The following is a 461,373-nucleotide window of genomic DNA, read 5'->3' as shown; positions in this document are numbered from 1 at the left end:
GACGAGAACAACCCATGGCACCGACTCCTGATATTCCTTCCAAGTAAGCAGCTTAATGCCAGGAAGAAACGTCGCAACCAGACCGAGCAAAGCGACAACGGTCACGTTGAGAACGGCAATCCAGTTTCCCGCAATCCACAGCACCGGCATCATGACGACAAATGCCAACGCTTTCTTCTCGTGGGCAGTGGTCTTTCCGGCACCCTCGGTTTTCCCAATGATAACCGCGATCTGCTCTCTCTCGAAATGCTCAGGCGGAAACGCTTTCACAAGGAAAAACCAGCACACGGGCAGCATAGCAAGCGTAACGGGAACGCCGACCTTCATCCAGTCGAAGAACGTCACGCTTATTCCCGATATCTGGAGAACCGCCATGTTGTTCGGCCCACCGGCAAGCGTCGCAAAACCACCCACGATCGACCCATAGAGCAGCCCGATGAAGAGGCATCGTCCGAAGTTGCTCTCCTTCGGCTTGCAACCGAGCGCGTCGAGCACGCCTTTAGCGAAGCCGATGAACATGAGAACCGCCGCCGTGTCGGACATAACGCTCGACAGCAACGCAGCAGCTGACATGAATGCCAGAACAATCAGCTTTGAATCACCTTTCGTCTTCTTCATCAAAAATACGACGAGCCGCATTCCGTAGCTCGTTTTGCCTAAAACGGCCGACAAAGAAAACGCCGCAAGCAGATAGAACATCGTTGGCGTGGCAAACCCTGAAAACGCTTCACTGAGCGGTGCGATGCCGAGCATCGTAGCCAAAGTCAAAGCAAGCAGACCGGTTATCCCGACGGGCAGCGACTCGCATATCCACAATATCGCCGCCATCCCGAACACGCCCAGCATAAGGACACCTTCGCGGGGAAGAGCTTCGGAACCAGGCACGAAAAGCGATGTTGTCAGGAAAAGCGCCGCAGCGGCAATCCCGATGTTTTGCTTGGTAAGCACATTTGATAGCACGATCATGAACTCGCCCTTCCTCCTAGGCGTTTCTCATCCGTCCAATCGAGATTTCGGTTTGGCGGGCACGATGCCTGTCCGTACCCGCCTAATGCAAGCTGTTCTTCCCGGGACCCTCTACTGCCCGAGCAAGCCTCGGTACCAGAATGCCGCCGAGAGTTGGTCTAGTCTTCCCATACGAGTTTCTTGGCCGTCGCCTTCGCGACAACGATCGCCAGAATGGACACGGCAGCCAAACCGGCACCAAGTACCATAATGGAGTCGAACGAACCGGTTGTCTCGCCGACGAAGGCGATCAACGACGTAGCGAACGCGCCGAGGAAGTTCGCGATGCCGTAAGCCGTCGAGTATATCTTCGAATGGTCTTTTGCGCCGAAGAGTTCACGTATTACCAAAGGAATAACCATCTTCATATTCGCGCTTTCAAAGCCGATCAGGAAGCACGACGCCAACACGATAGCCTCGACGTCATGGAAGAACAGCAGTCCCATAAAGCCAACGAAAATCAACGCCAACGTCAAAATGTTCGTCTTGATGGCTCCAATTTTGTCGATGACCCATCCGATGACCGGCATAAAGAACTTTGCCGCCGTCGTGAATGAAATCATGGTAGCGCCGAACATCAAAGCCCAGTCGGCACCGTGAAGGGCAACGTAGCCCCATGCTTCCGACTGCGCGATGTTCGACCAGTTGCTCTTGAAACCGCCCATATTGCACATGGCGCCAGCAGCAATTACGGCAGCAACGAACGCAACGGAGATCAGGGCCTTCTTGTACGGAACGCCAGGACCCGTCTCATCTTGATTCTCGGCGGCAACGGATTCGCCTTCGACGTACCCATAGGGCTTGAGGCCAAGCTGCTCGGGTTTGAATCGCACGACGAACAGCGTCCACGGGATGATCATGACAGCAGCAACCACGGCAAGCACCAAGTACGCCGTCCGCCAACCAACTCCAGAGATGACGGCGGCGATGACTGGATTCAAAATGGCCGACAGGATCGCGAGCAGCATGCCGTACAAGCCTACTGCGAAACCGGTGCGCTTCTGGAACCAGTTAGAAATAAAGATCGGTGCGCCAATGATGAAGATGCCGCTGCCGCCAACACCATAGAGAAATCCCGCAAGCCACCATTGCCACGACGCTTGGCCAAAGCTCAACTGCGCATACCCCACAATGACGATAACCGCCATCGCCGTAAGCAAAATACGTGAATCGATTTTTGGAAACAACCTTCCTGCAAGCGGGGCGGCAAACGTCAGCGTGATAGTGCACACGGTCATCATAAGCGCAATGGCGCTTACGGGTGAGCCGATGCCGTCCGAGACAGCCTTGAAGAAATTCGACCCGCCGATGAGGATGAGCTCGATCGACCCCGCCGAAATGAACGCCCACGCAACAACGATAAGCCAAGGATATACCTTCTGTTTCATTTCAACCTCCTTACCTCAGTGATCCGAATGTGCATGCGTACGCTTTCCCCCTTTCCCCGCACGCCTCGAAATACTCGGGTATGCCCACCGGGACTGCCGAACATACCCCTTTTCGGCAGTCCCGTCTGTGGCTGCTTAGGCCAGCCGCGGCGTGAGCAGCGCCCAGCGCGTCTCGCCGTCCATCTTCCTTGCGAGCTCGCCCACCTCGCCGTGGTACATGCACCACGCCTGGCAGTGCTGCACGCACATGGGCATCTTGCCCGCATCCGTGCGGTCGGCGCACAGGTCGCAGGCCTTGGTGAGCACGGGGACCCACGACCACTCCCACCTGTCCTCGCCGGACTTCCCCGCGTACTCCCAGGGACCCGTCTCGGTGAGCCTGATGCCGAACTCCCCCTCGGGAAGGCCCAGGCGCTTCTTGCAGGCGACCTCGCAGGAGTGGCAGCCCGTGCAGTACTCGTAGTTGATCAGAATGCCGTTCATTGATCCTCCTCGTCAGCCGTTTGAAACGGCTCGTCAAGCGAACGGTGCACCCGTCCGCACGTTGTTGCTAATCGACTTTGCTTCCGCACATGGCACCAACGGTGTAATCGCCCCAACCGCCTTTGCGCGTAACCTTTTCACCCGGCAGCTCGTCGCCCGCACTGTAGGGATAGATGCGGCAGATCATTGACTTGATGTTCGTACCGATGCCCCCCTCGCCAGTCTCAAAGGCGCGCGTGCAATTGTTGGGATTGGAGTCGAACGTTCCGAACAGACTCGGCTCTGCGGCCTCCTGTTCGGGGAACCACCAGCCGTGCTCAGCATGAATAACCCCGGGCGCAACGCGAGGAGTCACCTTGACGACCTGTTTGAAGCGGCCATGGCCGTTCTCGATCCACGCCCACTGCCCGTCTTCGACACGGTATTTTTCTGCGTCGACGGGATTCACCATAACAAGCGGCAACGGGTGGAACTCGCGCATGGTGGGCATCTGGCGATGCTCGGAATGGAAGAACTCGAACGAACGGCCGCCGCACGAAAGGATGAGCGGATACTCCTCCATGAGCTCGGGAGTCGTAACCGGGCCCTCGGGCGGCTCGGTATGAAACGGCGTCGGCGTAAGACCCCAGACGCGGTACGTGTAGGGGGCGAGCTCGATGCGTCCCGAAGGAGTGGAGAAACCTGGGTTACCGTCGTCGCGAAGCATGCCCTTGGCGTATTTCTCGTACGTATGATTCCAATCGTCGTAAGCGTAGCCTCCCTTTTCGGAAAGCTCTTGGAACGACATGCCAACGCCGCCTTTAGCCTTCTCGGAAATATTGCCCTTCACATTCGATGATGCTCCGTGTTTTTTGCCGTCGCCGCCCGCTAAGTACCAATCCGCGATGTCGGTGTCTTTCGTCCATCCGAACGCCTCGGCGGCTTCGGGGTTCAAACGCGGCATCAGATCGACGACGATCTGCTCGTCGGTTTTCGCCTCGCCTGCAGGTTCGACGGCGCGGTATATGGTGCGCACCGGCGTCCACCATGTGCGCGCGGAATTACGTTCGCAGCTCATCGCCACGGGCAGCAGGAGGTCGGCGACCGCCACCGAGAGCGGCGTGAGGATGGGATCGGCGTTCACGATGAAGTCGACCGTCTTCAGAGCTTCGTAATCGCGGGGGGCATCCATGCCCGCACACGCAAGCGAGTTCGAGCTCTGGAACCAGATCATCTTGATGGGGTACGGTTCGCCGTCGGGCAATTCACCAGCTTCGATGCAGTGAAGAATACCGTCGGTGCAAGCATGAGCAATGAATTCGCCGCCCGTGATGCCCGTGCCGCGGGCGATGGTGAGCTTACGGTCCTTCGCAGATTGCGGCGTGAAATCTTCACCCGATGCATAGCCGGCGTTGATCTCGAAGGAGTTGCGTACGAGAATGTTGCCTCCAGGTCGATCGATGTTGCCGCATATTGCCATGAGGTCGCATACCGCCAGATTTAAAGCCATGGCGCTCATCTGCTGATCGAATGCGAGCCCCCACTGGATGGCGGAGTTGTTGCCCGAAGCGTACAGGCGCGCCGATGCCGTGATGTCCTCGGCGGAAAGCCCCGTGATAGGTGCTGCCCATTCGGGCGTCATATCCTTGATGCCCTCCCACAGTTCGTCGAGTCCGCTCGTCCAGCAATCGACGAACTCGTGATCGTAAAGGCCCTCGGAAATGATGACGTTGAGCCATGCGCACGCGAGCGCCGCATCGGTGCCAGGCCTGAGCTGCAAATGGTACGCTGCGCGGGCACCCCACCAGGTAAGGCGCGGGTCGATCGAGATGATGCGCGACCCCATCTGGACGCATTGCACAAGCCAGTGCCCGATGTAGCCGTCGGCGTTGGAGGCAAGCGGTTCATTTCCCCAAACAACGATGACCTCGGGCGCCTTGAACGACGGATCGACATAGCGGTCTTCGTGACCCACGGCGGCATCGGCGATCGGGAAGTCCCCGAGCGGGGCCATCGCGCCGCACACGCGTGGCATATAGCAGGCAAAGCCCGTGAAGAACAGCGTAGAAATATTCGGCGTCTGAAGAGCAGCCTGCCCGAAAAGAGGAACCAGCCAGTTCACGTTTCGGCCGGTACCGTGCACGCAAACGATAGATTCCGACCCGTACTCTTCGCGGATGCTTTTCACCTTGGTTTCGATCATATCGTAGGCTTCGTCCCACGTGATGCGCTCCCATTTGTTCTCGCCGCGCTCGCCCGCGCGCTTCATGGGATAGAGTACGCGATCGGGGTGGTTCACAATCTCAGGCAGGTCGAGGCAGCGCATGCATAGCTTGCCGTTCGTGAAAGGACTCAGGGGATCGCCTTCGACGTGATCGAGCTTCCCGTCCTTCGCATAGAACAGAACACCGCAGCTGTCATGGCAGCCCGGAGGTGAGTATTGGTAGGTGCGCGTAACGGTAAACCCGTCCTCTTCCCATGTAAGCTCGCCCTCGTGGTAAGCTGCGCGGTCGATGCCATCAAGGAATTCCTGATAATTCGCCATAGCTCCTCGCTTTCTCTCGATCTGCCGAAACCGGAGGCGGAGTTCCAGCCGAAAGCACCGATTGCCTCGACCGCCCCCGTTGACGCTGCCCGATAATGGCAGTCTCGAAAACCTCCCGCCTCTCATGGCACGAAAGATAGCGCCCAGAGCCGAAAACGGCATTATCCGATAAGGTCTCTTCGCGAAAATCGGGGCGTTTTTTCATAGACCCTAGAGGTTTATTTCAAAGAAACCCCAGCAAAACAGGGTAGCTCGCCAAAAGAATCCTCAGCGATTTTCCTCATGAGGCAGGTAGAATAAACAGGAGCAGCGAATCATTATGAAAGGGGGTCATATGATCGCGCAGAGCATCCAGAGAAGCTTTGAGCGCTCTTTCGGAACCTCATGTTTCCTTGCCTACTTCGCTTTGCTTTTTTTCAGGCATACCGAAGAAATGACCGGCCTCTACCTTCCCTACGCTACCGCTGTCGGCATACTGTTCGTCATCATTTTTGTACTCTGCGCTCATCTGGCGGACAGGCTCGACAGAATTGGACCGGCGAGACTCTCTGTTATCGCCTGCGTCCTGTGCGCGATTGGAGCGATGCTGCTCGAAATACCTTCTGCTTCCATCTTGTTTGCCTTCGGCGGTTTCCTCTCGCTTCTGGGTTGCGTAACGTTCTTCTTGATCCTTGGGAAGAATCTGGCGTTTTACGATCACCAGGAGCGCATCTGCCAGCTATCGGCAGCGTTTCTTGTCGGATCCGCCGCAATCGCCATCGCCGCAACGCTGAACGACACGGCCATGTTCGCCATCTCGATCATACTGCCCCTGCTGACCGCGTTGCATCTTTGCGTTCTCAAGGTGAACAAGGGCACCTTTTCGTTTGCCGATCTCGCCGCATCGCGTAAAAGCCATCGCTTTTCGGTCACCGTTTTGTTCACCACAGCGGTAACCGGGTTTATCTGGGGGATTGCCTTCTGTCTCATCGCAAAGCCCTATCATCCCACCGTAGCTGCACCCCTTCATTTCGCCCTGCCCATCGCCCTTGCCGGGTTGATCAGCATTATCGACCTGTTCAAATGGAAGAGGATATCCGAGCATTCGCTGTTGAGGATCTTCTCCACAGCGGCGTTCGTCGCCATCGCCCCCTTGCCCTTCGTCCCCGAATGGGTGCAGCAACTGCTGGGCGCATACCTGTTTCTCGCGTTCTCCTTCGATACCATCGTTTGCTTTTCGGCCATGGGGGAAGTAGCGCGCTTCAATCAGATATCGCCTTACTGGGTGTTCGGCATCAGCCTTGCGTACTATTTCTCAGGCGCCTTTATCGGGTATCTTGGATTCGAATGGGCGTTCGCCCAAGAACAGCCGATTCCGCTTGCCGCAATCTGCTTCGGATCGCTCTTGCTCATTATCTGGTGCAGCAGCTACGTGTTCCAGGACAGCTACCCGAGCGGAGAGTCGCTCGCCGACCTGGCAGAAGCGAGCTCTAGCCTCCTGAAGAACGAGAGTCGCCCCGCGCTGTGGCAACGCAAAATCGATCGCGTCATCGAGCACTACGAACTGACCGCTCGCCAGCAGGAGGTGTTTCGCATGTTGGTACGCGGACGCAACGCCCAGTACGTTGCCGATAAGTTCTTTATTTCGAACAGTACGGCGAAAGCCCACATCCACAACATCTACCGCAAGCTCGACATTCACTCTCAGCAAGAACTCATCAATCTTGTCGAAAACGCAGAAGACCCCGCCCCAGAAACGATTCCGGCCGGTCAGAAATCCTCATTGCACTAACCGCGGCGACAGCTTCCCGCATAAAATGCCATCGCATCGGACGCACGGCAAAGCCCCGCCTCGGCTTGCGCCGGACGGGGCTTATCACGTAATGGCGTTTTGCTATTCGCCTGAAGCTTTGGGGGCTCCGGGTGCGCCGGGAGCTTTGGGCGCACCGGGTGCACCCGGTGCGCCGGGCATTCCGGGAGCACCTGGAGATCCCAGCGACCCCGGCGACCCCGGCGCACCGAATGCGCTGGCGGGCAGTTCTGCCCCACACTGTACGCACACCGTTGCCGAAGACTCGTTTTCCGTTCCGCATTCGGTGCAGGTTTTTTTGATCTCAACCGCTGCTGGCCTAAAACACATGGCAATACCTCCTTGAACGATGGTTGTTTTCCGATTGCGACACCTTGGCCGCAACGCTTTACCGCTTTATTCTGTCGGGCAACCCTGGACGGGCACCTTTTCGTTTGCCCGGACGAGCAAGCTCTTCTCCGCACGAAGGGCATTGCCCCAGTTTGGCCTCGAATACGTTGCCGCAAGCAAGGCACGTTGTAACGGGTTCCCGAGACAGTACGAACAAGTCGCTCTCGTATTTTTTGCATGCACCGCACTGGGTGCATGGATAGCACATGGGTCTATTGCCCTTTCTCGACAACAGAAACGCCGGCATCGTCAACAACATCGACCAACTTGAACCAGTACTCGAGGTCTTTGCCTGCAAGCAGGTGGTTGAAGTCGATGGTCACAACGTCTTTTGTCGCCTCCGTGCATACAACGGGCACGTTTTTGCCCGATACGGGATGCCGCCATGAGAAAACGGTTCCGATCTCCAGCTCGCCTCCGCCGGGGATGAACGTGCGCGGATATCGCTGAACCCCTGCAGGATCATGCCGCCCATATGCTTTCTCGAAAGGAATGACCACCGTGCGCTCCTCCCCGATTTCCATATCGTAGAGAACTTCGCTCACACCGCGCGGAACCTCCCCGCTGCCCAGCAAAATGCGCTCGGGCTCTCCCTGCGCTCCAGGCGAATGATCCTCGATTTCTCCTTCGCCCAGCACTCCTCCCCGATAGTAGACAAGAGCCGTATGTCCGTTGTATTCCCTGTGTCTCATGGTATCCCCCTCACGCCCGCCGCCCACAGACGGCAGGTGCCGAGAACGAACGCTGACCGTATGCCTCACTCGATACCGACATCGGTTCGGCTATCGCTACGCTGGCTGCTCGTGGTGAAGTTCTCGTTCTCCGTCACCGCAATAGCGGCAGCATGATGAACCCTTCCGGCAAGCTTGTTCTTTGGCTCGAACGGCCCTTTCGCCTCGAGGGGTTTGTACTCGGGAACAAAAAGCACCTGCTTCGGCTTTTCTGCCAATTTCGGCGCGAGCTCGGCAACGGTGCCGTAGTAGATGACGTTTGCCAAGCAATGGTGCACGCAGGTCGGTTCGCGTCCGATAGCCGTGCGCGCAGCGCACAGGTCGCACAGGTCGGTGGGGAACGGAAGCTTGTTCCAGTTGACCATATGCTCTTCGATCTCCCAAGGGCCATCGTCATGAACGCGGATCCCCCATTTCCCAACCGGATACCCATGCTCTTCCTTGCAGGCGACCTCGCAGGACTGGCAACCCGTACAGTACCCGTAATCGATAAGAAGTCCGTATGTGTTCTCCATTACTGGTCCTCCCTTTTGAACTTCTCCCAAACCAGCTGCATATCGGTATCGTAGTTTTCCGCCAAAGGCTTGATGTTGCATAGAAGGCACTTGAACGGGGCACCGAAACCGAGTTTGCCGAAATGGAAGTTCGGAACGAGGTTGTTGATGTTCGAGCGGAACGTGCCGTACAGGTTGGGTTCGTTTGGGTCGTCTTCGGGGAACCACCATCCATGCTGGGCGTGAATGGTTTGTTCGTCTACGGCGATAGTGACGTTCGCCTTGAGTTTCGCCGAGCCGAACTGGTTCCACACCTCGCACCATTGACCGTCCGCTATGCCGAGCTTCGCCGCCGTCTTGGGGTTGATTTCAACCAGCGGATCGGGATTGAGCTCACGGCAGAACGGTATCTGACGATTTTCCGAGTGGAAGAACGCGTAAGCGCGAGCGCCCGTCGTCAGCACATAGGGATACTCATCGAGCAGCTCCGGTGTGTTCAGGGGGCTGTATTGGGGTTCTTCGTAATACGGGAGAGGATCATCCCCGAACTGAGCGAACATAGTCGACCACAACTCAACGCGACCGGTTGGCGTATTGAAGCCGGGTTGACCGTCTTTGCGCAGATGGCCGGTTTCGTACTTGTAGTACTCGACGTCTTTCTGGACGTACACTTCCTTGCACACGTCCTTGAACCGATGGTTGTTGTGCAGGCGCAGATCGTCGATGAAATCGTACACGTCGTGGTAGTTCTCCCAAAGCTGAGGGTTAAGACGCTTGCCCACGATCATGCATGTCTCCATGTCGGTCTTACATTCCCCAACCGAAAGCGCCTTGTTCATGAAGCCCGTGCCCACCGGCGTAGCTCCGTAATGCGCAAAATCGACGCCGTCTTCTTCGGCGGCCGTTGCGAGAGGCAAAAACACATCGCAGACCGCCTGGGCCGATGGCGTCATAAAGCATTCGAGCGTAAAACAGAAATCAAGCGTTTTGCACATAGCGTCATGCCAGCGCTTCGGCTCGGCCGAAGTGCACGACATGAGATTGTTGCCCGCAAAGAAACCCATCTTGATGGGATACGGTTCGCCCGTTTCCATGGCTTGCAACGTGAGGTCCGCATGGGCATCGAGAATCGTGTTTGCATAGGCGGGATACTCTTTAAGACCGATCATCTTGCTGATGAGATCCTTGCCAAGCGCCTCCTCGAACCCAAATCCCGTCTCGTTTTGCCCGGAACTCGCGTTCCCGAGGATCTGTCCGCCCGGTACATCGATGTTGCCGGTAATGGCCATGAGGCAGATGGCGCTGTGCGATAGCTGCATACCGTTGGCCTTTTGATCAAACGCAAGGCCCCATTGCAGAGAAGCCGGTTTGGCATTGGCGTACATGCGTGCCGCATCCTTGATGTATTCGGGATCGATGCCGCAGATCTCCCCCGCCTTTTCAACGGGCATGGTGGCAACGCGTTCGGCAAGCTGCTCGAATCCGTAGCACCAGTACTCCACAAAATCATGATCGTAGAGATCTTCCCGAATGATGGTGTCGAGCATTGCCATGGCAAGCGCCGTATCGGTACCCGCCCGAAGTGCCAGATGGTAATCGGCGCGCGAAGAGAGCCACGTGATGCGGGGATCGACCACGATAAGACGCGCACCACGGCGCATCATGTCAACGACCGCGTGGCCGAAGAACCCGTCAGGGTTCGATGCAAGCGGAGCTTTACCCCAGATCATGATACATTCGGGATTTACAAAAGCCGGATCGTCGTAGCGCCCTGGCAGACCTCCCGCGTAATCGATCTCGGGGTAGGGGCTTCCCAGGTTGTAAGCTGCTGCAGCCATGCGCGGCACATAGCACGCGTAACCCGATTGGGTATAGCACATGTTGGGGGATCTGAGCATGTAGGTTCCGTACGGTCCAAGCGTGCCGCCCTCGCGACCAGTGCCCACGAAGAACACGACGCTCTCGCATCCGTATTCCGCCGTAATGCGACGGTAGTTCTCCTCGATGATATCGAGCGCCTCTTCCCAAGTGCACTGTTCCCACTTGTCGGCTTGACCGCGGTACTTCGGGTCGCGCTTCATGGGATGAATGATACGGCTCGGATTGTAGACGAAATCCCTCAGCGTCAAGCACCGCACGCAAAGGCGCCCTTGCGTGATCTGTTGGTTTTCGTCCCCCTCAACCTTCACGAGTTTGCCGTTCTCGTCAACGTACAGCTTGACACCGCAGCCTACGGGGTGGCACCCCGGAGGCGACCATGGAGCACTGCGCGTTACGGTGCAGCCGTCTTCTTCCCATCTCCACGGCTTACCAAGATCATTGGTTTCGCCGAGAGTCGGAAGCGGCACAGCAGGTTTCGCCTTCATTTCTTCCATCGCTCTCTCCTCCCACTCGTTCTCGCTACCGTCTTCGCCTATGCCTAGCGGCCGGCGTCGGCTCTGAAACAAAGGATGTGGCGAATGGGGTGTTTTGGCTATTATCCCCGTCGGTCAAAATGCACCGCAGATCGATTCGGACGTAAACCTTACAGGTTTATTTTTGCGAAATCGCAGAAAGCGGCCACAGCATGGCGGCAGCGATCTTCGCCGATGAGACATCGATGACGGACCTCGCATGCGCGCCGCTGGAATGAGGAAGACTTGCTGGAATGCCCGCCATCTGCCGCGACGAGAGCCGTCGGCTGAACCGAATCGCATCGACGGCCCCGGATGACGGCGGCAAAGGCCTTTTTCTGCCGCATTGCCTCGACAGTCCCGCTAGATCGAAGGCTTACGCAGGCTAAAAACGGCTTCCCGCTTCGGCGTTCGTAAAGGCGCAGGTCGATCGACCGTGCATTGCTCGTAAATACTCCGTAAAGGAATACGCAGCAGGATTGTCGAGACAATGCGGCGAAATAGACCTGCTCCACTGCAAGGAGCGACCGAGGGGAGCCGCAACGGGACGGTATACGAGGCGGTTGCCGACCCGCTGCGGCGACGCCACCTCCCGGCCAACGCGTCGGTTGCCTTCTCGCTGCTGCGCCACCACCCGCCCAGACACGCAGCTTTTCATCTTCATAAAAATGACGATTGCGTAAAGTATGGGCAAATGCCCTGCGTTTATGGCAAGATGGAGTTTCCTTGAACCGACATGAAACCGAACCCGAAACGCACTGGTCATTAAGGGAGGATCAATGGGCTTTTTCTCTAAATTCGAGGGCCGCATGGAAGATGCCTTCGAAGGCGCCGCCGACAAAATGTTCGATGCGCCAATCTCCCCTGTGCAAATAGCCAAAAAAGCCGAGAAGATGATGCGCCGCGAGAAGATGGTCGGCGCCGGCAAGCAGTACGCGCCCACGCTCTACACGGTACTCGTCAACCCCGACGACGACCAGCGCCTGTTCGGATACTATCCCACCCTCGCCGGCGAGACCGAAACCTACCTCGCGGCCAAGGCCGCGAACGAGGGCCTCGTCATGGACGGGCAACCGCTCGTGCGCTTCATCGTCGACGACGAGCTCAAGCACGGCAAGTTCGACATCATCGCCGAACCGGTTGCCGCCCCCATCATCGCGCAGCTTCGCGCCGAGGAGATGCAACGCTACGGCCTCGGCGGAGCACCCGCGCGGGGTGCAGGCGCCGCCTACGCTCAGCCGACGCCCCGGCCCTACGGAGCGCAAAACGCCGCGGCAGCCGACCCCTATGCGCCGGGCCGCGGGCTCGATCCGTACGCCGCAGCTGCACCAGCGCCTGCGGCCGCATACGGTCAAGCCCAGCAGCCCTACGCCGACGCGTACGGGCAACCCGACAACAAGCCTCCGCTTCCCTACGTGCCCGACGACGAGATCGATTACTCGATCGACTACGGCGAGTACACGTTCGACAGCCAGGATTTCGACGACTACCGTGAAAACGGCGCCGCCGCACGTCCCATCGCGCGCAACGATCGCTACGACGACGGGTACGCGGACGCTGGGTACGATGAGGACGGATACGACGACTACGGCTATCAGGAACCCGCGCAAGATCAGGGCTTCGCCGGATACGCCGACAGCCACGCGGTCGCCTCGGCGCCCTTCGACGAGTACGCCAACGCCAACGCGGGTATCGGCCGCGCGGCGGGAGCCGCGGCGATGGGCGGCGCAGCCGTAGCCGTCGGTGCAGGAGCCGCACGAGGCGCCCGGCAGGCAGTTCCCATGGGAGCACCCGACACCGTCGTATTCGCGGCAGGCGGCGGCAACGCCGCACCCGTGCCCAACGCGGGAGCCGTACGCGCACGCCTCGTCAACCTTGGCGACAACCGCGCCTACGACCTTGCCACGGCACGTCTCGTTCTCGGCCGCGACCGCAAGAGCGATATCGTGGTCGACGACATCAACGCAAGCCGTACGCACGCCGAACTCCGCTTCGAGCCGCAAGGCGTCTGGGTTCTCACCGATCTCGGATCGACGAACGGCACCTACGTCAACGGAGCCGAAATCACCTCGCAGCCCCTGCGCGGCGGCGATCGCATCACCATCGGCATGACGAACTTCGCGTTCTCGGTTTCGTAAGCGAACCGAGCCGCGCGTGCATACAACGTTTAGGACAGCAGCCATAAGGAAAATCTCGTGATTGATGTTGCATTGCTGATCGGGCGTCTTCTGTTCGTAGCCCTCCTCTACCTCTTCCTGTTCGCTATCATGAGAACCGGAATCGGCCTCGTACGCGGTCAAAGGAAGAAAGAGAAGGCCTGGAGCATTTCGGTCGAACGCGGGCCCAAAGAGCTGCGCGGTATCCAGATCACGGTTCACGGGCCGGTCATCGTCGGGCGCAATCCCGGTTCCGATATCGTCATAGGCGCAGGCTACGTATCGGGCCGACATGCCCGATTCACCCTCATGGGGCAGAACCTCTTCATCGAGGATCTCGGCTCCACAAACGGTACCGCGGTAAACGGCCAGATCATCACCGAACCGACGGCACTGCGCAACAACGATGTGGTGAACGTGGGCGACGTAGCCATCAAGGTGAGGTACGCCTAATGGCCGCCAAATCGCATACCGCCCCCACCTTCGGCAGCCGCACCGACATCGGGTGCGTGCGCGACCACAACGAGGACAGCCTCATCGTCGCACCTCCCTTGTTCGCCGTCGCCGACGGCATGGGAGGCCACGCCGCAGGCGAGATCGCTTCGGAAATCGCAGTTAATACCCTGGCGGAATACGCCCCCGACCGCGCCGATAGCGAAGCGCTCGGCTTTGCCGTGGCGGAAGCGAACCGCGCCGTCATCCGCGGCGTGAAAGACGGTATCGGGCGGGAGGGCATGGGCTGCACCATGACGGCCGCCATACTCGAAGGCGAACGTCTCGTGCTCGCCCAGGTGGGCGATTCGCGCGCATATTTGCTCCATAAGGGAAAGCTCCAGCAGCTCACGCGCGACCACAGCCTCATGGCCGATATGATCGAAGCGGGGCAGCTCACCCCCGAAGAAGCGCGATACCATCCGAACCGCTCGGTTATCACCCGCGCGCTCGGCAGCGATCCGCATATGGCCGCCGACCTCTACGAGTTGAACGTCGAATCGGGCGACAGGCTGCTCATCTGCTCCGACGGACTCACCACCATGCTCGAAGACGATGCAATCGAGGGCATCCTCGGACGCATCGCCGATCCGCAGCGCTGCGCGAGCACGCTTGTGAGCGAAGCGAACGGCGCGGGCGGCTACGACAACACCACCACCATCGTCGTCGACGTGACGGGCCACAGCGAGATCAGGCAGAAGCGCTCGGCTCGCAAGGTGAAAGCCTCGATGATCGTCACGGTCCTCGTACTCCTGCTCGTGTTCGCAGGGGCTTTCTTCGGATTTCGCTCGTATGCGAGCACGGTCGCCTACCTTGCAAACGAGAACGGCAAGGTTGTCGTATACCGGGGAATCCCCGGCACGCTGTTCGGCATGCAGTTCAACGAGCTCGACCATACAACCGACGTATCGGTATCCGATCTGCAGCCAGGCGTTGCAAACCGACTCGATGACGGCATTCGCGTCGACAACGTCGACGCCGCAAACGCGCTCATCGACGAATACAAGGCGGAGATCGAGGCGAAGAGCGCCACTCCGAGCGAAAGCGACACCGATAGCAAAACCGACGCGGGCAGCGGCTCGTCTAAAACGGGCAGCTCTACCGGATCTTCTTCTGCAGGTGCTGCCAACGGCACCGCAAATGACACCGCGAAATCGGACGACGATGCGAACGGAAGCGCGGCCGGCCGATGACGAGACGCAACATAGAACTCATCCTCCTGTGCGTCGCGGCGCCCATCGTGGTGCTCATGTTCGCCATGATCGCCGTCAACCAGGGGCAATCGCTCAACATGAACACGCTCGGAGTGCCCGTCGGCATCTTCGCGGCGTTCATCGTCGCGCACCTGGCGGTACGCAAGTTCACGCCGGGCGCCGATCCGGCCATCCTGCCCATCGTATTCGCCCTCTCGGGCATCGGCATCGCTTTCGTTACGCGTATCGCACCGTATTCCGACTCCCCCAACATGGCTACCAACCAGGTCATGTGGCTGTTCCTTGGCGTCGTGTGCATGGTGCTCGTACTCGCGTTCATAAAGAACCTCGATAAGCTTGCCAACTACAAGTACACGTTCATGATCATCGGCTTCGCGCTGCTGCTCTCCCCGCTCATCCCCGGACTCGGCCAGGAGATCTACGGCAGCCGCATCTGGCTGAACATCGGCGGCGTCTTCTCGTTCCAGCCGGGCGAGATCGCCAAGATCGTCATCGTCTTGTTCCTGGCAGGATATCTTGCGCAGAACCGCGAGATGCTCTCGGTATTCACGTGGCGCGTAGGACCTTTCAACCTACCCGACATCCGCACGCTTCTCCCCTTGCTCCTCATGTGGGTGGTGGCGTTGCTCATCGTGGTATTCGAGAAGGACCTCGGCAGCGCGCTTTTGTTCTTCTTCATCTTCCTCACCATGCTCTACGTGGCTACCGGCAAGAAGTTCTATCTCATCGTGGGCGGCATCCTCATCGCCATCGGGGCGGTAGCGGCTTGGTCGCTGTTCTCGCACGTGCAGGACCGCGTCGACATCTGGCTCGATCCGTTCGCAGACGCAAACAACAAGGGTTACCAGCTCGTCCAATCGATTTACTCGATGGCCGACGGCGATCTGTTCGGCGTGGGCATCGGACGCGGCATGGCGGGCGGCCTGGACGGCTTCGGACGCCTCCCCGTTGTGGAGAGCGACTTCATCTTCACCGCCATCTCCGAGGAGACGGGCCTTTTGGGGGCGGCGGGCATGCTGCTTCTGTACCTGTGCTTCGCCATCCGCGGCATCGTGACCGCGGCACGCGCGAAGAGCGACGTCAGCTCGTTCATCGCCGTCGGCCTCACCTCGATCATCGTGCTGCAGGCGTTCATCATCGTCGGCGGCATTACGCGCCTCATCCCCCTTACCGGCATCACGCTGCCGTTCGTAAGCCAAGGCGGCTCGTCGCTCCTTGCCGGCTTCATCATCGTCGGCTTCCTCTTGCGCTGCGGCGACGAAGGCACGGGTGTGGGAACCGAGATGAAGACGGGTACCGCCTCGTTCAACCCGAACAGCGTACTCGGGCGCGTATCGCTCGGCAAGCGCCTCACGAACTGCATGCGCATCTTCGCCGTGATGTTCGCGTTGCTCGTTGCCAGTCTCACCGTCATCATGGTCGTGCAGGCCGACTACTACAAGAACATGCCCGGCAACAACCACACGATGGCGCGCGAGGCGCAAACCGAACGCGGCACCATCTCCACCTACGACGGCGTCGTACTCGCGCAGAGCGTGAGAAACGACAACGGGACCTACGATCGCGTGTATCCGGCGGGAACGCTCGCGAGCCATGTCGTAGGCTACTATTCGCAGCAGTACGGCACAAGCGGCATCGAGGCCGCCTACAACTCGACGCTCAAGGGCCAGCAGAACTTCGCAACACTCACCGACGTCATCAACGCCGCAAGCGGCATCAATACGCCCGGCAACGACGTGACGCTCACCTTGAACTCGAAGATCCAGCAAGCCGCGCAGGATGCCCTCGGCGATTCGGCGGGAGCATGCGTGGTGCTCGACCCCGAAACGGGTGCGGTGCTCGGCATGGCGTCCGCCCCCACCTACGACGCGGCCGACGTCGAAACGCTGCTCGAGCAAGGCGACTCATCGGGTTCGAGCGCGCTTATCAACCGCGCTACGCAAGCGCTCTACGCACCCGGCTCCACCTTCAAAGTGCTCACGCTCGCCACCGCTTTGTCCGATGGCGTTGCCACCGAAGACAGCGTGTACAGCTCGCCTTCGAGCATGGAGATCGGCGGCGCGAAAGTCTCGAACTACGGCGACATCGACTACGGCGACATCACGGTCGAGCGTGCTACCGAAGTCTCGTCGAACGTGGTGTTCGGCCAGCTCGGTGTGGAAATTGGAGCCGATAGGCTCGTTGCCGCCGCCGAGGATTACGGCTTCAACAACCTCATCTCGTTCGATTTGCCGCTCGTCGAATCGGTCATGGCCGACCCCGCCGAGATGTCCGAATGGGAGACCGCATGGGCTGCCGACGGTCAGCCCGTCACCGGCGGCGACGCCGCGCAGAAGAGCCAACCCGGCCCCCAGGCGACCGCCCTGCAGATGGCCATGGTCGCAAGCGCGGTAGCCAACGACGGCACAATCCAAACGCCCTACATCGTCGACAGCATCTACAACGCAAACGGCGAAAAGAGCTTCACGGCATCGTCCAAGGAGTACTCGCGGCCGATCTCGAAAGAGATCGCAAACCGCGTGACCGATATCATGGTAGGCGTCGTTCAGAACGGCACCGGTACCGCCGCAGCCATTTCGGGAATCGACGTGGCAGGTAAGACCGGCACTGCGGAAACGGGCAAGGAGCTCGACGACAGCTGGTTCATCGGGTTCGCGCCCGCCGACAATCCGCGTGTCGTCGTCGCCATTGTGATAGAGGAAAGCTCGGAGAGGGATGCCGCACTGAAAGCGCAAAATGTGTTAAGAACCGCTCTGGAAGTGCAAGGCCTTTTGTAAATACGGTATGCTGTTGGCGATAATACGACCAATCGCCGAACACATGTGACCAAGAGGAGCTAAAACGTGACCGGAACCATGATAGGCAAGGTTTTCAACAACCGCTACCAGATAACCGAGCGCATCGGTATCGGCGGTATGGCCGAAGTGTACCGTGCACAGGATAACGTGCTCGGACGACTTGTCGCCGTCAAGACGATGCTGCCCCAGTACGCAGCCGACCCAAGCTTCACCCAGCGTTTCAAGCAGGAAGCCGCTGCAGCCGCCAACCTGCAGAGCCCCTACATTGTAAACGTGTACGACTGGGGCCATGATGACGATACCTACTACATCGTCATGGAGTACGTGCGCGGCAGCGACCTCAAAACCGCCATCAACGAACGCGGTGCCATCAACCAGCGGAAAGTGGCCGAAATCGGCTCGCAGGTATGCCAGGCTCTGAGCGTCGCCCATAAGCTCGACATCATCCATCGCGACATCAAGCCGCAGAACATCATGGTCCAGCCCGACGGCAATGTGAAGGTCATGGACTTCGGCATCGCCCGCGCGAAGAACTCCGTCAAAACCCAGACCTCTTCGGTGCTCGGCACGGCGCATTACATCTCGCCCGAGCAGGCGCAGGGCAAAGAGCTCACCGCCGCAAGCGACATCTACTCACTCGGCATCGTGCTGTACGAGGCATCCACCGGACGCCTTCCCTTCGACGGTCCCGATGCGGTCAGCGTGGCGATGAAGCAGGTCAACGACCTGCCCGTCGCGCCCCACGAAATCAACCCCGACATCGACCCCACGCTCGAAGCCATCATCATGAAGGCGCTTGCGAAGAACCCGCTCGAGCGCTTTGCCACGGCAAACGACATGAAGCAGGCGCTGAACGACTACCTCGCCGGACGCCCCGTCATGCTCGGCGGCGGATTCGGTTCCGCCGAGACCGCAGTCATAGGCGCAGCGGCAGGTGTCGGCATGGGCGCCGGTGCCGCAATGGCCGACGGAACAGCCGTCATGCCCGTCGCAGGAAACGGCGGCGTGAAGCCCGTCAACACCCCGTCGAACTACCGCGCATCGGATTCGAGCAAGCCCAAGAACAACAAGAAGACCATCGGCATCGTAGTTGCGGTTGTCGCCGCACTCGTCGTGATCGGCGTAGCCGTATTCGCCTTCTCGGGCATGTTCGCATCGGGCGACCCGATTCCCGACGTGAAGAACAAATCCGTCGAGGAGGCAACGCAGATCATCGAGGACGCAGGCTTCAAGATAGGCAAAACCACCGAGGTGTTCGACGACGATATCGCCGCCGGAAACGTCACCGGAACCGATCCGAAGGCAGGCGAGAAGCGCGAGAAGGGCTCGACGGTCAACCTGCTCGTATCGAAAGGCGCCGAGGAGATAACCGTGCCCGACCTTACGGGCAAAAGCGCCGATGACGCAAAGAAAGAGCTGACGGCAGCCGGCCTGAACTACAAGGCGGGTACCGCCGAATACTCGGAAACGGTCGATAAAGATCTCGTGGCCAGGCAAGATCCTGCAGCGGGAACCAAAGTGAAGAAGGGCGATACCATCACCTACTACGTTTCGCTCGGCTCCGACGGCACCGAAGTGCCCAACGTAATCGGCGACAGCGAGGGCTCCGCAACGACCACGCTCGAGAACAAGGGCTTCAAGGTTACCACCGAGTACCAGTACAGCGACGAAGCGTCGGGCACCGTCATCGGCCAGACTCCCAACGCGGGCGAGAAGCTCAAAGAGGGCGATACGGTGCATCTCGTCATCAGCCAGGGCAAGAAGACCGCTACCTATTCGGTCAGCGTCAACTCCAACGGCGGCGGAAAGGTATCGGCATCGAGTTCCTCGGTTGACGAGGGAGGCAGCGTCACCATCACCATCACACCCGACAGCGGCTACGAAGTTGCCTCTGTCAAGGGGTTGGACGGCGTGGGTGCGAACGGCGGGACGTTCACGATCACCGTTACCAGCAACGTGACGATCAACGTAACGTTCCAGGCAACGACGCCGACGCCGACGCCAGATCCCCCCAGCGGCGAGCCGGATAAAACCCAGACGGGAACGGGAGCGTAAGGCGACGTCCCACCCGAAACCCTTACAGAAACCCACGGAAGCGGATCGCAGATGCGGTCCGCTTTTTTACTGCGGTCGATTCGATATCGCGAGAAAACTCGCAAGCAGCGTAGCCGATATGTTGATCGCCGACCATCTCCCGCAACCGCGCGGTTAATGGTAGAATACATCTCGCATCATGCCTCCGTAGCTCAGGGGATAGAGCATCGGTTTCCTAAACCGAGTGCCGTAGGTTCGAATCCTATCGGGGGCACCATGAGCAACAGCAAGCCGCCTCGTCCGACAGGCGGCTTGTTTTGTTAGACGCGAGGCAAAAGCGCCCATGCAATAACCTCGACGTTGCACCTCTGCGCGCCAGCTATCCAAGAGCACCCGCCTCAACCCGCCTTTGCCCAAGCACTCGCAATGGGCGCATCTGCCGCTCGTCTAGACCGCGTTCGCCAACGCTCCAGCATATAAGCCGGTGCTAGGCTCCATTCGCTTGAAGGATCCCGAATCCGCAAGGCGAATTCGTGCAATTGCACGGCAAACGCGCGATTTACGACAAAAATCGTCGATCTGAAGGGATCCTCGCCAATCCGAAGAAATCCCGCGCATCCGAAATCGTAATCCCGCAAAAGGCGAAGACATCACATCCTTATGAACTGGGGTTTCGCAAGGCAAAGGAAAGATGCGTTCCCACCCCGCCTTTACCGCGATCTCAGATCCTTCAGAGCGGCGTTTTTTGTCAACACTATCCGATTCGCACCGTCGAAACGCACGACGACGGCATTTGCTTCGCCACGAAGACCGCAGAGTCGCAGAAAGTCTCATAGATAGCGATCGGCGCTTCCCACGCACGGAAACTCCCTATACACCGGCGCGAGTCGGGCATATTCGGATACAAAGGTCCGTCCAAGCCGTGCACCCGGCTCCGAACGCCTCCCTTTTGGCGGAATGCGCATTGCGGGCGTGCACGCATGCTGTTAGCACGACGAATGAACTCGGCGCACTACCTAGCCCCGCTTCGCCTCGCTCAGATCGATGAGCTCCTGGCGGCTGTGGACGCCCGCTTTCGCATAGATGCGGCGCAGATGCGTGTCGACGGTGCTCTTCGAGATATGCAGCTCCTGGGAGATGCGCTCACTCGTGCGGCCGCGCAGCGCGAACGGGAGGATCTCGCCTTCGCGATCGGACAGCCCGTACTCGCGCGCTATCGCCTCGCAGGCGTCTTCGAGCGAATCGGTGCTCGTCACGATCTCGGACAAGCTGCCGAAATCGCGCTCGGTAAACAAGAACACGTACGAGAACAGAACGAGGATGCCCGCAAACACCACGACCGAATACGGCGTCACGTAGCCGGGCTGGGCGTAGTCGAAGGCGTTGGCGATCGCCACACCGACGAGCTCGCCGCCGAACAGCGCCACGAACCCGCGCGAGAACGACATGGCAGCATCGGTGGCGGTCAGCTTCGCCAACACGAGGAACAACGAGATGAGCACAGCGGACAGTCCCAGATATCCCGCCAGAACGACAGCCTCGCCCGGTACGAGCGATTCGGCGAACTGCGGTACGGGAATGAGCAGATACCCCGTCATCATGATGAACAGCGCCAGACGGTACGCCTTGTTGAGCGCCGCTCCGCGCCCGAAACCGTCCGACCGAAGCAGCGAGAGCGTGCCGAGCGCGAACGCTCCGAACAGAAGGAGGCTCACCGGATACGAGGCCATCGCTGCATTGCCGGGATCGGTGTTGAACGTTTCCATGAATCCCGCCGCCATGCCGAACAGCGCCGTACCCGCGATGATCTTCGCCGACAGCAGAACGGTATCTTTTGCCGTATCGCCCCCGGCCGCCGCTTCGGTAACAGCAGAAGCCTGCGCATGATCGGCAGCCTTCGGAGCAGCCATGAGCGCCGCCGCGCTCGCGATCGGCAGCAGATGGAGCACAAGCGTGACGCCCTCGATCGGGATCAGCGAAACGATGAGCCCGACGAGTGCTCCGACGGTCGACCCGACGAACACTTCGGGAACCGATATCTTCGTCGATGTTTCCCCGAACTCCCTGCCCCACGTTGCAAGAAGCAAGGCGCATGGCAAGCCGATCAGCGCGCCTTCAACGGGAAGCCAGTAGGCAGAGGGCGATCCGAGGAACAGGGGAATGAACGACCCGAGCACGCCCATAACCGCATACACGAGCAGCATCGGACGCGCCAGCAGCGCATTGCGGGTCTTCGCCGGCACGAGCCTGAGTACAGAAAAGCCCACGACCATGAACAGCAACGTGCCGAACAGTTCGGCCCGTTCGAAGTTGAACGACCCGATCGGTATCGCGCGATTCGATCCCATATAGAACAGGAAGAATACGAACCCCTGGTTGCACGCAAAACCGAGGATGCGACGCAAGGATAGATTCCCAGCTGTTTGCGCTGGTTGTCCCATCGTATTCCTCCTGTCTCGTTCGGGGTTCCCGTGCCGATTATGATAGCAGGAGTTCGCCTCGCATCAGGCAGTTCGGGGGCAAACCGACAACGGCTCCATGTTTATCGGCGATCGGAAGATATCGGGAAAGAAGTCGCACCATCGCGCTCTCCCATCACCGCCCTGAGCTCATCGTCGACAATGTCCATGAGCACCTGCTGCGAGCTGATCTCCATTTTCTGATAGATATGCATGATATGGGTTCGCGCAGTACCGTCGGAAATCACAAGCGATTCGGCTATGTGACGGGCGTTCCGACCCCGGGCAAGCAAGACAAGCACCTCGCCTTCACGCGACGTAAGCTGAAACCGCTTTGCCACGCGAGCGCACGCTTCGGAAAACGCTATATCGGTATTGGCTTGCAGCTCGGCAACCTCCCGGGCTTCATCGAGCCGCCGCGCACTGTTTCGCCGGTACTTGAGCAAACGTATGGCGCTCGACACCAGAAGAACGCTGAATGCCGCGAGGATAATGCCCGTTTCGAGCAGCTCGCCGTAGCGATTCGGTAGAATCATGATTCCGAATATTCCTAAAGCCCATCCCGCCCGATACGAGAAGTACGCAATGCATGTAAAAACGAACGGCGCATTCCCCTTGCGATAGTTGCGCGGCACGGTCCATACGAACAGCAGCAAAATAGAGTACGCAACGGCAAGCGGAACGAGGTACAGGGGGACGCCCGAAGCTCCGAACAAAGCCGATATGTAGAGCGCTACTAAAACGAGCGGCAGCACGAGTATGCGAAGCAGTTCGAGAAACTCCGTTTCCTGAAGGTAGCGAAGCAGCGCGTAAAAGATCGCACCCGCCACCAGCGTGCCGATACCCGATGTCACCTGGATGGTGAACGAAGCTCCCCCGCTATCCTGGGTCACCATAACGGTGCTATGCAGGGCAATGAGAAGCACTTCGAGCAAAGCGATGCTCGTACAGTACTCCCAAAACGGATAATCGCGCGCAAAGCTTTCGCTGTCGCGGACCTCGGCAGCGATGTCCTCCCGTTCCACCTCGCGAGCCCCTGGGCCATAGCGGCTATCCGACCAGATAAGAAGTCCGATAGAGATCGGCACGAACAGAAACAGCAGCGCAATGGACACCGTCCAGTCGAATCCCAATACGAGAATCTGCAAGACACCCGCACCCGCAATGGCAAAGGCAAACGAACTCACCGCTTTACGCACGCCCACGTCGAGGAAGAACTCGGCATACAGTACGAAAAGGATGCTTGCACAATGCATCGACACCGATACGATAACGGAAAACGGCTCGCCGAGCGAAACGCCGGCTGCCTGCATGCAGCGTCCGGCAAGACCTGCTGTTTGCACGACGGCAAGTCCGACAAGAAGCGGTTTGCACCGATAGAGTCGGCTCTTGCTCTTGAGCGTTCGGCGCACAAGCACCGCAAGAACCGCAGCAAAATACACGACGATCGAAGCCAGCTCCGCAACGGAGCGCGTCTCGAATACCCAGAGCGCCGTATAGCGTTCGTATTCGGTGCCCGCAACGCACAGAGTCAAGCCAACCGTTGCCGCCACCAGCCAACGACCATCCGCGATTCGTTCTTTCGACTTCTCAGCCATCGACCTCCCTCATCCAATAGCGACCATCATAGCAAGTTCTCGAGAATACGATTGTAACGATGATGCCCCGCGGCAAATCAGATTTTAAATCTGATTCGAGAAAGGCCGACGTTTCCTAAGGTCATCCGCATACGGGATGGGACCGTACACAGTTTTCTTAGGAAGGGAGACACTATGAAAGAACTATCGCGCAGGAATTTCCTTTTCGGCACGGGCGTCGCCGCTGCAGGAATCATGGGTGCAGGAATGCTTGCCGCCTGCAGCCCAACCGCCGAAAGCCCAGCGGAGGCGACGGCCGAAGAGGCGCCTCTGAAAGAAGCAACGCAAACGAAGGAAGCGGACGTCGTCGTCGCGGGACTCGGCGCTGCCGGATTGCTTGCGGCATACGGGGCGGCCCATGAGGGTTGCTCCGTCATCGCCGTCGATGCCGCTGCCTCGATGGACGGAACAACGAACACCCGCACCTCAGCTGCATTCGCGGTCGGATCGTCGCTTCAGGATCCGAGCCCCGAACCTCTCACCATCGAAGAGTTCATGGCATACGTGAATACGGGCACGAACTACCAATCGAACAACAAAGCCCTCCGCGCAATCATCGAAGCGTCGGGGAGAGCCGTCGATGTATTCGTTGATGCGGGAATGCCCTTCAACGTCGACTTCACCAACAGCACCTCGGCTGATGCGATGATGGTACGCGGCGGATGCGTATACGGCGTTGCCGGCGAAGAGCGCGCCGGGTACTTCACCAAGATAGCCGACGACGCAGGAGTCGAGTGCCTCTTCAATACAACCGCCGAAAGCCTCATCATCGAAGACGGAGCGATTGCCGGGCTGCAATGCGTATCGGGCAAGGACGTCATCGACATCAAAGCGAAAGCCGTGATCCTTGCCACGGGCGGGTTCCTTGGCAGCGCCGAAGAAACCGCCAAGCACTTCGCCGGTGCCAAGATCGTCTGCATGGGCAACATGCTCAACACCGGCGCGGGCATCAATATGGCCATGTCTGCAGGAGCGCAGCTTGGAAAATGCTTCAGCATCTCGATGAACGAATACGGCGGCGCCAACACCAAAGCTTCGCCCACGTACTCGTTTCGCCCCACATCGGGAACCAACGAAGCGATGCGTCTGCCAGTATTCGGCGGCATCCTTCTCGACGGCGAAGGCGATCGATTCGTCAACGAAGGCGTCATGTGCGAAAAGACCATGTTCTGCTGCGAACCGCTGGTTCGCGAATCGTATTACTACGCGGTTTGCGACGAAGCGTTTATGAAGCGCTGGGAATCCGAGCCCCTCCCGCAGTTCCTCGGCGACGAGCGTATGAGGGGCATGTTTGCCGACATCGTCGCAACCGATATCCGCGAGCAGTTCGACAAAGCGGTCGATGAGGGTTGGGCATACAAGGCGGATACGCTCGCCGAACTCGCAGAGCACTTCGATCTGCCGAACCTCGAACAGACCATCGCGCAGTACAACGAGTACTGCGACAAGGGCGCCGACGAACTGTTCTTCAAGGATGCCAAGTACCTCACTCCCATCAAAGAAGGTCCCTTCTACATCGTCGAATCGATGCCCGCGGGATGGCTTTCGCTCGGCGGTATCAAATGCAATGCGCGCTGTCAGGCGGTCGATCCCGACAACAAAGTCATCGCCGGGCTGTTCGTGGCCGGCGCCGACGCCGATCTGTTCACGTCCCCGTATTACGCCGCAGGATCCGCGAACGGCTTCGCAGTCGGATCGGGACTGATCGCCGGCGAGGAAGCAGCAAAGGCGGTCAAAGCCTAAGCGAGGGGAATACAGGACCTTGGGCTGCCGCATCCAAGAGATGGACTGCGCATAGGAAAAGCGCTGTGCGGTGCAAGGTTCAGCGCTCTCGCTTTCGCGCTGCAAGGCGATCGAGAGAAAACGTGGCCAGTCGGAAGAAGCCGTTTCTTCCGACTGGCCACTTACCAGCAACCGCTCAAAGCGAGGGGGTTACGCGAATCCGAGCATGCTAAACGCAGCCGGGAACCAAACAGCCATGAGAACGATCATGACAACGGTCGGCACAAGGCCCGGAATCAAGCAATCCTTCGTCTCCCAATAACCAGAGCCCTGCGCGACGAGCAAAGGAAGGTTGATCGGAAGGAAGTATGCAGCCCCCAAAGAAAACACGCAGATGAACGCAACAACTGCAACGGGGAACCCACCCACAGCCAGGGCGATGCCGGCAAACGCCGGAAACACCATGGCGCACAGAGCAGGGCCGACCGGGCAGAAGTTATGCAGAATCTGAGTGATAACGCCAAACAGAAGCAGGATAGCGATAACCGGAAGGCCGGAAAGCAGGCCGGAAAGCAGGCCGGACAACCACGCAACGGCACCAGTGCCGAGCATCATACCGACCATGCAGTTCACACAGCCAAACATAACGAGAACCTGCCAGTTCATGCCCTTGTTGATTTCGTCCCACGTAAGGAAGTTGACACCGGGGAAGGTGCAGATAACCAAGAAGAACAGACCAACGTTCATAATGGTAAACATAGGAACCCAAGTGCCCAATACCATCATGACCACCATGAGGATCATAACGGCGAGGATTGCTTTCTCTCGGTTTGTCGTTGCCGGAAGCTTGGCAAAATCTGCAACAACCTGCTCGACTTTTTTAGGATCGAGCTCTTCGGGCTTGCAAATAACAAGGAAAGCGAAATAAACCGCAAGCGTCATGACGATAGTCGCAGGAACAGCCACGATGCACCACTGCCCGAAGTTGATCGTGTAACCAACCATGTTTTCGAGAAGGCCCAGCACCAAAACGTTCATGGAAGCTCCGATGGGGGTACCGCAGCCACCGATCATTGCGCACATACCCAGACCGATCATCATGCCCTTACCAAGGTTTGATTTCAGCTTCTCTTGGCCGAGAGTCTCAAGGACGCGACAGCCGATGGGCAACAAGACGGCGATAACGACCAGATTGTGCATGAAATAGGAAACAAACGTAGCAGCAAACAGAAAGCCTAAAAGCAAGACCTTCGAATTGCCTTTGCACGCCTTCAGAATAAATCCGACGATCTTATCGGAGAAGGTAGTCTTTTCGAAAAGCACGCCAAAGCTAAAGCAGAAGATGAGGAAGAGTACCGCCGAGTTCATGAACCCGGCTAGAACTGCATTCACATCGCCAGCACCCGTAACAATCAGGGTAAGCACGCCGAGCAGACCGGCAACGCCAAGCGGGAACGATCCGCATACCCACAAAAATACCGAACCGAGAAGCGTAAACAGAGCTTTGCAGCCTTCAGGTGTCAGACCTTCGAACTGCAAAGTGGATCCCAGAACAATGCAGATCGCAAAGCACACTACGCCTATCATTCTTTTGACCATGTTACATCCCCTTTCAAATTCTTTCACCGCACGAATCGATAAGACTTATGCGGCATGCAATTTACCTTCTGCGATCAGCGGATCGACTCTTGCCTTCGGACAACACGGCGTTAAGAATCGCCTTCGTTGCCGCGTAGTCCGAATCCAAGCCCTTAGAGTCAGCGGGAAGGCCGAACTCTCCTTGCATCCTCCCCGCTTGGCCCCCCTCACCCAATCCGTTTTCGCAAGAAACCTCCTCCGAAGAGGCTTTCGCGCGCTTGGCGAGCATGTGCAACGTGACGCTCAAGACAAGAGCCGCTGCAAGCACTATCGTGATGATCGTTTCGACCGGCATGCCTCGTACCTCCCGAGCAACTAGAGGGCTCCTTTGTTTTTCCAAACGGTCCTGGAAGGATTTGAAACCTTCCAGGACCGTCCCTCCGATGAACTCGCGCTAAAGCGTCATGAAAAGCTGTTTGCCGTTCTCGGCGATAGCCGCAGCAGCTTCTTCTTCCGATACGATCTTCAAGCATTTCGCCTGACAGTGCTGCACGCAGGAGGGCAGCTTGCCTTTCTCGACGCGCTTGCCGCACAACGTGCACTGATCAGTTATGGTGGGAATATAAGCGTATTGCCACTTGTCCTCGCCGTATTGCCATGGACCGATTTGGGATACCTTGATACCGAATTGGTCGACGGGCAGCCCGTTTTCCATTTGACATGCGATCTCGCAGGAATGGCAGCCCGTACACCAGTTGTAGCTTACCAAAAGGCCTTTCTTCGACATGTTACTCACCATCCTTTACCGGGCATACTCTGCAAGCGAGGGCTTTATGGTTGGCGCCCCACCCCGTTGTTCCGTAATCCCACGTGATAAGGTTGTTGCAATTGAGCTCGAGAGCATCGTAGAGCTTCTCCGGATCGCCTTCCGGATGCCACCAACCGTGCTCCGTACACATGACGCCCCTTGCCATACCCGGATACGCTTCAACCTTGCGCTTGCATCGACCCGTACGGCCCGTTTTTCCGATCGGTCCTTCAAGCCAGACCCATTGCCCCTCTTCGAAACCGAGGTCCGCGAGGTCCTCGGGGTTTATTTGCACCGTGGGCTCGGGGTGAAGCGCACGTAGGTGCGGTACCTGACGATGTTCGGAATGGAAGTAGCCCCACTGGCGAGCACCGGTGCTCAGGATGTAGGGGAACTCCTCGCAAAGTTCAGGCGCAGACATCGGCGAGTTATCCTGTTCGTAATAGGTGGGCATGGGATCCATGCCGATATTGTTGAACGCATGGGACCACAGCTCAATGCGTCCCGTCGTAGTCGGGAATCCAACTCCGCCGTCTTTACGGAGTTTTCCCTTCTCATGCAGACCATACTCGAAAGGCAGGTACGCCGGCGCAACGTCGCGCAACTCCTCAAAGGTGTAGCCAGTCTCCTCGACGATGCTCGAGAACATCTGCTCGACGTTCTCCCACGGCCACGCTTCGGGATTAAAACGGCGTCCGAGCTCGAGATTCACCTCCATATCGCTTCGGCACTCTCCCGCAGGAGAGACGGCTTGATTGATGGTTTCGCCCCGTTGACAGCCATCGCCGCAGCGAATGCCGTTGCGCTCGGGGAACATCGCGATGGGCAGTACAATATCGGCAAAAGCCATAGCGGTGGGCGTCATGAACAGATCGGCCACAACGTTGAACTCCGAGTTGTTAAAAGCCTTCATGGTAACTTCGGTATCCGCACCACCGCAAGCGAGAGAGTTGATCGACTGCATCCAGACGGCCTTGATGGGATATGGCTTGCCGGTGAGCAGGGCCTCGATACAGTCCGACGAGCCGGCAGCCCCCGAACCAACGCGAACCGCAGGGTGGTAATTCGCACCAAGGCGCTTCTCGTCCTGCTCGGGAGTCAACCACTCGCGGCCCCATCCCGTGATGTACTTCAAGAGCTCGGGAGGCTGGATCATGGTACCAGGTTTGTCGAAGTTGCCGGTAAGGGCCATCAGGCACACGATCGCACGACCGTTTTCCAGATTGTCGATACGCTGATCAAGTGCGACGCCCCATTGAACCAAACCCGCATCGGCCTGCGCATACAAGCGGGCGGCGGCGGCTATTTTCTCAGCGGCGACACCCGTAACCTCTTCGGTGCGCTCGGGAGTCCACTCGCCCACATGCTCGGCGAACTCATCGAAGCCGTAGCACCACATGTCAACGAACTCGTGATCATAGAGATCTTCCTTGATTACATAGTTCGCCATACCCAGCGCCACCGCGCAATCGGTTCCAGGTCGCAACTGGAGCCAAATATCGGCCTTCGCGGCAAGCCACGTCAAACGCGGGTCGACGACGATAAGCTTGGAGCCGCGCTCAAGCACATCGAGCACCCAATGACCGTATGCCCCATCGGAGTTTGCCGCCAAGGGCTCATTTCCCCACACGAGGGTAACATCCGGGCATTTCCACTCAGGATTGTCGAAACGATCGGCGAACTGCTGAGAGTAATCGCCCACCCAGAACGTACCGGTCGTAAAGGAGCATGCGAAGATGCGGGGAGAATAGCACGAGTGCGCGTTTATGTTGAAGGTGTAGTTCGGAGAACCAAACGACCATGCGAGGCGCGAAATCCAAGCGGCAATGTCGCGACCGGTACCCTGCCAGAACTGAACCGACTCGGCACCGAAATTTTCCTTATAGTATTTGAAGCGCTCTTCGATAGTATCGAGCGCTTCATCCCATGTGATGCGCTCAAATACATTCTTGCCACGGTTTTCGCGGGAGCGTTTCAAAGGATACAGAAGACGATCGGGACTATTTACCGCCTCGGGAACCGCAAGGCAGCGAACGCACAGGCGCCCCTGATTGTACGGGTGCTCAGGATCGCCCTCCACCTTAACCAACTTGTCTCCGTCCGAGTACATGATGACACCGCAGCCGAGATGGCACCCGGGAGCAGACCATGCATTGCCGCGCGTAACGGTAAAGCCATCCTCATCGTACCGATAGGGGTGAGTATGCTCTACCTTGATAACGTGCAGAGGCTCTTTCTCTGACATATCAACCTTCCTTTCTCTCTTCATTTCCCTTGCCAACAAATGAGGTTTCCCTCGATTGAAGCCTCGCCTTCTCATTGCCTACGGTGTGGCTTGCCGGGCATCTCCGGAGACTCCGGCACGAGCCGAACCTCACATGAAGGACACCTCACCACATCGGCTTCGATAACAGGCTTCCCGCATTTCCAACACCTGGCTGCCGGCCGCTTGCCTCTCATCGCCTCAAGTTTTCCGCATTTGCCGCACCTCCTGCATCCGTAACACATCAGAGCACCACCTAAACCGCGTACAACATACCGACGTTCGTCAAGGCATCGGTAATAAACGGGATCCACAGCGCCATGACCAGGCAGAGCACGAATACGGGAACGATGCCTGCTTTGAACATGTCCTTGATCTCGTAGGTATCTTCGTTGTACGTAATCGCGATAGTCGGATTGATCGGAAACAGATAGTTGCCGCCGATAATGGCTGACATCATCACTGCAGCTGAAATAGGATTCAAGCCTGCAGCGGTGCAAATAGTGACCAGCGGAAGGAAGAACACAGGAACGAATCCGGGACCGATCGGCATAACGGTGTGCAAAAAGTACAGGACTAGACCGAGAACAAACAAAGCAAGTACGATGCTCATATCGGCAAATCCCATCGAAAGCACGATATCGCCGATGAATTGCGATCCCCCGGTACTTCCGAGCAAGGTACCCATAGAGATCATTGCACCGACCATAATGACTACGTTCCATGGGGTGCCTTTTTGATACTCATCAAACGTGAGCAAGTTAAAACCAGGTGCAAGCATAAGGCCCATGGCAAGAACGGAGATAACCGTCATGTTGAATAGAGGGAACCATGTACCCAAGATCCAAAGAATCGGCACGCCGAGAATGATACACAGGGTCTTTTTTTCCTCAACGAGAAACGGCCCGTATGATTTCACCGATTCGTAGAGTCGCTCGATTTTATCCCGCCCCAAAGACTCCGGCTTGAAAACAAAGGTGACCGAAAGCCACAACACAAGGATCATTGCGGCTGCGATAGGAACTCCGATGATCATCCAACCGAGAAACGAAATCTGCTGCCCGGTTGCCGCCTCGAGCATGCCGACGGCTGCAATATTGGTGGCGTTACCGGCAGGAGTGGCGAGTCCACCCGTAACTCCCGCAAAGGGGACCCCGATGAACAGGCACTTAGCAAAATTGGATTTCTTCTTGTAAAGATCGAGCGCCTTGAGAAGCGAGATGGACAAGCCGAAGAACAGCGCGATAACAGCCGAATCGCTCATGACCATCGAAACGAGCGCCGTAACGCACATGACGCCCAGTACGAGCTTGCGGGTATTGCCCTTCGACCAGTGAACCACAACGCCGACAAGTCGGTTCGAAAGCTGTGACTTATTGAACGCGGTAGTCAACGCGAACACCGTCATAACGAATATCGTCGTCGAAGCACCGAACCCGCTGAAAACAGTTGACGCCGGAGCAGCCCCAAGAATTGCGCCGACAGCTAAGATGATAATGCCGGTGACGCCAACAGGGAACGAATCGCATACCCACATTGCCACGCCAGCAACAAGAACGCCGAGACTGAGAAGGCCTTCTCTTGAAAGCGTCTCGGCAGGGGGGATAAGACACGCCGCCGCAAAGGCAAGAACCGCGATGATTATCCCAATCCCCCTCTTCCCCATAAAAGTAGACATCCGCTCAAATCCTCCTCATGTTTCCCCAAAACAAACGAGTGCTCAAGTAGCCTTTGGATTGATCGACTTTCTGGAATCGTCACCTCCGTCCGTTGACTAAGAAGGTCTGAATCCTCTATGCTCATGCTGCCTCCCATAAACCTTTCGGATTCCGACCCGTATCCCGACAAGTATTCGGATGCCCTCAAATTAGGCGTAAACCGCCTGTCGGGCATCAAGCGAGCGAGTGTAACTTTGTCATTTAGGGGGTAGTCTTTTTGTATTACAAAGATAAAAGACCTGTTCAAAGTCCATACAGGGTGAGCAAGCCGGAAGATGCCGATCAGTTAAGCTATTCGATCAGCATGAAAAAGATCTTCTACATGTTCGGCTTCGGATTCATGTTCGCAACGGAAGCGGGCATGCTGGGAAACGCGCTGCATCTCAATGAGGCCTTTTTCGCAGTCGCAACGATCTCGTATTTTCTTGCTGTAGCGCTCGTTCACTTCATCATGCGCTTCAGCCGTTTGCGCAAGCTGCTGGTTAGCACCCGCACCGCAGGTGATGTTGTGTTCCTGGTCGTCTCTGCTTTACCTATCGTGATGGCTATCTCCATCCAATACCTGCACGAAGGTCAGTATTACGCCGACAAGACCATCGCCATCGCTACGGCTGCCACAACGGGACTCATGGGCATATGCACCGGCATAGGGATGTTTCGGTGGCATAGCGCCGCATCGGCGGAAATCGAGCCGATGCTCGCCTATACGACATGGGGCCTCTCACTCGGACTGGTCATCCTCATAGTGGTTCTTTGGCTTAGCGAAGCCGTTTCGGGCATGGTATTCGTATCGATGAATGCAGTTTCGGCACTGCTGTACCTCATTCTTCCAAAAAGCAAGGATGAAAGAGTTCGGAAAGATACGGACCAGACGGATCAGGATGTTCATCTTGATTTTAAAATGCACTTGGCCTTGTTTTTCCAGTTGATGGCACTTGGATTCTGCATATGCGTCACGTTCTCATCTTGGTCACCGGAAGTTATCACGATAACGGTAGCCGCCGCCTTCGCGCTGAATGTCACACTCCCCTTGCAGAGAAGGTATTTTGCAGGAACGACTGGGCAAATGGCCAGAATATATCTCCCAGCAAGCATTGCCATGCTCTTCGGAATTTCCGTGGACGATCCATACGTCCAAACCGCGATCTTTGCGATTTCGATACTGCTGTTCTTCTACCAAGGCCACTCGAATACCACGTTTCTTATCACCTCGGGACGGTGCTTCGGCATAGACATCCTCTCGAACATCTCGAGAGGCCGCTTCCCCCCTATGCTCGGATTCGCTTGCGGATTGTGCCTAGGTTGCCTCTGCGTTACTCTGCAGCTAAATCTTATCGTCGTAGGAGGCTTAGTCGCAGTCTTCGTAATCGGAACCTACGCACTCCTTCCGTTTAATTTGGGCATTTCGTTCAAGGAAGGCATCTCCTATGATCTGGAGGACGGCATCGTCACACCTTGGGTAGCGCAAAGCGAAGAGGAGGAGCGCTCGTTCAAGAAGAAGTGCACTGCACTTGCAGAGTGCCATGGCTTCACTCCGAGAGAACAAGAAATCTTCTTCCTGCTCGCATGCGGCTACAACAGCGACTCCATTGCAAATATGCTCGTCATCTCGCCGAGCACCGTTAAGACCCATACCTATAGAATCTATCAAAAAATAGATGTTCACTCGCAGCAGGAGATAATCATGATGCTACGCCCCCGAAAATACGAAGCAGACCATTAAGCGAGACCCGAAAGCATTGGAGACTCCGAGCGCCCAGCTCCCGCTGCCAGACCACCATCGGCATTTTCCTGTATTGCGCCCACGGCGGCCCAGCGCCCAAAGCCCCGTACGACCCCGAGCCGATGGCGGTTTGCGGCAGATCATGCGGCGGCGGGCGCAAGCGCAGGCTTGCCGATATCCGGCAGGTCCCCTCCGGCCAGCCAACCCGCGCGCGTCGCCCGATGTCCGCCAACCGCCTCCGTGCGACGTTATTTGAGCGCTCTAAAACGGGATGGCGTTCCTTATGCCTGGTCGCTTGACTCGGCGATATCAGAATGCGCTGAAAATCGTCGCACGGAGGCGGTTGGCGGACATGCCGCAGTCGAACGGCAAGCAACCTCCTACAAGCTCACCCACCCTGTCGCAAGCAGCGAGATCGATGTCACCGCAGCAACGAGGATAACCGCCACGACGATCTTGTCGCGCGTGCTTTGCAGGTAGGGCTCCTTGCGCTCCCTCTTGCCCTTGATGTACATGAGAATGCCGGGCGCGTAGAGAAGCGACATGATCGTCAGGCCGATCGGGCCGCTCGCGTACGCGATGAAGAGGCTGTACACAACGCCCACGATCGCAAGCACGCGCCAAAGGAGGAGACTGCCGCCCACCCTGCCTTCGAACGCCTCCCGCTCGGTAAACGTGAGCTTTGCGAAATAGGCTGCCGAAAGCAGGTACGGAAGCAGGATCATGCCCGATGAAATAGAGTAGAAGAACTGGTAGGTCTGCTCGGAGAAGATCATAGCCACCAGGAAGAGCTCTATGATGATGTTCGTGACGATAAGCGTGACGATCGGCGCGCCCCTCTTGTTCGTCTTGGCGAACGCCTTGATGAACACGCCCTGCTGCGCAGCCTCGAACGGCGATTCGCTCGAAACCATGGTCGAACCCAGGACGGCACCGATAAGCGAGAGCACGACGCCGCAGTTGACGAGCAGCGCACCCCACGGCCCCACAGCCGCTTCCATAACGCCCGCAAGCGCGGGGTTTTCGAGCGTTGCAAGTTCGGATAGGGGCAGCACCCCCATCGAAAGCATCGACACCATGAGGTAGATGATGAACACGCAGACAAACGCCGTGACCGTGGCCCTGCCAACGTCTTTTTCCCTTTTGGCGCGCCCCGAAACGGCAACGGCGCCCTCGATGCCGACGAACACCCAGATGGTGATCATCATCGTGCTGCTGACCTGGTTCCAGAACGGCATGTCGGTCACCGCGCCGTTCGTCAGGTTCGAAACGAACAAGGCCGGATCGAACTTCTGGAAGAAAATGATCGCGAAGATGGCCACGAATATCGGCACGACCTTCGAAATGGTGATGACCACGTTGATGCCGGTCACCTCTTTGATGCCCCGCGATGCAAGGAACACGTAGAACCAGATAAGCACCGATGCCCCGATGGCCGAATAGAGGTTGTTGCCGCCCCCGAAAATCGGGAAGAAGTACGTAAGGGCGCCGAACAGCAAGGCGAGGAAGCTCACCGTGCAGAGCAGAACGCTGATCCAGTACCCCCACGCGCTGTTGAACCCGACGAAATCCCCGAACCCCGCGTTCGCATAGCTGTAGATGCCGCCTTTGAGCTCGGGTTTTATGCGGGAGAGCGCATAAAACGAGAGGACGAGGCACAGCACGCCAACGCCCGAAATCCCCCATGCCGTCATGATCGCATAGCCGCTGGCTCCCCCCGCAGCCTGATCCCCCGCCAGCGTAAAAACCCCGCCACCGATAATGATGGTGACGATGAGGGCGGTTAACCGAAAACCGCCGAGGGTTTCATCCGCTGCCCGCTTTGCGCTTACGTCTTTCGATGCCGACTCGTCCATACCACGCCCCTGACCTTCGGTACTTCGCCCCGTTAACCTCTTGGCAGAAAATGACTATGTATGTTCGCACCTTTATTGAAACAGTATGACGCCCATTCTGCGAGGCTGCGCAAAAACCAGCGTGGCCTCGCAGAAACGGGTGTTCCCGAATAGTCCTTCCTTGTCTACGCTTACTTGTTCCGCTGATTCTTCGGCGGTCGGGCGAACATGCCGAGAAGGGCACATACGCCAACGATGACCGCCGTAACGTAGAACGCGTTCACGAGCGATCCCGTCGCATCCCCGATGGCAAAGCCGATCGTCGCGATGAAGCCCGACAGCACGCCGAACACGAGCTGCGCGATTCCGACGGCGCGGGAAAGAACATCGCGTCCGAAGTAGTTCGCCAGCACGGTCGGTACGAGCGGCATCATGCCGCCATAGCCGAAACCGGCAAGGATGAACGAGAGGTACGGCATGATGGCATTCGATGCGAACGCGCCCACGAGCAGGCCGATCACCACGAACACGTTGCAGAGCACCAGCAGCCTCGCGGGATCGAATCGGTCAGAGATGATGCCCCAGAGGAACTTGCCCGCCATCATGGCAAGGCCCATCGACGATACCGCCGCCGCGACCATGGTCTGATCGAGCTCGAGCGTCTGGAAGTAGACGGGGACGAAGCTTACCGCGGCAACGTAGTAGCAGTACCCGCCCAAGCCGCAAATCGAGAGCAACCAGAACGCGGGCGATTTGATCGTCTGCGCAAACGTTGCGGGAATGGAGGTTTTGAACACCTTCGAAGGCTTCTCTTCGACCTTTTCCTCCACCTCGGCCTTAACCGATTCGCCTCCATCGGGCAGAAGCCCCATGTCCTCGGGCTTGTTCCTGATCACCGTAAACGCAAGGATGATCGCAAGCACGCCCGCCACGAGGAAGAACCACCAGATGTTGCGCCAATGGCCCGCTTCTGCTCCCATGAGCGCATTGGCGATGAGCGGGGAAACGAACGCGCCCAACCCGCCGATAACCATTGTGAGCGTCATCGCCCGTCCGCGCTGGCGATGAAACCATGACGGGACGATCGTGTCGACCGAAATCTCGCCCACCGCCATCACGGCGAAGGCCATGACCGCAAACGTCACGATGTAGCTGATGTAGTCGTTGACGAAGAATATGAGCGCCGCCGAGCACAGCACCATCAAGGCGCCGCCGATAACCTGCATGTAGCGTGCGCCGATCTTCGCGATCAAAAAACCGATGACGGGTGAGCCGAACCCGTACACCCAGATGGCGATAGTCGTTCCCATACCGAGCTCGGCACCGGTCAGACCTATGTCGGCCTGCATGAAACCGCCGCCGATTGCGGCAGCCGTCAGAAACGACCCGTTCGCCATGAAGTAGCAAACGCCCAAGATCACGGCAAGTATCCAACCGTAAAACAGCTTACCTGTTTTCATGTTACTCCCCTTCTTTTCGATCTGCCTTTACAAAATTTGCCCTGGTGCAGCGCCAGGCGCACGCGATGTTTTCTTGCGGGCGCATGCTACGTGCGCGAATCGTACGGCACCGACAGGGCATGCCGATTCGCACCGGTAGCACAGCTCGCACGCTTCCCTCAAAGCAACGCGCACCGTGCCGCACTCGCCGTCGATTTCCAAAACGTCGGAAGGGCACAGGGAGGCGCACAGGCCGCAACCGATGCATGCTCGTGCATCTATCTGCAATTCGCGCAGATACCATCGGTCTACGCATGCAATCGGTGCGGCCACGGCTCCCCCCCCCTTCCAACGCTCTTAAAACGACGTGCGTCCTTCTCTATGCTTTATGGTTCAACTTGTTGAACGTGTTGTTCCAGAACCCCTTGGGATCCTCGTTCACGAACGGCTCGATCGATTCAACCAAATCCGCACGATCGGTGCCGTCGGTAACCGGGTATATCTTGCACAGCATGCCGCGGGTAACCCATTGCCCCGTCTTGGGATCGAGCGTTTCGTACGCATCGTCGGTCAGCACGTTCGCATTCGAATCGAATACGCCGAGCGACCACGGCTCTTCGGCGGGCTGCTCGGGATACCACCAGCTTGGCTGGCAGATAACGACTCCGCGCACGATGCCCCACTCGAGCTTGGCAACCTGCTTGATGCGCCCGCGTTTCGTCTCGATCCAAACCCAATCGCCGTCGCGGATCCCGAGGTTGCGCCCATCGCTTACATGGAGCTGCACGATCGGGTTGGGCCACACGCCACGGGTTCCGCACCCGGGCACGCGGAACTCCGAGTGGTGCATCGGGCTCCATCTGCCGCCCGTAACCAGGCGGAACGGGTATTCCTTCGCAAGCTCCGGCTGGCTTACCGGCGTCTCGGGGAGCTCCTTGTACTCGGGGATCGGATCGTAGTCGAGATCCTGGATGATGCTCGAGAATATTTCCGCCTTGCGCGACGGCGTCGCGAAGCCTTTGATCTGTCCGTTGTGTCCGACCTCTGCATGCTTGTACGGAGTGGGGTTGCTGTTGACCCATGCCCCCTCCTCCATCGCTTCCTCGTAGGAGACGCCGCCTCGGGCAAGGCGGTGGGCTACCGCATCCTCGTAGGTTTCCCACGGCCAGTACTCTTCCTGACCGCAGCGCAACCCCAATCCGCGCCAGAAATCGTAATCGACGTGGCGCTCGTATTCGGGCTCGATGATCTTGTCTCCGATGAGGACGATGTCGTAGGCGTCCTCGATAGTCGTTGCCATCGGCCGCTCGAGGCTATCCGCGGCGGGCATGATGTAGTCGGCGAGCGCGGCGGTCGGCGTTTTCCAATAGTCGACGACGACGAGAAGGTCGAGGGCCTTGAGCGCCTTGTACACGTGCTTGGTGTTCGGAGCCCATGCGAGCGGGTTCGAGCTCCACGCGATGAGCGCCTTCACGGGATAGGGTTCGCCGGTCAGAATGGCGTCCCATGCTTTCGGCGGCGTCACGAGCAGCTGATGGAGCATCGGGCGCGGTACGCCGAACATCTTGCGGAAGCACTTGTCGATCGGCTCGAAGCCCTTCCACGACATGAGACGGTATTCGTCGTTGCCGAGGAACTTGGCACGCGCTTCGGGCGTGACCATTTCGGAAAGCTCGAATTCGGAATCGCGCAGCGGGAAGCGCTTCTCGCCATCGGCATCGATGATGCCCGGGAACCCGATGTACTCGCCTCCCCTCACGTCGATGTTGCCCGTCAGGATGCGCAGCATCGTTTTCGCGATGCCGGAGTTGGCGCCGTTCGGCCCGTGCTGGTCGGCGCTGCCGAGGCCCCATCCGATATAGGCCGGGCCGCCCGTCGCATACGCGGTAACCGATTGCACGATCTTCGTCTCGGTCAAACCCGTGACGCCCGAAGCCCATTCCACCGTGTACTGAGACATGCGATCGGCGAGCTCGTCGAACGCGGTGATGCACGTTACCGTTTCGCCGTTCTTGAACGTGATTTCGAATTCGCCGCTGAGCTGGGCATCCACCTCACCATCGGCATAGTAGCGGTTCTCATCCGAGCACCACCCGAGCAGGCCGTCCCGCTTCGCGTCCCATACGACGAAGTCTTCGTCGAGGCCGCCTTCTTCGATCTCGCTCAGTCGAACGAGCTTCTTGATGTCCTTACGGATTAAAAAGACCGCGTTGCTCCAGTACTTGAGGAACTCTTCGTCGTAGAGCTTGTTTTCGATGATGTAGTTGATCCAGGTCAGCTGCAAAGCGAGGTCGGTACCCGGGATGATGGGCAGCCACAGGCTCGATTCCTTCGCCTCTTCGGTGCACAGCGGATCGATGACGACCATGTTCCCCGGGTTTTCCTTGCGCTTGACCGGTGCCGACATCGTGCGCCAAATACCCGAGAACTCGCCGCCGTTCTCGTAGGGGCGCACACCCCAGAGAATCGACGAGCCCGCTTCGGCGCCCCATGGCGGCACCGAACACTCGATGGGCCAGCCCACCATCGACATGTTGAGCGTATAGGTCCAGCACCAGCAGATCGTGCCGGGATCGATGATGTTGCTCGGGTTGCCGAACAGGTTGGTGAATCGGGTTCGGGCCCACAGGTGGTCAGAGCGGTACGTACCCTCGGCGATCACCAACGTTTCGGGGCCGTACTCGTCGCGAAGCTCCTTGAGCTTCGTCGATATCTCATCGAGCGCCTGATCGTAGGATATCTCCTCCCACTTATCCTCGCCGCGCTCTCCGATGCGCTTGAGCGGTCGGTTGATGCGCGCCGGATGGTAATGGAATTTGATGAACTTCTCGCCGTGCTCGCCCATGCGATAGCAATGCTTCGACTGCTCGTCGAGCGGAATGATTTCAGTCAGCTTACCGTTCTTATCGACGCCACCGTAGAGCAAGCAGTGAACGCTGCAGAAGAAGCACCGCCCCTTGCGCCACCGCGTGCCGTCCTCATCGATGTAGTTGTTAGGATACTGGTCGAGGCGCTTAACGTTTTTGCCGCTGTACTCCTCGCCCTTCTTCTCGGCCATCTCAAACCTCCGTTCGTCCTGCTTCAGCTTTTCAGCTTCAGCACCCAAGGTGTCTCCGCTTACGGCTCGCGCGATGCACCGCATGCGGCCCCCATTGCCGCGCAGTATAGGGTGGCGCAGGTCAAACGCGCATCATACACGGCTTATGAGACGCATGTTGATTTTTCTCCGAGAATAGAAGAGAATGTCTTACCATCTGGATGTTTGCTTTCCGGGTGCCTCCAGGGGGACGCAAGAGAGAGGCCCGCCATGAAATCACGCCCTGCAGCAACGGGGATCGCGTGCGCTTTTTCGATTCTCGGATTCGCCTCGTGCCTCGCGCTCGAGTTTTACTGCCTGTTTTTCCGCTCGACGTTTCTCGAAGCAACAACGTTGCCGCTCGCCGAGTCCGCAGCGACCCAAGGGCTGTACTTCGTCGCCTTCTGCGCGGCGTACGTCTACATGTCCCAGCACGCCGATTGGGTTTTCAAAACCCGCTCGACCACCGCGCTAGTCGGCGCCGTCGTGCTGCTCGTCCCCTTCGCTTTCACGGCAATCGAACCCGCCGTCTCAGAGGGATCGCTCTTCGTCGGCGCGCTCGGTTGGATGGGTCTCGGGTTCGGCATCTGCTGGCTGCGCACGCTCTGGGAGCTGTATGGAAACCTGTTTTACTCGAAGCAAACCGAGCTGCAGGTCTGTCTTGCGTTCCTGCTTTCGGCGCTGCTGCTTTCGGCGCTCGTGCTGCTCCGCCCCTTCGGCCTCGCCTTTGCGGCATGCGTCGTCGCGCTCACGCTCTTCGCCGCCGGGCTCGTTTCGCTTCTCCTGCGATCCGTAGACGACGACCAGCTGCAACTCATGACCGATTCTCAGCAGTTTTCTTCGTACATCACGCAGGATACGCTCAGCAATGCCGTGCAGGGCATCGTGCTCGGCTGCACGGTTGCCACGGTTTTGAGCTTCGGTCCGCACGCTCACGCGATACTGCCGATAAGCTTCATCGCTGGCGGCTTGACCGCAATCCTCGTCACGCTTTTGAGGCATCAGAGGAATTACGATCTTGGCCTTCTGCTCGGCAGGCTTCTGCCCCTGGCCATCTTCTTCCTGATCGTCAGCCCGCTTTTGAGCGAGCAGGGTCGCATCGTTTGCTGCTGCATCGTGCTTGCGATCCTGATCTACGCCCAAGCGCGCAAGATCGTGCTGGGAATAGTCCTCAACAACCAGCTCAGGCTCAATCCCATCACCCACTCGACGCTCGTTCCGCTTCCCTATGTCGCGGGGGCGTTTATCGGCTATATGGTTCTCTTCGCCCTGTACTTCTACCTCGACCTCGGCGCCACCGAATTGTTCGTGGTGACTTCGGTTGCCGCCTTCCTCATCTACACCGCCCTCTACGTGACCAGAGCGCGTTACGGTACCGAACTGAGCACAGCTGCCCACCTCGAAACGGATGCGCCGAAACCAAGCAGCAGCGAAACGGCGCCCGAGCAGACGGATAGTCTCAAACAGTATCTTGACGAACGCTGTCAGGGTATCATCGAGGAGCGCGGCCTCACGCCGAAGGAATCCGAAGTCTTCAAGCTCTTGGTGCGGGGACGCAATGCGGAATCCATCAGCAACACCCTGTTCATTTCGTTGGCAACCGCCCGAACGCACATCTACCATATTTACGTGAAACTCGAAGTGAGCAGCCACCAGCAGCTTCTCGATGTCTTCGAGGCCATCGTTTCAGAGGACGAGTAGCCCGTTTGCACTGCCGGGGATGATTGCCGAGCGACCGAAGGCGTACCGGCGCGACGCGCGCTGCGCCTTATAAACCTCATATTCGCACGTTAAGCAAGAAGCTCTTCGATCCAGAGCTTAACCCTCGGATGGTCTTCCTGATCAGTTTTGTGCACCGTCTCAAACGACAGGGTGAAATACCCATGGGCGTAGACATCGCGAGTCTTAGCAGCGTACTTCACTTCGTTGTCAGGGTGTTGTGCGTAGAAACCATCAGGAGGCGCTTAGCCAATTCCCCGATGTTGTTGGCGTCATGGCCGCTGCGCGCTCTGTTCGATCATCAACGAGAAAAGCTTCGAGCGACATATCGTGCAACATATCGTCCAAAAGATCGATATCGGAATCGGCATGCGCCATGCGCTTAGCATAGCTGCCAAAGAGGGAGACCGATGCAATCCGTTCGCTTTCGGCAACCGAGGTATTGTACAGACTCACTGCACCGGCTACCTTTTCTTCAATATCGGCCATCGAACGCAATGCCATACGCAATCCTTTCCGCATACTTATATCAGTATCGGCGTAGATTGCATTGATTGTATCAGTAGAAGATTGCATCAGTAGAAAAAAGAAACCGATGCGCCGGCACTGAGGGAGGGAAGGGATGCAGTGCGGGCGCATCGGCTGATATTGTCCCGCGAGGGTGCGGGACTAACCATAAGGAGGGTTTATAAACTAGTCGGCAACGACTGCTTTCTTCGTTGCCACTTTCTTAGCGGTCGTGGTCTTCACGGTCTTCTTCGCGGGAGCCTCTTCCGGCTCCTCTTCTTCCATCTCGACGATCTCGTCGGCGACTTCTTCAATCTGCTTGTCGCCACCGAGGCCTTCGCGAAGGTTCTTTACCGTCGACCCAACTGCAGCGCCGAGCTTGGGGAGATGCTTCGGCCCGAAGATGAGCAACACGACTGCCAGGATAATAAGGAGCTCGGGAACACCCATGCCGAGAATTTTCATTGCTGCGCCTCCAAACGTTTCTTGCAGCCTTATCTTATTCGCTGCAATTCGATTTCGCTTCGTCGACGTTTTCCGTAACGCCACTTTTGCTTATCGCTCGGCACTCGACCGAGCACGTGGAGTATAGTGCCCTGAAAGCTCCGTTTCGCCTATCCTGAAAACTACTGATTTTCAAAGTTCGGAGTTCAATTTCTTGTCGTGCAAATTGAGTAGGGTTCCTGATCTGCGCTTATTGTACGTGCCTGCACCTATATATGTATAGCGTCTCACGAAGACCCCACTCCGGCTCCACAGGATCCCGATCATTTTTGCATACGGGAAATCGGGGTCGATGGCGCTTGCAGCATCGTGCGGCTTTCTCATGGCCCGCGGTGAGCGGGAAAGCCTACTTCTTCGCGCTCACCGTAATCGACTTCGTCGGGCAGTTCTCGACGCAGTCGCGGCACATCGTGCAGGGTTCGAGACCGAGCCGATCGGCCGACGCAACGTCTATGTTCTCGCCGCACACGGTCGAGCACGTCGTGCAGCCCTCGCGCGATATGCACGTCGAGCAGTTAGCCTGCGGACGGAGCCCGAAACCGAGCTTCGTCCGAGCCTTCGCCATGAGGGTGAAGAAGAACCCGAGCGGGCAGATGGCCGAGCACCACCGCTTGAACAGGAACAGCTCGGCGACGAGCATCAGCGGGAACACCACGAGCTCCCATCCCGGCTCCAGAAGAACGAATACGCGGTTGAACGCCCAGAGCGTCCCGAACACGAGCCCGATCGGGCAGATAAGGCAGAACACCGGGAACTTGACGATAAAGGACGCGATGAGCAGCACGCCGAGCACAAGCGCCTGCGAAGCGATGCTCGAGCCTCCCGACGAACAGGAACCGCATGCCCTTGACGCGCGTGATGCCGCGGTTTCTTCGGTTGCCGCCGGTGCGAGAGACTCGGCGTCGGTGACATCCGGATACGACTCACCGGATTCGACAACGGATCTGCATCCCTTCTCGGGAACCTCGCAGCGCTCGCCTGTGCGCCCCGTCAGCCCGCGCGGCGTATGCCCACCGAAGACGTTCTTCAGAAGGGACGAGGGGCACAGCCATGAGCAGAACGCACGCCCCAGCGCGAACACGATGAGCAGCACGATGAGCACGCCGGGCAAGAGCGCCCAGGGAACCGACCCCGATGCAACGGAGATCTGCAGGAAGCCCACAGGGCACAGAGCGCAGAGCGTTCCGATCGCCGTATCGAAGTGAAAGCCGATGAGAGCGATGGCCAAAACGGCCAGCCCGGCAATGATGCGCAGCTTTTTCATATTTACCTTCATCGGTCCTCGCCGCCCTTCGCATACCGTCCCTCGCGCAGCGCAGCTCCTTCGATAGGACCATCGCTTTGCGCAACAACGCTCGTGCGCGATACAACCACGATGCCCTTTTCCTCCACCGTGTTGTCGTAGGCGCGCAACGAGGCCGAGGGGCACACCTCCTCGCAGCGTCCGCACCCGTCGCATAGGTCACCGTGGACAACGGGGCGGTCGTGATCGTCGAGCGTGATGGCTCCCTCAACGGGGCACTCGTCCTTGCAGACCGTGCAACCGGTCCAGTCCCATGCGACGCACGAATCTTTGATAACCTTGGCAATGCCGATGTTCGACTCCGTGGGGGCGCCGAATCGCAGTGCCCCGGTTGGACACGCCTCGGTGCAGAGCATGCAAAAATCGCAGTAGCCGTGCATGAAGTCAAGCGTGGGCGTTCCGTAGCCAACGATGCTCTCGCCCAGCGAAAGCGGCGTGATGATGTCGTAGGGGCACGCCTGCAAGCATCGCTGGCAGCGATCGCATCGCGCAATCAGATCGGCTTGCGACGCCATGCCGGGTGGCCTGAGATACGCCGCATCGGCCTGCTGTGTCGCCAAGCCGAAACCGCCCAAGCCAACCATTGCGGCGCTCACACACCCTGCCGCAAGAAATCCCCTCCGTGTCATGCCTTTGTCGGCCATAGCTTTTCGCCATCCTCGTCTTTCCCATACGGGCGTTGTTTCGCCTGCCAAGCGTCCCGCAACCGGCCGCCCTCGGCAACGCCCGCCGCTATCCCCTTATCCGAGAACTTCCGCAAGCGCCTCCGAATCGGCTTTCAGGAACTCTTCGGTGAACGCAGCGAGATGCCAGTAGAACCCGCTTTCGGCCGAGACTTTCGCATCGCTCGCAAACCGTTCGATCCACGTGAGCAGGTGCTCGTCGATGAATGCGCGCTGCTCTGCGAAAAGCCGTTCGGCCTCGCTCTCATCGCCCATCGACAGCGCAGAGGCCGTCCGCTCGCACAGGCTCTGCATGAAGGCAAGCTCCACGGCCAGATGATCTTCGGGCTCGGGAAACGACGGGTTCTTGGCCAGCCGCTCCTGCCGATAGGCCGAAACTGCCTTCGAGTACGCCTCCTGCATCAGAAGACCCTCGGAGCTCGTATACACCGACTCGTACGGAAAGGCCTTCTGGGCGGTACGCGGCCCCATGCCGAAGAACACGCGATCGAACACAACAGCAAGCTGCTCGAGATGCTCCTCGCTCTGATCGGCAAGATCGCGCTTCATGGCATCGAGCGACGCCGCAAGGCGGGGGTCGTCGGATGAGAAGGAAAACCGCTCGGCTACCTGCTCGGCGAATGCAGCGTCGATTTCGACCTCGTAGCAGCGCGACAGAAACCCGTACACGTTGCCGCGGCTTTCAGCGAACTCCCTGAGGTTTTCCACGAGAGAGGCGGGCATGGTTGCTTCCATGGTTGCTCCTTAACCGGCGGCGGCCCCGCACCTGATGCGCGAGACCGCCGTGCTGTTTACTTGTAGATGAGCTGCTCGACGCTCGTGCCGACCGCGTACATGATCATACGGATGACAACGGCTCCAACAGCCGTGCAGGCAAACGAGATGAACAGATACGTGCTTAAGCTCTTCGGGTTGGCAATGCCCGACCCGCCTTCGCCCTTGGTTGCCTTGATGCAGGCAAGCACGGTGAGCGCCACCGGCACGACAATGCCGACTACCACAACACCCGCCCAGAACATAAGTGCGAGATCACCGGAAATCAGCCGTTCGATCGAGCGCGACGGATCCTGATAGGGCGCGATTGCGATCCAGATCACGTACGCAACCGTGGTAACGGCCATAATGACTACACCGGCAAGGGCAAGCTTGAGCGCGAACCCGCCCTCTTCGGAAGCCTTGCCCTTGAGCAGCACGAGCGCTGCCATAAGGGTGAAGCCGAGCGCAAGCCCCGCGCCGAGGTACATGAGCGGAAGCGCGATGCTGTCCCATGCGGGACGGGCGGCGATCAGGTAGCTCGCGCCCGCAATCGGCGAAAGCACGATGCCGACAACGCCGCCGATAACGCCGAACACCTTCGATGCTCCGGGATAATCCTTACGCGCAAGCACAAGGTAGACGATGGCGACGATGCCCATAACGGCAACGGCGAAGAGCTCTTTGGAAAGCCCCGAACCGAGGTTGCCAAGCAGGTGCAGTGCGCGCTCGGGATGCCCCATGTGGAGCACCGAAACGCAACCGCCGATCGCGAGGCACACCAGCGCAATGAGCGCCCCCGTGAATCGAACTTCCTTGAACTTGCCGGTCAGCTCACCGATCGCTAGAAAGATGAAGCTTCCCGAGGTGATACCGAGCAGAACGCTGAAAACCAGCAGAGGCCACTGTACTTCCATGCTTACTCACCGCCCTTCCAGGTGAATTTGTCGAGACCGTACTCGACGCCCGGATGGTTGCCGACATCGGTGAGCTTGTGAACCTTCTTGGTCGCGCGCATCTTCGAGGGCGGCGATTCAGGGTCGTCGAGGTCGCCGAACAGGCGCGCCTGACCAGGGCAGTGCTTCACGCACGCGGGTTTCTCGCCCTTGTCGATGAGGTGCGCGCACATCGTGCACTTCTCGATAACGCCCTTATCGCGGCTCTCATCGTAGGTGCGCACGCCGTAGGGGCAGGCCATGACGCAGTACTGGCACCCGATGCACTTGCTGTGGTCGACGAGCACCACACCGTCTTCGCGCTTGTAGCTCGCACCCGTGGGGCACACGCTCACGCACTCGGGGTTGTCGCAGTGCTGGCAAGCGACCGGCAGGTAGTACATTTCGAGATCGGGGAACGTGCCCGAGGGGCCCACGGTGAGCACTTTGTTGTAGTAGGTGCCGAGACCCACGCCGTTTTCCTGCTTGCACACGACGGCGCACGAATGGCATCCGATGCAGCTGTCGAGATCGACTGAGATGATGTTGCGAGTCATGACTGCACCCCTTCCCTCACCGTTACTTGGCTGACGCCGTCGTCCTGTCCATCGGATGCGATGGTCTCAGCCGAAAGCGGCAGGAATATACGCAGGTCTTCCTCGTTCATACAGATGTTGTCCGGTGCACCTTCTTCGGCCTTGTATATCTTGCACAAACCGCCGTAATTGTCGGTGCCGACCGCAGGGTCGTAGGGGCCGTTGTTCTCGAAGAGCACGTTGCAGTTCGAGTCGAACGCACCGTGCAGATCGTCCGTTGCCTCGCGCTCGGGGAACCACCAGTCGTGCTCGACGTGGATCATGCCCGGCTTGATGGCTTCGGTGAGGTTCGCGCGCTGGCGAATGCGGTCGACGTAGGTCTCGATCCACACCCAGTCGTCCTGATCGATGCCATGCTCGGCGGCGGTTGCGGGATTGATGTCCACCGTCGGGAACATATGCACCTCGCGCATCCACGGACTGTTGCGGTACTCGGTGTGGAAGAACGCATGGGAGCGGCCACCCGTGATGAGCGTGTAGGGATACTCGTCCAAGAGGTCAGGGCGCGCAAGGGGCGTGATCGGCGGCTCGATGTACAGCGGAAGCGGACCGTTGCCGTAGAGCAGGAGGTCCTCCGACCACATTTCCATCTTGCCGTTGTCCGATTGCGGATGCGCGGGAATCTGCGTGCCGTCGGGCAGCGTCGTGCCGGGGAAGCGGTATACCGACCCCATCTTGTTGCCGCGGAACATCGTGTTGAAGCCGGGGCGGAAATCGCTCGTCTTGCGCATGAAGCCCGTCTCGTACTTCGGAGCGCCGCGCACATCGCTCATCTGCACGCCGGTCACGCTGATGCGCTCGCGGAAATCCTCGAAGCTCGCGCACGAAAGCTCGGCGGGCAGCGTCTCGGGGCCCTTCACCATGTAGTCGAAGAACTCGTACTTGTCCTTCCAGAACATGTCGACGTCCATATACTTCGCGAACTCGAAGCAGATGTCCATGTCGTCCTTCGCCTCACCGAGCGGCGCGTGGAAGGGCTGGCGGATGAGGTAGGTGTGGCTCGTCGGATAGCCGTGGCCCGAGTGGGCCCATTCGACACGGTCGACCTCGTTGGGGTGAGCTGCGGGCAAGATGATATCGGCGAGCTCGCCCGAAGGTGTCATGTAGATGTCGACGTTCACGAAGAAATCGAGGTTCTTGAAACCCTCGACAATCTCGTGGCCGCCCTCGATGGACAGGATCGGCTCGCTCGTCTGCTGCCAGTAGCCGTAGATCTGGAACGGGTCGCCCTGCGCCATGGCCTTCGTGGTCGCCGCGCCGAAGCCGCCCTGCTGACCGTAGATGACCTGGCCGCCTGAATTCTGCGTGGTCTCCTGGAGCTCGCCGGTCGCATCGTCGGCTACGAGGATCTGCTGGTAGCCCGTGTTCTGACAAACCGAGAGTTTCTTGATGTTCTTCGCGGTCTCAAGGCGGCGCTTACCCATACGGCCCTGCTGGTTGGGCACGACGTCGAACATGAACGAGTCGTAGCCGGTGGCGGGTTCGCGGCCGATGTTCTGGCCGCCCTTCGTGTCGAAGTTGCCCGCGAGCGCCATCATGATGGTGAACGCCTGCGAGATACCCGACGTGTTGATGGAGAACTCGACCTTCTGGCCGCGACAGAAGCACGCGGCGGGGCTTGCGTCGATGTATATCTGGATGGCTTCGCGGATCTTGTCCTCGGGAAGCTCGCAGAACTCGGCGGCGCGCTCGATCGTCCACGGCGTCACATGCTCCACGAGGATGTCCCACGAGGTCCGGTAGGTTTTACCGTTGATCTCGCGGCTGCCCGAAAGCGCCGGCTTGGCGTCTGCCACGATGTTGCCCTCGGCGTCGAGCCATTGGAAGGCCTTCGGCCCGCCGAGCTCCTGCTTGTTCTGCCAATCACCCGACCAGTAGATCAGCTGGTCGTGGACTTCGTCCCATGCGGGATACAGCTCGTCGGAGCCGCCCTCTTCAAGCATCGACTGGCGCAGCTGGTAGCCTGTGTTCTCCTCGTCGATGAAGAACGGGGCATTGGTGTAGAAGCGCGCGAAGTCTTCGGCGCACTTGTCCGAATGGATGATCTCGTTGATGAAGGCGAGCACGAGCGCCATATCCGAACCCGGACGGATGGGCAGCCACAGGTCGGCCTTGGAGGCCGTGCACGTGAACCGCGGATCGACGCAGATCACCTTCGCGCCGCGCTCCTGCGCACGCTTGACGGTGAGCCAGTCGTAGTAGCCGCGGCTGCGCTCCTGGCGGCACCAGATGAGGATGCAATCGGTATTGTTGCCGTCCCATCCGGTGTATTGCGTCTCATCGCCGTACAGGCGCTGACTCGTGAAGTACGAGCCGACCCAGCAGAGGTTCCCCACGCCGAACGTCGCCGTCGAGCCGAGTTCGAGCCACAGCTTGTTGATGGCCTGGAACTGCAGCATGTCGCGGCCCGTGCCGTACTGGTGGGCAATCGTGTGCCAACCATGCTCTTCGCCGATCCTCGTGAACTGCTCGGCTGCCTCTTCGTAGGCCTCTTCCCACGTGATGCGCTTCCACTGCCCCGATCCCTTTTCACCGACGCGCTTTTGCGGGTAGCGCACGCGCAAGGGGTTGTATATCTCCTGGGGAATGGCGAACGCGCGCGAGCACAGCGTTCCCTCCGAGAACAGATCGGGGTTGCCCTCGATCTTGACCAAGCGTCCGTCCTTCACATGCCCGAACAGCGCACAGCGGCCGTAGCACTGGCGGCACGCGCTCGGGATCTTCTGGACATCATCGGCAGAGGTGTTGGCGGCTCCCTCGTCTTCGGCGAACGCTGCTGCGGATGCGGATCCGAGCAACAACGTCGAAGCACTGGCCACCGCCGAGGCTTTCAAGAAGCCGCGGCGACTCATCTTCAGTGACATCTCTCCTCCTTTTTCCTCCTACCTTGTGCAAGCATGTCCACCGCCCGGCCGATGCTTAGTGGACATATACTTGTTGTGCTAATTATATTAAGTGAAACTATTAGCGCAATAACTTACTTTATTCTAATTTGCAGATAATACGTTTGGATCGAGCATGTTTATAGCCCACTCGGTCGGCGGCCTTCGATGCAAAAGCTCGTAAAATGCAGCTGTAGCCCGGGATGCCAATGACGCTTTTCGACCAAGCCCTAACGGCACTACGACAAGGGAATCGGCCAGGGAAGAATGTCGCTGCGGAGCTGATCCCTCTTCGCAGACCAGTCCCGTTTCGTCGGGCGCATTCTCAGATTGAGCCTTTTGGCTATCGACCGGGCAATAGCATCGAACTCCTTGTCGTTTCTCACGTTCTCGCTTGTGATCCTCACGACTTCGAACCCCATGCCGACAAGCGCCGCATGCCGCGACCCATCACTCGACCTGCGATCAAGCTCGCCATGGTGCTCCCGACCGTCGTATTCGACAACAAGCTTGGCATCGGGCCAGAACAAATCGCACCGGAATCCACTCTTTCCCGTTGCGTTCTTCGCAAGATCGGTCGCGTCCATCCTGAAATTAAGCACAGGCAACGGAAAGCCGTAGCCGCCAAGGCGCACGGGAAAGCAGAAAAGGACGACGAGGATCGATTCCATCGGCGATTCCGAGCCGTCCATGCAATAGCGGAGAGCTTGACGTGCGAGAACGGCACCGTGTATACCGCCGGCTTTTGCCGCATACGAAGCGAGTTCGGCGAAGCTCGTTACCGGTTTCACCTGGTACACGGTAGGACGACCGCCTACCGGCCGACGGTAGGTTCCGCATAACTCCAACCCATCGAGCACCTGTCGGGCAAGCGATTGCCCCGACGCTCTTTGGATAAAGCCCAACTCTGCGCGGCACACGAAAACGTCTTCGCTAATCCGCATGAAAGAATCGCGCGGAAGCTGTTTGGGTCTCACATGGCAACGGATTCGGGCGTCCTTGGGTCGTAAACTGGCATCGGGAACGAGTACGTGAATCGGTTCCGAAAGAAACGAGAACCCGTTTGCGCGAAGCGACTCGAGTTGTTTTTTGTCTGGTTTGATGAACGATGCAGAGTTTTTCCGCAGCGCACCGCCGTACGCGCATCGCCGATGCTTGGCGGCACGATCGAAACGCCAGAATTCCAAAGCCGATATGTCGCAGAGAATGATCGTCATACGGCAAGGCTATCATGGAATGGCGGTCTAGGATAGGATAAAAAGCGCTTTTCATCTGGTTATATGCAAATTGTAACGTATGATTTGAGGGCAATCTCCGTAAGGTCTCGGGGTAAAACATGTAAGGTTTTGAATACAATCTCGTAAGGTTGCAGCCGAACCTCTGCCCGCACTGCCGAAAAGCCGCCTCGCACGCGCGATGGGCATCGGATCTATCGCGTTTGCATGGGCAATGGGGCTTGCAGGTTTCCATCGGTCGCGGAGCTTGCGGGTTTGCCTGCTCGCAGGTTTGCCGGTTCGCCGGGTTTGCCGGGTTTGCCGGTTCGCCGAGTATTCAGGATTGCCGCGAAGCCGGATCGAGCAATCAACCATTAGGTTTTTATCGAAATGCCATGTGAAATGGCGGCGAACCGTCGTTTTGCGAAAAACAAGACGACCGACAAACTTGCTGCTAGCGGAGGTTTCGGGAAAACCCCAGGTCACGTTTTCCAAACTGAGCGATGTAGGCGTTGAGGACGGGTTCGAGTTTCGCAAAACGACGGTTCGCCGCCATCAAGCGACCGTTTTCGCGCAAAAACGCATTATCAATAAAACGACACCCCGCCGGATCGTGCGTCACTCCGTTCGCTCAGCACACTCGCGCCCATCGCATCCCTGGCTGCAACTCTGGCTTTGGACGGCCAGGACATTGCGTACCCCCGACGTTCCATCCAAGAGGGCCGCGCAGCATCGACGCTTTGTTCGGTTCTATCGCTGGACGACTTCGAGGCCCACTTCGCGCAACCGCGGTCCCTCATCGGCCAGCTCGATCACATTGAGGCTGATGCCTATCTCGGCATCGGGCACCATCGACAAAACGTCGTCGATGCGCGTATCCGGAAACGAGAGCACCCCATCATCGAACGAGACCGACCCACGGGAATCGGGCAGCATGCCTTCAAGGGAGCGCCGCACGTCATCGACAGACGGGCCGAACGCCTTAGCGCACACGATAAAGTAGGAGCGCTTGTCGAAGCGGTACTCCTGGTAGGAACCCGTCGCCTGCTGCAATCGGCCGAGCATGTGATTCTGCTGATTGAGCTGGCCGGTATTCTTGTTGTCCGACGAACAATAGTGCACCCCGAGGTCGAGATCGTTCTCATGGGCAAACCGCAGAAGCTCCAACGCCTCGGATTCACTGCCCGCCACGGGAATGCCGCCTGCGTACCAGTAGTCATACAGCACGTCGAACGGCTGCTTGCGCAGCGAGAACCCGCGCGCTGCGAATGCCTCGGAGTTGCTGAGGGGGAAGCAGAACTCAAGCAGGTTTATCCCCCGAGCACCCCATGCCGACAGCTTCATGAGCAGGTCTTTCATGTCGTCGATCGTTCCAGGGATCACCGGCATCTCCACCATAACCGCTGGGATGCGATCGACCGCTTCACGAATGCGCTCTTCGACCACTCGGCGCTCGTCATCGCCATCCTCGAGCTTGATGCTGAACCTGATCTCGTCGAGCCCGCTTTCGCGCAACGCATCCATCGCGTCCTCATCGAGCCGGTATCCGCTCGTGTAGAGCCTCAAATGGGCCTGGGGGTACAGCTCGCGAGCGCGCTTTAAGAATTCGAGGGTCTTTTCGAACCGGAGCATCGGCTCGCCCCCGGTCAACGCAATGCAATCGAGCCGAGCTCCCGCAGCATGAGCCTGCTCCAACTCGCCAAGGGCGTCTCGATCTTCTCGGCAATACCGCTCGTAGTCTTCCTGGTTGGGATTGAAGCAGAAATAGCAGTTTTTCGGACAGGTAAGCGAAATAAAGAACGTCACCGTTTTCTCGCCTGTTCGACAAGCAATGCACCCGGGAGACATCCAGCCGTTTCCGCCGACCAGGCTTTTCCCGCAGTTTTCACATGCCCACGCAGAATTTTCGAATCGCCTGCTTCGGGGTTGCGATTCCTCGCGCTCGAACGGCAGCCCGAACGATGAAACGGTTTGCTCGTAGTCTGAAGCAACCTCGTCGAACGCTTTTTGATACGTCTTCAGATCCATTGCAGCCCCCTGGATATCCGCCTTGCCGCATACGGATGGCGGCAGCGACGCGCTGTGCCGCCCTGTTTCCGTACGCGAAAATCTAGTCTGCCGTATATGGTAAACCAGACTCGACAATTTGCGAGCGGCGCTGCCGTCTGCGTGGAGTTTTGGACGATATAAACCCTCATCGCTTGACGGCGCAAGTTCGATTGTGATTACTTAGATAGATACGTATTTCCTCGGCAATCGTTTTGGCTTAACCGAAACCGTTGCCGAGGAAATAACCTTATCGCCGCCGAGCGGCTCGCGTGAAAAAGGTCATGATGGTCGGCAAGCACAACCAATTCATCGGATATAAAGTCTACGATGCCCAACGCTTGATGCATCGCACGCTTGAGGTCGCCCTCAAGCCGCATGATCTTACGCCCGGGCAATGGAACCTGCTCAATCAGCTCGATCGGGCAGGCGCCCTTTCCCAGAAAGCGCTCGCCGAACGAACGCGCAAAGAACAGGCCACCATCACCCGCTATCTCGATACGCTCGAACGCAAGGGGCTCGTCGTCCGCTCCCGCGACGAACACGATCGCCGGGCTCACGTAATCACGCTGACCGACCAGGCGCGCACCCTGCTCAAACAGGTAGAATCGGTTGCAGAAGATGCAGCGGACCGGCTTATCGACAACATCAGCCAAGAAGAAATCGATACGTTTCTCGACGTGCTCGATCGCCTCAAGGCAAATGCCTCCGTCTACATCGACAGCAAGACTTCTCGGCACTAAACCGACGCCGAAAAGCCCAGCAGGCAGTGGCGGTCACCGTTCGGCCGAAGACTGCCGATGCCCCGCTCCGGAGACGCCATGGGCGCTCCGAAGCGGGGCAAACAAGCTCCTTCAAGCTGTAAAAAGGGAAATAACCAGTTCACAACTAAGCATTTAGCTGCTACAATTCGCCTGCACAACTACATAGCGTCACCCCGTTGATGCGTCCTGAATCGATACGAGACAGGACGAGAAGGGGCCTCTGGAGAATTCCGGTCACCAGACCGGATGCCGAAGGGGCAAGGCGGAAACGCCGAAACTCTCAGGCCAAAGGACAGAGCAAAGCTTTCAGCTTGACGTATGCGTCCGCATTCTGCGCGAGCATACGCTCGTCTTCTCTCTTCCAGATCGCCTCGATTCGCTTCTACGGGCTTCGCAGAAGTGTTGCAACGTTGCTCTACGATGGAAGGAAAACAGTGGAAGGCTTTTTCGACGCGATCAATTCGGCGCTCGTCGCTATCGACGACTTTATTTGGGGCATACCGCTCATGGTGCTCATCCTGTTCGGCGGTATCCTCCTGACGGTGCGCTTGCGCGGCGTCCAGTTTCGTCAACTCCCCCGTGCGCTGCGCTACATGTTCAAAAACGAAACGGGCGGCGAAGGCGAAGTTTCGAGCTTCGGCGCGCTGTGCACCGCGCTTTCAGCCACCATCGGAACCGGCAACATCGTCGGCGTTGCCACGGCTATCGTAGCAGGTGGGCCCGGCGCTATGTTCTGGATGTGGCTGGCAGCGCTGTTCGGCATGGCGACCAAGTTTTCAGAAGGTCTGCTTGCCGTCAAGTACCGCAGCATCGACAAGAAAACGGGCCACGTGCTCGGCGGCCCGTTCTACTACATCGAGCGAGGCATGGGCAAGAACTGGCGTTGGCTCGCCAAGATATTCGCCTTCTTCGGCATGTGCGTAGGCCTGTTCGGAATCGGTACGTTTACTCAGGTCAATTCAATTTCAACAGCAATTACGGGTTTCTTCGACCCGAACAAATCGGCCACGGTGAACATTCTCGGCATGGATTATTCGATCGCAACCGTCATCGGCTCGCTCGTGCTCGCGGTACTCGTGGGCCTCGTCGTCATCGGCGGCTTGAAGCGCATCGCCAAGGTGTCGGAGCGCGTGATCCCTGCAATGGTCGTACTCTACGTGGGTTTCTCGCTCGTGCTTATCTTCACGAACCTCGACAAGCTGCCCAGCGCGTTCGCCACCATCTTCGAAAGCGCCTTCGGCTTGCAGGCGGTTGCCGGCGGCATGCTCGGCGCCATTATCATCGCCATGCAGAAGGGTATCGCTCGCGGCATCTTCTCGAACGAAGCGGGTCTCGGCTCAGCCCCGATCGCCGCGGCTGCCGCCCAGACCAAGGAGCCGGTGCGCCAGGGCCTCGTCTCCATGACCGGCACGTTTCTCGACACGATCGTCGTCTGCTCGATGACGGGCCTCGCCCTCGTCATGACGGGTGCCTACCAGATTCCGGGCCTCGAAGGCGCCGCTGTCACCACCGCGGCGTTCCAGGCGGGCCTTCCGTTCATCCCCGGCGATGTGGTTTCGTTCGTTCTCATGGCGTGCCTCGTGCTGTTCGGCTTCACCACCATCCTCGGATGGGACTATTACGGTGAGCGCTGCCTCGAGTATTTCAGCAACGGCAACATGAAATCGGTCAAGGTGTACCGCTGGCTCTACATTGCCGCCGTGTTCATCGGCCCCTACATGACGGTAGCCGCCGTATGGACCATCGCCGACATCTTCAACGGCCTCATGGCCATCCCGAACATGATCGCGCTCATCGCGCTGTCGGGCGTCGTGGTGAAGGAGACGCGGGACTACTTCGCCCGTCTCAAGGCCGCGGGCGACGAGGATCATATGGAGCCCCGCCTTGCAGGCGATAACTGGGATATCCCGCCCATCGATCCGATTACGGAACGCTAGGACGTCAAGCTCTGCGCCGCGCGAACATCCTCCCGAAAAAGGATGCGCGCGGCGCAATGGTATTGCTTCGCCATCCGATCAACTGGAAAGCTTCCGCGCAAACTTCGAAACGGTACGCGAACTGCGGCCAATCGTTCGGCCCGCACCCACGCGGCTGACGAACGGTCGGACGAAGCCGATCAATCGTCAACTCCCGAACCGGTATCCTGAGCGCCACGCCGTCTGCAGGTATTCGGGATGCGACGGGTCCTTTTCGATCTTCTCCCTGATCTTGCGGATGAACACCGGCAGACTCGACGTCTCGCCCACGAACTCCTCGCCCCATACCGCCTCGATGAGCTGTTCGCGCGTGAACACCTCGCCGGGATGGCTCGCTAAAAGAAAGAGTATCTGAAACTCCTTGGGCGTGAAATCGATGCGCTTATCCCCCGTGGTTACACGGTAGCGCTTGGTATCGAATTCCAAACCACCGAGCATGACGCAATCGTCCTGCTGCTTCGGCATGATGCGCTCGTTGCGCTTGAGGTGGGCATCGATCCTCAAGAGCAGCTCGTCGGGGTCGAACGGCTTCACAAGGTAGTCGTCTCCCCCAACGTTGAAGCCCGTACCCTTGTCGGTGATATCCCCTTTCGCCGTGAGGAACACGATCGGCACGATCGCTCCGGATGCGCGCAGCTCCTGGCAAACCTGGAACCCATCGAGCTTTGGCATCATGACATCGAGTATGAGCAGATCAGGCTGCTCCCTCCCGTACACCTCGATCGCTTCTTTTCCGTCGGCGGCGCAGCAGAACTCGTGGCCGCCGCCGACCACGATGCGCCGTATGAGGTTTCGCATGCTCGGTTCGTCGTCTGCGAGCAGTATTTTCGCCACAGCCTATCCTTCCTCACCCTTGTTTCCCGTCGGAATGAAAACGGTAAACGTGCTTCCCTGCTTGTAGGTGCTCTCCACCTCGATGCTGCCCTCGTGCATCTCGACAAGCTCCTTCACCACCGCCAAACCGAGACCGCTGCCGCCGTAGCGTCGATACGACGATTTATCGCTCTGCGTGAAACGCTCGAAAATGAGCGGCAGGTCCTCTTCCTTGATGCCGATGCCGGTATCGGTGACAGCGATGGCAAGCCGCTCGTTCCGCTCGTCGTAGCTGACCTCGATATGCACGCTGCCGCCCTTCCGCGTGAACTTTATCGCATTCGACGTGAGGTTCTCGACGATGCGCCGGATCTTCTCCCAATCGGCAGTGATGATGGGCACATCCGGATGCACGAGCGTGGTGAGCGCGATGTGGCGCTGATCGGCCAAAAATCCTATGCTGCGCTCGACGAGTCCGATAAGGTCCATCATATCGAACGGCTCCATGATGAGATCGGTTCGTCCCGCTTCGACCCGCGCCATCTCGAGTATGTTGTTCACCATCTGCAAGAGCAGCTGCCCGTTCTCCTTCACCTCTTTGACGGCGGCGGTTTCGTCTTCGCTGCGCTCGGTGTTCGCATTCTGCCATATCTCGGTAAAGGCGATGATCGAAGTGAGCGGGGTGCGCAGTTCATGGCTCATAATGGCCAGGAAGTCCGATTTGTACTGGTTTTCCGCCTGCAGCTCTTCATTGACCTGGGCGAGCTGACTCCGCTGCTCTTCGAGCATCTCGTTCGCCGATTCAAGCTGGGCGGTTCGCATCTCCACCTGACCTTCGAGATTGTTGTACAGGGTGCGCAGTTGCTTTGCCATGGAATCGAACTTGATGGCAAGATCTTTGATCTCCCCGTTTCCCTTGATGCCGTCGAGATCGACTTCGAAGTTGCCGCCCTCGATCTGGTCGACAGCGCTTTCAACTTCGGTTAAGGGATGCGTGATCATGCGGGTAATCGCAAAATAGAGGATGAGGATGACCATGATCACGATAAACGAGAAGTATCCGATTTGGCGCGTCACGTTATCCTGAATACCCGACATGTAGATGTCGATGGGCATGATGATGCTCGTCACGCCGATAAGGTCGCCCACCTCCATGCCCTCCTTGGGATATCCCGTGGCATCGAGTTCGCCTTTCGGATCGCCATGGCAATCGAGGCACGATTCCTTGAGGTAGATCGGCGAAACGTAGCGGAACACCTCTTGATCTTCATAGGTCTCGATGCCGTATTTTTCGTTCGCCGTGCCTTCCTTGAACATCCTGATGGCATCAGATTCGTACTCGTCGGACATCGAGGCTTTCTTGCGCGGTTCAAGATTGGTGTACTGGATAATGTAGTTGGTATCGCGTTCAAGGATCTTGGCGATGCTCTTGCCGGCGATGGCGCAGTAGAGCCCCTTGAAGTTGTAGGTTCCGTCCGAATCGGTGTCGATGCGCGCCTGGTTCATGTCCATGAACTCCCACACGGCGTCCATCTCGTAGGTAAGTATGCGCGCTTTTTCGAGCATTTCGGCTTCGGCCTGTTCGCGCTGGGTGTAATCGCTCCATACGACGTTCAAGGCAACCGCCACGACCAGCAGGACGATCAGGATGATCGTCGTCTTGCCTCGAAGCTTCATCTTTTTCGCCAGAATCGCATGCATCGTACACCACCTTCCGCGCGAACGCGTGCTCGCAACGCAGACGCGTCCGCTCGTTTCAAGCGGACGCGCTCCAACCTAGCTTCTTTCGCCTTCTTCCAGCAATTCGCCGATCACGTCGACATCGATGGGAAGAAACGCCGAGCACAGGGCGCCGACGCCTTCGTACAACGATCCCGGCGCAGCGTCGGACAGATCCGATACATAGTTTGCAACCCAAGCAAGCGGATGATCGATCAGAAACGAACGCTGCACCGAAAGCAGGCGCCGATATTCGTTCGCATCCCCCTCGTCGAACGCCTTTTGGGTTTTCTCGCTCAGCTTCACCATGAAATCGAGCTCGATGGCAAGGTGATCGTCGGACACGCGCGGATACTGCGAAGGCAGCATGTTCTCGCTCCGATACGCCTCGCGCACCTTGAGCGTGGCCTCCTGGAAAAGCACCCGTTCGTTTGTCAGATACACGCACTCCCACGGCGGCGCTTTAAGGTCCTCGGGGCCTACGAGCACGTGCATGTAGTCCTGTTTTGCTTCTTCCAGATACCCGGCGGGATCCTCGGCATAGCCCTTTCGGCAAGCAGCAAACAGGGCGAGGGCCTTGGCGAAATCGATCGAATCGACCGCTTCGAAGCATTCGACCGCCTGGTCGGTCGTATCGGAGAACAGCGCGGCGAGCACCTCTTCGGTCGGATCGTCGCCAAAGACCGCCTGGAACACGCGATAGAGATAGGTACGGGCGACAAGCGCCGTTTTTACTATGATGTCATCCATCGTCTTTCACCCCATAAGAATCGTATCATGACGAGAATACCGCGGTTGTAAACCGCCCGCATCCCTCGGCATCAATGCAGCAAAGCCCCCCAGCCCCATGCCATGATACAGCACGGATGGGCCAGGGGGCTGCAAAATCGTCGGCTACGCGAGCGCTGCGTCGCGTGCGCTGATCAGCAGGCTCGGCGTGGTCTGCGAAGAATCGGGCAGACCGTTGATATCGGACACCAGATCGCTCCCGTATTTCACCTTTAGTTCCTCAAGATCGCCGAAATCGAGGGCGCGCATCGGGCATGCCGCCACGCATGCGGGGCTTTCGCCCTTCTCGCGCAGGAGGTAGCACGAATCGCACTTGCGCACGATCCCCTCGTCCTCCATATACACCGGCTCGCTGTACGGGCATGCGCTTACGCACGTCTCGCAACCGATGCACATATCGTCATCGTGCAGCACAACGCCGGTTTCCTCGTCTTTGTACATCGCGCCCGACGGGCAATTGGCGACGCAGGCCGGCGATGCGCAATGGTTGCACGAAATCGACGTGCTGTAATACCGGACCGACGGAAACTCGCCCACTTCGGTCGTGTCGACGTTGCGGAAAATCTCACCGGTTTTGTACAGGGCGTTCTTATCCCTGCACGCGATCTGACACGTCTTGCAGCCAATGCAGGCAGTCTGATCGAAATAGAATCCCATTTGTCCCATGACTTAAACCATCCTCCCTGTGGCTATTCGAATATGACTCGCTGCGGCCATTCGCAGTCGGGGTCAAGTTCGCCGGAATACTTTTCGATGATGCAGTTGTTCGAGTTGAACCCGGTATGTCCCTGGCCGGTCGGAATCGGCGAAGAGAGCGTGTTCGTCGCACCCGCTATATCGTCGCCGTCAGCATTGAGCTCGGCCCACGCGCCCTCGCCCAAACCGATCGTCTTCGGCATGATGCGCTGGGTTACGAACGCCGGGCGCACCACTGAACCGTAGGGGCTCGAAAGCCGTACGGGATCGTCGTTTTCGATGCCGAGCTCCGCCGCATCGGATGCGTTGATCCAAAGCTCCTGCGGCCACGCCTCGCGCAACCAGTTCACGTTGTCGAACACATGATGCGAGCGGCGCTGGTAGTGCTGGGTGAGCAGCTGGAAGGGACGATCGTTCTCGACGCCGTCTTCGTAGCCCTCGGTGATACGGACGTACTTGGGCAGCGGGTCCTTCTCGCTGAAACCGACATGATCGATGTAGCCCGCAAGCGATTGGCAGCAGATCTCGAACTTGCCGCTTGCGGTGGCAACCGGGTTGGCCTCGGGATCTTCGATGAACTTCGCGAAGGGAAGGTTCGTGTACGCATCGCCTTCGGTGCGCTCAACCTGGTAGATGCCTTTGTCCTTGAATTCCGCGAGCGTGATCTTGCCCTCTTGCGGCTCGCCGGTGACGCCCATCTCCTTGATGTCGTCCTGGGTGATGGTGAGCAGCGGCTCTTTCGTCGCGCCATCGGATCCGAGCACCGTGCAGCCGGCAAGCTTGTTGAACAGCTGCTGGGTCTCGTCGATGTCGTACACTTCTTCAGCCTTGAAACCGAGCTTCTCGGCGATCCCGATGGCAATCTCTTGGTCGCTCTTCGCCTCGTACAAGGGATCGGTGATGTGCTGACCGTAGATGAGGATCTCGCGGTTGCCCGTCAAAAGCGTGCCCGGACGCTCCCACTCGGTGGTGACCGGCAAAACGACGTCAGAGTACTTCGCACTCGTATTCAGCACGTAGTTCATCGTGAGCACGAACTCGACCTTCTTATGGGCCTCGATGCCCTGCGTCATGGCCTGGCGCTGGTTGAGCGCACCGCCCATACCCTGATAGATCATCTGGATGTTGACGTCGCGCGTCTCGCCCTTGTACATGGTATGGGATCCGTTGAGGATCGCGTTCCACATTTCACCGTTGTTCAGAGCGTACTGCTTCTGCGGGAACGGGTTGGCAGGAAGCTCGACTTTGACGCCTGCACCGCCCGGCGATACGAGCGCGCCGCCGCCGTTCGAGGCGGAGTTGTGCATCGTGCCGCTAACCGAAGCACCGTCGCGTCCGATCTGGCCGCACACCATACCGAGCGTGAGCATCGCGTGCGGCAGGCACTCGCCCTCGTTGATGCGGGCCGGAGCGCCGCCTGCAAAGATAGTGGCTGGTTTGGTAGTGGCGTACTCCTCAGCCAACTGCTTGATCGTCTCAGCGTCGACACCGCAGATTTCAGAAGCCCACTCGGGCGTCTTAGCGCCTTCGGAGGCGAACGCGCCCTCGCCCATCACGTAATCGTAGAAGTTCTGGGAAGGATCAGCGGGCTCGGAAGCGAACACGAACTCGTTGCGCTCGAGCGGCTTGTAGGTATACTCGGGATACTCGCCCGAGGGCATGTGCTCGCTATCGAATCCGACGCAGTACTTGTCCAAGTACTCCTTGTCGTGAAGGCCCTGCGAGATGATGTGGTTGATCATACCGAGGATCATGGCCGTATCGGTAGAGGGGCGAATCGGGATCCACTGCGCGTCGAGCGCTTCGGCGGTCTCGTTGTAGCGCGGGTCGATGACGACGAACTTCGTACCCGCCTTCTTGGCCTGCAGATAGTTGTAGGTAGGATTGCCCGCGCTCGAGTTGGCGGGGTTGGCGCCCCACAGGATAACAAGCTTCTGCTTGCGCAGCGTCAAACGATCGGGGGCGTCGGAAGAATAGCCGGGGCTGCCCATGATCATCGCATAAGCGTCGGGCCATGCGCCCCACGACACCTGGCCCCAACGGGGCGTATAGCCGCCCATCAGCTGGAATACGCGAGGCAGCTCAGAGCCGCCCAGGACGAACACCGACTCAGGACCGTACTCGTCGTAGATCTTCTTGATCTCCGTCGCAACCAGCTCGTAAGCCTCGTCCCAGCTGATGCGCTCCCACTCGTCTTCGCCGCGAAGCTCGCCGTGCGGCTCTTCGGGACTCCAGTTCTTGCGCTTCATGGGGTACTTCAAGCGGTCGGCACCGAACACCTGCATACGTTGTGAACGGCCGCGCTGACACGCACGCTGCTGCGGATAGTCGGGGCTGTCTTCATGCGTGTCGTCGGTCTTTTGGCGCAGCACCACGCCGTCTTTCACCAGTGCCTTGTTCAGGCACCGTCCACCGCAATTGTGCCAGCAAGCGGCGGTAACCCAGGTAGCGCCTTCTTCGGCATCGATCGGCTCGGTGTGCTCGGTAACCGTCGAAGCGCTTTCCTTCTTCGGGCTGCAACCGGCCATACCGGCTCCAGCGAGCGCTGCGGCTCCTGCGGATAGCGCCAGGAACTTCCTTCGGCTGATATCGCTGCCGATGGTGGAATCGAGAATCTTCCCCATAATTCCTCTCCCTCGTACTTCGTCTCTCTCGTCTTGTGCGGATCGGCGAGCCGCTCAGCGGGTCGCCGAGTCCGTTTGCAAAAATTATTATGGAGTTATTACTAGGGATTTCAATCCGATTCGGGTTTAAGATTGCTGAAACCCAATTAAGAAAAATTAAGGGTAGAAGCGCTTGTGAAACGCTCTTCGCCGCACATCGTGCGCAGGTGGCGGCAACCCGAATGCGAAGGTCTTCCACCGATCGAAGCCGCATCGGAAACGATTCGATCCTAAAACATTGTGCGGTCTTCGCGTAAAGGCGTGCAGGCCGCACAATACGGTACGCAACGGAGCCCTCGGATCTGGCTCAAAATGACGGGTTGGCGAATGCATGGGCTTGGATTTTGGGTTATTGCGGGATTACCGATCCCAAAACCCCTGATGGCATTTACTCAATACCTTACATGTATTCGCCAACCCGTCATTTTGAGCCAATATAGCCATGCCCGGCGCTGAATCAGCAGCCCCATGCCCGCCCATACCCGTCCGAAGCCCCAAAGCCCCGAATCACCGTCAGACGCCATGCGCAAGCAGAGCGAACGGAGCCCGCAAGCAAGCAACCTCGCAGACGAACGCCCTCGCAGGCAGCAGCTGCGCATCCCCTACAGACGCGCAGCTACCGTTCGCACCGCATCGTCGGCATCGTCGCGCAACCGCCTGAGCTTCTTCACCTCTCGGACCACGAAGAACACGGTGGTCACGAAAGCGAGGGTATCCGCCGTCGGCACGGCGAGCACGATCGAAACCAGCGACGACACGCCAAAGACCGGCAGCACCATCGGGAAGATGATGTAGAGCGGGATCAGGTAGATCACCTGACGGGTCATCTCCAAGATGGCGGACTTGAGCGGCTGGCCGCTCGACTGGAAGTAGCTCGAACCGACGATCTGGAAGCCGACGATGGGCAGCACGAGCGTATCGAGCTTGAGCACCGTGATGGCGAACTGCTCGAGATCGCCCGAGATGCCGAAGATGCCGATGATCGGACCGGGTATCACGTGCACGAGCACCCAGAAGAAGATCATCATGCCCGTCGCCCACACGCTCGCCCACTTCACCGTATCGAGCACGCGCTGCCACTGCCGCGCGCCGTAGTTGTAGCCGATGATGGGCTGCGACCCCATGATCAGGCCGATAACCGGCATGATGGCGAACATGATGGCTTTGTTCGCTGCACCGATGGCTGCGAGCGCACCCTCGGCGCCGAGCGGATCCTGCGCCCCGTAGATGGAAAGCAACTGATTGAGCACCACGGTAACCGCTGTAGCCGCCACCTGCATGACGAACGAGGCCAGCCCGAGCGAAAGGATCTTTCCCATGAGGCGCACATCGGGTGCCATGCACGACAAGCGCAGCTTGAACGCCGCGTTCTTGTTGAATACGAAGTACCAAACGACCGGCACCATGCCGCATGCCTGACCGAGAATGGTCGCAACCGCACTGCCCTCGACGCCCCAGCCGAACATCATGACGAACACGTAGTTGAGTACGATGCACATCGTCGTGCCGAACACCATGGTGTAGAGCGCAAGCGTGGGCTTGCCCGCGGTACGCAGGAAGTTGTTGAGGCCCATGCCAAGCGATTGGAATATGAAGCCGAAGCAGATGATCTGCACGAATGCCTGCGTAGGTGCAAAAAGATCGGCGGGCGTGCCGAGCAGCACCAAAAGAGGATTGATGAAGAAGGCGGCGGCAAGCGCAACGAGGATGGAGATTCCGATCAGCAGCGTCGCCGAGTTGCCAAGCGTCTTCTCGGCGAGGTCCTTGCGTCCTTCGCCGAGCTGGATGGCCGTCAGGGCATTGCCGCCCTGGCCGGCAAGCATGGAAAAACCCATGAGGATGGTCATGACGGGAAGAGCGAGCGTCGTGACCGCAATGCCCACATCGCCCACAGCATGGCCCAGAAACGCCGTGTCGACGACGTTGTACAACGAGTTGAAGATCATCGAAATGATCGCGGGTATGGAAAACTCGAGAAGGAGCTTTCCTATCTTCATCGTGCCCAATCGATCGGGCGATTGCTTTTCTTTTTCTTGCTGTATGCTTTCTGGCTCTGACATGCTGTCCTGCTTCGCGTCGCGTCGGAAACTATATACGCAATCTGAAAATGAGTGCGACGTTTTATAGTACCACATGAGAGTTCGTAATGTGATAGAACCGTACCATTGCTCGAGAAGCAACGGGGCAGCGGTACACTTTACTGCGCCAAGCCTAGCGCATGGTATGTCGTTTTGCTCCCGTTGATGCCGCGCGACGGACGAAAGCGGCGCCAGCCGCAAGAACCGATGACAAAACCACTATTACGATCAGAGTGACCGGAAAACATGCGTCGCCCACGGACGGAAGGGCTGCACCGCCTGCCTCCGGCGACGGAAGGTCGCGGATCTCGCTTTTGCCGCCATCGGATCCGTCACCGAGCTCGTCGTCGGACTTGTCGCCGGGATCGGTTCCTGCTTGCGCAATCGTGAAGGCCGCAATGCCTTCCACCGGATCGGTCGTGTAGTTCGCATTCGCCTTATTCTCGGCAGGCACAAACGACCAGTACAGGATAGCGGTAGAACCAGGGTTCCCGCTGAAGGAGAATCCTTCAGCAGGCATCTGGGTCCGCGCTTCGTCGGTATACCAGATGAACCTACCTTGCACAGATTCGACTGTACCGTTTACCGCAATGCCTTGCGCAACGTTGGAAACGGCGATCTCATCCAGCCTGCTCCCCGCGCGCACCGTGCAGCCGGCAGGCCCGTCAAATGCGAACGCTGCCTTTGCGACGGAAAAGCCCGCCTCGGCGGACGCGCCGGCATATGCCACGCTCTCGGTGGCCCAAGGGCCAACCATCGCCCGCACGGTATACGCCCCTGCGCTGATAGGCAGCACCGCCGAGTATGCGGAATCGGCTGCGCTCGCCAGCTTGTACTCCAGCACGGCAGACGACGAGGCGTCCGTCGCACCGTACGAGGCCTTCGCCGTAAAGCCCGAGCCATCGATCGGCTCGCCCGAATAAACCAGCCCCGAGGGAGCCGATACCGAAATGCTCGGCGCAGACTGCCCCACCACCTCGTATGGATGACTCGTTGCCGTTGCAGCCTCTGCGTTGGCCACAACCGCATACCCCGCTGCAGGCAAAACGGCATAGACATCGCCGACCCACTGGTCAGCGTCGTCTTTCGCAAACGTTCCCGCACCGAACACGCCGCCGGTGATGGTTACCTCCGCCTCGTGCGCAGCGGTCGACTCCGCCCCATCCCCGATAGCGTCGGCGTCGAAGCTCCCCGTTGCCGTAATCTGTCCGCCGGAGATGACGATGCCCGAAACGTCGCCGCTCCCCTTCCCGCCACCAATCGCAGAAGCGCCGTCGAAATCGGGGTTTTCTCTTCTCGTCGATGCCGTCACAATGGAATCTTCGATAGTAATGCCCGACACCGTACCGCCGCCATTGCGAGACGCACTCCCCCCGCCTATGCCGGCTCCCCCACCGTGCGCCTTTGCCGTAACCTCGGCGTTCTCAATAACGATGTTGCTCGCCGAAGTGGGAGCGCCCCACGAATCGCCCCCACCAGAACCGATGGCCGCCCCACTGCCGTTTTCTACCGTCGCCGTAACGTTTGCGTTCTTGATGGTGATACCGTCGACCGAACCGTAGAGCGCCGCCCCGATGGCAGCGCATCCATAGACAGTCGAAGCCGTCACGCTTCCACCGGTGATCGAGATGTTCTTAACAGAGCCAGCGCTCTTACCCGAAGCGTCCCAGCCGAATGCCCCGCCGATGCCAGCGCCGTAGCTACCGCCTTTTGCAGTTACGGTTCCTCCCGTGATCGAGATGTTCTCGGCAACAGCCCCGCTGCCACCAGCTCCTATGCCGGCACCGCCGTAAGAGCCATTGGCCACCACTATGCCCCCGTTGATGGTGATGTCTTTACCGTCCCCGTTCTGACCCCAGCCGCCGCCTATGCCGGCACCGCCGTAAGAGGAAACGCGCGCTTCGACGGAGCCATCGTTGATAGTGATGTTCGTGCCGGCCCCGCCCGCACCGCCCCCTATGGCTGCACCGCCCCCGATGCCCGTATCGCGGCCGACCGTCTTCAGAACGAGAGTACCGCCGTCGATGGTGATGTTCGAACCCGATTCACCGACTCCGCCCCCGATGCACGCAGCAGACGTCGAAATTCCATCCTGATTCCCTAAGAGCTTACCAACCCCCGAAATGGTCAGTGCGTTCTCGCCGTTCTGCACGCAAGCGCAGCCGTATGCCGGAATCAACGCAGTTTCCCCCGCAAGCTTAAGATCGAGCGCGCCCGACAGCACGTGCACCGGCGGCTTTCCCACGGTCCGTGCGCTCTCGTCTCCGGTACTCCGCGTATCGATGCTCACGGAATCGAAGGTGACCTTGGCGGCAACCGTGCCGCCCGCTGCCGCACTCGCCGCCGACGTGTCGATGACGATGCGGTCTGAGGAGGTGGGTCCGCTGCTCATGGAGATGGTGAGCGGGGTACCCGTCAGCACGGTGAGAACGTTGTTCGAGTACGACCAATCCGTAGTTTCCGTACCGCCTTCCACAAGAAAGGCGCCCGCCGGTGCCGCTGCCCGAACATCGCGCAAATTCGCATCGGCGCTCATCCCTGCCGCCGATACATCCGCAGAGCCCGCATCGAGCCCATTCGCCGATTGTTCGCCCGCCCATGCCGTATCCGGATCCGAAGATGCCGCAAGCGTACAGGCGAGCAGAAGGGTGATCAAAGCGGCTGCCAGCACCCCGATCGGGCAACAAAGCGCCCCCCCCCGATTATCGGGTAGCTCGAACGCGTTTGATCGGGCAGCCTTCATGCAGACCTCCTTGCGAAAACGGTTGCCGTCGGCAACCGCAGCGCATACCGATTGATAGCGCAAAATATCGATGATATTGTAACTTATATATAAAGGGCGCGACCAGATGCCTCGATCTTTTACCCGATGAACAGCTTCCGAATCGGCATAGTGAACCACTCTAAGGCAGTCTTGCATGCTTGCTCGAAAGAAGGCTCTCGCACGCGCTTTACCCCTCATGCGCGAATTCGGCAACTGAGGTATCCTGTTACGACATAATCGGAAGGATATCGACCATGAACGACAACCTCATCATCTCGATCAGCCGCGAATACGGAAGCGGTGGCCGCGAAATCGGAGAACGGCTCGCGTCGACACTCGGAATCGCCTACTACGATAAGGAGCTCATCAACCGCATCGTACAGAAAAGCGGGTTGCCCGACGATGTGGTGGAAGCCCATGACGAAAAGGTTCTCAACCGCTTCCTCTTCACGCCGAACCGGTTTCTCACGGGAGCGGATCTCGATCAGCCCATCGCCTCGGCCATCCATGCTGCCGAGATAGAATCCATCCGCTCGGCCGCAGACGAGAGTCCCTGCGTTATCGTCGGAAGGAGCGCCGATTCGGTGCTTTCGTCGTATCCGGGGCTCATCAGCATCTACGTGAGCGCGCCGATGGAAAACAGGATCGCCCGTGTCATGCGTCGCAACAACATCAGCGAAGGAGAGGCAAAAACGCGCATTGCGAGAATCGATAAGGACCGCGCCCACTATTATCGCTATTTCACCGATAAGAAATGGGGCGAAGCGAACAACTACGACCTCTGCATCAACAGCGGGAAAATGGCCGTTGCCGACGATGCGGTAGCGGTCATCTCCACCTATCTCGATCGCATGGAGCGCAGCCGATAGCCGCCGGCACGGCAGTCGAAGCCGTGATGCATCGGCGAGGCGCGCGTTCCCATGCGGGAGCCGGATCGCCAGCAACGAGGCGCGAGGGACATCGCGGCGGCGAGACGCACGTGAGGAAACGGGCGTCGGCGCGCAACCCGAAGCGCCTGAAGTCCGCTAAACCCGAAAACAAGACCCAAAAAGCAAGCGGGACGCACCATGTCGGCTGCGCCCCGCTTGTTCGTTTCAACTCGGCAGAACTAGCCCAGCCTCACTCCGTTGGGAACCTCGGATTCCGGCACAGCGAGCACAGGCAGAATACCATCCTCGTAACCGATATCGTAAATCATACCCTCCGACACTTCGCCAGCCATCTTGCGCGGAGCCATATTCACGACGAACAGAGCCTGCTTGCCTTCGATTTCGGCTTTCGGATCTTCGCGCTCCTCCTTCATGCCCGAAAGAATGGTACGGGTGAAATCGCCGAAATCGACCGTCATCTTGATGAGCTTCTTGGAGTTTTCGACATCTTCGACGAGCACGATCCTGCCCACGCGGATATCGATCTTATCGAGATCGTCAATGGTGATGTTCGGCTTAACGGGAGCGGCCTTGATCTGGTCGGTCATGATTGGTCTCCTTACTTGAGCGCATCGGCGACTTTGCGAGCCGCAGCGGTGATGGACAGGTGATCGACGTTGACGGTCACGTTGGCGTACTTTTCGTAAAGCGGCTTGCGCTCGTCGTAAAGATCGCGCAAGCTCATTCCGATGCCCCCCTTGAGCACGACGCCGCGCTCCTGCAGATCATGAAGGCGATTGACGAGTTCCTCGAACGATATCTGAAGATAGACCACACGGCCGATCGACGAAAGATGGTTCATGGCCTCCTCGGAGTATACGGCCGAGCCGCCCGTTGCGATAATGCTCTTCGTCGCCTCGATGTCCTGGAGAATCTGGTTTTCGACCTCGATGAAGCCCTCGGGGCCGCACGCATCGATGAGTTTCTGCAGCGTCTTGTCGCATTGGTTCTGTATAACCAAGTCGGCATCGATGAAATCGTAGTTCAGTATTTTCGCCAGCACGATCCCGAGCGTCGATTTGCCCGCACCGGGCATGCCGATCAGAATGATGTTGTCTTTTCTCTCTTCCGCCATGATGTTCCCTTCGGTTTGATCAGATGCTGCATCCATGCGGCGGCACTCGGCTCGAACGCCTTCGGTGGCACCGCGGCAACATCTATCGCAGAATTGAGATTATAGCAGTGCTCCAACCGATAGGCGGCTTATGTAATGCGGATGAAACGTGGGTGCCCTATTCCTCCGCCCGAGCAGCCGCCCTGACGCCCCCGTCGCCGAATTCGCGCGCTTCGTAGTCGCGCAGCTCTTCGATCGGCGGCGCTTCCCCCGCAGGCTCCTCTGCGAGTTGCTTTTTCCCCTTGAGCGGAAACATCTCGCTTACAAGAATCGCAACGAAGATGAGGCAGAATCCCGCAACGAGCTTGAACGTGAGCTCTTCTCCGTACAGAGCGACCGAAAACAGCACGCCGAACACCGACTCAAGACTCAAGAACAGCGATCCCTGCGCGGGGGGGACATGCGCGAGCGCTACATTTTGGAACACGAGGGCAACGCACGAAGCGAATATGACGAGGTAGGCCATATTGAACAGGAAGGCGGGATCAAGCAGCACCTCGACGGGAGGAAACGCTTCGAAGCATGCGCCGACCACCATACCGCACACACCGCCGAACAGAAACTGCCAAACCGTCAGCACGAGGATATCGCGCCCCTCGGAAAGCTTCGCTACGTACACGATGTGAACGGCGAACACGAGCGCGCACAGAAGCGTCATATAGTCGCCGAACCGCATGGAAAACGACCCCTGCAGCGAGACGAGGCCCACGCCCGCAATGCAGAGCACCGCCGCAGCGATGTTGTACACGGTCGGTCGCTTTCGAGCTATAAACCACCAAATGAACGGCACGAGCACGCAATACGTTGCCGTGAGAAACGCGTTTTTCCCCGGCGTCGTATCGGTGAGGCCGATCGTCTGGATCCAAAAGGCGAGATAGATGAGCAGCCCCAGAAAGCATCCGTTCACGATATGCCCTCGGTCGAAATGGGCTCGCAGTTTCTTGAAGAAGATAACCGCGAGGATAAGGCCGCACGAAAGAAAGCGAACGCCGATCAGGTACGAGGGAGGCAGCACATCGACCGCATCCTTCATCACAACGAAACTCAGGCCCCAGATAACGGTGGCCGCTACGATCATGAGCTTGTAGACGATGCTCGGCAACACACGGTTGCCCGATGCCGACCCGCTGGTATTTCCTTGAGTTTCCATAAAGCGGCATTATAGCGGGCAAAACAGCCGAATGAAAGGCGCATCGGTCAACTATCCACGACGGGCAGCCGTACCGCAACGAACGCCCGCGCCGCCACCGTGCGGTTGCGGCCCGTGCCCGCATACCGCACACCCGATCCGCATTCGTCAGATCGCCAAATCCCGTTTGCCGAAGACCGCCACGCCAGCGGCAAAAAGCGCAACGCCCGCCACGTAGAGGATAACCGCACCGCCGATAGCCGATGCGTCGCCCGCAGCCAGCCCGTACGAGTCGAACAGCGTCAGCGGCGTAGCATTCTTGAGAAACTCGAACTTATCGCCCACCTGCGAAACCATCTGTATGAGAAACGACAGGATGCACAATCCCCCGCCGACCCACAACGCCGGGCCGGCGCTCGAAAACAGGCAAGCCGAAAGGAAGCAGATCCCCGCCATAAGCAACCATAGACCGAACAGGCCCGCATTCGTCTGCAGCAAACCGACCGTATCGAGATCTCCCGAGAACAGAGCTTCGGACGATCCGATTTCGAGCACGGTCACGAACACCATCATGAGCGCGAGCACCGCCACGACCACGCCGGCCAACGTGCACGCTATCTTCGCGCGGCTATTCGGCGTCGCAAGCAGATACGCCATGGATCCGCGATCGATGGGGCGCACCACAAGCTTATTGATCATGATAAGCGCAAGCACGAAGGGGAACAGCACGAGCAGAAAACCGTAGAGGTAGTTGAGCATGAAATCGAGCAGCGTTGCGCCCTGCGTCGCCATGCCGAACGCCGCGAACAACTCGGGCATGCTCTGCATCATGAGATCGAGGCTCTCGCCCAATTCGGGATCGAACATGCTCACGATAACGGTGACGTACATGGCCAGAACGGCAGCTATCACGACGGAGACGAACAGGTTCGCCTTGAGTTCTTTTCCGAACAAGGCCTTATTCATGGTTTTCTCCCCCAACCTCGGCGCCGTACAGATGCAAGAACAACTCCTCGAGCGTCTGCTCTCGCGTTGCCATATCAACAACATCGTATCCGGCAAGGTCCTTTACGAACCCGTCCATCACGCCCGTTGTTTCCACCTCGACGACAGAGCCGATCGCGTGCGTTTTGGGATGCGCCGCACGGTAGCGACCGCATTCTGCCTCGCTTGCGAACGTAATCGAGAAAACCCGCTTGCGCGAGGTTCGCACGTCGTCCATTCGTTCGATCGCCGCAATCCTCCCTGCTCTGATGAACGCCACGCGATCGCACGTCTTCTCGATCTCCTCGAAGAGATGGGACGACAGCATGATCGTCGCGCCGCGCTCCTTTTCCTCGAGAACAAGGTCGACGAACCGGTTCTGCATGAGCGGATCGAGACCGCTCGTCGGCTCGTCAAGCAGCACGATCGCCGGCTGCGCCATGAAAGCGCACACAAGACCGACTTTCTGCTTGGTCCCCTTCGACATCTTGCGGATTTTGCGCGACGGGTCGAGTTCGAACCGCTCGATGAGGCTACGCATGCGGCTGCGGTCGCGCATTCCTTTCATGCTGGCCATGAATTCGAGGAACGCGTGTCCCGTCATCTCGTCCATGATGGCGATTTCGCCCGGCAGATATCCTAGGTCGCGCTGAATTTTCGCCCGGTCCCGAAAGCAATCCATTCCGTTGATCGAAGCCGTTCCCGATCCCGGCTTCACGAAGCCCATGAGGTTGCGCATGGTCACCGTTTTGCCCGCGCCGTTCGGTCCGAGAAATCCGAACACCTCGCCTTTCTCGACCTGCATCGATACGTCAAACACGCCTCGGCCTGATCCGTAATCCTTTGTCACGTTTTGCAGCTCTACGACCGCGCTCATCGATACTCCTCCTTGTACGCATACTGCTTGAACATTTCGCACCACGCAAAGAACTCCTCGAAGAGAGCATCGATGTCGATGGGCCGGTGAAGGCTGCGCTGCTGGTGCAGGTATCCGTCGGCCATCCAGATCATCATGTTGAGGACGTTGCGGGGATCGACGTCGTCTTTGAACTTATCGAAGCGGATGTTCTTGAAGTACGTTTTGAACATCACGTCGATACGGGCCTGCGTCCATCCATCGTATCCCTGATATCCTTGTGTTCCGGATAGTACGCCCGTATCGAAAAATCGAGCACGTAGGGAATCTTTTCGAGCATCGCCCGCTTGCGGGTAGCCGTGTAATGGAACAGCTCGAAGAAATCGTCGATTTCGTAAAATCCGTCATCGACGACTATCTTGGATACCCGCTCCATCAGATGCTCCACGATATAGAGGTACAGCTCTTTCTTGTTCTTGAAGTAGAAGAACAGAAGCCCCTTCGAGATGCCGGCTTTTGCGGCGATGGACTCGGTGGACGCCCCCTTGTAATCGCTGCGGCCGAACGTCTCGATCGCAGCGCCTAGAATAGCCTCGCGCCGTTCTTCGGGCAGGCTCTCAAACTTGTCGAATTGATCGCTCATGGGGTCTTCCTCGCACCGCGCACCGTACCCGAACACCTTATCCGGGCCGATTAACCGAATGGTCAACCGGAATACAGCCCATGGTATGCCATTGACTATTTTTTAGAAGACCCCTTTATGCAATCTTAATGCCGTTTGATGCAAAACCCGCAACCGAGCGATCAGAACCGGATGAAGTGACGAGGGTTGACCGGAGTGCCGTTCATTTCGATCTGGAAATGCAGATGGGGGCCCGTCGAATAACCCGTCGACCCGACGTAACCGATCACATCGCCTGCGGACACCTGCTGACCCACCGATGCAGCCTGACTGCTCATGTGCATATAGATGGTCACGATCCCGTTTCCGTGGTTGACCTTCACGGCTTTTCCGCCGCTGCCGTAATCGCCCACATAGGAAACCGTTCCCGCCGTGGCAGCCACGATAGGCGTGCCTTCGGAAGCACCCAAGTCGATGCCGTTGTGATACTCTCCATCCCACGCTCCGGCCCAGCCGAATTCGTTGGTCACGCTGGCCCCTGAGGGAATCGGATGCGTCCATCCCGTTATCGTTGCTCCACCGCTTCCGATAATGTCTTCCGCCTCTTGGGCGCGGCGCATCGCTTCGTCGGCCGCAAGACGCTCGGATTCCTCTTTTGCTCTCAGCATGACGATATCTTCGTTTACCCGCTCGAGCTCCTCGTCGAGCTCGTCTTTCGCCGCCGCAATCTCATCGCGTGCGGCTTTCGCGTTCTCGGCCTCTTCCTCGGCTTTCGCCTCCTGTTCGGCAAGCTCCTTTTCGGCAGCCTCAGCAAGCGCACAGGCTTCCTTGCTTTCCTGGATAAGCCCCGCCTCCTGTTCGGTTATTCGCTCGAAGGAATCCCAAAGAGCAACGAACTCCTCGAATGAAGAGGCTCCGATGAGCACCTCGAGCATGGATGCCGTCCCACCGCTTTTGTACATGCTCGCCGCACAGAGCGCGAGCTGCTCCTGGAGGCCGTCGACGCGAAGGTTCGCTTCCTTGAGGCAGATCGCCGCCGAATCGGCTGCTTCGGAAGCCCGCTCGTGCTCAAGCGTTGCGCGGTCGTACTCCGCATTGGCGTCGTTGAGCATCGTCTGCAACGAATCGATGGACGCCATAAGCTCATCGGCCTCGGCCTGCTTTTCGGAAATGGTTTCGGCATGGGCCACCTGCGCGGAAACGAACAGGCCGGCCACAACCACGGAAGCGCAAAGGGCAAAGCAAAGCACCGCTCGCAGTATGCGCTTGTCATAAACTTGTCTCATATATACCTCAGCTCAAAGCGCCCCGTGCGCGGCGCTCGGTATCTCGTCATCCGGACCGGCATGCAATTATCCAACCGATCCTCTTCGTAACTCGGTCAACTATAACCGAAACGAATTCATTATGTAATATGTTAACAAAAAACCCAAAATCCCTGCGCGATGGCTATCACTTCGCATGCGATCGGCAAGGGTTCTACCGACCCGCCCGGCTGTGCCGGCTTCGGCGTTCCCTTACCCGCTTGCGCCCGCCAGCAGGTTTCTCCAGCGCGCAGTCCTGCGGCAAGCGGTAGAATCTATAGGGAGCACCGAGGGCACCGCACGTGCACGGTTTTCTCCGATGGACTGTTTCTGGAAACGAGTTCTCTGATGGGCAGCTTTCAGAAGCGAGAAGCGCTCCAAACGGATCCATACGGCCCGAAATGAACCGCAAGGGACCGAAATACGGGTTTTCTTTCGTTGTGTTGCACGAAGAGCCCTCGATGACCGGGTTTTTGCGACCGTATCCACGCCATCGAGCAACAGGGAGTCGTGTGCGAGACTGTGAACAGGGGCTATTGCTAAGGCCTACCTTGGCCTGCATAGCCGAAAAGCTCAAAATGCAACACATCGATGAAAAACCCGTATAGGGGGCTCGGACTGGCCTACGAGGGGCTCGGGCCTACGAGGCGTTCGGGAGCTTCGGGGTTCTCGAAAACTCAGAAGCCGCGGGATTTCCGGGCACAGCAAACCAGGTAAGGCGCGTGTCGCGATGCGGCCTTGCGGGAAACATGGCCACGGTCGTTATTTCCAACGATACCGACTTGCTGCAGCTCGTAAACGAATCAACCGACGTATACGCTGACAGGGGAAAGAAATCGATCGCTTACAATGTCGATACGGTTATCAGCCGTTTCGGAGTTGCACCGCATTCCATGGTCGATTTCAAAGCCATCACGGGCGATTCGTCGGACAACATCCCAGGGCTCTTCGGCGTCGGCCCCAAAACCGCCGCCAAGCTGATTGCGCAGTACGGCGATATCGAATGCATCGTGCAGCAGGAGGCGAGCATCACGCCCGCGAAACTGCGGGAAAAGATCGCCGCAAACCATGATCTGCTGCTGCGCAACAAACAGCTTATTACGCTTCGCCGCGATGTACCCCTGGGCTTCAAGCTGTCCGACCTAAACGTCGATGGCCCGCAGTACCGAGGCTTGCGGGCCATCGACGTTCTAGCAAGTACCGGTTACCTATAGCATTTGAAGAGCGAAAAGCGCTGCGTCTTCCCGTTTCGCAGCCGACGGGTTCGTCTCGCGCACTAACGCGCACCGCCGCCCCCGCCGCCGAAACCGCCGCCCCCGCCGCCCGAGAACCCGCCGCCGAAACCGCCGCCGCTGCTGAAGCTTCCTTCCGCAGCCGACATGGCCGCTTGCGCCGTGCTCACCGTATTGGCGATCGAGGTTTGGAACAGATCGCTTGCCGCCGGCATCGCGGTGCCATGCACGCCGTACGAGGTGCTGTACCAGAACCACCACGGTACATACCCGCTCGAATACATCATGCCGTCATCCTGGAACAGCTCCGGCACTTTGAGCTCGAGCGCCTTGATGACCTCGCGTGCAATACCGAAAATGAAAGCATAGACCATGAACTCGCCCCACACCTTCACGTCGGTAGGCGGACGCTCGTCGAGCGACGAGAAGTCCTTGAGCCAGTTACGCAGCGCTTTGCACTTCGCATCGAGCGTGCTCCCCTCCTGGCTTCTTCGGGGCATGTAGTTCGCGATCACCAGCAGCGCAATCACCGCTGGCACCACGAAGACGAGGGGGATGAAGTTCTGCATCAGCACAGCCAAGCCCACGCCGATCACGCCGAACGCGATCGCAATGCCGAGGATGAGCCACTGGTAGCGCTCTCCCTTCGCTTCGAAGAAATCGCGCTTGTTCACGGCGGCCGTCACGATGCCCTGCCACGTGGTAAGGGCGTCGACGAACTCTTCGGGGTTATCTTTACCGTACTGCTGGATGGTGCCGAACCACAGCGAGTCGGAACCGCGGGCAACCTTGTTGAACAGGATGTCCATGGCCGCAAGGTCGATCGGATCGGTCAGCGCGTCGGCAACGGCCGGCACCCGCGTGAGATAGTAATCATCGACGGTCTTCGTACGACCGAACGAAGCCGGCTGCTCGTAGCTGCCCTTGTTGATCTGAATCGCACCCTTATGGGAAAGATGCATGAGCGTTGCCGTGAGATCGTCGTTGTTCTCGCGGTTCCACCGCCACAGCCTGGCCATTACAACCGGATGGTCTTGCGGCGACGGAACATCGCGCCAGTACTCTTCCGTAAACGCAGGCTTATGCTCGCGACCGTACTTGAAGTATGCGCGCAGTGCCCATGCGATAAGCAGCACTGCGATGATGCCGAAACCGATAACGAAAGCGAGCGAGAGAATCCTGTTGCGGTTCGCGTCATCGGACCAGGTTTGCTCCTCCTTCAAAATGGTATCGAGATGGTTCTGCTCCCTGTGGGCAAGCGCAGCTTCGCCCTTGAGGTTCGTAAGCCATTCGACGGGAAACGCAACGCGCGCTTCGGCGTACTGACCGGGATTGACCTTGGGCGTCGTATACACGACCGAACCGTCGGCGTTGATCGTGAGCGATCCGTCAAGCGGACCGTGGCCCCATGCTCGCACGTTTTCACCCGCTACGACCGCGGTGTCTTGGGGTACCGGCAGAGAAAGCGTCATCGTAACGTTCTCGGAAGCAACTTCCCACTGGTCTCCGATGTACATCCAGTTCAAATCGGCGATGTCCTTATAGGCGACCACCCCGTTTTCGATGGTGTAATCGAGTGTGATGATCATCTTCTCGTCCGACGCATGGAAAAACACGTAGACGGAATCCTTCGGCGAATCGACCGAGTACGCATCGGTACCAGGACCGCCCGCTTCACGCCATTCGAGGTTGAACGATGTCTCGCTCAGCTGTACGGTTTCGCCAGTCGGCATACCGTCTTCCCCCACCTTGGTGAGGCTCACGCCGTTGACCTTGAGGCTGCCGTTATCGGGAATGCTATCGAACGTCCACCATACCGCAGTAAAATCACCGTCGAAATCGAACGTCCGTTGCTCGACGACCTCCAGCGACCCATCGGTGGTTGCATCGGCGGTTATGTCGACCTTCGGACAGGTGTAGCTTTTCGCCTCAGCCTGAGCAGGCGTTGCCGCCAGCATGGCAAGCGTCAGACACGCCATGGAGAAAACGAGCAGCGCTGCCTTCTTCAGGCCGAAATGGCGACCATCGCGGACCGCAATCGAGTCGATAGCTGCCCTGATATCGTTCGATCCCAATTGCGAACGGCTCGTGTTTTGCACGTTCATCCTCCTTGCAAGATGAGGGTGGTCACGGTATCATTGCAAACCGCACCTGTATTTCGCGGAGAGCTGACCGAGAGGCCGAAGGTGCTCGCCTGCTAAGCGAGTACACGCCACAAGCGTGTCCGGGGTTCGAATCCCCGGCTCTCCGCCACTTACACCAGCAAACGGCACCTGCATGCATCATGCGGGTGCCGTTTTTCTGTTACGGCTCTTGTGCATTGTACACTAGCAATAGGTGGCAGCCGCACGATATGCCGCGAGCGATATAAACCTGTAGCATTATTTTGCTACAACATTTGCGCGCGGATTCACGTGATCCGCGGTATTCTTGCTATATGTTATCGTTTTTCTTATATTATAGCCTTACATAACAATATCGTGACGGGCGGGTGCAATGCCGCATTTCGGCAGCCATAGAAGCAGGGTTGATTTCCAGGTGTCGATCATCGTAGCGGCGCTCGTTACCCTTTCGTTCATCTGCGTGTTCTCCTTCACCTACTCGGTTACCTACAACAACATGATCGACACGCTGAAAGCGCGGACCGACAGCATCTATTCCTTTATCGAAGGCAAGATCGACAAGTCGACGTTCAAATCGATCAACTTGGCAGACGACGCGTCGTCGGATCAGTACCTCGAGACCAAGCAACAGCTCGAGACGGTTCGGGAATCAACGGGAGTCCGCTACCTCTACACCGCGAAACAAGCCGATGACGGCAGCCTCATCTACGTTGTCGACGGGCTGCCGAGCGACAGCGACGATTTCCGCCACCCAGGCGACGAGATCGAAGGTGAAATCGTGTCCGAGCTCGAACGGGCGCTCGCGGACGAGCGGGTTTATCCGACCGACATCAAAGATACGGGTTGGGGCTACGTCTTCGTTTCCTACTACCCCATCCATGAGAACGGCCAGGTTATCGGTGCAATCGGGATCGAGTTCGATGCCGATGCGCAATACCGTGCTTTTCAAATGGTACGAATCGGCACACCGCTCATCGGCATCGTCTTCGGCTTGGCCGCCATCGTTATCGCACGCTTCCTCTTCCGCCGGATATCGAACCCGGCCTTCAAGGATCTTGCGAATACCGATTACCTTACTTCGTTCAAGAACCGCAACGCGTTCGACCTCGATCTCTCCAACTGGGAGGACGGCGCAGAAGCGCTCCAAGGTGTTTTCGTCGTGGATCTCGATCGCCTGAAAAACGTCAACGACGACTACGGCCACTCGTTCGGAGACGAGTACATTTGCGCAGCCGCCGACGCCCTCGGGCAGACGTTCGGCCCCGAAGACATCGTCTACCGCATCGGAGGCGACGAGTTCGCCATCCTCTGTTCGACCCTCGACGACGACAGGGCGAGCAGCGTTATCGCCTCGCTGCAAAGCGCCGCTTCATCTATGCAGCTCGGCCATGGAGCACGCCTTTCGCTCTCGGTCGGCTACGCTATCCGCCGCGACGGCGAAACGATCAGCGACGTTGTGAGGCGCGCCGATATATCGATGTACGAGATGAAGCGCGAGCATCACGAACGGTGCGCCCGAGCTCCCCGGCAAACGGGAATCGACTAGCATCCCGCACGCGGCGCAACCGCCCGTCAGTCCGGCATGGCGCAGCCGCCCATCAGTCCTGCAGCAGATACTTTCGAAGGATTCGGTTGAGCTCGGCAAAATCGATCGGCTTGGTTGCGTACCCGTCCATGCCCGCCTCTTTCGCACGGTGCCGGTCTTCGGTAAACGCATTCGCCGACATAGCTACGATGGGAGGCCTGACCCGCCCGCTCTTAAGAGCCTCGGCGCATATGATGCGCGATGCTTCGAGTCCGTCCATCTTCGGCATCTGCACGTCCATGAAGATAAGCTGGTAGTGCCCCTCGGGCGCATTGCGCACTTTTTCGACGGCTTCCCGTCCGTCCCACGCGCGTTCGACAATGGCGCCGGTCTGTTCGATAACCTCTTGCGCAATCTCCATGTTGAGCTCGTTATCCTCAACCAAGAGCACGCGCTTTCCCGAGCAGTCGAGCGTCTGCTCGCGCTCCGCAACCCGATTTGCGCCGTCCGTATCGCCGCATACGCTTTTCATCGCGTAGTAGAGCTTCGAGCGAAACAGCGGCTTGGAGAGAAACGCCGTCACGCCGGCCTCAAGCGCTTCCTCCTCGATCTCGGACCAGTCGTACGCGCTCAGAAGCACGATCGGCGTCTTGTCGCCGATCTCCCGGCGAATGCAACGGATGGTCTCCAAACCGTCCATGCCGGGCATCACCCAGTCAACGATGATGGTGTGGTAATCGCGACCCATGCGATGGGCGCCCACGACCAGCTGCACGGCATCTTCGCCCGACTGGGTGCAATCCCCCGCAATTCCGATGCTTGCAAGCATCTCCACGGTGTTCTCGCAGATATCGGGATCGTCGTCGACAAGGAGCACCTTGGCGTCGGCCAAATCGATCAGATCGAACTCCTCCTCGATATCGACGACATCGAGCGGCACTTCGACGATGAAGCGAGATCCTGCGCCCAGCTCGCTTTCGACTGAAATCGTGCCTCCCATCATGTCGACGATGCTCTTCGTGATGGACATCCCGAGCCCGGTTCCCTCGACTTTGCTCGTCGTCGAGTTCCTCTCGCGCTCGAAAGGATCGAATATCCTGCTCGCGAACTCCTGCGTCATGCCGATTCCGTCATCTTCCACGACGAACCTGATCATACGGCGATTTATGGCTTCGACAGGAAGCTCGGCAACCACGACGCGAACGTTTCCGCCTGCGGGGGTGTATTTGATCGCGTTTCCCACAAGGTTGAGCAGTATCTGGTTGATGCGCATGGCATCCCCCACCATCGTTTCACGATCGACGTTGCCCACAACCACATCAAGGCCGAGCTGTTTGGCTTTAGCCTGCGGCTGAATGATGGTAACGATGCCGTTGATGAGCTCGGGAAACGAAAACGCCTCGTTGTTGAGGGCTATACGGCCGTTTTCGATCATGCTCATGTCGAGCACATCGTTGATGAGCCCGAGCAAATGCTTCGAAGATACGGTGATCTTGCCCAGGCACTCCCGCACCCTGTCGGTCTCATCGAGATGGGTGCCCGCAATCGCTGTAAGCCCGATGATCGCGTTGAGCGGGGTACGGATATCGTGCGACATGTTGGAAAGGAACTGCGACTTGGCCGCATTCGCATCCTGCGCCGCCTTTAAAGCGTCTTCCAGGTTACGCTGCAGCTTTTCGCGCTGCCTGCGTTTCTTTCCCAAGAGCACCAGATAGAATACCAGCGCCCCCAGTACCGCTGCCATGAGGATGGAAGCGGATACGATGGTTCTGAAAATAACCTGATCGGCAACCTCGTACAGCGTATCGAACGATGCCGAGGCATCGTCGAGGATGGCCGTGTTGCGCTCGAAAAGAGCAGTAAGCAGCGGCGAAACGGTCTCTTCGACGTACGCATCGATATCCTCGTCGGGAACATCGGCGTCCCGGCACATTTCGAGCAGTTCGTTTTGCGCGTCAACCAGTTTGCGATAGCCGGACTGCAGCTCTTCCATATCGCCGTTTTGGAACAGCGCCCGATCGGCTATGAACTGGATCTTTTCCGAAATGCGCTCGTCAATCTCGGCATACGAGCGCTCAACCCCCTCGACGGCTTGGTCGGTCCTCACATACGTCAAACGCTCCGAAAGCGTTTGGAGCTGGCCGAGCGCCGTCTCAACCTGACCGGCGGCTACCGAAACGGGATAGGGGTGTTCTTTGATGAGAACGATTTGCTTGCCGATTTCGCTCATGTTGAACAGGGTCGTTCCGTAAAAACCGACAAGAAGGAGAACGACGAGAACAGCGGTGATGGCGGAAAGCGTTCTGGAGATTTCCCAACGCTCATCCGTAGTTCGAGAGTTAGTGGAAGGTTCCATATAATAAGACTGCTTTCATCTCTGACCTTTCTGAATATGATACCGCTAAGATCGTGTTATCAGGCGAACGAATTCTATCCGTTACCTGCAGCGGATCAGGTCAATCGATGAAAGCAGTCCGAATCGGAACGCTTCTTTACTTAAAACTGCACCTTCGGCGCGGTCTCGGCACCGGCGACCGCATCGAAGCTGTCGCGAGCCTTGAAGCCCATCATGCCGGCGAAGAGCACCGCCGGGAACGTCTGGATGGCGGTGTTGAACTTCATGACCGTATCGTTGTAGCTCTGGCGCATGTACGAGATCTTATCCTCGGTATTCGAGAGTTCGCTTTGCAGTTGCTGGAAGTTAACGTTGGCCTTAAGGTCGGGGTATGCCTCAGCGACGGCGAACAGGCTCTTGAGTGCTCCCGTGAGCATATTGTCTGCCTGCATCTTGCCTTCGCGGCTCGTTGCGCCCATAACCGCGCTGCGGGCAGCCGTAACCTGCTCGAGCGTTCCCTGCTCGTGCGACGCGTAGCCCTTGACCGTTTCGACCAAATTGGGAATGAGGTCGAGGCGGCGCTGCAGCTGAACGTCGATCTGCGCCCACGCGTTATCGACCATGTTGCGCAGCTTCACGAGGTTGTTGTACAGGGAGATAATCGCAATCACGAGGATGACGACGATCACCAATACGACAATCAATGCAATTTCCATGGTTCTCCTTACTGGTTGGTGGGCCTATTCTACCACGCATGCTCACGCGCTCTCTCATGCGCGGGCTCGGGAACCCTCTCCCAAGAGAAATCGTCAACGCATCGTAACCTTGCATGCCGCATAAAACAAAAAGAGGCGCGCAGCCGGTCGAAAGACCGATGCGCGCCCGAGCAAACGCCGCAACGCCGGCGCAATCCCAACAAGCGGCTCAAAGCCGACGTCGACGCGGAGCCCGGCGGCGGTATCGGCGAGGCAAAAGGCAAGGGGAAGCGGCAGCGAACCTACAGCGAGTCCAGCAGCTCCCGAACGGCCTCTTGCGGAAATTCTCCGTCGCTCCGCTCCTCGTCGAGCATGAAGCGAAGCAGTTCGCGCGCTTCGCTGCTCTGCGGGATCATGTAGCGCGATTCGCGGTAGAGGTCTTCTGCCGAAATGCGCGCCGACATCGCAATCGCTTTGGCAAGCGTGCGAAGTTCTGCGCTTTCGGCCGATTCGGTCAAAGAGGTTGCCGCCGCCTCAAGTTCCGTCTTGCTTTTCGCAAGCGCCATGAGCTTCTCGACTACCGCATCGGTTTTTGGCTGCGGTTCGGGATAGCTCCGATACATAAGCGAGAGGGCGCCCGACGGACACGCATCGACGCACAAACGGCAGCCGCTTATACATTTCGTTGCATCCACCTGGCCGTTTTCCGTATCGGTCGCGCCCGTGGGGCACACGAACAGGCACAGGCAATCCTTCGTGCAAAGAGCGATGTTGCGCGAAGCGTAGGTTTCGGGTGCGTACATGGCTACCCCCTGACTTTCACGATTTTTGATTTGGGCACCTTGCAAATGGGACACACATCGGGCGGATTGTCCCCCACGAAGACGAAGCCGCAAATCTCGCACACGTACACGTTTGTGCCCTCGATGAGCGCATCGCCTTGACGCTCATAGCGCTTCAGCAGCGAATCGAGCAGCGCCGTCGCCTTCTGCGACCACGTGAGGGCACGAAGTGCGCCCCGATCGTGATCGGCATGGGCTTGATCGAACGCAGGGCCGAAGCCCGAATCAAGATCGCCTTTGACAACGGCCTCAATGGTTTTCAAATCGGCGCCGTCGGCACCGTCGGCTTTGCCCGCATGGTAATCGGCAAGTTCGACAAACCGCTTCTGCTGCTCGAACAGCTGTTGTTTTTCGCACGCTTTGGCAAGATTAGAGCATAGAGCACTCAACTCCCTGCGAGAGAGCTCTTTCATAGCATCCATGATGATCTCCTGATGGAAGGGGTTGGGTTATTCTTCCTCGAACATGTCTTTACCGGCACCGCACAAAGGACAGGCCCAATCGTCGGGCAGATCTTCCCACTTCGTTCCGGGTTCGATGCCGTTCTCGGGATCGCCCGCTTCCTCGTCGTACACGTAACCGCAAATAGAGCATACGTACTTCTTCATGGGAACCTCTCTCGTCTGACGCTGATCCATTGTTAGCATTATAGGCTTATTGATACTTTATATCAATAAGATAATTTCCTCCGCATGCAAGTGGGCCGCATCGTCGATGCAGGGCCGCGATAGCATCGCACGGCTAGCTTCGGTAGGCGACCGCGATGCGCTGCACCGCTTGCCGCAAGCGTATAGGTCGAGCATGGGCGCCCCGTCGCCTCGATGCGGTTCGGCAAAACGCGCTGCATCGTTTTCTGTAGTTGTTCGGTTCATTCGCCCGAAGAGAAAAGCGCATGCTAGCATGATGCGCCAAGCTAACGAAAGGAACTCAAACGCATGACAGAAGTCCGATCGATCAAAGAACTGCGCAGCCAGAGCAAAGCGGGAAAGCTCTCGATCATAGCGCTTCTTTTCCTCCCCCTCATCGGATTGCTCTGCCTGTTCTGGCCCGAAGAATCGGCCCACTACCTTCCCTACGTACTCGGCGCCGTCATGATCCTCTCGGGCGCTGCCGGCATCGTCGTCGCTGCCGGCAAAGAGCTTAAGGGCCGCGGCGAAGACGGCGGGAAGTTCGCCGCCGCCAAACGAGACGAGAACCGCGAAGCAACCGAGCCGTACCTCGGCAGGGAAGAAACGATCGAAACGGCCGACGTAGGGGAGGAAGGGCACCGAAGCAGCCGTTCGGTCGGAACGGCGATCGTCATGTGCGTGCTCGGCGGGGTCATCCTCGTGCACGGATCGTCGTCGATCAGCTTCGTCGGCGTCATGTGGGGCTTGCTCGGCCTCTACAAAGCGGGCGAGGAGTTCGACGAGATAATTCACCGCATCAGAGGCGGCCATCGGTTCGTCTTCAAACTCGCGTTCTCCATCTTCGAACTCGTGCTTGCGGTGCTGCTCATCCTGCACCCGTTCGCCAACATCGACCACCATATGATCCTGCTCGGGCTCGAGCTCATCACCTACCCGTTCAAGATCGATCGAGCCGACAGCGGCAAGTTCACCCTCGAAGCCGAAGCGTAGCAGCTCGCGCTACCGAACGAAGCGAATCCGGTGCGCCCGATCGACGCAAGCCCGTTTCCGCCGGATCGGACGCACCGGTTCCCGCAGGCTTGCGGCACTGAAAGCCGTGCCGATCGCGTAGCCGACCGATGGCTTCGAGGCTAGCGGGGAATCGCTGAAACTTTGGCCGAGCTGAACGCGGTTGCGCGCGCCCACCAACCACGATTGCGGGCAGCAGCGACAATGCGACACGCATCGTCGAACGTCGCGCAGATCGCAAAAGCCGACGAACCGCTTCCCGACATGAGCGAATTCTCGACACCGTCTTGGGCCGCAATCCAGCCGAGCATTTCGGCAAGCTCGGGCATCAGGGATTCCGAGGCCGCCGTAAGGTTGTTGCACAGCGGCACTTCTTCGGCGCGGGAAGCCTCAAGAGCGCGTACGTGCGCCTCGGGATCGATCGTCACGGGGCTCTCGTCGAAAGCGGCGTACGCGGCCGATGTAGAAACGCCTCCTTCGGGTTTAACGAGCACGACGGTTTTCCTCATGGGCTCAAGCGCATGATGGAACACCTCGCCGGTTCCCGTCAGACAGGTGCAGCCGCCGTGCAGGAAGAACGCCACATCGGCGCCCAGCTCGCTTGCGGCTTCGAGCACCTCGGGCGATTCGGGGTCTACGCCCCACAGCTTCGCCGCACCGATAAGCGATGCGGCAGCATCGGACGAACCTCCGCCGAGACCGGCTTCGTGGGGAATATGCTTTTCGATACGCACCGAAATCAGCTCGTCACCCACATGGGCGATCTTGCGTGCCAGAAGATCGACAGCCTTGTACACGATATTGTCTTCGGAAGCGACAACCAGCGGCTCGATCCCCTCGCGCGCATAGCAGGAAACCTCGATGCGCAATCCACCCTCGTCTTGCTTCACGCGATCCATATGGAGCACGTCATGAAGCGCCAAAGCATGCATGACCGTGGTCGCCTCGTGGTAGCCGTCGGCGCGCCTTCCCCCGATGTTGAGATACAGGTTCACCTTTGCGGGAGCGATGAGCTTGACCATGCCCCCCTTCTCGAAGACGGCTAGCGGATCGGCGACAACCATGGGGGCGTTTGCAGCCGCACGCGCACTCGATTCTGACATGGCATGTTCAGGCGGGGTCGTAGTTTCGTTCATAGCTTCTTTTTCTTCCTTTTGTTTGCAAAAAACGTGCTCAGCAGGGACGCGCACTCGTCTTCGCGCACCCCGGCCACAACCTCGAACGTATGGTTCAAACGCTCGTCCTCGTTCACCCGATACAGCGTACCGAGCGCGCCCGCCTTCGGGTCGGGTGCGCCATACACGCAGCGGTCGACGCGAGCCTGGTGCATAAGGCCCGCGCACATGATGCATGGTTCGAGCGTCACGTACACCGTGCAGCCGGTAAGCCGCCACACCCCGAGCGCTTCGGCAGCCGCCTTCATGGCGAGAAACTCGGCATGCCCGGCTGGATCCTGAGTACTTTCGCGCAGATTGCATGCTGAGGCGATAACGCGCGGTTCGGCAAGCGGCCGACGCGTTGCGGGATCGATCGGTGCATACACGACGACGGCTCCTATCGGAACCTCATCGAGATGCTCGGCGATACGCGCTTGCTCGATCGCAAGCCCCATGTACTCTTCATCGGTCATGAGCCGTATTATAAGGCAATCGGACTCCGAACAGCCCCCTTCCGAACCCCTTGTGCAACCGCCCACGAAAAGCGCAGGAACGCACTGGCCGAAGATCAATGTTCGGCTCTGTCGAAGAAAGCATCCAGTTCGCCCTGTTTGCCGTAAGGTGCAAGCAGTTTTTTCGCTACCATGCGGGCCATCGGACGCAAAGCGGGACTGAACACGAACATCGAATCCATCTCGATCGGAGCATTGACAAGCGGCCTCATGCACACTTGATCGGTAACGAGCGCCTTGGCGTATTCGGTTTGAATGATGAAGCAGTCTTCGCTTGTCGATACCTGAGCGAGCATGAGATTTTTATCATGGATGAGCAGCTCCACGTTTATCCCGTAGTTCCTGAACGCGGTCTCGTACAGTCGTCCCTTATAAGGGCTTGTCTGGATTACGGTTTTTCCCAGAAGATCGGTTTCGAAGTCGATGCACTTCTTCGCAGCGAGAGGATCACCCGCCGAAAGCAGGATCGAAAGGCTGTCGTCGCACAGCTTAATCGATGGAATTCCCAGATCATCAGGCGGCTTTACAGAAAACGCAAACTCCATTTCCCCAGCAGCAATAGCCTCCCAGAACGCGTCGTGGTCCCCATCGACCACCTCGATTCCGATCCTCGCATCGTCTTGAAAGCTTGCCAAAAGCTCGCGCTTTTCCCTGTACCCCACATACATGCTCAAAAGCCCGATGCGCACAAGCTCCCGTTCCGTCTTCCCGATCTCGCGAATGTCGGCCACACAGGTATCCCAAAGCCGATCTTCCTCATGGAGGTAGCGCAGCAAGATCCTGCCCGCCCGCGTAAGCTCAACGCCCTTTTTGCCCCGGACGAACAATTGGGCATCCAGCTGCTTCTCCAGCCTCTTCATGCTTTTCGACAAACCCTGCCGAGAAAGGTACAGCGCACGAGCGGCTTGTGTAATGGTACCCGCCGAGCAGAGCGTGCAAAAATACCTCTTCTGGTCCGGATCCATGCGAAACTTTGCCATAGTCATCTCCCTCGCCCATGGCGGTTGTACATCCCCAACGCCAGTCGTCGCGCCAAGCGAACCACCGACCCGTTTCCCAATGCCCCAGTATAGGCAAACGCTTCCAAACCACAAGACCATGCGGATTGAGCATTGTTCCCCCCGCGTCAAATCGTCCAATCCGAAACGCTTTGATCAGGTGTTATCTCCATACGCAAACCTTGAGTTGACGCTTCGTGGCATACAAGAGTTTCTTTTCGGGGCATTGCGCCGAACGTATAGTGCCGAGTATCGCGAGCCGTGAAGCTCGCATCGCAAGAGGAAGGGAACAGCAATGGGAAATCTTACTCGTAGGGATCTGTTGAAGGGCTTGGGCATCGGCTCGGTCATGGTCGCCTCGGCAGGAGCGCTCTCCGCGTGCACGCCTGCCGGCAAAGCGACAGGCGGCAACGCCGGCGCTGCATCGGGGTCCGCCGATTCGGCTGCCTATCAGTACGCCAAGCGCAAAAGCGACGTGACAAGCATGACGCAGTCCGAAGCCGACGTGCTGGTCATCGGTGGCGGCGGAGCTGGTCTCTGCGCAGCGCTGAGCGCTTCGGAGCAGGGAGCAAAGGTTACCATCTGCGAAAAGATGAGCGTACTCGGCGGCGCAACGATGCTCTCAAGCGGAAAGATCCCCGCCGTCGGCACCAAGCAGCAAACCGATATGGGCGAGGCAGACAGCGTTGGGGCCTGCGTGATCGACATCATGCGGCCGAGCAACTACAGCGTCCGCCCCGATCTCGTGTACACGGTAACCGAGCAATCGAAGGATATCATCGAGTGGACCGAATCGCATGGAGCCGTATGGACGATCGACGAAGTGCTCTATTTCGGTCAGACCGCCCATCGCATGCACACGACCAACGATGCAGGCAAAGGCCTTACCGACGCGTTGATCGCCAGCATGGAAGCCGATCAGAACATCACCGAAATGCTTTCCTGCGAAATACTCGGCCTTGTCCTGGCCGACGACGACGATTCCGTCATAGGGGCTTATGGAAAAAACGGCAAGGAAGAGATTGCCATCTTCGCTAAAAACACCGTACTCGCTTCGAGCGGCTTCGCCAACAACCCCGACATGCTCGCCCAATACTGCCCCGAAGCCGTCGATGCGGTCAAGGTGGTCGCGCCCGGCGCAACCGGCGAGGGCATCCTTTGGGCGCAGGAGCTCGGTGCAGAACTGCAGAACATGGGCGCGTACCAAGGCCACGCGTTTCACGGCGTAGACAACAGCCAAACGCTTGAACAGGGCGTTGCCAACAACGGCGGCATCATCGTGAACCAGGAGGGTAACCGCTTCATGAGCGAATACGGCGGATATTCGGAGCTTTCGCCCCACGTGCTCGCCCAAACCGATCACATCGCGTACCTGTGCTTCACCGATGCCCAAATCGAGAAAAGCGTGAAGTACGCAGGCTGGGAAGAAGAAGGCATCGTGTTCAAAGGGGCAACCGCCAGCGAGCTCGCAACCGCCATCGGCGCCGATGAGGCAACCTTTGAAAAGACGATCGCAGAATACCAAGCCGCCATCGAAAAAGGCGAGGACAAGTTCAACCGAGCCCACCTGCCTGCAGGTTTCGACGGACCCTACTATGCGGTCAAGATCACCGGCGAAATCCGCCATACGCAAGGCGGCATGTCCACCGACGTTGCCGGTCACGTATTGCGGCCCGACAAGAGCCTGATCAAAGGACTGTACGCAGCGGGTGGCTGCACGGAAGGCTTCTCTTCGCGCGGAGGCGCCGCGTACATGAGCGGAAACGGCCTTATCCAAGCGCTCGTATTCGGCAAGATCGCCGGAGCGGCAGCGGCAACCGAAGACAAGGAATCCGCGGCACTCGTCGAATGGAAGAAGAGCGAGATCGACGCGTACAAGTAGGTGGTTCGACGTAGTTTTCGCACCGCGCCCCCGGGAATCCGCCATCGCAAACGCGGCGAAAGGAGCGGCCTGTCAGCCGCATGGCTCGACAGGCCGCTCCATCAAGAGCAGATAGTACGCACCTAGACGAATAAGCAGCGAACCGGTCACCTTTGCCAACGCGTACCAATTGTCGGCCTAAAAACACGGTTTTTGAAACAAAACCGTGTTTTTAGGCCGACAATTGGTACCGACCGCTCGACGCGTGCAGGCAGAAGCGAGTGCAGGCAGGCGGGTTGAGGCGCGTCCTCCTGCGCTCGGCCGCATCCGACCTCAGGCGGCCTTAGGCGAACCCGAGGCCTCGTCGCTCGGCGAGATTCCTGCCCCAAGCTTCATTTCTGTGCTATCCTAGTGCCGCGCTTTTTCGTCGTCCGCCCTGCGGGCGCTAGCCGAGACGCGCACGCGCTAACAGCGGAGGAATGGCCGAGTGGTTGAAGGCGGCAGTCTTGAAAACTGTTGTGCCGCAAGGTACCGTGGGTTCGAATCCTACTTCCTCCGCCACATTTTACCTGATCAGGTGGCATGTTTTACAAATGTAACATACCACCTGAAAAACAATCAGATGTTCGTTTTTTACTCTAAATGCCCCTAAATCTCCCTAAGTTTGCACACGATCGCACATACTTTAGTGCCTAAATCGTCTTTCAGCGAAGCTGAAAAACAACTGGCCCCTCTGAGATTCCCTCTTGTCAATCTATACCACTAGTGGTATACTTCGTAGTACAGGGTAAGCGAAACGAAAGGAAACAGATATGAAACGCGACATCGAAATCATCAGCAATGACGGAGCAGGAACCAAGGCCGTCGATATCACGGTTAACGGCAAAATCGTCGCGTCGATCACCGAGGGCGAATACAGGGAATACAAGAAGTACAACAATGAAATCTGCTTTCTGGACGAGTACCTTTTGGAGAACACAGACCTCACCATGTTCGAGGTTGTAGCCGTCCTCCCGGAAATAGCTAGCGCGTTCGGTGCGTTCGACGCCAGGTAGCCAGTCAATGAAAGCGCCCCGCTTCGTCGGGGCAACCAGAAAGGAAACACCATGAACAACATCAAATGGTTCGTGATGGTCAGCAAGACGATGCGCTACGACTGGGATAGAGACAGCTATATACCCGACGAAGAACGTATCTACAAATTCGCAAGCTACGACGCTGCGAAACGATGCTACGACAGGAAAGACCCCGTCGCCCTCAAAGGCGGCAAAGCGGAACGCGTGGGAGTCGTGCTTGGATGCGGGAACCCTGATGACGAAAAAACATGGGAGTCTGACAGCTGGATCGTACAACCAGGCTGCATGATTAAGGAGTCAGCAGAATAGAAAAGCCGCCGCACGAGGCGACGGCCTGAAACCCATCGGGGGAGTTTGCTTGGCCGCGACCCCCCGATAAGAGACGAGAGGATTGTACCATGGCATCTTGCTACGTTGCAGAGTACGCTACCCCGCGAAAAAACGGATGGCGGGCAAAGGGATCGTTCAGGTTCGAGAGCGATCACCGCGCCATGTCGAAGCGCAATCTGTTCGACGCGAGGATGAAACTGCTTGAAACATACGGTGCGGATGCCGTATCGTGGACTGTGACCAAAACCGAACGCGCTAAGAAGGGAGGTGGCGCGAAATGGCGTTGACCGAAGCACAGAAGCGTGCAAAAGCAAAGTGGCGCAAAGAGAACGAAGCCCAGCTGAATATATCGCTTTACCGCACGTCGGACGGCGACGTGATGGATCGGCTTGAAGCCGTCTCGCAAGCGGGCTGCGAAGGCAAGAAAGCCTACGTCATCCGCCTTATCCGAGAGGATATTGCACGGGATAAAACCGAGGAAATCTGAAAGAAACCCCTTGCCGTTATATACCACTAGTGGTATACTAAGGACAAGAGGTAAGGGAAAGGCTCTTACCGAGAGGAGAAAGAAGTGGAAGAAATGGGAATGACGGACATGCAGTTCAAGGATTTCCTCCGAGGCATCATTGACGACCTAAAGGAAGCCAAGACGGCAGGGGTGAGTGAAGAGGCGGAGGCCAAGATCGAAAAACTCATCAAGCGGTTCGAGGCGGCGCTGGAAGACTAGAAAGAGATGGGGCCGGGGAACAAAATCCCCGGCTCCGGCCAACCAGAATGATACCACAACGCGACCAAGCTTCGTCGGACAAGCAAAAGGAGACACAATGGGTCAGACGATAAAGCTCTATGCGAACTACGGAGTACTCGCGCACGAGAAGAGGCCGACCTACACGGAGGTGCCTGCGGAATGCCCGATCAGCGATCCCGTCGAAGTCGAGGTGCCTGAGTGGATCGAAGTAGGAGAGTTCGCAGACGGCTCGGTCGCGATCACGATCGACGGAGCCGACTACCGATGGGACGACCTGTATCTGAACACGAACGCAGAGGACAGGCCAGTAATCACATGGTTCGACGGCAAGGAGCGGTTCGCCACGCTCGCCGTCATCGACCCGAAAGCGGAATAGCGCCGAGCCGTGAAGATGACCGATCTGACAGACCATCGGTTCGAGAAGCTCGTCGCCCGCCGGCCGACGGACAGGCGCGACAGCGGCAGCGTGGTCTGGCACTGCGAGTGCGACTGCGGCGGCACCGCCGAGGTGTCGGCCCGCAACCTCGTCAGCGGCCACACGACTTCCTGCGGCTGCGCCAAGGGCAGGCCGATCTCCAGGGGCGAGCCGTTCGGCGCGCTGCGCGCCGTGGAGCGCGTCGGAACGAACGCCAAGGGGCAGGCGGTCTGGCTCTGCGAATGCGAGTGCGGAGGAAGCGCCAAGGCGACCGCCGCAGAGCTGCGGTACGGCAGCGTCACCTCCTGCGGCTGCGGAGCCGAGAAGAAGCGCCGCATCGCCGAATCCGCCGGCATCGTCGAGGGAACCAAGCTCTCGATGCTCACCTCCCGCATCCCGTCCAGCAACAAGACAGGCGTCAAGGGCGTATTCAAACGCGGCGGACGATACGTCGCGCAGATAAAGTTCAAAGGGAAGCACCGCTACCTCGGCACGTTCGGCACGCTCGAAGATGCCGCCGAGGCCAGGCGGCAGGCCGAGGAGGAGCTGTTCGCACCCATACTCGAAAAGCACGGTCGCAAGCCGTTGCGAGATTGACCTCGCGGCGTGCGGGGTGGTAATATGACCCCGTTGCTGCGGGATCGCCGCAAGGCGTGGGTTGAAATAGCATTACCGATCGAGCGGCCATGCCGCAAGATCCGCCGAAAGGCGTGGGTTGAAACATATTTCGTATTGGCTTTACGTCCCGCAGATAGGATGGCCGTGTCGGAAACGATGCGGCCTTTCTTTTTTGCCAACCGATATCTCGGAGAACGAGAAGGAGCCTCGAAAGGCTCCCCCTCGTGCGGCAAGCAATCCATAGGCCAGCGTCGGTGATGCCATTATGCGCGGCCTGCGGGCTACCTGTCAACCGATCGACTAAGCATCAGCCGGGTCGGGGCGCAAAAAAAGAGGGCCAAGCCCCGTTGGGAGCCTGACCCTGTTCCTATTCGTCGATGGTGATCTTGAGTCCTTCAAGCTTGCGCTCTACGGCATCGGCCACCGACTTGGCAACCGCGTCGGGGTCTGCTCCGTTAGATTTCGCAAGCGCCTCCACAGCCGCCGCGAGGGCGGTAACCTGAGCGGTCAGTTCGGCGAGCATCTTCTTCGTCGGCTCGTGCGCTGCGTAGTAGAGCTGGTAGAACGGGGCCTTCTGCCCCTCGTAGTGCCATTCCCAAAATTCCTGCGGTGTCATGTCTTCTCCTTCTGTGATGTATGTTCTCAGTGCCGCCCATCTCGACTGATCGACGTAGCAGGCGGGGCAGCTCTTGCCGGTTACGTCGTAGTGCCGGATCACGTGGTCCGCGTCGATGCCGTACTTTTCCATGAGCGCCGACACGAGCCATCGCAGGTTCTCGGTGCGGCTCCCGTCGAACGACCAGTCGCCGCACACCTCGACGTTGATGCTGTTTGAGTTGTAGCAGCCGTTCCTGGACGCCCCGTCGCCAACCGACCATGCGGTATCCGATTCGTCCACGCACTGCCATATCGTCGGCCCCTCGTCTACGAAGTAGTGGGCCGATGCGCCGCGGTACCCGCTCGCGAAGTACTGCGTGTTGGCGTAGGCCGCGCCCTCGTAGGTCGGGGCGGTGCCCACGTTGTGTACCACGATCCACTTGCGGCCGTTATTGCCCTTCGTCCGGTTGACGGTCGTCAGGTTCTGCTTGATCTCCGGCATCGTCCACCCCCTCCGTCAAATCGGCGAAGCCCATGCGGTCGGCCTCGTCGAGCGTTGTTTCGCGTTCGTCCATGTCATTCGCCTTTCCCTTGGTTCGAGCGCATCCTGTGGTAGCCCTCAAGCTCCCATATCTTGTCCTCGATCCGCTTCATGCATATCTCAGCGCCGAGCTTTCGATCGTAGTTCGCAGGGTCGATGCACGCGCTCGTCTCGGTAACGATGAACCCGCACGGCAGCTTGGCATGCACGACGGTCATGCACCCGAAGCGGTCTTCGACTGTCACTTCGGAAGCGTCGACGATCGACTTGATCTCCCCGGGTTTCACGCGGTTCTCGCTCGCCATCATTCCACCTCCCCTTTGTTGCCTAGCGCCTTTTGGACGGGCGATATCACGGCCATGATCGCGCCCGTGGCCGCAGCAGCGCCCCACTCGCCCGTGGTCACTCCCACCGCGATGACGGCGATGACACCCTGGGCGATGCTGCGCTCGAAGCGAGCAGCCGCCGAATCGTCGGCGCACCATCCGATGAACTTCTCCGTGATCTTTCTCATTTCGTTCCTCCTGTCTTGAAATCGTGCACTTCGTCTTTCAGCTCGTCGTGGCGGTGCCACATCGTATCCATGTCGCTTTCGAGCTTGTACGTGCGCTCGATCACCATGTTGTGCTTGTCCTGCTTGGCCTCTATGCTTTCGAGTTTGGTTTCCACGCGCGTGAGCCGCGTAGAGAACGCAAGCCACGATCCCGCGAAAGCGCACAGGGCTGACACGACGGGGCCGACGAGCGCGTTGATGTCGATCAATCCATCACCTCCTAACAAAAGAAAAAGCCCATCGGGGCTTCTCGCGTCATTGCTTTTGTTTCTTTTCGGTCATTCGGCAGTTGGAACCTCCTCCCCTTCGAGCACGTCGGTAGCGCCCTCGAATTCGGGAAGCGCCTTGACCCACTCGTAAGCATCCACGATGGTCATGCCCTGGTCGTAGTCGGCGTTGAAGTAGCTGGTCTGGATGAAGACGTCGTGCTCGACCGCTCCGGCGTTCGGGGCGTCTCCGCCCTCCGCAGCCGCAGCCGCCCGCCCCGCTTCGAGCGCCGCCTTCTCCTCGGCGCGCTTGGCTTTCGAGGTGTAGCTCGCAAGCTCGATGATGTTAGATACGTTGGTGACGGTGTTGACGCCCACGACGCGGTGGTAGTTGACCGCAACGCCGTTCGCTAGGGTGATCTTCTTAGATATTGCCATTGTCGTTCCTCCTTATCTGTAGCCCACTATTTTGGTTATTCCGATGATCGAGGCGTTCGAATTGACGGTGCACGTGTTTGCGTCCGTCGTGGACGATTCGCCCGTGGCACCCGTGGTGTACACCGAGGTTCCACTTACGACGACGCGGCGAAGCTTGAAGTACATCGCCGTCGCGCCGCCGCCCTGGGCTTTCATCAGAGCGCCCATCAGATCGACTGTCTTGCCGTTCGGCGAGTAGACCTTAGCCATATGGTGCCCGCCGTCGTTGGTGACGTAGTAGATTTCTGCCAGCGTGTAGTTCGCTGCGTCGTCGACGAGCGCGACGGTGCCGGTGGAGCTTGCGTCGTTGGCGTAGAGCACCTTCGCGCCCCAGATGGCGTCCTTGCCGTGCAGCTTGTTTACCTCGGCGGCGGTCGCGGTAAGACCGAGGTTCGCCAGCGCACCAGCCGCAGACGCGGATCCCGTGCCTCCCCGCGCAATGGGGAGCGTCCCGCCCGTTATGTCCGCCGCAGAGTGCTTGTGCGCCTTGTCGGCCTTGCCAGCTATCTGTTCGGCGGCGCTCCCCCTGCGCTCCATCATGAGCACGGGTTCGCCCACCGCAAGCGAATCGATCGGTATCCCGTACAGGGGGAAATCTGCGGCAACGTCGCCGTCGAGGATGCTGCCTTGGATGTACGACGGATAGGACGCCTCCCCTTCGGTCGGGGTGCCGACGATGACCGCGATTGGCGAATCCTCTATCCCCTCCGAATCCTTGGTGTAGCGCACGCAGATCAGGTCTTTGCGCTTTCTGCCGACAGACCCGCTCTGGATGGTTACGTCCTCCGACCCCTTGATGCGCACGTGCCTTCCGTTGACGAGCATCTCGCCCTTTGATATGCGGATGGTGTTGCTGTCCACGACCGACGCTTCGCACCCGCTGAGCACGTAGGCTCCATCGCCGAAGGTGCAGGCTTGGTAAGCGCCGAAATCCTCCGACCCTACGTGGTCGGTCGATCCTTCGCCTGTAACAAGTTCTACCGTCATGCTCTCATCTCCTTTCTCAAACCGTGTAGCCGATGACGGCTGTGATGTATATGTTGTTGGCCTGGTTGTCAGACGAGCCGACCGAGTTGCCCGGCCCCGATATCGACACGCAACCGTAGCGGCTTCCGTTCGTGCCGACCGAGTTGCCCGCTATCAAGACGGTTCTCGTCTTGTGCCAGAACATGCCCTCGCTCGCCGACTTCGACGTTATGTCGAGCGTCACGTACTTCCCGCTCGGCCATATGACGTCGCGCGAAGCGTAGAACCAGTCGTTGTCGCGGTATATGATCCTTATGCACTGGCAGCTTTCCGCATCCTGGCTGAGGATCACGGTTCCGTTCGACCCGGTGCCGTTGGCGTAGAGCACCGTTCCGGAGATGCAGGCCGCATTGCTTCTGTAGACGTTGACGGCGCGAACCTCTCCGAACTGGTAGTCCCAGGAGCCGATGCCCGACGAGTTCGCCGAATACGGCAGGATGCCGTTCTGCGTGGTTTGCAGCCAGCCGGTTTCCGCTCCGTTCGGGTACGTGAGCTTGCACCAACCGTTGGCTGTATTCGCCCCAGGTGCGCCGATATTCGCGGGCGTAAGGCTGACGTTGCCCGTGCGGTACTCCGATTCGCTTTCGCCCTTGACACCCGTCACCGATCCACCCGAAAGAGATTCGATGATTGACTTGTCGGCCGCGCTCATGAACCCGTCCGCGTCCTTCGTCGCGACGGCGTGGGCATGATCCTTCGGCTCGAACGCCTCGGGCTTGCCCGTGATGCCGTTCCACGGGTGCGAGTGGTCAAGCGGTGGAAAGGCTTCGGGCTTCCCCTGGACTTCGGCCCACCCGTGCGCATGGGCTTCGGGCGGGAAGCTTGCGGGCTTGTCTTTCACTGATTCCCAATCGTGCGAATGAGAGGCGGGCGGATAACTGGTAGGCTTGCCGGTTATCGACTCCCAGTTGTGGGAATGCGATTTGTTCGCTTTGCCGTCGAGGTCGGTCTTCGTCACCTCTGCTTCGATGGTCGCACCCGATATGTCGATGCCTTTTCCAGCCTTGTAAACTATGCCGCCCGCGAACGTTGAATTTCCCGAAGATGAGTATTTTCTAACCGATATCTCGCCGATCTCGTTCGTGATCTCGACCTGCCCGTTGCCGCTGACTTTTACTATTGCTTTCGACACCGTGGATATAACAGACCTGCCCGTTTTCTCGGACGCGATGCCCACCATGTCGCCTACGTCGAACGCCGTCCCCTCGGGCAGCAGCAGCTCGCATGCGCTCGTGCCCTGCATCTCTTTCAATTTCTTCGTTCCGTCTTCGAGCAGTTTTGCTTCATCGATGTTGTTGTACTCGTAGACGGCCTGCCGCTCGTCCAGCCCGAACAGGGTTTGCGTCTGCGACACGTTGCCTTCAGCATCAGCGTAGAGGTGGAGCACGGTTCGCTCTTCCAGTTCCCCCATGCCGAGGCAGATCAAATGATTGAACGGCATGTACCATTTGAGCTTGTACCCGTATTTGTTCGATTCGCCGCTGTCCACGTAGTCGCCGATGGGTACAGCCGACAACGCGGGCTTTCTTCCAGGCTGCTTGTCTATGCGCAGCTTCGCCCCCGATGCGGCGAGCATCTTGCGGAACCCGCTGTAGCAATCAGTGAACCGCTCGAACTGATGCGACACCGATATGCCGCTCGGCTCGGCCGAAGCGTCGAACACGTCCGACAAGCCGACGAACCGCAGCACGGAGCCAATCGCCGCGTTCGCCTCGCCCGACGCGCTCAGATGGTCGGTTTCGGGGCAGATGTACGTTTCGGCGAGCATCCCGTGCCACGTCTCGCCCCTGGCGACGAACACGGGCGTCTCGCCCATGGTCGATTCCCTTCCGCCGCGCACGATGCCGCCCCATTCGGTGCCGTCGATGTAGATAAGAGACTTCTCTGCGATGCGCATGTCTATGGGCAAAGTCAGTTCGAAGTCGTTCTCGTCGCTCCCGTAGGCGAGATCGAGCTGGTAAGCCTTGATGATTCCCTGCTCGATGCCGTCTGAATCGGTATAGGTGAGGTCGATCATCCGCCCCACCTCTTTTCTCCGCGCTGCTCGTACACCGTCGCATCGAAAGCAAACGAACCGTTCCAACTGACCAATTGGTATCCCGGGGCGATCCGTTGGAACACATACGATCCGCTTCCCTCGTACTGGTTTCCACGGCGGAAGTGGAATGCGTTCTCTTTGCTCCCGTAAGCGTCCTCCACCGTGATCTTCTTCTCGGTGCCGTCGATCACGAGCTTGCCGCCAGCGGGAACCTCGCACTCCACCTCGTAACGGTTGCCGCCGATCACAACGCTCGGGTGCGATGCGGGGCCGTACACGGTGATCCTTACGGGCGATTGAACGAACCCGGGGTTCTCGATCTGCTGCGTGCCCGAGCCGGGCGAGCCGAAGTTGAACGGGAAGTTGAACGGGAAGTTCATCCCCCCTGCGGTGTCGCCCTTGGTGAAGTGCACGGTATGCTCTCTCACCCATGTCGGATCGTCGGCGAGAATCGTAAGCTCGTACTTGGCGGCGGCCCCCGTTAGCCAGTACACGTCCTTGCGCGACGCCTTGACGTAGCAGCGCATGTACCAGCCATCGCTGTGGATAGCGCCGGGCATCTTCGCCAACACGTCCTTCTCTGCGATTTCGAAAAGCCTGTTCCGCAGCGCAAGGCCGCGCTCCTCGGAACCTGCGGCGATGACGAGGGTAAGCGGGAACTCCCTCTGAGCCTTGTAAAAACCCGAAGCGTACCCGTTCAGGGACTGGTACGACCACTCCCAATCGTGCGTTTCCCCGCTGTCGCAATAGATTCCGTCGCCGAAAAGGTTCAATTCCTCCCCGAGATGGTTGACGTAGCGCACTTGCTTTCTCATATGATGCTCCTCACCACCCTCGCCATTTCCCTTTCGTTCAACTGGATTACTATCGGCCTGCCGTCCTGGCGCGAAATCGCATCGGACATGGCCGACCTGACCGCCGAGTAGACTTGAGATTCGGTCATGCCGCCTCTCTGATCGACGGTTACGCTTATGCCGTTGCCAGACGGTTGTTTCGCCATGCGCTGTGATGCGAGCGAAACGGACGAGGCTTTTGCCGTGTACCCGCCCGCCGTGATGGCGGCGACCTCTTCCATGGTTCGTTGCAGGTTCGGCATCTGCTTCCTGATGCCTCCGGTGAAGTTCTGCACGGAGTGCTCGCCCCACTCGGCCTCGCCCTTGCCGCCGTTGCGCATCGCGCCCTCTTTGGGGACGGAGTGTCCGAGGATCGCTTGAACCTTTGCGCTCGCTTCGTTTAGGGCGCCCGCAAGCACCCCGCCGACACCCGAGCTGATGCCACGAGCGAAGTTGCCGATGACGTGCAAACCCCACGTGTACGAGTCCGATCCCGCGTCCTTGATTCCGTCAACGGTGCTAACGGTATCGTCAACCGACCCCTCGACAACATCCATGTTCTCGTTCATGCCGCCGCCGAGGTTCGATGTAGCGTTCTCGCCGACAAGCCGCCATTCGCCCTCGATGAGCTGCAAGGTGCCAGTACCGTTGTCCTTCATGGCCCGCACGGCATCGGTGAATCCCGGCTCTCCTTTTCGAATGGTGCCCTCTGCTGTCTGCACGGCTGAAAGCGATATATTCTCCAAGTCACCGGTAAGCGGGTTGTACGCTGTGACCATCCCGTTTTCGAGGTCGGTGATGGATTGCACCGTCATCGGCGTCGATCCCGCGATGCTGCCGAGGATCGAATTCATGGTTTCCTGCGTAACGGCTGAAAGCTCGCCCGTAACGGGATCGTAGGCTTGCAAGATGCCGTCTTTCATGACAAGCGATGCCTGCACGACGTTCGGCGTTTCCGACTGGATGCCACCCGATACGGATTGCCCGAGCGCGATTGCGACTGCCTCCGCCTGCGGCTTGCCAGACGCGATGGCATCGGCGTAAGCCTTTACCGCCTCGTCGCCCTCGATGCCGAACTGATCGCACTCACCTCGAATCTCGTCAACGGTCTTTCCCGCAATTTCGGCGGCAGCGGAAACGGCGGCATCGGCACCTTCGCTCAAACCGTCCGCGTAGTTCTCCGCTGCTTCGGCTCCCTCTTCCTTAGCGACGATGCCGAACTCCTGCAAAATGCCGATGATGCTTTCGACGTTGCCGTCATACGACTGGGCGATTGCGGCAAGCTTGTCATCCGAAAGGTCTGCGAGGTCGGTTACGGATACTCCGTATTGCGCGAGTGCTTCGGAAAAACCGTCCGCACTCTGCCCGGTCGATTCGAGTGCTGCTGCGATGGCTTCGTTCGTGGAGACGAAAGCACCCATTTCCTCGGTGGAAGACCCCATAGCTGCGCCGAGTTCTCCTACGCGATCCTCGTAGCGTTTAACCGCATCCGATGTTGCGCCGTACTGGCTCCGCGCTTCGGACAACGCGTTTCCCAGCTCGTTGTACACTTCCGCATCTTCGCCCCATTGGGCTTTGGTCTGGCCTGCATGCTTTTCGGCAAGATCGGATCGTTGCTGCTCAAGCTCCTTGATGCGCATCAAGTCGGCTTCTTGCTGTTTGAGGGTTTCTTTCCACCCCTCGCTCGCGGCTTCGTATCGGAGCTTGTCTTGCTGCGCTGAGACAACAGCCTTGATCGCATCGACCTGGCCGTACAGAGCGCCGTTAACGTCGTCGGTAACCGCGAACGTGGTGCCGCACGCTTCGTTTACCCTATCGACGGCATCTTTCAGCCGAGCCTGCTCTTCCTTCGTCAAATCGGATTTAGTCCCAAGCTCGTCAATGGTTTCCACGTACGAATCGAGCATCCCCGCGCTTGCGCCCGCCTCGGTCATGGTGTCGCTGAGAGACTTCGCAAGATCGGCGTGAGCCTGTTTCAGATCGTCGGCTTGGCCTTTGACCGATGCGACGGTCTGTCCGTAGTTGCCTAGAGATTCGGATGCGTTCGAGGCACCGGTTTCAAGGCCGTTGAGCGAAGACGATAGCTCGCTGTTCGTAGTCTTGATCTCGTCGCTGCGCTTCTTCGCCTCGGCTATGCCGTTCGCCACGTTGAAAATCGCGGTAAGGAGCATGCCCGCGAGGATTCCAGCAACGCCCATCGCAGCCGATTTCGCGGCACCCATCGCAACGGACGAAGCCTTGACCGCCGTAGCCTGTTTCTTCGTAGACGACTCTGATGCTTTCGCTGCCCCGTCGAAATCCTTCAAGCCCCTCGAAGCGCCAGAGGTTTTGTAATCCACAGTCGCGAAGAACTGCGCAAGCTTCTGCAATCCCTTGCCGAAGCCCGATATCTGCTGAACGCCTTTCCCGAAGATGTTGAGCATCGGGCCGATTGCGGCTGAAAGAGCAACAGCTTTAATGACGGCGTTTTGCTCGGATTTGCTCATCTCGTTGAACTGCTTCGCACCGTCCGCGATCATCTGGATAAGCGGCTCGGCTGAATCGATGACGTCGAGCAGCGCATCGGCGAGCGGCCCGCCCACGTCGTTCGCAACGGCCACAACGCGGTTTTTGAGCATTTCGAATTTCGCCGCAAGCGATTCGTTGCGGTTGTCAACCTCTTTCTGCAGGGCGGTGTTCTTGCCCCATTCCTCGTTCGATTTGGCTACCGCATCTGCAACAAGCTCGGAGTTGCCTCCTAAGCGCTTCATTATGTCGGTCTGCCTGATGGAATCGATGCCCAGCTCTTGCAGCATCACCGACATGTTGCCGCCCTCTTCGGTGGCGCTCTCCATGTTGGTGAGTAACGCCGACAGAGCGTCAACGGGGTCGCTGCGCCAAGCGTCCGCGAAATCCTGAGCAGACATTCCCGCCGTGCTAGCCCATGTCTCGACCGAATCGGCGTTGGTGGCTATGTCCTTGTCGATCTGCGCCATGATGGTGCTGATCGCCGTGCCGCCCGCTTCTGCCTCCACGCCCATGGAGCTAAGTGCGGTTGCCAAGCCGAGTATATCGGCCTGCGACATGCCGACCTGCGTTCCTGCGGCGGCGATACGCATAGCCATCGAGCTGATATCCGATTCGGTGGTGGCGAAGTTGTTTCCGAGGCCGACGATGGCCGAACCGTAGTTGCTTATCTCGTCGTGGCTCATCTTCGTGATGTTCGCGAACTGCGCCATTTCTGTTGCGGCGGTATCCGCGTCCATGTTCGTTGCGATGTCCAAACCAGAGACGATGCGCCCGAATTCGTCCAATTCCTCGATGCTGAACCCGAGTTGAGCGCCCAACGCTTGAATATCAAGAATCTGATCCGCTCCAACTGCGTTGGTCTTCGAGAACTCGATGGCCTTTTCTTTGAGCTTGTCGTACTGATCCGCCGTCCCGTCAACGGTTTTCTTGACGTTTGTCATCGACGTATCGATGTTCACGGCGGCTGCTACCGATGCCGCGCCCGCAGCCACTATCCCCGTTGACACGGTGCGGGTGAGCGTGGAACCCATCGTTTCCATCTTTCGGCCAGCAGAGTTGAGCCTGTCGCCCATTGTCTCGAACTTAGAGCCGAGCTTGCCGAGCGCCGATTCGGCAACGCCCTGCTGGATGACGGAATCCGCAAGAGCCTGCTTGTAGCCTTTCAGCTTTATCTCCGTCATGGCGATATCGCTCTGCAGCTTTCGCCATTGCTCCTGCTGCGCTTCGGCGTTCACAGGGCCGATGAAGTCTGCAGACATTTCATGTTGCAGCTTCTTTTCGGCTTGCATGAGCAGATCGAGCTCTTTTGTCGTCGCGCTGATCTGCCTTTTGTAATCCTCTTGCTGTTGGGCAAGCAATCTGGTGTTGCCCGGGTCGAGCTTCAACGCCTTTTGCACCTTGCGGAGTTCCGACGATATGCCGCTGACTTCGGAGCGGGCTTTGCGTAGCGCGCTCGATAGGCTCGACGTGTCAGCGCCGATCTTCACGGTCAAACCTTTATAGGTATCTGACATAAGTTGTTTTCACCCCCTTGGGTTTTAAGAAAGGAATCTGTCTATGTCGGCCTGCGTCGCTTGGCGCACAGGCTCTTCTTTTTCTTTGTCGGAAAACGCAAGGTCGGTGTATGCGATGAAATCCGCCATCGTCATGCGCCTGACGTCATCGAGCGAGAAGCCTATCCGCAAGAGCGCCAAGACGTTGCGCCATGCGTCCCATTCGTCTGGCGATCCACTTCCTGGCTCGCCCGGTCTTCTCGTGGCGAAACAACTCAGCGCTGATGGCCGAATCGATCACCCCCCATGCGTCGGCATCGCCGATCGCAAACAGTTTCGGATCGAACTCGCGCAACCAGTCCTCGTACTCCGAAACGGAATCGTCGTGCGTCTTCGCCATCGCCCAAGCGATTTGGAGCAGCATCGACATGTCTGGTGGATTGTTCTCGTATGCCGCTGCGATATCATGGAAAAGATCGCCCCCGAACCCCGTCCGATAGACGAGGAACGTATAGGGCGATCCTTGCATTTCAACCGTGCGGCCGTAGATGACCGCGCGGCGCATTAGGCGCTCGGCTCCGAATCGGTGAACTTGGGCAGAAGAACATCCGCGAAGAACGCGTCGTACACGGCTTGGTTCTCGGTGCTCGGCTCGATGGAGAGCTTGGTGACCTTCTTGCCCCCGATAGCCTCGGGGATCATGACAATGGGCATCTTCTCCGTGGTCGGAGAAGCCTTGTCCTCGGTGGTCTTATCCTCCGTCTCGGGACGCTCGGCGGTGCAGTTGTAGAACACGCTGCGCCGCTGCTTCGCGTCTCCGTCCACGGTGAAGAGCAGGGCGAACGGGTTGGGCTGAACGCCCGCGATCTCCACAAGCGCCCCGTTCTTGTCGATCTCCCAATTGAAGATATCCACCTTCACGGAATCGGGGATGAGCGCCATTTCGAGATCGCCCGTATACCCGTTGTCGGTCACCACCGTGAAGTAAGCGCCGTTGTCGGCGAAGAACTTCTCGGAATCGCCCTCGGGCTTCGTGGAAAGCGAAACCGCACCGGGGATGGCGACGGGCGTATCATACGCTCCGTCACCAGTTTTCTTTGCGATATGCACTCCGCACAACCCGAAGCGCACCTTGTTGTTTGTAGATTCAGCCATGTTTTATCCTCCTATGGTCGTAAAATAAAAAACGGCCTCGAACGGGCCGTCTTCGATGTTTCCTATCTCCTGATAGGCGTATGGTTTCTTGTGCTGCTTCAATGCCTGCTCGATCTTCTTCTCGTTCCCGTCGTCCTTCGATTCGCTGTAAAGCTCGGCGCACCACCTGCGGACGCCGATATAGTTCTCGTCATCGGCCATGAGGTCGTTGCCGTCAACGAAGTAGTAGACGATGTAAGGCAGGGGCGGCGGCTTCGCGGGCGACCACTTGCGGTAGGTCACCGGCAGCCCCGTCGATCCGAGCATGGCGAAAACGTCTTCCCTTCTCATCGCCCCATCTCCCTCATCATCGCTTCGCAACCCGTTTCATAAGCCGGTTCGATGTGCTTGTAGCCGGGAACGCGCTCTCCCGTGTCGATCCCGTGAACCCACTTCTCATGCCCGTTTTCGAGCAGGTGAGTGAGGCTCGGTTTCGACGCGTTGTAGATGCGGACGTAGTAGCCTCCGAAATGATCGTATTCGGTGCGCATCCTCCAACCGCTCGCATAATCGCCCGTATCGCCGGGGACGGTGGTTGACGCAAGTTGCTTCTTGCAGGCGTTGCCGCCTTTCTGCACGGCGTTCTTCGCGTCGCGGGACACGTAGTCGAAGAAGTCATCGAAGATGCCCTCGAACGCGTCGCCGAAACCCGACGCGTCAACGTATACGCCTTTACTCATCTTTCATCACCGCCCTCATGATGATCTGGTCGTTCTGGTGGTTCAGGTTGTCTATCTGGGTAACGTCGAGGGCTTTGCCCCTCCACAAAAGGCGGCAATCCCTCGTGCCGACGTCGGGGAAAGACGGGTGGTAGCGCGTGAAGAACTTCAGTGTGTTCTCCGCACCTGTCGCGGCGGCCTCCCAGAACTCGCGCGAGCCGAGGTTTGCGACCCGCGCGAATCCTTTGAAAACCGTTGTCCACTCTGCCGACGTATCGCCCTTGTCGTTCTGCACGATCTGATGGGTTTGCAGCTCGAACGGTTCTCTGTAATCCACGACCATCACCTCACAAGAGGTTGAAATCGTGCGATGCCATGATGCTTTTCACCGTTCGATTCTCGTTAGACTTGTCCACCGTTATGGAGCGGTTGTCGTACATGTCGCGCGTGAGGACGAGGACGGCGATAGCCATGTCGGGATAGGTGTCGAGATATTCCTCGTCCAATCCGTAGCTCTCGATGAGATGGGATATCGCCGCCTGGTACATCAGATCGACCGTGGCTTGCTCGATATCATCGACGTACGAGGGATCGAGCCTCAGAAAGCGGAGCAGCACTTCATTTGGTATGCTAGTCGCCCGCAGGCTTTCCAGCTGCGTTGCCCTTTCCTCTGCCACTCTCCTTCACCTCCGTGACGGGATACCCGTCCTTGACCATCTGCTTGCCGACAACCGCAGGCACCTCGAACACCTGCCCGTAACCAGCATTGCCGAGGGTTCCCGAAAAAGACCTGTCTGCTTTCAGCTTCATAAGCCCGAACCCCCTTCTTACGATGCGGCCATTTGTAGCTTCGAGATTGCCTGCTCCTGCTGGATTTTCGCGTCAAGCTCCATCCACATGATCGCGCCGACTGCGTGCTGCTCGGCGTACTTCTCGCGCAGCACTTCAACAGTGGGCTGCTCGGCGAACTTGACCGCAAGCCCGGCGAAGTTGCCGTAGTAGACGGGCGATGCTCCAGCGGCGACCTTCGGCATGTTGTCGGATGTAAAGACCGGCTTGCCGAGCAGCGTGTAGCCGAACGGGGCGGTGATATCGGGCTGCATGAGCGGCTTGCCGTCGCCGTCCTTCAGCTTGCGGAGCAGCGTGCGGGTCGATCGGTGCATGATCCACATCGCGCCGTTCTGCAACTGGTCGGGAACCGCGTCCTGAACGTCGATCATGTCGTCAAGCTCAAGAGCGGACGCGGCCTTTGCGGTAACGATCTGCTTGCACGTGGACAAGCCCTCGATCTTCCCGTCTGTGCCGATAAGCAGCTCGCGCTCGATCCAGCGGTTCACCTTCTCGGCTGTGTCGTTCACGACGAACGAGACGAGATCGACGTCGGTGCCGTTCATCAGCGAACGGGATACGAGCGCGAGCGATGCGGCGAGGTAGCCAGTGAGGGTGATCTTCTTGAACTGTCCTACCTTCGCGGTAAGCTCGCCGAATTCCTCGGCGTAAGCAACCGTGATGGCGCTCGTCTGCTCGTCGTAATACGGAAGATCGAGCTGACCTTTGACGGTGTAGTGCTGCGCAGCCTGAAGAACGGGCGAGATATCGTAAAGGCGCTTGATGATGCGGTCTGCAATGGTCTTCGGGATGATCGCGCCGTTGTCCCCTGGCGTGAGGTTAACATCGCCCTCTGCTCGGTTCTGCACGCCCGGCGCGTGGTTTCGGATATACCCGGCGAAAGCTCGAATTTGGGAATCCTCTTCGGTTTCTCCCTCGGCACGATTCTCGGCGGGGATATCGAGCGGCGTGCGCTCCGCTTCGGCTTTCTCAATCGTTACTTTCAAAGCACGGATTTCGTTCTCGATCTTATCGTGGTCGCCCGTTTCGGCATCGGTCATTGCGCGTACTTCCTCAACAGCCTTGTTCGTGATCGCGTTCGCCTCCTCGATCTTGGCGTTGAGCTTTTCTTTAAGTGCTTTCAGTTGGTTCATGTTCATGTTGTTCTCTCCTGTTTCCGGGCATAAAAAAAGCGCCCATTCGGCGCTGCCCTTTGTATTTGTTTTGCTCGGCTGCTATTCGGCACGGAGCTTGTTCAGTTCTTCCATCTTCGCAATGAGCTTAGATAGATCGGGTGCTTCGGGTGCTTCGCCCTCTTCCTCGGCACGCTCGGATTCATCGATCGTTTCGACTGAATCGAAATCCATTGCGCGGTATTCCAACTGCTCTGCACCGTCCCCGTCATCGGCGCGTGTGAACACGCTGGTCGCCTTATAGCAAGGGCGCATGCGCTTGTCGATGATCGAAACCTCGGAAAGCTCCATTTCCTCGATTGTGCGATGCTGCATGCCGTCAGCGGCGTTCTTGTCCTGCTTCAACGGCAAGAAACCAAAGCTCCACCCGCTCAATTCGCCATTGCGCGCTTTGTCGATGACCTCGGGATCGGTCACGGTCGCGCGGGCGTAAAGCCCGATGGCATCCTCTTTCAGTTCGAGGTTCTTGCCCTCTTCGCCGATGACGCGCGTTTTATCGTGGTTCAGGAGCATGTTTCGCTTTCCACGCATGAGGGCGCGGGCGAACGCGCCCGGTTGGATCGTCTCGGTAAAATAGCCGTCCCTGTCACGCAGCACGCGCGATTCGCGGCCTACTGCGTTCACGTACCCGGCTATCTCAACCGAATCACTTCTCAGCTTTATCTCCAAAGTTCTCACCTCCTTCCAATTGCGTTGGTTGCTTTTCCTCTTCGACTTCGGCGGGCAGGTTGTCGATATCGATAGCCTTGCCCATGTTCGGGATAATTATCTTTCTCGTTTCGGTATCGAACAGAACGTCCTGCAAGCCCATGCTGATGAAATCGAGACCGAGCGGCGGCATGTTCTCCTTCTTGCGCACCTCGTCAACCATGACGAAACCGCCATCTTTTGCGATCTTCCACGCTTCCCATCGCTCCTTCTCGTTCGCTTTCGCAAACTCGGTCAGGTCGAAATCGAAGAAGTACGCAGGCTTCTCGCTTTCCAGCAGCAAGCTCCGATTCAGCGCCGCCCTGGCTTCGGCGATGAGCGGAATGAGGCAGTAGCGGATGAAGTTATCGCGGTCATCCTTCGTCGCCGTTCCCGACTTGATGCCGCCGCGAACGATGGACGGTGGCATTTTGAACATGCTGTAAATGTCCTCGGAGTTGGTCTGCTTGTTCTCGTTTAGCTGCATTTCCACGGACGTGGAGGATGCCTCCTGAAAAGTCGTGCCTTCGTTCAGCACGATCACGTTCTCGTCCGTGGTGCCGTAGAACCTGCGCCAAGCGTCTTTCAGGGTTTGCATGGCTTTCTTGACAAGCTTTCTTTGCGCGGTCAAGAACCCTCGTTTGTTACCGCCGCGAGCCACAAGCGATTGCTCGTATTTCATCGTCTGGTATGCGACCGAAAGAGCGTCCATGTTGGAGCTGATGACGCTTCGCCCCGTGCGCCCGTCTCTTGTGGAATGGAGGATGCGGACGAACTGCCACGGATCGAAGCGCTGACCGTTCACGACGTACTGAACCTCTTTGAAAATGGGATCGACGTTTTTCAGCGGGGAAATGTCTTCGCTCTTGACGTAGTGGATGGACACGATGCGGTTTCCGTTTCGGTTGATGAACGCGTTGCCGCCCTTGTCCGAACAATAGTAATCCTCGAACATGGCTTTTTTCATCTCCACGGCGGTGAGGGTGTCTCCCGTATCGCCGTTCAGCAAGCCCACGCGCGAATCGTCCTCAACCTCTTCGATCTGGCCGTCAATCCTTCGATAGAGTTTTATCGGTATCGATGCGGCGATTCCAGAAATGGTGTCCACACAAGCGGCGAAAGCCGGTATCGCCATCGCTTCGCTTCTGCCGACGTAGGTGTTCGCCGGTGCCGATCCGATCAGAATGTCATCTGCTGTTATCTCATCCGATTTGGGCTCTTCTTCAGCCCGTTTCATAAGATCAAGTATTCCCATGTTTTCTCACCTCCTTTCTAGTACTGAACAAAGAACTCGTCGCCGAATATCACATCTTGTTGAAGTACGTAAACGGCGTTGATGAGGGCGACGACCATATCAACCTTTCCGTTCGACCGTTTCTTGTTTACGTAGCGGTTGAGGTTCGTATCGTAGGTGCATCGGGCGTTCTGGAAGTTGATTTCGAGTAGCTTGTTCGGCAGGTAGTGGAACTGCCCGCCCTCGATCTTCTCCGATAGCAGCTTCGTAGCTGGGTGGAGCGTGCGGGAATGCTGCTCGATTTCGATAGTCGTGTAACCAGCCGATTCCCACTTGTCCACGCTCGATCGCGCGTTGGCGCGGTCGTATCCGATGGCAACGACGGTGCCGCCGTAGACGCGCTCTATGTTCTCCACGAACTGCTCGATGACCGCGTAGCTCACGATCATGTCTCCGCAGGCAATGGCGATGCCCGATTCCACGAAAGCGCGGTAATCGACTTTTTCGAAAATAGATTTTTCCTCTATGCGACCCTCTGGGAAAAATGCTTTCACGTCGCAGTAGATTTCTCCGTCACATTCGAATGAGATTGCAACGGCGCAGTTGTCGTTGGTAAGCGCCAAGTCCACACCCACGTAAAGATCGCGTCCTGCAAAATCGATTCTATCGGTGCGCCCTGCTTGCACGGCTTCGATGGGAACATAGCTTTCGGTACCCACGCCCTGATAGATGATGTTGCAATGCTTCGTCAGAAAGTTCTCGCGCGCCCGCTCCGAGGCTATCGCCCTCTTGCGCTTCTTCAAAAGGTCTTCCCAGATGCCGACGTTCTCCATTGCGGCGGGGTTGCCCTGCTGCATTATCAGATCGTCGGTCATCCAGTCTTTCGTTTTATCCGGTTCGTAGAGCAAGGCGAAGATAGTTTCGTCGTCCTCGATGCCGTTAAGCACCTTCTTGGCGTATTCCACTTCGTCCTCGAACGGGTTATCTATCGTCGGGTACTTCGTGGAGATGACGCACCCGAGCTTGTTAAGCACGTTGAGCTGACCCGAGCGCATCGATTCCACGGCGGAGTTGTTGGGCAGCGCCCCGACCTCGTCTGCCAAGAACACGTTCGGCAAGCGACCGTCGAACCGGTTCGTCGCGTAGTTGAGCGCTTCGAACCTCGTCTCGGTCGGCACGAACATGATGTAGTCGCGGACGATCTTCCACCTGTTCTTGTTTTTGAACTTGTAGATGAGCGGACTCATTTTCAGCGTTTCCACGATCGCCTCGCGCACCTCTCCCGAGAGCTTCCCGTCGGGTGCCACCGAGAAGAACTTGGAGAACGGAGGCTCGATCATAAACGCGATGATGAACACGACGGCGACGGTGTACGTCTTGAAGTTCTTGCGGCAGATTTCCAGCAACCCCGTTTCGTACCTTCGCCTGTTCGGGTTGTCCCGATGGACAACGCAGAAGATCGCGACGTAGAAAAGCCACTGGTATCCAACGGTGCATTCGTAGATGCTCTTCCCGGCCTTTACGCCCTTCGGCATGACGAGCAGTTTCAAGATGTTGTCGATCTGCCTCACGCGCTTCTCGCTGATCGTGTACTTCTCGCTCTCGCCGTCTGCTATCGAAACGAAGTCTTCGCACTGCTTGATGACGTACTCGGGCGCTTTTGTCGGCTTTCCGTAAGCGTCGGTCAAGGCTCCTTCCACTGCCGCTTTTGCGTAGAGGTAGCTTTTATGATCCTTCAAGATCATCGCCTCGCAGAATCGCGATCAGCGGGTCTTCCTCTTCGCCGCCGTCATCCGCTTTGAACCCGTCGATTATCTTCATGATCGTTGCAACCGTGTCGTTGAACGTCTTCATCGTCTTGTTGTATTCGGCGACGGCTGGGTTGACGTATCTGTTCTCACGGCCTTTCACGTACTCTTTCGTCACGATCACATCGCCGTCCCTGATCTCCTTCATGAGCATGTTCAAGACGAACATGGTGTCCTGCATGCTTTTGAAAGTCGTGATGAAGACGAAGTTCTTCTCGGCTCCGTAGGTTTCGGCGATGCGCATTATCTCGTCAGCGCGTTCGTTCAGGTCGATCTTCGTATCAGCCATCGGCTTTACCTCCTTTCCAAAAAACTCGCGGGAAATCGTTGTTGGCGTTTCTGGTTGTGCGCGTTGGTGTAGGGGCTGAGAGGCCACAGAATCGGTTCTGGGTGGGGGGGATCAAGTTCCGCTAGCCCGATATCGCGCCGTCAGTTCGCGGAGGAAATCGCGGCTCACGTCGCCTCGCTCTGCTTCCTCGTGGCAGCACGTGCATAGCGTCGCGAGATTGTCCACGTCGGTGCGAAGGGAGTAGTCCTCTTCCAAAGGGACGATGTGATGCACGCCTAGCCCGTCTATCGTCACCTCGCCGCGCGAGCGGCACAGCACGCACATGTTGAGGTCGAGATCACGGACGATGTTGCGCGCCGTCTGCCACTCGCTCGTGTTGCGGAAGGTATCGGCTTTGGAGCTGCGCGGCCGCTTCGATGCCGTGCACTTGTGCCGCATGTCGTGTATGCGCCCGCACTTGGAGCACGACTTAAGCAACTGGCTTGCTCAACGACCGCGCTATGCGGTAGATTGCGACGGCCACGGCGCACAGCATGGCGTGAGCTATCTCGGTGTCGTACCGCGATGCGATCCTGCCCATCTCGAAGATATCCATTGTCGTTACTTCCTTTCCGTTGTGTTGTCTGGGTCGCGACAATAAAAAAGCCGCCCTATCGAGGACGGCTGCGTGAGCTCTTTTCTTTCGTTGCTACTGCTATGCTTTCGGTTCATGCGGTTCGAGCAGGTTCCATTGCTCTTGCGGGATGATCGATTTGATCTTAGCTTTGTACGACGGGCGCAACGGCGTGCCATCGTCGCCTCCGTCCCAAAGGTCGGATTCGGCGTAATCGTCTGACAATGTTCCGTCCGGGTTAACCACGCCCATAGCGGTGAGGATGATATCGCAAAACCGCTCGTACTGTTCGCTATCCTCGTCCAACCGCTCGATGTAGAGAAAGACGTGCGTTTTCAGCGATTGCTTGTCCATCGTTATCATGTTCAACCTCCAAAACAACGCGAGCCGCAATATCGATGCGGCTCTGCTGATACCAATATACGCCTATCTGCACGCCATTTCGCGCCATCTTTTCATCGGAGTGTAGAGAATGCACATCGCCTGCGAGTGCAGCCTCGTCTCGGTACGCGCGGATATGCACAGCGCACGGGCTATCTGCGACGGCCGCTTGTGGTCGAAGTAGCGCATGCGCACGATGGCGTACATCATCGGGTTGTCGAGCGCATCCATTATCTCGATAGCGCCCTCCACCAGGTCGCAGTAGTCTATGAGCTTGTCATCCAGGCGGTCTATCGACTCCCACAGGCGCGACATGCCGCGCTCGGTGATATCGCCCTCCATCGTTTTGGAAACGTGCTCCCCGCCGCTTACGCCGTTCAGCGTTAGCGTCTCCTGGTTCGCAACGACCAATCGCTCGGCGGCCTCCTTCGCGTAGATCGCCTTTTCCACTGCGCGGAAGAACCGCATCGTCTCTGTGTAGCGCGGCGACGGCTTGGTATTCCCCATCGTCCGATCCTCCGTTCTAAAAGAATGCACAATAACCATTATACGGTTTGCTGATCGGAGTGCCGCGATCGCGATTGCGTTTACACAAAACGTGGCGCACAAAAACGCAGCACGCGCATAAGGTTCGCTGCTTCGTTACCCGCTTCACTCACGCTACCCTGAATGTCCCTTCGTCGATGACAAGCCCGTCTTCTATGTCGGTTCCCAACACGCTGTCGCCATCGTGCTTTGCCAGTTTGGTGGCCGTCACGACGATGCGATCCCCCAGCTTGCAGTCAATATGATCTTTCTCGTACCTCAGCCCAACAAAGCTAAACCTAGTCCCGTCGTACGGATCGCCGTTCCATTCGTCGGCTTCCATCACCGCCCATCCGCTAGGTCTGAGACTACCTACCAGCACGAAATCGAACTCAAGGTTCGCATGCTGAAGGACGTCGTGCCACAGCATGTTCCTATAATCTTTATCGTACGAAAAGAACTTTTCGTTTAGGTCCCTGAAAGACCTGTTACCCGAAACCCACTTCTCGAAACCGGCGCATACGAGTTCGTACTTCAATCCATAATCGTCGGATCTGTAAACCATTTCCGCATCGCGACCGATTCTATCCGTAGCCTCATGGCACCCCGGAGCAACGGGGGCGATCGCAACGGCTGCAACGGCCGCCATGATCAGACTTGCCATACCAGACATTCGCATCCTTTCGATATAACCTACTGTGACAAATCTTACCCTATGCGACAAAAAGTGTTTGGGCAACACACTTTGCACCGACAGCACTCCTCGTAGTTGGTCGCAAGATCACGCCCCCAGCGCGAACACGGGCGCCGACGCACAGGCGGGCGCGGAGGCTGCGGCATCGTCGAGCACTGCGCGGCCTATCGGCTTTATCGCGAGCGCGGCGTACCCGTCGGCTAGCCCGTTTCCTCTCAGCACGTAGGTGACCTTGTAGGTCCTGCGGTTGATGGCGTGGGACGGGACGGGGTTGCGGTCCTCGTCGATCACGCTGAACATCAGGCGGTCGCCGACCTCGAAAACCCTATCGTCATCGCGGCGGATCTCAAACGTCTTTTTCCCCGAGCACACCGCATCGGCATACCGCTCGCATATCTCAAGCTCGTGAGCTGTCATCTTGCGCTCCTTTCGTGTCGGTCATTTCGTAACCCTCCAAACCACAAATGCGAGGAACGTGAGCATCGCTATCGCGAGGATCACGATCATCTCGTTATCGCCGATCATTCCGCAGCCACCTCCATCACCACCATATCCGTCCATGCGCCGCATGATCGCCTCCCAGGGCGACGGTCTGGTTCGTCCGGCCCTTCATGGGCTTGCCTTTGACCGCGTTATGGCAATAGCCGTCGCTTTCGGTCGGTTCGTCGGTGCGCGTGCAGTGGTAGCGCGCATCGCTGACGAAACCCGCAAGCGAGTATTCGGCGCAGAGTTCGCAGTCGCGGCACCTCGTAAGCTCCCTGCCCTTGAGGTTTATCGCATAGGGGATGTCTCCGAGCGTCTTGTGGTCTACGATAAACTCCATTTTTGCTTCACCCCCAAATCTTCCAAGCGCGAACAAATTGCGGTTTCGTCTTGCATAAGGTCGATAACCGCCGCGTCGGTCGCCTCGACTCCAATGGTTGTCATTGCCAGCGCGTTGATCGCTCGCTTAACCAGATCATATGCGTCAAGCGCCACGGCCTCCAAGCTGTCGGGGCGCTCGCTGTATACGCCGCCATCGCAAGCATTGTCGGATCTCATGAACATCGGGAAATCATCGTCGATCGTCATGAAGCACAATCCCTCGCCTCTCCTGAGCGGGAACGGCACGTAGTTGACGCACGTCCCGCATGTCTTATCGCTCATAACCTCACCAGCCCTTTCGCGCACAGCGTCGCGAGGAACCACGCCTTGCTTATCTGGGACAGCGGAGTTGCGTCGGACACCTCGGACATGCCGGCACCCCTGAGCGCGACGCCGATCCCGTCGAACCGCGCGCTCGCAATCCCATCGAGGTCGAACCTGCCCGACCGGTCCTGGAACAACCTGTACAGCGTCACGGACGTTTCGCAGTCTTCGGTCGATTCGTGCAGCATGTAACGCTTTCCGTCCACCTCGAACTTGACCGACCACCTGCTCCGTTTGACGAACCGCAGCGTCGATGGATCATTTATCGCGATGCCATTCATTCGCCCACCACCTTAGCTCCGCAGTTCGGGCAGTGTTTCCAATCTACTTCAAGCGGCATGTCGCAATGCTCGCACCACAATTCAAGGTCGTCCTCTTCCCAGACCGACCCGCACGAGCCGCGCCATTCACCGCACGTGCGCTCTGGAACGTATGCCCTGCGCTCGTCCTTCCCGCCGCCGTCAACCTGCTTCACCATGATCAGCTTCTTCGGCCAGCGTTGCCACGGCTGGCGCTCGACATAGTACAGGTTCATCGCTCCACCACCTTCACGGTTCCGCATTTCGGGCAGTAGCGCAGATCGCCGATCTCTCTGCATCTTTTGTCGTACGCGATTCCAGAGATCGTTGGGCCGTCTACGTGGTAAAGAGGCTTCGTCTGAGCGCCGCATACAGCGCAGCGGAGCTTCATGTTCTCGCTCATTCGATCACCTCGCATACGTCCATCAGGCTTTCCACCTCGATCTTCTGCACCGCCTCCGCGCCGCAGTTCGGGCAGAACCTATCGGATGCGATCGGCAGCTCGTCGTAGGTGCCGATCACGCCGAAGTTCGCGCCGCATGCAAGGCAGAGGCAGTCGCCCTCGGAATCCTGGAACATGACGGTCTTCTTCAGCCTTATCTTCTTGCTCATGGTCAGCCTCATTTCTCTTCGAACAGCTTGAAAAGGATCAGGCACAGGATCGCCGTCAGCGGCAAATGACCGGTGCTGTTCCCGTTGGTAGCGAAAGCGATGCCGAGGACAGCGAAAACACCACCAAATACAATAAAAAGCCAGTTCACTCCGCATCGCCTCCGATCAACGGTTTGGCTCCGTCTATCCTCACGCACACGGCCGCATGGGAGCAGGTGATGAGGGCGGATGCTACGCTTATCCCGCAGTGGCGAACGTTGCCCCGCTCTACGTCGATGTCGACGTAAGGGCAGTCGAGGCATGGCTTCCAAAGTTTGATCTTCAGCATTCCGCATCGTCCCTCAGATCGCGCCCGCACATGGGGCAATATCTGATGCAGTACTCGATCTCAATGTCCTCTCCGCTGCCGAACAGCATGTATTCGAGCGTAAGGTTAAGGGTCGATTCATCTACGCACAGGTCGATCCCGTCTACCCTGCGAATCGGCTTTATGTATTCGAGCTTTTCTTCGTCGCAGTATTCGCACACGGCTACTCGCCCCCTTCCGGCAGGATCGGGAAGCCCCACTCGTCTTTCGGGAGCCTCTTGACAAGCTTGTTCGTGTCGTTGACGAACCTCGCGAACTGGAACCACGCCTTGCGGCTCTCGAACTCGATGCCCGAGTACCACGGCCACGTGCCGTCGCGATGGTTGGCGAGCGTCAGCGTCATGGAGTGCAGAGGGCGGCATGGCATATGGCGGTAGCTCTCGTCTTGGTGCAAGACGGAGAGCCCGCACTCCTTGGTCACGAGCCTGCTGATGATGATGTCGCTCACTCCGCACCTCCCATCGTGCGCCCGTAGAGCTTGCGGAGGCGCTCGTAGAGGTCGATTATCTTAGCGTCACTGCAGTTATCGACCCCGTAACGCTCCCTCGGGTTCTTTCCGTCGATCTTCGACGGGCATTCGTTGCAGTTGCCATCTAGGCAACCCCAGTAATCCCATTTGTGCTTCTTCTCGTCCTCGGCGATGCGCTCCTTCGTGTCTTTCGGTTCGACGCGAGAAACGTCCTTGGCTAAATCCCATCCTCCGCTTTTGTACCTGATCCATTTCTCTATATGCCCGTATGGGCATTTGTCGTAATGAACCGTCTCTATCGTGTCGCCTGAATATTTATTAACGACCTTCTGCCCTGGCAACAGCGGCAAGCCGTCATTGCCGTATATCGTCGGAACCTCGTGCGTGAGCCATTTCGGCTTCATTTCCCTCTGTTTGCTGCCGTTCTTTCCGACTATGCTCCACGGGCCGTTTTCGATACCCGTTACTTCCCAGGCTTCGCCGTCGCCGCCGTAGACGATCTCGCCTACCTCGATCGGCAGGCCGTCCGCTGCCAGCACCTCAGGTTCGGGGCGCTTGACGCGCTCGGTGTAGCTGTAGCCGTGCCACGCCGAATTTCCGATGCTTTTATCGAGCAGCGCAAACCCTTCACTCCCTAGCTTGGTCGCGGTGCATTTCCGCTTACCTATGCCCCACGCGAACTCGTCGCCGAACTTAACCTTCTCCCCGTCCTCGAACCTCGGCCACTCCATGCCCTCGGGCATGAGGCGCTTGTCCAGCTCGCCGATTATCCTTCCGATCGTGAAGTGCGCGGGTTCGTCGGGCTTGCGCTCGACCCCTACCCGCTCGGCAACCTGCTCGGTCATAAACGAGTAGTTGTGCTTAACCTCGTCAAGCCCGCCGTTGACCTCCACCCAGTCTGCCGCCGCCTCGCGCTCGGGGTCGCCGCCGATCAGCCGGCATACGCGATCGACGGTATCCTCCCAGTTCGAGCTTCGGTCGATGCCGATCGCTTCCATGAAGGCGCCCCAGCTCCACGTCTCCCACGGCCAGCAGTCTTTGAGGGCGCTCATGCGATTTACTAATACCTTTCTTTCGTCCATATTCGAACCTTCCTAGGTAAAGTCGTTTCGGTTATCCGTTGCTTTTCGGGGATCAGCGAAGATAGCCGCCCGTTTTCTTTCGCTATTTGATAAAATTCCCCGTTTTTCACGTATTGGGGCGCGCCGTATACGATATCGGGACGGTGGCGCGCCCCCCTGACAGTTGCCCGCGTGGTTCGGATGCGCGGCCCCCGATGGGTCATCCCGCCAGGCCGAGCGACGAGTCCACACGGGCGATGCGCTCGCCGATCCACCTCACCACGGGCACGGCGAACGAGTTGCCGAGCGCCGAGTAGCGCGGCGAGTCGGGGAACTCGTCTGCTGGCCTGCCCCGGTAGGGGACGAGGGTCCAGTCGTCCGGGAAGCCCTGAAGCCGCTCGCATTCGCGGGGGGTGAGCCTGCGCACGATCCACGGCCATTGCCAGACGGCCCCGTGATCGACCTCGGCCGACTGCACCACGTAGCTCTGCTGCTTTGCGCCCGGGCGGGAGCACAGGGCGCCCGAAAGGGAGCCGTCGCCGCCTACCAGGCGAACCTCGTCGCGGGTGTTCTGGGTGAAGCAGATCGGGGGCTCGCCGCCGACCTTAAGCGTCCCGCACAGCTCCACGTCTATCGCGGCGTTGGCGTTGGCGTCGGCCATGCATACGGTCGGAACCTGGTTCGTGCCGCTCGCCCCCGCCCGCAAGGTCGGCGATACCTCCCATTGCGCACCGAGGGAACCCGCGCCCGCCGTGTTGCCCGCGCAGAACGCCATCACGGCGGGCACGTTGTTGGAGTTGGGCTTCGCGCCGTTGCACGTCCTGAGCGTCGGGGAGAGGTCTATCGACTCGGCCATCCCGCGCGATCCCGAGGCGTTATGGTTGAACCCTATGCATCCCTCATCCATACCGTCTGCGCAGCCATCGCCGCGCCGAGCGGCATCGGCAAGCTCTTTCCTCTTGACTTTGCCCGACGGAAGATCCCACTCAAGGCCCTCGGGCTCAAACAGTACCTCAGCAGGTGCGGCCCCGTCTCCAAGCACGCCGACAACGAACACGCGGCGGCGTCGCTGGGCCACTCCGAAGAATTGCGCGTCGAGAACTCTCCACGCCATACCGTACCCGAGTTCATCCATTTCATTGAGGAGCTGTCGGAAAGCCTCCCCCTCCTCGCTCGAGAACGCTCCCGGGACGTTCTCCCAGACAAAGTAAGCAGGACGGAGTTCCGATACAGCTCGTATGTACTCGTACATGAGACCGGATTCTCCGGCCAGCCCCTCGCGCCTTCCGGCGACCGAGAAGCTTTGGCAGGGGCTTCCTCCCACAACGACATCTGGCCTTCCATGGTCTTCAACGAACCTTCTCCAATCTATCGACCGCACGTCCCCGAGGTTCGGCACCTCGGGGAACCTGTATTTCAAAACTTCGCAGCAGAACGGGTCCACCTCGGCGAACGCCACCGGCTCCCATCCGAGCGGCTCCCATGCCACGGTAGCGGCCTCGATGCCGCTGAAAAGGCTCACGTAGCGCATCGGGAGCACCTGCCGATCAACGCGATCAGCGAGAGCAGCGCGATCGCCGCCGCGAGGCGCTCGGCGGTCCTACTCGCCACCCTCGGCCTCCTTCTCCGCGACGATCCTGTTGCCGGCTCTGCGCACCCATGCAGCCGCCGCGATGCACGACAGCGCCGCGACGGCGAGGCCGTAAGGCGCTCCGAAAGCCGTACCGACGGCTATCGAAGCCATGACCGCCGCGCAGACGGCGAACGCGATCACCGCGCAGCCGCCGAAAAGCTTGATGTCTTCAGGCTTGTTCTCCATTGCTATCCTTTCCTAACGCTTCGCCTCGAAGCTCGGGCACTCTTCTCCCTCGTCTTCGACGCTATAGAACTCGTCGTTGGCTATGCAGTAGATGCTGTTTCCGCACGGGCATAGCCTGTAGTAAACGCAATCGTCGCTGCAAACGGCGCATTCGGGCTTGTTCCACGGCGCGTCTGGGTCGCCAGCCCACGTGCCGTCCGGGTAGTTGCTTAACATCAGAATACGAACTTCCCGTGCTTGAACTTGACGATGCGCTTGCCTATTCTTTTCACGTAGTCAACATCGGAGTAGCAGCAATCGCACCAATAGCAGGTTTTTTCTTGGTACGTTTCGAAGTAATGCGCCCTCATTACGTCTTGCAGTTCCCGTTTCGCGTTTACCGCATTGCAGAATTCAACGGCGTCCTTCTCGGTTCTGATGTTGACGACGAACTCATTGCGCTTGAAGCCGTCCCAATCGAACTTTTTTGGCTTCTTGCTCGGCTTCTGCCTTTCGGCGTTGGCGATCGCGTTTCTGATAACGTCGAAGTACTCGCGCTTGTTGTCGTGCATCTTCTTGGCTATCGCCATCGCGACGCCCTTTTCCTCGTCCCACTTGTCGCCCGGTTGCTTTTTAACAACGGTTTTCGGAGAACCGTCAGCCCAGAAAACGATGGTCGCTGGCTTGCGGAACACCACGCGGTCGATTTCTGGCACGCCGTAAAGAGATGCGAGCTTTCTGATCTGTTCGGCGTTGCAGCTTTTGCATGAGTTGTCGGTGCACGATACGCCTAGTACTTTCGCAAAGGTGCAAGTGCCTAACGTCTGCTTGAAATCCTCCTCGAACTTCTCCCTGTTTGTTTTCTCGTTCATTTCCGCTCCTATTCGCTTTTCGGCTTAACGTCGCCGCCGTCATCGAGCAGCCCGCATACCCGCTCTGCGCAAGTTCCGCACAGCTCTTGGGTTCTGTCTTTCTTCTCGTACATTCGGCTGTAGTAGTCGGATTCGACGGGGTAGTATTTGACAATCACCCTCACGATGTCCTCTTCTTTCTCTATCTCGCCGCCGCAGCGGTCGCAAAGAATCTTTCGCATGTTGATTTCCTTCCTCGGAACGCAGCGAACCGCAAGCCCTGCGAAAGGCTTGTAAAGGCTCGCCGTATTCGGTTGTCTTGGTGGGTTGTAACGGTTGTAACGGTGTAACGGCTGAAAATCCCTATACACGTATATAGATAGTATTACTACTATATATTTACTTTTTTAGTACTTAGATAAAGTTGCCCGTTACAAGTGTTACAAGTGTTACAAAACGCTATGACCTGCGTTTATATGTTGATTTCTGTAACACTTTGTAACGAAACTCTATTATCCTCAGTTCTGATAGGATTTGTTACAAGTGTTACAAGTGTTACAGATTTTGCTTCTTTCGGAACACGCGGACAACCTTGCTTCCATCCGCGAATTCTGCTCTTGCTGTCGATGACGCAACGTTGAAAATGATGTTTGCCTGACGAGTGAACGAGCTTCGGTTTACCGCCATGAATCCCGCATCGGCGCAGTACTTTTTATAAGCATCATGGGCTTCTTCGATCACAACGCCGTCGATGCTCTGCTCGTTCTTCGTGCCAACCCCGTACTCGTCGTGCGCCCACGAGTAGACGCTCGAGTTTTCGAGCTTGATGCGTTCCAGCTCGATCTTCGACTGCTCGTTCTCGCTCATGTCGCACCGTTCGATACATGAGCGCAAGCCCTCGATGCCGAGCAGGATAGCCCGCTCCATGGCCTGCTCCGTCATCAGCTTTCGGCCGATGTTCGGGTTGAAGCCAGAATCGGCTTTGCTGAAATCGGCGTTGAGCGGGATAGGATGCAGGCGGCGCATCATGCCGTAGGAGTTATCTCCCAGGCGCGGCATCTCGTTGCCGGTAAAGACCAAAGTGCAGTACGGTTTGAACTTAAAAGTATCGCCTCCTTTGTATTCGGCTTGGACATAATCGCCCGTGACGATCTTTTTGATTACGCTCGCTTTCGTTCCGTTGATGAACTCGTTGCTGATATCGTCGCCGAGGTTGGCGAGCTTGCCCATGAGCGGGACGGTCTGGAACCGCTCGCCTATCGTCGCGATATCCAACGACGAAACGTTATCGTCGCCGATCAATCGATGAATCATGTTGAGGTAGGTAGACTTTCCGTTGCTGCCCTTGCCTAAGAAGATGGGGCATACCGCAAGCTCGGTGCCGCGGTACATGCACAGGCCGATCGTCTCGATCAGGTTGAAGTACACGGGCAGGTCGCCGCATGCGATGTTGCCCAGCGCTGTATCCACATCGTCATCCGATGCTTCGGGGTTCCACCGATGCGGGATGATGTTGGCTATTTTCAGCTCGGGCGACATTGCGCATGTCTCCATCGTCTCGATATTCAGCACGCAGTTCGCGAACGCGATGTACTTCTTATCGGCCATCTCGGTTCTCGGCGCGCAAATCTCCAAGTACTTCATGACCTCGCGCCGCTCGCGGTCTTTGATTCCCTTTCGCAAGCCGATCATCGCCTTCTCTACGGCGCGGCGGCCTACCTCGTAGCATGTTCCGTTCCACACGGCGGGCGCTCCGTCGATGTAGCACATATGGTTCTCGGCCATAAGGCGCTCGGCGAACCGCGCGTGGTTGAAGCCCTGGCTTGCAGGCTGCTTCTTCGCTTCGGCTTCCTTCGGCTTTCCGTTGCCCTTGTCGTAGCCGAGCGCCGATCTCACCTTTTTGGTAACCTCGTCAACAGGCAGCGGCGGGTCGCATCTGGTGACGTTCGCACCGTGAACGCGCTCGAATATCTCGGCATCCTCCACGCCCTGCGATTGCAGCGAGCAGGCGTACTTGAACAACGTCTCGTCCCGAGCGCCCTTGCCGATCTTCTCGGGAAGCTCGAACGGCTCGCCCTCGTCCCTGTCGCGCTTGCGCGTCGCCTCGATGAGCGCGTAAACGTTCTCGTCGGCATCCGCTATCGCGTAATCGTCGGGATGGTTCTCCCACTCGTAGCAGCGCCCGTTGGGATGGACGGAGGGAGGCAGCATCGCATATCCCCCGTCGCATCTGATATCGATATGGAGTTCGTCGTTAGACCACGAGCCGATAGACCGATCAACGCGGTAGAACAGATGCGAGCCTCCGCGTCCGGTGATGGCGCTCACCGTCTCGGGCAGCTCGCCGTGCTCCCGCTCCCACTGGGCGACGAAGTCCATCCCGTCGTAGCCCTCGTCATCGTCTTTATCGATATCGATGATGGCGATGCCTCCCGAAGCCGCGCCGGTCGCCATGCCGATGTTCTTGTCGGGCTTCGCCCACATCCGCTCGATCTTCGCAACGTCGTTCGTCGCGTCCTTGAAACCGTGCCTTGTCGCCGGCTTCTTCGATTTCGGCCAGAGCGGATGGACGGCGAACCCGAGCTTTTGATACACGAGCGCGGCGTCAAGCATCGTCTGTGGCATATTCAGCACCGTCCAATATCTCGATGACCCTAGCGCCCGCTTCCTCAGGTGAGCAGAAAAGGAATCGGGCGCTGTATTTCTTCTCCATGGTCAAGCAGGCTTTAGCCAAGCGCATTCCGTCGATCGGAGGGCGCAAGCCCTTCTTCGCGTTGACGAACCTTCGCGGGTTCTGCCACTTCGCCAATGTCGCGAAGTCGGTAACCCCGTCCTCGTTCTCGGTGAGGATCGTTAGCTCGAACCCCGCATCCCTCGCGTTCACGAGTTCGCGCCTGAAACGTTCGTGGTTCTGGTCGATGCACTGGGCAAGCTCTAGGATATCGCGCTTGGTGTCCACCGTTCGAACGCCTCCCACGAGCATGTAATCACCGACGTAGAGCTTGGTGCTCACGAGCCTAAACCCGTGAGCAACCATCCAATCGTGCTTTAGCTTGTGCTTGCCCTTCTGCTGCCTGCTGTCGGTCAGTACCGTTATCATGGCCTATCAAAATGGAACGTCGTCGTAGGCATCGACTGGCACCGTGTCGGACTGGGGAACCTTCTCGCGAGTGTTCTTAGGCTCGGGAACCTTGAAATCGCCTACGCGGATATCCTGAGAAGCAACGACGCGGAACACGTTGAGACGCTCTTTGTCATCGCCCTTGTCGTTGGTGTAAAGCTCGGTCTGGAAGACGAGGCCGATCTCCTTGCCGACGAACTGGCTCTCGTTTACCTGATCCCATACGAAGCCCTTGTTAGATTCCTGCACGCGGTTCACGAACGCCTTGAACTTGCCCTCGGCGCTGTCCTTGTAGGATCGCGCGAACCGGTGCGCCCACGGGTTCTCCTTGCCCCAGTCGTCGGAGTACTTGCCCGCATACTCGCCCTCGGCGATATCGTAGGTTATCCAAAGATACTCTTTTTTGGGTACGTCCTCCACGGCTGTGATGCGGCAGACGTAGCCGCCCGCCGGGAGCTTGTCGGCGTACTCGGTTTCTTCGATTTCAGTCCAGTTCTTAACCTTCATTCAGTTCTCCTTTACCATTTGGTTTGATGTTTCCCCGAACTCATAGCGTTTGAAAATCACCATGAGGTCATCGCCTGTTTTGATATCGTGCCCGTTGAGTATGCGGAGCACTTTCGATGCCGCGTCCCAAGCCGTGCGGTCGATGGCGTTCTCCGTCTTGTCGCGTTGGATTTCGAACAACCCAGCCACCCGCTCGATCTCGTCATCGTCCATGTACGCGCTGCGCCTGTGGCTTATCAGCATCGACGGCACCCCCTACAAGCTTGCAATGCGAGAAGAATCCCGTTCTCGCCCGCGCCGCCTTCATCTTGTTGCGCAATACGATCTTGCGGTACCCGTCCTCTCCGTACTTCTTGATGCGATAATCGCGATCGTGGAGTATCCTGCCGATCATCTTTTCCGATTTCGAAGTCGGGTAGTAATGGCGCGGGTACTCGCCGCTTTCGTCGTGCTTGATCTGCTCGATGTTGGATCCGATGTTGTAGCGGTATTTGAGGTGCTTGTAACCGGGGTGGTCGCTTATCCTGATGGAGCAGCAAGCGCCGTAATCGAGTTTGAGGTAGACGCTTTTCGATGAGTACGCGTCGTAGCGGTGGACGATGAAGCCCTCGTCTACGAACCGCTGGGCCAATCGGGATGCAAGTTCCTTGAAGTCTTCCATCAGGCGTCACCACCAAGCAGCGATTGGCAGAACTCGCGGAGATCGTCCAGTTCTTCGATATTGATTCTCGCGACATTAGCACCGCTGTTGTATACGCCCGTGACGAAATACTCCAGGTCGCCATCGCAGCAATGCGCCTGGATGCGATTGTCGTTCTTGGGCGTGATCGTGTAGCCTTCGCCGAATTGGCTGTCCTCTACGATGTACCGCTTCGCCAATGCGAGCAGGCGAAGGCTCTTTTCGATATCGCTCATTTCGCATCGCCTCCGAGCGGGGGCAGTCCCCAATACTCGCGGAGCACGGCATCGACGGATGCAATGTCATTCGGAACGAACTGGTCTTTGAACGAATCGATGGGCGTTTTCGCCGTGCTCAGTTCGTTTCTGGTTTCGAAGACGTATTCGCCGTTGACGCACTTGCTGTTGAGCACCGTGGTGAACTTGCTTTCGAGGCATATCTTGTCGAGCTTCTTGCCGCTGGTTTTGATCCGCGTGAACAACACCCCAGAATCGTCGCGCTCCGTTTGGGCATGAGCCATGAACACCACGGTAATATCGGGGCGCATGGTGAGGGCGTAATCGATGATGCCGTACACCGCCCATGCGAGGTCGGACCACTTGTCGTAGTTCTTCTCGTCCTTTCGGCGGTTCTCGTCGGCCACCATGATGCCGTTGATGGTGTCGATGACAACAGTTTTGATGTGGGGCGCGTTCGCGTTGATGCTCTTCAGCAGCGCCATGACCTTTTGCTGATCGTCGGTAACGCTGTAGTTCTTCTTATCGCCGCCGTAGCTCTCGCCCCAGTTGCGCCAAGAAAGTCCCTTTTTGTCGCAGTCGATGATGTAGGTGCTTTTAGGGTCGAGGTTGCGCAGCGATGTGGTCTTGCCGCTGCCGCTCTCGCCCATGACACATATCAGGTTCGCCATCACTCGTCACCCACCATCGCGTAGAACACGCAGCCCCGGTACTCCACTTCGGCCATGGCGTACTTCCCCTCTCCGTGGCGAAGCGCCATGATCTTGGTGGCGTTCGAAATCTCGCGCAGCCGCGACCTGTCCACCGATTGGTACACGGTATCGGGGTCGCTCGGTTCCTCGCCGAACACGGCGAGCCGCTTTCGCTCGTAGTCGAAATGCGCGTCGATCATCGCGTCTAAGTCCGCTAGTTTCATTTTCACTCCCTACGGTTGGATTCTCGCGATGTAGACGTTCCGCTTGCGCTGCATGATCCTGATCCTGTCGCTCATGCCCCTGCGCCACAGCGCGTCGCGCAGCTGATAGGTAATCTGGTTGATCTTGCAGCCCTCGGGAGCGCCCGTGACTATCGCCGCATCTGCTCCGCTCTTGTCGAACGCGATTACCGTCTCGTCGGCGAACGCTCGGAGCGGGTTCAGTTTCCGCCCGTCTCGGATCGACGGGATATCATCGATGGCTATAGGCTCGATCATAGCGACCCAACCCCCCTTGCTCCGCCTTCGCTTTTCCTATCTGACAAGATCGATTCGATGGAGATTCGGAATATATCAACCGCCATCTTTTTATGCGCCGCATCAACCGTCAGTCCGTCCAACAGCGTCTCTGCGAGCAGCCTAGCCCCGCACAGCGCCGTCTTGACGGCAATGGAGTCGTTCATCTCGTCGCCGTTTTCGCCGTCGTAAGGCGTTTCCACGGTGGATAGAGCGGCCATTATCTCGGCTTTCGTGTACGTCTTCTCAGTGGTCGCGGCAGGTTCCTGCTCGCTGTTCTTTCCGAATATCATCAGCTACGCTCCGATCGATAGGGTTATCAATGTCACCAGCATTCCAATTAAGAATGGAACGGTGAGCGCGATTTGCGCTTCGCCAGTCCATGGTGGTATGATTCGATCCGTCTTAACGGACGTTTGACGCGCTGAGTTTGGTCGCTGGGCGCGTCTCTCTTTTTCAGACATGCTCTTTCCTTTCCGAGTACAGCACGGTGTTCCGCGCTATCCAGTCGTTAAGTTCTTCGATGATTAAAAAACCGCTTCGCGTCTTTCCGCGCTCGTACCTGAGCGGCAACGGATCGATCGACCGCGAAGCAAGCTCGTACAGATGGGCGAGCTTCACGCCCCACTGGCTTGCCAGCTCCGGCGCTGTCATGTAGGTAGGCAATTGCACCTCCCTTCGTTGCGTGCTTGCAGTTCACCCGCCTCGGTGTGCGGGGGCGCGTGCGGGACCTACCGCCGCGTCGGTTCGGTTGTCAAAGTGCAAGGAAACGGCTAGATTCGGATGTGGTTACGCTCGTCTGAAATGCCAAGAAGATAATCAGTTGAACAGCCAAATAGTTGATGCATTGCGATCAGCTCAGACCCATAAGGTGCCAATACCCCTCGTTCCCATCTGGAGACAGTGGAATGTGACACTCCAATTTTTTCTGCAAACTCCTTTTGACCGAGATTGATTCTTTTGCGCTCGCTTCTGATGTTGTTCATGAGTTTCACCCCCAATCTTTACCAACGTTCGTTGGTTGCCATATTTGAAATATATACCATCATATGTTGGTAGTCAATCGTCAGATTTGACTAATATTCGTTGGTGACTTATATTGATATCGCCAACGATTGGAGGTTGTTTTGGTGGGCGATAAAAAATATCCGAATCGAGTTAAGGAGCTTCGCGAAGCGAATGGCATTTCGCAAGCAAGGCTTGCTCAACTAGTCGATGTTTCCGATACAAGCATTCAAAACTACGAATATGAGATTCGCGATATACCCGGCGAAGTGCTAGCGAAAATGGCTGAAGTGTTCGGCACTTCGAGCGACTACATTCTTATGCAAACCGATAATCCTTCCCGGATTGAGTACAGCTTAATGTCCCTAGATCAAGAAGACGGCTACGTTGACGTGCCGATCTACGGAGAGATCGCAGCCGGGACGCCGATAGAGATGCTTGAGTTCGAGGACGAGTTCCCCGTTCCGACGAAAGTCAAAAACCAGCATCCGCACTCCGGGCTGCTTCGCGTTAAGGGAGACAGCTACAACCGCCGTCTGCCCAACGGATGCCTCGCCTTGGTGGATTTCGACATGAAGGAACCGAACGAGCATGATCCGTTCGCCGTTTGCGTCAACGGGTATTCGGCGACAGTGAAGCGCGTGAAAAGGCTCGCCAACGGTTTCGAGCTGATCCCGAACAGCTACGATCCGACCTACATCCCTACCGTCTTCGATTACAACAAGCACGACACCGAAGAGATAACGATCATCGGGCAAGTCGTTTGGGCGACCATGCCGTTCGATTATGAAATATAATCGAAATACTTGGTTATGCGGGATGAAAGGAAAGTAGATGAAGAAAAAGAAAAAACTAGCTCCGTTGCTGCTGTGTCTGTTTCTGGGGAATATCGGCGTACACGATTTCTATGCTGGCAAAACCGCTTTAGGAATTGTGCACGTTCTCTTGTTCGTCGGCGGGATTTGGTTTGCCTTGATGGGCAATTTGATCCTGAGCGAAGGTGCTATGGTCGGATATCTGCTCCTTGGCGCAAACGCTCTTTTCGCCGTCGTAGAGTTTTTCGTGATCCTGATATCTCCAACATACGGAGATTGCGAGGGATGGTAGCGAACTAATAAGAAAGCCCCGCGCATACGGGTTGCCGCCCAGCACGAGGCTCCACAAGTACCAACCGAATAAACGGAAGGCAAGGTGAATTGTACCATGTCGCGCTCTAACTTTGGCTCGATCCAGTACGTCAGCAAAGGCAAATACCGCATCTGGTGGATCGACGGATCGGGAAAGCGCGCTTCGAAGGTGCTCAACGGAACCCGCGACGATGCCGAACTGTACCTCGCTATGCAGCGCATCGGAACGGTCGGATGCGATCCGAGCATCACATACAGCGAGCTGTGGGCGGCGAAAGTCCATCCGTCGTTCGCCAAGGACGGCCTCGCAACGAAAACCGTGGAGGGATACGAGCGCGTTTGGGAACGCGAGCTTATGCCGCGCATCGGGCGCGAACTCGTAGCCTCGACAACCTGCGAGCGGGCTGAAGAAGTACTTCGCAGCATCGATTCTGCGTGGGTTCAACGATCTGCCTACCAACTGTGGAAGAAGGTATGCAACATTGCAATCCGAAACAAGATCAGGCAGGACAACCCAATCGACCGCTACATCAAGCTCGACAAGCCGCCGAAGTCGGACAAGAGAACCCTCGACGCATCCGAAGTGAGAGAGTGGATGGAATCGATACGAGGTATCAAATACGAGCCGCTTCTGCTTGCCGAGAGCGGCGGCGGGCTTCGCCATGAAGAGGCAACGGCGCTATGCGGGGAGGATATCGCACCGCTCGAATACAGGGGCAAGACGTATGCCGCCGTCAGCATCAGCAAAGCTCTGGTTTCCACAAGAAGCGGGCGCGAGCTGAAAGGTACGAAGAACGGCTTCTCCGAGCGCGAGATGATAATCGGTGATCCGTTCGCATCGCGCCTATTGGAATTTGCAGGCACGGCCGGGCCGCTGTGCAGGAACGAAGCCCCGCACGAAATCGGCGACCCATGGGAGGCGAAGCATTATTCATCGCCCACGAGCATCACCAACAACTACCGAACCTGGTGCGAGCGAAACGGCATAGCCTACGTCAATCCCGGCAAGCTCAGGAAGTCATGGTCGATAATGCAGGGCGAGGCAGGATCGCCCGATTCCATCGTCATGCTCGCTATGGGGCATTCTGGCGGCGACGGCACCACGCGCGGGCGAAACTACCAGAAAGCGACGCGTCGAGGGCTGATCATGATAGCCGATCTTCTCGCCGAATTGATCGAGCTGGAATCATGATGGCTCAACTCTGTGTTCTTCGATGGCACTTCTCATCACATTGTTTAGTTGCTTAATCGTTTGTTGATCTGGGGTTTTATATGGATCGATACAGTCTTGAAAACTGTTGTGCCGCAAGGTACCGTGGGTTCGAATCCTACTTCCTCCGCCAGAAAAATAGCAGGCCACAGACGCAATCCCGTCTGTGGCCTTTTGCTTTGCCGGAAGGCGCCACGGCACCGCGAGAAAGCTCCAACAGGCTCGGCTCCCTCATAGCAAACGCCGCGATTCGAGCCTGCACCCAGCACATGCTCACTCGGATTGATCGATCTTTCGCGACCTTCTGCGTGCACTCAGCAAAAGAGCCAGAACGAGCGCAGCTCCCCCGACTATCAGCAGCCAATAGGGCTGTTCTTCGGATTCGACGTCGGTGATGGGTGGCGCATCGTAGGTGTTTGTCACCGTCAAGACGTTGCGCGCACTGCCCTGCCCATCGACGAGGTCGTCGGTCAAATCGACATCCCAGATGCCTCCGTCGCTGCCCGGAGCCCCCGAATGGGCCCGCCCGATAGGCGTTCCGTTCAGATCGTACGAAACACGAATGGAATCCAATCCCGGCGCTTCGTTCGCGCCGAATACCGTTTTGTAGTAGTAGGTGATCTTATTGTCCGCCTCACCGTTGCTCGGCGTATAGTACCAATCGGAAAAGGAGTTGTCTCCGCTATAGCCCGTCGCAGGATCCCATACGGCAAACCAAAGGCCGAACGCCCGCGTATAGTCGAAGAACTCGGTATCTCCAGCTGCCACGTTCCTGATGACAATATCGGTCTTATACGCTGCGTAAAACTCGACGAGGGGGAACGCAGTCGTCAAAACGTCTCCCCCGACTGACCAGGTTTCATCTGCAACCTTGATGTCACTACCGTCGACCCGGGGAACCTCGGCTCCCGCCCATCCGGCGAAGGCATATCGATCGAGCGCGTAGTCGATCGTAGCCCCGTCGAAGGCAACGGCGTTTTGCCGTTTCACCGTAGCCGTAACGCCCCCGAGCGACCTGAAGGGAACCTCCTGCACGAAATAGGCCACCTCATTGGATGCGCTGCTTTCTCCCCCGTTCCCATGGTAGGCGACGGTGTAGCTGAAGTAGCTGATGTCGTAATTGTTGAGCGGATGACTCCGTCCCGCAGGCACCGTACCCGACGGAGCGTCCGAGGAGCTCAGGGCTCTCGAGCACGGATACACGGACGGATCGGCAGCGACATCGTCGGCAGGAACGCGATACGCCCCCGCAGTGTTCCCCGTAAACGAAACCGTCGATGCATCCACGGTCAGATTGCTGAGAAACGCGGTGAAGATCGCACCGCCGTTCGCAGAAGCCGTGTTGCCCGACAGGGTCGAGTCGGCAATGCTGATGCGTACGCCAGCACCCGTATCCTGGTTGACGTATATTCCGCCGCCGCTTCCGACGGCCCGATCGTCTCCGACGGAGGCACCGGGATCGGTTGCGCTGCAGTTCGTAATATCCGTACCGTCTATTTGCAGATCGACCGTACCGGCAAGGTTGATGCCGCCGCCCCAACCGCCGTACCAGCCGAGGCCTCGCGCCGAGCAGTTCTCGATGCTTCCCCCGAACAGTTTGATGACGGCGCTCTCCGTTGCCAGAATACCGCCTCCGGAGTCTTTGGTATAGCATCCGTCGATTATGCCGCCCGTCATGGTAAACGTGTTCGAGGCCATCAGGTAAACGCCGCCGCCCCCGATGTCGGAACTGTTGGTTTTGATGCTTCCGCTCGTGAACTCGATGCTCGACGGCGCCCCGTAATCGCCGCTGGCAACGCCGCCGCCATGGCCGTTCAGCCTTGCGGAGGTCGCCGACGTCGCCCTGTTGTTCGAGATCATAGCACCCTCGATCTTCAGGCTGGAGCCGTCGTCGACGTACACGCCGCCGCCCCGCGAACCCCAATCCGTAATCGAGGCCGCTTGGTTCGAATCGACCAAGGCGCCGCCGCCGAGCGTGATCGCCGTTCCTCCTCCGCCGAATATTCCGCCGCCATGCCGACCCGTATTGCCCGACACCGTTGCCGTGCCGCTCACGCTCACCGTCGCGCCGTACGCGCCGATGCCGCCGCCAAACCCGTTCTCACCTTGGTTCTGCTGCTCGTTGTATGCTACGCTGTCCGTGATCGATCCGCCCGTAAAACTGAGCGTCGATCCCCCGTTGAGCCCCAGACCGCCGCCCACTGCAGCGGTGCAGCCGGTAATCGTCCCCGCGGTAAACGCAAATCGCGCATTCGCATCGACGTATATCCCGCCGCCGGACCTACCGTCGAGCGTATCGGTACGACAGTTCTCGATACGGGCCCCCGAGAGCGTGAGGGTATCGCCTCCGAAGAACACGCCGCCGCCGTGTCCTCCACGGAAGTACCCGCCGCTGCCATCCCCGGTAGCCCGGCTGTTCGATATCGCGCCGCTCTTCAGCTCCAGCTTGTTCGATGGCGTGTAGTCGTCGATGCTGATCGCACCGCCGCTTTGCGCCGTTACGCAGTTGGTGAAGGTCGCGCCGTTGAGGACGATCGTGCAGTTGTAGTTATCGTTCACGTAGTTGGGCGCGCTGCCGCCCGTGCCGATGGACAGCCCTCCTCCCCTTCCGGCTCCGTCGATGGTAAGGCCGGCGTTGAAGGTTATCGTCTGCGCGTGGTCTGCGGTTCCGTACGATAAGAAATGCCGGGCAGACCCCTCCCAGCCGCTGTCAGCCGCAGGACCGGCCCACGTCAGATTCCACGACCCCCCCTCGGCAACGAACACCGAGCTCCTGTTCCAGGGAAGCGCGATGACTTCGGTGAAGACGATGTCGTTCTTGATCACGAAGGTGATCGTATCGCCTTGCGCGGTCGACGAGTCGGTGTCGGCAACCGCCGCTTTCAAATCGCTGAAGTTCGTGATGGTATAGCTCTTGCTGGCAAGCGTGCTTACACCCCCATCGGGAGTCGCCGCTTCGCTTTCCTGCGCCGGGCCCTGCGGTAGCGCCTCCGGCCCGTCAGAGCCATCCGAAACCTGCCCGTCCGACTCCGATTCGTCGCCCGAACCCGTATCGGACTCGCCTGCCTCCGCGTGCTCGGACGATTCTTCCACAGCAGCATCTGCCCCAAGCGCGATCAGCTCTTCGCTTTGGTTCATCTCTTCGGCTATCCCCGCATACGGGACAGCCGCCACGGCCAAGCAAACCGTAAGCAGTGCCACAGCTGTTTTCTTGGTAACCGTATTGAACAATCTCATGTGACACCACCTTCCGATTCATCTTTTCGGCGGCGAAGCTTCATACCGACTATGATGAAAAAGAGCGACAGAAGCGCTACGAGAGAGAACAGGAGAGCGAGTTCGAGCACGTCGTCCCCCGTTACGGGAAACCCTGCACCGAACACGTTCGAACCGCCGCCCTGCCCACCCGAAGCACCGGGATCGTGAGGATCGAGCGGATCCGCCGGATCATCGGGATCATAAGGATCGACGGGCGGCTCAGGAGGCCTTGAAGCGCTATAGGTATGAACGAACGCGAGGCTCTCCTCTTTGTAGCCGTTCGAGTTCTCGTACACCGTCTGCATTTCCAAACCGCCGGGCTGGTCGAAGCGCACCACGTTGTTGCGAATCTTGTAGTACGTGGTGTCGAGCGCGATATTGGGCTGCTCGCTTGCGGCGGTTGTCACGGTAAGTCGATATTCGTATATCCGCACCGCGCGGTATTCGATGGTGGGAGCCACGAACACATCGTTGTCGGTGATGGCGAACTGGTAGCTTGCATCGTCGGTCGGCATGGGGTAGCTGGGATCGAGCGGCTCGAGCATATACGTGACGGTATAGCTTTCATCCGCCGGCAAGCCTTCTATCGTTTGGTATACCGGCATATCAAAACTAACCGAATCAGCGGCGAATGCACGCACGGGCGCCGCGCACGCAAGCAACAGCGTGCCCAGGGCAAGCGCGAAGGCAATGCCGAGCAATCCCTGTATGTGAGCAGCTTTAGTCACGTTTCGTCCGTGCTTCTTTCCTTTTTCTCTCCCGCCTCTTTATCGCATAGATAAGGAGCGAGACTACGATGATCACGATCACACAGAGCGCGATGAGGGCAAGATCGTGCGGGAACCTGTCGAACAGATCGCCCAACCCCGATCCCCTGTTTTCAGAGGCGAAGGAGTTCTCGAAGCGATCGTCGCTCAACTTCCCCACGAGCAGATGCCTGCCGTTCGTCGGCTCGGAGGCACAGGTGCTCAGCACCACGAGCTTGTCGTCGGTTCCTATCTCGATATCCCGACTGTGGTAGGCAATCGAGTACACATAGTCGATATAGGCTTGCTTCTCGTCCTCGGATTCGACGTAGGGGTTGTACAGTTTTTCGTCGTAGGCATCTCCGAGCACATAGGCGAAGAGTTCTATCCCGTGGTACGCGTCGGTGGCAGAGGTATAGATCTCTCCGTATGCGTGGCTCTCGAAAAACTCCGCGCTTTCAAACTTGTCGATATCGCCGAACATCGCGCTTTCGTCCATATGGTGCCCGTACAGAATGCTGTTGAAGTCCGACAGATCCCGGCTGTTTCGATAGTCCAGATAGATCGCCCCCGCTATCGAAGGCGAATCGTACACGCTCGTATTCACGTACTTGAAGTTGTTATCGGTTTGAGCCACCGGGTAGTCGATGCCCGTTCCGAACACCTCCACCCAACCGAACACTTCGGAATTCCTCTGCTGCAGCTCGGCGAACGAAGCCGTATCATGGGGCTTGTACTGTTCGTACTGGACGGAGTTTGCGCCCTTGATTATCCGTCCGTTGTCGTACACGACATACGAGGCGCAAAGCAGTACGAGAACGAGAACGATCAAGAACAGATTGTCGAAGGCGGCGTCAACCGCGCGGAGGACTTTCAAGCCTCCGCTTCGACGCTCGACGCCCTCATTGTTCACGTACTGCTTTGCCATGGTTGTTCCTCTAAAGAAAGATCGGCGGGATTAGCTCTTGCCGGCACATCCCGCCTTCCGACCCTTCTCGTGCCTAGTCTTCTTCGGCCTGGCGCCGTGCCCTGCTCACGAAGTAGAATCCGATACCGATGCATGCAGCGAGCCCGATGAGGATCAGCGGCATGTTGTCGAGAACGACACCGGTGATGCTGATGTTGGTGCGCTCGTTGGTGATGGTTACCATGTTGTCGCTGTCTGCCGCCACGAATTCATCTTTGTAGGTGACATCCGATCCGGTCGACACCTCGTACACCGAAACGGAAGCGGCACCGGGATTGCCCGTGACGCCGGAAATGTCGGACGCCTTCGTGTACTGCGTCAGGGAATCGGTTTCGCTCACCTTGTACGTGGTTCCCAGCGGAAGGTTCCTGAAGTAGATGGTTTCGTTATGCCCGATGGGCGTGGACGGAATGGAGCCTTCGGTTGCACCCGCGGCGAACGGGATCTTGCTCCATCCAGAGGTAACCTCCGTACCGCCGCTGCCGTCGGACCACAGGGTTCCATCCTCGTCGAAGACGTAGTTGTTCGGCGCGACGATGTACTCGACGTCGAAAGCACCTTCGGCCGCCTTCGGCAAGGTGAAGCTCACGTCGAAGGGAAACTTCAGGGTGAAGTCGGCCCAATCGCCGGTGATGACGTTGGCGGTCTTCAGCGTTACCGGAACGGTGTATTCGTTCTTGAAGGTGAATCCGTTCGCAACCTTGGGTGCCGCATCCTCCAAAACGTTGTCGGCGCTTACCTTTGCGTCGTCGTTATCCGCATTGGGATTGGAGATCGCGTCGGTCAACTCGAAAACGGTGACGGCGTACACGACGGTGCCCGCGGGGTTCCCGCTTGCGTTCACGTTCTTCACCCATACGCGCATCTGGTATTTCTGCTCGGAGTAGGCCATACCCTCGGTATCGGTGCCGGGCGACGCCTGGTCGGAAGGCTTGACCTCGACGACCTCGTAGATGTACTCGCCGGCATGCGGGTAGCTGTTGGTCACGCCGCCCGTGATGTTGCCCGAAAGCACCTTGTTCACTTCGCCTGCGGTCAGGCTGGAGAACTGCGCCGTTGTCGAGAGCGTCCGTACGTCGTTGTACGTATCCGTCGACACCGCCCCCGAGTGATCGGCCACGTCCGTCAGCGTGGCGACGAACTGGTATTCCTCGCCGAGGAGCTTGGTTGTGTCGGCGCCTGCGGGCACATCCAGATGCTTGCTGATCCACGCTCCGGCCAGGGTGCCCTGGACGGTTTCGGAGCCCGATCCATCGCCGTTCTTCGGAATCTCTTCTGCGAAGGCCGTACTCGCCATTCCTGTCAACGACAGCGCAAGCGCCACCACTGCGGCCAATGCCGTACTCGCTACTTTCTGTCTAACTCTTGCCATTGCCTTTCCTCTCTTTGCGACGTTCTTTCCGATGCTTCCTGTTAGATGTTTCTCGTTCTCATGACAAACACTGTTTTTCCAACAATGATGTTCTCCTTCACGGGGCCGTACATTCTGCTGTCGAGCGACTCCGCCCGGTTATCGCCGAGCAAAAACACTTCGCCCGGCCCGAGCGTAACGGGGAAATCGATGCCGCCTTCATAGAGAAGCGTCTCTGCACCCGTGCTGCCGACATTGCCGCTGATGCTTCGCTCCTGCTGCAGCTTGCCGTTTATCTCAAGGCCCCCCTCGGTTATGTTCACGGTATCTCCTCCAACGGCTACCACCCTTCTGAGCTGGATGTTCTCTTCGTACTCGACGGCAACGACATCTCCGGAGGTGTAATCGTGATCCAAGCGGTAAAACAGCAGTAAATCGCCGCTTTTCAGGGAAGGGTTCATCGAGTTGTCCTCCACTTTCGCAATGCCAAAAACGAAAACGAGGGCGAGAAGAACCACGAGCGCAACCAGTGCAACCTTGAGTATCAAGTACAGCACTTCGAGCAGGAATTTATTGCGTTTCGGCTTACGCCGCGTCCGCCGATCGGCTTCCCCGCTTTCAGTGCCTGTCGTTTGCATAGTGGTGCCGTCCAGTTCAATCACCCTTCGAAACCAGGAGCCGAGAATGCCGGGCGACGGCTAGCGGGAGCAAGCTCTCTGCTTCTTCGGGTGCCTATATTAGTAATAAATTACAATATTAGTAACCGGTCTACCCCTGCTGCAGGCAAACCGTGGTGGGCGTATCGAAGGAGCGGAGCGCTCTCGCTCTCAAACTCAGTGTGCTTCCGTTTTATGGAATCCGAGTATACCTATCTAAATGGTAGGAAGATACTTAATTATGCAATTCCTTACCTTCTTCACAAAAGATAATGGGAGGGATCATCGGATAGGATTTTACGGAAACACCTCTCGCCCAATGCATGGCGAAGCCCCGGCCAGGTTACCGACCGGGGCTTCGCCATGCGTATGCTTATGTACCAGAGGTTGTCCGAGAAATCGAAAGTGCCTTCTATAGACTCACTCCGCCGACGGTCCAGCCAAGTTCGGGGGCCATCGCAGCCGCCTCTTCGTGGCATTGCCCGCAATACAGGTCGGAAGGCCCGTGGGCGCTGTGGCAGGTGCCGCATGCGATATCGCCGTGGCGATTCTGGTGGGGGTTGAACGCGAGGCCGTCGGTCAGTGCCTCGAGTCCTGCGCGGTCCATGTCGTGGCACGCCTCGTTCAGACAGAAGGTTTCGTCGTACTCCATCTTCGGAAGCGGATCCTTGAAGTCGCCCGACACCCATTTGATGCCCTCGGCTATCTGCTCGTCGATCTTCGGCTCGTGGCACTGCAGGCAGGTGTAGCCCTCCTGCGCATGGGCTGTCACCATGAGCGATTCGTCGCCCGACTCGTAGCTCTCGACGTAGGGGTCCATGGGGCTGTGGCAGATCGCGTTGCAGAAGGCGGGGCTCTCGTGCCACACCCAGAACCCGGCGCCCGCGGCCACGAGCACTACGGCCGCCACGCCTGCGACGACGGGCCACTTCTTGCGCTTCTTCTTCGCGACGGGCTCGACCTGATCGTCTTCCAATATGGCATCGCTGCCGCTCAACGCCTCGTCGGCGGCTGTTTTCTCGTCTTCCATTGCGTCCTCCTATCGGGATTGTTCACGTTCAGCGGCTGCGGGACCGTCGGGCAGCTCCGACGGTCCCGCATGGTTTCCCGTCATGCGAGGGGCACGCGGGGGCACGCGAACCGCGGGTGGTTGCTCCTACGCTTCGTCCCAGTTGTCGAGCTTGGCCATCTCCTGCACGCACTTTCGACCGAACGACATCGAGCCGCCGAAACTGCAGCCCGAAGCGTTGATGGGGCGTCGCGTGCCGGGCACGATGCCCATGTTGCAGAAGTCCGAAATGTTGCCCGCAAGATACAAGCCGGGAATCACGTTGCCGAACACGTCGACCGCCTGCAGGTGATCCTCTTGCCAGCGCTTGAGCCCGCCGTAGGTGGAGCTGACAACGCTTGTGGTCTTGAAGGCGTAGTACGGGGGCGTCGTCAGAGCGACGGGCGCCGCTCCGGTCCCGGAAAGATGCGCGCGGCCGAATGCGCTATCGACACCCGTCCCTTCAATATCGGCGTTGTACTGGTTCATCGTTGCAACGAACGCATCGGCGGGAATGCCCATTTGCGCAGCGAGATCCTCGAGCGTGTCGGCCTGTACCATAAGCCCCGTCTCGATGATCTTGCTCATCGAATAGTATCCCGATTCGTTTTCGGAGCAGGCTTCGGCAATGGGTTCGTCCCACACTTGCCAGCAGATGTTCTCGGGCTGCAAAAGCAGTTCGGACCAGACGTTGGTATAGCCCTGCGCCTCGTTGACAAAACGCTCGCCCTCGAGGTTCACGAGCACGGCCCCCTGGTGGTACATCGCGCAGGCATCGCCCGTCTGCCCATCGGGATTCTGTACGGTAAGCATGCCGCAGTAGCTCAAATGGCGCGGGTCGGCGCCAAGAGCCATCGCCATCGTGATGCCCTGGCCGAGCTGGCCGAGCGACCCGTTGAACACCGTCATGTCCTCGACCGCGGGTCCGAAGTTCCACTCGTTGAGCATAGTCTTGTTGCGTCCGTATCCACCCGAGCACAAGAGCACTGCTTTTTTCGCCTTGAGGTATTGGGTGGACCCGTTCTGCTCGATCTCGACACCGAGTATGCGCTTGGTCTCGGGGTTTTGGATAATGCGTGTCACGAGGGTGTTCAGGCGAATATCGGCACCCGCAGCCTGCGCATTTTGGTTGAGCGTGTTGATAAGCTCGCCTGGAGTCACATGATGCTCGCGCGGACGGGAGTGGCCGTTCGATTGCAGAAGGCCCGATGCTTCGAACACGACGCCCATGCTGGTCAGCCAATCGTACATATCGCCGCCGTTGAGATCGCACAACATGCGCACGTAGCCCTCGTCGTAGTCAGTGGCAAACCATGCGCACAAATCCTCGAACATCTGGTCGGGAGAATCGTCGATGCCAAGCTCCGCCTGCAGCGGCGAACCCGGAATGGCGATACCGCCGTTGCAGATGGCGCTGTTGCCGCCGACCATCGCCTGCGACTCACAGATGATAATGCTCACGCCCTGCGTCTGCGCCTCGATGCCCGCAGCAAGACCGGCACCGCCCGCCCCGATGGCAATGATGTCGGCTTCGTCGTCCCACTGCTCGGGAACTCCCGTGCCCGTCGATGCCGAAGCCGACGCCTGACCCGAGCCGCACCCGGCAAGACCCGCCATTGCCGCCAAACCCCCGACGGCGATGCCGCCTTTAATGAAATCGCGACGATTCAGTTCCATAGTAGATTCCATCCCTTCTTGCTTCCTTGGTTTCTTCTATCGGCTCCACCAAACGGACTCTAAGCCGACGGATGAAGCGATGGCCGAACCATAGCAGCAGAGACAAAACGCCCTGTACCCACGAACCGTGTGTTTTTCGAAACCCCATCCACACGAAGCGGGGGGATGGATGCGTTTTCGCAGATGGATTGCTTTGTTTCCAAGAGCACCAAAGCGGGAGTTTCCCAACCGCCAACGCGTTGGGCAACGGGCGATCAGATTGCAAGCAGGTCGAGGAGCTCTTGGCGATTGTGGACATCGAGTTTCGCGTACAGCGTTTTCGCATACCCGCGAACGGTGTTCTCGGAGATCATGAGATGTTCGGCGATATAGCGCTTCGAGCGCCCCTTGCAGATGAGCTGCATGGTTTCGAGCTCTCGCTTGGTGAGCCCGTGTTGGTCGGCGAGCACCTCGCATCGGCGGTCTATCCTGTCGAAGTCTTGCAGGGGAACCTCATCGGGGTTCCCTTCGGGAAACAGCCGTATGTCGGCATCGTCCTTGAAGTTGAAAACGACGACGGTGCTTACGGTTAAGAGAGCGATCAGGTTGATGATGAACGAGTCGGAATACGTGTTGAACGTTCCAAGCTGATCGGCTAAGACCATACCGACGCTCAACGCGATCACATACGGCGCAAACCCAGCGCCGAATACGACGAACGGATGAAGGGAGGTGCGTGGAGCGAGAGCGCACAAGGAGAAGAACAGGAGGATGACCATCACGTAGCGCGCGAAATCGAATACGACGAACGACACGAATGCACTGTCGCGGAAGTTCGACGCGACAACCATGGCGAGCAGGACGAACGCCATGGCGATCTGGCAGAGAAAGCTGATGCTTACCCGCTTGTACGAATATCGGATCAGGGCGAGGAACAAAACGGGGAACGCGGTCTTGATGATCAGGTTGACGCCGATGTACAGCAAATCGCTGTGGATTCCCTCGTTGTTAACCCTGAACAACCCCATGACCAAGCCGTACACCGCAAGCTCAATGACGACGAGAACGAGTCCGGTCCTTTTCTTCGATATTGGTTCTTGCGTCGACTTCGCCGGTTCCTCCGGCTGAATGTGAGCCTGCGCCTTTCGGCACATGAATACCGCCAGCAGGGGCAACGGCGCGGTAAGGACAAGGGGCACGTCGAGGGGAAGCACTTCGAAAGGAAAGCGGATCGCCGGTACAAGCGCAAACGAAACGAGCAGGTAGCTCGCCATCCTCTTCAGGTCTATCGTGCTGAAGAGAGCGGCATACTGCAGGTAGCACCAAACAAGGCCCGACCCGCCAAGCACTGCACCGATCGGCAGCGCGGCAGCTCCCAATACGCTTTCACCGTAGCGGACGAGAAGCGGCGCAAGGCACATAGCGCCTGCGAACAACCACGAGAGCGACCGAGGAGACCCACCGCCGTTGCCCCTCATCCTGAAAAACGCGATGGCGGAAACAGCAGCGGTAACCCCTTGGGCCACGTAGAACACCTCGAAGGAAACGGGAGCCGACCGGTCGAGCGTCTGCAGCATGAACCATAGCCATATCTGCGGACACACCAGCCCGAGAAACCATATGTCCTTGGCGATTTCGCGAACCAACCGAAAATTCAAGCTCGACCCCTTTCGTCCGTCACAGTATACAGGGAAACGTGAGGATGCCGCTCGAAAGCGCAGAGGGCGGCGGGAGCACCTTCTGATGCACGACAAAGGGACCCCTGGGTAAAACCATAGATGCAGATCGGCAACTGTACCCTGTTGCACAACAATACTAGGCACTGGTCGACGATTGTTTGTTTGCCAATCCCCCGTTCCCAACCACTGCGTTTCCTTTAGCACTCCTGATTCCGGTTTTAGAAACACCCCATCCTCAGAAACACCCGCTTCAAGAAAGCGTACACACCGAGCTTATCCGATCGCATGTCCGCAAACAAAGTACGAACGAGCCATACGCCGAAACCCCTATGTTACAATGCCGAGCAGCCATCAAGCAGACGCGTGGTCAGGAGGAACCATCAAGCTGCTTTCCAAGAACAAACATCTTGCTTCGCTCTTTTGCGCACTCGGGTTCAGTATTTACTGGACTTGGCTGCTGTTCGTCCTGCTCACAGGATTTTTCTCGAGTGCCCAATCTTCCCCCGTCTTCGACAGTGCATGGTTTTGGTCGACGCTCGGCCACATTGCCACCCTCGCCATGCTCGGTGCCCTGTCGAAACAGTATTCCCCCTACTCGAACAATAGGGCTATCCTGTTCGGATCGCCGCTTGTATCCATGCTCGGGTTTGCCATGATCCTTTACGCGAACGTTCTCGGCAGCGGATTGAACGGTGCTTTGATTTTCGGTGCCATAACCGTCGGGGTCGGAACAAGCGGGCAGCTTGTCTGTTGGTGCGAACTTTATTCGTCGCTCTACAGCAACAACAAGAAGCGCCTGATCCTCTCGATTGGCGTCATCGTTTCAGAAATCGTCTTTCTCGCTCTTGCCGTGCTCCCGCGGCCGGCAATGGTCGCCTCACTCTTTGTCTTACCGCTACTGTCGGCCCTCTGCGTGCACCTCGGCCTGAAGAAAAGCACTATCGAACCGCACAGGGAAAGCTCGGATGAGGGGAGGCTCTCTTTACGATTCGCTCTGTTCTGCCTTGTGTATTCCATACCTCTCGGGTTCTTCCAGGTAAGATTTTTGTTCGGCTCAAACGATACCGTCTTGAGCTGGGTCACGACTATTGCTTTCTCGTTCGCATTTCTTCTGGTCATTGTTGCGATCGATGGTTACATGGCGAGCAAGCGCGATACCTCGCTCATCCCGAAAACGGTCATCCCCTTTGCAATCGGGGGGTTGCTCCTCATTGCTACGTTCGGTGATGAGCGGGCCGCCGTTTCGGGAATTCTCGTATACTCCGCACAGCAGCTTCTCACCATACTGCTCTATTCCGAGTTTGCTAAAATCGCTCACAACGGCCGCACGAGTCCGGCAAAAATCTTCGCACTCGGCGTATGCCTCACTGACGGCGGCTTCATCCTCGGCATGCTCGTCGGCGAAATATCCATCACCTTTCTCGGGAGTTTCTACCTCGAATTAACGCTTGGCGTCGTGTATATCGTCGCGTTGGCCGGCTTTTTGCTCCTATCCCGGTTTCCCTCGGAATCGATTTCGAACGAAGACGACACAAGCGGCCGAGCAAATGCGAAAGCACCTTCAAGTTTGTCGACTGCCATGCAGAGCAAAATCGATCGAGCCGTAGCCGAGTATTCTCTCACCGTTCGCGAAACCGAAATGCTCAGCTACATACTCCGCGGAAAAAGCGTCCCGGCCATCGCTTCAGAGACGTACCTTTCGCGCAATACCGTCAAAACGCACATTGTGCACATCTATCAGAAAATCAACGTGCACAGCCGCGACGAACTCATTGCCTTTATCGAGAACCTCGACTGACGTCACTTTCGTAAACGCAGGTCAAAGCTATATCACCTCATTTGTATGAGACAAAAAACGCCTCAATGGTATGAATACGGCCTTCTTGTTGCACGGCATAGTTCTCGGTAGACCCCATTCGGAAACGTCTTGCGGACATACAACCGACCGACGCTTTCGGACGCATCGGGAAGAGAACAAAGAACAAGAAGGAGCGAACATGAAAAAGGGAATCGACAGAAGGCAGTTCGTGGGGGGAGCCGGCATTCTCGCTGCAGCTGGCATGGTTGGCATGCTAGCTGGATGCTCGCAACCGCAGGCAAACGGAACCGGCGGCGATAAGGCAGTCGACACCCAACCGGCCCCGCAGAACATCAGCGAAACGCATGATTGCGACATTCTCGTTATCGGCTCGGGCGCAGCGGGCCTCGCCGCTGCCGTGCAGGCAAGCGAGCTCGGGGCAAACACGATCTGCATCGAAAGCCAATCCATACCCGGCGGCAACATGAACGGCGTTGAGGGATGTTTTGGCGTTGGCTCGCGTATGCAGCAAAAGGAAGGCATCGACGTGGATCCCGGCACAGTTATCCGCCTCGAGATCGAACAGAGTCAATACCGCTGCAGCGGTCCGGGATACGTTGACATGGTTCACAATTCCGGCGAAAACATCGACTGGCTTTTAGACAATGGCGTCACGTTCGGACAGGTTGATGTCGACAAAGGCGACATTTTGGTATTCCACCGTTTCGCGAAAGGATCGGGCGGCAAAGACTACGTTCCCGCAATGGTGGCAGCAGCCGAGAAAAACGGCGTCACGTTCCTGTACGACACGGAAGGAACGGGGCTCATAAAAGCAGACGACAGATCGATAGTCGGAGCGTACGCCGAAACAAAGAGCGGCGGCACGATTCAGATCAACGCCAAAAGCGTTATCATCGCTACGGGCGGCTTTGCCGACAACGAGGAATACATGGCTGCATGCGGACTCGAACCCCAAAGCTATGTGATCGGCGGCGTTCCCGGTCACGACGGCTTAGGCCACCAGATGGGCATTGAAGCCGGCGTGCGCGACAACCGCGGCAATTCGGCCATGCTTGCCGCCCTCAAAGTGCCCACCACTCCCGGCTACTACGAGAACGGCAAGTTCGATTTCGTCATCGGCGTTGCGGCTCCGTTTGCCGTTTGGGTGAACGAAAAGGGAGAGCGTTTCATCAACGAGGATTTCACCGCCGTGAACGCCATGTCCATGACGTTGCCCATCTGGCGCAACGAGCGGACGTACATCGTGATGGACACGCCGATGCTGAACGCGTTCCTGAATGGCGACAGCGATGCGCAAAAGCAACTCGAAGACGCCATCGCAGAAGGCGAAATCCTACAGGCCGATACCCTCGACGAGCTCGCCGTCAATGCGAACATCGACTCCAAAACCTTTGTCGCAACCATTGACCGCTACAACGGATTCGTCGAATCGGGAACCGATCTCGACTATGGGAAATCATCTGAAATCATGATGTCCCTCGAGAGCGGACCGTTCTACGCAATCCACGTGATTCCCCAAGTGAACACTTCCATCGGCTCACTGCAAACCGATCGTACCTTCCACGCAGTGAACGAGGATTACGAGCCGATCGAGGGGCTCTACGTAGTGGGCGTTGAGGGGGCTATGCTCTGGAACAACATCTACACCATCAACGTTTCGGGGGGCTGCAACGCCAACAACGTGAACTCTGGCCGCGTTGCCGCGCGTGACGCATTCGAGAATCTGTAAGCAAAGTACGAATCCCTGAGCCGTCATCGTATTACGACGGCTCAGGGAATTTTCGCCACTACGCCAATTATAGAACATATGTTCTATAAATATGCTATACTTATACCTTGAGTCAAAGCAAGCGCTGCATGCTCACTCATATCACCCGCGCTCACGTTGAAGCAGCCCATGACGATTGCTCCCTGTCGTCACCTTACGCTTGCAAGGCCCTCGTATTGTTCACGCAGAGGAACCGAGGGAGTGCTTTTACATGATATACGACAAAATCGCTGAAACCGACCAATGCGAGTTCAAGCAAGAACTTGAAACGGGAAAACCGAAGAGCTGGCTAAAAACCGTATGCGCTTTTGCGAACGGTCATGGAGGCGTGATCGTTTTTGGCGTGCGGAACGATATCGAAACATACAGCTTCGATATCGTTAAAGCGACCTACTACGACCGGCCGCACAAGCCCTTCGAGAGCGAAGGCTTCGTTTCGTTCGGCCTCGCAACGCGCCAGGGAAAGCTTACCAATGCCGGCGTTTTAATGGCCGACCAATGGATACTCCGACAAAACAGAATATTCTGCACCCGATGGAACGGGCAAACCAAAGCATCTTCGATAAAGGATGCACTCGATGACCACGAGTACGAAGGATGCCTGCTACGATTGTTGAATAGAGGAAAAGATTTCGTCGAGACCCATAACGAAATCGGATGGACGAAAACCCCTGACAGCCGGATCGAAGAACCAAGCTATGCACCGCGTGCGGTTGAAGAAGCGATGGTCAATGCCCTCATCCATCGTGATTATCTCAACGGCGGAGCTGAAGTGACGATCTTCGTATACGACGATCGTCTGGAAATCACTTCGCCAGGCAGCAAAGTCGACGGTCCCCTTCCCCCTGAGGTCGATGTTACAAAAATCACAAGCCAACGGAGAAACCCTATCATCGCCGATCTGTTTCAAAGACTCGGTTTTATGGAGCGCCGCGGAAGCGGCTTGAGAAAGATTCGCGAGGAAACAGCACGGTGCGCAAACTATCGGGAAGAATTCCTACCGCTTTTCATTGATGACGGACAGACGTTTACCGTCATTCTGAAAAACATGAACTACCAGAGCAAAAGTAAACCCGACCAAGTGACCGACCAAGTCAAGAGAATGCTTGATGTTCTTGGCTGCGATTCGTCATCAGCGCTAGAAATAATGGAGAGACTTAGCCTATCGCATCGTCCCTCGTTCCGAACAACGTATCTCGTTCCTGCCCTCAATCTCGGCCTTATCGAGCGCACTATTCCCGACAAACCCAACAGCCGCCTGCAAAAATACCGAAGGATACGTTAGCGGCACCGTGCGCACCCAACACTACCCAAGGTCGCGATCGCCCGTAACAGCGATCGCGACCTTGTTCCTTTCAAGAAGAACCTGGGCGAGCCCGCAGGCTCGAAGCCCTTACGAAACGGTGAACAGGAGCGTCGCCGCGAGAGGCGATACGTTTCCGTCAGCGGTTTTGGCACGCACAGTCATCTCGTAGTCACCCGTCTGCTCGAACGAAGTCGTAAACTGCCAGTTCACCCACTTGTCGGCCGTTGCGCCCTCGGTTTCGCACGTAGTCCAGGTGCGTCCGCCGTCGAAGGTGAACTCGATCGCCGTAATCGGACTGCCCAGATCGTCGGCAACTCCCTCGAAGGTTATCTCGTCGCCCGCGGCGAACGTGCACCCGTCGGCATAGTTCATGATGTTAATTTTGTTGCGGTAGCACGGATCGGCCTCTTGCACCTCGGGCACCGACTCTTCGCGCGTCAGCTCGATATCGGTGATATTGCGCGTGAAATACCGCGCAACCGTTTCGGGCATCCACAGCTGCAAGCTCGAACCTTCGGTGGCCGTGGTCAGCTCCTGCCCGTTTACTTGGTACACGAGCATCGCGTTCTTCTCAAGCGCATAGCGCAAAGGAAGCGGTTGCCCGAAGCCGTCGGCGCCGTAGGCCGTAATCGTGTTCACGCCTTCCTCGAGATCCGCCATCTCCACGATGGAGGAAAGCGGCACGCCGAGCACGGCCGCCTGGCCGAGAGGGGCGCCCGTCGCACACGAGCAGGCCATGAGGGTTTCCTCGCTCGCATCCTCGGCGAGCTCGCTCACGTCTATCGTGAGGTTCTTCTCGATATGGCCGCCCACGTTAACGTAGTAGCTGGCTACCCCCTCGGCATCGGTCGTCAGCTCGACGGCGGGCTTCGAGCACATCGAGGTCAACGCCGCCCCGAATACGTTGAACAGCTCGTCGTTCGGTGTCGTGCCCAACTGGTTGAACACGAAGGTTCCCTGGACGTCCGAAGCCCGTACGTATCCCGACTCGTCTTCCAAATCAAGCCATGATGCATCGATGGTGTTGCCGTTGCTGGTATGGATCGTCCCCTCTGGGGCGCCCGAAGCATCGGCGGCACTCGGGTGCAGAGCGCTCAGGGCGAACCCCGACCCCGATAACAGCAGCATCGCTCCGGCAGCTCCGGCCAGCATTCCGCGGTTTCTTTTGTTCATCGTCATCACCCTCGCTTATTTCTCGTCCGCGGAGGTTGCATCCGCGCTCCGATCGACCTTGATGATCTCGTCGTCGGAAGGCATCTCGTCTTTGGCGTTGACCAGCACCTCGTGCGCTTTGTAGCTCACATCGCCATCGACGGTGGTGCCGCGAACGCTTAGAACGTATGCGCCCTCTTGCTCGGGCGTGAAGGTGAAGTTCCACCAGATCCACTTCGCCGTGTCCACATCGCCGACGTCGTAGGACGTCCACGTTTCGCCGTTATCCATGGAGAATTCGATAGTCTTCATCTGGCGGTCGAAGGCGTCGGCGTACCCGCTGAACGTAAAGGGCTTGCCGTTTTCGATGATGAGCCCCTCGGGAACGTCGCATATGGTGACGTTCGGGCGGTTCACATGTTCTCCTTCTTGGTTGACCTGGCCGCATATGCGCTCGTCCATAACGTCGGACGACACGTGGTATCCGCTGATCTGCTTTGAGAAGATCTGCGCATCATAGGTTTCCTGCCAATGCGTTACCGGGAACCCGCGACGGGCATCGAGGTACTCCCCGCCCATCTTGTACACCAGGTACCCGTTATCGAGGGCCGAAAGGTCGAACCCGCTGCGCGAGGATCCGTCTGCGCGGATCACGCGAACGCTGTTCGTACCTTCCGTATAGCCACCCGCTTTTTCGATGAGCCAGCTTACCGGGATGCCGGTAATCTCAACCTGGCCGATGCCGCCACCGCCGATGGGATTGAGCTCGCACACCATTTTGGAAGGCTTCGTCACCACGACGCCCGCCTCTTCCGCTTCCTTCACCAGATCGGGAAGCTTCGCCGTAAAGGGCTTGTTCACGTTGCCGTCGATGGTGATCTCCCACTCGTCGAACATGCTCTGAGGCAGGTCGATGTCGAGTCCCGCCGGGCTACAGGCGTAGCGCATGTGATCGTAGTATCCGTGGACGAAATCGTAGCTGTACAGCTCGTCCATGTTCTGCACCTTGTCCTGCGTAAGCGAGAATTCGCCTTCGACGTTTTCCACCTTGTTGATGCCCTGCAAAGCCTCGTGCTTCACGTTATCCCATAGCTGCATGCCGTTCCCATCGCCCGTCGAATCGTGGCACGATTGGCACGTACCGAAAAAGCCCTCGGTAAACTTCGGGTTGTTGCGCGTATTGAAATGGATGTTGTGCATAAGCCGTCCGAAATCGTCCCCGTTGTCCCGATGGCATGAGATGCACTGGTTCACATCGCTGTACGTTCCCAGCGCATCGTTGTCGATGACTGCATGCTTGTACTCCATCGACTTTATCGTCGAGTTCAGATCAACATGGCACCCGTTGCAGCCGCGGTTGTCGGCATCGAGGTAAAAGGTGTTGTAGGAAATGGTCCAACTCTGCTGCATCCAGTGCGGGCACTCGTATTCGGTCGGCGTGCGCTGCACCAACTGGCCGTTGGGGTACTCGAGGATCTTCGGGGCGTAATCCTCGGCGATCTGATCCCACTTGTCGTAGTTTTCGATAATGTACTCTTTGCCGGGATACTGCACATCCCCGTCCGGTTCGCCGCCCCGAACTATCTCGTCGGCCGTCGAAGCGGAATCGGCAGCCAGTGCCGGCGCAACCCCGCACGCAACGATGAGCGCGCAAACGCTCAGTATTCCCGCAATCGCGCTCAAGCGCTTTCTTTTCATGGTCTCCTCCTTTTCTCGTCATGTGCGGGTTCGGTATCCATGTACTTCTTCTCCCTTCCTGCTAGCTCACTTCCGCACATGCTTGCGCTCATGGTAAGAACGGACGCGCATGCGCACCATCAACGCGTTCGGGTGAAATGGTTCGACGGGGGTGTTCGGGCATCCCCCATACCGGTTGATATGATGACCTTAAGCCTCACCCCTCGTCGCCTTCGCGTATAATGGTCTCGCCGTGGGGGCGGCATGTCGGATACAGCATGGTGCACGGCAGGGAAAGGGGGAAGGCAATGGTTCGTACGCGACGCATCAACCGTTGCGCTCTTCTTGCCTCCTTGGGGCTGTCCGTCAACCTGATCTGGTGCACGCTCGCAGGCCATGCGATGGGGTTTTCGGCAACGCCCGACGAACTGGGCCTCCCCGTTAATTCCCGGCTTTTCTTCCTGCTCGGCATTTTCGCTGTGGGAGCGGCTTTCGTAGTCGTGCCCCGCATCCTGCGCGAGCACGATCGCCCGCTTACCTACGTGCTGCCGTTCGCCTCGTCGGTCGGTACCGCCTGCTTTGCCCTCGCTGCGCGGCAGAGCCTGTTTCCGCCGGCCGTTCTGGCCGTTGTGGGGCTCGTCGTTTTCGGTATAGGGTATTTCTGGATCGTCGCGCGCTACAACCTCTTGCTTGCAAGAACGCAGACCTTCGCCTGCGCCGCTTGGTGCATCGTTGCAGCGCTCGCCGTCGAATCGCTCGTGCTGCCGTTCTTCGAGGCGTTCGTGCCGCCGATTTTCCAGATAGTCACCGCCATAGCGCTGCCGCTCGTTTCGGCGCTTTTGTTCGAGGGAACGAGGAGGGCCGCCATTGTTTCCTCTGCCGCGGAAACCGATGGTGCCGAAGAAGCCCTATCCGAAAGCCGGGCACGGCGTGCAGGCTTTCCATCGCAACCGCGCACGACGTCCGGCGACTGGAAAAGCCTGCTGGTTCTCGTGATAAGCGTGTCGGTTCTGCTCGCCACGGTTCGATCGTTCAGCTCGATCGGGCTGTGGGGTGCAAGCCCCACAGCGGGCATCGACGTTGCCGTGAGCCTTCTCTGCTGGGCAGGATCGACCGCATTGCTTGCGCTGTTCGCCGCCGTCGCCCTGGTCAAGACGGCTCGATGGAACCTGAAAACGCGCTTCCAGCCGGCCATCCTCGTCGTCATATGCGGGCTTTTCCTCGTTGCAGCCCAGCAATCGCCCGCCGAAGCGAGCGCACCGCTCGTCAACGAGCTCATGAGGCTCGACGATTCGTGCGCCCATGTGCTGTTCTGGGTAGTGGTTATCGCGACCATCGATGCGCTTCCTATGCCGTCGTACCGCGTCGTGGGGATCGCGGCCATCGCCTATGCAGCATGCTCGATGCTGTGGGTGCTTCTCCTCGGCAGCGGTACGCTCGTGAACGGCGTGATCGCACTTGTCATCGTTTATGTGCTCACAGTTGTGGCCATGCATAGTGAATGGCTGGGAGCCGCGCGCGAAAGCGAGGGAGCCGCGCCTTCTCATCCCGCAAACCCCGATCGGCCATCGGGCTTCGGGCAAGCGGGCGCACCCCTCGGCACCGAGGAGCGCACCGCTTTCGCCCATGAGAGAACGGCTTCGCTTTCCGGCAGGCAGGTATCGCAGATCATCACGAATCGCTGCCAGAGCCTTGCCGTAGAGCGCAGGCTCTCCCCGCGTGAAACCGAGGTGTTCATCCTGTTGGCCCAGGGGCGCACGCGCGCGCTGATCCAAGAAGAGCTCGTGCTGGCCGAGAATACCGTGAAGACGCACATCGCCCATATCTACGCGAAGCTCGACGTGAACAACCGGCAGGACATGATGGATCTGGTGCTAGGCGCGTCGAGCGACGGCAAGACCCCGAACGCATAGCCGGCTCGACCCGCCGTTCCCCGAAGCAGCCGTCTACCCCGCCCGCGCGACAACGCCGGAACTGCTGTCGGCTATCTTGCCCTCGATGCGCTCCCTATCGGCTCCCTCGGCAATCGTCGGCTGGTAGTTGTTGCGCTCACTGTCAGACGAGATGAGGCAAGGAATCACCTCGACCGCATCATCGGTTTCGATGCCCTCTTCGCTCAATGTAAACGTCTGCTGGAAGATATAGCAGTCGGGGTCTCCGAGCGTTCGGCTGCCGCCGTAGCAGAAATTGCCCAAACCGTACACGATGTAGCGGCCGTTGTACTTCTCGTAGCCCTGCAGCACGTGCTGGTGCGAACCGGCAACCACCGTCGCACCCGCATCGATGGCGATATGCGCAAGCTCGATTTGCTCGTCGGTCGGATCGTACTCGCGCATGGTGCCCCAGTGCATGAACACGATGATGATCTGCGCTCCCGCATCCTGGGCTGCGTGGATGCTCGTCGTCACCTGATCCTGTATGCCAAGACCGAGGCTCAGCATATTCGCGCCGATCAATGCAACCTTCACGCCTTTCACATCCTCGTAGGCCACGATCTCGTCGCCGAACGCGGTCACGCCCGCATCGGCGAGGGCGGCGAGTGTATCGCCGCGACTGTTCCATCCGTAATCGTAGATGTGGTTGTTCGAGACGGAGGTTGCCTCCACACTGCTGCGCGAGAAGATTTCGGCATAGGACGGATCGCCCTTGTAGGCGTACTCCTTATCCTCGCGCGTCGTTGCCGTGGTGAGTACGCCCTCGCAATTCGCCACCGTCAAGTCATCTGCTTCGAAGATGCTCTTCACGTTGGCGAAGAAGTAGTCGGGGCCTTCCGTATCGTAGATGCCCGTGAAGCTCGAGGCGTAGTCGAAGCTCTCCTCGGTGCCGAGCGTGCAATCGCCCGCAAACGTGATGGTGATACGGGTCGGCTCGACCTCGGGCTCTGGAGCCTCGAACGCCTCTTCGGACACTGCGAGCGAATCGGTGCCCGAAGCAGAACCGCCCGCATGCGGTGCGGCGCTTTGCACCAACGCGTAGGCACCGGCAGCACCTCCGACAGCAAGTACGCACAGCACAAGGAGCGCTATCACCGTCGGCGAGCGGCGCGAGGATGCGCTTCGCGCGCGATACGGCTGCGGCTCGCGAAAGCCCGCTGCTGTCGGACGGCTCGCTCGATAGCCGCCTCGGCGGGGGGTGGGGCGCTTTGCTGGACGCTGCGGAGTCGGCATAGGCAACCTCAAGTAGTAATCCTTGAATCAATTCCCCCTCATGCAGAAGGCTGCATGCAGGGGGATGCTTCTCGCATTCCCATCATATCCGAAATTCTCCGTGGGCACTCGCATAGCTTGGCCAAAGCTGAAAAATTGGTCTCTGTTGCATTTTTAGGAACCTAAAAGTGTTCTAAATCGCATTTTTCAAAACTTAGCAGAATCTCCGACCGCAAACAAGGAGCCGCGGCTAGCGCCGCACAACGCCGGGCAACGTTTTTCGGCGTTTTCCATCGCCGCAGGTCAATCCACATCCTCCGTTTCGACCGATGCCATGTTTTCGCAAATGGTTCGTCTCGACGATGGTGCGGCTTTCCCGCCCACCCTATGCTGGCCGAGCGTTATCTACCGATCGGCCTTGCGCGAGCGCGCGGGGTAGCGGCAGCTGCGGGGTAATTCGAGTACCGCCCGATCGATACGTACGCAAAGCAAGGACGAAGAAGAGAAAGGAAGGGAACCATGCGCACACAGAGCAAGCTCATCGTGGCAACGATGTGCGCCGTGCTCGGCGTTGCCGGCATCGCGGGCTGCGCGCCGAAGGCGAACGAATCGGCAACCGCCAACGAACAGAGCCAGGCGCAGACCGAAGAGGCAACCGAGTATACCGACGAGCAGAAGGCCATCATCGCCGGAGAAGAGGGGGCAACCTACGACAACATTTCGCTCGACGCCTATCCGGGAAAGGATTACCTGGACGGCCTGCACGAGATGTGGGATTCGAAAGCCGAAGAGTACGTGCCCGAAATTCGCACCCTGCCCGACGGGCAGATGGTGCAGCGCACCCCGAGCGAACTCGTCGAGCGGGCGCGCCAGGGCATGACGCCGTACAACATCTACCGCCTCAACAACGACAACCGCGGATGCAACAGCTGCCATGCCGACCTCAACAAGGTGCTCGAGAACCTCTCGCAGACCATGCATCCCTCGCCGAACAGCGAGATCCTCAACGCCGAAATGACCGTGGATCAGTGCCTGTTCTGCCACACCTATTCGCCGGGCTACATCCCCACGCAGTACGAGTTCGGCACGCTCATGCACAACGTGCACTACGGCATCGAATACGCCGACGAGTTCGAAGACGAGTACAAGGGCAACTGCTATTCTTGCCACGATGCGACCAACGACGGCTTGGGCATGATGCTGTGGGATGAAACCAAATTCGAGCGGCTGCGCGGAGTGACCAAGGTCGAGAACGTCGAAGGCGAGTTCTCCATCGATCAGGACACGATCATGGAGCAGGAAGACATGTTCAACATGGACGCCTGGAACCGTCTGTACGATCGCATGCGCTCAGGCGCCGAATACGCCGACACCCCGATGCCCGAAAGCCTCTTCGAGAGCTGGCCCATCACGGTCGATGGCGAAGTGAACGAGCCCTACACCGCCATGCTCCCCGATCTCGTGAAGGAAGCCGAAGATGCGGGCGTTGTGGTAACGAAGGTTTCGAAGGAAGTCTGCAACTGGAACGGAACCGGTGCGGGCAGCGTGAGCAACGTCGAGATTACCGGCATCCCCGTAAGCTGGCTCATCGAAAAGGCCGGCGGATACAAAGAGGGCGTCGATATCAACGGCGTTCGCGTCATGCGCGCCGACGGCTCCTCCAAGCGCGCCATGCCGCTCGACAAGGTCGATGGCAACGAGGCGTTCCTCGTCTACGAGATCAACGGCGAGCGCTTGACCGCCGCGAACGGATTTCCCTGCACGAACTGGTGCGAGGGAGTCGATCCCGAGGTCAACTCCAAGCAGATGAACGAGTACAAGGTGGTCACCGACGCGCCCGACTTCAACGACCACGTGTACGAATTCGAACATCATGACGGCAACCCCAACGGCTGGATCGACGCGGAGGGCAATTGGACGAACAAGCCCAATGCGACCATCCTCGACGTACCCGAAGGCCTCATCATCAAAAACGGCGAACCCTACACGTTCCACGGATACGTCGACGCCTACGACGAGAGGATCGCAAGCGTCGAATTCTCGATGGACTTCGGCAAAACCTGGACTACGTTCGACCTTGGCGAGACCGACGTGAACAAGCTCATCTGGTTCGACTTTACCTGGACCCCGCAGGAAGAAAGCGCCTACTGCCTGCAGATACGCGCAACCACCGAAACAGGGCTTGTAAGCCCGTACACCCAGACGGTCATGGTCAACGCGAAGGACACCATGCCCGAAACCGATGAGACCACCGTTATCGAAACCGCAGCCCTCGTAGCTCCGAAGGCGACCGTCGAAGCTACCAAGGAAGGAGAGTAGGCCCCATGACGAAAACCACCAACAGGATCATGGCCGGCATGGCAGGGGCGGTGCTCCTCGCTTCGGGTGCGGATGCCGCCTTCGCAGGCCTCACACCGGCCGTCGCCGAATCCGACACGCAGCCGACGGGCACCGTGCATTCGGTTGCCGACTACGACATCCGCAGCTCATGGCTCGCACAAGACGAAGGCTACACGCAGGTTGCCGACGTTCGGGGAACGTTCGACTTCGACCAAGAAGGAGTAACGCCCAACGACGAGCTGTTCAACGTGTTCGGAACCGCGATCCTCTCGATGTGCTCCAAGCCGGCAGCCGAGCTCGAGGTCGAGCAAACCGGCGTAGCGAACTACTACATCAACGTGGGCGGCAACGTCCAGAAGAGCTTCACGCTCGACCTGTCCGAACTCGAAGACGACGAGCAAGAGATGCTCATGGGATGTTCCTGTGCCACCGGCTCGCCGTTCGGGCAGGCTTCGGTCATCGGCATACCGCTCGCTTCGGTCGTTGGCATGGCAGAACTCGAAGAGGACGTGAACACCGTCACCGCGTACGGCGCCGACGGGTTCGGCCAGCCGCTGCCGCTTCAGTACGCGCTCGACAAGAACGCGCTTCTGGTATACAAGGTCAACGATCAGGAACTGAGGTCTTCGGAAGGATCGAGCATACAGCTCTGGATGCCCGAAACAGTGGCACGCTACTTCACGCGCAACATCGCGTCCATCGAGCTTACGCGCGAGGATTCCGTGCCCGACGTACAGCAGGTCGACCCCACCTACCGTAACAAGATCGAGATCAAGAACTCCTCCGATGGCTGCACGTTCAGAGCGGGCGACGACATCACCTTCGAAGGCGTCGCCGACGACTGCGGCAGCCCCGTCACGGCGATCGAGTTCTCCTTCGACGACGGCCGCACCTGGACCGTCTGCGACACGGAAGGCGCCACCGCCGACAAGTGGGTGAATTGGAGGTTCACCACAAGCTTCGACGAGGCGGGCGACTACCAGATGACCGTGCGGGCCCGCACCGCAGACGGCGTGGTATCGCCGCTTTCCGCGAGCCTCACGTTCGAGGTCGCCTAGGCGAAACGCATCCCATCTGCGCTCGCAGGCCCAAGGGTGCCTGCGAGCGCAGAACTCCCACCCTTGCATATCGCACGTCGGGCACCGGCTCCGCCCGACGTGCGATACTGTTTCCAGCGAATGCCCAAGCACCCGAGCGCTACCGCGCGACCCGACGTGCGGGCGCCGGGCGGCATTCGTTATCGGGCCCCGCGGTCGCCGAACCTCCCTCGGTGCGCTATACTGCACAGTGATTTTAGGGGGATGAAAGCGAAGCGATGAACACCGACCGCCGTACCATGCTTATCTGTGCAACGTTTTCCGCGCTGGGGCTTTCGCTCAATCTGCTGTGGTGCACGCTCATGGGCCATACCCCTGGATTTCTGCTCTCATCGCTGAGTTTGGGCGAGATGGTCAACGCCCGCACGTTCTGGTTGCTGGGCATCCTGCTCATCAGCATTCTGTTCGTCGCGCTCCCCCGACAGATATCCGAACGAGACCGCAGCCTCGCCTACGTGATGCCCGTGCTTTCGGCAGTGGGAACCGCCTGCTTCGCCCTCTCGTTCAACCAGAGCTTCTTCGATCCCACCGTTCTTGCAACGACCGGACTTACCGTTGCAGGCCTCGGTTACTTTTGGTTCGTATCCCGCTATGTCGCCCTCCTCGCAAAGACGCAAGGGTTCTCTGTCGTGGTCTGGTGCATCGTCGCCGCCTTCCCGCTGCGTCAGCTAGCGAGCCTCGGGCTCGATAGCTTCCTCGATCCGTCGCAACAGGTTATGGTTGCCATCGCGCTGCCGTTCCTGTCGGCATTGTTCCTCGGATTCGCGCGGATCACCGCACGCAAAGCATCGCAGGGCGAAGAATCCGAGTTCGACGCAACCGACGCTTCGGCCCCGCAGCCGACAGCCGAAGCGCTCGGTCGGCCAAAAACCCTTCGCCACGCGCAAGGTGCAAACGATATGGTTATCGTGCTTGTCATCGCAGGCGTGCTGCTTGCCATGGTGCGTATCTTCGGCCCATCGGGCGTATGGGGCGATTCCAACACCACCTACTTCGACAGCCTCGGCCGCATTCCCGCCATCTCGGTGCTTACGATCTGCCTCGCGCTGTTCGCTTTGCTCACGCTCTTGCTCATGGTGAGAAAACCTGTATCGATCCGCTTTCAGCTGCCCATCCTCGTAGTGATCGCAGGCCTGTTCGTCGTAGTCATCCGCTCCCAGCTCGGTGATTCTTCCTCCGCGGTTTTACTCGACAGCATTGTGCAGGCGAACGATCCGTTCGCGCATCTGCTGTTCTGGTCGGTTATCGCAGCCGCTTTGACGGCGCTCGACATGCCCGAGAACCGCATCATCGGCATTCCCGGACTCGTATATGCGGCGAGCTCTATCGTCTGGGTGGTGTTCTTGCGCGGTAGCGCCGTCATCGAAACCGCTGTCATCCTCGTCGTCGTAGCGATCGTGATGAACCGTTCATGGTTCTCGGGCCTTCTCAAAGGACGCGACGGGGCTGCCGATGTCGAATCGGCGGATGAGCCGGAAGATTCCGCCTCGAGGCTGGCTCAAACCATTACCGAGCGCTGCCAGGAGGTTGCATCGGAGTACGGGCTCTCGCCTCGAGAAGCCGAGGTATTCCTACTGCTCGCCCAAGGCCGCACCTGCTCGTTCATTCAAGACGAGCTCGTGCTAGCCGAGAGCACCGTGAAAACGCACATGTCCCATATCTACGCCAAGATGGAAGTAAGCGGGCGGCAGGGCATGATGGACCTCGTGTTCGGGGAATCCGCACGGGAGAAACCGTAGAATGCACCGATCGCCTGGGCGCCTCGAATCCCCGCCTACCCCTTCCCGTATTGGAACGACGGGTAAAGCGTCATGCCGCCGTCGACGAACAGCGTGATGCCGGTCACGTAGCGGGCTTCGTCGGAGGCGAGCCATGCCGCAGCCGACGCAACGTCTTCGGGATCGCCGATGCGGCCCATCGGTACCATCGAGACAGTAGCCTCGTACTGTTCGGGATCGGAGAACTTCTCCTTGTTGATGGGCGTGTTGATGGCACCGGGCCCGATGCAGTTCGCCCGGATCCCGCGATCGGCGTATTCAAGGGCGATCGTCTTGGTGAACATCTCCACCCCGCCTTTGCTCGCCGCATAGTGGGCAAACGTCGGCCACGGTATCTTCTCGTGAACCGACGACATGTTGATGATCGAACCGTGTTTACCCGTCTCCATGAAATGCTGGAGGGCACACCGCGAGCCCAGAAACACGCCCGTAAGGTTGGTGTCGATCACGCGCTTCCAATCGTCGAGCGAAAGCTCGTCGGTCGGAAACCGGTTTTCCATACCTGCGTTGTTGACCCATACATCGAGGCCCCCGAATTCGGAAAGCGCCGTTTCAAGCAGGCTGCGCGCACCCTCGTCGGAGCTGATGTCCGCCTGGATCGCGCAGGCACGGCCCCCGGCTTCCTCGATGGCAGACACCGTGCGTTCGGCACCTTTTTCATCGGTATGGTAGTTAACGACCACCGACATGCCCTCGCGGCCGAACCGAACCGCGATAGCAGAGCCGAGTCCTTTGGAGCCGCCCGTCACCACGGCAACTTTTTTATCCAGATCATCGTACATAGCCATCCGCCTTTCGCTTTGGGTATGCACCTCTTTCTATCATCCGAGCGCTTTGCAAACGCGAAGATACGCGATCCATTGACGATCCGTAGCGGGACGGTTGACGATGCGTCTAAATTCGTCGCGCATATCCTCGATCGGCCCCGAAAGCCTCGGCGGCTCTGCCCACGTGCGCGCGAACCGTTCGCAGCGCCCGCAGATCCTCCCCCGATCGACGCGCCGACAGAAGGCCGTCGCCGTTGCCGAGAACCCGAAAGCGGTCGCAGCAGACATCCCTTCCCCGCTCGGTCAGATACACTACCTTGCGCCTCTTGTCGTCGCTCTCCCCTGAAATTGCAGCGTACCCGCCTTCAACCAGCCCCGCGAGAACCGATGAGGCGTACTGCGAAGTCACTCCGAGCGCTTCGGCTATCTCGCCGATGGACGGAGGAACCCCCGAAGAGCAAAGCAGCAGCAGCACCGCGAGCTCGTATCCTTTGAACCCGTCGTATTTCGATCTGAGCAGTATGCCGATCCGTGCATGGATGTCGAACATTTCCCAAAGCAGGCTTGCATCGATACGCTTTTGCTCGGCGGATTCCATACGCTCTCCTATCGTTTCCGTTTATACAAAGATACGCGCAGCACGGCGCGGCGCAGTATCCCACGCCAGGGCGAGCCGACGGTACCTTGGGTTTCTTTCCTTAGATAATAAGACGGATAAAACGCGCTTTTCTCGTCACCAAAACGCCCACGAAACCGCAGGTTCACCGTATCTCCATAGCAGGGAGGGATTTACCTAAATTACTGACAATCCAGATTACGCGTGCAGTTTTGCCCCAACGGCGCCCAACGGCCGTACCGCTCGAGTACACCCGAGCAGCTCGCGTTACGAAACGACCGGCAGTTCCTTTTCCTTCGCAGGAGCCAGCTTGAAAGCGAGCACAACGAGCCCGGCAACGACCGCAGCGCACAAGAGCGTAATGCCGACCAAGGGAGCCGTTGCCTGCGAGGAGAGAAAGCCCCGACCGATCACCGCCGTAAGCACAACCGTCGAGTTGATGCCCGCATGCAGGAGAAACGGAGCCCAGAACGTCTTGTACCGTTCGTACACGAACGCAAGCAGCAATCCGTAGAAGAAGGCCGTCACACCCTGCGTCACGTTGCCGTGGGCAAGCGTGAACACGAGTGCCGAAAGCAAGCCTGCGGAGACCGGAGCCATCCACTCGCGAAGACGGCTGTACAGCAGAACGCGAAACACCAGCTCCTCAACCGCAGGCCCAATCACTCCGATGACAAGCACCGAAATAAAGGGACTCGCCGAAAACACGAGCTCCTGCGTTCCATCGTCGCCGAACCCGGTCAGCTCGAACAAGCTTATCGCGCAAAGCGCCGTGGCGATGCCCATCGCGAAGCATAAAAGAAGCTTTCCGAAACCAGGCAGACGGTATTCCTTCCAAGCGCCTTTCGCCCTCAGTCGGTTGCCGTCCATGATGCGAAAGGCAATCAGGAACGGAACGGCCACCACCTGGGAGGCGACCGTGCCCAACAGCACCAACCAAACGAGTTCGTAGCCTCCGGCCATGGTGCGAAACATCGGGCTTCCCACCATTGCGGATGCCATCACGATACCGGCAAGCACCTGTACGCCGAAGATGAGGAGCACCGGGTAAGCCGCGCGCCACAGACGAATGCCGATCCCGTCGGGCTTAGAAGCAGGAACGGGATAAGCCTGCGGGACGGGCGGTTGCGTACCGTAGCCGGATTGCTGATAGGGCTGCTGATAGGGTTGCTGCTGGCAGAGCGGCTGCTCAGAAGGCTGCGGCTGTTGAGCCGGATGGAAAGCGGGCTGCGGATGCTCATCGTTCATGGAAATCAACTCCATCGTCTGTTTTCATCAGTATACCCGACTTGCCGCCGAGGAATCCGCTGCCTCCTCGCCGAGCTTTTCAGAAAGGTGCGCTGCGATTTCGCTCGCTATACCAAATACCGCGCAAGTTTCGCCTTCTGCTCGTCGGTCTTTTCCAGACAGGCGAGAAACCGATCGACGGGCACGTAGTCGATGACAAGGTCGAACCCGCGTTTCTCGAACAGATCGTACACGGGACGCGCCGTCCTGATGAAATCGAAGAATTCGAGCCGTTCGGTAGCAAGCCACGCCTCGTACTTCTTCTCGTAAGGAGCGAGCAGCGACGTATCGCGCACTTCCCAGATGCAATTGACAAGCTTGATCGACGAAACCTCTTCGTTTTCGAGATTGGTATAGATGGCAAGCAGGTGTTTCGCCATCTGCAAAGCATCGAACCGCGAGAACCTCGTCTTACGCGAGCCCTTCCAATTCGGATCGCCCTTGACGAGGCCGTTGAACAGCTCGATGAACACGGCGGCGTCTTCTTTGGGAATAAGGTAGCGATCGGGGTCGAGATACGAAACGCGCAGCATCTTCATCCACCCGAGCATCCACTCGGCCATCTTCATCTCGCAGTACACGACCGCGTTCTTGTTCTCGGCGAGCAAACGGGCATCGAGGTTCGCCTTGTTGGGGTTGCCCTGCAGCGTGGGCAATTGATATTCGTAGTTGATCGAATACCGGCCCTTCGGGGCAAGCATCGAGTCGACGATGCGCACGCGATGGTTTCCCAGCAGGTTGAACGTCATGGCCGACGACGATCTGAGCGCACGCATCTTCTCACCAAGCTCGACGCCCACCCCTTGCGCATACTCGCACAGGTGGCATTCCGCCATGGTATCGACCAGATTGTCCTCGAGATGCGCGACGTAGTACGGGGCCATGGCGTCGCTCTCGCATCCGCCGAACTCGCAGCTTCCGTTTGTTTCCTCGAACCGCTTCTTGATAAGCTCGATCACCGTTGTGGGAAAATCCATAGCCTCTTCCGCTCGTTTTCGCTTCTAGCATCGCTGAGATTGGCATCGCTTTTTCGGCTCCAGCGCTGAATACTTGCCGCCCGATCGGGTATCATATGCAAAAGGCCCCCTGATCGGGGGCCTTGGGTTCTGCTCTTAGCGCTCGTCGATCGACTTGTAGGGGCGCTTGCCCGAATGGGTGGTCTTGTACGCGGGGCGGATGATGCGTTTGCCCGATACGATTTCCTCGAAACGGTGCGCCGCCCAGCCGGCCATGCGCGCGCAGGCGAACAGCGGCGTAAACAGATCCTCGGGGATGCCCATCATCGAATACACGAAGCCGGAGTACATGTCCACGTTGGCGCACATGTCCTTGTTCGTGCCCTTCTCCTTGAGGATGACCTCGGGAGCCAAGCGCTCGATGTTCTGCAACAGCTCGAACTCGGCTTCGTATTCGGTACCCACCGCCAAACGCTCGGCGAACTTCTTGAGGATAACCGCACGCGGATCGGAGATCGTGTAGACCGCATGACCCATGCCGTACACGAGGCCCGTGCGATCGAAGGCCTCTTTGTTGACGATCTTCGCAAGGTAATCGGCAACCTGGCCCTCGTCGGACCAATCCTGCACGTTCTCCTTGATTTCCTGCTGCATGGCGAGCACCTGGTGGTTCGCGCCGCCGTGCTTCCAACCCTTGAGCGACCCGATGGCCGCAGCGTAGGTGGAGTACGCGTCGGTATCGGCCGAGGTGACCACGCGCGTGGTGAACGTCGAATTGTTGCCGCCGCCGTGCTCGGCATGCAAACACAGCATGACGTCGAGCATGCGGGCCTCGTCGGGCGTGAACTGACGGTCGGGACGCAGCATCGACAGAATGGTCTCCGCGGTCGACTGGCCGGGAATGAAGCGGTGCATGATCATCGAGCCGTTGTTGTACTTGGCCTGCTGCGCGTAGTAGGCCAGCACCATGATGCGGGGTACGCGCGAGATGAGCGAGATGGCCGTATGGATCTCGTGCTGCGGAGCGCGATCTTCCGCGTTCTCGTCGAAAGCGTAGAGGAGCAGGATCGAACGCGCGAGAAGGTTCATGATATCGGGCGGCGTGTTGCGCATGATGAGCGATGCGGTGAACCCGTCGGGCAGCTCGCGTTCGGCATCGATCACCGAAACGAAGCGGGCGAGCTGTTCTTTGGTCGGCAGCTCTCCCATCAGCAGCAGGTACGACACCTCTTCGAAGCTGAAGCGCCGATCGCTCGAATCGTCTTCGAGCAGATCGTAGAGATCGTACCCGCGATAGCGAAGCTGCCCCTCGTCGGGGGTCTTCACCCCGTCGGACACGACGTAGCCGTGCACGTTTGCGATGTTCGTGATGCCGGCGATAACGCCCGTGCCGTCCGGATTGCGCAACCCGCGCTTCACCTCGTATTGCTCGAAGAACTCAGGTGCAATGGAATTGACCTTCTGGAAGTTCTCGTAGAGCGCGAACTTTTTCTCTTCGTCGTTCATCCAAACCCCTTTCTGATTGCAGGACGAGCAGCGCGAGCCGTTCACGTGCGATCCGGTGCATCCGCGGCGATGCGGATCCGAACCGCCGTACCAGCCGAATCGATCACCCCGATTTCGACTGCACGATCTCAAACGCCCTGTGTGCGGCGTCTCCCCTGATGCCAATATGATCGGTGTACGATGGGAGCCCTTGGGATATATCGGACTATTGTAGCGTCCCGAGAACCGTTCGCCTATATCAAACCGTACGTTTTTCGGGAAAGGGTCTTACCGATGCGCGGGAGTGCATAGTCCACGATGCGCATCGACCTTGTTTGAAGAAAAAACCCGCCGCCTGAAAGGGGGAAACACGTAAAGCAAACATTTTGCATCATTTTTGAAAAACCCTTTGACAATTCTATGCAATACTGGCAGAATAATCGAGCTGTTGAAATACATGCGCCGTTACCTCAGCTGGATAGAGGGACTGACTACGAATCAGTACGTCGGGGGTTCGAATCCCTCACGGCGCACCACTTGTCATCCCAGATCAGAGCCGATTTTTTGGCTCTGATTTTTTGTTTTACGGGGACGTTTTGACCAAAAATTGCCGAAATTGGCTCACTAACTCGGTTCAAACGCCTTTCTATGTTTCGTTGCAAAAATATTTTCTCTCTCCACGCATGGAGATTTTGTATACGCGCTCAATAGCGTTCTGATTTGGCTTCAAGGCAGGTGTAAGACGCTTGGCACCGCCTTTGAAAAAGACGCTTAAACAACGTTTCAAAGGAAGACGTTTGATTGCGCCCTTTTCGATGCGGCACGATTTTTCGGTCGGGGGTTCGGCAAAAAGCTAAAAGCTCACGGCGCACGTTACGCCTCGAGACGTCCTTGCTGCAGCGATTGCTTTCCGAAGCGCGTTTTAATCCGCTGCGCCGCACATAGCACAGCCTGCATCACGTCACGGGACGCAGGTGCCCGAAAAGAGGCGTCCGGCGCTCACGGCAAGCTCTTGCCGCGGAGACGAGATTCTGCAATGTCCGACTCTGATCGAGGCGAGGGCGAAACGCAAAACAACCGTGCCCAAAACGGCGGCGGACGCTGCTGCGGAGCTCAGAAGCCCATGCGGACATCGCATATCGCCGTGGCCTTCGCCCGACCTTATCGGCCATGGCGAGATGGCTCCCGAAGCGACTTGCGCACGGCGAGGGGCGGCGCATGGCCCTGGTCATCGACACGCGTCCAAGCGGTCAAAGCGATCGCCCGCCGCCTCGCGGCTCGCACCCAGGCGGGAGGCCGCCGTCTTGCAGCTCGGACCCTCGTCGAACAGGCCCGCGGCGACCTCCCCCGCCTACCTACTCCAGCGCATCGCGGCCGCCGCCAAACCGGCGCGCACGTCGCAGGCGCGCCGCCAGCGCAGCGACCCCCAGGGCCGCGGCCGCCAGGGCCGCTCCGGCGATCGCGGCCGCAGGGGCGGCGTCGCCGGTCCTCACGAGCGCGCCGTCGCCATCGCCTGCCAGCGGCAGAGGCTTCGGTCCCGGACCGACCGGCGCGGCATAGGCATTGCAGAACGCCATGTCCTCGGCGCCCTCCACCGAGGCGGTCAGATGACCCTCCCCGTCGTCGGTCACCGTCACCACGACCTCGTGCCTCGCGTCGTCGTAGGCCACGCCCTCCTGGCCGTCGTCCACCTCGACGATCGTGTAGGTGTAGATACCCGCCTGCGTGAACTCGACGGTCGGGAACGTCACCGCGCCGCCCTCGTCGTTCCTCGCCTCGCGGAACACCTCGCCGTCTCGGTCGAGCATCTGGAACGTGAACTGCCCGTCGGCCAGCTCGGCGCCCTCGAGCTCCTTGGCGGCGCCCAAGGTCACCGAAGCGGGAGCGGCGACGTAGGAGTTCCGGAACACGATCTCCTCGCTGCTGGCGCTCCACGCCACGGACATCGTGCCGTCGCCGTTATCGGTGACGGTCGCGGTCAAGAGGTGGATCGTGCCATCGTAGGTGACGCCCTCGAGGTCGCCCTCGGGAACCATCTCGGATAGCTCGAACTTGTACGTACCCGGCGCCATGAACGTGATGCCGCCCAGGGACACGTTGCCCTCGGCGTCGCTCACGCCCTCGGAAACCAGCGTGCCGTGCTCGTCGCGCAGCTCGAAGACGAACTCGCCCTCGACCAGCTCGCGGCCGGTCAGCTGCTTGGTCACCTTCACGGCACCCTCGACACTCGGGTCAGTGGGCGACACCGGGTCGGTGGGCCGCACCGAGTAGGTGTTCACGAAGGTAAAGTCGGTCGCCTCGCCAGCCGTGCTCTTCGCGACATCCAGCGTGCCGTCGCCGTTGTCGGTCACCGTCACCTCGATGGTCTTGACCTCGGCATCGTTGACCACGCCCGCTACCGAGCCGCTCTCGGTGATCTCGTAGGCGAAGGTCTTGGTGCGCTGCGCCGCCATCGGGGCGACCTCGGCGACCTCGGCAACCTCGCCGGTGGCCTCGTCGACCGTCGGCTCCTCGGACGCCGCGGCCTCGCTGCCGAACACGTTCTCCATCGTGTACACGATCTCGCCGAAGTCCACGTTGCCGAAGGCGTCGTTTGCCACGGTCTTGGCATCGCCGCTGGATCCCTCGGGCATCGGCGCGCCGTCAGCGCCCTTCATGGTGAAGGAGAATTTGCCCGCGATGTCCGGCGGGGTCAAGCCGTCGGCAGCATCCAGCGCCTTTGCTCCCTTGATGGAGATCGCAGCCGACTCGGAAGCGCCATAGGCGTTCACGAAAGCCATTTCGGGCTGGCTCACCTTGGCGGTCAGCGCGCCCTCGCCGTCGTCGGTCACCTCGACCGTGAAGCTGAAGCTCTTCTCGACAGCCGCCACGCCGCCGTCGAGCGAAGCCTCGTCCTCGGCGACGATGTACTGGTAGGCGTACACGGCAACGCCGTCAGCGCCCTCGGTGCGCGTGGCCGCGCCGCTTGCGGCATCGGAGTTCAGCTTCTCCGTTGTGTAGACGATAGGATCGAAGGCCACGGTTCCATCGGCCGCATTGGTGCCGCGCGCAACCTCCGCACCGTTCTTGTCCGTCACCACGAACGAGAACTCGCCATCGGCCATCGGGCGTCCGATCAGCTCCTTGGAGGCCACGATCTGCGCCTCGCCCTCGCCGCCGACCGTTGCGGAATCGGCCTCGTAAGCGTTGTCGAACGCCAGCTGCACCGGTTCGCTTGCGGCGCGCGAGGCGGCTTCGCCGGTATGCGTGGCCGCAAGCTCGCCGTTCACGTACACGTCCACGGTTAGCGCGCCGTCGCCGCCGTCCGACACCGCGAACCTCAACTCGTACACGGTGTCATCGTAGGTGTAGCCCTTCGCGCCGTCGTCGATCTCGGACACCTTGTAGGTGTACGTCTTTCCCGCATCGGCCTTCTCGAACACCAGACCGGTGGAGACGGGCACGACATCGGTGGCAACGTTGCCGTCAAGCTCGGCATCGCCGGTGGTGTACTCCCTGTTCCCGCCCAGCTTGTCGATGGAAGCCTGGTCCTGGCCTTCCATCTTGAAGTCGAACTGCCCGGCTTTGATGGCATGCCCGGTGAGGTTCTTCACGATCTCCAAGCCGCCGCCCGCAACCGTGTCGAAGTCAACTTCGCCCGTGTCGTACGTGTTGACGAAGGTGCCATCCGCCACGGTCGCGCTGGCAACCAGCTTGCCGGCGCCGAGATCGGTCACGGTAACCTCCACCTTGGCGGTGTTGGTGGCGTATGCGATGCCCGCGTTGCCGCCCGCAACCTCGTTGACCTCGTACTCGTAGGTGCCCGCAGCCGCGTACTCGATCGCGCCGAAGTCGAACTTCGCGGTCTTGCCGTCATCCTCGGTCGGAGCGTTCACGACAACGGTATTCACCGCATTGCCCTCGGCATCGGTCGGCATCGGCGCGTCGCCGACGGGCGTCAGCGTGAACTCGAACGCATAGTCGTCGGTCCATTCGCGGCCCTCGAACACTTTGGCGAGCTGGAAGCCGGCGGGCACGCCCGTGGCGGCCTCGGCGTCGTAGGTGTTCGTGAACGCAGCCACGCCGTCGATGGTGGCCACCAGCTGGCCCTTGCCGTTGTCCGTCACCTCAACGGCGATGGTCTTGGACGCGGCGTCGTACGTCCAGCCCGCAGGCGCGTCACCCTGCGCCTCGTCCTCAACAACCTGGAACTGGTAGATTCCCTTGGCCTTGAAGGTGAACATGCCGAAGTTCGCGGTCTTCTTATCGCCCACGCCGAAGTTCTCGGTCACGGAAGCCTTGTCCGCGCCCTCGGCAGCCTCGACGTTGTTCCACTTGGCGTCGTCGGGGTTCACCTTGCTCAGCGTGAAGTTGAAGTCGGCCTCGGTGCCCTTGCCCTCAACCGTCTTCTCAACGCTCAGATGCTGCGTGGCGTCGTCGCCACCCACAATTACGGGTTCGGCCTTGTAGCTGTTGGTGAACGTGGGGTTGTTGCCGGAAACGGCGTTCACATGCAGCGCGCCGTCATATTCGTCCTGGGCGTTCCGCGGGCTCACGGTCACAGTGATGGTGTACGTGCTTTCGTCGTACGTCCAGCCGTCGACACCCTGGCCGCCCTGGTTTTCCGTCACCTCAAAGGTATACTCGCCAGCCTCGACGAAGGTCAACGTGCCGAAGGAAATCGGCGTGGAAGAGCCGTCCGCCAGCGTGCCGCTAGTGGAGGCGGTCATCTCGCCGTTCTCGTCCAAGCCCTCAACGTTGGCGGCGTTGTTCGAGGTCAGCCTCAGCGTGAAGTCGAACCGCGCATCGGTGTCGGCGCCCTCAACCTTCTTGGTCACGCTCAGCGCCGTGCCGCCCTCAAGCACAGCGGGAGTGGGCTCGTACACGTTGGTGAACGAAACCTTGGCCGACTGACCCTCGTCGGAGTTGTAGGTGCCCACAAGTTCGGGCGTGCCAAGTTCGCCCTCGGCGTTGGCGGTTCGGTGCACCTTGGTCACGGTGTGCATGGTGCCGTCAAGGTCGTCCACGACCTCGATGTCAACGCGGTAGGTGTTCTGGTCGTAGGTCAGCGAGGGCTTCTGCTGCGCAGGCAGCACCTCGTCGACGATGTAGGAATACGTCTTGCCCGCATCGGACTGGGTGAACGTCAAGCCGGACAGCTTGGCAGCGCTCCACTCGGCACCCTCTGCGCTATCGCCGTTGGTGAAGCGCTTGTCCTTGTCGAACAGCTTGACGTTGGCGTCGGCCGCAGAAACCGTGTCGGACGCAACGCCCTCGATGGTGAACTCGAATTCGCCCGCGAACATCGGACGACCCTGCGTGGTCTTCGCCACGGCCAAGCCGCCGGCATTGCCATAGCTCATCGAAGCGGTGTAAACGTTCGTAAACGCGTTGCCTGCGGCATCGACATTGGTGCCGTAATCGACAGCAGCCTTAAGCGCGCCCGTCTCCTTGTCCAGGGTCACGTTCACGGTCACGGTGCAGTCGTGCGTGTCGTAGTTCACACCACCGGCCTTGTCAGCCTCGGCGGGCACGTTCTCGCTCATGGTGAACGTATAGGTGCCCACCTTGGTGAAGGCGATGTTGCCGAAGTTGAAGTCAACGGCAACGCCGTCCTCGCCGCCCTTCGCGGCGGTGGAGGTCAGGCCGTCGGTGGTGATACCCGTCACCGTGCCGTTGTTGATGGCGGCAACCGTGTTGCCCGTCGGCGTCAGCCGGAAGATGAACTCTTCGCCCTCAAGCATGTCGCGCCCGGTCATGGTCTTGGTGCCCGCAACGGCGGTGTCGCCGGAAAGCGTGGCGGAATCGGGGGTGTAGCTGTTGGCGAACGCAATGGCGTCGGCATCGCCCTCCGCCGTGGAATACGTCGGGGTGGCGGTGATGTGCGCGTGGGCGTCATCGCCCTCGCCCTCCGTCTCTTCGGTCACTTCAACCTTGACGGTGTAGACCGTCTTATCGTAGCTCATGCTCTCTTCGGTGCCCGCGACCTCGGCCACTTCGTACACGTAGGTGTTGCCCACGCATGCGGGGCCGAAGATGATATCGGGGAAGTTGAACGCGTCGGCCACGTTGCCCTGCTGCATGGTGGTGCCTTCGGCACCGAGGGGCATCGGCACGTCAGCCGCAGAGATGGTCAGGTTCTGGTCGGAACCGCCATCGGTAACGTAACCGCCCTTCGCTTTCAGCTGAAAGGTGAACTTGTTCTGGTCGATGGGGTTGCCTCCCTGGCCGCCCTCGGCCACGGAGTTATCCGTGTAGCCCTTCGTGCCTTCGAGGTTCAGCACGGCATTGCTATCGATGGTGTAGATGTTGTTGAACACGGCGGTGTTGCCGTCGGCGATCTCGGGCTCAACCAGTTCAATGCCATCGTCGCCCGTCAGCTTCTCGACTTTGGGCGTAGCCGTCATGGTGCCGTCGCCGTTATCGACCACGCGCACAATCACGCGCCACTGCGCAGCGGAGTAGTTCACGCCCACCAGGTTGCCGCGCTGCTCGGTGATGGAGTAGCGGTATTCGCCGGGCTTGGTGTACGTGATGGCGCCGAAAGCGGCCGTGTGATCCGCGGTGTTCTTGCTGACAGTCACCGTTGCCGGGTTGGGCAGCGGGGCGCTGTCCGTGGCTCCAAAGGTGAAGGCGAACTCGTCACCATCGCGCCAATCGCGGCCGGTGAAGCCCTTCCGCACCTTCAAGGTGCCGTCAGCCAGCTGGGTTTCCGCGGCCTTGTATTCGTTGACGAACTGAGCCGTGGCAATTTCGCCCGCCGCAAACGTGCCAGCAGTACCAGTTGTTTGGTCGGCCACCTGAGTGAAGCCCGCAACCGGCTGCTCGGTTACGGTGTAAGCGCCACCCGCAGGCAAGCCGTAAATGTAGAGAACCTGATTGGGCTTGATGGCATGTGCGGCTTTGCCGTCCGAAACGGCTACGGTGAAGCCCGGGTCGCTCACAACAGCCCCGTTCTGCTTCACCTCGGCCTTGTACGCGCCATCGGGCACGTTCTCAAACGCCATGTCGAACGTGAAGTCGGTGTCCGTGTAGTTGGAGGCATCGAAGCCTTCCGCCGCAGTGATGTTCTTCTTCACTTCAAGCGTGGCGCCCTGCTCGACGGACACCTTGCCGTTGTTGCCGAGCGAGACGACAATGCCGCTCTGGTCGTCGTTCCAACTGGGCGAGATGAATCTCCCGGCAGTGCCGGTAATATTAGAATCCTTTTCAGCGATGAAATCGTTCGTGCGATTCAAACGCGGAGCACCCGCCTTCATGAAGGCATTGCCATCACTATCGGCACTCCAGTTGTTGGCATGCTGGCTCTGGAACACACTCACAGAGATGGCGATAGCCTCTGTCTGCGCCGTGCCGACAGTGCCGTCCTGCGTGTAGAACTCATTCTTGTAGTACACGGTTTCGGTCTGCCGACCTTCGATATCATTCCGGGTGGCACGCTTCGTGCACCCTTCGTCGGTGTACAGCGGCGTGTTCTGGGTGAAGCAGTAGAACTTGTTGGTGGACGCAGGCGTGAACGTGGCGGTAGTGCCAGCGGTTTTCGCGTCGCGATTCCAGTCGTTGGAATAGAAGGCCACGGTGCCGTCTTCGGTCTTGTTGGCGGCGATGTAGGCGCTCATCGCGTTATCGGGGTTGTTCACCTTGTCCTGCACGCCATCCTGCAAGCCCACGCTGTAGAACACTCGGATGGGATACGCCTCATCCGTCTCGAACGTGGTGCTGCCGTTTTCCGTCTTGACCGTGTAGTTGCGCAGCGGGATGAGCTGAGCGGGGATCTTCACCTCCACGGTGTCGCCCGCACCGTTCTCACCCGGCGTGACCTTCACAGCAAGATTCGAGAGGTCGGCATCCGGGTACACGGGGTTGCCCTCGACGCTGCCGGAGAATGCGAAGGAGCCGTCGTCCTGACGCACTCCATTGAACGTCCGGTTCGCAAACACCACGGTCATGGCGTCGCCCTTGACCTCCATGTAGTCGCCTAGTGTATCGGTAAAGGTGATGTACCCGCCGTTCGCACCTCCGAAGCCCTCTTCAACCTCGGTGGGAGAAGATCCCGGCATTTTTATCTCTTCGAAGATCTCCTCGAAAATCCTATCGAGTTCAGCGGAACTCTTTGCGGCCATGTAGCACTCAGCGCCTTCAGCGCGATCACCCCACGTCACATTGAAAGCCCTATTGTTGCCGGAAGCGCTCGCCGTGGGATAATTGCTGGAAACCGCATTCATATACTTGTTGAAGTCTTCTTGCGTCGTATCCGAGGGGTCTGCTGCATCGAATACGCCAACGGAGAAGACAATAGCCCCCGCATCTTTAAGTTCTTTGGAAGTGTTCACCGTCGATGCAGCAACAGTGTTGTCAAAACCGTTCTGATGATTCGGCTCGCCATCTGTAAAGAACAAAACCACTTTTTGCGCATTCTCGCGCGCCGAATTCAAGGTTGTCTGGGCACTTTTCATGCCCTCGTCCGCATACGTTGCGCCATTCGCGCTCAGCCCATCGACAATGTCGTGAAGCCGCGTGACGCCGCTGCCATACACGTCGGTCAAGCCGGCCCTTGTTTCAGAGCCCGTCGCATAGGTAACGATCGAGATGCGATGCCTATTCGCGGGATCCTCTATGCCGGCGTTTTCCTCTGCCGCCTTGTCAATGAAGTGATTCACCGAATTCTTAAGCGCAAGCATCTTTTCGTCGATGCGCAGGTAGAACTGAACGCCGTTGGGGTCATCGGGGAATGTTTTAGGAGTCTTGTACTCCGGAGATAACAAATTTCCCGTATACCACTGACTGGTGAGGGCGTTCCACTTCACCTTGACCCATTCGCCATTCTCTTGGATGTAATACCCGCTCTCCGAACCAAAGAGGTCGCCAATAGAATCCCAGAAATTGGACTCGGGGTTGTAGTCCTCTGCATACGAAATCTCGGACAGGGAATCGCCCATGGAACCAGAGGTGTCCAGCACGAGCACGATGTCGAGCGGTTTGCTGGAAGTGGAAGTGAGGTTGGAAGTGGAGGAAAGTGCCGAGAGACCCACGAGGAAGTCGGCGCCGTCGGCTTTGTCTACCTTGATGCTGTCTGACGTGCTGCCGGACAGCGTGATGTCATCTGTTTGAACCGTCTTGTCGGTCCAGATGCGACCGACGTTCTCGGTGCTGTTTTGCGCGTGGCTCTCCCACGTATCAAGCGTGGATTGATCGGCCACCACAGCGCTCATGTCGGCGAATGCCAAACCCGGCACAAACGAGAGGACGAAGACGATTGCGGCTAAACAGACGATTAGCCTAGAACTGCGCCCCCCCCCATCTGCCTTATCTCAATCCTCCCATCAACCATAATCTGCTCCGTTCCTCACAATTCAGTTCCATCGCTTAGTAACAGGCATCGGCGCTGCACGACGCCATGTATGCCTTCGTCGCAATTATATAAAGGGAATGACAGGTAAAATGTCGCTCGCAATGCAAAGACGCGCGCTCATATTCTCTGATACCCCCCCCCATCAGGATGAATGCTAGTGTTAACTTGATTAAAACACCCATTTGAAGAAGCGAAATATTCAAAAATTTTCCATATTGATCAAGTGAGGCCATGGTGGATCTTTACGATATCCGTATGAGAAGCACGCGAGTTTCGCGCCGAATCCGCGTCGGCCTTGCGCAATTTATTATCTCCCAGCACGTAAGCAAGGGAATAGAAGGCATAGGCGAATCATCGTGAAGGCGACTCGGTTTTTCACGATGCGGCGCACCGGACGATATCGAAGGCGAATCGCTCTATCCTGCCGTGCACCTCGATCTGCACCTCGTTGAGAAGGCCCCTCTCCAGCCTTCTTGGGAAGAGCAGATTCGTCAAGAATCCCGCAGCGAGCCGCTTCTCGAACGTCCCAGCCTCGACGGTCGAATCCTTGCCCATGGCGGTTTCGCAGTTTCGCAATTGCGAAGATGCGCTGTTGTGAATGGTTGAATACAATCAATCGGTTGTAATGCAATGTATATACGCTATATATACATCATCACCGAAAGGAGAATGCTATGGCATCCGTGACTTATCCCATATGGGTCGACGATGCGCTCAAGGGCGACGCGGCACGCGTCGCCGAGCATTACGGCTTCGACCTCGCCAGCGTGACAAGAGCTTTCTGGAAGCAGATGGTCCGCACCGAGAGCATCCCGCTCACGCTGCGCAGCGAGGAGCCCAACGAGGAGAGCCTGGAGGCGATCAGGGAAACGGAAGAGATCTTCGCAAGCCATCGACCGGGCGAAGGCTTCAAAACCGCCCGAGAGCTCCTTGACGCTGCGAGGAAATAAGCATGCTAGCTGCAAAATTTGACGAGAGGTTCAAACGCGACCTCAAGCGCCTTGACAAGAAACATGTGGACGACAAGCCTCTGGAAGCCGTCATCGCGCTCATCCTCGAGAACACCCCCGAGTCCATATCGGAGCTGAAAAGGTGCCGCAACATGTACACGCTGTCCGGCAAGTGGTCGGGCAGCAACGAATGCCACGTGTGCAACGCCGGGGACTGGCTTCTCATCTGGAGCGTGAAGGGCGATATGGCGGTCATGCAGAGAACCGGAACGCACGACGAGCTGTTCAGATAGGCTATCGGAGCCGGGAGAAACCCTCTTCGATTCCCTCTCGGCTATCCGCCGAACCCGTTTTGTCCGTCCCGAAGGCTGCCTGGCGGCCATGGAAAACCCTGCGCTGCGCTTCGGGTTTCCCACAACCGCATGACCGTTTCGCGCCTTCGAACGTCTCCGTGTGGAAAACGCTGCGCGTTTACCACACTCCGACCGGCGCTCCACTACGTCGGTTTTAATTTTCAAATGGAAGGAAGAAGGCGCGAGGCCGCCGCACCGAAGCGTCGGGAACCGCCCGCAGGCGCGACATGGTTCGCCCTATGCGGAACCGCTTCGCGGCGGCTTCCCGGCTTACCTGCTCATCTATCCCTTGCAGGCCGCCCCGGCCCGGAAATCGGACCTTCGGCGGCGCGGGAAGCCTCATAGACTTCCAGCCTCTCTTCTCGCATCGCGGGCGAGCCCCGCCGCGCCGTGGTAGATGCACTGCGCCTGACGGATGCCTTCGGCCTCGGATATTCGCCGCCTTACGCGGGCCTTTTCAAACGCTTTCGCGCTGCCGTCCGGGCACGGCTCTATGGTCTACCGTGGCAGGGACGCAAAAGGCCCCCGCGATTCGCAGGGGCCTTGGGTTCTTTTCAGCTTCTGAGCAGCGCAAACCGACACATTATCTGCATGCGCGGCGAACGTGCGCATGGTATAATCGCCATGTGGCGCTGAAGCCGAGGCCTATCCCCCTCGAATCAGTCCCGCAGGTGCTGGTAACACCTCCGGGCTTGCCACAGATTGTACACCCGCCCGCCCCGGTAGCCGCCGATCGGGCGGGTTTTTTCGTTTCGGGGCGGAAAACTCAGCCGCCCCCCCCCATCGCCGATACACCCCTGCAAGCGCCCCATCGCCCTTTTCGCATTTTCCAACCTTCGCATTTGCGAACGCTGCGCGCAGGCGAGCAGCTGGTATCTGGCTCGACGGCGGAAGCGCGTTTTCGCACGTTCGCATCTTCGCACGACAGGAGAAGGCACCCGGTGAAGCCGGGAGCGCAGTACAGGCATGTGTAGGGAATGTGAAGGGCGATGCGTCGAAGGCAGAAGAGCCGACGCCGGAACGGTGCCCCGCCGCGACGAGCGGCGGCGTTGCGAGCGGCAGGGCGCCGAGAGCGGCCGACCCGATGCGGGCAGGGATCGGAACTAGGCGGGGCATGAGTCCGTCATAACTGTCTTTGATGATATAAACAATCTTTTATATTTAATTGTTTGATTGCTATATCGTATTCGCAAGTTCATATATTCGCATTTTGGAATCGTATAATGCCTGTTAATTTGGCGTTTGATTTTGCAGGGTTTATGAAAATGCGCATTTTCGCATTTGTAAAACAATCAAACTCCGTTTTTAGTTTAATATATAGACAACGAAAGGAGCAGAAACGGAAGGCGCATCCGCAGCCGTCCGCGAGAGAAGGGAGCCGCAGCATGTACACGTTCGCGATCGTCAACCAGAAAGGGGGCGTCGGCAAGACCACGACCGCCGTGCAGCTCGTAGCGGGGTTGAGCGAGCGCGGCTACCGCGTGCTCGCCTGCGACATGGACGCCCAGGCCAACCTCACCGGCACGCTCCTCGGAGAGGAGTCCCTTCCCGAGGACGCGCCCACCATGTACGAGGTCCTGACCGGCGAGGCGCAGCCCGGCGAGTCGGTGCTGGAGGTTCGGCGCGGGCACCTTCTGCCTGCGTCCAGAGCGAACAAGAACCTCTCGATCATCGACGCCGCCATAGGCAACCACCCCGACAAGCTGTACCGCCTCCGCGAGGCGCTGTCGAAGGTGGCGGACGGGTTCGACTTCGCCGTGATCGACACGCCGCCGGCGCGCGACACGCTCGCCTACAACGCCCTCGCGGCCGCAACCGGCGTCGTCATCCCCGCCATAGCGGGGGAATACTCGCTCGACGGCATCGCCGACCTTGCGGACAGCATAGACAAGACGAGGCGCTACACGAACCCCGGGCTGTCCATCCTGGGCGTGCTCATCACCCAGCACCGCGCGAACACGAAGCTCGCCCAGGGCATGGCCGAGGGCGCTGCGGCGATGGCGGAAGACCTCGGCACCCGCGTTTTCCCGCGCCCGATCCGCGAGGCGATCGCCATCGGCGAGTCCCAGGCATGCTACACGGACATCTTCGACTACGCCCCCCGAAGCGAAGTGGCGGGCGACTACCGGGCCATGGTCGACGGAATCCTCGAGGAGGTGGCAGATGGCAGGTAAGGATTTCAGCAACCCCCGCGCGGCGGGGCGGACCCGTGCCCTGGTCGAAGAGCAGGTTCGGTTCGGAGCGCCACCCGCGACGGAGCCTTCCGCCGCCCCCGAGAAGGCTGCGGCGGTCCACGAGGTCGAACACAGGATGACCGCCGTGTTCGACGACGACCTTTACTGGCGGGTCAAGCGGTACCTCGCATCGCCGGGCGCGCCGCACAGGACCTATTCGGACATGGTTCGCGAGCTTGTCGAAAGGGAGCTTGCGGGCAAGGGTTTCTAGAAAAAACGGTCCCCGCCCGGTCGGGGAAGAGAAGAAAGGCATTGGAAATGGCTATCAACCGCGTCAACATCTCCGGCAACCTCACCCGCGACGCCGAGCTGCGCGTAACCGCGAGCGGCACCCAGGTGCTGGGCTTCGGCGTGGCGGTCAACGACCGCCGCCGCAACCCGCAGACGGGCGAGTGGGAGGACTATCCCAACTTCGTCGACTGCACGATGTTCGGCAACCGGGCCGAAGCGATAGCCCGGTACCTCACGAAGGGCTCGAAGGTCGCCGTAGAGGGGAAGCTGCGCTACTCGTCGTGGGAGCGCGACGGCCAGCGCCGATCCAAGCTCGAGGTCGTCGTCGACGAGATCGAGTTTCTGAGCCGCAGCGCGAGTCCCGCTGCGGCCGACGGCCCCATGACCCTGCATGAAGACGGAACGGTGACTCCGCCGCCGCCCGTCGTGGACGTCTACGACGAGGATATCCCCTTCTAAAGGCCGCCCGCCGAAGCGAAGGGAGGACCACATGCGGAGAAAAGCGGCAGCCGCAGAGCACGGAACGATGGCCCGATACAGCCGAGGATGCCGATGCGAGCTTTGCAGAGCGGCCAAGGCGAGCGGCAGGCTGCCCCAAGAGCGCAGGGAGCTGCGGGCGTTGCTTGCCGACCCCGGGGATCCGAGGCACGGTACAACCACGGGATACCGGGTCGGTTGCCGCTGCGAGCGGTGCCGCGAGGCCAAGAGCGAGGCAAAAGCGCGCTACCTCGACGAGAAGAGGCTCGACCGGCTGGTCGGAGCCGGAGAGGGAGGAAGAATGAAGTCGTACACGGCGAGGATAGTCAAAACGTACCAGAAGGAGGTCAAGGTGGAAGCGACCAACGACCGCGAGGCGTTGAGATTCGCAAGCAGCAAGATCATGCAGGGCGGCAGCCAAGACGAAATTCTGGTGAAAAGCGAGATCTTCATCGAGCCTGCGGCCAAGGGCGAAGGGAGCGGGCAATGAGTGGAGTGCCGAACATTACCGACGAAGAGCGGCGCCGGGCGCTTCGCGTCGCCGTCGAGAAGCGCCGGGAACGCGCGCAGTTCAAGGCGCTTGTCAAATCAGGCGAAATCGACCGCGCCGCCGCCCTCTCCGACAGGCGGGCGACGGACATCAAGGTGGAAGAGCTCTTGAAAAGCATGCCCAGAATCGGCAAGAAGAACGCAAAGTGCATCATGGCCCTATGCGAGATCGCGCCGAACAGGCGTGTGCGCGGACTCGGACGCAGGCAGCGCGAAAGGCTGAGCGACGCCGTGGCGCATTGGGACTCGAAATGATGTGGGCAATCGGCGCGGTCATGATCGTCGCCTGGAGCTGCTGCATTGCCGCCGCACGCGCCGACGAGAAATGCGCGCGCATGCAAACAAAACTCATGCGGTGCGGCGGGAAGGGGGTGTATGTCGATGGCTGAGGCACCTGGAAGCGGCTATCAGGACGGCGTGCGCGACGGCATCATATGCGGCCTAGCAATGTCGGCGGTCGTCACCTTGCAGGAGATCCCGGACGACAGCGGAGACGCGCTGGCCGCCGCATTCCTGAGAATCGCGGGCGTGAAGGACATCGAGGGCCTGGCGGCGCTGAGGAACAACCCGGTCGACGAACACAACGTGGACTACCTCGTATGCCATTTCGGCAATCTAGGAGCAACGAGCTTTTCCGACCTCGCCGACGAGACGTCGGAATGAGGCGGCGATCATGGCTACTCAACGCGAAAGAGGCCCGCCCGAACCTTGGAAAACAGGAATCAGGCCGTCGAAGGAGGATGAGCACATGGGAGACGATTTTTCCCAAGCAGGCCAAGAGGAGCAGGGGCAGAAGCCGACCGAAAGCGCTTTGCCTCCGAAAAAACCGCGACCCCAGAAGAAGCAGAAGGTCGTCTTGCGCTCCAGAAGCGAAATGGAAGCCATGCTCAAGTCCATGTACGAGGTGAAGGCGGGCAACCTCGCCGAAGCGATCGACATAGCAAACGAGCTGGGCGTGGTGTACCTCGTCGACAGAGAGAGCCGGGAAACGCAGGGGATACTGCTGTCGATGGAATCATATGATGCCCTTTCTAGATCGCGCTGAAGCGAAACGAAAGAATTGCCGCAACGGCTTCGCAGGCATTGGCTGCGAAGCCGTTTCTTTTTAACCCCGTCTTCCGCGAGGAGCTCCTGTTCGCACTCCGCTCTAGCTCGGCGCGCCCCTCGACGCGCTTGCCCGGCATGCCCCGCCGTTTCCCACCCTTCCCACAAGGCCGGGGATTTCACCGAACCCCGAAAGCCTCGTGGAAAGCGCGGAAAACGGCGGGGAGCCGCCAGGCAAGCCGGGGGATGGCCTGCCGCCCTCCCCCGGACCCCCGCCCCGCCGGGCCTGGGCGGCCCGACCGCCTTCGGATCGGGCCCATCGCAGCAGAGGCCGCGACAGCCGACGGCTCTGCGCTCCGCGCAGCCCGCGCGCACCATCCGAAAGCGCCTTGCGGCCTCTTCTTGCGCCGTCAGCTGCGCTGCGTCAAGGGGCCGCACGAAACCTGCCATAAGCGCCCTGCGTTTCGGGCGCTTATGGGGGTTGCGCCCGCTTGGGCGGGCTTCGTGCAGCTCCCTTGACCCCGCTTCGCCGCCGGCGGCTGCTGCAATCACAGATTGCGACGCGCGCGTCGCAATCGCGAATCCAAAGGGGGTTCGCAGGCGCGGGCGGAAAGGACGGAGGCAAGAGATGAAAGAAACAGAGTCCGCGAAGATGCACGAGCGCGCGAGGAGCGAGACCGCAATCGCAATCGGGAAAGTCATCGGCGGCGTGGCGGATTCAATCATGGCGGGCTTGGCATCCGGCACGAAGATAGACGAGCGCGATGCCATAGAGAGCCTGTGCCTCGCGCTCGGCGTGGAACCGGACGGCAGGGACGATTGGGTCGCCGACTTCGCGCGGTGCCTGAAAGCCATCGAGCGCGGAACCGAAGCTTAGAAGGAGGAGGGAACATGGTTGCGAGGAAACTGACCGTCGACGACATGCTGGAAACTCTCACGGCACTGAAAGGGCACGGCTACGGGCGCTCCGAGGTGTACGTGTTCACGGACGAGGAGGGCAACGATATAAGACCCCTCTACGAGGGAATGGGGCCGGGCATCTGCTGGTCGGACACCGCCGAGGCGTACCGCATCCCGGTCGGCTGCATCCTTATTGGCTAGGAGGTTCGGCAATGGAAAGGTTCATCGTCTACGAGCGCTCGTTGTGCCAGAGCTACCGCAACGCCGTTCTTCGCGGGGCGCACTATTGCTCGCTTGCCACGGAGGAGGATGCGAGCGAGGAATGCATCTCGACGATGGAGTGCTTCGAGCTCAACACGTTCTATGTGGACACGGAAACCAAGCGGCTGTGCGACCCCGTGGCGGATAGGTCGTTCGACCTCGAAGAACTCGGGTTGAGCGCGCGCGACTTAAAGTAAGGTCACGGTGCGCGGCGCGGAAAGCGCCGCGCACTCTGGAAGGAGAAGAAGAGCATGAGCTATTACGTCGAAACCACCGACTGCGATTTCACCATCAAGAAAGAGAACTATGGGGAGGCGTACCGCCTGCTGTGCGAGCTCAACGCGCGCGACGAGCTGAAAACAGGCGGCTGCTACCCTCCTTGCGAAACCCGCCCCGAGCACTCCAAGAGCATCGCCCGCAACCCCAACGTATGGTTTGCGTGGATGCCGTGGAACTACGACGAGGTTTTCGGCAGCGCCGTCGAAATCCTAAAGGCCGTCGGCTTTTCTGTCGAGGAGAACGAGGGCGGCATCTGCTTCGTGTCGTATGACACCAAGTCCGGGTGCGAGGAGGAGTTCATGGCGGCGCTCGCGCCCGTCGTGGAGAAAGGCTCCTACATCGAATGGGAGGGCGAGAGCTACGGCGACCTGTACCGCTACGAGTTCGACGGGGAATCGATGTGTATTCTCGCGGGGGAGATGACTTGGAAAGCAGTGGGCTGAAACCGCGAAGAAGCGCCCGCGCCGTCAAAGAACGGCGCGGGCGGAATCTGAATCTGTAACAGAATACGGGAATCTTGGAAGGGGGTGCGAACCCCCTTTTTGTTTTTGCGCCGGGCAAACCGAACGCGCATCCGAGCCGCCATCCCGAACCCTTCGGCGCGAATGTGCGGCGAATCCCCCGAACCCGCGAAACGAAAATCGGCGGCGGAGTTGCACTGTCACCGCCGACCGGTCGCGCAATTGGCTTGCATTCAGTGCGAGCGATCGCGACCGCAGGGGGACTTTGGGATGAGGTGAATCCGCGCAGGCGCGGAGCCCTCCGGGCGGGCCCTCCCCTAGCCGGGGAGGGCGAGGCTCGTACCTGTCGGCAAAGCCGACGGGTACGAGCACGAGAGCCGTATAATGTAGCCCAATCTTTCAGATTGTGCTACATTATACGTGCCGGCAAGCCGGCACTCGCCCCCGCTCAGACGCGGGGGATCAAGACAGGGCGCAAGCCTCTCGCTCACATCAGCATCGCGATTCCGCCAGCAAGCTCACTCCCGTTCGCGCCCGAAAGCAAGCGCCCCGCGCACTGCTGCGCGGGGAAGAACCGGGAAAGCTGCAAGCATGGCGAGAAGAACAGCGCGCAATATAAACGTCCATGTCCGCATGAACGAGACGGAGCATCGCATGCTCCGTGAAAACGCCGAACGACTGAACACGACTCCTGCCGCGCTTGTTCGGGCGCTTATCTCGCTGCCGGTCGAACTTCAAGAAGAAGCGTGTGGATCCGACGATGCAGAAAGCGTCGTCGTGTTCGACCGCGCAGCCATCGCAAACCTTTCCAAGCAGATTCGGATGTGGGGCTACCACTACGACCAGGCAGTGCGCGCGCTGAACACCATCGCGTCGCGCAGGTTCATGCGCCCCGAGGACGCGGCGCACTACATGAAGAAGGCAACATCGCTCTTGGAAGGCATCGAGGAGACGCGGCGCGAACTCGAAGGCGAAGCGAGCAGACTTGCCATCCGCGCGCTTGCGCACCTCCCCTTAGGGCGTGAGCGCTGATGCCGATGCTCGGCTCGAAGAGATCCCACGAGGCGTGCGGCGTGCGCATCCGCGACTACCTCGAACTCAAAGACGGCCGCCCGCGCGCCATCGCCCACGACTTCGTGAACATACACGGCAAGGACTACCAGCGCAACTGGGGCTACGTCATGGACCGCACCAGGGAGGAGTTCGGCAACGACGGGGCGTGGCGCGGGAAGGATGCCGTCACCTACAACCACTTCGTGGTGAGCCCCGACCCGAGAGACGGCGTGGACGTCGACACCCTGCGCGAGCTCACGATGCGCTGGGTGCGCGAGTTCTTCGGCGACGGCGCGAACGCGGGAAGGCTCGGCAACTTCGAGGTCGCCGTCGTCTACCACGACGACAACGAGAACCACGTACCCCACGCCCATGTCATCGTCAACAACACCGACCTCGACAGCGGACGGCGATTGCAGATAGACAACGCCACGAATGAGCGAACGCTGCCGAACAGGCTCCAAGAAATAGCGAAGGACATGGGCCTGCGGTACTTCGACAACGACGTCAACGAGAGGATACGGAAGGAAATCCAGCAGGCGGGGCGCTACTTCACGAAAGAGGAACGCAAGCTCCTGAGACAGGGCCGGTTCTCATGGAAGCAAGACCTCGCCAACAACCTGCAAGTCGCGCGCAGGACATCCCGCAACGAAGCGGAGTTCCTTGACGCGTGCGACAGGCTCGGCATCGCCGTCGAGCAGAAGGGCGACGACTGGATGTTCTCGCATCCCGCCAACCCCGAGCGCTGGAAGGTGAGGGGATATCGCCTCGGCAAAGCGTATTCGAGGACGGGCATCGCCAAGTCCATCGAGGACGACGCCGCGCGCATGGCGCCGCGCAACCCGCAGGTGCGCGAGAACGTCGCGGCGCGCATCGGCGACGAGGAGATCGAGGCGTTCGACGTTCTGCAAGGGTTCATCGACAGCATGAAGCTCGCCGTCGTGGTGGAGCGCGGCGTCACCGTCGCCCAAGCCGCCAAAACCCTCAAAGTCAACGACGACTACAAGATCAGGTGCGCCGAGGACTACGGCCGCGAGATTGCGCGGCTCGATTCGATCATCAAGAAGCTCGATGGCGGCGAAGGCTCGCGCGGCTACATGGCGCAGCGGAAGCTCCTTGCCGAAGCGCGCGACATCGCCGCGCACGGCAGCTTCTTCGCGAACGTTCCCGATGCGGGCGCACGCCCGCACGGCGGCAAACCCGCGCCCGCTGGAACCGGCGACCAGGGAAGGAAGAGGGCGCAGGATCGCAACCGCGAGAGCGGGCGCGCCCGCTCGCAGGGCACGCCGACACGCAATCGCAACCAAGGCAAGAAGCACTGATTGCAAGCGCCACACGCCGAGCAGCGTGAAGCGAAAGCCGACGGCAAGGAGGATGCATGAACACGTTCATCGAGATCGAATGGAAAAACGGGAAGATCACCCGGTTCCCCGACACCGGCTACGAGGGCGACAACTTCGGGGAGAACGTCGCGCCGGAGATCGACATCAGGTTCGACGACGTATCGGGCGGGCTCTACCTCGAAGTGAGGCATCACGAGCCCGCGCGCCCGTCGCAAGACGAGCTCGCCGACCCTCATGCCGAGCAGGATCCGCGCGGCGTGCCCTGTCGCATCTACAACGACTACTACATCGAACTCGTGTGCGCCGAGGACATGGACGACGTGGTGTGGGTGAGCTACGACGGCCAGCCGCGCTTCGTCCGAATCATGGAAGAGCTGGTCAACCTCGCGAAGATCCAGGCACTCCAGAAGCTCTACTTGGGAAACGGAAAGGCGGATGCCGCCGTACTCTCCCAGATCGCCGAGCTCGCCTCCATCGTGAAGTCACAGATGCGCGGCAGGCTCGCGGACGCCGGGCAAACATGGGGCGTCGCCGACCTCGAAGAAGCATGCGCGGCAGAGCTCGGCGTGAGCCGCAGCGTCCTCTTCGCGGCAGGCGCGTTCCAGGCCGAGCAGGAATCCCAGACGGAAGCGGGCCCCGCAGCCGTCCAAGAGCCCGCCGCCGGGCCCTTGGACGACGGGGCGATCGTCGATGCGGAGATCGAAGCCTTCGAAAACGACCCGTCCCTCGCCGATTACAGCGGTTGATTGTGGAGCGGTTGTGAAGGCTGTTTTTACAGCCTAAAAAACGGCTTGAGAAACGGCTTCCCGGGTAGAAGGAAGCCAAGGGAGGCGGAGAAGGAAGGGAGCCCCGAACATGTGCGACGAAGACCGCACGGCCGCAAGCCGCCCAGCAGGCGGAATGCAGGGAGACGAGATGACGAAGACAGTCGCGGATTCTGTCCGCGAGTGGGAGCACGCCGGCATGCGGTGCGTGAGGCGGTGCAGGATGCTCGGCGCGCCGTGCGGCTACGTGGAGGTGCCGGAGGGGCATCCGCTCTACGGGGTGGAGTTCTGGGACATGGCGTGCGAGCCGGACGTCTACGGCGGCGTGACCTACACAGGCAACCTCGGCGTCGACGGCGCGTGGTTCGTGGGCTTCGACATGGCGCACTACGGAAACTTCCGCACCGGCGACGAGTGCGAGCGCGAGACGGAGAGGCTGGCGGAGCAGCTGAGGGATTGGAGTGAAGATGATTGACGATGGAATCCAGTGCGAGGCGACGGAGAGGCTGCGCGGGCTATCGGACAGTTTCTACCCCGACTGCGGGGCGAGGGTGGCGAGCGGATGATGGACGTCGACAAGACGCGACGTCAACGGAAGCAGATGTAGGCAACGCTATCGATTAGAAGCGGGAAAGGACAGTCGCAATGAAGATCGAGAACGGCAATCGCGGGCGGGGATGCCTTGACGAGCAGCTTTCCGAGAAATACAAGGACTTCCTGGGGCATCCCATGACGGTCCGGGAACTCCGGCTCATCCCGTACCTGCAATACCTCGTGGTGAACCGGCAGCCTTGGAACATCGGGAAGATGCGTCAGTCCGAGGTCGAAATCTGCAACAAGTGGCAGCGAAAAGGGTGGCTTCTCGCGGGTTCGACCGCACCGCTGCGCGTCAACAGGGAGTTCTGGGACTTCATGAACGATGTCCTATGGGATGCCTACGCTTTGCACTTGAGCGCGGGCAGCGCAGACGATGAGGATGGTGAGTGAACATGGAACGCGACGGCGGCGCGCCGGGCGGAGAAGTCCGCAAAACCGTTTCCAGCACGGTGCTCGGCTACAGGCTGGTGGGTTTGGCGCTGGTGCTTCTCGGGGTGTTCTCGTTCCTTGCGGGCAGGGGATTCACAACGAGCGCGCTCCTGCTTGTCGCGGGACAGCTCTTAATCACCCACGCGAAAGTCGAGGAGCTTTGCGAGCGAATCGCAGATTCGAAAGGATGATCGCATGAACTATGACGAAACCGGCTTCGTGAGCATCAGCGAAGCGAGGGGGCACTTCAACGAACTCGCCCGCAAGTGCGCGGCGACGGGCAGATCCGTCGTCGTGTTCAAAGGATGCAACCCCTACGTCGTGATCGAGCCTTACCGAAAAGAGTGCCGGCAAGGCGAATACGAAGACGAGCGCCGTGAACCCAGAAGGGAGTGAAGCATGTTCGCGTACCTGGTGGTGATGGGAGCCTGGCTGGTCCTCTGCCTCAGTGGCGTATGGGCGCTTGTGCGGGGCGTGTTCTCGATCGCCTCATGGATCGTGCGCTCGCTCGCATCAGCCTGCCGTTTCGTCGCGCGGAAGGTGCGCAGGGCGCGCCGGCGGCGCGCCCGAATCGTTTGAAGGGAAACCTCGCCTTCCTGCATCCGACAGGTGATTGACGGGGAGGTTTCGCATGGCATCGGAAGGGGGAAGAGAGCAGGATATTAACATCGAAACCCACGGGTAGTACACTTTACTGGGCGCTTTTACGGAAGCGTTCGATGCAAGAAAGGATCGCAGAAGATGGAAGACAAGCGAACCTCCGAGAACACGGAAGGCGAAAGCACCGAGAACATCCAAGAAGAGAAAGCGGCCGAAGCGGAGCAGCAGGTCGACGCCGGCAGCGGAGGTGCCGATTGCACGGACGCGCCGCCTGTCGAGGGCAAGCGCAAGTGGAGCGCCAAGAAGAAGGCGACCGCCGGCATCGTTGCGGCGGTGATCGTCGCCGGGCTGGGAATCGGGTGCTGGTACGCGCTCGGCGCCGACCAGGGCCAGCCCGCCGCGCAGGAGCAGAAAGCCGAGAAGAAGGAAGCACCCGACGCCGATGCCGAGAAGCTGGCGAAAGAGCCGCGCCCCGTGGGCGTCTCCATCAAAGCCGATGGCTGGAAGCCCGAGAACGGGACCTTCACGCTCGTGGTCAAGGATGCCGCCGGCAACGAGGCTGCAAAGCTCGCCGTCATGCCGGACGGCAACGGCGGCATGGGCGCGAAGGACGCCATAGAGGCTCTGCCGGAAGACCAGTTCGACGCGGCAAAGAAGGCATATAAGAAAGACGACGGCATCGCAGAGAGCCCCATCCTGGAGCTGGCGCCGGGCGAATACACCGCCGAGCTCGCCGACGTGCCGACCCTCGAAGACGGATCGACCTACAAGCTGCCCGATGCGGCTCCGTTCAAGGTAGAGCCAATGAAAAAGAAGGGCGACGAGTCAGTAGCGGCGAAGATCGAGTTCTCGCTTGAGAAGATCGATCCCGAGGACGAGGAGGCCGTCGAGGCCGCCATCGAGGCGCTGCCTGAGGAGAAGCGGGAGGCGGCGCGCCAGCAGTACCAGAAGAAGGCCGAGCAGAAGCAGCAGGTCGCATCGGGCGGCGGCGCGGCTTCCAGTTCGGGCGGCGGCAACGCAGGCGGCGGGTCCTCTTCCGGCTCCGGCAACAACAATAACGGTGGCGGCTCCGGCAACGGCGGCGGGTCCAGCGAACCCCAGCCACCCGCACACACCCACGTCTATGATATCCCCATCGTGGAGAGCCGGTGGCAGGATGGCGAAGGGTATCAGCGCATTCCACGCTACTACATCAATAGCGGAGGAAATCTAGTTGGCCCCTTCTCTTCCGAGTCAGAAGCGTGGGCATGGGCTGATAAGAATTTTGCCGAAGGAGGACCTGGCGGATCCTTGGTTGACGATTCCTATGATTCGTGGACCAAAGAGCCTGGCTACTACGATGTCGTAATCGGCTACAAGTGCTCCTGCGGCGCGGTGAGGTAGCCGCCCATGCCGCTTTTGAACACCATGTAAACCCGCAGGCAGACGGCTCAACAGAATCGCGTTTAAGGCCCTAAAAAAAGCGCCCCCGGTGTCCAGCACCGGGGGCGCTGCCGTTTTTCAGCCGTTCGATCCGCCCGGCAGTCGCGAGAACCGTTCGCGCCGCCGTCGAACACTTCCTATCCGCTTACGAGCCGATGCCGGAAACCTGGCCGATCTGCCATCTGCCATGCCCCATCGAACGGCCTCGGTTCGGATCGCCTTGCGGTTCCTGGAGCGCATACGTTCGCACGGCACCGCCCCTGCGGCAAGGGCCGATAAAAACCTCGACGAACCCGTTCCGGCCTCGCAAGGTTTTTCTCTTTCCCCCTTGCCGCCCGGCGCGCAGCTGTGCAGCCGGATGCGCCACAGGGCCCGGAAGGCGGCCCCGAACGAAGGAGGCACCGATGGAAAGCATGGTCGAAACGGAGAAGCGAGCCAAAGACACGGTATCGGATTACCTGAGGAGGCGCGACATGGAGATTATCGACGACAAGGGGATCGGCATGACCGATTTCGTCGCATGGGACGGCGACTCGCTGGTGTTCGTCACCGTGATCGTCCGCCTGCACGGCGCAGAGGATCTGCCCGATGCCGAGGAGACGCACTCGCACAGGGCCCACGCCGAAAGGGATGCGGCGGATTGGCTCAGCCGCAACGGCGACGAGGGCACCGTCGGGGTGCCGGTGAGATTCGACATGGCGTCGGTCCTGATCCTCAACGGCTCCATGGCGCTTCTGCGCTACCATTCGCACGCGTTCGGAGGCGAGCTCTAGCCTCGGATTCGCAGGCCGCCTACGCAAGCGGGCGGCCTGCGAATATAAGGGAGCTCGCCGAGTTCGATACCGTCGAAGAGGCGCGGGAGCACGCCGAGCAGATGCGCCTTCAGGGCTTGCACGTCAAGGTTGCGAGCTCTATCGATCCTTGGCGCCTCGAGCACAAAGCCTGGCGCGCCGCCCGTGCCGCCAAAGGCCAGGACTGAGGTCCAGCCCTCTCCGACTGTCGCAAGTCAGGCGACGAAAGCTAGGGGCGTCCTCGCCCTCTGCCCGCTACTCAACCGCTGAAATAGATGCCCATATCCACGAAAAAGAGCACGGGTTGGGGGCAGATATGGGAGAAAGAGCCTGGTTACTACGAATGAGGTTGTCGGCAATAGATGCAGTTGCGGAGCAATTGAACTTCTTTGCGATCCGGCGCTCGATCGCCAAGTTCGGCACAGTTGAGGAGGCAAGGAAGTTCGCCGGGCGAATCCGCAGGTAGACGGCTCAACAGAATCGCATTTAAGGGCTTAAAAAAGCACCCCTGGTGTAGTACACCGGGGGCGTCGCCGATTTTCCCCGTCCGGCCCGCCCAGCGTTCGCCTCCCCGTGAGGTTTTCTGTCCACACGGGGGTGTATGGTCTGGCTGGGACGGCCCGTCGAGAGGAGACGTCATGGGTGGCAGGAAACGCAGGAAATACCACAGCTGCTATGCCGTGCAAGTGGAGCGCGGCCCGGGCGGCAAGGTGCGCTATCTCGAACCGAGCCCGCTGGAACCCCACAAGGGGCCGTGGACCAATTGGATCGGGTGGGCGCGCCTGTACGGGACGCGCGACGAGGCCGAGAGGGCGGCCGAGCGATACAACGAGAGGGAGCACGAGGCCTGGGAGCGCGACATGATTGACGGGATCAGGGGCAACGATTACGGGATCTACAAGGCCGTCGAGGTTCGCTACGCAATATCGGAGCTCAGCGAGGGCGAGTAGGCCGGCTGACTTCCGGCGCCTCAAATGCGAGCGGGCAGCCGCGGGTCAGGCGACAAACACCAGGAGCGTCCTCGCCCTCTGCCCGCTCCATGCGCTCGAGCACGTGACGAGCGTGAGCACCCTGCTCGCGTCCCCGGTCATGGCATCCAGCTCGGGGGAGACGGCGGTCGCGTCGTGGGACAGCTCCTCGAGCCACGATTGCAGCTCGTCCACCGTGCCGAACTCGAACGTCTGGATGGGCGCATAGCTCATGTCGACGCTCATGGCCATGGCCGGCTCGAAGTCAACGGTACCGCCATCGGGTGTGCTCCAGTGTGCCGCGCCGATGCCGACGAACTTCTCCTGCTTGTAGGTATCGTAGATCGGCGAGAACATCTGCCCGGAAAGCCCCATGTGGTGCCCGAACACGAGCATGTGCCTGCCGTCGGCGTCGGCGCGGCGGTCGAGGTAGAGGCTGCCCACCGGACTAGGGTTGCCCCAGAAGTCGTGATGCAGGTACCAGTCGGAGGGTTTGCCTTCTCCAGGCTGCACGACGGGGTAATCGATGTCAGTCCCCTCGACAGAAAGCCACGCCACCGTCTCGGGGTTCTGCTGGAGCAAGGCATCCCAGTCGACGCCGCCCTCCCCGCTTTGCGGAGCGGCCTGTTCAGAGAGCGCTTCATAGGCACCGTCCTGGCAGGCATACATGGCGAAGATCGCCGCCGCGACGGCGATGCAGGCCGCCGCGACGACGAGCAGGATGGCGTTGAGCACCCTTCCCTTCTTCTTTCTAGGCATCTGGAAACCTCCAAGAAAGAGCCCCGTGGCGTCGAATGCCGACGCCACGGGGCGATGCGTTTACCGTTCGTCTCGACCGTCGCAAGCGCGCTTGCGACGGAGCGCGAACGCCGAGCCTGCGCCCGCAGCGAGTGCGGCGGCTGCGAATCCCAGCGCGAGGCCCGGGCCACCCGTCTGGTCGAGGGGCGTGGTCGCGCGCGGCGCCCCGCCGGAAGCGGAGCCGGCAGAAGAGCCGGACGCGGCCTCCGCTGCGATCGCGGCATCCGACACCGGCTTCCACATCGCTGTGACGTCGATGTCTTTGGTCACGCATCCGAAATCGGTGTCCCAGCCGACGAAGGCGTAGCCGTCGCGCACGGGCTCGCTCGGTGCCGTCGCCTTCCCGCCGTAGGGAACGGTGTCGGTTTCGATGATGTGGCCCTGGCCGTCGTAGAACGTGACCGCCAGCGTCCTTTTTGCCCACTGGGCGTAAAGCACGACCTTGCCGCCTTCTTCGGAAGTGAGGTTCACGACTTCCTGGGCGTCTTCGAACGGGGTTCCGGAACCGTCAGAGGCGGTGTTCCACCCGAGGAAGATGTAGCCGGGCCGTTCGAAGGCGTTCTTTCGCAGCGCCTGCGCGGCATCGTAGGTCATCTGCTGGTCGTCCATCTTTCCTGTTCCGCCGTTGGCGTCGAACGCCACGGTGTAGGAGATCGGCGCGACGAAGGCGGTGTACTCGCTCGTGCGCCACAGCCCCTTCCCGCCGCGCTCGGGAACGATGATCGGATCTTCGCTCACGACGGCGCCTGCCCAATCCTCCCATCGGTCGAAGGCGTATCCGTCGGCGACAGCCAAGCTCGAACCCTTCGCCTCGCCCGTGGCGGGGGCAACCGTCTCCGAAGAGACGGAAGGCGTGGAATGCTCGGAGTCGTCCGCGATGTAGCCGATCGTCACATCGGGGTTCTCGACCCATACGGCGTAGAGCGTGACGGTTGCCCCGTCTTCGGAGGCGAGCGCGGAAACAACCTCGGCGTCATCGTAGGCGACATCGCCGCCGGGTTCGGTCGCCCAACCCGCGAAGGCGTAGCCCGTGCGCTCGAAAGCGCAACCATCGAGGGCCTTCGCCTCGTCGTATGCGAACGCCTGCCCGTCCATCGAACCTTCGCCGCCGTTGGCGTCGAAGGCCACGGTGTAGGAGATCGGGGCGATGCGCGCCTCGTAGGTCGCTGCGTGCCACAACCCGTCGGTCCCACGAGAGGGCGTGAACTCCTGGGAGGCGCCGACCTTCTCGCCGGTTGAGACGTCGACCCACCCGTCGAAGCGGTATCCTTCCGCAGGCGTGACGGTGCTGCCCTTCGGCTTGCCCGTCGCCGGCGCGAGCTCGTCGGAATCGTTGGAGAGCTCCGCGTGGTCGGGGTCGCTCACGGTATAGCTCACAACGACATCAGCATCCTCGTCCCAAACGGCATGGAGCGTAACCTTGCCGCCGTCTTCCGAAACGAGGTTCTTGACGGTTTGGCGGTCGGTGTAGGCGATCGCCCCGTCGTCATCGAGCGACCAGCCTTGGAACGAGTAGCCGGCGCGCCGGTAGGCGTTGCCGGAGAGCTCCTGCGCCTCGTCGTAGGCGAATTCCTGATCGTCCATGTGGCCGCGGCCGCCGTTGGCGTCGAACGCCACGGCGTAGCGGTTGGCGCGCCACGTCGCGTTCACGGTCATCGGCGCGGTCACGCGGGAGAAGTCCGCATCCCAGCCGTCGAACGTGTAGCCGGTGCGCACCGGCTCGTCAGGAGCCTTCGCCGAGGTCTTGTGGGGCACCTCGTCGCGCGACAACTCGCCTCCCATGCCGTCGGTGAAGACCACGGGGTAGGTGTCGATCGACCACTGAGCATAGAGCACCACTTCGCCGCCGTCTTCGGCGGTGAGGTTCTTCACGACCTGCTGGTCGGAGTAATCGATCCGTCCGCCCTCGGGCGACGTTCCCCATCCGGTGAACGTGTGCCCCTCGAGTTCGTAGCCGCAAGCGCGGAGCGCCTGCGCGGCGTCGTATCTGAACTCCTGCTCGCCCATGTCGCCCACAGCATCACCGTCGTTGGCGTCGAAGACGACCGTGTACTCGTTCGGCCGCCATTGGGCGTGCAGGACCACCCTGGCCCCGTCAGTTGCCGTGAGGTTTTTCGCCTCCTGCTCGTCGGAATACGCCTTGCCCGACCCGTCCTTCTCTGCGTTCCAGCCAGTGAAGGTGTAGCCGGTCTTGGTGAAGGAGTTCGGCGTGAGGCTCTTGGCCTTATCGTAGGTCATGGCCATGTCGTCCATCGAGCCATCGCCGCCGTTGGCGTCGAACCCGATGGTGTAGCGGTTCGCTCTCCACGTCGCCTCGATGGTCGTGTCGGAATACACCTTGTCGAACGAACCATGCCATCCCTTGAACGTGTAGCCGGTTTTCTCGGGATCGGAAGGCGCCTCGGCGCCCGATCCGAACGAAACCTTCTGGGTTGCAATGACGGAGCCGCCGTGGCCGTCCGTGAACGTCACGGTGGGGTTCTTCGCCCACACGGCGTGAAGCGTAACCGCCGAATCCTTCATCGTCACCGATGTCGTGACGCCCGCCTTGTCGGCCTGATCCTTGCTCGTCACCGGCTCGAGCTTCTTTTCGCTCCAGCCGAGGAACGTACAGCCCTCGCGCTGGGGCGAAGGCGCGTTCACGGCGACCTTCGAGCCTTCGACGTGGTAGCCCGAATAGTTGTCGGCAGCCGGATCCGGCACGCTCCCCTTGCCGCCGTTCACGTCGTAGGTGACGGGATAGGCGACCTCGAACTCGATGTCGTCGACGAAGTTGCCCGAATCGACGTCGTAGCCCTCGACGTCGGCGAAGGTGAAGCGGGTGGTTGTCTGGCCTTCCGGCACGAGGTAGACGCCCTCATACGATTCCCAAAGGCCGGATGTGTCGATCGTCGATGTGCCGCCCGCCGCGTCGGATCCAGTCGTGGTGGAGCTTCGCCCGTCCGGCGGCGTGGTGGCGATAACCGTACCCACCGGGCCCTTCTTGTCCCCGGACCCGTTAGTTGACGTTCGGGTGGCCTGTTGGGCCGTCTCCTTCCCCGGCGCGCCGATGAGCACGCTCATCTTGTCGGTATGGTCGCCGTAAATGCTCGCGTGCCTGAGCGACCAGCGGTAGACGGCTCCCGGCACGGTTGCGACATCTTGGTAGATGTGCTTTCCGGCGTTCTCGCTCACGAGCTCGGCGTAGACGTTTCCGTGCTTGTCCTTCTGAAGCTCGACGATGTTGGAGAGCTTGATTTCGCCCGGCGAGTTCTCATCCATGCGGTCGTTCGACGTCCACCCGAAAGCGTTCCTGTCGAAACCGTTGAACCTGCCGTACAGGATCTCGTTGTTCATCGTGTAATATCGGCCGTCTGGCGCCACGTAGCAGAACCTGAAACGACTCTCGTTCGGCGCGCCGTCGAGCCTCGGCGATTTCCAAGGGTAGTCGAAGCTGCCGTTCACGATCTGCGAGGGAAGCGCTTCGGCGATCCCGGGGGCGCCGAGGAGCGACGCGGCGAGCAGGATGCTGCAAATGATTCTCTTCAAGTTAAAACACCTCGTTTCCAATGAGAGAAAGAGGTTCGGCCCCTCTAAAGGGCAAGGGGCCGAACCAATTGCAGAACCGGATACGCTAGCTCTTAGAGTCCGAGTCGGAGTCGGCGGAATCGTCGCCCGTACGGTCGGAGTCATCACCGCCGTCGGTCTGTGGGTTCTGCGCACCTGCCGAATCCGTCATGTCGCCTTCGCCTTGTGGAGCGGAAACGTCATCCGAATCCGACGTGTTCGCTGCTTCCTTCGGAGCTCCATCGGGATCGGAATCGGGATCGGTACCCTCGTCGTCGGGTACGCCGGAAGCGATCTTGCGCTTTCGGTAGACGTAGGTGCCACAGGCAGCTGCCGCAACCGCCGCGCAGGCGCAAGCTGCAACAAGGAGATCGGAACCGGTCTGATCGAGGTTCTTGCCGGGCGTCGCCGGCGTCTCGGAGACGATCTTCTTCGGCACCTGGGTGACGAAATCATCGTCATGGTCTTCGAGGCCTTTGCCGCCACCGTTGCGGTAGAGGTCGACTTTGGCGGAGTTGTCGAGCGTGGTTCCCTCCGCATAGTCCTCCGTCACCTGCATATGGATGATTGCGGGCGCGTAAGGTACCTGCCGCTGCTCCACGCGATGGACGTCCTCGGCCGGAACGAAGACCGTGCGGCCCTCGTGGTCGAACATGTAGCCGGCGCCGTCCTCGTGCGCGGCGAGCTCGTCGTCGCTCATGTACCGCGTCTCGAGCACGTTGCCCTCGCCATCGCGGATCTCGACGCGGTTGCTCGCCGGCACGGTGAAGCCGTCGCCCTTGTGGGTCGCCTGAACGTCGTCGAGGTCGTCGTGGCCGCTCTTGATGTTCTCGCGGTCCCAGTCGCCGGCGCGCGTGGTGAAGCCCTCCTCGACGCGCCCGTACTCGAACCGGATGCCCGTGACGTGCTCGCCGTCGGCGAGCCCGAGGTCGCTCACCTTGAGCTCGGTCGCCTCGGTGGTGCTCACGTCGGCCTTCCAGAGGCGCCATCCCGCGTAGTCGATGGCGCGGCCGTCGTCGCCCAAGCTTGCCTCATTCGACTCATCTGAGAGCCAGGGGTTCTCGTGGCCGTCGGAGAGCGTGGCGTTGGCCCCGGAATCGTCAACGTAGTCGGCGGGCGTCTGGTCGGTCTTGTACCACACGTTCATGAGGCCGTCGTAGTCCTGCCAGCCCTGCGCGGTGGTGATGCCCACGAGCTCTGCCACGCCGTCGTTCGCAGCGTCAAGGCCGTCCTCGACGGTGAACTCGTCGGTCCACGTGCTCGAAGTGCTGCGGTAGTCGAGGCTGTAATCGTAGAAGCCCTCGTCGGATACCGTCACGTCGGCCTTGTTCTGGAGGTCGCCGTTCTCCTCGTGATCCTCGGCCACAGGGTCGGCGATCTCTTGGCGCTTGTCGATCTCGCCGGAGATATTGATCGGTTCGTCGTACATGGTCACGGTCTGGATCTCGCCGGTGGGCAGCACTGTGAAGTCGATGCTCTGCGCCTTGTCGTAGCTGTTCGGCGTCATCTCTTCGGTGAGGGTGTAGTCGCCGGGGGCCAGGGCGTCGATGCGATGCGGCTCCTTGGTGCTCGTCCAGCTGGCTACGACGTTGCCCTCGGCATCGGTGATCGTGAGCTTCGCGCCCTCGACCTCGGCCTCGTTGGTGATGTCCCGTTTGGAAATCTCGACCTTGGTGTAATCGTCCTCGACGGGCACGGCATGGACGGGCTCGCCCTCCGTGGTGCCGTCATCGTGGATGGTGAACGTGCGGATGGCATCGTCCACGAGGAAGCCGTCGGGGGCCTTCACCTCTTGGATGCGCCATGCTATCTGGCAGTCCGAGTCGCTTGCGTCGAGCAGGCCAGCCAAGGATTCGACTGCGTGCTCGCCCGCCGCCTGCTCCATCATGGAGAGCAGGTCGCCGCAGCGCGCGGGGAGGTGCTTGATGACGATCTTGCCGTCCTCGCCGGTCGCAAGTTCGATGCCGAACTTGTCGAACACCTTGTCGAGCACAGGCTGGATGCCGGGTTTGAGCAGATGGCTCGCATGCGACAAGCCTTCATCCCAAGACATCACGGCATATGAACGGGACGCGGCGTCGACGACGATATCGATTTTCGCAGCGTCGCCGTATCCCGCGATCGACAGCTCGTAGGTGCCGGGCTCGATACCGTCGATGGAGGCGATATCCTCATCGAATGAGAAATCGCCCTCGTCGTAAGATGCTCGCTCCATGTCAGACGCCGCGACGGAGAGGCCGGCGCCCCACCCGAGCACGCCTTCGGAGTATTCAGCGGAATAGATCTTGCCGGCTTCGAGGTCCATCCCGGCGTCGTCACCGAGGTCGACCTTGTTGCCCTCGCGGTCGGCCACCTCGAGCGTGTACGTTCCGGGTTCGACGAAAGCGGGCTTATCCGCGAGGGGAACGACGTTCCCCATCTCGTCGGACACGGAGAAGCTGTAACCCTCGGGAACCGCAACGGTAAGCTCGGCGTGGTCGAAGCTCTGCACGAGCGATATTTTCGCATCTTCCGCATCGTCGCCATGGTCGGCGATTCCGTCGAAGCGCAGGGCGAGAGAGCCCTTGTCCGCATCCTGGCCCGGTTCGTCGAGCTCGAGGAAGCTGGGCCACAAGTCGAACTCGGCACCAGGCAGGGGCGTGTCGGTTCCCATGATCGTCTTGTCGACGATCGTCTCGGTGGGCGCGTTCTTCGCCTCGGCATCGGCGTAGACGACTTCGGTCGTGTCGTTCTCCCAGATGAGCGTGAACTCGATGGGGGTGGTATCGAGCTGATGGCCCGCCGGCGCCTTGGTTTCCACAAACGCATATTCGGCGGTTCCGTCGCCCAAGGGCAGGAGCTTCGTTTTGGCGGTGCCGTCATCGCCGGTCGTCACATGGTCGACGACCTCTCCGCTTACTGCCTGCACGGTGCCGTCGGGGCTTATCACGTCTTCGCGCGCCACGACGTCGAACTCGGCGCCGGAAAGCCCGCCGCCGTCGCACCACGGGCACCCGTCCTCGGCGCACGCCTTATGGATGGTCGCCATGCCGTGGGCCTGCTTGTCGGACACCTTGACCACCGTGGCGGGCGAGGCGTCCTGATAGCCGTCGGATACCGTGAAGGGCACGTCCTCTCCGTTGAGCAGGTAGGGCGGCTGCGCCGCGACCTCGTGCACCTTGTAGTCGCCGGAGGGCAGGCGGTCGGGAAGCGTCACCCAGCCGGAATCGTCGGTCGTGAACGTGTCGATGTCCGCCTCGGTCATGGAAACCTTGTTGCCGTGGTTGTCGAGGATGTTGAACGAGAAGCCCGCCAACGGCACGGTGCTGCCGGATGCGGCGTCGGTCTTCACGATCTGGATCTTCGAGTTCAGGGTCTTGTCGATGACGGAGAACTGGAGGTTGGCGCCATCCGCCATCTGCTCTGCGGAAAGCCGCCAGTCGTCCACGTGGTCGAAGCCCTCGGGCACGGTTTCGGGGACCTCGCGCACGGTGTAGCCCGCCTCGTCGTAGGGCAGCGCGCCGTTGATGTTCTCGTTGCGCTTACCCTCGCCCATCCAGGGCTTGGAGGGGTCGTAGGTCGCATCGCCCGAGACGGCCTCAGGGTTGACGGTTTCGGGGTCCTCGGTGGAGGCGAAGCCGTTCTCGTTGGTCGTCAGCGTGCCGACGACCTCCTTGGTCGTGTTGCTGATGATCTCGAACTCCACGCCGACAGCCGGGTCGGCCATGCCGTCGTCGCTTTCCCAGTCGTCGTTCTCGCCGCCCTTGGTCTTGGCGATGGTGAGGTCGAAGGCGACGACGTTCTCCTTGAAGTCGTCTTCGGGAACGAGCTCCACGGGATCGGGTGCAGTATATTCAACGGCCTTGACTTCGTACTCATGGGGAGTCGGGTCGAGTTTGTAGCCCGTCGGCGCTTTCGTCTCAGTGACAACAATCTTTCCTAGAGGGATGTTTCGCACAACAAGCCGCCCGCTACTATTGGTAACGCCGGTTGACTCCCATCCAGGCGTGGAAAGCGAAACAATCTTATATTCGGCACCTTCGAGCGTAGCGCCTGGCTGTGCTTCGCCAAGCGTGGCTCCGTCCTTCTTCTGAATGGTCAGAATGAGGGTGCCGGGGTCGTCTGTCAATTGCTCGCTGCTGGTGTCGTTGCCTGTCGTGAACGGTATGCGGTTCGGATTCACCTTGAAGCCCTGCGGGGCCTTCGTCTCGATGGCGTAGTAGCTCTTGTTGGGCTTGAGCTTGTATTCCGCATGCCCCGAGCCGTCGGTGGTGATGGTGGCGACCTTCTGGTTGTTGCTGACATCGTAGATGTCGTAGGTCGCGCCCGCGTAGGCGTACTCGGAGTTGCCGGACGTGATCTTGGCGTCGGCGGAAACCTTCGTGAAGTTCACGGTCACGTTGGGGTTGTACGTATAGGAGAGGATGTACTGGAGCGACGAGCCCGCGTTCAGCATGAACACGTCGAATTGGGAGGAGTCGGGAACCTCGCCCATGCGTTGGCACATCTTGCGACCGGTCGCAGAGGTGTTGTACTCCGCCCCGTGCTCGTTGAACCCTATGACGTTGTAGCGGCACCAGTTGATGAAGCTGCTGCTGCATCCGAACATCGCGGCGTTACCGTTCGACGAAGAAGTGTCGGCGATGATGATGTGGGAGAGAGCGCGGTAGCGGTCAGGGGTCATCGGCGATCCGTCGTACCAGGTGCTCGGCCACATGCTCGCATCGAAGCCCGGCGCGCCGTAGGCGAACCACATGTCGGCGCGCAGCTCGGCTGCACGCTCAGGTTGCTTCAGGATGGGGGACACCTTCGGATACGAACCCGAGTTGGGGGCGTTTTTCGACGGGTTCGCGCAATATGCCTCGTTGCCGTCGACGGTGAACCTGTTGGTGAAGAAACCGGCATAGTCGATTTGATAGCCCTTGACGTAGTTGCCGGTTCCCCCGGAAGCGTATGCAACGGCGGGAGCGAACATGCCGAGCACGTTGCCTACGGAGAGGACGACCGCCAACGCGAATGCGAGCGCCTTGCGAGCGAAGGCCCCGGGGCCCTTCGCTTTCGTCTTTTGCGGCGGGCGATGTCCGCGCCCGCCTGTGTTCCTACGCATTGAAACCTCCTCGAATCTCTTCGGTCGATGCTGTCATGACTTCCCCAGCCGCAAACCCACTCCTTCCGCGTCGGCGGTGAAGCCCGTGCTCTAAACGGCGCCGCCAGAGGCTTGCGCCGTCTTTGCCCTGTATATACCCGCGAACCTAGCCGAAAGGCCGGTGCACCGGCCAGAACTGGTGCCCGTCGACCTCGACGAGATTCACGTTCTTAGCAAACCAAGCCAGGTACTCCTCTCGGTCGGAGCGTTCGCGAACCAGAATCGGAACCTGCACCCATTCGACGACGTGATGCATCTCGAATGAGTTGTCAGCCTTTTCGAACTCTTTCCGATACTCGATGACGAGCCCATATGCTCCCGGGTGATGGGAAAGCTCGCAGAAAGCCATCCGGCGCCTGCTAAGCCCGCTCTCGAACGGCACGTCGATGCACTCGATGCCGCCCCGCGCAGGTTCGTAGTTCTCGGTGTAGCGAATAACCACGTGCATGGCGGCCTGCTCACCGCCCCGCAACGCGAAGCTCCGACAGCCAGGCGTCGTTCTCCTCGCCGCCGTCTTCCGCGCCGTACATGTCGCGCCATTCGACAGGCTCGGCCGTCTGGGCGTCGCAAGGCGCTTCGGGTTCGGGCGCCTCGCTTCCCGGGCGAGCGAAGATCTTTCCGAGAATCCCAGCCATGGGCATCACATCCCTTCTACTTCGCTGTGCTTCTTGCCGGCTTTCATGCTTCGGGCGGAGTCCAGGCGCTGCGCCCTCGCCGAATCGCTTGCTGATTTCAGGTCGCGGTCGAGGCTCGGGCGGTGATCGGGAGAGGCGCCGCGCACGTCGAGGCGCCCGCTCTGCCGCACCACGGGAAGTGCGGCTCCGGCGGAAGGCGCGCCTTCGCAGCGTGCCAGAAAGTCATCGACGTCCGCCCCCGCCTCGATCCAGCCGCCCTCGGCGATCTGCGCTGCTGCCGCGTCGATCGCGAAGGGCAGCTCGCCCCGCGAGAACCTGACATAGAAATCGTCCGGGAGGAAAAGCTGCGATGGGGCGACCGCGCCGCCGTGGAGCTCTACGCCGTGGCTTTCGAGCACGCCGACGAAATCCTTGAGCTCGTCGACGGTCTTCCGGTGGTAGACGATGCAGGGCTCCCGCTCGTCTGCGCGATAGGTCACGTAGAACCCCGACTCCGGGTTGTAGAAGCCCTTCCCGTCCGCAAGGTCGCGCTTCGCATCCTTGAACGCTTCGGGGTTCTGTTCGGGAGATCGCTCTTCTGCCATGGTTTCCTCCAAACCGGTTTCAAGGACGATTGCAGGCGATTCGCTGCGGAGCACGGCATGGGAAGGGTGTATAATGGTGTTCATCGGAAGACCTTCGATCCCTTGCAGCAATTGGAGCTGCGACTGGATTGCAAGGTCTTTCGTTTTTTCCTCATCGACGAAGAGAATCTTGTCCTGCTTCGCCGCCGATTCGAGGTACTTGCATACGTCGTCCTTGCCGTAGAGGGTCGTCAGATGGTTTGACGGAACGAGCTCGCAATCGTACTGGCTCACTCCGTTAGGCCGGATAACCGCGAAAAGCGGGAGCATGTCTGCATCCGTGGCATCGAGAACGAGCACGACGGAATCGGCGCGAGACAGGCTGTCCATGATGACGGCGGGAGAAGCGAGCAGGTTCGGAACCTCCAGAAGCTCGTCCTTCCCTATGCCATGAAAATGAGAGTTGCGGTCGCTTTTCGGCTGCATGGTTCTGCGAACATGCAGCTGGGTGATGTATATCGGAAGCTGCTTCATCCCCAGCATCACCATGCTCGACGGCGTTTCGCAGACGTAGAGGCATTCGCGCATGTTCCGCTGGTCGCCGTCCAGAAATCTATCGAGGTCTTCTTGGAAGCTCGGCATCTTCGTTCCCCCTAATCCTTGCTCACCGGCAGATCGCGCCCGAACGTAAACTGACGCTGGGCCCGCCCCGATTCGGCGGCGGCGCGCAGGTCGCCGTCGAGGCTGCGTGCGGAGGCGGCGCGCTTCGGCTCGCCGCCCGAGAGCGAGACGGCTCTGCGCACCTCGACGACGCGCTGCGCCTGCTGGGCCGGGGCGTCGCGCGAGCGCAGCTTCGCCAAGGGCTCTTCGAAGCATTTGCCCATCAGGTAGTCCGATGCGCTGCCCGCGCGGCTCGCCGCCTGCATGAGCTCGGAGACGGGGTTCTCGAAGCCCTTGCTCCAGCTCGTGAGGTACGCGACATGGTTCTGCCAGTAGCCGCTCTTCGCGAACGCGTCGTCGCGCCCGAGCGCGGGAAGGCTCAATCCCAGCTCGTTCGCGGTGAACAGGCTCGACAGCTCCGCCGTCAGCTCCTCGCGCGCGTACTCCTGCGAGCCGAACGTCCCGTTCATCGCCCGGTCGAGCCTCCCCGCCGCGCCGGTGGCGTGGCTCTGCTCGTGCAGGAGCACCCGCCCCATCGAGAGTTCGGATGCGAACTGCGTGCGCTCGGGAACGACGATCGTGTCGCGCGCCGGGATGTAGCAGGCGTCGTCGCCGGGGCGCTCCTCCACGTGGCAGGGCGAGTTGTCCTCGAGGAAGTCGATCAGCTCGCTCGCGCCAACGATGCCCTGCGGCGGCTCGTAGGGCGCGATGCCCTCGATGTCGGATGCGTTGAAGAGGTTCCACGACCCGACCACCACGAACTTGAAGGCGATATTCGGGTCCTCCTCGGCGGCCTTCCATTCCTTCGGCGTCTTGGGCTGCTTGATCCTCTTGTCCGGGTCGCGCTTGTCGAAGGCGATCTTCATCCACTTCTCGATCGGGTAGGAATGGCACCCCCTGACGACGTGGTAGCCCTCCCCCTTCGCCTGGTTGAACGTCATGAACCGGGGGTCGTCGAGCCTGCGCGACCGCATGTAGAACGTCAGCAGGAGGGCGTTTCGCCCCCGGTAGACCGTTCCCGTCTTGGGGTTGTGCGGCGCAGGGAAGCTCCAATCCTTCTGCCAGCCCATGCCCCCCTTCTCCATGTCGGCGAGCAGCTGGGAGAAAAGCGCCTCGCGCGCCTCCTTGATCTTCTCCATTGACATGCGGCATCACGCTCCCGTGAAGTCTCGGGCCCACGTGCCGGATTGGAACACGCACCAGCCGAAGGCTATGAACACGCCTATCGAGAAGAACAGCTCGATGACCCATTGGATCGCGGAGTCGATGGACGAGGGTTCGACCGTGGTTGCGGAAAGCGTGCTGACGAAAGCGCCCATCATCACGAAGAGCAGAGACAGTATCGCCCCCGCCATGAGCACGGCGGAGAACGCCTTGATGAAATGGGTCGCGACCGACCTTCCGCCGTCGGACACGAGCGTGGCGAGCGGCAGGGGCGAAAGGCAGATGTAGACGTAGATCTGAATGCAGCGGACGATGACCGTAATGTTGGCGAGCACGATCACGAAGAGGACCACGCATTTGACGATGAACGCGACGAGCAGCATCATCAGCAGCACACCCCAGTTCTCCACGCTGTCCGGAACCGCGTTGGCGGCGTAGGCCATCTGCGCGGCGGGGTTGTTGGCGATCGAGACGATGAGGAACCGCACGATGTCGAAGGCGAGCTGCATGAGCGCCCACGACCCGTCGATGATCGTCTTGGCGAACGCGAACCCGATGAACACCATGCACAGCTGCCACAAGTCGATGCCCGTCTCCGCCTTGTTCATGTTGGAGATGACCTTGCCGAGGCCCACGAGCAGGAACACGAGAAGAACCACGTTCGCAACCGTGATGGTCACGGTGTCGTGGATGTTGCGAAGCACGTCCACGACACCGGGGATGATGTCGTTCAGATCCTGGGTAAGCATGTTCGATTTGGTGAAGGAGTCGATCGAGGCGGTGATGGTCGCCAGCTCGAAGTTCACGGCGCCGCGCAAGCCCTCCTGTATGGTCGATGCAGCCGCATCCAGTATGTCGCCGCCCGCGAAGAACGCCCCGGTCACGCCGGCTCCGACGATGATGGGGATGATCGGGAGCGCAGACGCCTCCTGGGGGTTCGCAAGCTGGCCGACGACCATGATGCCCACTATGGCGACAGCGAGAATGGCGCATGAAGCTGCCTGGTGGTCGAGCACCCAAACGAAGGCGGAGCACGCGCGGTCGGCGAACCCCCGCCCTTTGGGCGGCTTCGACGGGTCGTAGCCGATCTCCGCGACGATCTCCCTGCCGGCCGCGTTGGCGCGCGCCTCTGCTGCGAGAAGCGGGAAGTAGGAGTCCACGATCGAGCCGATCAACCTCATGCCGCACCTCCGATCATGCTGCTCAGGCCGGACGAGCACGCCTGCAACGCGAGCGTCATGACCACCGACAACCCGATGGCGACGAGGAACAGCGCGATGCAGACCGGAAGAAGCTGCTCTTTGCCGACCTTACGCCCTTTCAGGCGGTTCTTGACGTTTCTAAATCCCATGCCTATCTCCCCTCTTGTCATTGGAACGAGACTTCCCCGGTTTCCATGGACACGTCGGCCTCGATCGTCGCCTTCGCCGAATCGTCGAGCTCGAAGGCGAGGACGGCTCTCCCGTTTCCGAAGTCGACTTCGGCCCGCCCGTCCCACGTCGCCTTCGTGGCGGTCGGGGCGGTCTTGGCCGCATGCTCCTCGAGCGCGCGCTCGACGTTCTCGCCCCCCTTCTCGCCGCCGATGACGCCGTAGGCGGCCGACAGGTCGCTCACCTCGACGCCGCCGGAGCGCTTGACGAGCCGGTAGCTCTTGGAAAGGGAGAACCCCGAGCAGGAGAGCTCCCACGGCAGGTCGCCCGCGTCGGCGGAGCGCGCTTGGGAAAGCGTGAATATCGTCTCGCCCGATTCCAGGATCGCCGAGCCGGTCCACGTGTCGACCGACCCGCCCGAGCCGTCCGACTTCGCCTCGTGCTCGACGGCGGTTATCACGAACGGCTGGGCTTTCGATTCCTCGCCGGCCTGTTCGGTGACGCCGCCGCGCGAGAACTCCGCATAGGACCCTCCGGTCGATTCCCACAGGTTGCCTTCGAGGATTTCCGCGACGTATTCCGCATCGGACGAGTAGGAGGCGACCGTCTTTCGCTGGTCGTCGTCCAACTCGACGGCTGCGGGCGCGCCCGCCGCATCATCCTCCTCCCGCTGCTGCGCTTCGGCTTGCGCCGCCTCGCGCGCCGCCTCGGAGGAATCGACCCACGACCTCCAAAGGCACGCGAGCGCGACGAGCACGACCGCCGCGACGGCCAGCGCTATGACTTTCTTTCTCATGACTCGCTTCCCTTCTCTTCGCTCACGACGCCGACAGATCGACCCCGCTCATCCATCCCACGTATGACGGGGCGACCGCATAGACGCTCAGCCAATCGTCGATGGTCCTGTCGATGACGCCGCCAACCTCGTTGCTCCTGATGATGCCGCCGCCGACGTAGATGCCGATATGGCCGATGCCCGGAGCGGTGCTGGAGCTAGGAGTGACGACGATCATGCCGACCTTGACGGCCGATGCGTCGAGCCTGGCGTGGCAGAACTTCATGTAGTCCGATGCGCGGGGCAGCCTGGGCGCAGCGACCCCGGCGTGGTCGAACACGTTGCAGACCCATTTGGCGCACCAGCCGTCCCCGGCGAAGGCCTCGATGCGCGCTTGGTCGGCGATGCGCTTCTGGGCATCCGTCGCCGAATCGTAGTCCTGCCCCTTGCCGCCCGAGGCGATCTGCTGCTCCCACTCCTCGACCGTCATGGTGTCGAGCGCGCGCAGCCCCCACTCGTCCATGATCCGCTTGAGCTTTTCCACGTAGGCCGAATCCGTCGCCCAGCCCGCGTCTTTGAGCCCTTCGGCCATCCTGTCCGAGCTGTGCTCGGCGATCGCCTGCTGGATGAGCGCGTTTCCGGCGTAGCGCGAGCCTTGCAGGAACACGCGGCTGCGGAACGTGATGCACGCCTCGTCGCTCTTGAAAACGATGAACTCGGCCGTCACTTGGGTCACATTTCCGGGCTCGTACTCTTCGCCCGTGCCCCAGGACGCGTGCCCCGCCACCTCCGGCTCGCCCTCGTAGGCGACCGACCACTTCATGCCGAAGAGGTTGTGGTCGCGGGTGGCAAGCTGGCTCATCGACTCTCCCATGCCGCTTTCGGCGATGATCTGGGCGATGGTGCAGCCTGCGGGGTGCCCGTAGTCCTCTTGGCATTGCAAGGCGGCGCGCACCATCGACGCAGTGATGTAGGGAGGGAACCCTTCGAGCGGGCCGTCCTTGGGCCTGCTCGCCTCGCCGATCACCGCGCCTACGGCGACGGTTACGGCCAGGGCGATGACGACCAGGGCCAGCGGTATGCCGACGGTCGGCGACGTTCCGGCACCGGCGACGACCGCAGCGCCCGTCTTTGCCGCTGCCGCCGCCCTGGTCGCGGAGAGCTTGGCCTGGACGGCATCGACCGCGCGCACAGCGGCGCTCTTGCGGCGGGCGGCAGCGCGCACCACGGCGTGCCTGCGCTCCCTCTCGAGTTTTTCGGCCATCTTCTTCGAAGCAGCGGCGGGCGCTTTGGCTTCCCCGGCCGATCGTGCGCTCGCAGCAGGATTCCTCCGGTTCGCGCCTGCGGTGCGTCCGCCGGCCGAAAGCGCCTTCCCCTTGCGCAAGGCTCTGCGGGCCCGCACCTTCTCGAGCATGGAGGCGGACGCCCCGGCGGCGCGGACGGCCGCGTCGTCGCCGGACGACGAGGCCTCGCCGCCGCCCTCGGGCGCCAGGGCGGCGACCGCAGCGGCGCTGCTTCTCAGCTTGCGAGAGAGCCTGGCCGCATCGCGTTTGCCCATCTTGCGTATTCGTGCTCCCTCGGGCAGCTGCTGGTCGCTTCCGGGGCGGGTCGACTCCTCTTTGAGCAGGCTCGACGCGCGACGGGAACCCGATTTCGGAAGGGAGCCGGCCCCGCGCGAGCCCTTCTCGTCGCGAAGGAGCCTCGCGGCGCTGCGTACACCGCGGTCGCCCTCGTCAAGAAGCTCGTGCGCTTTCGTCATCGGCATCCACCCCCTTCCGTCGCCCGCGCGCCGCTCAGGACAGCGCCGTCTTCTTCGCCTGCTTGTACGGGTCCGTGTTCCAGATCTCGTAGAGCAGGTTGTCCTTCGGGATGGTGTTGCGCATGGCGATCTTGAGCCCGTCTGCCACGACGAGCCCGCTGCCCGGTTCCGAGGACGCCGCGATGCGGGATTCCTGCGATTTCGACAGGTGGAACGTCTCGCTGATGAGGGAGACGTTCTTTGCCTGCTGCGGAAGAAGCACGAACCAGCCGGAGTTCTCGAAGAGGTTGACCGCCAGCGGATGCTCGAGCACGCGGGTGGGCAGCTGCGTGACGCATATGATGTGCAGGCCGAACTTGCGCAGCTCGCTGAAGTAGTCGTCGAGCATGCGCACGGCGGCGTCGTTGCCGAAGAGTATCTGGCACTCCTCGACCAGCAGGTAGGTGGGCTTGCCGATGCGGTAGTTCGCGTAGGTGCACTTCCTCACGTGCTGGAGCGTGCTCATCATCCCGAGCGTCTGCATGGTCTTGCCGAGATCGCTCATGACGTAGAGGTTGAAGTAAGCCGAGGTGCGGACGTTGGTCTGCCCGGCGAAGGAGTCCATGGAGCCCTGCGCGTACATCTCGAGCGAGTCGGCGAGCTCTTCGGCGACGGGGTTGTGCTCGTCGCGCAGCGTCGCGTAGAGGTCCTTCAAGGTGGGGCGCGTCTCCTTGCCGACGTGCGGCTCGTACATCGTGCCCAGGCATCTGTCGAGCATGGACTTCTCGCGCTGCGAGAGCATCCGGTCCATCATCGACTCGAACAGGGCGATGAAGAAGTCCGTGTTCGCACGCACATCCTTGACTACGAGCTCGCCTGCGGCGTTGGCCATGTCCATGGGGTTCAGGCACGAATCGTGGCCGGGCCCGAAGTAGCTGATCGACGCGCCGTAGCGGCGCGCGAGCTCAAGGTACTCGCCGTGGAAGTCGAACACGTGCCACTGCGGGCAGTCGGCCTCGGGGCAGGTGGCCTCGCCCGTCGCCGGATCGATCTCGGTTCGGGGATGCTGGCTCAATGCGTATGTGATGATCGAGTTCACCGTCATGCCCTTGCCTGCGCCCGTCATGCCGAATATCCACCCATGCGGGCTCTTGAGCTTGTCGGGGTCGATCAGGATGGCGTCGTTCGACACGCGGTCGACGCCGAGCATGAGCGAGCGCTTGGGATCGTCGGTGATGTTCTGCGAGCTGAACGGGATCATCGTGGCCGCCTCCGCCGACGTGAGCGAACGGAAGTTCTTCGGCAGGTGCGTGGTGGCGAGCGGAAGCGCGCTCGTGAAGGCGGCCTCCTGCTTCAAGGGAAGCTCGATGATGTCGATCGCCCAGGTGCTCTTCTCGTCCATGAGGATGCGGTCGTAGCGGTCCAACTCGTCGGGCGTCGTCGCGAACACCGTGATCAGCCCTTGGAACCACGAAACCGACTGGTCGTTCTCCTGGACGAACTCAAGCAGCTCGCGGCCCTCCGCCTCCCTGTTCTCCAGGGCGGGCGGCAGGATGGTGATGTCGCCTCCCGACTTGGCGGTGCCCTTCTGGTAGTCGAAGATCTCCGCCTGCACCACGTCGATGTTCTGGCGGATGCGCGTCGAGACCTTGCCCGTCGGCTGCGGCACGTAGAGAAGCGATATGTTCATCGGGATGGGAAGCGAGCGGATCGAGCGGATGGCGCGGTCCGACAGGCTCGATCCGAAGTCGCGGATGAGGTAGGTCTTCACGCAGCGGCCCGGCAGCATGAGGTAGCGTCTGAGCATCCGCTCCGATTCCGGGTAGACCGCCCACGAAGGGGCCACGAAGTCGCGCGCATGGCGGCGCCTCGTGCGCCGCAGCCGCTCGTAGTCGAAGCATATGGGCTCTTCGGGCCCGCGCAGAAGCGCGTGCATTACCTCCATCTTCTCCACGCCGCGCAGCTGCCGGGACTTGACATGCAGGCGCTCGAAGCGGGCCGTCAGGCTCTCTCGCGCCGCAGCGAGCTGGGAATCCGCCGATTCGTCGTCGATGGCGTCGACGCAGACCGTCACGAGGTTGCGGCGGAAGAACTCGGTCCTGCCCTCCTTCTGCCGCTCTTCGATGATGTCGTTGTACGCGCGCGCCTCCTCGCGGTTCGCGCCCGTCTCGGGCAGGAAGCGGTCCACCCTGGCCGTTCTCGCGGGCAGGTTCATGAGGTTGATCTGGAAGCACGACCCCTCCTTGAAGGAGGTGTGCAGATCCTCGTACTTGTCGAAGATCGCGTCCTTCACGTCCTTGCGCTCGTTCTCGTAGGCGATGTCTCCGAATTCGAGGGTGACGCAGAACTTCCCCACGGTCGTCTCGGTTATGCCCGATTCGAACAGGTACCTGAAGCCCACGAGGTCGTTGGTGCATTGCGCGTACTGCTCGCCCGCCATGCGCTCTATCTCGCGCTTGACGCGGCGCTTGCCCTTCGACGGGCGTTTGTCTTCCTTGGCCGTCCGCTCCAGGCTCACGCCGCACGCGGGGCAGAACGACGCGCCCTCTGGCAGCGGGCGTCCGCAGTTCTTGCACAGGGGCATCTCGGCGTCCTTACCTGCCGCACTCGAACCCGCGCTTCCTTTCTTTCTTCCGATACGCACGGCTCACCTCTCCTTTCGTCATCTCGATTTCCTCGCCGTCCCACGCAAGGGCATTGCCGCGCTCGTTGAGGTCGAGCAGGCGGCCGAAGAACTCCTCCGCCGGCATGTTCCAGATCGGGAAGAACCCGCACGCGACGGGGACGATCGCCGCGCAGGGCACGACGCACCAGACGACCATCGGCGGAAGCTCCAAGGCGTAGCCGAACAGGGCTGCGCAGAGCACGGCGACGAAGACGCCGTTGCGCAGCGCCTTGAGCTGGCGCGGGGTGAACCCCTTTCGCTTGCGTTCGAAGTTGTACAGGTCCTGATGTATCTTCATCGACGCCATGGGATCGCCTTCTAGGGGATCGTGATGTTCATGTTGCCGCCCTGGGACTGGATGAAGGCCGCCGCGCCGAAGCACGCCGCCGAGGCGACTATGCAGCCGATCATGAAGCCCTCGCCGCGCCCGCCCTGCGTGTCGTTGATTTTGCCCATGGCGTAGAGGATGAGCGCGGCGAAGGCGCAGAGGATCCCCATCACCGTCGCGATCCCCGAGAGCAGGCTCGCCAAGTCGTTGCCGTTCATATGACTACCTTTCCTTCGAGATGCCCTCCGGCATCTGGTTTACAGGCTTTGCGATGGAGTCGCCGCGCCGGCGCCGCGCGTACTCGCGGAAGTCGAAGCGCTCGCTGAACGCGCAGGGCGGCTGGAGCCACGTGCGCCCGCTTTCGGGGTTGACGTAGGCGTAGAGGGGGTGCTTGTAGGTCTGGTATTTGTCGTCGAGGATCGGGTAGCAGCTGTGGATGAAGCACAGGAGCTTGCCCGTCGACAGGCGCGAGAGCTGCGTGGTGCTGCGCACGGCGCGCTCGGTCGATTGGATGGACTCGCCCGAGCCGCGCGTGATGCCGGCCTCCCCGAAGTTGCGCTGGAACGTGCGGCTGTAGACCGTTTCCTTGCCGACGCGCTCCGAAACCTCTTCGAGCGTGTCCTTCGTCTGCGCGCCGAGGAATAGCATCGTCGAGCAGTTGTCGGTGATGACCTCGGCCTCCTTGTCGCCGTAGACTAGGGCGAGCTGGGCTTTTGATTGCAGGTACAGCGCGATCGAGACGTTGCGGGACCGCACGACCGCCATCGCGCGGACGAGAATGGGTATCTTGCCCAGGTTGGCGGCCTCGTCCAGCTCGAACCGCACGTGCCGGGGCAGCCTGCCGCCGTAGCGCCTGTAAGCCTTCTCCATCAGAAGGTCGATCGCCTGCTGGATCACGAGCGCGGTGAGGAAGTCGAACGGGGAGTCCGTGTCCGATGTGACGATGAAGAGCGCCTGCTTCTGGCCGGGATCGCCCAACGTGTCGAGGGCGAGCTCGTCGTAGGAGAGCAGGTCCTTCACATCGTCGGCGACGAGGTTCACGAGCGCCGCCTGGCAGGTGACGATGACCGAGCGCACTGTCTCCTCGGCACCCGAAGTGAACGCGCGGAAGCAGTGCAGCGCGACCGATTCGCTCCTGCCGTGCGGCGGGGTCTCGGCGGGAACCCATCTGCCGCCGCGCAGGGTGCCGCGCGAACCCGAGCGCTGCGGCTCGGCGCTCTGGTAGACGCGCCCGTATTCCCACGTCTCCATGAGGACTTCGAGCGGGCTTTTCTCCGCCGGGCTGCCGGAATCGGGCAAGGCGGCATCGAGCAGCTTCATAAGCGACGGGATGGTGCGCTCGCGTTCGTCGTAAGCCTCGAACAGGAACGCGGCGAGCGACATGAGGCACAGCCGCTTGGTGTCCTCCCAGAACGGATCGTTGCTGCCGGCGCTTGCGGCGTCGGTGCGCCGCAGGTTGGCCGCGAGGGTGTCTATGGTCTTGGTGAGCGCGATGCCGTCCGGCACGCAGAACGCCTTTACTCGGCACTCGATTCTGATCTTGAACTTCGAGCCGATCCAGCTTGGCGTCGAACCCGAGGCGCTTCGGATCCTCCACACCAGCGCACCGCCGTCAAGCAGCTCGACGCTCGATTCGAATCCGGGTTCGCACGCGATGTTCGTGCTGTACGAAACGGCTTCGAGAGCGGGATCGAGGTCGAAGCGTATGTCGGCGTCGACCGGGCAGGGCCCGTAGTTGCCGAACTCGGCCTCGATTGCCCCTTCGGAGTGGCGGAAGGAGATCGTTTTGACGGCCTGAGCGAGCTTGGCGCAACCGCTGCCCGCGCGCCTGTCGACGCGGGGCTCGTCCGTGCGGTACCCCTTGCCGTCGGCGGGCGGGCGTGAGACGCAGAACCCGCCCGTCTCCTTTTCCAGCCATTTGAGGTCGAGCTGGCGGCGCAGCGTTTCGAAGCCGGGATCGCCGGGGTCCGTCGAACGGAGCTCTTCGGCCAGCTGCTCGCTCGACTTGGAGGTGAAGGGAACGTCGTCGAGCGAATCGCATGTCGTTTCCAAACCGAGGCTCGCCGTGAGCTTGACTCCGCCCGGGCTGCTCGTGACCGCTCCCGCGCCCGCAGCGAGCTTGCGGCCCTTCGCCCCGCCGACCATGATGTCCGACTTCTCGCCGCCGCATTCGAAGGTTCCCGACACCGCGACCTCGATCGCCGAGGCGGGCTTGAGGTCTATGTAGCGCTCCGGGATGTAGGCGAAGGGGTTGTAATGCAGCCCGTCTCGGAAGTCCACGGTGTTGAACACCTTGACGTCGGCTCCGGCCTTCTCGAACATCCATCCGCAATCGCGCACGTTGTTGCCCTTCGGATCGGTGTCAACGATGTCGAACCCCTCCCCGATCAGGGAACGGGCGGCGGCGCGCCGACTTCTGCGCTCACTTCGGTCGGTGAGCTTGCGGCGCAGGTCGGCCGAGACGCCGCTGCGACGATCCTTTGTAGCCGGCTTCTTCTGGAAAAGCAGCCTGAAGCGGGCGGAGAGCCGTGCGACAAGGGCGGCGGCGAGCTTCGAGATGCGCTGAAGAGCCGATGCCATTCGGGAGGTCAAAGGGCGCAGCACGATGGCGGCGATGCGCCAAGCCGCCGTGCACCTCAGGTGGGCGGGGACGTTTTGGAGCCCGTATGCCCGCTCGGGCAGGGCGTCGCCCACCGATTGGAGAAGGCTCACGAGGCTCACGTTGAACGTCTTGCCCAAGCCGCTGATGCCGTAGCAGACCATGTTGAGGTTGCGCCCGTAGAGGATCTTCTTGGTGCGCCCGTTGCGCGCGGCTATCGGCAGCCCGGCGTGCGCCGTGTAGAAGATGTTGTTGGCGCGCATCTTCGAATCGACGAGCGAGCGCATCTCCCTCGCCGTCGCGAAGCGGTCGTCGCCGTGCTCGCGGCCGGTATCCTCGTTTTCGAGCTTCATGCCCTTCGACATGCTCAAAAGGGCGAGCAACACGGGCAGCGCCGCGCCGATCGCTGCGGCGACCTTCACCGTTTGGGAACCCCAATCGACGTCAAGGGGGGCGGAGGCGATGGCCGACCAGAGGGACGGCAGGCCGGCGACCGCCCCTTGGAGCACATCGCTGTCGAACTCGAGGAAATGGCTTGTCGCGCGGGCGGCGGAAAGCGACACCAAGGCCGCCACCCCGGCGAGGACGGCGAATCCGGCAAGGCGCTGGAACGCTGCTTTGCGGGCGGCCATGCTACACCTTCCTCGTATGCGTGATCTTCGGAACGGCGCGGTCCTTCGCCTGCGCGGCGGCTTGCGCCCGCGCGGCTGCGAGGTCGCAGTCGAGCTTTCCGGCGGCGCGGGAGCGGGCATCCGAGCCGCGCCCCTGGCTGCCCGCGCCGGGAATGGGCTGCGGCGCGCCCGACGCCTGCGCCGTCCGACCCTGGGATGCGAGCTTTTCGGGCATGCCCGGCATCTCCCGGATGGCGCGCGGGATGCGGTAGCCCTTGGCGTCGAGCTCGCTTTGCGCGATGAATATCTCCTCGGCCCCGGTTTCCGGGTCGGTCTGGCCGTAATGCTCTATGCCGTGGGCGGCAAGCGCCGCATGGACGAGCGCCGCTTCCTCCGGGGTCGAGCACACCCCTTTCCAGACCGCCTCTGCCGCGCCTGCGGCCGCAGGCGCGGCCTTCGGGGCGGCTGCTGCGGCGAGGTCGGCGTAGCCGTTGATCGAGGCGTGCCCGTACTCGTAGACGCCTTCCCGAACGGAGTCTATCGCGGCCTTGGCCGCCGCCGCGCTCGAACGGGGCACCTCGAACGCTGCGACTCCGTCGGCGACGGAGCGGGCGTAGGGCACGCCGCGCGCATCGAGCTCCTTTGCGATGAGCCCGCAGCCGGGATCGGATGCGGACTCTCGGATCTCGACCCGCAGGCTCTCGGCCTTGCCCGCGACGGGCGCGGGAATCGGCGCAGCGGGCCCGGCGGCCGCCCGTGCGGAAGGGGCGGGCGCATCGGGGTCGACGAGCCCTTCGTAGTTCAGGATGCGGTCGTAGTCGAAGGCCCGAACGTGCTCGCACAGGCCGTCGAGCAGCGCCCGAGCGGCGAAGGCGTTCTCTCCCGAGATCTCGAACCAGGCGGTCTCGCCCTCGATGGTCTTGGAGAACGGAACCCCCAGCTCTTCGAGGTTGTCGGCGACGATCTCGCACGAGGGATCCCATTCGACCGTTTCGACGCCGAAGACGACGTTGCCCGGATCCCCGCTTTCGAAGTCCGGGGATACGCGCCTGTCTTCCATGTCGTCGTAGGCTTGCGCGAGGGCGCTTTCGGCCTCGGCTGCGCGCTCCGCGCCGCCGGAGCCCCCTCTGCCGCCGCCGCGGCGCCGGCCCCTCCCATGCAGCATCGCCAAGCGCAGAATCTCGATCGCGGCGTTGACCGACGCCATGGCGGCGTCGTCTCCCGAATCGGGCATGGCCTACCTCCCATCCTTCGAATGGGCCTGCACCCACAATTCGAGCAGCCTTTCACGGTTCTCTTCGAGCCATGCGCGGCGGGCATCGACTGCTTGGTTTCGGCCGTCGATGCTCGCCGCGTTCGCGACGGCATCGTTCAGGCGCTCGACGGCCAGGCAGGTGTCGCGGTCGGCGCGCGTGAGCGCGAAGACGAGCAGCTTCTTGTCGTCGGGCAGCGCCCTGCGCGTCTTCGGTTCGAGGAAGCGCATGATGCCCGAGGGGTTCTTCGGGTCGAGGAGGCGTTCGGCGTGCGGGAAGAACCGCGCGCGGCGGTCGGGGTAGTCCTCTCGCATCGATTCGGCGAGGTCGGACATCGCCCGTTCGATCCGGGAGCGGTCGTAGCCCATCTTGAGCAGGGCGCAGTAGTTCGCGTATCCAAACGATGCGCCGTCGGTGTTCGGAAGGAACGCCTTCAGGGCGTTGAACCCCTCGATGCTCTTCTTCTTGAAAACGGATTCGGAATCGGAATCAGAATCTGTATCTGTCTTATTTATTGGGTCCAGTTTTGGGACGGGTGGTGTCATCTTGACACCGCCCCCCGGGCGGGAGCCCGCAGCCGCAGGGGCGGCGGGCGCAGGCTCGGTGAAACCGGTAGTGTCATTTTGATACCACCCGTCCACCTGCCGATTGTTGAAAACCTCGGGCTTTGCGGGAACGAACGCGACGGCGTTGGGGCCGAGCCGGTAGGAGGTGAAGGGCACTCCGTTCACCGTCTTCCTGTCCCGCACGATGAAGCCCTTCGCTTCAAGGGAGTCGAGGATGCGGATGGCCGTCGACTTCGAGCAGCCCAGCCAGAACCGGAAGTACCGCAGCGAGCATTCGCAAGGGCAGCCCGCCTGGCAGAAGCCGTAGATTATGGCGTAGGCCACGAGCTCGCTGCCCGATAGGCCCATATCCTCGACCATGTGGCCCATGAGCACGACGTAGCCGTCCGAGCGCGCGCTATTCGGCACGGTTCTCCCCTCCTTCCGAAGGCAAGGCGACGCCGACGCATTTGGCGAGCGACGCCTTCGATATCTTCCAGTTGCCGTTCTCGCTGGTCTTCCATCCGGCAAGGCGGCCCGTCCCCAAGAGCTTGTAGACCAAAGGGGGGCTGCATTCGAGGACGTCGCACGCCTGGGACACCGTGCACCAGTTAGACAGGGATTCCAGCTTCTCCGAAAGGCTAGTCATGCCGATCACCCTCGCGGCGCGCGCTGCCGGACACCTCGCTCAAGGGAACCTCTGCGAAACGGGCGAGGTTGACGAGCTCGACGGAGTTCAGGTTCGGTGCGTGCCTGAGGTTCATGAGGCAGACGATCTTCTTGAAGGGAACCCCCGTCGCGGTGGCGATGGAGCGGTAGTCTATGCGTTGGATCCGCGACAGTTCGGACAGCGCCGTGTAAAGCGGCCCGTAGTCGATTTTGGGCGTAGCGAGGCAAGGCATCTGAGTGCTTCCAATGCGTTCCGTTGTTTGCTGGACGGTCGAAGGGGTGACTATTCCCTTCAATAGTAATATCTGCCGATGCTGCTTGACTTGGAAATCTTGCCACTTTTTCAATCATAGTGTATGGTGAGTTTGATTATTCAACTCCATCCCTAGAGAAGGAAAACCTTTGAATACCGGAGACTACAAACGCCTTGCCCCGAAAGAGCTCGGACGTTATATGCGCTACTACCGCTCCAAGGCGGGAATCACCGCGAAGGGGGCGGCCGAGGTCATCGGGAAGACGTACCAGGCCATATACCGCTATGAAAGCGGGACTACGTCTCTCAGCCCGGTCGACATGTTCCGGTTGCTCGCCTTCTACGGGGTCGCCGAAGACGACGCCTTCACCGAGCCTTGGGAGACGGTCGACAACCCTTCGCGCGTCAAGGCGGCGGGCTCGCTGCGGGCGCAGGAGCTGATGGAGGTGTTCGCGTCGCTCGGCGACCAGGAGCAGAAGGTCGTCATGCAGGTGGCGCGCCTCGCCAAGAAAAGCATGGGGGAAGACGGCTCGAAGCCTGGTTGCGGCGAGCTGGAATAAGCGCCTGGCTCCCGAGGACGGCGTGGCACAACAGCCATGCCTCGGTTTTCTGCGAAGTTGCGAAAATGCGAAAACCCGCAATATAGCAGTTTCGCATATGCGCAATCACTATCAAAGATCGCGCAGGAAGCAGGGCGGCCGCCGAGTGACCTCGACGGCGTTTTTGCCTATCCAGTCGCAATGAGATGACTTCGTGCGTGCGAGGAATCGCTTGTTCGAAAGCGTGCGCTCGCCTGCGAGGCGATACCAGCCATATCGTCGTCCCACATGCCAGGTCATCGATTATCGTCGCGGAGACGCAAGCCGCGAGGCGGGCGCGACCGAGGTCTTTCCTGTGCCCGATGTAGTGCATGTCGTACAGGTCGCGGTAGCGCGTAACAGATGCTGACAAAAGAAAACACGATTTTGCACCTCCGCAAGGAGCAAGGAGGACCATGGTGCCCTGCCCCATCCCAACCAGAAGCGGCGACGTATCACACCGAAAAAACTCGACTGTAGATCCTGCACTTCTGATATACCCATACTGCTCCTGGCCAAAACCCGATCTCTGCCGAAGACAAGGCCTAAGACCCTAAATCGATGAGACCGTAGATTAACGATGCCGATAGGTCAGTTTTTATGGCAATCATAATTATTTTATGCTAAACATTAGAGGAGCTTTCGCGAATGCGCCGCGCAAGCCGCAAAACGGCATCCAACGGCATCGACCATATGATTAGAAGATACACCGAACAAAACGTTTTCGAAGCGCTGCAGGACCGTCTTCGGTTCGTGTTCGAAGAGTTCGACAACGTGTTCGTATCATTCTCGGGCGGCAAGGACAGCGGCCTTCTGCTCAACCTGGTGCTCGACTTCAGAAACAAACACTTCCCCAACAAGATCGTCGGCGTGTTCCATCAGGATTTCGAAGCACAGTACTCGGCCACGACCGAGTACGTCGAGCGCACCTTCGACAGAATCGAAGGAGAAACGGAACCCTACTGGGTGTGCCTGCCCATGGCCACGAGAACCGCCCTCAGCAGCTACGAGATGTTCTGGTATCCGTGGGACGACGAGAAGGAAGACGCATGGGTCCGTCCCATGCCCGAACGCCCTTACGTCGTCAACCTCGGAAAGAACCCTATCGAAACCTACCGCTACAGGATGCACCAAGAAGATCTTGCCAAGCAGTTTGGAAGGTGGTACCGGATGGCGCACGGCGGCGGAAAAACGGTCTGCCTGCTCGGGATCCGCACCGACGAATCGCTGCACCGCTACAGCGGAATACTCAACAAGCGCCATGGCTACGAAGGGAAATGCTGGATCACTTCGCAATTCAAGGGCGTTTGGGCCGCAAGCCCCCTTTACGATTGGTCGGTGTCCGACGTCTGGCACGCAAACGCGCTCTTCGGATACGACTACAACCGCCTTTACGACCTGTACCACATGGCGGGCCTCTCGCCCGATCAAATGCGGGTCGCCTCCCCCTTCGGAGATTCGGCGAAGGACAGCCTCAACCTCTACCGTGTGATCGATCCCGAAATATGGGCCAAGCTCGTCGGACGCGTGCAGGGTGCGAACTTCGGCGCAATCTACTGCCGCACCAAGGCCATGGGATATCGAAACCTGGAACTCCCCGAAGGGCACACGTGGAAATCGTTCACGTTCTTCCTGCTCGAAACGCTCCCCCACCGGCTGCGCGAAAGCTACGTGCGCAAGTTCAAAACCTCGATCGAGTTCTGGCACGAAACAGGCGGAGGCCTGAGCGAAGAGGTCATATCCGAGCTCTTGGAGCGCGGCTACCGCATAAGGCGCAACGGCGTTTCCAACTATACCCTTCGCAAGAATTCCCGCATCGTGTTCGAGGGCGACCTTCCCGACCACACCGACGACGTGAAGAGCACCAAAGACATCCCCAGCTGGAAGAGAATGTGCTACTGCATCCTGAAGAACGACCACAACTGCCGCTTCATGGGATTCGGGCTAACGCGCGAGCAGCAAAGGCACGTCGATGCTCTCAAGCGCGAGTACCGGGCGGTAATCGGAAAGCGAGGAGAGAATGGAGCCTAGAAGCCCTGTATACAACGTAATCGCCGTACCGATCGAGAAGGTGAAGCCGAATTCGTACAACCCGAACTCGGTGGCTCCACCCGAACTCGATCTGCTTTACGACAGCATCAGGGAAGACGGCTACACCATGCCCATCGTGTGCTACTTCGACGAGGCGGGCGACGAATACGTGATCGTGGACGGATTCCACCGCTACCGCGTCATGCTCGAGCACCCCGACATCCGCGAACGGGAGGGCGGCATGCTGCCGGTATCCGTGATCGACAAGCCGCTCGACTGCCGCATGGCATCAACGATCAGGCACAACCGCGCACGGGGATCCCACAACGTCGACCTCATGAGCAGGATCGTCGCCGATCTCCACGAGCTCGGCCGCTCGGACGCATGGATATCGAAGCACCTCGGCATGGACAAAGACGAGATCCTGCGCCTCAAGCAGATTACGGGGTTGGCGGCCCTGTTCAAAGACGCCGAGTTCAGCGCATCATGGGTTCCCGAAGAAGACGCCTAAAAACCCCGATTTTTATCATGGGGTTTTTAGGCTCCATACTGTAATATTGAAGAAAGGAGGTTGCCATAGGGGAACGAGGCTGAAGGCAAGGATCGACCCAGCCCTCAAAAGCGGCGTCTAAGGAGTTTACCACCCCCCCCCGAAGACAAGTTAGCCGCTGCCGGAGAATGGCGGCGGAAACAGCCTTTGAAGCGTCTTGCGGTCGCCGAGCAAGTCGGCGAACGATCGCTCTTCGGCGCTCAGGCGCCCTTTGGCGTGAGTAAGGATGCTGAGCGACCTGACGATGGGGCAGTCCTCGACGCGCAAGACAGCGAGCCGTCCGAGACCGCACTCCTCCTGAACTGCGAGGATCGAGATGATCGCAATCCCCATACCACATCGAACAGCCTGCTTGATCGCCTGGGTGCTGCCCAGCTCAATCCTTATATCCAGGTCGCAATAGTCGAGCCCGTTTCGGGCCAGAGCCAGCTCCATCACCCTGCGCGTCCCGGAACCCTGTTCTCGCGTTATCATCTTTTCGGTCTTGAGCTGTTCGATGCTGATCGTCTCCCGTCTTCCCCATGGATGGTCTACAGGCGCGACCACCACGAGTTCGTCCTGCCAGAACGCCTCGGCAACAAGGTTTGGGTCGTTCGGCACGGGACCTTCGACGAGGGCGAGACGCAGCCTCCTGTCGATCACATCCCATGCGAGCGTTTCCGTGTCGGCAATCCTCACTCCGATTGCATCGTCAGTCGACCTGCAATGATATTCCCTTGCGACGAGAGGAATGATGTACTCTCCGATGGTGAACGTCGCACCGATGTCGATGTTCTTGCGATGCTGAAACGCCCCTTCGGGTACCGCTTCTCGCGCTTCGAGCATGAGATTGACGACCTCCTCGGCATACCGGTATAGCACCTCCCCGCGCTCGGTCAGCCGAACGCCCCGGTTGGTGCGGTCGAAAAGCTGCGCTCCGTATTCCCTTTCAAGGTTCCGGATCTGGATGCTAACGCTTGACTGGCTCATATGCAGTCGCTGCGACGTTCGGGTGATGTTGCCCGTAAGGACCACATCCCTGAACACCATCAGTTCCTCCAATGAACTCAAGTCGCCCCCTTTCCATGCATGCGCGTACAGAATGTTGCGCGAAGGCAGCCGACTCCGCGCATCCCTCTTGCCATGCATAATCTCGATGCCGCATTCGAATCCTGAATGACACTTCCAAGCCGAATGCGCTTTATCATTGCAGCAGCCGATATCGGCAATTCCGATCAGCTGTCACGCCTGTCGGCAAGTAGACGAACAGAACGAAAGGATGCTTTATATACTTCTGTCGTTGTATATGCTTCTATTGTTGTAGGAATTATAAAGAATCGTTTACAGATGGCAAATGATCGGTTCTCGCGTTTTTTGCACGATTAGTAAAATACCGCGAGATGCAAAGCTCCGTTCAACGAAAGAGGTGATCAAGAGAATGAACACGACCAAGAGAATCATCTGCATCTGCCTTGCAGCGCTTGTCGCGACAAGCGGGATGCAGGTCGCCCCGGCAGAGGCCGCCGACGCCCAGCAGGCGGCCCCAACCGAGGCGGCCCCAACCGAGGCGGCCCCAACCGAGGCGGCCCCAACCGAGGCGGCCCCAACCGAGGCGGCCGACCTTGAAGGCTACGGGGGCTTCGATCTCTCGGACTGGTCCTGGACGCCCCTGGGCGACGGCGTTAATCTGCAACGATACAAGGGCGAGAGCCGCAAAGTAGCGGTTCCCGGCAAGATCGAAGGATACGGCAAGGTCTACTTCACCGGGGGTGGATTGCTCTTTAGCCTCAACAACAACAAAGACTCCATCACGCATTTCAAGACGGTCGCCGTCGACGGGGCCAGGCCTGAGTTCATAGGGAGCCTGCACGACAACTTCAGGTTCATGAGAGCCCTCGAGTATGTAGATATGAGCCAATGCGAAGAGAGAGATGTTCAGGGGAATAGGCTGGACATGATGTTCTACGAGTGCACCAACCTCAAATACGTAGACGTGACGGGGCTGGTGAACCAGACTTACGTATCGGCCGAAGACGTTTTCGGCAATTGCCCGAACCTCGAAACGGTCATAGGGTTGGATACTTGGGACGTGTCGGGGATCAAATCGTTCTCGAGTATGTTCAATGGCTGCGAATCGCTGACGGACATCGATATAAGTAACTGGGATATGTCCTCCGCGACTAGTACGTTCTGCATGTTCAGCGAATGCTATTCCCTGGAGAGCGTCTCTCTGCCGGATTTCTCGAATTCGATCAATCTCCAAACGAGCTCCGGCATGTTCATGGACTGTACTTCCCTCACCAGCGTTGATTTGAGCAGGTTCAGCCCGCCAAACCTGGAATACGCCCAGTCCATGTTCCACAGATGTCGGGCTTTGGAGAGAGCGGACCTGTCTTTTCTGAACTCTGGCAAACTGAAAGTGCTGAGCCAGATATTCGAAGAGTGCACCTCGCTGAAGGAGGTGGTCATGCCTGAGACCAACCACTGGCTCACCCTGGCATCCAAGATGTTCTACAACTGCCCATCTCTGGATTTCGTGGACCTCCGCAGCCTCGATCTATCGAGAGTCACAGAGGGGGCCTTCACCGAGAACTTCTTTTTGAACCCTTCCGAAGACGGCACAGAGAACCGCCTTCTCGTCCTCTCGACCGACGAAAAGGTGATCAACTACAACTTCGATTGGGATAACCGAACGGGCAGCGGCCCCACCATGGACGCAAACGGAGGAACGTTCGCCTCCAATTTGGAGGGCGTCCGGAAAGACTCCAGCATTCTCGTCTTGCCCGATCTCAGTAACACCGCTCTCGAAAACGCCATCGCGAACGTGGTCGAAAACTTCGAGGTTCCCCACAAGGAGGGCTACACCTTCGATGGGTGGGAGAAAGTCGAGAGCATAACAGTAAGCTCCAGCATGGCAGAATCCGCCTTCAGCCGCCTGAACGGAGATAAGTACAAGGCGCGTTGGAGCACCGAGGCAGGCGGCATCAACCGCTCGCCCGTCATCTCGGCCGAAGACAAATCACTGAAGGTCGGAGACGCCTTCGACCCGCTGGACGGAGTCTCCGCCCATGACGAGGAGGACGGCCCGATAGCGCTGTCGGCAGACAACGTCGTGTTCAACGACGTAAACGCGAGCAGACCGGGCGACTACTCCGTCACGTACAGGGTGACCGACAGCGGCGGGGCCTCCTCGGAGAAGTCCATAGCGGTGAAGGTGGTCGACGAGCCCGCCTCGCAGTTCGTAACGCCGACCGGCGGGAAGGCGCCCGGCGGCGAGCCCAAGGCGATGCCCCGAACGGGAGATGGTCCTTTCGGTGTCGGAATCTTCGGGTTGGCCCTGTTCAGCCTAGGTGGACTGCTCCTCGCCTTGCGCAGGACAAAAAGCTGATAGGCCGCCCGTCAACCACATTCGGGCTTTCTGCAAAGAGAAGGGGGCTTTCCCCTTCTCTTTTTTTCTTCGCCTAACGTTGCGATCCGCCGAGCCGATCGGATTACCGCCTTCGCTTGCGGCCGGGTTCGGCGCGCACCAATCTTCACAGCTTTCAACTTAACCGAAGTGCTTTGCGGCCAGGCAGGCGCGGCACGGGTACCTGCATTCGTGCAAACAGCTATTTATGATATATATCATCGCATACTCCCTTCGCTAGGCAGGCGCCCAACCTCGCGGAGGACTCGTATGATTCGGGAACCGAAACCAGATCGCTCACGACCCCGAGGGAGTCGGCGAGCGCGCAGGGGTCGGCGTGGGCGTACACGCGCAGCGTGAAGCCGGGGGCGGTGTGGCCGAGCCATTGGGCGACGGTGCGGATGTTCACCCCCTTGGCGACGAGTTCCGTGGCGAAGGTGTGCCGCAGCCAATGGAAGCAGCATTCGATTCCGAACGCCTTGCAGAAGGACGAGAAATCGCGCTGCATCGCGTCGGGGGTGTAGGGGGATCCGTCGATGTCCCCCAGGATGAAGAGCCTTTTGCTGAACGGCACCCCGTACTCGGCGCATCGGGCGCGCTGCCACTCCATCCTCTTTCCGAGTTCTTGGTTCAGCGTGCTTTCGACAGGCAGCGTGCGAAGGGATGAGGGGGTCTTCGGGCCTTTGACGAGCAGCGAGCCGTCGTCCTTCACGACGACCTGCCTCACCGAAAGCCTTGCCTCCAAATCGTCCCAATCCTCCCAAGTGAACCCACGAACCTCTTCTCCCCGCACGCCGGTGGAGAGCGCGAGGCGTATGGCGAGCGGCAAGGCACCTACCAGCTGCGGCAGGAGGGAGAGCAGAAGAAGCCGCTCGCTTGCAGACAGCGAGCGCGGGCGCGTCTCGACGCGCTTGGGCGGCTTCACGTTCCTGCACGGGTTGGCCGCGACCAGCCCTTCTTCTTGCGCACGGGAGAAGGCGTTCTTCATCAGCGAGAAGTTCGACGCCACGGTGTTCGGCGAGAACCCTTCGTCCAACGCGAAGCGAATGGAGTGCTTCACGTCGAACTCGCGCACCTCGTTCAGCTTCGTGTAGGCGATATCCCCCATGCACTTGATGCCGGAGACATAGCCGCGCGCGGTCTTCCTGGCGACCGCTCCGGTGAGAACGAGGTCGTTCGCCCAATCGGACTGGTAATCGACGAGCGTGGGGATGTTGGGGGAGAAGCCCAGGTTGAGTCGGGCCGCCTCCTCCAAAATCGCACGGCGCTCCTCTGCCGCGCACTTCGCCTCTCGCCGGCTGGAGCAGCCCTTGAGGGTTTCGAACACCCTCTCGCCGCAAGTCCCGTCATCGAACACGGGGTGGTAGCTCGCGCGCCAGCTAGTCTTCCCGCGCTGCACGAGGGAATCCCTGACGTAATGCACCCTAGTCACCCCTCAGCTGGCGAAGCGTCGAGAAGGACGCGCTCAGCCCGACGACCTTGGCGACGGCGTTGAACTCTCGCGCCATCGCCTCGGGGAAGATGTCGAACAACCGGTCGCCGGCGCAGGCGCGCCCCTCGCGACGGGATACCGCATAGGCCAGATCCAGCTTCTTGCGCGTCGCGGGGGATGTTTCGAATGTTCGCGGTTTCGCATAGGCGACGACCACCCCATGCTCGGGCGATATGCGCCGCACGATGCGCCCCGCTGCGAACCCGCAGTCGAAATCGCCCCATTCCAAGGCGGCGACCTGGCATGCCATCGCACGGGCGTCGACCGCGAGGGATGCAGACAGCCCGATCCTGCCCTGCATGGAGGACACCAGCGAAAGCGCGCGCCCGGCGTCTTCTGGCACCGCCCTCTCGCGCAAGCGCTTTTCAGGGGGGCTGACCTCCCTCGCCGGGTTGCTCCTGATTCCGCCCGAAGCCACCGCCGCGTCGAGGGCGGCAGCTATAAGGGAGTGCTCCTTGCGCACCGTGTTGGGCGATACGCCTTTTCGCAAACGCGCATCTTCGTAATTGCGAATATGCGAAGGTTCGAGCTCCCGCAAAGGCATGGCGACGATTCTCCGCGAGGCGCGGGCTATCTTGCCCAAAGAGCCACGGTAGCCCTTGGCCGTCAGAGGGGACACCTCCCCTTCCTTCGAGGCGATGTACTCCTCGATCGCCTCGCCCAAGGAGATCGAGGAGTCGCTTATGGGCGACAGGTCGTGCAAGGCCATCCATTCGGCTTCCTCGACGGCGCTTTCGCGGTCGGTGCCCGAGAGCATGCGCCTTATCCGAGGAGACAAACTCCCGTCTTCGTTTCTCCACCTGAAATCTGCCCGGTATCGCGATCCGCAGACGGACACGCCGCTCACTTCGTAACCCATGCTCTCCTCCTAGAAGCCTCGATGATTGATTTTTCGTGTCTTGGTCGACGCCGATGGAATTGGCTCGCAAATTGGCTCGGCAACCTTCTCGGCGCGGCGGAGGCATGGTATCACCCGTTTTTTCGAAAACTTGTGAAATATGGCCGTTTTCCTGCATCATCGTTGCATCTGGGTTTGATTGCATGTATCATACTTAAATCGGTTTTTGCTTGTGGATGGCGTACTTGATGGCGCTACGAATCAGTACGTCGGGGGTTCGAATCCCTCACGGCGCACCACTTAAACACTCAGACGAACCTTCGGGTTCGTTTTTTCTTTTACGCTTCACGTCTTATACGATTTCCTGCCCCTATCGCGGAGACGGCATGCACCCTTTGAGCGCACCTCATCGTTCATGCACGTTCTAATCCGTACCCGAAATCCGAGCTATGCCACACGTGCATCACGCGTTGCAGCCAACTCGAAAAATCCCGCAGTAGTTTTTAGTATTTCTCCTTCGCCATCAGGCATATCGCAGAACCGCAACGCCGAGAGATCCGCTTCGACGAAGCCGTCGCACCGGATCGTGCATTCCCGGGGCTTGACCTTCGACATGGTTCAAGCTGTACCGTGGGGCAGGCTAGACCAGCTAGGGAACAGGAGGCTCATTATGAGAAAGCTGGGCAACGAGGGAACGCAGGGATACGAGACCGGGCTAAGCGGAGGCATCGATCGCCGCAACTTCTTGAAAGGTGCCGCGCTATCCGCTCTCGGCGTAGCATCGGTCGGCGCGCTCGCCGCCTGCTCGCCGCAGGCTTCGCCTGACGACGCGGCCGTTTCGGACATCGCCGAGGAAGACGCACCGTTCGAAGCCGAGGAGACGGTAGACGCCGACGTTGTCATCGTCGGCTGCGGTGCCGCCGGGTTCATGGCCGCACTGCGCGCATCGAAAGGTGGCGCCAGCGTCGTGGTGCTCGAAAAAGGCGACAACATGACCGCTCCAAACGGCATCTACGTGTCCGGCCCCTTCGCCGTCGGCACAGACGTGCTGAAAAATAAAGAAGGCGGCACCACGCTCACCGTGGACGATGCGTTCTACCACGTTATGGAGTACTCGCACTGGACGCCCAATCCCGCGCTCATGCGCCGCTGCCTGGAAACGTCGGCCGACGCCGTCGCGCAGCTCGAAGAGATCGGCTACACGTTCGAAGAGAAGAACTTCCGCTTCGAGACCCCGTTCATCGGCGAGAAGGGCGGCTTCCACGCCATCACGAACGCCTCCGAGGAGCGCGCGGCAATGTGGGAGCAGGCGCTGACAGACAATGGCATAGACGTGCGGTTCTCTACAGCGCTCGTATCGCTGGCTACGGATGACAACGGCACCGTCACCGGGGTAAACGCCGTGGAAAAGGGGAAGAAGAACATCGCCTTCAACGCTAAAGCCGTCATCCTTGCGGCAGGAGGCTACCTGGGCAACCGCGACCTGCAGGAACGATTCCTGCACACGCGCAAGCTCAATGTGGCGCGCGGGGGCGAATCCATCTGCACGGGAGACACCATCGTCGCTGCCGAAAAGGTAGGTGCAGCGTTGGAGAAGACGTTCGGATACTGCCCTTGCGAGTACGGTGGCACGCACGCAAACGCGTCCCGCCCCGCCAAGCAGGACAAGTTCGATCAGAACTACGCGTTCAAATTCGGCCTGTACGGCTGCCTGCTCGTAGACGCCGAAGGCAAGCGCTTCATCAACGAGGGGCTGCTGTGCGACTACCCGATGAGCTACGGTTCCGAGCAGATCCTCAAGAACTCCCCATGGTACGCCGTGGTCGACCAGGCCTACGTCGATGCAATGGCAACCGAAGGCCTGTACAACTACACCACCGCCAAGGGAGCAACCGAGGACACTTGGTTCATCGGGAACTACTTCAAGGACCGCATCCTGGACAACCTGCCTGCCGACATCGAGGAGGGCATCGCCGAGGGCTGGTGCTTCAAAGCCGACACGCTCGAGGAGCTGGCAGAGCATTTCGGGCTGGACGAACTCCCCGAAACGGTGGAGCGCTACAACGGATACTGCGAAGCCGGCACCGACGGCGAGTTCGGAGCCAACCCGTGGTACCTCTCTCCCGTGGCTACCCCGCCGTTCTACGTCACGGAGAACGAGCCCAGCGCATGGAGCACGTTCGGCGGCGTGCGCATCGACGACTGCTGCCGCGTGCTGTCCGCCGAGACGAACGACCCCATCCCCGGCCTGTACGCCGCCGGCACGGATGCGGGCAGCCTGTACTACTCGCCCTACTACGACATTCCCGGCTACTGCTACGGACTGTGCATCGATTCCGGCTACATCGCAGCCGAGGAGGCCGTAGCCTCGCTCAAGGCGTAAACAACCTTGCTGCCCGCCCGCTGCCCGCAGGCGGCCGGGCGGGCAGCGGGCCTTCCGCTTTCTACCTCACCGGCACGAACAGCGTCTCGATATCGCTTCCATTGCCGTCCAGATTCAGGAAAGACGGGAACAGGATCACGTTTCCCCGCAGCTCGTAGCCGTGATCGTCCAGGTAATCGAACAGATCCGAAAACGTCTCCTTTCGTACGCTTTCCTCCCTCGTCACGCAGCGCCGAAACCGTACGCACTTCCCCAGGCACAGATGCTCGACGTGGGCAAGGTCGGCTTCCTTCAACCGATGCCCCTCGCTCTCGGGCATCGCGATGATGTAGCTGGGGTCGATCGAATCCCCAGGCGCGTCGAAGTCGTCTTTGTCGATGATGCGCGCGCAGCTCGTGACGCTGAGCATATCGTAGAAAAGCGCGATCTCCCGTTCGCGATCGACCGCCACACCGAAGTCCAGGCCTGCCGACGCCCTCACATACAGCTGGTCAGGCGTATCCATCAAGGTGAAGTCGGATCGGCCTCCCCCGTCGATCAGCTCAAGGGCCCCTCCTATCTTCGCCAGCCGATAGCGCAGCAGGTCGGCTTCGTGGAGCAGCGCCTCCCTCTGATCCTCTAGCGAGCGCCTGAACTCTTCGGTGCCTTGCCTGGCATCGAGCATTGCCACAGCCCGCTCGACGGTGAATCCGTATTGGAGCAACACGCGGAACGCGTTCGAGCGAAACGCGTCTTCCGGCGAAAACACGCGGTAGCCGTTATCATCGCGAAGCGCAGACAGCAGGCCGTGTTTCTCGTAAAACCTGATCTTCGACGGCGGAAGCCCGGTCATCGCAGCAAATTCTTTGATGCGGTACATGGGAACCCTTTCCTCGCAGCAACCCCTTCCCTCGCGCACAGAATACCACAGAGAGGGCCAGGTGGAACCCCACCTTTCTGACTGCGCATGCCGTTGCCGCGCGGGAGTCCAGGCACATGCACGGCTCGCAATGCCAACCCAGTCCTCAGCGAAGCCCCCGCAAGACAAAGAGCCGACCCCGAAGCTGCCAGTTCGGGGTCGGCCTAAAAACGCCATGCGGTTATCCGCCGAGTGCGGTAGAACGGCGCGCCGCCCCGCCGCACTACGAAGTTCTAGCTTGCAAGGTATTCGTGCGCGTGGTTCGCCGCCGTGCGACCGGAGTTTACGTTGTTGCCGTTGCACGTGCCGCCAACGTTGATGGTGTAGATGTTGCGGTACAGCATGCAGCCGTCGGTGCCGACCGCGTACAAGCCGGCGATAGGCTCCTTGTTCTGATCCACCACCTGAGCATTGATGTCGCATTCGATTCCGCCAACCGACATCAGGAAGTACTGGTTGAGCTTGGCCATGTAGAACGGCGGCGTGGAGATGGGCACCATGGCCTCGGCCGGTTTTCCGAAATCGGCGTCAGCCCCCTTCTCGCACAGCTCGTTGTACCGATCGACGCTCGCCTGCAAGGCTGCGGCGTCCACGCCGAAGTACGCGGCCAGCTCGGCAACGGTATCGGCCTTGCACAGATCGTCTTCGGGATCGGTGTCTACGAACTCCAGCATATCGGGATCCCCCGCCAAGCCCGCCTCGAGGATGGCGCGATCGAACACCGAGTACATGGCGCGATGGGTCATGGCCGGCACGCACTGCATCTCGAAGTTGTCTTTTGCGAAGTCCTCGCAAATGAATCGCTCGCCGTCTTCGTTCACCCATAGCTGCGCCCCGCCGGTGCCGAACATTCCCGCGCCGCAGAACACCGAGGTGAACGTATCGGCCTTCCATGCAAAGGTATCCCCTCGCCCGCAAATGTTCGTGCTGTTGAACGTCGAGTTGTTCACAAAGCTGCGCGCACCCACGTCAAACGCCATTTTCAACCCGTCGCCGTTGTGGCCGGGCGTCCCGCCATAGACGATGTTGTCCCAGTTCCATCCGCGCTCTTCCATGAGCTCCTGGTTCTGCGCGAAACCGCCCGTCGCCAGGATGACGGCCTTCGCATTGATCCGCAGCGTGTTGCCGTCGGAGTCCTCGGCGAAAAGCCCGGCGACTTTCCCGTCTGACATGATCAGCTGCTTCGCGGAGGTCTCCAGGCGCACGTCGACGCCGAGCTCTTCGGCACGGGCCGTCATGTGCGGAACGTACCCGACGCTTGCCACATCGCCTTCGAACCAATGGAAGCAGCTCACGATGCCCGAACCCAGATAGTCGTCGACCATGCCCGAAAACTTCACGCCCTGCTCGATAAGCCATTCCACGTTGTCGCCCGATGCGTTTATGAACCGGTTCCACAAGGCGCCGTTCGTCACCATCTGGGCTTCTTCCATCTCCGTCTGGATGATTTCGACCGGCGTAACCTCGATGCCGGCCTCCTTCTGCAGCTGCGTGCCCACGGCGAAGATGCCCTCTACGCCGATGCCGTTTCCTCCCGTCGTGTTCGTCGCCTCGATCCCAACGACCCTATCTCCGTTGTTGGCGGCTTGCACGGCCGCAGCGAGACCCGACATGCCCAGGCCCACAACGACGATGTCGGCGTCGATGGTCTCGGCGATCTCGCCGGGCTCGTAGGTCGACGAGCCTTCATCGCTTCCTTTCGCAACGGGCTTATCCTCCGAACCGGCAGGACTGCACCCGGCAAGCCCCGCCACCCCCAAGGCGGCGCCCGCTGCCGTCAGCCCGAGAAAGCCCCTGCGCGACATATTCTTCTTTCCCATGTTGTTCCTCCCTCTTTGCTCTGTTTTCCTTCATCCTCGCGGCTTCGCAAAGGATCGCTTGGCCGATGAGGCTGCTTTCACCATGCGGCGACACGGAGGAAAAGTCATCGGAAGGATCGGGTGCGTTTCACAATCACCTGATACGGGTGAGGTTGTCGGCAGGAGTCGTGCGAGCCTAGGGGAAAGTTCTGAGATAATGGCGTCCTAGCATTGTTTCGCAACCGACCATGAATGGGCATAGGCAGGCTTATGGCAAAAGATCTCGGGTTCGAAAAAGGAATCTGCCTTCTTATCGGCATCGGGTCCTATTGGGCTTGGGCAAGCGTGTCCATGGTCACGGCATCTTTGTGGCAGACGGGATCCGCCGACCTGAGCCATACTTCGTGGCTCGTGAACGTGGCGGCGCATTGCGTCAGCCTGCTTGCCTTCGCCGCCCTCGATACGAAAGCCTCTTTCGGCTTCCACGGCAAAACGGCTGCCGTACTGTTTCCGGCGATCGTCGTCGGTGGGACCGTGCTTCTTTCCGCCGGTTACGCAAGCGGGTCTTTCGAGCCGTTGGTATTCGCCGGATCGATCGTGTCGGGCATCGGAACGGCAGGCATGCTGATGCTGTGGTGCGAACCCTATGCCCGCTTGAGCCAAGTCAGCGAACAGCGGCTTATCCTAGGCGGCTCGATAGTGGTGGGCATGCTCGTCTCGCTGCTCATCCCCAACCTTCCCGATCTTGCCGCCATAGGCGCAACGCTGTTGCTCCCCGTCGTCACATCGCTCTGCGTAATCCATATCAAGGATCTCGATTCGCCGAATCGCGCAGCCTCCCAACGATCCGACTCCGAAACGCCTGCCGCGCACGACGAGGATCAGCGTATCGGCATGGTTCCTTCGTTTCGCAAGATGGTGCGCCAGCAAGGCAAACGCAACGTCGCAAGCCTTTTCGCCTGCTGCTTCATTCTGGCTCTGCCTGCGGGGCTGTTTCAAAACCTGCACACCTACACGGAGGCGGGCGATGGCTCTTCGGCGTGGAATACCATTTTGTCATGCGTCTGCATGCTGGTCGTGGTAGCTATCTGCCTTGATTACTACTTCATGGAGAAGCGCGGCACCTATGTGTTCTCGCGGTTGGTCATACCCCTTATCGCGGGGGGATTGCTCGTCATTCCGTCGTTTACCGTCGGCGGAAACGCCGCCTTCCCGGGCTTCGAATCGTGGGCGGGCGTGCTCACGCTTACGGGATACCACCTGTTTCTCGCCTACACCTACACCGAATTCGGCTTGATGGCATCGGAGGCGCAGGTGCCAGCGCGCCGCGTATTCGCATGGGGAACGAGCGCCATCGACATAGGGCTCATCGCGGGCACTGCGCTGGTGTCGGCCGTCCAGTATTTGTCGGGCGCGTGGGCGATGGGCATCGTCTTCGGCGTCGTCTACCTGCTGCTGCTCGTCGGCATCCTGCTTTTCCCGAAGGTGTTCGAGAGCGTAGAGAACCGGGAGCGCGACAAAGCGGCGGCGCTGAGGCTGCAAAGGGAGGTCGGCAGAAGCGGAACGTCGGGTAACGATCCCTTGTTCGACATGGGCGCGCGCTGCGACGCTGTCGCAAAGCTTTACGGGCTCTCCGCACGCGAGAAGGACGTACTGGCGTACCTCTTGATGGGGCGCACGCTGCAATCCATCGGCAACGAGACGTTCCTGTCGTACAACACGGTAAAAACCCACGTCAGCCACATCTACCAGAAAACGGGCGTGCACTCGCGCGACGAACTCATCGATCTGCTCGACGAGAGAGAGTGAAGCGGGCCGCAGACAGCTGAATTGCATGAGCACCGCATACGGGCACGAGAAACATCTTGTGTGTCGGAGAACAGAGCGGAACGCACGCTATCCGAGTACGAAACCCCGAAAGACTTGTAAGAAGATCGGCAAAGGAGTCGCCTAGAAGGCCCGAGAGCCGAAGCGTCCTTGCACACCTCGGAATAGCGCGATCCCCAGGAGAGCAAGAACCCACAGCCCCGCCTTCGCCAACAACGACCTCAGCAAAGCGGCGGCTCCCGACAACCTCGTCGGGAGCCGCCGCTCGCCTAGCCCCGAACTCGCCCTACTCCTGGCGCAACGCCACGACGGGATGCAGCTGCGACGCCCGATGCGCAGGAAAGATGCCGAACACGAGGCCGATGACCATGCTCGCACCCGCGGCAACGCAGACGACGGTCGGCGAAACGACGCAGGGGATGCCCGCGTACTCGGCCGCAGCGCAGAGCGCCATCCCAAGCAAGATGCCGAGCGCACCTCCGAGCAGACTCAGCACGAGCGCCTCGACGAGGAACTGGATCAGGATGTCGCCGCGCCGTGCGCCGAGCGCCTTCTTGATGCCGATTTCGCGAACGCGCTCCGCAACCGATACGAGCATGACGTTCATGACCCCGATGCCCGCAACCAGAAGCGAGATGCTCGCAATGCCGGCAAGAAGGAGCGTCATCGTCTCGTTCACCGTTCCCCCGGCGCCGAGTAGCTCGTCTTGGGTGTTCACGGAAAACATGGCTGGGGATATGCCCTTCTCGTTTTCGAGGTAATCCGAAACGGAGCCTTTAGCAAGTTGCACGGCGTCGTCGCCCGCCGCCCGCACATAGAGCGTTTCTATCTTCCCGTCAGACCCCAACGTTCCGGCCGATTGATGCGGCACGAGCACGAGACCCTCGGTGTTGAGACCCATCGATTCGCCCTTTTCCTCGAGCACCCCCACAACGGTGAACTCATCGCCCGCAAGCTTGATGGTGCGCCCGAGGGCATCGGTCGTTCCGAAAAGATCGCGGGCGACGGCACCGCCGATTACGCACACCTTCGATTTGCTCTCCCGATCGACCGACGAAAGGTTGCGGCCCGCAGCAAGCTTGAGGTTTCGAACGTCGAGGTAATGCTCGTCGGAGGCCTCGACCGCTGCGCGGTTCGACTTCTCGGTGCCGGCGCTTACAGAAGCGTTCAGATGCTTCGACGGCACTGCATCCGCCACGCCGGGGAGTGCCCGCACGTCGTCCATGTCGTCGTATCCGAGCGACCCTTCGAACAGGTACGCCGAGATGATATCGCCGCCGAGCGCCTTCATCTGTTCGGCAACCTGCCGGTTCGATCCGTCGCTCATACCCACCAGCACGATGACCGACGAGATACCGATCACCAGCCCGAGCATCGTAAGCACCGTGCGCAGCTTGTTGCGGGCCACGTTCCTGGTGGCATCTTTGCCTATCTGCAGCCACTTCATACGCTAACCGCCTCCTCGAAAAGCATGCCGTCGGCTATCGTCACCACGCGGCCCGCCTCGCGGGCAAGCTCGGGGTTGTGCGTAATGAATACGATCGTTTGACCCAGTTCGTTGAGCGTTTTGAGCATCGCCATGATCTCGGCGCTCGTCTTGGAATCGAGCGATCCCGTCGGTTCGTCGGCAAGGAGGATATCGGGCGAGCCGACCAAGGCGCGCGCGATGGCCACGCGCTGCTGCTGGCCTCCCGACAGCTGGGAGGGCAAATGCTTTTCGCGTCCCCCGAGTCCGAGACGGGCAAGCATGTCGCGGGCAATCTTGTCGGCTTGACGGGCACGCATGCCCCGGTAGATGAGCGGCACGCGCACGTTCTCTTCGGCACTCATCGATTTGAGCAGGTTGAAGTTCTGGAACACGAAGCCGATCTTGCGGTTGCGCAAAGCGGCCAGACGATTGCCGGACATGTGCGAGACGTCTTCGCCGCCGAGAAGGTAGGTTCCCTCGTCGGGCGTATCGAGCAATCCGATGATGTTCATGAGCGTCGATTTGCCCGATCCCGAGGGACCCACGATGGCAACGAATTCACCGCGCCGGACCGAGAAGTCGACGGCATCGAGCGCACGGATTTCATCATCGCCCATACGGTACAGCTTGGATAAACGGGTTATGGAGATCATGGCGCACCTCAGCCCTCAGCGGCACGGGACACGAAGCTGATACCGCCTCCGTCGATCGCCTCCGACGGCGCGGTCTCGTTCACAACCACTTCATCGCCTTCGCTCAGATCGCCGACAACCTCGACCTTCGTTCCGTCGGACAGGCCCGTTTCCACCTCAACAGGTTCGAGCGAACCGTCGACATGCTGCACAAGCACGAAGTGGGTGCCGTCACCCCCGTCGTTTACGGCGCTCACGGGCACCGTGAGAACATCGTTCACCTCGCCCACCTTGATGCTCACGTTCGCCGACATGCCGATGAGCATGCTTCCGTCGTTGGGAATCTCGACGGTCACCTTGTACTTCGAGCCGGTCGCCTCGTAGGTGCCCACTTCGTTGATTTTCACGACCGTGCCCGCATGCACCGCCTCATCTTGAGCACCCAACTTCACTTCCACGTTCTGACCCACGGAAAGATCGGCGATCTCGGCTTCAGGCACCGCAAGCTCAACATGCATCGAATCAACCCGGGCGACTTCCACGTAGTGCTCTTCGGTCAGCTCGTCATACTCGTCTTCGGGAAGGCTCTTCCCCAATACAACCAGATCGTACGGTGCAACAAGCGGATCGCCATACGTGTATTCGACCAGAGGCGTACCGGCGGGAATGCGCTCGTTGAGCGGCACCTCTGACGATCTGAAGTAGCGCCATTTCGCCATTTCGAGCTTTTCGGTGTCGGAGGGCTTCACTTCGCCCGGACCGGTAACCAGCTTTTCGATCGGACCCTTCTCTACCCGTGCCGTTGGCATGTGCGGAGCCTCGATGTCATCCGATGCCGCAGCGTCCTGCCCCACCAGCACGTACGCAATTCCACCCAAAGCGGCAACGAGCAGCGCTACGACAAGCACTTTCCCAATAGTTTTCACCATATTCGATCTCTCTTCCTACCACGTTCGCTTCCTCTCGGCTTGCGCCTGAGGCTATTCGGCAGACTCATCGTCCGGCACCGACCCGGTTCCATCGCTTGGAGTCTGGGTTATCGTAGGAGCCTCGCCGCTCGAGGGGTCTCCGTAGATAAACTCTCCCGGAGTTTCAGTCTGAACGCCGGAATCAAGTACGTTTTGCTCATCTCCCTGCGCGCTGAGATTCTTGAGCAGCACAAACCCCGCACCCAAAATGACCAACACGGCTAGCACGATAACGAGATTCCTGAACGCTTTGCTTTTTGCATACATCGATTACTCCTTTTCTCGGTTTCAACGCTTCCGCATAGTAGTCAAACGAACCTTAAGCAAACGTGAAACGGGGGCGCTCCCCTCATGGAGATATCTCCATGCCCGTTTAACCGTTGTTTAACGATGCGGATGATAGAATGAGCGCGAAGAAGGTGTGCGCATGAAGATCCTCATCGTCGAAGACGACCGCAACCTATCGCATGCGATCAAGCGATGCCTCGCATCCTCGCACGACTCGGACCAGGCGTTCGACGGAGCGGAGGGCTACTTCCTTGCGAGCAAAGGCGTATACGACCTGATCATCCTCGATCTGATGCTGCCCGCGCTGGACGGCTATACCGTACTCGAGCGCCTGCGCGAGGAAGGCGTGTTCACGCCCGTGCTCATCCTCACGGCGAAAGGCACGCTCGCCGATAAGGCCCGCGGGTTCAGATCAGGCGGAGACGATTACCTCGTGAAGCCGTTCCATCGAGACGAGCTGCTCATGCGCATCGAGGCGATCTTGCGCCGGACGATGGGGCTGTACGAGACGAAAGACCTTGTGTTCAAAGAGCTTGTCATCTCGCGATCGCGGCGCACCGTCGAGATAGCCGGGAAGCCGCTCGACCTCAAGGGCAAGCAGTTCGACGCGCTCGAATACCTGGTGAGCAACCAGGACAGGCTCATCTCGAAAACCCAGCTGTTCGATCGCGTATGGGGGTTTCTCTCCGAAACCTCCTCGAACGTGGTCGCCGTGTACATGAGCGGCATCCGCAAGCAGCTGAAGCCTTTCGGCTACGACATCTACCTCAAGACGATCCGCGGGGTCGGCTACCTGTTTACGGAAAAGGACGCGCATGATGCAGAGGATACGAACCCAACGCCCGATGCCGACCGCGATTGAGGGCGATCGCCTCAGGCGCGAATCGATACGCTACACCGCCCTGTTCTTCGTCGTGTTCGGGCTCATATTCGCCTTACTCGGCGTATTCGTGTACCAAACGGTGAGCAGCAATATCTTCCAAGCGGTTGACGAGCAGCTTTCCGTTTCCAGCTTAGATGGCCCCGTCAATATATCCTCGTCCACCTACGCGATTGGCGCACCGGATGCCGAAGCGGTGACGGGAGACGAGTCCACCGCAAGCAACATCTCATTGAGCGAAAGCATCAGCGCCACCATCGAAAGCAACCCCCAAACCATCTTTCTCACCCGCTCGAGCGACGGCACGCCCAACGATACGTACGGCATCTACGCCTCGTACCCCGAGTTTATCGAGAATCTGCCCTTCGATTCCAACGTGCTGAACACGCCGTATCTCGTCGAGCAGGACGGCCATCACTACCGCGCCATCAACTATCAGCTCGAAGGCGGCGAAAGCGGTGCTTCCTACATGCAGGCCATCGCAAACGTCGATTCCGAAATCGCAATTCTCGACCAGTTCACCGCCATGCTCGTTGCCGGCCTCGTTGTTGCGCTCGCTATCTCCGCCGGCGCAAGCTATCTGCTGTCGCGCATGACACTGCGGCCCATCGCGGACGCCTGGGCGAAGCAGACAGAATTCGTGCAGAACGCCTCACACGAGCTGCGCACCCCGCTCACCGTCATCCGCACCACCCAGGAGCTGCTGCTCGACGACCCTCATGCGTGCATCGTCGATAAGTTCGAGGACATAACCCTGACGATCGAAGAGGCCGAGCGGCTCTCTCGGCTCACCGAGAGCCTACTGGTGCTTACCGCAACTGATGCGGGGCACCTTGATCTGGAGACGAGCAATGTCGACCTGCGCGAGCTCTGCACCGAGATCGTCTCGGCATACGGAGACATCGCGCTCATGCAGGAAAAAACGCTTGCGCTCGACGAGTGCGGCGATGCGACGGTGCGCGGCGATCGCGACAAGCTTCGGCAGCTGCTCGCCATCCTGCTCGACAACGCGCTCAAGTACACGGGCGAAGGCGATGCCGTGCGTCTGAGCGTCGCATCGCAGGGATCCGAGGCGGTCGTTACCGTGAAGGATACGGGCATCGGCATCGACGAGGGCGACCTCGAGCGCGTGTTCGACCGTTTCTACCGTGCCGATACGGCCAGGTCGCGCGAGACGGGAGGCTCCGGGCTCGGTCTTCCCATAGCCAAGGGAATCGCCGAAGCGCACGGCGGCACCATCCGCCTGGAGAACGTCGAGCCGAGGGGAATCGCCGCCGTCGTGAGGCTGCCGAATAAAAGAGGTTGATATCCCCCGAAGGGCACGGCACGTACCGGCATGAAGCGGGGCGAAACGCTGCACTGCGCTTCGCCCCGCCTTATCATCGTGAAGCTTCGTTACCTACAAGCCCGAGATATTGTCCTGCACGAGCTCGAAGCGCTCGCTTCCCGGCCCCCTGAAAAACGCGATGCGCATGTTCAGGCCCTTTGCGCTGCAGGTCTCGAACACCTCGCCTTCCAGGTCGCACGGGCGGTCGAAATCGAGCGACGGATCGAACGGCCCCGCTTCCATCTCAACGCCGTGCTCCAGCAGGTGAGCCACCGCCGCATCCATATCGGGAACGCGGAATGCCAGGTGGTTGAGCGAAACAGCAGCCGCTTCGAGGGGCGTTTTATCCTCCTGCTCCAAAAGCTCCACCACCGTGCCGCCGGGATGGCGCATCCACGCCATCTTCAGCGGCTTATCGCCCTCCATCGCAAGCGATTCGAATAGCAGCTCGAATCCCAGAACATCGGCATAAAACGCGATGGACGCTTCGATGTCTCTGCAGTATATGCCCGAATGCTGCGTGCTCAATTCCATGAAAGCCCACCTTCTTACGCGCGGTACAGGGCGATCGTCCCGACGTTCAGGTCTTTCTCGACCGTCGAGATGAAATCAGAAACGGTGCGGGGCAGGTATCCTTCCGCTTCGACCGTGATGCTGTAGTCGGCCGGCTCGATCTGGCGGAACCAGAAATCGCCGAAGTCGTCGGATTCGGTTTCCCTCGTCTGGCCTGTCGCAAGATCGGTGAGGACGACCTTGGCGCCGATGATGACCTCTTCCTCCTCGAGATCGGCGATCTCGCCGCCGATGAAGCGCTTGGGAAGGTTCAGGTAGTACACGCTGGGGCCCGTACCGAATTCGGGGTGGAGCTTCTCGGCGGCATCGAGTTCGCCGGCGAAGTCCTCGATATCGCCGAACCTAAGCGCGTCGTGGGCGCACGCCTCGACGCAGCGCGGTACCGCCCAGCCGTCGTCGAGCAAGTGAGCGCAACCGGTGCATTTCTGCGGGATGTCGAGCTCCTCGTTCCAGAACACCTTGTGATACGGGCACGCCTCCGCAATGGCCTTCTGGCCCTTCGCCTTCACGGGATCGATGACGACCAGTCCGTCGTCGCGGCGGTACACGGCGCCGTCCTTGGCCGCAGCCATGCACGGTGCGTTTTCGCAATGCTGGCACATGATGGGCGTATAGGCGACGGTGACCTTCGGAACCTGGCCGCGCTCCTTCTCCTCGACGTTGAGCCATTGTTGGCCCACATCGGGCTGCGGCGCCGCATAGGGCATCCAATCGTTATCGCAATGCTCGTCCTTGCAAACCAACTGGCAGCTGCGGCAGCCAACGCACTTGGCTACATCGATGACAAAGGTCTTCATAGGGCTACCTCCCTTCCTTGATGATGCAGGATTCGGCCACGTGACCTGTGTCCTTATCGTAGAACTTCGCAAACTCGACGGGGTACTGCTTGGCAAGCTCGAGCACGTCGACCTTGGCGATGTTGATCAAGAAGCTGTTCGTAACCTCGCCGGGGCAGTTCTTCGACGTGGTGTTGGACGGGCAGATGAGGTTGTTCGCGCCGCCGCGGTCGAACTCGCCGATAACGATGCTGTCGACACGCGCACCGTGATCCTGGTACAGCGCACCCGGAATCACACGTTCGCTCAGACGCACGCCGCCCAAAACAGCACCGCGCTCGTTGAATATCTTGCAGATGTCGCCGTCATGCAGGTTCAAGCGGCCGGCGTCCAACGGGTTGACCCAGATGGGTTCGTACAGATAGCCGTCGGGGCCTTTGACCTTGCAGGTCTCGAACTCGCGCATCCAGGTGTTATCGTCGTTGTTCGCATGCACGCGCCAGCGGGGGTGGTTCGTGATGAGCAAAAACGGGTATTCCTTCGCGCGGGGGTGCAGCAGGCTCTCGGAGTGGGATTCCCCGTACGGCACGAAGTGCGGAACCGGGGGACGCTCGACGTCGTCGGGATAGTGCTCGGCGAGCGCGGTTGAGTAGAACTCGATCTTGCCGGTAGGCGTAGACAGCGGCTCGCTATCGGGATCCTCGTACCACGGACGCATGTGCAGACGATCGTTCTCCCAATTCTCGGCGGTAGGAACGACGAAGTAGCCCTTCTCCATCCACTCTTCGTAGGTGAGGTACTTCTCGCATCCGGAGTTCTCGAAGCCCTTCTTGATGAGCTCTTCCTCGGTGCCCTCGGCGTACTGCTCGTACAGGCCGAGCTTCTTGGCCACCTCGCCCACGGCCTCCCAATCGGAAAGGGATTCGCCGACGTGGGGGACGGCCTGCTCTTCATGGAGGATCATGTTGTACTGACCGGAGAACAGGTCGGAAGAGATGTCGTTGACCTCGAGCTTCGTGGTGGTGGGAAGAATGATGTCGGCGAACAGGGCATCGTTTTCAAGCCACGGATGCTGGGCCACGATGAACTGCAGGTTCGGGTGGCGCAGTGCGCGCTGCATCTCGTTGCCGCCGTTCCAGCAGGTCTGCCAGCAGGGGCTGTCGGTCCATATCATGTGGATCTCACCGGCGCCCGGCTGCGGGAAGTCCCACTCGATGAACTGATCCTGGGCTGGCATGCCCGCGATAACGTGGCCGCCCGACCAATGGACCGGCGGGTTCATGATGGCCTGGGGAATGAGGGTCTTCGGGATGAAGTTCACCGGCTCGGTAAGCATGGCCCAGCCATGGTACACGGAGTTCATATCGGGTTGCAGCTCGCAGCGCGGGAAGGGGTAGATATCGTCGATTCCGAACAGCCCGACATCCATGAAGTTGATCTGCCCGGCGCCGGGCTTTCCGAGCTGCTGCATGGTGAGCAGGCAGACTTCCAATCGGGCGGGCTCGCTCGAGTACGCGGCGCGGATGAGGCCGCCGCCCGCGCAGTGGCCGATCGATACGGCATGCTTCGCCCAGTAGCGGGCGAGCGCCTTGATCTGGCGCGCGGAAACGCCGGTGATGGGGGCGGCCCATGCCGGGGTCTTCGCAACGCCGTCCTCCCCGCCCAGAATGTAGCGCTCGAACCAGTCGAATCCGACGGAATGGGATTCGACCCATTCGCGATCGTAGAGGCCTTCCTTCATCCATACGTACGCGATGGCGCACTGCAGCGCGGCATCGGTGTTGGGAAGCACGGGAATCCACTTGTCGGCATGGGCTGCAGCGGCGTAGTTCAGGTCGGGCGTGATGAATATCTGCTTGATGCCGGCTTCGGTGAGAAAGCTTTCGACTCGGCCGGGCATCATGCCGCCCCATCCCCACGGCGTAGTCTCGGGATCGCCCGACCACATGATCACGCAGTCGCCGTTCTCGGCGATATCCTTGAACAGGTTCTCGGTGTGAGCCTGCTTGCCGACGGGATCCATGCCCCAGATATGCTTGGCTCCCCAGGTCCAGCCTTCCCACGAATCGGGCTGACGGGCTTGCAGGGTATAGCCGCCCAAAAGGTCGAGGAGCTTGCCCGGGCAGCCGTGCGCAGCGTGGATGATCTTCGACTCGCCGTGGCCGTCGATCTGGGCCAGCACGGCGAAGGGACCGTATTCGGCGTAGATGCGCTTCAGCTCCGAGGCAACGATATCGGTTGCCTCATCCCAGCTGATGCGCACGTACTTGGCTTCGCCGCGGGTTTCGGGATGGCGCTCGCCGTTCGGATCCCAATCGACGCGCTTGAGCGGATAGGGCACGCGGTTCTTCGAGTAGACGCGTTTCTTGTAGGCGTACTGCAAAGGCGTCGGAAGCGTATGGGTCTTCGGTTCGAGCACAGCTCCGTTGCGAGCCGTGATCTTCCAGGGACGCATGCTCTCGTAATCGTATTTCTCGTCATAGTGCATAGGGCGTATTCGCAGAATCTTCCCGTCCTTCACATCGACGGCAGCGGAGTTGGATCCCAATCCGAATCCGCATAGACCCAAAGATTTATATACCGTTTTGCCGCTGGTTTCCGGCATAGCTTCTCCTTCCTCAAGGCTTTCGTTCGCAGGATGCATCCCTACCGCTTTTCGCGCTCAGCGGAAGAAGGTTGCAATCGCCGTGCACCCCGCATATATTCGAACGCTTGTTTTTCGTGCGCTTTCAAAGCAAACGAATGAAAACGCCGCTCGCGTTGTCGCGAGACAAGAACGCGTCTTCCCCCTTTCGCCGCCTTGTGTAGTATTATGGTTGTCGGTGCTTTCGCTGAAGCCCGGTGCCATAGGCACGTCTGCCAGGACGGAACCTCGTTTGAGTGTATAGGCCGGAATTAAAACGGGCTATACCTCGATTCGATTGAAAGACCTCAGACGCATACAGCATGCTGAGGTAGTTGCCGAGTCGAAGGGCGAACTATGGAAGCCAAGAAACCGAAAGACACCCCCGCACGCAAAACCGCCTCATCCGTGCACGATACCGAGAAAAGACCCGTTTCAAATGCCCCCGTCCATACGCTGAACCAAACGGCCGACGACCCCATCGACACCGAGTCAAAACGGGAAAGCGAGCCTCCCTCATGGGCGCGCTACACCAACATCCCCTTCAGGCTTTTGGGCTATGGCGTCTTGATGGGATGGCATTTTCTGCTCATCTACTTTTCAACGGCGCTCGAGGCAACCGAACCAGATGCGTACGTGCTGCTCCTGCGGCAGCTCACGCTGAACGCCGCCCTGGCAGTAACGTTTATCGGCCTCTCGCTGACCGGCCGTAAGCCGAATATGCTGAAACTGCTTCTCTCCCCGCTTGCGATAGCGGGAATAGCGGTAACGGGCACCGTCGCAACGGCGGGAATCATCTACGCGCAGTTCTGCGATGTGGCCGTCGCCACCGTCGCGTGTATGGCCGTCGCGGGCGCGTCCGAGGGGTTGCTGCTATTCGCATGGCTGCACTTCTACTCCGAAACGGAGACGAACTACGCAACGCAGTACATCTCGACCTCGATCGTCATCGGCGCGTTGGCTGCGTTTTTCATCCGCCATCTCACCGTTGAAATAGCTTGGGTCTGCTTCGTAACGCTCCCGGCGATATCGGCCGGCATGCTCGCGATCAGCATCCGCCAAACGCCCGTTCGCAGCGCCGATAGAGGCGGACGCGGCCTGACCGACCACAAAGGCGCCGTGCGCCCGCTTGTCGCCTGCGCGGCAAACCTTGCCGTGTTCAGCGCGGCGTTCGGCTTCTTACAGGGAAGCGTGCTGCCCGACGGCAATCCCGTTTTGGCCGCCTTTACCCCTAATGCGGCCATCGGCGCCGCCGCTGCCGGGGCGGTCGCCATGCTGATATACCGAAAAATGACGGGCAGACAGGCACCCGAGCTCTTGCGCCGCGTATCGGTTGTGGTGTTCGTGGCCGGCGTCATAGGCGCGATATACCCCTGGCCTGCCACGAAGGAGATCGCAGGAATGGCCATCATGGCCGGGTTCATGATCGTCGACATCACGAGCCTCGTGCACGTCGTGAAGGTCATTCGCTCCTACGACATAGCTTCGGCGTTCGCCATCGGGCTCAACCGCGCGGTCGAGTACTCCGCATTCGGCGTGTCGATCGCTGCGGGGGCGTTGCTCGCCCGCACGGCGGGAGCCGACCCCCTGTACCCCCTGTACGTGTGCGGCGCAGTGACGATACTCACGCTCGGTTACGTTATGGCGTGCATGGGAGGTGGCCCCCTCGACTGGATCGCCTCCCTGTTTCCGGAAAACGAGCTTGTCGAGGAACACGAGGGGACGCTTCCCCCCTCCCCCATGGAAGCGTCTGCCCCCAACGCGCCCCACGATGCCAAGCCCGGGCAGCTGACGCTCGGATACTTCAGGCTGAAATGCCATGCCGTATGTGAGCAGTCGAATCTTTCGCCGCGCGAATCGGAGGTGCTCGTGCTCATGGCGAAAGGGCGCAATGCGGAATACATACAGAACGCCTTGACGATATCGAACTACACGGCGAGAACGCACATCGCCAACGTCTATCGCAAGTGCGACGTTCATTCGCTGCAGGAACTCATCGACAAAGTCGAGCAAACGGACGTCGAAAACACCTGATCGGAAACCGCGCCTTCTTTCATCTACCGCTTCTCGCGTGAGGCGAAACCACATTTACCGCAAGCCGCTCGATGCCGTTTCGGCGTAGGGCGGCTATAGTTCTTCCCATGGGTTGCTCTGCCAGGACAGCGCCGTTGAGTCGCATATCACGACAACGTCACTTTTAAAGCTGGGAGGTACCATGAGCGAGAAAGATCAATCGTTTTCCATGGGTCGTCGATGGTTGGTTTTCTCCATCGTTTTCATCATCGGGATTCTATCGGCGTACAGCATGTTCAAAGCACCGCCGCTGTTTTCGATAATCATTCCCGAGCTCGGATTCACCGACGAGAACATCGGATGGGTCATGTCGATGTTCTCGATCATCGGCGTCGTGCTGGCGTTTCCGGCAGGCGCGATCCTCGCAAAGCTGGGCATCAAGAAGAGCCTCATCATCACTGCCGCGAGCCTGGCCATCGGCAGCGCCATGGGAGCCATAGCCACCAACGCCCCGATTCTTCTGGCTTCGCGCTTCATCGAGGGAATCGGGATGGGCTTGATCTCGGTTGTGGGACCCGCCGCCATTGCGACCATCATCCCCCGCGCAAAGCAGGGCTTGGCTATGGGCATCTGGTCGGTATGGTTCCCCGCAGGCACCGTGCTTGCATTCAACACCGCCCCCGCACTGGCCGCAGGCCTCGGATGGCGTTCGGTTTGGTGGGTTGCAGCCGCGCTGTGCCTGGCGGCCCTCGTGTTCGCGCTTGTGTGCTATGCGCAGCCGCCGGCCGAAGAAGCCGAAGGGGAGCAAGCTGCAAGCGGCATCATGCGCAAGCCCGATATGTTCAGCATCATTATGGTCGCCGTGGCGTTTATGACATGGAACGCGTTCAACGCCGGTGCCATCAGCAGCTTCTATCCTACGTTCCTCGCGGAGGTCCACGCGATGGATCCCCAAACATCGGGCTTCGTAGCCAGCATCACCAACCTGTGCGTGCTGGCGCTCGGTCCCATCTCGGGTATCGTGTCCGATAAGCTCGGCACGCGAAAAGGATTGCTGGTGTTCGCATTCGTAGGCGCAATCGTGTTTTTGACGTTCGGTTTCTCCAACAACCTCGCCCTCATCTACGTGTTCGTGATCGGATTCGCGTTCTTCTCGGCATCGTGCGCAACGGGTACGTTCTCCATCGTTCCCGAGCTTACGCACCAGCCTGAGAAAATCGGCTTCAGCATGGCCATCGTCGCTTTCCTGCAGAATCTCGGCATCGTTATCGGATCGGCCGTCTTCCCGGTGGTCGCCGCCGGCCTTGCCTGGGATTGGAACACCGCCTCGCTCGTGTTCTGCGTACCGTTGGCCGTCGTCGGCCTGATCTGCGTCATCCTCGTACGCGAGAAGGCGAATCGCAGCTGATCAGAACGGCTTCGAACCCCTTGGTCGCTTTGACTGCACGCGAAGCCGACACGCGCTGTGCAGTCTCGTAGGTTGCATTGGTTTCGACAGAAGGAGGTATTTTATGGACCGAGCGGAATTCATGGCATTGGACCCATCCGAAAAGGCCGAGAAGCTGAACGGCCTGATCGACGAAGGTAAAACCCAAAAGGAGGCCATGGACGCCTACGGCATCACCATCAGGGATCTCATGGCTACGCAGGTGCTTTTTTCCAAAGCGGAAGGAAAATTCATCTCCAAAGCAGTAGGCGGCTTTTCGAATTTCCACAGCGATACGACCGGCGAAGCCGCTAAGTAGTGTTTTTTGCGAGCAAGGGCAGTCATACCCGTCGGAACAGGTTGCCTGTGCGCAGCCGCTCGTTTGAGCGAGGGGATCGCCCGCATCGCATGAATATTCTTTTTATCGCATTGCCGATAAGAGAGGAGGCACAATGTCAAGAGAAACGATCGTAGAGAAGCTGAGTGAGCGCCATGAGGGGGTGGAGCATTTTTACACCACGTGCCACAACAACGGCTGCTGGGACGCCACCTGCCTCATCAAATGCGGCGTGAAGGATGGGAAGATCGTCTCCATCGAGCCCGACGATTCCGTGAACGCGGGCGTTGCGCGCGAAGACGACAACGAGGAAGCCGTGCAGACGGGCATGCTTCAGGCTCGCGCGTGCCCCATGGGACACGCATGGCGCCAGGAGCTGTACTCTGAAGATCGCCTGCTGTACCCCATGAAGCGGATCGGCGAGAAGGGGGCGGGCAAAGGCCACTTCGAGCGCATTTCCTGGGAAGAAGCACTCGACACCATCGCGAGCAAGATGAAGCAGATGGCAGATGAGAATCCCGACAACCCGTGGCTGTACTACTGCTACTACGTGGCATTCGAAAGCTCCGACTTCCCGTTCGCGTCCTACATGCCCGGCACCATCACCGGCTGGGGCGATCACTCCACCTCCGGCGGCGCTGCGGCGGAGGATTTCCATCTGGGAGTTCGCCTAACCGACATCCTGATCAAGGGCACGAGCGACGCCTATCCCGGCTTCGAGGCTCCCGATCTGCTCAACTCCAAACTGGTGGTTCTCTGGGGCTTCGACCCCATGGTCGCCTGGTTCGGCCACGTTCCCTACTACATGAAGTTAGCCCAGGAGCGCGGCTGCAAGTTCATCCTGATCGACCCGGTGTACAACGTCAGCGCCGAATGTTTGGGTGCCCAATGGATCCCCATCCGCCCCGGCACCGATACCGCGTTCGGCCTCGCAGTCGCCCATGTCCTCTACACCGAGGATCTTTACGACCACGAATACGTGGCCCAGTGGGTCGAACCCGAAGGCTTCGAGGAGTGGCGCAAGTACATCGTCGGCGAAGTCGACGGCGTGGAGCACACCCCCGAGTGGGCCGAACCCATCTGCGGCATCCCCGCGGAAACCATCCGCGAATTCGCGCGCTACTATGCATCCATGAAGCCCGTCCACCTGCAGCAGATGTACGGCGTATCGAAGCGCAACCTCGGCGATTACGCAGCAGCGGTCGCCATGCTCCTTCAGGCCATGACCGGCAACCTGTCCATTCCCGGCGGCTGCGAAGGCGGCGGCGCCTCCTTGGTAACCCAGCCCCGCGTCTTCCCGCCAGTGCCCGACACCGGCCAGATCAAGGGCGACGTAGTGAACCCCATCACGAATAACAACAACAAGGTTACCGAGATCATGCACTGCCAGAAGCTCTACGCCGCCGGTGAGATCACCGAGGAAGAGTTCCGCCGTCGCATCGGCTGCCCGAAGGGAAGCCCGCTGCCCAACCTGAAGATGGCCATCATCCCGAACAACTACATCAACAACCAGCACGACGTTTCCAAGCGCATGGCCGGATTCGCCGACATGGAGTTCTCCTGGGGCTGGCAGTACTACCCCGATCAGCCGTCCATAGAGTTCTTGGACATCGTGCTCCCCTCCCCGATCATCCAGTTCGAATCCACCGACATGCACTTCTTCGGCATCAACCGCTACTGGGGCGCACCGGCCGGCATGCAGAACTACTTCCTGTTCGCAGGCAAGGGCGTCAATCCCCCGGGCGAGATTCGCTCGAAGGATTGGGTCTGGATGGAGCTGGCGCGCCGCCTTGGCTTCGCGGACAAGTACTGCCCGAAGATGCTGGACGTCACCGATTGGCGCGACTGGGACGAGCAGGTCATCGAGCGCATCTACAAGCCCGCGTACGAGGAATGGGCCAAAGACGAGAACGGCATGCTGGAATACTGCGGGGTCGTGCCGCCCTCGTGGGAGGAGTTCCAGAAGATGCCCATCATCCGCGTTCCCGGCGAGCCAGGCGAGTGGTTCCACCCCTTTAAGAACACCATACCGTGGGGCCGCTCCCCCTTCAAGACGCCGTCCGGCAAGATCGAGTTCGAGAGCTCGTACGTGAAGAACACCGATCTGACCCAAACCCGCTACGGCGGCAAGATGGACGCCTACCCCCGCTGGCAGCCAACCTACCAGGACCTGCCCGCGAACGACAGCTACTACCATCCGTGGACGCAGAACTATCCGCTGTCGATGGTCACCCCGGTTTCCACGTACCGCCAGCACTCTTCCAACGACCGGAACCCCTGGCTGAAGGGCGATTGCTACGATCACATGGTCCGCATGTCCCCGGCCGATGCGGCGGACCGCGGCATCAAGACCGGCGACCGTGTTCTGGTGTACAACCAGTACGGCGAAGTGGAGATCACGGCATACGTATCCTCGAAGCTGCTTCCCGGCACGGTATCCATCGGCCATGGCGAGTGGTCCCGATTCGACAACGTTCGCAAGTCCAAGCTCATGCCCTACGGCATCGACACGGCGGGCAACTGCAACCTCCTCATCGGAGACACGCATCTGCCCCATGTTGTGGGCGCGCTGCTGACAGCGGGCCTTGTGGAAATCAGGAAGGTAGGCGATGAATAATGACGCAGTACGGTTTCTTCTTCGACCAGGGCAGATGCTACGGCTGCAAAGCCTGCTCCGTCGCGTGCAAGGATTGGAACGACATCGAGCCCGGACCGGAAAAATGGATGAGCGTGTACATGTGGGAGAAGGGCACATTCCCGAACACCGCCATCGGGATCTTGGCGTTCAGCTGCGGCCATTGCGATAACGCCGTGTGCATCTCAGCCTGCGACCACGATGCCATATTCAAGGAAGAGAAGTACGGCGCCGTCTTGGTCGACCAAGACTTGTGCGAGGGCGACCGCAACTGCTTTGCGGCATGCCCCTACGGCGCCCCGAAGTTCGCCAGCGACGATCCCGGCACCAAGATGAGCAAGTGCACCATGTGCATCGATCGTCTGGAAAAGGATCAACTGCCCGCTTGCGTGGCGGCTTGCCCCATGCGCGCCCTGGATTTTGGCCCTATCGACGAACTGGTTGAGAAGTACGGCGACGTCCGTCAGATCGAGACGATGCCGTCTGCCGACATCACCACGCCCAACTGGATCGCGAAGCCGAACCCGCCCAAGGAGCAGCTGATTCCCTACGATGTGGAAAAAGCCATCGCGCTCACCAAGCCGCGTACGAAGACCGACGACGTGTACTCCGACATCAAGAACCTTACGGAGTTCGAAAGCGACGTTATCTGCGCGAGCGAACTGCGCATGAAGAACGCCACCGTCGCCGAGGTCATGGCCGCCACATCGAGCGACCAAGGCTAAAGCTTTAGCATTCCGTGCAGGTGAGGGGTGCGGCCCGGATGGGGCCGCACCCTTACCACCCTGACAAGCCGTGTGGCTTAGGCGCTACACTCTTACCGCCGGCCACCAATCGGTGCGTTGCACGCAGTTAGGTCTAATTCGCCTTGGACCAAAGAGAGCAGCTCCTGTCTTTTGTGTATATCGAGCTTGCGGTACAGATTTTTAGCATGAGTGCGAACGGTATCGAGGGATACGGTCAAATTCTCGGCGGTCGCCCCTAACGTATACCCCTTCGCAAGCAGCAAAGCGACCTCAGCCTCTCTGCTAGATAAAGAATACTGATCAGACAGCCTATCGATCGCAGCTTTCAGCGCAGCTTCGGGCGATGCTGGATGCTGGTTGGCCGAAGCTGCTAGTCTGCTTTTGTAAACGACTACGAGCACTCCTGCGATTACAGCAAGAGCCATAATCGCCATCAGTATCGTCGCGGACGTTTCTTGGTAGTTGCTGCTAATTTGAAGATCGTACTGCCTGATGAAAAACGCGATCGTATGCGGAATTTGCGAGATAGCCAGCTGCCCCAAGCAAAAAAATGGAATGGCCGGCAGTTTTAGCTGGTAAATGATACTTGCCATGAAAACCCACGCGAAGACCATGAGCGTCTTTCGCGTAGCGCTAAGCAAGCTAGAGGCGGCATCGGGAGCAATCGACGAAAAGGAGGAAAACACAAACAGGCCCACGAAGATTATCACCATCAGGAAGGGCCAGAGCGTATCGGGATCATTTCGTTTCAGCCCGTAAATCCAAATTAAGTACGCAGAGAAAACCACTAGATTTACGGCGATCGTTAGGAGTCTATACAATAGGTCGACGTTTGCTTGAGGAGTTTGGCCAACCAAAGCTATTCCGATTGTCGACAGCGCACAAAGAATCAAAAGGATGATCGGATGAATTGGAATTTTCTTCAGCTGTTCTCGCGTAACGGGAGACGAACCGCTTTCAGCGGTTGCAGTCTTCTCGATGGCCCAAAGCAGGCAGAATGCTGCCGCCAACGGCAATGCGGACGATACAAACGCAACGGCGTCTGCCGGCACCGAAGAGAAGATTACGGGAAATACCCCAACGAGCACTTCTCCGCCCGCGATCACCAACGCCGACTTGATCGGCTCAATCGAGCACAGCAGTCTTCCGAAAGCCAGCAAAAAAACGGAGCTTCCCACGCCTCGAAGGATGAGCGCCACAAGGGCCGATTGCTCGTTGCCATAAGCGGGAGAGAACAACAAAAACGACCCTACTGCCTGAAGCGACGCAGCGACGACGAGCACGGCAGATGCTTGTCGGGAGGTGTAAGAGCAAAAGCGTTCGATAGCCAACAGGAGCACCATCGCGAAAATCTGCACGAAGACCTCGTCGAAGCCGTACTGAGCGCTGGACGTGGTAAATATCCCTGAAGAGGAGAACCAAGACGTCAGCTTGAAGAATGCGATGGAGAGGCAAGATAATAAAAACGTTCCAGACAACAGGAAAGTACTGCGTGGCTCTGCGTCTCGAAAAGGCATTCGGATTCCTTCGAAGAAAACTGATACCGTCAGATTATATCATTCGAGATCGGCCTTGAAGTAAATCCAGAATTTCTGGCACCCGACTCCGACGCATACAACATGTCGGGATGCGCGTAAGCATTACGATCGCTTGCGCGCATCCCGAAAATCTTACTTACTGAATGGACTTCACAGAGCGCGAGCGCACAGGTTACCGGCAAGCACGGCTTTCTGAATATTGTAGGGCTCTGCGCAATCGCCCACGGCATGGACCTCGATTCCTGCTGCCTCCAGCTCATCTGCCAGCGACAAGTTGGGAATCATGTCGTGAAACTCCACGACGCTATCACATGGAATCGTCTTTTCCAACCCAGCATCGGTAGTGATCGTCACGCCCGCGTCGTCAACGCTCTCGACAACAGATTCGTTCCAGATCTTCACACCTTCCGCATAGAGGTAGGGAAGCATATAGGTTCGGAACCAACCGGATTGCCCTTTGTCAACAGCTTCGACGCCGTTTGGATTGACAATCGTGACGGTTTTTCCTTGGGCCAAGAGAAAAGCGGTGAAGTCAACTGCCTGCACGCTGGCTCCAAGCACGACTACTCGCTCCCCTAGCGCAGTGGGGCTGAATGCCTCTTTCGGCGAAAACACGTTGGCTCCCGAAAATCTGCTTTCGCGAGCACCGCCAACTGCGACCACTACGGCATCCGGTGCCTGTTCTTTCACGAAAGCAGCATCCACCTTTTTGCTGAGCTGTACGTCGACGCCGTTGCTTTCAAGTTGGGCGGTGATGTAGGCAATGTAGTCGTCGAAGCGTTCGTGGTTGCCTTTTACACCTCTGGCGAAATGGAGAAGGCCTCCGAGTTTTGTTTCCGAGTCGTATATGGTTACGCTGTGTCCTCGCTCCGCAGCTACTCGGGCGGCCTCCATGCCCGCAGGACCTGCGCCAATGACCATGATATTTCGCTTCGTGGCAACAGGACTGGGAGTCATTCCCTCCGGCATCGTTTCGGTGAGCGAATTGAAAGACGATGCGTTCATTCGACAGCTGGAAGGAACTGCCCGGTTGGTTCCGATGCTGTCGTGGCAGTGCATGCACTTCATGCACGGCCTGACATCTTCCCGGCGACCTTCTTGCATCTTTTTGACCAAGCCGGGATCGCAGTTCAAGGGACGGTTCATGAATGCTAGGTCGATCTGCCCCTGCTTCAGCGCTTCGTTCAGATAGTCGGGTCCCATACGCAGGTCCATGCATGCCGCGCACCCAACGGGTACGTCCACCGCCTCTTTGATAGCCGCGACCAACGGAAGGAAGGAAGCAAATCCCGAACGACTGCCATCCACAAGACCCCCGAAGTGGGAGCTGTAATTAAACGTGGTACCGAAACCGGTAAGGCCATCGGCCTTTGGAGCGATATGCTGCACGTCGGGGACCCATATGTTCATCTCTTGCGCCTTCGCCCCCACACGAACCTGAATCCAGTCGGCACCAGCAGCAACAAGAGCTTTTGCGATCTCTTTCGCCTCTTCGTTTGATATGAACTGCGCATCATCACCCAAGGAGGCATCGTTTTCTTCGACGCCGTTGATCAGAGCTCCCACGGGGAAGTCGTCGCCATTGACTTCCTTTACCTTTTCGATCATACGACAGAAAAGGCGAGTACGATTTTCGATGCTCTGAGGGCCATACTCGTCTTCGCGCTTATTGATCCTGCGTGTCAAAAAGCCGTTCAGGCCGTCCGCGCTAGCACCCTTGATTTCTATGCAGTCGAACCCTGCCGTTTTGCCACGCTCGGCCGAAATACCGACGCTTTCGATAAATTGGTCGAGCTCCTCAATCGGAGTATCGTTTATCACGGAGTCCGGAACGGTCGGAGCAGCACCCCCAAAGCACATTTGGAATCCAATTTTACTGTCAGCATTGTGGACGGCCTCTACGAGGGGCGAGACCAAACCGAGAGCTTCATCGACGGTTCCTTTGATTTTATCGAGCGATTCCGGGAGGATTCCGGTATTCGATAAGGCACCTCCCGCGAGGATGATCAGAGGTACGCCATTTTCTGCCATCGAGCCGTACAATTCAGTAGAAACGGTTATCTTGTCGTTATTGCTGTCGGCCCACGGGGAGCTACCAGCAGATTTGATGATGCGGTTCGGCAGCTCCATCGTTCCCAACTTAATCGGAGAGAACACTTCTTCGCAGTCTCCCTCAAAAGTATCGAACCCGTCATTTTGCGGGTTGGGCTCTTGCGCTGCTGCGGCGTCCGCCATACCAAGCGCCTGGAGCATGCAAGCATCTACGCCGTCATTAATGGCCGAACTGCAGAATGTAGCACCAGTAACAGCGTCGACTTCGCTTGTTTTCCCGTTCTCGACAATAGCGGCACAATAATCGTCGATCGCCGAAGCATAGACTGGAAAATAATCCATCTCCGAGGAACTGAGTACTTGATACGATACTTTAGTGAGACTCGCCTCATCGAAAGTGCAGGTTATCCCTACAGTTGCATAAGGCGTTTTCTGTTTACTGGCATAGGTTCCCTTCTCGTAAAGCGCGCTTCCATGAGCAGCTTCGCTTGAGCAACCTACAAGCGAGATCGAAGTAGCTGAAGCCAGGCCCAAAGCAGTCAGGGCCATACCTTCAACAAAGCCCCTACGCGAAAACCTAGCTCGTCCTTCCGTTTCGCTCGATTGCCCCGTGACGTTGTTTTCCATTCCTCTCCCTTTCTTTCGGTCGGTGTTCGTTTTGCATGTGAACGAGAGAAAAACTAAAGAATGGACTCAGGACAGGCAATCGCATTCAGCGGGTGAAAGTGGTTTCTCCGGTTCACATCATTGATGTGAACCGGAGAAACGAGGAGATGAGAAGCTATTTACGAATACATTGGAGATGCAAGAAAACGTTCTTTCGAAGATCACGTAAACGCATCTTGCACAGTTCGACGCATACGCCCGCTCGCGCCTATGCCCGGATGACGGTTCCCGTCTCGCCCTTGAGGCCCTTGGCGGCGCACTCGAGGGACGTGATGAGCGCGCGGCCCTCGGGATGGGCCTCCACGAACTCGATGCAGGCCTCGACCTTCGGCAGCATCGAGCCGGGGGCGAACTGGCCCTCGGCGATGTACTTCCTCGCCTCGGCCACCGTCATGGAGTCGATCTCCTCCTGCTCGGGCGTGTTGAAGTTGATGGCCACCTTCTCGACCGCCGTGAGGATCACGAGCATGTCGGCGCGGAAGTCCGCGGCGAGCTTGGCGCTCGAGCGGTCCTTGTCGATGACCGCCGGCACGCCGCGGTAGGAGTCGTCCCGCTCGATCACGGGGACCCCGCCGCCGCCCGTGGACACGACGATGTAGCCGTCGTCCATGAGGTCCTTGATGGCGTCGAACTCGACGATGCGCTGGGGCTTCGGCGAGGGGACCACCTGGCGCCAGCCGCGCCCGGAGTCCTCCCTGTAGGTGTAGCCGGTCTCCTCGGCGCGCCTCTTGGCCTCCTCCTCGGTGAGGAAGGCGCCCACGGGCTTGGTGGGGTTGTCGAACGCCGGGTCCTCGGGGTAGACGACCGTCTGCGTGACGACGCAGGCCGTCGAGCGCATGATGCCGCGGCGCTTCATCTCGTTGAGGATCGCCTGGGAGAGCTGGTAGCCGATGTAGCCCTGGCTCATGGCGCCGCACTCGGGGAAGGGCATGGCGGGCGTCTTGCCGTCGTGGGTCGACGCGTAGTCGAACGCGTTGTTGATCATGCCGACCTGCGGGCCGTTGCCGTGGGAGACCACGACGTTGATGCCCTCGGCGACCATGTCCACGATGTGCTCCGCGGTGTTCTTCACGAGCTCGAGCTGCTCCTGCGGGGAGTCGCCCAGGGCGTTTCCGCCCAGCGCGATGACCACGGACTTGCCTTCGCCTTTCTTGTATGGCATGGAAATTCCTTTCTCAAAATCAAGAACGCTGGATCGGGTCATGACCATCCAGCGTTCTTTCGGATACTGTTCGCCGGTATGGGCAACCGGATTCTACGGTTCAGGTACCAGTTCGCCTTCCGCGACCGTTTCGGCCGGTTCAGCCGTATGAAGCAGCTTCCTGCCGCTGATGCCAGCACCGATAACAGCCGCCATAATGACCACAACGGTGACGATGCAGAAGATGAACACCGCTTCGAAGGAGCCGGTACCCTCGTACAGCGAAGCGATGATGAAACCGCCTACGGAGCCGGCTGCGAACCCGAAGATGGTAATGTACGCGAAGATCTTGCCGTAGTCCTTGGTGCCGAACACGGTGGAGGCGACCGAAGCGATACCTACGCCCAACAGCACGTACAGGGTGTCGCCCAAGCCGGCACCCAGATAGGCGATGATCTCGTTGCCGGCGCTCACCATGAGGATGAGCATCGAGAGGATGCCGACGCATGACCAGGCCACAAACGCTTTGATGGCGCCGAACCTATCGATGGTCATACCGATAACGGGGTTCAGAACTATATCGAATATGAGAGCGACGGAAATCATAATGGCGCCGACGGCAGGGGCGAATCCCACGCTTTCCGCATACATGGGGAAATAGGCGTTGATGACCGAAACGATCTGGGTGAGCGCTAAGGCCAGCGCAACCAGCACGAAGGCGAGCGAGCGCACGGCGCGCCTGGCTGAAACGCCGGATTCCGCAACCTCCTCGACAGAAGCATTCGGGTTGTAGCCGTAGGGCTTCATGCCCTTCTTCTCCGGGCTGTAGGAAACCAGGAACAGAGCAGCGGGGACCGCAAGCACAGCGCCGACGATGGCGAAAACGAGCAGGCTCATGCGCCAGTCCATCATCTCCATGAGAGAGACGGTGATGGGGCTCATGATGGCCGAAGCTACACTGGCAAGCGCCCAGGCGAGGCCGATCGCAAAGCCGGTCTTTTTAGAGAACCAGTTCGTGAGAACGGTAGAAACGACCACGATGCTGGTGAAAGCCATACCCACGCCGATGAGCCAGCCGCCGATCCACCACCATACCACGCTCTGGCTGAACGATAGAACGGCGACCACAATCGACTGCAACGCAGCGAAGACAGCGATGCCGATAGGGGGAATCTTCGGTAGCCAGTTGCCCACAAAGGGAAGGCCGCAGGCGATACCGATGTAGACCAAGGTGGAGTACAGGGAGATGTTAGAGTAATCCGACCCGAGCGCAGCGGCTGCGGGGACGAAGAAGTTGCCGATGACAACGGTGTAGAACGTCACCGAGCCGGAGATGAGCATGCCGCAGCCCAATACGGTGAGCCAAGCGCGCCTGTTGTTTTTCTTGATGTCCATGGAAGGATCCTTTCGAAAGGGGGCCCGCTTTCGGTCGGAAAGAGGGCCCCTTGCATCTCTGCAAACGAGCAGAGCTAGATGCCCATCGTCGCCGCGAGCACGGCTTTGATGGTGTGCTGGCGGTTGCCGGCCTCGCGGAAAATCTCCGCCGCATGCTTCTCGAACAGCTCGTCGGAAATCTCCATACCCTCGGTGATGATCTTCTTGGATTCCTCGTCCGGAGCCTCCGCGAGCAGCTGCTGACCCAGAGAATGGTCGGCGTTATGCAGAGAGGGCAGCATGTGCAGCACCACGCAGTCCGGATTGTCGACCACTTCCATGAGTTCGCTTGTAAGACGGTACGGGATGAGATCCTTCGCATACGACATCCAGGCATTGTAGCCATGGTCGTCGCCGGTGTTGGAGGTGGTGTACTCCCATTCTTCGGTGGTCACGATGTCCATGCCCTTGAGCAGGTTCACGTCGTCGGAAACGACCAGTTTGTTCTCGGGCGCCCACTTGGCGAACAATCCCTCGAGCTCCTCGACGTACTCGGGCAGCATCTTATGGTCGTACAGATCGGGGCCGATGGCGTAGCAGTCCATGCCCAGAAGCGCGCACATGCGGCCGTACCACAGGGGGGAGATCGCGCAAGCGCCGGTGTAGGCCAGCTTCTTTCCCTTGCAAGAGCCCGCACCGCCCCAGAGCTCTTCGAGCGTCATGGCATCCGCCAGCATCTGGGTGGGATGGTCTTCGGTGGTCAGAGCGTTGATGACCGGGATGGTTGCGTACTCGGCGATCTGGTACATGAATTTCTCGGGGCCCTGGGAACGCCACACGATGGCGTCGTACATCTCGTTGAACACGCGAATGGTATCCTTGACGGTCTCCTGCACGCCCACGTGGGAATTCGACAGATAGGTGAAGCCGAGGCCCAAATCGTGGCAGGAAGTCTCGAAGGCGCAGCGCGTGCGGGTGCTGCCCCATTCGAACTGGGCGATGACGTCTTTGTTCACGAAGCGGCGCTGATCGATGCCTGCGCGTTTTTCCGCCTTCAGCTCATGAGCCAGATCCAACAGATAGCGGAACTGCTCGGGAGTATAGTCGCGCAGATTGATGAAGTCTTTTCCGAGTATAGGGTTTCCCATGATGAGATCCTTTCTTGAAGCGGTTGATTGGGTAAAACGTACAAGGGGCGAGCGGCGAAGCGCCTCTGTTTACCGGGACGAATGCACTCCGCCTTCCGAAAGCAGAACGAGCTATTCCGCCTTGGGAACGAAGACGTTTTTCGTCCAGCAGTGGATGCCGCCACCAGCCATGTTGAGGGCCAGCGAATCGAGCATGACCACCTTGCGGTCGGGGAAGGCCGCCTGCAGCGCGGCTTCCGCCTGCTGGTCCTTCTCGCGAATGGCCTCGTCCATGCCCTCCTGCCAGTAGCGCTGACCCAACACGATGCCGTTGCATACGAGGAAGTTGCAATAGCTGGTAGCACCGAACAGGTGCAACTCGTCCTCAGGCCAAGGGGTGCCGTCCATGAAGGCGTCGCCCACCAGCTCATGGTAGTAGTCGTACAGGTCGTCGCCGGGGCGCTGCACGTACTGGATGTGAGCGGATGCCGGGATGCGCAGGATCTTGTAGGGATTGCCATCGACGTCGGTGGCCTTGGAAACCACCTCGTAGGCGGCATCGAGACGACGCTTGTTCTCGGCGGAGATGGCGTTCTCGGCCGCTTCCTCTTCGGTCACCTCGGCCAAAAGTATGGTATCGCGAGCTACGAAGCGGCACATCTCGTCGGTATGAGCGGCGAAGCTGGCACCCACGATAGGGGTTCCGTCTTCCATGTAGTCGAGCGGAGCCATGCGGAAATCGTCGTCATCGTAGAGAGGCTGGGGCAGCCAGATGATCTTTTCCACGTTCCAGATGCGCTTGAACTCTTCTTCCACCTGATCGCAGGTAAAACCGGGATTGCGCTTGCGCACCTCGGTATCTTCGATGCACATCAGCACGCCGGCACCGTCGAACTCGCGGTCGCCGCCCTCGGAGACCATATCGGAGCTGATGATATCGTAGCAGCCCAGACCGACGGCGGAGTGCACGCCGATCTTACGGGAGAGGTCGCGCAATCCTTCGTTTTTCTCGTAACGCCCGTAGAAGCTCCAGCTCGGGTTTACCACCAACGCGTGTCCCTGGTCGTCCACCATGACGTTGGGGCCGTTGTCGCGGAAATAGAAGGAATTGGGATCTTCGGGATACTGGGTGAAGTCGATCTTCTCGACATCCACTCCTGCACCTGAAAGGGTTTCCTTGCAGTTCTGCTCCAAACCCTCAACCATGGGACAGCAATTGACGTGCACTTGCACATCACCGTATTCGATAAGGTTGCGGACCACCTCGGTCACCGGCTTCAAGGCATCGAACCCTTTGATGGGTTCGCCGTAAGGAAGCCATTCCACGAAGACATCGGTTTGCGGCTCGAATTCGCCCGGATATCTAAATGCACTAGCCATGTTTCCTCCTACGTATGTAAAGGACGGCGTCCTTCTTTTCAGACGCCCATTGCCGCGAACTCTATGCCGTGCGAGTCCGTTTGCGAAGATAGAACCGGGTTGATTTTCCCGCTGACGAAATATCAACCGGAATAAACCCGTATGTTATTGCCCAAGATCGGCCATAAGTACTAGAATGAGCGATCGCATTTATACAGGCTCGCTCTTCTTGCGTAGAACTGCAGTGCTAGAACAGCGCTCAACAGAAAATGGAGCACGTATGGCCGCCGCAACATACTCCATCGCTATCTGCCTTGTCGCTGCCTGCATCGCGTCGTCCTTCATGGCAATCTCCGCCTACATCGCTTCACGCAAGAAAACCTTGGCATATTTGGGAACCTTTTCTGCCATATACGGAGTGGAGCAGGCGCTTATCCTCTACAACGAGTACCTGACCCAAAACCTTCCCTTCAATGCGGAATGGGGTGCCATGGAGGATCCGTTTTCCCATATCGTGTTCGGGGCGGCGCTTTGCCAGTCTTTGTGGCTGGTAATACTCGATTTCACCAACGAGAATCGCTGGCAGTGGAAATACGGTCCCGTCCTCGGGTTTACCGCCATCTCGCTTTTGTTCTATGCGGCACCGGGCATCGATGACGCCATGCGCAAATGGGTTCTCTACAGCCTGCGGCAGTTTTTCCTTCTCGGAGGCAGCATCTTTTTCTGGCTGCGCTATCTAACCGTCGATTCTGCGCCGGAAAAAATCCGGTATCGCCGCAAAGCCCTTACGTCCTCGTGTTCACCGTATTGGTGGTTTTGATCTTCTTGGAGGATGCGGTGGTTATGCTGCTCGTCAAAGAACCCGACCTCCACAACATCTTCTTGACGGAGTTTCTCTATCGGCGCAACATTTTCGAGATCGCGCTCTGCCTGTGCGCGATCGGCTATGCTATTCGCAGCGCTCTGCGGATGCTGGAATTGAAGCGCAACGATGCGTATGCAACAGCCGATCAGCATCGAACGCGTGAGGCTTCCTCGTACTTTTCGCATCGTTACGGGCTTTCTTCTCGCGAGGAGGAGATTCTCGTTCTTGTGCTAGACGGCATGGACAACCAGCGCATCGCTTCGCATCTTCAGGTTTCGGTGGGCACGATAAAAACCCATACCCATCATATATTCGAGAAGACCGGCACGGCGAACCGGGGCCAGCTGATCGAGAAGTTCTGGTCGGAATCTTAGCGGATGGAAGGCGGGAGCCGGGCCGATAGCCAAAGCCGCAGCCATCGAGATTCACCGCCGTCAGATAGAACGGCACGAAAGCGCAGACGGTATACGGGACGAGGGATTGCTCGAAGCTTCACTCACCCAATCGTGGCAGGGCTTCGGCGATATCGGCTACGATGATCCGCTCGCCTTCATCGGGACGGATGAACCGTCCGACACATAACGGTTGACGGGCTTGCTAAATTCCCCTATTATCAACGGTGCCTTTGAACAGGCCATGTCCGCAACGATTGGTAAAACCCAGCACGTGCGGCTTTTTTATTGCTTAAAGGAAAGGAAGTTACTTGAAGGTTCGAAAACCGAAACCTCACAGTAATTAGCCTTCGACTTCCCTTGTCGGCAGTCGAAGGACGACTGCGACAAAAACATCGGTACGCGACACATCCTATAAACGCACAGTTTGACCTGCGCGTTTTTCCATGGTTACGATGCGACGGATACCGATGCCGAAACGGTAAGGGAAAAGCATGCTCTATTTGTCACAAATGCTCGGCCGCCCTGTGGTCGACTCAACCGGCGAGAAAATCGGCACCATCGCCGATCTCGCCATCTCAACCGGCGAGGTATTCCCCCGCATCACCAGCCTAGCCTTCTTAGGTCCCGGCAAGACGCCGTTCATGATCTCGTGGCGCAAGTACGTCGAGGAGTTCGACGAGGACGGCATCACGCTCGGCGTCGAAAGCCACAACATCCGCTTCAGCTACCTGCAGCCCGACGAGATCCTGCTCGCCCGCGATCTGCTGAACCGCCAGATCGTCGACACGCAGGGCATGAAGGTCGTTCGAGTCAACGATCTCAAGCTCTCCGAATCGGGATCGCAGCTGCGCCTGCTGGGTGCCGAGGTGGGTTTCCGCGGCATCCTTCGAGGGCTCGCCCCCTGGCTCGAGCGTGCGGTGGTTGCCGTATCCAAGCTTTTCGGGAAGAAGATCGACGAGCAGATCATCGCCTGGAACTACATGGATCTCTTGGACCGCGACCTCTCCGAGGTGCAGCTTTCCGTCACGCACAAGCGCCTTGACGAGTTGCACCCCGCAGACGTTGCCGACATCCTCGAGCAGCTCGATCCGCAGCAGCGCGCCAACGTATTCCAGCACCTCGACGACGCGCAGGCAACCGAGGCCATCTCCGAGATGGAAGACGAATACCAGGCCGATTTCATCGAAGACCTCGACGAAGCCCGCGCGGCGGGCCTGCTCGGCCAGATGGATCCGGACGATGCAGCCGATATCGTACGCGACCTTCCCTACGAAAAAGCCGAAGCGCTCTTGCGCCTCATGGGCGTCGAAGACGCAACCGAGATACGCAGGCTCTTAGGCTACAAGGACGGCACCGCAGGCGGCATGATGACCACCCAGTACGTGGCCGTTCCCGAAACCTATACGGTCGGCGAAACCATCGAGGTCCTGCGCGAGCTCGACGAGGACCACCCCACCGTCCACTACGTCTACGTGCTCGACGATTACGAGAAGCTCGTTGGCGTGCTTTCGCTGCGCACGCTCGTGCTCACCGACGATAGAACGCTCATCAAGGATGTCGCCTACGAAGACATTATCAGCGTGCCGCCCGACGAAACCGAAGAAGACGTTGCAGCCGACATCTTCAAATACGACATACCCGCCATGCCGGTTGTCGACGAGCACGGCAGCCTGCTCGGCATCGTCACGGTCGACGATGCCTGGGATGCCATCGAAGAGGACGTCAGCGGAGACAAGGCGAAGAAGCTCGGCCTCAAGATTGCGGGCGTCGCGCTCGTCGCAGTGCTCGTATTGGCCCTGTACACCCTGGTCCTGTTCCAGATCATAGGATACGATTGGAGCTAGACCATGACGCCCAAGAACCGTTCCGATAAGACGACGCGGGAATGGGGCATCTTCCGTATGGGAAGAATCGATTCCCCGAAGGCTCAGACCGACGCGCCCCTCACAGCAACCGACGACGCCAACGCAACCGAACACGCTGGGAAAAAGCCGAGCAAGCTCTGGCTTCTGCTTGCGGCGATGGGCCCTGGCATCATCACCGCCATGGCCGGCAACGATGCCGGCGGCATCTCAACGTACTCGACCGTCGGAGCGAAGTTCGGATTCGCGACGCTCTGGGTCATTCCCGTCATGTGCGTGCTGCTTGCCGTCGTGCAGATGACTGCCGCCCGCATGGGCGCCGTCACCGGCAAAGGGTTCGCCGCGCTCATCCGCGAGCGATTCGGTATCCGGCTTACGGCACTCGCCATGCTCGCACTGCTCATCGGCAACGTGGCCACCACGTTCTCCGAATTCGCAGGCATCGCCAGCGGCATGGAGATGTTCGGCGTGTCGAAGTTCATTTCGGTGCCCATAGCCGCCATCGCCGTATGGCTGCTTGTGGTAGGCGGCAGCTACAAGCGCGTCGAAAAGGTGTTCCTCATTCTCTCGCTCGTGTTCGTCACCTACATCATCGCGGCGTTCATGGCAAAGCCGAACTGGGATGAAGCTCTGCTTTCGACGGTGGTGCCCCATGTGGTGAACGATACGAGTTTCATATCGCTCGTCATCGCGATGATCGGCACGACCATCGCTCCCTGGATGATGTTCTTCTCGCAGAGCAACGTGGTAGAAAAGGGCGTGGGCGTGAAGGATTTCTTCTCGCAGAAAGTCGATGTGATATCGGGCACCGTGGCCGCCTGCCTCGTGGCCTGGTTCATCATCGTGACCACGGGCGCAACGCTCTTTCCCGAGGGAATCGAGATCACAAGCGCTGCCGACGCGGCCCACGCGCTCGCGCCGTTCGCGGGGCAGTACGCCGAGGCGCTCTTCGCCATCGGGCTCATCGCGGCATCGTTTCTCGCCGCATGCGTGCTCCCGCTTACGACCTCGTTCGTCATCTGCGAGGCGTTCGGCTGGGAGGCTGGGGTGAGCTTCAAGTGGAAGGAAGCGCCGCTGTTCAAGGGCATCCTCACGTTCGTCATCATCTTCTCGGCCGCCGTCGTCATCATCCCGAACATCGATCTTCTGGGCGTCATGCTCACGGCGCAGTTCGTCAACGGCATCATCCTGCCGGTGCTGCTCGTGTTCATGGCGATTATCGCCGCCGACAAGCGTGTCATGGGCGCCTACAAGAGCAAGCCCGTCACCCGCATCCTCATCTGGGCGACGGTGGCCATCGTGACCGTGCTTACCGTGGCGCTCCTCGTCATGCAGGTGCTCGGCATCGGGGACGTGGCGGTGTAGCGCTGCAGCGCGAGAGCATACGGGAGAACCGCCCAAGGCCGCGTCGCGCAAGCGAACTCGACCGTTTCGGATCGATTGCCCCCGCGGTATCGCATCTGCTGCGCGCGCAGCCTTGGCGACGACGGCAACGATGCGCCGCCCGCCTATCCAGCGCTCGTCGCGCATGCTGAACCGGTACCCGGCAAGGCTAGCGCTTGGTTGCCGCTTCTCCGCGGGCTATCCTGATAAGATCGTCTTGGGAACCGATGCCGAGCTTTGCGTAGATATGCTTCACATGAACCTTCACGGTATCGACTGAAATATAGAGCATCTTCGCTATATACGGCCTGCTGTATCCTTCCGCCAGCATGCCGAACACCTCTTGCTCCCTCGGCGTCAGAAGGCTGAGCGCAGACGATGGCATCCCCGTCTCCCCGTCGCTTACAGACGGGCCATCTGAAACGCCGGTAACGCGAATGGGGTGGTACCGTGTGGTATGCCAGATCACAGCCCCGATGGAATACCCCATGAGAACGAGGAGCACAACGAGCCCGATCGAACCAGGAAGCTCGGAACCCTCGACTATGCCCAAACCAGCCAAGTTCGACGACACGAACCATGCCGTGAAATAGAAAGGAACGACTTGTGCGGCGTACTCGTAATAGGCGAAATGAGTCGCCCGCATGCCCGTCATACGGCGGTACGAAGGCAACTGGTAGAGGTTCTGGATCGTCCACGTCACCTCCCCCAGCATCGCGAATATCAGCCCCATATCCGAAAGCCCCTCCGAGTAGAAGCAGATCCCGCATGCCAGGGCAACGAAGACCGGCGCTTGCGCGACGAGAAACAGGGAGCCTTTTCCCGAAGGGAAATACAGCCACATACCGATAAGGCCGATGGCAACGATCGCCGCCATCATAAGCGCAACGGGAGCAAACGACACACCCGTCGGCGGATATGCGGCAACGGCACTGACCATAAAGCCGAGGGCCATTCCGTACAGGACACGCGCTCCGAAATACAGTATGCGCGTGCGGAAATGAGATTCGGCAGAAACCGCAGCCTTGGCATCGCGTCGCTCCACGGCTTGCACCGAATGATCCGATCGCACGACGCGTTCGCCGGCGAACTCTACAGCAATGCTCAGCACCCCGCTTGTCACGAGCGCTGCAACGAGAAAGACAGTTGCAACATCGTTTCCAACCGTTGTGGAAACCAAGAACAAGACCAGGGCGATCGCCACCGCCACGAGAGCAGACCGTGCCGACTCCCCCACCTCGTTGAGCGAGTAATGGAAGTTCCACTGGATGTTCAGGAACAACGTCGCTATGCGCCCCGCCGCAGCATAGAAGAGCATCACGAGTTCCGAAGGAACGTACGCAATCGGTTCGAACCATTTCAAGTAAACAACCAGCAAGCACCAAGCCAGGACAAGGGCAAAAACGATGCCGGCAAGAACAAGTCGCGCGCGATGGGTGCTGATATGGCGAATCAGCAGGCAGAAAGCGACCGCAACGATGCCGCAGATGCCGAATGAGAAGGGATTCATATAGTCAAGCCCGGTCACGATACTGAACTGGTTTGAAAGCGACATCATGAGAACGCTCAGGGCGCACGCTTTCCCGCACACGATCATCGCGAAACGGCACGCTTCGTACGGCATGGCAGTCCCCTTTGATGTCGTGGCATTCCCCATGGGAGCAATCATAGCAAATACACGCTGCGCGCGGATGAAAATACCCCCTTAGGGGTTACGGTTTACCCCCTCCCGAGTGACGTGCTCAAGACCAGATGAGCCCATCATGTCCTTCGAGCTGCTCCCAGCGCAACGAGCGCACCGAACACAGGAAACAGCTTTGCGAAACACCCAGAAGAAAGGATCATTATGGAGGGAAAGCGAACCATCATCAGCAGAAGGAACTTCCTCGCGGGAGCGGGTCTGGCAGCGGTCGGAGCCGCAGCAGCAGGCATAACCGGCTGCTCGCCTGCCAACGGGACGGAACAGAAAGCGAATGCCGAATCAGCAGCGGCCGGCAACTCTGGAAACACCGTCGGTTCGGGTCACTGGAGCTGGTCCGTGCCGCCAGAGCCCGTTGCCGACGCCGACGTATCGGAAACCGTCGATTGCGAGATCCTCGTGATCGGCCTCGGTTCGGCTGGTCTCACTGCAACCGTATATGCGGCTGCCATGGGGGCCGACGTTGTCACGTTCAACGCTGCTTCGACCGCTGAGGCAGAGGGGGCTTACTGCGGTGCGTACAACACGAAGTACGACGAAGAAAACGGTATCGTCTACGATGCGGCCGCCCTTCGGAAAGACTACGCCGTGCAGGGCGCAGGCTCGAACAACGGCGAGGTTACGGGAACGATCTGGGATCGCTCGGGCAATGCGATCGACTGGTTCGCAGAATACTGCAAAGACGTCTGGGCTTACGAATGCGGACCAGACAGCGTCATCGACGAGGGAATCCACGAGCGAGAGCACGCTACCCATATGGTATACGTATGGCCCGATCCGGAGGAAACGCAAGAGCAGAAGCGCGTGTATAACGGGTTCACGAAATTCGTGCAGGTAGCAGCCGACAAAGCAGAGAGCGACGGGGCGCGGATATACTATTCGACACCTGCGCAGCAACTGATCGTCAACGACGACGGCAGCATAGCCGGCGCATACGGCCTCAAATCAGACGGCACCTATGTAAAGGCAAACGCTTCGAAGGGCGTCCTCATGGCGACGGGCGACTTCCACCACAACGACGAGATGATCGAGGCGTTCCTGCCTATCATGAAGGGCGACCTGCAAACCCGTAACCCCTACAACACAGCTCAGGGCGACGGACTCAAAATGGCCATGTGGGCGGGCATTCCCCTGGAGACAGGCCCCTACTGCATCGGCCTCTGTTGGCCGCACGACTTCACGTTCGACGAGTACTCCCCCTCGAAATGGGGACTCATCCCGTTCCTTCGCGTTAATATAGCAGGCGTGCGTTACACCAACGAGAATCTCGACGACGAGTGGTATTCGACGAGCATCCTATGCCTTGCCGACGTAAAGCAGCCCGACCACACCGGCTACCAAATATGCGACAGCAAGTACGGCGAGCTTGTAGATGCGGAGCTGTTCGAAGAGTGCGTTGAGAAAGGGGTCATTTTCAAAGCCGATTCGCTCGAAGAACTGGCGGAGAAAGTCGGTTTCCTCGATACCGCCCAATTTGTCGAAACGGTAGAACGCTACAACGAGAATTGCAAAAACGGCTACGACGCCGATTTCGGAGTCGAGTCTGAGTTTCTCGCCCACACCTCCATCACCGAACCGCCGTTCTACTGCATGAAGCGCCCCGTGCTCAAGCAATGGGCCAACGGGGGATTGCAGACCAATAAATTCGGACAGGTTCTCAACGCCGAATGGAAGCCGGTCGGCGGTCTTTACGCCGCAGGCAACGTGCGTGCCGGCCTCTGCGGAACGCACTACCTATGGAAATCGTTCGGCAGCAACAAGCTCAACGCAATGACCGGCGGCATGCTTGCGGTGAAGCACATGCTCGGAACATGGGACGAAGAGTTTTAGAAAAAACGGCTCTGCGTACGTAGACGAGCACGACATGCACAGGCTTCTTCCGCGGGAGCGCACCGCGTTCGGGTACCCGTCGGCTAAAGACTCCGTCGTCAAAGCCTCGTAGCCTTTTGCACGAACGCCCGCTCACTTGTGTGATGCAAAATGCGCGGACTCTTTCGTTCTCGCGAGATCGATAGAGTCCGCTTTGCTTAGTCTGGCTTTGAGAATAAAAACAGCTTTCAGCGGCCCCAGTATAACCAGTCCGCCCCTGCAACAAGCCTCGGCCTGCCGCAGGGGCTCGCCTGCAACTACCTCATGTCGCGCCTGCGTTTCTTGTGCGCGGCCGCAGCGCCCAGGGCAAGAGCAAGCGCCGCGATCGCGCCGACGAGCACCACCGTCACAACAAGCGGATCACCCGTGCGCACGATGTTCGAGATCAGGCCGATACCCGCAGGCGTTTGCGGCGCGATGCGAACATCGACGGTGTTCGAGCGGTACTCGGCCTCGATACCGTTCGCACCCGCAGCAGATACGAGCGCGGTGTTCGAAATGACCGAGCCGCCCAGAGCCGAAGCGTCCACCCTGACCTTGAAACTATATACGGTTTCGCCGACGGCTGCGGGATCGATGGTCCATACGACCGCATGCCGCGCCGCATCGTAGGCGCCGCCCTCGGTGGCCGAGCCGTCCACGTACGTCACGGAGGCCGGCACCGGATCGACGAGCATCGCGCTCGCGAACGCCAGCGGGTCGGACAGGTCAACCTTGAGCGTGTACTCGAGCTCCTGACCCGGCTTAACCTCTTCGCCTTCTTCCACGTTTACCGTCTTCTCAACGCCCATCCACATCGCATGAAGCGTCACATCGCCGCGCATGGCAATCGTATCGCCCGGCTTGAAATGGGTGCCGGTGCCGTCGGGCTCGGTGTTCCACCCAACAAAGTGCGATTTCTCCTTGGCGAGCGGCGAGCCGTCGCCGAGCAGCGCACGCGTCATGAGATCGGGCGTGCCGACGTTGTCGAGCACGGTGGCGACCTCGTCGTCGTCGTAGATGACCGCATCGACGGGAGCCGAGCCCGTATCGGCCGCACCTTCACGGTAGAGCACCCGATACTCGTTGATGGTCACCTCGTCTTCGACGGTGTTCGATTCGTAGGCCCCGCTTGTCACCATAACCTCGGCGGTGTTCTCAACGAGCGCACCCGTTTGCGCATCCGCATCGACGATCACTTCGAAGGTGAGCGTGATGGTTCCGGGACCGCTGGGATTGAGCGTCCAGACAACCTCGTCGCCAACCAGCTGGCCTCCCATGTTCGCGCTGCTTCCCTCATAGGACGTCCCCGCAGGCACCGCATCGGACACAGTGATCGCCTGGGCATCGGGAACGGCAACCTCGATGGTGTAGCGCAGCTTCTCATTCGGCTTAAGCGGCGCCGTCGGCTCGTCTTCCGCCGAGCTTTTCTCTATACCGAGCCATTGGGCGTAGAGGTCGAGCCCGCCCTCGGGCACAGCCGCCGCATCGCCCGCATCGTAGTGCGCGCCCGTACCGTCCGCTTGGGTGTTCCATCCAGCGAAGTGCATGCCGTCGGCAACGAGCGCGGGAGCGCCTTTGTTGTCGAGCACCGTGGCGTCCGCGTCGACGAGGTAGTAGCCCTCGTCGACAGGCGCGGTGCCGCCCGTAGCACCGTTTCCGTGGTAGGTTACCTGCGTGGTCAGGGCAGCGGTGTCGTTGGTTTCCGTGGAATCGTAGCTGCCCCACTCGGTTGCCGCGATAGCGGCCTTGTTCTTGACCGGCAGCTGCGCCGTTCCCGAAACGATATCGGCATCGGCGGTTGCTGTGAAGCCAACCGTCACCACCTCGCCCGCGCTCACGCCGCCTATGGTCCACACGATGCTCCGCGTGCCGTCGGTGTAGACGGCCTGCGCGCCGGCGCTGCCAACGTCGTAGGTAAGCCCCGCGGGAACCACATCGGTGATCGTCAGATCGCCCGCAAGGCCCATCGGCACCGTTACCGCAATCGAGTAGGATATCTGCTCGCCGGGCTGCAGGTAGGTGTCATCTGCATTTTCCTTTGCCGACGTTTTCACCGCCTGCGACCACATGGCATACAGGTCGAGGTCCGCCGACAGGTTGAGCGTTGCCGCAGGCGCATAGTGCGTACCCGATCCGTCGGCCGCGGTGTTCCAGCCGACGAACGTCCAGCCGTCCTTCGCAAGCGATGCGCGCCCGAGCACAACCACCTGCTCGGTCGGAAGGTAATTGTTCGGATCGCTCGGCGCCGTGCCCTCATCGGAGCCGTTGCCGTGGTAGGTGACCGTGTACGACGTGCCCACAGGATCCTTCTTCAGGTTGGTCTGGTAGGTCGATCCGCCGTACGCGACGTCGGCTACGTTGGTAATCTCGGCTACGCTCTCGGCATCCTCGTCAAGCGTCACCGTGAACGAAACCGTGAGCTGCGTGTCCTTGGCAAGCGTGCCGATGGTCCAGGTGACCTTCTTATCGATCGCGTTGTAGGCTCCCTTAAGCCCCGCATCAGCCCCGTTGACAAGCAGGCTTCCCGCTTTGAACGAGGTCTCGGCCGGTACGAGATCGGAAATTACGAGATCGGTCGCATCTTCAGGCAGCGTAACTGCAATCGTATAGGTGAGTTCTTCGCCGCGTTTGAGATCGGTATTGCCCGTATGCTCCTTGGCCGAGGTCTTACTGGCCACGAGCCACATAGCCCACAGCGTCATGTCATCGGTAGGCGTTATGCTCTCACCCGCCTTGTAATGGGTGCCGGTGCCGTCGGCTTTCGTGTTCCAGCCTGCGAACACCTTGCCGCTATAGGCGAGCGGTACGGTCTGATCGTTTGCTGCCGCCGCCGCAGAAGAGCCCATCACGACGGTCTGATCGTCGGGCACATCGCCTACGGCCCCGTTCGCCTCGTAATCGATCGTGAGCTTCTGAGCGTTCTTCAGCGCGAAGCCCGTCGCCGCAGAACCCGTTACCGAGGGGTTCCAGAGCGTATCGGCCACATCGGTGTTGTCGACCTTGGTCTCGACGAGCTCGTAGGCGATCGGATCGGTGTAGCCCGAAGCGCTTTCGTAGCCGCTCACGTGCCCCACCTGGATCGTCCACGATCCGTCGCCGTTCACCGTGACCGTACCGTCCGAACAGGTCGGGTTTCCGAGAGCGGGCACGTCCACCCACACGCTCTTAGTCGTCTGGTCGCCGTCCTCGTCGGTGTTGCGCAGTTCGAACTCGATGCGCGAACCCGCGCTTGCACCCGTGGGCATCACCCACGTCTTGGTCACTCCGACCGAAATCCAATCCTGCAGCTCGATCGTGTCGGCGAACACGAGCGACTGTTCCATCTTGAGGTTCGCGGGCACCGTGGCTCCGAGCTTGAAGTGCTCGCGTTCGGCGGCGACCGAGCCTGCATAGGTGCCAACGTCGAATTCGGCGATGGGGCGGGTGCGCTCGGCACGGTCGACGTTGACGAGCAGGGCACCCGTCCCCGACACGGCTCCGGGAAGCTCCTTCGTCACCTCGATGGCGCGGTCGGCCCATACGGGGGTTTCCGACGTACCCGTGTTAGCCGAGGCAAGATAGATCTCATGGCCTGCGAAGCTCGCATCGGTGATGCTGGCAAGCTCGAACTTCGCACCGTCGTGGTAAACGCCCGATCCACGCGCAGCCTCGTTGCCCGCAAGCGTCGCATCCTCGAATCGGACGGTCGCGCGGTTGGACACCGCTCCGCCGAACACCGTCGTCGAGACGTTCTTGTTGTTCTGCAGCACCGCTCCCCCGTAGAGCTGGAGGTTGCCGCTGCCGCTCGTTGCGATGAGCGGAGCCTCGGCGGATACGCCGTTCGCGGTTGCCTTCGGGCCGATATCAGAGCCTGCCACACGATTCTTGTGGCCGTCGATCACGAGATCGTCCACCGCGAGCATGCCGCCCGTCACTTCGATGAGGGTTCCCGTATGGCTTTCCTTATCGAAGCCGGGAAGGCTCGCGTAGGCGTCAGGCCGCGAGTAGCGCTCGATGGTGATGGAGTTGCCCGTGAGCACCGTTTCCTCGGGATCGCCCATGAGCCCCGCCGTGTACGAGGTCGAGGTGATGTACGCCGAAGCGTCCATGGTGACGGTGTTCACCACGTAGATCGTGCCGGCGTTCTCCTGCTCGGCAACCTTGTAGGCCTGCGAGAGCGTTTCGACTGCGTTCTCGGGATCGAATCCCGTGTTCGTGTTCAACCCGTTTACACCGTCGACGTACACGCCCGCAACGAACTGCAGCTCGAGCATGTTTTCGGCTCCGCTGCGGTTGCCAAGCGAGTACACGGCGCTCACCTGATCCTCAAGGCGGTACAGCTTCTTGTCGGTCGCACCGGGGTTCGTACCGCTTGCGGGGTATTCTACAACCGGCCGACCTCGGTACACATCTTCGAGCGTGATGGAAAACGGCGTGCCGCCCGAATTCATGATGCCGCGCTCGCGCGCCGTAATGAACGCGCTGTTCTGCGGCGCGGACGTGCTGCCCGTGCCTGCAAGGTAGATTTCATCGGTGAGACCCAGGTAGCCGCCCGCCAACTCGAGCGTGCCGGCCTGATAGATCGAATCGCCGAAGTCGGCTTGCGTGTTGGTGGTCGAAGCGTTCGTCAAGAGCGCGCTTCCGCCCCGCTCGATGCGTACCGCACCGCCCTTGCCGTCCGTTGCGACGTTGTCGTTGTTGACGACCGTCGTAAACGAACCGGCAAACGATCCGCCGTCCGCCACGGATATCACCGGATCCAGCGCGTCGACGCCGTCGGCAGCGAAGGGAGCGGTACCCGAGAAGGGTTCGCTGTGGCCGTCGAAGGGCATGCCCTGGCACTCGAAGGTTCCGGCCACGTTGAACAGCGTGCCGTAATGCGTTGGCGCGGTGTAGCCGACAAGCGTGTTGTGCGCCGTCGGTTGGGCGTAGCGGCGGATGTACACCGTGCCTGCGGTTTCCACCTCATCGGATTTGCCTTTGTTGTACACCGACAGCTCGTCGGTCGCGTTGTTGGTCAGCGAGAAGGAATCGCCCGGCTGCACCGTCACCGTGTTGACCACGATGATGACGCCGCCGCCCGACCCGTCGGGGCTGAACGCCTCGGCGGCCTTGAGCAGCTCGTAAGCGTGCTCGAGCGTGTCGACCGCCGTGTCGGGCGTTTCGCCGTTGTTGCCGGGAAGCCCGTTCACGCCGTCGAGGTAGACGACGCCCTTCTGCTGGAGTTCGAGGATGTTGCCCGCAAGGTTGCGGTTGCCGAGCTTGAACAGCGCGGCCACGTCGGGTTCGAGCCCGAAGTAGGCCGCCTGCGCGGTTGTCGGCACAGAACCGCCCGGATACTCCACCACCTCGCGGTGGTTGTAGGGGTTCTCGAGCGCGATCGAAAGCTGGCCGGAGGGCACGTAGGCGTCTTCGACGTTCACGATCGAGCTGAAGCCCGCGCTGACATCCGACGTCTTGGTGCCGGTCAGATACACCGATCCGCTGATCGACGAAGTACCCGCCAGCATGGTGAGCGTGCCGTTCTGGTATATCGCCGCTCCCTTGCCCGCCTTGGTCTGCGCGATCGCAGCGGTGTCAGCGATCGTCGTCGTGCCCTCGTTGAAGATGGCGCCGCCCTTGCCGCCCGTGGTGTAGTACGTCCCGGATGCGGAACCGTCGGTGTTGTCGTTGAGCGAAAGCGCCGCGTTCACACCGAGATTGAAAGAGGCGCCCAACTCGACCTTCACGAGCGAGCCGCCCGTGATCTCGTCGATGTCGCGGCGTCCGTCGATGGCGATATCGGTGAGCTCGAACGAGCCGCCCGACTCGACCGTAACCAGTTCGCCGAGGTAGGCCGGATACGCCGTACCAGTCAGCGAGAAGCCCGTATAGCGAATGATACGCGAGGTCATCTCGACAATACCGTCGCCATCGGTGTCGATGAGACCCTCGGAAAGCGTCCACGTCTCGCTGCCCGTCACGATCATGGGGCCGCTGACGAAGAACACGGTATGCGTCAGATCGTTACCAGCCGCAAGCTCCTTGGACTTCGCCTCGGCAAACGACTGGTACGGCGTTGCCGGCGTTGCGCCGTCGCGCTGCCCGGAAGGCACCGAGGTCGTGGAGTCCATGAAGATGTACGCCTTGAGCACAAGGTTCGGCGCCTGCTTCTCAAGCACGAAACCGGGAGCGCTCACCTCGAAGTAGCGGTAGTACGCCGTTGCCGTTCGGATGACGTCGCCATCGGGCACGACCACGGCATCGCCCTTCCTGAACGGACTTGACGACAGGCTGGTCGTTGTGGGAACGTCAACCTTGTATAGGCGGTCCTTCTGATAGATGCTGCCCGCAAGCGTGATGGCGTTGTCGCGCGTCGTGAGGAAGATGCGGTCTTCAACGGTCGTGCGACCGCCCTTGAGGGTGAAGTTCGGCGAATCGACATAGATTGCCGCGTTCTGCTTTGACGCTTCGGCGCCGGTAACAGTGCGATTGTTCTTGATCGTGCCGCCCGCAAGCGTGAAAGCGCCGTTCTTGTCAACGTACACCGCCGGCCCCCAGGTGGCTGCATTGCCCTCGATGGTGCCGTCGGCCATGACGAAGGTGCCGTTGCCGACCATCACCGCGCCGCCGCGGAAGTAGCGCAGGTTGGTCGCCGTATCTTCGATGGAGCCGCCGTTCATGGTGAGCGTGACATTCGCCGCCGCAAGGTGGAAGCCCGCTCCGTACACCCAGGAATTGTTCGGCTGACCCTCATTCTTTACCTCGTTGTTGCGAATGGTCGCGCCAGCTATGGTTGCATCGGTCGCCACCGTGTTCGACGCGGTAAGATACACCAGTCCGCCGTAGATTGAACCCGTGCCAACCTGCGAGACCACGTTGTCCTCAACAACGGTCGTGCCTGAAAGCGTGAAAGCAGACTGCGAAATGTAGAACAGCCCGCCCTGCACCTGGGAATCGGTGCTCAAGTGGTTGTCGCGAATGTGCGTGTCGTGGATCGTCAGGCTTCCCCCAGCCGACCGGAACAGGCCGCCCATCAGCGAGTATGATCTCGTCCCCTCAGAGATGATGCCGTGGATCGACGAGTCAGTCACGCTCATGGTTCCCTGGTTGGAGAACAACGGTGCCACACCCGTCACATGCACATCGGTCACCTCGACGTTACTCATCCTCAGCGTTCCGGCGTTGTTGATCACAAACGCGCTGCCGCCTGCAGAATTAGATGTTCTGATATCCCTGAAGCCACCCCCGTTCATGGTGACCGTTCCCGTGGCACCCACGCTGAGTACACCGCCGTAGGATGAATGGGTGATCGCGTTGGTGAATTCCACATTCGTGAGGTTCGCGACCCCAAGCCCGTCCACGGTCATGATCTGCTGCCGGGTATCCTGAACCGCCGGCCTGGCATCATCGAACGTCAGATTGGCCGCAACGAATGGCGTCGGCGTAGCGGTAACCGAGATCAGTATGCCTTTGTAGTTCTCTTCACGCTTGATCAAGGGCTGCCACGTATCGCCCTTGTCGTTGGTGAACAATCCGCCTTCCGGAAGGCTCCAATCAAGATCGTTGATGCCCTTGGAGGCAAGGTACGGCTCGACCATGTAGTTGCAGATGTAGATATCGCCGCCCTTCTCACGGGTCTTCAATATCTCGAGCGCTCGCGCGAACGTGCGCACCGGGGTGCTCGGGCTTGCCCCGTTGTTCGCATCGTCGCCCTCGGCTGCCACACCGTAACTGTTGTTGCCCGCGATATACACGTCGCGTCCCGGAATGACCACGATGTACGTCTCGTCGGCATCGGTTCCGTGCACGATGCCGTAATCCCTTGGGATGTTGTCGGTCGTCTGGTACAGGTCGTAATAGTCGGTCGCATCAGCCACGCCGCGCGCCGCATCGGGCCCGACAACGCGATGGCCGACGAACGCCTGGATGTAGGCGAGTTTGAACTTGCCCGCCGACAGCTCGTCGATCGGGGTGCCGAGCTCGTTGGTCAGCGTGATGATGTTGCCCTCGTACGCCAGATACGTCTCATCGTCGATCTCGGCGTTGGCATCGATGAACAGAGCGCCCTTCGTCCAGATGGACATGCCCTTCGTTATCGTGCCGCCCTGGTTGTTGCGCAGGATCGAGGTGCCCGGCCCCATGGAGAGCGTGGGTCCCTGATCGAGCCGGACGCCGTTTTGCCCGTTATCGGATATCGATGCCGAACCGGTCATGACAATATCATAGTCCGAGAGCCGCTCGGTCGTGTAATCGGTGATGTATATGCCGTTGTTCTTGTACCCGCTGATCGTCGCCTGATCGGTCAGCGTGATCGTGCCGGCGGTGTAGTAGGGTATGTCGCTTGCCCTCCTCACGTACACGCCCTGCGACTGCCCGTTCGAGAAGCGGGCGTTGTCGGAAAGCGTCAAATTCGTGCCCGAAGCATAATCCTCGTACGCAGGGCCGCTCGTCGCGTTGTCGATGTAACTGTCCCCAGAAAACGTCACGTTTGCGGCAGGACCGCTCGCCGCTTCGCGCAGATCCATGAACACGCCTCGATCGCACGAGTCGATGCCGGCGTCGTCGGTAAACGTGACGGCGAGGTCGGTGTACGCGAGCGAGCCCGACCCGCCCGTATAGATGCCAAACTGAGAGAGATCGATCTTCGTCCGTCCGGAGAGATCCGCCGAAGCACCCTTGCTCGATCCGAATCGCAGGGCGCTGGAAAACCCGCTGATCGTCACGTCGTCTTTCGCCGTGAGCTTCGGTCCCGCAATCGCATCGGATCCGCCTGCGGCATGGTAGCCCACGCCCCGTTTCGCCGTGATCGATTCGATGCGCGCAAACCCCTGCAAGATCACCTCGGCATCGTTTGCCGCATAGATGCCCGTGCCGCCATCGACAATGATGGTCGGATGGGAAGCATCGGTATCGGACGACGTTCCCACAACGGCTTTCGCGCCGTCCAGCACCTCGATGCCGAGCGACCCTTTCGCCTCGATCACGCTTTCGTCTTCCATGCCCACCGAGGTCTTCATGAGCGGCCCGTTCGAGCCTGATACCGAAACGCCCGCCCGCCCGGCATAACCGAGGTTCGATGTCGTCTCGCAGGTGATACGCGCCTGATCAGCCAGACGCGCCGTCGATCCTGCGGTAAGGGTGATGGCATCGTTGCGGTGGCTGCTCAAAACGCTGTCGCCCTGCATGACGATCGACGACTGGCCTTTCATCCTGATGCCGTATTGGAAGTTGTTGGACACGACGCTGCCGCTGTCGAGCACGACCGATGCGCCCAAATCGATGTCGATGATCGCATCGACGCCACCGGCGGTCGATGAGGTGACGTTGGGGTTCTCAGGGCTCACCGCCTCGGCCATGCCGTTGACCACGATGTTCTCGAGCGTCAGGCTTCCTGAGCCGCCAAGCGCGGTCACCATGGTTCCGTAGTAGCTCGCAAAGCGTTTGACCTGCGGGAACCATTCGGAATCGTACGCCTTGTGCTGCTGGGTGTACGCGGAGTCGTTCTGGTAGTCGAGCGACCACACCTGCGCGTCGATCACGCGAACCTCGCCGCATATGTAGATGAACGGCTCGAACGTCTGGGCGGCGGGAACGCTCGCCGCGTTGGCGTCGGCGATGCGCTCACGCAGAATCTGCTCGGCCCGCGCATAGGTTGCAACCGCATCGTCGGGACTCGTGCCTCCGTTGGTAACGTCGTTGCCGCCCATGCCGTCGACGTAGACGCCCTCGCCGACGAGAATGATGTTCTTGTTGAAGCCGCCCAATGTCGTCTTAGGAGGAATGGTGCCGCCCTCGAACGTCGCAACATAGGGCGAGGCGTCCTCGAGTTCGTAGGTCTGCCCCGCAACCGTCACCGATCCCACCGGCTCGACCACCGTCGATCCCACTTCGAACACCTCGGTGTTGACCGAGATGGGCAGACTCACCGAAGAGCCGGGTGCATCGAGCAAGAGCAGGCGGCTGAGCGCCGTGTTCAAGAAGAAGTTGTTGTTGTCGAGCGTGAGCTGGTTCGCATCGACGTACACCTTGCGCGCATGGTTCGCTGGGATGTCTACGAACACCCCGCCCGTCGTCGGCGCAGACGCCCCGAACCGCCCGCCGAGCAGATAGGCCTCGTCGGCAAAATACGCGTTGGAAGAAGCACCATCGGTGCACAGGTTGTCGGTTACGTCGCCCGATTTCATGGTGAAGGAGCCGCCCTGGAGCGAGATGCCGCCACCTTCCGAAACGGCCTCGTTGCGCGCCACCGTCGTTACGCCGTCCATGGTTACCGTTCCCGCCGCCACGTAGAGACCGCCGCCCGAACCGGTGGCTACGTTGTCGGTTATGGTGCAGTCGGTCAGCTTGAGAACGCCGCTGGCGGTGTGGATGCCCGCACCGAGGGGGGCACTACCCTTCTCGATTACGACACCCCCGAGGATAACGTCTCCCCGGGATTCGTACGTCGAAAGGTTTCCACCGTAGCGCGTTGCGATGTTTGAGGTGAACACGATGGAGCCCGGAGACGAAGCAATGGCCTTGATGTTCGATCCGTGGATCGCGCCGCCGTATTCAGCTTTGTTGCTATCGAACGTTGCCGCCGTCAGATCCATGGTAACCGTCGAGCCGGTTCCGACGGCACCTGCGTAGGTTCCGGTGTTCGATTTGAAAGTCGCGCCTGCAATGCGCAAGCTCGCATCGTCGGTAGCATAGACAGCTCCGCCGTTGCGTCCGTAATTCGATTCGAATAACGCGCCTCCCGAAATGTCGACGGAGCTGTACTTGTACGCGGCAATGGCACCGCCGAGACCGTACTCGCCGACCTGGTTGCTCTTCATGGTGCCGCCGGTCATGATGAATTTTGCATTCTCATGCAGGCTCACGGCTCCACCGCCACCCGAGCGCGCAGTAGCCTTGTTGGCCTCGAACGTGCCGCCCGACATGGTGACGGTGGATGCCCCTTTCGCATACAGTCCGCCGCCATGGCTGGACGTCGACGAGGACGAACCCGAGGTGTTGTACGACTGGTTGCCCGTGATCAAAGCCGTGCCGCTGATCGTCACCGTCGCATCGCCCACGGATATGCCCGCTCCGTAATCGCCGGAAATCGGAGCGCCGCGGCTGTACTGGTAGTTGTTCAGAACCGCGCCGCCCGACATGGCAAACACGGTGTTTGCAGGCTGGTACGACACGCCCTTGATGCGCACGCCCTGCGAACGGTAGCCGATCTCGCCGCCGGTCATGGTGAACGTCGTCTTCTTGCCAGCTGCGCCCTGAACATCAACGCCGATACCCACAACGGCTGTCGAAGTCGTCTCGGAACCGAGTATGCGGGTGCCGTCGCCCATGTTGAACGTCGCGCCTGGCTGCACGAGCACCGTGCGGCTGTCCGCCGAAGGCGATGTGTCCATCTGGATCGTGATGTCGGATGTGGTGAGCGTCGCGCCCGCGGGAACGCGGATCATGTTCGAAGTCAGCGTTGCCGCCTGCGCGGATTCGTTGTGCTTGTGGTCGGGGTCTCTGCAGATCATCACCCTGGCATCGGGGAAGGTGGCCACAGGAAGCGACCAGGTTTCTGATCCGTCGATCGTCACGGTGTCGCAGATGTAGATGACACCGCGACCTTGCAGGTTCGTGTGCTCGAGCAGCTCCTTGGCACGGTCGAACGTCTTCACCGGGAAGCGGCAGTTGCCGCCGAAATTCTCGTCGTCGCCCTTGCCCGACAGGTAGATGGCTTCGTACTGGAAACTGCAGTACAGCTCGAGCTTCGTTATGTCGAACACGCCAGCAGGGTCGCCCGCCAAAGTCGGGCCCTCGTTGTCGTATACGAGCTGCCAGTTGTATGCGGTGTTGCCACTGTTGAGCTGGAAGTACGGCTTGATATCGAGTCCCGGGACCGTCGTTTCGACCACGTTGACGTACTGGTAGTTCAGGTTGTCGGCGATGCCCGAGTAGTACAGCGTGTACACGGTGCCGGGGTTCGGCGTGGCCGTGAGCTGCAAGGGGTTGTAGATGGCGCCTGTGCCCGCATCGCTTCGGCCCCAATCGTCGAGGTCGGTCTGGATCGCTCCTTCAACGCTGACGTTCTGGCCGATGTTGAGCTGACCGCCCGTGTTTTCGATGCCTCCGATGATGCGCATCGTACCCACCACCGGATCGCCGACGATCTTCACGTCCTTCAGGGTGAGCGTTGCCGCGCTCGATCCGTCGCCCTCGTCGGGCACGAGGAACAGCTCCTCGACCGTCTTGTCCCAGAACGTGAAGGTGACATCGTTGTTGAGCGTCGATTGGGGATCGATGCCGTCGATGGTCATGTTCTGCGGCGCAATGACCGTGCCGTTTGTGGCTGTCGATCCGAGCTGCACGGTGGTCATGACCACGACGGTCGCCCCCGTCGTAAGGCGGAAGAGCTCTTGGACGCGATCGTAGGTGAGCACCGGGTAATCGGCGCTTGCGCCTGTGTTCGTATCGTCGCCCGCAGCCGCGATGATGCGCTGATCGTCGGGGTCGCGGATCGGCACGTCGGAAGGGTTCCAGTAGATGAGCTTGTTGTCCGAAAGCGGGATGATGCCATCAGCGGCTGCCGCAGCGGCGAGGGCCGCTTCGTCATCGAGCCCGTCGGCTTCGACATCGCCTGCGCCTGCTCCCTCGCCGAGACCGTCGCCTGCGCCCTCGGGACCCTCGGCGCCTTCGCTTCCGCTTGCGCCGCCCGTGTCACCGTCGTCCGAACTGTTTCCGCTTTCGCCGTCAGACGAGCCTTCGGCAGAACTGCCAGCCGCTTCGTCGGTCGAGCCGGCCGTCGCTTCGCCCGATCCGCCCGATCCATTCGAGTCTCCCGCGGTTTGCGGGAGCACAGCGAGCCCATTGCCCGATTGCGCACCCGAAGCGTCCGCAACAAGCGGGCCAGCGGCGTTCGCCAGAGGAACGATCGCGGATGCCTCGCCCGTCGACGTTGGAGCAGCGCTCCCGCTCGGTTCGGCTGACGCAAACGACGGCACCCCCAACGACGTTACTACGAGCAGGATCGACAGGGCCAGCGATACCGCTTTGCGCATTGCGGGCACCCCGCCTCCCTTTTCCCGCCGTTTCGCAGCCTGGATATGCTCGATGCCCCCGGAAGCTTTGCCCATCGGAATCTCCCTTCGAAAGATCGTCGCACGCCGAATCACGATCAAGCCCCCAGAGCCTTCGTGGTCGACGCGGATCGGTCTGATCTATCGTTCACTTGATAGCGCAGTATCAATGTAATAACTTGCGTAAGTGGGGAAATTGTAGCTTCGTCGGTAGGATATTACAATACTTTCTCAGCGCAGCGGCAGTATTTGTATGGAAAAATTCATTAGTTGAACTGGTATATGGAACTTGTTATGAATTCTCCTACCAAATAGAGGCGAAAATACGAGGTTTGGGTTCCTCGTTTTAAAACAGAGACTTTTCGTAAAAAACGAACAGATGTTTCACGTGAAACACTCTGCAGAAAAAGAAACCGACCCCGGATATTTCCGGGGTCGGCAATCGTTCGGTTCGCGGCGTTATTCACAGCCGCTCGCAGCCGCCGATCTGCCTGCGCAGTTCGCAGGTGCTGTTCGCTATGCCACCATCGCAGAAAGCCGTTTGCTTTCTTCAGAAAGCTTCTTCGACAGATACTCGACGCTGCAATGCGCTTCGCGCGCACAGTCGAGCAGAAGGTCGACCGTCAGGCTGTTGAGGTACGCGTTGAAGCTTTCCTGGATGAGCGCATAGGAGCGGCGCACCTTGCATGCCTTTTCGCTGTTCTCGCTCTTGCCCGACGAATCCTCCTCCGGGTAGAACTGGTTGCAATCAGCGGGATCGCGATCGCAGGTGTTTTGATCACCCGAGCACTCCTCTACTTTGATGGCATCTTCCATAGCGGCGATGACCTCGAGAAGCGTGATATCGGATGCGTCGCGCGCAAGAGCGTACCCACCGTGCTTGCCCGGCTTCGCCTCGATGAGGCCGGCGTTACGCAACAGCTGCGCAAGCTGGATGAGGTAATCTCGAGGTATCGACATTTCACGGGCGATCTCCTTCGAGGAACGTACGTCTTTTTCCGCCGCTAAATAGAGGATGGTGCGGATTCCGTAATCCGTAGAAGCTTTCAACTGCATCCTTTCCCCACTTTCTGTCGTTTCCGACTTAGGCCGTTGCGCACCGCCTCTTCCCGGGCGGGCACAGTTTCCGCGCTGAGCGCGGAAGAGCTTTCGTTTCGGTTGCACGACAACGCCAACTATAAGCGTTTCACTAATCGTTATCCTGAAATGAAGGAAGACGCCGCAGCGTCTTCTTCCTTCCATCCGAGACCCTCGATGCGGGTGCTTTCGGCACTGCCCTCCGGCCTGCGGTCTTGCCAACGATCAACAACCTTTTTCCTTACCGTATCGCAGTCTACACGGAATGTAAGTTCTTCCGCAAGCAATTTCCCTCATTTTGGCGCAAATAGATGGGAAAGGGTTACATTATTGCCAATTTCTCCATAATTCTGACCTGTTTAGTATGATTTTTCGCCTCGCAACAAGACCGTACGACGCGAAAGGTCCGCCTTGCAACCGATGACGACGAATCGAGGGGTACCCCGCTCCGACAAAGCGTTATCCTAATGCAAGCACAACGGAGGTGGATGTGGAAAAAAGCGAAGCAAGGGCATTCGTCCTGGAACGCCGAGACGGCATCGAGACACGCGTGCATGCGGAAAAGTGCACAACCATATGCGGCGTCCTCACCGAAATGCTCGACGACATACGCTTAGCCCGCGAAAACGTTTCGAGCGCTGCGGGTGTATGCTATCGGCAGGAGCCGCTTGCCGTCGCGCTCTACCAAGCGATGAAGAGCGAGGTATCGCTCGATTGCTTCATCGAAGAGGTGTACGAGCGCGGGCTCACGGCATGCTTTCCCTGCATGGTGAAACACCCCGCCGAAACGGGCCGGAACACCTCGATGACGTTTCGGGCGGTCTCGCGCGAGCAGTACGAGCACGGCGGCGTTGCGTTTCTCGATCATCCCCTCAGATCGTTTGCGGACGACGATCCCGCCCTTGCATCCTACCCCCTCGTCGATACGCCGATGCTCGACGTGGTCATTGTTCCCCTCGTTGCATTCGACGGCGAGAACAACCGCCTCGGCTACGGGGGCGGCAATTACGATCGGCTCATCGACGACCTCCGCGACGACGCAGCGGCCATCGGGGTTGCATTCGAGGAGCAGCGCATCGATTCGGTACCGTGCGAACCGCACGACAAACAGCTCCCCGCAATCGTATCGGCTTGAAGGTTTCGGCATGGCAAGGAAACTCCCCCGGCATCAAAACCTATGCTACACTCAGCGCCGTGCGTTCAGACGCCGTCCGGAAAAACTCAGCGACAGGCATTAGCGTGGAACAGCAAAAGCTCTTCGACAAAAAGATGATGACGCTCGCCATCGTGGCGACCGTCGGCTTCGGCTTCCTGCAGGGAGCACGTCTGCTCGATCTCAATTCGGGGCCGTACAATCCCGGACCTTTCGCCCTCGCAGGACTCGCTTTCGACGGCTGCACGTTTCTCGCCGTCGCGCTCCTCTCGTATTTCGTCCGCATCGAGAACACAGGGAAGCTCTTCTGGGCGGGAATCGGCGTCGCGGTGGCCTACGCCCTGCTCATCGCATCGGGGAATCAGTCCGACATCGCGCTGTTCCTCATGCAGGCCGCATCGGGTATGGGATGGTCGCTCATGATCCTGTGCTGGATGCAGGTGTTCACGAGCTACCGACCATTCCATTCGCTGCTCATGATAGCGCTCGGGTATTTCATCGACACGCTCATCCAGCCGATTTCGAGCGCGCTGTTCCCCGGGTCTCGGCAAATCGTCTTGCTGATCGTGTTTGCAGCCTCCGCCGCTATGCTGTTCTATTGCCTTGCCAACAACGAATCGGTCGCGCAACGTATGAAAGAAACCGTCGCGCCGAAAACCTCGATGGCCGAAGCCTTCTCGCGCACGCGCCGCGCGGTGGCGGGAACGCTCGTGTTCTCCGCCGTCTGCGGGTTCATCATCCAGATGGACATCTTCGCCGATCTGCAATACGCGCAAACCGACCTGACCGCATGGATCGCCATCGGCGTTGCGCTTGCCATGTGCGCCATCCTGGCCGTGCTGAAGCTCAAGAAGGCGAACATCGACTACATCTGCCCGATCGCCGCGCTCTGTCTTGCGTCGATCCTCTTGTACCGAAGCTTCGACGCCGGCGACAACTTCCTTGCCGGCGCGATGATGACGACGTTCCTCATGTCGTTTTACGTGCTTCTGTGGCTCACGTTCATCAGCGAGGCCTACGAGCGCAAGCTGCCGGCGTTTTTCCTGCTCGGGCTTGCTCTGGGAGTTGCGCGCCTCTCGATCGCCGGCGGACGGCTGCTGGCTCAGGTACTCTACGAACCGCTCGCTCTCGAGCTGCATACCGTACTCATCGTTTCCATTTGGATTCTCGTCGTTACGGTATCTCTCATTTTCGCAAGCTACCTGCGTTACTCTTCGAAGCAGAAAGAGCATCGCCTCGACGACGCGCCCGACGAGCTGGCCGATCCTGCCGCCGCGCAAGCCGATGCCACCGAGGCGGCTCTCGGGCTGCTTCGCGAAACCTACAACCTGTCGGATCGGGAAGTCGAGATCATCCGCGAGTTCTCCGCCGGACGCAGCGCCCGCTACATCGCCGACTACTTCGTGCTGTCCGAGCACACCGTGAAAACCCACCTGCGCAGAACCTACGCCAAGCTGGGCATCCACTCGCGCCAAGAGCTCCTCGACCTCATCGAAGAGATGGAAGCGCGGCTTTTGCGGTAGGCTTTTGCGGTAGGCTTTCGCGATAAGCCTCGGCGGGCCGCTGAGACGGACTTCGGGGGATTACGGAATTCTTTCGGCTAAGCGGCACGCTAAGCCAGACGCAGCTGGCAGAAAAACCGAGCAATTCGTCATCGGGCATCTCAAAACGCAGCGCTGGATAGTGATCTTGCCCCCAAGCTTTACGGGACGCCAGATCAGAAGCCTTTTCATGGAAAACGCTGCAGAAACCACTCCGCAAAATGACGAATTACTCGGTTTTTCTGCCGCGAAGAAGCGGATTTGACGCACAAGCACCCACGCGAGACGCCCGCGCACAACGAGAGCCGCCGCGACGGGGATGTCGCAGCGGCTCTCGTACGGGAGGAGGCAAGGGTCGGTGCTGTTGCGGATTTACGCTTCGGCGAGCGCGGCGCCGGTCAAACGGCCCATCGTGAGCGCACTCGAATTGGAGCAATGGCGCACGAAGCTGCGGTTGTACATGAAGCGATGCGTGCATTCGCCGATCGCGTACAGGCCGTCGATAGCCGATTCGTCCTCGCGGATGGCCTGACAGTCGCCGTTGGTGCGCACGCCGCCCATCGTGGCCACGAACGAGGGCACGAACGAAACGAGGTAGTACGGACCGTCCTGATACGGCACGAGCATCTCGGCCTTCTTGTTGAACTCGTTATCGACACCGGCTTCGACGGCCGCCTGGTAGGCAGCGAACGTCTCGGCAAGCGATGCCGCGTTCGCAGCAGTCGCAAGCTCTTCGATGCTGTCGGCCTTGAACACGTCACCCGTATCGAGGCCCTTTTCGATAAGCGCTACCACATCGGCATTCGAGCTGTCGAACAGCACGTAGTACGGGCCGGCCGCGTTGTCGGTCATGGACGTCGCGAGCGCGGTCGTCGGGCCGGCTTCGTTGACGAAGCGCTTGCCCGAAGCATCCACGAGCATCTTCGAGGACGTTGCCGCACCCTCGATGCCCGTATCGCAGAGCTTCGCGAATCCAGGCTCCGCTTCGGTGAGCGTGCGGGTGGGCATGATGACGTTTGGTATGACCCAGCAGTCGTCATAGGTGGCGGCGCCGATGGCCGTCGCCATGGTCATACCGTCGCCGGTGTTCATCGCATTGCCGAGGTACTGGAAGCCCATCTTGTTGATGGCGGGCACCAGCTCGTCGCGGTAGGCATCGCTGCCGCCGAATCCGCCGGTAGCCAACACGACGGCCTTCGCCTTGATGTCCTGCTCCTGCTTGCCTTCTTTGACCGTTACGCCGACGACCGTATCGCCGTCCTGCAAAAGCTTGGTCGCTTCAGTTGAAAGCATGATCTCGACACCGAGCTTCTCAAGCTCGGTCTGGAAGGCGTCGGCAACGTTCTGCCCCGCTTTGATGGAGGTGTCGGCCGGGGCATCCGGTTTCACCGTATCGGTTCCCACCTGCTCTTTGGTGAACGACTCTTTGAACCCGATGCCCATTTCGTTCGCCCAGGTGATGGTCTCGCAGCTCTCTTCCATCATGCGCTGCATGCGCTCGTAATCCGGATACGGTGCATTGACTTTACCGATCTCGGTAGCCGCCTTGTAGCGCTCGGTAAACGCCTCCATCGTGTCGGCCTCGCCGTCCTCGAACAGCCAAAACTCTTTGTTCTCGGGAACCTGGGCGATCGATACGTTGCCGAGCGACGTGAGAAACGTCGACATGTAGAACGGCGCCTTGTCGACGAGCGTCACCTTAGCTCCGCCGAGCGCCGCCGCACGGGCGCATGCCGAGCCGGCAAGACCCGATCCGATAACGATAATGTCGGTTTCCTTAGCCTCGGCGCCCGAACCGCCCTCGCCGCCCGTCGTGCTCTCGGGCTTCGGGTTCGCACCGCACGCAGTAAGCGCCAGCGTGCCTCCGAGCACCGCGACGCCCGCAACGAACTGCCTTCTGCTGAATAGTTTCCTCTCCCCCATGGAAGCTCCTCTCAATTTGCTGTATGTAGAAGCTGCCTATGCGACCGTTTTGCCGCGGCAGCGAAGCAAACTATAAACATCCAGGGGAACGCTTCTGTCGCACGAAAAGGTTCAAGGGTGTCGCACGAAACGTGGTAATCGCTAAATCTGCATTATCGTGCCTGTCCAAGAGCTTATCTTGCCTCCAGATGCGACAGCGCGAAAGCGAAGCGGCCGCCGAATCGATTCGGCGGCCGCTGAGGTTCGCAACGAGAGGCGCTACTTTTTCTACGCGGCCTTCTTCTTCCCGGGCAGTTTCACGCCAGTTTTCGCCAGAACAACGACGGCGATCACCGTAACAACCGCACCGATGACAAGCGGTATCCACGGGTTGCCCACGAACGCAGCGATGATGTAACAGAAGAAGCAGACGACCATCACAAGCGTCGCATACGGGATCTGCGTGGCAACGTGGCGCAGGTGGTTGCACTGCGCACCTGCAGACGAGAGGATAGTCGTATCCGAGATGGGCGAGATGTGGTCGCCGTATACCGCGCCGCCGAGCGTTGCGCCTACCGCCACGAGGAACAGCGGGCCGTCAGCCGGGAACACGCCGATCACGATGGGCAGGATGAGCGCGATCGTACCCCACGAGGTGCCCATCGAGAAGCCGATGAACGCCGCAACAAGGAAGATGACCGCTGGCAGAAGCGCCAGATCTACGCCGATGGTGTTGAGGAAGTTGCTCACGAACTCGCCCGTACCGAGCATATAGCGGCACGTGCCGCCCAAGCTCCACGCGAGCACGAGGATCATGATAGCCCCCACCATCGAGCGCACGCCCTCGGCGATGCCCTCCATGTAGCCCGCAAGCGTAGTGAGCCCGCGCGGCAGGAACATAGCCGCTGCCACCACGAGCGCAACGCATACGCCGATGCACAGGCCCGATACCGGGTCCACGCCGACCGCTTCAGCGAAGTCAACGCCTTCGAAGAAACCGCCTACGTACAACATCCCTGCAATCGAGAAGATTATGAGCACAACGATCGGGATGATAAGGTCGAAAACCCTGCCCTTATCTGACACCTTGATACCCTTGAAGTCGTCAATCGTCTGCGCAGCAGCATCGAGCACTTCGCTTTCCTCGGCAACCACCGTCGGAAGGTCGTTTTCGTAGGGCGGGGTGTTGTCGGGATCGGTTCCTTTCGGAATGCCGGCCGTCGCCACCGACTTGAGCACCTTGGCGCCGGGGATACGCTGCTTTTCGGCCATAGAACGATGCGCTTCGAGCTCGGCGGTTTTCATCGGGCCGAAATCGAGGTTGGTCGCGCACATGAAGAAAACGAACGCGATGGTCAGAAGCGCATAAAAATTGTACGGAATTGATGCGACAAACGTGGAGAAACCGCCCTCGCCGAGGTAGCCGCCGACGGCAACCGCCCACGAGGAGACCGGTGCGATGATGCACACCGGTGCGGCCGTAGAGTCGATGATCCATGCGAGCTTTTCACGGCTGATGTTGAATCGGTCCGTCACCGGACGCATGACCGCACCGACGGTCAGGCAGTTGAAGTAATCGTCGACGAAGATGATAATGCCGAGCCCCGCTGTAAGGATCTGGGCCATCTTCGCGTTCTTGATGTGGGTCGATACCCATTCGCCGTACGCCTTGGAGCCGCCTGCCGTCGCAATGACTACGACGAGCGCCCCCAGTAACGCAAGGAATAGGATCAGCGCCCCGTTCCCGGCTATCTGTTCAGCCATCATCTGCGGCACCATCGTAAACGACGAGATGAGCTGTTCGAAGCCGGCACCGTTCAACGTAAATTGGTAGATGATCATTCCCACGAATACGCCGATCGCAAGCGAAGAATACACTTCCTTCGTAATCAGCGCGAGGCCCAAGGCCAAGATGGGAGGAACGATCGACCATACACCAGTTGAGATGAGGTCAAAACCTTCCATACGAATCCCCTTAATCGATGCGGTACCAAAGCGCGAACCCCCGATATCGGTCCCCTTTTCGGATGCCCCTGGCACGCGTGCCGCACGTGCCAGGCCATGCCATCCGAAACGAAGAACGGTCGCACGGCGGGATTCGCACAGTTCAATGGGCATTAGTATAGCGGGGACGGCGCTTCCGAAGAAGGGGAAACGCGCTTTAATTTGGCGAACGACCGCAAAGGCGAGCGAGCCGAGCCTCGTCAAGCACGCCGAACCGCCACTCGACGCGGGCGCCGAACGGAGGCTCCCGCAATCGGTTCGATACGCGCGGTCAGATGCATCGGCGACAACGGCTTGCATCCGACCGCGCGCTCTTCTGCTTACTGCTCTTCGAGTTCGTGCACGTATTCGCGATCGATCGCGCCCTCGGGATGCGGAGGATCGACGTCGAAGGGAACTTTGGGCGTAACCAAGCTCACGAGCGGAACGATGACGAGCGAAAGCACCATCGCAAGGGCACCGCAGTTGATGGGCGATATCGGGGAGCCGAGCGCCATGTTGCCCACCGTAAGCCCCACGCCCACGACGAAGCTCGCCCACACCGACGATTTCGAGATGCGCCCGCTGAACAGGCCCCAGAAAAACGGACCGAGAAACGAGCCCGCAAGCGCTCCCCAGGAAATGGACATGAGCTGCGCGATGAACGTGATCGACGAGTTGTACTGCACGAGCGCCATCACCGCCGAGATGATAACGAATACCACGAGCAGCACGCGCATGTAAGAAAGCTGCTTCTTCTCGCTCATGTTCTTCACGATGTTGTCTTTGATGAGGTCGAGCGTGAGCGTCGACGACGAGGTGAGCACAAGCGAGGAAAGCGTCGACATCGAAGCCGAGAGCACGAGTACGATCACAATGCCGATAAGCAGATCGGGAAGCGTCGAGAGCATGGTGGGAATGATGCTGTCGTACACCGGCGTACCGGCGGCAGTCATCTCGATTTCCCCGCCGTACAAACGGCCGAACCCGCCGAGGAAGTAGCTGCCGCCCGCCACCACGAGCGCGAACACCGTCGAGATGATGGCACCCTGCTTGACCGCAGGTCCGCTTTTGATCGCGTAGAACTTCTGCACCATCTGGGGCAGGCCCCAGGTACCGAGGCTCGTGAGGATAATGACGCCCATCAGGTTAAACAGATCGGGCCCGAAGAAGCTTACGAAAGGTCCGGCCATTTCGGACGTCTCCGAGGGGATGAACGACAACTGGTTGATGGCTTCGGTGAAACCACCGTTGTTGACGAGCACCGCAACGATCACCGCCACGATGCCGAACAGCATGACGATGCCCTGGATGAAGTCGTTCATAACTGTGGCCATATACCCGCCGAGAACCACGTAGATGCAGGTAACCGCCGCCATGCCGATCACGCACACCTCGTAGGGCAGGCCGAACGCCATGCCGAACAACCGCGATAAGCCGTTGTAGACGCTCGCCGTGTAGGGGATCAGAAACACGAAGATGATGGCTGCCGCAGCGATGCGCAGCGGTTTGCTCTTATAGCGTGCACCGAAGAATTCGGGCATGGTCGCCGCTTTCAGCCGATGAGTCACCTCGCGCGTACGCGGTCCGAGCACCCACCAGGCAAGCAGACTGCCGAGAATCGCGTTACCCACGCCGATCCACGTTGCCGCCAATCCGTACTTCCATCCGAACTGCCCGGCGTAGCCGACGAATATTACCGCCGAGAAGTAACTCGTACCGAAGGCGAACGCCGAAAGCCACGGGCCGACGTTGCGCCCGCCGAGCACGAAGCCGTCGACGCTCGACGTATGTTTTCGGCAGTAGATGCCGACGCCGACTGCGACGCCGACGAATATGAGGACCATGCAGATTTTCTCGATCATGTTGCGTTCCTTTTCATGTCACCGTCCATGCTTGCCGCATGCCCGGTCAATTGCTTGTTTCACGTGAAATACCTGTTCGCGTTCTTGTTTTCTCACAGGGGATTCCGATTGCGATCCGCTGAGGCGAATCAGCCGCCTCGATGCAGCTATTCGGAAGATGAAAGCGCACATGGCCTCGTCGGAACTTTGCGCAGGGGCCTTTTGGCTTTGCGAAAAGCTCTGATGAACCCATGTGCTATTAATATCGATTATCGAAGATGCGCTGCGTCTTTTTCTCGGAGCGCGGAAGCTCCCCGATGGCAACGCCTTTAGCGACCGGCGTGCAGCCGATCTTTCCCTTGAAGATGAAAGCGAGCTCTTCTTCGACGCGTTTCTTATCGTCGCCCGTGGCGGTGGTCTCGAAGAACACGGTGATGATATCCTTGCCGAACAGGTGGTCGATCATGACCTGGTATTCGGACGAGGCGCCGTCGGTGAACTTGATGACTTCCTCGATCTGCGCGGGGAACATGTTGACGCCCTTAACCTTAACCATGTCGTCGGTACGGCCGATGAGGATGTCGATGCGCGGATGATGCGAGCCGCAGGCGCACTCGCCTGGGATGATGCGCGTAAGGTCGTGCGTGCGGTAGCGGATGAGCGGTGCGCCCTGCTTGCGCAGCGTGGTTAGCACGAGCTCGCCCGATTCGCCGTCGGGAACGTTCTTTCCCGTTTTCGGATCGATGATCTCGCAGTATACATAGTCGTCCCAAATATGCATGCCGGAATGCTCGTCGCAAGAAATGCCGATGCCAGGCCCGTAGATTTCGGTCAGGCCGTAGATGTCGTAGAGCTCGACGCCCAGCTCGTCGGCGATGCGGTTGCGCATCTTATCGCCCCAGCGCTCGGAGCCGATGACGCCTTTGCGCAAATGGAGCTTGTCGCGGATGCCCTTCTCGGCAATGGCCTCGGCGAGAAGCAGCGCGTACGAGCTCGTCGCGCACAGAACAGTGGACTGCAAATCCTCCATCATGCGCAGCTGTTTTTCGGTGTTGCCCGGCCCCATGGGGATAGCCATAGCGCCCAGCCGCTCGGCACCCAGCTGAAAGCCGATGCCCGCAGTCCACAGACCGTAACCGGGAGTGATCTGGATGCGGTCGAGGTTCGTGATCCCCGCCATCTCGTAGCAGCGTGCGAACTGGATGGCCCAGTCGGTCACGTCCTGCTGCGTGTAGGGGATGATGACCGGCGTGCCGGTCGTGCCGCTCGAGGAATGGATGCGTACGATCTCCTCGTCGGGAACGGCCTGGAGCCCGAGCGGGTACACCTTGCGCAGATCGTCTTTCTCGGAGAACGGTAGCTTCTCGAAATCCTCCTGCGTCTGCACGTCGCTCAAGTCGATGCCCTCGAATTTTCGGGCATAGAATTCAGAGCGCTCCTTAAGCGTTTTGAACTGCTCTTTGATGAGCTCGAATTGTTCAGGCGCGATGTTCATAGCGATTCGTTACTTTATCATAATAGAGTATGGAGCATCGTGAGATTTTTCAACTTGGCAGGATATATCATTCGAACCAGGCGCATCGCCCTTTGCCGTTGCGTTTGCTGGTATACAGCGCCTCATCGGCCGCACGGTAGAGCACCGGGAAATCCCGTGTGCCGGCAACCCGCGCCATACCGACCGAACAGCTAAAGGCAATAGGCTTATCCGAGCCGCGCTCGGCCCATTGCTCGATGAGCTTTCCCGCTCTCGCTTCGGCCTCCTCGACGCTCGCCCGATCACCTACCAGCACCGCAAACTCATCGCCGCCCATACGTCCGATCACCGCATCACGGAGAAAAACGCTTCTGAGCTCGTCGGCGAAATCCATGATGACGCGATCGCCCGCGAGGTGACCGAGCGTATCGTTGACCGATTTGAAGTTATCCAGGTCGATCATGAACAGCACCGCATCGGGTACGCCACGCACAAGCCGCTCCTCGACCGTTCGCTCGAACGCCATACGGTTGAGAAGCCCGGTCATCGAATCGAGGTCGGCGCGACGTTCAAGCTCTTTCGAGTATTCGAGCGCAGCGTTCGCGCGCTCGGTGGCGGTTTTCGGATAGAACTCGTTGAGCCTTTGATCGGCGTTCGGCGTGGAATGGTGCAGATGGACGACTTTCAGTTCGCCGTCCATCCGATGGATCAGAATGCTGAAGCGCGTATCCATCTCAACGAGCAAGAGCTTCGGTTCTTTCGGACGCTCGCGAACCCATAGCGTACCGAACACCAAGCACACTTCGGCATCGATAATGCGCGCCTCGTAGTATTCGTCGAGAATCTCGAACGCAACGTCTTCGGCCTCCGATCGATCGTTTCCGAGATTCTCGAAGAACTGCTCGGCCGTCGAGCAGAACTCATGACGGCCCGTTCCGATAACGGAAAGCGCTTCCATATCGAGGGAGTTCGCAATGTAGGCATCGCCCGCCTCGGACTGGTCGATAAGGTAGGAGCGCCATAGGTTGCGCGCGAGCTCGATTGCCTTGTCCTTAAAAGCCTGCTCTTCGGCTATCGCCATGGTGCCACCTGTCTCGCATTTCGCCCGACCCGAGCGAAGCCATCTATGACTTCTCCGCTCATAATAACAGGATCGATCGTGAAAGCGCTCCTGCTTTAACGCGCAATTGAAAGATCGATGGCCCGTAGATTCATGTCGACGAACCGCTCCTTCACGCAGGCGGGAATGGCACGGCGTAAATCATCGACCGTAACGGCCAAGCCCCCCTCGACCAAAGCACAGGCCAGAAGCATCACGTTGAGAGACTTACGTCCACCTGCCTTTTCGACCAGCGAAGCATCGTCGACGGCAAAGAACGCACCGCCCGCTTGCTCTATCTCGCCCGCAAGGTTTTGAAGTACTTCGCTCGCAACATAGGGCGTGCTCGAAAGCGCCGCCGATACCGGCTGGATGGCCGTCGAGGCGCAAACCATCGTTCCACCGGGCTTGAGGTACCCAAGCACGCGAGCCGCTTCAGCAGGCTCGAAGGCAACGATCAGGTCGGCGGTACCACGCGCGATGAGCGGAGCGTATACCGGCTCGCCCTCGTCGCCCATGCGAACATGGGAAACGACGTTGCCGCCGCGTTGCGCCATACCGATCGTTTCGGCAGTGCGCACTTGCCATCCTTTTGCCTCGGCCGCCTGCGCGAGCAACTTGGCTGCAAGCACGGTTCCTTGGCCGCCGACTCCGGCAAGCAGTATGTTAAGCATCGGTGCCTCCCCCCGCCCGAGAACCACTGGCAGAATCATTCGGCGATTCCGGAAGCCGTATCGCATGGAACGGGCACACCTGCACGCACAGGCCGCACCCGTTGCACAGGCTTCGGTCGATGAACGCCTGACCCCTGCCGCCGCTCGCCGGACCGCACGCACCCGCATCGAAGCCGATGCCCGGGCACCCTATCTCGGTGATGCACTTCTTGCAGCCCGTGCAGACCGCAGCATCGATGGATACCGGCTCGCCCGGTTTTGAAAGCGATATGCACGGGCCCTCGTAGATGATCGCCGACGGGCCGTCGAACCCGATAGCCACCTTAGCAGCCGCGACGCTCTCCTCGAGAACAAACGGATTGGCGTGCACGATGCACTCGAATCCCACGGCCTTGAGTACCGCCTCGATCGAAACCGGCGCGCTCTTCGGGCCCATCATCGTCACGCCCGTTCCCGGATGGGGCTGCGAACCGGTCATTGCGGTCGTTGCGTTATCGAGCACCGCAACCGTGATGTCGTGCTGGTTGTACACGGCGTTCACGATGCCGGTCAAGCCCGAGGCAAAGAACGTCGAATCGCCCACGAAGGCGACGGTTTTCTTTTCTGGTTCAACGATCGAAAAACCCTGCGCCATCGTAATGCCCGCGCCCATGCACAAGCACGTATCGACCGCATCGAGCGGCATGGCGTTGCCAAGCGTATAGCATCCGATATCGCCGCAGAGCACGGCGGGCGTCTTGCCGAGCGCGCGCTTGATCGCATAGAAGCTTCCCCGGTGAGGGCACCCCGCGCACAGCACCGGGGGCCTCATGGGCAGCGGCCCGTCGTAGGCAAGCGGAGCCGTTTCGGATTCGGATGAGCCCACCGCCTCGAGCACTCGCTCGAGGCCCAGATAGCGGGCAATGCGATCGAAGATGTCATCGACCGTGTTCTCGCCGCGGTCACGCGCGTAGCCGTTCAGCTTGCCGAACACATCGTAGCCCGCATGCAGCTTGCCGCACAGCGCGAGCAGGCCGTCTTCGATCACGTGGTCGAGCTCCTCGAACACGATGATCTGGTCGAGTCCCTCGGCGAACGTCTCGACCGCCTTTTCAGGGAACGGATACGGCGTTCCGATCTGCATGAAACGGTACGCGGGCACCTCGATCCCCGCAGCGTCGCAACGCTCGGCGAGCATTCGCAGCGCCTCGCGGGCATACATGGTGCTCACGCCTCCAGCAACGATGCCGAGCCGCGGCCTTTGCCCCTGGACGCTACCGCCTTCTTCGACGGGGTTGAACGCAGCAAGCGCACCGGTGGAGTAGTCGTCGGCAATCTGCACAAGCCGCTCGTTGATCTCACCGTGGGCTTCAAAGGCCCGTTTGGGGAAAATGACCCATTTGGAACTGCGCACGAAACCCTCGGCTGGAATATCGCGCGCCGTAGTGGTTTCGGGAAACGCGAGAAACGTCGAAGCATGGCAGACGCGGGTGGTCGGACGAACGATCACCGGCGTGCGGTAGGCCTCGGAAAGCTCGTAGGCGGCTTCGATCATATCGCAACCCTGGTCGGGCGTGGCGGGGTCAAACACCGGCACCTTCGCGAAGCTGCCGAACCGTCGGGTGTCCTGCTCGGTCTGCGACGAGATGGGGCCCGGATCGTCGGCAACGAACAACACCGTTCCGCCCTTGACGCCGACGTAGTTCAAGCTCATGAGCGCATCGCTCGCCACATTAAGGCCGACCTGCTTGCACGTGAACAGCGTGCGGGCGCCCGCATACGCCGCACCCGCCAAAAGCTCGAGCGCCGCCTTTTCGTTGGTCGACCATTCCACGTGGACGCCCCGAGCGCGGCCCGCCGCATGCTCCTCGGCGATCGCCTCGATGACTTCCGACGAGGGGGTGCCCGGATAACCGGCCGCCACGCGGATGCCGGCCTTGAGTGCGGCGCGGGCGAACGCCTCGTTGCCCATCAGTAGTTGCTTCTGCATATTCTCGCCTGCTTCGCCTTGATTGTTTGCGGTAGGCTCGCGGCAGTGCACCCGAGCCGAGCCGCCCAAGATTCGATTCGCCCATTGTACCGCAGATGTGTTTTTGAACGAGCCGCACGGCGCATCGGGTCGGTAAGGCGCCCGCTGGTATAATCCGAAAAACCGCACCCGACACGAGAGCAGGTGGTTTTCTTGAAGTGCCCCTTATGCAACGTCGATTTGGTCATGAGCGAGCGACAGGGCATCGAGATCGACTATTGCCCGCAATGCCGAGGCGTTTGGCTCGATCGCGGCGAGCTCGATAAGATCATCGAACGTTCAGCCGAAAGCATGCCCGCAGCGCAAGCAGCGCCGCAGCCCCAACGCGCAGAAGCTCGCTACGACGAGCGCCCCTATGACGACCGTTCGTACGACAAGCGGAAATACGAGGATCGTCGCCATGACGATCGCCGCTACGACGATGACTACTACAAGAAAGGCAAGAAAAAGAAGCGGGAAAGCTTCCTCGGCGACCTCTTCGATTTCGGGGATTAAGAGCATCGAACGGCGCTGGGCCGCAGGGCATTCGCCCGCAGCCCAGCATGCCTTTTCCTATCGCTTCGCGTCGCGCGTTCGCATCCTGTTGCGCGATGCACGGGTGGCGCCCGTCGCCAAACCACCCGCCAACAGCGCAACGAGGGCTATCAGCGAAACGAGATTGCCGTTCATGTCACCCGAACGCGCAAGAGCGGTGGGATTCCACGGAACAAGCGGCTTCGCGATCGATGCGCCGCCTTCGACGGACGGATCGTTGTCGGAGCCCCCCGGCTCCCCGCCCACGGCAACCACGTGATTGACCACATCGCCCGTACCGAGCGAGAAGTCGAGCGCGCAGGCGTACGACAGCACGTAGGTTTCCCCGCCGTACACGTCCCCTATCGGCACGACGAGCTTTCGCGTGGCTTCGTCGTAACAGGTGGATGCCACGTCGGAGAACACCTTATCGGGGCCGGCGAACCTGATCGATCGAACGTCGAGCTTAAGGCCAAGCGGAATGGTGTCGGTCACTTCCACGCCGTACCACACCGAACCTGTTCGGTTGTTTGCAACCGTAACCGTATAGAGCACCTCGTCGCCGTTATCGTACGAACCGTCTCCATCGAGATCCGCAACGACCTTGTCAATCGAAGGATCGGGGTCGGCCAAGAGCACCGACCCATCGCCGTTGGGCACAACGGGATCGGTCGGCCCGGGGTTCGGGTTTATCGGATCGTCGTCGGGTGCGGGTTCGGCAGGATTGGGGACGCTGTCGATACCGGGTTTTCCCGGTTGCTCGGGCACCGTCGGATCGACGGACTCGAGGGTTCCCACCAAAGCAACGTTTGCGATGTCTTGCCCGACGGCGCTGAGGGGAATCGTCGCCTCGAACTCGACCGTTGCAGCGCTGCCACCGAAAATCGGTCCCGCCGAAACGACGATCTCACGTGTTTCGGGATCGAAGCAATCGGAGACGCTATACGTCCTTCCATCGGAGGCGACGAGCTTCAGGGTTGCCGTATCGACGTCAAGGCCTTCGGGCACGCGATCGTACACGTAAGCGTTCTTCCAAATCGATCGGGGGTTCGGCTCGCAATTCGTCGCGGTGACGGTATAGCGGATGCGATCGCCCACCTGCAAGACATCACCGGGGGGGTCGGTCAGATTCACCGCCCGCTTCGTCAGCTCCTTGACGGCCAGCGGCTCGGGCGTGGGCACGGACACCGTCGATTCCTCGATCACTTCGGTGCCCCCATCGGGTACGTAACCCGCCGCTTGCACGCGATTGCGCAGCTGTGCATCGACCGAATAATCATCTCCCGCGCTGATCCGGGCACGATATGACAGCGATGCCTGCTGGCCGCCGGAAATATCTCCCGTTTCCACGCGTATCGCGTGCGATCCTTCATCGTAGGCCCCCTCGAGCTCGCTCGCATCGGCAGCGCCGGGAGCGGTGTATCGGATGGGTTCTTCTGCAACAAGCTCGAGACCGTCGGGCAGTACGTCGGAAAGCACGACCTCGCGCCACGTTGAGTTCGCTTTCGCGTTCGCCGCCACGATCGCGTATTCGAGCACGTCGCCGTCGCGCCACGTTGCCATATCGTCGGCACCGTCCCGACCTTCCGTTTCGGCCGTCACGTTCCGCACGGTCTTCGACACGGATGCTTCAGGATCGGCCTCGGTAATCTCATCGGTAACCGAGGTAGCGATGGCGGGAATGCTCGACTCGCTTTTCCCGTCGTACGTTTCAGTGGCGACGTTCACAAGCGTGCCCGATAGCGCTTCAACCTTAACTGCAAGGGTTATCTGCTTGGTTTGGCCAGCGGCAACATCGACCGACCACAGCACCTTGTTGGTTTTCTGGTCATAGGTGCCGCCATCGCTCGCCTCCATGAACGAGGTGTTCATGGGCAGCTTGTCGGAAACGGCAACACCCGTCGCATCCCCGTCGCCGGTGTTGGTCAGCGTGATGAGATACACGAGCCGTCCGCCTGCGGGCGCGCTGTCGGTTTTAGCCGACTTGGATATGTGCATGTCGGCCCGCTTCTCAGGGTCGGTTACATCGACGGGCGGATCGACGGGCGGCGTCACGGCCCCATTGCCATCGGGATCGGTCACGGTCACGCTGTTCTTGACGGTCGAACCGATTTCGCCGGTCACCTTCGCGATAACCGTACGGGTAACCGAGGTGCCCTTCGGAACATCGACGGTCCACACGACTTCCTGGCCGTGCACGGTTGCCGCAGGCGTGCTCGACACATACGTGAGCCCCTCGGGCAGCACATCGACGATCCGATACCCCAAAGCGTCCCCGTCGCCGGTGTTGGTCACCGTAACGATGTAGGGAATCTCGGAACCCTGTGCGGCCTGCGCGACGGGCGTTGTTTTGGTAACCGACATATCGGGTGCGCCCGCGCCGCCGGAAGGATCGGAAGAAACCGACGTGCTAACGGGATCGGATGAAACCGTTGCACCGTTATAGGCAGCGCGCGCGATGTTCGAAAGCGTACCGCTCTTCGAGGCCACCTTCGCTCTAAAGGCACGCTCGACCGTCTTTCCAGCAGGTACGTCAACCGTCCAGGAAACCGTGCCCTCCGCGCATGCGCCTCCGTCGGCCGCCTCGACGAACTCAAGGCCTTTTGGAAGAGCGTCGGTAACCGCCACACCTTTCGCATCGGCTGTTCCCGTGTTGGAAACGGTCACGGTGTAGGCGATTTCGTCGTTGTATTTGACGGCATCCGCACTTGCCGATTTCGCTATGCCGAGAAGCGGTTTCGCTTCGTCGGCCGGATCGACCACGGGCGTATCGGGAATCGAGGGAGGGGCTATCGGAGTATCGGGGTTGGCCGGATCGATCACTTCGACGTTGTTCTCGATGCTTCCCATCGCATCATCGTTCACCTGGGCGATAATGGTACGCGTTATCGTCTGCCCCGCATCCAGCGCAGGAATGGTCCAGCTCACTTCGTGCGAGCCTCCGTCGTAGGATCCCCCCGCGCTGCTCGACACGTAGGTCAGCGAATCCGGAAGCTTATCCGAAACGACCAGGTTGGACGCTTTGCCGTCGCCGGTATTGCGCACGGTTATGGTGTAGGGAATCTGGGATCCCGGCGCCGCCTGGGATACCGTCGTCGTTTTCGACACGCTGATCTTGGGCGTGCCGGATGCCGATCCGTCCACCGGCACGACGGTCGATACGGGGTTCGCCGCAATCGTCTTGCCCCCGTGTATCAAGTCGGCCGTGCTCACGAGTGTACCGCTCTGCGCCGTAACTTTAGCCGAAACCACACGCGACACCGACGCTCCGGCGGGAACGTCCATGGTCCACGTAACGGTTCCGGCATCGTTTTCCGCTTCGTCCGCAGCCTCTGCATCGAGCATCGCCATCGAAGCGGCGGCACCGTCGGGCGTATAGCTCCCCTCGTCGCTCGCGGTCTTGAAGCTCACGCCTACGGGCAGCTTGTGAACGGCCTGCACGCCCGTCGCGTCGGCCTTGGTAGCGTTGGTGACGGTAAGCGTGTAGCGGATGGTGTCTCCCGTTGCAGCCGTTCCCGTATCAACCGTGAGGACGCCGGTTACGGTTCCCTGCTCGGGAATGTCGATCGTGGGATCGGTAGGCGGTACGACGGGATTGTCGGGATCCGTCGGATCGACGACCGTCACGCTGTTCGCAATGCTCTGTCCCGCAGCCCCCGTCACACGGGCGCTGATGATACGCGTAACCGATCCACCCGCCTTCACGGTCGCTTTCCAGGTAACCTTGTTTCCTTCAACCTTGCCAGCAGGATTGCTCGATACGTAGGTAAGCCCTGCAGGAAGTTCGTCAACGATCTCGACATCGGTCGCATCGGCGTCGCCGGTGTTGGAAACGGTTATGGTGTAGGGAACAACCGATCCGGGCACCGCTTGAGAGACCGAGGTGGATTTGGATACCGACAGTTCGGCTTTTCCCGTACCGCCCGTCGCCTCTTCCTTGACGGCCGTAGTTACCGTGTCGGACTTCACCGTTTCATCGCCCAGCTGCGCCTGGGCCGTGTTCAACATGCTGCCGCTCGACGAGGGGGCGTTGACCGTGAAGGTCAGCTCCTTCTGTTCTCCCGCAGGCACGTCGACAATCCAGTGCACCGTATTGTTTTCGCAGGTCGCTCCATCGCTCGCCATAACGAAACTCGATCCCGCAGGCAGCGCGTCGGTTACGGCCACGCCGCTTGCATCGGCCTGTCCGGTGTTGGTAAGCGTGAGGGTATAGGTGATCTGGCCACCGGGTACCGTAGTCGAAGCGCTGGCCGACTTCGCAAGCGATACGCTTGCACCCTCGTCGGGATCGGGATCGGTAACGTCTACCGAAGGCTTATCGGGCGGCGTGACGGGATTGTCGGGGTCGCTGGGGTCGGTCACCTCGACGGAATTCTCTATCGCCCCCACAGCAGTCTCGGCAACGCGGGCGGTGATGACGCACACCGCCTGTCCGCCGGCAGCGACATCGAGGTTCCACGTGACCGTATGGGCATCCTTGTCGTACGTTCCCGAAGGCGTGCTCGACACGTATTCCAAACCGGACGGCAGCGTATCGACGATCGGCACGTCCGCAGCATCGCCGTCGCCTGTGTTCGACACGGTGATGGTATAGGGGATGAGAGAGCCCGGCGATGCGCTCGTGGCACTCGTAGTTTTCGTAACCGCAAGCTTCGGCTTCTTATCGCCGCCAGCAGGCTCTGTAGCCACAGCCACCGTTATCGGCTCCGAGGAAACGCGGCTCCCCTCGTATTCAGCAACCGCCGTGTTGACCAGCGTCGCATTTTTTGCCGTTACTTCCGCCACGAACCGGAAAGACGCATTGCCCTGCGCGGGCACGCTCCCCTTCCACGAAACCGCACCGTTCGCAGCCGTAACGCCCGCATCGCCCGACGTGAACGAAAGCCCCGCCGGCAGCGCATCGGAAACCGTCACATCGGCAGCTTCTTTTCCGCCTTTGTTGTACACGGTGATGGTGTAGGTAACCGCATCGCCGAACTGGGCCGAATCGGCATCTGCCGCCTTCGCTATGGAAAGATCGACCACATCTTTGCTGTCGTCGGGATCGGTTACGTCGATAGAAGGCTTGTCGGGCGGTGCGATCGGATCACCGCCGTCGGGATTCGTAACGCTCACCCCGTTCTCGATGCTCGAACCCACGTCTCCCGTCACCTCCACGGTAAGCGTGCGTTCGACCGTCTGCCCCGACGCAACGTCGACCGTCCAACTGACGGTGTTGCCTTCGACCTTCGTAGCGTCGGGGGAGCTCGACACGTACGCAAGGCCCTCGGGCAGCGCATCGACGATCTCGATGCTCTTCGCATCGCCCTTGCCCGAATTCGTAACCGTGATGGTATACGGGATCTGGCTTCCCTTCGCCACCGAAGTCGCATCGGTTGTTTTCGTTACCGAGAGCCGCGGTTTGTCTTCGACGACGGGCGCTTGCGAAACGGAAGTCTGCACCGGGTCGCTCACATCGGCCGAACCCCCGTGCACGGCTGTCGCCATGTTCACGAGAGTCCCGGTCTTGGATTGAACCTTGACCGTCAAGTCGATCTGCTTGGTTTGGCCGGCCGGTACGTCAACGGTCCAAAGGGCCACCCCGTTGCGGTACGTTCCCCCGTTGCTCGCGCTGATGAACAGCGTGCCTGCGGGAAGCTGGTCGGTCACGACGACGTTTTTCGCATAGGTCGATCCGCTGTTGCTGACAAAGAGCGCATACGTGAGCTGACTGCCGGTAATCGCCGTGTCGGCACTCGATGTTTTCGCAATGTGCACATCGGGCTTATCGCTTCCGGGAACCACCTCGATGGGAGGATTGACCGGCGGGTTCACGGGATTGTCGGGATCGGCTGGATCGGTAACGGTGACGCCGTTTTCGATGGTTGCGCCCACATCGCCGGTCACGCGAGCCATGACGGTACGCGTGACGCTCATGCCCGCAGGCACCGTGAGCGTCCACGAAACCGTTTGTCCGCTGACCTGTGCCGCCGGAACCGACGAAACGTACGAAAGCCCTTCGGGCAGCTCGTCGGTGACAACAATATCTTTAGCGTGGGCGTCGCCCGCATTCGATACGGTGATGGTATAGGGGATGATGCTGCCCGGCGACGCTTCGGTCACATTGGTCGATTTCGCCACGCTCAGCTGCGATTTGCCTTCGCCGCCCGGACCAACCGGATCCGTGGGGTCGGGATCGGGGCTATCGGGGTCGGGATTGTCGGGATCGGGCTTGGGCGGGTTCACCACATCGCCTGGGTTGTCGGGCGGATCGGTGGGGTTTTCTTTGCCGTCGGTAACCGCCCATGCGGTGTTTTTAATCGATTGCCCAACCGCATCCGACGTAACGATCACCTTAAACGTAAGCGTCGCTTTCTCTCCCGCCTTGAGCACGCCGGCGGATACGGAAATCTCGCCCGTGCTCGGATCGTAGCCCGTCGGCACAATGTGCTCATGCGTCGCACCGGATCCGTCTTCGATGGGGTGAGTCATCGCAATGCTCGCGGTTTCCACCGCGAGCCCCGACGGGACCTTATCGTAGAACCAAGCATTTTCCCAACGAGAATTGGAATCGTCGCTCTTGTTGCCGATCTCGATAGCGTATTGAATGATGTCGCCGACCTGAGCCGTGGGAGCACCGGGGTCGGTAAGATTCGAGGCATTCTTGGTAACCCATTTATCGGCAGGCGTAAACGACACGAATCCCGTTCCGGGCAGTTTTGCCTCGCCGGTCGTCGCCGCAACTTCGTCACCGTCGGCGTCGGTGCCGTCAACGGTTGCGGAATTCAGTATGCCCACGCCAGCACCCGAGCTCACATACGGCGCATCCTCGTTTATCTTCACCTGAAACGACAGATGGTACTCATCGTCGGTGGCGAGGGGCACATCCATCGTATGGACGATGGATCCGTTCTCCCCTCTCGTCTCGTCGTAAACCGTATCGGGCAGCTTAACGGGCTTTTCGCCTGCCTTGGAAAGCGTAATGCTGTCAGCCACCACATCGATGCCGTTTGGCAGCTCATCGAGAATAGTCGCGTTGTGCCACTCCAATCCCGGTGAGCTGTTTTTGATCGAAATCGTGTACGTAACGAGATCGCCCACGCGATTGGTCACGTGTCCGCCGATATCACCCTGCGTTTCGTTGTATGCGCTTATGTTGGCCGAAACCACCGTTCCAAACGACGGATACACCACTATATCGTTGTCGGGAACCGTATCGGTTGCCGAAACGTAGGTGCCCGTGCGGGTCTCTCCCATACCGCTCTCGATACGCCATCCAAGAAACTCCGATTTTCCCGGATCGACGCGGTCGTTGAACAGACTTTCTTTGCCGGCGAGCTCGCTTAGCACGCCTCTATCGAAAGCCGAGTTGATCGTTTCCTTCTCGCTTCCGCCCTTAGCGTCTTTGATCACGATGTTGTGCGGATGAGCCAACCAAGTGGCCAATATCGAGATATCGGTTTCGGTGCGGCCCGACGAATCCGTTACCGCCGTAATGGGGGTATCGGCCGTAAACGATTGGCTTTTATCTCGGTTGTAAACCCACCCGGTAAAGTCGTAGCCGAAGCGTACAGGCTGCTCGGGAAGCTTGGCCGTCTCCGGGAAAGCGACTGCTTTCTCGTTGATGGTTTGCGTGTTTTGGTAGGCGCCCGGATCCTTTGCGTAAAGATCGTCGGACGATCCCGACGGAACGTAGTCGAGATGATAGGAAAGCGAGAGAGGCGGCACCACCGTCAGGTATTTCGTTCCCTCGGCCTGCGTTGATGTTTTCGTCGGATCCATCCACGAATAGCTGAGGAGATACGTTCCCGTTTCGCTCATTTCCGCTGAACGTTGATCGGTGAACAGCTTGACAAGCGAATCGGTCCACTCAAGCGGCACAGAATACGTGGGGGGCTGGCCCTCGACATCGCTCGGTATGACTTTCCGCACCGACAGACGAACGACTTGCTCGAGTTCCCCGCCTCCGGCGTTTTTCAACTTGATGTCGTAGTCAAGATTGGTTTTGCCAACGATTGTCGTCGTCACATTGAGATTCGGATCGGCAAAGTCGGTGCAGCCGATACCGTGCGCCGCCATCTTATCTTCAATCGACGCATATCCGCCATCTCCCACCGGCTTGCTATCGTCCATGTACTCTTGAAGATTGACTGACGTAGCAATGATGAATTTAATGCCTTCGCGATGATCGAACAGCGTAAGATCATCTTCAAGCGGCTTGTACTGAGGGTCTGTACTTGTCGCTTGCGCGTACACGGTTGCGTCGGAACCGACGATGGCCGTATTGTCGGTTCCGATCGCAACCGACGTGGTTGGAACGAGACGCAGGTTTCGCGTGCCCACCACCCCATCGTAGTCCGAATACACACGCAGCCATCCAATACCCGAGGCAACCGCAGTCACGCTCACCTCGTCCATAGCGGGTTCGCCTTGGGCGGCAGAGAGCGTGATGATCTTCGTTCCCGGGTTGAGCGGACTGTCATTGGGGTAATACGCTTTGTTGTCGGGATCGTACACCCACGAGGTATCGATGGACGCATTGTTGACCATCTTATTGTTGGTCAGGGGGAACGCGTACCGAATCTTGCGTACGGTATCGTAATCCGTTGCAGCGGAATCGAATGCATCATTATTGCACGGGTAAAGGAACACCGTTGACACCGATGCTTGGGAATAGGCCCGTGCAAGTTCTCCGAGCTTCGCGCTCCCGCCCCATGTGCCCGTGGTAAACGCAGACAGTTGAGGATATGTGCTGCCGTTCGAGGTAGACCACCCAGCACCCATATTCTTTGTTGTGAGTGATTTGGTGAGAAGCCCCGACACCATGGGCGAAGGTGCATCATTGATGCCCTTTTCTGCCGATCCCGTTGTCTGCTTATCGTAATAGCAGTTCGTCATCGTTGTCGTCGGGCCAACTCCACCCGCAAAGCCGCCCGTAGTCGTCACCACGTTTCCCGAATCATCGACAGCCGTCCCATCGGGCTTTGACTTCAAAGTACCAACTTCGCCCGCAGCGTAGCAGTTTTCAAATGCTATGGCAGGGGAGGTCGACGTTATCGGTGCAGTTGAACCGACAAAGCCACCCATGTTTTGAGCGGCGGCACCCATGCCGACCATCGCTGTAGAGTAGCAGTTTTTGAAAGTTGATTGATGGGTGTCGTACGCATCGACTCCGCTCACAAACCCACCGCTGTAGCTTACGCCTTCGACTTTTCCACTTGACCAACAGTTTTCGATGTCAACCCAGTTATGGATTACGCCGCAGAACGGAGCTGTAGTCTTAGCACCGTAACAATCAAGGTTCGCAAAACTGTTGGTGCACTTAGTGACTCCCGTGCACGATAGAAAACCACCTGAATGACCGGATGACGCGATAACCGTACCGTCGATTGCCGCGCAGTTGTCGATGGTTATGAGAGATTTATCACCATACGTGTCCCGACGTCCCCAACCACCTTCGAAAAAATTAGCGACGCAATCGGTCCCTCGCACATGAACGTTTTTCGTATAGGTGTTGGTGATGAATACCTGTCCCTCAGGAGCTTTGTTCGAAGAAGTGAACATGCCTCCAACACCATGCAAGCTATTGATGACCGCATCGCCGCCCACGTAGTTCCTAGGGCCGACGAGAGCATTCTCCAAAGCGCAATTATCTACATGGCCAGCGCGGAAACTTCCAATCACTGTTGCCATGCGAGCATTCGACTGAGTAACTGCTTCGCATTTCGTATTAGACATCGTAAGGTTCTTGAGGTAAAAATCCTCAACGGTTACATCGCCAAGAAATCCTACGGGGTCATCATTTCCACTTGTGGCGTTATCGCTATACGAATACATATTCCAGACGGTATGTCCGTTACCGTCAACAACAATCGGTGTCGTAATCGAGACAGCAACCCAGTTGCGACCCTGCAGCCCGCCAAGATCGATGTCCTGCATAAGCTTGCATGATTTCTGGTTCACCAAAGCGTATCGCAACTCTTCGGCAGAATAGATTTGGTACGGATCATCGACCGATCCGGTTCCACCATGCAATGGAGTAGCACCAGCAAGATCGCCGTTCCACGGAACGAGCGCGCTGCCGTCATTTGATTTAACCGACGTATCGGCGAATTCGGTTCCGGAAACGCCAGTTGCTTTCACTTTTGCAATCGCATCGTCCCATCGCGCATTGTAATACCGAGGTTTGCCTGGAACCATTTCCGGATCCGAAGAAGCGTATATTTCTGCAAGCTGGGCTGATGCAACTTCGCTCTCATCGCCCTCTACAGACAGCGCTGCAATCGCATTTCCGCCCGCGACCTGCTCAATATATTCTTCGAGCGTTGGCATTCCATGCTCAAACGGCTCTTCGTTCAAACCGATCGCATCGTCTCCATCAACCTGAATGGTAACGCTCGCCGAAGCCTCCTCTTGCATCGCGGTGCCCGAGCCGTCGCCCGCAGCATCCCCCGATTCCTCACCACGAGCAAGCTGAAGGGAACTAGGGAATAGGCACCCACACACAAGAACAACGGCAAGAAGGGCGGAAATTCCACCCCCCCCCGAAATATTCACCGTCTCGCACGTGTGCCGCAAGCCTTGGCGGATTTGCGCAATCCGCTCGCAGAACCGATTCTTTGTAGTGCCGGTTCCCGATGAATCCTTGACACCGACCTTGTTGACCCCATAGCAAAACAGGCCGAATGCGACCAATAAGACTGCGCTCGCAATCTTCACATCTGAGATTTGCACGTCTGCAACTTTCTCTTCTGTTATGTATATAATCCCAAAAGTCAAGACACCACAAGTCTGCCTCAACTTAATCATGAGTATATCAATTATAGTTTAGAAATAAAGCATTTTGCCTTGTGAAGCGTAAATTCCTATTTGGAATTCCTTGAATTCGGCGATTATCGCCGCGAGCAGCGCCCGTTCTTCTTGCCTCGCATTCAAATCCGATAGCGAGTGGCAGCCCGGCTCGAGCCCTTTCACCCAACAAGGCCCCCGCCCTTGTTGGGTGGAGGCCAGTAACCTATCGTTCGGCCAAACGATTATTCGTCAACGCTCATCGTAAGAAGCAGCACCGCATCGCACTTCTGGGCTTCGGCGAACACCTGCTCGGTTATCTCTTCGCCCGCTTCGATAACGAAAGAGCCGTCCTGGCTCACAACGCGCTCGTTGAGTTTCTTTCCCACAAGAAAGGAACGCAGCTCGGCGTCGGGATCGGATTCTTCCTCAACCGACTCGGCGCTATCAGCCTCCAACTCAGCTGCAACGGGCTCCTCGGTGACGTCATCGGAAGGATCATCTTCGAAATCGCCTTCAGCAACACACTCCGCTTCGTCCTCAGCCGCAGCCTCTTCCTCAGCTTCTTCGGCTTCGTAGATGGCCTCATCGGCCTCATCGCTTTCGAGAACCCTTTCGACTACCTCTTCGCTCTCCGGCTCGACAGCCACCTCATCGTCGGCCGGTTCAGCCAAAGGGGCTGCTTCCCCCTCGGTTTCCCCTGCAGTCGGCTCGACGGCCGCAACGCGGATGTCGGCGTCGATCTCGGTTCCGTCATCAACGAATACGAACTCACGAGCGAAGAACACATAGGACTCGCTCTCGAACGAGTCACCGTCTTCAAGATCGATTTTCGTAACGTTTCCGAACGCAGTATCGATGTCGAATCCTTTGATAACGCCCAGATGACTGCCGGCACGCGAATACACCTCAAGGCCCACCAGGTCGAAATTATCTTCGAGGGCACCGCGCGCGGTCAGATCGGTGGTCGAAAGGAAATCATCGCGGCTTTGGATCGTCATAAACGTATCGCCTACTGCAAGCGATTTCTCGAATGGTAGGACGAGCGAGGAATTCGTGCTCGCGCTCGAAACGATGTAGTGGCTTACTCCGCACGCATCGCAATCGATGATAACGCCCTTGACCTTTCTCACCTGCTTGCGATCGTCGATCGAAACAACTCCCTTGGTCAGTATCGATTCGTTCGTTTCCATGTTCTTCCTTTCCGGGCAGCGCACCGCGCAACCCATACCGCTACCCACTTTTGCACCTTACTGATTCTCTATCGGCAACGCCTACTTGGCAGGATCGACCCCGCCCTCGCCTACAAGCACACCAGACTGAACCGACACCTGATAGGTGTCGGTTGACAGCAGATCGTTCGAAACCATCGTCCCATCGCGATACAGCACGCGATACGATTCGGCCACGTAGAACGTTACGGGATCGTCGGGGTTCAACCCGAGCAACCCGGGATCGTCGTACACGTCTGCCGCAGGAAGATCGAATCGATCGATAATCTTCGACGTAGCATCGATCGATTCGCCATCGACTCCCGCGGTGCCGTATAGCTTCACATCGACGGTCTGTCCGAGCGCCGTGGCTCGTATGAACACGCTCTTTTCGGTATTGTTCTTGATGCGAAGATCCTTCTGCCCATACGCGAGCGTCGCATCGAGGCCGATCGGAGCGTAATCGGATACGATAGTATGGGGATAGCGTTCCACTATTTCGAGGTTCGCCTTAAGCGCCGCGATGTAGAGCGCGGTAGACACCTGGCATACGCCGCCTCCGCGACCTTTCACGAGCGTCGTCCCATCGACTACCGCGGTCTCAAAATATCGCTCGTCTTGAGAGGTATCGCCCAGTGCTTCGTTCACCGAAAACGTTTCACCGGGTTTGATTTCCGTCCCATCGAGCGTTCGCGCAGCCAGGTCGATGTTGGAAGCCCTGTCGGAATCATCGTCTTGAGAAATGGCCTTGTATTCGCCCAGGCAAACGAGATTCGCCGTATCGCCCTCGCCGCCGACAACCTGTTCGATGAACTGGTAATCGTCTTCGTCGGTTCCCGCCGCATAGTTCGAGGCGATCTGTTGCTCGGCGGTCACCCACAAAAACGGATTGCCGAAAGCGATGACGAAGGCGACGATTGCGCTGCAGGCAAACGTTAATGCGATGGGCAACCGAGAGGTGCTGAGCCCACGAACGGACTTCGTCCGCCGAGCTGCCGAGCGAGCGTTTGTTGTCGCCCGCCTCGCGGGAGAGACTTGTCTTGCAGCAACCGGGGATACCGTCGTCGTCCTCGTCGTCGGGTGAACCGGTTTTCTCTGTACGGGAGCTCTTTTCTTCGCATGGCGAGGCGTCATTGCGACACCATCCTCAGCACCGCATCGACTTTCATCGACTCGATTGCCGTCAGATCGGGCGATGCGTCCTTGAGCTTGGCGGCAAGATCTTGCGCCTGCTCGAGCTGATTCGCTTTTACATAGCACGCGATCTGCTCGACAACCGCCTTGCGGTACGTCGCACGATCATCGGTCAACTCGGCGCATTCCGCGTACAGCTTCGCGGCCACCGCAAACAGCCCCCTGTCGCGCAACGAGGTAGCCTTGGTAAAGTAGCTGGAAGGATCGAATGCAGTCGGAGCCAAAGCGGGCTCGGGCTCAGGCTCGGGCTCAGGCTCAGGCTCGGGCTCGGGCTCGGGCTCGGGCTCGGGCTCAGGCTCAGGCTCAGGCTCAGGCTCAGGCTCAGGCTCAGGCTCAGGCTCAGGCTCAGGCTCAGGCTCAGGCTCAGGCTCAGGCTCAGGCTCAGGCTCAGGCTCAGGCTCAGAGGGCACGGTAGCATCCTGCTCGCAAACCGCAACAGCCTCTTCGAATTTTGGCTCGACCTCTTCTCCGCCGATCGACTCGCGCGAAATCCCCTCATCGGCGAATGTGCTTTCGTCAAATGCGGTGAACTCGTCGAAATCAGCTTCGCCATGCTCGACATCCAAGCGCTTGTTTTGTTCAAACGAATCGAATGGCTTTGCGAATTCAATGGGTTCGAACTGTTTGCAAGCGGCATCGTGTGCAGGTGGAGCAGATGCCACTACCTGCGAAGACGACACTTCAGGATCCTCGGAAGCCGTGCTGCGCACCGAAACGCGACGATACTCTTTTGATGGAGCCGCTTCTTTTCTGCGGCGAGCATTCAGGATGGCCAATACCGCAAAGTACACCGCCAAGGGAACGACGAGGCATGCCGCCGCAAGAGCGGGGGCCAACCACTGCTGAGAAGATATCACCGAAAGTCCGACGAACAAGACAACGAGAACGAGTAAGGACGCAAACGCACAGAGCGTTGCCCGCAGCTGCGCCCTTGTTCCACTTTGTTTGAAGCCCATGACCGCTCCAGCGATAACCACAATGGCCATCAACCCGATCCCAAGCCAAGATCCTTGCACGTCAGCGTTCCCGTCTAACAAACACTTCCGATCGCACGAGGCCTATCCTCGTGCTAATTCGATGTGAGAGCATTATATATTACCGTATCGCTTAATGTTAAAAACATCTCAATTAGCTTTCGTAATACATTTTTCTGCATATCACCTGCGCTGTTTTAACGCAAGAAGGACGAGAAAACGCAGCGGGAGCACACGGCTCCCGCTACATAGTCGATATGGATGGCTGGTGCGCTTGCGCCATCGAGCGGCACTACCCCGCTACGCGTTGGCCATGCCCTCTTTGAAGTCGACGATCTTCTGACGAGCCTCGTCGCTGCCCGTACCGAGCATCTGCACAGCAAGGATCGCCGCGTTCTTCGCGCCGTTGATGGCAACGCAGGCAACCGGCACGCCCGAGGGCATCTGCACCATCGAAAGCAGGGAATCGAGCCCGCCGAGATCGCTCGTCTTCATGGGAACGGTAATAACTGGATTCGGCGTATATGCGGCAACGACGCCGCCCAGATGCGCAGCCTTGCCGGCAGCAGCGACGATCACGCGAATGCCGCGCTCGACAGCCGTCGACGCCCACTCGTGCACCTCGGCCGGCCTGCGATGGGCGCTTGCCACTTTCACCTCGTAAGAAACGCCGAACTCTTCGAGCTGTTTCATGCACGGCTCCATGGCAGGCATATCGCTTTCAGACCCCATGATGATGCCGACGAGCGGCGCGCTGTTCTCAGCTGACATTCGAACTCCTTTTCGCGGTGGTGTCGATTTTGCTTGATACGGTTAGTGTAGCGAATGGCGATGGCGGACGCCACGGTTTTACAAATCCGCTCAATACGAAAAGCATGCGTCCGCAGAAAAGGGCTCCGCACAATCCGCAACTTCGCCTGTGCGCCTATCGCAGGCAACGGGCACGAGCGCGGGTATGAGCTATAATGGGCTGCGGGAGAGGATCACGTTTCAGGTGGTGTCGGGGAATGCAAATAGAATCTTTATCGCTTTTTCTTGCCGTAGTGGAATCAAAATCGCTTACGAAAGCTTCTAAGCAGTTTTGCATCACGCCCCAAGGGGCCAGTGCGTCGATTCGAACGCTCGAAAAGCAACTCGACACCCAGCTCTTTGTGCACAGCAGCGGCGGTGCGCTCGAACCAACAAAGGAAGGCCTTGAGCTTGCCAAAGAAGCTGAACGTGTTGTCGGCGCGTATCGAAGCCTGCAGACAGTAGCAGCAATGCAGAAAAGCGGCCGCGGTCGATGGGCGCAGCTGCATGTCGTCGTATCCCCTTTCGTTCATCAATCCATTGCTTTCCTTATCGAAGAATACGTCCTTCGCGTTGATCCGGAACTCCGCACCAGCATCGAGGTGCAAAGTTCGTTTGAAATCGCCAAGCAGTTCGATAAAGCCGATGACAATACGCTATATCTTATCGATCTGCCCCTTGAACTCAAGCCGTTCGAGAACAGCTACCCAGCCGATTTCATCAAGAAAGTCGTTTTCGATAGAGACTACTTCAAGCCCTTCCTCCTCTCCTCGTTTAGGTTGATCTGCTCCGATAATAGCGCCTACGCAAAAAGAGCTTCCGTAAAATGGAGCGAGATCGAAACGGAAAAACTTGCCTGCCACAACGACTCGTTCCTTCTGGGTGTTATCGGCCAACAAACGAACTCCGGAGAAGCCGTCCAACCGGGATTGATGACGATGGATCCCGATATACTCGACACCGCCGTAAACGAGTACGGGATGGTGGGACTCTGCAGCTCTCTACCCGAACCGCTACGCATGCAGTGCCAAAAAGCCATCAACGGCAAAACCATTCCTTTGGAACCGAAAATATCACACGTTGCTGGTATTCTCGGAGCTTCGCACAACGAGCAGGCCGGCAAGCTCTTCGACTATGTTCAACGATCCCTGCGGCAATCTTTTCCAACATACGTCGAAGAAAACGATCCCGCCCTTTTCTTCAAGATCAACCGCCCGGCATTCAACAAAAAGCGACCCCGGAAATAATTCTACGCAGCGTTTTTAGCTTTCTTTATCTGGTCAGGCATCTCAATCGTTTCTTTACGGAAAGCGCAAACAAGCTTTTATTCTCACGAAATCTTTTGTCGATTACCTTGTCTGTATACCGGCTTTTCGGGTTGCTAGCGCCTATCAAAAGCGGGTGGTTTTGGGCAGGGATAAACAGGAGGACCCGATGAAAGCTAATAACGAATTCAAATCTCCAAAAGAGAATCGCTCGACCCTATCGCGACGTCAGCTCCTGCTTGGTATGGGCATAGGGGCAACAGCGCTTGCGACGGGCATGATTGGCTGCACCGCCAGCGGCAACCCCTCAAAAGATCTCGAATCGAACGCTGAAGACGGTGCAATCGCGCTAAAGGAGCCAACCCAAACAATTGATACAGACGTGGTCGTCGTAGGAAGCGGAATGGGTGGAATGTCGGCAGCGGTCACGGCGGCTGAAGAAGGGGCGAACGCTTTGCTTCTTGAAAAGCAAAGCGTCCTCGGCGGTGGCACCAATTTCGCGGAAGGAGTGTTCGGCATGGGCTCCGACCTCCAGAAGGAGGCAGGAGTAAACGGCAGTCTGTCTGATCTTCTGGCGATCGAACTCGAATTCCAACGATACATCGTCGACTACACCCTCTGGGATTTTGTCGTTAATGGTGCCGAAGAAAATCTTGCTTGGCTCATGGACCACGGTGTCAAATTCGTCGAACTTGGACAAGGACCCTACGCAGGCATAAGAACGCAGCACATTTACGAAGATCATCGGGGAAGCACCATGATCGCAAAGCTTGAAGAGGCAGCGCGCTCAATCGGGGTCGAAATCAGAACCGACACTCCCGTCACGCATCTACTTATGGATGGCGACACCGTAGTGGGCGTTCAAGCCGAAAATGGAAAGGATGTTCTCAACATTAATGCAAAAGCAGTAATTCTCGCTACGGGCAGTGCCGGATCAAACAACGAGCTTTTTGATAATCACACCTCCCGCACATCGGAAAAGTACATGTGGTGCGGAGCCCCAGGGCTCGATGGCGACGGCATCAGGATGGCGGGCGAAGCCGGCATGGGAAAACCCTACCGATTGATGGCGCCTCTCGTTGGCACAACAGTAGAACCCCTTGGAGTGGCTTCGCAGCTCGCCGCGCTTGCAGCCATGAACCCCTATGCTCTCTGGGTAAATCAAGACGGGAAAAGGTTCATGAACGAATGGCTTGTCCGCACGGCGATTTATGCCCCGAATGCAATCGAGAGCCAGCACAAAGCTTTTTCGATCCTCGATCAAGCTTTGTTCGATCGACTGGTTGAAAAAGGCGATCCCAATGTCGGATGGGGCTATTACGTATACAAAGACGCTCCCCTCCCCGACGCTCCCAAAGAACTCGACCAAGAGCTCAGCCGAGAAAGCGAGAACGTTTTCAAGGCTGATAGCATTGCCGATTTAGCAAGCTTGCTGGGTATCGAACCAACAGCGCTCGAGAAGACCGTCCAAGACTACAACAAGCTCGTTGATGCGAAAGAGGATCCTGCTCTTGGCAAAAAAGCCGAGTATCTCACCGACAAGATCGAGACAGGTCCGTTTTACGGCTTTAGGGTCAAGGGCGCTAAGGTGAACATGTTCGGCGGCATCCATATCAACAGCAATGCGGAAGTGGTAAAGGAAGACGAAACCCCTATCGCCGGACTCTATGCTGCCGGCGTCGAATGCGGAGGTTTCCAAGGCGAAACCTACGGGATAACCGTGCCTTCATCGTGTCAAGGAATATCACTTGCCACGGGAAGAAGAAGCGCCCAAAGCGCAGCAGCTTACGCAAAGCGATAGTAGCCAGATGGGCTGAATCGCTTGCACGCGATTCGCAAAAGCGGGCTCCGGGCATTACACCGGAGCCCGCTTTTCAAAACAATTCTTTCACGCGTTTCCTAGTTGTCCTTTCCAAGTTTCTTGAAAACAAGCACGAATGCGATTGCACAGACGGCGATCCACCCGAACATCACGGCAAGCGCAACGAGCGCGTCGGATGTAAACAGCCTGCCTTCCTGCAGCATGACCATAAGATCGTACATGCCACCGCAGGGCGAATAGCTCGCGATCGTCTCGAAGCTCTCCCCGAACATGCTGAACATGGGCAGCAGGGCGAGCACGATGATCGGCAGCGCATACACCCCCGAACTCACCATATCGCGCGAGACGAGACCGAGCACAAGCGAGAGCAGCACGATCGAAAGGGATCCGAAAAACGCAATCGCTATGTAGGGGGCGAGCAGGGAGACATCGACTCCGATAACGAAGAAGCACACGACGTCGACGATCACGATAACCGCCAGCGACACGAACACCTTCGCTATCATAACCTGACCCGCGCTCACGTTTGCCAGCATAAGCGTGCGCAGCGTATGCTTTTCCTTCTCTTCGGAAAGCGCATAGAGAATGGTCATCGCGCAGATCATGCCGACCGCGAAGCACGGTGCCGTACCGATCAGGAAGCTGTTCATCTCTGCTTCCGCCTCAGAAGGAACGTTAGCGAACATGACGTAGCGGTACAACAGCATGAACCCGATCGGCATAAGGGCGCATACGGCAATTGCGGGGTTTCTCACCAAATCCTTGGCGTCTTTGATCGACAATGCGCCGATTTTGCGAAGTGCTGCGTTCATTATTCGAACTCCTTTCCGGTCAGGCGGAGAAATACGTCGTTCAGGCTCGGCTCTTCGGAATGGATCGACAGAACCTTTCCGCTCTCAAGCGCCTCAGCAATGATAACGGCTCCGGCGGCATCTTTGGTCGTTTCCCTTATCGACTTGTCGTTCATGACGATGCGCACCTTGTTCTGCGCAAAACGCTGCTTCAAGGCTTCGGGCGTGTCGCACGCGACAAGGTGACCGTTGTCGAGAATCCCCACGCGATCGCACAAGCTTTCCGCTTCGGTCATATCGTGCGTCGTAAGGAAGATCGTCGTTTTCTGGTCGTGCAGATCCTTGAGCATGCGGTGCACCTCAAGGCGAGCCGCAGGATCGAGACCGCTTGTCGGCTCGTCGAGAAATAAAAGCTCGGGATTGTGGATGAGCGCCGCGAGCAACGTCGCGCGTTGGCGCATCCCCTTCGAGCACTTCTTCACGAGCGTTTTGCGATCATCGGTGAGACCCACCCGCTCAAGCAGCGGCGCGATGGCGGATTCCGACACGCCGCGCACCTTTGCATAGAACCTGAGGTTGTCCTCGATGGACATGCGCTCGTACAAGCTGCTCGTATCGGAGAGAATGCCGATACGCTCGTAATCGGCGTCGTGGGCGTTTTCGATCGGGCGGCTGAACAGCTCCACCGTTCCAGAATCCTTCGTCAATTGACGGGTCAAAAGCTTGATGGTCGTGGTCTTGCCGGCGCCCGAGGGGCCAAGAAACCCGAACGTTTCGCCGCGGTGCACCTCGAAGGTGAGGTTGTCGAGTACGCGCTTATCTTTGAAGGACAGGTGCACGCGGTCCATCGAGAGCAGCCGTGTCAGCATGGGTGTCATCTCTTTCTCCTTTTCGTCGGACGGTCGATCGGCCGTCGTGGTTTGGCTTGGTGCAGTTATCCCACGCCGCCTTGCGCACGACAATGCATAACGCCTGACAGGAGAACGGATAACGACGAAAGGAGCACTGGGAGGGACGAAAAGAGCACACGTACGGACCACGCTGCATACGGCGGCCGGCCGCATCGCGGATGCGGTTCAATCCAACCGGCAATTCTTCCATGCCGCTGTTTTCGAAGGATAAATGCGAATCGCAGGAAAAAGCTAATTGCAGAGAAGACGAGAAAGCCCGTCGATCGACTCGGCGATATATGTTGCTTTGCTTTCGACAAGCTCTTCGCGCGAGCCATAACCGTAAAGCACGCCGATGGAATCGATTCCGTTCGATCGTGCGCCAACCATGTCATGGCTCCGATCGCCCACCATAACGAACTTCGCTCGATCGGTCTCGGCGAAATGAGCGACAACACCGGCAACAACGTCGGCTTTCGCGGTACGCGTACCGTCCAGCTCGCTACCGAGGGCGAAGTCGAAGTATCCATCGAGGTCAAAATGCTCAAGGATGCGCAGCGCATACACCGTAGGCTTCGAGGTGGCCAATGCCACGCTAATTCCCGCCTCCTTGAGCGAGGCGAGTAGTTTTTCCACCCCAGGGTAAACCGTGTTTTCGTACAGGCCCTTATCGGCGAAGCGCTCACGATACCGAGCTATGGCAAGATCGGCGTTTTCGTCGCTCATGCCATAAAAATCTTGAAAGGAGCTTTTCAGGGGAGGTCCGATGAACGATCGCAGCTTGGAGCGGTCGCATTCCTCAATCCCGAAGGAGGCGAGGGCATAGCGAATGGACTTCGTTATGCCCTCCTCGGGATCGGTGAGCGTCCCGTCCAAATCGAGCAGAACGTACTCGTACTTCACAAATGCCTCCTCGATCAATCGTTTTACGCGATCTCGATCACGCGGCCCTCATGGCGCGCGTCCGCCTCGGGAAAGCCTTCGGCAGGATATCCCAGGATGCAGTTTCCGATTCCCACATAGCCCTCAGGGATGCCGAGCTCATCGTACAAAGCCCGGCCTTCTTCCCCCCTCGAACTGCTCCTTCGCACGATGCACCCAGCACGATCCCAGGCCTTCCGCTCGAGCAGCGAGCATAAGCGTTGCCATGGTGAGGCTCCCATCTTGCACGCAGGTACCCGCCTCTGCTTTTGCAAGCACCGCCAAAACAACAGGAGCGCCGTAGAACGGATCGTCCTCCTGGCCGCGAACCGCTGCGTTCAAAGCCGACATCCTGTCGCGCACCTCCTTGTCGCTCACCGCAACCACGATGGTCGACTGCATGCCGTTGCCGCTAGCGGCGTAAAGCCCCGCGTTGCATACCTTGCGCACAGCGTCAGCGGAAACCTGCTTATCGGAGTAAGACCTGATAGACCTGCGACCCAAAATCGCTTCAAACGCTTCCATCCGTACTTCCTTTCATATACCCGAGAGCCGGATCAAAACCCGACGCTCGACGAACAGCAATAAACGTACATATTACGGCTGATCGGCTTCTGCGGCCTCAAGGGTCCTCTGCTTGCGCAGTACGCCGTTCAACCCAACCGACACGACAACGCCGAACGCGAAGAACGCCGGAGCCATGAGCAAACCCACCGTAAGGCCGAAACTCGCACCTACAAGCGCAACCGAGTAGGGCGAAATGATAGAGCCGATCCTCCCGACGTTGAACGTCGTGCCGGATCCGTAAGCCCTTGTACGCTCGGGATAAGCCTCTGCGAAAAGAATCGAATTGAGGCAGCCGCAGCCGCCTTGGCCAAAGTACAGCAACGGCCCGAGTATAAGCAGGTAGTCGCCGCCCGGCAGCGCTATGTAAGCCAAGAGCGCCACCGCCGAAAGCGCATACGCTGCAACCATAGCCTTGCCCGAACCGATCTTCGAACCTATAACACCCCAAATGAGGTATCCCGCCAAGCCACCGACGTAGTTCAGCATCGAGAAGTTCGTCATCTGGCTTACGTCGAAGCCACGATCGGTCATGAGCCAAGACGGAATCCACGTGTTCATCGCCCAACAAGCAGCCATGTTGCTGAAGCTGGCTAAAATGGCGAACAGCGTGATCCATTTGTAATTACCCACAAGGATCTCATTGAGCTTGATCTTCTCGACGTTTTTGGACGTTTTCGCCTGGAAGGCAGGAGCCAGATGCCGATCATCGGGAATGGCGAACTGAGCGACAAGGGCAACCACGAGCGAAAAACCAGCGGTAACGAATATCCACCTGAAGTCGGCAACGAGCATCAGCTTGCCCATGAGGCTTGCGACGATACCCGCGATCGGGAACGTAGAAAACGTTACGCCCGTGATTTTCGCACGGTGGCCGGGAGTCCAGTGCTGCCAGATGAGGGCATGGATAGGACCCATGATGCCGCCGATGCCCATTCCTGTGAAAACGCGCAGAGCAAACCACGCCGGAAAACTGGATACGAAGACAACGGCGAGCGATCCGACGCCGATCCAAGCGGTACATACCACAAGGCAAAGCTTGTTGCCTCGGTTCGACGCAAAGCGCCCCAAAAACACGCTGCCGATAACGGCTCCGAGCATTGTCGCTGACGAGAGCAATCCGCCTTGAGCCGTCGTCATGTTCAGATCGCCGAGAATGCTCTGCATCGTGATTCCCAGAATGTACATGTCGTAGGAATCGAAGAAGTACGCTGCGGCGCAGCAAGCAACAACCGCCCAACGTGCTTTCGTTCCGGGAGACCCCTTTGCGATGTAAAACGCATCGTTTTTCATGCTACCCTCCCATTTCCTATTTTGGGAGTGCGGACGGGATCGAGCCCGTCGCACATTTGTCGATCCATACCGGCAAAAGTCGGCGGCGCGCTACGGTACCCATTGCCCGCTCCCGCGCTGCCGCCGACTAAAACGGCAAGCTTATTTCTCGGCGCTTTCAGCAGCTTCGAAGCTCTCCTGAGAATCGAGGCTCTCCTGCTTCTTCACGAAGCGGTTGAGACCGAAGCCGAACAGGCCGCCCACCGCGTAGAACACCGGAACGGTAGCCAAACCGGCAGTGAGTCCGAGAGCGGTGCCGATGATGGCGGTGGTATAAGGCGAGATGATAGAGCCAACACGACCAACGTTGAAGCAGGTACCAGCACCATACGCCCTGATAAGACGAGGGAATGCAGCAGCGAAGGTGATGGAGCACATAACATTAACAGCCTGGCAGAAGTACACGACAGGACCCCAGTAGAATAGCAGATCGGTGCCAGGCATGATAATGTAGACGACCATAGCTGCCGCAGTTGCGAAGTAGCCTACGATAAGCGACTTGGGGTTGGTGATTTTCTTTCCCAGCCAAGACCAGAAGAAGTACCCCACAAAACCGCCGAGGTAGTTGACCATGGAGAAGTTAGCCATGATATCTGTGGTCAGACCGCGCTCGTTCATGAGCCAAGAGGGCAGCCAGGTGCCGAGCGCCCAGACGCCCGCCATGTTCATGAAGCTCACAATGATGGCGAAAATGGTAACGAACTTGAGGTTTCCCTCGAAGATGGAGCCGAAGCCGACGCTTTCGCCCTTCTTTGCCTGAGCGGCAACCTGTTCGGCGCTGAGCTTGTCGCTCGGAACGAGAAGCACGAGCAGCGCAGGAATGATGACAAGACCGCAAACAAGCCAAACCATCGTATAGTCAGCCGCGAACATCTTAGTGACAAACGACGCCGAAAGGCCTGCGATCGGGAAGCTCGAGAGGATGAACGCCGTAGCGGTATTCTGATGCTTGCCCACCCAATGGTCAGCGGCGATCGTGACCACCGGGCCAAGCTGCGCGCCGTATGCCAGGCCGTTGATGAACCTGATGACGAGCCATGCATTGTAGTCGGCAATCTGCGAGCATGCGATGCAGCAAAGGCCGATGACCACGCCGGAAGCGATGATCACGTTGCGGCTTCCCCACGTAGAAGCAAGACGGCCTGCGAGAACGCAGCCGATCACTGCGCCGAACATTAGAATAGACGAGAGCATACCGCCAGCTGCCGCGTCGATACCCATAACCTCGCGCACGGGAACCATCGTAAGCCCCATGGCGAACGAAGAGTAATTGCCGAACAGATAGAGCAAGAAGCATGTCACGAGAACGAGCCAGCGCCACTTGCTCGGCGAAGCTGTTGTTTCATTTGAGGCCATTTCTAAACCCTTCCTTCATTGTTTGTATTTCATGGCATGCGGGCAACGCACTGCGTGAGGGAGCATTCCCCTGCCCCTATCGCCTTGCCCGCATGGCAATGCCAAATCCATGACGCAAAAGACCGGTTTGCCCGTGCGAAGACCCGAGCGGCAGCCGTCAACCCCTTGCTCGAGGAAACGTCGCTTTGGGCAAAGGCGGCACCGGAATGGAAACCCTTTCGGGTTGAGCCGGATAGATGCGCATTCCCCCCAGTACAACCTCTCGGCAAGCGCGGACCCTCGTAGGCGAAGCTTCGCCGCTGCGCCACACTTTCGTAGCGCACGAGCAGCAATGACCCATACCCCCACAGGGAGTCTTCGCGGGATAACCAAGAGACTCCAGTGCCTGCGCAACCGGAATCCCCGCATCCACCTCCCGCTCGACGACAGTATCGTCCGAGCAGACGAGTACCGCTACTTTACCGAGTTCCGCTCGAGACACGCGATCCCCCGGACCTACCGGGCCTTAGGGGGTGCAGGCGGGGGCGGGACAAGCCCGCCCGGCTTCGGAACGAGATTCCCACCCTCAACATCGGCCTTGGTAAGACCGCATTTCGGGCAAACCTCGCCGTCCTTCGCTTCGATGGGATGCCCGCAGCGAGGGCACTTGATTTCAGCTGATGCCATTGCAGGTCTAAAACACATATTCGAACTCTCTTTCTTTCATTACTTCGGTTTTCATCAACAAGGATGCCCGCCCGCTTTGGCGACGGGCACCCTTGATTGGAATCGCATCGCTTGCAGGCTTAAGCTTTGCTCATCGGAAAGCTCCCGAGATTCAGGCACTCATCGGCATCAAACTTTTTGACGACGGCTTCGTAGCCCTTGCACTCAATACGCAGCTCATGGCTGCCAGCCACCTGACCGTCAAACCAGAAATCACCGTAGATGTCGGTAACCTGTTCGAAAACCGCTCCGTCGCTCTCGCGAACAAGCGTGACCTTGGCGTTTTCCAGACACTCGTCCAAATCGGGATCGTAAACATCGCCCGCATAGAAAAGTTTGGGGCGGTTGAGGTAGTACACGTGCGGCTTGGTGCCCAGCTCGGGCTTCATAACCTCGACGTTTTCTCCCTCGAGTTCCTCGGCGAACTCCTCGTATTCGCCGAAACGCAGGGCACCCGTCGTGCACACGTCGACGCAATGAGGTTTTTCGCCCGCATCGAGAAGATGGGCGCAACCCGTGCATTTCTGCGCAACTTCAAGCTCCTCGTTCCAGAACACCACACCGTAGGGGCATGCATCCACGATGGCCTTCTGACCCTTCGCAGCAACCGGGTCGATGATCACGAGGCCATCCTCGCGACGATACACTGCTCCGTTTTCGCCGGCCGCCATACACGGGGCATTCTCGCAGTGGTTGCAACGCGTCACGTGATAGTCGACGCGCACTTTCGGGGTCTGGCCGACCGTCTTCTCATCGACCTTTACCCAGAATTGACCCGTAAGCGGCTGCGGAAGCGAGATGGGGCTCCAATCGTTGCCGCAATGCTCGTCTTTGCAGGCGATCTGGCAGTTATGGCAACCGTTGCATTTCTGTTCGTCGATGACGAATACCTTCATTACTCTTCATCTCCTTCGATGACCCAATCGCTGATAACCATGCCCGTTGCAGCGTCGAACTTGCGCTCGAAGGCCTCGGGGTAACGAGCACGTAGCTCATCCATGTTTGCCTTCTTCAGACCGACCAAGAAGCCATTGGTAACTTCGCCAGCGCAGTGCTTGGAGGTCACGTTTGTCGGGCAGATGATGTTGTTCGCGCCGCCACGGTCGGCAACGCCGAACTCCAACGGATCGAGGCGAGCGCCATGATCCTGGTTGACCGCGCCCCTCATGATGCGCTCGGTAACGTACGCACCGCCGAGCACCATGCCGCGTTCGTTGTGGATCTCGACGATATCGCCGTCTTCGATACCCAGCTCGACAGCGTCGGCAGAGTTGATCCATACGGGTTCGTAAGGATAGCCGTCGTCGCCATGAACCTTGCTGGTTTCGATCTCCTGGAACCACGGAACGTCGTCCATGTTCGCATGCACGCGCCAGCGCGGATGGTTGGACATCATGACATAGGGGTAATCCTTCGCACGCGGGGAGAAGCGGCTTTCCTGATGCGACTCACCGTCGCCCATGTAGCGCGGATAGGGCAGGCGCTCTTCGTCGTCGGGGAAGTTATACGCCAACGACGGGGAGTAGATCTCGAGCAAACCCGACGGGGTGTCAAGCGGATTGTTCTGCGGATCGCGCCAGAAGGCATGCAAGCCGGGCTCGTCTTCTTCCCAATCCTCGGCAGTCGGGATGACGTAGTACTCGTTCTTGCGGAAGTCCTCGTAGCTCACGTTGTCGGCACAGCGAGATTTCTCCCAGCCGCGATAGATAAGGTCCTCGTAGGTAAGTCCTTCAGACAGTTCGTCGTAAACGCCGAGCTTCTTGGCAACCTCGAGCACGCATTCCCAGTCGCTCTTCGACTCGCCGATCGGCTCGATGGCCGGGGCTTCATAGAAGATGTGGTTGTAGAAGCCGTTCAGCAGGTCGTCGGCGAAGTCCTCTTCCTCGAACTTGGTATTGACGGGCAGAAGGATGTCGGCGAACAGGCAGTCGTTCTCGAACCAAGGATGCTGGGCCAGGATGAACTCTATCTTGGACGAGCGGGCAGCCTCGATCATCTCGTTGCCGCCGTTCCAGCACGTGGTCCAGCAGGGTGTGTCGGTCCAGATCATGTGGATGGGAGAAGCGCCCGGCACAGGGTACTGGTACTCGTCGAACTGGTCTGAGGCAGGCAGCGAGCAATGTGTGAAGCTGTGCCATTTCAGCGGATTCTCTTCAGACCAATCGCCGAGGATCGCCTTCGGAATAAGGGTTTTCGGGATGAAGGACTCGGGGATGAAGGCTTGATCGATACCGTGATAGCAGCCCTCGATGCTCGGAATAATCGAAGAACGCGGACCCGCATTGGTCGATTGCATGCCGAACAGCTGCCATTGGAAGTAGATGAACTGACCGGAACCGGGCTTGCCGAGACCCTGCATAGCCAAAAGCACAACCTCGAGACGGGCAGGCTCGTGCGAGTACGCAGAGCGGATGTAGCCGCCGCCGTTGCAGTGCGAGATTACCGTCACATGTGCGGCCCAATCGCGAGCAAACGCCTTGATGATACGGGCGGGCACACCGCAGATCTCTTCTGCCCATTTCGGGGTCTTGATCACATCGTCGATGCCGCCCATAACATAGGACTCGAACCACTCGAACCCGATCGAGTGCGTGTCGATATACTCGCGATCGTAGAGACCCTCGGTAATCCACGTGTAGGCGATAGCGCACTGAAGAGCGGAGTCGGTGTTGGGGAGAACGGGAATCCACTTGCCCGGATGCGCTGCCGCAGTGTAGTTGAAATCAGGCGATACGAATACGTTTTTAATGCCGAGTTTATCGAAATGGTAAGCGATGTGGCTTGCCGTCTGACCGCCCCAGCCCCAGCACATGGCCTCGGGATCGGAACCCCAGTACAGCATCATTTCGGAATGCTCGCAGATATCCTTGAGCATATTCACCTGGCGCTGCTGGCCCACAGGGAACTGGGCCCAAACATGTTTCGCACCCCAAACCCAGCCTTCCCAACTGTCGGGGGTGCGGATCTGCTGAGTGTAGTTGCCCAGCAACTGCAGCAGGTGCGTTTGGCAGCCGTGCGGACCGTGTATGCTCTTCGTCTCGCCATGGCCATCGCATTGCGCAAGGATAGCAGTCAGGCCGTATTGCGATTCCATGCGCCTGATCTCGTTTGCGATGATAGTCGTGGCCTCGTCCCAGCTGATGCGCACGAACTTTGAAATACCGCGGTTCTCGGCGTTGATCTTTTCGGGGTCTCCGCCGGGTTCCCAGTCGACGCGCTTCAACGGAAACGGAATGCGGTTGGGCGAATAGGCGCGCAGCTTGTATGCCAGCTCGAACGGGCACAGAAGCGATTCTTCCTTCGCGACCAGCGTATGGCCGCGAGCCTCGATTTTCCAGGGATTCTTTTCCATGGGATCGTAGGCATTCTTATAGTTGTAGTGGAACGGACGCGTACGTACGATCTTTCCGTCGAGAACGTCGACTTCGCAGGAATTCGACCCCTGGCCGAAGCTGTCGAAGCCAAGACCCTTGAGGACCGTTTTGTCCTTGATCTTGATGGGCTCGCTCATGCAGATTCTCCTCTCTCCTTGTCCTATGGCTCGCTTATAGATTCGGCGGGATTTCGCCCGTTCGAATCAGCTGTCCAGTAGCGGATTTTGATTATAGGAGGTTAGAATCTGCAACATTTGTTCTATGTTTTATCGACCATTAACGAGGGAAAACAAAAAATGTGTCCCATAATAAGACACATTTCGACGTTATCTATATGTCCCATTTTGATACATGTTCGATTGTGGGAAACCGAACCAAAATGACCGGTCGACGCTGAAATTGAATTACATAGTTGCTCCATCGAATGTACATTTATTTACAGACAATGCGGTATTCTTCCATTTTCCTGTAAAGCGTAGACCTGCTTATGCCTAAAACCCGCCCCGCTTCGCGAATGTTCCCGTTCGTGAACTCGAGGGCATGCTCTATCGCCTTTTGCTCGGCCTCTTTCAGGGTTAGCACCCGACTCCCATCGGTATCTGCGAGCCCGTTGGATGCACCCTCTTCTATGCTGAGCGGAAAATCTTCTGCCTCGATCGTCTGTTTCTCCGAAACGACGATTGCGTATTGCAGGATGTTTCGCAATTGGCGTACGTTACCCGGAAGCTGCGCTGCGAGCAAAACCTGCATGGCGCGAGAAGTAAGGCGCGGCGGAGCAACCCCGAGCCGCTCGCTTTCACGTTTTATCAGGTAGCCGATGAGCATGCGCTCATCATCGCGTCTTTCGCGCAGCGGTGGGATCGAAATCGATACCGACGAAAGCGTGATGGCCAAGTCGCTTCTCAGCTTGCCGGATCTGACGAGCTCTATCAAATCGATCTCGGACGTAGAAACGATCTGGGGCGATCCCAACGGCACGCGAACCGATCCCCCGACCCTGCAAAACGACTGCTCCTCTATCGCATTCAGAAGCGCGTGCTGAATCTTTGCGGGAATATCGCCGACATCGAGAATGATGAGCACGCCATCCTTCGCTTGCTCGAGGATGCCGACCTTTTCAGCGCCTCCCCCCAAACTCTCCTTGCCGAAAACCTCCTCTTCGAGGATGGACTCGGGTATACCCGAAAACGACAGCATCATAAGGGATTCGGGGCTCACCCCTCGCTTTGCAGCAATGATTTTGGCAAGCATGAGCTTCCCTACGCCCATCTCTCCGCTGATCAGAACATTCATACCTGTGGCAGCAGCTTGCTTTGCGAGCTTTTTCGCATTCGAAAGAGAAGCGCTCGATCCTACGAAATCATCGAATCTGGGTAAGTTCCACACGCCCTCGCGAAGCTCTCTGAAAGGGTATTCGTCCTTTTCTTTTTCGGTTGCCGTATCCAACGATCTGGTTTTGAGCCTTATCGTCCCCTCGATAGAAGAAGCCAGCGCCATAGACAGTCCGAGCATATAGGGCTGCGCATAGGAAAGACCCGTACCGACTTTGTTGTGCAGCGTGGTCATCGCCAATACGCCGATAAACTCCCCTTCGCCATCGCGAATGGGAACTGCCGTGGTCAAATGATCCTGCATGACAACACGGTAGTGCTCCGGCCCTACCAACTGAACAACATCTTGGTGCTTAACGCACAGGGAAACGGCGGAAGTACCCGTAACGTCTTCCCGCCACAAGCCGCCGACGCGCGTACCGAATTGCCGGTAATTATCGTTGGAGACATCGCCTTCGAACAAGTAGAGAACCACGCCTTCGCTATCGGCATAGAACACCGAGGTGACCACTTTTCTCAAAACGCCGCGGAAAGACTCTATGACCTCGTCCACCACCGCAATGGTATCGGCGTTTTCAGCAAGTCGTTTTGACAGCTCTTCGTAATCGATTCCCTCGGAATTCGTCGAAGCGTACGGATCGACGCCGGCATTGCGCGACGCAACCCACAAAACCGCGACCTCCGGCTCAACGCTTGGCGTTTTGAACAGGCTCTCACCCATCCTGACCAACTCATCCTTGTTCGCTCTGATTTTAGCGAGATACGATGATTTTTCTTTGTCAGACGAAAGTGCATTCAAACGCGAGTTCACAATGCTCATCCCGAGCGCCCCCTTTTTCGCGAACTAACACGATGCCGCATTTTACAGCATCGCGGTTGCCCATCGCGAGCAATTGCTTGACAAGCTCGGCTACGCAACCTACTAAGGCGCCGCGCGGAGCGGCCGCCAAGACGGGCATGCGATTTTCGATACAGCTGATGAAATCTTGAATGCCTCGGGCAGCAATCGATGCCGCCCTACGACTGCCGCACGCGAACCCGAGCGCAACCCGTTGTAGATCTTGCATTAGGCACCTCCCGGCGCGCGCATCGATACTGCATGTCAGGTTTTTCACGCAATCGTGCAACATGTGTGCGCGTTTCTCCGTATTATGGTTGAAAGGAGTTCCTGATATGGATGAAACGAACGTTGCCCGCACGCGCATGTGGGCACCAGCCACAATCAAACCAGAATGCCATAGCTCTCGTCCGAAGCAACGTGAAAGGGATTACGTGCAGGCATGCTGCATCAACATCGAGCGCGCCGTTGAGCAGTGGGGCGATACCGTTTTTCGGCTTGCGCTCTGCCGTGTCGGCAATCGCGCCGATGCCGAAGATGTTGTGCAGACCGTATTCATGAAGCTATGCCAAAGCACCAAGCCCATCAAGGATAGCGAGCATCTGAAGGCGTGGCTTTTGCGGGTCACGCTCACCTGCTGCGCCGACGTACATCGTAACCCTTGGAAAACGCGTCAGGCAACAGGCGAGGAAACGCAGATCGCCCTCGAGAACGCTTCGATCGAACGCGACAGCATCGCATTCTGCGATGCCGACAGCACCTCGAACGAAGCCTTCGTCAGAACCATGGTTGCGGCCCTTCCCGAACGGCAACGCATTGCCGTGCATCTTCACTATTTCGAGGGCTATTCGACCAACGAAATCGCACAAATCACCGACGAGAACCCAGCAACGGTGCGTTCGCACCTTCATCGTGCACGGGCCTCGCTCAAGCTTAAGATGGGGGGCACCAATGAATGAGAACGAGTTTTGGACAGCGTACGCAGATTCCCAAAAGCGCGTTACGCTCACCGAAGACCAGAAACGTACGATAGCCGCCGCAGCCGGACAACATCCGCGCGAGCGAAACACAGCGCCCTCGGCAGCCGCCGAGCACAATGCGCAAACGAAGCCGGCTGCAGTACCGCCCGCGGCAAGGCAGCACCGCTCTTTGGGGCGCATCGCGCTGCCCGCAGCGGCCTGCCTTGCTGCCATTGCGCTCGCAGTCGGCCTCGTAACCAGCTTCGATACCGGTGGCCCGTTCGGCATCTTCAACGCAACGCCCGACTTCACCGTGCAGGCCTACGCGGCTGACAGCGATTCCATCCTCGAGATGGGCACCGAGAATCAGATCGTTTTCAGCCGCTCCGCCGACGCCCACGGAATCGGCAGCAAAGAAGCCTACCTTGCGGAAGGGTATTACACGGGATGCCTGTTTCGCGTCGGGGGTGAGGGACTCACGCGCATCCAGGCATCGGTATCGACCGGCGCGCTCTACCGCTCCACCCAGGAAACCGTCACCGCAGGAGAAAACCCCGAGCGTTGGGCTGAGCTCGTTTCATGGAAGCCTACCGCGCGCGGGCTCGGCGAGTACTACGACGAATACGACTACGTGAGCATCGTCGGATCGCCTGACGCTCTGGCAAAAGACGATCCTGCGAAGCAGTGGAGCGTCGAACTCACCAAAAAACTCGGTTCCACCATCGACGTGGCAATGGACGATAGCTCTTCGTCGTGCAGTTTCGGATTCTGGACCAACGAAGACTACGGCGGCAATGGCGACGGCATGGAAGCCACGGATGCGATCATCGACCTCTTCGACGGCGCAACGCTCACCATCACCGCAACATTCGAAGACGGTCACACCACCACGCAGGTCATCGAACTGCACGCCGCCGACGTCAAGGCATCCATGCAGCAGAGCGAAGACGGCCTATGGGAGCTCTCCCTCACGCCCGAAATAGTCGATCCGAGCGGCCTTCAGCAATACACCGACTACGTGCACACGCTCTACGGCACCGTAGAGAAGACAAGCCACGAGCCCTTCCCCGAATCGCTCGAGAACGCCAACGAGTACGAGGGCGCGGCGAGCGATCCACTGCCCTTCGAACGGCAGGACCTTTTGAGGCCCCTCGGAGACGACGTCGTTATCGGCGAGCAGGATATCCACGCCGCAACCGACAGCATCCCGTTCACGGCCGACATGGGAACCTCGTTTACGCTCACCGACCTGCAAATGCTCTCGCGCAGCACTCAGCTGCCCGACGGCATCACGCTTGACGATCTTCGCAGCGGCATGCACAGCTGGGAATACTACAACCGCGTTGTCAGCCAGATCGACGGCTATACGATCGACGAGAACGGTACCATCACGGGCGAATCCGAAGGTTTCTCCTGGGTGGTTATGGAGGCGACCATAGCCAATGCCGGCGCAAAGGCCACCGAGATGACGGGCGACGGGGGCTTTTACGGGGAATACGCCGTGATCGATGACGAAGGCCATGTATCGACCGCTCTTGCGCGCTCGTTTGCCCTCACAAACGGCGGATGGGACGCCCCGAACGCCGCCGTATACCGAGACTTCACCCTCGAACCCGGTGAAACGACCACCGTGCGCTGGCTCGCCATCGTGCCCGATGTCGTGCTCGACGACCCGAGCCTATTCTTCCTCGCCTATGCCGACAACACCGGCGTTCCTTCGGAAGGCACGCTCAGCGGCATGGAGCTCGCATTGACGAACGAGTAAGCGAACTCAGCTGCCAAATCGATAGCAACCGCAGATGGAAAACACCGCGAGAGAAAGAACAGAACCGCCCGCCGCCCGCCAGGCGACGGGCGGTTCCCATGTGCCCGAAAGAACGAAAGAACGAGCGCGCCCTATGCGGATGCGAACCCGTCTTCCAGCGTCTCGCCGACGAACCGTTTGTCCATCGCGAGGAAGGCCTTGAGCGCACAGCCCAATCGGGCGTAGACGCCCGATGCGTCCTTTTCGGCAAGGCGCTCGCAAAACGAAGGCAGCCAATCCGTCAGATGCGCTGCAATAAAATCGCCTTGGGAGGCAAGGATCCGCCTCGTTTCGTCATCCTCTTCGCTCTCGAAAGCATCGAACGCACGAGTGCTCAGGTGCGCGAGGAAATCGAGCATCATGGATACATGGTCCTCGGGAAAATGACCGTATTCGACAGCGGCAAACCCGTATTCGGCGTAACGGTTGCGCACGTCGAGCGTGCTTTCCTGAAAGAGCATGACCTCCTTGCCGATGTACGGAGACTCCCACGGGTAAACGTACGATTCGCCGGGCACGAGGAACAAGCGCGTAAACGCGGACTTCAGCGAGTCGACGTATTCGCCATCGTCTGCTTTCTCGCCGAGCAAGGCGAGCAGCTCGGCAGCCTTCGCAAGCTCGTCGGCGGACGCCTCGGCGCCGCCGCCCCCATCGACTCCTACGCCACCGGCTTGCGTTCGAACAGCATCGGCAAAGTAGCGAAATGCCTCGACGGTCTTTGCCGAGCCGATCGTAGCAAGCTCCTCGCTCGTCGGCTCCGCGCCGAACACAATGTGAAATATTCGATACAGGTAGGCTCTGTTGGCGAGACGCATTCCCAGGGCCTCGATCATCTGCTCTTCCATGTTCATCCTCCTCCAGCCGCCATACCGCACAGCGGCGCTCCTTCATCGTGCCAGCAGTGTACCAATACATGCGAGCGCGCGCTTTTGCGCTTCGTTCCCCGCGCCTTGACTCGGGAGAACGCGGAAAGGTAAACGAAGGGCCCGGGATCTTTCGTTCGATGAATCCCGGGCCCTTTTCAGCCGTATGAGCCTTCAGCCAAACGGCAAGGCTTCAAGCCCTTCGCTCCTACCAGTTGACTTCTACGTAGTTCGTGTCGTTCGCCGCGTCCTTTGCCTTGATGAGAAGGCTCGGCGCCGTGGTATCGGCAGAAGGAAGAACGGCGACCTCGCTCACAAGATCGGCACCGTACTTCGCCTTCAACTCGTCGAAGTCGCCGAAATCGAGCGCGCGATTCGGGCAGCCGGCAACGCAAGCGGGCTGTCCGCCGGCTTCGCGGATGGCATAGCAGCCGTCGCACTTGCCGGCCTTGCCGCTCGGCAGGATCTGCGGAATGCCGTAGGGGCACGCCGTTGTGCACGAAGCCTCGCCCGTGCACACCTCCTGATCGATGATCACGGTGCCGTCGTCGGCACGGTAGATCGCCCCCGTCGGACAGGCGGCCATGCACGCCGGAGCGCCGCAGTGGTTGCAGCTCGCGGAGTAGCTGTATCCCGAAACGCTCGGGAAGCTTCCAACCGAAAAGGTCTTTGCGTATCGGAAAACGGTTCCGACATCCAGACGGTTCTTATCCTTACATGCAACCTGGCATGCGCGGCAGCCCGTGCACCGGGTCATATCGAAGTAAAATCCAACAGACATCTCTATCAACTCCCTCGCAGCCTAGGCGGAAACGATCCGTTGCGGCCAATCGCAATCGGGCGCCAGCGCTTCGCCGTCGTATTTTTCAACATTGCAGATCTGGTTGTTGTAACCAGATACGCCCATGCCGCCGTACTGTGCGCCGATCAGATAGTTGTCGGAACCCGCGCGATCGATACCGGTCTTCTCGTCAACGTCGACCCATGCGCCGTGAGGCACGCCGACGACGCCCGGCATGAGGATGTCGAGGATCGCAGCGGTGCGCAGGCCTTGGCCTGCGGGTGCGCTGATGAGCACCGTATCGCCCTCCTCTATGCCCTTTTCCTTCGCGTCCTGGCGATTCAGGAACACCGGGTTCGCCCACGTCTCGCGCAGCCAGGGGCAGTTGTCGAAGACGGAGTGCGAGCGCCGCAGGTAATGCGGGTTGTACATGATGTAGGGGTACTCGCCCTTCTCCCCGCCGATCGCACCGTCTTTGAACGTCGATTCGTAGCCCACGCAGGGAACGACGTAGGTGGGATACGGCTTGAACTGCTCGATACCGTCGTATTGGAACGAGGCCATGAGGTCGTAGCGCGCCTGGCAGTATATCTCGAGCTTGCCGCTTGCGCTCGGAAGCGGATTAGCCTCAGGATCGGTTACGAAGTCCTCGTAGCCGATGAAGCCGTAGCCGTCATCGGGCGTGCGTTTGAACTGGTAGCCGCCGTTGGCGACGAAATCGGCCAGGGAGATCACGCCTTCCTGCGCCTCGCCCTCAACGCCCCACTCGGCGATGTCGGCATCGGTGATGGTCACCAAGGGCTCCATCTCGCCGCTCTTGCCCATGATCTTGCTTCCCGCGATCTGCTCGAAGAACTGCTGGGTCTCCGACGTATCGTATGCAAGCGCGGGATCCATGCCCATACCTTCGAGCAGCAGGACGCCGATCTCCTGATCGGTCTTGGATTCGCCGATCGGATCGGTCACCTTCGAATAGCAGTACACGAATTCGCGGTTGCAGGTGGTCACGCCGCCGGGGCGCTCCCACTCGGTGGTCACCGGAAGAATAATGTCGGAGTACACGGCGTTCGTCGTCATGAACTGTGCGCGCGTGAGCACGAAATCGACAGCACGATGAGCCTCGATGCCCGCCTTCTGATGAAGCGACGTCTGCAGCGTTGCATCCGTCACATGGAAGATGCCCTTGATGGGGCCGAGCGTGGTCGGAATGGGCTCGTGGAAGTTCGCGTACGAGTTCGAAACGTCGAGAACCTCGCCGCCGCCTTCGAGAATGATGTCGTAGAGTTGCGGTTGGCGAACACCCGTGGAAACGGGATTGGTCGTCTTCGGCTTCTTGGCGTTGCCAGCGGTTACGAGGTTCGGCCCGTAGTTGCCGCAGTTGGCGTGATAGGCGCCGCCGCACGCGTGGCCCGACTTGCCCATATGACCGCCCATGGCACCGAGCGCCATGAGCATCTGCGGGATCATCTCGGAGCCGTTGCAGCGCACCATGCCGTAGTTGTGCAGCAGGTAGGTCTTGTTGTTCTTGCCGAGGATTCGCGCGAACTCGGTAACCTGCTCGGGCGGAACTCCGCAGATCGGCTCGGCCCATTCGGGCGTTTTGGGCGTGCCGTCGTAGACTCCCTGCACGTAGTCTTTGAGATTCTCGCTGAGCTTCGCATCGTCGGGCATGTGGTCGGCATCGAAGCCGACGGTGTAGGCGTTGAGGAAGTCCCAATCGACGATATCGCCTTCCTCTTCATCGAGGCGCAGCATTTCGTATGCCGTCGCGAGCATGAACGCCATGTCGGTGCCGTTTCTCACCGGAATCCAATCGGCATCGAGCATCTGGGCAGACGCGTTGTACATCGGATCGACGGTTACGAACTTCACGCCGGCTTCTTTTGCCTGGATGAAATAATACGTCGGCGTACCGGCCGCAGACCACGTCGGATTCGACGAATACATGACCACGTACTCGGCGTTCATCATGTCGAAGCGGTCGTTCGCCTTGCCGATATCGGTACCGGGCAAACCGATCATGTCGCTGCCGAGCGTATAGGTGCCATGAGAGGTGGTATCCCACCCGCGCACGCATCCGCACATCACGTTGATAGTCGCATCGGGCGATTTACAGTAAAAGCCCGTCGGGCCGTACTCGTCTGAGATGCGCTTGATCTCTTGGCAGGAAAGCTCGATCGCCTCGTCCCAGCTGATCACTTCCCACTCGTCTTTGCCGCGCATGGCACCGTTGGAGTTCTCGCCGCCGCCCGGCTGCCAGCCCTTGCGCTTGAGCGGATGGAGAATGCGGTCGGCACCGAAGCATTGCTGCTGTTGGGCTTTGCCGCGCACGCATCCGCGCTGCTGCGGGTACTCGGCAGAGTCTTCGTGCGAATCGTCCGTCTTCTGGCGAACGACCACGCCTTCCTTCACCATAACCTTGTTGACGCAACGGCCGCCGCAATTATGCCAGCAGGCCGCTGGAACCCACGTACCGCCCTCTTCGAGGTTCGTCGGCAACGCGTGCTCCTTGTTCTCCTCCACCTTCGCCTGCGGGGCGCATCCGAAAGTCGACAACGCTGCCGCAGATGCGGCAACGGCTGCGCTAGCTTTCAGGAATTGTCGGCGGCTGAGACCTTTGGTAGACACACCTATATCATGAGCGCCCATGTATCCTCCCCTTCTCATCTACATCTTCTCGCCCTATGCGCAATCATACGCTGCTCGGTTAGTTATCATCAACCGATACGAGCAAAGCTAGCATTAAGATTTTTTAAGGGTTAGCCTCTTGAAAAAGATAAAATGACCAGCAGCAAACGGGCGAGGACCTACCAGCCGAACTTCACGCGAAGCTCGTCGGCGCGGCCCTTTGCCAAAGGGATGCTCGACTCGCACGCATCGTTGAGCGTCAGGTTGAAGCTGTTGCGCGTATACCGCTCGACCTTTGAAACCTTCTGCACGTTGACGATATAGGAACGATGGCAGCGGAAGAACCCGAACCGCACGAGCTCGTTCTCGAGATCGTCCATGGTCAGCGTCGTCTGGTAGAGGTTGCCGCGTACCGAAACGTAGTTCGCCTTGTTCATGCTTTCTACGAAGTCGATGTCCTTTGGGTCGAGCAGAAGCGTCGCGCTCTCGGTTTTCGCGGGGATCTTGCACACGCGAACCTCGTCGCCGAGAAATACATCGCCCACCTTTGCAGCATCTTCCGATCCGTCGCCCTCTGAAACCTCGGCGGCAATGAACCGACCATCTTCGTACCAGAATGCGGAACCGGGCATGAGCAGCGCTTCGCGCAGCGGCTCGGCAGTCGTGATGAAGATTGTTCCGTGCTCGACGCGTTCGGCCATCCACGTGAGCACCGCTCGGCGCGCCTGAGCTCCAAGATCGAACAGCGGACGCTCGCAAAAGCACACTTCGGGTTCGGCAAGGCTCACCCGAGCGATGTCGACAAGCGTTCGCTCGGCCTTAGGGCAGTCCTGCAGTTTCCTTTTCGCATGCTCGACGAGCCCGAAATGGGCGATCGCCTTCTCGACCGCCGCGCGACCCCGTCCTGCGATGCGTGCGAACATCATGAGGTACGACCGCACCGATTCGCGCTCGAACCCCAGTTCGTCGCACAGCATGAACGCGCAGCGGCGCTGCCCGTAGCGCTGGCGCACCACTTCGCGAACCTGCTCCGAAACAGCAGTGCTGCATTCGATGTGGATGCCTCTCGATTCCTCGGCCGCCAACAGGCTCTCGACCGAATCGTACTCTCTCATGAAACGCTCCCGATCAGTTGCTTCGTGTTCGCAAAAAAGTCTACCACGTCTACGTCGTCCTTGCGCTTCGATGCTTTGGATCTCAAAGCTTCCACGTGATCGCGCCCTTTCCCTGTTGGTTCGGTAACCGCTCGTAGGCTTTTCGCTGTTTTCCCGCTTCGATGCAGTACGATAGCGGCTGCTTAACAGATAAATACGAACAGATGTTTCACGTGAAACACTCGGACGGCTTGAGCGCTTCGCATGGCGGCCCGAGCAAAGCAGGAAGGCGCACCCCGTGAGTTTTCAATCGGTCGAATCGCAGATGGTCATTCTCTTTTTGGGAATCGTGCTCGGCTTTATCGCACGCAAAGCGAGCGTCATGAACGACCGGTTCGACGGGCAGTTCTCGAAACTTGTCCTAAACGTTACCCTTCCGTGCCTGATCATCTCGTCGGTTCTCATGAACGACGAGCTGCCCGACGCATCGACGGTAGGCCTGATCTTCCTTCTCTCCTGCACAAGCTACGCCATCATCCTCGCCATCGCATTCGCCGTGCCGTTTCTTTTGCGGTTCCCCAAAGACAAGCGCGGCACCTACAGCTTCATGATCGCATTCGGCAACGTGGGGTTCATCGGGTTTCCCGTGCTGTCCGCCATTTTCGGCGATCAGGCGATCCTTTACGCCGCCATATTCAACATCCCGTTCAACCTGCTCGTTTTCACCGTAGGCGTGTTCATGATCTCCGAAGGCGAGGGAACGCTGCGCGAACGCTTGACCGACGGGGCAAAGCACGTGGTGAGCCCCACGCTGATCTCATGTTTTGTAGCACTTGCGCTCGCGCTGCTCCGCATTACCGAGCCGGGCATCCTCGGCCAATCGCTTGACGTGATGGGGCAGATGACCACACCGGCCGCCCTGCTCATCATCGGTTCGACGCTCGCCAAAATGCCCATTCGGGAAATGATCTCGAGCTTTCGCCCCTACATCGCCTCGCTGTTTCGCCTCGTTTTCGTACCCGTCGCGATATTCTTCGTGTTTCGCTCGTTCGTCACCGACCCCATGCTGCTCGGCACCATCGTCATCACCTCGGGCATGCCCGTGGCCACCAACGGCACCCTGCTCTGCCTTCAGTACGGCGGCGACCTCAAGACGATGACCAAGGGGACGTTCGTCTCGACCATCATGTCGCTTATCACCATACCCCTGCTTGCCATGATGCTCGTATACCTGTAGGAAACGCAAAGCGGGCGCCCGTGCAAAGGCGCCCGCCTGTTTTGATACCGTCCCCCAACGGGGCAAAGGCCGGTTAGCTCAAGTCGATGGCCACATCGTCGGTCGGCTTCCACACGATCTTGTCGTAGGTAAGCGCATTGATGAATTCCTTCGTTACGTCGAGAGCGATTGCATGCTCGTCGCCGAAGAAGCGAATTTCGGTGATTATTCCATCGTGCGCAGAAATAAGCGAGTGGGCGATCTCGCCTGCGACCGTGGGAGGCGTAAGCAAGATGATCGAGCGATCCTTGCCCTGCAGCGCACCGCCGGTCAAAGAGTCGGGATGCTCGTCGCCGCGTGCGATTGCGGGCTTCTCCCATGTCAGCTGCTCGTCCGCCGCACGATCCTGAGACGTAACCCAATTGGCCACTATGGCAGATGTTTCGTAGCGATCGATGCCGCCGAGCCTAATCATCTGGGCATCGGTAAGACCTGCGGCGTCACGCGCTTCTTCGTATACCGATTGGGGCGTCGCGTTCTCGTCGCCGAGAACGATGATTCTCTCGAAACCGCCCGCAGCAAGCGCTTCTTTGGTTTCGGCGGTCAACGTTTCGAGGCCGAACTCTGAAAGGAAGATAGGCGACTTGGTTACCGCGGCCCACGGTGAGATCGTCAGCGAATCGGGGAAGTCGCAGCAACGTGCGATGATTGCAGTCTTGGAGTGATCCGTCCCGAGCGACTCGTAAATGAATTCGGCGGTCTCTTGGCGATCGATACCGCCGATGCGCTCAACCGTTTCGATGCTCGGTATCGCATTGACCTCGTCCTCGACATCCTGGTTGATAGCATCGGTCGAACCCACGATAATCACGTGCTTCACATCGAGGTCATCGACGATGGCGGCCCGTGCATCGTTCGACAGCCACTCGTTTGCTGTCAGCACGATCGGCGCGTTGTCGAGATAGCCCGAAAGGGAAGATGCCGTCAGAGCGTCGGCGAAATTGTAATTGTATCCCGATGCGAGAATGACGGTGTCCTCGTTTGAGGCTTCGCGCTCATACGTCGAAGCCTGACGCGAGGTACCGTAACGGTCGATGCCGTACAGGCGCGCAACGTTCAGGTCGATCGGCTCGGGCGGCTCGGGCGGCTCTTCGCTTCCCCAAACCGCATAGTATACGCCGCACACGGCGCCTTCGCACCCGAGCACGGCATCGTCGATGTCGTGGAAATCAGGGTCTCCAGGCTGCGTGGTGGGCGTTTCGCCCCACCCGAGCAGCGTCTTGTTATCGGGAGTTGCCGAGAACATGCTCGCACCCGGCAATGCGATGTTCGCTTTGGAATCGCACGCAAGGTACACGTACGTATCGGTACCCGATGCGTCGGGCAGGTCGGCATCGTGTGCCAGCATGCGCGTATCGTTGTAATCGCCGATCGCCGTCGTGTCCCACGTGCCGCCATTCGGCAAAAGCTTGATCCATCCGATATCGACAGCACCTGAATCAGGCTTCGTATCATGACGCGACACGCCACGCTGATCGGTTATCGTCGTGCTGACCGTTGCGCCGCCGTCGGCATAGAGCCCTGTCGTTGCAGCAACAGCTGGCGCAATGTACAAACTCGGCAAGGACACGGCTCCCGAAACGGTTGCGCCGACCTGCTTGCTGCAACCGTTGGCTTGCAGCGTAGCCGCAGCGGTACCGAACACGGTTTGAGCCGAGTAGTCGGCGGACAGCGCCGTACCAGCATCGTAGCCGACGTTGCCGCCCTTGTTGGTGAAACCGCTGCTCCCCGAACCGCCCCACCCGGCGAGGTTGGCAACGTTGGTTCCCTTGGCGCCCGTGTTCTCGACGAACGCGCAGTTCGCAACCGACACGGTGGGACGGACCGGAAGGAATCCGCCCGCAAGGCTGCCGCTCAGCCCGATGGCGCCGCCCGCGCCCGTGCCCGCAACGTTCTTGTAGAATGTGCAATATTCGAAATCGACCTTGGCTTTGCTATACACCTGGATGGCTCCGCCCGCAACACCGGTCGAAAGCTGCTTGCCCTCGTTGCCGATAAAGGTCGAATTGCGCACTGCTGCCGTAAGGTTGATCGACGCCGAACCGCTCGATACACCTTCGAACAGAATCGCGCCGCCGTCGTCGTTGGCGACATTGTCCTCGAACACGCAGTTCTCGATTGTCGCGGTTGCCGTGCGTTCGGCACCGTTCATGAACACGGAGATCGCGCCGCCGTCGTTGCGGACCGTTTGGTTGGCGGTCGCCGTGTTGCCCTTGAAGTACGAATCAGTGACCGTAAGGTTGCACTTGTCGCTGTGGTACACCGCAATAGCGCCGCCAGACCCGCCGAACGTTCCGGCCATCGGAGCCGCGTTACCCTCGAAGTAGCACTGCGCCACCGTGAGCGTCACGTTGCTCGCTTGGTCGGTCGCGATCGCTCCGCCAGCGTAGCCACCATCCGACGTTCCCACGTTGTTGTTGATCGTGCACTGGGTCAGCGTGGCGGTCGTATTGCTTCCCGGATACAGTGCAGCGCCGCAACCGGCACGGTTGCCTTCGATCAGAGTGTTGAACACCACGAGCGTCTTCACATTGCCCGACGTTCCGCTGACTGCACGCGAGCCGTTCGTGATGGAACTGTTGTTGATCTCGACCGTGCCGCTCGCAATACCGACCGCCTGGTTGCCCGCATGCCCCGTGATGGTAACCCCGTCGAGAACGACTTTGCCGGCAGCCGATCCGCTCGCCTCAACGCCCGCCCCCGCGCCCGAAAGCGCCATGTTCTGAAGGGTGATGCTTCCCCCGTTCGGGCAAACGGCCGAGAAGAACCTGTTCGCACCTGCACTCGTGAGCGCCTGGTTGCCGCCGTCGATCACGATGTCGTAGCCGTTGGCGTTGTTGAGGGAAACCGTTGCGTTCTTGCCCGCCATATCTGCGACAAAAGCGGCAGACAGCGTAACCGTGCGGCTTTCGCCCGCATTGGCAACCGCATCGACGAGCTCGTCAACTCCATCGACGGTCACATCGCCCATCGGATCGACCGCAAGCAGTTCGATCCCGTCGTCTTCTTCCTCGATGAGGCTTTGAGCGGTGAGCCCCTCGTCGCCGACTGCATCGGCGCCGGGTGTCACGACCTCGCCGTCGCTTTGGCTCGCGGCAGAGCCGCCGTCCTCGACGGATCCGTTATCCTGCGAAACCCCACTCTCGGCATCGCCACCTTCTGCGGAGCCTTGGCTCGATCCGGTATCACCGCTTTCTTCCTGCGGGGAAGCGGTATCACCCGCTGGTGCGGGCGAGGGATCGGCATAGGCGAGCGGGACCGATGAAAACGATCCCCCGAGCGCAAGCGTCAACGCCAACAAAACCGCCAGCGGAGAGCGCGCTCTCTTCGTTGCTTCCATAATGCCTCCTGTCATAAGCACCGACATCGCCCTCACCCGAATTCGGGCGCTATCCAGAAGCAACAGAAGCTCAAGCATGCAGCCTCGTATAAGCCGCTGGGTCATATTTGCCCAGAAAAGACGAAAGACGCCCGAAGGCGTCTTTCGATCTCATGTTCGTGCGATATCAGTTTGTCAAAGCGCCAGAACGGTTTGTTACCGTTCTTATGGCATTTAGAAGTGTACGAAAACGTAACATGTTTTGCAATACAATTATATAGGTTGTTCTATAAAATTCATAACTTTTTACCTATTTCTGACAGAAAAAGGCTCGCACCGAATCATTATCGGTCCGAAGAGCCTCGCCTAGCCGATTGCCGAGCGCAGAATACGTTCGACCTCATCGGCGCCCATGAGCGAAGCGCCCGGCGTTTTCGTTGCTTGATAGAGTGCGAACTTCGCGGCTTCGAGGGCATGCGATACGGCCACGCTCGCCTCGTCGGCAACATCGAGGGTGTCGGCACACGTGCGAAGTTCTTCATGGGAGGCAAGGTAGGCCGTAGCACTCGCCCGGAACGCTTCCACGTACTCGAAACTGTTGTTGAGGAACAGCTTCATGAGTGCCGGCGTTTCCTTCACGAGTTTGATGCGCATTTGAGCGATATCGCCATCCCAATCGTATCCCCGCACGATATCGAGAAACAAGCTCAACACCGCGTGGAAGAGCGTCGGGGATTCGTACCGATCGAGCGCAGCGAACACCGCCTCGTCTTTCAGCTCGAACGTACCAACCCCCACGATGGCGGCATCCTTGGTGGGAAAGTAGTTGAAGAACGTACCTTGCGATATGCCCGCTCGAGCGCAGATCGCGTCGACAGTCACGCCGCCGTAACCGAACTCACCCACAAGCGTGATTGCGGCGCGTTCGATAGCCTCTCGCGTCTGCCTGCGCTTGCGCTCGCGCAACCCCCCTGCTTGATCAACGTCCTTCGAGCCCACGTGTTCGATTCCTTCCCTTTGTCTCCTCGCGACACGTCTATCCATTATACGGAAGGTTTCCCCCATGGCCCGTACTTGTCAGATATTTTTATAGTCTCTATAAATTTATTGTCACTCTAATATTTCTGTGCTTTAATGGCTGGTTGAGCGACGGCTATAGAGACCCGCCGCATGCCGTTTGCGAAAGGAGCTGCCATGAAGGTATTCGGATTGGGGATTCCCGAACTCGTTTTGATCCTAGTGGTCGCATTGCTCATATTCGGACCGAAGAACCTTCCCAAGCTCGGCGGGATGCTCGGCCGCTCGGTCAAGAAGCTGCGCGCCCGCACTGACGAGAAGTTCGAAGACGCCGACGAATCGGAAACCAAGGCGCAACCTGCATAGGCCTCGTGCTTATTCGGCCCCATAACCTGCCAACGGGCACGCGCTATTCGTGTGCCCGTTTTCTTATGCGTTCACGGGCATCGGAAAAGCAAACCACTTCGCACCAAAGAACCGTGCAGTAGCCATGCCCACCGCAGGCAAACGCGTATGCAGCCGCTTTCCCCGCACTTGCCGCCAACCTGTTCTCACCGCCAGATAAATACGGTAAAGTAGCTCCGTGCTTTTTACGAGCCGCATGGCAACGTGCAGGGCACCACAGGAAGGGCGCCGTTGCAGGCGGCACGATACGGGAGCATGGCATGGAACAACGTGAGCGATTCGCAAGCAGACTCGGCTTTCTGCTCATCAGCGCGGGATGCGCCATCGGGCTCGGAAACGTCTGGCGGTTTCCCTACATAACCGGCGAATACGGCGGGGCTGCCTTCGTTTTGCTGTACCTCGTGTTCCTCGTCATCCTTGGCCTGCCGGTCATGATCATGGAGTTCGCCGTCGGCCGCGCAAGTCAGAAAAGCTGCGCCAAGAGCTTCGATAAGCTCGAACCTGCGGGGACGAAGTGGCACTGGTACAAGTGGCTCGGGTTCGGCGGCTGCTATCTGCTCATGATGTTCTACACCACCGTCGGCGGATGGATGCTCGCCTATGTGGTGAAGATGGCGACCGGTGAATTCAACGGACTGTCGAGCGAGCAGGTGGGCGGTGCGTTCTCGGGCATGCTCGCTGATCCCGTCGGGCTCATCGGTTGGCTGCTCGTCGTCACGCTCATCGGGTTCTTCGTATGCAGCCTCGGCCTGCAAAAGGGCGTTGAACGGGTTACCAAAGCCATGATGGCCTGCCTCTTCGTTATCATGGCCGTACTGTGCGTCCGCAGCGTCACGCTCGAGGGCGGCGGCGAGGGACTCGCCTTCTATCTCATCCCCGATTTCTCCCGCCTGTTCGCAGGCGCAACCACGGCAGAACAGCTGGCAACGTTCGGCGAGGCCGTCTACGCGGCAATGGGCCAGGCGTTCTTCACGCTCTCGCTCGGCATTTCCGCCATGGCCATATTCGGCAGCTACATCGGAAAAGACCGCCGCCTTACCGGGGAAGCCCTGAGCGTCGGCGTGCTCGATACGCTTGTCGCGCTTATGGCGGGACTCATCATATTCCCTGCCTGCTTTGCGTTCGGTGTGAATCCGGGCGAAGGCCCGAGCCTCGTGTTCGTCACCTTGCCGAGCGTATTCGAGCAGATGTGGATGGGTCAGCTTTGGGGGACGCTGTTCTTCTTGTTCATGAGCTTCGCCGCCCTCTCGACCATCATTGCCGTGTTCGAGAACCTCTTGAGCTTCTCGATGGATTTATGGGGTTGGTCGCGCAAAAAGGCGGTGCTCGTCAACGGGGCGGCCGTTATCGCCCTCTCGCTACCCTGCGCCCTCGGATTCAATGTGCTGTCGGGCGCAACGGTACCCGGCATCGGAGACATCCAATCCCTCGAAGACTTCATCGTTTCGAACAATATCCTACCTATCGGCAGCTTGATATACGTGTTGTTCTGCACGAGCCGCCGCGGATGGGGCTGGAAGAACTTCATCGCCGAAGCCGATACGGGCAAAGGCATCGGTTTTCCGAAATGGACGTACCTCTGGGTGAAGTTCGGCATCCCGGTGCTCATCGTGGTGATCCTCATCATGGGATACATCCCCAAATTCCAAATCTGGTTCGGCTAGCCGTATCGAACGCAAGTATCGAGCGCAGGCAGGAACAGGCGGCCGCTTTAAAGACCGCTTACACCTCGCCTGCGCAGACGGCGAGTTCGTGGACAAGCCCCCTGAACTCCCTTTCGAACAGGCTTCCCCTCAGCCATATGAACGTCATATCGTGCTCGATAGCCGGGCCGTCAAGCTCGATTGCCCGCAGCGTGCCCGCAGTGCATTCCGCCCGTACGGCCGATTCATACAGAAATGCGATGCCGTAGCCGCTTTCGACCAGTGCCTTTATGATGCTGATACTCGTAACCTCGGTTGTGCGGGCGAACCCATCGAGTGAGAGATTGCGCGCCGCAAGCGCATGTTCGAGAACTGCGCGCGTACCCGATCCGGGCTCCCTCACGATAAGATGCTCCCCAAGCAAGCCTTCCAACCGTTGCGGTTCTTCAGCGAGGCGGCAGCCCGGCGCGCATACCGCTACGAGCTGTTCGGTGCAATACACCTCCCAATCGTAGTACCCCTTATCGAAGAACCCCTCAACGAGAGCGCAATCGAGAACGCCCTCGTGCAGCAAGGCGAGAAGATCATCCGTTCCCGAAGCAACGACCTTCACCTGCAAGTCGGGCCGTTGCTGGAGGAAGCGGGCAAGCGGACGGGCGATAACGTATTCGCCGGCGGTCATCGTCGCGCCGAAGCCGATCGTTCTCCGCTTTCCCGACAGGGCGGCGATGCGCTCCTTCACCAGCCGCTCGTCATGCGCCATAACCGTTAAGGCGTCGCGGAGCACCTCGCCCGCTTCGGTAAGCGAGAGCCGACGGTTGCTGTACGAGAACAGCTTCGTCCCGTATACGGCTTCGAGATGGGATATATGCTGCGATACGGCGGGCTGCGTTATGTTGAGCCTTTGTGCGGTCCGTGTATAACTGAGCGTATCGCATACGTCGAGAAAGGTCTCTGTCCTAAAATCCTGCATGATATCCACCTCGCTGTTTGCACCGATATACCCAGAACCTTGCCGATATCGCTCCGATTATATCAATGCCGACATCGATACATAATTTTTAATTATAGCAACATAATAATTAATAAGTTTTATTATTGCCAGGGCAGTGCGACAATACCGATCAGTTTCAACACAGTGCACCGCACAAGCCGGGTTAGGAGAAAACCGTGAAGGGCATCATTCAGAAAGTACCGATTCCAACCGCCGGTGTGGCATTGGGCCTTGCCGCCCTCGGTATCCTGCTTCAGCCGCTTTCGGAGGCGTTTCACATCATCGCCGGCGTGCTTTCGCTGATCATGGTTGCTTTCCTCGCTGCTAAGATCATCGTATTTCCCGCCATGATCAAAGAGGATCTGAAAAACCCCGTGTTCGCTGCGGTGAGCGCCACCCTCTTCATGACCACCATGCAGCTTGCAACCTATCTGGCGCCCGTGGCTTTCGGTGCGGCTTTCGTTATCTGGATTGCGGCGGTTGTCGGTCACTTCTGCCTCATGGCGTGGTTCACGTTCTCTTTCACCATGCGGTTCGATCTCAAACAGGTCTTCCCCACCCACTTCATCGCGTATGTGGGCATCATCGTCGCATCGCTCACCTCGCCGACGTTCGGCATGCAGGCCGCAGGCGTTGCCATCTTCTGGTTCGGCTTCGCCTGCTATCTCGCACTGCTCGTCGTCGTAGGCCTGCGCTACCTCAAACATGAAGTACCCGAGCCTTCAAAGCCCCTCTTCTGCATCTACGCAGCACCGATGAGCCTTTCGCTTGCCGGATACCTCGCAGTCACAGCCGAGCCCAACGCCATCATGGTGGGCCTCATGGCCGTTTTGGCGCAGCTGTTCCTCGTGCTCGTCTTGACCCAGCTTCCGAAGCTGCTGAAAATCAAGTTCTATCCGAGCTATGCAGCTATGACCTTCCCCTTCGTTATCTCGGCATCCGCGCTGCTCAAAGCGATTACCTTCTTCGAGGGACTCGGATTCGGCGGCCCTGCGTTCTTCGCCGCCCACGTGCTCGCTTCGGCGGAAACCATCCTGGCTACGATAATGGTTCTCTACGTCTTGGGTCACTACCTGCGGTTTTTCTTCCGCCGCATCGAAGGCAAGTCCACCGAGCCGACTCTCACCTCAGCAGAGATCGCCCGCTTTGCCGAAGAGATCGAAGGCTGAAGCCCGCCGGTCAGCTGCGCTGCGTTTCGAAACACGCGCATCCGACCGCTTGCCCTTTCGCCTTCGAAGACCATCGGCAACGCATCATCCCCGACGACGGGGGTGGCCCCTGCGCGATCGGATGCGTTCGGCCTCTTCGCGGCGTTCTTTGATCTCCGCAGTCTCGCTGCGCAAGGCATGGTAGGAGTCGAGCCTGCTCTGAGCAAGACCCCCGTCTTGCACGGCACGGCGCACGGCGCATCCCGGCTCTCCCTCATGATGGCAATCTCGAAACTTGCACTTCTCGGCAAGCTCTTCGATATCGGAGAACGCAGCCTCGATCCCGCTTTCGGCATCCCAAAGGCCGAGACCCCTCACCCCGGGCATATCGACCACGCGGCCGCCGCCCGGTATTTCGATCATCTCGCGGCTCACCGTGGTGTGGCGGCCCTTGCCATCGACCTCACGCACTTCGGCGGTTTCCTGCACATGATCGCCTACAAGAAGGTTCACTAGGCTCGACTTGCCAACCCCGCTTTTTCCGATGAGCACCGTGGTAGTGCCGGGGGCAACGAGCGAGCGCACCGATTCGATGCTCCCCGGTTCCCCGGCAGAAACAACGAGCACCTCGTCGTCGGGACCGACCAAATCGTTCACTTCGCCGGCTATCCGCTCGATATCGCTGTCGCTTTCGGCCAGATCGGCTTTCGTGAGAATTACGGCGACGGACGCGCCCGTTTCGTGGGCGAGCACGAGCTCGCGTTCGAGGCGGCGCATGTTCACATCGGCAAGAGGTTGGGCGATGATCACCCGATCGAAGTTGGCGGCAAGCACCTGCGGCAGCGCGCGCTCGGTCGGATCCTTGCGCACGAACTCCGTTTTCCGCGGCAGTATTTCGGAAATGATCGCCTTGTCGTGTCCGCGGGGAACGTCGAGCAAAACCCTGTCCCCGATAACCGCACGCACTTTCTCGCCTTTGACCAAAGCCGTCGCGTGCTTGCAGCGAAGTTCTTCGCCGGTCTCCGTTTTAACGAGCGGAAAACCCCTGTCGAGTTTGACGACCTGGCCTTCGAGCACCTAGCGCCGCCTTTCGCGCAACCAATAGAACACGCCGGTCAGCACCAACCCCACTACGACGACGATTGCGCCGGGGACGAACGCATCGGGATCGAACGACTCCTCATGATACTTGCTCTTCTCGACCACGCTCACATGCTCGGCATGCAGATCGGTCAAGCCGCTGTGCTCGGGACAGACGAGGTAGAATGTACCGCGAACCTGCAGCATCGTTCCCGTCGTTCCGTATTTTCCGAAAGCGTCGATCCGCTCGGCTTGCTCGTTGGTCATGAACACCGAAATGGATGCGTTCGAATCGACATCGCGCGACATGAGCGTAATCCATCGATGATTCGGATCGCCCTCGACGGCAATCGAATCCCCCACCGCCTCGCCCACTACCTGAACGGTCTGCTTATCGTAATACGAATCGGCCGAACTCAGATCCTTGATGCTCGTATCGAAGATGAAGGAGCTGTCGGGAAGCTGCTGCGTATTGACCTCGTTATCGCCCTCGTCTTCAGCGAACGCCTCACCAGGATGCGCTCCCAAAGCGAGCACGAGCGCCCCGGCGAGAAACAGGACGGCGAGAACGCAACGCAGCGGTGCCCGCCGGTCGAAGCCGGAACCCGAAACGGCGCTCGGACGAGCATCGTCGCATAAGGTCTCGAACGGCATCATGAGAGGCTTCCCCCCTTGATCCTGCGACGGGGTTTGAACGATACGACGATCTCAACGATGAGCGCGAGCAGCGTTACGAACTCGAGACGGCCCGCCCACATCTGGAAGATGTAGACGATCTCGAGCGCCTTGGGCATATCGGGCCCGACAATGCCCGACGTGACGCCGGCGTTGCTCGTCATGGCCACCGATTCGAAAATGGCCTGCGTCGCATCGTAGCTGTACGCGATGCCGACAAGGGCGCCGACCGCATAGGTGATGATGTAGAGCGTGAACACGGTCATTGCGTTTTTAGCCAGCTCGGGCGATATGAGCCTGCGCCCGATATGGTTGTAGTCGACCACGACACGCGCCGAATCGGGTGCGAGCGCCTCCTTGATGGTAACCACAATCGATTTGGCGATAACGCCGATGCGCTGGAACTTGATACCGCCTGCCGTGCTGCCCGAGCTGCCGCCGACGGCCATAACGACCGCAATGACGAGAAAGGCCCCCGACGAGAACACCGTCGTGAGCTGATTCGCCGTAATATTTTGGAATCCCGTCGTAGAAAACGCCGAAATGACCATGAACAGGCCGCGACGGAGCATCGCCCCCAGATCGGAGAACGAAGCGGTTGCGGTTAGCGCGGCGGCGAGCACAAGCGTCATGACCGACAGCCAGATGACCATCGTGCGAATCTCCAGATCGCGGAAGAACGCCGCCGTCCGACCGCGCAAGATTTCGGTATAGAGCACGAAATTGATGGTGCCGATGATCATAAGGACCATGAGCACCACCTCGACGCCAAGCGAGTGATAGTACAGAACGCTCTCGCCCATTGGAGCGAATCCTCCAGTCGTGAAGCCCGAGATAGCGAGCCAAAGGCTCTGAGAAACGGCGCGAAGCGGCTCCATGCCGAGGAACAAGCACAGAATCGTGAGGATGCCCGTCGCCGCCATGATAACGGCGAGCGAAATCTTCGCGATGATCTGCGTGGTTTGCACGACGTTGGGAACCACGTGCTCGCTGCGGCCTTCCGACGAATACAGGCTCGCGCCGGCGCGTTTGCCGAACAGTCCAAACGACATGGCTACGACGATAAGGCCCAAACCGCCGATGTAGTGCATGACGAACCGCCAGGTATTGTCGGCAACCGACAAATGATTGAGATCCTGCACGACCGTCGCCCCCGTGGTCGTAACGCCCGAAACGCTTTCGAAGAACGCGTCGAGGGGGTTGGCGTAGTGGCCCGACAGGTGCAACGGTATCGCCGCCACGAGAGCGATCACGATCCAAGCGAGACCCGTAACCGCAAGCGCCTGCTGCCGGTTCAACCGACCGGGTTCGATACGCAAGAAGCGCAAGCCGCTTCCCACGATCAGGGCGATACCGATCGACAGCAGATAGTGGCTCGCCGGCTTCCATTCGCCGCAAGCGATAGCGACCACGAAGGGAACCAGGAAGGCGAACGAGAAGAACAGGATCAGAACACCGAGATAATGCCCGATCACCCGCACATCATGTAATGTGAAACGTTGCCACATATTCTGTATCTGCACAAAGCCCGCATTCGCGGCCCGCAGTTAATCCCTTCTACCGCTACCGAAAATCGCTATCCGAGCACAATACGTGTTAAAACGATAAGGACGCAAAGAAACAGCAGGAACGCCAGTATGCTTGCCAGCAACACGCCAAACCCCAAAATAGGGGTTTTGATGCTCCGCTCGATCTTTCGGGTCCGTTTTCGCATGAGGGTATTCTAGTACAAGTGCACGCGATGTGCGGTTTTGTGAAAAAACAACAGGACGGGAAGCTTTCGTTTCCCGTCCTGAAATACGAACAAATGTTTCACGTGAAACATGGTTCCGCGTTAGGCGGTGCCATCGTAGCGGCAGCCGTTACTCTGCGAGCGCGGTTTGCACCACTTCGGAGCTGTAGTTGCCGTCGCGGTCGATATCGATGACAACCGTCGATCCGTCGGGCAGCTGACCTGCAACGATCTTCTCGGCAACCGCATCTACGACCACTTTCTGGATGAGTCGCTTCAACGGACGAGCGCCGAAGATCGGATCGTAACCGTCAATCGACAAACGCTCCATTGCCGCTGGGCGCACATCGAGTTCGATGCGGCGCTCGGCCAGACGGTCGCGAACCTCTTCGAGCTGCAGATCCACGATCGGCTCGATGTTGCCCATGGTGAGCGCGTTGAACACCACCGTATCGTCGATGCGGTTGAGGAATTCAGGGCGGAACGTCGCCCGCAACGACCCCTCGATCGCCTGGTTCATGGCCTTCTCGTCGCCGTGCTCGGCGAACTCGCGAATGAACTGAGAGCCCACGTTGCTCGTCATGATGACGATCGCGTTCTTGAAGCTGACCACGCGACCTTGACCATCGGTCAGGCGACCGTCGTCAAGCACCTGCAGAAGGATGTTGAATACGTCCGGATGCGCCTTCTCGATTTCATCGAGAAGGATGACCGAATAGGGCTTGCGGCGCACCGCTTCGGTGAGCTGACCGCCTTCGTCGTATCCGACGTACCCGGGAGGTGCCCCGATGAGGCGCTGCACGCTGAACTTCTCCATGTACTCGCTCATGTCGATGCGAATCATGGCCTTCTCGCTATCGAACAGGTACTCGGCAAGCGCCTTGGCAAGCTCGGTTTTGCCCACACCCGTCGGCCCGAGGAACAAAAAGCTTCCGATGGGCTTGTTGGGGTCGGACAATCCCGCACGGTTGCGCCTGATAGCTCCCGCCACCGAAGACACGGCCTCGTCCTGACCGACCACGCGTTCGTGCAACTTCTCTTCCAGATCGACGAGCTTGGCCATTTCTCCCTGCATCATCTTGGATACGGGGATGCCGGTCCAGGTGGACACCACTTCGGCGATCTCTTCGCTCGAAACCTCCTCTTTGAGGATCGCGCCCATCTGCTGACGTACGTTGAGCATCTCTTCAGCTTCGTGCAGCATGCGCTGCAGCTCGGGAATGCGGGCGTAACGCAGCTCGGAGGCCTTCGACAGATCGCCCTCGCGCGTGGCGCGCTCCTCTTCGAGCTGGGCGCCCTCGAGGTCGGCTTTGAGGTTCTGCACGTTGACGATCGCGTCTTTCTCGTTCTGCCATTCGGCTTTGCGCTTGTCGAGCGCTTCACGGGCCGTCGCAATGTCCTGGCGCAGCGCCTCGAGGCGCTCCTTGCTCGGCTGGTCCTCTTCCTTCATGAGGGCCTGCTCCTCGATCTGCATCTGCGTAAGCTTGCGCTCGGCCGCATCCACCTCTTCGGGCATGGAGTCGATCTCGATGCGCAGACGGCTCGCCGCCTCGTCCATGAGGTCGATCGCTTTGTCGGGCAGGAAGCGGTCGGAAATGTAGCGATTCGAAAGCTCGGCCGCTGCGACGAGCGCCGAATCGGTGATGCGCACGCCGTGATGGATCTCGTACTTCTCTTTCAGGCCGCGCAGAATGGCAATCGTATCCTCTACGGTGGGCTCGCCCACGAGCACCGGCTGGAAACGTCGCTCGAGCGCCGCGTCTTTCTCGATATATTTACGATACTCGTCCAAGGTGGTGGCACCGATGGCGTGGAGCTCGCCGCGCGCAAGCGCGGGCTTGAGCATGTTGCCGGCATCCATCGAGCTATCGCCCGTCGAACCTGCACCCACGATGGTATGGAGTTCGTCGATGAACAGGATGATCTGACCGTCGGAATCCTTGACCTCGCGCAGCACCGCCTTCAAGCGGTCCTCGAACTCGCCGCGGTACTTTGCACCGGCGATCATGGCGGGCAGATCGAGCATGACGATATCGCGATCCTGCAGCGACGAGGGTACGTCGCCCGCGACGATGCGCTGCGCCAAACCCTCGACGATCGCGGTCTTGCCCGTGCCGGGCTCGCCGATGAGCACCGGGTTGTTCTTCGTACGGCGCGACAGCACCTGGATGGTGCGACGGATCTCGTCGGCACGGCCGATGACCGGGTCGAGCTTGCCTTCGCGCGCCATCTGCGTAAGGTTCTGGCCGTACTGCTCAAGCGCCTCGAACTGGGTCTTGGCGGCTTGATCGGTCACGCGCGTATCGCCGCGCAGCTCTTCGTATGCGGCTTCGATGTTCTTGCGCGTCACGCCTGCCACCGAGAGAATTTTGCCCGCCGCGCCCTTGTCTTCGGAAAGCGCGATGAGCAGGTGCTCGCTTGTAGCGTAGCTGTCGCCGAGCTTTTCGGCGATCTTCACGGCACGGTCGATCAGATTCATGAGATCGGGGCCGGGAATGCCGCTCATCATCATCATCGTGTTGTTGCTGCTCACCTTCGGCATGCGCTCGATCTCCGCATCGACGTTTGCGAGCAGCTGGAACGGCTCGGCACCGATGCGCTTGATGATGGCCGAAAGGTTGTTCTCTTTCGATTCGAGCAGAGCTTTCAGCATGTGAATCGGCTCTGCCTGAGAAGCTTCTGATTCGGAGGCTATGGCAATGGTCTGCTGCAGCGCCTCCTGTGCAGTAATGGCCAGTTTATTGAGATTGCCCATATTCATATGGCGTTCCTCCTTCGCTTTTGTCCAATGGCAAAAGCCATGAGTTGTGATGGTTGAATTCCTAGGGGAGCCTGCGCAGGGCGAGCGATCCCGGCTCCGTCCGAACCAGCGAGTTCACGCTTTCCCGCGTCTCCAGCTCGTGAACGCGATCGGCAAGGCGCCGTACCTTCTTGTGCAGATCGTCGAGTTCGGAATCGCGCTCCTCCAGCCTTCCCTGAAGGTCGAGGATGCGAATGACGCCCGCAAGGTTGATGCCCTCGCCGGTCAGCTCGTTGATGAGTTCGAGTCGCTCGATATCGGCCTGCGAATACATCCTGGTGTTGCCGCTCGTACGCTGCGGGGTCACCAGACCCTTCTGCTCGTAGGTGCGCAGCGTTTGGGGATGAACCCCTGCGAGCTCTGCAGCCACGCTTATCATGTAGAGCGGTCTGTTCCTGTCGGTCATCGCACTACCAACTCCTGATATCGTCCTTCGTTGCAGCCAGGAAATCTTCCATGGCCTGTTTCTGTTCGTCGTTCATGGTCTTCGGAATTACAACGTTGACTTTGATCTTAAGATCGCCGCTGCCTTCGCCTTTCACCTTCGGAGCGCCTTTGCCCTTGATGGTGAGAACGGTTCCGTCCTGCGTTCCAGCCGGAACCTTCACGCGAACCTTCGTGCCATCGGGCGCAGGAACGACGATGCTCGCGCCAAGCGACGCCTCGGCAACCGTAACCGGCAGCGCCACGTACACATCGGCGCCTTCGCGCGAATAGTACGGGTGAGGCTCGATCTTGGTGGTGATGAGCAGATCTCCGCTCGTACCGCCGTTTTCGCCGAGGCCGCCCTTTCCCTTAAAGCGCAACCGGCCGCCGTCGACGGCTCCTGCGGGAACCTTCACCGTGAGCGTCTCTTTGTCGGTCTTACCCGGAACGCGTACGCTCACACGTTTTTCCGTGCCCTTGAAGGCGTCGTCGAAGCTCACGGCCAGCGTCACATTCATATCCTGGCCGCGCTGGGGCCTCGGTTGGCCTTGGCCGCCGAAGCCTCCGAATCCGCCCAGATCGCCGAAATCCCAATTGGTTCCGAACGCTCCTTCTCCACGGCGGATGCTCTCGAGAATATCGGACCAACCCCCGAAGCCCTCGCCGCCGAACGGATTGCCTCCCTGGGCACCCGTCCATCCTTGCGGAATATGGTTCTCGTTGGCCGTTCCGTACTGATCGTACAGGTCGCGCTTCTTTTCGTCGCTCAGAACCTCGTACGCTTCGTTGATTTCCTTGAATTTCGTCTCGTCGCCGCCCGCATCGGGATGATGCGTACGTGCGAGCTTGCGGTAGGCCTTCTTGATCTCGTCGGCCGTTGCGTTCCGTGGAACGCCCAGCGTCTTATAGTAATCCGGTGTCGTCGTTGTCGCCATGCGTCCACCTCGCTTTCATGTTTCTTCGCCGCTTTCGGCGGCGTGTGAATGATTCGGATAAGAAGCAGAAGCGGGCCTTTCCCGCCCGCTTGCTGCCCCATGCTTACTTCTTGTCTTCAGTCTCTTTCGGAACTTCGCGTTTTGGCCCGCCGGTCGTTACCGTTACCATAGCTGGCCTGAGCACCTTGTTGCCCATTTTGTAGCCCTTCTGATACACATCGGCTACGGTTTCGTCAGGCACCGATGCATCGTCGACCGTCGCAACCGCTTGGGCCTCAAGCGCGTCGAACGCCTCGCCTTTCGGATCGATGATCTGAACGCCGTCGCGCTTCAACGCATCGACGAGCTTGGTATGCACCGCCTCAACGCCGCCGAGCAGGCCGGCTTCGCCGTTCTTCTGCGCGTAGTCTATCGTACGCTCGAAATCGTCGATGACGGGAAGCAGGCTTTCAACAAGCTTCTCGGTTGCGCGCGCTTTTTCTTCTGCGCGCTGCTCGGTCGTGCGCCTCCGGTAGGTATCCCATTCGGCGTGCAGGCGAACGAACTTATCCTGCCACTCGGCTGCCTCCGCTTTCGCCTTGGCCACCAGCTCCGATTCGATCGTCGCTTCGGCTCCGTCGCCTTCGGGATCGAGCACTTCGGCCTCAACTGCTTGCGTATCGGCAGCGCCATCCGTCTCGGCTGACGCTTTCCCGTCCGCGGCCGGCTCTTGCGAGTCGGCCGCCTGACGGGTTTCGTCGTTGGCAGCGGCCCCACGGGGTGAGGGGGATGAGGGGGGGATGGGACCGCTGCCCGGGTTTGTTGTTGGGCGGGAAGTTCCTACGACCTTGTCCTTATCGGGCACAGCCATGATTACTTCCCTTCTTTGTCGTCTTCTACAACCTCGTAGTCGGCTTCGATGGTATCGTCGGCCGGAGTCGACTCTGCGGCGGTTGCCGCGTCTCCCGCCTCGGCACCCTGAGTGGAGTACACCACTTCGGCGAGCTTGTAGCCAGCGGCCTGCATCTTCTCGGTCGCCGCTTTGATGGCGTCCACATCGGATCCGCCCAGTGCGTCTTTCGCCTCGGCGATAGCTTCCTCGGCCTGCTTCTTCACGTCCTCGGGGGCCTTGTCGCCCACCTCGGCGAGCGTCTGCTCGGTCGCGTTTACGAGCGCATCGGCGTTGTTGCGAATCTCGACTTCTTCCTTGCGACGCTTATCCTCTTCGGCATGCGCCTCGGCGTCCTTCACCATGCGATCGACTTCGTCATCGTTCAGCGCGGTCGAACCCGAGATGGTGATCTGCTGCTGCTTGCCGGTGCCGAGATCCTTAGCCGACACGTTCACGATGCCGTTGGCGTCGATGTCGAACGTAACCTCGATTTGCGGAACGCCGCGGCGCGCCGCCGGGATGCCGGTGAGCTGGAACTTGCCGAGCGTCTTATTGCCGGAAGCCATCTCGCGCTCGCCCTGAAGGACGTGCACCTCGACGGAGGTCTGGTTGTCAGCCGCAGTCGAGTAGATCTCGGTCTTGCGGGTCGGGATCGTGGTGTTGCGCTCGATCATCTTGGTCATGACGCCGCCCATGGTCTCAACGCCGAGCGACAGCGGGGTCACGTCGAGAAGCAGGATGCCCTCGACGTCGCCGGAAAGCACGCCGCCCTGAACGGCTGCGCCCATGGCAACGACCTCATCGGGGTTGACCGACATGTTCGGATCCTTGCCGGTCATCTGCTTCACGAGCTCCTGTACGGCAGGCATACGGGTGGAGCCGCCGACGAGGATGACCTCGTTGATATCGCCTTGCTTGAGGCCGGCGTCTTTGAGCGCCTGCTCGACGGGCTTCTTGCAGCGATCGAGCAGATCCTTGGTGATACGCTCGAACTCCGCGCGGGTCAGCGTGTAATCGAGGTGCTTCGGACCGGAAGCGTCAGCCGTGATGAAAGGCAGGTTGATGTTCGCCTGCGAGGTGGAGGAAAGCTCCATCTTCGCCTTCTCGGCAGCTTCCTTCAAGCGCTGCAGCGCCATTTTATCCTGACGCAGATCGATGCCGTTGTCGCTCTTGAACTTGTCGGCCATCCAATCGATGACGCGCTGATCCCAGTCGTCGCCGCCGAGGTGGTTGTCGCCAGCCGTGGAACGGACCTCGAACACACCGTCGCCGAGTTCGAGCACCGACACGTCGAACGTGCCGCCGCCGAGGTCGAACACCAGGATCTGCTGATCCTTGTTGGTCTTATCGAGACCGTAGGCGAGCGCAGCCGCCGTCGGCTCGTTGATGATGCGAAGCACTTCGAGACCGGCGATCTTACCGGCGTCCTTGGTCGCCTGGCGCTGAGCGTCGTTGAAGTACGCGGGAACGGTGATGACCGCCTGGGTCACCGGGCCGCCGAGCTGCTTCTCGGCGTCGTTCTTGAGCTTTTGCAGGACCATGGCCGAAATCTCTTCGGGGGTATAATCCTTGCCCTCGATGTCGACGACGGCGCGACCGTCCTTGCCCTTCTGTACCTTATAGCTGACGGTCTTCTGCTCTTCCTGGGTTTCGTTGTACGAACGTCCGATGAAACGCTTGACCGATGAGATGGTGTTTTCCGGATTGGTGACCGCCTGGTTCTTGGCCGCCTTGCCGACGACGCGTTCGCCGTCTTTGCGGAAACCCTCGACGGAGGGGGTAGTACGGTCGCCTTCGGCGTTGACGAGGATTTCGGGCTCGCTGCCCTCCATGACCGCCATCGCCGAATTAGTGGTTCCTAAGTCGATGCCGATGATCTTTGCCATTATTGCTTCCTCTCACTCTGAGTTTGCTGCCTTCGTAATGGTTTCTTACGTCTATTGCCTGGTTCTTTATTCTCTATACATGCAAAGGCTCGCATACGCGAACCCTTCCGATGAATGAAACTATATAATCTAAGTCTATAGTTGTCAAGTTTCTTGCCACATTAGATTTGAGAATTTCTCAACTGTAATCTTTACGTTACTTTCGTTAGTATTTCGCATAATGATTGAGTGCGAATCGCTGCGGCAATGAGCGCTCGTATCGTTCAGGCATCCTCAGCCCGATCGCTTGAACTTGGTTACACCTTATACTTTTAGGGAGCGCACGCAAGGAAGTTCACCGCTTTGTTGCCGTGCTAAAAGAGTTTCGTTGACTGCAGTGCGATCGAATCAATCGCATCCGGGCACACCGAGGCGCAACGGGGGTTACCGCTGCCGAAGTTCGTTTCCCCGCATGCTGTGAGCCAAGTCGATCAGCTCCTGCCGCGACGAAACGCCCGTTTTATCGTAAATATGACGGATATGGGTCTTCACGGTACTTTTCGACAAATACAGATCTTCGGAAATATACGGTCCGCTTCGCCCCAAAAGAAGCATTCCCAGAATCTCCTCTTCACGGGGCGTTAGCGAAAATCGTTTCGCGATCATTTCTCCAGCAAAACCCAGGTCGGACACCCCTATGGCATCGGGTTGCTCACCTGTTGCCGCCGGAAAGAAAGCCTCCTGAGCAAGAAGGAAGAATATGAGAGCCAAAACAATGAACCCAATGGCTGGCGTTCCCACAATCACTGCATCCCGAAGGGGTTCGGGAACCTGGATCATCGGCTGCGGCACGGTCGTTTCGATGAACAGGGCCGCAACGCTCGATCCTGCGACCACGCTTGCTGAAAGGGAGAGAAGACATCGTCCGAACCGTTTCCTATCCCCTTGGGAAAAGCGCATTACCGCGCCAAGAAGAACAAACAACGTGGTCGAAATGGCTGCGCTGTCCAACAGAACAAACAGCATCCAGTTATTAGGCATATTCGGCAAACTGAAGTACATGAACGCAAGCGCTACCAAGAGCAAGCTTCCGAGAACGTAGGCGCTCTTGTTTTTTGCCAGCCTGCCAACCAGCACTAGTACGCCAACGATAGCAAGGCAAGTGACAAGCAGCGTGATCGCAGCGGGACTTGCAAACCCAATCGCCGTTTCGGTGTACGCTCCGGCAAACCGCGTTGATTTCGGATAGATGTTGTAGCAATACCCGAACAAAAACCCGCTGACTACGGTAAAAAACGCGAAAGCCCGATGGTCGAACATTCCACGTAGCTGACTGCGGGCAAGAGAACGAGCATAGGCGCTGAACAAAGCAGGCTTCCCCTTCCCCCAGCGAAGCAGCACGAAAACCATACCGGCCGATACAGCCGGGAGCACCCAGAGAATGGAGTTAGCGAATCCCCCCGAAGCTACCACCATATACAAAAGATACAGCCCGATTCCTATGGCCAGCGAAAGCAAATACCATACGACTGCCGCCGCAAACGCCATGCCCGCGACGAACGCGATGAAAAACAAGCTTATCAGCGCCAAACCGGCACCGGAAAGACAGCCAACGATCATGGGAGCAAACCAGCCATGCAAACCGGAAAAAAACGGCAGAACAGGAAGCACCGACGCAGCGATTATTAACACCGCCCCGATCGCATACAGCTCCCGCTTCCGCTCGACCAACCTTTGCATGCCGAAAAGGGCTAGAACGACTGCCAAAGTGCCGAAGAAGCAGAGCGAACAGAATACCGTGGAAAGCGTTGCCGATCCAACCGATTGGTTTCCTTGGTAGAGGGCAGCTGAGAGGAATACGACAAAAACCCAAGCGAGTACGCAACCCGCAGGAACAGCCATCCTCGCCGAAGCTACCACAACCGTTTTACTCAGTTTTGCTGATGACTGATTTCCCACGGAAACCTCCTTGCCCACAGTGTAGCAAAGTCCTTCTTCGCTGCTGAAAGTATTTGAATATCGACCAAAAGGGATGACGGTTTTGAACCTTATGGTCGATGAACGTCGCTCCTGTCGAACCTAGCATGATTCCAGGTTCGAACAACGAACCAAACTGACACACGAGGGAGTGCATATGAAAACGATCAATAGGAGACAATTCATCACAACAGCAGGAATATCGGCTGCAGCACTTGGAGCATTCGGCCTCGCTGGTTGCTCCGGCTCGAACCCTGCCCCCGCATCAGCGAACTCCGGTGTTCCGGAATCTTGGGACGAAGAAGCGGACTTCGTCGTCCTCGGAACAGGGACCGCATTAACCGGGGCACTCAAAGCAGCTGCCGAAGGCATGTCTGTCATCGTCCTCGAGAAGGCGAAACTCATAGGCGGTACGACGGCTCTGTCCGGCGGACAGGTCTGGGTACCCTGCAACGACTATTCTACCGAGAAAGACGATAGGTCCCTCGCCAAAACATACATGACCAAGGTCGCGGCAGGACTGTCGACGGAAGCCATCATAGATACGTATATCGACAGAGCTTCCGAAATGGTCAATTTCATAGCCGAGAAAACCGGTTGCGAATGGTCTGTCAGCCCTCGCATCGATTACCACGCGCAGTGGGAGGGAGCAAGCCGCGACATGCGCTCGCTTTCCTGCGTAATCGACGGCGTTCGATCGGGCGCCCATTTTACACAACCCGAAGCGGACGCCATCACCTCGATGGGTGGCAAGATCATGACGGAGACTCCCGCAAAACGACTCGTTTCGCGGCCAACCTCCAATGGGGAGCAGGAAGTCCTCGGAGTTATCGCCGAAGACTCTAAAGGCAACGAAATCGCCATCAAAGCGAATAAGGGCGTTCTGATAGGAACGGGCGGGTTCTCCTACAACGAAGACATGCTCAACGCGTACCATCCCATCCCCGTCAAAGGCTGCATGTGCGTACCAGAATCAACGGGGGACGGCATCCTCATGGCTCAGGCGGTTGGCGCAAATCTCACCATGATGCCATGGGGCTGGGGACAGGTTAATTTTAAAGCCCTCAGCGAGCAGTACTTCGAGGAGAAGGTTTGCTCCACCAAGGTATCTCTGTACGCTTATCAAACCAAACCAGGATCCATCTTCGTCAATCGCCAGGGCAAACGCTTCTGCGATGAAGCAGCCGACTACGATTCCCTCTGGTTCGGCTTTCAGGGGCAATCGACAACGGGGGATATGGAGCTCACCAATGTCCCCGCATGGTACATCTGCGATCATTCAGTGCGGGAATCACTCGCCGACCCCTCTAAAGGCGATATCTTTTTTGGAGTAGGACTCGATGGCGACCTTCCAGAATGGGGCTATACCGCCGACACCATTGAAGAACTGGCAGAAAAGATCGGTGTCGACGTCGACGGCCTAAAAGCACAGGTTGATAAATTCAATGCAGACGCCGAAGCCGGCACTGACACCGATTTCCATCGTGGGGAATCGGAATTCGAAAACTACAACATGATGAACAGCGGACCGACGCTTGGCGGATTGACCAAACCGCCTTTCTATGCTGCAGAGATTGTCCCCACCTATCAGGGCACCAAAGGCGGCATTCAGATAAACGAGAACGGCCAAGCAATCAGCACGACAGGAAACCCTATTTTGCGCCTCTATGCTTGCGGAAACACAACCGGATGCGGAACGCCGGGCAAGTACTACACCGGAGCAGGCGGAACAAACGGCCCTGGCATGGTCTTCGCCTACACAGCGGCTGAGCACGCTGCACAACTCGAGAATTGGTCCTAGTTCTGTTGAGCCCCTGCCTATACAGATAAACGCCCGAAAGACTCCTGCTGCAGTTTTCGCAAAATCCAAACTGTAGCAGGAGCAAATCAGAAACTATCTACCGCATAATGCAAAAGTCCCCAGCCGCTTATAGCGACCAGGGACTCGCTGCAATCGATTGTCATTGACAGCTAGTCTTCGATAACCTCGGGGATCGCGCCCATGGGGCATTCCTCGACGCAATCGCCGCACGCGATGCAAGCATCCTCGTTGACGACCTCGACGACACCGCCGACTACTTCAAGAACCTCTTGCGGGCACGCATCAACGCAAATCCCGCAGCCGACGCACTCATCGGCTTCAATAACCGGATGGGACATAGTATTCTCCTTCTCGTCTGAAAGGTTTCTTATTGGAGGTACCCTCGCCTTCCAAAAACTTTCTGCCCGCAAGATACCATTCCCCGCGGTTATTGCAAGGCAAAATGCAGATTTTTCAGGTTTCGGCTGATATTGCGGACAAACGACATGGTTTTGCGACGTGTCGATTTCGGGTATAGATTGCATGCTCCCAGATCGCAATTACGCCCAAAGCGCTCACCCGCCGATGAGCTCCTCGACGAACGCATCGGCGGGATAGGATACGAGCTCGTCGGGCGTGCCGAGCTGCGCGATGCGGCCCCCTTCCATGACGAGCACGCGATCGCCGAGCTTGAGCGCTTCGCGGATATCGTGGGTCACGAGAAGGATCGTCAAGCCCAATCGGCGCTGCAAGTTTAAAAGCTCGTCTTGCAGCGAACGGCGTGTGATCTCGTCAACAGCTCCGAACGGCTCGTCCATGAGCATGATGAGCGGCTTAGCCGCAAGCGCACGAGCGATACCGACGCGCTGGCGCTGCCCTCCCGAAAGCTCGTTAGGGTAGCGCGGTGCGATCGCGGGTTCGAGACCCACCGTGGTAAGCAGGCGCGCAACCTCATCGCGTTCCTGCTCTTTCGACCACGCACGGGTAAGGCGGGGAACGTACGCAACGTTTCTACCCACCGTCATGTTCGGGAACAGGCCGACGCTTTGGATCACGTAGCCAATCGAGCGTCTGAGTTCGACGCGATTGGATTCCTTCACCTCTTCGCCGTTGACGAGCACCCGACCGCTGTCGGGGTACTCGAGCGCATTCACCATTTTGAGTAGCGTCGTCTTGCCGCAGCCCGACCGCCCGACGATGGTGAGGAACTCGCCGCGCCGCACGGCGAGATCGATGCCGTGCAAAACCGCCGTATCCCCAAACGATTTGGTTACGCGGTCGAACTCGATGATCGCATCGCCGTCATCGGGTTCGACCGCCCTGCTCGCCGTACTATGTTCGTTTGCATCGCCTCTCATGGTTAGCCCTTGAGGAGGCCTTTCGATACGAGGAAGTCGCGCGCAACCGTCGCTTCGTCTTGGCCTTCGACTTCGACCTTGTAGTTGAGCTCGGCCATTTCCTTATCGCTCAGAATGCCGTCCATCTTCATGAGGGCCTCTTCGAGCCCTGGATGGCTGTCAAGCGCGTCCTGGCGCACGACCGTCGAGCAGAAGTAGTTCACCTGCAGATGCTTGTCGTCCTCAAGCGTCGTCACACCGCCTGCAGCCAGCTGGGCATCGGTGGTGAACCCGTTCGTCACATCGATATCGCCGTTGCGCAGCGCTTGGTACTTGAGCCCGATATCGATGTCCATGACCTGCTTGAACGTGAGGCCGTAGGTTTCGGTGAGCACGGGAAAGCCGTCCTCGCGCTCGATGTAGTCGGGATTGCCGCCGAAGACGAGTTCGGGGGCTACCGCTGCGAGGTCGCTCGTGGTTTTGAGGTTGTGCTGCTGGGCTACCTCGTCGCGCACGGCAACGGTGAACGTGTTGTTGAAGCCGTACATGCCGACCCACGTCATGCCGAAGTTGGCCTGGTACTCCTCCTTGAGCTTTTCGAGCATCTCCGCGTCGTCTACACCCTCGGCCTCGTGATCGAGCACCAGCACCCAACCGCTCGACGTGTACTCGGGGTACAGATCGAAATCGCCGCGTTCCATGGCGGGCTGGATGTTGTTCGTGCCGCCGCCGATGCCCTTGGTCACATTGGCTTCGTAACCGGCATCCTCGACGAGCGCCTTGAGCATTTCGCCCAGGATGTACTGCTCAGTCATGGGCTTGGTGGCGATCTCGATCGGATCGCTCGAAGCGGAATCAGCGCCTCCCTCGCCGTTGCCGCCCGAAGCGCACGCGGTGAGCGCGAAGAGCGCGATGCCGAGGATCGCCGCAAGAGCGAATGCAAGCGGAAGCCGCCTGCCTGCAGGCAAGCTCTTCGTTCTAGTGTTTCTCATGGGTAGTCAATCTCCTCTTCTTTTTGTAGCGTTTTTCTACCATCCCCAAAAGCAAATCGGCCACCAGTGCAAGCAGCGCGATCATGAGCGCGCCCGCAAACGTGAGCGGAGGATTGTACAGCGTGATGCCGCGGAAGATGGCGACGCCCAAGCCGCCGGCACCGATGAATGCGGCGATGCCCGCAACCGAGATGGTCATGACGACCATGGAACGAAGACCTGCAAGGATCACGCTCGTAGCCATGGGCAATCGCACGTGAACGAGCGTTTGAAGGCGCGTCGAGCCCATGCCGCGCGCAGCCTCGATGATATCGGGGTCGATGTCGGTAAGGCCCACGTAGGTGTTGCGCACCATGGGCATGAGCGCGTAGATGATGAGTGCAACGATGGCGTTGGTACCGCCTATACCGAGCAGGGGGATGAGCAGGCCCAGAAGCGCGATCGACGGAATGGTGTACACCACGTTGCAGATGCCGATGATGAACGGAGCGAAACGGCGATGCTCGGCAACGAGGATGCCGAGCAGGAGCCCGAGCGTGCCCGCGATCGCGATGGCGATGGCCGAAAGCGCGATATGCTCGACGAGCAGGCCGGCGAACCAATCGGCTCGGTCGGCGAACAGCGCGGCTACCTCCTGCAGAAACTCCATATCAGGGATGCAGCCTTTGTACGGCGTCGGCGGGACACGTTTCGAAGCAGGCGCCGCATTGCAGGCAGTGCTCCCATTCGATGCGATAGGGCGATCCCTCTTCAATGCACTGCTGCGGGCACGTCTCGATACACGAGCCGCACTCGATGCACTCGTCGGTTATGAGGAAGCCGGGGTGCTCTTCCGCCACTCCCCCGTATGAGAACGTCTCGCGACTGATGGGATAATGCAACAGGTCGAACCATTCCCCCTGGCCTTCGTACACATGGAAGGCATCGAGAATGTAGCGGGTCTTGCCCGGATACACCTCGCGGATGCCGGGATTCTCGTCGAATATCTTGTCGACCCACTCCTTGCCGACGATGCGGCACTTGCCGAGGAACTTGAGGCTCTGGCACTCGGGGCACATCGCCGAGATGGCCACCTCACCGGTTTCGACCATCTGCTTGTAGAACGGCTTGCCCTTGCTCGCCACCAAATACATGCCGGAATCGTCGGCCCAGAGCACATTGATGATCCGCGTGCGGGGATGCCCGTCCTCGTCGACCGTCGCCGCCGATGCGATTTTCACCGACCGGAACAGGTCGACGTACTTTTTCGCCTTTGCGTCCATTGCATCCTTCCTTTGACATCAGTATACCCAGTCGCGCATCGATTACCGGTGAAAAAATGTATCCCGTTGCCTACATTACCAGGCAGACGGCAACGGCAACCGAATCCGCTGCGCTCAGTAAGCAGTATGAAACGCCGACCCGCTGAAGTAAATCAGGTACTTGCTTGTGCCTTGGTATCTAAACGGTGCCTATGCGCCGCCGCATCAAAAAGGCGCAGCCCGAAGGCAGCGCCTGTAGCTCTTGTATGACGGATGCCGAACAGCATCCCAGCCCACATCCGACCGTTGTAGCGCTGCATGTCCAACCTCACGCGCTCGACGCGCGGAACAGCACCCCGCCTACCGAGTGCTCTGCATGCTAGCAGATGCGCGGAAGCTGCTCCCCCACCAACATGTCGAGGATGCGCGTACTGCCGAATGCCGTGCGCAAAAACACCTTCGGTCCGCGGTCGGGTTGCATCGCAGCAACGTCGCCGACGATAGCCGCATCCCGTCCGTACTCGTTCGCCCTCATAGCAGCGAGCGCCGCATCGGCCTGATCGGCTGGCACCACGCACACCATCTTGCCCTCATTGGCTACCTGGAACACGTCGTAACCGAGCATCTCGCACGCACCGAGCACGGCGGACTTGACCGGCACGGCTTCCTCGTCGACCGTGATATCGGTACCCGATTGGGCGGCGAGCTCGTTCAGCGTCGAGGCGAGACCGCCGCGCGTCGGATCGCGGAAGCATCGCGTGTTCGGTGCCGCTTCGAGCACTTCGGCGATGAGGTGGTTCAACGGTGCTGCATCCGACTCGATATCGGCAGCGAAGGAGAGCGATTCGCGGCAACTCATGATGGTGATGCCGTGATCGCCCATCGTGCCCGTCACGAGCACCTTGTCGCCCGGCACGCACTTCTCGCCGCCGAGGTCGCATCCCGCGTAAGCGTAGCCCACGCCGCTCGTGTTGATGTAGATGCCGTCGCCGTGGCCGCGGTTCACCACCTTCGTATCGCCGGTGACGATTTCGACGCCCGCCTCGCGGGCGGCCTCGGCCATCGACGCGCAGATGCGGCGCAGATCGTCCATCGGGAATCCCTCTTCGAGGATGAATCCGCAGCTGAGGTACTTCGGCTCGGCGCCCGCCGTAGCCACGTCGTTCACCGTGCCGCACACGGCTAGCCGCCCGATATCGCCTCCTGGAAAAAAGTGGGGATCGACGACGAAGCTATCGGTGGAAAACGAGAGCGAGCCGCTGTACCCGAGCGGTCCCGTCGAAGCGACGGAGCCGGGCGAGGGCAACACCGCCGCGTCGTTGCCGCGCAGCAGATTCGCACCCGCATACGCCTCGAAGAACACCTCGTCGATGATGCGCTTCATCATCGTGCCGCCGCTGCCGTGGCCGAGCAATACCGTATCGTCCATAGTCCTGTGCTTTCTACTTTACTGTATCGGTTCCGACGCTAGATGAACTGACCGGTCGTCGTCAAAACAAGACGGCCGTTCTTCACGCCTTTGGTTCCGAGGATCATGTTCGCAACATCCTGCACGAGCCCCGTCTCGCCGCGCAGCACAATCGCCTCGAGGCAGTTGTGCTGATCGAGGTGCACGTGCGTCGAGCAGATGATCATGTCGAAAAACTCGTGCTGGATCGCGTGAAGCTTCTCCTGCAGATCGCTCGCATGGTGGTTGAATACGATCGTGAGCGTACCCACCACTTCGGCTCCCGGCGTGGCGCATTCGTCTTCGACGAGCGCATCGCGCACGAGATCGCGTACCACCTCGCTGCGATTCTTTGCCAAACCGCGGCGTGCAACGAGATGGTCGAACCGTACGAGCAGATCTTCGGGCATAGCGACCGAGAACCGCATGAGGTCGTTGCTCATGGCTACACCAAGTTGACGGTTACGCCGCTCGCACCGCTCGCATCCTTGTCAAGCGCATCCTGGGCATCGGTCAGAAGCGCGCGGGCTTCGTCGAGCAGCCCCTGGATTTCCTTCAGGGTTTCAGCGGTCTTCGCGTACTCTGCATCAGCAGCGCTATGGTAAAGCTTATGGGTCCAGCGGCGGTTGAGCGCCACCTGATCGTCCATCTGCTCGAGCATCATCTTGAACTGGGAAACGTTAACTCCGTTGGTGCACATGGCGCCTTCCCTTCTACTTGGGTGATGCGGATAAGCCGATCGGCATCGGCGCTCTTCGGTATCCGCCCGTTTCTTGCTATTATGCTTATTTATACGGCGATTGTCCGATGACTTCAAGGAGCGGTGTGAAAAAATCCGCAAACAGTAACATGTATGAGGTTTCGCTTACCGAAGCGTGGGACCGCTACGGTGCAAGGCTCGATGGCGCTTTCGAGTGCCCTGCGCTCGTAGTAAGCTCGACCATCTTGCCCGATCAGGCGAAAAACGCCTTGTCGAGCTCCATTGAGGCCCTCGGGTACGGCAAGGCCGCCTGCACGTTTTTCGTCATCGGCGCCATCGCTGAACCCGCTGCGGCAGATTCCCTAACCGACGCCGATCTGTTCTCGGTCATCGAGGGACTCGATCCGCTCGTGCTGATCATCGCTGACGAAGAGGCGGCGAGCGCCTGCTCGCGAGCCTACCGAAACGACGTTGTCGTACCCGATAAAGGCAGGCTGCTCGGCCGCGACGTTGTCGGCTTCAAGAATTTTGCCGCCATGCTCGAAACGCCCCAAGACAAGCAACGAGCCTGGGGGTTGCTGAAGCGCCTGCCCAGGCTCGAATCGTAACCATCGTTTCATTTCGGGCGAACCGCCCGCACGGGTCCGCCAATCGCACGCACCCGTTCGACAGTCGCACATCGACCGGCACGTTGTCGCCGAGCGCTCGCGCAGCCTACGCGCCGACGATCTTCGCCGCTTCGTCGAGCAGCTCGTCAACCTCTTCGGTCGTGGCGGCCTCAGCGTATACGCGAACGAGCGGCTCGGTGCCCGACGGACGCATCATCACCCATGCATCGCCTTCGAGCAAGAATTTCACGCCGTCTCGCCGATCGACGTCGACAACCCGCTTGCCGCAGATTTCCTCCGCTTCGTATACGGGCATGATCTCGGTGCGGAACCGGTCCATCTGCTCTTCGGATAGGGCGAGCCCGCGCCGCGCGAACTCAAAACGGCCGATCTTCTCGAACATGTCTTCGACGAGCGCACCGAGGCTCATGTTGCGCTGAGCCATCGTCTCGGCGAGCAGAAGCGCCATGAGCAGGCCGTCACGCTCCATGACATGCGACGGAATGCCGATTCCGCCCGACTCCTCGCCACCGATCATGACGCCGCCTTTTTCCATCTCGGCGTAGATCCACTTGAAGCCAACCGGCGTGCTCACGAGATCGAGTCCGAGCCGCTTGCACTGACGCGCCAGCATGGCCGAAGCAGTGATGGTGGAAACGACTTTCCCCGATTCGCCCTTGTCCTCGGCGAGATGGGACACCAGAAGCGCGATGATGCGATGGGGGTTGACGAAGTTGCCGCGCTCGTCCACCGCACCGATGCGATCAGCATCGCCGTCGTTGATAAAGCAGGCGTCGAATCCCAGCTCGGTCACCTTGGCAATGCCGCGATCGACCCAAGGCGGGATGGGTTCGGGATGCAGACCGTCGAACGTCGGATCGTCGGCGTTGTTGATTTCCACCACTTCGACACCGAGATCCTCGAGCAAGCCGGCTAGATGCTTGCGGCCGGCTCCGTACAGCGGATCGACGACCACGCGAAGTCCCGCCGCCCTGATGGCATCCTGGTCGACACGGCTTTTGAGTGCCTCGATGTAGGGGGCAACGAGATCGACTTCCGTATAGGAGCCGCGCGCCTCGGTCGGCTCGTCGGAAAGCAGTGCCTCGACGCGATCGGTGAATTCCTTCGAGGACGCTCCACCGTCGGACATGCGCAGCTTCACGCCGAGGTACTCTGCAGGATTGTGGCTGCTCGTCAACATAATGCCGCCGATAGCGCTCTCGTCCTGATTAACCGACCAGCACAACGTGGGCGTCGGGCAGTAGTCGGCAGTGAGCTTTACGAAGAACCCGTGAGACGCCGCCACTTCGGCAGCAAGACGAGCATACGCATGTGCGTCCTGCCGGCAGTCATGCCCGATGATAATGGTTCCCGGCTCTTCGGCCGAGCGGCCCGCAGCAAGCGCTTCCTGCTTGAACGCGGTCGCTGCAGCGTCGATGACGCGCACGAGGTTTTCGTCAGTAAAATCTTCGCCGATGATGGCTCTCCACCCATCGGTTCCGAAATGTATTGCATCTGCCATGCAGGCCTCCAAACATGAGCTGTACCACGACGCCGTGACGATTCTGAATCGTACGGCATTCGGTTGGGCTGAAACACCTCGAATATTATAGCCATCCGACGGGCGCATGCCCAAAAAGCACCGAGCTTTCATGGCTTGCCCGAACGGACGTAATAGCGCATGCAATTGACCATATCTCATAGCTCGTTGTTGCAGGCACCGCAACCCGCGGCGAGCTTACGCCTTATAAGAGATGTCTAATCCTTCGTAAATGAAGAGCGGCACGCCTCAGCGAGATCGTTCAAAGTGATGGACGAGAGCACAGCACGCATATCGTTTTCAAGGGTCGCGTAAAAGCTGGAATATGCCTCGAAAACAGCAGCATCAATATCGCTCGAAGCCCCCTCGGACAGAGAAACCTCAGGTGCGTTGCCCATTGCGACGGCTATATCGAGCAACGATACATCTGAGGCGTCTCTTGCGAGTTCGTATCCTCCACCATGTCCCATTACTGCAGTCACCACCCCGCCGTTAGCGAGCCTTTTCCCTATTTTAATGGCAAAAGGACGTTGTATGCCCGCCGCTTCGGACAGCTCGGCCGACGTGCATAAGCGGCCCGCGAGAGCCAAGTAAAGCGCCATCCTTATCGCAAAATCGGTCTGCGAGTTCATCCTCATGAAACGACCTCCCTTCCAACAGGATTCTCGGCAGCAGAAAGGGTGAGCTGCACAAGGTCATCCAGCGTTGCCGAAGAGAGGACTTCGCGAAGATTGCGCTCGATGTCCTCGTAGCACAAGCGTAGCGTATCGGCTACAGTTCTGCTCGGAACGGAAGCCAGGGTTCGAGCCGACGGCACGCTCGGCGCATTGCCCATGGCGACTGCTATATCGAGCAGCGATACCGCGGAAGCGTCTCTCGCAAGATCATAGCCCCCGCCCCAGCCTTTCGATGCGACGAACACGCCGCCGGCAACAAGCCTGCCCGCAATCTGAACAGCATAATCTTGAGAAACACCTACCGTTTCGGACATCTCTTTCGATGTGAGAGTTTTTTGCCCCGCAGCAACACATGCGGCCATGCGCATGGCATAATCGGTTCGTTTGTTGATCTTCATGATGCGGCCCCTTGAATACCGCAGGGAAGATGCTCATCTACCCGGGCCAGACACGCATCGGGTTCTCTTACTTTTCCGATATCGGATATATCCGACGAAAAAATCCGCTCAGATGCGCCCCCCCCCAGGGTTTTTAGGTGGAAGCGGTTCTTCTTAACTCCGATCATTCGTTATCCGTCTCCTCAACTACTCCTGCGCAAAGCCTGTACCTCCGCTTCGCAAATCTGCACACCGACACCATGAGCCAGCAAAAGCCCAGCAACCAGACAATGGCGCTCATCCTCGGTTATCTCACCCTTTATAACGGGGTCAGCGAACGGAAACGCCTAAGCGCAAGACCTCGCATCAGCCATGCTTTCCCCGAAATATAATCTGTGTACTTATGCAACAAGCTAGTATAGCATAGCCGCCAGCTGCTATTCGACGTATCCCGAGGCCCTGACGATCGTCGGCACGTCCAAGGGTTTTCCGTGGAAGAAGAAGCAGGCAGGCCCCGGCAAAACCTCGGGGCCTGCCTGCATGCGACGGCATCGGGCCTACCTGCGATCGTTTTCCTTTTTCCGGCTCTTGTAGGCGACCAGGATCAGGAGCAGGGCGACGGCGGATACCCCGAGCAGCGCGAGAACCATAGCAAGGCGCATCGGATCCCCCGTTGTCGGCAGAAGCGGCGTCGGCAGATCCTTGACTATCGGCACATAATAACCGGGGTCGACGGCACGACCGGCGTCCCGCGTCCAGTCGATGGGGTCGAGCACCGTATAGGCTACCCCGTATGCGTCTGCACCGGTTGCGAACGCATCGACGACCGAAAGGGCGGCCGTCGCCGCATCTTGTGCGGACGCGGCGGGATCATCTACGTAGTCAGTCGAGACGTCGTTGTCTCGGTTGTCGTCAGATCCCCTGTCGACGGGTACGGAAACGGCTCCTTCGGGGAGGCTCGTACGCACGCGATACTGCCACGGGCGGCCCGCTTCGTCTACCAATTCGAGATCGTCGAAAAGATAGCCGCCGTCAATACCCGTAAAGGCGGAGCCGGCCGCCTCCCATACTCCGTCGTCTCCGATTTCGGGCGAGATCGAAGATCCCCCGCTCGGCCACGTACGGGAGGCCGGCTTCAGCGGCTCGCCTGAGCCGTCGAGCCCGCTGCCGGGCGCACCGTCCGCAATGCGGGATCCCGCACCCAAGCCATGCGCTTCTTCGGCATCGCCCAAGCGGCGCTCGAGCACCACCTCGGCACCAGGTACGAGAACGTCATCGTCCTGCTGGATGCCGTCCGCATCGGAGTCGGTCCATACCCATCCCCCTATGCGGGCTTTGGCGTAGGGCACCAAGCCGGCATCGTTCGCCTCGGACGATTCGACACCCTTGACGGACCACTTCTTCCCATCGGGTCCGTCGATGAGCGCTTCGGGGAGCTCTCCGGGCATCTCTTCGCTCGCCAAGACGATAAGCCCGTCGACGGGAGCATCGGGAACGAGGCGCGTATTCGAGCTGTCGAGGTCCGAATCGCGCGACGCGTCGCCGCCCTGCTCGGATGCGGTCACCGCATACCGATCGGGGATGTCGATCACGTTTGCGCGGTATCCGTACACGACCGGCTGTTCGGCTCCGTCGATTACCTGCTGGCCCGTCGCCTCCAAGCCGTCGAACGACCATGTTCCGTCTTCGGCCGTAACGGCGGTGTTCGGGCGAACCGTAAAGCCGTCGTCGACGCCGTCATCGGAGTCCTCGCCGTTGAACGAAGCATCGTAGGTCCACGTTTCGGATCCGTCTGCCGCTTTCGCATAGTAATAGCGCGACAGGCGCACCGGCACGTCGGCAATGCCGCGCTCGCCGTCTTCCCTCACGCCGTCGCGATCCGCATCCTCCCAAACAACGCCGGCTATACGGCCGCTCGGCATGCCCTTCATGCCGGCGTCGCCGCCGCGCTGCGCATCAAGCGGCCGCGGCGTGTCGTAATCCACGTCGTTGTAGGAGTCTTCGTACTGGTGCCCGTCTCCCGCGAGGGCCTCGGCGGCTACGATCGCATACCCGTCCGTACGAACCGACGCCCCCTCGGTGTACTGCTCCCGCAGGTTGACGGAACCGTCTTCCCGAGTGGCATCCGAATCGAAGCGAAGGTCGCCCTCGACCACCTGACGGCGCGTAAGGGCATAGCCGTCGGGCGTACCGTAGAGCGTCGTGCGATACGCTGCAAGACGCACTTCGTCACCGGCTCCCGGCGTTCCGTATCCGACAGGATCGCCGCTTCCATCAAGCTGCACAAAGGAAGGAAGGCCCTCGAACGAGTACACGCCTTCTGAGTTCGTCGCCGTTGCAGCCGACCCCAGCGGCGCAGGCACGACCGATACCTGCGCATCGGCCTGCCCGTCGGGGACATAGCCGACCGACGAGCCGGCGCCCGCCGCCGCCGTCGTCACCGGCGTAGCAGGAAGCGCCGGGGCCGGCGAGCCCGATCCGTCCGTCCTCTGGCGCGCAACCACCTTGTATGCTGTGCGCTCGTCAAGCCCCTCGAACACAACGCCCGCTGCATCGCCCTCTTCGGCATGCAGCCACACGGCATCGGCGCTCAAGGGGTCTCCGATCGTATACTCCCACCCGTGGGGGGCATCGCCCGAAGGCGCTGCTACGACCGCGATCGAAGAAGATGTTGCTTCGATCTCGCCCGACGGGCCTTGGGCCCGGCGCGAGCCCAGCGTGGAGACCTTCATGGAGGCGCCCGCTTCCTGCGTCTCGGCGCGACGGCTCAGAACCTCGTATTCCGTCGCAGGGGCCAAGCCTTCGAAAGAACCTTCCGCGCCCGGCCAGGGTACCGCCCCGCCGTACCAGGTGGTGCCACCGTCAATGCTGTATTCGACGCCTTCGACGACACGCAGGATCTTGACCGAATCTTCGGCCGCGGACAAGTCGCCCGTCGTCGGCTTCGCCGTACCGAACAGCTTGTTCTGAACCCATTCGCCGCCATCGCGGTACCACTGCGTAACGTATACGGTCTGCCCGGGGATGCCGCGCTCGAGCGAACCGAAGAGCTGCGGCGGATCGTATGCGTCGATCGAAGTACGGTAGCCGCGAATTCCGTCGTAGTTCTCGTCGTCCCACACCACGCCCCTCAGAGCCGCCGTGCCGAACGGACCGAAGCCCGCATGCATCCGCAGCTCGTCGTGGCCGCCTGCGATGTCGTAACCTTCGATCTCGTACTGGGGCAACGTCGCCTCGTCGGCAGGCTGCGCCAGCACGATGCGGCCGTCGAGCGTGCATTTGCCATCCTGGGTCGTTACCTCATTCCACCTGATGGGATAGTTGCCCGCATCGAAGCCCAGAGCGGGATCCGCGTCGGCGGGGCGGACCGCCTTCGAGTTGGCGCCGTCTTTGTCGGGGCTCTCGACCTGCAGAGACGTCAGGACCATGCCCTCGACACCCTCGCCGCCGGCGTTGTCGCCCTGCATCTCGACCGTGTAACCCGCCAAGCGCTCCGACCCGTCATCGGGATCGACTATGCGGACGGGCAAGTTGTCGAACTCGAAGTATCCCGGTTTTCCGCTGTCCGCAGCGCCGCCTACGTCTTCACCGGTGAGCATGCTCTCAACCGAGCCGGCTCCGCTCACCCGCATCCAGGTCCCGTTCTTCAGGTACCACGCCTTCAGAACGACCCGCTTGCCGTCGACGGTCTGCTCGGCCGCCTGGCGGATGCCGTCGTAGTTGGAATCCGTCCAAAGATAGCCTGCGATCTTATGCTGCGGCGGCAGCTTGATGCCGGCGTCGTTCCATGCGCGGTCGGACCCCTTGGCCGCGTCGTAAACGAGCTCGCCCCCCGCCCGCGTCACCCGCTCGGCCGACGGCGCTTTCCCGCCCTGATTAGGGTTGTTCGAGTTCGGAGCGCCTACCAGGTTCGATGACGCGGACGTTTCGTCGGCCGCGTCGAGCAGCACGTCGTACTCGCCCTCGGCGGCGCTCATGAGATACGCATCGTCGTAGCACAGATCCGAGTCTTCGGTGAAATCGAACCCTTGCTGGTACTTCGCGGTCATGTAGGTACGCTGCTTGTACTCCGCATCGGTGAGGCGCACGCGGTACGCGTACACGGTTATCGACCCATCCGATTCGCGTCTTTGCGTAGGCAGGTTCTCGAAGCGATACACGCCGTCGCGAACGACGCCGTCGGAATCGGGAAGGCTCGCAGTATCCATGCTGTGCTCGGACATGCCAGCGGTCCAGTCGGCATCGTAAGCCGCCCAATCACCCCAGGAAGCATCGCGCATCCACCCGCCGGTGCCATCGGGCACATAGCGCTCAAGCGTTATGCGAATGCCGTTTACGCCGTACTCGTCGGCCGCCGGGACGCCCTGCCCATCCTTATCCTGAACGCCGTCGTTGTTCTCGTCGTTCCACACAACGCCGACAATATCCTGCTCGGGTGCGGGAAGCTCGCCGATGTCGCCGCCCGGCACGCGCGCCGCACCGTCCACATCGGTGCGTACAGTGAGCCAGTCGTATACGGTCGCCTCGCCGTCGGCTGCATCCTCCGCGCCCACGCGAACGTGAGATCCCTGGTCCGAACGATACTCGCCCGCCTCGCCGGCCAAGACGATCTGGCCGTTGTGCGGGCGAACGTGCTCGCCCTCGCGATCGGCTACCGCAAGCGTCGTCGTATCCTCGACGTCGGAGTCGACCGACGCGTCATCTCCTTCGTGATAGCGCGTCAAGAGCCAGTGGTTGTCGTCGGATGCATCGGGCGTGCCCTTGTCGTCCACAACGAGCGAATCAAGCGTTACGCGATACGCCGCAAGCCAGTGCTTGCCGTCGGGGTCGGTATAGGCTGCAGGAAGGTTATCGAAAACATAACGGCCGTCCTGATCGGTAAGCACCGACACCGAGCCCGCGCCGTCGGCGGTACCGCCCGTAACGAGGCCTGCCGTACGGGCGTCGGAGCCGAACGAATCGTTTTGCCGCCAATGACTGTTTCCGTCAAGGGGGTTCTCGTAGTCCGGGTCGAAGTACCACTGGGTGAGGCTTACCTTCTGACCGGGCAGGCCGGGCTCGTCCGCGCTGTACGCTCCGTCCCCATCCATCTTCTGCACGCCGTCGTAATCGGCATCCTGCCACACCCGACCGTCGATCGCGGAGCGAGGTATGCCCACGAGGCCTGCATCCCACGATTCGATACGCTGGGCATCGAGCAGATCGTAGCGCACGCTGACGCCGTTTCGGGAAACGGATACGATGTTGCTGCCCTGCGCATCGGGATCGGCCGCCGGTCCGGCCACGATTATCATGCCGTCGGGACCGAAGCCCGCCTCCATATCGTCCGACGAAACAGCCTCGTTGAGATAGTAAGCCGCATTCGACCCGACCTCCGCATCGATCGCTTTGCTGCTCAGGTCGGAATCGATCTCATCGTCGACACCGCCCGTCGCATCGTGAGCGCTGTTGCGCAGCGTCACACCCCAGTCGTCGGGAAGCGACGCCAGATCCGACCGATCGACCCTCAGCCGATAGCCGGCAAGGTATTTCTTTTTCGCATCGTCATCGGCACCGGGGTCGTTCGGATCAGCCACGTAAGTAGGCACGTCTTTGAATACGTATTGCCCCGTGAGCGTCGTAGTGGCCGTACGCGGCGTCTGACCGGGCACCAATTCCCAGCCAGCACCGTCCGCCCCGTCGGGGTTCCACCAGTACTGCTCGAGCGTTACACGCACGCCCTGGACGCCCTCTTCAAGCTGGCCCTGGACGCCGTCGTAATTCTCGTCGTTCCAAACATAGTTGCCAAGGTACCCCTTGGTTCCGTCGATCCAGCCCAAAGCGAGCTTCTCGTAATGCTTGTATCCGCGCCATGATTCGCCGTTCTCGTATACGGCCGCGCCGTTCTCGTCGACGGGAACCTTGGCTTCAAAGGGCCTCGTCATACCCTGACCGGATACCAGCTGCAGGTCGTTGTCCCACAAGCCAACATCCGTCGTGGGATACTCGAGCGGATCGTTCGACCACAGGTACAGCGTGGGCTTGAGCACGCGCGTGCCGGTAGCGTCGACGCACTGTATCACGTAATACCTATCGGGAATCAAACGGAACTCGAAGTTGCCGGCTTCAGGATCGTTCGGAGACACGGTCGTGTACACCGCCGGGTTCCCCTCGGCATCGAGTGCGGGGTCGCTTTCGACGGTATCGGTCACCGGATCGTAAAGGTGGGCGGAAACTTCCATATCGCCCAAACGGCGCTCGGCTTTAGCCGCTCCCGTATTCATCGGATCGGGATCGTCCCAATCGATGCCCACATTGTCCAGCAAGCCGTTCACGTCATCGTCGTCTACCTCGGTTCCGTCGGCCAGCATGTCGTCGCGGTACACCGTGCCCTCGTAGGTTACCGGACGCGCAATGCCTACATCGTAGCTGGTCATACGAGCATCGTAAGCCTCATGCACCGCGTCATGCTCGCCCGCCTTGAAGGCTTCCGGGCTATAGGCGACCGGCTCGACGACGATCGGGTCGAGCGTAGTTGCGACAAGCGCGGTTTCGTCTTCGGCCGTAGCGGGATCGTCACAAATGCGGTCGAAGCCCATTCGTGTGCGCGCATCGTCGGGGCCGATCTCCTTGGTGGTCAGCGAATAATCGGCGTACTCCTTGGGGAAGGTGAACCGCAGCTTGTATTTTCCGGGTTTGAGGTTCGAGAAGATCCAGTAGCCCTTGTTGTCGTAGTAGTCGGACTCGGTGATAAACGAATACGGCTCACCGGCATCGGCGCTGATATAGCCGCCCATCTCGTTGTACGACGGGTCGCCCGTCTGCGCATCTCCGACGACCCAGCGATCCTCGTTGTTCGTCTTGTCGTCGTTGACGAGCACAGAAACCACTCCGTCTCGGTTGACGGGGTGGCCGTACTCGTTGAGGAGCTCGACCTTGACGCCGTTGATGCCGGGATCCTCCGCTTGGCCGTCGAAGTCGACATCGCGATACAGCGGCGCAGTCGCCTGGCCGTCGCCGTAAAGCCCCGTCCATAAGCCCGTCGCTTCGTCGATCGACTTGTCGGTCGAAAGGGTCCAGCGACCGTTCTCTCCCTTGTGGTAAGTCGTCTGCCTGCCGAGGGCATCGGTGGTAAGCTCTCCCTCGGTATCGTCCTGATAGGTATTCCAATCGGGATCCATCCACACATAGTCGCCGATGTAGCCGCGCTCGTCGGGAGCGTCCACGAACACGCCCGCCTCCACGTTCTCGACGGTGCGCGCGTTCGCGTCGGCCGTGGGGCCGCCTTCGTTCACCCGCTGCAGGAAGCTGTTCCATTGCACCGTCTCGGCAAGACGTGCCGCCAAATCGGGATTCAGATCGGGGTTGTCGTCGTCCAAGTTCATATCGAACACAGGATCGCCCGTCAGGTTGCCCAGGTACTTGGGCAGGTTGAGCGGCGTATGCAAGTCATAGGCCAGACGCACGTACCCCTGCGATGGGATGAACAGCTTATCGTCATCGACCTGGGCCCATACTGCTCTGATGGATTTTTTCAGTTTCTCCGCCTCGTCGGGATGCGCTTCGATATACGCCTTCAACTCGTCGAGCTCGACGAAGCCGTCGGCGCGCATCAAATCGCTCGAATCGTGATAACGGGCATTGAGCCATGCAAGCTTCTCGCTTGTAGACCCCATCGCGTAGAGCTTGGGCAGGGAGGTCTCCGTCTGGGGAACGAGTTTGTCGCCCTCGGTCTTGATGGGACCGACCCATATCTTAGCCTCGCCCTTCGCCTCGTCGAGTACGCGCCCCTCGGGTTGCGAAGAGTCGCTCGGATCAAATAAGAGCAGCTTGATGGAGTCGAGATCGTCTATCCAGCCGTTCCATTGCGAATCGCGTTCGACCGGCTCGCCCCCCGGCGAGTTGAACACTTGGGTGTCATCCTGATGAGGGAGCACGTCGAACAGCGTGGCGCGCACGTACTTCTCCGCTTTGCCCGGATCGGTACCCACGTTGTGCGTGGACGACAGATACGTGTAGTCGGTGCCCTCGGGGGCTGCCGCCGGTCCGTTGGCAGCTTTGGTGTAGAGCGTATTCACCTGAGTGGTCGAATATTTCGATTGATCGAGCGTATCGTTCGAAGCGAACCCGACGGCTGCCAACTCGGCGCGCACCATCTTCTGGTCGGTGATGCCGTCGAGGTTCACGTCGCGGGAGTCGCGGATCAGCGATATCTTGTCGGAACCGGTTTGGTTGGCGGGAACGTACGCATCGAAATTGCCTTCCTTGTAGCCATAGCCCGACGCCGTCAGAAGATCGCGGCTCACCGATGCATTGGCGTCCTCGCGGATGGGCATCATCAGCTCGATGACGACCGCCTGGCCCATTTCGAGCCTGCCTCGACGGGAATTGCCGTCGTTGTCCCGCGAGCCGGTGAAACGCCAATTCATGAATTTGCGGTTGTAGCTCGATTCGCCCGAAACCGAGCCGATCTTGTCCTCCACGAGCAAGCTACCGCCTACACGGGGATCGGTTAGCGTGATCGAGTTCTGCCCAGCCGAAAGGTTGGGAACGGGATTGCCCAGATGATCGTCCAAATCGACTACGTGGTAGGTCCACAAAGGCGTCGCATCGTCGAGGTTCTCCGCGCGCTCGGTGACGACCTGATCGGTTTCCTGCACGTAGACGGGGTTGCCGTCCTCGTCGAACACGGGATTTCCGTCCTCGTCGACCTCCTGCTTGTACACGTACTTCCCGTCGGGCCCGATGATCGGATTCCCGCTCTCGTCGGTTTCGAGCACATAGACGGGGTTGCCGTCCTCGTCGAACACGGGAACCTCTTCGACCACTGCGGTGTCCTTGTAGTCCAGGCTGAGCGGGCAGCTCGGATCGGCAGACGAAAGGTAGTCGACATATTTGAAGTTGTCTTCCGACATGGCCGTAGCGGCACCGAACCCTTCGATGAAGGGCAGTATCTCCGATATCTGCGGATTGGTGCAGAAGTCAGTCGTGCCGTCTTTGATGCCCAAGTACTTCAACTGATCGGAGCTCAGATTCGTCAGCGTCATGGTGTAGCGCATCATGCGCGACATCGAAGGGTCGATGGTCGGCGTACCGACGGACCATGCGTACTCGGTGTCGTAGGATCCCATGAAGTAAGCCTGCTGCATATCGAATTTGATATAGGGATATTCAGGATCCCGGTAGAAGCCTGCGCGAGAGCGCTCCGCTTCAGCGAATTTAGTATCATCGTAGCGGGGCACTGCGCTGACGAAGTGGTTCACATGTGCGACCGACGATGTCGGCTTCCCTGCCTCCCCGTCCCCGGAGTCGTCGCCTTGCTGACCATCGTCGGCCGATTCCGTGACATACGAACCAGCCAACCTTTCAGGCAGCTGATCGTAGAGGGCGCGGCCCTTGAGCGATTGGGTTACGGGATCCTCGATAATGAACGTGTTGCACGTTACAGCGGCGGCGTTGTCGGTTATGCCCTCGGGCATGGGGGTCTTGTTCTGGATGAGCTTGTTCCCGTGCTCATCGGTCGCATAGACGCCGTCTTCGTACTTGACCCATTCCCAACCCACATTGGCGCGATCAGGGTCGACGTCGTCCGCCTCCTGCTTGCCCTCGGTGGCCGCTATGGTGTCGGCCGACGTCCCGTCGTAGGGAGCGGCATCGATGTCGAGCCGGAAGCCATGGGGCACCGGCGTCTCGTGCGACGCCTCGTCGTCCTCGAGCGAATCGCCCGCCTTGACTACCCAGCGAATCTGGCGCACGTCGGACGTAGCTGAACCGAGGTAGGCCTCAAGGTCAATCTCATGATTGACCTTTTCGGCAACACTGTAGCCATTCGGATCGCCGATGACCACCCAAGTGCCCTGTTGCGCATCTGCGTTGTTGCCATCGTCTGCATCGTCTTCGCCGCGATAGTAATCGCGGTCCGCATCGGTTCCGGGTAGGGCGAAATTCTCGTGCGGAATATATTCGGGGCCGTTCTGCTCCTCAAAGCCGTTGGGGTGCTCGGAAGGATCGTTCGAAGCAACTCGCGCGAGCATGTATACCCGAAGCTTCGATTCTGTTTCCGCCTGCTCGTTGGGAACAGCGTCGTCTGCGGGCCTGGCTCCCTCGGCATCGGCATCGCAAGGATCTCCGTCGGCATCGACGTACTTGTCGAAACCGGCTCCCGGCACCTCCCACACGCCGGTACTCACCGTATCGACGTTAGGCTGGATTCGGCCGATGGCCATCTTCAAATCCTGGAACGGGGCATCGTAGACGCTGCCCGAACCGGTTGCCCAATAGGGAATCTGCCAATCCGCAATAAAGCTGTTGACCGCACCGCCCGTGTTGATGGCCTGCGTAATGAGGAATTCGTTCGTACCCCCCTGATGAGAATCGTCGCCAAGGTTGACGCCCGTAAAGTCGGGGTCGGCGATGAGGCGGCGCTGCATCAGCGTATCGGCCCGAATGCTCGCATTTGGGCGCTGTATTTTGAACCAACCGGCGGTAGCCGTCGAATACACGTCGTCGAACTGACCGTCGTCATCCATATCGACCTCGTCGACAACGATGTCGTCGCTCGGATCGTCTGGCGTACCGTTGTCATCGGTGTAGCCTGCCGCATCCTCGACGCGATCGTCGAACGCGAACCGGTCAACCGTCTGGTCTTTGAAATCGGTGACGCTGAGATTGTCTTCGGGCTTCGGCAGCTTGCCCTTTTCCGCCTTCGTTCCATTGTCGTAAGTATGCGTCCAGCCCTTTTCGGTTGGATCGGCACCGCCGCCCGGAAGCCATGAAAGCGTACGATCGTGACTGGTCACATACGCCTGCGAGCCCTCGCCGTCCCACGTGCGGACCTGCTCGAGCTGCTCTTTATAAGATAGGGCACTGCCGTTTTCATCAGCGGCTCCTTCAAGCGCAGTGCCTTCGCTGCCCAGGTTATCAATGCGCGTCTTGACCTTGAGCGTTACTTTGTCTCCCGCGCCGAAGTACCCGTCGGGCCGAACGCCCATCCAATACGCATGGAGCATGCTGTTGTACTTGTCGAACTCCTCGTCGGAGGCATCGTCGGGCGGTGCGAGCTCGAACACCAGTACCTCACCGCTATGGGATTTTGGCTTCGTCGTCTCATCGGGCACCGCATCGTCGGGGTCGTCCGCATCGGGCTTCGCATACCCTAATTGGGAAAAATCGTCTTCCTCCCAATTAGGCTGCGACGTGATTTCCACCGTCCATCCCTGCTCGATAAGCTGTTTGGGAGTCAGATATTCGGTCACGACGGCATCGTTGTTGTGACGGTCCTTGTGCGTGTACTCGACGTAGAAGGGGTAGTCGTCGCCCTCGTAATCGGCGAAATTGCGCACACCCGCAGCCTCGTCGGTCGGCCCGCTCGTTATCGTGCTTTCATCGTAGAAGGAAACCTGGCTGGGCAGATGCAGGGCGAACACCAGCTTGGCATGGTTGAGCGGTCCCGATTCGGAAAGCTTAGCACCTTCCTGCAGCCCGTTCACCACGCTGATCGAATACCACGGGGTGTCGTCGTACTGCCACGACTTCTCGTCGTCGCCGGTTTTACCGCCGTCGATATCGAGTACTTCGCCGTCAACCGCACCGTTGCCCGTGCTCGTCCCGGTGCCGGACGCGGCGTTCGGGTCGTCGCTCGGACGATCCGACGGTTCGACCTCGACCTCGTAGCTTGTCGTGAACGAAGGATAGCTCGAACGAATTTTCAGCGCCGAGTACGCGCCGGCATCCGTATGCGAATCGGCAGCGCCCGTCAACCGGTTGATGTACCCCTCGATTGAAGACTCAGTATCGTTTCCGTTGAGCCCCATCGTGCTCTTGGGCGATAGCGCATAGTCGGATCGGAAGGCATAGTCCTCCACTAACACGCCCTTGCCCGCACGGTCGATCGACGTCCCGTTGGCAACGTCGCTCGTGCCGAGTTCGCTATAGGTGCCGACGAACCCCGGTAAGAGATTGCTCGGCACGTTCTCGACGGTATCCTGCCCATCGTCGTAGAAATCGTACGGGATGACGCCGGGCCTGACGTACGTATGGTTCGGGTTCTCGTTGCCCGTATGGTCCGACAGATCGCTTCCGGACGAGCGATAGACGGCGACGCGCGCGTCCAGACGCTTGTCGTGGGTGCGGTCCACGTAGTAGCTGCGAAAGTTCGCAGCCGAGCAGACCTGGTACGGGTTACCCGCTATATCGGTATCCGACTTGAAGCGGAACCCGCCCATCTTGCTCGACACGTACGTGCGGATGTTCTCGTACGCCTTCTTGGTCTCCTCGTGTTCGCCCGCATCGTCCTGCTTCGGCTCGTCGTAGGAGACGATGTCAAACTTGAACGTGTCCATGCCGTTCGTCTTTATGCGCTGCTCGGTGTTATCCGTCGTAGCAGCCGCATCCATTACGTTTCGGTCGTCGACGTTTCCGTCGGCGTTGTTAAAATCGTTGCCGTTGGCGATGAAGCGCACAACGAAGCGCCACTCACTCGCACCGTCTTCGGCCTCGACCTCTTCGTAGGTCACTGTTGCAGTGAAGTCCTTGAGCTTCTGCTCGTCTGAAGCGTTGTTGCCGTTGCTCAGCTTGTCGCGGCTGTCGGCGGTGGCATCCTGGCTGTAAACCACGTTCCAATCGGCAGCCTCCATCGGCTGCTCGACGTTCTCGAGCATCGCATACGGCATTCCCGTATCGCTGCGGGCGGGAGCGATACCGTAGGGCAGCACCGTCGTGACCACGGGCAGCACCACGTCTCCCATCGATCCGCCATCGACGGAGTAGTTGTGCGAGTGGCGTTCGTAAGCGTAATAGTACTGGTCGACGGCGTACTCATCCCACCAGTAACGGTTTTCCACATGCACGTTCAGCTGTCTCCTCGACGCCTCATTGCTCATGTAGTAGTCCGAGGCGGTGCCGGTCACGCCGTCTGCGCCGACGGTATTCCACGTGCGCACGAGCGGCGTGCGCTGCATGGCCCGAGTGCCCGTCTGCGCATACAGCGCCGGTTCACCCTGGGCGTCCTCCTTGTAAGCCCCATGCCACAGGATGGGATCGTTTTCAGCCTTCTCCCCCATGGCGGCACCGTCAGTCACCACCGTGTTGTTCTGGACGGTCCAGCCGTTCACGGCCGGCATGTTGGGAGAGCCGTATGCGAAGTCCCAACCAGACGTCGAGTGACTGTTGCAGCGAAGTGACCACATGTAGTCCATTCCGTACGGCTGCATGTTTTTGTTTGCGCCCGTCGCGCTCGGACCTTCAAAATGGTCGATGTCGAGTACTTGATAGTAGGCACTCGATTTACTGGGTTCCTCGCCTGAAGCCGTATCGTCGCCCGTTGCAGCCGCATCGATGGGTCGCACCAGCACGCGGTCGTACCAACCGCCGTTCTCGTTGTTCGCGAACACATGGCTGGGAACGTCGACGTTGATCTTGTATCCGCCGTCGGCGTAGGCATCCGGGTCGGCCGAATTGGCGGCGCCGCCGTCGGCAGATCGGTAGAACCATTTGCCCAGATCCTGCTTCACGGTGATCTTGAGCACCCACGGCTGCGACGAATCGGTGTACGCCTCGCTGCGGTTGCCCTGCTCCGACGAAGCAACGCTCTCGTAGGTTGAAGACGGGTCGGACGAAAGGTCTTTCTCTGTAGTCGTCGACCCATCGCGGTAACGTGCCGGATCCTGCGAGGCGCTCGGCGCATCATAACCTTCGTACTCGCCGTAGGGGCTCTGCACGACTGCGACGTCGATGAGATCCGACGGTATGTCCGCCCAGCTTTCGTTTACAACCGGATCGCTGCTGGCACCCGAAACACCGTTGCTCGAAAGCAGCACACTTCCCCTCACGTCGATTGAGCCGTCTTCGGCGACGATCGGCTCGATGCCGCGCGGCATGATGTAGGTGTACTCGACGCCGTCCAAGGTGCGATCGCCGTAGTTCAAAGCCTGCAGTCTCGCCGTGAAATCCTGGTTGTACTGCAACGTGGTTTCATGCTGACCCCATACGACGCCTTTCTCGCCGTACTGATGGCTGTTGAACGTGCCGCTCACGTACCATCCCTCGTGCGGGTCGAGACCCGATTCGTACTGCCGCGACGATTTGTAGTTTGCAGCCTCGTCTTTCGGCACGAACTCGCTCGACGTCGCAATCCACGCCTTCTGCAGATGCACGCGCACCTGGCTCCATACGAGCGGCGCCTTCGAACCCCATCGGACGGTGTCGTCGGAAAGGTTGCCTTGAGTACGGGGCTTCGTTACGAACGTATAGTAGTCGCGGGTGTAGCGAGACGACCCCGTATTCTTATATTGGGTGTCTTTCGGAAGCTTGGAACCCGCTTCGCTCACCGTCCCCGCATACGCTTGCGGCGTGTAGCGGATGAGCTGTACGTTCCGGGCGGTCTTCACATCTTCGTCGAGGTACGTGCCGTCTTGGCCGCTTGTTCCGTAATCCGCGTAGGAACTCGCCGAAGAGCCGGGGATGTAGGTGTATGATCCGTCGAACATATCCCACAGGTCCGACTGCTCGGCCTTGTCTCCCGAAAACGCCGACTCGTGCAGGAGCGCGTCCATGTCCATAAGGGATGCTTCGTTGCCGATGCGGTATGCGCCGTCTTGGGGATCGGCCGTCGAGAACCCGTTTGTGGAAATCGGGTTGACGTTGCCGGACGCAGAACTGTAGTATTCGCCGATGCGCGGGAAGTACGCGGGCTCGGCTCCCGCCGTGCCCGTGCCGAGCGTATCGAGATCAAGGTACACCTGAGGCAGCCCGTCGATAGCGGCGCGCACGGGGAACCACAGCTCGATGGTGTCCCCCACCTCCATGCGAGTATTTTCCGGTTGCACGGTATCGACAGGGCGAAGATCCTGCTCCTCGGCCGGGACGACACTTCCTCCCTGACCCTCGGAATCCGCAACCCAGGCTATCTTCAGCAGCGTGAACTCGGTCGACTCGGAGACGCCTTCGCCGGTGGGGTCCATGTCGCTGAACGGCTTGCCCTTTTCGGCCGCGCCGGACACGTAGGTCATGGCTCCGCCGTAATCGGGCGCCATTCCCGATGCGGTTTCTACGGCGTCTTCGACCACCGACACCTCGAGGTGCATGCCGGCCGTGCGATCGGCCAGCACGTCGTTGCCGTCGCGGTTCGTCCACCGCACGCGGTTCTTGAGCTGGCCTTCCAGATACGCCGCGTCGATCTTCCCATTTGCATCGGTCTTCAGATACGACGTAGGAATACGTTCGTAGAAAACAGGGTTGTACAGCTCGCCTTCAAGGAGCAAAACGCCGTCATTCGTACTCTTCGGCACGTTCTTCAGCGTATCCTTGTACCAGAACAGCTCACCGGGAACATACCCCAGCTTCTGATCGGCATTCGCGTCATAATCGGCCGATGCGATGTCTTCGGTTTGGAACACCTGGTTCTGGAACTGCATGACCGGCGAGCGGCGGTAGACCGTCTTCGTCGTCGAACGGCCCTCGTCCTGCTTGGTCAGCCATGTGCCGTGAACAACCGGCGAGGCGGTGACGGGGCCTGCGCCCGCCTCAGTGAAGTCGAGTTTGGTCGCTTCGTTATGGCGGTGGGTGTAAGCGATATCGACCTGCACCTTCCCCGTCCAATAAACCGGCTGGGCGCTCAAAGCGGCGTCGGGGTCGCGAACGTCTTGGTAGCGCCCCACTCCGATCAACGCCACGTCGTCGAACGCGAACGCGGTCTTGCCATCGGAGGTTGCCGGAACATCGTAATACGTCCAGCGCACACCCGTGACTTCGCGGAACACGCTCCCGTTGGCCGTATGCCCCTCGGGCGTTTTGTCGGGATCGGCCGACCCGTAGATCGCCTCGAGATCCGCATAGGACACCCATGCGCCAACCCCGTCGTCCCGCGTCGGATCGTAGTACTCGACCTTGATGTCGGGGCGGCCGGGGTTCGCAGGATCGGGCCCCGCGATGCTTTCGGGCATGGTCGGAGGATACGAAAGGGCGACGGGATCGCCCCGATCGTCGGTTTTGACCGTCGTCGTGCTCTCTGCCAGCCGAGGGACGTCGATCAGCTCGAACACCCGTTTTCCCGAGGGGTTGCCCGCAGCATCGACCGCATCGGTGAACGCGACCGACGCCGTCACGTCCTCGGCATGCCACGTCGGGTTCTTTATGTTCCCGACCGTCAGCTGCATCGGATTGCCGTCGTCGACAGAGATCGCGCCCGTCGAAGGCTTTTTCGCTGTGAACTCGGCACTCAACGTTACGTCGTTGTAATGGTTTCCACCACCTGCATAGTCGCTGAGGTGGTTGTAGAAGCGTACCGAAGCGTAGTCCTGGGCGCCGAACTGCCTCTTCGCGGATCCATTTGCAGACTCTTCGAAGCGAACGGCTTTGTCGGCGGCGCGATTATACGCGATGTCATTTGTCCCGTATCCCGTATCGTTCGAATAAGCGAAAACGCCGTTTCCGCCAGTCAAGCTCGTTCCGCTGAACTGGTCGGTAATACGATGCTGCACGAAATCGTGCTTCGGCGCAGCCGCTGCATAGAAATCGGAGCGGACGCTCTGACCGCGGTACGAGGGCACATCACCCGTCCCGTTGAACGCCTGGTTCTCCGTCGTGCTGTAGCCCGCTTTCGTTTCGAGCTCATCGGTCATCTGCGTGATGACGCGTAGGTAGACACCCGTTCCCGCCTGGATCTGCGTCGCATCTGGGTCGAGGCGCACACCGTCCGCGCCGACGGCGTCTTCGCCGAGAGAGAACACGAGATTGCGGTTCTGCTCGTACGCCTCCACTTTGCCCGCCGCAGCCGCAACGATGGATTCGACGGTCCCCGAATCGAGCTCGGCGGAGGCGCCGAGCGCTGCAGCAGTCGCATCGAGAGCTGCGGACGCTCGCGCAATCGGAGCAATCGACTGGTCGGTCACGAGCGAGAGGTCCGTCTCTGCATCGGCATCCCGAGAAACGCTGCCGTCTTCGTTCGTGATCTTTGCGCTCACCGCCAGCCCAGTGGTGTTGCGTTCGATCCATTCGCCTCCCGGCGTCTTCTCTTTGGCTACCTCCCATCCGACGATGCGCTGTCCGGGGTGCGTCTCGAACCGCGCGTCAACGTGCTCGAGAGGCAGGGCGGATCCCTCGTCAGCACCCACGTACAGCAGATACTCCACATAGTCGCCCGCGTACAGTTCGCCGTCGGGAATGTTGCTCCCTGCCCCCGAAAGGGGATCGTAGCTCATCGGCGACGTTACGGATCGGTCGTCGCAATCGTAGGCGAACGCTGTCGACGGCGCGCCGTTCAGCTCGACTTCCCTACCACGCTCGACCGACGTCTCCATGACGCCGAGAAGATGGCTCAGCACGTACGCCGCCCGCGAGTCGGCATGCCTCACCGTCAGGCTGCCGTGGTTGGGGTCTTTCGTTTCGACTTCCGAAACACCCATGGAGTTGGCGAAGGTTCCCTCGGGAAACGCGTTGCCCTGCTTACCGAAGGTCGGCGTCGACCTGCCGTTCCAAACGTCCGCCTCGAAATCCTCTTCCGTCCGATCGACGTATACGCCCTCGTAAGCAAACGCATATCCGTCCGCGTTACGGTCGGCGGCGAGATATTGGCCCGAATCAAGCATAGTTTCGGGCTTTTCGCGATCGGCGGTCGGCGAGTCAAAATCGAGCTGGATGGATCCGACGTGAGCCTTGGCATAGGTGAGATCCACATTAGGGTCGCCGGCAAAGCCGTTTGCATCGAGCGTGTTCGTGGTTGTCAGACCGCGATACGTTGTAGTGAGTTCGGGATGGTCTCTCAGATACTTCTCCACATCGACAACGTAGTTTCCTTGGGCGTTCGGCTGATCGGACACGATGCCCCAAGCGGCCATCTCGTCCCACGTGCCCGACACGACCGTGCCGTTGGCCGTCAAGGAGAATCTGGCCACGCGGAACCAATCGTCCTTGCATTCCGCATCGCCCGGCACAAGCTGCCGGGGCACGTACACCTTCTGTAAGCGGAACTGGTCCGCCATCGTCGACGAGAGGTTCACATGGCTGATATGGGTGGCTCGGCTCACGTCGTCGACACCGGGGTTGCCATCGTCGATGTTCCAGAACCTCACCTCGAACGCAGCGGTGCTCGGTGTATTGTTGTCGGGCTGATAGTCGCGCAACGCGATGTCCGCACTCTGATCGCCCGCGCCCTGAGCATCCACCGCCTGAAGGCTGTAGTTGTAGCCGTAGGGGATGAGGTATCCGAGGTAATGCGCCTGGTCGTCTGCAGTGTCCGTAAGCCTTGAACCGGTGTAGCGATCAGACGATTTTATCTCCGTGTCGGGCGCATGGTACTGATAGCTGCGTGCCGCCATCGTGTTGGTGGCGTCGGCTATATCGCTTGTCGATCCGGTGATGGGATTCTTCTGGCCGCGATAGACGTACGGGCGGCCAAGCACGTACAAGTCAGGATCCGCGCTGGTTCCATCGAAATCCGGCGTATGGACTCGGGGGGTCTCGGACGTGACGTCGGCGCTGCCGCCGTACCGACCGAGATCGATGACGTAGCTGTCCACAAATTCGTTTTCTTTCAAGCTGACAACGACCGGTTTGCCGCCGTTCGCTTCGTACTGCACGATCTCCGCCGCTGCGTTCTCGCCGGAGCGCTCGAATTTTATCGCAGGATCCGTATTCGAACCCTTGTTGGCGAACAGGTAGTTCAGACCCTGCTCGCCGACCTTCGTCTCGGTGCCGTCCGCCGCACGCTGGTACATGCCGTCGGCGCGCAGTACGAACGTCCGGGCTCCCGTTGCGTCCGCTTGGTACGTGCCGTCGCCCTTCGAGACCCACTGCTCGGTAACGAGGGTGATCGACGCATCGGGGTATTCGCTCGTATCGAGATGGTCGTACACCCCCGATCCGCCGACGATCTGCATACCGGTAGTCAAGAACCCGTAGTATCCCAGGTCGTCGTAGGGGAAGCATACGGGAAGCGTATCGCCCAGCGTAATGCGGTCTGCGAACGAAACGCGGCCGGCCGGCCAGTTGCCGTACGAGGACCCCGTGCTGCTCTTTCGGTAAAGCGACACCCAGAACTTCTGATCGCTCGCGAACCGAACGCTCGTATCACCGTCATTGCCGACCACGAGTCCGCTGCTCACGCCTTTGCGCGTATAGTTGCCGTCGCTGACCACCTCCGCTCGCGCGATCGTCTTCAGATGGCGCATCTGCGCTTCGTGGTGCGCGTGTCCGACGCTGGAATACACTGCATGGTAGTTCTGGTACGCCCATCCCTCGCGATCGCGGTTGGCGTTGTTCGGGTCGGCGTCATTGTAGCGCACTACCGCTTTGTGGCCCGCGCGCATGTTGCCTGAGTAGTCCCCGCCGACCTGCATGGTAACGTCGGTCTCTGCGGCGATAGTGCCGGATTCTCTGTAGAAGCGGCCTGTGACCTCGAACGCCATGTTGTCGATCCAGCTTTTGGCATCCTTGTTGTCGCTTCCATACCAGGTGCCGTAATCGGGCACGCCCGCCGCAGAGCCCTCCTGCTCGCTCGCGTCGAAGGTTCCGTCGGCGAAGCGGTTCTCGCCCGAAGCGTACTGGCTCTGGTTGATGCCCAGTTCGTACACGACGCTCGTCACCAGATCGCCCGTCGTGGGATCTGACGGGTCGGCGTAGTCGTCGAACGGGTCCTTGTAGGCGTAAGCAGAGCCGTTCGCCGTTCCGTAATCGGGAATGCGTGATCCGTCAGCGCCTTTGTTGAGCAGGTTGACGCGGAAGTACTTCTGCCCGTCGATATCGTCCTGCAGCGACTCTGCAGAGCCGTCCGCGTAGCTTCGAATGGTCGCCTCGTCAACGATCATCGAGGAGCCGTCCGCGTAGTTGACCGTAATCCCCTTCAGATAGGGCACTGCAGCGGAACGAACCTTGATGTAGTACGCATCGAAATACTCGTTCGGAAGCGTCTGGGTCATGCGCAGGCGCGCACCGCTGTTGTAGGTCTTCGACCCGATAGTTTCCCAATGGGCGCGGGCGTACCCTTGCTCCGTATCGCACGTCCATTCGGGGAGCATCTGGTTCGGATCGTTGAGCACTTGGCGGAAATCGGCCAGAAACGACCCCTCCGCCTTGTACCCCACTTCGATCGCGGTGTCATCCTCGCGGGAGGCAACGTAGGTATCGCCGCCGTGGTGGGTGTCGTAGGGACCCGTGGTGTATCCGTCGAAGCGGTTCGCTCCGCCGTCGTAGTATGCAGATCTGCTTACGGCATCGAAGTACATTTTGCTGATGTAAACGGTCGAGCTATCGTTGCGCAACACCGTGTAGCCGTCACCGCTCGGTGTGAACGCGCGGAAGCCCTCGAGATGGTTGGCCGACGTTGCGCTGAACACGTCCTCATCGTTGAAATCGGAGTCTTCGTATCCGTTGAACACGACGTTCTGGTTTTCCGCACCCTCAGCAGAAGCATCCTCTTCCATGTTCTTCCATGAACGAAGCTCACCGCTCGCGAGGTACCCGATCCCCAGATCGATCATCTGCTCTTCAGTGATAGACCAGCTGCCGTCGTCGGACACCGGGTAAACCTTGCTCGGATCGTCGGCGTCGTAAAACGCCGTGGGAACCGAAGGGGCCTCCGCCGTACCCGGCACGTAAGAGGCGTCGGGTGTGAGCGTTTTCGTGATCTTCTGGGCCGCGCCGTCGGCGTCGGGCGCATAGCCAACGAGCACGATATCGCCGACCGCTCCCGTATCGAATACGTCGAAAATCGGTTTTTCCACCGTCATTTTGGTTACGTGGAACCCGGTCCAAGCGCTGGATTCTGTGCCTTGGCCGTCTTGACGGATGCCCGTTTCCCATGCAAGCGGAATGCTCGCCGCAAGATCGATATCGTCGAGACGCGACACCGAACGCTCGTTTCTGATGTTCGCCCACAGTACGAAATCCCTGTCGTAGGGAACTGTAGTAACCGTCCTGTTCCCGTCCGAATTGCCCGAGGCGCCGTCGGACGACTCCGTGTAATCGCTTTCGGCGTATTGCCCGTATGTATGGAGCTCTAGCGCTGGGCGCATAACGCTCAGGTCGGCTTTATCGCTGTAGGAAAAAGCGGTGTCGTACGCTCCGTGCTGCGCAATGGCCTCGGTTGCCCGCAGATAGCTGCTGCCGGTGTTGTACCAGTTGCTCTGCCCGGTCACCGTGATGCCAAGCACTTTGCCAGCCGAGGCAGGGTCGATCTCGCTGTAGACAATCTCGATTTTCTTCAAGTAGAGATCGGCGAAGGAGGCGAAGGGGCCCGAAGTCAGATCGACCGTACGCGAGCCGTCGTCGTTTACCTCCCATGAGGTGCCGTCGCTCGCCGCAATGGTCACATCAGGAAGAGCCGCTGTACTTCCGTCAGCGCGCATAAAATAGAAGCGCACCGCCTTCATGCCGGTTTTACCCGTTTCCGTATCGGTCCCGAGAGAGAACAACCCGGCGTCGAAATCGACCGTGCCAGCTTTGAAGCCCCGAACGCCGTCGGATCCTGTCAACTTGTTGCTCACGCTGTCCAAGCTGAGCGTTACGGTCGCTTCGTCAGAGCGGGAGAGGCCGGCGTTCGACAGGGAGAAGCGGTACCCTACGCCCGAAGCCTTGTTCGCAACCTCCAAGGGATCCCCCAAAGTGGGATCGTCCTTCGTAACGGGGCGGACGGCCGCAGGCTTGAACGCGTTGCCGACTACCGCAGCCTTGAACGTCCCGACGGGCATGTAGGCCGATGCCGTGCGCTCGATGCCCGCTCCGTACATATCCGTCAGCGGATAGAAGTGGGCGGATGCCGGGGTACGGTTTACAAACGAGTGCGCATTGCCGGAAACGACGGTACCATGCGTGTCGGCGCTGCCGTACACCCTGAGGACCATGCTGCTTCCATTGGCATCGGTTGATTGCGGGCGAAGGTGGTCGTAGCGAACCCGCACGGATTTGACAGGCCCGACATCGGCCCACTCCGATTCGGGAACGCTCAGCACCCCGTCCGCTCCGATGAACGCCCTGAGCTCGTCCATACTCCAGCTTTTCGCCGGCGCGGGATCCGCAGCTTGATCCCCGGTTATCGTTTGCCCATAGTCGTACAAATCAATACCCGAAAGGACTCCCGACGCATGGCTTCCATCGTCGGACGTAAAACCTGCTATTTCAATCCGCCGGGGCACAAAGCCGCGCTCAACGCCATCCGGCTCAACCGTTACCTCGTCAAGCGACGCATCGAGGTTGACCCCATCGGCAGAAGAATCCGATTCGTTTTGCAGCTTGAAATCGAACCAGGTTTTTTCGCCAATGCCATCGCCCCAGCGATACGGTACCGCCGTATTGGTCGACACCGCTCCCTCGTAATCCTCCCAGCCGTAAGAAATATCCAGCTTCGGCTCTATGGTAACGACGTTCAAGTATGCTGTGCCAGAAGCGGATACGTTCCAATCGCTGTTCTCGTAATCCGTCGAGAACAGCGCCGTCAGCGGCAGCTTCTGCACGACGGTCGGTGCGCCGAACACGTCGACGTAGGCGTCGGGCGACGCGTCGCGGCTCCCCTTGTACGAGGCCATGTCGATGCGCAGGTCCGAGAAGTACCCGCCGTCCCACGCCGATGCCGGGACGACCGCGTTGCCCGAAGCCGGATCGACGTAGGAGAGCAGCTCGTCTCCCGTAAGCGTAAGAGTCGAGGGGTCTTGGGAACCCTGCTTGTAATAGACGACGGTCGCCTGTCGTATGTCGGCGTTTTCGAGCAGGCCCTTGCTTATCGATACGTGCGAGGCGTTGAAGCCCCGATTGGCTTCACCGTCTGGCTGCCGCAGCATCGGACCGACCGCCAAGTAAGCGGGCACCATAGCCGTTTCGTTGTTGTTGTAAACGTCGAAACGCCACCCGGAGAGCCGCTCGTTGAGAGGCGCCTCGGTAGTATTCTGCTTTTCAACCGACTCGTCTGCAGGACCTGAAGCATCTGTGTAGGAGCTCGCCACCACCGTAGGCGGCTTGATGGTAACGACGTCCAGATACGCGGTTCCGGCCGCTGATACGTTCCAATCGCTGTTTTCGTAGTTCGTCGAAAACTCTGCCGTCAGCGGCAGCTTCTGAAGGATGTTCGGCGTGCCGAACACGTCGACGTAGGCGTCGGGCGACGCGTCGAGGCTCCCCTTGTACGAGGCCATGTCGATGCGCAGGCCGGAGAAGTACCCGCCGTCCCATGCCGATGCCGGGACGACCGCGTTGCCCGAAGCCGGATCGACGTAGGAGAGCAGCTGCTGATTGGAAAGCGAAACGGTGGAGGGAACTTTGGCTCCGCGTCTGTAGTAGGTGATGGTTGCACGCTGTATGTCGGCGTTCTCGAGCAATCCTTTGCTAATCGTCGCATGCGAGACGTCGAAGCCTCGGTGAACAAGATCGTCTCCCGTCTGGCGTTGCATCGGACCGACTGTCAGATAGGCGGGTTCCATCATCGAGGGGCTGCCGTTCGAGATGTCGAATCGCCATCCGGAGAGGTGTTCGTTTAAAAGCGCTTCCGTGGTGTTTCTCTTCACGACCTCCTCGTCCGCTGGGCCCGAAGCGTTCGTGTAGGTGTTCGCTGACACGACGGGTTCAACGGGACCGATCGGCTTCAGGGTCGCCGACGCCTCCGTGCCCAAGGTCAGCTTGGTCTCGTAATGCGATTCGGCACCAGAGGTGTCGCCGGCGTGGATCCAGCGCTTTTCTCCGAACTCGACCTGCACGCTGTTCGGATACGTTTGAAGATCGCTCGGCGCACCGGGCGACATCATAATTCCGTTTACCCGAATCGACCCGGGGATATCCGTTTCTTTGGGAAGCCGGTTTTTGAACAGAATGCGGAACTTGCCCGTAAACGTGCGGATCGGGGCCGAACTATATTTCTTGTTCTGAACGGCGGCGATGCCCCTTGCTTCCAGCATTTCGGCGATGCCTGAGGCGCGATCCTCACCGCCGATGCGCCACGTTACCATACCGGCTGAAGGATCGGGCGTTACGCGCGAGGGCAACCCCAAGCTCTCCCAACTTGTGGTCCCATCCCCATTGTCGATTTCGAACTGGACGACTTCGCTCTCTTCGTCGTACCAATCGGATAACGCAGGTTGCGCTGCGTCAGGATCGGCAGCCGATTCGTCGGGTAAGCTTATCTCGATGTTGCAGAGCTGGTAGTCGTCGGGAAGTGCGTCGACCATCGCCGCTCCGTACGACGTCGAGGAATCGACACCGAAGATCGGCATGTTGCCGACCGTTTTCATGTTGTTGATAACGTAGCCACTCATGTATCCTAAGCGATCGCTACCGGTGGGACGCAAAGCGAAGTTGCTGTTGCGATCGATCGCCCATTTATCCTGCTCGAAGCCAGCTTTCGGATCCAGGAAGTTTGACGTCGTGGTTTGGCGCTGCGACCAGCTGTAGTCGTTCTCGCCTCGCTTGCCGAAGTATACGGTCGATTCGGTTACCAAGCTTGCCTGTTCGTATTCTTTCTCGCCCGTCGAGGGGTTGGTCCAGTAGGGAATGTTGGTCGTATAGGGGATCGCGATGATTGTCGTGTGAGAATCGCGATTATCGGGATGCTCTTCTGTTTTTGGGATAAGGTTGCCCGACGGGTCGTTCGGATCGGTAGACCCGATACGGAAGGTGAACTGCCCGTCTTGCCCGCCAGTCATGTACGACAGGGGAGACAGGCCGAGCTCTTCGGCGTTGGAGAAGCTCTCGAGATCGAGTTTCTCATAATCTTCGTCTACCCATCCAGTAGTATCGTAAACCAGAACACCGCCCTCTTTGGGTTTGCCGATATACGTTTTCCCTTTTGCACCAAAATCTTCGTTGGGAACCACACTGCCGTCGGGCAGAACCTCCCAAGCAAGCAGATCTTCCTGCGTAAGGCCCCAGCCTAGACTCGGCAGCTCGCTGCTCGGGCGGAAGAAGTACCCGAAGTAGTCGATGATGCTGTCCTCCGTAGTGGAGGTGTTGCTCGTGGTGACCTTGTACACCATGTAGTTGTACCGATCCCACAGAACCGGCTCGGATATGCACTCGACTTCGGTCCCCCAAGTAAGGTTCGTCTTTATGAAGGTGGCCGTGCGCCATGTGGTTTCGCCCATAGTACCGGGGTCGATGACGACATTACCCGTCGATTCGATGCCTGCGGCGTCGGTGTAGCTGGTAAAGCTCGCACCTAGCTTCACCGTCGCGCCCGTGTTCTCGGGAATCTGGCCGCGGAAGGAAACGGGGAACTTCGGCACATCGTAACCTGGCGCAAGCTGGTAGCGCCCGTTTGTACCAGCGTACTTCAGTGTGAAGGTGCCGACCAGGCCGTCAGGATAGTACTGCGCATAATTGCCTGCGGTTATCTTTCGGTTGTACTGGTCGTACACCTCCCATTTGGTGAATACGTCGGCAGACGGATTGAGCGACAGGAACATGTCGTTGCCCGAGGAGTTGCTGATCGGGTTCTCCTGCTTCTTCTGCACCCATTCGGCATAGGTGTACACCTCTTGAACGGCCCCTGTTGCATCCTCGATGTAGAGATAAGGCACAAGCAGCTTGAACACCGGAGCCTTGGCGGGATCGCCGCCCAGGTAACCGTCGACGAACCCGAATTGCGCTTGCAGCGAAAGGGTCGTGGTATCCCCGTCCTTTATGAGCCACGTGTTGCCGTCCATGGGCTTTTCGCCGGGTCCTTTGTCAACCTGCAAGTACGGATCGAGGAGCGTCGCATCGAAAGCGGCCCTGACGAGAGGCAGATTCGTCGGAAGCTCCAGCTTATCGGATTTCTCGACGGGACCGAGGGGCGGAAGGGGATCGTCTTCGTCGCTCTCGGATCCCTCGCTTCCATCGGACTCCGGCTCGTCAGGCTCCTCGGCACCTTCGGCTGCCTCGGCGAACGTCGGCTTTTCCTCGAACAGCTGAGACAGCGTCTCCCCGGCAGACCCGAACGCAGCGCTCGCCAGAATCGATACGTCCACCGGCCCCCACGTGCCGTCTGAAGCTCGGTCGAGCGCATCGGCGGCATAGGGCAGCGCCACGTAGACAGCGCGCGCGGCGCCGGATTCCGCACCCGAACCGATTATGCTCAAGGTTCCGTCGGGAGACACCTCGTAGGCCATCGGTTCGAGCCCGAAAACCTCAAGAGAGGACTCATCAGCAGGATCGATGGAGGCGATCTGCTCGGTCGAAAGCCCTGTGACGTCGAGGACGATAGCCCCGCCCTGCCCGGGCACGCCGACGAAACGGCGTCCCTCAAGAGCCGAAGAGGACATATCCCCGGTATCGTTTTTCACCGGATCGCCGCCGTCGGACGATGCGTAGAACGCTGCGAGAGCCGAAACGGGCACGCCGAAACGATCGGTGCAATCGGCCCAAGCGGACACGGCAATCGCCAGATCCGATGCCGCGGAAGCCCCGCTGGGCACCGAAAGGTTTACCACATACGACAGCCATCCGCCGTCATCCGACATCACAGGCTCGGATGCTTTCGACACGGAAAACGAGGCTTCGGCGGACGGTTCTTCGTTGATCAAGGCAATCGTTTCCGATCCGGATACAGACCCGTCCTCGAACGCACCGGCTTCGCTCGAATATCCGCGGGCTTCAAAGGATGCCGTTATGTCGGCACGGATGCCCGAGGGAGCATCACCGCTGATTGCAGCCTTGAATCGAGGCAGATCGGTGCCGCCGTCGAGAGTGTCTTCCTCCAAACGGAAGACGATGCGGCCCGAAAGACCCTCGCGCAGCTCGGCAGCGGTGCGCTTGAGGTAGCGCCCGCCGTGCTCCGTCCACACTGTCCAGCCCGCCGGGAGGTCTTCCGACGAAAGGATTGCGCGAATCCCCTTCTCTTCGCCGCCTTCGGCTTTCCATTCCTCGGCGGAAAGCGTAGCGACAACCGATCCGTCGGACTTCTGTATCATATAGGGAGCGTCGAGCGACATCACAACGGTTCCGACCCCACTGCCGAGCGACCCGCCCGCAAGCGTGGTGCCTAGATTGCCAAGCGTCGGCACCGCACCCAGAGGGCATCCCTGCACGAGGTACGCCCCCGATAAGCTATCGAAAGACGCACCGAAGAGCGTTAGGGAGAAGGCCGCACGCGACGACAAATCGGCGTTCCCTGCTTCGCCCTGGGGCAGCACCTCGGATGCTTCGACCAAACCTTCGGGTAGAAAATCATCGGGGTCGACAGGCTCGTCAACGGGAGCGTCGTCCCGATCGGCATCCGAAGAGAAGTCCTCCCCGACGCTTTCGGAAAGCGCTTCCCCGCCTGGATTCGGATCGATCGTACCGTCAGCGGATCCCCCATCGCCATCCGGCAATGCGCCGCCGCTCGGATCACCGGACTCGACTGTGCCGTCGCCGCCCCCTATGGGCGGATTCTCTTCCGTTTCCGGAGCCGAGCCTTCCTGGGACGGATCCTCTTCAGCGGCGGAGTCGCTCTCGCTAATAGCTTCTTGAGTTTCCCCTATCGTCGTTGCACCGTCTTCGGCAAAGGCCGAAGCGATGCCGGAAACGTCGAACATCGTCGTCGTCAAGACAACGGATAACAACACCGATAAGCAGCGAACCCATTGCTTCGACCTGAACGACGGCGCACTCGGATCCGTCGAAAACTCGCTATCTTCCGATCGATCGACAATCGTAGCGGTCGGTCCCTTTTTGCCGGCCTGCATCATGGCGCGTCTCCTTGCTATCCCACATCAATGCATATATATGCTTTTATACATAGACGGTTGATATGATCTCGTTTCGCCCCCATTCCAGGCAATCGTACGGCGGAAAAGCCGTATTATTATCATTTGTGTGCTTATTGATAATTGAAACATTAACGTATACGATTAGGTTTATTTAAAAAGTGCCTTGAGGCAGCGCGCAGAATACCGTCTCGATTTAGGTGATCCGCCTAACAAAAAGAGCGCCGCAAAGGCGCTCTGTACCGGTTCTTGGAATAGCGGGGGTTATCCCCCATTCCCGCAAAGGCAGCTAAGATTCCGACGGCTCCAAAGGTTCATCCCCTTGTTCGCCTTCCGTATCGGATGCGTTTTCCGCTGAATCGGGTACGGGATCCCCGGAGTCCGCCTTCGCTTCGCCCTCTTCATTCAGTTCGCCCGAGTCCCCGAGCAGATACGGCGACAAATCTATGTCGTAGGGCAATCCCGCTGGCATGTCGTTGATCTGAACCTCTGCGCCCGCCTTGTACTCTTCAAACCACGATAGAAACTCCGAACTCTTGTCGGTTGCCGTAATATCGGTGCGCATCCTGGAAAGAATCTCTTCGGGAATCTGCTCAACCGACACAATACCCTCGGCAGGAACGGTAAACATATCGGTGCATTTGATGAGATGGATGCCGTACTCGCTTTCAACCAGACCACTTATTTCGCCCACCTCGAGGTTCGACAGCGCGTTTGCGTATTCCACCACAAACGTATTCAGGGCATCCCAGCCAACATCGCCTCCGTTTTCGGCCGATGAGTCGATTGAATACCTTTCGACGGCAGTGTCGAAATCAAGTTCGCCCGCGTTGATTTTATCGAGAACCTCTTGGGCTTCTTCCGCATCGTCAGAACTAAACAGTATATGGCTCGAGCGGCGCGCGCCTTCGAATTCCGACGCGGAAGACTGAGCAAGAGCCAAGAGCTCGTCATCTGAAATTTCGGAATCGGGAACGACCGCATCAACCAATGCCTGCTGCAGCAAGCCAGGCTCGACAACGTCTGCTCGATACTCCTCTTCGGTCATGCTATTGGCCGATAGCGCCTCCTGCCAAGCCTCTTCGTTTTCAAACTGGCTTTTCGCTTGCTCGACCGCCTCGTCTATCTGCGATTGTTCGACGCTGACCCCTTGCTCCTTTGCAGCCTGCCTGTAAAGAAGTTCGTCAACGTAGTAATCGATAACCTCCTCGCGCACGTTGTCGATCGTGTAACCGTTCGACGTCACCCACTTCCCCCAAGCCTCGCTGTCATCAAGCGAGCCTGCCTCGCGAAACTCCGCTATGTACTCGGTTATTGCTTTCTCGCCGATCGGCTCGCCGTTGACCGTCGCAGCCACCCCTTCGCTGGTGTCTCCGATGCCGACATCGCCGGCATTGTCCGAAACGCAACCGGCCAATGCCGACCCTAAAGAAACAGCGAGTATTATGCTGCACGTGAACTTGGCAGCTTTCAGCGAAGTCATATGACACCCCTTGTCTCTCGTGTTTAAGTTTTACCTGCATGAAAAACGCCCGTATTTTCTCATAGGTGGTTTCCGTACGAAAAACCATCACAATACACTCACAGCAACCCCTACAACGATCGTGCACGCCGCATGATTCCGATCGAGCTCGCTATCGTATATCGGTTACTCAAATGTCCGATTTGACCACCCGGAAACACACCACCATTCGAACGATATACCTACACGCAAAGGACTCCTTCTTTTATGGAAAACACCCTACCGATCGATTCACCGATTCGCAAAAGCCGCAACCGTCCCAGGATAAAGAAAGGAGCCCCGAGGAAGGGCTCCTTTTTGGACGAAGTGGAACCGTCAGGGGGATGACGGTTCCTGCAAGACGAGTAGAAAGGAAGGATACCGGTCTACTGGAGCAGAGTATATCGTGCTATTTATTCTGTGTCAAGAATAATCTTGCAAAAGGACTATTCACTATGAGATTTTGCAGGGATACCGAAAGCGCCGATCCCGAACGGTGCGGTACCGCTCTATGCAAAAAAGGCTGCGAGCAGCTGTGCAGCCGAGCGGTAGAACGGCTGACGCGTCTCCTCGATGACCTTCTCGGCAAAGCGCGGCATCCACACGCTGGCATGATCGGATAAAAACGCCTCGTAGGCGGCCGCTGGAGAACCGCCGGGGAAACCCTCGTCCGCACGTCCGTCGCCTTCGCGAGCAACGGCTCCCGAAGCCTCCAGGGCGAGATACTGCAGAAGCTCCCATTCCGTTGCCACGTGATCGAGCGGCTCGTTCGTCCCCTCGGGACGACCCAGCCCGCACGCGCGGCAGAACCGCTCGACTTCCATCGACCTGGGATTCACGAATAAAAGCGGCTGGACGCCGTCATCAAGCGCGGCCCACACGCCCTCGTACGGGCTCACGATCGGCTCGGCAGCACCAACGAACAAGCGCGTCGCCTCGGCACGCAGCGCGTGCAGCAGTTCGTCTGCATCAGTCGAACTGCTCCCAAAACCCGCTTCTTCCGACGGGCCGCCCGGTAATCCGCTTGCGAAGTCTTCGGGCAACGCTATGGCGAGCGCACCTGCCAGCTCGCGCGCGGCATCGACCCATTCGCCCGAAGCAAGGGCCTCGACGGTCTCCTGATCGGGGTACCTCAGCGAGAAGGCCAGCAATTCGCACATCGTCGCGCGCGCTTGCCACGTGTCGACGTCGATCGTCTCCGTATCGTTTTCTCTCATCTTCGTTCCTTCCTGTACGAATCTATCCGGCTATGCCGCAGGGCGGCCAAGCTGTACCGTTCTCCCCTCGAGTACATCAAGCAGCTGCTGCTTATCGTGCACATCGAGCTTTTTGTAGATATGGGTCAAGTGCGTGTTCACCGTACCCTGCGATATATCGAGTTCTTCGCAGATGCGCGGCGTAGAACGCCCTTTCGCCACGAGGATCATTATCTCGGTTTCCTTCGCAGAAAGCCGGTACGCCTTCGCCACCTCTTCGCACCGACGCCTGAACGGACGAACGCCGTCGCCCCGATCCGACGCCTCGGCGGTCAGCTCCACGATGGAGCGCTCGTTGAAGAGAAACAGGTACGCGAACAGCAGCGCACAGACCGACAAAAGGGCGATCAGGCTCAGCAGCCGCGGCGTCAACTCAACGAACGAGGTGAGAATGCCGCCCAAAAACGTTCCCGCCAAGTTGCCAGCCACCATGAGCCCCCAGCCGAAACCAAACACCACAACCGCCGACAGGCGGTACCGGCTCGCCGTACGGGCGAGTACTACCCATACGAGCAGTGAAAGCGTACTGTATCCGGTAAGGGCAAGCACGTTTGCCAAAAACGTACCGCGATCGATGATGGGAAGCAGCAAAAAGATGAACGCCGTCACGAACAGCACCACCTTGTAGGCGAACGCAAAATCGGGCTTCCTGTCGGATAGCGCCGTAATGCTGATAACGGCAGCCGAAAGCAGTGCGGCCGCAAGGAAAACCCACGGATACAGATCCACATCGACAACGGGGTTCACTTCCAAAAACAAGGCGCGCATGAGGCTTTCGGCGAAACCGAGGATCCCCACCGAAAGGAGCGCCTTGACCAAGAACCCGCTCTTGTTGAGCTGCACCGATCCCAAAAGCCTGTTTCCCTTTCCCCACACATCGAGCTTCGTGAACAGGATCAGAGCCGAAGCAAGCAGCAAAAGCATCGTCAGCACCACACCCACCGCACGCGGCAGCATGACGACCACGGGAAAAATGGCCGCAGCGAGAAGAAACGAACTCATGGCTTCGACCGCTGTCTTCGTCTCATCAACATGGGTGTACGCCTCGCCCCAAGCAAGATAGAGAAACCCGAGACCCACACCTGTAACGGTGCAGATAATCGAGCACCACGGCTGCCTGAACCAATCCGCCTCAACGAGCGCCAAAAGCGCCGTTGCCGCAAGCATCGCGGCGGGAACGGCGATGCGAATCCATTTCTTTCCGACGATCAACCGCATGAACTGCTTGGAAAGCAAGGCGCTTACCACCATGAGAACGGCAAGTCCGAGCGACGACCATGTATCCGTGCTATTGAGATGCGAGATATCGTTGCGGACGGAATAGTGGACAACGGTGCTGAAGAACATTATGTACGTCCACGCCCGCATCAGAGCAAAACCGATCATGCGCATGTTCACCACATCCGCCAACGTAATGCTCCCGAGATAGTCCCCTATGCTTTCGCGCTGCACAACTTCTCTTCCCCTGGATGCGACGGCATAGCCGCGGCGCTGCCATTTCGTGCAGTATAGCATGACGGCCCTTGGATGGCTCGCATGCCGTAATTACGTTTTGCCAGATCAAAGGCACATCATAAGAAACATACGATGTAAATCGGCAAAAAAGGAGGAACCGTACGATACCGAAAACACGCTCGCCTTCCTATAGTCGGAGGTAGCGCAGATGCAGCGTTCGGCTCGGTGCAAGGGGTGCCGAAGCGCACCGAACGCAGCATCTCGAAGGTGAGGCGATAAGCGCCTCAAAGACGAGAGGAGGAAGATTGTGACTGCAAAGTATGGGATGGTCATAAATCTCGAGCGATGCATCGGATGCTATGCGTGCGTCGTAGCGTGCAAGCAGTGCTGGGGCACTCGCCCGGGTGTCAACTACAACATGATGAACTACGTGGAATGGGGAGAATACCCCGATGTGCATCAGCGCTACGTCTCCACCATGTGCAACCACTGCGACAACCCGCCCTGCGTTTCGGCATGCCCGAGCCAGGCAACTTACAAGACGGACGAGGGTCCCGTCATAGTGGATTTCGAGTTGTGCGAAGGATGCGGAGCGTGCGTCGACGCCTGCCCGTACGACCATCGGTTCCTCATTACCGAGGATATGACGACAAGCTACGAGGAAGTCGTCATGCCGTGCGAAGAGAAAAGCTCGAAACGCGTCAACGTCACCGAGAAGTGCACGTTCTGCTACGAGCGCCTGGCCGAAGGCCTGCAACCCATGTGCACCGTTCACTGCCCGGGCCAATGCCGCATCTTCGGCGATGTGAACGATCCCGAAAGCGACATCTCGAAGTACATCGCAGAGAAGAAGCCCACCCAGATCGCCGGCACGAGCTTGTACTACGTCGTACCCGAAAACATGGACCGATCCCTCGTTCCGCCCGATTTGGCCGATGCCGTTTCGGCTCAGATGTCCGCAAAGAACGAAAAGAAGAGCACGTCTGGCGATGCGGCAAAGAAAGCGCCCGAGGGCGTGACCGCAGCCGCCGTCGCGGGAGTCGTCGGCGTTGCTGCGGTTGCAGCGGTTGGCGGCGGCGTCGCCTACAAGCGAAGCAAGAGAAAATCGTCGTTCGAGCAAAGCGAATAGGTGGTGTTTTCCATGCAACTATCCCGACGTAAGTTCCTTCAGATGCTCTCGATCGCCGGAGCGAGCACGATCGCCGCTTCAACGGGAGCGCTCTCCCTGCCGTCCCTCGCGTTCGGAGCCGAGGAAGGCAGCGAAGAATTCCGTTACAGCCATTGCGTCATGTGCAACCACGGTCCGCACTGCGGCGTGAAAGCGCTCGTCAAAGACAACAAGATCCTGCGCCTCGAAAAACGCGACGGATACAACAACAACCTGCTGTGCGCCAAGGGCCTCTCTTCGACCCAGGACCTCTACGATCCCGCGCGCGTGCTCTATCCGCTGCGCCGCGTGAACGCCAAAGGAAGCCCGGGCGAATGGGAGCGCATCACCTGGGACGAAGCGCTCGCCGAAATCGCCGAGAAGTTCAACGGCATCAAAGAGAAGCACGGTGCCGAAAAGGTGCTCTTCATGACGGGCGATCCGAAGGAGCCGCGCTCGGCTCTGCAGCGCCTTGCCTTCACCTTCGGCTCGCCCAACATGGGCACGGAAAGCTCAACGTGCTTCAAGGCTACCGAACTTGCCGTCAAACTCATCGTCGGACCCGAATGGCATACGGCCACTTCGCTCGCCACGGGCGCCGGTCCCACCCCCGGCAAAACCAAAGTTTGCATCATCTGGGGCAACAATCCCGGCTGGTCGGCACCTTTCAGCTACAACGGCTTGAAAACAGGTCAGGAAAGCGGCCAGGTGAAATACATCGTAGTCGATCCGCGCATCACGCCGACCGCGCAGAACTTCGCCGACGTGCACCTGCAAATCCGCCCTGGAACCGATGGCGCACTCGCGCTGTGCTTTGCCAACTACCTCATCGAGCACGATGCCTACGATAAGGATTTCATCGAGAACTGGGCGCACGGCTTTGAAGAGTACAGGGAGTACTGCACCGAATTCACCCTGGAAAAGACGGCGGAAATCTGCGATATCCCCGTCGAGACGCTTCAGAAAGCCTGTGACATCCTCGTAACCGAAGGCTCGCCCATCGTTTGCAAGAGCGCGGCGGCCTTCCCCCACCACACCAACGGCATCAACAACTACCGAGCCATCATGCTGCTCATCCCGTTAACGGGCAGCCTCGACGTGCCCGGGGGCTTGAGCATCGAAAACGAGCCGATCAACTTCGACGAATGGTGGGGGACGTTCGAATTCGCGCGCTCCAAAGAGCTGTTGCCCGAACTCGATCACCTGCGCGTCGACCGTCAATACTTCCCCGTATGGGCCGACACCGACCAGCAGGGAAGCCTCCAGCTCAACAAGATCCCGGAGTACGTTGAAAACGGCGACATCAGAGCATGCCTCATGCTCGGCGGCAACGCCATGATGTGGCCTCAATCCCACGAGTACCAGGAGGCGTTCAAGAACATGGAGTTCGTCGTCGCCGGCGATTTCTACAACAACGCCTGGACGCACGACTACGTGGATATGCTGCTACCCGTTGCCATGAGCTTCGAGCGCGCCGCACCGCTCACCATCTTCGGCCGCAAGGTGTTTTTGCGCGAACCCATCGTCGAACCGGCGGGCGAGGCGCGCAGCGATTACCGCATCTGCTGCGACATCGGCACGGCGCTTGGCTTCGGCGACGTGTTCTGGAACGGCGGACCCGAATCCGACGAGAACTGCCTGCGCGAGATCCTTCGCACCATCGATGTCGAAAATCCTCCCACGCTTGAAGACCTGCGTGCAGCGCATCCCGACCCCATCGAGATTCCGCTCAAAGGCGAGGCCCAATCCAAGAAGTACGAACTCGGGCTGCTGCGCGACGACGGCCAACCCGGCTTCTCTTCGCCGAGCGGAAAGGTCGAGTTCGCTTCCGAGATACTGCGCGAGCACGGTTTCGATCCGCTGCCCGTCTTCAACGAACCGGTATACAGCCCCGTATCGACGCCCGACGTGGCGAAGGATTATCCGCTCGTCATGAACTCGGGATCGCGCGTACCGTACTACACGCACTCGAAAGAGCGCCATCTGCCCTGGCTCAACCAGTTCATGCCCGAGCCGGTTGTTCGCCTATCCAAAGCCGATGCCGAAGAGCGCGGTCTCGCCGACGGCGACATGGTGCGCATCACCTCGCCCGTCAACGACGAGGGCATCGTTGCCAAGCTCGAGATCACGAACATCGTACGTCCGAAAACCATCGATATGTTCCATGGGTGGCACCAGGCGAACGTCAACGAGATCATCAGCAGGGATTTCGACCCGATCAGCGGATTCCCGCCGTTCAAAGAGGGCCTTTGCCAGGTAGCCAAAGCGTAGCCGAACACGAAGCGCCATCTCGGGTAAAGCGGGCGGATCGCAATGCGGTTCGCCCGCTTCTTTAAACCTCCTTTGCGGTACGACTCGCCCGATCGCCTCAAGACCCTGTTCCCTGTTACCAGTCGGTTTCCCCGCCGTGAACGTTTTTTGTCGTATTCCCGCATAAGCTCCCTTGCTGGTACTATGAAGCCAGTCTGAAAACTGCAGATTAGCTGCACGAAAGGATACCTATGGCAAACATGAGCTTGGCGAAGGAGCCCCGCGATATAACCGTCCTCGTTACCGGCGGCGCTGGCTTCATCGGCAGTCACACGTGCGTGGAGCTGCTCGAGCAAGGTTACAGCGTCGTCATCGTGGACGATCTGAGCAACTCGAGCGAAAAGGCCGTCGATCGCATCAAGTCCATTACGGGAGCCGACGATACGCGCATCTCGTTTTACGAGGCCGATATCCTCGACCGCGCCGCCCTTGAACGCATCTTCTCCGAAAACAACATCGCGGCGATCATCCACTTCGCGGGATTCAAGGCAGTAGGCGAAAGCGTGCAGAAACCGCTTGAATACTATTGGAACAACATTGCCGGAACGCTCGTGCTCTGCGAAGTCGCCCGCGAACACGGGTGCAAGAACTTCGTGTTCTCGTCGAGCGCCACCGTATACGGCGACCCCGAATTCATCCCCATCACCGAAGACTGCCCGAAACACCAAGCCACCAACCCCTACGGGCAGACGAAGAGCATGCTCGAGCAGATTCTCACCGATCTCTATATCGGCGACAACGAATGGAACATCGTGCTCCTACGGTACTTCAATCCGATCGGCGCCCACGAGAGCGGCCTTATCGGCGAAGATCCAAAGGGCATCCCCAACAACCTTCTTCCCTATGTGGCCCAGGTTGCCACCGGCAAGCTCGAGCGCGTCGGCGTGTTCGGCGACGACTACCCCACCCCCGACGGTACGGGTGTGCGCGACTACATCCACGTGGTCGACCTTGCACGGGGCCACGCGAAAGCGCTCGAATGGATGGGCGGCAAGGTGGGTACCGGCAGGGCGATCGGACTCGGCAGCATCGAGGGCGAGCCCGATGCCGACGGAACGCGCCACGGCGTCGGCATCTTCAACCTCGGAACCGGCAAGGGCACCAGCGTGCTCGAAGTGATCCACGCATTCGAAAAGGCATGCGGCAAGCGGCTTCCTTACGAGATCAAGCCGCGCCGAGCGGGCGACATCGCCGAGAACTACGCAGCGTGCAAAAAGGCCGAAGACGAGTTGGGCTGGACGGCGCTGTACGATCTCGACCGCATGTGCGCGGACAGCTGGCGCTGGCAATCGAGCAATCCGAACGGCTACGCCGATTAAAGGTTTGCCGACCAAGAAAGAGAGAAAGCCTGCCGCATTCAAGCAGCAGGCTTTTTTATAAGTATGCTTCAGGGCGAACGGGTGTTTCTCGGTCACCGCTTATGCGGCTTCGGAGTACCCGCCCGCATCGCCCGAACCCGATCCTGTGCCACCGGATTGATCGCCTCCGCTACCCGTACCGGTATCGCCGCCACCCGATCCAGAACCCGAGCTGTCGCCGCCACCCGAAGCTTCGTTACCGCCGCCCGAGCCCGAGTTATCGGTTCCGCCACCGGTATTGGTCTCCCCGTAGCCACCGGAGTTCGAGTAGTCGTTCGAGTAGTCGTTGTACGTATCGTTAGAATAATTGTTCGAGTAATCGTTGTAGTTGTTCGAATCGTCGGAATAGGTGACGGATCCTCCCCCAAGACCCGACGGTATCATCGATTCCGTAAAGGTCGACGAGGGATCGATCGCGCTCGGATCTTCGCCCGCCTCCACAAGTTCCATCATTTGGGCGAGCGCCGTCGGATCGCAGACAACATACGAAGCCCCGTCGATCAGATAGGGTACGATGGCTGAAGGCGTCATCGACGAATACACGCTGAGGTTACCCAAATCTTTGAACTGCGTAGCAAGCGCAATGATGTCGGTCACGGACATATCGGTCGATACGCACTGCGCGGCCTTCTCGATGATACCCGGCAGATCGGTCACCGGCATCGAGAGCACCTTTTGGATGAGTGCTTCGATCAGCTCACGCTGATGGGACGTTCTCGTGAAGTCGCCGTCGACGAAGGCACGGCTGCGCGCGTAGACAAGAGCGGCCTGACCGTCGAGCGTTTGAACACCGGGCTCGATGATAACCGGACCCGCATCGGGATCGTTGATCCGCTCCTGAACGTCGATCTCAACGCCGCCGACCGCATCGACGAGCTGGATGAGCTCATCGAAATTCACTTCTGCGTAATGGGAGATGTCGACACCGAGCAGTTGGCTCGCTTCGCGGATAGTCGCCTCGGCTCCCCCGAAATTGTATGCGGCATTGAACTTGTTGCGCCCGTATCCGTCGATGTCGATCATCGTATCGCGCGGGATGGAGAGCATGGTTACCGTGCAGGTGGTCGGATCGACGCGCACGACGATGTTGGTATCGGAGCGCTGACCCATCTCGTCGCTGTCGACACGGGCGTCGGAGCCGATCAGCATCATATAGAACGGTTCATTGAAGCTCTTCTTGGGGACCAGAACGTCCTGGATGGCCATCTTCTCTTCTTCGGTTTTTTTCCCGGTAAGAGCTTTATTGAGATTGTCGATATAGAGCGCAGCAGCCGTACCTGCCCCGAGAATCAAAACGAGCAGCGAGCATACGACGCCGATGGCGATCTTCTTGCCTTTGCCCGACTTCTTAGCCGCGCGGGAATACTGGGGATTGTTGCGCGAATACTGACCCGATGCGGGAGCCTGCCTCGCATACGCGTTGTTCGCACCCTTGCCCTGCGTACCAGGCGTATAAGCGGATCGGTATGCTTGATGGCTTGACGGATTGCTGGAATCCTGCTGCGCGAACGATTGCGCAGCGGCTTTCGAAGCTATGCGTCCCGATTGGGCAGCTCGAGCCGATCGAGCAGCGCGAACCGACGGCGGAGTATGCGAAGACCGCGGCGGGCGGTTCGACTGAGGATTTCGTGATGCCATGTACGAACTCTCCTATGGTATGCAATTCGACACCAAGCGAGCATGCCGATTCCGAGCTTACTATTCTACCATCGAACAGCGATTCCCATAAAATAGCCATGCGAAGGGAATGGCACGTACACAGTACACAGCCCGCGCAGTACGCATAAGAGCTTTTCGGGCGGGATTCTCGGGTTACCTATTTATGCAAAGTCAAGCAGCTCTGCGGGATGATGGACGATCGCATCGGCCCCCATCTCGCGTAACTCCCCTTCGGGCCGATAGCCCCACGAAACGCCGATCGCGAACACCCCGGCGTTGTGCGCCGTCTTCATATCACCGCCCGAATCGCCAACGTAAGCCGTCGTTTCGGGGTCAGCGTCGATTTGCTCGAGGGTTAACAGCAGTCCCGTCGGATCGGGCTTGCGCGGAATGCTGGCGCTTTCGCCATGGGCAGCATCGAACACGTCTGGAAAGAATACGGGCATAAGCTCCTGCACGCCGCCGTCGAACTTGTTGGATAGAACGGCGAGTTTCTTTCCCTGCTCCTTCAACGACGCAAGCACTTCGACCATACCGTCGTACGGCTTGGTGAGCGTCGTGCCGTACTCGGGATACAGCTCGCGCCATCGATCCATCGCCGCTTCCGCCTGCGCGGAATCGGTACCTTCGGGAACGGCCTGGTACATCAGCGCCCGCACGCCGTTTCCCACATAGCTGAGTATCTCCTGCTCGGTCCGCTCGGGAAACCCCGCATCGCGCAACGCCCGATTCGTGAGCGCGACCAGATCGGGGAGCGTATCGAGCAGCGTTCCGTCGAGGTCGAAAACGAAGGTATCGCAATGGCAGTCCATGATGTGCTCCTATCGGTTGTGCATACGTCGCCAAGCCTCACAACCGCCAATGAAAAACCCGAGGCGGCGGGCGGTGCATCTGCAGTGTGGTTCGGCATCTATTCTACTACGAGCCGAATGACGGGGGGCAAACGGCCCGTATACAGAAAACGTCGGCCTCGATGGGCCGACGTCGGAGTGTTTCTGGAGCGGGCGACGGGAATCGAACCCGCGTTGTAAGCTTGGGAAGCTCAAGTTCTACCATTGAACCACGCCCGCATGGAAACGAATTATAGCGCAAGTTTACGAAACGCGGGGAAAGTGAGTAAAGTTTACGCTGAAACTTTGCGGTTCGCAGAGCACGTTGATTCGCACGCTGAGCCGAACGCTTCGTTTCCCCGACTCAACCGAGCATGTATGGCTGAGCCGGAAAACCTCTTCCTTAAGGCGCAATCGCAAAGCAACCGAATATGCGAGCTCCAAAGCCGCCGATGCGATGTGATTCCACCGCATCGGCGGTAACATGCGCGTTCGCCCGTTGCCGCGTTTTACAAACCGACGGAGTCGACGCCGTACGCAGCCTGGTCGTAGGTAAAGCCCTCGTATTGAAGCTGCTCAATAAGACCGTCGCGCGAGAAGGACATGAAATCCAGGTACTCTTCCGCCTTCTTTGCGGCCTGCTCGTTCCAATCGGCACCGCAGTTGTCAACGCCGTACACGGCATCGTCGTAAGAGAACTTCTCGTACTCGAGCTGATCGACCAAGCCATCGTACGAGAACGCCATGAAGCTCAGGTAGTCTTTCGCTTTTTTCACCGCATTCGATTGGCTCTTGGTCGGCAGGGCCTTCCATGTTGCATTCACCGTCAGGTCGCCGGTAACGTTCGTAAAATCAGCGTCCCAACCGGTAAAAGTGTATCCATCGAGCTTCGGGGCGGAAGGAGCCTTTGCCTCGCCCCCCTCTTTTACCGATACTTTCGCAAGCTCGTTTCCTTCACCGTCGGTGAACACGACGGTGAAGGCCGCGGCCCATTGCGCATTGAGCGTGGTGTCACCGGTAATATGCGAGATCACGAATGTTCCGTCCTTGGATTCTTTCACTTGGATTTTGGAGCCATCGGCATCCGCCGTCCAACCCTCAAGCAAGTACCCGTCTTTAGCCACCTTTGCAGGCGCGTTGACGGTTGCGCCTTTGCCCTCGTCGGTAACGGTCTTGGTTTCGATGGTGGTATCTCCATCCTTGAATGTAACCGCGTACTCGGCTGCTTGAGCGGGTTTTGACGCTTGAGTTGAGGAGGCCGCCGATGTTTTATCGACAGCGTCTTTCTTAGGAGCACCGAAAACCCCGGCAACGAGTATAACGAGCGCAAGAACCGCGATTCCTGCAATTATGAAAGGCCTTCTATTATGCTTTTTCTCGATAGGCGACCCAGGGGGAGGAGGGCATCCCTGCCCCACAGCCATGCTCGGCATCGGCTGTTCGGGTTGCGACGGAGCAGGAACCGAGTACAGCTGCCCCTCTTCGATTTCCGTTTCAGTATCTTGAACCGGCGGCACTTGCTCCGTACTGGAAATACCGTTTCGGCCTACGCCCGTGATATCGATAGTACTGTCCGGCGCGATGTCCGAGCGAGCGGAAGCATTGTCGGCGCTATCGCTTTCAGCATTTCTTGGCGAAGCCGACGACGGCACTGGCGTCCCGCACTCGAGGCAGAACTTAGCGTTTTCCGGTAGCGGTGTTCCACATGTTTCACAATTCATTTGTCTCCCCTCGTCAACTCCCGTTTCTACTACTATAGCACCTTAATCCTTATCACCGACCTACAGGCTTATAAATAGCTCGAGCATGATTTGAACGCCTGTGCAGCAGCAAGCGAACTCGAGCGGTCTTCTGTTTCTTTCAAAACTACCCGTTGACATTCCTGTAAGGGCATACCTCATACTGGGGTTCGAACGTTCGAACGAGCACTGGAAAGACGGCTAGCCTATGTTGACCATTGGAGAATTCTCCCGCACTTGTTTCGTAACCAAAAAGACCCTGCGACATTACGACGACATCGGACTCTTGCGTCCTGCGCATGTTGCCGAAAACGGGTACCGCTACTACACGGCCGAGCAGATCAGCACGATGCGCTTGATTCTTCGACTCAAAACGTACGGGCTGTCGTTGCCCGAGATAGCGGCGCACTTGGCGAACCCCGACAGCGTTGCCCTCTCGGAGAAGCTGGCCGAGAAGCAACGCCTCATGAAGCGCGAGCTCGATACCGCGGAACGCGTGATTCGTCAGATGGACAGGGACATCGAAAAGCTAAAAAGGAGCATTGATATCATGGAACAGAACATCACCGTATCAACCGTCGAACGCGATCCGCAAACCGTGTTCGGCATTCGCAAGAACATCAGCGTGCAAAACTTCCAGGAGCTTTTCGGCGATCTGTACGCCGCTCTGGCGAAAAACGGCATCGCGGAGCTCGGCGGGCCGATGGCCTTCTATCACGATGAGGACTTCAACGCCGAGCACACCGACATCGAGGTTGCGGTTCCCGTGGCCAAGGGAACCGCCGGTTCACACGAAATCGCAGGCGGCCTCCACGCCTATTCGACGCTTGCCGGCCCTTACGACTCCGATGCGTTTACCGCCATTTACGCGGGAATCATGCAGTGGATCGAGGAAAACGGCTACCACGTTGCAAGCTCCCCCTTCGACGTGTACGTAAAGGGCGGCCCCGAAGTCGACCCGCAGGATTACCTCACCGAGGTGTACTTCCCAATCGCCAAGTAGCCCCCAAAGGCTCGCCGGGAATCGACCTACGGGCGCGTGCGAAGCGCAACCCGTCTGCTCATCTCGCCAACCAACAAGGGAGATGCCCGTTCGCACGGCATCTCCCCTCATGTTTGGCAAGCAGCATATCTTTAGTATTGCTAAGTAGTTTTGGATCAAGTATATTTAGTATTGCTAAATTACATCGAAGGGCAGGCTATGCAACAACGGTTCTCGCAGCAGATGAAGAAGGGCGCGCTCGATATGCTCGTCTTGAAGCTGCTCGAGCACGAAGAGAAGTACGGCTATCAGCTCATCAGCGAGCTGCGCGAACGCACGAACGATACCGTCACGCTGAAAGAGGGCACGCTGTATCCCATCCTCTATCGTCTCGAAGACGGTGACCTCGTCGAAAGCCGCATGGGTGATAAAGCGGGGCGGGAGCCGGCTCGCAAGTACTATGCGATTACGGAGCAAGGGCGTATCGCTTTGCGCGAGATGTTCGAAATCTGGAGCGAATTCGATCGCTGCGTGCAAGCAATCATGGAAGGAACGGGGAGCGAATGAACGAGCAGGCATACGTGAAGGCTGTGGCGAAGAACCTTGCGGCCTCAAAGCAGAGAAACGACGAGTTCGTTCGCGATCTCGAATCCGATATAGCCGATGCATTGTCCGCAGGTGAAACCTGGGAGCAAATCGAGCTCAGAATGGGAGACCCGCGTCACGTGGCCTACGAGTTCAACGACAATCTCTCCGAGAAAGAACGCGCAGCCGGAAAGAAAAGGAAGCGTACCAAGGTCATCGCCATCGTTGCCGCCGTCGTTGTCGTGATCATCGCCGCAATCGCCATCGCCACCTGGTGGTTCCTCCCAAGCCAGCATACGGCCGGACAGCAGATCGGCGTCGACGAACAAACCGTCATTGCCCAAGCAGAAGAAGCAATCGGGTATCTGAACGCAGATGATTTCGCGGGGCTCGAGTCCATCTCCATCGAAGCCATGGCCGATCCCTCGGCAAAAGCGAGCATCGAAGAAGCCCGGGATCTCATCTCGAGCGATTGGGGCGAGTTCGAATCGTTTGGCAGCGCCTATGCCGCAGAAGTCGTTCAAGCCGGGCAGGTTGTCGAAGTTGCCGAGATCGTCGCCGTCTACGAAAACGTGTCGGTAACCTACACGATCATGTTCAACGAGGATATGGTTCTGACGGGTTTGTACATGAAGTAAGGGCTGGGGGTCTGTGCGGTTGCCAGCACAGCTTAAGCCTGAGCACGCGACCGTTTTCATGCATCATAGAATCCCTTTGATTACCCAACGAATCGCCACTCCGCTCTTGCAGTCAACCGTTTTCATAACCTCCTTGACTTCGAGCGTACTCCAAGGTGTTCAATGGAATGAATCGAAGCCAAGAGAAGGAGACGTATATGAGCGAAGAACAGTCGGGGATTTTCCCGCGTGGCGAAGCGAACCCTTACGGGCAGTACTTTGTCGGCCAAAGCTACTTGAACATGCTCTCTACCGAGCAGGTAACCATCGGCAACGTCACCTTCGAGCCGGGATGCCGCAACAACTGGCACATCCATCACGCCGAGGAAGGCGGCGGGCAGATACTCCTCGTTACGGCTGGTCGTGGCTGGTACCAGGAATGGGGCGAGCCCGCGAGGGCACTTGCGGCGGGCGACGTGGTGAACGTCCCCGCCAACGTGAAGCACTGGCACGGGGCAGCGAAAGACAGCTGGTTTTCGCACCTGGCCGTCGAAGTGCCTGCAACGGGTGCGTCGAACGAATGGTGCGAGCCGGTGAGCGACGAGGAGTACGGAAGGCTCTGAGACTCGCGCGGTGCATCGCCGGAAGTCTCTTCATATCAGGGATGCCGAAAAGGCTCACGCAAAGAACAGTTATCACGAAATCGGCGGTGCGTTCCGAAAAAGAACCCACGGATCTTGCTAGCCGCAGACAGACCGCAACATCCAGCAAACAAAAAAACGAGCCCTTGTCGCGCAAAAGCGACAGGGGCTCGCAAGAAACATCGAGAATTTCGGTACCCTAGATCACCCTATTCAACCGGCACGATTGTGGGCAGCGGTACGACCGTAGTAGGATCGCCGCCTGCATCGACGACCTTCATGACCTCGCTCCAGGTGGCCTCGTCGCGAGGAATGAGCCAGAGCCCACCGGCATTATCGTTGAAATCGCCCGTGTAGGGGCCAGTGCCCGACACGAACGTTATCTCGCTCGCATGCTCCACAAAATTTGTAACGGTTGCCTTGAGTCCATCGGAAGGCCAATTGGTCTTCGTGTGATCGGCAAGCGCCGACAACGCCGTCAGCAGATTTGCGGGATCGGCAGCGACTTTATTGATTGCAACTTCAACGATCTGACGATCTTGTATCTGACGACAGGCGTCCAAATCATACGCATACAGCTTGCGGACGCGAGCCAAGACGAGAGACTCGGCTCCATCGAGATCCTGCGATCCAGCAGACAGAGCAATGTCGTTGCCGCCGACAATATCCTGCAGATGCATGTCGATCGGCACATTCGCCGTAATGCCGCCTAACGCGTTGATGAAGTTTTCGAATTCGACGAAACCGGTGTCGAAGTAGTATTTGATTTTCACTCCGGTAAGGCTCTCGACTTCTTTTGCCAGAGCCTCGATTCCGCTGATACGATACACTTCGTTGATCTTGTTCGCGTAGCCGTCGATATCAACCGTCGTATCGCGGGGAACCGTAACGAGCGTAATCTGATACGTTGTCGGATCGATGCGAGCGAGCATTATGGTGTCGGATCGACCCGCTCCATCGGCATAATCCGCCTTGTCGATCTCAACCGTTCCCGTACGGGAATCGTTTCCGACGATAAGCACGTAGAACGGCTCCGTTTCGGCTCCTGCAGCTTTATCCGTCGAAGCCTCTTTCATAGCATCGACATCGCTGGTTTTCTCTTCCGGCTTCTCCTGCTGACAGCCCGCCAACGCCAAAGCAAAAACGGCACAGAGGGCAACTACCGCCACTTTGAGCCAGCGCTTCATGTCTTTCGCTTTTTCCATAACCTCATATCTCCCTTTACGCATCAAAACGGAACGCATAGATGCACGGTACGCTTATAATTCGTTTGGATATTTTAAGCCGCCGAAGGAATAATGGCAGTACTATTCACATCAAGACCACTCGGATCTTCTCCCGAATCGACAACGGACATGAGATTCGCCCAACCTTCGGGGTTTTCGTAGCACAGCCAAATTCCGCCTGCGGCTTCGTTGATGTCGCCGTCAGTTGGACCTGTGCAGCTATATATCGTCATACTTCCCGAGCCGCCAGCGTATTCCAGTGCGAGAGACACGAGATCAGAAGAGTTAAAATCGGTCCCGACGCTCTCGGCAAGGCTGAGCACCGTATCCGGCAGCTCGTAAAACGGCTTCTCGAGAACCTTTGTGATGATGGCCTCGAGCAGTGTTCTGATGTTGTTTTGGCGATGGGCGTCCTGATCGGTTTCGTATTCATGGCGGGCACGCGCGAAAATCTGCGCTTGCTGCCCGTCGAGCGTTTGCACGCCAGGTTCGAGCGTGATCCACTCGCCCGTAAGCGCATCCTTGTACGACAACTCAACGGGAACGTCGACCTCAACGCCGCCGATCTTATCAACAAGCTCCTGGAACTCTGAGAAATGCACCTCGGCATAGTGAGATATCGGCACTCCGGTGATTTTCGATACCGCCTCGATCGAATAAGCCGCTCCCCCGATGTTGTAAGCCTCGTTCAGCTTAACGATGGAGCCATCTTCGAGGGTCAATGGCGTATCGCGCGGAATGGACACCATGGTAACTTGCTTATTCTTCGCATCAACGCGAACGAGGATCATCACATCGGAGCGCTGGTTATCGCCCGATTCGTCTTCCCGCGATGAAGTGTCCGACCCTTCCCGCGAATCTGAACCCAGAAGCAGCATATAGAACGGCTTCCCCGATATCGGGGAAGCAAGAGCATCGTTTACCGCTGCGTCCGTCTGATCGCCCATGGAAAACCGATCGTCAAGCTGGCCCGAAAACCAGAAAGCGTAGGCGCCCACCGCGCATACAAAGCAAACGAGCACCGACGCGGCAACGATGAGCGCCTTTTTCCATGGGGCCATTTTTCGTTTATGGCTTTTATAGTTCGGATTGCCATCGCGGCGATAGCGAGCAAGCTGCTGGTTGTTCGTCGCCTGCTGCGCTGCGCCTTGCCGCGAGCGGACATTGGCGGCCGATCGCGTTGCCGCAGCCGAAGCACTGCGAGGACTACCCTGGTGACGGGTAGTGCCATGGCGAACCTGGGAGGAGGTGCGTTGAGCGCCTGCGTTTTGGCCCGTCGAGGCGCTTTTGCGACCCGCCGACGATCCAGCTCGAGGCGCACGACCCTGGGACGTATCACGGTATGCGTCATCAGACCGAGAGCGACTCGATTGTCCCTTCGAGTGCGCACCCCGCCGAGGACTATCGCCTGATCGTACGTGCTTTGCCGCCACTAGTGCCTTCCTGAATTAGCCATATCCAAGAGATAATAGCACAGGAAAAAACCTCTCTCGGTTTTTCCAAGGGGAATTCACGCACATACACTCCACGAAACGATAAACCCATAGAGCAAAACTCATGGAACAGATCCCTGGTCGACGAAGAAACCAACTACACACCGGCAAATCAAGCAGTTTTAGGCCGACCGCCCTCTCCAACGCAAGCTATGCTTTATACAATTATGTTTTCTGGTCTCAGCTTTGCGACTGCGGAATCCCGTAGAGCCCTTTGGCGGTCGTTACATTGCGGGCGACGCGCCCACCCATGCTAATTTCAGCGTTGTCCACTATCGAGGTCATGTGTTTTACAGTAGCATTCAGACCTATTCTAACATTTTCTCCAGTAGTAACGTACCCGGCCAAAACCGCGCCGGCAGTTATCACTGTATTCGCGCCGATATTGCCATCATGCCCAATTCGAACATGATCGTCGATTTTCGCATGATGGCCGACCTTTGTATCGGTATTTGACCCACGGCATATCGTTGTAAAGCTTCCCACTTCAACGTCATCGGAAATGTCAACCCTCCCCAAACAAGGAAGCCTCATGTTGTCTCCATTTTCATCCTTAACAGGGAAAAACCCCTCGAGTCCAATCAAGGCCATTTCCTTTATTAGGCAATTCTTGCCTATTGACGCATGTTTGATCACGGCGTTTGCGAGCACTTGGGTATTGTCACCAATTTCAACACCATGCCCAATCAAAACTCCTGGTTCGATGCGCACGTGATCGCCAATAACGACGCCTTCTCCGACATAGTATCCTTCGGAGGTAAGCTTGTACGCTTTCTTTTCCTCAACAAGGGCCAGCTCCTCCGCAAGACCGCACACAAATCTCGTATAGTCGAGAACGGGATTGTCGCAAAATACAAAATGGTGTTTTTCCGAAAGACCAGCTGGAACCTCAATGCCTTGCTCAACAAAAACGAGACAATCGGAAACAAGCTCGAGATTGTTTAGTTTCGATTCAAATTTCTTAGTTGCATACAAAGCTGTTCCGCTCTTGGGATCTTCGATATAAGAAACGCGTTTTACTTCCGCAAATACGTCTTGCATTCATCCAGCTCCTCTTCAGTTGGCTCTAACATAACCTTGATTGACGCCGTCCATCTCCGGTCAGTGCTATTTTGCCATCGTAATATATACATCTTCCGCTTGGGAAAAGCGAGCATCCAGCAATGAATAGATATTCATTGCTGACGTATTCGATGTTGACACACGTCCGGACAATGCACGAATATCCGCTTGCCTGCAGTACTCAAGCGCCTCGTAATACAGCTCAACAGCAACACCTAATGCACGATACATAGCGTCGACGGCGGCAAGGCGGATGATGGCCTCTTCGCCAATTCGCTCAAGAATCAAAAACGCAACAAGGTCGTCTTTGCTGTACCCGCGAAACACTATATCTTCGCTTGCATAGGAGGCATCGAGATACTCAGACAGCACGTTTTTTATATCACGGGGACCCATATCGGCAGCCCAACGAAATCGGCTATCATGGCTAAAAGACTCTGCGGCGATATCGAGTATGGTCTCCCGGTCCTCCCATCCATTGCGTACGGCCAAGCGTCTTTTTTTCAACGTAAAATCACTTTTCGCAACATTTACGCATGCAATAACATACCGATCGAGAAAATCTAAACCTGCGAAATGCATAAAGCTCGCGCTGCAGGTCCCCGCAGGCATATAGACTTGAACAATAGTTGCATCTTTCTTGAACAACTCAATAGCTTTTTTAATATTTTCAGGCACTTCAAGCTTTACAGCTACTATTCTATGGGCTCGATAATCTTGCCTACTGGCTTCAACGATTCCAAGCCCGCGTGCTGAGTCCAGCGATAGTTCTTGCGGATTCGCAAAAGTAATTCTTTCATATTTCATAGCCATGCGCTCAATTCTGAGTACAGTATTTTCCCTGATTCGTTTCTGGGAAGAGAGTCTATTGGCTTAACGTTAAACACTCGTTTTGGAAAACCTGTCTTTTTCGAAGCTAAATCCGCCAGCTCCTCAAAACTGGCCGAATCGCAAAAAACTGTAACTAGATCATCCTTTCCGATACAGGCAACGCTATATCCTTCGGCCCTGAGCATGTTTTCCATCTCATCGAGACCCAGTCTATTCCCATATACTTTTACGATTCGTTTTTTTCGCCCAACTATCTCGAAAAACCCATCTTCATCAATTCTGGCAATATCCCCAGTTTGCAGGCAGCCTCCGAACTCGTCACCATGCATCAGATCCCCCGCTTCGCTCGCATAACCCATCGTCACATTAGCACCCCAGTAAACTAGCTCTCCCAACGCGCCTGGATTATCGTGGATTGTCCCTACTTCATCGAGAACCGCCATGCGTCCACCTGGAATGGCAATGCCAACGCTACCCACTTTTTCGAGAGCGAATTCCGGAGGAAGGTACGCCATCCTTGCGGTTGCCTCTGTCTGCCCGTACATCACAACAAAATCTATTCCTTCATTCAGGCATTCTTCGGCAATCCATCGATGCGTTTCGGAGCCGAGCGAACCCCCTGCCTGCGTCAAATAGCGCAACGACGGCAGCTCCCTTATGTCAAAATGAAGCTTTCTTAGTATTTCGTACGAATACGGAACTCCCCCAAAAGTTGTCACCTCACAATCGCGGCAAGCGTCCCAAAACAATCGGTCGAAAAACGATCGCTCGGTCACAAGCAAAGAAGCTCCGGCAATTAAATGACTATTAACTATTGATATACCATACGAATACGAGAACGGCAGTGTTGTCACAGCCCTGTCGGTTGAGCATATCCCAAGATACTGTTTTATAGAACATGCGTTGCTTAAAATATTTTCATAGGTAACTCGAACGTATTTTGCGCCACCTAAGCTCCCTGACGTAGGCAACAGAAGAGCAAGACGGGAATCCATACTAGGAGGCGCATCTTTCACCCGATACAGAGCATGCTCCCCCATACTCACCAAAGAGACCGAAGCAATCCTGCTCTCGCGACACCAGATATGTGAAGGCGCAAAGGCTTTTATGATGGAGTGCAGCGGCTCTTCATCGATGCCCTTTTTCACCATCAGCATCACTGCACCTACACGCAACAACGCCACATACGCCATAATCGATGCCGCAGTATTGTCCGCCAGAAAAACTACCAGGCTTCTTGAGGGAACCTTCTTTTCGACTAAATCAGAGAAACGAAGGAGATCAGAGTACAAAAAATAGTCTTCGTTATCAATTAGCGCCACATCGCCCGGAAGCGCGTTTTCGAGCAAATCAAGCATTACAGTTCAATGCCATAACGACGTACTATTTCTTGCCCTTTTTCGTACGATGCCAAGCCAATCATATCGTCGGGATCGATCGTTATATCGAATGCATCCTCCAACGCAGAAATCAACTGCATGTGTCCCACAGAATCCCAATTTGGATGCCCCTGAAACTCAAGCCCCTGCAACGCTTTACGATCTACAAGATCGAGAGCATCCATAAAAACGGCTTCATATAGTTCTTTGTTCGTCATACCTCCACCTTATCTTTCATTATCAAAACGCGTTGACGGCTTCGACAACCGTTGTAATCGCCTCTTCCGTCATTCCAACGTATAGCGGTAAACTGAGTTCTCTTGCAGCAATTTGGTTAGCGAGCGGCAGTTGCGGGAGCCCGTCTTTCTCATAAGCCCTCTGGTTGGCAATGGCTATTGGATAGTGGCAATTAATCCCGATGCCTCTTTTTTCCAAGTGCGATCGTAACTCATCACGTGCCTCGCAAAAAATTGAGAAGATATGCCAAACATGATTTCTTCGACTTCCAATGGTAGGCAAGATAACTTTCTCATTTTTAATTTCTGCCAGATACCGCTGAGCAACCCTGGTTCTATCCTCGCAATACCCATTTAAATGGGGAAGCTTTATCCTTAAAAAAGCCGCTTGCAATTCGTCGAGTCGGCTATTTGTCCCTTTTACATTATGGTGATACTTCTCGACACTCCCATAATTGGCCAACTCTCGAATCTTTTCGCCTAAGAGCCGATCGTTCGTTATTACCGCGCCGCCGTCGCCCAACGCACCCAAATTTTTCCCTGGATAAAACGAGAAGCATCCGGCGTCTCCGAACGTTCCAACGTGCTTCCCGTCATACGTAGCTCCATGAGCCTGCGCACAATCCTCAACCACGGCGATCCCCCGCTCTTTGGCCACGCGCGCAATTTCTGCAATCTCAGCAGCCTGACCGTACAAGTGGACAGGAATAACTGCTTTCGTCGATTTGGTTATTGCCGACCTGAACCCCTGACAGGTCATGTTCAATGTCTTTGGATCAGGATCAACTAGAACCACCCTTCCACCCACCGCGCTAACGGCAAGCGCCGTCGCAACAAAAGTGTTCGACGGCACAATGACCTCATCACCAGAAGAAACGTTCAGTGCTCGCAACGCAAGGGTCAGGGCATCGAGGCCCGAGGCCACACCAACTGCAAAAGAACTGCCGCAGTAATCCGCAAACTCCCGCTCAAAGTGCTTACACTCATCACCAAGAATGAATTGACCTCGATCATAAACCCGAAGAAAAGCATCGAGCATTTCCTCGCGAATCTCGCCGTGCATGCCATCAAGCGACGCAAACGGGATCTGTTCGCTATGCACCATCTACCTCCCCTACCGCCTCTGAGTCTGGCGGCAAAATACCTTATAATCTCTTATATAATCAGAAGTATCATAATGCTCGCTCGCCATAACCAAAAGAACAGCATCAGACGAAAAATCAAACATTTCCCTCCATACCATATGCCCTAAATAAAGTCCTTTTGTCGGATCGTCTAAAACGATTTCTTCCCTCTCGCTACCGTCATCCAACAAAATCGTGACGCTTCCGTGCACGCACACAAGAACCTGCTCAAGAGCCTCGTGCGAGTGAAAACCCCTTCTCACTCCATCTTCTACACCAAATATGTAGTAAACTCTTTTGACATCAAACGGGATAGTGTCGCATGCCTCAATGGCCACCAAAGAACCAAATCTGTCCAAATAGCAGGGAAATTCAAGGATTCTCACGTTTTTTACCATTGACTATTCTTTCGTTAATTATCTCTGAAGCCGTCACCAAATTGTAGCATAATTAGAAGTCATCGCTTTATTGTAAGGAGAACGCATGGACAACAAAACCGAACGCATTTTCTCGGTCTCGTTAATATCATACAATCAACCAGACTATTGGCGCGAAGCAGTCTCTTCAGTCCTCGCTCAAGATTATCCTGCCATAGATCTAGTTTTCTCCGATGATGGCTCACCGGGCTTTAGCAAGTCAGAAGTAGAAGAATTCATCGAGAGCAGCCGAGGCAAAAACCTCGTCTCTTATACCGTAATCGAGCATGAGGAAAACATTGGCACAATGAAAAACCTCAACGATGCAGATGCCGCATGCACCGGTTACTACGTCACCCATCTTGAAGGAGATGACGCATTCGCAACCAATCATGTTTTATCCGATTACGCTAAGGCAATTGAATCAGCACCCAAAAGCGCTCTTGGGGTTTTCGGAAAAAGAATTGCCTGTGATGAAAAGCTTCGCATTCTGCCAGACACAAGCAACTATGTACAGAACTATTTCTCTATCGACGAAATGGTCGAGATGCACAGCATGACTCCACGTAATCTGTACCGTTATCTTGTCATCAAAGGAAACTGCCGCCTGCCTTGGGGTTCTTCCGCCTTTAGGTTCGCCGACTATCGCCGATACCTTCCCCTTGATACGCGCGTCAGCTACATCGGCGACTGGCCTTTCTTTCTTAAGATAACTCGCGAAGGGCACACTATGTCTTTCGCCAATGTCGATGCCATTCTTTACAGGAGAGGCGGAATATCCACATCGACCGAACTAACGCCTTTGAAAAAAAAGTATCTTTCTGACCGAGCAAAAGTATACGCTTACGAAATATTTCCCTTCATCAACGAATATTTCTCCCCGGAAGAGCGCGTGAAGATATTTGAAACATACTCCTCGATCCAAAGGACGGCTCCCAGCGAAACCGATCTGATCGCTGCCTCAACCGCAATCGCCCAAGACAAACACACCGCAGCACTTGTCATTGCAAATATGACCAACTTATACCGAAGCAATTGTCTAAACAACGCTTCCGCGAGCAGCAAAGCCCAAACTGACTGGATTCAACAGCTTCAAGAAGGAAAAGACTGGCTCGAAGACCAATATCGCAAACTAACGACCGAGAATAGCGAACTTAGAAACAACGCAAGAAAAGCAGCGAAAGACGTTCAAGCGATAAAAGATTCTTCATTATGGAAAATCGGTCGTGCGATAACCAGCGTTCCACGAGCAATCAAGAAAATTGCTCGTGGAGCACGATAGCACTGAACGCACTACAGGAGTATATTCATGGATTTTCAACCAAACAACGTTTTCTCTGTTTCGATCGTTCATTTTAATCAGCCTGATTTCTGGCGCGATGCAGTGTCCTCTGTTCTTACGCAGGATTATCCTGCTATACAATTGGTTTTCTCAGACGATGCCTCCCCTGGTTTCGATAAGACAGAAGTTGAACAATTCATCGAAAACAACAAGCTAGATAATCTTGTTTCTTACACCGTGATCGCACACAAAGAAAATATTGGAACGGTACGCAATCATAACCTCGGCGATGAAGCATGCATCGGGCAGTATGTAACTCATTTTGCGGCTGACGATGCCTTCGCAAGTAAATCGGTGCTATCAGCCTACGCCTCGGCCTTGAAGGCCATTCCGGACGACGCACTTGGCGTATTTGGTAGAATCATCCCATGCGACAGAGAGCTTGCACCCATAGCTAAACCAAAAGTAAATCTCCCGTCCGAAGAAGAGCGGATCGCCATTAGCGAAATGACTGCAGACGAACAATATCGCCACCTGGTGTTTAAGCATGGCAGCAGAATTCCCATGGGTGCATCTGCCTTTATTCGCGAGAGATACAGTGCCTTCCATCCCCTTGATACTCGCATGAAATTCATTGAAGACTGGCCTTTCTTCTTGAACATAACCAGAAACGGCCATCGTATGCTATTTGCCGACATCGATGTTTTAATGTATCGAGCGGGCGGAATATCCCAATCAGAAGATGCCGACGAATTCAGGAAATCATACCTTCAAGACTTGGTTAGCGTTTACGAAACATCGATCATCCCTTTCGTATGCAACCGTTTCGACGACAAAGAACAAACGAGCATCATATGCACCTATCTCACCCTCATTAACAGAATTGATGCCGTTTCGAACTCAGAGAAGCTTGCGTCGGTCAGCATAGATCCAGATATGATGTTTCGGGTGTGCAAAAAACTGTTATCCGATACGCGATCAATGAACAATTGGATCGGAGAACTTCAAGAGGGGAAAGACTGGCTCGAAAAGCAGTATTACATCTTAACCGAACAAAACCAGGTTCTTCAAAACGAGATCAAGAGGATGAAAACCTCCTTGCCACGGAAAATTGCTAGAGGCCTCACTCGCCCCATCAAAATACCGAAAACAAAATAATAAGAAGAGTGACGCTACTTACGAGAAGGGACTCGCCGAAAGCGAGCCCCTTCTCGTAAAACTCCTTTCGCCCAGCACAGGCTCAGGCTGAAATCGCTATCCAACAAAATCGTTAACCAACTTTGCTATGCCCCTCACCTCATCGTCGCTCAATCCAAGGTGTAGCGGGAGAGTAACAATGTGCTTGGATATCTCATGAGCGCGTGGACACGTTCCCTGCCCATACGAATACATTCCATATTCCGTATTGTCTCTATAGTGGACACCCGTAAACACCTCATTTTCTGCAAGGAAATTCATCAACGCGTCTCTGTTATCGACAGCTATTTCATAAATATGAAAGGAGCATTCGTCTTCGTACGTAGCTGGAATAATATGTATTTTATTATTACTCGCAAGACATTCATCATAGATCTTGACCATCTCCCGTCGACGCGCGTTGTCTGAGTCGAGGTATTTCAGCTGCGTCAACGCCAAAGCAGCCATGATGGAGTTACCGTGGTATTTGTAACCCAGGTAATCAACATCGTAGCGCCATTTATAGTTTCCGGTCGAAGAAGTTCGTTCGTATGTATCTTTGTTAATACCGAGCCATGAATACTTTCGGCATATTGAATCAAGCTCCGAATCAGCAAAGCAAATCATGCCGCTGTCAGCCGTTGGCAGGTTTTTGACAGCCTGAAAGGAATACACGGTCACGTCGATACCGTTTAGGGTTCCTGGGAACACTCCATTTACCCGCGTTCCGCTCATATGAGCTGCGTCGAGAATTAGTTTAAGATTGTACTTTTCGCATATGGCAATTATCTCATCAAGCCTACCGAATCGCCCACCATAACCTACAAACATTACCGCGCGAGTTTTCTCGGTAATTTTCTTCTCCACGTCGGCCGGGTCAAGGCAAAGAAACTCGTCCACGTCAGCAAACTTGACTTTCATGTTCTGGTGAAGAATTGCATGATTGGTCGACACAAACGTGATGGGTGTCGAGATAATTTCATCGCCGTCAGCCCATCCATACTTTTCTTTCAAGATTTCAACAGCAAGATAAAGTCCTGCGGTATTTGAATTCAAGAAATGCGCGTTGGTATGACCGGTGTATTTCTTCCATGCCTCTTCGAACTCAACTGTTTTATAGCCAAGACCCGTCCATCCTTTTTCGAGACATTCCCGTACAGCTTCTAGGCATTCTTCTATGTGAAATTTCGGAAGAAACACTTGCTGTCCCATTATTACACTCTCCTTGATAAAAACTCGCTTGCGACAGCATTAAGAACCAGCGCCCTCTTGCCGTCTATATCTTCTCTACCGATTACAGTGAATCCCAGCCTTTCGTACAGATCCAAAGCTCGGCAGTTACACTCTAAAACGCTAAGATGCATTGATTTCATCTTCAATTGGCCAAAAGCAATTCCCATTGTAGCGACTAACGCGTCACGCCCCAGGCCCCTTCCCCTAAATGAATCATCAATAATGAACCGCCCGAATTCGCATCGCGTATCACTCATATTATATAGCGCCGTCGCACCTGCAAACATATCTGTATTCTCGATTTGCGCATACACCGCAAACATAATGTCGTTTTTTTTCGTAAGATACCGCTTAAACCACTGTTCCTGCTGCTCCTGCGTTATTTCGGTATCAGAGTAAAAGAATTGCTTATTCTTATTCCGTAAAATACGCAGTGCCTCCACATCCTGTTCGGCAAGAGGCCGCAAACAAACCGACCCATACGAAGCCTGATATTGATGCCGCATAAGAATCTCCCGTTCACGCCTTGCTCTTTTTCTCCATAATATCACAGCACCCATGTCAAAGAAGAAGTTCCGTCAAAAGAGACCGAGCAGCCAAGGGGATAACTCGCGCATGCGTCTTGCATGTTGCCGAGCGCCTCCCACAACCCATCCTATCAGATCATCATATAATGGAAGAACGGGATGCCGTCGAGAGGAATGATAGTCAATGAATAACTGTTTGTTTTCCGTTTCCATTGTTCATTACAAGCAACCACTTTATTGGCGCGATGCAATAGACTCCGTTCTCGAACAAGATTATCCAAATATTCAGTTAGTCTTTACCGACGACGCCTCTCCCAATTTTGACGAGAATGAGGTTGCTAAATATATCGAAGCAAAAGCTCAATCCAACCTTTTTTCCTATAAAGTGATCACGCATTCCAAAAACCTAGGAACTACAGCAAATCACAATGACGGCGATGCTCTTTGCACGGGCCAATACATTACGCATTTTGCGGCCGACGACGCCCTACACAGTCCGCAAACCCTTTCTTATTTTGCCGAGGCGCTCGAGCAAACCTTCCCCGATACACTAGGCGTTTTTGGCAAGTTTTTCCCATGCAACCAAAAGCTCCAGCGAGACAAAACTCGCGATAAATGGTTGCCGTCTTTCAGCGAGTGCGCAGAGCTGGGCTCCCTCTCGTCAGAGCAGCTTTATCGACGACTTGTATTGTCGAGAGGGTGTAGAATTCCTATGGGCGCATCGGCTTTCATAAGAGACCGATATGCTGAATATTGCCCACTTGACAAAAGAATGAACCTTATTGAAGACTGGCCATTCTTTCTTAAAATATCGCGATCCGGCTATAGAATGAAATTTGTCGGAAAGGAAACCCTCGACCACCGAGATGGCGGCATATCAACCTCATTAAAGTCTACGCCACTAAAAAAACTATACCATTCCGATATGGTAAAAGTATATGAGTTTGAGATTATGCCATATCTTGAAAACTACTTTTCTCTTGACGAGCAAGCACAAATTATCGCTGACTTTTTAACCATCCCACGCGATAAAGAATCAGGAGAGTCGATACTTGCGCCTATTTTGGATAGGCTGGCGAGTAACGCGCCTCTTTCTCTACTAGTCAACAAAAAAATGGCTCACGCATATCAAGAACTCAACGATTGGACACAAGAATTACAGGTAGGAAAGGATTGGCTTGAGCAGCAATACAAAACCCATACCAGCCTCTTAGAGAAAATTAACAAGCAAAACGAGAACGCCTCCCTGGGAAGAAGACTCAGAAAGCTCTTCTTGCAGTAGAGAAAGGCATCGAATGCATGCGCCAAGATTTCCTATCGGAACAATTTTGCAATTTTCCTTGGCAACCAGGTTATGGCCCGACCCACCATCCATGAATTCGATTGACTGAATTTTTTGTTCTTCTCCTCCAAAGCTTTATTTCTTTTCCGTAGATAGTCGTTTGACTTCCGTAGTGCAGCAATTTTTTCATGAGTGCCTCGGGTGTATGCTTCGAGAAGGGTATCAAGCATAAGACGCAGATTGCCCCCATCCGTAGCCGGCTCGCCCCTTGAAGTCGAAAAGACTTTGTTCCATAGATCGACGAAATCAAAATTCGCAATGCGAGCGAGACTTTTCTTCGCCTTCTCGCTCATAGCTTTTGCTCGATCGTCATCGCATAACACTGCAGCCACTTCCCGAGCCGCAACCTCTGCCCTTCCAAAGGGAACCGATACCACACCACAGTCTCCATCAACAAGCGATAAATAAGGAAGTTCATACATTATACAAGGAAGACCGAACACCTTGCTCTCGACCAGCGTAAGAGGGTATCCCTCTCTTGCTTCAGACGTCATCAAAAATACTCGGGCGCGGCGAAGACAGCTTGCTTTTTCTTCGCCATCCAGCCAGCCCGGAAACTCAACAAAACCCGTAAGCCCCAGGTCATCAGAGAGAGCCCTGATTTTAGCGCCGTACTGCTCGTTTGCGGCTGCCCCCGCTAATATAAAACGAGCCTCTGGATCTTCATTATGTACATGGAAAAACGTAAACAAAGCTTCTTCAGGATGCTTTTCTGGCGAAATCCGCCCCATCCATAAAACTACCTTTTCCATAGATAAACTGGTGGCGTGCCCATTTTTTGCCACTATCGAAATAGGGTTTTCTGTCTGAAACACGTTTTTGTTATATGCACCCCAAAACATACTATCTGGCGCATTTAGAGTAACGATGGCATCGGCAAGGCTGTACACTTTCGGCATTTCCGCAAATCGTGTATCTAGAAAGTTGACACAATGAGAGAAAACTCCGTGACAGTGGACAACAAATCTGATCTCGAGCAATTTTGCAACAAGCATGTCCCATAAAAGCGAGTGGTTTAGCCATCCGTGGTAAACGATCGTATCGATTTCTCTTTCAAGAAGGATTCGGTACAGCGCCTCCGCTCGCACGAAATAATGGGCCGGGTCTAGCTCAAAAATCGACGGGATCTTAATTACGTCGACTCCTTCTATATAGTTTTCAGCATCGTGTTCTGTCTCCTTATCAACCAAAAGGATTACGCTATATCCCATCGAAACCCATTTTTTCGCCAAAGAACGCATTACACCTTCAGCGCCACCCCCATAATATGCATGATAATATGCTGCTATACGCTTTGCCTTGACAGGCTGCGCCGCAAAAAGGGATGACTCGCTTATCATAGAAGGGAACGATCCTTGATCCTCCCAATATGCACGCGCAAATGATGCTACCGCCTGCCAGCCTCCCCACTTACTGCAAGATAGATCGAATGCACGTGCCGTATCCTTGCGCGATAGCATATGCCTACACTGATTGGCGCAATTATCCATCAGTGCTCGCTCTATCCCGTCGAGTCCCTTATAGTACAAATCGGGAGCGTTCTGCTCATCGAGAAATGCGCGCACTCCTTCTACCGCCTTATACGAATCGCTTAATTCTTTGTACCTTTCGAAATCTACAATCGACGACCCATCCTGCCCATCTCCAAAGTTATATATATAGAGATTACGGTTAGACAACCCTCGATACGATTGCGCGTAGTAAGCAATCCCCGCGTAAGAGTAAAGATCGTCTCCTCGATGAACGCCTATCGCCCTGACATGCTCGAACCCTTTTCGGCAGACGCTTGCAGAAAACATCTTGTTTACCAAATTCCAGTTGTACTTTCTTTCGGTAAAACACGCTTCGTAAACCTCCTGCCCACACAGAATTTCTTTGCAGGGAGCCAGAAATCGTTCTGTAGAATCGACAACTTGAGCTTCATGCATTCGAGCCGGCTTAACCGTAACGCCAAAGTGCAACACGTCTACAGGTTTTGCGCTCATTTCCCTATGCAATATTTCGAAAGCATCCTGATCAAGCTCATCATCGGCATCGAGAAACATTATATATTCGCCTAGTGCTTTTTGTACTCCGCATTTTCGAGCAAGCGCTCCGTGGACATTTTCTTCAAGGTGTATACAGCTCACACGATCATCGAGACAAGAAACCTCTTTCGCAATCTCGTACGTACGATCCGTGCTAGCATCGTCAACAACAATTGCCTCAAAATCCGCAAATGTCTGGGAAAGAACACTATCCAGACTCCGATTCAAAGTGCCTTCATTGTTATGAGCAGGAATGATTATCGATATTTTAGGCATAACGTCCCCTCGCACCAACGATATATAGCATCATGCTACTATACTATCAAACAGACTACGCGCTCTCACCTTGCCTGGAAATCGATTTTTACTTAACTTCCTGGTAAAAAGAACCAGAATCATCCCCATTCGCTAATGCTTGCGAAGCTTCGTACAATCTATCAGAATTTTTCCCATCATGATGAAAAAAGAACTTTTGACACCGCTTTTGATAAACAGTCTGTTCTATATCGTCATTCTCTGTTCTGCTAAGAACAAGAGCCAACTCCGTGATGGCATCTTCAGCGTTAGTGGACAGCGGCCCGAATCCTTCATTCTTATCGAGTGAAAAATCCAATTCTGAGTATTGGTTTAAGCCTGCTTTAAATTCCTTATAGTCCGGAATAAAGTACAAAATGTCACATCCTGCATATACGAAATCAAATGCGTATGAAGAGTAATCTGTTATCACAACAGCATAGTCGCTCTCTAAAATCTGCTCTGAGGACAAGCTGACGTTATCGTTATCAAATACAAACAGATGTTTATAGCAAGAAAAATTTGGATGAAGCTTGATTTCAAGTGAAAATCCCCATTTTTCTAGAAGCCGTTCCTCGATGAGCCTCGTAATAAATGTCTTTACCCCGCGGTAAAATGAAGAAGAGATCAGCAAGTCATCCACAGCTGTTCTTCGAGATGCCTTTCCCGCAACAAGATAGGCTCTCCAAGAAGGAGCAAACAGAATTTTTTTCTTTGGTCGGATATTTTCGACAGAAATCATATCGAACCGCGGCATACCAGAATAAATAATTGATGAATCAGGAAAGCAATACCGATGAGTCAGATTAGTTGCTTCGAGCTGAGTTGAGATCACAATTTTATCAAACAACAGCCTATCGTACGAAATATACCACGGCATTCGCGCATGAAGAACTCCGTGCTGCAAGTAAATTAGCTCCTGCTTCCCAGCATAGTCTCCAAGACCGTCGTATGTTGATTGACTCATTGGCCGATATGTGAAGCTTTCTACATATGAAGCGAAGATTATTTCTGCCTTTAGGGAAAGAAAAACGTGCTCAACTGTTTCGCATTTTACAACATGCCCTAGAAGGACAGGGTGTTCTTTTTCCAGCTGCTCTCCGCAGTTGCTTATATAGTATCTTTCGATTCCGTCATCTTTTTCAATATCATGAAGAAATTGGATCAGAGCATTGCCCTTTGTTGGGGACGCCGGCAAATCAACATATAGCCATACGCGTTGCTTTCCGCGTCTCATCATAAGCATCGAAACAAGCAGACGCTTTACGAGAAAACTCCGGTCTTCCATAGCCTTCTTTGCAAACAGCAAAGCGGTTGACGCTATTCGTTTCCGATGGATTATCAAGTTATCGCCAGATACTTGAAGCATACATTTTCGGAATAGCGCGGTACCGTCAACAACGAAAGCATTATGGCGCTTTAGGGTTAAAGCTACATCGATCCTTTCAATCGGCCGACGCGACACTTCTGCGACAAACCAATAACTAATCGGATGACGGTCAGGCTCGGCTGGTATCTCTAATGCAAAATTATAGCTTTTTGCCGTTTTGACCTTTGCTTCGTTGTATTCAAAGGATGAAGAGCCGAGCAAAACCTCAACCCTTTTTTCCCCGAAGCAAAGGAAAAGGATCGGCTGTGAGTCAAGGATAAACGCTGGGCAATCGAAGTGGCCTCGCATTAATAGATGTCCCGCCGATTCTAGGCAATGAGTAATTGTGATTTTTGGTTTATCCGTTTCCCAATACTTCTTGTTTATCGATACCGTAGTTCTCTCACAACCATACGAGACTGAAACCTCTTCTTTAGACAGGATGTATCTGTTAAGCAAATAACCCTTATGATATTCACTAAGGTATGGTGATCTAGCATACGAGAGCATCGGTATCCGTTTGAGAATTGAAGCTAGTTGCTGCTCTTTTCCGCTCCTTTCATCTCCTGTACAAAATGTTGGGAATAAGAGATCACCTCGCAAACGCCAATCTATGTTGTATAAAATCAATTGGTATGCATATTCCTTCATTGCAGGGTTTTCTTGAGCTATATCGAGCAGCGATTGATACAGCGTAATCATATCGTCAAAAGCGTATAAAGGATTGTTTCCTTGCCTGGAAGCGTTACTTCCATCCTTTGTATATATGTACTCGGCTTTCGAGCAATAGCCTATCTTTGCCTTGCCTTTAAGCTTTTCGGTAATAAAAAGCTGGTCCTCTCCCATTTTCATGCCATAAGCAAACACCGCAGCATCTGGATCCTGCTCGTTTCTAATGCAAACATTCATCGTTGTCTGCGCCACATACGGATACTTCTCTAGATCGTAAACTCCATCCCCATCAAACCATGTCTCTCGTTTATGGGATTTTCTGCTCCCGGTATAGGGGTTAAAATACTGAAGAGGGTAGGTAACAAGATCAGCGTCTTGTTCGCATTTTTCGAACACAGAAACAAGGCTTTGTATAGTGCCTGGAGAAATCGAATCATCCGCATCAAGAAACATAATGTATCTACCTACTGCGGCCTTCATTCCCGCATTTCTTGCAGCAGATACCCCTTGGTTTGTTTGCGAGATCAACCGAATGCGTGAATGCCTTTCAGCCATGTTGCGGCAGAGCGATAAGCTACTATCAGTCGAGCCATCGTCAACAAGAATTATCTCAAACGATGCTTTGTTCCCTGTTTGTCCAAGGACAGACTCGACACATTCTTCCAAACGATCCGCCTTGTTGTAAACCGGAATCACTACACTCATAGAGATTTCACTTTTAAGAGAAGCCATTTTTATCCGTCCCAAACACTTCGCGAACTATTCGATCAGTAGCGTGTCCATCACAAGAAGACATGAAACGTTGCCTAAATTTTGTTACTTTTTCACCATCATATCGCTCATCTAAATGCATAAGGTACTCGATCAGATCCTCGTTGTTTTCAAAAACAGGCCCAGGAACAAATTCTTCGTAATTGTAGTAAAAGCCTCTCCAATCATCATAGTCGCCTTTGTCGTAAGCAAAGAAGAGCATCGGGCGCTCAAACAAAGAGTATTCGAACACAATAGATGAGTAGTCGGTAATGCAAACGTCCGCGACGCACAGGAGATCCTCTATTTCAATTGCTCCAGAAACATCAAAAGCGAACCCATCGCAATCCTTCGGCACCGCTGGATGATCCCGGACGAAAGGATGATGCTTAATCAGAAGGACGTAATCCTTGCTTAAGGTTTTGCGCAGCCCATCTATATCCAATCTATCCGGGCCAGATGCCTTCGACACTCGCCCTCTGAAAGTAGGCGCGTAAAGGATTACTTTTTTATTCTTAGTTTGAGGAAACAAATCCTGCACATGCGCCCGCGCCCTCAATATAAAGGCTTCAGAAAAAAAGACGTCTGTACGACTGACACCAAGTGGCTTGATTATGTCGCGCTGCTTCTCGAGCCCCATAGCCTCCGCATAAGCCCAAACAACTTCGGGGCTGCTTACGGTAACCAGCGACAAGTTCTTATAAAACGGGTGTCTGAGAATCTGCTCTCTCGTACCTCCAAATTTAAGATCAGCTGTACTCATTCCCCATTTCTTAAAAGCGCCACACGCGTGCCACAGCTGCACTACCTTGGTTTGATCCCTTAAGTTCACACAGCTAATCACATCCGAAGCGTCATTTAAAAACACATATTCCGCTGTTGCTATTTCCCTTAATGCATGCACGCAGTGAACGAAATACGTAAACCTCGGCACGCGATGCTGTCCTAGCGATATATAGAGAAGGTTATAATCCCCGCACTCCTCAAGCGCACAATAAAGGGTCTCAAAACTGTCGGGCATTTTCTCTTGCTTCGATTCCAGGAACACCACTTTATTACACGCAAGTGACCTTTTTGCGGCACAGAAATAGACAAAGGGCAGTATGATTCCAAGAATTACATCTTTTACTATCGATCTGATCGCGTTTCTACAACAAGATGCAACGTTTTTGCCCTGTTCGCCTACATTGTTTTCACTCATATGCTCATTCCTTCTCCGCAATCCACCGGATAGCAGCATCGACCAATCGCTCAGTCGCATTGCCTTCGTACTCGGCTATTGCCCCTTTTGCAAACCTGGATAAGGATTCTTCTGGATATACGCTTAGACCGCATAACAATGCGTCAATATACTTTAGCAGCTCTTTTTTATTTAGAAAAACAAGCTGCGGGCATTCAGCCATCGGATCAGTGTTCAATCCCGGAGAAAGACGATACTGATCTATATCGGGAGTATAAAACAATACCTTTTTCCCAAGAAGAAATGCCTCATAAACAATCGACGAATAATCGGTTACCACGATAGAAGCTCTTTGAAGAAGCTCCTCTGCTCCCCCCGAAGCAACACCAAGAGCTTCTAGCGGATGGAAAGACCATTCAACCAAAGCGAGTTTATTAAGGTACCTCCATTCGTCTCCCTGATACAGTTCTCTAAAGGGATGTCTCGCCGTTTTTTCTTTTCTTAGCGTCGGCGCGAAAAGGACAGTTGGACGATCCGATGCGTCGCCACTTTCGGGTTTGATACTTTTTAGAATGTTTTTGCTCGGGAGGACGCTGAGTTTTTCTTCCTGCCGAAGCATCCTCAATTCATCATATTCTGGTCTATGAAGCAATGCTACTCTACTTTTTGGGTATCCAAACGCTTCTGCATAAACGGATCTGCAACCTTCGCCCGAGCATAATATCCAAGAGTAGTTCGCATGTACTCTGTATAGATCAAGCTCAAAAAGAGAATGCCCTTCGGAAGTATCATGGGATTGATAGCCAAATTTTTTAAAAGCTCCGAAAGCATGCCAAATTTGCACGACCACAGGCTCAACAGGAAAACTATTGTGAAAAAAGGGCGAGTCCGACAAAGGCAAATCGAGCTCCTCGCTAGTACTCTTAAATTTTATAAAACCTACTACGGGATCATATCTATCGAGAAAGCACGCTCTGCAGCGGGCAAGATGGTAGATCTCCAAAATGACATGGACCGCATATTTGAAAGCTGTTTTCTTTGATAGTTTTTGATTCAAATAAACAGGCGTGTAGCCTCTTTTTGCGAACTCGCATCCTAAAGCAAGATAATCATGCGACGGAGTATTTGCTTGTCGAGAAGCAAACAAGATCTCATCTTTGCGAGAAAAAAGGCAGAAAAACCTGTACAGCACGTTAAAAACGAACCGCGCGCATACAACAAAAACTCGCTTAGCAGCATTTCGCATTCAAACAAACCCTGTTCGACGCAACCCTACATGTTCCATTGCATTATTGTTTTCCCCATAGGTTTTCGCATATCAACCTCGAATGCGGTTTGGATATCTTGAAGATTAGACACTGCATGGACGTGCCCTATCAAACTTGATAGATAGTCAAGAATATCTGGGTGTTTTCTATACAATTCAACAACCTGCACGAAATCGACTCGCCCGCTGCGGCTATTACCAACGAAACGCAATCCCTTCTCCAAAACCATTCGTGTGTTTATTGGCACGGAATTTTCGACAACACCCAAAAGAGACACTGTCCCTTCAGGTTCGATATGCTCGATAATCTGCTCAATTGCAGAAGCAGAACCCTCTCCCCCGCAACATTCAAAAGCATGATCAACTCGTGCTTTGACAGGCATTTCGCTTGCCAGAAAAACATCTGAAACAAAAGTGAAATCGGCCAACTTCTGAGAGTTGCGACCAACCACGAAAAGCTCGGTATCCGGCAAAAGATAGTGGAGCAGCAGCGCCACAATGTAACCAACATTGCCGTCGCCCCAAATCCCTACCCTTCTCCGTCGGCAATGAGCAGTCAGCATAAAGCGGCGTATCGCATGCATTGCCACGCTTACCAACTCAGTAAATGCAGCAATATCGGCATCGATGCCTCGAGGAAGAGGAATAACTCGATTTGGCGACAGGACAACAAGCTCCTGCATGAACCCATCAAAGCCACTTCCGCGGAATTTACTGTCAGAAAGATAGTTTTCCGCAATAACCAGATCTTGCTTGGAAGGCTCATTCGGGATCATTACAACCAAGTCGCCACAATTATGCTCTCCCGTCTGATCGCTCACCACGCGACCGATTCCTTCATGAATCAAAGCCATTGGTAATTTTTTTCTTAAAACCTCTTCGCTGCGAACACCTTGATAATAGCGCTGGTCGGCATTGCATATTGATAAATTAGTGGGCCTAACGACAACTCTGTCGGCTGCGTCAACTTGTAAGAGAACCGGCTGAATCGTTCTCGGAGCTACGAGGCGATAGGAGCAGTTCAGCATGATTGTCCCTCTACAAGAGCGAGAGCAATCCGCATATCTTGCGGATATGTTATCTTGATATTCGACTCTTCGCCTCGAACCAAAGCGACGCTTTCCCCACGTAAAACCAATGCTTTACATGCATCAGTAAGAATCGCCTTTTCATCTTCGCTCAAAGACAGCATGAGTTTTTTTAAATGCTGCATCTTGAAGCTTTGCGGAGTTTGTCCCTGGTATAGCATCCTCCTATCGGGAATAACTGATATCGTTTCACCGTTCGCGCTCTCCACAATAGTATCTGTTGCCGGAACGACGGTATCGCAGGCACCGTATTTTTCGACTGCTCGAATGTTTTCCTCTATAACTCGGTACGTTACAAATGGCCTTACTGCATCGTGAGTTACCAAAATCGTGCCATCGTCGGCTCCATACTTCGTCTCGATGTGGTTAATGGCGTTCATGATTGTTTCATTTCGTACCGAACCGCCAGCTACAACATCTATTTGTCCAGCATGTTTCGAACAATATTTGTTAATGATGTCTTGAGATTGTCGAAGCCATGTTTCTGGACATAGCAGAATCACCCGATCGAAGAATCCGCTTACGCAGAACTTTTCAAGAGTATGCACAACTATGGGCTTGTCACCCATCATCAGAAACTGCTTTGGCTTATCGGGATTACCCATCCGAACACCAGATCCTCCCGCTAGAACCGCAGCATATACCCTACCATTCGCGTTGGACATAATCAGCCCCTTAGAAATTGCTCTCGTAATACGCCGTAGCTTCGTCGATTCCGCCGTCAAAAACCTTTGTTCCCTGATCTAGCACTATCCCTCGGCTGCAAAATTCTTTAGCCGATGAAGACGCGTGTGTAACAAATAATACCGTTACGTTTTCGTCAGTCATGATCTCTCGTATTCGTTCGATACATTTTTTTTGAAAAGCCCGATCCCCAACCGACAGAGCTTCATCAACCACCAATATTTCTGGCTCTATCGCAACAGCGAAGGCAAAGCCCAACCTTGCTTTCATCCCGCTTGAATATGTTCTCATCGGCTGATCTATATAAAGACCCAATTCGGCAAACTCGATAATACTTGGTTCCATCTCCTTTATATCAGAACGCTTTAGGCCGAGTATTTGCCCCCGCAAACTGATATTCTCCCTACCCGTCAATTGCATATCAAACCCTGCAGTAAGCTCAAGTAGCGCCGATACGCGGCCCTTTACGTCAACGATACCACTTGTAGGATGGGTAACACCCGTCACCATTTTTAGCGCAGTGCTCTTCCCGGCACCATTGCATCCAAGAAAAGCAACCGCTTCTCCTTTTTTTATTTCGAACGATAGGCTCTTGTTCGCATCAACGCTACCAAGAAAAGCCCCTTTCTTGTTATAGTTGAAAATCCCGAGAAATCGTCCCCTGTCGTTTTTATAAAGATTGTAAGTCTTAGTTACATTGTCAAAGCGAACCACAACTTCATTGCTCACACTCGTTTTGCATAGCGGTTTGATTTCTTCGCTAGAGGACATCCGCAACCTCCTCATTAAATCGCTTATATACGAACAGCGCTAATATCAATGTAATAATGAATGCAGCTGCAAAACCAATACACGCCATGGGATCATCCCAAAACCAGGTTTTTTCATAAAAGGCGCCCCGAAAAGCTGTAACAAAAAAGGTTATCGGATTAAACTGGAGCAATACCTGAACCCATTCAAGCGGTACGCCTTTTATATTGAAAAGCACCCCCGACAGCCAAAACAAAGGTGTTGACATGGCATGAACGAGATTAGCGACATCCTTGCTCATGGCAGAGAGTTGCGAAAAAAGAATCGACGCGACTGTCCAAAACAGGAACATCAAGATGAGAAGAAGGGGAACCTGAAGTAAATACGCGTCAAATCGCATACCGCAAGCAAAGTACATAACGAATAAAACAACCATCAACATAAGCTGAACGAGCATTGTCGCACTTGTGAAGATAGTGGAAATGCAGCTTAATGGAAACTTTATTTTGTTTACAAGATATGGGTAACGATGTAATACATCGATTCCCGCGCTCAGCATATCCTGCATAAAAAACCACGGGATGATTCCTGCACTAAGCCATAAAATATAGGGAGGTGCATCTGGGCTAGAGGCTCCGCTTCCCACACGCAACCCGACATCAAGAGCAAACCAAAAACAGAATATGTACATCCCAGGTTTGATGAAAAACCAAGCCCAACTCAGCACTGCGCCACGAGATTTTTTCACCAAGTCGAACAAAGCAAGGCGTGCGATTTGCTTTCGCCATTGCCAGTTGTCTTTTAGGATTGTCACCAAAGTTGCGAGCACGGTTCTCCTTACAATACCGAACAGCTGAAGCTTAAAATGATAGCATAAGCGTCTTAAACCCATACAACCCACGTGGCGAACTAGTTTTTTTCACGAAGTCAACAGGCGTTTTGCGTTAAGTCGAATCTAGACCGCCAGGGAGTGTCGCCTTTCACCCAGCCCCTCGTATCGCTTAGCTTGCGTCGTCTTCTCTCATGTCTCACCAAACTCAATCAGGCATCAGCAGTATCTATGGCTAGCATCAAATCGAGGTAGCTTAGCATCTTTATCGCTCAAAACTATTTTAGAGGGATCGAACTTGGATGCTCCCCCAAAGGAGGGCCACTCTATCCCAATTTCTGGGTCATTCCACACAATGCCGCCCTCATCATTGGGATAATAGATGTTGTCGCATTTATAGCAGAACTCAGCTTTTTCAGATAAAACCAAGAAGCCGTGCGCAAATCCTCTGGGTATAAAAAGCTGCTTTCTATTCTCGGCTGACAAAACAACGCCTTCCCATGCGCCAAAAGTTGGACTGCCCCGGCGCAAATCAACAGCAACATCGAATACTTCGCCAAGAACCACGCGCACAAGTTTAGACTGTGGATGTGCGATTTGAAAATGGAGTCCTCGCAATACACCTAACGTAGAAGAAGATTGGTTATCCTGTATAAAATCGACGTCGATTCCTCCAGCGACAAAATCCTTTCTTTTATATGTTTCCATAAAGTACCCACGCTCGTCGACAAAAGAAGCAACGCCTACTACAGTTACTCCTTCAATAGAGGTTTCGGTAAAAGTGAAGTTACCGCTCTGAATGCTCTTGGCCATAGCTTCTCCCTTACTCGTGGTGTTCATACATTTTCGAGTAATACTCTCGATATGCTCCACTAGTAACGCTCTCCAACCAGTCTTCATGAGCAAGATACCAAGCAATCGTCCGCACAATACCGTCCTCGAACGATGTTTCGGGATACCATTCTAGATCAGTTTTTATTTTTTTAGGATCGATACCATAACGACGGCCGTGTCCTTTACGATCCTCGACGTACGAAATTAACGAATCGTTGATTTCGGAATCTTGTAGGACTGTCTCGAGCTCTCGGACAATTGCTCTTACGATGGTTAGATTATTCCGCTCGTTGTGGCCACCGATATTATATATTTCTCCAATCTTGCCCTTTCGCAATACCATATCGATAGCCCTACAGTGGTCTTCTACATAAAGCCAGTCTCGAACGTTCAGCCCGTCGCCATACACTGGCAGTGCTCTGTGATGAACTGCGTTGTTTATAATCAAAGGGATGAGTTTCTCGGGAAACTGATATGGACCATAATTGTTCGAACATCTCGTTATATTGATTGGCAACCCATAGGTATCACCGTATGATTTCACAAATAAATCCGCTGCTGCTTTAGATGCCGAATAGGGACTCCGAGGGTCGAGAGGAGTGCTCTCCTGAAAAAAGCACTCCGGATCGTCTAGAGGAAGGCTTCCGTAAACCTCATCAGTCGAAACCTGCAAAAACCTTCGATTATCGAAAGATCTCTTTGACAATCCCCATGATTCCTTTGCGGCGTTGAGCAGATTGACTGTACCCACAACGTTCGTTTGCGCAAATACTTCAGGATCCTGTATTGATCGGTCTACATGGCTCTCAGCAGCAAAATTTACTACATAATCGATATCGTAGTCTTGGAATAATTTGCGAATTGCGTCCGTGTCACAAATGTCCGCCTGCATGAAAACATGACGTTCATCATCGGCGACGCTGTCGAGGTTTTTTATGTTTCCTGCATACGTAAGCTTATCAACATTGATAATGCGAACATCTTTGTACTTCTCTAGCATGTAGAGAACAAAATTGCTCCCGATGAATCCTGCGCCACCAGTCACAAGATATGTTTTTCGCATATTAATCCTCTTTCTCCGATATCATAATCTTTCCATCGCAGATTTTTTGCAGATATTCCCCGTAGGGAGACTTTCCATAAGCCCTCGCAGATTCTTCCAGCATTTCAAGCGAAATCCATCCTCTGTGGTAGGCGATTTCTTCAATTGAGGCGATCTGAAGCCTTTGGGAGCTTTCCACAACCCGAACCAACTCTGCTGCTTCAAACAAAGAATCCGTGGTTCCCGTATCGAACCAAGAGTAACCACGACCGAGCACTATGGCATTCAACGATCCATCTTCGAGATACATTTGATTTAAGCTTGTGATCTCAAACTCGCCACGATCTGACGGTTTTACCTGTTTCGCGAATTCGCAAACCCTATTATCGTAAAAATACAAGCCGGTCACTGCATAATTGGATTTAGGATGTTGGGGTTTTTCCTCTATCGAAAGAACCTGACCGCCAGCATTAAGTTCTACTACGCCGAACCTCTCAGGATCGTCAACGTAATAGCCAAACACAGTTGCGCCATATTCGGCCTTGCTTGCCTGCACTAAATGGCGTCCTAAGCCATTTCCATAAAAAATATTGTCTCCAAGAACAAGAGCGCATGACTCGTTTGCAACGAATTCTTCTCCGATGACAAACGCCTGGGCAAGACCATTTGGCTCAGGCTGCTCCGCATACGACAAATTCAATCCAAAATGTGACCCCTCACGCAACAAGTGCTCGAAATTCGGAAGATCGTGCGGCGTCGAAATGATAAGAATATCTCTAATTCCTGCCAACATCAACGTTGAAAGAGGGTAGTAAATCATGGGCTTGTCGTATACAGGCAACAATTGCTTAGATGTAACCGTCGTGAGCGGATACAAACGAGTTCCTGATCCGCCCGCAAGAACAATGCCCTTCATTCTAATCTCCTCATCATCGAACAGGCTTTATTACCACCTATTTTATTACTTGACTCATAATCTTCTACTTGAATCGACTCTTTATCAAAAGAAGCCATATTCTACTTTGGAGTTCAAATCAATCGTCTCAGAAATTACAATACCGCGTATAAACGGGGTTACGACACAGGAAACGACGGCAGCGAGACAACGCCCGACGGATCTTCCCCAGCGTCGACCGTCTCCATGAGCAAACTCCACGTTTCCTTGTCTTCGGGTATCACCCAAAGGCCCGCTTCGTTCACCGACCCCTTATGCGGCCCCGTGCACGTGTAAATGGTTACGTCGTCGCGATGCAGTAAAAAGTCTGCAGCAAGCGAGGCAACCAACCCGAAGTCCATGTTGGTTGTCGTATGCTCTTCGAGGTACAGAAGCGCATCATCGATTCCGCCAGGATTGGCAAGTACCTTTTCGATGAGGGACACCTCGATATTCCTCACGTTGACCTGCCGCAGAGCATCTTGATCTTCAACGTACTCCTTGCGTGCTCGGGCGAGCACCAGCGTTTGCGAACCATCGAGCGATTGAGATTGTCCCGGCGCAACCGTTACGTCTCTGCCCGTCGAGGGATCGTCGGTAGTAATCTTGAGCGGCACATCGACGACGGTGCCGCCAAGATCGTCGACGAGCGATTCGAACGACGTGAACGTCGTCATCATATAATAGTCAACGGTAATCCCTGTTAAGGTTTCGACGACCTTGACTACCTCGTTCGGATCGCCCCCCGCAAGAGCGTCGTTGATCTTTCCGCTCGTGCCGGCCAGCTGGGTATCACGCGGAACGGTGACCAGTGTAATGGTATAGGTTTCGGGATCGATTCGCATGAGCGTCATGATATCGGAATGCTGATCTACCTGAGCATGCTCGTTCGCCTTACCCGTGTAGAGCGCCGTTCCCTTGCGCGAATCGGAACCGATGAGCAAAACATACAGGGGATCGGATGTCGGTGCAAGCTGAGAACCCAATTCGTTCGGGCTGTATTTGGGACTGCTGGCATGCAGAAAGCAGGCGACACCGATAAAAGCCGCAGCGAACACAGTAACGCAGAGGACTGCCGCTGCAGCCCTTCTTCGAGAACGCGCTATCGCTTCTTGCTGGTTTTCCATTGCCTCAGTATACCATCTGGTAATACGAAGCATTCAGATTGGCATTGGTCGGCTTATTTATGATGGCGAGGAGTACGCGGGCCGTGCTTGCCCTTATTGTCGTAGTAGTGCCTCAAAACCGGTTTGAACAGGCCGAATTTCCAGATGATGAAGAACATGACCACAGCTAAGCCGAAGAATATCGCCCAGCGTACCGGTCCCGAAAAGCTTCCCAGCATGGTGCCGACAAACGCAAGCACCGCCGAGCAGACCCAGAGAACCGCAACGGCTCTTCTCTGACCGAGCCCCGCCCTCAGCAGCCGGTGATGAATATGCCCCATGTCTGCCTGCCCGACCGGCTTGTGACCCCGGCTTCTTCGAATGATGGCGGAAACGGTGTCGAGCAGAGGAATGCCGGCAATGACGAGGGGGACGAGCATGACCACGAAGCTCTGCGTTCTCACCACGCCCGTGATCGAGATAATGCCAACAAGCAATCCCAGCAGCAAAGATCCTGAATCGCCCATAAAGATCGAGGCCGGAAAAAAGTTGTAGCGCAGAAACGCAAGGCATACGGCGATAAGCGCAACGCATGCCATCGCCAACGTCGCACTTCCACGCATGAGCACCAGATACAGCAAACTTGTCGCCACAATAGCGATGATGCCGGTAGCAAGCCCGTCGAGTCCGTCGATGAGGTTCGTGATGTTAACGAACACAACGAGATACAGCACGGTCAGCGGGTAGTTCAACCATCCGAGATCGACGTAATCCCCGTCAATGAGCGAGCGGACGGTTCCAATGGTCACGCCGGCCACAGCCACGACAATAGCGGCAACAACCTGTCCCAGCAACTTCGGCAAAGCCGACATCTGGATGATGTCGTCGACCAAACCGACCGCGAACATCATGGTGATGCCGATGAACAGCAGAATGTAGTTGACTCCGCTGAGCACGTACAGGTCGACGATATCCCACCCGAAGAAACGCTCTGCAATCAGCACGGAAAGGCAGGCGGCGACCAAACCAACATACAGAGCGATGCCTCCGCATCGGGGCACCGGATCGGTGTTGAGCCTGCGATTGCTGGGATAATCGATCGCACCGATAAGCACGGCGATCTTCTTGGAAACGGGCACCATAAGGTACGTGACGATAAACGCCACGAAAAACACCGTTAATGCCTGATGCATCGCTAACAAGTCAAATCCCCATATACGTATTCGTGCAGCTCATATTAGCAGATATCAAACGGTAAACGCGCTTTTCTGCGATTTGGCGCGCTTTCCTTGCCAGACGGCTCGCACGCAGGACGCAAAATCCGCTCAGTTCCGCTCTCCCCGATATTCCTTCGTCCCCCTGATGCCGTCTCTCATACGGCGTGGCACGCCGAGCAGCGCATCTCCCAGCCGATACGTTTTCGACGAGCGAAGATCGTTCTCGCACTCTTCGAGCGCAGAGGCGGGATAGACCACCTCGGAGTAAAATGCCAGACGATCCTGCGGCGAAAGGCCACGGAGAAACCGTTCGCGATCGGCTTCGTCGATGTCTTTGAGCCAAATGCGCCCCGCTATAAGCGAGTAATCCACCATGCGGCGGCTCACCGCACGCAAAAACTCCTCTTCAAGCTCGTCGGCGTGCCGCTCAACCCACGCACGCATCTCCCGCACGCAGACAACGTGTCCCCGAACGTTTTCGACGGTATGCTTCGCCGTCATGGTCGAACCGCTGCGTACGCGACGCCGGTACAGCGGCTCGTTCAAGTACGAAGTCCGTTTCGATCGCACGAGCGTCTGGAAGGTGAACAGCACGTCTTCGTGGATGATGCCCTCGTAAAACCGGATGTGGTTCTCTTCGATCAACGAACGCTTCACCATGCGAAGCGGCGCATGGGGCAAAAACTCGCGATGCTCTTCGAAGTAGGTGAACAAACGCGGACCCGTGGTCACTCCGTCGAAAGCGGGGCGATTTTGGTATTCTTCGCGCACCTGGTCGAACAGCTCTTTCGATTCGTAGAACGCCTGCGCGGAGAAGTAGAGATCGTCGAGGTCTTGCTGCTCGGCCCGTTCGACGAGCTTCTCGAGCGCTTCGGGTACGAAGTAGTCGTCCGCGTCGAGCAGCACGATGTAGGTTCCCCGAGCTTGGTCGAGCGCCACGTTGCGGGCAACGCTCTGCCCGCCGTTTTTCTCCAACGCGGTGAACCCGAAGCGCCGATCGTCGCCCGCAGACGCGCGAGCGATTGCAAGCGAGCCGTCGGTCGAGCAGTCGTCAACGCATAGCACCTCGAAATCGGCGAAGGTCTGCTCTTTGAGCGATGTTATGCACGCTTCTATGTAGGGAGCGCAGTTGTAGAGGGGAACGATAACCGATACGCGAACCTCGTCCATGTTCGCCCCTAAAACGTTTCCAGATGGTGCGCGGCAAACGAAGCGGCACCCTCGTCGAGCAACTGCGTAACCGCGCGCCAATCGCCGTCTGCAAAGTACGATTGTACGAGCTCGCCCGATTCAAAGGCGCGCGCGTACTCGCTGCGCATCCTCTCGGCGAATTCCTCATGGCACGATGCGTCTATCCGCTCGTAGTTCCATCGGTATTTGCCCCACTTATCAACGTGGAACCAGGAGATGAACTTCTCGCAGCGATCGGGACGCTCGCGCAGAAACCGCTCGCTTTCGGCGAGTTCGTCGCATACAACGAAAATCCTGTCGGACGTCTTCACCGAAGAAGACGGGTTATCCATACGGTAATGGAGCAGCGGTTTACGCACGAGAACGCAGCGCTTCGCTGCAAACCACGTCTTCAGAACGAACGAGGTGTCCTGAAACGCCGCGCCGGGAGTCTCGCGAAAGGAGATGCCTTCCCGCTTGAGCATATCGGTGCGGTACAGCCCCGTCCAAATCGAGGGAATCGTGCAGATGATACGCGGCTGATCGGCTGGGTCGAACGGCGTTTTCATCGGATAGCCCTGCAGGTTTCGATTCTTCCTGTTGCGCCCTTCGGCATATTCGTAGAAGTTCGATTTCACCACGTCGCAATCGTAGCGCTGGGCAAAATCGTATAGAGTCGCGTACATGGAGCGCTCGGCAAAATCATCGGGTTCTGCAATGGCTAGATATGCTCCCCGAGCGCACTCCATTCCCCTGTTGAGCGAAGCCCCGTATCCGGAATTCTCCTTGTCGATAACGACGATGCGGGCGTCGCGGTTCGCGTAGTCGTGGAGAATGGCGGCAGACCCGTCGGTTGCCCCGTCGTTGATGCAGATGATCTCGATATTCTCGAGCGTTTGAGCACACAGCGAATCGAGGCATTGCGCCACGTAGCGCTCAACGTTGTACGTAGGCACAAGAACCGAAACGACAGGATGCGCCGCCGTAGTGTTCGTCATATGCATTGCCCCTTTTCGCGTATCGTCCGGTATGCCGCTGCGCAATCGCCGTTGCGAGAATGCCCCTCATTATAACCGAGCGCGACGAAGCGAATCGGGAACCCTGCAGTAACTCCTTGGTCTTCGCTGTCCATGCGCAAGTCGGATTGCGTACGACGGATCCCAAAGTTTAATGCCGCCTTAATACCCGTTGTGCTGTAATAATGCCATACCACCGCCGATGGACTTCGAGAGCGCTTATGCGCACTGCGACACTCGACAGTTCGCTTCGTTTTTACGCGAAAAGGTTTGCGGTGGATTCTTTTCTGCGGGCGCCCACTTCGGTAACCCCCGTGCATAAGCACAACTCCCACCCGGGCGCCCGCCTCCATGCGAAAAAAGTTGAACGACCGCAGCGGCTCCTGTGTAAAAAAACAGGCGCTCGACTTTGATCGGGCACCTGTTTCTGTAGTCTATGCTCGGTGGCTGTCGCTTGTCGCGCAGGCCGTTCTCTTTACGCAGTCACCTCGTTGCTGGCGGCCATCTGGCCGGCAAGGCGCCCGTTCACCAGGCAGTCGGCCGTGGCGCACGAGCCCAGACGGCAGGCTCCGTGCACGCCGCCGGTCGCCTCGCCCGCGGCGTAGAAGCCGGGGATGGGGTTCAGGTCGGCATCGAGCACCTGAGCATCCATGTTGGTTTTCACGCCGCCCATGGTGTGATGCACCTTCGGCCAAATACGGGTGATATAGTAGGGGCCCTCGCCCAAGGGCTTCGCATCCTCGGGGATCATCTTGCCGAATTCCTCGTCGTTGCGGGCCTCGACGTACCCGTTGTAACGGTTGAACTGCGCCATAAACTCTTCGGCGGGAAGGTCGTAGGCGGCAATGACATCCTCGATCGTATCGAACTTCTTCGTGATGCCGGCGTCGATTGCAGGCTGCAGGTTCGCATCGTAGTTCCACTTGGGAATGTTCTGCTCGTCGACAACCTGGATCAACGGCACGCCGTTTGCGACGATCGCATCCGAGTACACGCGACGGTCGGCGAGCTCGCTGACGATACGCTGGCCGGTCTGAGGATCGATGCTCATGCCGTAAGCCACGTTGGCATCGATGTAGCTCGGGCCCTTGCCGTAGCCGGTCTCGTCGGGGCTGCACCACGGTCCAAGCTGAATCCAATCGAGGTGTACCGTAAGGGCTCCCGCTTTCATGGCCGCCGCGAGCGCTTCTGCCGTTGCGCCATCCTGGTTGGTGCAATCGACGGTTTCACCGAGGCGCGGATCGTGCTGGGAGCGCCAGGTAACGTCTTTTCCGAAACCGCCGCTGGCGAGGACGACGCCCTTCTTCGCCTTGATGTAGAGGGGGTTGCCCGTGGTGGGATCGTTGCCTTTCGCCTTCTCGTTCACCTGAACGCCAACCATGCGGCCGGTTTCGTCGCGGAAGAATTTCGTGACCATGCGGCCGGTCTTCATGGGAACGCCCATTTCGTTAAGCTTTTCGGTCAAGGGAACGGTCATGGCCGACCCGTGACCGATCTTGGGGTGGATGGTGCGCACCGTGTTATGGCCGCCGTAGGGAATCACGTTGATGTTGCCTTCTTCGTCGGTATCCCATTCGACGCCGAGATCGCTCTGGGTCCATTCCCATGTTTCGTTCGACTTCTCGGCAAGCACGCGGCACTTTTCTTCATCGTTCAATCCAAGGCCCGCCGCCATCATGTCGGCAACGTACTTGTCGACCGAGTCTTCGATGCCCTTGGCCTTTTGCGCAGAGGACATGCAAACGGCGAAGTCGCCGTCGGCGATGGCCGAATTGCCACCCGTCGTCGGCATCTTCTCAACGACCATCGTATCGGCACCTGCCTTCGACGCCTCGTAGGCAGCCGCGAGCCCCGCATAGCCGGAACCGATAACGAGCACTTCGCATTCCTCGTCCCACTTCTCGGGAAGACCCGCACCTGAAACCGTCGTCGCGTTCGCAGAACCCTTCTGCTGAGGCGCGCAACCCGCAAGTCCGGCTCCTGCTACCATAGCGGCAGCCGAACCGATCGCGAAAGTTTTGAGGAATCCCCTTCTGTCCAGCGATGTTTCCATGATCCTTCTCCCTTCGAATCCGTCCCCTGTTACTGAGTACCGGCGCTTCTTCTGCACGCCTTGCGCCGTTTTGCGCATTGTGTTGAGGACGGTTCGAATCATAGGAGCGAAAGCCGGATGCCGTGTACCTCCAAAGGGACTATTTGCCCGTTTCCGCTTGTGGCACAAAAGGAGGTATATTGGTATTTCTGCTGGTCAGATAAGGTTGATATCGTACGACCGCCGCATTTTGAAATACAGCAGGCCCACGAGGCGCCCGGGTATTACCGAACAGATGTTTCACGTGAAACATCCTCGGCTCTCGATGCGGAGCCGCTTGCTCGCGTTCTTGCGAACCCTATGCGGGAGGAAGCTGCCCCTTCCACACCAAATCGAGCAATTCCTGACGGGAGTGGATACCGAGCTTCGCATAACAGCGGCGCAGATGGGTTTTCACCGTGTAGTTCGACAGATAGAGCTCCTCGGCAATGTAGACGGCACTGCGGCCGCTCGCATACATCATAAGGATTTCGCTCTCGCGCTCGGTGAGCCCCGCGCCCTCTACCGCTTCAGCGAATTTTCGTTCGTAGAGATTCGCGTCATCGACCTCGACAGCCCCGCCGATCGGACCGCTCGCTTCCGCAGCCGCACCGGTTCCCGCACCGGATGCGGCAACATGCAGCACCGGCACATCGCCGATGCCCGCAGCGCGCACTTCCTCGTCCGCCTCGAAGGGGGTCGTCTCCGCATTCTGGCGTTTCAGAATGATCGCGACGGTAACCAGAACGCCGATGAACAGCGCCCACAGTCCCACGATTGAAACGAGGTTTGCCGTTGCATCGGAAATGCCGACCGAATTCGAGAGCAGTTCCACCGAACCGCGGCCGCACAGAAGACCGAGCCGCATCGAGCCGAGTCCGAACGCGAACATGATGAGGGAATTCGCCTTGCTCTCGTATCCCTTCCACGCAAAGACGATCCAGACGAGCTGTCCGAAGAAATTGAACAGCGCAAGCGGTAGACCGTTCGCGAAGAACGACTGCCCCTCGAGCACCGCACGAGCCATAAGCACCGTCGCCAGAGCGAGCGGCACCAACACGAGTACGCGAAACTGCATGCGCATGCCGTCGCGCAATACGTAGAGCAGCAGCGCCACCGATACGGCGATCGTCGCAACCTGTGCTTCGGGCGATACGATGTAGCCCGACGCCCCCTGCACGATATCCATCTGCATGATGCTGCCGAATATGAACGAGAAAGCCACGGTCGCGATCACCGGCTCCTTCACGCCGAGCAGCAGCGTGGCGAAACCCGCCGGTTTCTCGTCGATCGCGTAGCGCTTCTGCTTCGAACCGAAGTCGAGGCGTGCAAGACAGAATCCCAGGATGATGAGCGAAGCGAGCGGGAACAGCAAGCGCAACCCCGTCATCGCCGGCGAGTTATCGGTGGTGAACGAGAAGAGGAGCGAGCACGCGCTCCAGATGATATAGGACCCGATGACGAGCACCATCGAAACAGATGGCTTGAACGAGGCGAAGCACACGCCCCAGCATAGGTTGAGCAGTGCGAGCGCCATGTACACCACCACCTGCAAAGCGACGATGGCCCCCGCAGGAAGCTCGGTTACGTACAGCAGCGCACAGCAAACGACCACGATGGCAAAACAGATTGCGTACAAACGCTTATTCGTATAGGCACGCAGGCGGTATACTATATAGCCGCCTACCAAATATGCAAGCGTCTCTGCGGCAAGCAGATAAAACGGGGTCAACCCGAATCCGAAGAAGTTAGGCGAGGGAACCTGCAGCACGACGAACAAGCCATCGCCGATGATAACCGCCCACAGCAGCCAGCGCGGATATGATGAATCCTTTAGCACGTGCCCTCGTCCCCTGTTCGCTTCATTCTCGAAGCAGCATGGAATAGCCTCGCGATCTCGAAAGCACAGTATACCCGTTTCTGCGGGTCAATGCTTGAACCACCGCAACGTTTAAAACGGCAAACAAGCCGCTTGCCGCAAGGTCGGAGAAACAATGGACAGCACTATGCGCCCCGTGCAACAATGCGCTCATCGCGCTGGTCAACTAAGGGCGGACAGCGATGCATTCGGCGATTTCGGAGGTGCTCGGTGCGGCAGAAACAGGCAAACCACGTGATGCGCGGCATACTCTGCGCGGCAGGCGGTGGAATCTGCTGGGGTTTCTCGGGAACCTGCGCACAGCTCCTCACCTCCGGGTTCGATATTCCCGTCGCATGGATCACCTGCGTGCGTCTGCTTTCGGCCGCAGCGATCTTCCTCGTCATCTGCATCGTAAAAGACGCGAAGAGCCTTCTCGCGGTATTTCGCGACCGATCATCGCTTATCCAGATTGCAGGATTCGCGCTGTTCGGCGTTCTGCTGACGCAGATGAGCTACCTCACGACGATTTCGTACACCAACGCGGGAACGGGAACGGTTCTCGAACGCCTGGGGCTGCTCGTCATCATGGTGTACGTATGCGTTCGCGTACGGCGATTGCCGAAAGCGCGCGAACTCATCGGGTTGGTTCTCGCCATAGCAGGTACGTTCCTCATCGCCACCAAAGGGCACTTCGATTCGCTCGCCATTCCTCCGGAAGCTCTTTTCTGGGGCGGAATGTCTGCAATAGCCCTCGCCTTCTATACGCTGCTTCCCGTCAAGGTGCTGAAAAAATGGGGTAGCCTGATCGTCACCGGGCTTGCGATGCTGATCGGCGGCATTGTGGCCACGATCGTTGTCAGGCCGTGGACCATATCGGTAACGATGAACGAATCGGTAGCGGTGGTTATGGCGCTCATGACCGCGATCGGAACCGTTGCCGCCTACATCCTCTATCTGCAGGGCATCACCGATGCGGGACCCGTACGCGCAGGTTTGGTGGGATGCATCGAGCCAGTGTCGGCAACGTTCATTTCCGCCGTCTGGCTCCATACGCCCGTCGCTCCCGTCGACATCGTCGGAGTCATCATGATCATCGTGATGGTGGTGCTCGTCACCGATCGCGGCGAGGATCCGGGCGACGCGGGCGACACCCCCTACGACGGGTCGAGCGACGACGTTCCCCTTTTCGAAGGGCGGGCATCGCTGATCGGCTATTACGGTGCACGCAGGGCAGTGCATGATGATTACCAACGCATCATGCAGCTGTTGAATGACGGGCATCGCTCGCTCAAAGAGATGGGCATTGCCGAAGGGCTGAAGAAGTACCCTTCGGCGAGACGGGTTATGAAGAGCATCGAGAACAAGACGTGCTACGTCGTCGCCGATGAAGATGAGATCATCGGGATGTTCGCTGTCGAGACCAACGGCGATCCCCATTACCAGCTCGCGCTCGAGGGCCAATGGCTAGTGCACGGGAACGGCGATGTCCCAGTGTATGCGGCGCTCCATTGGGTGAACGTTGCTCCCGAAGCCAGAAGATGCGGTGTGGGATTTTTCATCCTTGGGGAAGCCGAGCGCATCGCGCGGGAAGCAGGAAAAGAAAGCATCTGCGCCGACATCTACCCCTCAAACGAACCGATGAGAACGATGCTGCTCAAGCACGGCTACCTTGAATGCGGATCCATCCGCATCAAAGACTACCTCGAACGCGAAAAACAGCGGGCCGTGTTCGAAAAAATCCTGTAGCTCTTCGGTGCGCCGCGATCGTCTCCGAGACAGCCGCAAAAACAAAGCCTTTTCGCAATGCCTTTTCGGGAAATGAAAAACGGCGATCCGAAGATCGCCGCCCGATTGCTATGTTCTTATCGTATCAGATCGAACAGAGCTATGCGTAAACAGTGCTACTTGGCAGCGCCGATACGGCAGATGGTGGTGCCGCAGTCGGGGCAGGTGCCCTTGGTGATCGGCTTGCCGTTCTTCGTGGTGCTCTCGACGGGATTCTGCATTTCCTTCTTCGCCTTGCACTTCACGCAATATGCTTCGATTGCCATGGTTGTTGAACCTCTCTGTTCGTTCCTATGGGCCCGAGGGCCCTCTTTCATCTATGACTGCATAGGTCGCACTCGCGTATATAGCTCTATATAGCTTTGCTCCTAGTGGTCATTGCTGCGGCCATTATACTGCAAGCACGCATAATACCAGCAGATTCGCCCTGCCGTCCACTATATATTCTTGAGTAATTCCATAACGAAATCCGAGTTTCGATACAGCGTATCCGGGTCGATGTTCTCGAGCACGTCATCACCCTGTCCGAAGTACGCGGGCTTCGATCCGTCCATACCGACGATGCTCATCGCCTGGAATCCATGGCGCAGTGCGACCGACGAAGCGCTCTCGGACCATTTGATCGATGCGGTCGACGAATCGATGCCCGTCGCCTGGCTCGCTTTCTTCATGTAGCGCTTCATGCGAGAAGAAGCGGAGACCCTGCGGTATTTGCCCTCTTTCTCGATGAGGCTCAAATCGCCTGCACCGAGCGCATTGAGGTTGATGATCACCGATCCTCGCAGTTCAGTGCCGTGTTCAGCAAGAAATGCCTTCATGCCAGCGTTGCCGGCAAGCTCCGACCCGAGCGCCACGAACCACACCTCGACGTTCACATCGGGATTCCGGAACTGATAGACTTGCTGCAGCTCGTCGGAAACCTGCGCTTCGGAAGAAACCTGCGAAGCGACAGGCGTCTCTCCTTCGTCGAGCGCCTCGTCCTGATCGACAAGGCGGCGGCGCGAGAACGCTCCTCCTTGCCACGGACGGTTGCCTCCGTTTTCAAATTCGTCATCGTCGAACTCGTCGATTTCACGATCGCCTCCGTACGCCGCGTTTTCGTCGAACTCGTCGTATTCGCTGTAACCGTCGGTTTCATCGAAGGAATCATCCTGCTGGAAGCTCTCCCATCCGCCACGCGCTGCGCCCACGCTGCGCGCTTCGAAGTTCTCATCCACATCGAGCCATTCCTGCGGGCTCACTTCCTCTTCCTTCTTTTTCTTGCCGAACCGGTCGAAGAAGCGGCGTACGCGTGATTTCGGCATCTCGACGTAACCCGGGCCGGCAAACGCCCCCGTCTCCGTAAGGCCGCTCTCGTAGTCGGAATCGTCTGCGTCGTCGACGTAGATCTCGTCGGGATCGACGTTTTCGATCAGTTCATCGCCAACCGGCGTGAATGCTCCCGTCATACCCATCGAAGCGAACGATCCGGCTTTGCTGACGCTCCCGGCTGCCTGCGTGCCCTCATCGGTTGAGGGCTTGCGAATCTCGCCGCTCAAGGAGGGCAGCAATCCTAAATCGGGCTTCGGGGAAACCGCTTTGTCTTGATGCGCTTGCGCGGGGTCTTTGCCGTCTTTTTCGGCGGCGATCTCCTCGGCTCCGATAGTAGGCAGCATGGTGAGCAAGCTCTTGGCGGCGACCTTCGAGGATTGCTCCGCTTCGGCGAGCGGAGCGCGCTGCTTGCTCATCTCGATCACGGGTGGCAGGTTGGTAGCCGACATGCCGATATCGGGAAGGACGATCGCAGGCTTCGCTTGTTCGGTTTCGATGGGCGGGATGGGCGCTATAGGCGGCACGTTTCCAGCCACCTGAGCGCGTAAATCGCTCACATCGATTGGGGGCATTGCCGTGGTCGATCCGGGCGCCGCGCTGCTTTGCTGCGCTGCGTCCTGCAACGGAATGGGCTGCGCCGACACCCAGGGCTCGGGCGCATCGGGCAATCCCGCAGAAAGGTTCGCGGCGTCCGCCTGCTGGTTTTCGCCAAACTGCTCCGGCACGGCAACGCCGTTGCCGGAAGCCTCGGATTGCATCGCCGCCTCGGGCGCAGGAGGTGCCGTCCGGGTTTCCAGAAGCCCTTCGCGCATCTGCTTGAGGCGTCCTTCGGTCTCGGCGTCAACAAGACGGTTCGCCTGGTTGAAGTGGGACGAGCTTTCGGAAACGGCCGCGTCGAGCGCATCGGCGTAGCGCGAGCGGTGGATTTCGCCAGGCTGCGCGCTGCGCGGCTTCTTGGCGTTTTCTTGAGCCTTCTTGAACCAATCGGGCACCGAGGCATCCGCAGCCGATGAAGAATCCGGAGAAACGACGCTGCCCGCAATCGCGGCGGCCGCCGCAGTACCGGCTGCCGCAACGGCAGTTCCCGCCGCCGCACCGCTATCGGCCACTTCGCCCTTCCCCCCCGCTGCAGGAGACAGCATCTCGACGACAACTTGGGAAGGAGCCCCCTCGGAAGGAACTCCCGCAAGGGCTTCGCGGGTTTCATCGCGCTGCTCCCTGATGTCTTCTTCGGTCGGCTGCCCGATCGGCGCTTCTTTCACCTGCACGAGATTGCTCGCTATATCGCGAACGGGTTCGCTTTGGGACACGGGCTGACCCGTGAGTGCGGCAATGGCCGCCTTGGCGGAGGCAAGACGATCTTCGGGCGTTTGCGGAGCGGGCTCGGGAGGCTGCATCTGCGCTGCCTGATACGCAAGCTGTGCGCCTTCGGGAACGAGACCCGATGCGATGGCCGCCTCTTCCCCGTGGACAACGGTACCGTCGGCTTCGGCGCGCGCGGCCAATTCGGCGGCGCTCACTCTACCCCTGCCGATCCTTCGCGCAACGTCGAGCAACACGGCAGTGCCAGCGGCGTTTGCGTTGGCCGCCTCGTTGTACGCCGCGAACTTGTGAACGATAGCGATGACGAGAGGCAGCGCTGTAAAGAACAGACCGATGCCGATGAGCACGAAAAAGACGATTGCCGTCACACCTTCGGCATGGAGGAAGAAGACGTTTCTCACAATGAGGAGGATTGGAATGAGCACAATGGAAACGAGCAGCGCCCACTGGATGAAAGGCAGAACGCCCAAAATGGGCGCTTTAAGCTCAGGTTGCACTTTTCCACTGTCGTAGCGCGCTACAAGAATGACCTTTCGACGGCGTGCCCCGCCTGCGTCGGCGGAATAGCCGGGTTCGTATTTGGCCACGACGTTCTGACTCACGCCGCGAGCAAGGAACCGCGAGATGATGGGCTTGCCACCTACCTCGAGCACGTAAAGAATCGCAGAGAGCGCGGTAAGGACCATCGCGGGAATGGCGAGAACCGGCAAAAAGAGCGAGGCGAGCGCGATAACGAATGTTATGGCGCAGCAGATCGCGCGGGGGGTCTCGGCGTTCGAAGCGCTGTTGAAATCCTCTATCACAGCCGAAAGGCCGGCGTCTTTTTGCATCTGCTCGGTAATGTAGAGGGCGGCTTGCTGCTCCTCTTCAGTCCCAGCAGGACGAGGACCGATTTCTTGCGACAGATACGCAACATGATCCATTAGTTCTGGCATACGCGTGCCTTTCGTTTTTCATCTGGTCGTTTGCAGGTAGGCATACAGTAGGTAAGTATACGCTATTTGCCGTTTGACCCCAAATAATCACGAATAAATGCATCTGCGGTTGATGCGATGGAGCGCGCTTCGTTGTACAGTTTTTCAGATTGCTCGATATCGCGCAGGTATGCGCTTTTCACCAGCTCCGATGGATTGTCGGGCAATGTTTGCGCGAGCTCGGCCGCCTCCTGGTCCACCGCGTTGTACGCGTCGTTTTGAGATGCAGCCGTCTCCTTATCGTAAGCAAGAATCGCATCATCCGACGCAATGGCGTATTCCATGGCGGCGATTCTCTTTTCGATGTAGTCGATCTGCCCGGAAAGATCGGCGCTCGGGTAGACGGCGGCAGCATCCTGGAATTGAACAAGGGCTTCGCCGAAGAGGTCCCTCGCCTGGACGCTCTTTTCCTTCGACGCCTCGACGTTTTCCATGGTCGTATCGGCGATGAGCGCCGCCGCATCGCGGGCGAGCGTATCGGCCTGGATCACGTCGGCCCATGCCACTTCGATTGTCTGCATCGCCTGCATGGCCGAGACGGCGGCGTCCATGATGGACGGCCCTTGTTCGATCATATCGCGACCCGCCGAGATTGCAGCACTGGCGTTGGCCGCCGCCTCCTTCTCCTCTGCACGGTTTGCTTCCGACTCGGCGGGCTGCAGCGAACTCTCCGCTTCGTCGAGCAGTGCCGTCGCCTCGGCAAGTTTGTCTTCCACCTCGGTTACCTTCGCCGCGTTTTCGTCGGTCATCTCCCCCGCAACGATGGCATCCATCTCCATGATGATGTCGTAGGCTTGCGTCAGATCGGAAAGGGAGGTCTCAAGATACGACACCCGCTCGTTGTAGGCAGTATATTCCTTGTACAGAAACGAAGCGCCCGCCCCTGCGAGCCCGACAAGGGCTACGGCGACCACAGCGACGGCCAACCCGTTGCGCAAACGACGGCGCGTTTTCCTTCGGGCTATCTCATCGACAGGCGGCTCGTATTGCTTCTTCGGTGTTTCGGGAACGATGGTCGCAGGAGTCGAAAGCTGCGAGGGCATTCCGACGGGACCCTTGCTCGAAAGAGGCAGCGCCTCTTCTTTCTGCGGGGTCGTGTGAGGCTTCTTTTTCCCCGGCAAGGTGAACAACGGGACACCGCCGAAACGCGGCATCTTCACCTTCGAATCGCGCCCCTCTTCCGCATCGGCTGCGTTTTTCGCAGCATCGAGCACGCTGAAAGACAGCTCGTTGGAGGTTCCCTCGGTATGCCGCTTGATATGCGCGGCGTGCGAAAGCTTCGTATGCTTGTTCTTGCGACTCATGGTTTGCCTATTGTACGGTATTACCCCGCAGCGGACGGATCACGACACAGAATCGGCTGCTATTCTGCGAAAGGCGCGCCGTCGGACCGAGCCGCTTCCCGAGCGATGCATGCGACCACTTCGGCGGTCGTGCATACCTTGATCGTTTTGCTGGGAAGCGAATTGAGAAACGCCTTTCCGTACCCCTTGGTTATCAATCGCTTGTCGGCGAGGATGAGCGATCCCGAATCGGTTGATTTGCGAATAAGGCGCCCTGCCGCCTGCTTGATCTCAAGCACTGCAGCGGGCAGCACGTAATGGCTCCACGCATGGGAGTCGCGATCGGCTCGCTCGCATGAAAGCGGATCGGTCGGTTTGGAAAACGGCAGTTTGGGAATGACGACGCCCTTGAGCGTCGCGCCCGGCGCGTCGAATCCTTCCCAGAAGCTTTTCAGAGCGAAGAGCGATAGGTGCTCGTCGACGAGGAAATCGTCGCGCAGGCCCTTGACCGAGACGCCCCATTTCTGGCAGACGAGCCTCAGATCGTCCGCTTTGAGAACGGGATATACCACATCGAAGCAGCGTTCCATCTCTTTGCGGTTCGTGAAAAGGGTGAGCATCGAACCGTGCTGCGCACGGTGGATGCCGATGAGCAGATCCTGCAGGGCCTCGAGATAACCCGATGCATTCGGCTCGGGCATGTCTTCGACGACGTATACCGTCATCTGCTCATCAAAGTTGTAACTCGAAGGCAACTCGCGCATCGAAGTTTGGGAGAATTCTGTTCGATTAAGGCCGAGTGCCTGCTCGAACGCCGAGAATTTGCCGTCGACCGTCATGGTCGCCGAAGCAAAGACCACCGAATGGGTGTTCGCATACAATGTCTCGTTCATCTTATCGCCCACATCGATGAGCAGCGCCTGCAGCGTTTCGGCAACCCGATCGTTCTTTTTCGAAAGCGAGGCCGCATAAGCGTAGGTCTGTGGGGCAACAACGAGAATCGTATCGGCGGCGTTGATCATTTCCTTGAGCGCGATGGCCGTCGAAGCAATCTCTCGCTGCAACTCCGCCGCGCTGTCGAGATCCTCGAGATAGGCGACGATGTCCTGACATGCTTTTACGAGCTTCTCCGCCTTGTCAGAAAAAATCTTGCCGTACGAGCAGAGCGTTGCAAACGTGTCGCTGTTGCGGATTTGATCGTTAATCCACAGCTCCACGAACTCGTAGCCTTTGCTCTTGCTGCTCGGATCGAAGTACAGCAGATCTTTCATATGAGCGGTGAACTCACCTGCCGCCTGCTCGAACTCCTTGCCCGCAGCCCGCGCTTTCGCTGTAAGGGCGAACAGCAACGTTGATCCATCGGGCGCTTCGCCTAACCTGCGCTCGGTTCTGATGAACACGTTGCGCGATGCATCGTCGGCGGCTACGCGAGCGGCTGTTCTCATAATCTCCTCGGCCGACAAGTTGATTGAAAACGCCTTGCGCGCTTCGGCTTCCGCTCCGTGGGCCTCGTCTACGACCCAATAACGAATCGGAGGAAGCAACCCCCCGTCTGCAACCAAATCGCAAAACAGCAGGCTATGGTTGGTTACCATGATATCGGCCGATTCGGCCCGGCGGCGGGCTCCGTGAACGAAGCACATCGCCCCGAAGAACGGACATTTCCGTCGGAGACAATCGGTACTCGAGGTGGTGATGGTGTAGCGCGGGAGCGCTCGGTAATCGATTTTGAGGCCATCGATGTCATCGTACTCGCTCTGCTCGATAAAGGAGAGAAGCCCCGCAAGCGAGGGAGCCTGTAAAACTTCCTTTCCGGCAACAGTGCGAGATTTCGGGCCGGTCGTCACGATGCGGTTGATCTGCCTCAAACACGGATAATGCGAGAAACCCTTCAAAGCGGCGTAGTCAATGCCGAGTTCCGATGCAGAACCGTCGGGTTTCATCTCAGGTGTCGCTTTGCCTCGCTCGCCGTCAGCCGCATCAGCACCCGGCTTGGTGCATGCAGGCGCCGTGCCGCCGTCCTGGATGACGCTCGGCAAAGCAACTTCGTCCTCGCTTTGCGCGGTCGCCTGTTTTTTGAGCGCCTCGTTCAGAAGGGGCAATTCCTTGTACATCAACTGATCGAGCAGGGCATTGGTTTTCGTTGCCACCCCGATCGCGATGTTGTTCTTCTTCGCCGTCAGGGCCGCAGGAAGCAGATACGCCATCGATTTGCCGACGCCGGTGCCTGCCTCGACGGCAAGGTTGGTCGATGATACAAACGCTCGACGCACCGATTCGGCCATGATGACCTGTTCTTCCCTCGTCTCGAAATCAGGGTAAAGCGATCCGACGAGCCCATCCGACGAAAACGCTTCATTGACCTCTTCAACAGAGGGGAACACAAGCGCTTTCCCCGGATCCGACGCGATCGAATCGGCGTCGGTTTTAGCCTTACGCTCGATCGACCTCACGCGAGCCTGGCGCATCGCCCTCAACGAGAACGGTATCTTCTCGACATCTCCCGTTTGCTCACCGCACGATGTTTGCGCACCGCGCGATTCCGTTTCAGATGAACCCTCGTCATCGTGAGCGGAGTTGTCGGCTGCCGGCGAATTCGTGGCGGCGTCGGCGAAATGAGCGAACACCTTGACGGTCGGCCACTCTTCAACCGTTGCCATGCCGGCAATCTCGTTGACGAGAGGACGCGGCATCGCATCGATCGCCGCAAGCAGTATGCGGTACACCGCGCAGAGCGCCTCGACGTCGGCGTCGGCGCGATGCGTCGAAATCGGCGCATCGAATGTGCGCACAAGATCGATGAGCCGATGGGATTTGAGCCGCGGCAAAGCGATGCGGGCAAGGTCGAGCGAATCGATCCACGTGTTTTCCGCAAGCGGCGTGCCGTACATGTTCTTGGTCGTAAAGTTGCGGTCGAATTCGGCGTTATGGGCGACGATATCCGAATCTCCCACGAATTCGACCAAATCGGCAAGTGCCTGCGCCGGAGTGGGAGCATCGGCAACGTCTTCATCGTGTATATCGGTAAGCCTCGCCACGTCTTCGGGAATGGGCTTGCCGGGATTCACGAAGGTCACGAACCATTCGACTATCTCGCCGTGCTTCATGCGCGCAGCGGCAATCTGGGTCAATTCGTCATGGTTGATCGAAAAACCCGTCGTCTCGGTATCGAGCACGACAACATCTCGATCAAGATCGCCGTAGTCGGCGGTGCGGGCCATCGCGGCAAGGTTGGCATACCGTGCGCAAACGTCTCGGGGCGTTCCCTCGACGATATGATTTTGTATAGTATCTGTCTGCAGTGCTGTTTCTTTTTCCATAGAATGAAGCCTATCATCTATCATGATGTCGCACAAACCGAAAGATCGGGTCGCGAAATAATCGCACAAACCGATCAGCCGCATCACGAGGAACTATTGCGAGGAGAACCACCATGGCCGACATCCCCTACTTTGGAACGTACGCGCGCTTCGATACCGCATCGAAGAAGGATGCCGCCGTGCTCCTCGGCGCCGATAATCTCGTTGGCGATGTCTTCGATATCGAATTCGTTACTGAAGACGGAGTACGGACCGCATGGATGAAGAACCGCTTCGGCGCTATGGTCGGTTTTTTCGAGCCGGGAACATCGCGCGATTTGAGTCTGTGCGAAGCGCGCGGATTCAGAATGCAGGCGCTGCTCTCTTTCATTGCGTACAGCGAATCGCCTGAACCAGGTGAATATTGGGGCGAAGCGGCGATCATTTGCTACGACCCGAAAGATGCCGAAGCGTTCGAATGTTTCACGGGAAACATTGCCGCGCGCATGATGGACGGCATCAGACCCGAAGTGGATCTCGGTGAGCAGGGATATGCCAAGGTTGTCGAAAGCAAAGGAACCTGGAAGCCGACGAAAACCGTCTCTTTGCCCTCGAAGCAGGCCGGCGTAGCGATTCTCAAGACACGGCGCAGCGTTTCCGAAAAGATGATCGAACAGGGTCGCAAGGGAAACAAGGGCTGCTACATCCTCAGCTGGGTCTTTCTCCTCGCCCTTATCGCCGGCGTCATATTCGGCCTTCGCTCCTGCGGCGTTTTTTAGTCTCCCAAGCGCTCGGCCGCTCGAGCGCTTGACCGCTCAATCACCACTTCGCGCCCCTTCCTCACATTCCGGAATATGACATTATGAAAGGTGCGGAATCAAAGAAGAAAAATGCCTCCGCGTATACGGAGGCATCGGCAATTTGATTGTGTCTGCAGCTTATCTTATCTTATCTTAGCCTAGCGAAGCGCAAGCTCGACAAGCTTCGTGCATAGCTCGGAAAACTCCATTCCCGCAGCGCGACCCGCATCGGGAAGCAAAGATGTCCCCGTCATACCGGGAATGGTGTTCGTTTCGAGGATCCAAAACACCCCGTTGCCGTCCTTGATGAAATCGCTGCGCGAAACGCCACGGCAACCGAGCACCTTATGGGCTTCTACAGCCATACGCTGCACTTCATCGGTCTCGGCGACCGACAACGGCGCGGGGCACAGATGCTGTGACCCCCCGGGCGCGTACTTCGATTCGAAATCGTAAAACTCGTTCGAAGGCACGATCTGAATGACCGGCAGCGCTTCGGGATTCTCGTTTCCGATAACCGCCACGGTAAATTCATCCCCTGAAACATACGTTTCAACGAGCACTTCGCTATCTATCTCGAATGCTTTGCCTATCGCCTCTTCAATATCAGGAACGCCCTCGACGATGAAAACACCCAGTGCGCTGCCTTCGGTTGCCGGTTTCACGACGCAACGAACGCCGACGGTCTTTACGATCTCCTCGATATTTCGCTCGTCCGCCTTGCGCAGCGTGATCGATCTGGGAGTCCGAATCCCCGAATGCTCGTAAAACACCTTCGCCTTAGTCTTGTCCATCGCAAGAGCGCTGCTCCATACGTTCGAACCGATATAGGGAAGGTCGATAATCTCAAGTAACCCCTGCATGGTGCCGTCTTCACCGTATTTGCCATGAAGGCAGATGAAAGCAACGTCGAAATCGCCGTCGATCAGCTTTTTGAGATCCTCCTTTTTCGCAGGATCGATAACCTTTACGGGAAAACCAGCCTCTTCAAGTGCGGTTTTGGCGCCCATACCCGATGCAAGCGATATTTCCCGTTCTCCGCTCTTACCTCCCGCAAGCAAAGCGATCTTGCATGTTTGAGGTGTGAAGGTATCTGACATGAACCCCTGCTCCATTCGCTTTATCGCCCGGCAGCGTCGATTGCTTCGAATTTTGGCGCGCCGATTCTTCTTTCGTTTTTCCGTTCGCGGCGCGAGGGCGGGATCGGCCTTTGGCTGCGACGGATGAAGTATAGCAAATCCCCTATTTCACGCTATCGATTGACCAGTTAAAACATAATGCAATCGACTCCCCGAACACATTTTCTCATCCCATATTCCGAAATCGCACAAACAACTATAATGGGCAAATGAAACACGACATCAAATCATTAACGCGCGCCGAGATTGCCGAGCTCGTCAAAGAGCTCGGACAACCCTCGTTTCGCGCCAAGCAACTAACCCAATGGCTCTACGGACACCACGCGCGTTCGTACGACGATATGACTAATCTGCCAACTGAACTGCGGCAACAGCTCGCCGAAGATCATCCCCTCATATCCGGCTCGATGATCAATCGCCAGGTATCGAGCGATGGAACCCGTAAATACGTTATCGAATTCCCTGATGGAGCGCGCGTCGAGACGGTTACCATGCCGAGCCGTTCAACCGACGGCAGCGCTAAACTTTCGATTTGCTTTTCCACGCAAGCGGGATGCCCGATGGAGTGCTCGTTCTGCGCGACAGGGAAAGGGGGGTTCACCCGCAACCTCACAATCGGCGAAATCATCGACCAAATAGTCATCGCCCAAACCGATATGGAGCTGCGCGCCAGCAGCTTGGTTGCAATGGGCCAAGGGGAACCTTTCCTCAATTACGACAACACCCTCGAAGCGCTGCATATCGTCAATTCGAAAGAATCGCTGAATATCGGAGCACGTCATATCACCATTTCAACCTGCGGAATGGTCAAAGGTATCCAGAGGCTCTCGAATGAACCGGAACAATTCACCCTGGCGATCTCGCTCCATTCTGCGCAACAAAACGTAAGAAACCAGCTCATGCCCGCAATGGCCAATACGCCGCTTCCCGAGCTTAAACGAGCGCTGACGGAGTACAGGAACAAGACGAACCGGCGGATAACGTTCGAATACATCATGATCAAAGGCGTGAACGACACCGACGAAGCCCTCAAACACCTATCCAAGTACTGCGAAGGCATGCTTTGCCATGTCAACCTCATTCCCATCAATCGAATCCCTAGCAGCCCGTATCAGCCGTCCGATAGCGTCACTATGAGGAAATGGGTCGATGCACTGGCTAAACGGGGCGTAGAAACGACCATAAGGGCTTCTCGCGGATCCGATATCGCCGGCGCGTGCGGCCAATTAAAGAATTCTCTGTAGCTGAAAACAACGAAAAAAGTGACGACACTGATGACCGTCACTTTTTTCGTTGAGTCGTATATTTCTTATTGCTCTGCTTGATCCTTCTTGTAGGCAGTCATTGTTTCGAACAAACGTTCTAGTTCTTCTTCGTCCTTGAACTCAATTTCTATTTTGTTCTTCCCTTGGACGGTTTTCACGCGCACATTGGTATTGAACGATTCGCGGAGCGCCCTCGCAACGGATTTGAACATCTTAGGAGTGGGGATTCTCGCCGCATTCTCCCCTTTTTCCTTCTTACCCGCGAAGAGACGAGCCAGCGTTTCGGCTTCACGAACCGAAATCTTTTCCTGAACCATCTTCTCCGTCAGCTTCTGTCTTCCCTCCTTAGAGGGAATCGACAAGATCGCACGGGCATGACCGGCCGATATCTTCTCTTCAAACAAAAGCTGCTGCGCATCTTCGGGAAGCTCGAGGAGGCGCAACGAATTGGCGATCGTCGAACGGCCCTTAGAAACCGCTTGCGCGACTTCGGATTGCGTCATGTTCTGACGTTCCATCAATCGACGATACCCGTACGCTTCCTCAATCGGGTTCAGATCGGATCGCTGAATATTTTCGATCAACGCGAGTTCGAGTGCTTTGTCGTCATCGGCTTCTTTGATGCGAATCGGAACCGTTTTCAACCCAAGAGACCTGCAAGCTTGCCAGCGACGTTCCCCGGCGATGATCTGATATTTGCCGTTTGCCATAGAGCGTACCAGTATCGGTTGGAGCAACCCGTCTTTCTCGATAGAGGATGCAAGCTCCTCTATTTCCTCCTGCTTGAAGTTTGTGCGCGGCTGATCGGGATTCGGTTCGATAGAGGTGAGCTCCACCTCGTCTACCCTTTTATCCTTCACCTCGCGCGCAACGACGCTCTTTATCGTAACGTGGTCTTCCTCTTCCAGATACGGCTGCGACTTCTCGGGAGCAGCCGTGTCCTGGACTTTCTCAGCCACAGGTTCAGATTCTTTAACTATCTGCCTTTCGGATAGAGGTTGTTTTGCAGGCGTCGGCTTCTGTGCTGGTTTTTGCGTAGGAGCCGGCGTGGGGAGCTCCTCGTCAACCGTGACCATCGTTCTCTGTTTCGACGGTACGGCTTCTGCGGGGATTGCTTCTTCCATACTTCCACTCAAAAGAGAATTCAGGCCGCGACCAAGACCGCTCTTATTCTGTTTAGCCACGGAGTATCACTTCCTTTGCAAGATCAATATACGATTGGGCGCCTTTGCCGGTCGGATCGTACTGGGTGATCGGCAGACCATAGCTCGGAGCCTCAGATAGCTTTACCGTACGGGGAATAAGAGTCTCAAACACTGTTTTCCCGAAATACGAACGCACCTCATCGACAACTTGACGGGAAAGCGTTGTTCTTCCATCGTACATAGTAAGAAGGACTCCATAAATATCAAGGCTCGGATTAAGGAGACCTTTGACACGTTTCATTGAATCAAGGAGTTTTGTCACACCTTCAAGGGCATAGAACTCGCATTGAATCGGAATAAGAAGCTTATCTGCAGCTACAAGAGCATTGACGGTAAGAAGGCCGAGAGATGGGGGGCAATCAATGAAGATGAAATCATACTTTCCCCTCAATGAGCCGACGGCATCCTTGAGTCTATTTTCCCGGGCCATCTCCGAAACCAACTCCACTTCGGCTCCAGCTAAGTTAATGGTTGCTGGAATAACATCAAGACCCTCGCATATATCGGGAATTATTACGTCTTCGACAGGCGTCTGGTTGAGAAGGACGTCATAGACGCAATGCTCAACCTGGCTTTTCTCTATACCGAGACCGCTCGATGAATTTCCTTGCGGATCCAAATCGATCAGAAGTACCTGTTTTCCCATTTCACCAAGCGCGGCCGAAAGGTTGATGGCAGTTGTGGATTTACCCACTCCCCCTTTTTGGTTAATGATGGCAAGTACTTTAGTTTGACCTATCACGTGTTTCACAGGGTCTTTCTCTTTATAAGATTTCAGATGTTTCGGAGCGACCTCTTCGATTGTTTCACGTGAAACATCGCGTTCTACCACTTCAACATCTTCAATATCGATTTCTGCAACCTCGTTATCAGAGGAAATTTCGGATGATATATCCATATCATCCGACGCGATAGTCTCTGCTGCCTTTTTTTCACGTTTCAGACCATCAAATAAGCCCACAGCTCCCCCTTTCATGGATAATCTGCATCAGTATAGCGCAAATGGGAACATATGGGACGGTTATGAGACCTTTACCTATGTTTCACGTGAAACAATCATGCATCGTATTTATATCAAAAGGTGTTTCACGTGAAACATTGCCCCACTTGCCTCTTTAACAATTCAATACCGATTCACGGTTATGTGTGATTTACCTCCTGTATACGTAAGGTTTAAAAGACAATCTGGAAAGGCTTATCTGATAACATTTTCTGGGGTGATACAAATGGGTCTTCCAAGAAAAAATGCTTTAGCTTCATTCGCATATCAGCTTCGATGCAATGCCACACCGGCAGAAAGAAAACTGTGGTACCGATTCCTTTGCTCGTATTCAGTCCCTTTCAGACAGCAGAAAGTTATCGGCCCGTACATCGTAGACTTTTTCTGCAACAAAGTACGTATGAGTATCGAACTCGACGGATCTCAACATTATGAGGAAAAAGGGAGAATCAAGGATACCTATAGAACAAGATACTTGGAGCTGCTTGAAATCAAAGAATTGAGATTCTCAAATTATGAAATATCAAATGATTTTGAAGCCGTATGCGAAACCATACATCTCGAGGTTACGAAAAGGAGAAACGATATCATCAATATTCCCATAGCTAAACTCAAAAGCAAACACTGAGGATGTTTCACGTGAAACATCCTCAGTGACTCACATGTAGCCAACAGCATTGTTTCACGTGAAACAAACTACAAAGGTCTCTTTTGCGCCATCCCCACCCGTCGAGGCAATTTAATACTTGGATATCCCTTTTTTTCAAAAACAAGAATACGACGAGGGGTCACTCCATCACTGAGCGTGAATGATCTATCGCTCACAAGACGCATCGCTAATAAGCCTTTGAGTTCTTCTACGTGGTCAATCTCCTCGTCTTCGACGTTTGCCTTATAGCATATTAGTTGACCCCCTTGGACAAGAAGAGGGCTTGACAATTCCAATAATGATGAAAGAGAACTCAATGCACGGGCAGTCAATACCGAAAAACTCGCTTTCTTCTCAGTAGCAAGATCTTCGATTCTTCCACCATACGTGCTCATCTGCTTGCTTAATCCCATTTCACGTACAATATCTTCAAGAATGGCGACTTTCTTTTTTACCGAATCCACAAGCAGAACGGTTCGTCCTGTTGCGATAGAGAGCGGAACGCCAGGAAAGCCGCCACCGGTGCCTAAATCTCCGTATAGTCCTTCTGGCGCTTTATTAAACTCTTTTAATCCAGAAAGAGAATCCTCAAGGTGAAGCATTCTTCCTGATTCCAGGGTTTCTATTCTCGTTAGGTTAGTTGTTTTGTTCGCTTCAATGACATGCAGCAAATACGATTCTATCAAATTCATTCGGTCGACGCTTATCCCTAACGCTTGAGCGGTTTTTTCTGCCCAAGTGGTATCTTCGATCATCTCAACTCCTGATACATCATATTTCGACTATAGAAAGCATGGTTTCATAGTTCAAGGCAAAAGAAAAGGGTGTTTCACGTGAAACACCTCACATGAAACACCCTTGTTCAGTAAAAAACAACCGCTACTGGGGAACAACCACTACATGCCTCGCACTACCCTCACCTTCGGACGCCGTCTCTACGCGATCGTCGTCTCTAAGGGTGATATGCACGATACGGCGCTCATACGGTGTCATGGGACGCAACTTGATACTGCGGTTCTGACCGGCTGCACGGTTCGCCGCCGAACGCGCGATAGACTCGAGTTTCTGGCGCTGTCTACTCTTATATCCCTCGACATCAACGACAACAGGATATCTGAAACCCATTTTTCGCACGGTTACCGCTGAAACGAGGAACTGCAACGAATCGAGGGTTTTACCATGACGCCCTATCAACACAGCAAGATCGTCGCCGGTGATATCGAGAATTAGCTCTCCCTCATCACCTTCGTACTCATCGATAGTCACTTCACCTACATTGAAATACTTCAGAATGTCCTGGAGAATGGAGATAGCAGTATCAGCTACCTCATCAAGCTCCTCGTCGCTCAGTTCAGGGACTCCGCTCTCGTCGGATCCGTTCACTTCCTCGACGGACTCCTCTTCGATCCCTTCGACATCTTCCTCAAACTCGACTTCGTTGTTCGTCTCTTCCGACATATCTATGCTCCTTAGTCGATACAAGCACGTTTATACAGCCAACATCCAGCGGGATGCGGTCTTCAGAGTTTATTTGCCCTTTTTAGTCGGACGGGGTTTCTTTACTTTCCGAGTCACATCCACTTCGATCGGCTTCACTTCAATGCTCTCCTCGGCTTCAGCATCCTTCTTTCGCATGATGGCCATCGAAATCTGCTGCTGGGCAACGCCGATAAGAGAAGAGGTACCCCAGAACAAGAGAACGCCGGCAGGGGAGTTCCAGCTGATCCAGAGCATAAAGATGCTCATTACGCCGCTCATGATGAGCATCTGCTTCTTCTGAGCTCCCTCGTTGTTGCGCTGCTGAAGAACCATGGGCAAAAACGTAGCGCCCGCGAAGATGATCATGAGAATGACGTAAGGGATAAACGCTCCGATACCTTCAGCGAATGCCTGGGACGGCGTAGTGATCAGGCTGGGCACCAGATTGTAAAACTCGTAGGTAGAACCATGGGTGCGGGTTCCCATTTCCTGCAGCACTTGGAACAAGGCGATGAAGATAGGCATTTGCAGCAGCATCGGCAGGCAACCGGCGATGGGGTTGAACTTGGCTTCAGCGTAAAGTTTCTGCATCTCCTCTTGCTGCCGCACCGGATCGTCAGCGAACTTACGCTGGATCTCTTGCATAAGAGGTTGCACCTTCTGCATTTGGAAGGACGATTTCGTCTGCTTATGCATCAACGGGGATATGATAATACGGAATATGACCGTGACGATGATGATAGCCATACCCCAGTCACCGCCGCCCGCTTCACCCCCAAGCAGGTTATAGAAGAACTCTACAATCCAAAACATTCCATCTTTAATTGCATCCCACATACTCAGCATTCCTTCCTATATACCAAAGAGGCCTCTGAACAGGCATGTTTACGGCACGGGATCGTAACCGTGAGGGCCTCCCGGACGACAGCGTAATATTCTCTTAGCAGTGAGCTTAAAACCTTTGATAAATCCGTATCGGCGAAAAGCGATTATTCCATATTGAGAACAAGTTGGTTCGAAACGGCAGCATGAGGGGAAGAGGGGAGAGATGGCGGCTTGATAGAACGTAATAAGGAAAACCGCGACAGTGCACGGTATTTTCTTTATAAATGGTACTATCTTATCCATCTCACAGCCTTATTGAGAGGTCTGAAAACCGGTACCGCCAAGGATCTTCTCGCATGCATCAAGAACTTTACTATAACTAGCCTGGGTAGTTTGACGGCGTGCGAGAAATATCACGTCGCAGTTGGGCCATGGCCCCCCAAGATCGCGGCATAACGCACGCATACGGCGTTTCGCCCTGTTTCTCCAAACCGCATTCCCGAGCTTTTTACCTGCAACAAAAGCAACACGACCCATCTGGCCGTGTTGCTTTTCGTGTTGTAACACAATAAATGTAACAAAAGGAGTATTTAAACGCCTTCCGTGCGTAAAAACATACGAGACTTCGGTGCTGGACTTAATGGTTTCCAACACGAATACCTATCTTTACACGCAGATGCGTTTACGTCCTTTTGCGCGGCGAGCAGACAATACGGCACGACCACCTTTTGTCGACATACGTGCACGGAAACCGTGGCACTTCGCACGCTTACGAGTGTTAGGCTGATAAGTGCGCTTCATTTCACAATCCCTTCATGGTTCAAGAGTAACTTCCAAAGTATATACCGACGAGAGCTAAAGTCAAGGAGTTTACGCAGGTAATTCTGCATAGAACATTTCGCTTGCGTTATCGGGTGGCATGAAGATGCGAAGGCAGCCTCTATGTTGTACATCTCCATGGTTGAGGCTCTACATCTAGATTTTCGATTTGCACATTCCTTTATTTTTCTCGGTTCTTCTAAATATCTAAATGTTTTGAATAGTTGTAATAATAAGGACAGTGGAATTGTTGATAAATACCGAAACACCTGTTCAATGGAATGAAATCTTTAGATACCCATTGTTGAGAAGCGGTATCTGACATCAACAATTTTTATCGCTTTGATTATCATTCCCAATTGATCAAGGGGTTTTTAACTACTTTTGAGTCATTGCCGAGCCACAAACTGAGCAGCGCCGATCACTCCGACCGGGTTTGATCTCCAACCTGACGAAACGAGCAGACCCTCGTATGGGAATCCGAGCGCTGGCTGCTGGGTTTGAGACTAGATTTCCCGGATCAGCTGTTTGAGGGCCTCGAGCTCTTCGCGCAGCTCCCTGCTTTCCTTCATCTTCTCTTCGACGTTGGTGACCGAGTACATTACCGTGCTGTGGTCGCGGTTGAATTGCTTGCCGATGTCGTTGAAAGGCAGGTCGAGCATCTGTCTGCACAAATATATACCTATTTGACGTGCATAGATGATGTTGCGCGTCCTTTTTTTGCCGATGAGTTCGGCGTGGCTTATCTTGTAGAAGTTCTCCACTTCCTTCTGAATGTCGGCGATCGTGAGCCTTTTCGAAGGACCGCCTGAAAAATGACTCTCAAGCAGATGGCGCACATCGTCGAGACTCAAATCCGGCTGATTGAAGAAGGTCATCTGGTATATGACCTTGGTGACGGCGCTTTTCAACTCGCGGATGTTCGAGCTCGAGCTTTCGGCGATGTAGAGCTGTATGTCGTCGGGGATGCTCAGTTCGTGAATTCCCTCGTTTAACTTGTATTCTTCGACGAAACTTTTTACTATTCCAAGTTTTGTTTCTATCTCAGGAGGTTGGATGTCGAAGGTGCCCCCCGAGTTGAAGCGGCTTTTGTAGCGTTCATCGATATCGATGTTCTTCGGTGCTCGGTCGGCTGAAAGAACGACCTGCTTTCCTTGGCTTGTCAGCTTGTTGAATATCTGGAACACGATATCGAGCGTTTGTTTCTTGCCCTGCAGGTACTGAACGTCGTCGATAAGCAGTACATCGGCATCTTCGTAGCGGGTTTTGAAGTTCTTGTAGCTCGATTTTTCCTTGTCATGCGCCGCCGACGCCTCCATGTAGTCGCTCAATAGCTCAGCTGAATCTACATAGATGGTAGTGAGGTGGGGCAGCGTTTCGATGATGTAGTTCTGTATGGCTCTCATCAGGTGGGTTTTCCCCAAACCGCTCTTCCCGTAGATGAAAAGGGGGTTGAGATGGGCTTTACCTGGCATTTCGGCAACGGCTACAGCCATTGAGTAGGCCATTCGGTTCGAATCCCCGATGACGAAGTTCTCGAAAGTGAGGCTCGAAGTGGGTTTTCCCATCTCGTCCACATCCGCGCTCGTGGCGTACGGGCTTCGATCGTCACGGATGGGGTCAGGGTACACCTGGTTGGATGACGAACCGAACGGCTCGACTTCCGGTACGGCCGAGGCCGACGATACAACCGTATTGGCAGAAAGGGGTTGGGCTGCAGGCGGGGTGATCTGCGCCGTGGCAGCGGCAGCGGCTGTGGCGTCGGCTGCCAGCTGCGGTGCAGCGGCGTTGGCTGTGGGATGGGAAACCTGCGCGGGTTGTTGAGCGGACGCAGCGGTTGGTGCCTGCACATTAGGTTGAGCTGCGGTTACGTCGACTTCGATGACAACGGTATAGGGAATCTGGTACAGATCGTTGAGCGCTTGTTTGATGACTTCGACGTAATGGCGCTCGATCCACGTTTTGATGAAATCGTTGTCTGCGGTGAGCATGAGGAACCCCTCGCTCATCGCCTGAGGATGCAGCCGTGAAAAAAACGCGTTGATCTGAGTGGGGTCGATGTTGTTGTAGCCTTTAACCTGGCTGCAAACCTCTTCCCAAGCTTTTTCGAGCATTTCGCTGTCCATGCCATACATCCTAGTCGTCGGTTCGGAGTCGATCTGCCATTCTACGTGATACGCACCCCGCCCGTTGTTCGTCGATGGCGGGATGGTTCAAAGTCGCCTC

Annotated in this window: 366 protein-coding genes, 5 tRNA genes, 2 pseudogenes and 1 riboswitch (1 of these 374 only partly in view); of the genes and pseudogenes, 106 read left to right on the top strand and 267 right to left on the bottom strand. The window is 58.2% G+C overall.

The annotated features are described in order from the left end of the window. The 4 genes from MWL89_RS01830 to MWL89_RS01815 all read right to left on the bottom strand — a co-directional run. On the bottom strand, nucleotides 1–966 hold the 5' portion of the coding sequence (locus MWL89_RS01830; protein ID WP_102379296.1) for an SLC13 family permease. It extends 432 nt beyond the left edge of the window; 966 of the gene's 1,398 nt are visible here — the first part of the coding sequence; its start codon is at nucleotides 964–966; its stop codon lies beyond the left edge, outside the window. Between the two features lie 158 nt (nucleotides 967–1,124). Continuing rightward, entirely contained in the window at nucleotides 1,125–2,393 is a 1,269-nt protein-coding gene (locus tag MWL89_RS01825; RefSeq protein ID WP_102379297.1) for an MFS transporter, read from the bottom strand. A gap of 135 nt (nucleotides 2,394–2,528) precedes the next feature. Then, on the bottom strand, nucleotides 2,529–2,876 hold the full coding sequence (locus MWL89_RS01820; protein WP_102379298.1) for a 4Fe-4S dicluster domain-containing protein: 348 nt from the start codon (nucleotides 2,874–2,876) through the stop codon (nucleotides 2,529–2,531). A 67-nt stretch (nucleotides 2,877–2,943) separates the two neighbouring features. Then, complete coding sequence (locus MWL89_RS01815; protein WP_102379299.1) at nucleotides 2,944–5,400, bottom strand: molybdopterin-dependent oxidoreductase; 2,457 nt, start codon at nucleotides 5,398–5,400, stop codon at nucleotides 2,944–2,946. Nucleotides 5,401–5,734: 334 nt separating this feature from the next. Here MWL89_RS01815 and MWL89_RS01810 point away from each other — a divergent pair, with 334 nt between their 5' ends. Beyond that, complete coding sequence (locus MWL89_RS01810) at nucleotides 5,735–7,171, top strand: helix-turn-helix domain-containing protein (protein WP_244411536.1); 1,437 nt, start codon at nucleotides 5,735–5,737, stop codon at nucleotides 7,169–7,171. A 102-nt stretch (nucleotides 7,172–7,273) separates the two neighbouring features. On the opposite strand, the gene MWL89_RS16380 is transcribed toward MWL89_RS01810, so the two are convergent. The 4 genes from MWL89_RS16380 to MWL89_RS01795 form a co-directional block, all read right to left on the bottom strand. Next, nucleotides 7,274–7,519 carry a zinc-ribbon domain-containing protein gene (locus tag MWL89_RS16380; protein WP_102379301.1) on the bottom strand — a complete coding sequence of 82 codons (246 nt, stop codon included), beginning with the start codon at nucleotides 7,517–7,519 and terminating at the stop codon, nucleotides 7,274–7,276. A 272-nt stretch (nucleotides 7,520–7,791) separates the two neighbouring features. Beyond that, nucleotides 7,792–8,271: an FKBP-type peptidyl-prolyl cis-trans isomerase gene (locus tag MWL89_RS01805; RefSeq protein WP_244411535.1), complete on the bottom strand. Its 480-nt coding sequence runs from the start codon at nucleotides 8,269–8,271 to the stop codon at nucleotides 7,792–7,794. Between the two features lie 65 nt (nucleotides 8,272–8,336). Continuing rightward, nucleotides 8,337–8,825, bottom strand: coding sequence for a 4Fe-4S dicluster domain-containing protein (locus MWL89_RS01800; protein WP_102379302.1), 489 nt, complete (start codon nucleotides 8,823–8,825; stop codon nucleotides 8,337–8,339). Beyond that, nucleotides 8,825–11,179 (bottom strand): molybdopterin-dependent oxidoreductase, encoded by a 2,355-nt coding sequence (locus MWL89_RS01795; protein ID WP_244411534.1) that lies wholly within the window; start codon nucleotides 11,177–11,179, stop codon nucleotides 8,825–8,827. Before MWL89_RS01795 ends, MWL89_RS01800 begins: the two co-directional genes overlap by 1 nt. Nucleotides 11,180–11,976: 797 nt before the next feature. Here MWL89_RS01795 and MWL89_RS01790 point away from each other — a divergent pair. From MWL89_RS01790 to MWL89_RS01765, 6 genes are all read left to right on the top strand, one after another. Beyond that, on the top strand, nucleotides 11,977–13,335 hold the full coding sequence (locus MWL89_RS01790; protein ID WP_244411533.1) for an FhaA domain-containing protein: 1,359 nt from the start codon (nucleotides 11,977–11,979) through the stop codon (nucleotides 13,333–13,335). Nucleotides 13,336–13,392: 57 nt separating this feature from the next. Continuing rightward, nucleotides 13,393–13,806 (top strand): FHA domain-containing protein, encoded by a 414-nt coding sequence (locus MWL89_RS01785; RefSeq protein WP_102379303.1) that lies wholly within the window; start codon nucleotides 13,393–13,395, stop codon nucleotides 13,804–13,806. Continuing rightward, nucleotides 13,806–15,038, top strand: a complete 1,233-nt coding sequence (locus tag MWL89_RS01780) for a Stp1/IreP family PP2C-type Ser/Thr phosphatase (protein WP_244411532.1) — start codon at nucleotides 13,806–13,808, stop codon at nucleotides 15,036–15,038. Before MWL89_RS01785 ends, MWL89_RS01780 begins: the two co-directional genes overlap by 1 nt. Beyond that, a complete protein-coding gene (locus MWL89_RS01775; protein ID WP_244411531.1) occupies nucleotides 15,035–17,836 on the top strand; it encodes an FtsW/RodA/SpoVE family cell cycle protein in 2,802 nt (933 codons plus the stop codon). The genes MWL89_RS01780 and MWL89_RS01775 overlap by 4 nt, the downstream gene beginning before the upstream one ends. Before the next feature lie 78 nt (nucleotides 17,837–17,914). Beyond that, nucleotides 17,915–19,912: a Stk1 family PASTA domain-containing Ser/Thr kinase gene (gene pknB / locus MWL89_RS01770; protein ID WP_244412570.1), complete on the top strand. Its 1,998-nt coding sequence runs from the start codon at nucleotides 17,915–17,917 to the stop codon at nucleotides 19,910–19,912. A gap of 180 nt (nucleotides 19,913–20,092) precedes the next feature. Continuing rightward, nucleotides 20,093–20,168: transfer RNA gene (locus MWL89_RS01765), tRNA-Arg, on the top strand. A 739-nt stretch (nucleotides 20,169–20,907) separates the two neighbouring features. On the opposite strand, the gene MWL89_RS01760 is transcribed toward MWL89_RS01765, so the two are convergent. Further along, nucleotides 20,908–22,332, bottom strand: coding sequence for a helix-turn-helix transcriptional regulator (locus MWL89_RS01760; RefSeq protein ID WP_244411530.1), 1,425 nt, complete (start codon nucleotides 22,330–22,332; stop codon nucleotides 20,908–20,910). A gap of 101 nt (nucleotides 22,333–22,433) precedes the next feature. Further along, nucleotides 22,434–23,948 (bottom strand): helix-turn-helix transcriptional regulator, encoded by a 1,515-nt coding sequence (locus MWL89_RS01755; RefSeq protein ID WP_244411529.1) that lies wholly within the window; start codon nucleotides 23,946–23,948, stop codon nucleotides 22,434–22,436. A 174-nt stretch (nucleotides 23,949–24,122) separates the two neighbouring features. Between MWL89_RS01755 and MWL89_RS01750 the strand changes: the two genes are divergently transcribed. Then, nucleotides 24,123–25,730: an FAD-dependent oxidoreductase gene (locus MWL89_RS01750; protein WP_244411528.1), complete on the top strand. Its 1,608-nt coding sequence runs from the start codon at nucleotides 24,123–24,125 to the stop codon at nucleotides 25,728–25,730. Nucleotides 25,731–25,919: 189 nt separating this feature from the next. On the opposite strand, the gene MWL89_RS01745 is transcribed toward MWL89_RS01750, so the two are convergent. From MWL89_RS01745 to MWL89_RS01725, 5 genes are all read right to left on the bottom strand, one after another. After that, entirely contained in the window at nucleotides 25,920–27,308 is a 1,389-nt protein-coding gene (locus tag MWL89_RS01745; RefSeq protein WP_102379310.1) for an SLC13 family permease, read from the bottom strand. A 61-nt stretch (nucleotides 27,309–27,369) separates the two neighbouring features. Beyond that, on the bottom strand, nucleotides 27,370–27,642 hold the full coding sequence (locus MWL89_RS01740; RefSeq protein WP_244411527.1) for a hypothetical protein: 273 nt from the start codon (nucleotides 27,640–27,642) through the stop codon (nucleotides 27,370–27,372). Nucleotides 27,643–27,741: 99 nt separating this feature from the next. Beyond that, entirely contained in the window at nucleotides 27,742–28,074 is a 333-nt protein-coding gene (locus MWL89_RS01735) for a 4Fe-4S dicluster domain-containing protein (RefSeq protein WP_102379311.1), read from the bottom strand. A gap of 1 nt (nucleotide 28,075) precedes the next feature. Further along, nucleotides 28,076–30,340: a molybdopterin-dependent oxidoreductase gene (locus MWL89_RS01730; protein ID WP_244411526.1), complete on the bottom strand. Its 2,265-nt coding sequence runs from the start codon at nucleotides 30,338–30,340 to the stop codon at nucleotides 28,076–28,078. 274 nt (nucleotides 30,341–30,614) lie between these two features. Beyond that, nucleotides 30,615–32,036 carry an SLC13 family permease gene (locus MWL89_RS01725; protein WP_244411525.1) on the bottom strand — a complete coding sequence of 474 codons (1,422 nt, stop codon included), beginning with the start codon at nucleotides 32,034–32,036 and terminating at the stop codon, nucleotides 30,615–30,617. 257 nt (nucleotides 32,037–32,293) lie between these two features. Between MWL89_RS01725 and MWL89_RS01720 the strand changes: the two genes are divergently transcribed. Beyond that, entirely contained in the window at nucleotides 32,294–33,799 is a 1,506-nt protein-coding gene (locus MWL89_RS01720) for a helix-turn-helix transcriptional regulator (protein ID WP_244411524.1), read from the top strand. A 380-nt stretch (nucleotides 33,800–34,179) separates the two neighbouring features. On the opposite strand, the gene MWL89_RS01715 is transcribed toward MWL89_RS01720, so the two are convergent. The 4 genes from MWL89_RS01715 to MWL89_RS01705 form a co-directional block, all read right to left on the bottom strand. Next, complete coding sequence (locus tag MWL89_RS01715; protein ID WP_244411523.1) at nucleotides 34,180–35,655, bottom strand: basic amino acid/polyamine antiporter; 1,476 nt, start codon at nucleotides 35,653–35,655, stop codon at nucleotides 34,180–34,182. A 170-nt stretch (nucleotides 35,656–35,825) separates the two neighbouring features. Then, nucleotides 35,826–37,094 carry an MFS transporter gene (locus MWL89_RS01710; protein WP_102379316.1) on the bottom strand — a complete coding sequence of 423 codons (1,269 nt, stop codon included), beginning with the start codon at nucleotides 37,092–37,094 and terminating at the stop codon, nucleotides 35,826–35,828. Nucleotides 37,095–37,121: 27 nt separating this feature from the next. Beyond that, nucleotides 37,122–37,406: a 4Fe-4S dicluster domain-containing protein gene (locus MWL89_RS16375; RefSeq protein ID WP_180995166.1), complete on the bottom strand. Its 285-nt coding sequence runs from the start codon at nucleotides 37,404–37,406 to the stop codon at nucleotides 37,122–37,124. Between the two features lie 46 nt (nucleotides 37,407–37,452). Further along, nucleotides 37,453–40,131: a molybdopterin-containing oxidoreductase family protein gene (locus MWL89_RS01705; RefSeq protein WP_244411522.1), complete on the bottom strand. Its 2,679-nt coding sequence runs from the start codon at nucleotides 40,129–40,131 to the stop codon at nucleotides 37,453–37,455. Nucleotides 40,132–40,380: 249 nt separating this feature from the next. Here MWL89_RS01705 and MWL89_RS01700 point away from each other — a divergent pair, with 249 nt between their 5' ends. Next, the gene (locus MWL89_RS01700) at nucleotides 40,381–41,850 is read left to right on the top strand and encodes a helix-turn-helix domain-containing protein (RefSeq protein WP_244411521.1); all 1,470 of its coding nucleotides are present in this window, start codon (nucleotides 40,381–40,383) and stop codon (nucleotides 41,848–41,850) included. 89 nt (nucleotides 41,851–41,939) lie between these two features. On the opposite strand, the pseudogene MWL89_RS16370 reads toward MWL89_RS01700, so the two are convergent. From MWL89_RS16370 to MWL89_RS01650, 11 genes and pseudogenes are all read right to left on the bottom strand, one after another. Further along, nucleotides 41,940–42,089: pseudogene (locus MWL89_RS16370) on the bottom strand (HepT-like ribonuclease domain-containing protein); the annotation flags it as partial. 13 nt (nucleotides 42,090–42,102) lie between these two features. Continuing rightward, nucleotides 42,103–42,372 carry a nucleotidyltransferase domain-containing protein gene (locus tag MWL89_RS01695; protein ID WP_244411520.1) on the bottom strand — a complete coding sequence of 90 codons (270 nt, stop codon included), beginning with the start codon at nucleotides 42,370–42,372 and terminating at the stop codon, nucleotides 42,103–42,105. Nucleotides 42,373–42,561: 189 nt separating this feature from the next. Next, nucleotides 42,562–42,840, bottom strand: coding sequence for a twin-arginine translocase TatA/TatE family subunit (locus MWL89_RS01690; protein ID WP_244411519.1), 279 nt, complete (start codon nucleotides 42,838–42,840; stop codon nucleotides 42,562–42,564). Between the two features lie 385 nt (nucleotides 42,841–43,225). Continuing rightward, the gene (locus MWL89_RS01685) at nucleotides 43,226–44,143 is read right to left on the bottom strand and encodes a 4Fe-4S binding protein (RefSeq protein WP_244411518.1); all 918 of its coding nucleotides are present in this window, start codon (nucleotides 44,141–44,143) and stop codon (nucleotides 43,226–43,228) included. A gap of 8 nt (nucleotides 44,144–44,151) precedes the next feature. Then, the gene (locus tag MWL89_RS01680) at nucleotides 44,152–44,826 is read right to left on the bottom strand and encodes a 4Fe-4S dicluster domain-containing protein (RefSeq protein WP_244411517.1); all 675 of its coding nucleotides are present in this window, start codon (nucleotides 44,824–44,826) and stop codon (nucleotides 44,152–44,154) included. Nucleotides 44,827–44,922: 96 nt separating this feature from the next. Next, a complete protein-coding gene (locus tag MWL89_RS01675) occupies nucleotides 44,923–45,600 on the bottom strand; it encodes a TorD/DmsD family molecular chaperone (RefSeq protein ID WP_244411516.1) in 678 nt (225 codons plus the stop codon). Between the two features lie 56 nt (nucleotides 45,601–45,656). After that, on the bottom strand, nucleotides 45,657–46,535 hold the full coding sequence (locus MWL89_RS01670; protein ID WP_244411515.1) for a dimethyl sulfoxide reductase anchor subunit family protein: 879 nt from the start codon (nucleotides 46,533–46,535) through the stop codon (nucleotides 45,657–45,659). Nucleotides 46,536–46,537: 2 nt separating this feature from the next. Beyond that, nucleotides 46,538–47,110, bottom strand: coding sequence for a 4Fe-4S dicluster domain-containing protein (locus tag MWL89_RS01665; RefSeq protein ID WP_102379326.1), 573 nt, complete (start codon nucleotides 47,108–47,110; stop codon nucleotides 46,538–46,540). Next, nucleotides 47,107–50,013: a molybdopterin-containing oxidoreductase family protein gene (locus MWL89_RS01660; protein WP_102379327.1), complete on the bottom strand. Its 2,907-nt coding sequence runs from the start codon at nucleotides 50,011–50,013 to the stop codon at nucleotides 47,107–47,109. The genes MWL89_RS01665 and MWL89_RS01660 overlap by 4 nt, the downstream gene beginning before the upstream one ends. Nucleotides 50,014–50,270: 257 nt before the next feature. After that, nucleotides 50,271–50,975 (bottom strand): endonuclease domain-containing protein, encoded by a 705-nt coding sequence (locus tag MWL89_RS01655; RefSeq protein ID WP_244411514.1) that lies wholly within the window; start codon nucleotides 50,973–50,975, stop codon nucleotides 50,271–50,273. 1,020 nt (nucleotides 50,976–51,995) lie between these two features. Beyond that, nucleotides 51,996–53,273 (bottom strand): radical SAM protein, encoded by a 1,278-nt coding sequence (locus MWL89_RS01650; RefSeq protein ID WP_244411513.1) that lies wholly within the window; start codon nucleotides 53,271–53,273, stop codon nucleotides 51,996–51,998. Between the two features lie 290 nt (nucleotides 53,274–53,563). On the opposite strand from MWL89_RS01650, the gene MWL89_RS01645 reads away from it, so the two are divergent. Then, complete coding sequence (locus tag MWL89_RS01645; RefSeq protein WP_244411512.1) at nucleotides 53,564–54,034, top strand: MarR family winged helix-turn-helix transcriptional regulator; 471 nt, start codon at nucleotides 53,564–53,566, stop codon at nucleotides 54,032–54,034. A gap of 231 nt (nucleotides 54,035–54,265) precedes the next feature. Further along, a riboswitch (glycine riboswitch) is annotated at nucleotides 54,266–54,361 on the top strand. 128 nt (nucleotides 54,362–54,489) lie between these two features. Next, entirely contained in the window at nucleotides 54,490–55,992 is a 1,503-nt protein-coding gene (locus tag MWL89_RS01640) for an alanine/glycine:cation symporter family protein (RefSeq protein ID WP_244411511.1), read from the top strand. A 186-nt stretch (nucleotides 55,993–56,178) separates the two neighbouring features. On the opposite strand, the gene MWL89_RS01635 is transcribed toward MWL89_RS01640, so the two are convergent. The 7 genes from MWL89_RS01635 to MWL89_RS01605 all read right to left on the bottom strand — a co-directional run bounded on the left by MWL89_RS01635 (nucleotide 56,179) and on the right by MWL89_RS01605 (nucleotide 67,532). Next, complete coding sequence (locus tag MWL89_RS01635) at nucleotides 56,179–56,865, bottom strand: response regulator transcription factor (protein WP_102379332.1); 687 nt, start codon at nucleotides 56,863–56,865, stop codon at nucleotides 56,179–56,181. Between the two features lie 3 nt (nucleotides 56,866–56,868). After that, nucleotides 56,869–58,545 (bottom strand): ATP-binding protein, encoded by a 1,677-nt coding sequence (locus MWL89_RS01630; RefSeq protein WP_102379333.1) that lies wholly within the window; start codon nucleotides 58,543–58,545, stop codon nucleotides 56,869–56,871. 75 nt (nucleotides 58,546–58,620) lie between these two features. Further along, a complete protein-coding gene (locus tag MWL89_RS01625; protein WP_244411510.1) occupies nucleotides 58,621–59,313 on the bottom strand; it encodes a TorD/DmsD family molecular chaperone in 693 nt (230 codons plus the stop codon). 144 nt (nucleotides 59,314–59,457) lie between these two features. Then, the gene (locus MWL89_RS01620) at nucleotides 59,458–60,018 is read right to left on the bottom strand and encodes a 4Fe-4S dicluster domain-containing protein (protein ID WP_102379335.1); all 561 of its coding nucleotides are present in this window, start codon (nucleotides 60,016–60,018) and stop codon (nucleotides 59,458–59,460) included. Nucleotides 60,019–60,041: 23 nt separating this feature from the next. Beyond that, nucleotides 60,042–62,672, bottom strand: a complete 2,631-nt coding sequence (locus tag MWL89_RS01615) for a molybdopterin-dependent oxidoreductase (RefSeq protein WP_244411509.1) — start codon at nucleotides 62,670–62,672, stop codon at nucleotides 60,042–60,044. Between the two features lie 641 nt (nucleotides 62,673–63,313). Continuing rightward, on the bottom strand, nucleotides 63,314–64,771 hold the full coding sequence (locus tag MWL89_RS01610; RefSeq protein ID WP_244411508.1) for an MATE family efflux transporter: 1,458 nt from the start codon (nucleotides 64,769–64,771) through the stop codon (nucleotides 63,314–63,316). Nucleotides 64,772–64,922: 151 nt separating this feature from the next. After that, nucleotides 64,923–67,532 carry a hypothetical protein gene (locus MWL89_RS01605; RefSeq protein WP_244411507.1) on the bottom strand — a complete coding sequence of 870 codons (2,610 nt, stop codon included), beginning with the start codon at nucleotides 67,530–67,532 and terminating at the stop codon, nucleotides 64,923–64,925. Nucleotides 67,533–67,807: 275 nt separating this feature from the next. Between MWL89_RS01605 and MWL89_RS01600 the strand changes: the two genes are divergently transcribed. Next, the gene (locus MWL89_RS01600; protein WP_244411506.1) at nucleotides 67,808–68,422 is read left to right on the top strand and encodes a cytidylate kinase-like family protein; all 615 of its coding nucleotides are present in this window, start codon (nucleotides 67,808–67,810) and stop codon (nucleotides 68,420–68,422) included. Between the two features lie 239 nt (nucleotides 68,423–68,661). Here the strand turns inward: MWL89_RS01600 and MWL89_RS01595 are convergent, their stop codons facing one another. The 8 genes from MWL89_RS01595 to MWL89_RS01560 form a co-directional block, all read right to left on the bottom strand. After that, a complete protein-coding gene (locus tag MWL89_RS01595) occupies nucleotides 68,662–69,030 on the bottom strand; it encodes a tRNA-binding protein (RefSeq protein WP_244411505.1) in 369 nt (122 codons plus the stop codon). A gap of 11 nt (nucleotides 69,031–69,041) precedes the next feature. Further along, a complete protein-coding gene (locus MWL89_RS01590) occupies nucleotides 69,042–69,557 on the bottom strand; it encodes a shikimate kinase (protein ID WP_102379637.1) in 516 nt (171 codons plus the stop codon). A 157-nt stretch (nucleotides 69,558–69,714) separates the two neighbouring features. Beyond that, complete coding sequence (locus tag MWL89_RS01585) at nucleotides 69,715–70,746, bottom strand: DMT family transporter (RefSeq protein ID WP_244411504.1); 1,032 nt, start codon at nucleotides 70,744–70,746, stop codon at nucleotides 69,715–69,717. Nucleotides 70,747–70,893: 147 nt separating this feature from the next. Then, entirely contained in the window at nucleotides 70,894–71,691 is a 798-nt protein-coding gene (locus MWL89_RS01580; protein WP_244411503.1) for an ABC-2 transporter permease, read from the bottom strand. Next, complete coding sequence (locus MWL89_RS01575; protein ID WP_244411502.1) at nucleotides 71,684–72,586, bottom strand: ABC transporter ATP-binding protein; 903 nt, start codon at nucleotides 72,584–72,586, stop codon at nucleotides 71,684–71,686. The genes MWL89_RS01580 and MWL89_RS01575 overlap by 8 nt, the downstream gene beginning before the upstream one ends. Beyond that, the gene (locus tag MWL89_RS01570; RefSeq protein ID WP_244411501.1) at nucleotides 72,583–72,801 is read right to left on the bottom strand and encodes a hypothetical protein; all 219 of its coding nucleotides are present in this window, start codon (nucleotides 72,799–72,801) and stop codon (nucleotides 72,583–72,585) included. Before MWL89_RS01570 ends, MWL89_RS01575 begins: the two co-directional genes overlap by 4 nt. Beyond that, nucleotides 72,798–73,208, bottom strand: a complete 411-nt coding sequence (locus MWL89_RS01565; protein ID WP_244411500.1) for a TetR/AcrR family transcriptional regulator — start codon at nucleotides 73,206–73,208, stop codon at nucleotides 72,798–72,800. The genes MWL89_RS01570 and MWL89_RS01565 overlap by 4 nt, the downstream gene beginning before the upstream one ends. Nucleotides 73,209–73,369: 161 nt before the next feature. Beyond that, a complete protein-coding gene (locus MWL89_RS01560) occupies nucleotides 73,370–74,473 on the bottom strand; it encodes a M23 family metallopeptidase (RefSeq protein ID WP_244411499.1) in 1,104 nt (367 codons plus the stop codon). Nucleotides 74,474–75,213: 740 nt separating this feature from the next. On the opposite strand from MWL89_RS01560, the gene MWL89_RS01555 reads away from it, so the two are divergent. After that, on the top strand, nucleotides 75,214–75,705 hold the full coding sequence (locus MWL89_RS01555; RefSeq protein ID WP_244411498.1) for a 5'-3' exonuclease: 492 nt from the start codon (nucleotides 75,214–75,216) through the stop codon (nucleotides 75,703–75,705). A 62-nt stretch (nucleotides 75,706–75,767) separates the two neighbouring features. Here MWL89_RS01555 and MWL89_RS01550 read toward each other — a convergent pair whose 3' ends face one another. After that, nucleotides 75,768–77,822 (bottom strand): DUF2207 domain-containing protein, encoded by a 2,055-nt coding sequence (locus tag MWL89_RS01550; protein ID WP_244411497.1) that lies wholly within the window; start codon nucleotides 77,820–77,822, stop codon nucleotides 75,768–75,770. A 63-nt stretch (nucleotides 77,823–77,885) separates the two neighbouring features. Between MWL89_RS01550 and MWL89_RS01545 the strand changes: the two genes are divergently transcribed. Both MWL89_RS01545 and MWL89_RS01540 read left to right on the top strand, forming a co-directional pair. Beyond that, nucleotides 77,886–77,976 (top strand) — tRNA-Ser (locus MWL89_RS01545). A 285-nt stretch (nucleotides 77,977–78,261) separates the two neighbouring features. After that, entirely contained in the window at nucleotides 78,262–79,392 is a 1,131-nt protein-coding gene (locus MWL89_RS01540) for a GGDEF domain-containing protein (protein WP_244411496.1), read from the top strand. 52 nt (nucleotides 79,393–79,444) lie between these two features. Here MWL89_RS01540 and MWL89_RS01535 read toward each other — a convergent pair whose 3' ends face one another. From MWL89_RS01535 to rd, 5 genes are all read right to left on the bottom strand, one after another. After that, complete coding sequence (locus MWL89_RS01535; RefSeq protein WP_244411495.1) at nucleotides 79,445–81,727, bottom strand: response regulator; 2,283 nt, start codon at nucleotides 81,725–81,727, stop codon at nucleotides 79,445–79,447. A 140-nt stretch (nucleotides 81,728–81,867) separates the two neighbouring features. Continuing rightward, nucleotides 81,868–82,422: a LemA family protein gene (locus MWL89_RS01530; protein ID WP_102379349.1), complete on the bottom strand. Its 555-nt coding sequence runs from the start codon at nucleotides 82,420–82,422 to the stop codon at nucleotides 81,868–81,870. Between the two features lie 281 nt (nucleotides 82,423–82,703). Beyond that, on the bottom strand, nucleotides 82,704–83,204 hold the full coding sequence (locus tag MWL89_RS01525) for a 4Fe-4S dicluster domain-containing protein (protein WP_102379350.1): 501 nt from the start codon (nucleotides 83,202–83,204) through the stop codon (nucleotides 82,704–82,706). Nucleotides 83,205–83,206: 2 nt separating this feature from the next. Beyond that, nucleotides 83,207–83,665, bottom strand: a complete 459-nt coding sequence (locus tag MWL89_RS01520) for a rubredoxin-like domain-containing protein (protein WP_102379351.1) — start codon at nucleotides 83,663–83,665, stop codon at nucleotides 83,207–83,209. Nucleotides 83,666–83,692: 27 nt separating this feature from the next. Further along, a complete protein-coding gene (rd, locus tag MWL89_RS01515; protein ID WP_244411494.1) occupies nucleotides 83,693–83,851 on the bottom strand; it encodes a rubredoxin in 159 nt (52 codons plus the stop codon). Between the two features lie 327 nt (nucleotides 83,852–84,178). On the opposite strand from rd, the gene MWL89_RS01510 reads away from it, so the two are divergent. Beyond that, entirely contained in the window at nucleotides 84,179–84,862 is a 684-nt protein-coding gene (locus MWL89_RS01510) for a DUF308 domain-containing protein (RefSeq protein WP_244411493.1), read from the top strand. A 140-nt stretch (nucleotides 84,863–85,002) separates the two neighbouring features. Here MWL89_RS01510 and ispE read toward each other — a convergent pair whose 3' ends face one another. The 3 genes from ispE to MWL89_RS01495 form a co-directional block, all read right to left on the bottom strand. Further along, on the bottom strand, nucleotides 85,003–86,016 hold the full coding sequence (gene ispE / locus MWL89_RS01505; protein ID WP_244411492.1) for a 4-(cytidine 5'-diphospho)-2-C-methyl-D-erythritol kinase: 1,014 nt from the start codon (nucleotides 86,014–86,016) through the stop codon (nucleotides 85,003–85,005). Further along, the gene (locus MWL89_RS01500; RefSeq protein WP_102379640.1) at nucleotides 86,013–86,510 is read right to left on the bottom strand and encodes a nucleoside deaminase; all 498 of its coding nucleotides are present in this window, start codon (nucleotides 86,508–86,510) and stop codon (nucleotides 86,013–86,015) included. The genes ispE and MWL89_RS01500 overlap by 4 nt, the downstream gene beginning before the upstream one ends. Nucleotides 86,511–86,605: 95 nt before the next feature. After that, a complete protein-coding gene (locus tag MWL89_RS01495) occupies nucleotides 86,606–87,529 on the bottom strand; it encodes a LysR family transcriptional regulator (protein ID WP_102379354.1) in 924 nt (307 codons plus the stop codon). A gap of 313 nt (nucleotides 87,530–87,842) precedes the next feature. Here MWL89_RS01495 and MWL89_RS01490 point away from each other — a divergent pair, with 313 nt between their 5' ends. The 9 genes from MWL89_RS01490 to MWL89_RS01450 all read left to right on the top strand — a co-directional run bounded on the left by MWL89_RS01490 (nucleotide 87,843) and on the right by MWL89_RS01450 (nucleotide 92,574). After that, nucleotides 87,843–89,429, top strand: coding sequence for an FAD-dependent oxidoreductase (locus MWL89_RS01490; RefSeq protein WP_244411491.1), 1,587 nt, complete (start codon nucleotides 87,843–87,845; stop codon nucleotides 89,427–89,429). A 452-nt stretch (nucleotides 89,430–89,881) separates the two neighbouring features. Beyond that, a tRNA-Ser gene (locus MWL89_RS01485) sits at nucleotides 89,882–89,969 on the top strand. A gap of 251 nt (nucleotides 89,970–90,220) precedes the next feature. Next, entirely contained in the window at nucleotides 90,221–90,463 is a 243-nt protein-coding gene (locus MWL89_RS01480; RefSeq protein WP_244411490.1) for a hypothetical protein, read from the top strand. A gap of 51 nt (nucleotides 90,464–90,514) precedes the next feature. Then, on the top strand, nucleotides 90,515–90,793 hold the full coding sequence (locus MWL89_RS01475) for a hypothetical protein (RefSeq protein ID WP_244411489.1): 279 nt from the start codon (nucleotides 90,515–90,517) through the stop codon (nucleotides 90,791–90,793). Between the two features lie 89 nt (nucleotides 90,794–90,882). Continuing rightward, the gene (locus MWL89_RS01470; protein ID WP_244411488.1) at nucleotides 90,883–91,101 is read left to right on the top strand and encodes a hypothetical protein; all 219 of its coding nucleotides are present in this window, start codon (nucleotides 90,883–90,885) and stop codon (nucleotides 91,099–91,101) included. Beyond that, nucleotides 91,092–91,301, top strand: coding sequence for a hypothetical protein (locus tag MWL89_RS01465; RefSeq protein ID WP_244411487.1), 210 nt, complete (start codon nucleotides 91,092–91,094; stop codon nucleotides 91,299–91,301). Before MWL89_RS01470 ends, MWL89_RS01465 begins: the two co-directional genes overlap by 10 nt. An 84-nt stretch (nucleotides 91,302–91,385) precedes the next feature. Next, the gene (locus tag MWL89_RS01460) at nucleotides 91,386–91,541 is read left to right on the top strand and encodes a hypothetical protein (RefSeq protein WP_244411486.1); all 156 of its coding nucleotides are present in this window, start codon (nucleotides 91,386–91,388) and stop codon (nucleotides 91,539–91,541) included. Nucleotides 91,542–91,638: 97 nt separating this feature from the next. Then, nucleotides 91,639–91,938, top strand: coding sequence for a hypothetical protein (locus tag MWL89_RS01455; protein WP_244411485.1), 300 nt, complete (start codon nucleotides 91,639–91,641; stop codon nucleotides 91,936–91,938). A 15-nt stretch (nucleotides 91,939–91,953) separates the two neighbouring features. Then, nucleotides 91,954–92,574, top strand: a complete 621-nt coding sequence (locus MWL89_RS01450) for an AP2/ERF family transcription factor (protein WP_244411484.1) — start codon at nucleotides 91,954–91,956, stop codon at nucleotides 92,572–92,574. 388 nt (nucleotides 92,575–92,962) lie between these two features. Here the strand turns inward: MWL89_RS01450 and MWL89_RS01445 are convergent, their stop codons facing one another. From MWL89_RS01445 to MWL89_RS01180, 56 genes are all read right to left on the bottom strand, one after another. Beyond that, on the bottom strand, nucleotides 92,963–93,694 hold the full coding sequence (locus MWL89_RS01445) for a peptidoglycan recognition protein family protein (RefSeq protein ID WP_244411483.1): 732 nt from the start codon (nucleotides 93,692–93,694) through the stop codon (nucleotides 92,963–92,965). Next, nucleotides 93,642–93,767, bottom strand: coding sequence for a hypothetical protein (locus tag MWL89_RS16275; RefSeq protein ID WP_279611948.1), 126 nt, complete (start codon nucleotides 93,765–93,767; stop codon nucleotides 93,642–93,644). Before MWL89_RS16275 ends, MWL89_RS01445 begins: the two co-directional genes overlap by 53 nt. A 1-nt stretch (nucleotide 93,768) precedes the next feature. Beyond that, nucleotides 93,769–94,041 (bottom strand): Gp49 family protein, encoded by a 273-nt coding sequence (locus tag MWL89_RS01440; RefSeq protein WP_244411482.1) that lies wholly within the window; start codon nucleotides 94,039–94,041, stop codon nucleotides 93,769–93,771. Beyond that, a complete protein-coding gene (locus MWL89_RS01435; RefSeq protein ID WP_244411481.1) occupies nucleotides 94,038–94,247 on the bottom strand; it encodes a hypothetical protein in 210 nt (69 codons plus the stop codon). Before MWL89_RS01435 ends, MWL89_RS01440 begins: the two co-directional genes overlap by 4 nt. Next, nucleotides 94,244–94,495, bottom strand: coding sequence for a hypothetical protein (locus MWL89_RS01430; RefSeq protein WP_244411480.1), 252 nt, complete (start codon nucleotides 94,493–94,495; stop codon nucleotides 94,244–94,246). Before MWL89_RS01430 ends, MWL89_RS01435 begins: the two co-directional genes overlap by 4 nt. A 69-nt stretch (nucleotides 94,496–94,564) precedes the next feature. Next, nucleotides 94,565–94,930 (bottom strand): hypothetical protein, encoded by a 366-nt coding sequence (locus MWL89_RS01425; RefSeq protein ID WP_244411479.1) that lies wholly within the window; start codon nucleotides 94,928–94,930, stop codon nucleotides 94,565–94,567. A 12-nt stretch (nucleotides 94,931–94,942) separates the two neighbouring features. Beyond that, complete coding sequence (locus tag MWL89_RS01420) at nucleotides 94,943–95,956, bottom strand: hypothetical protein (protein ID WP_244411478.1); 1,014 nt, start codon at nucleotides 95,954–95,956, stop codon at nucleotides 94,943–94,945. A 16-nt stretch (nucleotides 95,957–95,972) separates the two neighbouring features. Further along, on the bottom strand, nucleotides 95,973–98,012 hold the full coding sequence (locus MWL89_RS01415; RefSeq protein ID WP_244411477.1) for a hypothetical protein: 2,040 nt from the start codon (nucleotides 98,010–98,012) through the stop codon (nucleotides 95,973–95,975). Further along, the gene (locus tag MWL89_RS01410) at nucleotides 98,009–98,848 is read right to left on the bottom strand and encodes a hypothetical protein (protein WP_244411476.1); all 840 of its coding nucleotides are present in this window, start codon (nucleotides 98,846–98,848) and stop codon (nucleotides 98,009–98,011) included. The genes MWL89_RS01415 and MWL89_RS01410 overlap by 4 nt, the downstream gene beginning before the upstream one ends. After that, complete coding sequence (locus MWL89_RS01405) at nucleotides 98,845–102,888, bottom strand: phage tail tape measure protein (protein ID WP_244411475.1); 4,044 nt, start codon at nucleotides 102,886–102,888, stop codon at nucleotides 98,845–98,847. The genes MWL89_RS01410 and MWL89_RS01405 overlap by 4 nt, the downstream gene beginning before the upstream one ends. A gap of 145 nt (nucleotides 102,889–103,033) precedes the next feature. Continuing rightward, on the bottom strand, nucleotides 103,034–103,432 hold the full coding sequence (locus MWL89_RS01400; RefSeq protein ID WP_244411474.1) for a hypothetical protein: 399 nt from the start codon (nucleotides 103,430–103,432) through the stop codon (nucleotides 103,034–103,036). After that, entirely contained in the window at nucleotides 103,432–104,022 is a 591-nt protein-coding gene (locus MWL89_RS01395) for a major tail protein (protein WP_244411473.1), read from the bottom strand. Before MWL89_RS01395 ends, MWL89_RS01400 begins: the two co-directional genes overlap by 1 nt. A 3-nt stretch (nucleotides 104,023–104,025) precedes the next feature. Next, nucleotides 104,026–104,352 (bottom strand): hypothetical protein, encoded by a 327-nt coding sequence (locus MWL89_RS01390; RefSeq protein ID WP_244411472.1) that lies wholly within the window; start codon nucleotides 104,350–104,352, stop codon nucleotides 104,026–104,028. Beyond that, the gene (locus tag MWL89_RS01385; RefSeq protein ID WP_244411471.1) at nucleotides 104,349–104,741 is read right to left on the bottom strand and encodes an HK97 gp10 family phage protein; all 393 of its coding nucleotides are present in this window, start codon (nucleotides 104,739–104,741) and stop codon (nucleotides 104,349–104,351) included. Before MWL89_RS01385 ends, MWL89_RS01390 begins: the two co-directional genes overlap by 4 nt. Beyond that, complete coding sequence (locus tag MWL89_RS01380) at nucleotides 104,734–105,057, bottom strand: phage head closure protein (RefSeq protein WP_244411470.1); 324 nt, start codon at nucleotides 105,055–105,057, stop codon at nucleotides 104,734–104,736. The genes MWL89_RS01385 and MWL89_RS01380 overlap by 8 nt, the downstream gene beginning before the upstream one ends. A 10-nt stretch (nucleotides 105,058–105,067) precedes the next feature. Next, entirely contained in the window at nucleotides 105,068–105,397 is a 330-nt protein-coding gene (locus tag MWL89_RS01375) for a head-tail connector protein (protein WP_244411469.1), read from the bottom strand. Then, the gene (locus tag MWL89_RS01370) at nucleotides 105,351–105,530 is read right to left on the bottom strand and encodes a hypothetical protein (protein WP_244411468.1); all 180 of its coding nucleotides are present in this window, start codon (nucleotides 105,528–105,530) and stop codon (nucleotides 105,351–105,353) included. The genes MWL89_RS01375 and MWL89_RS01370 overlap by 47 nt, the downstream gene beginning before the upstream one ends. Nucleotides 105,531–105,547: 17 nt before the next feature. After that, nucleotides 105,548–106,708 (bottom strand): phage major capsid protein, encoded by a 1,161-nt coding sequence (locus MWL89_RS01365; protein ID WP_244411467.1) that lies wholly within the window; start codon nucleotides 106,706–106,708, stop codon nucleotides 105,548–105,550. 75 nt (nucleotides 106,709–106,783) lie between these two features. Further along, on the bottom strand, nucleotides 106,784–107,410 hold the full coding sequence (locus MWL89_RS01360; RefSeq protein WP_244411466.1) for an HK97 family phage prohead protease: 627 nt from the start codon (nucleotides 107,408–107,410) through the stop codon (nucleotides 106,784–106,786). After that, entirely contained in the window at nucleotides 107,388–108,683 is a 1,296-nt protein-coding gene (locus tag MWL89_RS01355; RefSeq protein ID WP_244411465.1) for a phage portal protein, read from the bottom strand. The genes MWL89_RS01360 and MWL89_RS01355 overlap by 23 nt, the downstream gene beginning before the upstream one ends. 17 nt (nucleotides 108,684–108,700) lie before the next feature. Continuing rightward, nucleotides 108,701–110,401, bottom strand: a complete 1,701-nt coding sequence (locus MWL89_RS01350; RefSeq protein ID WP_244411464.1) for a terminase TerL endonuclease subunit — start codon at nucleotides 110,399–110,401, stop codon at nucleotides 108,701–108,703. After that, nucleotides 110,388–110,759, bottom strand: a complete 372-nt coding sequence (locus MWL89_RS01345; RefSeq protein ID WP_244411463.1) for a hypothetical protein — start codon at nucleotides 110,757–110,759, stop codon at nucleotides 110,388–110,390. The genes MWL89_RS01350 and MWL89_RS01345 overlap by 14 nt, the downstream gene beginning before the upstream one ends. 111 nt (nucleotides 110,760–110,870) lie before the next feature. Next, complete coding sequence (locus MWL89_RS01340) at nucleotides 110,871–111,236, bottom strand: HNH endonuclease (RefSeq protein ID WP_244411462.1); 366 nt, start codon at nucleotides 111,234–111,236, stop codon at nucleotides 110,871–110,873. Continuing rightward, nucleotides 111,229–111,354, bottom strand: coding sequence for a hypothetical protein (locus MWL89_RS16270; protein ID WP_279611947.1), 126 nt, complete (start codon nucleotides 111,352–111,354; stop codon nucleotides 111,229–111,231). The genes MWL89_RS01340 and MWL89_RS16270 overlap by 8 nt, the downstream gene beginning before the upstream one ends. Nucleotides 111,355–111,453: 99 nt before the next feature. Next, nucleotides 111,454–111,735 carry a hypothetical protein gene (locus MWL89_RS01335; RefSeq protein ID WP_244411461.1) on the bottom strand — a complete coding sequence of 94 codons (282 nt, stop codon included), beginning with the start codon at nucleotides 111,733–111,735 and terminating at the stop codon, nucleotides 111,454–111,456. Nucleotides 111,736–111,798: 63 nt separating this feature from the next. Continuing rightward, entirely contained in the window at nucleotides 111,799–112,260 is a 462-nt protein-coding gene (locus MWL89_RS01330; RefSeq protein ID WP_244411460.1) for a hypothetical protein, read from the bottom strand. Nucleotides 112,261–112,408: 148 nt separating this feature from the next. Next, nucleotides 112,409–112,942, bottom strand: coding sequence for a hypothetical protein (locus MWL89_RS01325; RefSeq protein WP_244411459.1), 534 nt, complete (start codon nucleotides 112,940–112,942; stop codon nucleotides 112,409–112,411). Between the two features lie 117 nt (nucleotides 112,943–113,059). After that, nucleotides 113,060–113,389 carry a DUF3850 domain-containing protein gene (locus tag MWL89_RS01320; RefSeq protein WP_244411458.1) on the bottom strand — a complete coding sequence of 110 codons (330 nt, stop codon included), beginning with the start codon at nucleotides 113,387–113,389 and terminating at the stop codon, nucleotides 113,060–113,062. A 124-nt stretch (nucleotides 113,390–113,513) separates the two neighbouring features. Next, a complete protein-coding gene (locus tag MWL89_RS01315; RefSeq protein WP_244411457.1) occupies nucleotides 113,514–113,795 on the bottom strand; it encodes a hypothetical protein in 282 nt (93 codons plus the stop codon). Continuing rightward, nucleotides 113,780–114,043, bottom strand: coding sequence for a hypothetical protein (locus MWL89_RS01310; RefSeq protein WP_244411456.1), 264 nt, complete (start codon nucleotides 114,041–114,043; stop codon nucleotides 113,780–113,782). Before MWL89_RS01310 ends, MWL89_RS01315 begins: the two co-directional genes overlap by 16 nt. A gap of 71 nt (nucleotides 114,044–114,114) precedes the next feature. Continuing rightward, complete coding sequence (locus MWL89_RS01305) at nucleotides 114,115–114,441, bottom strand: hypothetical protein (protein WP_244411455.1); 327 nt, start codon at nucleotides 114,439–114,441, stop codon at nucleotides 114,115–114,117. After that, on the bottom strand, nucleotides 114,438–114,695 hold the full coding sequence (locus MWL89_RS01300; RefSeq protein WP_244411454.1) for a hypothetical protein: 258 nt from the start codon (nucleotides 114,693–114,695) through the stop codon (nucleotides 114,438–114,440). The genes MWL89_RS01305 and MWL89_RS01300 overlap by 4 nt, the downstream gene beginning before the upstream one ends. Continuing rightward, on the bottom strand, nucleotides 114,692–114,862 hold the full coding sequence (locus MWL89_RS01295) for a hypothetical protein (RefSeq protein WP_244411453.1): 171 nt from the start codon (nucleotides 114,860–114,862) through the stop codon (nucleotides 114,692–114,694). Before MWL89_RS01295 ends, MWL89_RS01300 begins: the two co-directional genes overlap by 4 nt. Further along, nucleotides 114,859–115,071 carry a hypothetical protein gene (locus MWL89_RS01290; protein ID WP_244411452.1) on the bottom strand — a complete coding sequence of 71 codons (213 nt, stop codon included), beginning with the start codon at nucleotides 115,069–115,071 and terminating at the stop codon, nucleotides 114,859–114,861. Before MWL89_RS01290 ends, MWL89_RS01295 begins: the two co-directional genes overlap by 4 nt. Before the next feature lie 8 nt (nucleotides 115,072–115,079). Beyond that, nucleotides 115,080–115,220, bottom strand: coding sequence for a hypothetical protein (locus MWL89_RS01285; protein WP_244411451.1), 141 nt, complete (start codon nucleotides 115,218–115,220; stop codon nucleotides 115,080–115,082). Beyond that, nucleotides 115,217–115,399 carry a hypothetical protein gene (locus MWL89_RS01280; protein ID WP_244411450.1) on the bottom strand — a complete coding sequence of 61 codons (183 nt, stop codon included), beginning with the start codon at nucleotides 115,397–115,399 and terminating at the stop codon, nucleotides 115,217–115,219. Before MWL89_RS01280 ends, MWL89_RS01285 begins: the two co-directional genes overlap by 4 nt. Next, nucleotides 115,393–115,599: a hypothetical protein gene (locus tag MWL89_RS01275; protein WP_244411449.1), complete on the bottom strand. Its 207-nt coding sequence runs from the start codon at nucleotides 115,597–115,599 to the stop codon at nucleotides 115,393–115,395. Before MWL89_RS01275 ends, MWL89_RS01280 begins: the two co-directional genes overlap by 7 nt. Before the next feature lie 2 nt (nucleotides 115,600–115,601). Next, nucleotides 115,602–115,886, bottom strand: coding sequence for a hypothetical protein (locus tag MWL89_RS01270; RefSeq protein ID WP_244411448.1), 285 nt, complete (start codon nucleotides 115,884–115,886; stop codon nucleotides 115,602–115,604). Continuing rightward, nucleotides 115,883–116,989 (bottom strand): hypothetical protein, encoded by a 1,107-nt coding sequence (locus tag MWL89_RS01265; protein ID WP_244411447.1) that lies wholly within the window; start codon nucleotides 116,987–116,989, stop codon nucleotides 115,883–115,885. Before MWL89_RS01265 ends, MWL89_RS01270 begins: the two co-directional genes overlap by 4 nt. Nucleotides 116,990–117,188: 199 nt before the next feature. Continuing rightward, nucleotides 117,189–118,499 carry a DNA cytosine methyltransferase gene (locus MWL89_RS01260; protein WP_244411446.1) on the bottom strand — a complete coding sequence of 437 codons (1,311 nt, stop codon included), beginning with the start codon at nucleotides 118,497–118,499 and terminating at the stop codon, nucleotides 117,189–117,191. A gap of 69 nt (nucleotides 118,500–118,568) precedes the next feature. Beyond that, entirely contained in the window at nucleotides 118,569–118,787 is a 219-nt protein-coding gene (locus MWL89_RS01255) for a hypothetical protein (RefSeq protein WP_244411445.1), read from the bottom strand. A 12-nt stretch (nucleotides 118,788–118,799) separates the two neighbouring features. Continuing rightward, on the bottom strand, nucleotides 118,800–119,003 hold the full coding sequence (locus tag MWL89_RS01250; RefSeq protein WP_244411444.1) for a hypothetical protein: 204 nt from the start codon (nucleotides 119,001–119,003) through the stop codon (nucleotides 118,800–118,802). Then, complete coding sequence (locus MWL89_RS01245; RefSeq protein WP_244411443.1) at nucleotides 119,003–119,638, bottom strand: hypothetical protein; 636 nt, start codon at nucleotides 119,636–119,638, stop codon at nucleotides 119,003–119,005. The genes MWL89_RS01250 and MWL89_RS01245 overlap by 1 nt, the downstream gene beginning before the upstream one ends. 8 nt (nucleotides 119,639–119,646) lie before the next feature. Further along, on the bottom strand, nucleotides 119,647–119,859 hold the full coding sequence (locus MWL89_RS01240; protein ID WP_244411442.1) for a hypothetical protein: 213 nt from the start codon (nucleotides 119,857–119,859) through the stop codon (nucleotides 119,647–119,649). Between the two features lie 313 nt (nucleotides 119,860–120,172). Further along, nucleotides 120,173–122,242, bottom strand: coding sequence for a phage/plasmid primase, P4 family (locus tag MWL89_RS01235; RefSeq protein ID WP_244411441.1), 2,070 nt, complete (start codon nucleotides 122,240–122,242; stop codon nucleotides 120,173–120,175). After that, the gene (locus MWL89_RS01230; RefSeq protein ID WP_244411440.1) at nucleotides 122,223–122,717 is read right to left on the bottom strand and encodes a hypothetical protein; all 495 of its coding nucleotides are present in this window, start codon (nucleotides 122,715–122,717) and stop codon (nucleotides 122,223–122,225) included. The genes MWL89_RS01235 and MWL89_RS01230 overlap by 20 nt, the downstream gene beginning before the upstream one ends. Before the next feature lie 6 nt (nucleotides 122,718–122,723). Then, nucleotides 122,724–123,245, bottom strand: a complete 522-nt coding sequence (locus MWL89_RS01225) for a hypothetical protein (protein ID WP_244411439.1) — start codon at nucleotides 123,243–123,245, stop codon at nucleotides 122,724–122,726. Then, nucleotides 123,246–123,458: a hypothetical protein gene (locus MWL89_RS01220; RefSeq protein WP_244411438.1), complete on the bottom strand. Its 213-nt coding sequence runs from the start codon at nucleotides 123,456–123,458 to the stop codon at nucleotides 123,246–123,248. After that, nucleotides 123,448–123,906, bottom strand: coding sequence for a hypothetical protein (locus tag MWL89_RS01215; RefSeq protein WP_244411437.1), 459 nt, complete (start codon nucleotides 123,904–123,906; stop codon nucleotides 123,448–123,450). Before MWL89_RS01215 ends, MWL89_RS01220 begins: the two co-directional genes overlap by 11 nt. Then, nucleotides 123,906–124,160, bottom strand: a complete 255-nt coding sequence (locus tag MWL89_RS01210; protein WP_244411436.1) for a hypothetical protein — start codon at nucleotides 124,158–124,160, stop codon at nucleotides 123,906–123,908. Before MWL89_RS01210 ends, MWL89_RS01215 begins: the two co-directional genes overlap by 1 nt. After that, nucleotides 124,157–124,831: an AAA family ATPase gene (locus MWL89_RS01205; RefSeq protein ID WP_244411435.1), complete on the bottom strand. Its 675-nt coding sequence runs from the start codon at nucleotides 124,829–124,831 to the stop codon at nucleotides 124,157–124,159. Before MWL89_RS01205 ends, MWL89_RS01210 begins: the two co-directional genes overlap by 4 nt. Next, on the bottom strand, nucleotides 124,831–125,076 hold the full coding sequence (locus MWL89_RS01200) for a hypothetical protein (protein ID WP_244411434.1): 246 nt from the start codon (nucleotides 125,074–125,076) through the stop codon (nucleotides 124,831–124,833). The genes MWL89_RS01205 and MWL89_RS01200 overlap by 1 nt, the downstream gene beginning before the upstream one ends. A gap of 9 nt (nucleotides 125,077–125,085) precedes the next feature. After that, a complete protein-coding gene (locus MWL89_RS01195) occupies nucleotides 125,086–125,352 on the bottom strand; it encodes a hypothetical protein (protein WP_244411433.1) in 267 nt (88 codons plus the stop codon). Further along, nucleotides 125,349–125,663: a hypothetical protein gene (locus MWL89_RS01190; RefSeq protein WP_244411432.1), complete on the bottom strand. Its 315-nt coding sequence runs from the start codon at nucleotides 125,661–125,663 to the stop codon at nucleotides 125,349–125,351. Before MWL89_RS01190 ends, MWL89_RS01195 begins: the two co-directional genes overlap by 4 nt. A gap of 163 nt (nucleotides 125,664–125,826) precedes the next feature. After that, the gene (locus MWL89_RS01185; RefSeq protein ID WP_244452962.1) at nucleotides 125,827–126,042 is read right to left on the bottom strand and encodes a hypothetical protein; all 216 of its coding nucleotides are present in this window, start codon (nucleotides 126,040–126,042) and stop codon (nucleotides 125,827–125,829) included. Between the two features lie 101 nt (nucleotides 126,043–126,143). Beyond that, nucleotides 126,144–126,356 carry a helix-turn-helix domain-containing protein gene (locus MWL89_RS01180; protein WP_244411430.1) on the bottom strand — a complete coding sequence of 71 codons (213 nt, stop codon included), beginning with the start codon at nucleotides 126,354–126,356 and terminating at the stop codon, nucleotides 126,144–126,146. 144 nt (nucleotides 126,357–126,500) lie between these two features. Here MWL89_RS01180 and MWL89_RS01175 point away from each other — a divergent pair, with 144 nt between their 5' ends. The 3 genes from MWL89_RS01175 (at nucleotide 126,501) to MWL89_RS01165 (ending at nucleotide 128,694) form a co-directional block, all read left to right on the top strand. After that, nucleotides 126,501–127,172 (top strand): LexA family protein, encoded by a 672-nt coding sequence (locus MWL89_RS01175; protein WP_244412622.1) that lies wholly within the window; start codon nucleotides 126,501–126,503, stop codon nucleotides 127,170–127,172. 37 nt (nucleotides 127,173–127,209) lie between these two features. After that, a complete protein-coding gene (locus tag MWL89_RS01170) occupies nucleotides 127,210–127,482 on the top strand; it encodes an NINE protein (RefSeq protein WP_244411429.1) in 273 nt (90 codons plus the stop codon). Nucleotides 127,483–127,578: 96 nt separating this feature from the next. After that, a complete protein-coding gene (locus MWL89_RS01165) occupies nucleotides 127,579–128,694 on the top strand; it encodes a site-specific integrase (protein WP_244411428.1) in 1,116 nt (371 codons plus the stop codon). 291 nt (nucleotides 128,695–128,985) lie between these two features. Here the strand turns inward: MWL89_RS01165 and MWL89_RS01160 are convergent, their stop codons facing one another. The 8 genes from MWL89_RS01160 to MWL89_RS01125 all read right to left on the bottom strand — a co-directional run bounded on the left by MWL89_RS01160 (nucleotide 128,986) and on the right by MWL89_RS01125 (nucleotide 140,052). After that, on the bottom strand, nucleotides 128,986–131,949 hold the full coding sequence (locus tag MWL89_RS01160) for an autotransporter outer membrane beta-barrel domain-containing protein (RefSeq protein WP_244411427.1): 2,964 nt from the start codon (nucleotides 131,947–131,949) through the stop codon (nucleotides 128,986–128,988). After that, nucleotides 131,946–132,698, bottom strand: a complete 753-nt coding sequence (locus tag MWL89_RS01155; RefSeq protein WP_244411426.1) for a hypothetical protein — start codon at nucleotides 132,696–132,698, stop codon at nucleotides 131,946–131,948. The genes MWL89_RS01160 and MWL89_RS01155 overlap by 4 nt, the downstream gene beginning before the upstream one ends. Further along, the gene (gene srtB, locus MWL89_RS01150; protein WP_244411425.1) at nucleotides 132,691–133,644 is read right to left on the bottom strand and encodes a class B sortase; all 954 of its coding nucleotides are present in this window, start codon (nucleotides 133,642–133,644) and stop codon (nucleotides 132,691–132,693) included. Before srtB ends, MWL89_RS01155 begins: the two co-directional genes overlap by 8 nt. Nucleotides 133,645–133,717: 73 nt before the next feature. Continuing rightward, on the bottom strand, nucleotides 133,718–135,055 hold the full coding sequence (locus tag MWL89_RS01145; protein ID WP_244411424.1) for a DUF7601 domain-containing protein: 1,338 nt from the start codon (nucleotides 135,053–135,055) through the stop codon (nucleotides 133,718–133,720). Between the two features lie 41 nt (nucleotides 135,056–135,096). Beyond that, the gene (lepB, locus tag MWL89_RS01140; RefSeq protein WP_244411423.1) at nucleotides 135,097–135,672 is read right to left on the bottom strand and encodes a signal peptidase I; all 576 of its coding nucleotides are present in this window, start codon (nucleotides 135,670–135,672) and stop codon (nucleotides 135,097–135,099) included. A 430-nt stretch (nucleotides 135,673–136,102) separates the two neighbouring features. Continuing rightward, complete coding sequence (locus MWL89_RS01135; RefSeq protein ID WP_244411422.1) at nucleotides 136,103–136,720, bottom strand: cytochrome c3 family protein; 618 nt, start codon at nucleotides 136,718–136,720, stop codon at nucleotides 136,103–136,105. Nucleotides 136,721–136,846: 126 nt separating this feature from the next. Next, the gene (locus tag MWL89_RS01130; protein WP_244411421.1) at nucleotides 136,847–138,415 is read right to left on the bottom strand and encodes an FAD-dependent oxidoreductase; all 1,569 of its coding nucleotides are present in this window, start codon (nucleotides 138,413–138,415) and stop codon (nucleotides 136,847–136,849) included. A gap of 254 nt (nucleotides 138,416–138,669) precedes the next feature. Further along, a complete protein-coding gene (locus MWL89_RS01125) occupies nucleotides 138,670–140,052 on the bottom strand; it encodes a response regulator transcription factor (protein WP_244411420.1) in 1,383 nt (460 codons plus the stop codon). 358 nt (nucleotides 140,053–140,410) lie between these two features. On the opposite strand from MWL89_RS01125, the gene MWL89_RS01120 reads away from it, so the two are divergent. The 3 genes from MWL89_RS01120 (at nucleotide 140,411) to MWL89_RS01110 (ending at nucleotide 144,945) form a co-directional block, all read left to right on the top strand. Further along, nucleotides 140,411–141,871, top strand: a complete 1,461-nt coding sequence (locus MWL89_RS01120) for a helix-turn-helix domain-containing protein (RefSeq protein ID WP_244411419.1) — start codon at nucleotides 140,411–140,413, stop codon at nucleotides 141,869–141,871. Between the two features lie 199 nt (nucleotides 141,872–142,070). After that, nucleotides 142,071–143,621 (top strand): FAD-dependent oxidoreductase, encoded by a 1,551-nt coding sequence (locus tag MWL89_RS01115; RefSeq protein WP_244411418.1) that lies wholly within the window; start codon nucleotides 142,071–142,073, stop codon nucleotides 143,619–143,621. Between the two features lie 250 nt (nucleotides 143,622–143,871). After that, a complete protein-coding gene (locus MWL89_RS01110; protein WP_244411417.1) occupies nucleotides 143,872–144,945 on the top strand; it encodes a Fic family protein in 1,074 nt (357 codons plus the stop codon). A 108-nt stretch (nucleotides 144,946–145,053) separates the two neighbouring features. Here the strand turns inward: MWL89_RS01110 and MWL89_RS01105 are convergent, their stop codons facing one another. Continuing rightward, the gene (locus tag MWL89_RS01105) at nucleotides 145,054–146,139 is read right to left on the bottom strand and encodes a molybdopterin-dependent oxidoreductase (RefSeq protein ID WP_102379642.1); all 1,086 of its coding nucleotides are present in this window, start codon (nucleotides 146,137–146,139) and stop codon (nucleotides 145,054–145,056) included. Between the two features lie 15 nt (nucleotides 146,140–146,154). Beyond that, the gene (locus MWL89_RS01100; protein WP_244411416.1) at nucleotides 146,155–147,816 is read right to left on the bottom strand and encodes a molybdopterin-dependent oxidoreductase; all 1,662 of its coding nucleotides are present in this window, start codon (nucleotides 147,814–147,816) and stop codon (nucleotides 146,155–146,157) included. A 287-nt stretch (nucleotides 147,817–148,103) separates the two neighbouring features. On the opposite strand from MWL89_RS01100, the gene MWL89_RS01095 reads away from it, so the two are divergent. Next, nucleotides 148,104–149,708 (top strand): response regulator transcription factor, encoded by a 1,605-nt coding sequence (locus MWL89_RS01095; protein WP_244411415.1) that lies wholly within the window; start codon nucleotides 148,104–148,106, stop codon nucleotides 149,706–149,708. 33 nt (nucleotides 149,709–149,741) lie between these two features. Here MWL89_RS01095 and MWL89_RS01090 read toward each other — a convergent pair whose 3' ends face one another. Then, nucleotides 149,742–150,974 (bottom strand): CapA family protein, encoded by a 1,233-nt coding sequence (locus tag MWL89_RS01090; protein WP_244411414.1) that lies wholly within the window; start codon nucleotides 150,972–150,974, stop codon nucleotides 149,742–149,744. A 486-nt stretch (nucleotides 150,975–151,460) separates the two neighbouring features. Here MWL89_RS01090 and MWL89_RS01085 point away from each other — a divergent pair, with 486 nt between their 5' ends. From MWL89_RS01085 to MWL89_RS01075, 3 genes are all read left to right on the top strand, one after another. Beyond that, nucleotides 151,461–153,260, top strand: coding sequence for a molybdopterin-dependent oxidoreductase (locus MWL89_RS01085; protein WP_244411413.1), 1,800 nt, complete (start codon nucleotides 151,461–151,463; stop codon nucleotides 153,258–153,260). A gap of 5 nt (nucleotides 153,261–153,265) precedes the next feature. Further along, complete coding sequence (locus tag MWL89_RS01080; RefSeq protein WP_244411412.1) at nucleotides 153,266–154,339, top strand: molybdopterin-dependent oxidoreductase; 1,074 nt, start codon at nucleotides 153,266–153,268, stop codon at nucleotides 154,337–154,339. Nucleotides 154,340–154,596: 257 nt separating this feature from the next. Next, the gene (locus MWL89_RS01075) at nucleotides 154,597–156,117 is read left to right on the top strand and encodes a helix-turn-helix transcriptional regulator (protein ID WP_244411411.1); all 1,521 of its coding nucleotides are present in this window, start codon (nucleotides 154,597–154,599) and stop codon (nucleotides 156,115–156,117) included. 35 nt (nucleotides 156,118–156,152) lie between these two features. Here the strand turns inward: MWL89_RS01075 and MWL89_RS01070 are convergent, their stop codons facing one another. From MWL89_RS01070 to MWL89_RS01050, 5 genes are all read right to left on the bottom strand, one after another. Further along, on the bottom strand, nucleotides 156,153–156,938 hold the full coding sequence (locus tag MWL89_RS01070) for a glucose-1-dehydrogenase (protein ID WP_102379372.1): 786 nt from the start codon (nucleotides 156,936–156,938) through the stop codon (nucleotides 156,153–156,155). Between the two features lie 112 nt (nucleotides 156,939–157,050). Then, nucleotides 157,051–157,521 (bottom strand): MarR family winged helix-turn-helix transcriptional regulator, encoded by a 471-nt coding sequence (locus MWL89_RS01065; RefSeq protein ID WP_244411410.1) that lies wholly within the window; start codon nucleotides 157,519–157,521, stop codon nucleotides 157,051–157,053. Nucleotides 157,522–157,806: 285 nt separating this feature from the next. Further along, nucleotides 157,807–158,787 (bottom strand): CPBP family intramembrane glutamic endopeptidase, encoded by a 981-nt coding sequence (locus MWL89_RS01060; protein ID WP_244411409.1) that lies wholly within the window; start codon nucleotides 158,785–158,787, stop codon nucleotides 157,807–157,809. Nucleotides 158,788–158,894: 107 nt separating this feature from the next. Next, nucleotides 158,895–159,803, bottom strand: a complete 909-nt coding sequence (locus MWL89_RS01055) for a PGN_0703 family putative restriction endonuclease (RefSeq protein ID WP_244411408.1) — start codon at nucleotides 159,801–159,803, stop codon at nucleotides 158,895–158,897. A gap of 135 nt (nucleotides 159,804–159,938) precedes the next feature. Then, nucleotides 159,939–161,288: a citrate/2-methylcitrate synthase gene (locus MWL89_RS01050; protein WP_244411407.1), complete on the bottom strand. Its 1,350-nt coding sequence runs from the start codon at nucleotides 161,286–161,288 to the stop codon at nucleotides 159,939–159,941. A gap of 438 nt (nucleotides 161,289–161,726) precedes the next feature. Between MWL89_RS01050 and MWL89_RS01045 the strand changes: the two genes are divergently transcribed. Continuing rightward, nucleotides 161,727–161,803 (top strand) — tRNA-Arg (locus tag MWL89_RS01045). Between the two features lie 819 nt (nucleotides 161,804–162,622). On the opposite strand, the gene MWL89_RS01040 is transcribed toward MWL89_RS01045, so the two are convergent. After that, nucleotides 162,623–170,458: a Spy0128 family protein gene (locus tag MWL89_RS01040; RefSeq protein WP_244411406.1), complete on the bottom strand. Its 7,836-nt coding sequence runs from the start codon at nucleotides 170,456–170,458 to the stop codon at nucleotides 162,623–162,625. A gap of 515 nt (nucleotides 170,459–170,973) precedes the next feature. Continuing rightward, nucleotides 170,974–171,153, bottom strand: coding sequence for a hypothetical protein (locus MWL89_RS01035; protein WP_244411405.1), 180 nt, complete (start codon nucleotides 171,151–171,153; stop codon nucleotides 170,974–170,976). A gap of 119 nt (nucleotides 171,154–171,272) precedes the next feature. Here MWL89_RS01035 and MWL89_RS01030 point away from each other — a divergent pair, with 119 nt between their 5' ends. From MWL89_RS01030 to MWL89_RS00915, 24 genes are all read left to right on the top strand, one after another. Beyond that, nucleotides 171,273–171,548: a type II toxin-antitoxin system RelB/DinJ family antitoxin gene (locus tag MWL89_RS01030; protein ID WP_244411404.1), complete on the top strand. Its 276-nt coding sequence runs from the start codon at nucleotides 171,273–171,275 to the stop codon at nucleotides 171,546–171,548. A 2-nt stretch (nucleotides 171,549–171,550) separates the two neighbouring features. Beyond that, nucleotides 171,551–171,841: a type II toxin-antitoxin system RelE/ParE family toxin gene (locus tag MWL89_RS01025; RefSeq protein WP_244411403.1), complete on the top strand. Its 291-nt coding sequence runs from the start codon at nucleotides 171,551–171,553 to the stop codon at nucleotides 171,839–171,841. A 1,445-nt stretch (nucleotides 171,842–173,286) separates the two neighbouring features. Beyond that, on the top strand, nucleotides 173,287–174,075 hold the full coding sequence (locus MWL89_RS01020; RefSeq protein WP_244411402.1) for a ParA family protein: 789 nt from the start codon (nucleotides 173,287–173,289) through the stop codon (nucleotides 174,073–174,075). Further along, a complete protein-coding gene (locus MWL89_RS01015; protein WP_244411401.1) occupies nucleotides 174,065–174,346 on the top strand; it encodes a hypothetical protein in 282 nt (93 codons plus the stop codon). Before MWL89_RS01020 ends, MWL89_RS01015 begins: the two co-directional genes overlap by 11 nt. A gap of 47 nt (nucleotides 174,347–174,393) precedes the next feature. Then, nucleotides 174,394–174,825, top strand: coding sequence for a single-stranded DNA-binding protein (locus tag MWL89_RS01010; protein ID WP_244411400.1), 432 nt, complete (start codon nucleotides 174,394–174,396; stop codon nucleotides 174,823–174,825). Nucleotides 174,826–174,856: 31 nt separating this feature from the next. After that, nucleotides 174,857–175,333 (top strand): hypothetical protein, encoded by a 477-nt coding sequence (locus MWL89_RS01005; RefSeq protein ID WP_244411399.1) that lies wholly within the window; start codon nucleotides 174,857–174,859, stop codon nucleotides 175,331–175,333. Continuing rightward, nucleotides 175,330–175,647, top strand: coding sequence for an integration host factor, actinobacterial type (gene mihF / locus MWL89_RS01000; protein ID WP_244411398.1), 318 nt, complete (start codon nucleotides 175,330–175,332; stop codon nucleotides 175,645–175,647). Before MWL89_RS01005 ends, mihF begins: the two co-directional genes overlap by 4 nt. A 126-nt stretch (nucleotides 175,648–175,773) precedes the next feature. Further along, on the top strand, nucleotides 175,774–176,055 hold the full coding sequence (locus tag MWL89_RS00995; protein ID WP_244411397.1) for a hypothetical protein: 282 nt from the start codon (nucleotides 175,774–175,776) through the stop codon (nucleotides 176,053–176,055). A gap of 85 nt (nucleotides 176,056–176,140) precedes the next feature. Continuing rightward, complete coding sequence (locus MWL89_RS00990) at nucleotides 176,141–176,437, top strand: hypothetical protein (protein WP_244411396.1); 297 nt, start codon at nucleotides 176,141–176,143, stop codon at nucleotides 176,435–176,437. Nucleotides 176,438–177,064: 627 nt separating this feature from the next. Further along, the gene (locus MWL89_RS00985; RefSeq protein ID WP_244411395.1) at nucleotides 177,065–177,313 is read left to right on the top strand and encodes a hypothetical protein; all 249 of its coding nucleotides are present in this window, start codon (nucleotides 177,065–177,067) and stop codon (nucleotides 177,311–177,313) included. A gap of 14 nt (nucleotides 177,314–177,327) precedes the next feature. Continuing rightward, nucleotides 177,328–177,537 (top strand): hypothetical protein, encoded by a 210-nt coding sequence (locus tag MWL89_RS00980; protein WP_244411394.1) that lies wholly within the window; start codon nucleotides 177,328–177,330, stop codon nucleotides 177,535–177,537. 11 nt (nucleotides 177,538–177,548) lie between these two features. Continuing rightward, nucleotides 177,549–177,794: a hypothetical protein gene (locus MWL89_RS00975; protein WP_244411393.1), complete on the top strand. Its 246-nt coding sequence runs from the start codon at nucleotides 177,549–177,551 to the stop codon at nucleotides 177,792–177,794. A 54-nt stretch (nucleotides 177,795–177,848) separates the two neighbouring features. Next, complete coding sequence (locus MWL89_RS00970; RefSeq protein ID WP_244411392.1) at nucleotides 177,849–178,319, top strand: hypothetical protein; 471 nt, start codon at nucleotides 177,849–177,851, stop codon at nucleotides 178,317–178,319. Nucleotides 178,320–178,928: 609 nt separating this feature from the next. After that, a complete protein-coding gene (locus MWL89_RS00965) occupies nucleotides 178,929–179,369 on the top strand; it encodes a hypothetical protein (protein ID WP_244452961.1) in 441 nt (146 codons plus the stop codon). Next, nucleotides 179,369–180,712, top strand: coding sequence for a relaxase/mobilization nuclease domain-containing protein (locus tag MWL89_RS00960; protein WP_244411390.1), 1,344 nt, complete (start codon nucleotides 179,369–179,371; stop codon nucleotides 180,710–180,712). The genes MWL89_RS00965 and MWL89_RS00960 overlap by 1 nt, the downstream gene beginning before the upstream one ends. A gap of 56 nt (nucleotides 180,713–180,768) precedes the next feature. Beyond that, nucleotides 180,769–181,479, top strand: a complete 711-nt coding sequence (locus MWL89_RS00955) for a hypothetical protein (protein ID WP_244411389.1) — start codon at nucleotides 180,769–180,771, stop codon at nucleotides 181,477–181,479. Between the two features lie 169 nt (nucleotides 181,480–181,648). Then, nucleotides 181,649–181,972, top strand: a complete 324-nt coding sequence (locus MWL89_RS00950) for a hypothetical protein (RefSeq protein WP_244411388.1) — start codon at nucleotides 181,649–181,651, stop codon at nucleotides 181,970–181,972. 170 nt (nucleotides 181,973–182,142) lie between these two features. After that, a complete protein-coding gene (locus MWL89_RS00945; RefSeq protein ID WP_244411387.1) occupies nucleotides 182,143–182,484 on the top strand; it encodes a hypothetical protein in 342 nt (113 codons plus the stop codon). Next, entirely contained in the window at nucleotides 182,481–182,714 is a 234-nt protein-coding gene (locus MWL89_RS00940; RefSeq protein WP_244411386.1) for a hypothetical protein, read from the top strand. Before MWL89_RS00945 ends, MWL89_RS00940 begins: the two co-directional genes overlap by 4 nt. 4 nt (nucleotides 182,715–182,718) lie before the next feature. Next, nucleotides 182,719–182,919: a type II toxin-antitoxin system Phd/YefM family antitoxin gene (locus tag MWL89_RS00935; RefSeq protein WP_244411385.1), complete on the top strand. Its 201-nt coding sequence runs from the start codon at nucleotides 182,719–182,721 to the stop codon at nucleotides 182,917–182,919. Nucleotides 182,920–182,922: 3 nt separating this feature from the next. Further along, a complete protein-coding gene (locus MWL89_RS00930; protein ID WP_244411384.1) occupies nucleotides 182,923–183,102 on the top strand; it encodes a hypothetical protein in 180 nt (59 codons plus the stop codon). Between the two features lie 162 nt (nucleotides 183,103–183,264). Beyond that, entirely contained in the window at nucleotides 183,265–184,506 is a 1,242-nt protein-coding gene (locus MWL89_RS00925) for a hypothetical protein (RefSeq protein WP_244411383.1), read from the top strand. Nucleotides 184,507–184,949: 443 nt separating this feature from the next. Then, complete coding sequence (locus tag MWL89_RS00920) at nucleotides 184,950–185,318, top strand: PDDEXK family nuclease (RefSeq protein WP_244411382.1); 369 nt, start codon at nucleotides 184,950–184,952, stop codon at nucleotides 185,316–185,318. 656 nt (nucleotides 185,319–185,974) lie between these two features. Beyond that, complete coding sequence (locus tag MWL89_RS00915) at nucleotides 185,975–186,286, top strand: hypothetical protein (protein ID WP_244411381.1); 312 nt, start codon at nucleotides 185,975–185,977, stop codon at nucleotides 186,284–186,286. A 45-nt stretch (nucleotides 186,287–186,331) separates the two neighbouring features. Here MWL89_RS00915 and MWL89_RS00910 read toward each other — a convergent pair whose 3' ends face one another. The 19 genes from MWL89_RS00910 to MWL89_RS00820 all read right to left on the bottom strand — a co-directional run bounded on the left by MWL89_RS00910 (nucleotide 186,332) and on the right by MWL89_RS00820 (nucleotide 211,581). Further along, nucleotides 186,332–187,063, bottom strand: a complete 732-nt coding sequence (locus tag MWL89_RS00910) for a class B sortase (RefSeq protein WP_244411380.1) — start codon at nucleotides 187,061–187,063, stop codon at nucleotides 186,332–186,334. Nucleotides 187,064–187,123: 60 nt separating this feature from the next. Beyond that, nucleotides 187,124–190,630 (bottom strand): InlB B-repeat-containing protein, encoded by a 3,507-nt coding sequence (locus MWL89_RS00905; protein WP_244411379.1) that lies wholly within the window; start codon nucleotides 190,628–190,630, stop codon nucleotides 187,124–187,126. An 85-nt stretch (nucleotides 190,631–190,715) separates the two neighbouring features. Next, on the bottom strand, nucleotides 190,716–195,734 hold the full coding sequence (locus MWL89_RS00900) for a SpaA isopeptide-forming pilin-related protein (RefSeq protein WP_244411378.1): 5,019 nt from the start codon (nucleotides 195,732–195,734) through the stop codon (nucleotides 190,716–190,718). A 145-nt stretch (nucleotides 195,735–195,879) separates the two neighbouring features. Next, the gene (locus MWL89_RS00895) at nucleotides 195,880–196,221 is read right to left on the bottom strand and encodes a hypothetical protein (RefSeq protein ID WP_244411377.1); all 342 of its coding nucleotides are present in this window, start codon (nucleotides 196,219–196,221) and stop codon (nucleotides 195,880–195,882) included. A gap of 10 nt (nucleotides 196,222–196,231) precedes the next feature. Next, nucleotides 196,232–196,408 carry a hypothetical protein gene (locus MWL89_RS00890; protein ID WP_244411376.1) on the bottom strand — a complete coding sequence of 59 codons (177 nt, stop codon included), beginning with the start codon at nucleotides 196,406–196,408 and terminating at the stop codon, nucleotides 196,232–196,234. Between the two features lie 5 nt (nucleotides 196,409–196,413). Next, complete coding sequence (locus tag MWL89_RS00885) at nucleotides 196,414–197,613, bottom strand: MuF-C-terminal domain-containing protein (protein WP_244411375.1); 1,200 nt, start codon at nucleotides 197,611–197,613, stop codon at nucleotides 196,414–196,416. A gap of 11 nt (nucleotides 197,614–197,624) precedes the next feature. Next, entirely contained in the window at nucleotides 197,625–198,776 is a 1,152-nt protein-coding gene (locus MWL89_RS00880; RefSeq protein ID WP_244411374.1) for a zincin-like metallopeptidase domain-containing protein, read from the bottom strand. A gap of 6 nt (nucleotides 198,777–198,782) precedes the next feature. Further along, nucleotides 198,783–199,976 (bottom strand): VirB6/TrbL-like conjugal transfer protein, CD1112 family, encoded by a 1,194-nt coding sequence (locus MWL89_RS00875; RefSeq protein ID WP_244411373.1) that lies wholly within the window; start codon nucleotides 199,974–199,976, stop codon nucleotides 198,783–198,785. Next, nucleotides 199,973–200,146, bottom strand: coding sequence for a hypothetical protein (locus MWL89_RS00870; protein ID WP_244411372.1), 174 nt, complete (start codon nucleotides 200,144–200,146; stop codon nucleotides 199,973–199,975). The genes MWL89_RS00875 and MWL89_RS00870 overlap by 4 nt, the downstream gene beginning before the upstream one ends. Nucleotides 200,147–200,163: 17 nt before the next feature. Next, nucleotides 200,164–200,961, bottom strand: a complete 798-nt coding sequence (locus MWL89_RS00865; RefSeq protein ID WP_244411371.1) for a hypothetical protein — start codon at nucleotides 200,959–200,961, stop codon at nucleotides 200,164–200,166. Between the two features lie 22 nt (nucleotides 200,962–200,983). Further along, nucleotides 200,984–202,699: a glucosaminidase domain-containing protein gene (locus MWL89_RS00860; RefSeq protein ID WP_244411370.1), complete on the bottom strand. Its 1,716-nt coding sequence runs from the start codon at nucleotides 202,697–202,699 to the stop codon at nucleotides 200,984–200,986. 34 nt (nucleotides 202,700–202,733) lie between these two features. Then, entirely contained in the window at nucleotides 202,734–205,322 is a 2,589-nt protein-coding gene (locus MWL89_RS00855) for a VirB4-like conjugal transfer ATPase, CD1110 family (protein WP_244411369.1), read from the bottom strand. Then, nucleotides 205,273–205,650, bottom strand: a complete 378-nt coding sequence (locus MWL89_RS00850) for a hypothetical protein (RefSeq protein WP_244411368.1) — start codon at nucleotides 205,648–205,650, stop codon at nucleotides 205,273–205,275. Before MWL89_RS00850 ends, MWL89_RS00855 begins: the two co-directional genes overlap by 50 nt. Nucleotides 205,651–205,661: 11 nt before the next feature. Beyond that, the gene (locus MWL89_RS00845) at nucleotides 205,662–205,889 is read right to left on the bottom strand and encodes a hypothetical protein (RefSeq protein WP_244411367.1); all 228 of its coding nucleotides are present in this window, start codon (nucleotides 205,887–205,889) and stop codon (nucleotides 205,662–205,664) included. 4 nt (nucleotides 205,890–205,893) lie between these two features. Beyond that, entirely contained in the window at nucleotides 205,894–208,902 is a 3,009-nt protein-coding gene (locus MWL89_RS00840) for a type IV secretory system conjugative DNA transfer family protein (RefSeq protein ID WP_244411366.1), read from the bottom strand. Between the two features lies 1 nt (nucleotide 208,903). Beyond that, entirely contained in the window at nucleotides 208,904–210,115 is a 1,212-nt protein-coding gene (locus MWL89_RS00835; protein WP_244411365.1) for a hypothetical protein, read from the bottom strand. A gap of 3 nt (nucleotides 210,116–210,118) precedes the next feature. Then, on the bottom strand, nucleotides 210,119–211,108 hold the full coding sequence (locus MWL89_RS00830) for a hypothetical protein (RefSeq protein ID WP_244411364.1): 990 nt from the start codon (nucleotides 211,106–211,108) through the stop codon (nucleotides 210,119–210,121). Continuing rightward, a complete protein-coding gene (locus MWL89_RS00825) occupies nucleotides 211,098–211,328 on the bottom strand; it encodes a helix-turn-helix domain-containing protein (protein WP_244411363.1) in 231 nt (76 codons plus the stop codon). Before MWL89_RS00825 ends, MWL89_RS00830 begins: the two co-directional genes overlap by 11 nt. Continuing rightward, complete coding sequence (locus tag MWL89_RS00820) at nucleotides 211,321–211,581, bottom strand: hypothetical protein (RefSeq protein ID WP_244411362.1); 261 nt, start codon at nucleotides 211,579–211,581, stop codon at nucleotides 211,321–211,323. The genes MWL89_RS00825 and MWL89_RS00820 overlap by 8 nt, the downstream gene beginning before the upstream one ends. 169 nt (nucleotides 211,582–211,750) lie before the next feature. Between MWL89_RS00820 and MWL89_RS00815 the strand changes: the two genes are divergently transcribed. The 3 genes from MWL89_RS00815 to MWL89_RS00805 all read left to right on the top strand — a co-directional run bounded on the left by MWL89_RS00815 (nucleotide 211,751) and on the right by MWL89_RS00805 (nucleotide 214,721). After that, nucleotides 211,751–212,161, top strand: coding sequence for a helix-turn-helix domain-containing protein (locus tag MWL89_RS00815; protein ID WP_244411361.1), 411 nt, complete (start codon nucleotides 211,751–211,753; stop codon nucleotides 212,159–212,161). 711 nt (nucleotides 212,162–212,872) lie between these two features. Further along, the gene (locus tag MWL89_RS00810) at nucleotides 212,873–214,210 is read left to right on the top strand and encodes a phosphoadenosine phosphosulfate reductase (RefSeq protein ID WP_244411360.1); all 1,338 of its coding nucleotides are present in this window, start codon (nucleotides 212,873–212,875) and stop codon (nucleotides 214,208–214,210) included. Continuing rightward, nucleotides 214,200–214,721 (top strand): IbrB-like domain-containing protein, encoded by a 522-nt coding sequence (locus MWL89_RS00805; protein WP_244411359.1) that lies wholly within the window; start codon nucleotides 214,200–214,202, stop codon nucleotides 214,719–214,721. The genes MWL89_RS00810 and MWL89_RS00805 overlap by 11 nt, the downstream gene beginning before the upstream one ends. A 150-nt stretch (nucleotides 214,722–214,871) precedes the next feature. On the opposite strand, the gene MWL89_RS00800 is transcribed toward MWL89_RS00805, so the two are convergent. Next, complete coding sequence (locus tag MWL89_RS00800) at nucleotides 214,872–215,810, bottom strand: LysR family transcriptional regulator (RefSeq protein WP_244411358.1); 939 nt, start codon at nucleotides 215,808–215,810, stop codon at nucleotides 214,872–214,874. A 367-nt stretch (nucleotides 215,811–216,177) separates the two neighbouring features. Between MWL89_RS00800 and MWL89_RS00795 the strand changes: the two genes are divergently transcribed. Continuing rightward, nucleotides 216,178–218,127 (top strand): BspA family leucine-rich repeat surface protein, encoded by a 1,950-nt coding sequence (locus MWL89_RS00795; RefSeq protein ID WP_244411357.1) that lies wholly within the window; start codon nucleotides 216,178–216,180, stop codon nucleotides 218,125–218,127. 220 nt (nucleotides 218,128–218,347) lie between these two features. On the opposite strand, the gene MWL89_RS00790 is transcribed toward MWL89_RS00795, so the two are convergent. Beyond that, entirely contained in the window at nucleotides 218,348–219,568 is a 1,221-nt protein-coding gene (locus tag MWL89_RS00790) for a tyrosine-type recombinase/integrase (RefSeq protein WP_244411356.1), read from the bottom strand. A gap of 1 nt (nucleotide 219,569) precedes the next feature. Further along, on the bottom strand, nucleotides 219,570–220,496 hold the full coding sequence (locus MWL89_RS00785; RefSeq protein WP_244411355.1) for a phage integrase SAM-like domain-containing protein: 927 nt from the start codon (nucleotides 220,494–220,496) through the stop codon (nucleotides 219,570–219,572). A 649-nt stretch (nucleotides 220,497–221,145) separates the two neighbouring features. Here MWL89_RS00785 and MWL89_RS00780 point away from each other — a divergent pair. Beyond that, a complete protein-coding gene (locus MWL89_RS00780; protein ID WP_244411354.1) occupies nucleotides 221,146–222,858 on the top strand; it encodes an FAD-dependent oxidoreductase in 1,713 nt (570 codons plus the stop codon). A gap of 61 nt (nucleotides 222,859–222,919) precedes the next feature. On the opposite strand, the gene MWL89_RS00775 is transcribed toward MWL89_RS00780, so the two are convergent. Together MWL89_RS00775 and MWL89_RS00770 are read right to left on the bottom strand one after the other, a co-directional pair. Continuing rightward, nucleotides 222,920–223,717, bottom strand: coding sequence for a MerR family transcriptional regulator (locus MWL89_RS00775; RefSeq protein WP_102379378.1), 798 nt, complete (start codon nucleotides 223,715–223,717; stop codon nucleotides 222,920–222,922). A 272-nt stretch (nucleotides 223,718–223,989) separates the two neighbouring features. After that, nucleotides 223,990–225,576, bottom strand: a complete 1,587-nt coding sequence (locus tag MWL89_RS00770; RefSeq protein ID WP_102379379.1) for an FAD-dependent oxidoreductase — start codon at nucleotides 225,574–225,576, stop codon at nucleotides 223,990–223,992. A 249-nt stretch (nucleotides 225,577–225,825) separates the two neighbouring features. Here MWL89_RS00770 and MWL89_RS00765 point away from each other — a divergent pair, with 249 nt between their 5' ends. Continuing rightward, nucleotides 225,826–227,364 carry a helix-turn-helix transcriptional regulator gene (locus MWL89_RS00765; RefSeq protein WP_244411353.1) on the top strand — a complete coding sequence of 513 codons (1,539 nt, stop codon included), beginning with the start codon at nucleotides 225,826–225,828 and terminating at the stop codon, nucleotides 227,362–227,364. 304 nt (nucleotides 227,365–227,668) lie between these two features. Here MWL89_RS00765 and MWL89_RS00760 read toward each other — a convergent pair whose 3' ends face one another. Genes MWL89_RS00760 through MWL89_RS00745 form a run of 4 tightly spaced genes read right to left on the bottom strand, consistent with a single transcriptional unit; the run spans nucleotide 227,669 to nucleotide 230,717 of the window. After that, nucleotides 227,669–228,829, bottom strand: coding sequence for an ABC transporter permease (locus MWL89_RS00760; protein ID WP_244411352.1), 1,161 nt, complete (start codon nucleotides 228,827–228,829; stop codon nucleotides 227,669–227,671). Further along, nucleotides 228,826–229,503, bottom strand: a complete 678-nt coding sequence (locus MWL89_RS00755; protein WP_244411351.1) for an ABC transporter ATP-binding protein — start codon at nucleotides 229,501–229,503, stop codon at nucleotides 228,826–228,828. The genes MWL89_RS00760 and MWL89_RS00755 overlap by 4 nt, the downstream gene beginning before the upstream one ends. 8 nt (nucleotides 229,504–229,511) lie before the next feature. Beyond that, complete coding sequence (locus tag MWL89_RS00750) at nucleotides 229,512–230,411, bottom strand: efflux RND transporter periplasmic adaptor subunit (RefSeq protein WP_244411350.1); 900 nt, start codon at nucleotides 230,409–230,411, stop codon at nucleotides 229,512–229,514. Between the two features lie 51 nt (nucleotides 230,412–230,462). Next, nucleotides 230,463–230,717 (bottom strand): hypothetical protein, encoded by a 255-nt coding sequence (locus tag MWL89_RS00745; protein WP_244411349.1) that lies wholly within the window; start codon nucleotides 230,715–230,717, stop codon nucleotides 230,463–230,465. Between the two features lie 160 nt (nucleotides 230,718–230,877). Between MWL89_RS00745 and MWL89_RS00740 the strand changes: the two genes are divergently transcribed. Both MWL89_RS00740 and MWL89_RS00735 read left to right on the top strand, forming a co-directional pair. After that, the gene (locus MWL89_RS00740) at nucleotides 230,878–231,600 is read left to right on the top strand and encodes a response regulator transcription factor (RefSeq protein ID WP_244411348.1); all 723 of its coding nucleotides are present in this window, start codon (nucleotides 230,878–230,880) and stop codon (nucleotides 231,598–231,600) included. Continuing rightward, nucleotides 231,554–232,924, top strand: a complete 1,371-nt coding sequence (locus MWL89_RS00735; protein ID WP_244411347.1) for a sensor histidine kinase — start codon at nucleotides 231,554–231,556, stop codon at nucleotides 232,922–232,924. The genes MWL89_RS00740 and MWL89_RS00735 overlap by 47 nt, the downstream gene beginning before the upstream one ends. A gap of 93 nt (nucleotides 232,925–233,017) precedes the next feature. Here MWL89_RS00735 and MWL89_RS00730 read toward each other — a convergent pair whose 3' ends face one another. From MWL89_RS00730 to MWL89_RS00720, 3 genes are read right to left on the bottom strand one after another with little or no spacing between them, the layout of a single operon-like run. Next, entirely contained in the window at nucleotides 233,018–233,479 is a 462-nt protein-coding gene (locus MWL89_RS00730) for a VOC family protein (RefSeq protein ID WP_244411346.1), read from the bottom strand. A 14-nt stretch (nucleotides 233,480–233,493) separates the two neighbouring features. Continuing rightward, entirely contained in the window at nucleotides 233,494–234,315 is an 822-nt protein-coding gene (locus tag MWL89_RS00725; RefSeq protein ID WP_244411345.1) for a 4Fe-4S dicluster domain-containing protein, read from the bottom strand. A gap of 4 nt (nucleotides 234,316–234,319) precedes the next feature. Then, complete coding sequence (locus MWL89_RS00720; protein WP_102379644.1) at nucleotides 234,320–236,899, bottom strand: molybdopterin-dependent oxidoreductase; 2,580 nt, start codon at nucleotides 236,897–236,899, stop codon at nucleotides 234,320–234,322. A gap of 375 nt (nucleotides 236,900–237,274) precedes the next feature. On the opposite strand from MWL89_RS00720, the gene MWL89_RS00715 reads away from it, so the two are divergent. The 5 genes from MWL89_RS00715 (at nucleotide 237,275) to MWL89_RS00695 (ending at nucleotide 244,053) form a co-directional block, all read left to right on the top strand. Next, nucleotides 237,275–238,951 carry a helix-turn-helix transcriptional regulator gene (locus tag MWL89_RS00715; protein WP_244411344.1) on the top strand — a complete coding sequence of 559 codons (1,677 nt, stop codon included), beginning with the start codon at nucleotides 237,275–237,277 and terminating at the stop codon, nucleotides 238,949–238,951. 181 nt (nucleotides 238,952–239,132) lie between these two features. Then, entirely contained in the window at nucleotides 239,133–240,338 is a 1,206-nt protein-coding gene (locus MWL89_RS00710) for an MFS transporter (protein WP_102379390.1), read from the top strand. Between the two features lie 103 nt (nucleotides 240,339–240,441). Then, a complete protein-coding gene (locus MWL89_RS00705) occupies nucleotides 240,442–240,675 on the top strand; it encodes a hypothetical protein (RefSeq protein WP_102379391.1) in 234 nt (77 codons plus the stop codon). A gap of 133 nt (nucleotides 240,676–240,808) precedes the next feature. Continuing rightward, nucleotides 240,809–243,310 (top strand): molybdopterin-containing oxidoreductase family protein, encoded by a 2,502-nt coding sequence (locus MWL89_RS00700; protein WP_102379392.1) that lies wholly within the window; start codon nucleotides 240,809–240,811, stop codon nucleotides 243,308–243,310. Beyond that, nucleotides 243,310–244,053, top strand: a complete 744-nt coding sequence (locus MWL89_RS00695; RefSeq protein ID WP_102379393.1) for a 4Fe-4S dicluster domain-containing protein — start codon at nucleotides 243,310–243,312, stop codon at nucleotides 244,051–244,053. The genes MWL89_RS00700 and MWL89_RS00695 overlap by 1 nt, the downstream gene beginning before the upstream one ends. Nucleotides 244,054–244,145: 92 nt before the next feature. On the opposite strand, the gene MWL89_RS00690 is transcribed toward MWL89_RS00695, so the two are convergent. The 6 genes from MWL89_RS00690 to MWL89_RS00665 all read right to left on the bottom strand — a co-directional run bounded on the left by MWL89_RS00690 (nucleotide 244,146) and on the right by MWL89_RS00665 (nucleotide 253,352). Continuing rightward, complete coding sequence (locus MWL89_RS00690; RefSeq protein WP_244411343.1) at nucleotides 244,146–245,591, bottom strand: helix-turn-helix domain-containing protein; 1,446 nt, start codon at nucleotides 245,589–245,591, stop codon at nucleotides 244,146–244,148. 171 nt (nucleotides 245,592–245,762) lie between these two features. After that, nucleotides 245,763–248,291 carry an oxidoreductase gene (locus MWL89_RS00685; RefSeq protein WP_244411342.1) on the bottom strand — a complete coding sequence of 843 codons (2,529 nt, stop codon included), beginning with the start codon at nucleotides 248,289–248,291 and terminating at the stop codon, nucleotides 245,763–245,765. A gap of 247 nt (nucleotides 248,292–248,538) precedes the next feature. Further along, a complete protein-coding gene (gene arcC / locus MWL89_RS00680; RefSeq protein WP_244411341.1) occupies nucleotides 248,539–249,492 on the bottom strand; it encodes a carbamate kinase in 954 nt (317 codons plus the stop codon). Between the two features lie 93 nt (nucleotides 249,493–249,585). Next, on the bottom strand, nucleotides 249,586–250,866 hold the full coding sequence (locus MWL89_RS00675) for an MFS transporter (RefSeq protein WP_244411340.1): 1,281 nt from the start codon (nucleotides 250,864–250,866) through the stop codon (nucleotides 249,586–249,588). Nucleotides 250,867–250,940: 74 nt separating this feature from the next. Beyond that, complete coding sequence (locus tag MWL89_RS00670) at nucleotides 250,941–251,993, bottom strand: ornithine carbamoyltransferase (protein WP_244411339.1); 1,053 nt, start codon at nucleotides 251,991–251,993, stop codon at nucleotides 250,941–250,943. Between the two features lie 111 nt (nucleotides 251,994–252,104). Further along, a complete protein-coding gene (locus tag MWL89_RS00665; RefSeq protein WP_244411338.1) occupies nucleotides 252,105–253,352 on the bottom strand; it encodes an agmatine deiminase family protein in 1,248 nt (415 codons plus the stop codon). 259 nt (nucleotides 253,353–253,611) lie between these two features. On the opposite strand from MWL89_RS00665, the gene MWL89_RS00660 reads away from it, so the two are divergent. From MWL89_RS00660 to MWL89_RS00645, 4 genes are all read left to right on the top strand, one after another. After that, nucleotides 253,612–254,151 (top strand): hypothetical protein, encoded by a 540-nt coding sequence (locus tag MWL89_RS00660; RefSeq protein WP_244411337.1) that lies wholly within the window; start codon nucleotides 253,612–253,614, stop codon nucleotides 254,149–254,151. 23 nt (nucleotides 254,152–254,174) lie between these two features. Then, entirely contained in the window at nucleotides 254,175–254,570 is a 396-nt protein-coding gene (locus tag MWL89_RS00655; RefSeq protein WP_244411336.1) for a response regulator transcription factor, read from the top strand. Nucleotides 254,571–255,082: 512 nt separating this feature from the next. Beyond that, a complete protein-coding gene (locus MWL89_RS00650) occupies nucleotides 255,083–256,435 on the top strand; it encodes a magnesium transporter (protein ID WP_244411335.1) in 1,353 nt (450 codons plus the stop codon). A 3-nt stretch (nucleotides 256,436–256,438) separates the two neighbouring features. Continuing rightward, nucleotides 256,439–257,818 carry an NRAMP family divalent metal transporter gene (locus MWL89_RS00645; protein WP_244411334.1) on the top strand — a complete coding sequence of 460 codons (1,380 nt, stop codon included), beginning with the start codon at nucleotides 256,439–256,441 and terminating at the stop codon, nucleotides 257,816–257,818. 187 nt (nucleotides 257,819–258,005) lie between these two features. On the opposite strand, the gene MWL89_RS00640 is transcribed toward MWL89_RS00645, so the two are convergent. Next, complete coding sequence (locus MWL89_RS00640) at nucleotides 258,006–259,460, bottom strand: response regulator transcription factor (RefSeq protein WP_244411333.1); 1,455 nt, start codon at nucleotides 259,458–259,460, stop codon at nucleotides 258,006–258,008. Nucleotides 259,461–259,682: 222 nt separating this feature from the next. Between MWL89_RS00640 and MWL89_RS00635 the strand changes: the two genes are divergently transcribed. After that, on the top strand, nucleotides 259,683–261,365 hold the full coding sequence (locus MWL89_RS00635) for an FAD-dependent oxidoreductase (protein ID WP_244411332.1): 1,683 nt from the start codon (nucleotides 259,683–259,685) through the stop codon (nucleotides 261,363–261,365). Between the two features lie 296 nt (nucleotides 261,366–261,661). Here MWL89_RS00635 and MWL89_RS00630 read toward each other — a convergent pair whose 3' ends face one another. Both MWL89_RS00630 and MWL89_RS00625 read right to left on the bottom strand, forming a co-directional pair. Then, nucleotides 261,662–274,456, bottom strand: a complete 12,795-nt coding sequence (locus MWL89_RS00630; protein ID WP_244411331.1) for an InlB B-repeat-containing protein — start codon at nucleotides 274,454–274,456, stop codon at nucleotides 261,662–261,664. Nucleotides 274,457–274,915: 459 nt separating this feature from the next. Next, entirely contained in the window at nucleotides 274,916–275,455 is a 540-nt protein-coding gene (locus MWL89_RS00625) for an RrF2 family transcriptional regulator (RefSeq protein WP_102379402.1), read from the bottom strand. Between the two features lie 511 nt (nucleotides 275,456–275,966). Here MWL89_RS00625 and MWL89_RS00620 point away from each other — a divergent pair. Then, entirely contained in the window at nucleotides 275,967–276,611 is a 645-nt protein-coding gene (locus MWL89_RS00620) for a 5-formyltetrahydrofolate cyclo-ligase (protein WP_244411330.1), read from the top strand. 104 nt (nucleotides 276,612–276,715) lie between these two features. After that, nucleotides 276,716–278,152, top strand: coding sequence for a helix-turn-helix transcriptional regulator (locus MWL89_RS00615; RefSeq protein WP_244411329.1), 1,437 nt, complete (start codon nucleotides 276,716–276,718; stop codon nucleotides 278,150–278,152). Nucleotides 278,153–278,542: 390 nt separating this feature from the next. Here the strand turns inward: MWL89_RS00615 and MWL89_RS00610 are convergent, their stop codons facing one another. The 7 genes from MWL89_RS00610 to MWL89_RS00580 form a co-directional block, all read right to left on the bottom strand. Continuing rightward, entirely contained in the window at nucleotides 278,543–280,093 is a 1,551-nt protein-coding gene (locus MWL89_RS00610; RefSeq protein ID WP_244411328.1) for an FAD-dependent oxidoreductase, read from the bottom strand. 267 nt (nucleotides 280,094–280,360) lie between these two features. Next, nucleotides 280,361–282,037, bottom strand: coding sequence for a Na+/H+ antiporter NhaC family protein (locus tag MWL89_RS00605; RefSeq protein WP_244411327.1), 1,677 nt, complete (start codon nucleotides 282,035–282,037; stop codon nucleotides 280,361–280,363). Nucleotides 282,038–282,396: 359 nt separating this feature from the next. Further along, a complete protein-coding gene (locus MWL89_RS00600) occupies nucleotides 282,397–283,920 on the bottom strand; it encodes a sodium:solute symporter family protein (protein WP_102379404.1) in 1,524 nt (507 codons plus the stop codon). Between the two features lie 238 nt (nucleotides 283,921–284,158). After that, nucleotides 284,159–285,394 (bottom strand): phenylacetate--CoA ligase family protein, encoded by a 1,236-nt coding sequence (locus MWL89_RS00595; protein ID WP_244411326.1) that lies wholly within the window; start codon nucleotides 285,392–285,394, stop codon nucleotides 284,159–284,161. Between the two features lie 67 nt (nucleotides 285,395–285,461). Next, nucleotides 285,462–286,454 (bottom strand): GGDEF domain-containing protein, encoded by a 993-nt coding sequence (locus MWL89_RS00590; protein WP_244411325.1) that lies wholly within the window; start codon nucleotides 286,452–286,454, stop codon nucleotides 285,462–285,464. Between the two features lie 95 nt (nucleotides 286,455–286,549). Next, the gene (locus tag MWL89_RS00585) at nucleotides 286,550–287,146 is read right to left on the bottom strand and encodes a 2-oxoacid:acceptor oxidoreductase family protein (protein ID WP_244411324.1); all 597 of its coding nucleotides are present in this window, start codon (nucleotides 287,144–287,146) and stop codon (nucleotides 286,550–286,552) included. After that, complete coding sequence (locus MWL89_RS00580) at nucleotides 287,139–289,115, bottom strand: thiamine pyrophosphate-dependent enzyme (protein ID WP_244411323.1); 1,977 nt, start codon at nucleotides 289,113–289,115, stop codon at nucleotides 287,139–287,141. The genes MWL89_RS00585 and MWL89_RS00580 overlap by 8 nt, the downstream gene beginning before the upstream one ends. A 192-nt stretch (nucleotides 289,116–289,307) precedes the next feature. On the opposite strand from MWL89_RS00580, the gene MWL89_RS00575 reads away from it, so the two are divergent. Continuing rightward, nucleotides 289,308–289,649 (top strand): TFIIB-type zinc ribbon-containing protein, encoded by a 342-nt coding sequence (locus tag MWL89_RS00575; RefSeq protein WP_244411322.1) that lies wholly within the window; start codon nucleotides 289,308–289,310, stop codon nucleotides 289,647–289,649. A 57-nt stretch (nucleotides 289,650–289,706) separates the two neighbouring features. Here the strand turns inward: MWL89_RS00575 and MWL89_RS00570 are convergent, their stop codons facing one another. The 5 genes from MWL89_RS00570 to purE form a co-directional block, all read right to left on the bottom strand. Beyond that, on the bottom strand, nucleotides 289,707–298,640 hold the full coding sequence (locus MWL89_RS00570; protein WP_244411321.1) for an isopeptide-forming domain-containing fimbrial protein: 8,934 nt from the start codon (nucleotides 298,638–298,640) through the stop codon (nucleotides 289,707–289,709). Between the two features lie 2,039 nt (nucleotides 298,641–300,679). Beyond that, entirely contained in the window at nucleotides 300,680–301,627 is a 948-nt protein-coding gene (locus MWL89_RS00565; RefSeq protein ID WP_244411320.1) for a PRC-barrel domain-containing protein, read from the bottom strand. 81 nt (nucleotides 301,628–301,708) lie between these two features. Continuing rightward, nucleotides 301,709–302,596 carry a VanW family protein gene (locus MWL89_RS00560; RefSeq protein ID WP_180995182.1) on the bottom strand — a complete coding sequence of 296 codons (888 nt, stop codon included), beginning with the start codon at nucleotides 302,594–302,596 and terminating at the stop codon, nucleotides 301,709–301,711. Between the two features lie 179 nt (nucleotides 302,597–302,775). Beyond that, nucleotides 302,776–303,825 carry a hypothetical protein gene (locus MWL89_RS00555; RefSeq protein ID WP_244387566.1) on the bottom strand — a complete coding sequence of 350 codons (1,050 nt, stop codon included), beginning with the start codon at nucleotides 303,823–303,825 and terminating at the stop codon, nucleotides 302,776–302,778. 288 nt (nucleotides 303,826–304,113) lie between these two features. Beyond that, complete coding sequence (purE, locus tag MWL89_RS00550) at nucleotides 304,114–304,584, bottom strand: 5-(carboxyamino)imidazole ribonucleotide mutase (protein WP_244387565.1); 471 nt, start codon at nucleotides 304,582–304,584, stop codon at nucleotides 304,114–304,116. A gap of 236 nt (nucleotides 304,585–304,820) precedes the next feature. On the opposite strand from purE, the gene MWL89_RS00545 reads away from it, so the two are divergent. Beyond that, nucleotides 304,821–305,849 carry a LysR family transcriptional regulator gene (locus MWL89_RS00545; protein WP_244387563.1) on the top strand — a complete coding sequence of 343 codons (1,029 nt, stop codon included), beginning with the start codon at nucleotides 304,821–304,823 and terminating at the stop codon, nucleotides 305,847–305,849. A 187-nt stretch (nucleotides 305,850–306,036) separates the two neighbouring features. Further along, nucleotides 306,037–307,668, top strand: coding sequence for an FAD-dependent oxidoreductase (locus tag MWL89_RS00540; RefSeq protein WP_244387561.1), 1,632 nt, complete (start codon nucleotides 306,037–306,039; stop codon nucleotides 307,666–307,668). A 98-nt stretch (nucleotides 307,669–307,766) separates the two neighbouring features. Here the strand turns inward: MWL89_RS00540 and MWL89_RS00535 are convergent, their stop codons facing one another. The 10 genes from MWL89_RS00535 to MWL89_RS00495 all read right to left on the bottom strand — a co-directional run bounded on the left by MWL89_RS00535 (nucleotide 307,767) and on the right by MWL89_RS00495 (nucleotide 319,773). Next, nucleotides 307,767–308,501, bottom strand: coding sequence for an ABC transporter permease (locus MWL89_RS00535; RefSeq protein WP_244387559.1), 735 nt, complete (start codon nucleotides 308,499–308,501; stop codon nucleotides 307,767–307,769). Beyond that, nucleotides 308,501–309,358 carry an ABC transporter ATP-binding protein gene (locus tag MWL89_RS00530; RefSeq protein ID WP_244387557.1) on the bottom strand — a complete coding sequence of 286 codons (858 nt, stop codon included), beginning with the start codon at nucleotides 309,356–309,358 and terminating at the stop codon, nucleotides 308,501–308,503. Before MWL89_RS00530 ends, MWL89_RS00535 begins: the two co-directional genes overlap by 1 nt. 264 nt (nucleotides 309,359–309,622) lie before the next feature. Then, a complete protein-coding gene (locus tag MWL89_RS00525; RefSeq protein ID WP_244387555.1) occupies nucleotides 309,623–310,273 on the bottom strand; it encodes an HAD hydrolase-like protein in 651 nt (216 codons plus the stop codon). A gap of 23 nt (nucleotides 310,274–310,296) precedes the next feature. Then, complete coding sequence (locus tag MWL89_RS16265) at nucleotides 310,297–310,422, bottom strand: hypothetical protein (protein WP_279611943.1); 126 nt, start codon at nucleotides 310,420–310,422, stop codon at nucleotides 310,297–310,299. After that, on the bottom strand, nucleotides 310,412–310,816 hold the full coding sequence (locus MWL89_RS00520; RefSeq protein ID WP_244387553.1) for a nitroreductase family protein: 405 nt from the start codon (nucleotides 310,814–310,816) through the stop codon (nucleotides 310,412–310,414). The genes MWL89_RS16265 and MWL89_RS00520 overlap by 11 nt, the downstream gene beginning before the upstream one ends. A 72-nt stretch (nucleotides 310,817–310,888) precedes the next feature. Beyond that, nucleotides 310,889–312,148 carry an MFS transporter gene (locus MWL89_RS00515; protein WP_244387551.1) on the bottom strand — a complete coding sequence of 420 codons (1,260 nt, stop codon included), beginning with the start codon at nucleotides 312,146–312,148 and terminating at the stop codon, nucleotides 310,889–310,891. 141 nt (nucleotides 312,149–312,289) lie between these two features. Further along, nucleotides 312,290–313,543, bottom strand: coding sequence for an MFS transporter (locus tag MWL89_RS00510; protein ID WP_244387549.1), 1,254 nt, complete (start codon nucleotides 313,541–313,543; stop codon nucleotides 312,290–312,292). A 785-nt stretch (nucleotides 313,544–314,328) separates the two neighbouring features. Further along, nucleotides 314,329–315,144, bottom strand: a complete 816-nt coding sequence (locus MWL89_RS00505) for a 4Fe-4S dicluster domain-containing protein (protein ID WP_244387548.1) — start codon at nucleotides 315,142–315,144, stop codon at nucleotides 314,329–314,331. Then, nucleotides 315,144–317,759, bottom strand: a complete 2,616-nt coding sequence (locus tag MWL89_RS00500; protein ID WP_102379421.1) for a molybdopterin-dependent oxidoreductase — start codon at nucleotides 317,757–317,759, stop codon at nucleotides 315,144–315,146. Before MWL89_RS00500 ends, MWL89_RS00505 begins: the two co-directional genes overlap by 1 nt. A gap of 295 nt (nucleotides 317,760–318,054) precedes the next feature. Next, on the bottom strand, nucleotides 318,055–319,773 hold the full coding sequence (locus tag MWL89_RS00495) for a sigma-54-dependent Fis family transcriptional regulator (RefSeq protein ID WP_244387547.1): 1,719 nt from the start codon (nucleotides 319,771–319,773) through the stop codon (nucleotides 318,055–318,057). 353 nt (nucleotides 319,774–320,126) lie between these two features. On the opposite strand from MWL89_RS00495, the gene MWL89_RS00490 reads away from it, so the two are divergent. Continuing rightward, nucleotides 320,127–320,750, top strand: a complete 624-nt coding sequence (locus tag MWL89_RS00490) for an RNA polymerase sigma factor (RefSeq protein WP_244387546.1) — start codon at nucleotides 320,127–320,129, stop codon at nucleotides 320,748–320,750. Next, a complete protein-coding gene (locus MWL89_RS00485) occupies nucleotides 320,743–322,515 on the top strand; it encodes a hypothetical protein (protein WP_244387545.1) in 1,773 nt (590 codons plus the stop codon). Before MWL89_RS00490 ends, MWL89_RS00485 begins: the two co-directional genes overlap by 8 nt. A gap of 131 nt (nucleotides 322,516–322,646) precedes the next feature. On the opposite strand, the gene MWL89_RS00480 is transcribed toward MWL89_RS00485, so the two are convergent. The 4 genes from MWL89_RS00480 to MWL89_RS00465 all read right to left on the bottom strand — a co-directional run bounded on the left by MWL89_RS00480 (nucleotide 322,647) and on the right by MWL89_RS00465 (nucleotide 327,941). Further along, entirely contained in the window at nucleotides 322,647–323,399 is a 753-nt protein-coding gene (locus tag MWL89_RS00480) for a TorD/DmsD family molecular chaperone (RefSeq protein WP_244387544.1), read from the bottom strand. Between the two features lie 226 nt (nucleotides 323,400–323,625). Further along, nucleotides 323,626–324,198, bottom strand: coding sequence for a 4Fe-4S dicluster domain-containing protein (locus tag MWL89_RS00475; RefSeq protein WP_102379426.1), 573 nt, complete (start codon nucleotides 324,196–324,198; stop codon nucleotides 323,626–323,628). A 21-nt stretch (nucleotides 324,199–324,219) separates the two neighbouring features. Further along, nucleotides 324,220–326,847 (bottom strand): molybdopterin-dependent oxidoreductase, encoded by a 2,628-nt coding sequence (locus MWL89_RS00470; protein ID WP_244387542.1) that lies wholly within the window; start codon nucleotides 326,845–326,847, stop codon nucleotides 324,220–324,222. Nucleotides 326,848–327,005: 158 nt separating this feature from the next. Beyond that, on the bottom strand, nucleotides 327,006–327,941 hold the full coding sequence (locus tag MWL89_RS00465) for a LytTR family transcriptional regulator DNA-binding domain-containing protein (protein WP_244387541.1): 936 nt from the start codon (nucleotides 327,939–327,941) through the stop codon (nucleotides 327,006–327,008). 277 nt (nucleotides 327,942–328,218) lie between these two features. Between MWL89_RS00465 and MWL89_RS00460 the strand changes: the two genes are divergently transcribed. Then, a complete protein-coding gene (locus MWL89_RS00460) occupies nucleotides 328,219–329,157 on the top strand; it encodes an AEC family transporter (protein ID WP_244387540.1) in 939 nt (312 codons plus the stop codon). Nucleotides 329,158–329,230: 73 nt separating this feature from the next. Here MWL89_RS00460 and MWL89_RS00455 read toward each other — a convergent pair whose 3' ends face one another. Continuing rightward, nucleotides 329,231–332,536, bottom strand: a complete 3,306-nt coding sequence (locus MWL89_RS00455; protein WP_244387539.1) for a cell wall-binding repeat-containing protein — start codon at nucleotides 332,534–332,536, stop codon at nucleotides 329,231–329,233. A 345-nt stretch (nucleotides 332,537–332,881) separates the two neighbouring features. Next, nucleotides 332,882–333,514, bottom strand: a complete 633-nt coding sequence (locus MWL89_RS00450; RefSeq protein ID WP_244387538.1) for a TetR/AcrR family transcriptional regulator — start codon at nucleotides 333,512–333,514, stop codon at nucleotides 332,882–332,884. Nucleotides 333,515–333,709: 195 nt separating this feature from the next. Here MWL89_RS00450 and MWL89_RS00445 point away from each other — a divergent pair, with 195 nt between their 5' ends. Next, nucleotides 333,710–333,898 (top strand): twin-arginine translocase TatA/TatE family subunit, encoded by a 189-nt coding sequence (locus tag MWL89_RS00445; RefSeq protein WP_102379432.1) that lies wholly within the window; start codon nucleotides 333,710–333,712, stop codon nucleotides 333,896–333,898. A gap of 299 nt (nucleotides 333,899–334,197) precedes the next feature. Beyond that, the gene (locus MWL89_RS00440) at nucleotides 334,198–335,601 is read left to right on the top strand and encodes a sodium-dependent transporter (protein ID WP_244387537.1); all 1,404 of its coding nucleotides are present in this window, start codon (nucleotides 334,198–334,200) and stop codon (nucleotides 335,599–335,601) included. A 58-nt stretch (nucleotides 335,602–335,659) separates the two neighbouring features. Here the strand turns inward: MWL89_RS00440 and MWL89_RS00435 are convergent, their stop codons facing one another. Beyond that, nucleotides 335,660–336,553: a LysR family transcriptional regulator gene (locus MWL89_RS00435; protein ID WP_244387536.1), complete on the bottom strand. Its 894-nt coding sequence runs from the start codon at nucleotides 336,551–336,553 to the stop codon at nucleotides 335,660–335,662. Between the two features lie 197 nt (nucleotides 336,554–336,750). Here MWL89_RS00435 and MWL89_RS00430 point away from each other — a divergent pair, with 197 nt between their 5' ends. Continuing rightward, nucleotides 336,751–337,743, top strand: a complete 993-nt coding sequence (locus MWL89_RS00430) for a TDT family transporter (RefSeq protein WP_102379434.1) — start codon at nucleotides 336,751–336,753, stop codon at nucleotides 337,741–337,743. Nucleotides 337,744–337,827: 84 nt separating this feature from the next. Here the strand turns inward: MWL89_RS00430 and rsgA are convergent, their stop codons facing one another. The 9 genes from rsgA to MWL89_RS00385 form a co-directional block, all read right to left on the bottom strand. Next, on the bottom strand, nucleotides 337,828–338,799 hold the full coding sequence (gene rsgA / locus MWL89_RS00425) for a ribosome small subunit-dependent GTPase A (protein ID WP_244387535.1): 972 nt from the start codon (nucleotides 338,797–338,799) through the stop codon (nucleotides 337,828–337,830). Continuing rightward, on the bottom strand, nucleotides 338,800–339,459 hold the full coding sequence (locus MWL89_RS00420; protein WP_244387533.1) for a hydrolase: 660 nt from the start codon (nucleotides 339,457–339,459) through the stop codon (nucleotides 338,800–338,802). Beyond that, nucleotides 339,456–340,985, bottom strand: coding sequence for a TrkH family potassium uptake protein (locus MWL89_RS00415; protein ID WP_102379656.1), 1,530 nt, complete (start codon nucleotides 340,983–340,985; stop codon nucleotides 339,456–339,458). Before MWL89_RS00415 ends, MWL89_RS00420 begins: the two co-directional genes overlap by 4 nt. A gap of 354 nt (nucleotides 340,986–341,339) precedes the next feature. Continuing rightward, entirely contained in the window at nucleotides 341,340–343,970 is a 2,631-nt protein-coding gene (gene clpB / locus MWL89_RS00410; protein WP_102379436.1) for an ATP-dependent chaperone ClpB, read from the bottom strand. A 61-nt stretch (nucleotides 343,971–344,031) separates the two neighbouring features. Continuing rightward, nucleotides 344,032–344,415, bottom strand: coding sequence for a heat shock protein transcriptional repressor HspR (locus MWL89_RS00405; RefSeq protein WP_102379437.1), 384 nt, complete (start codon nucleotides 344,413–344,415; stop codon nucleotides 344,032–344,034). 4 nt (nucleotides 344,416–344,419) lie between these two features. After that, a complete protein-coding gene (locus MWL89_RS00400; protein WP_102379438.1) occupies nucleotides 344,420–345,370 on the bottom strand; it encodes a DnaJ C-terminal domain-containing protein in 951 nt (316 codons plus the stop codon). Between the two features lie 103 nt (nucleotides 345,371–345,473). After that, entirely contained in the window at nucleotides 345,474–346,220 is a 747-nt protein-coding gene (locus tag MWL89_RS00395) for a nucleotide exchange factor GrpE (protein ID WP_102379439.1), read from the bottom strand. 2 nt (nucleotides 346,221–346,222) lie between these two features. Continuing rightward, on the bottom strand, nucleotides 346,223–348,127 hold the full coding sequence (dnaK, locus tag MWL89_RS00390) for a molecular chaperone DnaK (protein ID WP_102379440.1): 1,905 nt from the start codon (nucleotides 348,125–348,127) through the stop codon (nucleotides 346,223–346,225). A 423-nt stretch (nucleotides 348,128–348,550) separates the two neighbouring features. Beyond that, complete coding sequence (locus MWL89_RS00385) at nucleotides 348,551–350,083, bottom strand: helix-turn-helix transcriptional regulator (RefSeq protein ID WP_244387532.1); 1,533 nt, start codon at nucleotides 350,081–350,083, stop codon at nucleotides 348,551–348,553. A 157-nt stretch (nucleotides 350,084–350,240) separates the two neighbouring features. On the opposite strand from MWL89_RS00385, the gene MWL89_RS00380 reads away from it, so the two are divergent. Continuing rightward, nucleotides 350,241–351,884 carry an FAD-dependent oxidoreductase gene (locus tag MWL89_RS00380; protein ID WP_102379442.1) on the top strand — a complete coding sequence of 548 codons (1,644 nt, stop codon included), beginning with the start codon at nucleotides 350,241–350,243 and terminating at the stop codon, nucleotides 351,882–351,884. A 170-nt stretch (nucleotides 351,885–352,054) separates the two neighbouring features. Here MWL89_RS00380 and MWL89_RS00375 read toward each other — a convergent pair whose 3' ends face one another. The 8 genes from MWL89_RS00375 to MWL89_RS00340 form a co-directional block, all read right to left on the bottom strand. Then, nucleotides 352,055–352,243 (bottom strand): 4Fe-4S binding protein, encoded by a 189-nt coding sequence (locus tag MWL89_RS00375; protein ID WP_102375904.1) that lies wholly within the window; start codon nucleotides 352,241–352,243, stop codon nucleotides 352,055–352,057. 216 nt (nucleotides 352,244–352,459) lie between these two features. Then, the gene (locus MWL89_RS00370; RefSeq protein ID WP_244387531.1) at nucleotides 352,460–353,242 is read right to left on the bottom strand and encodes an ABC transporter ATP-binding protein; all 783 of its coding nucleotides are present in this window, start codon (nucleotides 353,240–353,242) and stop codon (nucleotides 352,460–352,462) included. 2 nt (nucleotides 353,243–353,244) lie between these two features. Continuing rightward, nucleotides 353,245–354,213 (bottom strand): glycine betaine ABC transporter substrate-binding protein, encoded by a 969-nt coding sequence (locus tag MWL89_RS00365; protein ID WP_244387530.1) that lies wholly within the window; start codon nucleotides 354,211–354,213, stop codon nucleotides 353,245–353,247. After that, nucleotides 354,200–354,862, bottom strand: coding sequence for an ABC transporter permease (locus MWL89_RS00360; RefSeq protein ID WP_244387529.1), 663 nt, complete (start codon nucleotides 354,860–354,862; stop codon nucleotides 354,200–354,202). The genes MWL89_RS00365 and MWL89_RS00360 overlap by 14 nt, the downstream gene beginning before the upstream one ends. Before the next feature lies 1 nt (nucleotide 354,863). Beyond that, a complete protein-coding gene (locus MWL89_RS00355) occupies nucleotides 354,864–355,475 on the bottom strand; it encodes a 4Fe-4S binding protein (protein ID WP_244387528.1) in 612 nt (203 codons plus the stop codon). Between the two features lie 358 nt (nucleotides 355,476–355,833). After that, a complete protein-coding gene (gene hypE, locus MWL89_RS00350; RefSeq protein ID WP_244387526.1) occupies nucleotides 355,834–356,883 on the bottom strand; it encodes a hydrogenase expression/formation protein HypE in 1,050 nt (349 codons plus the stop codon). A 38-nt stretch (nucleotides 356,884–356,921) separates the two neighbouring features. Continuing rightward, complete coding sequence (nikR, locus tag MWL89_RS00345; RefSeq protein ID WP_102375911.1) at nucleotides 356,922–357,344, bottom strand: nickel-responsive transcriptional regulator NikR; 423 nt, start codon at nucleotides 357,342–357,344, stop codon at nucleotides 356,922–356,924. Nucleotides 357,345–357,346: 2 nt separating this feature from the next. Then, complete coding sequence (locus MWL89_RS00340) at nucleotides 357,347–357,601, bottom strand: dynein gamma chain protein (protein WP_244387525.1); 255 nt, start codon at nucleotides 357,599–357,601, stop codon at nucleotides 357,347–357,349. A 125-nt stretch (nucleotides 357,602–357,726) separates the two neighbouring features. Here MWL89_RS00340 and MWL89_RS00335 point away from each other — a divergent pair, with 125 nt between their 5' ends. Beyond that, nucleotides 357,727–358,209, top strand: coding sequence for a hypothetical protein (locus MWL89_RS00335; RefSeq protein ID WP_244387524.1), 483 nt, complete (start codon nucleotides 357,727–357,729; stop codon nucleotides 358,207–358,209). A gap of 106 nt (nucleotides 358,210–358,315) precedes the next feature. Here MWL89_RS00335 and MWL89_RS00330 read toward each other — a convergent pair whose 3' ends face one another. The 7 genes from MWL89_RS00330 to MWL89_RS00300 all read right to left on the bottom strand — a co-directional run bounded on the left by MWL89_RS00330 (nucleotide 358,316) and on the right by MWL89_RS00300 (nucleotide 392,632). Continuing rightward, nucleotides 358,316–359,731: a phosphohexomutase domain-containing protein gene (locus MWL89_RS00330; protein ID WP_244387523.1), complete on the bottom strand. Its 1,416-nt coding sequence runs from the start codon at nucleotides 359,729–359,731 to the stop codon at nucleotides 358,316–358,318. Nucleotides 359,732–359,967: 236 nt separating this feature from the next. Further along, the gene (locus tag MWL89_RS00325) at nucleotides 359,968–360,387 is read right to left on the bottom strand and encodes an RrF2 family transcriptional regulator (RefSeq protein ID WP_244387521.1); all 420 of its coding nucleotides are present in this window, start codon (nucleotides 360,385–360,387) and stop codon (nucleotides 359,968–359,970) included. Then, on the bottom strand, nucleotides 360,384–360,824 hold the full coding sequence (locus MWL89_RS00320; protein ID WP_244387519.1) for an RrF2 family transcriptional regulator: 441 nt from the start codon (nucleotides 360,822–360,824) through the stop codon (nucleotides 360,384–360,386). The genes MWL89_RS00325 and MWL89_RS00320 overlap by 4 nt, the downstream gene beginning before the upstream one ends. 536 nt (nucleotides 360,825–361,360) lie before the next feature. After that, complete coding sequence (locus MWL89_RS00315) at nucleotides 361,361–388,405, bottom strand: SdrD B-like domain-containing protein (protein ID WP_244387518.1); 27,045 nt, start codon at nucleotides 388,403–388,405, stop codon at nucleotides 361,361–361,363. A 307-nt stretch (nucleotides 388,406–388,712) separates the two neighbouring features. Then, nucleotides 388,713–389,906, bottom strand: a complete 1,194-nt coding sequence (locus MWL89_RS00310) for a peptidylprolyl isomerase (RefSeq protein ID WP_244387517.1) — start codon at nucleotides 389,904–389,906, stop codon at nucleotides 388,713–388,715. 527 nt (nucleotides 389,907–390,433) lie between these two features. After that, a complete protein-coding gene (locus MWL89_RS00305; protein ID WP_244387516.1) occupies nucleotides 390,434–391,141 on the bottom strand; it encodes a TorD/DmsD family molecular chaperone in 708 nt (235 codons plus the stop codon). Between the two features lie 30 nt (nucleotides 391,142–391,171). Further along, nucleotides 391,172–392,632 (bottom strand): helix-turn-helix transcriptional regulator, encoded by a 1,461-nt coding sequence (locus tag MWL89_RS00300; RefSeq protein ID WP_180995190.1) that lies wholly within the window; start codon nucleotides 392,630–392,632, stop codon nucleotides 391,172–391,174. Between the two features lie 310 nt (nucleotides 392,633–392,942). Here MWL89_RS00300 and MWL89_RS00295 point away from each other — a divergent pair, with 310 nt between their 5' ends. From MWL89_RS00295 to galE, 3 genes are all read left to right on the top strand, one after another. Continuing rightward, entirely contained in the window at nucleotides 392,943–393,764 is an 822-nt protein-coding gene (locus MWL89_RS00295; protein ID WP_244387515.1) for a 4Fe-4S dicluster domain-containing protein, read from the top strand. A 12-nt stretch (nucleotides 393,765–393,776) separates the two neighbouring features. Continuing rightward, nucleotides 393,777–396,053 (top strand): molybdopterin-containing oxidoreductase family protein, encoded by a 2,277-nt coding sequence (locus MWL89_RS00290; protein WP_244387513.1) that lies wholly within the window; start codon nucleotides 393,777–393,779, stop codon nucleotides 396,051–396,053. 230 nt (nucleotides 396,054–396,283) lie between these two features. Beyond that, entirely contained in the window at nucleotides 396,284–397,411 is a 1,128-nt protein-coding gene (gene galE, locus MWL89_RS00285; protein ID WP_244387512.1) for a UDP-glucose 4-epimerase GalE, read from the top strand. Nucleotides 397,412–397,510: 99 nt separating this feature from the next. On the opposite strand, the gene MWL89_RS00280 is transcribed toward galE, so the two are convergent. The 5 genes and pseudogenes from MWL89_RS00280 to MWL89_RS16365 form a co-directional block, all read right to left on the bottom strand. Continuing rightward, nucleotides 397,511–399,088: an LCP family protein gene (locus MWL89_RS00280; protein ID WP_244387510.1), complete on the bottom strand. Its 1,578-nt coding sequence runs from the start codon at nucleotides 399,086–399,088 to the stop codon at nucleotides 397,511–397,513. A gap of 182 nt (nucleotides 399,089–399,270) precedes the next feature. Further along, nucleotides 399,271–399,921: an HAD family hydrolase gene (locus MWL89_RS00275; RefSeq protein ID WP_244387509.1), complete on the bottom strand. Its 651-nt coding sequence runs from the start codon at nucleotides 399,919–399,921 to the stop codon at nucleotides 399,271–399,273. A gap of 184 nt (nucleotides 399,922–400,105) precedes the next feature. Further along, nucleotides 400,106–400,179: transfer RNA gene (locus MWL89_RS00270), tRNA-Gly, on the bottom strand. Nucleotides 400,180–400,448: 269 nt separating this feature from the next. After that, on the bottom strand, nucleotides 400,449–401,456 hold the full coding sequence (locus MWL89_RS00265) for an Ltp family lipoprotein (protein WP_244387508.1): 1,008 nt from the start codon (nucleotides 401,454–401,456) through the stop codon (nucleotides 400,449–400,451). A 138-nt stretch (nucleotides 401,457–401,594) separates the two neighbouring features. Beyond that, a pseudogene (locus tag MWL89_RS16365) lies at nucleotides 401,595–401,660 on the bottom strand (zinc-ribbon domain-containing protein); the annotation flags it as partial. A gap of 226 nt (nucleotides 401,661–401,886) precedes the next feature. Between MWL89_RS16365 and MWL89_RS00260 the strand changes: the two are divergent. The 4 genes from MWL89_RS00260 (at nucleotide 401,887) to MWL89_RS00245 (ending at nucleotide 404,485) form a co-directional block, all read left to right on the top strand. Continuing rightward, nucleotides 401,887–402,681, top strand: a complete 795-nt coding sequence (locus MWL89_RS00260; RefSeq protein ID WP_244387507.1) for a MerR family transcriptional regulator — start codon at nucleotides 401,887–401,889, stop codon at nucleotides 402,679–402,681. Nucleotides 402,682–402,879: 198 nt separating this feature from the next. After that, a complete protein-coding gene (locus tag MWL89_RS00255; protein WP_244387506.1) occupies nucleotides 402,880–403,227 on the top strand; it encodes a PadR family transcriptional regulator in 348 nt (115 codons plus the stop codon). Next, nucleotides 403,224–403,883, top strand: a complete 660-nt coding sequence (locus tag MWL89_RS00250; protein WP_244387505.1) for a DUF3887 domain-containing protein — start codon at nucleotides 403,224–403,226, stop codon at nucleotides 403,881–403,883. The genes MWL89_RS00255 and MWL89_RS00250 overlap by 4 nt, the downstream gene beginning before the upstream one ends. Nucleotides 403,884–404,080: 197 nt before the next feature. Beyond that, nucleotides 404,081–404,485, top strand: a complete 405-nt coding sequence (locus MWL89_RS00245) for a cupin domain-containing protein (protein WP_244387504.1) — start codon at nucleotides 404,081–404,083, stop codon at nucleotides 404,483–404,485. 227 nt (nucleotides 404,486–404,712) lie between these two features. Here MWL89_RS00245 and MWL89_RS00240 read toward each other — a convergent pair whose 3' ends face one another. From MWL89_RS00240 to MWL89_RS00205, 8 genes are all read right to left on the bottom strand, one after another. Then, nucleotides 404,713–405,708 (bottom strand): LCP family protein, encoded by a 996-nt coding sequence (locus MWL89_RS00240; protein WP_244387503.1) that lies wholly within the window; start codon nucleotides 405,706–405,708, stop codon nucleotides 404,713–404,715. 74 nt (nucleotides 405,709–405,782) lie between these two features. Continuing rightward, nucleotides 405,783–406,790 carry an LCP family protein gene (locus MWL89_RS00235; RefSeq protein WP_244387501.1) on the bottom strand — a complete coding sequence of 336 codons (1,008 nt, stop codon included), beginning with the start codon at nucleotides 406,788–406,790 and terminating at the stop codon, nucleotides 405,783–405,785. Between the two features lie 612 nt (nucleotides 406,791–407,402). After that, a complete protein-coding gene (locus tag MWL89_RS00230; RefSeq protein WP_244387500.1) occupies nucleotides 407,403–408,263 on the bottom strand; it encodes a DapH/DapD/GlmU-related protein in 861 nt (286 codons plus the stop codon). Between the two features lie 66 nt (nucleotides 408,264–408,329). Beyond that, complete coding sequence (locus MWL89_RS00225; protein ID WP_244387499.1) at nucleotides 408,330–409,097, bottom strand: GNAT family N-acetyltransferase; 768 nt, start codon at nucleotides 409,095–409,097, stop codon at nucleotides 408,330–408,332. Then, complete coding sequence (locus MWL89_RS00220; RefSeq protein ID WP_244387498.1) at nucleotides 409,088–410,473, bottom strand: AMP-binding protein; 1,386 nt, start codon at nucleotides 410,471–410,473, stop codon at nucleotides 409,088–409,090. Before MWL89_RS00220 ends, MWL89_RS00225 begins: the two co-directional genes overlap by 10 nt. After that, a complete protein-coding gene (locus tag MWL89_RS00215) occupies nucleotides 410,473–410,712 on the bottom strand; it encodes an acyl carrier protein (RefSeq protein ID WP_244387497.1) in 240 nt (79 codons plus the stop codon). The genes MWL89_RS00220 and MWL89_RS00215 overlap by 1 nt, the downstream gene beginning before the upstream one ends. 22 nt (nucleotides 410,713–410,734) lie before the next feature. Next, nucleotides 410,735–411,835, bottom strand: coding sequence for a DegT/DnrJ/EryC1/StrS family aminotransferase (locus MWL89_RS00210; protein WP_244387496.1), 1,101 nt, complete (start codon nucleotides 411,833–411,835; stop codon nucleotides 410,735–410,737). A gap of 9 nt (nucleotides 411,836–411,844) precedes the next feature. Continuing rightward, nucleotides 411,845–412,252, bottom strand: a complete 408-nt coding sequence (locus MWL89_RS00205) for a sugar 3,4-ketoisomerase (protein ID WP_244387494.1) — start codon at nucleotides 412,250–412,252, stop codon at nucleotides 411,845–411,847. An 85-nt stretch (nucleotides 412,253–412,337) separates the two neighbouring features. On the opposite strand from MWL89_RS00205, the gene MWL89_RS00200 reads away from it, so the two are divergent. Both MWL89_RS00200 and MWL89_RS00195 read left to right on the top strand, forming a co-directional pair. Continuing rightward, nucleotides 412,338–413,552 carry a glycosyltransferase family 2 protein gene (locus tag MWL89_RS00200; protein WP_244387492.1) on the top strand — a complete coding sequence of 405 codons (1,215 nt, stop codon included), beginning with the start codon at nucleotides 412,338–412,340 and terminating at the stop codon, nucleotides 413,550–413,552. 27 nt (nucleotides 413,553–413,579) lie between these two features. Further along, nucleotides 413,580–414,710, top strand: a complete 1,131-nt coding sequence (locus tag MWL89_RS00195) for a glycosyltransferase (protein ID WP_244387490.1) — start codon at nucleotides 413,580–413,582, stop codon at nucleotides 414,708–414,710. Between the two features lie 96 nt (nucleotides 414,711–414,806). Here MWL89_RS00195 and MWL89_RS00190 read toward each other — a convergent pair whose 3' ends face one another. Next, on the bottom strand, nucleotides 414,807–415,940 hold the full coding sequence (locus MWL89_RS00190; protein WP_244387488.1) for a DegT/DnrJ/EryC1/StrS family aminotransferase: 1,134 nt from the start codon (nucleotides 415,938–415,940) through the stop codon (nucleotides 414,807–414,809). A gap of 2 nt (nucleotides 415,941–415,942) precedes the next feature. Beyond that, complete coding sequence (locus MWL89_RS00185) at nucleotides 415,943–416,521, bottom strand: GNAT family N-acetyltransferase (protein WP_244387486.1); 579 nt, start codon at nucleotides 416,519–416,521, stop codon at nucleotides 415,943–415,945. A 151-nt stretch (nucleotides 416,522–416,672) separates the two neighbouring features. Here MWL89_RS00185 and MWL89_RS00180 point away from each other — a divergent pair, with 151 nt between their 5' ends. After that, a complete protein-coding gene (locus MWL89_RS00180) occupies nucleotides 416,673–417,770 on the top strand; it encodes a glycosyltransferase family 2 protein (RefSeq protein ID WP_244387484.1) in 1,098 nt (365 codons plus the stop codon). A gap of 32 nt (nucleotides 417,771–417,802) precedes the next feature. Here the strand turns inward: MWL89_RS00180 and MWL89_RS00175 are convergent, their stop codons facing one another. The 17 genes from MWL89_RS00175 to MWL89_RS00095 all read right to left on the bottom strand — a co-directional run bounded on the left by MWL89_RS00175 (nucleotide 417,803) and on the right by MWL89_RS00095 (nucleotide 439,970). Further along, nucleotides 417,803–420,133 carry a glycosyltransferase gene (locus MWL89_RS00175; RefSeq protein WP_244387482.1) on the bottom strand — a complete coding sequence of 777 codons (2,331 nt, stop codon included), beginning with the start codon at nucleotides 420,131–420,133 and terminating at the stop codon, nucleotides 417,803–417,805. 88 nt (nucleotides 420,134–420,221) lie between these two features. Next, complete coding sequence (locus MWL89_RS00170) at nucleotides 420,222–422,924, bottom strand: bifunctional glycosyltransferase/CDP-glycerol:glycerophosphate glycerophosphotransferase (RefSeq protein ID WP_244387480.1); 2,703 nt, start codon at nucleotides 422,922–422,924, stop codon at nucleotides 420,222–420,224. Then, nucleotides 422,911–424,143, bottom strand: a complete 1,233-nt coding sequence (locus tag MWL89_RS00165; RefSeq protein ID WP_244387478.1) for a CDP-glycerol glycerophosphotransferase family protein — start codon at nucleotides 424,141–424,143, stop codon at nucleotides 422,911–422,913. The genes MWL89_RS00170 and MWL89_RS00165 overlap by 14 nt, the downstream gene beginning before the upstream one ends. 4 nt (nucleotides 424,144–424,147) lie before the next feature. After that, nucleotides 424,148–425,368, bottom strand: a complete 1,221-nt coding sequence (locus MWL89_RS00160; RefSeq protein ID WP_279611941.1) for a CDP-glycerol glycerophosphotransferase family protein — start codon at nucleotides 425,366–425,368, stop codon at nucleotides 424,148–424,150. A gap of 26 nt (nucleotides 425,369–425,394) precedes the next feature. Continuing rightward, a complete protein-coding gene (locus tag MWL89_RS00155) occupies nucleotides 425,395–426,417 on the bottom strand; it encodes an alcohol dehydrogenase catalytic domain-containing protein (protein ID WP_244387474.1) in 1,023 nt (340 codons plus the stop codon). Next, nucleotides 426,411–427,142, bottom strand: a complete 732-nt coding sequence (locus MWL89_RS00150; protein ID WP_244387471.1) for an IspD/TarI family cytidylyltransferase — start codon at nucleotides 427,140–427,142, stop codon at nucleotides 426,411–426,413. The genes MWL89_RS00155 and MWL89_RS00150 overlap by 7 nt, the downstream gene beginning before the upstream one ends. Before the next feature lie 10 nt (nucleotides 427,143–427,152). Beyond that, nucleotides 427,153–427,932 (bottom strand): ABC transporter ATP-binding protein, encoded by a 780-nt coding sequence (locus tag MWL89_RS00145; RefSeq protein ID WP_244387469.1) that lies wholly within the window; start codon nucleotides 427,930–427,932, stop codon nucleotides 427,153–427,155. Then, nucleotides 427,922–428,740, bottom strand: a complete 819-nt coding sequence (locus tag MWL89_RS00140) for an ABC transporter permease (RefSeq protein WP_244387467.1) — start codon at nucleotides 428,738–428,740, stop codon at nucleotides 427,922–427,924. The genes MWL89_RS00145 and MWL89_RS00140 overlap by 11 nt, the downstream gene beginning before the upstream one ends. A 219-nt stretch (nucleotides 428,741–428,959) precedes the next feature. Further along, nucleotides 428,960–429,553 (bottom strand): dTDP-4-dehydrorhamnose 3,5-epimerase, encoded by a 594-nt coding sequence (gene rfbC, locus MWL89_RS00135; protein ID WP_244387464.1) that lies wholly within the window; start codon nucleotides 429,551–429,553, stop codon nucleotides 428,960–428,962. Between the two features lie 10 nt (nucleotides 429,554–429,563). Then, on the bottom strand, nucleotides 429,564–430,637 hold the full coding sequence (rfbB, locus tag MWL89_RS00130; RefSeq protein WP_244387462.1) for a dTDP-glucose 4,6-dehydratase: 1,074 nt from the start codon (nucleotides 430,635–430,637) through the stop codon (nucleotides 429,564–429,566). A gap of 1 nt (nucleotide 430,638) precedes the next feature. Next, on the bottom strand, nucleotides 430,639–431,532 hold the full coding sequence (gene rfbA, locus MWL89_RS00125; RefSeq protein ID WP_244387461.1) for a glucose-1-phosphate thymidylyltransferase RfbA: 894 nt from the start codon (nucleotides 431,530–431,532) through the stop codon (nucleotides 430,639–430,641). Nucleotides 431,533–431,690: 158 nt separating this feature from the next. Then, nucleotides 431,691–432,677, bottom strand: coding sequence for an LCP family protein (locus MWL89_RS00120; protein WP_244387459.1), 987 nt, complete (start codon nucleotides 432,675–432,677; stop codon nucleotides 431,691–431,693). Nucleotides 432,678–432,730: 53 nt separating this feature from the next. Next, entirely contained in the window at nucleotides 432,731–433,822 is a 1,092-nt protein-coding gene (locus MWL89_RS00115; RefSeq protein ID WP_244387457.1) for a glycosyltransferase family 4 protein, read from the bottom strand. Nucleotides 433,823–433,981: 159 nt separating this feature from the next. Next, on the bottom strand, nucleotides 433,982–435,043 hold the full coding sequence (locus tag MWL89_RS00110; protein ID WP_244387455.1) for a glycosyltransferase family 2 protein: 1,062 nt from the start codon (nucleotides 435,041–435,043) through the stop codon (nucleotides 433,982–433,984). An 8-nt stretch (nucleotides 435,044–435,051) separates the two neighbouring features. After that, nucleotides 435,052–436,041, bottom strand: coding sequence for a glycosyltransferase (locus MWL89_RS00105; protein ID WP_244387453.1), 990 nt, complete (start codon nucleotides 436,039–436,041; stop codon nucleotides 435,052–435,054). Between the two features lie 493 nt (nucleotides 436,042–436,534). Next, a complete protein-coding gene (locus tag MWL89_RS00100; RefSeq protein ID WP_244387452.1) occupies nucleotides 436,535–438,112 on the bottom strand; it encodes a flavocytochrome c in 1,578 nt (525 codons plus the stop codon). Between the two features lie 337 nt (nucleotides 438,113–438,449). Then, nucleotides 438,450–439,970: a helix-turn-helix transcriptional regulator gene (locus MWL89_RS00095; protein WP_244387451.1), complete on the bottom strand. Its 1,521-nt coding sequence runs from the start codon at nucleotides 439,968–439,970 to the stop codon at nucleotides 438,450–438,452. A 249-nt stretch (nucleotides 439,971–440,219) separates the two neighbouring features. Here MWL89_RS00095 and MWL89_RS00090 point away from each other — a divergent pair, with 249 nt between their 5' ends. Next, nucleotides 440,220–441,737 (top strand): GNAT family N-acetyltransferase, encoded by a 1,518-nt coding sequence (locus MWL89_RS00090; RefSeq protein ID WP_341801928.1) that lies wholly within the window; start codon nucleotides 440,220–440,222, stop codon nucleotides 441,735–441,737. Between the two features lie 155 nt (nucleotides 441,738–441,892). Here the strand turns inward: MWL89_RS00090 and MWL89_RS00085 are convergent, their stop codons facing one another. The 4 genes from MWL89_RS00085 to MWL89_RS00070 all read right to left on the bottom strand — a co-directional run bounded on the left by MWL89_RS00085 (nucleotide 441,893) and on the right by MWL89_RS00070 (nucleotide 449,987). Next, the gene (locus MWL89_RS00085) at nucleotides 441,893–442,042 is read right to left on the bottom strand and encodes a DUF5679 domain-containing protein (RefSeq protein ID WP_180326546.1); all 150 of its coding nucleotides are present in this window, start codon (nucleotides 442,040–442,042) and stop codon (nucleotides 441,893–441,895) included. A gap of 171 nt (nucleotides 442,043–442,213) precedes the next feature. Next, complete coding sequence (locus MWL89_RS00080) at nucleotides 442,214–445,345, bottom strand: zinc-binding metallopeptidase family protein (RefSeq protein WP_244387449.1); 3,132 nt, start codon at nucleotides 445,343–445,345, stop codon at nucleotides 442,214–442,216. A gap of 62 nt (nucleotides 445,346–445,407) precedes the next feature. Further along, on the bottom strand, nucleotides 445,408–446,688 hold the full coding sequence (locus MWL89_RS00075) for a hypothetical protein (protein WP_244387447.1): 1,281 nt from the start codon (nucleotides 446,686–446,688) through the stop codon (nucleotides 445,408–445,410). 59 nt (nucleotides 446,689–446,747) lie between these two features. Then, the gene (locus tag MWL89_RS00070; RefSeq protein ID WP_244387445.1) at nucleotides 446,748–449,987 is read right to left on the bottom strand and encodes a helicase C-terminal domain-containing protein; all 3,240 of its coding nucleotides are present in this window, start codon (nucleotides 449,985–449,987) and stop codon (nucleotides 446,748–446,750) included. Nucleotides 449,988–450,100: 113 nt separating this feature from the next. On the opposite strand from MWL89_RS00070, the gene MWL89_RS00065 reads away from it, so the two are divergent. Then, nucleotides 450,101–450,745: a hypothetical protein gene (locus MWL89_RS00065; protein ID WP_244387443.1), complete on the top strand. Its 645-nt coding sequence runs from the start codon at nucleotides 450,101–450,103 to the stop codon at nucleotides 450,743–450,745. Nucleotides 450,746–450,924: 179 nt separating this feature from the next. Here MWL89_RS00065 and MWL89_RS00060 read toward each other — a convergent pair whose 3' ends face one another. Further along, nucleotides 450,925–451,866 carry a D-alanine--D-alanine ligase family protein gene (locus MWL89_RS00060; protein ID WP_244387441.1) on the bottom strand — a complete coding sequence of 314 codons (942 nt, stop codon included), beginning with the start codon at nucleotides 451,864–451,866 and terminating at the stop codon, nucleotides 450,925–450,927. 248 nt (nucleotides 451,867–452,114) lie between these two features. Between MWL89_RS00060 and rlmN the strand changes: the two genes are divergently transcribed. Beyond that, complete coding sequence (gene rlmN / locus MWL89_RS00055) at nucleotides 452,115–453,149, top strand: dual-specificity RNA methyltransferase RlmN (RefSeq protein ID WP_244387440.1); 1,035 nt, start codon at nucleotides 452,115–452,117, stop codon at nucleotides 453,147–453,149. A gap of 65 nt (nucleotides 453,150–453,214) precedes the next feature. Here the strand turns inward: rlmN and MWL89_RS00050 are convergent, their stop codons facing one another. Next, a complete protein-coding gene (locus MWL89_RS00050; RefSeq protein ID WP_244387439.1) occupies nucleotides 453,215–454,354 on the bottom strand; it encodes a ParB/RepB/Spo0J family partition protein in 1,140 nt (379 codons plus the stop codon). Continuing rightward, nucleotides 454,347–455,336 (bottom strand): ParA family protein, encoded by a 990-nt coding sequence (locus MWL89_RS00045; RefSeq protein WP_425226277.1) that lies wholly within the window; start codon nucleotides 455,334–455,336, stop codon nucleotides 454,347–454,349. Before MWL89_RS00045 ends, MWL89_RS00050 begins: the two co-directional genes overlap by 8 nt. Nucleotides 455,337–455,517: 181 nt before the next feature. On the opposite strand from MWL89_RS00045, the gene MWL89_RS00040 reads away from it, so the two are divergent. Beyond that, complete coding sequence (locus MWL89_RS00040) at nucleotides 455,518–456,003, top strand: endonuclease domain-containing protein (RefSeq protein WP_341801927.1); 486 nt, start codon at nucleotides 455,518–455,520, stop codon at nucleotides 456,001–456,003. Nucleotides 456,004–456,071: 68 nt separating this feature from the next. Here MWL89_RS00040 and rsmG read toward each other — a convergent pair whose 3' ends face one another. The 7 genes from rsmG to dnaA all read right to left on the bottom strand — a co-directional run bounded on the left by rsmG (nucleotide 456,072) and on the right by dnaA (nucleotide 461,273). Then, entirely contained in the window at nucleotides 456,072–456,779 is a 708-nt protein-coding gene (gene rsmG, locus MWL89_RS00035) for a 16S rRNA (guanine(527)-N(7))-methyltransferase RsmG (protein WP_244387436.1), read from the bottom strand. Nucleotides 456,780–456,903: 124 nt separating this feature from the next. Continuing rightward, the gene (locus tag MWL89_RS00030) at nucleotides 456,904–457,482 is read right to left on the bottom strand and encodes a Jag family protein (RefSeq protein ID WP_102380354.1); all 579 of its coding nucleotides are present in this window, start codon (nucleotides 457,480–457,482) and stop codon (nucleotides 456,904–456,906) included. A 69-nt stretch (nucleotides 457,483–457,551) separates the two neighbouring features. Continuing rightward, nucleotides 457,552–458,340: a YidC/Oxa1 family membrane protein insertase gene (locus MWL89_RS00025; protein ID WP_102380353.1), complete on the bottom strand. Its 789-nt coding sequence runs from the start codon at nucleotides 458,338–458,340 to the stop codon at nucleotides 457,552–457,554. Between the two features lie 48 nt (nucleotides 458,341–458,388). Further along, complete coding sequence (gene yidD / locus MWL89_RS00020; RefSeq protein WP_244387434.1) at nucleotides 458,389–458,631, bottom strand: membrane protein insertion efficiency factor YidD; 243 nt, start codon at nucleotides 458,629–458,631, stop codon at nucleotides 458,389–458,391. A gap of 9 nt (nucleotides 458,632–458,640) precedes the next feature. Next, nucleotides 458,641–458,982, bottom strand: coding sequence for a ribonuclease P protein component (gene rnpA, locus MWL89_RS00015; protein ID WP_244387433.1), 342 nt, complete (start codon nucleotides 458,980–458,982; stop codon nucleotides 458,641–458,643). 12 nt (nucleotides 458,983–458,994) lie between these two features. Continuing rightward, on the bottom strand, nucleotides 458,995–459,129 hold the full coding sequence (rpmH, locus tag MWL89_RS00010; RefSeq protein WP_102380352.1) for a 50S ribosomal protein L34: 135 nt from the start codon (nucleotides 459,127–459,129) through the stop codon (nucleotides 458,995–458,997). 524 nt (nucleotides 459,130–459,653) lie between these two features. Continuing rightward, nucleotides 459,654–461,273 (bottom strand): chromosomal replication initiator protein DnaA, encoded by a 1,620-nt coding sequence (gene dnaA, locus MWL89_RS00005; RefSeq protein WP_244387432.1) that lies wholly within the window; start codon nucleotides 461,271–461,273, stop codon nucleotides 459,654–459,656. Between the last annotated feature and the right edge of the window lie 100 nt (nucleotides 461,274–461,373).

The organism is Raoultibacter timonensis, assembly GCF_022845715.1.
Classification (GTDB): domain Bacteria; phylum Actinomycetota; class Coriobacteriia; order Coriobacteriales; family Eggerthellaceae; genus Raoultibacter; species Raoultibacter timonensis.
Note: the sequence above shows the minus strand (reverse complement) of the source record. Positions and strands in the feature narration are given on the sequence as shown.

What these genes read in the sequence shown, in the direction of transcription:
- MWL89_RS00405 (WP_102379437.1), bottom strand. Translation starts at nt 344,415, where the DNA reads ATGACCGACAGGAACAGACCGCTCTACATGATAAGCGTGGCTGCAGAG.
- MWL89_RS01580 (WP_244411503.1), bottom strand. Translation starts at nt 71,691, where the DNA reads ATGAATAAGGCCTTGTTCGGAAAAGAACTCAAGGCGAACCTGTTCGTC.
- MWL89_RS01585 (WP_244411504.1), bottom strand. Translation starts at nt 70,746, where the DNA reads ATGGAAACTCAAGGAAATACCAGCGGGTCGGCATCGGGCAACCGTGTG.
- MWL89_RS00085 (WP_180326546.1), bottom strand. Translation starts at nt 442,042, where the DNA reads ATGGCAATCGAAGCATATTGCGTGAAGTGCAAGGCGAAGAAGGAAATG.
- rfbC (WP_244387464.1), bottom strand. Translation starts at nt 429,553, where the DNA reads ATGGCCAAGAGCATTCAGAGCGGTAACTTCACTTTTACCGAAACCTCT.
- MWL89_RS00415 (WP_102379656.1), bottom strand. Translation starts at nt 340,985, where the DNA reads ATGTGGCAACGTTTCACATTACATGATGTGCGGGTGATCGGGCATTAT.
- MWL89_RS00990 (WP_244411396.1), top strand. Translation starts at nt 176,141, where the DNA reads ATGGGAGACGATTTTTCCCAAGCAGGCCAAGAGGAGCAGGGGCAGAAG.
- MWL89_RS00305 (WP_244387516.1), bottom strand. Translation starts at nt 391,141, where the DNA reads ATGAGAGAAAACGATACGGAGACGATCGACGTCGACACGTGGCAAGCG.
- MWL89_RS00370 (WP_244387531.1), bottom strand. Translation starts at nt 353,242, where the DNA reads ATGAGAGGCGATGCAAACGAACATAGTACGGCGAGCAGGGCGGTCGAA.
- rpmH (WP_102380352.1), bottom strand. Translation starts at nt 459,129, where the DNA reads ATGAAGCGCACTTATCAGCCTAACACTCGTAAGCGTGCGAAGTGCCAC.
- MWL89_RS00465 (WP_244387541.1), bottom strand. Translation starts at nt 327,941, where the DNA reads ATGAGAGAGTACGATTCGGTCGAGAGCCTGTTGGCGGCCGAGGAATCG.
- MWL89_RS01315 (WP_244411457.1), bottom strand. Translation starts at nt 113,795, where the DNA reads ATGGAGTTTATCGTAGACCACAAGACGCTCGGAGACATCCCCTATGCG.
- MWL89_RS00330 (WP_244387523.1), bottom strand. Translation starts at nt 359,731, where the DNA reads ATGGCAGATGCAATACATTTCGGAACCGATGGGTGGAGAGCCATCATC.
- MWL89_RS00505 (WP_244387548.1), bottom strand. Translation starts at nt 315,144, where the DNA reads ATGAAGGTATTCGTCATCGACGAACAGAAATGCAACGGTTGCCATAAC.
- MWL89_RS01345 (WP_244411463.1), bottom strand. Translation starts at nt 110,759, where the DNA reads ATGGCTGATACGAAGATCGACCTGAACGAACGCGCTGACGAGATAATG.
- MWL89_RS16270 (WP_279611947.1), bottom strand. Translation starts at nt 111,354, where the DNA reads ATGGATATCTTCGAGATGGGCAGGATCGCATCGCGGTACGACACCGAG.
- MWL89_RS01005 (WP_244411399.1), top strand. Translation starts at nt 174,857, where the DNA reads ATGCGGAGAAAAGCGGCAGCCGCAGAGCACGGAACGATGGCCCGATAC.
- MWL89_RS00030 (WP_102380354.1), bottom strand. Translation starts at nt 457,482, where the DNA reads ATGTCGGAAGAGACGAACAACGAAGTCGAGTTTGAGGAAGATGTCGAA.
- MWL89_RS01100 (WP_244411416.1), bottom strand. Translation starts at nt 147,816, where the DNA reads ATGAAAAGAAAGCGCTTGAGCGCGATTGCGGGAATACTGAGCGTTTGC.
- MWL89_RS00715 (WP_244411344.1), top strand. Translation starts at nt 237,275, where the DNA reads ATGGAAGCCAAGAAACCGAAAGACACCCCCGCACGCAAAACCGCCTCA.
- ispE (WP_244411492.1), bottom strand. Translation starts at nt 86,016, where the DNA reads ATGAACGAAACTACGACCCCGCCTGAACATGCCATGTCAGAATCGAGT.
- MWL89_RS01595 (WP_244411505.1), bottom strand. Translation starts at nt 69,030, where the DNA reads ATGACCGACCAGATCAAGGCCGCTCCCGTTAAGCCGAACATCACCATT.
- MWL89_RS00420 (WP_244387533.1), bottom strand. Translation starts at nt 339,459, where the DNA reads ATGATGCCGTTCGAGACCTTATGCGACGATGCTCGTCCGAGCGCCGTT.
- MWL89_RS01410 (WP_244411476.1), bottom strand. Translation starts at nt 98,848, where the DNA reads ATGAGAAAGCAAGTGCGCTACGTCAACCATCTCGGGGAGGAATTGAAC.
- MWL89_RS01390 (WP_244411472.1), bottom strand. Translation starts at nt 104,352, where the DNA reads ATGAGAAGGGAAGACGTTTTCGCCATGCTCGGATCGACGGGGCTGCCG.
- MWL89_RS00650 (WP_244411335.1), top strand. Translation starts at nt 255,083, where the DNA reads ATGCTCTATTTGTCACAAATGCTCGGCCGCCCTGTGGTCGACTCAACC.
- mihF (WP_244411398.1), top strand. Translation starts at nt 175,330, where the DNA reads ATGAGTGGAGTGCCGAACATTACCGACGAAGAGCGGCGCCGGGCGCTT.
- MWL89_RS00445 (WP_102379432.1), top strand. Translation starts at nt 333,710, where the DNA reads ATGAAGGTATTCGGATTGGGGATTCCCGAACTCGTTTTGATCCTAGTG.
- MWL89_RS00850 (WP_244411368.1), bottom strand. Translation starts at nt 205,650, where the DNA reads ATGGCGTCGATGAAGATACATCAGGACCTGTACAACTTCGAACGCAAG.
- MWL89_RS01200 (WP_244411434.1), bottom strand. Translation starts at nt 125,076, where the DNA reads ATGAAACTAGCGGACTTAGACGCGATGATCGACGCGCATTTCGACTAC.
- MWL89_RS00375 (WP_102375904.1), bottom strand. Translation starts at nt 352,243, where the DNA reads ATGTCCCATCCGGTTATTGAAGCCGATGAGTGCGTCGGCTGCGGGATT.
- MWL89_RS01715 (WP_244411523.1), bottom strand. Translation starts at nt 35,655, where the DNA reads ATGGACGAGTCGGCATCGAAAGACGTAAGCGCAAAGCGGGCAGCGGAT.
- MWL89_RS00040 (WP_341801927.1), top strand. Translation starts at nt 455,518, where the DNA reads ATGTGTGATTTACCTCCTGTATACGTAAGGTTTAAAAGACAATCTGGA.
- MWL89_RS00640 (WP_244411333.1), bottom strand. Translation starts at nt 259,460, where the DNA reads ATGCCGTACGAAGCGTGCCGTTTCGCGATGATCGTGTGCGGGAAAGCG.
- rd (WP_244411494.1), bottom strand. Translation starts at nt 83,851, where the DNA reads ATGAAGAAGTACGTATGCTCTATTTGCGGTTACGTGTACGACGAGGAA.
- MWL89_RS00595 (WP_244411326.1), bottom strand. Translation starts at nt 285,394, where the DNA reads ATGAACATCGCGCCTGAACAATTCGAGCTCATCAAAGAGCAGTTCAAA.
- MWL89_RS01610 (WP_244411508.1), bottom strand. Translation starts at nt 64,771, where the DNA reads ATGTCAGAGCCAGAAAGCATACAGCAAGAAAAAGAAAAGCAATCGCCC.
- MWL89_RS01510 (WP_244411493.1), top strand. Translation starts at nt 84,179, where the DNA reads ATGACAGAAGTCCGATCGATCAAAGAACTGCGCAGCCAGAGCAAAGCG.
- MWL89_RS01685 (WP_244411518.1), bottom strand. Translation starts at nt 44,143, where the DNA reads ATGAAAAAGCTGCGCATCATTGCCGGGCTGGCCGTTTTGGCCATCGCT.
- MWL89_RS01025 (WP_244411403.1), top strand. Translation starts at nt 171,551, where the DNA reads ATGCTAGCTGCAAAATTTGACGAGAGGTTCAAACGCGACCTCAAGCGC.
- MWL89_RS00845 (WP_244411367.1), bottom strand. Translation starts at nt 205,889, where the DNA reads ATGAACGGCAACGACTTGGCGAGCCTGCTCTCGGGGATCGCGACGGTG.
- MWL89_RS00110 (WP_244387455.1), bottom strand. Translation starts at nt 435,043, where the DNA reads ATGGACGAGGTTCGCGTATCGGTTATCGTTCCCCTCTACAACTGCGCT.
- MWL89_RS01325 (WP_244411459.1), bottom strand. Translation starts at nt 112,942, where the DNA reads ATGGCAAGTCTGATCATGGCGGCCGTTGCAGCCGTTGCGATCGCCCCC.
- MWL89_RS00215 (WP_244387497.1), bottom strand. Translation starts at nt 410,712, where the DNA reads ATGACGAACAAAGAACTATATGAAGCCGTTTTTATGGATGCTCTCGAT.
- MWL89_RS00240 (WP_244387503.1), bottom strand. Translation starts at nt 405,708, where the DNA reads ATGGAAAAAGCGAAAGACATGAAGCGCTGGCTCAAAGTGGCGGTAGTT.
- MWL89_RS01740 (WP_244411527.1), bottom strand. Translation starts at nt 27,642, where the DNA reads ATGCCGGTCGAAACGATCATCACGATAGTGCTTGCAGCGGCTCTTGTC.
- MWL89_RS01605 (WP_244411507.1), bottom strand. Translation starts at nt 67,532, where the DNA reads ATGAAGGCTGCCCGATCAAACGCGTTCGAGCTACCCGATAATCGGGGG.
- MWL89_RS01295 (WP_244411453.1), bottom strand. Translation starts at nt 114,862, where the DNA reads ATGAGCGAGAACATGAAGCTCCGCTGCGCTGTATGCGGCGCTCAGACG.
- MWL89_RS00315 (WP_244387518.1), bottom strand. Translation starts at nt 388,405, where the DNA reads ATGATGCAGGCCGGCAAAAAGGGACCGACCGCTACGATTGTCGATCGA.
- MWL89_RS00310 (WP_244387517.1), bottom strand. Translation starts at nt 389,906, where the DNA reads ATGACTTCGCTGAAAGCTGCCAAGTTCACGTGCAGCATAATACTCGCT.
- MWL89_RS01780 (WP_244411532.1), top strand. Translation starts at nt 13,806, where the DNA reads ATGGCCGCCAAATCGCATACCGCCCCCACCTTCGGCAGCCGCACCGAC.
- MWL89_RS01465 (WP_244411487.1), top strand. Translation starts at nt 91,092, where the DNA reads ATGGCGTTGACCGAAGCACAGAAGCGTGCAAAAGCAAAGTGGCGCAAA.
- yidD (WP_244387434.1), bottom strand. Translation starts at nt 458,631, where the DNA reads ATGGATAAGATAGTACCATTTATAAAGAAAATACCGTGCACTGTCGCG.
- MWL89_RS00810 (WP_244411360.1), top strand. Translation starts at nt 212,873, where the DNA reads ATGATTAGAAGATACACCGAACAAAACGTTTTCGAAGCGCTGCAGGAC.
- MWL89_RS00175 (WP_244387482.1), bottom strand. Translation starts at nt 420,133, where the DNA reads ATGCCTAAAATATCGATAATCATTCCTGCTCATAACAATGAAGGCACT.
- MWL89_RS00440 (WP_244387537.1), top strand. Translation starts at nt 334,198, where the DNA reads ATGGAACAACGTGAGCGATTCGCAAGCAGACTCGGCTTTCTGCTCATC.
- MWL89_RS00325 (WP_244387521.1), bottom strand. Translation starts at nt 360,387, where the DNA reads ATGAGGATGAACTCGCAGACCGATTTTGCGATAAGGATGGCGCTTTAC.
- MWL89_RS00875 (WP_244411373.1), bottom strand. Translation starts at nt 199,976, where the DNA reads ATGAGGTTGATCGGCTCGATCGTGGACTCCTACTTCCCGCTTCTCGCA.
- MWL89_RS00155 (WP_244387474.1), bottom strand. Translation starts at nt 426,417, where the DNA reads ATGCTGAACTGCTCCTATCGCCTCGTAGCTCCGAGAACGATTCAGCCG.
- MWL89_RS01815 (WP_102379299.1), bottom strand. Translation starts at nt 5,400, where the DNA reads ATGGCGAATTATCAGGAATTCCTTGATGGCATCGACCGCGCAGCTTAC.
- MWL89_RS01440 (WP_244411482.1), bottom strand. Translation starts at nt 94,041, where the DNA reads ATGATGGCGAGCGAGAACCGCGTGAAACCCGGGGAGATCAAGTCGATC.
- MWL89_RS01445 (WP_244411483.1), bottom strand. Translation starts at nt 93,694, where the DNA reads ATGCCGGAGATCAAGCAGAACCTGACGACCGTCAACCGGACGAAGGGC.
- MWL89_RS00510 (WP_244387549.1), bottom strand. Translation starts at nt 313,543, where the DNA reads ATGGCCTCAAATGAAACAACAGCTTCGCCGAGCAAGTGGCGCTGGCTC.
- pknB (WP_244412570.1), top strand. Translation starts at nt 17,915, where the DNA reads ATGATAGGCAAGGTTTTCAACAACCGCTACCAGATAACCGAGCGCATC.
- hypE (WP_244387526.1), bottom strand. Translation starts at nt 356,883, where the DNA reads ATGGACGATACGGTATTGCTCGGCCACGGCAGCGGCGGCACGATGATG.
- MWL89_RS00975 (WP_244411393.1), top strand. Translation starts at nt 177,549, where the DNA reads ATGGAAAGGTTCATCGTCTACGAGCGCTCGTTGTGCCAGAGCTACCGC.
- clpB (WP_102379436.1), bottom strand. Translation starts at nt 343,970, where the DNA reads ATGAATATGGGCAATCTCAATAAACTGGCCATTACTGCACAGGAGGCG.
- MWL89_RS00860 (WP_244411370.1), bottom strand. Translation starts at nt 202,699, where the DNA reads ATGACGAAAGCGCACGAGCTTCTTGACGAGGGCGACCGCGGTGTACGC.
- MWL89_RS00365 (WP_244387530.1), bottom strand. Translation starts at nt 354,213, where the DNA reads ATGAGAAACACTAGAACGAAGAGCTTGCCTGCAGGCAGGCGGCTTCCG.
- MWL89_RS00145 (WP_244387469.1), bottom strand. Translation starts at nt 427,932, where the DNA reads ATGTCCTCTAGCGAAGAAATCAAACCGCTATGCAAAACGAGTGTGAGC.
- MWL89_RS00965 (WP_244452961.1), top strand. Translation starts at nt 178,929, where the DNA reads ATGGCGAGAAGAACAGCGCGCAATATAAACGTCCATGTCCGCATGAAC.
- MWL89_RS00685 (WP_244411342.1), bottom strand. Translation starts at nt 248,291, where the DNA reads ATGGAAAACAACGTCACGGGGCAATCGAGCGAAACGGAAGGACGAGCT.
- MWL89_RS00395 (WP_102379439.1), bottom strand. Translation starts at nt 346,220, where the DNA reads ATGGCTGTGCCCGATAAGGACAAGGTCGTAGGAACTTCCCGCCCAACA.
- MWL89_RS00655 (WP_244411336.1), top strand. Translation starts at nt 254,175, where the DNA reads ATGCTGCTCGTCAAAGAACCCGACCTCCACAACATCTTCTTGACGGAG.
- MWL89_RS01060 (WP_244411409.1), bottom strand. Translation starts at nt 158,787, where the DNA reads ATGAACGATGAGCATCCGCAGCCCGCTTTCCATCCGGCTCAACAGCCG.
- MWL89_RS01080 (WP_244411412.1), top strand. Translation starts at nt 153,266, where the DNA reads ATGACGAAAACCACCAACAGGATCATGGCCGGCATGGCAGGGGCGGTG.
- rfbB (WP_244387462.1), bottom strand. Translation starts at nt 430,637, where the DNA reads ATGCGAAAAACATATCTTGTGACTGGTGGCGCAGGATTCATCGGGAGC.
- MWL89_RS01525 (WP_102379350.1), bottom strand. Translation starts at nt 83,204, where the DNA reads ATGTACGCACCCGAAACCTACGCTTCGCGCAACATCGCTCTTTGCACG.
- MWL89_RS00600 (WP_102379404.1), bottom strand. Translation starts at nt 283,920, where the DNA reads ATGATCGAGAAAATCTGCATGGTCCTCATATTCGTCGGCGTCGCAGTC.
- MWL89_RS00690 (WP_244411343.1), bottom strand. Translation starts at nt 245,591, where the DNA reads ATGCCTTTTCGAGACGCAGAGCCACGCAGTACTTTCCTGTTGTCTGGA.
- MWL89_RS01110 (WP_244411417.1), top strand. Translation starts at nt 143,872, where the DNA reads ATGATATACGACAAAATCGCTGAAACCGACCAATGCGAGTTCAAGCAA.
- MWL89_RS01395 (WP_244411473.1), bottom strand. Translation starts at nt 104,022, where the DNA reads ATGGCTGAATCTACAAACAACAAGGTGCGCTTCGGGTTGTGCGGAGTG.
- MWL89_RS01035 (WP_244411405.1), bottom strand. Translation starts at nt 171,153, where the DNA reads ATGGGCAAGGATTCGACCGTCGAGGCTGGGACGTTCGAGAAGCGGCTC.
- MWL89_RS01130 (WP_244411421.1), bottom strand. Translation starts at nt 138,415, where the DNA reads ATGGAACTGAATCGTCGCGATTTCATTAAAGGCGGCATCGCCGTCGGG.
- MWL89_RS00840 (WP_244411366.1), bottom strand. Translation starts at nt 208,902, where the DNA reads ATGGCCGCCCGCAAAGCAGCGTTCCAGCGCCTTGCCGGATTCGCCGTC.
- MWL89_RS01290 (WP_244411452.1), bottom strand. Translation starts at nt 115,071, where the DNA reads ATGAGCAAGAAGATAAGGCTGAAGAAGACCGTCATGTTCCAGGATTCC.
- MWL89_RS01205 (WP_244411435.1), bottom strand. Translation starts at nt 124,831, where the DNA reads ATGGCGAACCTGATATGTGTCATGGGCGAGAGCGGCAGCGGCAAGACC.
- MWL89_RS01615 (WP_244411509.1), bottom strand. Translation starts at nt 62,672, where the DNA reads ATGGGGAAGATTCTCGATTCCACCATCGGCAGCGATATCAGCCGAAGG.
- MWL89_RS00750 (WP_244411350.1), bottom strand. Translation starts at nt 230,411, where the DNA reads ATGGTGAAAACTATTGGGAAAGTGCTTGTCGTAGCGCTGCTCGTTGCC.
- MWL89_RS00910 (WP_244411380.1), bottom strand. Translation starts at nt 187,063, where the DNA reads ATGCCTAGAAAGAAGAAGGGAAGGGTGCTCAACGCCATCCTGCTCGTC.
- MWL89_RS00100 (WP_244387452.1), bottom strand. Translation starts at nt 438,112, where the DNA reads ATGGAAACATCGCTGGACAGAAGGGGATTCCTCAAAACTTTCGCGATC.
- MWL89_RS00590 (WP_244411325.1), bottom strand. Translation starts at nt 286,454, where the DNA reads ATGGCGATAGCCGAAGAGCAGGCTTTTAAGGACAAGGCAATCGAGCTC.
- MWL89_RS00920 (WP_244411382.1), top strand. Translation starts at nt 184,950, where the DNA reads ATGGAAAGCATGGTCGAAACGGAGAAGCGAGCCAAAGACACGGTATCG.
- MWL89_RS00945 (WP_244411387.1), top strand. Translation starts at nt 182,143, where the DNA reads ATGAAGATCGAGAACGGCAATCGCGGGCGGGGATGCCTTGACGAGCAG.
- MWL89_RS00290 (WP_244387513.1), top strand. Translation starts at nt 393,777, where the DNA reads ATGCAACTATCCCGACGTAAGTTCCTTCAGATGCTCTCGATCGCCGGA.
- MWL89_RS00755 (WP_244411351.1), bottom strand. Translation starts at nt 229,503, where the DNA reads ATGATCTCCATAACCCGTTTATCCAAGCTGTACCGTATGGGCGATGAT.
- MWL89_RS01365 (WP_244411467.1), bottom strand. Translation starts at nt 106,708, where the DNA reads ATGAACATGAACCAACTGAAAGCACTTAAAGAAAAGCTCAACGCCAAG.
- MWL89_RS00670 (WP_244411339.1), bottom strand. Translation starts at nt 251,993, where the DNA reads ATGGGAAACCCTATACTCGGAAAAGACTTCATCAATCTGCGCGACTAT.
- rlmN (WP_244387440.1), top strand. Translation starts at nt 452,115, where the DNA reads ATGAAACACGACATCAAATCATTAACGCGCGCCGAGATTGCCGAGCTC.
- MWL89_RS00150 (WP_244387471.1), bottom strand. Translation starts at nt 427,142, where the DNA reads ATGTCCAACGCGAATGGTAGGGTATATGCTGCGGTTCTAGCGGGAGGA.
- MWL89_RS01265 (WP_244411447.1), bottom strand. Translation starts at nt 116,989, where the DNA reads ATGGACGAAAGAAAGGTATTAGTAAATCGCATGAGCGCCCTCAAAGAC.
- MWL89_RS01655 (WP_244411514.1), bottom strand. Translation starts at nt 50,975, where the DNA reads ATGCGGATTAGCGAAGACGTTTTCGTGTGCCGCGCAGAGTTGGGCTTT.
- MWL89_RS01400 (WP_244411474.1), bottom strand. Translation starts at nt 103,432, where the DNA reads ATGCGCCGCGCGGTCATCTACGGCCGCACGGTTGAAATGCAAGGATCG.
- MWL89_RS00360 (WP_244387529.1), bottom strand. Translation starts at nt 354,862, where the DNA reads ATGGAGTTTCTGCAGGAGGTAGCCGCGCTGTTCGCCGACCGAGCCGAT.
- MWL89_RS01690 (WP_244411519.1), bottom strand. Translation starts at nt 42,840, where the DNA reads ATGAAAATTCTCGGCATGGGTGTTCCCGAGCTCCTTATTATCCTGGCA.
- MWL89_RS00480 (WP_244387544.1), bottom strand. Translation starts at nt 323,399, where the DNA reads ATGGAAGAGCAGATGATCGAGGCCCTGGGAATGCGTCTCGCCAACAGA.
- MWL89_RS00065 (WP_244387443.1), top strand. Translation starts at nt 450,101, where the DNA reads ATGGCCGACATCCCCTACTTTGGAACGTACGCGCGCTTCGATACCGCA.
- MWL89_RS01260 (WP_244411446.1), bottom strand. Translation starts at nt 118,499, where the DNA reads ATGCGCTACGTGAGCCTTTTCAGCGGCATCGAGGCCGCTACCGTGGCA.
- MWL89_RS01705 (WP_244411522.1), bottom strand. Translation starts at nt 40,131, where the DNA reads ATGGCCGAGAAGAAGGGCGAGGAGTACAGCGGCAAAAACGTTAAGCGC.
- MWL89_RS01405 (WP_244411475.1), bottom strand. Translation starts at nt 102,888, where the DNA reads ATGTCAGATACCTATAAAGGTTTGACCGTGAAGATCGGCGCTGACACG.
- MWL89_RS00970 (WP_244411392.1), top strand. Translation starts at nt 177,849, where the DNA reads ATGAGCTATTACGTCGAAACCACCGACTGCGATTTCACCATCAAGAAA.
- MWL89_RS01755 (WP_244411529.1), bottom strand. Translation starts at nt 23,948, where the DNA reads ATGGCTGAGAAGTCGAAAGAACGAATCGCGGATGGTCGTTGGCTGGTG.
- MWL89_RS00260 (WP_244387507.1), top strand. Translation starts at nt 401,887, where the DNA reads ATGTTGACCATTGGAGAATTCTCCCGCACTTGTTTCGTAACCAAAAAG.
- MWL89_RS00500 (WP_102379421.1), bottom strand. Translation starts at nt 317,759, where the DNA reads ATGAGCGAGCCCATCAAGATCAAGGACAAAACGGTCCTCAAGGGTCTT.
- MWL89_RS00835 (WP_244411365.1), bottom strand. Translation starts at nt 210,115, where the DNA reads ATGCCCGATTCGGGAGACGACGCCGCCATGGCGTCGGTCAACGCCGCG.
- MWL89_RS00745 (WP_244411349.1), bottom strand. Translation starts at nt 230,717, where the DNA reads ATGTATGCAAAAAGCAAAGCGTTCAGGAATCTCGTTATCGTGCTAGCC.
- MWL89_RS00645 (WP_244411334.1), top strand. Translation starts at nt 256,439, where the DNA reads ATGACGCCCAAGAACCGTTCCGATAAGACGACGCGGGAATGGGGCATC.
- MWL89_RS00625 (WP_102379402.1), bottom strand. Translation starts at nt 275,455, where the DNA reads ATGCAGTTGAAAGCTTCTACGGATTACGGAATCCGCACCATCCTCTAT.
- MWL89_RS00605 (WP_244411327.1), bottom strand. Translation starts at nt 282,037, where the DNA reads ATGGAAGGTTTTGACCTCATCTCAACTGGTGTATGGTCGATCGTTCCT.
- MWL89_RS01675 (WP_244411516.1), bottom strand. Translation starts at nt 45,600, where the DNA reads ATGGAAGCAACCATGCCCGCCTCTCTCGTGGAAAACCTCAGGGAGTTC.
- MWL89_RS01530 (WP_102379349.1), bottom strand. Translation starts at nt 82,422, where the DNA reads ATGGAAATTGCATTGATTGTCGTATTGGTGATCGTCGTCATCCTCGTG.
- MWL89_RS01435 (WP_244411481.1), bottom strand. Translation starts at nt 94,247, where the DNA reads ATGAGAAAGATCACGGAGAAGTTCATCGGATGGTGCGCCGACGATTCG.
- MWL89_RS00865 (WP_244411371.1), bottom strand. Translation starts at nt 200,961, where the DNA reads ATGAGAAAGAAAGTCATAGCGCTGGCCGTCGCGGCGGTCGTGCTCGTC.
- MWL89_RS01455 (WP_244411485.1), top strand. Translation starts at nt 91,639, where the DNA reads ATGGGTCAGACGATAAAGCTCTATGCGAACTACGGAGTACTCGCGCAC.
- MWL89_RS00195 (WP_244387490.1), top strand. Translation starts at nt 413,580, where the DNA reads ATGGATTTTCAACCAAACAACGTTTTCTCTGTTTCGATCGTTCATTTT.
- MWL89_RS01795 (WP_244411534.1), bottom strand. Translation starts at nt 11,179, where the DNA reads ATGGAAGAAATGAAGGCGAAACCTGCTGTGCCGCTTCCGACTCTCGGC.
- MWL89_RS01695 (WP_244411520.1), bottom strand. Translation starts at nt 42,372, where the DNA reads ATGGCATTGCGTTCGATGGCCGATATTGAAGAAAAGGTAGCCGGTGCA.
- dnaA (WP_244387432.1), bottom strand. Translation starts at nt 461,273, where the DNA reads ATGGACAGCGAAATGCTCGAAAAAGCTTGGGAAGAGGTTTGCAGCCAG.
- MWL89_RS00665 (WP_244411338.1), bottom strand. Translation starts at nt 253,352, where the DNA reads ATGGCTAGTGCATTTAGATATCCGGGCGAATTCGAGCCGCAAACCGAT.
- MWL89_RS00740 (WP_244411348.1), top strand. Translation starts at nt 230,878, where the DNA reads ATGAAGATCCTCATCGTCGAAGACGACCGCAACCTATCGCATGCGATC.
- MWL89_RS01565 (WP_244411500.1), bottom strand. Translation starts at nt 73,208, where the DNA reads ATGAGCGATCAATTCGACAAGTTTGAGAGCCTGCCCGAAGAACGGCGC.
- MWL89_RS16380 (WP_102379301.1), bottom strand. Translation starts at nt 7,519, where the DNA reads ATGTGTTTTAGGCCAGCAGCGGTTGAGATCAAAAAAACCTGCACCGAA.
- MWL89_RS00710 (WP_102379390.1), top strand. Translation starts at nt 239,133, where the DNA reads ATGAGCGAGAAAGATCAATCGTTTTCCATGGGTCGTCGATGGTTGGTT.
- MWL89_RS00955 (WP_244411389.1), top strand. Translation starts at nt 180,769, where the DNA reads ATGAACACGTTCATCGAGATCGAATGGAAAAACGGGAAGATCACCCGG.
- MWL89_RS01070 (WP_102379372.1), bottom strand. Translation starts at nt 156,938, where the DNA reads ATGTACGATGATCTGGATAAAAAAGTTGCCGTGGTGACGGGCGGCTCC.
- MWL89_RS00435 (WP_244387536.1), bottom strand. Translation starts at nt 336,553, where the DNA reads ATGCAGGATTTTAGGACAGAGACCTTTCTCGACGTATGCGATACGCTC.
- MWL89_RS01825 (WP_102379297.1), bottom strand. Translation starts at nt 2,393, where the DNA reads ATGAAACAGAAGGTATATCCTTGGCTTATCGTTGTTGCGTGGGCGTTC.
- MWL89_RS01120 (WP_244411419.1), top strand. Translation starts at nt 140,411, where the DNA reads ATGCCGAGCAGCCATCAAGCAGACGCGTGGTCAGGAGGAACCATCAAG.
- MWL89_RS00635 (WP_244411332.1), top strand. Translation starts at nt 259,683, where the DNA reads ATGGAGGGAAAGCGAACCATCATCAGCAGAAGGAACTTCCTCGCGGGA.
- MWL89_RS00075 (WP_244387447.1), bottom strand. Translation starts at nt 446,688, where the DNA reads ATGAGTCGCAAGAACAAGCATACGAAGCTTTCGCACGCCGCGCATATC.
- MWL89_RS01225 (WP_244411439.1), bottom strand. Translation starts at nt 123,245, where the DNA reads ATGAAGGTTAAGAACTGGACTGAAATCGAAGAAACCGAGTACGCCGAC.
- MWL89_RS00660 (WP_244411337.1), top strand. Translation starts at nt 253,612, where the DNA reads ATGGCCGCCGCAACATACTCCATCGCTATCTGCCTTGTCGCTGCCTGC.
- MWL89_RS00455 (WP_244387539.1), bottom strand. Translation starts at nt 332,536, where the DNA reads ATGGAAGCAACGAAGAGAGCGCGCTCTCCGCTGGCGGTTTTGTTGGCG.
- MWL89_RS00545 (WP_244387563.1), top strand. Translation starts at nt 304,821, where the DNA reads ATGCAAATAGAATCTTTATCGCTTTTTCTTGCCGTAGTGGAATCAAAA.
- MWL89_RS00105 (WP_244387453.1), bottom strand. Translation starts at nt 436,041, where the DNA reads ATGACGAACACTACGGCGGCGCATCCTGTCGTTTCGGTTCTTGTGCCT.
- MWL89_RS00200 (WP_244387492.1), top strand. Translation starts at nt 412,338, where the DNA reads ATGGACAACAAAACCGAACGCATTTTCTCGGTCTCGTTAATATCATAC.
- MWL89_RS01210 (WP_244411436.1), bottom strand. Translation starts at nt 124,160, where the DNA reads ATGAGCGATATCGAAAAGAGCCTTCGCCTGCTCGCATTGGCGAAGCGG.
- MWL89_RS01195 (WP_244411433.1), bottom strand. Translation starts at nt 125,352, where the DNA reads ATGATCGAGCCTATAGCCATCGATGATATCCCGTCGATCCGAGACGGG.
- MWL89_RS00985 (WP_244411395.1), top strand. Translation starts at nt 177,065, where the DNA reads ATGAAAGAAACAGAGTCCGCGAAGATGCACGAGCGCGCGAGGAGCGAG.
- MWL89_RS01735 (WP_102379311.1), bottom strand. Translation starts at nt 28,074, where the DNA reads ATGTCGAAGAAAGGCCTTTTGGTAAGCTACAACTGGTGTACGGGCTGC.
- MWL89_RS01075 (WP_244411411.1), top strand. Translation starts at nt 154,597, where the DNA reads ATGAACACCGACCGCCGTACCATGCTTATCTGTGCAACGTTTTCCGCG.
- MWL89_RS01280 (WP_244411450.1), bottom strand. Translation starts at nt 115,399, where the DNA reads ATGCTGAAGATCAAACTTTGGAAGCCATGCCTCGACTGCCCTTACGTC.
- MWL89_RS00160 (WP_279611941.1), bottom strand. Translation starts at nt 425,368, where the DNA reads ATGCGAAATGCTGCTAAGCGAGTTTTTGTTGTATGCGCGCGGTTCGTT.
- MWL89_RS01820 (WP_102379298.1), bottom strand. Translation starts at nt 2,876, where the DNA reads ATGAACGGCATTCTGATCAACTACGAGTACTGCACGGGCTGCCACTCC.
- MWL89_RS00120 (WP_244387459.1), bottom strand. Translation starts at nt 432,677, where the DNA reads ATGGAAAACCAGCAAGAAGCGATAGCGCGTTCTCGAAGAAGGGCTGCA.
- lepB (WP_244411423.1), bottom strand. Translation starts at nt 135,672, where the DNA reads ATGCAAACGACAGGCACTGAAAGCGGGGAAGCCGATCGGCGGACGCGG.
- MWL89_RS00765 (WP_244411353.1), top strand. Translation starts at nt 225,826, where the DNA reads ATGGCAAAAGATCTCGGGTTCGAAAAAGGAATCTGCCTTCTTATCGGC.
- MWL89_RS00490 (WP_244387546.1), top strand. Translation starts at nt 320,127, where the DNA reads ATGGATGAAACGAACGTTGCCCGCACGCGCATGTGGGCACCAGCCACA.
- MWL89_RS01590 (WP_102379637.1), bottom strand. Translation starts at nt 69,557, where the DNA reads ATGGCGGAAGAGAGAAAAGACAACATCATTCTGATCGGCATGCCCGGT.
- MWL89_RS00170 (WP_244387480.1), bottom strand. Translation starts at nt 422,924, where the DNA reads ATGGCTTCTCTTAAAAGTGAAATCTCTATGAGTGTAGTGATTCCGGTT.
- MWL89_RS01085 (WP_244411413.1), top strand. Translation starts at nt 151,461, where the DNA reads ATGCGCACACAGAGCAAGCTCATCGTGGCAACGATGTGCGCCGTGCTC.
- MWL89_RS00210 (WP_244387496.1), bottom strand. Translation starts at nt 411,835, where the DNA reads ATGGTGCATAGCGAACAGATCCCGTTTGCGTCGCTTGATGGCATGCAC.
- MWL89_RS00770 (WP_102379379.1), bottom strand. Translation starts at nt 225,576, where the DNA reads ATGGGAAAGAAGAATATGTCGCGCAGGGGCTTTCTCGGGCTGACGGCA.
- MWL89_RS01055 (WP_244411408.1), bottom strand. Translation starts at nt 159,803, where the DNA reads ATGGATTTTCCCACAACGGTGATCGAGCTTATCAAGAAGCGGTTCGAG.
- MWL89_RS00540 (WP_244387561.1), top strand. Translation starts at nt 306,037, where the DNA reads ATGAAAGCTAATAACGAATTCAAATCTCCAAAAGAGAATCGCTCGACC.
- MWL89_RS00275 (WP_244387509.1), bottom strand. Translation starts at nt 399,921, where the DNA reads ATGGACTGCCATTGCGATACCTTCGTTTTCGACCTCGACGGAACGCTG.
- MWL89_RS01215 (WP_244411437.1), bottom strand. Translation starts at nt 123,906, where the DNA reads ATGGAAGACTTCAAGGAACTTGCATCCCGATTGGCCCAGCGGTTCGTA.
- dnaK (WP_102379440.1), bottom strand. Translation starts at nt 348,127, where the DNA reads ATGGCAAAGATCATCGGCATCGACTTAGGAACCACTAATTCGGCGATG.
- MWL89_RS01105 (WP_102379642.1), bottom strand. Translation starts at nt 146,139, where the DNA reads ATGAACAAAAGAAACCGCGGAATGCTGGCCGGAGCTGCCGGAGCGATG.
- MWL89_RS00230 (WP_244387500.1), bottom strand. Translation starts at nt 408,263, where the DNA reads ATGCAAGACGTATTTGCGGAAGTAAAACGCGTTTCTTATATCGAAGAT.
- MWL89_RS00795 (WP_244411357.1), top strand. Translation starts at nt 216,178, where the DNA reads ATGAACACGACCAAGAGAATCATCTGCATCTGCCTTGCAGCGCTTGTC.
- MWL89_RS00870 (WP_244411372.1), bottom strand. Translation starts at nt 200,146, where the DNA reads ATGGGATTTAGAAACGTCAAGAACCGCCTGAAAGGGCGTAAGGTCGGC.
- MWL89_RS00995 (WP_244411397.1), top strand. Translation starts at nt 175,774, where the DNA reads ATGGCTGAGGCACCTGGAAGCGGCTATCAGGACGGCGTGCGCGACGGC.
- MWL89_RS00880 (WP_244411374.1), bottom strand. Translation starts at nt 198,776, where the DNA reads ATGTCAATGGAGAAGATCAAGGAGGCGCGCGAGGCGCTTTTCTCCCAG.
- MWL89_RS01065 (WP_244411410.1), bottom strand. Translation starts at nt 157,521, where the DNA reads ATGGAATCCGCCGAGCAAAAGCGTATCGATGCAAGCCTGCTTTGGGAA.
- MWL89_RS01010 (WP_244411400.1), top strand. Translation starts at nt 174,394, where the DNA reads ATGGCTATCAACCGCGTCAACATCTCCGGCAACCTCACCCGCGACGCC.
- MWL89_RS00555 (WP_244387566.1), bottom strand. Translation starts at nt 303,825, where the DNA reads ATGGCCATTGTGGTTATCGCTGGAGCGGTCATGGGCTTCAAACAAAGT.
- MWL89_RS00720 (WP_102379644.1), bottom strand. Translation starts at nt 236,899, where the DNA reads ATGCCGGAAACCAGCGGCAAAACGGTATATAAATCTTTGGGTCTATGC.
- MWL89_RS00695 (WP_102379393.1), top strand. Translation starts at nt 243,310, where the DNA reads ATGACGCAGTACGGTTTCTTCTTCGACCAGGGCAGATGCTACGGCTGC.
- MWL89_RS01320 (WP_244411458.1), bottom strand. Translation starts at nt 113,389, where the DNA reads ATGACAGCTCACGAGCTTGAGATATGCGAGCGGTATGCCGATGCGGTG.
- MWL89_RS01385 (WP_244411471.1), bottom strand. Translation starts at nt 104,741, where the DNA reads ATGAGTAAAGGCGTATACGTTGACGCGTCGGGTTTCGGCGACGCGTTC.
- MWL89_RS01760 (WP_244411530.1), bottom strand. Translation starts at nt 22,332, where the DNA reads ATGGGACAACCAGCGCAAACAGCTGGGAATCTATCCTTGCGTCGCATC.
- galE (WP_244387512.1), top strand. Translation starts at nt 396,284, where the DNA reads ATGGCAAACATGAGCTTGGCGAAGGAGCCCCGCGATATAACCGTCCTC.
- MWL89_RS00165 (WP_244387478.1), bottom strand. Translation starts at nt 424,143, where the DNA reads ATGAGTGAAAACAATGTAGGCGAACAGGGCAAAAACGTTGCATCTTGT.
- MWL89_RS01730 (WP_244411526.1), bottom strand. Translation starts at nt 30,340, where the DNA reads ATGTCAGAGAAAGAGCCTCTGCACGTTATCAAGGTAGAGCATACTCAC.
- MWL89_RS01750 (WP_244411528.1), top strand. Translation starts at nt 24,123, where the DNA reads ATGAAAGAACTATCGCGCAGGAATTTCCTTTTCGGCACGGGCGTCGCC.
- MWL89_RS16275 (WP_279611948.1), bottom strand. Translation starts at nt 93,767, where the DNA reads ATGGACGAACGCGAAACAACGCTCGACGAGGCCGACCGCATGGGCTTC.
- MWL89_RS01170 (WP_244411429.1), top strand. Translation starts at nt 127,210, where the DNA reads ATGAAGAAAAAGAAAAAACTAGCTCCGTTGCTGCTGTGTCTGTTTCTG.
- arcC (WP_244411341.1), bottom strand. Translation starts at nt 249,492, where the DNA reads ATGCCATACAAGAAAGGCGAAGGCAAGTCCGTGGTCATCGCGCTGGGC.
- MWL89_RS00220 (WP_244387498.1), bottom strand. Translation starts at nt 410,473, where the DNA reads ATGCTTGATTTGCTCGAAAACGCGCTTCCGGGCGATGTGGCGCTAATT.
- MWL89_RS01030 (WP_244411404.1), top strand. Translation starts at nt 171,273, where the DNA reads ATGGCATCCGTGACTTATCCCATATGGGTCGACGATGCGCTCAAGGGC.
- purE (WP_244387565.1), bottom strand. Translation starts at nt 304,584, where the DNA reads ATGTCAGCTGAGAACAGCGCGCCGCTCGTCGGCATCATCATGGGGTCT.
- MWL89_RS01680 (WP_244411517.1), bottom strand. Translation starts at nt 44,826, where the DNA reads ATGGCCGACAAAGGCATGACACGGAGGGGATTTCTTGCGGCAGGGTGT.
- MWL89_RS00320 (WP_244387519.1), bottom strand. Translation starts at nt 360,824, where the DNA reads ATGAAGATCAACAAACGAACCGATTATGCCATGCGCATGGCCGCATGT.
- MWL89_RS00675 (WP_244411340.1), bottom strand. Translation starts at nt 250,866, where the DNA reads ATGGACATCAAGAAAAACAACAGGCGCGCTTGGCTCACCGTATTGGGC.
- MWL89_RS00900 (WP_244411378.1), bottom strand. Translation starts at nt 195,734, where the DNA reads ATGCGTAGGAACACAGGCGGGCGCGGACATCGCCCGCCGCAAAAGACG.
- MWL89_RS00190 (WP_244387488.1), bottom strand. Translation starts at nt 415,940, where the DNA reads ATGGGACAGCAAGTGTTTCTTCCGAAATTTCACATAGAAGAATGCCTA.
- srtB (WP_244411425.1), bottom strand. Translation starts at nt 133,644, where the DNA reads ATGGCAAAGCAGTACGTGAACAATGAGGGCGTCGAGCGTCGAAGCGGA.
- MWL89_RS01180 (WP_244411430.1), bottom strand. Translation starts at nt 126,356, where the DNA reads ATGAACAACATCAGAAGCGAGCGCAAAAGAATCAATCTCGGTCAAAAG.
- MWL89_RS00185 (WP_244387486.1), bottom strand. Translation starts at nt 416,521, where the DNA reads ATGGGTGCTGTGATATTATGGAGAAAAAGAGCAAGGCGTGAACGGGAG.
- MWL89_RS01015 (WP_244411401.1), top strand. Translation starts at nt 174,065, where the DNA reads ATGGCAGGTAAGGATTTCAGCAACCCCCGCGCGGCGGGGCGGACCCGT.
- MWL89_RS01245 (WP_244411443.1), bottom strand. Translation starts at nt 119,638, where the DNA reads ATGAACGAGAAAACAAACAGGGAGAAGTTCGAGGAGGATTTCAAGCAG.
- MWL89_RS00530 (WP_244387557.1), bottom strand. Translation starts at nt 309,358, where the DNA reads ATGACACCCATGCTGACACGGCTGCTCTCGATGGACCGCGTGCACCTG.
- MWL89_RS01660 (WP_102379327.1), bottom strand. Translation starts at nt 50,013, where the DNA reads ATGTCACTGAAGATGAGTCGCCGCGGCTTCTTGAAAGCCTCGGCGGTG.
- MWL89_RS00495 (WP_244387547.1), bottom strand. Translation starts at nt 319,773, where the DNA reads ATGAGCATTGTGAACTCGCGTTTGAATGCACTTTCGTCTGACAAAGAA.
- MWL89_RS00585 (WP_244411324.1), bottom strand. Translation starts at nt 287,146, where the DNA reads ATGCTTAACATACTGCTTGCCGGAGTCGGCGGCCAAGGAACCGTGCTT.
- MWL89_RS01415 (WP_244411477.1), bottom strand. Translation starts at nt 98,012, where the DNA reads ATGATCGACCTCACCTATACCGATTCAGACGGCATCGAGCAGGGAATC.
- MWL89_RS00760 (WP_244411352.1), bottom strand. Translation starts at nt 228,829, where the DNA reads ATGAAGTGGCTGCAGATAGGCAAAGATGCCACCAGGAACGTGGCCCGC.
- MWL89_RS00380 (WP_102379442.1), top strand. Translation starts at nt 350,241, where the DNA reads ATGAAAACGATCAATAGGAGACAATTCATCACAACAGCAGGAATATCG.
- MWL89_RS00060 (WP_244387441.1), bottom strand. Translation starts at nt 451,866, where the DNA reads ATGTCAGATACCTTCACACCTCAAACATGCAAGATCGCTTTGCTTGCG.
- MWL89_RS00825 (WP_244411363.1), bottom strand. Translation starts at nt 211,328, where the DNA reads ATGACTAGCCTTTCGGAGAAGCTGGAATCCCTGTCTAACTGGTGCACG.
- MWL89_RS01305 (WP_244411455.1), bottom strand. Translation starts at nt 114,441, where the DNA reads ATGAATGGCATCGCGATAAATGATCCATCGACGCTGCGGTTCGTCAAA.
- MWL89_RS01020 (WP_244411402.1), top strand. Translation starts at nt 173,287, where the DNA reads ATGTACACGTTCGCGATCGTCAACCAGAAAGGGGGCGTCGGCAAGACC.
- MWL89_RS00180 (WP_244387484.1), top strand. Translation starts at nt 416,673, where the DNA reads ATGAATAACTGTTTGTTTTCCGTTTCCATTGTTCATTACAAGCAACCA.
- MWL89_RS01500 (WP_102379640.1), bottom strand. Translation starts at nt 86,510, where the DNA reads ATGACCGATGAAGAGTACATGGGGCTTGCGATCGAGCAAGCGCGTATC.
- MWL89_RS01800 (WP_102379302.1), bottom strand. Translation starts at nt 8,825, where the DNA reads ATGGAGAACACATACGGACTTCTTATCGATTACGGGTACTGTACGGGT.
- MWL89_RS01495 (WP_102379354.1), bottom strand. Translation starts at nt 87,529, where the DNA reads ATGGCAAAGTTTCGCATGGATCCGGACCAGAAGAGGTATTTTTGCACG.
- MWL89_RS00080 (WP_244387449.1), bottom strand. Translation starts at nt 445,345, where the DNA reads ATGCCAGAACTAATGGATCATGTTGCGTATCTGTCGCAAGAAATCGGT.
- MWL89_RS01160 (WP_244411427.1), bottom strand. Translation starts at nt 131,949, where the DNA reads ATGAGATTGTTCAATACGGTTACCAAGAAAACAGCTGTGGCACTGCTT.
- MWL89_RS00885 (WP_244411375.1), bottom strand. Translation starts at nt 197,613, where the DNA reads ATGCCGAGCTTCCAAGAAGACCTCGATAGATTTCTGGACGGCGACCAG.
- MWL89_RS00925 (WP_244411383.1), top strand. Translation starts at nt 183,265, where the DNA reads ATGGAAGACAAGCGAACCTCCGAGAACACGGAAGGCGAAAGCACCGAG.
- MWL89_RS01330 (WP_244411460.1), bottom strand. Translation starts at nt 112,260, where the DNA reads ATGGGGAATACCAAGCCGTCGCCGCGCTACACAGAGACGATGCGGTTC.
- MWL89_RS00280 (WP_244387510.1), bottom strand. Translation starts at nt 399,088, where the DNA reads ATGGCATCACGAAATCCTCAGTCGAACCGCCCGCCGCGGTCTTCGCAT.
- MWL89_RS01145 (WP_244411424.1), bottom strand. Translation starts at nt 135,055, where the DNA reads ATGGCAAGAGTTAGACAGAAAGTAGCGAGTACGGCATTGGCCGCAGTG.
- MWL89_RS00475 (WP_102379426.1), bottom strand. Translation starts at nt 324,198, where the DNA reads ATGTCTGTTGGATTTTACTTCGATATGACCCGGTGCACGGGCTGCCGC.
- MWL89_RS01235 (WP_244411441.1), bottom strand. Translation starts at nt 122,242, where the DNA reads ATGCCACAGACGATGCTTGACGCCGCGCTCGTGTATCAAAAGCTCGGG.
- MWL89_RS01805 (WP_244411535.1), bottom strand. Translation starts at nt 8,271, where the DNA reads ATGAGACACAGGGAATACAACGGACATACGGCTCTTGTCTACTATCGG.
- MWL89_RS01355 (WP_244411465.1), bottom strand. Translation starts at nt 108,683, where the DNA reads ATGGGAATACTTGATCTTATGAAACGGGCTGAAGAAGAGCCCAAATCG.
- MWL89_RS01240 (WP_244411442.1), bottom strand. Translation starts at nt 119,859, where the DNA reads ATGCGAAAGATTCTTTGCGACCGCTGCGGCGGCGAGATAGAGAAAGAA.
- MWL89_RS00725 (WP_244411345.1), bottom strand. Translation starts at nt 234,315, where the DNA reads ATGAAGACCTTTGTCATCGATGTAGCCAAGTGCGTTGGCTGCCGCAGC.
- MWL89_RS01775 (WP_244411531.1), top strand. Translation starts at nt 15,035, where the DNA reads ATGACGAGACGCAACATAGAACTCATCCTCCTGTGCGTCGCGGCGCCC.
- MWL89_RS00805 (WP_244411359.1), top strand. Translation starts at nt 214,200, where the DNA reads ATGGAGCCTAGAAGCCCTGTATACAACGTAATCGCCGTACCGATCGAG.
- MWL89_RS01575 (WP_244411502.1), bottom strand. Translation starts at nt 72,586, where the DNA reads ATGAGCGCGGTCGTAGAGCTGCAAAACGTGACAAAGGATTACGGATCA.
- MWL89_RS00245 (WP_244387504.1), top strand. Translation starts at nt 404,081, where the DNA reads ATGAGCGAAGAACAGTCGGGGATTTTCCCGCGTGGCGAAGCGAACCCT.
- MWL89_RS00960 (WP_244411390.1), top strand. Translation starts at nt 179,369, where the DNA reads ATGCCGATGCTCGGCTCGAAGAGATCCCACGAGGCGTGCGGCGTGCGC.
- MWL89_RS01420 (WP_244411478.1), bottom strand. Translation starts at nt 95,956, where the DNA reads ATGACGGTAGAACTTGTTACAGGCGAAGGATCGACCGACCACGTAGGG.
- MWL89_RS00340 (WP_244387525.1), bottom strand. Translation starts at nt 357,601, where the DNA reads ATGTGCACCAACGGAGTTAACGTTTCCCAGTTCAAGATGATGCTCGAG.
- MWL89_RS00915 (WP_244411381.1), top strand. Translation starts at nt 185,975, where the DNA reads ATGGGTGGCAGGAAACGCAGGAAATACCACAGCTGCTATGCCGTGCAA.
- MWL89_RS01790 (WP_244411533.1), top strand. Translation starts at nt 11,977, where the DNA reads ATGGGCTTTTTCTCTAAATTCGAGGGCCGCATGGAAGATGCCTTCGAA.
- MWL89_RS00775 (WP_102379378.1), bottom strand. Translation starts at nt 223,717, where the DNA reads ATGTACCGCATCAAAGAATTTGCTGCGATGACCGGGCTTCCGCCGTCG.
- MWL89_RS00070 (WP_244387445.1), bottom strand. Translation starts at nt 449,987, where the DNA reads ATGGAAAAAGAAACAGCACTGCAGACAGATACTATACAAAATCATATC.
- MWL89_RS01230 (WP_244411440.1), bottom strand. Translation starts at nt 122,717, where the DNA reads ATGATAACGGTACTGACCGACAGCAGGCAGCAGAAGGGCAAGCACAAG.
- MWL89_RS00025 (WP_102380353.1), bottom strand. Translation starts at nt 458,340, where the DNA reads ATGTGGGATGCAATTAAAGATGGAATGTTTTGGATTGTAGAGTTCTTC.
- MWL89_RS01650 (WP_244411513.1), bottom strand. Translation starts at nt 53,273, where the DNA reads ATGGATCTGAAGACGTATCAAAAAGCGTTCGACGAGGTTGCTTCAGAC.
- rfbA (WP_244387461.1), bottom strand. Translation starts at nt 431,532, where the DNA reads ATGAAGGGCATTGTTCTTGCGGGCGGATCAGGAACTCGTTTGTATCCG.
- MWL89_RS00705 (WP_102379391.1), top strand. Translation starts at nt 240,442, where the DNA reads ATGGACCGAGCGGAATTCATGGCATTGGACCCATCCGAAAAGGCCGAG.
- MWL89_RS01165 (WP_244411428.1), top strand. Translation starts at nt 127,579, where the DNA reads ATGTCGCGCTCTAACTTTGGCTCGATCCAGTACGTCAGCAAAGGCAAA.
- MWL89_RS01535 (WP_244411495.1), bottom strand. Translation starts at nt 81,727, where the DNA reads ATGGAACCTTCCACTAACTCTCGAACTACGGATGAGCGTTGGGAAATC.
- MWL89_RS01335 (WP_244411461.1), bottom strand. Translation starts at nt 111,735, where the DNA reads ATGATAACGATGGACAAGCAATCGCTGAAAACGCACGTCTTTCTCTAC.
- MWL89_RS01700 (WP_244411521.1), top strand. Translation starts at nt 40,381, where the DNA reads ATGAAATCACGCCCTGCAGCAACGGGGATCGCGTGCGCTTTTTCGATT.
- MWL89_RS01220 (WP_244411438.1), bottom strand. Translation starts at nt 123,458, where the DNA reads ATGGACGATGACGAGATCGAGCGGGTGGCTGGGTTGTTCGAAATCCAA.
- MWL89_RS01745 (WP_102379310.1), bottom strand. Translation starts at nt 27,308, where the DNA reads ATGGTCAAAAGAATGATAGGCGTAGTGTGCTTTGCGATCTGCATTGTT.
- MWL89_RS01310 (WP_244411456.1), bottom strand. Translation starts at nt 114,043, where the DNA reads ATGACGATCGACGATGATTTCCCGATGTTCATGAGATCCGACAATGCT.
- MWL89_RS00250 (WP_244387505.1), top strand. Translation starts at nt 403,224, where the DNA reads ATGAACGAGCAGGCATACGTGAAGGCTGTGGCGAAGAACCTTGCGGCC.
- MWL89_RS01135 (WP_244411422.1), bottom strand. Translation starts at nt 136,720, where the DNA reads ATGGAAGACGAGAAAACAGCCGCCGACGAGGCGTTGAGCGGCAGCGAT.
- MWL89_RS01050 (WP_244411407.1), bottom strand. Translation starts at nt 161,288, where the DNA reads ATGAACGACGAAGAGAAAAAGTTCGCGCTCTACGAGAACTTCCAGAAG.
- rsmG (WP_244387436.1), bottom strand. Translation starts at nt 456,779, where the DNA reads ATGATCGAAGATACCACTTGGGCAGAAAAAACCGCTCAAGCGTTAGGG.
- MWL89_RS00520 (WP_244387553.1), bottom strand. Translation starts at nt 310,816, where the DNA reads ATGGAAGCGTTTGAAGCGATTTTGGGTCGCAGGTCTATCAGGTCTTAC.
- MWL89_RS01475 (WP_244411489.1), top strand. Translation starts at nt 90,515, where the DNA reads ATGAACAACATCAAATGGTTCGTGATGGTCAGCAAGACGATGCGCTAC.
- MWL89_RS00255 (WP_244387506.1), top strand. Translation starts at nt 402,880, where the DNA reads ATGCAACAACGGTTCTCGCAGCAGATGAAGAAGGGCGCGCTCGATATG.
- MWL89_RS01190 (WP_244411432.1), bottom strand. Translation starts at nt 125,663, where the DNA reads ATGATATTCGGAAAGAACAGCGAGCAGGAACCTGCCGCGACCACTGAG.
- nikR (WP_102375911.1), bottom strand. Translation starts at nt 357,344, where the DNA reads ATGAGCAACGACCTCATGCGGTTCTCGGTCGCTATGCCCGAAGATCTG.
- MWL89_RS00355 (WP_244387528.1), bottom strand. Translation starts at nt 355,475, where the DNA reads ATGGACGCAAAGGCGAAAAAGTACGTCGACCTGTTCCGGTCGGTGAAA.
- MWL89_RS01665 (WP_102379326.1), bottom strand. Translation starts at nt 47,110, where the DNA reads ATGACTCGCAACATCATCTCAGTCGATCTCGACAGCTGCATCGGATGC.
- MWL89_RS01450 (WP_244411484.1), top strand. Translation starts at nt 91,954, where the DNA reads ATGACCGATCTGACAGACCATCGGTTCGAGAAGCTCGTCGCCCGCCGG.
- MWL89_RS00535 (WP_244387559.1), bottom strand. Translation starts at nt 308,501, where the DNA reads ATGAACGCAGCACTTCGCAAAATCGGCGCATTGTCGATCAAAGACGCC.
- MWL89_RS01300 (WP_244411454.1), bottom strand. Translation starts at nt 114,695, where the DNA reads ATGAACCTGTACTATGTCGAGCGCCAGCCGTGGCAACGCTGGCCGAAG.
- MWL89_RS00580 (WP_244411323.1), bottom strand. Translation starts at nt 289,115, where the DNA reads ATGCAGAAGCAACTACTGATGGGCAACGAGGCGTTCGCCCGCGCCGCA.
- MWL89_RS01620 (WP_102379335.1), bottom strand. Translation starts at nt 60,018, where the DNA reads ATGGGACAAATGGGATTCTATTTCGATCAGACTGCCTGCATTGGCTGC.
- MWL89_RS00515 (WP_244387551.1), bottom strand. Translation starts at nt 312,148, where the DNA reads ATGAAAAACGATGCGTTTTACATCGCAAAGGGGTCTCCCGGAACGAAA.
- MWL89_RS01095 (WP_244411415.1), top strand. Translation starts at nt 148,104, where the DNA reads ATGGTTCGTACGCGACGCATCAACCGTTGCGCTCTTCTTGCCTCCTTG.
- MWL89_RS01470 (WP_244411488.1), top strand. Translation starts at nt 90,883, where the DNA reads ATGGCATCTTGCTACGTTGCAGAGTACGCTACCCCGCGAAAAAACGGA.
- MWL89_RS00470 (WP_244387542.1), bottom strand. Translation starts at nt 326,847, where the DNA reads ATGGGCGCTCATGATATAGGTGTGTCTACCAAAGGTCTCAGCCGCCGA.
- MWL89_RS01810 (WP_244411536.1), top strand. Translation starts at nt 5,735, where the DNA reads ATGATCGCGCAGAGCATCCAGAGAAGCTTTGAGCGCTCTTTCGGAACC.
- MWL89_RS01670 (WP_244411515.1), bottom strand. Translation starts at nt 46,535, where the DNA reads ATGGAAGTACAGTGGCCTCTGCTGGTTTTCAGCGTTCTGCTCGGTATC.
- MWL89_RS01520 (WP_102379351.1), bottom strand. Translation starts at nt 83,665, where the DNA reads ATGGATGCTATGAAAGAGCTCTCTCGCAGGGAGTTGAGTGCTCTATGC.
- MWL89_RS00890 (WP_244411376.1), bottom strand. Translation starts at nt 196,408, where the DNA reads ATGGCTGGGATTCTCGGAAAGATCTTCGCTCGCCCGGGAAGCGAGGCG.
- MWL89_RS00225 (WP_244387499.1), bottom strand. Translation starts at nt 409,097, where the DNA reads ATGGCTATGAAATATGAAAGAATTACTTTTGCGAATCCGCAAGAACTA.
- MWL89_RS00485 (WP_244387545.1), top strand. Translation starts at nt 320,743, where the DNA reads ATGAATGAGAACGAGTTTTGGACAGCGTACGCAGATTCCCAAAAGCGC.
- MWL89_RS01370 (WP_244411468.1), bottom strand. Translation starts at nt 105,530, where the DNA reads ATGAAGCTGAAAGCAGACAGGTCTTTTTCGGGAACCCTCGGCAATGCT.
- MWL89_RS00895 (WP_244411377.1), bottom strand. Translation starts at nt 196,221, where the DNA reads ATGCACGTGGTTATTCGCTACACCGAGAACTACGAACCTGCGCGGGGC.
- MWL89_RS00735 (WP_244411347.1), top strand. Translation starts at nt 231,554, where the DNA reads ATGATGCAGAGGATACGAACCCAACGCCCGATGCCGACCGCGATTGAG.
- MWL89_RS00610 (WP_244411328.1), bottom strand. Translation starts at nt 280,093, where the DNA reads ATGGGGGAGAGGAAACTATTCAGCAGAAGGCAGTTCGTTGCGGGCGTC.
- MWL89_RS00630 (WP_244411331.1), bottom strand. Translation starts at nt 274,456, where the DNA reads ATGGGCAAAGCTTCCGGGGGCATCGAGCATATCCAGGCTGCGAAACGG.
- MWL89_RS01630 (WP_102379333.1), bottom strand. Translation starts at nt 58,545, where the DNA reads ATGCATGCGATTCTGGCGAAAAAGATGAAGCTTCGAGGCAAGACGACG.
- MWL89_RS01425 (WP_244411479.1), bottom strand. Translation starts at nt 94,930, where the DNA reads ATGGCAATATCTAAGAAGATCACCCTAGCGAACGGCGTTGCGGTCAAC.
- MWL89_RS01625 (WP_244411510.1), bottom strand. Translation starts at nt 59,313, where the DNA reads ATGGATGACATCATAGTAAAAACGGCGCTTGTCGCCCGTACCTATCTC.
- MWL89_RS01255 (WP_244411445.1), bottom strand. Translation starts at nt 118,787, where the DNA reads ATGGAGAACAAGCCTGAAGACATCAAGCTTTTCGGCGGCTGCGCGGTG.
- MWL89_RS00565 (WP_244411320.1), bottom strand. Translation starts at nt 301,627, where the DNA reads ATGGAAACGAACGAATCGATACTGACCAAGGGAGTTGTTTCGATCGAC.
- MWL89_RS01560 (WP_244411499.1), bottom strand. Translation starts at nt 74,473, where the DNA reads ATGAGACAAGTTTATGACAAGCGCATACTGCGAGCGGTGCTTTGCTTT.
- MWL89_RS00400 (WP_102379438.1), bottom strand. Translation starts at nt 345,370, where the DNA reads ATGGCGACAACGACGACACCGGATTACTATAAGACGCTGGGCGTTCCA.
- MWL89_RS01725 (WP_244411525.1), bottom strand. Translation starts at nt 32,036, where the DNA reads ATGTCTACTTTTATGGGGAAGAGGGGGATTGGGATAATCATCGCGGTT.
- MWL89_RS00820 (WP_244411362.1), bottom strand. Translation starts at nt 211,581, where the DNA reads ATGCCTTGCCTCGCTACGCCCAAAATCGACTACGGGCCGCTTTACACG.
- MWL89_RS01040 (WP_244411406.1), bottom strand. Translation starts at nt 170,458, where the DNA reads ATGAGCGCTGTGGTGGCCGATCAATCCACGCTTGATACGTGGGAGAGC.
- MWL89_RS01250 (WP_244411444.1), bottom strand. Translation starts at nt 119,003, where the DNA reads ATGTTAAGCAACTACCCGGACGGCACGTGGGCTGGCGACCCAGACGCG.
- MWL89_RS00700 (WP_102379392.1), top strand. Translation starts at nt 240,809, where the DNA reads ATGTCAAGAGAAACGATCGTAGAGAAGCTGAGTGAGCGCCATGAGGGG.
- MWL89_RS00730 (WP_244411346.1), bottom strand. Translation starts at nt 233,479, where the DNA reads ATGGAATTGAGCACGCAGCATTCGGGCATATACTGCAGAGACATCGAA.
- MWL89_RS01490 (WP_244411491.1), top strand. Translation starts at nt 87,843, where the DNA reads ATGGGAAATCTTACTCGTAGGGATCTGTTGAAGGGCTTGGGCATCGGC.
- MWL89_RS00930 (WP_244411384.1), top strand. Translation starts at nt 182,923, where the DNA reads ATGTTCGCGTACCTGGTGGTGATGGGAGCCTGGCTGGTCCTCTGCCTC.
- MWL89_RS00235 (WP_244387501.1), bottom strand. Translation starts at nt 406,790, where the DNA reads ATGGCCCCATGGAAAAAGGCGCTCATCGTTGCCGCGTCGGTGCTCGTT.
- MWL89_RS00950 (WP_244411388.1), top strand. Translation starts at nt 181,649, where the DNA reads ATGACGAAGACAGTCGCGGATTCTGTCCGCGAGTGGGAGCACGCCGGC.
- MWL89_RS00785 (WP_244411355.1), bottom strand. Translation starts at nt 220,496, where the DNA reads ATGGGTTACGAAGTGAGCGGCGTGTCCGTCTGCGGATCGCGATACCGG.
- MWL89_RS00980 (WP_244411394.1), top strand. Translation starts at nt 177,328, where the DNA reads ATGGTTGCGAGGAAACTGACCGTCGACGACATGCTGGAAACTCTCACG.
- MWL89_RS01600 (WP_244411506.1), top strand. Translation starts at nt 67,808, where the DNA reads ATGAACGACAACCTCATCATCTCGATCAGCCGCGAATACGGAAGCGGT.
- MWL89_RS00935 (WP_244411385.1), top strand. Translation starts at nt 182,719, where the DNA reads ATGAACTATGACGAAACCGGCTTCGTGAGCATCAGCGAAGCGAGGGGG.
- MWL89_RS00780 (WP_244411354.1), top strand. Translation starts at nt 221,146, where the DNA reads ATGAGAAAGCTGGGCAACGAGGGAACGCAGGGATACGAGACCGGGCTA.
- MWL89_RS00205 (WP_244387494.1), bottom strand. Translation starts at nt 412,252, where the DNA reads ATGGTAAAAAACGTGAGAATCCTTGAATTTCCCTGCTATTTGGACAGA.
- MWL89_RS01480 (WP_244411490.1), top strand. Translation starts at nt 90,221, where the DNA reads ATGAAACGCGACATCGAAATCATCAGCAATGACGGAGCAGGAACCAAG.
- MWL89_RS01115 (WP_244411418.1), top strand. Translation starts at nt 142,071, where the DNA reads ATGAAAAAGGGAATCGACAGAAGGCAGTTCGTGGGGGGAGCCGGCATT.
- MWL89_RS01710 (WP_102379316.1), bottom strand. Translation starts at nt 37,094, where the DNA reads ATGAAAACAGGTAAGCTGTTTTACGGTTGGATACTTGCCGTGATCTTG.